Annotated in this window: 439 protein-coding genes, 6 tRNA genes, 2 other RNA genes, 3 pseudogenes and 2 riboswitches (2 of these 452 running past the window's edge); of the genes and pseudogenes, 271 read left to right on the top strand and 179 right to left on the bottom strand. The window is 66.3% G+C overall.

The window, feature by feature from the left end:
* Positions 1-148: the end of a circularly permuted type 2 ATP-grasp protein gene (locus tag Ga0080574_RS16770; RefSeq protein WP_083716876.1), read on the top strand. Its footprint begins 2,258 nt before the window's first position; 148 of the gene's 2,406 nt are visible here — the last part of the coding sequence; the start codon falls outside the window, past its left edge; its stop codon occupies positions 146-148.
* Positions 149-153: 5 nt separating this feature from the next.
* Positions 154-1,032 (top strand): transglutaminase family protein, encoded by an 879-nt coding sequence (locus Ga0080574_RS16775; RefSeq protein ID WP_076702362.1) that lies wholly within the window; start codon positions 154-156, stop codon positions 1,030-1,032.
* A 19-nt stretch (positions 1,033-1,051) separates the two neighbouring features.
* On the opposite strand, the gene Ga0080574_RS16780 is transcribed toward Ga0080574_RS16775, so the two are convergent.
* Entirely contained in the window at positions 1,052-1,924 is an 873-nt protein-coding gene (locus Ga0080574_RS16780) for a LysR family transcriptional regulator (protein WP_076702365.1), read from the bottom strand.
* A gap of 125 nt (positions 1,925-2,049) precedes the next feature.
* Here Ga0080574_RS16780 and Ga0080574_RS16785 point away from each other — a divergent pair, with 125 nt between their 5' ends.
* Both Ga0080574_RS16785 and Ga0080574_RS16790 read left to right on the top strand, forming a co-directional pair.
* Positions 2,050-2,268, top strand: coding sequence for a DUF1127 domain-containing protein (locus Ga0080574_RS16785; protein WP_076702368.1), 219 nt, complete (start codon positions 2,050-2,052; stop codon positions 2,266-2,268).
* A 131-nt stretch (positions 2,269-2,399) separates the two neighbouring features.
* Positions 2,400-3,137 carry a Bax inhibitor-1/YccA family protein gene (locus Ga0080574_RS16790; RefSeq protein ID WP_076702373.1) on the top strand — a complete coding sequence of 246 codons (738 nt, stop codon included), beginning with the start codon at positions 2,400-2,402 and terminating at the stop codon, positions 3,135-3,137.
* Between the two features lie 122 nt (positions 3,138-3,259).
* Here Ga0080574_RS16790 and Ga0080574_RS16795 read toward each other — a convergent pair whose 3' ends face one another.
* The 5 genes from Ga0080574_RS16795 to rnpB form a co-directional block, all read right to left on the bottom strand.
* Positions 3,260-3,850, bottom strand: coding sequence for an aminotransferase class IV (locus Ga0080574_RS16795; RefSeq protein ID WP_083716964.1), 591 nt, complete (start codon positions 3,848-3,850; stop codon positions 3,260-3,262).
* A gap of 8 nt (positions 3,851-3,858) precedes the next feature.
* Entirely contained in the window at positions 3,859-5,013 is a 1,155-nt protein-coding gene (locus Ga0080574_RS16800; RefSeq protein WP_156876387.1) for an aminodeoxychorismate synthase component I, read from the bottom strand.
* 63 nt (positions 5,014-5,076) lie between these two features.
* A complete protein-coding gene (locus Ga0080574_RS16805; protein WP_076702381.1) occupies positions 5,077-5,526 on the bottom strand; it encodes an HIT family protein in 450 nt (149 codons plus the stop codon).
* 109 nt (positions 5,527-5,635) lie between these two features.
* Positions 5,636-5,803, bottom strand: coding sequence for a 50S ribosomal protein L33 (gene rpmG, locus Ga0080574_RS16810; RefSeq protein ID WP_023852153.1), 168 nt, complete (start codon positions 5,801-5,803; stop codon positions 5,636-5,638).
* A 103-nt stretch (positions 5,804-5,906) separates the two neighbouring features.
* An RNA gene (rnpB, locus tag Ga0080574_RS16815) (RNase P RNA component class A) lies at positions 5,907-6,315 on the bottom strand.
* Positions 6,316-6,458: 143 nt separating this feature from the next.
* Between rnpB and Ga0080574_RS16820 the strand changes: the two genes are divergently transcribed.
* Positions 6,459-7,448 (top strand): hypothetical protein, encoded by a 990-nt coding sequence (locus Ga0080574_RS16820; RefSeq protein WP_076702385.1) that lies wholly within the window; start codon positions 6,459-6,461, stop codon positions 7,446-7,448.
* A 63-nt stretch (positions 7,449-7,511) separates the two neighbouring features.
* On the top strand, positions 7,512-8,276 hold the full coding sequence (locus tag Ga0080574_RS16825) for a sulfite exporter TauE/SafE family protein (protein ID WP_076702389.1): 765 nt from the start codon (positions 7,512-7,514) through the stop codon (positions 8,274-8,276).
* An 85-nt stretch (positions 8,277-8,361) separates the two neighbouring features.
* On the opposite strand, the gene Ga0080574_RS16830 is transcribed toward Ga0080574_RS16825, so the two are convergent.
* The 4 genes from Ga0080574_RS16830 to ugpB form a co-directional block, all read right to left on the bottom strand.
* On the bottom strand, positions 8,362-9,375 hold the full coding sequence (locus tag Ga0080574_RS16830) for an ABC transporter ATP-binding protein (protein ID WP_076702392.1): 1,014 nt from the start codon (positions 9,373-9,375) through the stop codon (positions 8,362-8,364).
* Between the two features lie 47 nt (positions 9,376-9,422).
* Positions 9,423-10,259 carry a sn-glycerol-3-phosphate ABC transporter permease UgpE gene (gene ugpE / locus Ga0080574_RS16835; protein WP_076706032.1) on the bottom strand — a complete coding sequence of 279 codons (837 nt, stop codon included), beginning with the start codon at positions 10,257-10,259 and terminating at the stop codon, positions 9,423-9,425.
* A gap of 20 nt (positions 10,260-10,279) precedes the next feature.
* Positions 10,280-11,161 carry a sn-glycerol-3-phosphate ABC transporter permease UgpA gene (ugpA, locus tag Ga0080574_RS16840; RefSeq protein ID WP_076702395.1) on the bottom strand — a complete coding sequence of 294 codons (882 nt, stop codon included), beginning with the start codon at positions 11,159-11,161 and terminating at the stop codon, positions 10,280-10,282.
* 117 nt (positions 11,162-11,278) lie between these two features.
* Positions 11,279-12,586 (bottom strand): sn-glycerol-3-phosphate ABC transporter substrate-binding protein UgpB, encoded by a 1,308-nt coding sequence (gene ugpB, locus Ga0080574_RS16845; RefSeq protein ID WP_076702399.1) that lies wholly within the window; start codon positions 12,584-12,586, stop codon positions 11,279-11,281.
* Between the two features lie 317 nt (positions 12,587-12,903).
* Here ugpB and Ga0080574_RS16850 point away from each other — a divergent pair, with 317 nt between their 5' ends.
* From Ga0080574_RS16850 to Ga0080574_RS16890, 9 genes are all read left to right on the top strand, one after another.
* Positions 12,904-13,728 (top strand): 2-dehydro-3-deoxygalactonokinase, encoded by an 825-nt coding sequence (locus Ga0080574_RS16850; RefSeq protein ID WP_076702403.1) that lies wholly within the window; start codon positions 12,904-12,906, stop codon positions 13,726-13,728.
* A gap of 74 nt (positions 13,729-13,802) precedes the next feature.
* Positions 13,803-14,285 (top strand): tRNA (N6-threonylcarbamoyladenosine(37)-N6)-methyltransferase TrmO, encoded by a 483-nt coding sequence (gene tsaA / locus Ga0080574_RS16855; protein WP_076702407.1) that lies wholly within the window; start codon positions 13,803-13,805, stop codon positions 14,283-14,285.
* Positions 14,286-14,462: 177 nt separating this feature from the next.
* Positions 14,463-15,278 carry an urease accessory protein UreD gene (locus tag Ga0080574_RS16860; RefSeq protein WP_076702410.1) on the top strand — a complete coding sequence of 272 codons (816 nt, stop codon included), beginning with the start codon at positions 14,463-14,465 and terminating at the stop codon, positions 15,276-15,278.
* Between the two features lie 3 nt (positions 15,279-15,281).
* Positions 15,282-15,584, top strand: coding sequence for an urease subunit gamma (locus Ga0080574_RS16865; protein ID WP_076702413.1), 303 nt, complete (start codon positions 15,282-15,284; stop codon positions 15,582-15,584).
* A 19-nt stretch (positions 15,585-15,603) separates the two neighbouring features.
* Positions 15,604-16,176 (top strand): HupE/UreJ family protein, encoded by a 573-nt coding sequence (locus Ga0080574_RS16870; protein WP_076702417.1) that lies wholly within the window; start codon positions 15,604-15,606, stop codon positions 16,174-16,176.
* 11 nt (positions 16,177-16,187) lie between these two features.
* The gene (locus Ga0080574_RS16875; protein WP_076702422.1) at positions 16,188-16,493 is read left to right on the top strand and encodes an urease subunit beta; all 306 of its coding nucleotides are present in this window, start codon (positions 16,188-16,190) and stop codon (positions 16,491-16,493) included.
* A 52-nt stretch (positions 16,494-16,545) separates the two neighbouring features.
* Positions 16,546-16,875 (top strand): antifreeze protein, encoded by a 330-nt coding sequence (locus tag Ga0080574_RS16880; protein ID WP_076702425.1) that lies wholly within the window; start codon positions 16,546-16,548, stop codon positions 16,873-16,875.
* A 19-nt stretch (positions 16,876-16,894) separates the two neighbouring features.
* Complete coding sequence (locus tag Ga0080574_RS16885; protein ID WP_076702429.1) at positions 16,895-17,230, top strand: hypothetical protein; 336 nt, start codon at positions 16,895-16,897, stop codon at positions 17,228-17,230.
* A 10-nt stretch (positions 17,231-17,240) separates the two neighbouring features.
* Positions 17,241-17,636, top strand: a complete 396-nt coding sequence (locus Ga0080574_RS16890) for a carboxymuconolactone decarboxylase family protein (RefSeq protein WP_076702433.1) — start codon at positions 17,241-17,243, stop codon at positions 17,634-17,636.
* A 72-nt stretch (positions 17,637-17,708) separates the two neighbouring features.
* Here the strand turns inward: Ga0080574_RS16890 and Ga0080574_RS16895 are convergent, their stop codons facing one another.
* Positions 17,709-18,554, bottom strand: a complete 846-nt coding sequence (locus tag Ga0080574_RS16895; RefSeq protein ID WP_076702437.1) for a c-type cytochrome — start codon at positions 18,552-18,554, stop codon at positions 17,709-17,711.
* Between the two features lie 150 nt (positions 18,555-18,704).
* On the opposite strand from Ga0080574_RS16895, the gene ureC reads away from it, so the two are divergent.
* From ureC to Ga0080574_RS25980, 10 genes are all read left to right on the top strand, one after another.
* The gene (ureC, locus tag Ga0080574_RS16900; RefSeq protein ID WP_076702441.1) at positions 18,705-20,453 is read left to right on the top strand and encodes an urease subunit alpha; all 1,749 of its coding nucleotides are present in this window, start codon (positions 18,705-18,707) and stop codon (positions 20,451-20,453) included.
* A gap of 22 nt (positions 20,454-20,475) precedes the next feature.
* Positions 20,476-21,063 (top strand): hypothetical protein, encoded by a 588-nt coding sequence (locus Ga0080574_RS16905; RefSeq protein ID WP_076702444.1) that lies wholly within the window; start codon positions 20,476-20,478, stop codon positions 21,061-21,063.
* A gap of 147 nt (positions 21,064-21,210) precedes the next feature.
* Complete coding sequence (locus Ga0080574_RS16910; RefSeq protein ID WP_076702447.1) at positions 21,211-21,426, top strand: DUF1127 domain-containing protein; 216 nt, start codon at positions 21,211-21,213, stop codon at positions 21,424-21,426.
* Positions 21,427-21,565: 139 nt separating this feature from the next.
* Entirely contained in the window at positions 21,566-22,120 is a 555-nt protein-coding gene (locus Ga0080574_RS16915) for an urease accessory protein UreE (protein WP_076702451.1), read from the top strand.
* On the top strand, positions 22,110-22,745 hold the full coding sequence (locus Ga0080574_RS16920) for an urease accessory protein UreF (protein WP_076702455.1): 636 nt from the start codon (positions 22,110-22,112) through the stop codon (positions 22,743-22,745). The genes Ga0080574_RS16915 and Ga0080574_RS16920 overlap by 11 nt, the downstream gene beginning before the upstream one ends.
* Before the next feature lie 11 nt (positions 22,746-22,756).
* Positions 22,757-23,389, top strand: coding sequence for an urease accessory protein UreG (gene ureG, locus Ga0080574_RS16925; RefSeq protein WP_076702459.1), 633 nt, complete (start codon positions 22,757-22,759; stop codon positions 23,387-23,389).
* A gap of 116 nt (positions 23,390-23,505) precedes the next feature.
* Positions 23,506-24,420 carry an FAD-dependent thymidylate synthase gene (gene thyX / locus Ga0080574_RS16930; protein ID WP_076702462.1) on the top strand — a complete coding sequence of 305 codons (915 nt, stop codon included), beginning with the start codon at positions 23,506-23,508 and terminating at the stop codon, positions 24,418-24,420.
* Positions 24,421-24,532: 112 nt separating this feature from the next.
* On the top strand, positions 24,533-24,967 hold the full coding sequence (locus tag Ga0080574_RS16935; protein WP_076702466.1) for a VOC family protein: 435 nt from the start codon (positions 24,533-24,535) through the stop codon (positions 24,965-24,967).
* Positions 24,961-25,662 (top strand): DUF1194 domain-containing protein, encoded by a 702-nt coding sequence (locus Ga0080574_RS16940; protein WP_076702470.1) that lies wholly within the window; start codon positions 24,961-24,963, stop codon positions 25,660-25,662. The genes Ga0080574_RS16935 and Ga0080574_RS16940 overlap by 7 nt, the downstream gene beginning before the upstream one ends.
* 118 nt (positions 25,663-25,780) lie before the next feature.
* Positions 25,781-25,939 (top strand): hypothetical protein, encoded by a 159-nt coding sequence (locus Ga0080574_RS25980; protein ID WP_156876388.1) that lies wholly within the window; start codon positions 25,781-25,783, stop codon positions 25,937-25,939.
* Positions 25,940-26,009: 70 nt separating this feature from the next.
* On the opposite strand, the gene Ga0080574_RS16945 is transcribed toward Ga0080574_RS25980, so the two are convergent.
* The 3 genes from Ga0080574_RS16945 to Ga0080574_RS16955 all read right to left on the bottom strand — a co-directional run bounded on the left by Ga0080574_RS16945 (position 26,010) and on the right by Ga0080574_RS16955 (position 27,262).
* Positions 26,010-26,507 carry a MarR family winged helix-turn-helix transcriptional regulator gene (locus tag Ga0080574_RS16945; protein ID WP_076702473.1) on the bottom strand — a complete coding sequence of 166 codons (498 nt, stop codon included), beginning with the start codon at positions 26,505-26,507 and terminating at the stop codon, positions 26,010-26,012.
* Between the two features lie 102 nt (positions 26,508-26,609).
* Entirely contained in the window at positions 26,610-26,870 is a 261-nt protein-coding gene (locus tag Ga0080574_RS16950; protein WP_076702476.1) for a succinate dehydrogenase assembly factor 2, read from the bottom strand.
* Entirely contained in the window at positions 26,867-27,262 is a 396-nt protein-coding gene (locus tag Ga0080574_RS16955; RefSeq protein WP_076702480.1) for a helix-turn-helix domain-containing protein, read from the bottom strand. Before Ga0080574_RS16955 ends, Ga0080574_RS16950 begins: the two co-directional genes overlap by 4 nt.
* 108 nt (positions 27,263-27,370) lie before the next feature.
* Here Ga0080574_RS16955 and Ga0080574_RS16960 point away from each other — a divergent pair, with 108 nt between their 5' ends.
* The 4 genes from Ga0080574_RS16960 (at position 27,371) to Ga0080574_RS16975 (ending at position 30,382) form a co-directional block, all read left to right on the top strand.
* Positions 27,371-28,573: a pyridoxal phosphate-dependent aminotransferase gene (locus Ga0080574_RS16960; RefSeq protein WP_076702484.1), complete on the top strand. Its 1,203-nt coding sequence runs from the start codon at positions 27,371-27,373 to the stop codon at positions 28,571-28,573.
* A gap of 42 nt (positions 28,574-28,615) precedes the next feature.
* A complete protein-coding gene (locus Ga0080574_RS16965; RefSeq protein ID WP_076702487.1) occupies positions 28,616-29,017 on the top strand; it encodes a hypothetical protein in 402 nt (133 codons plus the stop codon).
* Between the two features lie 164 nt (positions 29,018-29,181).
* A complete protein-coding gene (locus Ga0080574_RS16970; RefSeq protein ID WP_076702490.1) occupies positions 29,182-29,511 on the top strand; it encodes a hypothetical protein in 330 nt (109 codons plus the stop codon).
* Between the two features lie 79 nt (positions 29,512-29,590).
* On the top strand, positions 29,591-30,382 hold the full coding sequence (locus Ga0080574_RS16975) for an inositol monophosphatase family protein (protein ID WP_076702494.1): 792 nt from the start codon (positions 29,591-29,593) through the stop codon (positions 30,380-30,382).
* Positions 30,383-30,519: 137 nt separating this feature from the next.
* On the opposite strand, the gene Ga0080574_RS16980 is transcribed toward Ga0080574_RS16975, so the two are convergent.
* The 3 genes from Ga0080574_RS16980 to putA form a co-directional block, all read right to left on the bottom strand.
* The gene (locus Ga0080574_RS16980) at positions 30,520-30,888 is read right to left on the bottom strand and encodes a GFA family protein (protein WP_076702498.1); all 369 of its coding nucleotides are present in this window, start codon (positions 30,886-30,888) and stop codon (positions 30,520-30,522) included.
* Positions 30,885-31,628, bottom strand: coding sequence for a rhomboid family intramembrane serine protease (locus Ga0080574_RS16985; protein ID WP_076702501.1), 744 nt, complete (start codon positions 31,626-31,628; stop codon positions 30,885-30,887). The genes Ga0080574_RS16980 and Ga0080574_RS16985 overlap by 4 nt, the downstream gene beginning before the upstream one ends.
* A gap of 77 nt (positions 31,629-31,705) precedes the next feature.
* On the bottom strand, positions 31,706-35,140 hold the full coding sequence (gene putA, locus Ga0080574_RS16990; protein ID WP_076702505.1) for a bifunctional proline dehydrogenase/L-glutamate gamma-semialdehyde dehydrogenase PutA: 3,435 nt from the start codon (positions 35,138-35,140) through the stop codon (positions 31,706-31,708).
* Between the two features lie 105 nt (positions 35,141-35,245).
* Here putA and Ga0080574_RS16995 point away from each other — a divergent pair, with 105 nt between their 5' ends.
* The gene (locus Ga0080574_RS16995; RefSeq protein WP_076702508.1) at positions 35,246-35,734 is read left to right on the top strand and encodes an Lrp/AsnC family transcriptional regulator; all 489 of its coding nucleotides are present in this window, start codon (positions 35,246-35,248) and stop codon (positions 35,732-35,734) included.
* Positions 35,735-35,781: 47 nt separating this feature from the next.
* Positions 35,782-35,865, top strand: a tRNA-Leu gene (locus Ga0080574_RS17000).
* A 112-nt stretch (positions 35,866-35,977) separates the two neighbouring features.
* On the opposite strand, the gene Ga0080574_RS17005 is transcribed toward Ga0080574_RS17000, so the two are convergent.
* The 15 genes and pseudogenes from Ga0080574_RS17005 to Ga0080574_RS17070 form a co-directional block, all read right to left on the bottom strand.
* Positions 35,978-36,898 (bottom strand): tyrosine-type recombinase/integrase, encoded by a 921-nt coding sequence (locus Ga0080574_RS17005; RefSeq protein ID WP_156876389.1) that lies wholly within the window; start codon positions 36,896-36,898, stop codon positions 35,978-35,980.
* Between the two features lie 116 nt (positions 36,899-37,014).
* Positions 37,015-37,221, bottom strand: a complete 207-nt coding sequence (locus Ga0080574_RS17010) for a helix-turn-helix transcriptional regulator (protein ID WP_076702515.1) — start codon at positions 37,219-37,221, stop codon at positions 37,015-37,017.
* A gap of 14 nt (positions 37,222-37,235) precedes the next feature.
* A pseudogene (locus tag Ga0080574_RS26530) lies at positions 37,236-37,394 on the bottom strand (ClpX C4-type zinc finger protein); the annotation flags it as partial.
* A gap of 101 nt (positions 37,395-37,495) precedes the next feature.
* Positions 37,496-37,954 (bottom strand): hypothetical protein, encoded by a 459-nt coding sequence (locus Ga0080574_RS17020; RefSeq protein WP_076702518.1) that lies wholly within the window; start codon positions 37,952-37,954, stop codon positions 37,496-37,498.
* 18 nt (positions 37,955-37,972) lie between these two features.
* Positions 37,973-38,260, bottom strand: a complete 288-nt coding sequence (locus Ga0080574_RS17025) for a nucleoside triphosphate pyrophosphohydrolase family protein (RefSeq protein WP_076702523.1) — start codon at positions 38,258-38,260, stop codon at positions 37,973-37,975.
* Positions 38,261-38,325: 65 nt separating this feature from the next.
* Positions 38,326-39,339: a DUF2303 family protein gene (locus Ga0080574_RS17030; RefSeq protein WP_076702526.1), complete on the bottom strand. Its 1,014-nt coding sequence runs from the start codon at positions 39,337-39,339 to the stop codon at positions 38,326-38,328.
* Positions 39,340-39,352: 13 nt separating this feature from the next.
* The gene (locus Ga0080574_RS17035; RefSeq protein WP_076702529.1) at positions 39,353-39,610 is read right to left on the bottom strand and encodes an Acb2/Tad1 domain-containing protein; all 258 of its coding nucleotides are present in this window, start codon (positions 39,608-39,610) and stop codon (positions 39,353-39,355) included.
* Positions 39,611-39,615: 5 nt separating this feature from the next.
* A complete protein-coding gene (locus Ga0080574_RS17040) occupies positions 39,616-39,987 on the bottom strand; it encodes a YfdP family phage-associated protein (protein WP_076702533.1) in 372 nt (123 codons plus the stop codon).
* 12 nt (positions 39,988-39,999) lie between these two features.
* Positions 40,000-40,257, bottom strand: coding sequence for a hypothetical protein (locus Ga0080574_RS17045; protein ID WP_076702536.1), 258 nt, complete (start codon positions 40,255-40,257; stop codon positions 40,000-40,002).
* Positions 40,258-40,259: 2 nt separating this feature from the next.
* Positions 40,260-40,487, bottom strand: a complete 228-nt coding sequence (locus Ga0080574_RS17050) for a hypothetical protein (RefSeq protein WP_076702539.1) — start codon at positions 40,485-40,487, stop codon at positions 40,260-40,262.
* Positions 40,484-40,813 (bottom strand): hypothetical protein, encoded by a 330-nt coding sequence (locus Ga0080574_RS17055; RefSeq protein WP_076702542.1) that lies wholly within the window; start codon positions 40,811-40,813, stop codon positions 40,484-40,486. The genes Ga0080574_RS17050 and Ga0080574_RS17055 overlap by 4 nt, the downstream gene beginning before the upstream one ends.
* Before the next feature lie 59 nt (positions 40,814-40,872).
* Positions 40,873-41,031 carry a hypothetical protein gene (locus Ga0080574_RS25985; protein ID WP_156876390.1) on the bottom strand — a complete coding sequence of 53 codons (159 nt, stop codon included), beginning with the start codon at positions 41,029-41,031 and terminating at the stop codon, positions 40,873-40,875.
* A complete protein-coding gene (locus tag Ga0080574_RS17060; protein WP_076702546.1) occupies positions 41,031-41,459 on the bottom strand; it encodes a tellurite resistance TerB family protein in 429 nt (142 codons plus the stop codon). The genes Ga0080574_RS25985 and Ga0080574_RS17060 overlap by 1 nt, the downstream gene beginning before the upstream one ends.
* 382 nt (positions 41,460-41,841) lie before the next feature.
* Positions 41,842-42,309: a retropepsin-like aspartic protease gene (locus tag Ga0080574_RS25990; protein ID WP_076702549.1), complete on the bottom strand. Its 468-nt coding sequence runs from the start codon at positions 42,307-42,309 to the stop codon at positions 41,842-41,844.
* Positions 42,306-42,956 carry a S24 family peptidase gene (locus Ga0080574_RS17070; RefSeq protein ID WP_237219274.1) on the bottom strand — a complete coding sequence of 217 codons (651 nt, stop codon included), beginning with the start codon at positions 42,954-42,956 and terminating at the stop codon, positions 42,306-42,308. Before Ga0080574_RS17070 ends, Ga0080574_RS25990 begins: the two co-directional genes overlap by 4 nt.
* A gap of 71 nt (positions 42,957-43,027) precedes the next feature.
* Between Ga0080574_RS17070 and Ga0080574_RS17075 the strand changes: the two genes are divergently transcribed.
* The 32 genes from Ga0080574_RS17075 to Ga0080574_RS17220 all read left to right on the top strand — a co-directional run bounded on the left by Ga0080574_RS17075 (position 43,028) and on the right by Ga0080574_RS17220 (position 65,781).
* Positions 43,028-43,231, top strand: coding sequence for a hypothetical protein (locus tag Ga0080574_RS17075; RefSeq protein WP_076702553.1), 204 nt, complete (start codon positions 43,028-43,030; stop codon positions 43,229-43,231).
* Positions 43,231-43,701 carry a hypothetical protein gene (locus Ga0080574_RS26535; protein ID WP_237219275.1) on the top strand — a complete coding sequence of 157 codons (471 nt, stop codon included), beginning with the start codon at positions 43,231-43,233 and terminating at the stop codon, positions 43,699-43,701. Before Ga0080574_RS17075 ends, Ga0080574_RS26535 begins: the two co-directional genes overlap by 1 nt.
* 148 nt (positions 43,702-43,849) lie before the next feature.
* Entirely contained in the window at positions 43,850-44,056 is a 207-nt protein-coding gene (locus tag Ga0080574_RS17085; protein WP_076702556.1) for a hypothetical protein, read from the top strand.
* Positions 44,049-44,333 (top strand): hypothetical protein, encoded by a 285-nt coding sequence (locus Ga0080574_RS25995; RefSeq protein ID WP_156876393.1) that lies wholly within the window; start codon positions 44,049-44,051, stop codon positions 44,331-44,333. The genes Ga0080574_RS17085 and Ga0080574_RS25995 overlap by 8 nt, the downstream gene beginning before the upstream one ends.
* Positions 44,333-44,800: a DUF1937 family protein gene (locus tag Ga0080574_RS17090; protein WP_083716877.1), complete on the top strand. Its 468-nt coding sequence runs from the start codon at positions 44,333-44,335 to the stop codon at positions 44,798-44,800. The genes Ga0080574_RS25995 and Ga0080574_RS17090 overlap by 1 nt, the downstream gene beginning before the upstream one ends.
* A complete protein-coding gene (locus tag Ga0080574_RS26255) occupies positions 44,800-45,138 on the top strand; it encodes a hypothetical protein (RefSeq protein WP_076702560.1) in 339 nt (112 codons plus the stop codon). Before Ga0080574_RS17090 ends, Ga0080574_RS26255 begins: the two co-directional genes overlap by 1 nt.
* Positions 45,131-45,526, top strand: a complete 396-nt coding sequence (locus Ga0080574_RS17100; protein ID WP_076702563.1) for a helix-turn-helix domain-containing protein — start codon at positions 45,131-45,133, stop codon at positions 45,524-45,526. The genes Ga0080574_RS26255 and Ga0080574_RS17100 overlap by 8 nt, the downstream gene beginning before the upstream one ends.
* Entirely contained in the window at positions 45,523-45,795 is a 273-nt protein-coding gene (locus tag Ga0080574_RS17105) for a hypothetical protein (protein ID WP_156876394.1), read from the top strand. Before Ga0080574_RS17100 ends, Ga0080574_RS17105 begins: the two co-directional genes overlap by 4 nt.
* Positions 45,792-46,163 (top strand): hypothetical protein, encoded by a 372-nt coding sequence (locus Ga0080574_RS17110; protein WP_076702570.1) that lies wholly within the window; start codon positions 45,792-45,794, stop codon positions 46,161-46,163. Before Ga0080574_RS17105 ends, Ga0080574_RS17110 begins: the two co-directional genes overlap by 4 nt.
* Positions 46,160-46,774 carry a hypothetical protein gene (locus Ga0080574_RS17115; RefSeq protein WP_076702573.1) on the top strand — a complete coding sequence of 205 codons (615 nt, stop codon included), beginning with the start codon at positions 46,160-46,162 and terminating at the stop codon, positions 46,772-46,774. The genes Ga0080574_RS17110 and Ga0080574_RS17115 overlap by 4 nt, the downstream gene beginning before the upstream one ends.
* The gene (locus Ga0080574_RS17120) at positions 46,771-47,403 is read left to right on the top strand and encodes a hypothetical protein (protein ID WP_076702576.1); all 633 of its coding nucleotides are present in this window, start codon (positions 46,771-46,773) and stop codon (positions 47,401-47,403) included. Before Ga0080574_RS17115 ends, Ga0080574_RS17120 begins: the two co-directional genes overlap by 4 nt.
* A gap of 217 nt (positions 47,404-47,620) precedes the next feature.
* Complete coding sequence (locus Ga0080574_RS17125) at positions 47,621-48,211, top strand: hypothetical protein (RefSeq protein WP_076702579.1); 591 nt, start codon at positions 47,621-47,623, stop codon at positions 48,209-48,211.
* Positions 48,208-48,990, top strand: a complete 783-nt coding sequence (locus Ga0080574_RS17130) for a hypothetical protein (protein ID WP_076702583.1) — start codon at positions 48,208-48,210, stop codon at positions 48,988-48,990. Before Ga0080574_RS17125 ends, Ga0080574_RS17130 begins: the two co-directional genes overlap by 4 nt.
* Before the next feature lie 311 nt (positions 48,991-49,301).
* Positions 49,302-49,925 (top strand): hypothetical protein, encoded by a 624-nt coding sequence (locus Ga0080574_RS17135; protein WP_076702587.1) that lies wholly within the window; start codon positions 49,302-49,304, stop codon positions 49,923-49,925.
* 4 nt (positions 49,926-49,929) lie between these two features.
* Positions 49,930-51,948, top strand: coding sequence for a phage terminase large subunit family protein (locus Ga0080574_RS17140; protein WP_076702592.1), 2,019 nt, complete (start codon positions 49,930-49,932; stop codon positions 51,946-51,948).
* Complete coding sequence (gene gpW / locus Ga0080574_RS17145; protein WP_076702596.1) at positions 51,938-52,159, top strand: gpW family head-tail joining protein; 222 nt, start codon at positions 51,938-51,940, stop codon at positions 52,157-52,159. Before Ga0080574_RS17140 ends, gpW begins: the two co-directional genes overlap by 11 nt.
* A complete protein-coding gene (locus Ga0080574_RS17150) occupies positions 52,159-53,763 on the top strand; it encodes a phage portal protein (RefSeq protein ID WP_076702600.1) in 1,605 nt (534 codons plus the stop codon). The genes gpW and Ga0080574_RS17150 overlap by 1 nt, the downstream gene beginning before the upstream one ends.
* Positions 53,764-53,768: 5 nt before the next feature.
* Complete coding sequence (locus Ga0080574_RS17155) at positions 53,769-54,596, top strand: hypothetical protein (RefSeq protein ID WP_156876395.1); 828 nt, start codon at positions 53,769-53,771, stop codon at positions 54,594-54,596.
* Between the two features lie 11 nt (positions 54,597-54,607).
* Positions 54,608-55,750 carry a S49 family peptidase gene (locus tag Ga0080574_RS17160; RefSeq protein WP_076702604.1) on the top strand — a complete coding sequence of 381 codons (1,143 nt, stop codon included), beginning with the start codon at positions 54,608-54,610 and terminating at the stop codon, positions 55,748-55,750.
* A 59-nt stretch (positions 55,751-55,809) separates the two neighbouring features.
* The gene (locus tag Ga0080574_RS26540; RefSeq protein ID WP_237219276.1) at positions 55,810-55,980 is read left to right on the top strand and encodes a hypothetical protein; all 171 of its coding nucleotides are present in this window, start codon (positions 55,810-55,812) and stop codon (positions 55,978-55,980) included.
* Between the two features lie 55 nt (positions 55,981-56,035).
* Positions 56,036-56,404, top strand: coding sequence for a head decoration protein (locus Ga0080574_RS17165; protein WP_076702606.1), 369 nt, complete (start codon positions 56,036-56,038; stop codon positions 56,402-56,404).
* A gap of 81 nt (positions 56,405-56,485) precedes the next feature.
* Positions 56,486-57,523 (top strand): major capsid protein, encoded by a 1,038-nt coding sequence (locus tag Ga0080574_RS17170; RefSeq protein WP_076702609.1) that lies wholly within the window; start codon positions 56,486-56,488, stop codon positions 57,521-57,523.
* A 63-nt stretch (positions 57,524-57,586) separates the two neighbouring features.
* Positions 57,587-57,925 (top strand): hypothetical protein, encoded by a 339-nt coding sequence (locus tag Ga0080574_RS17175; protein WP_076702611.1) that lies wholly within the window; start codon positions 57,587-57,589, stop codon positions 57,923-57,925.
* A 5-nt stretch (positions 57,926-57,930) separates the two neighbouring features.
* Positions 57,931-58,233, top strand: coding sequence for a head-tail joining protein (locus tag Ga0080574_RS17180; protein ID WP_076702613.1), 303 nt, complete (start codon positions 57,931-57,933; stop codon positions 58,231-58,233).
* Complete coding sequence (locus Ga0080574_RS17185) at positions 58,230-58,895, top strand: DUF6441 family protein (protein WP_076702615.1); 666 nt, start codon at positions 58,230-58,232, stop codon at positions 58,893-58,895. The genes Ga0080574_RS17180 and Ga0080574_RS17185 overlap by 4 nt, the downstream gene beginning before the upstream one ends.
* Entirely contained in the window at positions 58,895-59,329 is a 435-nt protein-coding gene (locus Ga0080574_RS17190; RefSeq protein WP_076702617.1) for a hypothetical protein, read from the top strand. The genes Ga0080574_RS17185 and Ga0080574_RS17190 overlap by 1 nt, the downstream gene beginning before the upstream one ends.
* Before the next feature lie 7 nt (positions 59,330-59,336).
* Positions 59,337-60,308 (top strand): phage tail tube protein, encoded by a 972-nt coding sequence (locus tag Ga0080574_RS17195; protein WP_076702619.1) that lies wholly within the window; start codon positions 59,337-59,339, stop codon positions 60,306-60,308.
* Positions 60,308-60,769 (top strand): hypothetical protein, encoded by a 462-nt coding sequence (locus tag Ga0080574_RS17200; RefSeq protein WP_076702621.1) that lies wholly within the window; start codon positions 60,308-60,310, stop codon positions 60,767-60,769. Before Ga0080574_RS17195 ends, Ga0080574_RS17200 begins: the two co-directional genes overlap by 1 nt.
* A 23-nt stretch (positions 60,770-60,792) precedes the next feature.
* The gene (locus Ga0080574_RS17205; protein WP_076702623.1) at positions 60,793-61,077 is read left to right on the top strand and encodes a DUF7697 family protein; all 285 of its coding nucleotides are present in this window, start codon (positions 60,793-60,795) and stop codon (positions 61,075-61,077) included.
* Positions 61,074-64,949 carry a phage tail tape measure protein gene (locus Ga0080574_RS17210; RefSeq protein ID WP_076702625.1) on the top strand — a complete coding sequence of 1,292 codons (3,876 nt, stop codon included), beginning with the start codon at positions 61,074-61,076 and terminating at the stop codon, positions 64,947-64,949. The genes Ga0080574_RS17205 and Ga0080574_RS17210 overlap by 4 nt, the downstream gene beginning before the upstream one ends.
* A 2-nt stretch (positions 64,950-64,951) precedes the next feature.
* Entirely contained in the window at positions 64,952-65,311 is a 360-nt protein-coding gene (locus Ga0080574_RS17215; RefSeq protein WP_076702628.1) for a hypothetical protein, read from the top strand.
* Positions 65,308-65,781 (top strand): DUF1833 family protein, encoded by a 474-nt coding sequence (locus Ga0080574_RS17220; RefSeq protein ID WP_076702630.1) that lies wholly within the window; start codon positions 65,308-65,310, stop codon positions 65,779-65,781. Before Ga0080574_RS17215 ends, Ga0080574_RS17220 begins: the two co-directional genes overlap by 4 nt.
* 240 nt (positions 65,782-66,021) lie before the next feature.
* On the opposite strand, the gene Ga0080574_RS17225 is transcribed toward Ga0080574_RS17220, so the two are convergent.
* The 3 genes from Ga0080574_RS17225 to Ga0080574_RS17235 are packed head-to-tail and all read right to left on the bottom strand — an operon-like array spanning position 66,022 to position 66,892.
* Positions 66,022-66,264: a hypothetical protein gene (locus Ga0080574_RS17225; RefSeq protein WP_076702632.1), complete on the bottom strand. Its 243-nt coding sequence runs from the start codon at positions 66,262-66,264 to the stop codon at positions 66,022-66,024.
* A 35-nt stretch (positions 66,265-66,299) separates the two neighbouring features.
* The gene (locus tag Ga0080574_RS17230; protein ID WP_076702634.1) at positions 66,300-66,629 is read right to left on the bottom strand and encodes a helix-turn-helix transcriptional regulator; all 330 of its coding nucleotides are present in this window, start codon (positions 66,627-66,629) and stop codon (positions 66,300-66,302) included.
* Between the two features lie 11 nt (positions 66,630-66,640).
* A complete protein-coding gene (locus Ga0080574_RS17235; RefSeq protein WP_076702636.1) occupies positions 66,641-66,892 on the bottom strand; it encodes a type II toxin-antitoxin system RelE family toxin in 252 nt (83 codons plus the stop codon).
* A gap of 78 nt (positions 66,893-66,970) precedes the next feature.
* Here Ga0080574_RS17235 and Ga0080574_RS17240 point away from each other — a divergent pair, with 78 nt between their 5' ends.
* From Ga0080574_RS17240 to Ga0080574_RS26000, 16 genes are all read left to right on the top strand, one after another.
* Positions 66,971-67,345 (top strand): NlpC/P60 family protein, encoded by a 375-nt coding sequence (locus Ga0080574_RS17240; RefSeq protein ID WP_076702639.1) that lies wholly within the window; start codon positions 66,971-66,973, stop codon positions 67,343-67,345.
* Positions 67,338-74,495: a TipJ family phage tail tip protein gene (gene gpJ, locus Ga0080574_RS17245; protein ID WP_076702641.1), complete on the top strand. Its 7,158-nt coding sequence runs from the start codon at positions 67,338-67,340 to the stop codon at positions 74,493-74,495. Before Ga0080574_RS17240 ends, gpJ begins: the two co-directional genes overlap by 8 nt.
* Before the next feature lie 16 nt (positions 74,496-74,511).
* A complete protein-coding gene (locus tag Ga0080574_RS17250) occupies positions 74,512-75,702 on the top strand; it encodes a hypothetical protein (protein ID WP_076702644.1) in 1,191 nt (396 codons plus the stop codon).
* Between the two features lie 11 nt (positions 75,703-75,713).
* Entirely contained in the window at positions 75,714-76,037 is a 324-nt protein-coding gene (locus tag Ga0080574_RS17255) for a hypothetical protein (RefSeq protein WP_076702645.1), read from the top strand.
* On the top strand, positions 76,034-76,444 hold the full coding sequence (locus Ga0080574_RS17260; protein WP_083716879.1) for a DUF4376 domain-containing protein: 411 nt from the start codon (positions 76,034-76,036) through the stop codon (positions 76,442-76,444). Before Ga0080574_RS17255 ends, Ga0080574_RS17260 begins: the two co-directional genes overlap by 4 nt.
* A 61-nt stretch (positions 76,445-76,505) precedes the next feature.
* On the top strand, positions 76,506-76,793 hold the full coding sequence (locus Ga0080574_RS17265) for a hypothetical protein (protein ID WP_156876286.1): 288 nt from the start codon (positions 76,506-76,508) through the stop codon (positions 76,791-76,793).
* A 69-nt stretch (positions 76,794-76,862) separates the two neighbouring features.
* Complete coding sequence (locus Ga0080574_RS17270) at positions 76,863-77,630, top strand: peptidoglycan-binding protein (RefSeq protein WP_076702650.1); 768 nt, start codon at positions 76,863-76,865, stop codon at positions 77,628-77,630.
* 97 nt (positions 77,631-77,727) lie between these two features.
* A complete protein-coding gene (locus tag Ga0080574_RS17275) occupies positions 77,728-77,949 on the top strand; it encodes a hypothetical protein (RefSeq protein WP_076695548.1) in 222 nt (73 codons plus the stop codon).
* Between the two features lie 269 nt (positions 77,950-78,218).
* Complete coding sequence (locus Ga0080574_RS17280; protein ID WP_076702652.1) at positions 78,219-78,647, top strand: hypothetical protein; 429 nt, start codon at positions 78,219-78,221, stop codon at positions 78,645-78,647.
* Positions 78,648-79,031: 384 nt separating this feature from the next.
* Entirely contained in the window at positions 79,032-79,823 is a 792-nt protein-coding gene (locus tag Ga0080574_RS17285; RefSeq protein ID WP_083716880.1) for a helix-turn-helix domain-containing protein, read from the top strand.
* Positions 79,798-81,063, top strand: coding sequence for a GNAT family N-acetyltransferase (locus Ga0080574_RS17290; RefSeq protein WP_198039739.1), 1,266 nt, complete (start codon positions 79,798-79,800; stop codon positions 81,061-81,063). The genes Ga0080574_RS17285 and Ga0080574_RS17290 overlap by 26 nt, the downstream gene beginning before the upstream one ends.
* 32 nt (positions 81,064-81,095) lie before the next feature.
* Positions 81,096-81,335 carry a hypothetical protein gene (locus Ga0080574_RS26260; protein ID WP_198039740.1) on the top strand — a complete coding sequence of 80 codons (240 nt, stop codon included), beginning with the start codon at positions 81,096-81,098 and terminating at the stop codon, positions 81,333-81,335.
* Positions 81,332-81,871, top strand: coding sequence for an ATP-binding protein (locus Ga0080574_RS17295; RefSeq protein WP_076702655.1), 540 nt, complete (start codon positions 81,332-81,334; stop codon positions 81,869-81,871). Before Ga0080574_RS26260 ends, Ga0080574_RS17295 begins: the two co-directional genes overlap by 4 nt.
* Positions 81,872-82,076: 205 nt before the next feature.
* Positions 82,077-82,697, top strand: a complete 621-nt coding sequence (locus Ga0080574_RS17300; RefSeq protein WP_076702657.1) for an SOS response-associated peptidase — start codon at positions 82,077-82,079, stop codon at positions 82,695-82,697.
* 317 nt (positions 82,698-83,014) lie between these two features.
* Complete coding sequence (locus Ga0080574_RS17305) at positions 83,015-84,217, top strand: calcium-binding protein (RefSeq protein ID WP_076702659.1); 1,203 nt, start codon at positions 83,015-83,017, stop codon at positions 84,215-84,217.
* Positions 84,218-84,403: 186 nt separating this feature from the next.
* Positions 84,404-84,510: transfer RNA gene (locus tag Ga0080574_RS26000), tRNA-OTHER, on the top strand.
* 154 nt (positions 84,511-84,664) lie between these two features.
* On the opposite strand, the gene Ga0080574_RS26760 is transcribed toward Ga0080574_RS26000, so the two are convergent.
* Positions 84,665-86,731, bottom strand: coding sequence for a calcium-binding protein (locus tag Ga0080574_RS26760; protein ID WP_076702661.1), 2,067 nt, complete (start codon positions 86,729-86,731; stop codon positions 84,665-84,667).
* Positions 86,732-86,988: 257 nt separating this feature from the next.
* On the opposite strand from Ga0080574_RS26760, the gene Ga0080574_RS17315 reads away from it, so the two are divergent.
* Both Ga0080574_RS17315 and scpC read left to right on the top strand, forming a co-directional pair.
* Positions 86,989-87,585 carry a hypothetical protein gene (locus Ga0080574_RS17315; RefSeq protein WP_076702663.1) on the top strand — a complete coding sequence of 199 codons (597 nt, stop codon included), beginning with the start codon at positions 86,989-86,991 and terminating at the stop codon, positions 87,583-87,585.
* A 184-nt stretch (positions 87,586-87,769) separates the two neighbouring features.
* Entirely contained in the window at positions 87,770-89,284 is a 1,515-nt protein-coding gene (scpC, locus tag Ga0080574_RS17320; protein WP_198039741.1) for a succinyl-CoA:acetate CoA-transferase ScpC, read from the top strand.
* 76 nt (positions 89,285-89,360) lie between these two features.
* Here the strand turns inward: scpC and hisB are convergent, their stop codons facing one another.
* Positions 89,361-89,948, bottom strand: coding sequence for an imidazoleglycerol-phosphate dehydratase HisB (gene hisB, locus Ga0080574_RS17325; protein WP_076702664.1), 588 nt, complete (start codon positions 89,946-89,948; stop codon positions 89,361-89,363).
* Between the two features lie 123 nt (positions 89,949-90,071).
* Here hisB and Ga0080574_RS17330 point away from each other — a divergent pair, with 123 nt between their 5' ends.
* Positions 90,072-90,311: an Lrp/AsnC family transcriptional regulator gene (locus tag Ga0080574_RS17330; protein ID WP_076702665.1), complete on the top strand. Its 240-nt coding sequence runs from the start codon at positions 90,072-90,074 to the stop codon at positions 90,309-90,311.
* Between the two features lie 13 nt (positions 90,312-90,324).
* Here Ga0080574_RS17330 and Ga0080574_RS17335 read toward each other — a convergent pair whose 3' ends face one another.
* The gene (locus tag Ga0080574_RS17335; protein WP_076702666.1) at positions 90,325-91,575 is read right to left on the bottom strand and encodes a malonyl-CoA decarboxylase; all 1,251 of its coding nucleotides are present in this window, start codon (positions 91,573-91,575) and stop codon (positions 90,325-90,327) included.
* Between the two features lie 162 nt (positions 91,576-91,737).
* Positions 91,738-92,505, bottom strand: coding sequence for a uroporphyrinogen-III C-methyltransferase (gene cobA, locus Ga0080574_RS17340; protein ID WP_076702667.1), 768 nt, complete (start codon positions 92,503-92,505; stop codon positions 91,738-91,740).
* A 368-nt stretch (positions 92,506-92,873) separates the two neighbouring features.
* On the opposite strand from cobA, the gene Ga0080574_RS17345 reads away from it, so the two are divergent.
* Positions 92,874-93,560 carry a VIT1/CCC1 transporter family protein gene (locus Ga0080574_RS17345; RefSeq protein WP_076702669.1) on the top strand — a complete coding sequence of 229 codons (687 nt, stop codon included), beginning with the start codon at positions 92,874-92,876 and terminating at the stop codon, positions 93,558-93,560.
* Positions 93,561-93,617: 57 nt separating this feature from the next.
* Here the strand turns inward: Ga0080574_RS17345 and Ga0080574_RS17350 are convergent, their stop codons facing one another.
* Positions 93,618-93,815, bottom strand: coding sequence for a hypothetical protein (locus Ga0080574_RS17350; RefSeq protein ID WP_076702671.1), 198 nt, complete (start codon positions 93,813-93,815; stop codon positions 93,618-93,620).
* 287 nt (positions 93,816-94,102) lie between these two features.
* Entirely contained in the window at positions 94,103-94,393 is a 291-nt protein-coding gene (locus Ga0080574_RS17355) for a hypothetical protein (protein WP_076702673.1), read from the bottom strand.
* A gap of 450 nt (positions 94,394-94,843) precedes the next feature.
* On the opposite strand from Ga0080574_RS17355, the gene ileS reads away from it, so the two are divergent.
* Complete coding sequence (gene ileS / locus Ga0080574_RS17360; RefSeq protein WP_076702675.1) at positions 94,844-97,786, top strand: isoleucine--tRNA ligase; 2,943 nt, start codon at positions 94,844-94,846, stop codon at positions 97,784-97,786.
* A 137-nt stretch (positions 97,787-97,923) separates the two neighbouring features.
* Positions 97,924-98,409 carry a histidine phosphatase family protein gene (locus Ga0080574_RS17365; RefSeq protein ID WP_076706039.1) on the top strand — a complete coding sequence of 162 codons (486 nt, stop codon included), beginning with the start codon at positions 97,924-97,926 and terminating at the stop codon, positions 98,407-98,409.
* A 7-nt stretch (positions 98,410-98,416) separates the two neighbouring features.
* On the opposite strand, the gene Ga0080574_RS17370 is transcribed toward Ga0080574_RS17365, so the two are convergent.
* The 5 genes from Ga0080574_RS17370 to mnmC2 form a co-directional block, all read right to left on the bottom strand.
* The gene (locus Ga0080574_RS17370) at positions 98,417-99,442 is read right to left on the bottom strand and encodes a YcjF family protein (protein WP_076702676.1); all 1,026 of its coding nucleotides are present in this window, start codon (positions 99,440-99,442) and stop codon (positions 98,417-98,419) included.
* Entirely contained in the window at positions 99,439-99,909 is a 471-nt protein-coding gene (locus tag Ga0080574_RS17375; protein ID WP_076702677.1) for a GNAT family N-acetyltransferase, read from the bottom strand. Before Ga0080574_RS17375 ends, Ga0080574_RS17370 begins: the two co-directional genes overlap by 4 nt.
* A complete protein-coding gene (locus Ga0080574_RS17380) occupies positions 99,906-101,333 on the bottom strand; it encodes a YcjX family GTP-binding protein (protein WP_076702679.1) in 1,428 nt (475 codons plus the stop codon). The genes Ga0080574_RS17375 and Ga0080574_RS17380 overlap by 4 nt, the downstream gene beginning before the upstream one ends.
* 87 nt (positions 101,334-101,420) lie before the next feature.
* A complete protein-coding gene (locus Ga0080574_RS17385; protein WP_076702681.1) occupies positions 101,421-102,287 on the bottom strand; it encodes a DMT family transporter in 867 nt (288 codons plus the stop codon).
* Positions 102,287-102,958: a tRNA (5-methylaminomethyl-2-thiouridine)(34)-methyltransferase MnmC2 gene (gene mnmC2 / locus Ga0080574_RS17390; RefSeq protein ID WP_076702683.1), complete on the bottom strand. Its 672-nt coding sequence runs from the start codon at positions 102,956-102,958 to the stop codon at positions 102,287-102,289. The genes Ga0080574_RS17385 and mnmC2 overlap by 1 nt, the downstream gene beginning before the upstream one ends.
* Before the next feature lie 47 nt (positions 102,959-103,005).
* Between mnmC2 and Ga0080574_RS17395 the strand changes: the two genes are divergently transcribed.
* A complete protein-coding gene (locus tag Ga0080574_RS17395) occupies positions 103,006-104,046 on the top strand; it encodes an NAD(P)/FAD-dependent oxidoreductase (protein ID WP_076702685.1) in 1,041 nt (346 codons plus the stop codon).
* A 138-nt stretch (positions 104,047-104,184) separates the two neighbouring features.
* Here the strand turns inward: Ga0080574_RS17395 and Ga0080574_RS17400 are convergent, their stop codons facing one another.
* The 4 genes from Ga0080574_RS17400 to Ga0080574_RS17415 all read right to left on the bottom strand — a co-directional run bounded on the left by Ga0080574_RS17400 (position 104,185) and on the right by Ga0080574_RS17415 (position 107,231).
* Positions 104,185-104,628, bottom strand: coding sequence for a MaoC family dehydratase (locus Ga0080574_RS17400; protein ID WP_076706040.1), 444 nt, complete (start codon positions 104,626-104,628; stop codon positions 104,185-104,187).
* Between the two features lie 140 nt (positions 104,629-104,768).
* Positions 104,769-105,641: a TIGR01459 family HAD-type hydrolase gene (locus tag Ga0080574_RS17405; protein ID WP_076702687.1), complete on the bottom strand. Its 873-nt coding sequence runs from the start codon at positions 105,639-105,641 to the stop codon at positions 104,769-104,771.
* A gap of 69 nt (positions 105,642-105,710) precedes the next feature.
* Positions 105,711-106,583 (bottom strand): aldose 1-epimerase family protein, encoded by an 873-nt coding sequence (locus Ga0080574_RS17410; protein ID WP_076702690.1) that lies wholly within the window; start codon positions 106,581-106,583, stop codon positions 105,711-105,713.
* Positions 106,584-106,751: 168 nt separating this feature from the next.
* Positions 106,752-107,231, bottom strand: coding sequence for an Lrp/AsnC family transcriptional regulator (locus Ga0080574_RS17415; RefSeq protein WP_076702692.1), 480 nt, complete (start codon positions 107,229-107,231; stop codon positions 106,752-106,754).
* 114 nt (positions 107,232-107,345) lie between these two features.
* Between Ga0080574_RS17415 and eutB the strand changes: the two genes are divergently transcribed.
* The 3 genes from eutB to Ga0080574_RS17430 all read left to right on the top strand — a co-directional run bounded on the left by eutB (position 107,346) and on the right by Ga0080574_RS17430 (position 113,616).
* On the top strand, positions 107,346-108,314 hold the full coding sequence (gene eutB / locus Ga0080574_RS17420) for a hydroxyectoine utilization dehydratase EutB (RefSeq protein WP_076702694.1): 969 nt from the start codon (positions 107,346-107,348) through the stop codon (positions 108,312-108,314).
* On the top strand, positions 108,311-109,270 hold the full coding sequence (locus Ga0080574_RS17425) for a cyclodeaminase (protein ID WP_076702696.1): 960 nt from the start codon (positions 108,311-108,313) through the stop codon (positions 109,268-109,270). Before eutB ends, Ga0080574_RS17425 begins: the two co-directional genes overlap by 4 nt.
* Before the next feature lie 299 nt (positions 109,271-109,569).
* Complete coding sequence (locus tag Ga0080574_RS17430) at positions 109,570-113,616, top strand: ExeM/NucH family extracellular endonuclease (RefSeq protein WP_076702698.1); 4,047 nt, start codon at positions 109,570-109,572, stop codon at positions 113,614-113,616.
* A 77-nt stretch (positions 113,617-113,693) separates the two neighbouring features.
* On the opposite strand, the gene Ga0080574_RS17435 is transcribed toward Ga0080574_RS17430, so the two are convergent.
* Positions 113,694-117,458: a translocation/assembly module TamB domain-containing protein gene (locus Ga0080574_RS17435; protein WP_076702701.1), complete on the bottom strand. Its 3,765-nt coding sequence runs from the start codon at positions 117,456-117,458 to the stop codon at positions 113,694-113,696.
* Positions 117,455-119,260, bottom strand: coding sequence for an autotransporter assembly complex protein TamA (locus Ga0080574_RS17440; RefSeq protein WP_076702703.1), 1,806 nt, complete (start codon positions 119,258-119,260; stop codon positions 117,455-117,457). The genes Ga0080574_RS17435 and Ga0080574_RS17440 overlap by 4 nt, the downstream gene beginning before the upstream one ends.
* Positions 119,261-119,493: 233 nt before the next feature.
* Between Ga0080574_RS17440 and Ga0080574_RS17445 the strand changes: the two genes are divergently transcribed.
* The gene (locus Ga0080574_RS17445; protein WP_076702705.1) at positions 119,494-120,399 is read left to right on the top strand and encodes an NAD-dependent epimerase/dehydratase family protein; all 906 of its coding nucleotides are present in this window, start codon (positions 119,494-119,496) and stop codon (positions 120,397-120,399) included.
* 3 nt (positions 120,400-120,402) lie between these two features.
* On the opposite strand, the pseudogene Ga0080574_RS17450 reads toward Ga0080574_RS17445, so the two are convergent.
* Positions 120,403-122,169, bottom strand: a pseudogene (locus tag Ga0080574_RS17450) (DNA polymerase III subunit gamma/tau); the annotation flags it as partial.
* Between the two features lie 237 nt (positions 122,170-122,406).
* Here Ga0080574_RS17450 and Ga0080574_RS17455 point away from each other — a divergent pair.
* The 3 genes from Ga0080574_RS17455 to Ga0080574_RS17465 all read left to right on the top strand — a co-directional run bounded on the left by Ga0080574_RS17455 (position 122,407) and on the right by Ga0080574_RS17465 (position 125,371).
* Positions 122,407-123,936, top strand: coding sequence for an ankyrin repeat domain-containing protein (locus tag Ga0080574_RS17455; RefSeq protein WP_076702710.1), 1,530 nt, complete (start codon positions 122,407-122,409; stop codon positions 123,934-123,936).
* Between the two features lie 90 nt (positions 123,937-124,026).
* Positions 124,027-124,860 (top strand): KPN_02809 family neutral zinc metallopeptidase, encoded by an 834-nt coding sequence (gene ypfJ / locus Ga0080574_RS17460; RefSeq protein WP_076702712.1) that lies wholly within the window; start codon positions 124,027-124,029, stop codon positions 124,858-124,860.
* Position 124,861: 1 nt separating this feature from the next.
* Positions 124,862-125,371, top strand: a complete 510-nt coding sequence (locus Ga0080574_RS17465; RefSeq protein WP_076702714.1) for a dual specificity protein phosphatase family protein — start codon at positions 124,862-124,864, stop codon at positions 125,369-125,371.
* A gap of 104 nt (positions 125,372-125,475) precedes the next feature.
* On the opposite strand, the gene ffs is transcribed toward Ga0080574_RS17465, so the two are convergent.
* Positions 125,476-125,574: signal recognition particle sRNA small type (ffs, locus tag Ga0080574_RS17470), an RNA gene on the bottom strand.
* A 56-nt stretch (positions 125,575-125,630) separates the two neighbouring features.
* Positions 125,631-127,607, bottom strand: a complete 1,977-nt coding sequence (locus Ga0080574_RS17475) for a bifunctional 2',3'-cyclic-nucleotide 2'-phosphodiesterase/3'-nucleotidase (RefSeq protein ID WP_076702716.1) — start codon at positions 127,605-127,607, stop codon at positions 125,631-125,633.
* 196 nt (positions 127,608-127,803) lie between these two features.
* Between Ga0080574_RS17475 and nudC the strand changes: the two genes are divergently transcribed.
* Entirely contained in the window at positions 127,804-128,766 is a 963-nt protein-coding gene (nudC, locus tag Ga0080574_RS17480; RefSeq protein ID WP_076702718.1) for an NAD(+) diphosphatase, read from the top strand.
* A 51-nt stretch (positions 128,767-128,817) separates the two neighbouring features.
* Positions 128,818-129,288: an SRPBCC family protein gene (locus Ga0080574_RS17485; RefSeq protein ID WP_076702720.1), complete on the top strand. Its 471-nt coding sequence runs from the start codon at positions 128,818-128,820 to the stop codon at positions 129,286-129,288.
* A gap of 56 nt (positions 129,289-129,344) precedes the next feature.
* Here the strand turns inward: Ga0080574_RS17485 and Ga0080574_RS17490 are convergent, their stop codons facing one another.
* Genes Ga0080574_RS17490 through Ga0080574_RS17500 form a run of 3 tightly spaced genes read right to left on the bottom strand, consistent with a single transcriptional unit; the run spans position 129,345 to position 132,862 of the window.
* On the bottom strand, positions 129,345-129,989 hold the full coding sequence (locus Ga0080574_RS17490; protein WP_076702722.1) for an ATP-binding cassette domain-containing protein: 645 nt from the start codon (positions 129,987-129,989) through the stop codon (positions 129,345-129,347).
* Positions 129,982-131,622: an ABC transporter permease gene (locus Ga0080574_RS17495; RefSeq protein WP_076706041.1), complete on the bottom strand. Its 1,641-nt coding sequence runs from the start codon at positions 131,620-131,622 to the stop codon at positions 129,982-129,984. The genes Ga0080574_RS17490 and Ga0080574_RS17495 overlap by 8 nt, the downstream gene beginning before the upstream one ends.
* A gap of 37 nt (positions 131,623-131,659) precedes the next feature.
* Entirely contained in the window at positions 131,660-132,862 is a 1,203-nt protein-coding gene (locus Ga0080574_RS17500; protein ID WP_076702725.1) for an ABC transporter substrate-binding protein, read from the bottom strand.
* A 163-nt stretch (positions 132,863-133,025) separates the two neighbouring features.
* Here Ga0080574_RS17500 and Ga0080574_RS17505 point away from each other — a divergent pair, with 163 nt between their 5' ends.
* Entirely contained in the window at positions 133,026-133,625 is a 600-nt protein-coding gene (locus Ga0080574_RS17505; protein WP_076706042.1) for a class I SAM-dependent methyltransferase, read from the top strand.
* A gap of 58 nt (positions 133,626-133,683) precedes the next feature.
* Here the strand turns inward: Ga0080574_RS17505 and Ga0080574_RS17510 are convergent, their stop codons facing one another.
* The 13 genes from Ga0080574_RS17510 to Ga0080574_RS17570 form a co-directional block, all read right to left on the bottom strand.
* The gene (locus Ga0080574_RS17510) at positions 133,684-134,373 is read right to left on the bottom strand and encodes an HAD family hydrolase (protein ID WP_076702726.1); all 690 of its coding nucleotides are present in this window, start codon (positions 134,371-134,373) and stop codon (positions 133,684-133,686) included.
* Complete coding sequence (gene gph, locus Ga0080574_RS17515; RefSeq protein WP_076702727.1) at positions 134,370-135,035, bottom strand: phosphoglycolate phosphatase; 666 nt, start codon at positions 135,033-135,035, stop codon at positions 134,370-134,372. Before gph ends, Ga0080574_RS17510 begins: the two co-directional genes overlap by 4 nt.
* 118 nt (positions 135,036-135,153) lie before the next feature.
* Positions 135,154-135,708 (bottom strand): thioredoxin family protein, encoded by a 555-nt coding sequence (locus tag Ga0080574_RS17520; RefSeq protein ID WP_076702728.1) that lies wholly within the window; start codon positions 135,706-135,708, stop codon positions 135,154-135,156.
* Between the two features lie 3 nt (positions 135,709-135,711).
* The gene (gene rpe / locus Ga0080574_RS17525; protein WP_076702729.1) at positions 135,712-136,413 is read right to left on the bottom strand and encodes a ribulose-phosphate 3-epimerase; all 702 of its coding nucleotides are present in this window, start codon (positions 136,411-136,413) and stop codon (positions 135,712-135,714) included.
* Entirely contained in the window at positions 136,410-137,342 is a 933-nt protein-coding gene (gene cbbX, locus Ga0080574_RS17530; RefSeq protein WP_076702730.1) for a CbbX protein, read from the bottom strand. The genes rpe and cbbX overlap by 4 nt, the downstream gene beginning before the upstream one ends.
* Before the next feature lie 103 nt (positions 137,343-137,445).
* Positions 137,446-137,865 (bottom strand): ribulose bisphosphate carboxylase small subunit, encoded by a 420-nt coding sequence (locus Ga0080574_RS17535; protein WP_076702731.1) that lies wholly within the window; start codon positions 137,863-137,865, stop codon positions 137,446-137,448.
* Positions 137,866-137,945: 80 nt separating this feature from the next.
* Positions 137,946-139,409, bottom strand: a complete 1,464-nt coding sequence (locus Ga0080574_RS17540) for a form I ribulose bisphosphate carboxylase large subunit (protein ID WP_076702733.1) — start codon at positions 139,407-139,409, stop codon at positions 137,946-137,948.
* Positions 139,410-139,434: 25 nt separating this feature from the next.
* Positions 139,435-140,514 (bottom strand): class II fructose-bisphosphate aldolase, encoded by a 1,080-nt coding sequence (gene fba / locus Ga0080574_RS17545; protein ID WP_076702735.1) that lies wholly within the window; start codon positions 140,512-140,514, stop codon positions 139,435-139,437.
* 13 nt (positions 140,515-140,527) lie between these two features.
* A complete protein-coding gene (locus tag Ga0080574_RS17550) occupies positions 140,528-141,736 on the bottom strand; it encodes a phosphoglycerate kinase (protein WP_076702737.1) in 1,209 nt (402 codons plus the stop codon).
* The gene (gene gap, locus Ga0080574_RS17555) at positions 141,736-142,737 is read right to left on the bottom strand and encodes a type I glyceraldehyde-3-phosphate dehydrogenase (protein WP_076702739.1); all 1,002 of its coding nucleotides are present in this window, start codon (positions 142,735-142,737) and stop codon (positions 141,736-141,738) included. The genes Ga0080574_RS17550 and gap overlap by 1 nt, the downstream gene beginning before the upstream one ends.
* Before the next feature lie 18 nt (positions 142,738-142,755).
* A complete protein-coding gene (gene tkt / locus Ga0080574_RS17560; protein WP_076702741.1) occupies positions 142,756-144,741 on the bottom strand; it encodes a transketolase in 1,986 nt (661 codons plus the stop codon).
* An 11-nt stretch (positions 144,742-144,752) separates the two neighbouring features.
* A complete protein-coding gene (locus tag Ga0080574_RS17565; protein WP_076702743.1) occupies positions 144,753-145,625 on the bottom strand; it encodes a phosphoribulokinase in 873 nt (290 codons plus the stop codon).
* Positions 145,626-145,656: 31 nt separating this feature from the next.
* Entirely contained in the window at positions 145,657-146,664 is a 1,008-nt protein-coding gene (locus tag Ga0080574_RS17570) for a class 1 fructose-bisphosphatase (protein WP_076706043.1), read from the bottom strand.
* 100 nt (positions 146,665-146,764) lie between these two features.
* Between Ga0080574_RS17570 and cbbR the strand changes: the two genes are divergently transcribed.
* Positions 146,765-147,697, top strand: coding sequence for a LysR family regulator CbbR (gene cbbR / locus Ga0080574_RS17575; RefSeq protein WP_076702745.1), 933 nt, complete (start codon positions 146,765-146,767; stop codon positions 147,695-147,697).
* 42 nt (positions 147,698-147,739) lie between these two features.
* Here cbbR and Ga0080574_RS17580 read toward each other — a convergent pair whose 3' ends face one another.
* Positions 147,740-148,981 carry an NAD(P)/FAD-dependent oxidoreductase gene (locus Ga0080574_RS17580; protein WP_076702747.1) on the bottom strand — a complete coding sequence of 414 codons (1,242 nt, stop codon included), beginning with the start codon at positions 148,979-148,981 and terminating at the stop codon, positions 147,740-147,742.
* Between the two features lie 239 nt (positions 148,982-149,220).
* Here Ga0080574_RS17580 and Ga0080574_RS17585 point away from each other — a divergent pair, with 239 nt between their 5' ends.
* The 4 genes from Ga0080574_RS17585 (at position 149,221) to Ga0080574_RS17600 (ending at position 152,952) form a co-directional block, all read left to right on the top strand.
* On the top strand, positions 149,221-150,474 hold the full coding sequence (locus tag Ga0080574_RS17585; RefSeq protein ID WP_076702749.1) for an efflux RND transporter periplasmic adaptor subunit: 1,254 nt from the start codon (positions 149,221-149,223) through the stop codon (positions 150,472-150,474).
* A gap of 1 nt (position 150,475) precedes the next feature.
* The gene (locus Ga0080574_RS17590) at positions 150,476-151,195 is read left to right on the top strand and encodes an ABC transporter ATP-binding protein (RefSeq protein WP_076702751.1); all 720 of its coding nucleotides are present in this window, start codon (positions 150,476-150,478) and stop codon (positions 151,193-151,195) included.
* A 3-nt stretch (positions 151,196-151,198) separates the two neighbouring features.
* Entirely contained in the window at positions 151,199-152,404 is a 1,206-nt protein-coding gene (locus Ga0080574_RS17595; protein WP_076702753.1) for an ABC transporter permease, read from the top strand.
* A gap of 128 nt (positions 152,405-152,532) precedes the next feature.
* On the top strand, positions 152,533-152,952 hold the full coding sequence (locus Ga0080574_RS17600) for a site-specific integrase (RefSeq protein WP_076702756.1): 420 nt from the start codon (positions 152,533-152,535) through the stop codon (positions 152,950-152,952).
* A gap of 609 nt (positions 152,953-153,561) precedes the next feature.
* Here Ga0080574_RS17600 and eruA read toward each other — a convergent pair.
* Positions 153,562-157,560, bottom strand: a complete 3,999-nt coding sequence (gene eruA, locus Ga0080574_RS17605) for an NACHT domain-containing antiphage protein EruA (protein ID WP_076702758.1) — start codon at positions 157,558-157,560, stop codon at positions 153,562-153,564.
* 490 nt (positions 157,561-158,050) lie between these two features.
* Here eruA and tnpA point away from each other — a divergent pair, with 490 nt between their 5' ends.
* From tnpA to tnpC, 3 genes are read left to right on the top strand one after another with little or no spacing between them, the layout of a single operon-like run.
* Complete coding sequence (gene tnpA / locus Ga0080574_RS26965; RefSeq protein WP_076695206.1) at positions 158,051-158,461, top strand: IS66-like element accessory protein TnpA; 411 nt, start codon at positions 158,051-158,053, stop codon at positions 158,459-158,461.
* Complete coding sequence (gene tnpB / locus Ga0080574_RS17615; protein ID WP_076695208.1) at positions 158,455-158,808, top strand: IS66 family insertion sequence element accessory protein TnpB; 354 nt, start codon at positions 158,455-158,457, stop codon at positions 158,806-158,808. The genes tnpA and tnpB overlap by 7 nt, the downstream gene beginning before the upstream one ends.
* A gap of 54 nt (positions 158,809-158,862) precedes the next feature.
* Positions 158,863-160,413: an IS66 family transposase gene (tnpC, locus tag Ga0080574_RS17620; RefSeq protein WP_076695246.1), complete on the top strand. Its 1,551-nt coding sequence runs from the start codon at positions 158,863-158,865 to the stop codon at positions 160,411-160,413.
* Between the two features lie 196 nt (positions 160,414-160,609).
* Here the strand turns inward: tnpC and Ga0080574_RS17625 are convergent.
* The 5 genes from Ga0080574_RS17625 to Ga0080574_RS17650 form a co-directional block, all read right to left on the bottom strand.
* Positions 160,610-161,718 (bottom strand): IS3 family transposase gene (locus Ga0080574_RS17625; RefSeq protein ID WP_156876303.1). Its coding sequence is split into 2 segments (ribosomal slippage): positions 160,610-161,469 and positions 161,469-161,718, totalling 1,110 coding nucleotides; the frame shifts between segments, so codons are not numbered across the junction.
* Between the two features lie 62 nt (positions 161,719-161,780).
* Positions 161,781-162,302, bottom strand: coding sequence for a hypothetical protein (locus tag Ga0080574_RS17635; RefSeq protein WP_076702759.1), 522 nt, complete (start codon positions 162,300-162,302; stop codon positions 161,781-161,783).
* Complete coding sequence (locus tag Ga0080574_RS26370) at positions 162,299-164,824, bottom strand: N-6 DNA methylase (protein ID WP_076702762.1); 2,526 nt, start codon at positions 164,822-164,824, stop codon at positions 162,299-162,301. The genes Ga0080574_RS17635 and Ga0080574_RS26370 overlap by 4 nt, the downstream gene beginning before the upstream one ends.
* 10 nt (positions 164,825-164,834) lie before the next feature.
* Complete coding sequence (locus Ga0080574_RS17645; protein WP_076702764.1) at positions 164,835-167,384, bottom strand: DEAD/DEAH box helicase family protein; 2,550 nt, start codon at positions 167,382-167,384, stop codon at positions 164,835-164,837.
* Positions 167,385-167,914: 530 nt separating this feature from the next.
* Positions 167,915-168,511, bottom strand: a complete 597-nt coding sequence (locus tag Ga0080574_RS17650) for a helix-turn-helix domain-containing protein (RefSeq protein ID WP_076702765.1) — start codon at positions 168,509-168,511, stop codon at positions 167,915-167,917.
* Between the two features lie 166 nt (positions 168,512-168,677).
* On the opposite strand from Ga0080574_RS17650, the gene Ga0080574_RS17655 reads away from it, so the two are divergent.
* Together Ga0080574_RS17655 and Ga0080574_RS17660 are read left to right on the top strand one after the other, a co-directional pair.
* Positions 168,678-168,887 (top strand): hypothetical protein, encoded by a 210-nt coding sequence (locus Ga0080574_RS17655; protein ID WP_076702767.1) that lies wholly within the window; start codon positions 168,678-168,680, stop codon positions 168,885-168,887.
* Positions 168,884-169,879 (top strand): tyrosine-type recombinase/integrase, encoded by a 996-nt coding sequence (locus Ga0080574_RS17660; RefSeq protein WP_237219393.1) that lies wholly within the window; start codon positions 168,884-168,886, stop codon positions 169,877-169,879. The genes Ga0080574_RS17655 and Ga0080574_RS17660 overlap by 4 nt, the downstream gene beginning before the upstream one ends.
* Positions 169,880-169,959: 80 nt before the next feature.
* On the opposite strand, the gene Ga0080574_RS17665 is transcribed toward Ga0080574_RS17660, so the two are convergent.
* Positions 169,960-170,033 (bottom strand) — tRNA-Cys (locus Ga0080574_RS17665).
* A 123-nt stretch (positions 170,034-170,156) separates the two neighbouring features.
* Between Ga0080574_RS17665 and Ga0080574_RS17670 the strand changes: the two genes are divergently transcribed.
* The 5 genes from Ga0080574_RS17670 (at position 170,157) to Ga0080574_RS17690 (ending at position 174,134) form a co-directional block, all read left to right on the top strand.
* A complete protein-coding gene (locus Ga0080574_RS17670) occupies positions 170,157-170,495 on the top strand; it encodes an ElaB/YgaM/YqjD family protein (protein ID WP_076702771.1) in 339 nt (112 codons plus the stop codon).
* A gap of 8 nt (positions 170,496-170,503) precedes the next feature.
* A complete protein-coding gene (locus Ga0080574_RS17675; protein WP_076702773.1) occupies positions 170,504-170,830 on the top strand; it encodes a phage holin family protein in 327 nt (108 codons plus the stop codon).
* A 139-nt stretch (positions 170,831-170,969) separates the two neighbouring features.
* A complete protein-coding gene (locus tag Ga0080574_RS17680; RefSeq protein ID WP_076702775.1) occupies positions 170,970-171,620 on the top strand; it encodes a protein-L-isoaspartate O-methyltransferase family protein in 651 nt (216 codons plus the stop codon).
* A gap of 44 nt (positions 171,621-171,664) precedes the next feature.
* Entirely contained in the window at positions 171,665-173,110 is a 1,446-nt protein-coding gene (locus tag Ga0080574_RS17685) for a TolC family outer membrane protein (RefSeq protein WP_076702777.1), read from the top strand.
* A 70-nt stretch (positions 173,111-173,180) separates the two neighbouring features.
* Positions 173,181-174,134 (top strand): hypothetical protein, encoded by a 954-nt coding sequence (locus tag Ga0080574_RS17690; RefSeq protein WP_076702779.1) that lies wholly within the window; start codon positions 173,181-173,183, stop codon positions 174,132-174,134.
* 117 nt (positions 174,135-174,251) lie between these two features.
* On the opposite strand, the gene Ga0080574_RS17695 is transcribed toward Ga0080574_RS17690, so the two are convergent.
* Positions 174,252-174,578: a DUF6280 family protein gene (locus Ga0080574_RS17695; protein WP_076702781.1), complete on the bottom strand. Its 327-nt coding sequence runs from the start codon at positions 174,576-174,578 to the stop codon at positions 174,252-174,254.
* 216 nt (positions 174,579-174,794) lie between these two features.
* Here Ga0080574_RS17695 and efp point away from each other — a divergent pair, with 216 nt between their 5' ends.
* Positions 174,795-175,358 (top strand): elongation factor P, encoded by a 564-nt coding sequence (gene efp, locus Ga0080574_RS17700; RefSeq protein ID WP_076702783.1) that lies wholly within the window; start codon positions 174,795-174,797, stop codon positions 175,356-175,358.
* Positions 175,359-175,454: 96 nt separating this feature from the next.
* Positions 175,455-175,922: a GNAT family N-acetyltransferase gene (locus Ga0080574_RS17705; protein ID WP_076702785.1), complete on the top strand. Its 468-nt coding sequence runs from the start codon at positions 175,455-175,457 to the stop codon at positions 175,920-175,922.
* Positions 175,923-175,974: 52 nt separating this feature from the next.
* On the opposite strand, the gene Ga0080574_RS17710 is transcribed toward Ga0080574_RS17705, so the two are convergent.
* The 5 genes from Ga0080574_RS17710 to Ga0080574_RS17730 form a co-directional block, all read right to left on the bottom strand.
* A complete protein-coding gene (locus Ga0080574_RS17710; protein WP_076702787.1) occupies positions 175,975-176,772 on the bottom strand; it encodes a fructosamine kinase family protein in 798 nt (265 codons plus the stop codon).
* Positions 176,769-177,503 carry a CAF17-like 4Fe-4S cluster assembly/insertion protein YgfZ gene (gene ygfZ / locus Ga0080574_RS17715; protein WP_076702789.1) on the bottom strand — a complete coding sequence of 245 codons (735 nt, stop codon included), beginning with the start codon at positions 177,501-177,503 and terminating at the stop codon, positions 176,769-176,771. Before ygfZ ends, Ga0080574_RS17710 begins: the two co-directional genes overlap by 4 nt.
* Before the next feature lie 63 nt (positions 177,504-177,566).
* A complete protein-coding gene (locus tag Ga0080574_RS17720; RefSeq protein WP_076702791.1) occupies positions 177,567-179,315 on the bottom strand; it encodes an ABC transporter ATP-binding protein in 1,749 nt (582 codons plus the stop codon).
* Positions 179,312-180,007: a fused DSP-PTPase phosphatase/NAD kinase-like protein gene (locus tag Ga0080574_RS17725; RefSeq protein ID WP_076702793.1), complete on the bottom strand. Its 696-nt coding sequence runs from the start codon at positions 180,005-180,007 to the stop codon at positions 179,312-179,314. Before Ga0080574_RS17725 ends, Ga0080574_RS17720 begins: the two co-directional genes overlap by 4 nt.
* Positions 180,008-180,205: 198 nt before the next feature.
* Positions 180,206-181,402, bottom strand: a complete 1,197-nt coding sequence (locus Ga0080574_RS17730; protein WP_076695235.1) for an IS256 family transposase — start codon at positions 181,400-181,402, stop codon at positions 180,206-180,208.
* A gap of 154 nt (positions 181,403-181,556) precedes the next feature.
* Here Ga0080574_RS17730 and Ga0080574_RS17735 point away from each other — a divergent pair, with 154 nt between their 5' ends.
* On the top strand, positions 181,557-182,753 hold the full coding sequence (locus Ga0080574_RS17735; protein WP_076702795.1) for a pyridoxal-phosphate-dependent aminotransferase family protein: 1,197 nt from the start codon (positions 181,557-181,559) through the stop codon (positions 182,751-182,753).
* 318 nt (positions 182,754-183,071) lie between these two features.
* Here the strand turns inward: Ga0080574_RS17735 and Ga0080574_RS17740 are convergent, their stop codons facing one another.
* The 3 genes from Ga0080574_RS17740 to Ga0080574_RS17750 all read right to left on the bottom strand — a co-directional run bounded on the left by Ga0080574_RS17740 (position 183,072) and on the right by Ga0080574_RS17750 (position 184,865).
* Positions 183,072-183,260: a histidinol phosphate aminotransferase gene (locus Ga0080574_RS17740; protein WP_076702797.1), complete on the bottom strand. Its 189-nt coding sequence runs from the start codon at positions 183,258-183,260 to the stop codon at positions 183,072-183,074.
* A 96-nt stretch (positions 183,261-183,356) separates the two neighbouring features.
* Entirely contained in the window at positions 183,357-184,472 is a 1,116-nt protein-coding gene (locus tag Ga0080574_RS17745) for a pyridoxal phosphate-dependent aminotransferase (RefSeq protein WP_076702799.1), read from the bottom strand.
* 63 nt (positions 184,473-184,535) lie between these two features.
* Positions 184,536-184,865, bottom strand: a complete 330-nt coding sequence (locus Ga0080574_RS17750; protein ID WP_076702801.1) for a DnaJ family domain-containing protein — start codon at positions 184,863-184,865, stop codon at positions 184,536-184,538.
* 445 nt (positions 184,866-185,310) lie between these two features.
* Here Ga0080574_RS17750 and Ga0080574_RS17755 point away from each other — a divergent pair, with 445 nt between their 5' ends.
* Both Ga0080574_RS17755 and Ga0080574_RS17760 read left to right on the top strand, forming a co-directional pair.
* On the top strand, positions 185,311-186,597 hold the full coding sequence (locus tag Ga0080574_RS17755) for a lipoprotein-releasing ABC transporter permease subunit (protein ID WP_076702803.1): 1,287 nt from the start codon (positions 185,311-185,313) through the stop codon (positions 186,595-186,597).
* Positions 186,590-187,273: an ABC transporter ATP-binding protein gene (locus tag Ga0080574_RS17760; protein ID WP_076702806.1), complete on the top strand. Its 684-nt coding sequence runs from the start codon at positions 186,590-186,592 to the stop codon at positions 187,271-187,273. Before Ga0080574_RS17755 ends, Ga0080574_RS17760 begins: the two co-directional genes overlap by 8 nt.
* 14 nt (positions 187,274-187,287) lie before the next feature.
* Here the strand turns inward: Ga0080574_RS17760 and Ga0080574_RS17765 are convergent, their stop codons facing one another.
* A complete protein-coding gene (locus Ga0080574_RS17765; RefSeq protein WP_076702808.1) occupies positions 187,288-187,722 on the bottom strand; it encodes a DMT family transporter in 435 nt (144 codons plus the stop codon).
* A 135-nt stretch (positions 187,723-187,857) separates the two neighbouring features.
* On the opposite strand from Ga0080574_RS17765, the gene Ga0080574_RS17770 reads away from it, so the two are divergent.
* Positions 187,858-188,274 carry a c-type cytochrome gene (locus tag Ga0080574_RS17770; RefSeq protein WP_076702810.1) on the top strand — a complete coding sequence of 139 codons (417 nt, stop codon included), beginning with the start codon at positions 187,858-187,860 and terminating at the stop codon, positions 188,272-188,274.
* A gap of 47 nt (positions 188,275-188,321) precedes the next feature.
* Here Ga0080574_RS17770 and Ga0080574_RS17775 read toward each other — a convergent pair whose 3' ends face one another.
* Genes Ga0080574_RS17775 through Ga0080574_RS17785 form a run of 3 tightly spaced genes read right to left on the bottom strand, consistent with a single transcriptional unit; the run spans position 188,322 to position 190,540 of the window.
* Entirely contained in the window at positions 188,322-189,113 is a 792-nt protein-coding gene (locus tag Ga0080574_RS17775) for an SDR family NAD(P)-dependent oxidoreductase (protein ID WP_076702812.1), read from the bottom strand.
* Between the two features lie 50 nt (positions 189,114-189,163).
* On the bottom strand, positions 189,164-189,640 hold the full coding sequence (locus Ga0080574_RS17780) for a DoxX family protein (RefSeq protein ID WP_076702815.1): 477 nt from the start codon (positions 189,638-189,640) through the stop codon (positions 189,164-189,166).
* Between the two features lie 54 nt (positions 189,641-189,694).
* Complete coding sequence (locus tag Ga0080574_RS17785) at positions 189,695-190,540, bottom strand: polysaccharide deacetylase family protein (protein WP_076702817.1); 846 nt, start codon at positions 190,538-190,540, stop codon at positions 189,695-189,697.
* A 204-nt stretch (positions 190,541-190,744) separates the two neighbouring features.
* On the opposite strand from Ga0080574_RS17785, the gene Ga0080574_RS17790 reads away from it, so the two are divergent.
* From Ga0080574_RS17790 to Ga0080574_RS17825, 8 genes are all read left to right on the top strand, one after another.
* Positions 190,745-191,623, top strand: coding sequence for a sugar phosphate isomerase/epimerase family protein (locus Ga0080574_RS17790; protein WP_076702819.1), 879 nt, complete (start codon positions 190,745-190,747; stop codon positions 191,621-191,623).
* 26 nt (positions 191,624-191,649) lie between these two features.
* Positions 191,650-192,447 carry an SDR family NAD(P)-dependent oxidoreductase gene (locus Ga0080574_RS17795; RefSeq protein WP_076702821.1) on the top strand — a complete coding sequence of 266 codons (798 nt, stop codon included), beginning with the start codon at positions 191,650-191,652 and terminating at the stop codon, positions 192,445-192,447.
* Between the two features lie 28 nt (positions 192,448-192,475).
* Positions 192,476-193,480 carry an ABC transporter permease gene (locus Ga0080574_RS17800; RefSeq protein ID WP_076702823.1) on the top strand — a complete coding sequence of 335 codons (1,005 nt, stop codon included), beginning with the start codon at positions 192,476-192,478 and terminating at the stop codon, positions 193,478-193,480.
* Positions 193,481-193,524: 44 nt separating this feature from the next.
* Entirely contained in the window at positions 193,525-194,628 is a 1,104-nt protein-coding gene (locus tag Ga0080574_RS17805) for a sugar ABC transporter substrate-binding protein (protein ID WP_083716884.1), read from the top strand.
* 55 nt (positions 194,629-194,683) lie between these two features.
* The gene (locus Ga0080574_RS17810; RefSeq protein WP_076702827.1) at positions 194,684-196,258 is read left to right on the top strand and encodes a sugar ABC transporter ATP-binding protein; all 1,575 of its coding nucleotides are present in this window, start codon (positions 194,684-194,686) and stop codon (positions 196,256-196,258) included.
* Positions 196,255-196,563 (top strand): antibiotic biosynthesis monooxygenase family protein, encoded by a 309-nt coding sequence (locus tag Ga0080574_RS26270; RefSeq protein WP_076702829.1) that lies wholly within the window; start codon positions 196,255-196,257, stop codon positions 196,561-196,563. The genes Ga0080574_RS17810 and Ga0080574_RS26270 overlap by 4 nt, the downstream gene beginning before the upstream one ends.
* A 66-nt stretch (positions 196,564-196,629) precedes the next feature.
* Positions 196,630-197,094 (top strand): MarR family winged helix-turn-helix transcriptional regulator, encoded by a 465-nt coding sequence (locus tag Ga0080574_RS17820; protein WP_076702831.1) that lies wholly within the window; start codon positions 196,630-196,632, stop codon positions 197,092-197,094.
* A gap of 399 nt (positions 197,095-197,493) precedes the next feature.
* Positions 197,494-197,988, top strand: coding sequence for a MarR family winged helix-turn-helix transcriptional regulator (locus Ga0080574_RS17825; protein ID WP_076702833.1), 495 nt, complete (start codon positions 197,494-197,496; stop codon positions 197,986-197,988).
* 270 nt (positions 197,989-198,258) lie between these two features.
* Here Ga0080574_RS17825 and Ga0080574_RS17830 read toward each other — a convergent pair whose 3' ends face one another.
* Positions 198,259-198,657: an excinuclease ABC subunit B gene (locus Ga0080574_RS17830; RefSeq protein WP_076702835.1), complete on the bottom strand. Its 399-nt coding sequence runs from the start codon at positions 198,655-198,657 to the stop codon at positions 198,259-198,261.
* A gap of 38 nt (positions 198,658-198,695) precedes the next feature.
* The gene (locus Ga0080574_RS17835) at positions 198,696-198,938 is read right to left on the bottom strand and encodes a hypothetical protein (protein WP_076702837.1); all 243 of its coding nucleotides are present in this window, start codon (positions 198,936-198,938) and stop codon (positions 198,696-198,698) included.
* 66 nt (positions 198,939-199,004) lie between these two features.
* Between Ga0080574_RS17835 and Ga0080574_RS17840 the strand changes: the two genes are divergently transcribed.
* Together Ga0080574_RS17840 and Ga0080574_RS17850 are read left to right on the top strand one after the other, a co-directional pair.
* Positions 199,005-199,808 carry an I78 family peptidase inhibitor gene (locus tag Ga0080574_RS17840; protein ID WP_198039743.1) on the top strand — a complete coding sequence of 268 codons (804 nt, stop codon included), beginning with the start codon at positions 199,005-199,007 and terminating at the stop codon, positions 199,806-199,808.
* 74 nt (positions 199,809-199,882) lie between these two features.
* The gene (locus Ga0080574_RS17850) at positions 199,883-200,446 is read left to right on the top strand and encodes an REP-associated tyrosine transposase (protein WP_076702839.1); all 564 of its coding nucleotides are present in this window, start codon (positions 199,883-199,885) and stop codon (positions 200,444-200,446) included.
* Positions 200,447-200,512: 66 nt separating this feature from the next.
* On the opposite strand, the gene uvrB is transcribed toward Ga0080574_RS17850, so the two are convergent.
* Positions 200,513-202,711, bottom strand: a complete 2,199-nt coding sequence (uvrB, locus tag Ga0080574_RS17855; RefSeq protein ID WP_076702841.1) for an excinuclease ABC subunit UvrB — start codon at positions 202,709-202,711, stop codon at positions 200,513-200,515.
* 435 nt (positions 202,712-203,146) lie between these two features.
* On the opposite strand from uvrB, the gene Ga0080574_RS17860 reads away from it, so the two are divergent.
* The 4 genes from Ga0080574_RS17860 to msrB all read left to right on the top strand — a co-directional run bounded on the left by Ga0080574_RS17860 (position 203,147) and on the right by msrB (position 205,992).
* Positions 203,147-203,458 (top strand): ETC complex I subunit, encoded by a 312-nt coding sequence (locus Ga0080574_RS17860; RefSeq protein ID WP_076702845.1) that lies wholly within the window; start codon positions 203,147-203,149, stop codon positions 203,456-203,458.
* A gap of 52 nt (positions 203,459-203,510) precedes the next feature.
* On the top strand, positions 203,511-204,650 hold the full coding sequence (nagA, locus tag Ga0080574_RS17865; RefSeq protein ID WP_076702847.1) for an N-acetylglucosamine-6-phosphate deacetylase: 1,140 nt from the start codon (positions 203,511-203,513) through the stop codon (positions 204,648-204,650).
* A 115-nt stretch (positions 204,651-204,765) separates the two neighbouring features.
* Positions 204,766-205,320 carry a fasciclin domain-containing protein gene (locus tag Ga0080574_RS17870; protein ID WP_076702849.1) on the top strand — a complete coding sequence of 185 codons (555 nt, stop codon included), beginning with the start codon at positions 204,766-204,768 and terminating at the stop codon, positions 205,318-205,320.
* A 207-nt stretch (positions 205,321-205,527) separates the two neighbouring features.
* Entirely contained in the window at positions 205,528-205,992 is a 465-nt protein-coding gene (gene msrB / locus Ga0080574_RS17875) for a peptide-methionine (R)-S-oxide reductase MsrB (RefSeq protein ID WP_076702851.1), read from the top strand.
* A gap of 391 nt (positions 205,993-206,383) precedes the next feature.
* Here msrB and Ga0080574_RS17880 read toward each other — a convergent pair whose 3' ends face one another.
* Complete coding sequence (locus Ga0080574_RS17880; RefSeq protein ID WP_076702853.1) at positions 206,384-207,010, bottom strand: DnaJ domain-containing protein; 627 nt, start codon at positions 207,008-207,010, stop codon at positions 206,384-206,386.
* Between the two features lie 75 nt (positions 207,011-207,085).
* On the opposite strand from Ga0080574_RS17880, the gene Ga0080574_RS17885 reads away from it, so the two are divergent.
* Complete coding sequence (locus Ga0080574_RS17885) at positions 207,086-207,343, top strand: BolA family protein (RefSeq protein ID WP_076702856.1); 258 nt, start codon at positions 207,086-207,088, stop codon at positions 207,341-207,343.
* A gap of 18 nt (positions 207,344-207,361) precedes the next feature.
* Here the strand turns inward: Ga0080574_RS17885 and Ga0080574_RS17890 are convergent, their stop codons facing one another.
* The 4 genes from Ga0080574_RS17890 to Ga0080574_RS17905 form a co-directional block, all read right to left on the bottom strand.
* On the bottom strand, positions 207,362-207,889 hold the full coding sequence (locus Ga0080574_RS17890; protein WP_076702858.1) for a DUF4177 domain-containing protein: 528 nt from the start codon (positions 207,887-207,889) through the stop codon (positions 207,362-207,364).
* A gap of 290 nt (positions 207,890-208,179) precedes the next feature.
* Entirely contained in the window at positions 208,180-209,370 is a 1,191-nt protein-coding gene (locus Ga0080574_RS17895) for an acetate/propionate family kinase (protein ID WP_076702860.1), read from the bottom strand.
* A gap of 119 nt (positions 209,371-209,489) precedes the next feature.
* On the bottom strand, positions 209,490-210,254 hold the full coding sequence (gene fabI / locus Ga0080574_RS17900) for an enoyl-ACP reductase FabI (RefSeq protein ID WP_076702862.1): 765 nt from the start codon (positions 210,252-210,254) through the stop codon (positions 209,490-209,492).
* A 240-nt stretch (positions 210,255-210,494) separates the two neighbouring features.
* On the bottom strand, positions 210,495-211,205 hold the full coding sequence (locus Ga0080574_RS17905; protein WP_237219277.1) for a transglycosylase SLT domain-containing protein: 711 nt from the start codon (positions 211,203-211,205) through the stop codon (positions 210,495-210,497).
* 431 nt (positions 211,206-211,636) lie between these two features.
* Between Ga0080574_RS17905 and Ga0080574_RS17910 the strand changes: the two genes are divergently transcribed.
* Positions 211,637-212,875 (top strand): hypothetical protein, encoded by a 1,239-nt coding sequence (locus Ga0080574_RS17910; protein WP_237219278.1) that lies wholly within the window; start codon positions 211,637-211,639, stop codon positions 212,873-212,875.
* Positions 212,863-214,377 (top strand): Asp-tRNA(Asn)/Glu-tRNA(Gln) amidotransferase subunit GatB, encoded by a 1,515-nt coding sequence (gatB, locus tag Ga0080574_RS17915; RefSeq protein WP_076702867.1) that lies wholly within the window; start codon positions 212,863-212,865, stop codon positions 214,375-214,377. The genes Ga0080574_RS17910 and gatB overlap by 13 nt, the downstream gene beginning before the upstream one ends.
* Positions 214,378-214,479: 102 nt before the next feature.
* Here the strand turns inward: gatB and pepN are convergent, their stop codons facing one another.
* Positions 214,480-217,029: an aminopeptidase N gene (pepN, locus tag Ga0080574_RS17920; protein WP_076702869.1), complete on the bottom strand. Its 2,550-nt coding sequence runs from the start codon at positions 217,027-217,029 to the stop codon at positions 214,480-214,482.
* 114 nt (positions 217,030-217,143) lie between these two features.
* Here pepN and Ga0080574_RS17925 point away from each other — a divergent pair, with 114 nt between their 5' ends.
* Positions 217,144-217,401 (top strand): hypothetical protein, encoded by a 258-nt coding sequence (locus Ga0080574_RS17925; protein WP_076702871.1) that lies wholly within the window; start codon positions 217,144-217,146, stop codon positions 217,399-217,401.
* Positions 217,402-217,493: 92 nt separating this feature from the next.
* The gene (locus tag Ga0080574_RS17930; RefSeq protein ID WP_076702873.1) at positions 217,494-218,162 is read left to right on the top strand and encodes a DNA-3-methyladenine glycosylase I; all 669 of its coding nucleotides are present in this window, start codon (positions 217,494-217,496) and stop codon (positions 218,160-218,162) included.
* A gap of 24 nt (positions 218,163-218,186) precedes the next feature.
* Here Ga0080574_RS17930 and Ga0080574_RS17935 read toward each other — a convergent pair whose 3' ends face one another.
* Together Ga0080574_RS17935 and phnF (Ga0080574_RS17940) are read right to left on the bottom strand one after the other, a co-directional pair.
* The gene (locus Ga0080574_RS17935; protein WP_076702875.1) at positions 218,187-219,368 is read right to left on the bottom strand and encodes an alpha-D-ribose 1-methylphosphonate 5-triphosphate diphosphatase; all 1,182 of its coding nucleotides are present in this window, start codon (positions 219,366-219,368) and stop codon (positions 218,187-218,189) included.
* 68 nt (positions 219,369-219,436) lie between these two features.
* Positions 219,437-220,156, bottom strand: coding sequence for a phosphonate metabolism transcriptional regulator PhnF (gene phnF / locus Ga0080574_RS17940; RefSeq protein ID WP_076702877.1), 720 nt, complete (start codon positions 220,154-220,156; stop codon positions 219,437-219,439).
* A gap of 153 nt (positions 220,157-220,309) precedes the next feature.
* Here phnF (Ga0080574_RS17940) and phnG (Ga0080574_RS17945) point away from each other — a divergent pair, with 153 nt between their 5' ends.
* The 8 genes from phnG (Ga0080574_RS17945) to phnN all read left to right on the top strand — a co-directional run bounded on the left by phnG (Ga0080574_RS17945) (position 220,310) and on the right by phnN (position 225,848).
* On the top strand, positions 220,310-220,765 hold the full coding sequence (gene phnG, locus Ga0080574_RS17945) for a phosphonate C-P lyase system protein PhnG (RefSeq protein WP_076702879.1): 456 nt from the start codon (positions 220,310-220,312) through the stop codon (positions 220,763-220,765).
* Positions 220,765-221,334: a phosphonate C-P lyase system protein PhnH gene (gene phnH / locus Ga0080574_RS17950; protein ID WP_076702881.1), complete on the top strand. Its 570-nt coding sequence runs from the start codon at positions 220,765-220,767 to the stop codon at positions 221,332-221,334. The genes phnG (Ga0080574_RS17945) and phnH (Ga0080574_RS17950) overlap by 1 nt, the downstream gene beginning before the upstream one ends.
* Positions 221,334-222,419 carry a carbon-phosphorus lyase complex subunit gene (locus tag Ga0080574_RS17955; RefSeq protein ID WP_076702883.1) on the top strand — a complete coding sequence of 362 codons (1,086 nt, stop codon included), beginning with the start codon at positions 221,334-221,336 and terminating at the stop codon, positions 222,417-222,419. Before phnH (Ga0080574_RS17950) ends, Ga0080574_RS17955 begins: the two co-directional genes overlap by 1 nt.
* A 161-nt stretch (positions 222,420-222,580) precedes the next feature.
* Positions 222,581-222,922, top strand: a complete 342-nt coding sequence (locus Ga0080574_RS17960; RefSeq protein WP_076702886.1) for an endonuclease domain-containing protein — start codon at positions 222,581-222,583, stop codon at positions 222,920-222,922.
* Positions 222,915-223,793, top strand: a complete 879-nt coding sequence (locus tag Ga0080574_RS17965) for an alpha-D-ribose 1-methylphosphonate 5-phosphate C-P-lyase PhnJ (protein ID WP_076702888.1) — start codon at positions 222,915-222,917, stop codon at positions 223,791-223,793. Before Ga0080574_RS17960 ends, Ga0080574_RS17965 begins: the two co-directional genes overlap by 8 nt.
* A complete protein-coding gene (gene phnK, locus Ga0080574_RS17970; RefSeq protein WP_076702890.1) occupies positions 223,790-224,560 on the top strand; it encodes a phosphonate C-P lyase system protein PhnK in 771 nt (256 codons plus the stop codon). The genes Ga0080574_RS17965 and phnK overlap by 4 nt, the downstream gene beginning before the upstream one ends.
* A 65-nt stretch (positions 224,561-224,625) precedes the next feature.
* Positions 224,626-225,309 carry a phosphonate C-P lyase system protein PhnL gene (gene phnL, locus Ga0080574_RS17975; protein WP_076702892.1) on the top strand — a complete coding sequence of 228 codons (684 nt, stop codon included), beginning with the start codon at positions 224,626-224,628 and terminating at the stop codon, positions 225,307-225,309.
* Positions 225,306-225,848, top strand: a complete 543-nt coding sequence (gene phnN / locus Ga0080574_RS17980) for a phosphonate metabolism protein/1,5-bisphosphokinase (PRPP-forming) PhnN (RefSeq protein WP_076702894.1) — start codon at positions 225,306-225,308, stop codon at positions 225,846-225,848. The genes phnL and phnN overlap by 4 nt, the downstream gene beginning before the upstream one ends.
* Here phnN and Ga0080574_RS17985 read toward each other — a convergent pair.
* Positions 225,830-226,525, bottom strand: coding sequence for a DUF1045 domain-containing protein (locus Ga0080574_RS17985; RefSeq protein WP_076702896.1), 696 nt, complete (start codon positions 226,523-226,525; stop codon positions 225,830-225,832). The two genes, phnN and Ga0080574_RS17985, sit on opposite strands and share 19 nt — an antisense overlap.
* 44 nt (positions 226,526-226,569) lie before the next feature.
* On the opposite strand from Ga0080574_RS17985, the gene Ga0080574_RS17990 reads away from it, so the two are divergent.
* On the top strand, positions 226,570-227,742 hold the full coding sequence (locus Ga0080574_RS17990; RefSeq protein ID WP_076702898.1) for an alpha-D-ribose 1-methylphosphonate 5-triphosphate diphosphatase: 1,173 nt from the start codon (positions 226,570-226,572) through the stop codon (positions 227,740-227,742).
* Positions 227,743-227,750: 8 nt separating this feature from the next.
* On the opposite strand, the gene Ga0080574_RS17995 is transcribed toward Ga0080574_RS17990, so the two are convergent.
* A complete protein-coding gene (locus Ga0080574_RS17995; protein WP_076702900.1) occupies positions 227,751-228,629 on the bottom strand; it encodes a LysR family transcriptional regulator ArgP in 879 nt (292 codons plus the stop codon).
* A gap of 102 nt (positions 228,630-228,731) precedes the next feature.
* Here Ga0080574_RS17995 and Ga0080574_RS18000 point away from each other — a divergent pair, with 102 nt between their 5' ends.
* The 7 genes from Ga0080574_RS18000 (at position 228,732) to Ga0080574_RS18030 (ending at position 234,031) form a co-directional block, all read left to right on the top strand.
* Positions 228,732-229,325 (top strand): LysE/ArgO family amino acid transporter, encoded by a 594-nt coding sequence (locus Ga0080574_RS18000; protein WP_076702903.1) that lies wholly within the window; start codon positions 228,732-228,734, stop codon positions 229,323-229,325.
* A 62-nt stretch (positions 229,326-229,387) separates the two neighbouring features.
* Positions 229,388-230,287, top strand: a complete 900-nt coding sequence (locus Ga0080574_RS18005; protein WP_076702905.1) for a DMT family transporter — start codon at positions 229,388-229,390, stop codon at positions 230,285-230,287.
* A 122-nt stretch (positions 230,288-230,409) separates the two neighbouring features.
* Positions 230,410-230,607 (top strand): hypothetical protein, encoded by a 198-nt coding sequence (locus Ga0080574_RS18010; RefSeq protein WP_076706045.1) that lies wholly within the window; start codon positions 230,410-230,412, stop codon positions 230,605-230,607.
* 98 nt (positions 230,608-230,705) lie between these two features.
* On the top strand, positions 230,706-231,272 hold the full coding sequence (gene betI / locus Ga0080574_RS18015) for a transcriptional regulator BetI (RefSeq protein ID WP_076702907.1): 567 nt from the start codon (positions 230,706-230,708) through the stop codon (positions 231,270-231,272).
* The gene (gene betA, locus Ga0080574_RS18020; RefSeq protein WP_076702911.1) at positions 231,269-232,927 is read left to right on the top strand and encodes a choline dehydrogenase; all 1,659 of its coding nucleotides are present in this window, start codon (positions 231,269-231,271) and stop codon (positions 232,925-232,927) included. The genes betI and betA overlap by 4 nt, the downstream gene beginning before the upstream one ends.
* A gap of 84 nt (positions 232,928-233,011) precedes the next feature.
* Positions 233,012-233,683 (top strand): thermonuclease family protein, encoded by a 672-nt coding sequence (locus Ga0080574_RS18025; RefSeq protein ID WP_076702913.1) that lies wholly within the window; start codon positions 233,012-233,014, stop codon positions 233,681-233,683.
* Between the two features lie 99 nt (positions 233,684-233,782).
* The gene (locus Ga0080574_RS18030) at positions 233,783-234,031 is read left to right on the top strand and encodes an HP1242/YdcH family protein (RefSeq protein WP_076702916.1); all 249 of its coding nucleotides are present in this window, start codon (positions 233,783-233,785) and stop codon (positions 234,029-234,031) included.
* Positions 234,032-234,071: 40 nt separating this feature from the next.
* Here the strand turns inward: Ga0080574_RS18030 and Ga0080574_RS18035 are convergent, their stop codons facing one another.
* A complete protein-coding gene (locus Ga0080574_RS18035; RefSeq protein WP_076702918.1) occupies positions 234,072-234,587 on the bottom strand; it encodes a glutathione peroxidase in 516 nt (171 codons plus the stop codon).
* Between the two features lie 102 nt (positions 234,588-234,689).
* Between Ga0080574_RS18035 and Ga0080574_RS18040 the strand changes: the two genes are divergently transcribed.
* Positions 234,690-234,959 carry a DksA/TraR family C4-type zinc finger protein gene (locus Ga0080574_RS18040; protein WP_076702920.1) on the top strand — a complete coding sequence of 90 codons (270 nt, stop codon included), beginning with the start codon at positions 234,690-234,692 and terminating at the stop codon, positions 234,957-234,959.
* Between the two features lie 284 nt (positions 234,960-235,243).
* On the opposite strand, the gene Ga0080574_RS18045 is transcribed toward Ga0080574_RS18040, so the two are convergent.
* Together Ga0080574_RS18045 and Ga0080574_RS18050 are read right to left on the bottom strand one after the other, a co-directional pair.
* A complete protein-coding gene (locus tag Ga0080574_RS18045; RefSeq protein WP_156876397.1) occupies positions 235,244-235,642 on the bottom strand; it encodes a hypothetical protein in 399 nt (132 codons plus the stop codon).
* Complete coding sequence (locus Ga0080574_RS18050; RefSeq protein ID WP_076702926.1) at positions 235,639-237,468, bottom strand: M3 family oligoendopeptidase; 1,830 nt, start codon at positions 237,466-237,468, stop codon at positions 235,639-235,641. The genes Ga0080574_RS18045 and Ga0080574_RS18050 overlap by 4 nt, the downstream gene beginning before the upstream one ends.
* A 231-nt stretch (positions 237,469-237,699) precedes the next feature.
* Here Ga0080574_RS18050 and Ga0080574_RS18055 point away from each other — a divergent pair, with 231 nt between their 5' ends.
* Complete coding sequence (locus tag Ga0080574_RS18055; protein WP_076702928.1) at positions 237,700-238,662, top strand: hypothetical protein; 963 nt, start codon at positions 237,700-237,702, stop codon at positions 238,660-238,662.
* A 36-nt stretch (positions 238,663-238,698) separates the two neighbouring features.
* On the opposite strand, the gene Ga0080574_RS18060 is transcribed toward Ga0080574_RS18055, so the two are convergent.
* Genes Ga0080574_RS18060 through Ga0080574_RS18075 form a run of 4 tightly spaced genes read right to left on the bottom strand, consistent with a single transcriptional unit; the run spans position 238,699 to position 242,617 of the window.
* Positions 238,699-240,291, bottom strand: a complete 1,593-nt coding sequence (locus Ga0080574_RS18060; RefSeq protein WP_076702930.1) for an ATP-dependent DNA ligase — start codon at positions 240,289-240,291, stop codon at positions 238,699-238,701.
* Positions 240,288-241,310 carry a ligase-associated DNA damage response exonuclease gene (locus tag Ga0080574_RS18065; protein ID WP_076702932.1) on the bottom strand — a complete coding sequence of 341 codons (1,023 nt, stop codon included), beginning with the start codon at positions 241,308-241,310 and terminating at the stop codon, positions 240,288-240,290. Before Ga0080574_RS18065 ends, Ga0080574_RS18060 begins: the two co-directional genes overlap by 4 nt.
* Positions 241,311-241,347: 37 nt before the next feature.
* The gene (locus Ga0080574_RS18070; protein WP_076702934.1) at positions 241,348-242,325 is read right to left on the bottom strand and encodes an alpha/beta fold hydrolase; all 978 of its coding nucleotides are present in this window, start codon (positions 242,323-242,325) and stop codon (positions 241,348-241,350) included.
* A 1-nt stretch (position 242,326) separates the two neighbouring features.
* Entirely contained in the window at positions 242,327-242,617 is a 291-nt protein-coding gene (locus Ga0080574_RS18075; protein ID WP_076702936.1) for an SCP2 sterol-binding domain-containing protein, read from the bottom strand.
* Between the two features lie 123 nt (positions 242,618-242,740).
* Here Ga0080574_RS18075 and Ga0080574_RS18080 point away from each other — a divergent pair, with 123 nt between their 5' ends.
* The 5 genes from Ga0080574_RS18080 (at position 242,741) to Ga0080574_RS18100 (ending at position 247,825) form a co-directional block, all read left to right on the top strand.
* The gene (locus Ga0080574_RS18080) at positions 242,741-243,250 is read left to right on the top strand and encodes a tetratricopeptide repeat protein (protein ID WP_083716886.1); all 510 of its coding nucleotides are present in this window, start codon (positions 242,741-242,743) and stop codon (positions 243,248-243,250) included.
* A 28-nt stretch (positions 243,251-243,278) separates the two neighbouring features.
* Positions 243,279-246,233, top strand: coding sequence for a helicase-related protein (locus Ga0080574_RS18085; RefSeq protein WP_076702940.1), 2,955 nt, complete (start codon positions 243,279-243,281; stop codon positions 246,231-246,233).
* Positions 246,234-246,626 carry an RNA-binding S4 domain-containing protein gene (locus Ga0080574_RS18090; protein ID WP_076702942.1) on the top strand — a complete coding sequence of 131 codons (393 nt, stop codon included), beginning with the start codon at positions 246,234-246,236 and terminating at the stop codon, positions 246,624-246,626.
* Between the two features lie 60 nt (positions 246,627-246,686).
* Entirely contained in the window at positions 246,687-247,025 is a 339-nt protein-coding gene (gene fdxA, locus Ga0080574_RS18095) for a ferredoxin FdxA (RefSeq protein WP_076702944.1), read from the top strand.
* A gap of 290 nt (positions 247,026-247,315) precedes the next feature.
* Entirely contained in the window at positions 247,316-247,825 is a 510-nt protein-coding gene (locus Ga0080574_RS18100) for a CarD family transcriptional regulator (protein ID WP_076702946.1), read from the top strand.
* Between the two features lie 419 nt (positions 247,826-248,244).
* On the opposite strand, the gene Ga0080574_RS18105 is transcribed toward Ga0080574_RS18100, so the two are convergent.
* Positions 248,245-250,119: a monovalent cation:proton antiporter-2 (CPA2) family protein gene (locus Ga0080574_RS18105; RefSeq protein ID WP_076702949.1), complete on the bottom strand. Its 1,875-nt coding sequence runs from the start codon at positions 250,117-250,119 to the stop codon at positions 248,245-248,247.
* 179 nt (positions 250,120-250,298) lie between these two features.
* A riboswitch (SAM riboswitch) is annotated at positions 250,299-250,376 on the top strand.
* Between the two features lie 64 nt (positions 250,377-250,440).
* On the opposite strand from Ga0080574_RS18105, the gene metZ reads away from it, so the two are divergent.
* The 3 genes from metZ to Ga0080574_RS18120 all read left to right on the top strand — a co-directional run bounded on the left by metZ (position 250,441) and on the right by Ga0080574_RS18120 (position 253,216).
* On the top strand, positions 250,441-251,622 hold the full coding sequence (gene metZ, locus Ga0080574_RS18110) for an O-succinylhomoserine sulfhydrylase (protein ID WP_076702951.1): 1,182 nt from the start codon (positions 250,441-250,443) through the stop codon (positions 251,620-251,622).
* A gap of 109 nt (positions 251,623-251,731) precedes the next feature.
* Positions 251,732-252,823 carry a GTP cyclohydrolase FolE2 gene (gene folE2 / locus Ga0080574_RS18115; RefSeq protein WP_076702953.1) on the top strand — a complete coding sequence of 364 codons (1,092 nt, stop codon included), beginning with the start codon at positions 251,732-251,734 and terminating at the stop codon, positions 252,821-252,823.
* A gap of 165 nt (positions 252,824-252,988) precedes the next feature.
* The gene (locus tag Ga0080574_RS18120; RefSeq protein WP_076702955.1) at positions 252,989-253,216 is read left to right on the top strand and encodes a hypothetical protein; all 228 of its coding nucleotides are present in this window, start codon (positions 252,989-252,991) and stop codon (positions 253,214-253,216) included.
* A 249-nt stretch (positions 253,217-253,465) separates the two neighbouring features.
* Here Ga0080574_RS18120 and Ga0080574_RS18125 read toward each other — a convergent pair whose 3' ends face one another.
* Positions 253,466-254,017 (bottom strand): hypothetical protein, encoded by a 552-nt coding sequence (locus Ga0080574_RS18125; RefSeq protein WP_156876398.1) that lies wholly within the window; start codon positions 254,015-254,017, stop codon positions 253,466-253,468.
* A 395-nt stretch (positions 254,018-254,412) separates the two neighbouring features.
* On the opposite strand from Ga0080574_RS18125, the gene Ga0080574_RS18130 reads away from it, so the two are divergent.
* Together Ga0080574_RS18130 and Ga0080574_RS18135 are read left to right on the top strand one after the other, a co-directional pair.
* Complete coding sequence (locus Ga0080574_RS18130; protein ID WP_076702960.1) at positions 254,413-254,829, top strand: hypothetical protein; 417 nt, start codon at positions 254,413-254,415, stop codon at positions 254,827-254,829.
* A 405-nt stretch (positions 254,830-255,234) separates the two neighbouring features.
* Positions 255,235-256,683: a TrkH family potassium uptake protein gene (locus Ga0080574_RS18135; protein WP_076702962.1), complete on the top strand. Its 1,449-nt coding sequence runs from the start codon at positions 255,235-255,237 to the stop codon at positions 256,681-256,683.
* A 47-nt stretch (positions 256,684-256,730) separates the two neighbouring features.
* Here the strand turns inward: Ga0080574_RS18135 and dapA are convergent, their stop codons facing one another.
* Positions 256,731-257,606, bottom strand: coding sequence for a 4-hydroxy-tetrahydrodipicolinate synthase (dapA, locus tag Ga0080574_RS18140; RefSeq protein ID WP_076702964.1), 876 nt, complete (start codon positions 257,604-257,606; stop codon positions 256,731-256,733).
* 135 nt (positions 257,607-257,741) lie between these two features.
* On the opposite strand from dapA, the gene Ga0080574_RS18145 reads away from it, so the two are divergent.
* Positions 257,742-259,691, top strand: a complete 1,950-nt coding sequence (locus Ga0080574_RS18145) for a lytic transglycosylase domain-containing protein (RefSeq protein ID WP_076702966.1) — start codon at positions 257,742-257,744, stop codon at positions 259,689-259,691.
* A gap of 15 nt (positions 259,692-259,706) precedes the next feature.
* Here Ga0080574_RS18145 and Ga0080574_RS18150 read toward each other — a convergent pair whose 3' ends face one another.
* Positions 259,707-260,258 (bottom strand): LOG family protein, encoded by a 552-nt coding sequence (locus Ga0080574_RS18150; RefSeq protein WP_076702968.1) that lies wholly within the window; start codon positions 260,256-260,258, stop codon positions 259,707-259,709.
* A gap of 102 nt (positions 260,259-260,360) precedes the next feature.
* Between Ga0080574_RS18150 and Ga0080574_RS18155 the strand changes: the two genes are divergently transcribed.
* The 7 genes from Ga0080574_RS18155 to Ga0080574_RS18185 all read left to right on the top strand — a co-directional run bounded on the left by Ga0080574_RS18155 (position 260,361) and on the right by Ga0080574_RS18185 (position 268,785).
* On the top strand, positions 260,361-261,515 hold the full coding sequence (locus Ga0080574_RS18155; protein ID WP_076702970.1) for a LysM peptidoglycan-binding domain-containing protein: 1,155 nt from the start codon (positions 260,361-260,363) through the stop codon (positions 261,513-261,515).
* Positions 261,516-261,670: 155 nt separating this feature from the next.
* Entirely contained in the window at positions 261,671-263,479 is a 1,809-nt protein-coding gene (locus tag Ga0080574_RS18160) for an ABCB family ABC transporter ATP-binding protein/permease (protein ID WP_076702972.1), read from the top strand.
* Positions 263,480-263,610: 131 nt separating this feature from the next.
* Positions 263,611-265,755 carry a malate synthase G gene (locus Ga0080574_RS18165; protein WP_076702974.1) on the top strand — a complete coding sequence of 715 codons (2,145 nt, stop codon included), beginning with the start codon at positions 263,611-263,613 and terminating at the stop codon, positions 265,753-265,755.
* A gap of 167 nt (positions 265,756-265,922) precedes the next feature.
* The gene (locus Ga0080574_RS18170) at positions 265,923-266,351 is read left to right on the top strand and encodes a GlcG/HbpS family heme-binding protein (RefSeq protein WP_076702976.1); all 429 of its coding nucleotides are present in this window, start codon (positions 265,923-265,925) and stop codon (positions 266,349-266,351) included.
* Positions 266,352-266,416: 65 nt separating this feature from the next.
* On the top strand, positions 266,417-267,193 hold the full coding sequence (locus Ga0080574_RS18175; RefSeq protein WP_076702978.1) for a gamma-glutamyl-gamma-aminobutyrate hydrolase family protein: 777 nt from the start codon (positions 266,417-266,419) through the stop codon (positions 267,191-267,193).
* Positions 267,194-267,277: 84 nt separating this feature from the next.
* On the top strand, positions 267,278-267,820 hold the full coding sequence (locus Ga0080574_RS18180) for a flavodoxin domain-containing protein (RefSeq protein ID WP_076702980.1): 543 nt from the start codon (positions 267,278-267,280) through the stop codon (positions 267,818-267,820).
* A 422-nt stretch (positions 267,821-268,242) separates the two neighbouring features.
* Positions 268,243-268,785 (top strand): peroxiredoxin, encoded by a 543-nt coding sequence (locus Ga0080574_RS18185; RefSeq protein ID WP_076702982.1) that lies wholly within the window; start codon positions 268,243-268,245, stop codon positions 268,783-268,785.
* A gap of 67 nt (positions 268,786-268,852) precedes the next feature.
* Here the strand turns inward: Ga0080574_RS18185 and Ga0080574_RS18190 are convergent, their stop codons facing one another.
* Together Ga0080574_RS18190 and Ga0080574_RS26990 are read right to left on the bottom strand one after the other, a co-directional pair.
* A complete protein-coding gene (locus Ga0080574_RS18190; RefSeq protein ID WP_156876399.1) occupies positions 268,853-269,989 on the bottom strand; it encodes an FUSC family protein in 1,137 nt (378 codons plus the stop codon).
* Positions 269,986-270,612, bottom strand: a complete 627-nt coding sequence (locus tag Ga0080574_RS26990) for a MarR family winged helix-turn-helix transcriptional regulator (RefSeq protein ID WP_442975560.1) — start codon at positions 270,610-270,612, stop codon at positions 269,986-269,988. The genes Ga0080574_RS18190 and Ga0080574_RS26990 overlap by 4 nt, the downstream gene beginning before the upstream one ends.
* Positions 270,613-270,738: 126 nt before the next feature.
* On the opposite strand from Ga0080574_RS26990, the gene ggt reads away from it, so the two are divergent.
* Positions 270,739-272,403 (top strand): gamma-glutamyltransferase, encoded by a 1,665-nt coding sequence (gene ggt / locus Ga0080574_RS18200; RefSeq protein ID WP_076702987.1) that lies wholly within the window; start codon positions 270,739-270,741, stop codon positions 272,401-272,403.
* A gap of 33 nt (positions 272,404-272,436) precedes the next feature.
* Positions 272,437-273,168: an SDR family NAD(P)-dependent oxidoreductase gene (locus tag Ga0080574_RS18205; protein WP_076702989.1), complete on the top strand. Its 732-nt coding sequence runs from the start codon at positions 272,437-272,439 to the stop codon at positions 273,166-273,168.
* Positions 273,169-273,453: 285 nt separating this feature from the next.
* On the opposite strand, the gene Ga0080574_RS18210 is transcribed toward Ga0080574_RS18205, so the two are convergent.
* A complete protein-coding gene (locus tag Ga0080574_RS18210) occupies positions 273,454-274,386 on the bottom strand; it encodes a 2-hydroxyacid dehydrogenase (RefSeq protein WP_076702991.1) in 933 nt (310 codons plus the stop codon).
* 38 nt (positions 274,387-274,424) lie between these two features.
* Here Ga0080574_RS18210 and Ga0080574_RS18215 point away from each other — a divergent pair, with 38 nt between their 5' ends.
* Complete coding sequence (locus Ga0080574_RS18215) at positions 274,425-275,336, top strand: LysR family transcriptional regulator (RefSeq protein ID WP_076702994.1); 912 nt, start codon at positions 274,425-274,427, stop codon at positions 275,334-275,336.
* Here the strand turns inward: Ga0080574_RS18215 and Ga0080574_RS18220 are convergent, their stop codons facing one another.
* The 13 genes from Ga0080574_RS18220 to Ga0080574_RS18280 all read right to left on the bottom strand — a co-directional run bounded on the left by Ga0080574_RS18220 (position 275,337) and on the right by Ga0080574_RS18280 (position 291,016).
* Positions 275,337-276,014: an RraA family protein gene (locus Ga0080574_RS18220; protein WP_076702997.1), complete on the bottom strand. Its 678-nt coding sequence runs from the start codon at positions 276,012-276,014 to the stop codon at positions 275,337-275,339. It abuts the gene before it with no gap.
* Between the two features lie 9 nt (positions 276,015-276,023).
* Entirely contained in the window at positions 276,024-277,310 is a 1,287-nt protein-coding gene (locus tag Ga0080574_RS18225) for a TRAP transporter large permease (RefSeq protein WP_076702999.1), read from the bottom strand.
* A gap of 3 nt (positions 277,311-277,313) precedes the next feature.
* Complete coding sequence (locus Ga0080574_RS18230) at positions 277,314-277,859, bottom strand: TRAP transporter small permease (protein WP_076703002.1); 546 nt, start codon at positions 277,857-277,859, stop codon at positions 277,314-277,316.
* 14 nt (positions 277,860-277,873) lie between these two features.
* Positions 277,874-278,875, bottom strand: coding sequence for a TRAP transporter substrate-binding protein (locus Ga0080574_RS18235; protein WP_076703004.1), 1,002 nt, complete (start codon positions 278,873-278,875; stop codon positions 277,874-277,876).
* 57 nt (positions 278,876-278,932) lie between these two features.
* On the bottom strand, positions 278,933-279,742 hold the full coding sequence (locus tag Ga0080574_RS18240; protein ID WP_076703006.1) for a creatininase family protein: 810 nt from the start codon (positions 279,740-279,742) through the stop codon (positions 278,933-278,935).
* 114 nt (positions 279,743-279,856) lie between these two features.
* Entirely contained in the window at positions 279,857-281,170 is a 1,314-nt protein-coding gene (locus tag Ga0080574_RS18245) for an NAD(P)/FAD-dependent oxidoreductase (protein WP_076703008.1), read from the bottom strand.
* A gap of 1 nt (position 281,171) precedes the next feature.
* Complete coding sequence (locus Ga0080574_RS18250; RefSeq protein ID WP_076703010.1) at positions 281,172-281,891, bottom strand: SDR family NAD(P)-dependent oxidoreductase; 720 nt, start codon at positions 281,889-281,891, stop codon at positions 281,172-281,174.
* On the bottom strand, positions 281,888-282,895 hold the full coding sequence (locus Ga0080574_RS18255) for an ABC transporter ATP-binding protein (RefSeq protein WP_076703012.1): 1,008 nt from the start codon (positions 282,893-282,895) through the stop codon (positions 281,888-281,890). Before Ga0080574_RS18255 ends, Ga0080574_RS18250 begins: the two co-directional genes overlap by 4 nt.
* The gene (locus Ga0080574_RS18260) at positions 282,892-284,736 is read right to left on the bottom strand and encodes a dipeptide/oligopeptide/nickel ABC transporter permease/ATP-binding protein (RefSeq protein ID WP_237219280.1); all 1,845 of its coding nucleotides are present in this window, start codon (positions 284,734-284,736) and stop codon (positions 282,892-282,894) included. The genes Ga0080574_RS18255 and Ga0080574_RS18260 overlap by 4 nt, the downstream gene beginning before the upstream one ends.
* A gap of 8 nt (positions 284,737-284,744) precedes the next feature.
* Positions 284,745-285,704, bottom strand: a complete 960-nt coding sequence (locus tag Ga0080574_RS18265) for an ABC transporter permease (protein ID WP_076703016.1) — start codon at positions 285,702-285,704, stop codon at positions 284,745-284,747.
* A 10-nt stretch (positions 285,705-285,714) separates the two neighbouring features.
* Positions 285,715-287,244: an ABC transporter substrate-binding protein gene (locus Ga0080574_RS18270; RefSeq protein ID WP_076703018.1), complete on the bottom strand. Its 1,530-nt coding sequence runs from the start codon at positions 287,242-287,244 to the stop codon at positions 285,715-285,717.
* A 65-nt stretch (positions 287,245-287,309) separates the two neighbouring features.
* Entirely contained in the window at positions 287,310-288,920 is a 1,611-nt protein-coding gene (locus Ga0080574_RS18275) for a hydantoinase B/oxoprolinase family protein (protein WP_076703020.1), read from the bottom strand.
* The gene (locus tag Ga0080574_RS18280) at positions 288,917-291,016 is read right to left on the bottom strand and encodes a hydantoinase/oxoprolinase family protein (RefSeq protein WP_076703022.1); all 2,100 of its coding nucleotides are present in this window, start codon (positions 291,014-291,016) and stop codon (positions 288,917-288,919) included. The genes Ga0080574_RS18275 and Ga0080574_RS18280 overlap by 4 nt, the downstream gene beginning before the upstream one ends.
* A 116-nt stretch (positions 291,017-291,132) precedes the next feature.
* On the opposite strand from Ga0080574_RS18280, the gene Ga0080574_RS18285 reads away from it, so the two are divergent.
* Entirely contained in the window at positions 291,133-291,819 is a 687-nt protein-coding gene (locus Ga0080574_RS18285) for a GntR family transcriptional regulator (RefSeq protein WP_076703024.1), read from the top strand.
* Between the two features lie 248 nt (positions 291,820-292,067).
* On the opposite strand, the gene Ga0080574_RS26695 is transcribed toward Ga0080574_RS18285, so the two are convergent.
* Positions 292,068-292,559 carry a permease gene (locus Ga0080574_RS26695; RefSeq protein ID WP_076703026.1) on the bottom strand — a complete coding sequence of 164 codons (492 nt, stop codon included), beginning with the start codon at positions 292,557-292,559 and terminating at the stop codon, positions 292,068-292,070.
* A complete protein-coding gene (locus Ga0080574_RS26700; RefSeq protein WP_076703028.1) occupies positions 292,556-293,104 on the bottom strand; it encodes a permease in 549 nt (182 codons plus the stop codon). The genes Ga0080574_RS26695 and Ga0080574_RS26700 overlap by 4 nt, the downstream gene beginning before the upstream one ends.
* 275 nt (positions 293,105-293,379) lie before the next feature.
* Between Ga0080574_RS26700 and Ga0080574_RS18300 the strand changes: the two genes are divergently transcribed.
* From Ga0080574_RS18300 to Ga0080574_RS18370, 15 genes are all read left to right on the top strand, one after another.
* Positions 293,380-294,960: an ABC transporter substrate-binding protein gene (locus Ga0080574_RS18300; RefSeq protein WP_076703030.1), complete on the top strand. Its 1,581-nt coding sequence runs from the start codon at positions 293,380-293,382 to the stop codon at positions 294,958-294,960.
* A gap of 62 nt (positions 294,961-295,022) precedes the next feature.
* Positions 295,023-296,012 (top strand): ABC transporter ATP-binding protein, encoded by a 990-nt coding sequence (locus Ga0080574_RS18305; protein WP_076703032.1) that lies wholly within the window; start codon positions 295,023-295,025, stop codon positions 296,010-296,012.
* The gene (locus Ga0080574_RS18310; protein ID WP_076703034.1) at positions 296,009-296,968 is read left to right on the top strand and encodes an ABC transporter ATP-binding protein; all 960 of its coding nucleotides are present in this window, start codon (positions 296,009-296,011) and stop codon (positions 296,966-296,968) included. Before Ga0080574_RS18305 ends, Ga0080574_RS18310 begins: the two co-directional genes overlap by 4 nt.
* A complete protein-coding gene (locus Ga0080574_RS18315; RefSeq protein WP_076703036.1) occupies positions 296,965-297,894 on the top strand; it encodes an ABC transporter permease in 930 nt (309 codons plus the stop codon). The genes Ga0080574_RS18310 and Ga0080574_RS18315 overlap by 4 nt, the downstream gene beginning before the upstream one ends.
* On the top strand, positions 297,891-298,775 hold the full coding sequence (locus Ga0080574_RS18320) for an ABC transporter permease (RefSeq protein ID WP_083716887.1): 885 nt from the start codon (positions 297,891-297,893) through the stop codon (positions 298,773-298,775). The genes Ga0080574_RS18315 and Ga0080574_RS18320 overlap by 4 nt, the downstream gene beginning before the upstream one ends.
* A 3-nt stretch (positions 298,776-298,778) precedes the next feature.
* Entirely contained in the window at positions 298,779-299,741 is a 963-nt protein-coding gene (locus Ga0080574_RS18325) for a sugar phosphate isomerase/epimerase family protein (protein WP_076703038.1), read from the top strand.
* Complete coding sequence (locus Ga0080574_RS18330; protein ID WP_076703040.1) at positions 299,738-301,186, top strand: alkaline phosphatase family protein; 1,449 nt, start codon at positions 299,738-299,740, stop codon at positions 301,184-301,186. Before Ga0080574_RS18325 ends, Ga0080574_RS18330 begins: the two co-directional genes overlap by 4 nt.
* 75 nt (positions 301,187-301,261) lie before the next feature.
* Complete coding sequence (gene phnF, locus Ga0080574_RS18335) at positions 301,262-302,002, top strand: phosphonate metabolism transcriptional regulator PhnF (RefSeq protein WP_237219281.1); 741 nt, start codon at positions 301,262-301,264, stop codon at positions 302,000-302,002.
* Positions 301,995-302,429 carry a phosphonate C-P lyase system protein PhnG gene (gene phnG, locus Ga0080574_RS18340; protein WP_076703042.1) on the top strand — a complete coding sequence of 145 codons (435 nt, stop codon included), beginning with the start codon at positions 301,995-301,997 and terminating at the stop codon, positions 302,427-302,429. The genes phnF (Ga0080574_RS18335) and phnG (Ga0080574_RS18340) overlap by 8 nt, the downstream gene beginning before the upstream one ends.
* Positions 302,429-302,971: a phosphonate C-P lyase system protein PhnH gene (phnH, locus tag Ga0080574_RS18345; protein ID WP_076703044.1), complete on the top strand. Its 543-nt coding sequence runs from the start codon at positions 302,429-302,431 to the stop codon at positions 302,969-302,971. Before phnG (Ga0080574_RS18340) ends, phnH (Ga0080574_RS18345) begins: the two co-directional genes overlap by 1 nt.
* 3 nt (positions 302,972-302,974) lie before the next feature.
* Entirely contained in the window at positions 302,975-304,030 is a 1,056-nt protein-coding gene (locus Ga0080574_RS18350) for a carbon-phosphorus lyase complex subunit PhnI (protein WP_076703046.1), read from the top strand.
* Positions 304,027-304,926 carry an alpha-D-ribose 1-methylphosphonate 5-phosphate C-P-lyase PhnJ gene (locus Ga0080574_RS18355; RefSeq protein WP_076703048.1) on the top strand — a complete coding sequence of 300 codons (900 nt, stop codon included), beginning with the start codon at positions 304,027-304,029 and terminating at the stop codon, positions 304,924-304,926. The genes Ga0080574_RS18350 and Ga0080574_RS18355 overlap by 4 nt, the downstream gene beginning before the upstream one ends.
* Positions 304,923-305,726, top strand: coding sequence for an ATP-binding cassette domain-containing protein (locus Ga0080574_RS18360; protein WP_076703050.1), 804 nt, complete (start codon positions 304,923-304,925; stop codon positions 305,724-305,726). The genes Ga0080574_RS18355 and Ga0080574_RS18360 overlap by 4 nt, the downstream gene beginning before the upstream one ends.
* A 126-nt stretch (positions 305,727-305,852) precedes the next feature.
* Complete coding sequence (locus tag Ga0080574_RS18365; RefSeq protein WP_076703053.1) at positions 305,853-306,560, top strand: ATP-binding cassette domain-containing protein; 708 nt, start codon at positions 305,853-305,855, stop codon at positions 306,558-306,560.
* Positions 306,547-307,716 (top strand): alpha-D-ribose 1-methylphosphonate 5-triphosphate diphosphatase, encoded by a 1,170-nt coding sequence (locus Ga0080574_RS18370; RefSeq protein WP_076703055.1) that lies wholly within the window; start codon positions 306,547-306,549, stop codon positions 307,714-307,716. Before Ga0080574_RS18365 ends, Ga0080574_RS18370 begins: the two co-directional genes overlap by 14 nt.
* 21 nt (positions 307,717-307,737) lie before the next feature.
* Here the strand turns inward: Ga0080574_RS18370 and Ga0080574_RS18375 are convergent, their stop codons facing one another.
* Genes Ga0080574_RS18375 through Ga0080574_RS18390 form a run of 4 tightly spaced genes read right to left on the bottom strand, consistent with a single transcriptional unit; the run spans position 307,738 to position 311,612 of the window.
* Positions 307,738-308,856: a DNA polymerase III subunit delta' gene (locus tag Ga0080574_RS18375; RefSeq protein WP_076703057.1), complete on the bottom strand. Its 1,119-nt coding sequence runs from the start codon at positions 308,854-308,856 to the stop codon at positions 307,738-307,740.
* The gene (tmk, locus tag Ga0080574_RS18380; RefSeq protein ID WP_076703059.1) at positions 308,853-309,479 is read right to left on the bottom strand and encodes a dTMP kinase; all 627 of its coding nucleotides are present in this window, start codon (positions 309,477-309,479) and stop codon (positions 308,853-308,855) included. The genes Ga0080574_RS18375 and tmk overlap by 4 nt, the downstream gene beginning before the upstream one ends.
* Entirely contained in the window at positions 309,476-310,651 is a 1,176-nt protein-coding gene (locus Ga0080574_RS18385; protein WP_076703063.1) for a D-alanyl-D-alanine carboxypeptidase family protein, read from the bottom strand. The genes tmk and Ga0080574_RS18385 overlap by 4 nt, the downstream gene beginning before the upstream one ends.
* Positions 310,652-310,703: 52 nt before the next feature.
* Positions 310,704-311,612 (bottom strand): SPOR domain-containing protein, encoded by a 909-nt coding sequence (locus tag Ga0080574_RS18390; RefSeq protein WP_076703065.1) that lies wholly within the window; start codon positions 311,610-311,612, stop codon positions 310,704-310,706.
* A 222-nt stretch (positions 311,613-311,834) separates the two neighbouring features.
* Here Ga0080574_RS18390 and Ga0080574_RS18395 point away from each other — a divergent pair.
* A tRNA-Ser gene (locus tag Ga0080574_RS18395) sits at positions 311,835-311,924 on the top strand.
* Positions 311,925-312,314: 390 nt separating this feature from the next.
* Here Ga0080574_RS18395 and Ga0080574_RS18400 read toward each other — a convergent pair.
* Together Ga0080574_RS18400 and Ga0080574_RS18405 are read right to left on the bottom strand one after the other, a co-directional pair.
* The gene (locus Ga0080574_RS18400) at positions 312,315-312,752 is read right to left on the bottom strand and encodes a DMT family transporter (RefSeq protein WP_076703067.1); all 438 of its coding nucleotides are present in this window, start codon (positions 312,750-312,752) and stop codon (positions 312,315-312,317) included.
* The gene (locus tag Ga0080574_RS18405; RefSeq protein ID WP_076703069.1) at positions 312,749-313,267 is read right to left on the bottom strand and encodes a GNAT family N-acetyltransferase; all 519 of its coding nucleotides are present in this window, start codon (positions 313,265-313,267) and stop codon (positions 312,749-312,751) included. Before Ga0080574_RS18405 ends, Ga0080574_RS18400 begins: the two co-directional genes overlap by 4 nt.
* A gap of 57 nt (positions 313,268-313,324) precedes the next feature.
* On the opposite strand from Ga0080574_RS18405, the gene Ga0080574_RS18410 reads away from it, so the two are divergent.
* Entirely contained in the window at positions 313,325-313,879 is a 555-nt protein-coding gene (locus Ga0080574_RS18410) for a helix-turn-helix domain-containing protein (RefSeq protein WP_076703071.1), read from the top strand.
* A 190-nt stretch (positions 313,880-314,069) separates the two neighbouring features.
* Here Ga0080574_RS18410 and Ga0080574_RS18415 read toward each other — a convergent pair whose 3' ends face one another.
* From Ga0080574_RS18415 to Ga0080574_RS18425, 3 genes are all read right to left on the bottom strand, one after another.
* On the bottom strand, positions 314,070-314,495 hold the full coding sequence (locus tag Ga0080574_RS18415) for a universal stress protein (RefSeq protein WP_076703073.1): 426 nt from the start codon (positions 314,493-314,495) through the stop codon (positions 314,070-314,072).
* A 12-nt stretch (positions 314,496-314,507) separates the two neighbouring features.
* The gene (locus Ga0080574_RS18420; protein ID WP_076703076.1) at positions 314,508-317,135 is read right to left on the bottom strand and encodes a TRAP transporter permease; all 2,628 of its coding nucleotides are present in this window, start codon (positions 317,133-317,135) and stop codon (positions 314,508-314,510) included.
* 127 nt (positions 317,136-317,262) lie between these two features.
* On the bottom strand, positions 317,263-318,228 hold the full coding sequence (locus Ga0080574_RS18425) for a TAXI family TRAP transporter solute-binding subunit (protein WP_076703078.1): 966 nt from the start codon (positions 318,226-318,228) through the stop codon (positions 317,263-317,265).
* A 124-nt stretch (positions 318,229-318,352) separates the two neighbouring features.
* Here Ga0080574_RS18425 and Ga0080574_RS18430 point away from each other — a divergent pair, with 124 nt between their 5' ends.
* A complete protein-coding gene (locus Ga0080574_RS18430) occupies positions 318,353-319,675 on the top strand; it encodes an aspartate aminotransferase family protein (protein ID WP_076703080.1) in 1,323 nt (440 codons plus the stop codon).
* A gap of 104 nt (positions 319,676-319,779) precedes the next feature.
* A complete protein-coding gene (locus Ga0080574_RS18435; RefSeq protein ID WP_076703082.1) occupies positions 319,780-320,640 on the top strand; it encodes an arsenate reductase/protein-tyrosine-phosphatase family protein in 861 nt (286 codons plus the stop codon).
* Here the strand turns inward: Ga0080574_RS18435 and Ga0080574_RS18440 are convergent.
* The 7 genes from Ga0080574_RS18440 to acs form a co-directional block, all read right to left on the bottom strand.
* Positions 320,540-321,946 (bottom strand): 3'-5' exonuclease, encoded by a 1,407-nt coding sequence (locus tag Ga0080574_RS18440; protein ID WP_076703084.1) that lies wholly within the window; start codon positions 321,944-321,946, stop codon positions 320,540-320,542. The genes Ga0080574_RS18435 and Ga0080574_RS18440 overlap by 101 nt on opposite strands.
* On the bottom strand, positions 321,943-322,449 hold the full coding sequence (locus Ga0080574_RS18445) for a hypothetical protein (protein WP_076703086.1): 507 nt from the start codon (positions 322,447-322,449) through the stop codon (positions 321,943-321,945). Before Ga0080574_RS18445 ends, Ga0080574_RS18440 begins: the two co-directional genes overlap by 4 nt.
* Positions 322,450-322,473: 24 nt before the next feature.
* Positions 322,474-324,297, bottom strand: a complete 1,824-nt coding sequence (locus Ga0080574_RS18450) for a putative nucleotidyltransferase substrate binding domain-containing protein (RefSeq protein ID WP_076703088.1) — start codon at positions 324,295-324,297, stop codon at positions 322,474-322,476.
* Positions 324,298-324,407: 110 nt separating this feature from the next.
* Positions 324,408-326,189, bottom strand: coding sequence for a sodium:solute symporter family protein (locus Ga0080574_RS18455; RefSeq protein ID WP_076703090.1), 1,782 nt, complete (start codon positions 326,187-326,189; stop codon positions 324,408-324,410).
* Positions 326,190-326,195: 6 nt separating this feature from the next.
* Positions 326,196-326,459 (bottom strand): DUF4212 domain-containing protein, encoded by a 264-nt coding sequence (locus tag Ga0080574_RS18460; protein WP_076703092.1) that lies wholly within the window; start codon positions 326,457-326,459, stop codon positions 326,196-326,198.
* A 67-nt stretch (positions 326,460-326,526) separates the two neighbouring features.
* On the bottom strand, positions 326,527-327,213 hold the full coding sequence (locus tag Ga0080574_RS18465; protein WP_076703095.1) for an adenylate kinase: 687 nt from the start codon (positions 327,211-327,213) through the stop codon (positions 326,527-326,529).
* Positions 327,214-327,218: 5 nt separating this feature from the next.
* The gene (gene acs, locus Ga0080574_RS18470) at positions 327,219-329,189 is read right to left on the bottom strand and encodes an acetate--CoA ligase (protein WP_076703097.1); all 1,971 of its coding nucleotides are present in this window, start codon (positions 329,187-329,189) and stop codon (positions 327,219-327,221) included.
* A gap of 433 nt (positions 329,190-329,622) precedes the next feature.
* Here acs and dctP point away from each other — a divergent pair, with 433 nt between their 5' ends.
* The 3 genes from dctP to Ga0080574_RS18485 all read left to right on the top strand — a co-directional run bounded on the left by dctP (position 329,623) and on the right by Ga0080574_RS18485 (position 332,772).
* Positions 329,623-330,639, top strand: a complete 1,017-nt coding sequence (gene dctP / locus Ga0080574_RS18475; RefSeq protein WP_076703099.1) for a TRAP transporter substrate-binding protein DctP — start codon at positions 329,623-329,625, stop codon at positions 330,637-330,639.
* Positions 330,640-330,745: 106 nt separating this feature from the next.
* Positions 330,746-331,378 carry a TRAP transporter small permease subunit gene (locus Ga0080574_RS18480; protein WP_076703102.1) on the top strand — a complete coding sequence of 211 codons (633 nt, stop codon included), beginning with the start codon at positions 330,746-330,748 and terminating at the stop codon, positions 331,376-331,378.
* Positions 331,375-332,772 (top strand): TRAP transporter large permease, encoded by a 1,398-nt coding sequence (locus Ga0080574_RS18485; RefSeq protein ID WP_076703104.1) that lies wholly within the window; start codon positions 331,375-331,377, stop codon positions 332,770-332,772. Before Ga0080574_RS18480 ends, Ga0080574_RS18485 begins: the two co-directional genes overlap by 4 nt.
* An 86-nt stretch (positions 332,773-332,858) precedes the next feature.
* Here Ga0080574_RS18485 and Ga0080574_RS18490 read toward each other — a convergent pair whose 3' ends face one another.
* Positions 332,859-333,110: a hypothetical protein gene (locus Ga0080574_RS18490; protein WP_076703106.1), complete on the bottom strand. Its 252-nt coding sequence runs from the start codon at positions 333,108-333,110 to the stop codon at positions 332,859-332,861.
* A gap of 268 nt (positions 333,111-333,378) precedes the next feature.
* Here Ga0080574_RS18490 and Ga0080574_RS18495 point away from each other — a divergent pair, with 268 nt between their 5' ends.
* Entirely contained in the window at positions 333,379-333,567 is a 189-nt protein-coding gene (locus tag Ga0080574_RS18495) for a PLD nuclease N-terminal domain-containing protein (RefSeq protein WP_076703108.1), read from the top strand.
* 61 nt (positions 333,568-333,628) lie between these two features.
* On the top strand, positions 333,629-333,793 hold the full coding sequence (locus Ga0080574_RS18500; RefSeq protein WP_076703111.1) for a DUF1328 domain-containing protein: 165 nt from the start codon (positions 333,629-333,631) through the stop codon (positions 333,791-333,793).
* Between the two features lie 154 nt (positions 333,794-333,947).
* Here the strand turns inward: Ga0080574_RS18500 and Ga0080574_RS18505 are convergent, their stop codons facing one another.
* Positions 333,948-334,748, bottom strand: coding sequence for a response regulator (locus Ga0080574_RS18505; protein ID WP_076706049.1), 801 nt, complete (start codon positions 334,746-334,748; stop codon positions 333,948-333,950).
* 148 nt (positions 334,749-334,896) lie between these two features.
* On the opposite strand from Ga0080574_RS18505, the gene Ga0080574_RS26275 reads away from it, so the two are divergent.
* The 5 genes from Ga0080574_RS26275 to Ga0080574_RS18525 are packed head-to-tail and all read left to right on the top strand — an operon-like array spanning position 334,897 to position 339,109.
* Positions 334,897-335,031: a NepR family anti-sigma factor gene (locus Ga0080574_RS26275; RefSeq protein ID WP_380658434.1), complete on the top strand. Its 135-nt coding sequence runs from the start codon at positions 334,897-334,899 to the stop codon at positions 335,029-335,031.
* Positions 335,028-335,588, top strand: coding sequence for an RNA polymerase sigma factor (locus Ga0080574_RS18510; protein WP_076703113.1), 561 nt, complete (start codon positions 335,028-335,030; stop codon positions 335,586-335,588). The genes Ga0080574_RS26275 and Ga0080574_RS18510 overlap by 4 nt, the downstream gene beginning before the upstream one ends.
* A 47-nt stretch (positions 335,589-335,635) precedes the next feature.
* Complete coding sequence (locus Ga0080574_RS18515; RefSeq protein ID WP_076703115.1) at positions 335,636-337,426, top strand: sensor histidine kinase; 1,791 nt, start codon at positions 335,636-335,638, stop codon at positions 337,424-337,426.
* The gene (locus tag Ga0080574_RS18520) at positions 337,410-338,378 is read left to right on the top strand and encodes an amidoligase family protein (RefSeq protein ID WP_076703117.1); all 969 of its coding nucleotides are present in this window, start codon (positions 337,410-337,412) and stop codon (positions 338,376-338,378) included. Before Ga0080574_RS18515 ends, Ga0080574_RS18520 begins: the two co-directional genes overlap by 17 nt.
* Complete coding sequence (locus tag Ga0080574_RS18525) at positions 338,375-339,109, top strand: gamma-glutamyl-gamma-aminobutyrate hydrolase family protein (protein WP_076703120.1); 735 nt, start codon at positions 338,375-338,377, stop codon at positions 339,107-339,109. The genes Ga0080574_RS18520 and Ga0080574_RS18525 overlap by 4 nt, the downstream gene beginning before the upstream one ends.
* 7 nt (positions 339,110-339,116) lie before the next feature.
* On the opposite strand, the gene Ga0080574_RS18530 is transcribed toward Ga0080574_RS18525, so the two are convergent.
* Positions 339,117-339,800 (bottom strand): PRC-barrel domain-containing protein, encoded by a 684-nt coding sequence (locus Ga0080574_RS18530; protein WP_076703122.1) that lies wholly within the window; start codon positions 339,798-339,800, stop codon positions 339,117-339,119.
* A 634-nt stretch (positions 339,801-340,434) separates the two neighbouring features.
* Between Ga0080574_RS18530 and hemP the strand changes: the two genes are divergently transcribed.
* The 12 genes from hemP (at position 340,435) to Ga0080574_RS18590 (ending at position 350,314) form a co-directional block, all read left to right on the top strand.
* On the top strand, positions 340,435-340,596 hold the full coding sequence (hemP, locus tag Ga0080574_RS18535) for a hemin uptake protein HemP (RefSeq protein ID WP_076703124.1): 162 nt from the start codon (positions 340,435-340,437) through the stop codon (positions 340,594-340,596).
* Positions 340,597-340,646: 50 nt separating this feature from the next.
* On the top strand, positions 340,647-341,906 hold the full coding sequence (locus Ga0080574_RS18540; RefSeq protein ID WP_076703128.1) for an imelysin family protein: 1,260 nt from the start codon (positions 340,647-340,649) through the stop codon (positions 341,904-341,906).
* Between the two features lie 13 nt (positions 341,907-341,919).
* On the top strand, positions 341,920-342,189 hold the full coding sequence (locus Ga0080574_RS18545; RefSeq protein WP_076703130.1) for a (2Fe-2S)-binding protein: 270 nt from the start codon (positions 341,920-341,922) through the stop codon (positions 342,187-342,189).
* Positions 342,164-342,649: a bacterioferritin gene (gene bfr, locus Ga0080574_RS18550; protein WP_076703132.1), complete on the top strand. Its 486-nt coding sequence runs from the start codon at positions 342,164-342,166 to the stop codon at positions 342,647-342,649. Before Ga0080574_RS18545 ends, bfr begins: the two co-directional genes overlap by 26 nt.
* The gene (locus tag Ga0080574_RS18555) at positions 342,621-344,165 is read left to right on the top strand and encodes a di-heme oxidoreductase family protein (RefSeq protein WP_076703134.1); all 1,545 of its coding nucleotides are present in this window, start codon (positions 342,621-342,623) and stop codon (positions 344,163-344,165) included. Before bfr ends, Ga0080574_RS18555 begins: the two co-directional genes overlap by 29 nt.
* The gene (locus Ga0080574_RS18560; protein ID WP_076703136.1) at positions 344,166-345,149 is read left to right on the top strand and encodes an imelysin family protein; all 984 of its coding nucleotides are present in this window, start codon (positions 344,166-344,168) and stop codon (positions 345,147-345,149) included.
* Between the two features lie 4 nt (positions 345,150-345,153).
* Entirely contained in the window at positions 345,154-346,227 is a 1,074-nt protein-coding gene (locus tag Ga0080574_RS18565; protein WP_076703138.1) for a DUF1513 domain-containing protein, read from the top strand.
* A gap of 95 nt (positions 346,228-346,322) precedes the next feature.
* Positions 346,323-346,397: transfer RNA gene (locus Ga0080574_RS18570), tRNA-Val, on the top strand.
* Between the two features lie 194 nt (positions 346,398-346,591).
* Positions 346,592-346,667, top strand: a tRNA-Val gene (locus tag Ga0080574_RS18575).
* Positions 346,668-346,885: 218 nt separating this feature from the next.
* A complete protein-coding gene (locus tag Ga0080574_RS18580) occupies positions 346,886-348,586 on the top strand; it encodes a thiamine pyrophosphate-requiring protein (RefSeq protein WP_076703140.1) in 1,701 nt (566 codons plus the stop codon).
* An 11-nt stretch (positions 348,587-348,597) separates the two neighbouring features.
* Positions 348,598-349,809, top strand: a complete 1,212-nt coding sequence (locus tag Ga0080574_RS18585) for an alpha-hydroxy acid oxidase (protein WP_076703142.1) — start codon at positions 348,598-348,600, stop codon at positions 349,807-349,809.
* The gene (locus Ga0080574_RS18590; RefSeq protein ID WP_076703144.1) at positions 349,793-350,314 is read left to right on the top strand and encodes a TIGR02444 family protein; all 522 of its coding nucleotides are present in this window, start codon (positions 349,793-349,795) and stop codon (positions 350,312-350,314) included. Before Ga0080574_RS18585 ends, Ga0080574_RS18590 begins: the two co-directional genes overlap by 17 nt.
* A 6-nt stretch (positions 350,315-350,320) precedes the next feature.
* On the opposite strand, the gene Ga0080574_RS18595 is transcribed toward Ga0080574_RS18590, so the two are convergent.
* Both Ga0080574_RS18595 and Ga0080574_RS18600 read right to left on the bottom strand, forming a co-directional pair.
* The gene (locus Ga0080574_RS18595) at positions 350,321-350,893 is read right to left on the bottom strand and encodes a UbiX family flavin prenyltransferase (RefSeq protein ID WP_076703146.1); all 573 of its coding nucleotides are present in this window, start codon (positions 350,891-350,893) and stop codon (positions 350,321-350,323) included.
* Positions 350,894-350,977: 84 nt separating this feature from the next.
* Positions 350,978-351,910: a LysR family transcriptional regulator gene (locus Ga0080574_RS18600; RefSeq protein WP_076703148.1), complete on the bottom strand. Its 933-nt coding sequence runs from the start codon at positions 351,908-351,910 to the stop codon at positions 350,978-350,980.
* A gap of 126 nt (positions 351,911-352,036) precedes the next feature.
* Between Ga0080574_RS18600 and Ga0080574_RS18605 the strand changes: the two genes are divergently transcribed.
* The 15 genes from Ga0080574_RS18605 (at position 352,037) to Ga0080574_RS18675 (ending at position 371,014) form a co-directional block, all read left to right on the top strand.
* Entirely contained in the window at positions 352,037-353,473 is a 1,437-nt protein-coding gene (locus tag Ga0080574_RS18605) for a UbiD family decarboxylase (RefSeq protein WP_083716888.1), read from the top strand.
* On the top strand, positions 353,466-354,671 hold the full coding sequence (locus Ga0080574_RS18610; RefSeq protein WP_083716889.1) for a mandelate racemase/muconate lactonizing enzyme family protein: 1,206 nt from the start codon (positions 353,466-353,468) through the stop codon (positions 354,669-354,671). The genes Ga0080574_RS18605 and Ga0080574_RS18610 overlap by 8 nt, the downstream gene beginning before the upstream one ends.
* Positions 354,672-354,728: 57 nt before the next feature.
* Positions 354,729-355,733 carry a TAXI family TRAP transporter solute-binding subunit gene (locus tag Ga0080574_RS18615; RefSeq protein WP_076703150.1) on the top strand — a complete coding sequence of 335 codons (1,005 nt, stop codon included), beginning with the start codon at positions 354,729-354,731 and terminating at the stop codon, positions 355,731-355,733.
* A 79-nt stretch (positions 355,734-355,812) separates the two neighbouring features.
* Positions 355,813-356,049, top strand: a complete 237-nt coding sequence (locus tag Ga0080574_RS18620) for a hypothetical protein (RefSeq protein WP_076703153.1) — start codon at positions 355,813-355,815, stop codon at positions 356,047-356,049.
* Between the two features lie 60 nt (positions 356,050-356,109).
* Positions 356,110-358,014: a TRAP transporter permease gene (locus Ga0080574_RS18625; protein WP_076703155.1), complete on the top strand. Its 1,905-nt coding sequence runs from the start codon at positions 356,110-356,112 to the stop codon at positions 358,012-358,014.
* Positions 358,004-359,476, top strand: a complete 1,473-nt coding sequence (locus Ga0080574_RS18630) for an aldehyde dehydrogenase family protein (RefSeq protein ID WP_237219282.1) — start codon at positions 358,004-358,006, stop codon at positions 359,474-359,476. The genes Ga0080574_RS18625 and Ga0080574_RS18630 overlap by 11 nt, the downstream gene beginning before the upstream one ends.
* Before the next feature lie 2 nt (positions 359,477-359,478).
* The gene (locus tag Ga0080574_RS18635) at positions 359,479-362,406 is read left to right on the top strand and encodes a xanthine dehydrogenase family protein molybdopterin-binding subunit (protein ID WP_076703157.1); all 2,928 of its coding nucleotides are present in this window, start codon (positions 359,479-359,481) and stop codon (positions 362,404-362,406) included.
* Complete coding sequence (locus tag Ga0080574_RS18640) at positions 362,403-363,233, top strand: FAD binding domain-containing protein (protein ID WP_076703159.1); 831 nt, start codon at positions 362,403-362,405, stop codon at positions 363,231-363,233. The genes Ga0080574_RS18635 and Ga0080574_RS18640 overlap by 4 nt, the downstream gene beginning before the upstream one ends.
* Complete coding sequence (locus Ga0080574_RS18645) at positions 363,230-363,736, top strand: (2Fe-2S)-binding protein (protein WP_076703161.1); 507 nt, start codon at positions 363,230-363,232, stop codon at positions 363,734-363,736. Before Ga0080574_RS18640 ends, Ga0080574_RS18645 begins: the two co-directional genes overlap by 4 nt.
* On the top strand, positions 363,729-365,252 hold the full coding sequence (locus Ga0080574_RS18650) for an AMP-binding protein (RefSeq protein ID WP_076703163.1): 1,524 nt from the start codon (positions 363,729-363,731) through the stop codon (positions 365,250-365,252). Before Ga0080574_RS18645 ends, Ga0080574_RS18650 begins: the two co-directional genes overlap by 8 nt.
* A gap of 25 nt (positions 365,253-365,277) precedes the next feature.
* Positions 365,278-366,078 carry an enoyl-CoA hydratase/isomerase family protein gene (locus Ga0080574_RS18655; RefSeq protein WP_076703165.1) on the top strand — a complete coding sequence of 267 codons (801 nt, stop codon included), beginning with the start codon at positions 365,278-365,280 and terminating at the stop codon, positions 366,076-366,078.
* Positions 366,079-366,351: 273 nt separating this feature from the next.
* Entirely contained in the window at positions 366,352-367,614 is a 1,263-nt protein-coding gene (locus Ga0080574_RS26005) for a secretin N-terminal domain-containing protein (protein WP_076703167.1), read from the top strand.
* 14 nt (positions 367,615-367,628) lie between these two features.
* On the top strand, positions 367,629-368,312 hold the full coding sequence (locus tag Ga0080574_RS26010) for a type II secretion system protein GspD (protein WP_237219283.1): 684 nt from the start codon (positions 367,629-367,631) through the stop codon (positions 368,310-368,312).
* A 24-nt stretch (positions 368,313-368,336) separates the two neighbouring features.
* The gene (locus Ga0080574_RS18670; RefSeq protein WP_076703171.1) at positions 368,337-369,803 is read left to right on the top strand and encodes a GspE/PulE family protein; all 1,467 of its coding nucleotides are present in this window, start codon (positions 368,337-368,339) and stop codon (positions 369,801-369,803) included.
* Entirely contained in the window at positions 369,800-371,014 is a 1,215-nt protein-coding gene (locus Ga0080574_RS18675) for a type II secretion system F family protein (RefSeq protein WP_076703173.1), read from the top strand. The genes Ga0080574_RS18670 and Ga0080574_RS18675 overlap by 4 nt, the downstream gene beginning before the upstream one ends.
* A gap of 30 nt (positions 371,015-371,044) precedes the next feature.
* Here Ga0080574_RS18675 and Ga0080574_RS18680 read toward each other — a convergent pair whose 3' ends face one another.
* Positions 371,045-371,503, bottom strand: a complete 459-nt coding sequence (locus tag Ga0080574_RS18680; RefSeq protein ID WP_076703175.1) for a type II secretion system protein N — start codon at positions 371,501-371,503, stop codon at positions 371,045-371,047.
* Between the two features lie 173 nt (positions 371,504-371,676).
* Here Ga0080574_RS18680 and Ga0080574_RS18685 point away from each other — a divergent pair, with 173 nt between their 5' ends.
* Positions 371,677-372,114, top strand: coding sequence for a hypothetical protein (locus tag Ga0080574_RS18685; RefSeq protein ID WP_076703177.1), 438 nt, complete (start codon positions 371,677-371,679; stop codon positions 372,112-372,114).
* A 9-nt stretch (positions 372,115-372,123) separates the two neighbouring features.
* Here the strand turns inward: Ga0080574_RS18685 and gspM are convergent, their stop codons facing one another.
* The 7 genes from gspM to gspG all read right to left on the bottom strand — a co-directional run bounded on the left by gspM (position 372,124) and on the right by gspG (position 376,755).
* Positions 372,124-372,609 (bottom strand): type II secretion system protein GspM, encoded by a 486-nt coding sequence (gene gspM / locus Ga0080574_RS18690; RefSeq protein ID WP_076703179.1) that lies wholly within the window; start codon positions 372,607-372,609, stop codon positions 372,124-372,126.
* A complete protein-coding gene (gene gspL / locus Ga0080574_RS18695; protein ID WP_076703181.1) occupies positions 372,606-373,778 on the bottom strand; it encodes a type II secretion system protein GspL in 1,173 nt (390 codons plus the stop codon). Before gspL ends, gspM begins: the two co-directional genes overlap by 4 nt.
* 74 nt (positions 373,779-373,852) lie before the next feature.
* Positions 373,853-374,791, bottom strand: a complete 939-nt coding sequence (gene gspK / locus Ga0080574_RS18700; RefSeq protein WP_076703183.1) for a type II secretion system minor pseudopilin GspK — start codon at positions 374,789-374,791, stop codon at positions 373,853-373,855.
* Positions 374,791-375,474, bottom strand: coding sequence for a type II secretion system protein GspJ (locus Ga0080574_RS18705; RefSeq protein WP_076703186.1), 684 nt, complete (start codon positions 375,472-375,474; stop codon positions 374,791-374,793). The genes gspK and Ga0080574_RS18705 overlap by 1 nt, the downstream gene beginning before the upstream one ends.
* Positions 375,471-375,842: a type IV pilus modification PilV family protein gene (locus tag Ga0080574_RS18710; RefSeq protein WP_076703188.1), complete on the bottom strand. Its 372-nt coding sequence runs from the start codon at positions 375,840-375,842 to the stop codon at positions 375,471-375,473. The genes Ga0080574_RS18705 and Ga0080574_RS18710 overlap by 4 nt, the downstream gene beginning before the upstream one ends.
* A complete protein-coding gene (locus Ga0080574_RS18715) occupies positions 375,827-376,297 on the bottom strand; it encodes a type II secretion system protein (RefSeq protein WP_076703190.1) in 471 nt (156 codons plus the stop codon). Before Ga0080574_RS18715 ends, Ga0080574_RS18710 begins: the two co-directional genes overlap by 16 nt.
* The gene (gspG, locus tag Ga0080574_RS18720; RefSeq protein ID WP_076703192.1) at positions 376,294-376,755 is read right to left on the bottom strand and encodes a type II secretion system major pseudopilin GspG; all 462 of its coding nucleotides are present in this window, start codon (positions 376,753-376,755) and stop codon (positions 376,294-376,296) included. Before gspG ends, Ga0080574_RS18715 begins: the two co-directional genes overlap by 4 nt.
* Positions 376,756-376,836: 81 nt before the next feature.
* Here gspG and Ga0080574_RS18725 point away from each other — a divergent pair, with 81 nt between their 5' ends.
* The 8 genes from Ga0080574_RS18725 (at position 376,837) to Ga0080574_RS18760 (ending at position 386,856) form a co-directional block, all read left to right on the top strand.
* Positions 376,837-377,598: a prepilin peptidase gene (locus Ga0080574_RS18725; RefSeq protein WP_198039745.1), complete on the top strand. Its 762-nt coding sequence runs from the start codon at positions 376,837-376,839 to the stop codon at positions 377,596-377,598.
* 254 nt (positions 377,599-377,852) lie between these two features.
* On the top strand, positions 377,853-379,304 hold the full coding sequence (locus Ga0080574_RS18730) for a tetratricopeptide repeat protein (RefSeq protein ID WP_198039746.1): 1,452 nt from the start codon (positions 377,853-377,855) through the stop codon (positions 379,302-379,304).
* Positions 379,301-380,500: a tetratricopeptide repeat protein gene (locus tag Ga0080574_RS18735; protein ID WP_076703197.1), complete on the top strand. Its 1,200-nt coding sequence runs from the start codon at positions 379,301-379,303 to the stop codon at positions 380,498-380,500. Before Ga0080574_RS18730 ends, Ga0080574_RS18735 begins: the two co-directional genes overlap by 4 nt.
* Before the next feature lie 149 nt (positions 380,501-380,649).
* Positions 380,650-381,075: a hypothetical protein gene (locus tag Ga0080574_RS18740; protein WP_076703199.1), complete on the top strand. Its 426-nt coding sequence runs from the start codon at positions 380,650-380,652 to the stop codon at positions 381,073-381,075.
* Positions 381,076-381,127: 52 nt separating this feature from the next.
* Positions 381,128-382,249 carry a hypothetical protein gene (locus Ga0080574_RS18745; protein WP_076703201.1) on the top strand — a complete coding sequence of 374 codons (1,122 nt, stop codon included), beginning with the start codon at positions 381,128-381,130 and terminating at the stop codon, positions 382,247-382,249.
* Positions 382,250-382,319: 70 nt separating this feature from the next.
* The gene (locus tag Ga0080574_RS18750; RefSeq protein ID WP_076703203.1) at positions 382,320-382,976 is read left to right on the top strand and encodes a sulfotransferase family 2 domain-containing protein; all 657 of its coding nucleotides are present in this window, start codon (positions 382,320-382,322) and stop codon (positions 382,974-382,976) included.
* Positions 382,977-382,988: 12 nt separating this feature from the next.
* Complete coding sequence (locus tag Ga0080574_RS18755; RefSeq protein WP_076703206.1) at positions 382,989-383,657, top strand: hypothetical protein; 669 nt, start codon at positions 382,989-382,991, stop codon at positions 383,655-383,657.
* A gap of 115 nt (positions 383,658-383,772) precedes the next feature.
* Positions 383,773-386,856, top strand: a complete 3,084-nt coding sequence (locus tag Ga0080574_RS18760; protein ID WP_076703208.1) for an FG-GAP-like repeat-containing protein — start codon at positions 383,773-383,775, stop codon at positions 386,854-386,856.
* Between the two features lie 75 nt (positions 386,857-386,931).
* On the opposite strand, the gene metH is transcribed toward Ga0080574_RS18760, so the two are convergent.
* Positions 386,932-390,702, bottom strand: a complete 3,771-nt coding sequence (metH, locus tag Ga0080574_RS18765) for a methionine synthase (protein ID WP_076703212.1) — start codon at positions 390,700-390,702, stop codon at positions 386,932-386,934.
* 225 nt (positions 390,703-390,927) lie between these two features.
* Positions 390,928-391,118, top strand: a riboswitch (cobalamin riboswitch).
* 105 nt (positions 391,119-391,223) lie between these two features.
* On the opposite strand from metH, the gene nrdH reads away from it, so the two are divergent.
* The 4 genes from nrdH to nrdF all read left to right on the top strand — a co-directional run bounded on the left by nrdH (position 391,224) and on the right by nrdF (position 395,183).
* Positions 391,224-391,445, top strand: a complete 222-nt coding sequence (gene nrdH, locus Ga0080574_RS18770) for a glutaredoxin-like protein NrdH (protein WP_076703214.1) — start codon at positions 391,224-391,226, stop codon at positions 391,443-391,445.
* 21 nt (positions 391,446-391,466) lie between these two features.
* Entirely contained in the window at positions 391,467-391,883 is a 417-nt protein-coding gene (gene nrdI / locus Ga0080574_RS18775; RefSeq protein WP_076703216.1) for a class Ib ribonucleoside-diphosphate reductase assembly flavoprotein NrdI, read from the top strand.
* 68 nt (positions 391,884-391,951) lie between these two features.
* On the top strand, positions 391,952-394,033 hold the full coding sequence (nrdE, locus tag Ga0080574_RS18780) for a class 1b ribonucleoside-diphosphate reductase subunit alpha (RefSeq protein ID WP_237219395.1): 2,082 nt from the start codon (positions 391,952-391,954) through the stop codon (positions 394,031-394,033).
* Between the two features lie 172 nt (positions 394,034-394,205).
* Entirely contained in the window at positions 394,206-395,183 is a 978-nt protein-coding gene (gene nrdF / locus Ga0080574_RS18785; protein WP_076703218.1) for a class 1b ribonucleoside-diphosphate reductase subunit beta, read from the top strand.
* 25 nt (positions 395,184-395,208) lie between these two features.
* Here the strand turns inward: nrdF and Ga0080574_RS18790 are convergent, their stop codons facing one another.
* Positions 395,209-396,189 carry a LysR family transcriptional regulator gene (locus tag Ga0080574_RS18790; protein WP_076703220.1) on the bottom strand — a complete coding sequence of 327 codons (981 nt, stop codon included), beginning with the start codon at positions 396,187-396,189 and terminating at the stop codon, positions 395,209-395,211.
* Positions 396,190-396,283: 94 nt separating this feature from the next.
* On the opposite strand from Ga0080574_RS18790, the gene Ga0080574_RS18795 reads away from it, so the two are divergent.
* The 8 genes from Ga0080574_RS18795 to Ga0080574_RS18830 all read left to right on the top strand — a co-directional run bounded on the left by Ga0080574_RS18795 (position 396,284) and on the right by Ga0080574_RS18830 (position 404,087).
* Positions 396,284-397,150: an ABC transporter permease gene (locus Ga0080574_RS18795; RefSeq protein ID WP_076703222.1), complete on the top strand. Its 867-nt coding sequence runs from the start codon at positions 396,284-396,286 to the stop codon at positions 397,148-397,150.
* The gene (locus Ga0080574_RS18800; RefSeq protein ID WP_076703225.1) at positions 397,150-397,932 is read left to right on the top strand and encodes an ABC transporter permease; all 783 of its coding nucleotides are present in this window, start codon (positions 397,150-397,152) and stop codon (positions 397,930-397,932) included. The genes Ga0080574_RS18795 and Ga0080574_RS18800 overlap by 1 nt, the downstream gene beginning before the upstream one ends.
* A 42-nt stretch (positions 397,933-397,974) precedes the next feature.
* Positions 397,975-399,117: an extracellular solute-binding protein gene (locus Ga0080574_RS18805; protein WP_076706055.1), complete on the top strand. Its 1,143-nt coding sequence runs from the start codon at positions 397,975-397,977 to the stop codon at positions 399,115-399,117.
* Between the two features lie 127 nt (positions 399,118-399,244).
* Positions 399,245-400,330, top strand: a complete 1,086-nt coding sequence (locus Ga0080574_RS18810; protein ID WP_076703227.1) for an ABC transporter ATP-binding protein — start codon at positions 399,245-399,247, stop codon at positions 400,328-400,330.
* Complete coding sequence (locus Ga0080574_RS18815) at positions 400,327-401,664, top strand: aminotransferase family protein (RefSeq protein WP_076703229.1); 1,338 nt, start codon at positions 400,327-400,329, stop codon at positions 401,662-401,664. The genes Ga0080574_RS18810 and Ga0080574_RS18815 overlap by 4 nt, the downstream gene beginning before the upstream one ends.
* Position 401,665: 1 nt before the next feature.
* Positions 401,666-402,592 (top strand): 3,5-dioxohexanoate:acetyl-CoA acetone transferase, encoded by a 927-nt coding sequence (kce, locus tag Ga0080574_RS18820; protein WP_076703231.1) that lies wholly within the window; start codon positions 401,666-401,668, stop codon positions 402,590-402,592.
* Positions 402,589-403,068 (top strand): GNAT family N-acetyltransferase, encoded by a 480-nt coding sequence (locus Ga0080574_RS18825; RefSeq protein WP_076703233.1) that lies wholly within the window; start codon positions 402,589-402,591, stop codon positions 403,066-403,068. The genes kce and Ga0080574_RS18825 overlap by 4 nt, the downstream gene beginning before the upstream one ends.
* The gene (locus tag Ga0080574_RS18830; protein ID WP_076703235.1) at positions 403,065-404,087 is read left to right on the top strand and encodes a histone deacetylase family protein; all 1,023 of its coding nucleotides are present in this window, start codon (positions 403,065-403,067) and stop codon (positions 404,085-404,087) included. The genes Ga0080574_RS18825 and Ga0080574_RS18830 overlap by 4 nt, the downstream gene beginning before the upstream one ends.
* A gap of 7 nt (positions 404,088-404,094) precedes the next feature.
* Here the strand turns inward: Ga0080574_RS18830 and Ga0080574_RS18835 are convergent, their stop codons facing one another.
* From Ga0080574_RS18835 to Ga0080574_RS18865, 7 genes are all read right to left on the bottom strand, one after another.
* Positions 404,095-406,287 (bottom strand): 3-hydroxyacyl-CoA dehydrogenase NAD-binding domain-containing protein, encoded by a 2,193-nt coding sequence (locus Ga0080574_RS18835; RefSeq protein ID WP_076703238.1) that lies wholly within the window; start codon positions 406,285-406,287, stop codon positions 404,095-404,097.
* Positions 406,288-406,378: 91 nt separating this feature from the next.
* Positions 406,379-407,590, bottom strand: a complete 1,212-nt coding sequence (locus Ga0080574_RS18840; RefSeq protein WP_076703240.1) for an acetyl-CoA C-acetyltransferase — start codon at positions 407,588-407,590, stop codon at positions 406,379-406,381.
* Between the two features lie 3 nt (positions 407,591-407,593).
* Positions 407,594-408,223, bottom strand: a complete 630-nt coding sequence (locus Ga0080574_RS18845) for a glutathione S-transferase family protein (protein ID WP_076703242.1) — start codon at positions 408,221-408,223, stop codon at positions 407,594-407,596.
* Positions 408,224-408,568: 345 nt separating this feature from the next.
* Entirely contained in the window at positions 408,569-408,781 is a 213-nt protein-coding gene (locus Ga0080574_RS18850) for a hypothetical protein (RefSeq protein WP_076703244.1), read from the bottom strand.
* 49 nt (positions 408,782-408,830) lie between these two features.
* Positions 408,831-410,600 (bottom strand): acyl-CoA dehydrogenase C-terminal domain-containing protein, encoded by a 1,770-nt coding sequence (locus Ga0080574_RS18855; RefSeq protein WP_076703246.1) that lies wholly within the window; start codon positions 410,598-410,600, stop codon positions 408,831-408,833.
* A gap of 32 nt (positions 410,601-410,632) precedes the next feature.
* Positions 410,633-411,031: a MerR family transcriptional regulator gene (locus Ga0080574_RS18860; protein ID WP_076703248.1), complete on the bottom strand. Its 399-nt coding sequence runs from the start codon at positions 411,029-411,031 to the stop codon at positions 410,633-410,635.
* Positions 411,032-411,283: 252 nt separating this feature from the next.
* The gene (locus Ga0080574_RS18865; protein ID WP_076703250.1) at positions 411,284-411,655 is read right to left on the bottom strand and encodes a MerR family transcriptional regulator; all 372 of its coding nucleotides are present in this window, start codon (positions 411,653-411,655) and stop codon (positions 411,284-411,286) included.
* Between the two features lie 139 nt (positions 411,656-411,794).
* On the opposite strand from Ga0080574_RS18865, the gene Ga0080574_RS18870 reads away from it, so the two are divergent.
* The 3 genes and pseudogenes from Ga0080574_RS18870 to Ga0080574_RS18880 all read left to right on the top strand — a co-directional run bounded on the left by Ga0080574_RS18870 (position 411,795) and on the right by Ga0080574_RS18880 (position 414,145).
* Entirely contained in the window at positions 411,795-412,220 is a 426-nt protein-coding gene (locus Ga0080574_RS18870; protein WP_076703252.1) for a PaaI family thioesterase, read from the top strand.
* Entirely contained in the window at positions 412,217-412,726 is a 510-nt protein-coding gene (locus tag Ga0080574_RS18875; RefSeq protein ID WP_076703254.1) for a PaaI family thioesterase, read from the top strand. Before Ga0080574_RS18870 ends, Ga0080574_RS18875 begins: the two co-directional genes overlap by 4 nt.
* A gap of 85 nt (positions 412,727-412,811) precedes the next feature.
* Positions 412,812-414,145, top strand: a pseudogene (locus tag Ga0080574_RS18880) (MATE family efflux transporter).
* A gap of 24 nt (positions 414,146-414,169) precedes the next feature.
* Here Ga0080574_RS18880 and pth read toward each other — a convergent pair.
* Both pth and Ga0080574_RS18890 read right to left on the bottom strand, forming a co-directional pair.
* Positions 414,170-414,862, bottom strand: a complete 693-nt coding sequence (gene pth / locus Ga0080574_RS18885) for an aminoacyl-tRNA hydrolase (RefSeq protein ID WP_076703256.1) — start codon at positions 414,860-414,862, stop codon at positions 414,170-414,172.
* A 154-nt stretch (positions 414,863-415,016) separates the two neighbouring features.
* Positions 415,017-415,637: a 50S ribosomal protein L25/general stress protein Ctc gene (locus Ga0080574_RS18890; protein ID WP_076703258.1), complete on the bottom strand. Its 621-nt coding sequence runs from the start codon at positions 415,635-415,637 to the stop codon at positions 415,017-415,019.
* Positions 415,638-415,797: 160 nt separating this feature from the next.
* Here Ga0080574_RS18890 and Ga0080574_RS18895 point away from each other — a divergent pair, with 160 nt between their 5' ends.
* Positions 415,798-416,946 carry an MFS transporter gene (locus Ga0080574_RS18895; RefSeq protein ID WP_076703260.1) on the top strand — a complete coding sequence of 383 codons (1,149 nt, stop codon included), beginning with the start codon at positions 415,798-415,800 and terminating at the stop codon, positions 416,944-416,946.
* A gap of 93 nt (positions 416,947-417,039) precedes the next feature.
* On the opposite strand, the gene Ga0080574_RS18900 is transcribed toward Ga0080574_RS18895, so the two are convergent.
* Entirely contained in the window at positions 417,040-418,206 is a 1,167-nt protein-coding gene (locus tag Ga0080574_RS18900) for an alpha-hydroxy acid oxidase (RefSeq protein WP_076703262.1), read from the bottom strand.
* Positions 418,207-418,349: 143 nt separating this feature from the next.
* Between Ga0080574_RS18900 and Ga0080574_RS18905 the strand changes: the two genes are divergently transcribed.
* Together Ga0080574_RS18905 and argC are read left to right on the top strand one after the other, a co-directional pair.
* On the top strand, positions 418,350-419,117 hold the full coding sequence (locus tag Ga0080574_RS18905; RefSeq protein WP_076703264.1) for a ZIP family metal transporter: 768 nt from the start codon (positions 418,350-418,352) through the stop codon (positions 419,115-419,117).
* Between the two features lie 123 nt (positions 419,118-419,240).
* On the top strand, positions 419,241-420,185 hold the full coding sequence (gene argC, locus Ga0080574_RS18910; RefSeq protein ID WP_076703266.1) for an N-acetyl-gamma-glutamyl-phosphate reductase: 945 nt from the start codon (positions 419,241-419,243) through the stop codon (positions 420,183-420,185).
* A 108-nt stretch (positions 420,186-420,293) separates the two neighbouring features.
* Here the strand turns inward: argC and trpA are convergent, their stop codons facing one another.
* Positions 420,294-421,085, bottom strand: a complete 792-nt coding sequence (gene trpA, locus Ga0080574_RS18915; RefSeq protein ID WP_076703269.1) for a tryptophan synthase subunit alpha — start codon at positions 421,083-421,085, stop codon at positions 420,294-420,296.
* Between the two features lie 215 nt (positions 421,086-421,300).
* Here trpA and ppk2 point away from each other — a divergent pair, with 215 nt between their 5' ends.
* Positions 421,301-422,260, top strand: coding sequence for a polyphosphate kinase 2 (gene ppk2, locus Ga0080574_RS18920; RefSeq protein WP_156876402.1), 960 nt, complete (start codon positions 421,301-421,303; stop codon positions 422,258-422,260).
* A 21-nt stretch (positions 422,261-422,281) separates the two neighbouring features.
* On the opposite strand, the gene Ga0080574_RS18925 is transcribed toward ppk2, so the two are convergent.
* Positions 422,282-422,923, bottom strand: coding sequence for a TIGR02453 family protein (locus Ga0080574_RS18925; protein ID WP_076703271.1), 642 nt, complete (start codon positions 422,921-422,923; stop codon positions 422,282-422,284).
* Between the two features lie 111 nt (positions 422,924-423,034).
* Between Ga0080574_RS18925 and Ga0080574_RS18930 the strand changes: the two genes are divergently transcribed.
* From Ga0080574_RS18930 to ychF, 4 genes are all read left to right on the top strand, one after another.
* On the top strand, positions 423,035-423,670 hold the full coding sequence (locus Ga0080574_RS18930; RefSeq protein WP_076703273.1) for a DUF1007 family protein: 636 nt from the start codon (positions 423,035-423,037) through the stop codon (positions 423,668-423,670).
* Positions 423,652-424,554, top strand: a complete 903-nt coding sequence (locus Ga0080574_RS18935; protein ID WP_076703276.1) for a nickel/cobalt transporter — start codon at positions 423,652-423,654, stop codon at positions 424,552-424,554. The genes Ga0080574_RS18930 and Ga0080574_RS18935 overlap by 19 nt, the downstream gene beginning before the upstream one ends.
* Positions 424,555-424,886: 332 nt before the next feature.
* The gene (locus tag Ga0080574_RS18940; protein ID WP_076703278.1) at positions 424,887-426,263 is read left to right on the top strand and encodes an MATE family efflux transporter; all 1,377 of its coding nucleotides are present in this window, start codon (positions 424,887-424,889) and stop codon (positions 426,261-426,263) included.
* A gap of 39 nt (positions 426,264-426,302) precedes the next feature.
* Positions 426,303-427,400 (top strand): redox-regulated ATPase YchF, encoded by a 1,098-nt coding sequence (gene ychF, locus Ga0080574_RS18945; RefSeq protein ID WP_076703280.1) that lies wholly within the window; start codon positions 426,303-426,305, stop codon positions 427,398-427,400.
* A gap of 31 nt (positions 427,401-427,431) precedes the next feature.
* Here ychF and Ga0080574_RS18950 read toward each other — a convergent pair whose 3' ends face one another.
* Positions 427,432-428,805: an FAD-binding oxidoreductase gene (locus tag Ga0080574_RS18950; protein ID WP_076703282.1), complete on the bottom strand. Its 1,374-nt coding sequence runs from the start codon at positions 428,803-428,805 to the stop codon at positions 427,432-427,434.
* Between the two features lie 109 nt (positions 428,806-428,914).
* Here Ga0080574_RS18950 and Ga0080574_RS18955 point away from each other — a divergent pair, with 109 nt between their 5' ends.
* From Ga0080574_RS18955 to Ga0080574_RS18970, 4 genes are all read left to right on the top strand, one after another.
* The gene (locus Ga0080574_RS18955; protein ID WP_076703286.1) at positions 428,915-429,760 is read left to right on the top strand and encodes a fumarylacetoacetate hydrolase family protein; all 846 of its coding nucleotides are present in this window, start codon (positions 428,915-428,917) and stop codon (positions 429,758-429,760) included.
* Positions 429,761-430,172: 412 nt separating this feature from the next.
* A complete protein-coding gene (locus Ga0080574_RS18960; protein WP_083716894.1) occupies positions 430,173-432,380 on the top strand; it encodes a VapE domain-containing protein in 2,208 nt (735 codons plus the stop codon).
* Positions 432,381-432,830: 450 nt separating this feature from the next.
* Positions 432,831-433,346 carry a DUF1441 family protein gene (locus Ga0080574_RS18965; protein WP_083716895.1) on the top strand — a complete coding sequence of 172 codons (516 nt, stop codon included), beginning with the start codon at positions 432,831-432,833 and terminating at the stop codon, positions 433,344-433,346.
* Positions 433,339-435,108 carry a phage terminase large subunit family protein gene (locus Ga0080574_RS18970; protein WP_076703291.1) on the top strand — a complete coding sequence of 590 codons (1,770 nt, stop codon included), beginning with the start codon at positions 433,339-433,341 and terminating at the stop codon, positions 435,106-435,108. The genes Ga0080574_RS18965 and Ga0080574_RS18970 overlap by 8 nt, the downstream gene beginning before the upstream one ends.
* A gap of 105 nt (positions 435,109-435,213) precedes the next feature.
* Here the strand turns inward: Ga0080574_RS18970 and Ga0080574_RS18975 are convergent, their stop codons facing one another.
* The gene (locus tag Ga0080574_RS18975) at positions 435,214-435,483 is read right to left on the bottom strand and encodes a hypothetical protein (RefSeq protein ID WP_076703293.1); all 270 of its coding nucleotides are present in this window, start codon (positions 435,481-435,483) and stop codon (positions 435,214-435,216) included.
* Positions 435,484-435,738: 255 nt separating this feature from the next.
* Here Ga0080574_RS18975 and Ga0080574_RS18980 point away from each other — a divergent pair, with 255 nt between their 5' ends.
* The 3 genes in view from Ga0080574_RS18980 to Ga0080574_RS18990 are tightly spaced (each overlapping or abutting the next) and all read left to right on the top strand, a layout consistent with a single transcriptional unit that may run on beyond the window.
* Positions 435,739-436,371, top strand: a complete 633-nt coding sequence (locus tag Ga0080574_RS18980; protein WP_076703295.1) for a hypothetical protein — start codon at positions 435,739-435,741, stop codon at positions 436,369-436,371.
* On the top strand, positions 436,371-437,738 hold the full coding sequence (locus tag Ga0080574_RS18985; protein ID WP_076703297.1) for a phage portal protein: 1,368 nt from the start codon (positions 436,371-436,373) through the stop codon (positions 437,736-437,738). Before Ga0080574_RS18980 ends, Ga0080574_RS18985 begins: the two co-directional genes overlap by 1 nt.
* A protein-coding gene (locus Ga0080574_RS18990; protein ID WP_076703299.1) for a prohead protease/major capsid protein fusion protein crosses the window boundary here: on the top strand, positions 437,728-438,085 show its start. Its footprint extends 1,415 nt past the window's final position; only the first 358 of its 1,773 coding nucleotides appear in the window; it begins with the start codon at positions 437,728-437,730; its stop codon lies off the right edge, out of view. The genes Ga0080574_RS18985 and Ga0080574_RS18990 overlap by 11 nt, the downstream gene beginning before the upstream one ends.

A 438,085-nucleotide genomic window follows, 5' to 3' on the forward strand; every position in this document is an offset into this window, starting at 1 on the left:
GATGGGCGAGGCCTCGCGCCGGATCCTGATGCTGCAAACCGCGCTGGCGGTGTCGGGGCCGGAGGCGATCAGCACAAGGCGCCTGCGCCGCATCCGGCGCGAACTGGCAGCGATTTCCGAGGCGCTCACCGCGCAATATCTGAGCTGAGGCCCATGAGTCAGAGCTACGACATCACGCTGAAGATCGCCTATCTCTACGAGAGCCCCGCCGCCGCGAGCCGGACCTTGCTGCGCATGCTGCCGCGCAACCTGCCCGAGCAGCAGCTGCTTTACGGCGTGGTGACGACCAACCCGGCGCCGGATTACCGGCTCGACGATATCGACTTCTTCGGCAACCCGACCACCGAGGTCAGCCACGAGCGGCGGCTGTCGGAGATCGAGTTCCTGTTCCGGGGCAGGGTGCTGCGCCACGGCGATGCGGGGGGGCTCGATCTCTCCTGCGCGCTGGACAGCCTGCCGCGGGAACTGGCGCAGATCCACAGCATCGGGCCGGCGAGCCCGCATCACTTCCTCGGAGCCTCGCCGCGCCTGCCCGCCGAGCCCGAGATCGCGGCCTTTGCCCGCGACTGCGCCCGCCCGGGCATGTCGGCGCTGGCGGCGGCGGATGCGCTGAGCCTGGCGCTGCACGACGCCTTCGATTTCGATCCGGAGGCCACCGAGGTCACCACCACGCCCATCGAGGCGTTCCGCGCCCGGCGCGGCGTCTGCCAGGATATCAGCCATGTGATGATCACCGGGCTGCGCGCGCTGGGGATCCCGGCGGGCTATGTCTCGGGCTTCCTGCGCACCATCCCGCCCAAGGGGCAGGAGCGGCTGGCGGGGGCGGATGCCATGCATGCCTGGGTGCGCGCCTGGTGCGGTGGCGAGACCGGCTGGGTGGAGTTCGATCCCACCAATGCAATCCGCGCCGGCACCGATCATGTCACCGTGGCGATCGGGCGCGATTACTCCGACGTGGCGCCGGCCAAGGGCTCGCTGCGCTCCGAGGGCTCGCATGACACGACCCATCAGGTGGATGTTGTGCCTGTCTGATAGGCTATGGCCGGGCGGGCTATTCCGCCGCGATCTCCTCGCGCCTGCCGAGGCAGCAGAATTCCGAGCGCAGCATCTCCAGCAACGGCTGCACGATCTGCGGTCGGGCACTGGAGGCATAGAGGCAGATTTTCTGCAAGCCCAGATCCGGCAGCGCGCCGATCGGGATCATCTCGAAATGCGAAGGCGCATGGCCTTCGAGCACCGGGGTGATCGCCAGATCGGCGGAGACCGTGACCTCGATGGTGCGGTCGCTTTCGGAATCCACCGCCAGCTCCCATTCGGTGTCGGCGCGCTCCATCCGCGCGATGGTGACCGGGCGGAAGCCGCAGTGGCGTGAGAAGGCGACGCGCAGCGGGCGGGATTTCCACGCGGTGCCGCCGGGCGCCCCGTACCAGCGCAGCGGTACGTCGAGCAGCGACTCGCCGCCATCGCCCGGCTCGACCTCGGTGGTGAGGATGACGTCGACGGCGCCGCGTGCGAACTGCTCCTTCAGCTCTGCGGTGTAGGAGCTGATGAGCTGGAGCTTCACCCTAGGGAAATCGCGCTGCATGCGCTTCATCACGCGCGGGATCACCGGGTAGACCACGTCATGCGGCACCCCCAGCACGATCTCGCCCTCCCAGTCCTGAAGCGTGAGCCGGGCATAGATCTCGTCATTCAGCTCGACCATGCGGCGGGCGTATTTCAGCAGCTGCTCGCCGGCGGGGGTCAGGCTCACCCCGCGTCCGGAGCGGTCGAGCAGGGCGATGCCCAGCATCTCCTCCAGCCGTTTGAGCTGCATCGACACCGCCGATTGCGTGAGGTTGAGAAAGCCCGCGGCGCGGGTGACGCCGCCGGAATCCGCGACGGCCATGAAAGAGCGGAGCGTGGTGATGTCGAGATTGCGCATGAATCGGATTTCGTGATGGGGGGCGTCAGGAATAGTCGTTTTACAGATGGGTCGCCGAAGAGCATACCGATCACATGAAGACATGGAAATGAAAATTCGCATCACATAATGTGAAGGAGGTCATCATGACCCGTGACATCGCCCTGACCGGCTGCCCCGCAAAGTCTCGGCGCCGCATCCCGCTGCTGACCCGTCTGTTGGATCTCGATGCGCTGTGGCGCCAGCGCCGGCAGCTCGCCAGGCTCGACGAGGCGGCGCTGCGCGACATGGGGCTGACCCGCGCCGAGGCGCTGCACGAGGCGCGCCGGTCGCTCTGGGATGCGCCGGCACATTGGCGCCAGTAACGGCGGCGCGCGCGGCGGTCGCGGAAACAGGCCGTTTCGCGCGTCCAAAGCCTTGAAATAGCGCCGGGCTCTGCCAATATCCAAAAGGATTTCCGTTCCGCCCCAGATCGGGGCACAGCTTGGAGGATTAGATGGCAGACTACAGAACAATCCGGACCGCCACCGGAACCAGCGCGGCCCAGATTGACGAAGGGCTCCGCAGCCACATGAACAAGGTCTACGGGACCATGTCCATCGGGATGCTGCTGACCTTCGCAGTGGCCTGGGCCATCGGCACCAGCCCGGAGCTTCTCGGGATTTTCCGTGACCCGGCCACCTTGCAGCCCAATATCCTGGGCTGGATCGTGATGTTCGCGCCGCTGATCATGGTGTTCGCCTTCGGCGCGGCGATCAACAAACTCTCCGCCGCCGGCGCGCAGCTGTTCTTCTTCGCCTTCGCGGCGGTGATGGGCCTGTCGCTGAGCTGGATCTTCGTGGCCTTCACCGGCTTTTCGATCGCGCAGGTCTTCCTGGTGACCTCTATCGCCTTCGCGGGCCTGTCGCTCTGGGGCTACACCACGAAAAAGGACATCTCCGGCTGGGGATCGTTCCTGATCATGGGCGTGATTGGCCTGGTGGTCGCCTCGATCATCAATATCTTCCTGGGCTCGCCGGCGATCATGTTCGCGATCTCGATCCTGGGTGTGCTGATCTTCGCGGGCCTGACTGCCTATGACACTCAGAACATCAAGAACACCTATCTCCAGCACGCGGCGCATGGCGACAGCGAGTGGCTGGGCAAGGCCGCCATCATGGGCGCGCTGAGCCTCTATCTCGACTTCATCAACATGTTCATGTTCCTGCTGCAACTGCTCGGCAACCGCGAGTAAGCGCGCCTGCAACCGCCGCAGATACGGATCAAGGCCCCGCCCGGCGCGGGGCCTTTTTTGTTGGGGGTTGGGGCGGGCGGTGGGCAATCTGCCCACCGCCCGCCCCAACCCCGCGACTTTGCTCAGACCAATGTCGCCGGGATCAGCCCGCGCAGCGAATTGCCGATCCAGAGCCGCTCCGCCCGCTCCAGATCGGCCCGGGTCAGCACCGCTTCGTCGGCCTCGCCGGTCAGCAGCAGGCTCTCGCGCAGCACGCCGGGTAGCAGGCCGCAGGGCACGGCAGGGGTCAGCATGCGCCCGCCGATGCGTAGAAACACATTGGTAAACGCGCCCTCGCAAAGCTCGCCCCGGCTGTTGAAAAACAACACCTCGTAAACGCCCTCGGGCTTGTCACGCAGGGCACTGTCATAGCGCGCACGGCGCGTGGTCTTGAGGCGCAGGAACGGGTCGTCCGGATCGAGCGCGTCGGGCGCCAGCCTCACATGCGCCAGCTCCGGCGCCGAGCCCAGATCGAAGGGCTGATGCGTCAGCTCCACATCGCCGTTGCGCCCGATGGTCATGCGCAGCCGCAGCGGTGCGTCGGACTGCACCGCCCAGAGCCGCAGGCTCACCGCGCTTGCATCCCAGGCAAATCCCAGCGCCGCGCAGCTCCGCTCGGCGCGCGCCAGATGCAGCTCTTCGCGTACGATGCCGGAGCCCGGAAGCCACAGCATCGTTTCGATCACGCGGAGCGCGGGATCAGTCCGGTCACGAAGCGGGATTTCCACAGCGCCTCCTCATATTCTGCCGCGCACTGGCTGTCATGCACGATGCCGCCGCCGACCCCCATCACCGCGCGCCCCGGCGCGGTCTCGGTCAGGGTGCGGATCGCCACGTTGAACGCCGCCCGCCCGTCCGGCGCCGCCCAGCCGATGGCGCCGCAATAGGCGCCGCGCCGCCAGCGCTCCAGCCGGTGGATCGCCTGCATGGCGGCGATCTTCGGCGCCCCGGTGATCGAGCCGCAGGGAAACAGCGCCCGCATCAGCGCGGGCAGGGACGGGGTCTCCTGCAACTGCGCCTCGACGCGCGACACCATCTGATGCACGGTCTCATAGGTCTCGACGCAAAGCAACTCGGGCACCCGCACCGAGCCGACCCTCGAGATCCGCGACAGGTCGTTGCGCATCAGATCCACGATCATGATGTTCTCGGCGCGGTTCTTCTCGTCCCGCGCCAGCGCCTCGCGCAGCGCGCGGTCGGCGGCCTCGGTCTCGCCGCGCGGGGCGGTGCCCTTCATCGGTGCGACCGTGACCTCGCCGTCGACGCCGAGCCGGAAGAACAGCTCCGGCGAGCGCGACAGCACGCGCAGCCCGCCCAGCTCCAGAAACGCGCCATGGCCGACCGGCTGAAAGCGCCGCATCGCGCCCCAGAGCGCCAGCGGCGCGCCCTCATAGCGCAGCTCCACCGGCATGGTGAGATTGACCTGATAGAGATCGCCCCGCGCGATCATCGCCTTGATCTCGTGAAAGCGCGCCGCATAGTCCGCCGCATCCCAGAGCGGCGTGGCGGAGATGACGCGCGCCTCATCCGCCGTCTCGGCGGCGCGGCGCAGCATCGGCGCGGCATCCTCGGGCGCGCGGAAAATGCCGAAGCAGAGCAGCGGCCCGTCCCCGGCGCCCGCCAGCCCGGCCAGCGCCGGTTCCAGCGCATGGCCCAGCTCATAGGTGGCGAGCCCCGCGATCCAGAAGCCCTCGCGCCGCGCCGCTTCGAGCCGCTCCAGCGCCGCCAGCGCCTCTGCGGCGTCATGGGCGGCGATCACCTCTTCGGGCCGCGTGAACAGGGCAGGGCGCCCGTCCGGGCCCGCCTCCACCAGCAGGGTTTGCGTATCGGTCGTCACTCTGTCCCGCCCCGTTGATTGCGCGGCCTCTCCTAGCAGCCGTGAAGGCTGTTGACGAGACGGTTACGCCGCTGTTTCACACGCGGCCAGGCGCGCGCGCAGCCGCTCTGCGGTTTCGGCCAGCGCTTCGCGTGGCACGGGCTCGGGCGGATGAAACGGCACTTCGTCGAGCGGAATGTAGCGCCGCGAGGTGATGTCGGTCGACTCGTGCATCGGGATCAGATGCGCATGCACATGCGGCACGTCGTTGCCGGTCAGCACAAAGCCCACCCGGTCGACGCGGTATTCCGCCTTGAGCACCTTCGCCAGCCGCTGCCCGAGCCGGATCAGCCCGCCGGCCAGCGGTGGCGCCAGCTCGTCGAAACAGGCGACATGGGTGCGCGGCACGATCTGAAGGTGACCGGGCCGGATCGGCGCGCGGTCGGCAAAGGCGATGAAGCGGCGATCCTGGAACACCACATCCGCAAGGCTGCGCCCGCGGGAGATATCGCAAAAGAGGCAGTCGGGCTGCATGTCCCCGAGGCTCCTGTTCTGATGCCGCGCGCCACCCCCGGAGCCTGAAAAGAAAAAGGCCGCGAGGGGTGTCCCACGCGGCCTGTCACTGTCCCTGACGAGGTAAGGCTTATTTGATTTTGCCTTCCTTGTATTCGACGTGCTTCCGCGCAACCGGGTCGAATTTGCGAATGCTCATCTTCTCGGTCATGGTACGGGCGTTCTTTTTGGTCACGTAGAAATGGCCCGTGCCCGCGGTCGAGTTCAGGCGGATCTTGATGGTGGTCGGCTTCGCCATTCTTCTTCTCCTGCAACGGGGCCGCTCTCGCGTCCCGTGAAATCCTTGAAGCCCGCCTTTTACCCATGCGCGCGCCCGAGTCAACCGGGCATCGCGGAAATATATGCGTGGAGGGCCTGTAAGCCGGATTCTGTTCCGGACGGGTTGCCCCGTCCATCGGCGACCATTCCTCTAGGCCCCCGGTCGCCCGGGGGCTCGTGCTGCCAACCCGGACCTCTCGGGCCGAAGCCGCCCTGCGGCGATATCCCCGAAAGGATCATGCCCGCGCGAGGTCCCTATTTGGCATTGCTCCCGGTGGGGCTTGCCATGCGGGCGCTGTTGCCAGCCCCCCGGTGGGCTCTTACTCCACCGTTTCACCCTGACCCCGGACCAGGTCCGGGGCGGTCTGTTTTCTGTGGCGCTCTCCGTCAGGTTGCCCTGCCCGGGCGTTACCCGGCACCGGCGCTTCGGCGAGTCCGGACTTTCCTCCCCCGGCGGATCGCTCCGCCGGCAGCGGCCGCCCGGCCCTCCACGCGCGCCCGACATAGGGGCGGGGCGGGGGGCCGTCAATGGCGATGCGGCGCGGCCCCGTACCGCCCGGGGCGGCGTTTACCGAAGCTCAATCTCTTGACGCCAGACTGGCGCGGCGTGCGGGGCGCCGTTCAGGGCAGGGTGCATGAGACGGATCGACGAAAAACTGGCCAAGATCAGCTCGGGCAATTACGGCCCGCGCGATTTCATCATCACCTTTGCCAAGGATGCCGACCTCTTGCGCGGCTGCTCGGCCACCGGGCGCGACACGCAGGGCCGGCCACGCCCGCTCGCCGCCTACCGCGCAGATGTGAAGCGGGTGATCGAAAGCGATCTCGCCGATATCGTGCTGACCTCGCTCTCCACCGCCGAGATGCTGGCAGAGGACGGGGTCTATGGCCGCTCCAACGCCACCCCGGCGGTGCGGCTGAACGATCCCACCAATATGTGGCGCGTGCGCGGCGGCGCCTATCCGGCGCATCCGGCGCTGCCCTTCCGCTCGGCGCGGCTCGATGCGGTGAAGCCGGTGGCCAATCTCGGGCTCTACAGCGTCACCTTCTACAACGATCCGGTGCAGGATCACGCCACGCTCTGCGCCTATTCCGATTTCCGCGACCTCGCCACCGCCATAGGCATAAGGCATTTCCTCCAGGTCACCGATCCGCCGTTCGCCATCGACACCGGAGGGGCGGAGTATGGCGCCTATCGCAACGATATCCTGATCCGCAGTCTCGCCGGCGTGGCGCGGCGCGAGCGCCCGGTCTTTATCGAGACCGAATATCACGGCCCCGCCGCGATGGAGGAGCTGGCGGGCTGGCACCCCTCGCGGCTGGTGGTCGGGCTCACCGGCTGCCCGAACGGCACCACGCGCGACTGCCTCGAACGGCTCGCGCAGGCGGAAAAATACGGCGCGCGGCTCTCCGGCTTCAGCCGCGAAAGCTTCGCCTGCGAGGATCCGGTGCTGATGCTCACCGCCATGCGCCGGGTGATCCGCGAGGGGCTCGGCTCCTTCGAGGCGGTCAAGGCCTATCACGCCGATCTGCGCCAGGCCGGGCTCAGCCCCAACCGCGCATTGCAGGACGATGTCGAGCTCACCAGCCCGCTGCTGCGCGCCCATGCTGTCGAGGCCGCCTGAGGGTTTGGCCTTTTCGCTCCGCCGCTTGCGTGCCAGAAGGTGCCGCAACCCCGGGGGAGCGGCATGGAGCAGACGGCAGCATTCTGGATCGCGGCAGGCATGGCCACGTTTTTCGTGGGCATGTCGAAGGGCGGGCTGCCGATGGTGGCGATGCTGGGCGTGCCGATCCTGTCGGTCTTCATCCCGCCCGCCGCCGCCGCGGGGCTGCTGTTGCCGATGTATATCCTCGCCGACATCTACGCGGTCTGGCTGTTTCGCGGCCAGTATTCCGCGCGCAACCTGAAGATCCTGATCCCGGCCTCCGCCATCGGCATCCTCGCCGCCTTCCTGCTGGTCTCGCGCGTGCCGGTGGAGGCGAGCAAGCTGGTGGTGGCGCTGATCGGGCTCGGCTATCTGCTCGACGCGCTGCGCAAGCGCCTCTCGGGCGATTTCCGCTCGCGCCCGGCGGATGTGCCGCGCGGCCTGTTCTGGGGCGCGCTGGCCGGCTTCACCAGCTATATCAGCCATGCGGGCGGGCCGCCGTTCCAGGCCTATACCCTGCCGCAGAAACTGCCGAAGATGACCTTTGCCGGCACCGCCACGATCACCTTCGCCTGCATCAACTGGATGAAGCTGCCGCCCTATGTGCTCGCGGGACAGGTCACCTGGGAGAGCCTGAAGCAGATCTCGGTGCTGGCGCCGGTGGCGCTGATCGGCGCCTGGTCCGGCTACCGGGTCACCAAATGGCTGCCCGAACGGATCTTCTTCACCCTCGTCAATATCGCGCTCGGCCTGCTCTGCCTCAAGCTGCTGAGCGAGGTCGCCCAGGCCTGGTGGCCGGGCGCATAACCGGCCGCCAAAGCGCTCCGGAAAGCCCTTTCATCTTTCTGAAAATACTCCAGAAAAACCTCTCCGCAGGCGCCGCGTCCGACGCTTACGCGCCACGCATCCGCCGGCCCTCCGCATCGAACCGCATCTCGGCCGCGCTCTCCCACCTCAGCCCGGCCTCCATGCCTTCGCCCGGCGCCTCGGCGCCGCCCTCCTGCCGGACGGTCACGTCCGTGCCGTCCTCAAGCCGCAGATGCACCAGCGTCTCCGCCCCCAGCGGTTCCACCGAGATCACCCGCCCGGCGATCCGCCCCTCACCGGGCGCGACCAGCGACAGGTGTTCGGGCCGGATGCCGAGCTGTTCGCCCTCGGTCCCGCCGAACCGCGAAGCGGGCAGGAAATTCGTCGGCGGCGAGCCGATGAAGCCCGCGACAAAGGCGGTCTCGGGGTCGGCATAGACATCGAGCGGCGCGCCGATCTGGTCGGCCACGCCCGCGTTCATCACGATCATCCGGTCGGCCAGCGTCATCGCCTCGACCTGATCGTGGGTCACATAAAGCGCCGTCACCCCCAGCTTGCGCTGAAGCTGCTTGATCTCCAGCCGCATCTGCACCCGCAGCTTGGCGTCGAGGTTCGACAGCGGCTCGTCGAAGAGAAACACCGCCGGACGCCGCACGATGGCGCGTCCCATCGCCACGCGCTGGCGCTGCCCGCCCGAGAGCTCGCGCGGCCGGCGTTTCAGATAGGGCTCCAGTTGCAGCAGCTTTGCCGCTTCCTGAACGCGCGTGGCGATCTCGGGCTTCGGCGTCTTGGCGATCTTCAGCCCGTAGCCCATGTTCTCCGCCACCGACATATGAGGGTAGAGCGCGTAATTCTGGAACACCATGGCGATGTCGCGCGCCATCGGTTCCTTTTCGTTCACCCTGTCGCCGCCGATGCAGATCTCGCCCTCCGAGACGCCTTCGAGCCCGGCCACCATGCGCAGCAGGGTGGATTTGCCGCAGCCCGAGGGGCCGACGATCACGATGAACTCGCCATCGGCCACGTCGATATCGACCCCGTGGATGACCTTGGTCTCGCCAAAGGATTTCTTCACATGCTCAAGCGTCAGGGTGGCCATTTACTGCGTGTCCCGTTGGATCGGATTGGAGGGCGTGCCGGTCATGCTCATTTCTCGCTGTCGACAAGCCCGCGGATGAACAGTTTCTGCATCGAGATCACGACGATGACCGGCGGGATCATGGCGAGGATCGAGGTCGCCATGATCACCGGCCAGTCGGCGATATCGTCGCCCGAGGGGAACATCTGCTTGATGCCCATCACGATGGTGTTCATCTCCGGGTCGGTGGTGATGAGGAGCGGCCAGAGATACTGGTTCCAGCCGTAGATGAAGAGGATGACGAAGAGCGCCGCCATATTGGTGCGGCTCATCGGCAGCAGGATATCGACAAAGAACCGCATCGGCCCGGCGCCGTCGACCCGCGCCGCCTCGGCCAGCTCGTCGGGCACGGTCATGAAGAACTGCCGGAAGAGGAAGGTGGCGGTGGCCGAGGCGATGAGCGGCAGGATCAGCCCCTGATAGGAGTTCAGCATGTCGAACCGCGCGGCGACCTCGTAGGTCGGCACGATGCGCACCTCGACGGGCAGCATCAGGGTGACGAAGATCAGCCAGAAGAACAGCTTGCGGCCCGGAAAGCGGAAATAGACGATGGCAAAGGCCGAGAGGATCGAGATGACGATCTTGCCGAGCGCGATGCCGATCGCCATCACCGCCGAGTTCGCCAGCATCCGCGCCACCGGCGCGTTGATGCCCGAGACCAGAGCCTTGGCGTAGTTCTCCAGGAACTGGTCGCCGGGCAGCAGCGGCATCGGCGGGTGTACGATTTCGGGCTGGCTCACGGTCGAGGCGACAAAGGCCAGCCAGATCGGGAAGAAGATGAAGAGCACGCCGAGGATCAGCCCGGCATGGGTCAGCCAGTGCCCCGCGCCGCGTTTTTCCACCATGCCCGTGTGCCGGTCGGCCATCAGTAATGCACCTTCCGTTCGACATATTTGAATTGCAGCACCGTGAGCGCGCCGACCACCAGCAGCAGGATCACCGATTGCGCCGCCGAGGAGCCCAGATCCTGCCCGACGAAGCCGTCGGCATAGACCTTGTAGACCAGGATGGTGGTCGATTGCTGCGGCCCGCCGGCGGTGATGGTGTGGATCACCCCGAAGGTCTCGAAGAAGGCGTAGACGATATTGACCACCAGCAGAAAGAAGGTGGTGGGCGAGAGCAGCGGAAAGACGATGGTGCGAAAGCGCGTCCAGAAGCCGGCGCCGTCGATGGCGGCGGCTTCGATCACTGAGCGCGGGATGGATTGCAGGCCGGCGAGGAAGAACAGGAAGTTGTAGCTGATCCGCCCCCAGGCGGAGGCGATGACGACGAGGCCCATGGCCTCGGTGCCGTTCAGCACATGGTTCCAGTCATAGCCGAGCTGGCCGAGATACCAGGTGATGACGCCGACGCGGGTGTTGAACATGAACATCCACAGCACGCCGGCGACGGCGGGGGCGACCGCATAGGGCCAGATGAGCAGCGTGCGGTAGGTGCCCGAGCCCTTGATCAGCCGGTCGGCCAGCACGGCGAGATAGAGTGCCAGGCCCATGGAGACCAGCGTGACCAGCGTCGAGAAGATCGCGGTGGTGAGGAAGGAGGCGCGGTAATAGGGATCGCTCAGCAGATATTCGAAATTCCCCAGCCCGACATATTGCATCGACAGCCCGAACGGGTCGGGGATGAAGAGCGACTGCCACACCGCCTGACCGGCGGGGTAGAAGAAGAACACCGCCGTGATCAGCATCTGCGGCGCGATGAGCAGCAGCGGCAGCCAGACGCCCTTGAAGATCACGCGCTTTTCCATGTCGTTCGTCTCGGGATTGGGGGGGATTGACCGCGCCCCGGACCAGGTCCGGGGCCTCATGCCGCCATTGCAGCGTGGAGGCCCCGGCGCGGAGGCCGGGGCGCGATGCGAGGGGGCTTAGCGGTTGGCCTGCTCGAAGCGGCGCAGCAGCTGGTCGCCGCGGGTCTTGGCGCTGTCGAGCGCCTCCTGGGCGGATTTGTCGCCCGACCAGACGGCCTCGAGCTCTTCGTCGATGATGCCGCGGATCTGGTCGAACGATCCCAGACGCAGACCCTTCGAGTTCGCCGTCGGCGCCTTGGAGGTCATCTGGATCACCGCGATATCGGTGCCGGGGTTCTCGTCATAGAACCCCTGCTCGCGGGTCAGTTCTGCGGCGGCTTCGGTGATCGGCAGATAGCCGGTGTCCTGATGCCACTTGGCCTGGATCTCGGGCGAGGAGAGGAAGTTCAGGAACGCCGCGACGCCCTCATATTCCGCGTCCGACTGGCCCTCCATGACCCAGAGCGAGGCGCCGCCGATGATGGTGTTCTGCGGCGCGCCTTCGGCATCCGACCAGTAGGGCAGCGGACGCACGGCGAAATCGAACTCCGCCTCGGAGGAGATGCCGGCATAGCCCGCCGAGCTCTCGGTGAAGAGCGCGCATTCGCCGGCGCGGAAATTCGCCCCGCCCTCGTTGCGGCGCCCGGCATAGATGAATTTGCCGTCCTGCGCCCACTGGCCCATGGTCTCGATATGCTTGACCTGCACCGGCCCGTTCAGCGCCAGCTCGGTGTCGAGCCCGGCAAAGCCGTTCTCCTGCGTGGCGAAGGGCACGTCATGATAGGCGGAGAGGTTTTCCAGATGGATCCAGCTCTGCCAGGCGGTGGTCAGCGGGCAGTCGTGGCCGGACTCCTTGAGCGCGGTCAGGACGTCGCCGACCTGCTCCCAGGTCGAGAGATCGACATCGCGGTCGATGCCGGCGGCTTCGAGCGCGTCCTCGTTGACCCAGAGCACCGGGGTGGAGGAGTTGAAGGGCAGCGACAGCATCTTGCCCTCGGTGTCGGTGTAATAGCCTTTGACCGCACCGATATAGGCGTCGGGGTCGAACTCGGCGCCGGCATCGGCCATGACCTCATAGACCGGCTTCACAGCGCCTTCGGCGGCCATCATCGTGGCGGTGCCGACCTCGAAGACCATGAGGATGTCGGGCTGCTCGCCGGCGCGGAAGGCGGCGATGCCGGCATTCAGCGTCTCGGAATAGTTGCCCTTGTGGCTGGCGGTCACGGTGTACTCGTCCTGCGAGGCGTTGAAGGTCTCGACCTGTTCGGCGACCAGCTCGCCCAGGCGGCCGGTGAAGGCGTGCCAGAACTCGATCTCGGTCTGGGCGGCGGCGGACTGGCCGGCAAGCGCGGCGGTCAGGGCCAGGGCGGAAATGCGCAATTTCATGTGTCTCTCCTTGTCGTCCGGGGCCGGGCCCTCTTGGCCGGACCCCCTGTTATCGAAACGGAAATCCCGCCAACGGGTGGCGGGGATGGCCCCGACATGCCCGATCAGCGCGACAGTTTCGTGACAGCGCTTGGCCGCCGGTTGGCTCCGGCGGTCCTGTGGCTGACAGTGACGTCAGGGAATGCGGCCAGCGGATCTGCGGCCGCGCTCCTCCTCCGGCGGATAATAGAACATGCGTGGGGCTGTTCGCCAAGAGGTTGCGGGGTTGCAGGGCGGATGACGCGCCGTTACCTCTCGCGCGGAACAGGAGGTCAGGCATGACGCAACCGGACTGGATCGCCGCCGAATGGGGCGCCGCGCATCTGCGGATCTGGCAGATCGGCGCGGAGGGCAGGGTGCTGTCCACCGCAGAGAGTGGCGAGGGCTATGAGCAGACCGACGCGCCGGGCCCGGCGCTGCGGCGCCTGCTGCCGGATCTCGATGCCTCGGTGCCGGTGCTGATGAGCGGCGCGGGCCTGCTGCCGAGCCCCGCCGTGCCCTGCACCCCGCCGGTGGCGGCGCAGGCGCGCGAGGAAGACGGGCTGCGTCTGCTGCCCGGTGTGGCGCAGGAGACCCCCGCCGATCTGCTGCGCGGCGAAGAGGTGCGGGTGGCGGGGTTTCTCGCGATGAACCCGCGCTTCGACGGGGTGGTCTGCCTGCCGGGGGCGCAGAGCCGCTGGGTGCATGTGAGCGCCGGAGAGATCGTCAGTTTCCGCAGCTTTCTGACCGGCACGCTCTTTGCCGGCCTGCCGCGGCTTGCGGCGCCGGAGGCGGGCTGGGACGAGGCGGCGCTGGTCGAGGCGGCGGACCGGGCCATGGGCCGCCCCGCCGGGATCGCTGGCGATCTGGCGGCGGTGCTGGCCGAGATGCGGCTCAAGGGGCTGCCGGCGGGGGCCGCCTCTTCGCAGGCCCTGGGCCTGCTCATCGGCCTGGAGCTGGCGGCGGCGAAACCCTATTGGCTGGGGCAGAACGTCGCGCTGGTGGGCGAGGGCGCGCTGGTGGCGCCCTATCGCGCGGCGCTGGCCGCGCAGCATGTGCCGGTGGTGCAAGCCGATGGCGCGCGCATGGCGCTGGAGGGGCTCAAGGTGGCCTGGCGCGGCTGAGCCTTGCGCGAGGTCATGGCACCCGCCCGCGCGCTGCGCTAGCCTTTGCCCAAACACCGCAAAGGAGATCCGCCATGCCCGACAGCGCCACCCTGCGCCCCGGCGAAACCACCGTCGAGCTGCCGCCCGCCGCCGACGCGCAGCTGCGCTTCATCGGCCGTATCCGCACGCCCTTCAAGACCCGCGCCGACTGCCCCCGGCAGGGCAGTGCAGACGGCCCCGAATGTCGCGTTGAGATCGACCCGATCCTGGAGCCGGCGCTCGACGGGATCGAACGCACCGATCGGATCGAACTGCTATACTGGCTCGACCGCTCGCGCCGTGACCTGCTCACCCAGAGCCCGCGCGGCAGCGGCGAGCTGCGCGGCACGTTCAGCCTGCGCTCGCCGCAGCGGCCCAATCCGATCGGCACCTCGGTGGTGACGCTGCTCCGCCGCGAGGGGCCGGTGCTGGTGGTGCGCGGGCTTGATTGTCTCGACGGCACGCCGCTCATCGACCTCAAGCCGGCGCGCTGCGATCAGGCGGAGCGGCGGCGGGAGGCGGCGCATCAGGGGTGATTTTAAGATGCCCGAATTTTTGGCGAATGTCGAAATTTCGCCAATCAATCGGGCGGTCGCCGTCCCGGCGCGGTGCTGCCGGGGCGGGGTGACGGGCGTCGCGCTTGCCGTTCTGCCGGGGCCGGGAAAGGCTGCCGCGCTCAGGAGACACGCGCCATTCCCTACGATCACACAGCGATGACGACCCGGACGGCCCCCGCCGCGCAGCGCGCCCGCGGGTGCGCCCGCCTCGGCGCCAGGCTGCGCGGCGCGCGCAGCGCGATCTCCGATCTGCACATGTCGGGCAGTTCCAAGCTGCTGTTTCCGCGCGCGCAGGGCGCCTTGCAGGCGGTCTATCTCAACAGCTCCGGCGGCATCACCGGCGGCGATGCCTTCGAAGTCGCGGCCCGGGCCGAGGCCGGCGCGCATCTGGCGATGACTACCCAGGCCGCCGAGCGTGTCTATCGTGCGCTGCCGCAGGAGACCGGGCGGGTGGAGACCCGGCTGGAACTGGACGAAGGCGCGCGGCTCGACTGGCTGCCGCAGGAGACGATCCTCTTCGAAGGCGGCGCGCTCGACCGCAGTCTGTCTGTCGAGATGGCGCCGGATGCGCGGCTGCTGGCCTGCGAGGCCCTGATCTTTGGCCGCCACGCCATGGGCGAGGTGCTGCACGACCTGCGCCTGCGCGACCGCATCGACCTGCGCATCGGCGGCAGGCTGGCCTTTGCCGACCGGCTGCATCTGAGCGGCGATGCTGCCGCGACGCTTGCCCATCCCGCCATTGCCGGCGGCGCGGGGGCGATGGCAACGGTGATCCACGCGGCGCCGGGTGCCGCCAACGCCCGCGACACGCTGCGCGAGATGCTGCCCGAAACCGCAGGGGTCTCGGCGATCTCCGAGGATCTGCTGCTGATCCGTCTGGTTTCCGTTGACGGCTTTGCGCTGCGCGGTCACCTTGCTCCTGTCCTGCGCCGCCTCAGCGGTAGCGAACTGCCACGACCCTGGATGATCTGACCCATGCAACTGACCCCCCGCGAAAAGGACAAGCTTCTTGTCGCCATGGCCGCCGAAGTGGCCCGTAAACGCCTGAGCCGCGGCGTGAAGCTGAATTACCCCGAGGCGGTGGCGCTGATCACCGACGCGGTGGTCGAGGGCGCCCGCGACGGCCGCTCTGTGGCCGAGATGATGGAGGCGGGTGCCAAGGTCATCAGCGTGGAGCAATGCATGGAGGGCGTGCCCGAGATGATCCACGAGGTTCAGGTCGAGGCGACCTTTCCCGACGGCACCAAGCTTGTCACCGTGCATAACCCGATCCGCTGATCCCGCAGAAAGGCCCAAGATGAAACGACTTTCCCTGATCCTCGCCCCCGCCCTCCTGACCGCGAGCCCGGCGCTGGCGCATCTCAACCCGGGCGAGCACGGCTCGTTTGCGGCGGGCTTCACCCATCCGGTCTTTGGCGCCGACCACGTTCTGGCGATGGTCAGCGTCGGGCTCTGGGCGGCGCTGCTCGGGGGGCGGGCGATCTGGATGCTGCCGGTGTCCTTCGTGGCGGCGATGTGCGCGGGCTTCGTGATGGCGCTGGCCGGGCTGGCGCTGCCCTTTGTCGAGCCCGCGATCCTCGCCTCGGTCATGGTGCTGGGCGTCGCCGTGGCGCTGGCGGCGCGGGTGCCCGCCGGGCTGGGCGCGGCGGTGGTCGCGGTCTTTGCGCTGTTTCACGGCTTTGCCCATGGCACCGAGATCGGCGGCGCCACGGCGCTGAGCTATCTCGGCGGGTTCACCATTGCCACGGCGCTGCTGCATGCGGCGGGGCTGGCTCTGGGCCTTGCGCTGACCCGCTGGCTGAGCCCGGCGCTGACCCGCGCGCTCGGCGCGGCGGTGGCGGCGCTCGGCGTGACGCTGGCGATGGGCTGAGGAGGCTTGCGATGATCCCCGGAGAACTCTTTCCCGCCGAGGGCGAGCTGGTGCTGAACGAGGGCCGCGAGGCGATCACCCTGATGGTCGCCAATACCGGCGACCGCCCCGTCCAGGTCGGCTCGCATTACCATTTCGCCGAGACCAACCCGGCGCTCGATTTCGACCGCGAGGCGGCGATGGGCCTGCGGCTCGACATCGCGGCGGGCACTGCCGTGCGCTTTGAGCCGGGCCAGCGCCGTGAGGTCAACCTGATCCCGCTTTCGGGCGCGCGCCGCATTTACGGCTTCAACAAGAAGGTCATGGGCGCGCTCTGAGCGGGCCCGGGCTGAAATCATAAACGCAATAATAATAACGGAGTACGGTGCGATGTTCGGGCAGTTCAATGCGTGGCACGAGAGTGCGGTGAAACTCGGCCTGCTGGCCACGGAGGCGCAGAGTGTTGTGGCCTACCGGATGCTGGGATTCAGCGGGCTCTGGTCGGTGCCGCCGTCCGAGTCGATCCGCATGGTGGCGGAAAAGACGCCGGCCTTCCTGACCGGCTGGTGGGATGCCTCGCAGGCCTGGGGCAATGGTGCCTCGCCCGAGGCAGTGCTCGTGGCCTGGGCCGAGCCGCTGGAGGAGGCGGCACGGGAGAACCGCCAGAGGCTGGCGCGGCGCGGGCCGAAAGTGACCCTCGGCCTGGAGACCGAGGACTGACGAGGAGGAGGACGACGACATGATGCCGATGACTCCGATGGATTGGAGCCTGGCGATGATGCGGGCCGGTTCGCAGGTGATGGGGGCGCAGATCCGTCTGGCCCAGGTCATGTGCGAGGCGGGCATGGAGCAGCAACAGCGGCTTTGGGGGCTGCGGGCGCCGGACCTTCCGGTCAAGGAGCGTGTGACCAGTGCGCCCGGGGCCTGCGTGTCGCTCCCTCCGCGCGCTGTGACCCGGCTCCGTGCTGTGCCCGCCGCGCCGGGGGCGCAGACGCGCCGCCGCGCCGCCTCCAAGGCGCCGATCCCGGTGCTGGTGGCGCGCTCGGGCGACGCCGACCTCTCGGCAGACATATAGGGGCAACGCCATGGCCAGCCGTCCGCTTCTGACCGACGATAAGCTCTCGCCGCTTGCGCGCGAAGTCTTCGACGATATCCGCGCCACGCGCGGCACCGATTACATCAACAATTTCTGGCGCGCGCTGGCGCATGATCCCGAGACGCTCAAGGCGACCTGGGAACGGCTCAAGGGGCTGATGGGGGCGGGCGCGCTGGACCCGCTGGTCAAGGAGATGGTCTATATCGCCGTCTCTGCCGCCAATGCCTGCGAATATTGCTGCCACTCGCACACGGCGGCGGCGAAGGCCAAGGGCATGACCGACGAGATGCATAACGAGCTGCTGGCGGTGATCGGCATGGCCAGCCAGACCAACGCCATGGCCACCGCGCTTCAGGTGCCGGTGGACGAGATCTTCGAGGTCTGATCCGAGATGCGCCTTTGCCCTGCCACGCCGCCGAGTTCCCGCCGCGCCCCGAAGGGCGCGACGGGGCACATGTCAGGCGTCGGGCAGCGGCGGCAGGCTGCGCAGGTAGAGGATGACCGCGTCGAGATCCTCGGGCGTCATCCCGGCGAGATAGCCATAGGGCATGGGTGGCAGCATCTCGCTGCCGTCGGTCCGCTTGCCCTCCGCGATCATCGCTTTCAGCTCGGCGTCGCTGTAGCCCGCCAGACCGTCCTCGTGGCTGGTGAGGTTGGCGGCGATGGAGGTGCCCCAGGGGCCGTGGAATTCGAACCCGCCCTGTCCGAGATGCGCCGGGTCGGTCATCGGGCCTTGCGGGCCCATCGGCGAGTGACACTCCATGCAATGCGCGACCGGGCCGGCGAGATAGGCGCCGTATGCCACCGTGACGCCCTGCGGCGGCGCGGTCACGGTCTCGACCGGCGGGCCGTAAGCCGGGGGCAGGGGGATGTTGTATTCGGAAGGCGGCACCTCGTTCTCCACCGGCGCCAGCGTGCGCAGGAAGGCGACGATCGAGGCAAGATCGTCGTCGCCCAGCCCACGATACATGGCAAAGGGCATCGGCGGCCCGATCAGCGAGCCGTCGGGCCGCAGCCCCTCGCGGATCGCGCGCGCCAGCTCTGCATCGCTCCAGTCCGCGATGCGGCTCGCGGGGGTGATATTGGGCGCATAGGCCGTGAAGACCGGGTTCTTGTCGACCAGCCGTCCGGCCAGCTCCATGCCCGGCACCGGCCCGTCCGGGCCCAGCGGCGTGTGGCAATTGCCGCAGCCCGCCGGCCCCCGAACGAGATATTCGCCGCGCGCCAGATCCGGCTCTGCGGTGGCTGCCACGGCAAGGCTGCCGAGGCTGGCGACCGACGTCGCGAACGCCTTCAACTTCATGATGTGTCTCCCCTGAGAGATGCAATTAAAAGTGTAAAACAAAACAGATACGCGAAACTCATCTTATCAGCTCCGTCCCGCCTGGCGACAAAAATTGACGCAGGGTCAAGCGGCGGGCGCCGGAGCTGACAGCCGAGGAAAGACGACGATATGCCAGCCACGATCTCACGCGCCGATTATGCCGCCATGTTCGGTCCCACCACCGGGGACAGGCTGCGGCTCGCTGATACCGATCTGATCATCGAGGTCGAACGCGACCTGACCGCCGAGCTGGTGGGCGCCGCCGGTGGCGGTAACGGGCCGGTCTATGGCGAGGAGGTGAAGTTCGGCGGCGGCAAGGTGATCCGCGACGGCATGGGCCAGTCGCAGACCACCCGCGCAGACGGCGCCGTCGATACGGTGATCACCAATGCGCTGATCGTCGACCATAGCGGCATCTACAAGGCCGATGTCGGCCTGCGCGACGGGCGCATCCACAAGATCGGCAAGGCCGGCAACCCCGACACCCAGCCCGGCGTGAACATCGTCGTCGGTCCGGGCACCGAGGTCATCGCGGGCGAGGGGCGCATCCTCACCGCCGGCGGCATGGACAGCCATATCCACTTCATCTGCCCGCAGCAGATCGAGGACGCGCTGCATTCCGGCCTCACCACCATGCTGGGCGGCGGCACCGGCCCCGCGCATGGCACGCTGGCCACCACCTGCACGCCGGGCGCCTGGCATATCGGGCGGATGATGCAGGCCGCCGATGCCTTCCCGATGAACCTCGCCTTTGCCGGCAAGGGCAACGCCTCGCTGCCGCTGGCACTGGCCGAGCAGATCAAGGCCGGCGCCTGCTGTCTCAAGCTGCACGAGGACTGGGGCACCACCCCCGGCGCCATCGACACCTGCCTGAGCGTCGCCGACGACATGGACGTGCAGGTGATGATCCACACCGACACGCTCAACGAGAGCGGATTTGTCGAGAACACCGTCGCCGCCATGAAGGGCCGTACCATTCACGCCTTCCACACCGAAGGCGCCGGCGGCGGCCATGCGCCCGACATCATCAAGATCTGCGGTGAGGAGTTCGTCCTGCCCAGCTCCACCAACCCGACGCGGCCCTATACCGGCAACACGCTGGAAGAGCATCTCGACATGCTCATGGTCTGCCACCATCTCGACAAGTCGATCCCCGAGGATGTGGCCTTTGCCGAAAGCCGCATCCGGCGCGAGACCATCGCCGCCGAGGACATCCTGCACGACATGGGCGCGTTTTCGATCATCGCGTCGGACAGCCAGGCCATGGGCCGGGTGGGCGAGGTGATCATCCGCACCTGGCAGACCGCTGACAAGATGAAGAAGCAGCGCGGCAAGCTCGCCGAGGAGACCGGCGACAACGACAATTTCCGTGTCCGCCGCTATGTGGCGAAATACACCATCAACCCGGCCATCGCCCATGGCATCAGCCAGCACATCGGCTCTGTCGAAGAGGGCAAGCGCGCCGATCTGGTGCTGTGGAACCCGGCGTTTTTCGGAGTGAAGCCGGAAATGGTGCTGATGGGCGGCACCATCGTCTGTGCGCAGATGGGCGACCCCAACGCCTCGATCCCGACGCCGCAGCCGGTCTATTCGCGCCCCATGTTCGGCGCCTATGGCCGTTCGGTCGAAAACTCGGCGGTGATCTTCGTCTCCGAGGCGGCGCAGGCCGAGGGTATCGGCGAGACGCTGGGCATCGCCAAGCAGACGCTTGCGGTGCGCAATACCCGCGGCATCGGCAAGAAGGATCTGGTCCTGAACGACGCCACGCCGGAGATCGAGGTGCATCCCGAGACCTACGAGGTGCGCGCCGATGGCGAGCTGCTGACCTGCGAGCCGGCGACTGAGCTGCCGATGGCGCAGCGCTATTTCCTGTTCTGATCCGACAACAGGCGCGCTTCGCATGACACGGCTGTTCCTCTGCCTGCTGGCGCTGCCCTCGGTGGCATCGGCCGACTGTCCGACGGCGGCGGATCTCGACACCGGGATCCTGTTTCACCTGGCGGGCGGCGATACCGAGCTGTTCCGGCGCGAGGACGCGCAGACGGTGCGCTCGGTCTATCACTACGCGGAGGAGAACGCCGAGAGCCATGTGCTGCTGGGGCGCGGCATGTATGTGCTGGCCTATGGCGAGACGCAGGACGGCGAGCCGGTGCCGGACGGGCTGATGCGCTACGATTTCGGGCGCGCACCGGAAGAGATGCCGCTGCCCGAGCCCGAGGGCGGCTGGACGGCGGATGTCGAGGTGACCGCCGCCTGGGGCAGCGAGCACGAGGTGCAGATCTACAGTTTCGGGCCGCTCAGCCGGGTCAGCTTCGGCGATTGCAGCTATGATATGATCCCGGTCATCCAGTCCTACCGGCCCGATCCGCTGGACACGGTGGAATTCGTCAACTGGCTGCCGGAGCTCGGCCTCTCCTACCTGTCGCGCATTGCCGACCGGGAGGGCGAGGACCGCTACGACTACACCGGCATCGAGGCGGTGCACTGATGGCGGTCAAAGGTAGTTCAAAGTTAAACCATCTACCTATGCGCTCAGCGAAACGCGACTTTGCAGTTGCAGCATTTGTGGAGTCGGGCAGGATCGCTTACCTATTGGCCGTGGGAGGGGACCTAAACATCGGAAGGAAGGTTTCCCATGGCATTTCAAAGCGCCGTACATCATCACGAAGCACCGTTTTTCTCGCGCGTTCTGCACGCGATCGGTCACATGTTCGTCGCCATCGGCGAGTCGAACCCGCGCCTGAAACGCGTCGAAGCGCTTCAGCGTCTGTCCGACGCCGAGCTGGCCGAAAAGGGCCTGCGCCGCGAAGACATCGTGCGCCACGTTTTCCAGGATCTGTTCTACGTCTGATCCTGCGTCCGAGTTTCCGGATCGCCGCGCGCGCTGACGCGGGCGCCGTTCCAACCTGCCAAGGCCACGCACCCGGTGAGATCCGGGGCGTGGCCTTCTCTGTTTTGCGGCCCCCGCGCCGCGCGAAAGGAGCCGAGACATGACCACGCTGCCCACCAGCCACGAAATCCTCCGCAAGGGCCTCTGGGACGATGCCGCCGACACCGTCCGGCTGAGCTATGAGGACCGGTTCCTGCGCCGCAAGGTGCTGAAGGCGGCGTCGGGGCAGGGGTTTCTGGTCGATCTCGCCCATACCGAAAGCCTCGATCATGGCGATGCGTTCCGGCTCACCGACGGGCGCGCCGTGGCGGTGGAGGCGGCGGAGGAGCCGCTGCTGGCGGTGACCGGCGCCGATCTGCCGCGCATCGCCTGGCATATCGGCAACCGCCACACCCCCTGCCAGATCGAACAGGGCCGGCTGCTGATCCAGCGCGACCATGTGATCCGCGACATGCTGGAAAAGATCGGCGCCACGGTGGCGGAGGTCGACGAGCCCTTTACCCCCGAGGGCGGCGCCTATGGCCATGGCCGCACCCACGGGCACGACCATTCGCACAGCCACGGGCCCGAGGCGCATAGCCACGACGACGGCCACGGGCACAGCCACAGCCATGCCCATAGCCACGGATCGCACCCGCATACGCATGAGCACTGACGCGGCGCTGACCCTGCACCAGCTCTTCTCTCCGGCCTTCCCGGTCGGGGCCTTCGCCTATTCCCACGGGCTCGAAACCGTGGTGCAGGCGGGGCAGGTGGGCGATGCCGACAGCCTGCTGGCCTGGCTGGAGGCGGTGCTGCGCCACGGTGCCGGCTGGTCGGACGCGGTGCTGATGGCTCAGGCGGCACGGGGCGCGGATCCGGAAACGCTCTCCGAGCTGGGCCGCGCGCTCTCGCCCTCCGCCGAGCGGCGGCTGGAGACTGAGCAGCAGGGAAATGCCTTTGCCGCGACGGTTTCGGAGGTCTGGGGGCTGGAGATCCCGCCATCCCCCTATCCCGTGGCGGTCGGGCGCGCGGTGCGGGCGCTGGAACTGCCGCTGGCGGAGGCGCTGCGGCTCTACCTTCTGGCCTTTGCCTCCAACCTCGCGAGCGCCGGCGTGCGTCTGGTGCCGCTCGGCCAGACCGAGGGCCAGCGCGTGGTGGCGGCGCTGGCGCCGCTCTGCGCGGCGCTGGCAAAACAGGCGGAAGCGGCGGATCTCGACGAGGTCGGTGGCTTCGCACCGCTGATCGACATTGCCAGCCAGCGCCACGACATGCTCTATTCGCGGCTCTTCAGATCGTAACGGAGGTAAAGATGGCATCCCCGAACGGACCTTTGCGCGTGGGCCTCGGCGGCCCGGTGGGCGCCGGCAAGACCACGCTGACCGCGGCGCTCGCCCGGGCGCTGCGCGACCGGCTGTCCATGGCGGTGGTCACCAACGACATCTACACCCGCGAGGATGCCGAGGAACTGATGCGCCAGCAGGTGCTGCCGCTCGACCGCATCAAGGGGGTGGAGACCGGCGGCTGCCCGCATACCGCGATCCGCGAGGATGCCTCGATCAACCTTGCCGCCATTGCCGAGCTGAACGCGGCTTTCCCCGATCTCGACCTGATCCTGATCGAATCCGGGGGCGACAACCTCTCGGCGACCTTCTCGCCGGAACTGGCCGACGTGACGATCTATGTGATCGACACCGCCGCCGGCGAGGAGATCCCGCGCAAGGGCGGGCCGGCGATCACCAAATCCGACATCCTGGTGATCAACAAGACCGATCTCGCGCCTTATGTGGGCGCCTCGCTCGACGTGATGGAGCGCGACGCGACAAAGATGCGCGCCGGGCGGCCCTTTGTCTTTGCCTCGCTGCGCCAGGGGCAGGGGGTGGACGAGGTCGTCACGCTGCTGGCGCAGATCGGCGGGCTGCCCCTGGTCGAAGCCGCCGAGTAGCGCGACAGGCCATCGGTGAGGGTGATGCCATATGGCGCCACCTCATCTTGGCGTTCCTGCCGGTGGCGCGACAAGATATAGTCGCGCCGACTCAGTTACCGGAAAGGGATTCGTTCATGCCGCTCAGCCCCGAACAGCAGGCCGAAATCGACGCGCAGCGCGCCGCTCCGCAGCCGACCCTGCGCGCCGTGTCCGAGGGCATGGAGGCGCATCTCTATACCGCTCAGCCGGTGCTCGACCACGGCTTTGTGCGGGTGGTCGATTACATGGGCGACGACGCGGCGATCTGTCAGGCGGCGCGGGTTTCCTATGGCAAGGGCACCAAATCGGTCAGCAATGACGAGGGGCTGATCCGCTACCTGATGCGGCACTGGCACTCGACCCCGTTCGAGATGTGCGAGGTCAAGCTGCATGTGAAGCTGCCGATCTTTGTGGCGCGGCAGTGGATCCGTCACCGCACCGCCAATGTGAACGAATATTCCGCCCGCTATTCGATCCTCGATCGGGAATTCTATGTCCCCGCGCCCGAGCATCTGGCGGCGCAGTCCGAGGTCAACAACCAGGGCCGGGGCGCCGCGCTTTCGGGCGAAGAGGCCGAGCGCGTGCTGCGCTACCTGCGCGACGACGCGATGCGCAGCTACGACCATTACGAAGAGATGATCTCGACCGAGGGCCAGCAGGGGCTCGCGCGCGAGCTGGCGCGGATGAACCTGCCGGCGAATATCTACACCCAGTGGTACTGGAAGGTGGATCTGCACAACCTGCTGCATTTCCTGCGCCTGCGCGCCGATGCCCATGCGCAATACGAGATCCGCGTCTATGCGGATGCGATCTGCGAGATGGTCAAGGACTGGGTGCCCTTTGCCTATCGCGCCTTCGAGGATTACCGCATGGGCGGCGCGCAGCTCTCGCGCAGCGCGCTCGACTGTGTGCGCCGGATGCTCAAGGGCGAAGAGGTCACGCAGGAAAGCTCCGGCATGTCCAAGGGCGAGTGGCGCGAGTTCAAGGCGGTGCTCGACGGCGAGGCCTGAAGAGGCGCCGCATCCCTCCTTCCGCGGTCCCGGGACGATCTGACGGCGCGGCGCTCTCGACATCTGCGCCGGGCTGTCTAGGTTTCTAGGAAAGACCGTAAGGAGGTGTCACATGGGCATCCGGTATCTGCACACCATGGTCCGCGTGAAGGACCTGGAAAAATCTCTCGCATTCTACAAGCTTCTCGGGCTGAAGGAGCGCCGCCGCAGCGAAAGCGAAAAGGGCCGCTTCACCCTGGTTTTCCTCTGCCCGCCGGAACAGGATGACGGCACCGCGGATGTGGAGCTGACCTATAACTGGGACGGCGACGAGGGGCTGCCCTCGGATTCGCGGCATTTCGGCCATCTCGCCTATACCGTGCCGGATATCTACGAGATGTGTCAGACGCTCATGGACAATGGCGTGACCATCAACCGGCCGCCGCGCGACGGGCATATGGCCTTTGTGCGCTCGCCCGACAATGTGTCGATCGAGCTCTTGCAGCAGGGCGATGCGCTGCCGCCGCAGGAGCCCTGGGCGAGCATGGAAAATACAGGCCATTGGTAAGGGCCGCCGCCCTCCGGCTCGCGGCGCTGGCCGTTGTGGCGCTGACGCTTCTTCCGGGCGCGGCGCGGGCCGAGGGCTGCCGGCTGGCGCTGCTGCTGGCGCTCGATGTGTCGTCCTCGGTGGATGACAGCGAATACCGGCTGCAAAAACAGGGGCTGGCGGCGGCGCTGTCGGACCCGGACGTCAAGCGCTCGATCCTCGAAGGCGAGGGGCATGTCGCGCTGTCGGTCTATGAATGGAGCGGTCGGCGGCAGTCGACGCTGCTGCTCGACTGGATCCTGCTCTCCGATGAGGATGCGCTGAACCAGGCGGTGGGCACGATCCTTGCCGCGCCACGCAGCTACAACCGGTTTCCCACCGCGATGGGCTATGCGCTGGGCTACGGGGCCGGGTTGCTGGAGCAGGCGCCGCCCTGCGGGCGCAAGGTGATCGACGTCTCCGGCGACGGCATCACCAATGACGGGTTCCGCCCGCAGCAGGCTTATGCACATTTCCCCTTTCAGGGCGTGGTGGTGAACGGGCTGGCGGTGCTGGGGTCCGATCCGCGCGTGGTGGACTATTTTCGCGGAGAGGTGGCGCATGGCCCGGGCGCCTTTGTCGAGGTGGCCGAGGGCTATGAGGATTTTCGCCGCGCGATGACTCTGAAATTGTTCCGCGAACTCAATGACATGATCGTGGGTGTGCTACGGCCTTGACCCGTTGCCGCAGTGCCTTGTGAGGTGCGCTGCACCGATCGGGTTGTCGCGGGAGGTCTGATGCGGCATTGTGTCGCTGCGAATCCGTGCTAGGCTCCTCCTTCAGGGAGGACACCACATGCTGAATTTCTCGATCGGCCTGTTTCTGGGTTTGCTGATCATGGCGCCAGCCGTGAGCATTGTTCTATGCGCCGCGTCGCTGACGCGCCGGGCGGAAGGGCGTGAGACACGTCCGATCCGCCGGCGGCTTCTGATCGCGGGCGCCCCGGGGCGCTGAGCCGTTCAAGGACGGATCGCGCAACCGGCCTGCCGCCTTGGAGGAGGGGGCGGCGGGCCGGTCTGCGGGGTCAGTAGATATATCTGATCTGATCGGTCCAGAACCGTTCGAGCCGGCGCAGCGAGGTGTTGATGACATCGAGCCCGTCGAGATCGATCATGTTGCGCCCTTCCAGGCCCTCGGAGTGGCGTTCGAACAGCGATTGCACCATGTCGCGCACCTCGCGCCCCTGAGCGGTCAGCCGCACCCGTACCGAGCGTCGGTCAATCTCGCAGCGCTGGTGGTGCATATAGCCCATCTCGACCAGCTTCTTGAGATTGTAGCTGACATTGCTGCCCTGATAGTAGCCGCGCGATTTCAACTCGCCCGCCGTCACCTCGTTATCGCCGATATTGTAGAGGAGCAGCGCCTGCACCGCGTTGATCTCGATAACCCCGGTGCGCTCGAACTCGTCCTTGATCACGTCGAGCAGCAGCCGGTGCAGCCGCTCGACCAGGGACAGCGTTTCAAGGTACCCGGCCATGTAGCCGCTGAGCGGCCTGTTTCCCATGGAGGCATGAATGCTCATAACCGTCTCCGCCTGTATTCGTTGACAGGCAGGTTTGCGGCAAAAAGACGAACAATCGGTTAAATCGCCTAAGATACTTGGAAAACCGCAGATTTCCGCGCGTCAGCGGTTGCAGGCGGTCGTGGCGATATCGTCAATCAGCCCGCGCAGGGCATCGGGCGCCGGGCGCTGGCCCGAAACCCACTGATAGAGATCCTGGTCGTTCTCCTCCAGCAGCGCCTCGTAAGCGTCGAGCTGCGCCGCATCCATCTGCGCCAGCTTCGCCTCGGAATAGCGCATGAGGATGATGTCCATCTCCTTGATGCCGCGCCGCATGGAACGCATCGACAGCCGTTTCAGGCGGTGTTCCGGAGTTTCGCTCATGCCTCTTCCTTCAGCAGCTGGCGCAGGGTCTTTTCCAGCCGTCCCAGCCGGTCGCCGGCGGTCTGGATCTGGGTCTTGAGCGCGCGGATCTCCAGCAGCGCCTCGTTGATATCCGCGGGCAGGGTGCCGCCATCGCCCTCGGGCGCCGCGAGCCCCTCGCCCTCGCCGGTGAGCAGCCAGCCCATCGACACGTTGAGCAGCCCGGCCAGCATCTGCAACTTGTTGGCGCGGGGCTCCGAGAGATCGTTTTCCCAGCCCTGAAGCGTCTTGAGCTTGATGCCCATGCGCCGCGCCAGTTTCTCCTGGCCCATGCCCGCGGCCTCGCGCGAGGCCGCAATGCGGTCGCCGAAGGTGGCGGCGTCGGGGCCGTACCAGTCTGTTGTGTCGTTCATCTCGCTCTCCTCCGGCCTCCCGGGCCGTTTCCCTCGCGGTGGAAGCCGCTTGAACGGGTGCTGGGCGCACCCTATGACAGTCGGGACCCCAATTCAAACGGTGCCCCCATGGCTTTTCTCTCCGATACCCTCGCCCGTGTGAAACCCTCGCCCACGGTGGCCGTCACCCAGCTCGCCAACGAGCTGAAGGCGCAGGGCAAGGATGTCATTGGACTCGGTGCCGGCGAGCCCGATTTTGACACGCCCGACAATATCAAGGAGGCGGCGATTGCGGCCATCCATGCGGGAAAAACGAAATACACCGCGCCGGACGGGATCATCGAGCTGAAACAGGCGATCTGCGCCAAGTTCAAGCGCGAGAACGGGCTCGATTACGAGCCCGCGCAGATCAGCGTCTCCACCGGCGGCAAGCAGGTTCTCTACAATGCCTTCATGGCAACGCTGAACCCCGGCGACGAGGTGATCATCCCGGCGCCCTACTGGGTGAGCTATCCCGACATGGTGCTGCTCGGGCAGGGTACGCCGGTGATCGTCGAGGGCAAGCCCGAGCTCGGTTACAAGATCACGCCCGAGATGCTGGAAGCGGCGATCACGCCGAAAACCAAGTGGTTCCTGTTCAACTCGCCGTCGAACCCCACCGGCGCCGGCTATTCCCGCGCCGAGCTGAAAGCGCTGACCGATGTGCTGATGCGGCACCCGCATGTCTGGGTGATGACCGACGACATGTACGAGCATCTGGCCTATGACGGGTTCGAATTCTGCACCCCCGCGCAGGTGGAGCCGGCGCTCTACGACCGCACGCTGACCTGCAACGGCGTCTCCAAGGCCTATGCCATGACCGGCTGGCGCATCGGCTATGCCGGCGGGCCGAAGGAGCTTATCGCGGCGATGCGCAAGATCCAGTCGCAATCGACCACCAACCCCTGCTCGATCAGCCAGTGGGCGGCGGTCGAGGCGCTGACCCGGCCGCAGGACTTCCTCGTTGAATGGGTCGAGGTCTTCAAACGCCGCCGCAATCTGGTGGTTTCGGCGCTGAACGCCATCGAGGGGATCGAGTGCCCGACCCCGGAGGGCGCGTTCTACGTCTACCCGTCGATCGCCGGGCTGCTGGGCAAGACTTCGGCCGGCGGCACGCTCATCGAGAATGACGAGACCTTCGCCAGGGCGCTGCTCGAAGAGGCGGGTGTCGCGGTGGTGTTCGGCGCGGCCTTTGGCCTCTCGCCCAATTTCCGCATCTCCTACGCGACCTCCGACGCGGCGCTGGAAGAGGCCTGCAACCGCATCGCGGCCTTCTGCGAGGGGCTGGTATAAGCCGGCCTCCGGGCCGGTTTCCGTAACCGAATGGAGCGAGGTATGGCGGGTGAATTGCCGGAATATTACTTTCGGGTGCGCGACAATGGCGCGCTGGTGTTCCGTGTCGATCTGGAGAATCGTCAGCGACGGATCGAGATGGATCAGATCGCCGTGGTCAATCTCAACCGCGACGAGATCAAGCCGCATGGTGACCGGGCGCTGAGCGAGGCCGATCTCGCGGCGATCCGGTCCTGGATGAGCGAGCGCAAAGCGCTGCTCGCCCTGCGCGATATCGACGATATCCACCGCGCCATCGACCATCTCAACATGACCGCGCAATGGGCGCAGTCGCGCGCCAGCGACGACCAGCTCGACGCGGTGACCGACGATCTCTTGCTGGCGATGCATGATCTGCGCTCTGTGCTCGTGCGCAAAAAGGCCGAGCGTCTGACGAAAGACTGAGCTTAGGTGCCGGATTTCGCATGCCAATCGAGGCATTTTCGGGGCGCTGTGCGCAAAACGGAAACGATACGCGGGAATCCGGACAATTCATTGACTTAAAAGGCGGGACTGCTACGCTGCGGCGAAGAATAATTTCCGATCACTTCGGTTTCTCGGGGGACACCATGCGCGCATCCGTTTTTCTCGCCGCCGCCGCGGCTCTGTCGATTTCCGCCTCGCAGGCCATGGCCTGGGGCGACATGTATATGGGCGATGCCACCGCCGATCCCAGCCGCCAGCCGCTGGTGCAGGCCTATCCGTCGGCCAATTACTGCCCCGCCGGCAAACAGCCGGTGATCATCGGCGGCGTGATCTGCTGCGGCGTGCCGACGGCGGGCACCTACTACAATCCGGCCTCCTATGCCCGCAAGACGATCAAGAAGAGCGCGCCGGCCAAATCCTACATGCCCCGCGCCTATGCGCCCGAGGGCGAAAAGGGCGTCGTCTACAAGTAATTCCGGCGCCTTCGGGCCCTTGGCAAAACCGGAGAGGCCGCGTATACGCGCGGCCTGAACCATTTCCGGGGATCCGACCATGCAGGGCAGTGCCAATCTCAACATCATGATCAAGGCGGCGCGCAAGGCGGGCCGCTCGCTGGTGAAGGATTTCCGCGAGGTCGAGAACCTTCAGGTCTCGATGAAGGGCGCGGGCGATTTCGTCAGCAAGGCCGATATCGCCGCCGAGGCGATCCTCAAGGAAGAGCTGCTGGGCGCGCGGCCGACCTATGGCTGGCTCGGCGAGGAGGGCGGCGGCCAGGACGGCGCCGATCCGACGCGCCGCTGGATCGTCGATCCGCTCGACGGCACCACCAACTTTCTGCACGGGCTGCCGCACTGGGCGATCTCCATCGCGCTGGAGCACAAGGGCCAGATCGTCGCCGGCGTGGTCTTCGACCCGGCCAAGGACGAGATGTTCTATGCCGAGAAGGGCAATGGCGCCTGGCTCAACGATTCCCGCCGGCTGCGGGTCTCGGGGCGGTCGCGGATGATCGAGGCGATCTTTGCCACCGGCGTGCCCTTTGCCGCGAAAAAGACCCTGCCGGCGACGCTGAAGGATCTCGCCCGGCTGATGCCGGAATGCGCCGGTGTGCGGCGCTGGGGGGCGGCGGCGCTGGATCTCGCCTACGTGGCGGCGGGCCGCTACGATGGCTACTGGGAGCGCGAGCTGAACCTCTGGGACATCGCCGCGGGCTATCTCATCGCGCAGGAGGCCGGCGCGCTGGTCGACGCGGTCCGCGAGGGGCAGGCGCCGCTTGAGGCGGGCACGATCCTCTGCGCCAACAATGCGATCTTCGACAGCTTCGCCAAGGTGATCCGCGAGAGCTGACCGGCGCGGCCCCCGGCGGCGCGGTCGGGAGGTTTTGCGTATTTCAAAAGAGAAGACGCCAGGGGCAGTGCGCAGCTCTTGGCGTCTTTTCTTTGACGAACACGCCCGCCGGAGGGCGTCCGTCGCGTGCCGCGGGCTCAGCGGTCGGAGGGGTGGTTGACGCCGTCTTCCCAGCGGATCGGCTCGTACTCCGCCGGGTTCACGCCTTCGATGGCGCCCATATTGACCCCGTATTCGTTCGGGTTCGAGCGGCGCTGGTGATACATGTAATTGCCGCAGACCGAGCAGAAATAGTGCTTCGCGGTCATCGTGCCGAACTGGTAGAGCGTCAGCGTTTCGGCGCCCTTCACCACCTCCAGCCCGTCCAGCGGGGCAGAGACCACGGCAGCGCCGCGGCGGCGGCAATAGGAGCAGTCGCAGCGCCGGGCGGTGTTGAGCCCGTCCGAGAGCGTCACGCGCAGCTCGACGGCACCGCAATGGCAGGTGGCTTTCAGGGGCTCGGTCATCGTCTGCGTCCGATCTTGGGAATGGTTGTGGTGTCGGTATAGCGCGCCGCCGGGTGGGGCGGGTGGCCTTGCGTGCGGTTCCAGTAGCGCGGCCCGCCGCGCCGCAGCCAGACCGGCACGGTCAGCAGCAGCCCCGCGACAAAGCCGCCCAGATGCGCCCAATAGGCGACGCCGCTGCCGTCGGCCGCGCTGCCGACCCCGCCGAAGACCTGAAGCGCGAACCACACCGCCAGCACGATCCAGGCGGGGATGGGCAGGATCTTGAAGAAGACGATCAGGATCACCAGGATATCGACCCGGGCACGCGGGAAGAGCAGCAGATAGCCGCCCATCACGCCGGCGATGGCGCCGGAGGCCCCGACCGTCGGCACCGGTGAGAAGGGCGCGGCGAGGTAATGGGTGAGCGCCGCCAAAAGGCCGCAGGCGAGGTAGAAGCCGAGGAAGCGCAGATGCCCCATCTCGTCCTCGATATTGTCGCCGAAGATGAACAGGAACAGCATATTGCCCGCCAGATGCGCCACGCCGCCATGCAGGAACATCGAGGTGAGCATGCCGGTCAGCCCGCCGCCCTCGCTCACCAGCGCCGGGATCAGCGCCCAGTCGTAGAAGAAGGCATTGAGCGCGCGCGGTTGCTGGAACAGCGACCAGTAGCTGAGGAATATGAGAATATTCGCCACGATCAGCCCGTAGGTGACATAGGGCGTGCGGCCCGAGGGGTTGTGATCGCGGATCGGAAACATCGCCTGTAGCTTGGCGCGGTTTCGTCCGGCGTCAAGGGCCGCCGATGCGGGCGCGGCGCGGGGCCGCGCCCGGGCGCTTACATATTGCCGCCGAGCAGCGCCGCGTTGCCGCCCGAGGCGGTGGTGTCGATGCAGACATGGCGCTCGGCGCGGGCATGGCCGCGGTCGGGGGTGCCGGTGATCAGCGTCAGGATCGGACCCTTGCGCTCGGCGAGCGCGCGGCGATAGGCGCGGGCGCTGTCGGCGTCGCCCCACCAGATCGCCGCCGAGATATCGGTGAGGGTCGCCAGCGCTTCGGGCGCCACCTTGCCGTGCGAGACCACGGCGACGCCGCCGAGCTTGCGGATCGCCTCCGCCTGGGCGGCGGCGCAGTCCGAGCCGGGGCCGAGGCAGAGCACCGGCGGGCGGGCCAGCGTGGTGTACTGGTTGGCCTCGCCGGTGGGGCCGGGCAGCTCGGTCGTCACCGGGCCGGGCGCGTGGCCCGCCGCCGCAAGGGCCGCGCTCAGCCGGTCGGGCAGGTCGTGGGTCGACCAGGAGCCCACCGGCCCGGCATGGGCATGGCTGCGGAAGCGGTCGCAATAGAGCGGCCCGCCGGCCTTTGGCCCGGTGCCCGAGAGCCCTTCGCCGCCGAAGGGCTGGCTGCCGACGATCGCGCCGATCTGGTTGCGGTTGACGTAGAGATTGCCGGCCTCGACGCGCTCGGTCACATGCTGCACCCGGTCGTCGATGCGGGTTTGCAGCCCGAAGGTGAGCCCGTAACCGGTGGCGTTGATGGCGTCGATCACCGCGTCGAGCTCTTCGGATTTGAAGGTGGCGATATGCAGCACCGGGCCGAAGATCTCGCGCTCCAGATCGGCGATGCCGTTCACCTTGATGAGGGCAGGGGCGATGAAATGGCCCTCTGACGGCACCTCGGTCTGTTTCAGCAGGCGTCCGTCGGCGCGGGCGGCCTCTACATAGGCGGCGATGCCCGCATGCGCCTCGGCGTCGATCACCGGGCCGAGATCGGTGGAGAGATCCCAGGGCTGGCCGGGGCGCAACGCCTCCATGGCGCCGGTCAGCATCTCCATGAAAGGCGGCGCGATATCCTCCTGCACATAGAGGCAGCGCAGCGCCGAGCAGCGCTGGCCCGCCGACTGGAAGGCGGATTCGACGATGGCACGCACCGCCTGTTCGGGAAGCGCGGTGCTGTCGACGATCATCGCGTTGAGCCCGCCGGTCTCGGCGATGAACGGCGTGCCGGGGGCGAGATGGGTGGCGATGGAGCGATGGATGATCTGCGCGGTCTCGGTGGAGCCGGTGAAGGCGACGCCGGTGACATGTGGCTCGGAGGTCAGGGCCGCGCCCACCTCGCCGGCGCCGGGCAGCAGTTGCAGCGCGGAGGCGGGCACGCCGGCCTGATGCAGGAGCTGCACTGCGCGCCAGGCGATGAGCGGCGTCTGCTCGGCGGGTTTCGCCAGCACCGCGTTGCCGGTGGCGAGCGCTGCGGCGATCTGGCCGGTGAAGATCGCCAGCGGGAAGTTCCACGGCGAGATGCAGGCAAAGACGCCCTGAGGCGGTGCGTCATTGTCGAGCGCGCGGGCGGCGTAGTAGCGCAGGAAATCCACCGCCTCGCGCAGCTCGGCCACCGCGTCGAGCTGGGTCTTGCCGGCCTCGCGGTGCAGCATGGCGAAGATCTCGCCGAAATGCGCCTCGTAGAGATCGGCGGCGGCGTTGAGGGCGGCTGCGCGCGCGGCGGCAGGCGCCTCCCAGGGGCGGGCGGCGGCGGCGGCGATGGCGACGGTTGCGGGTGTGGCCCAGGTGACCCTGCCCGGGCTGTCGGCGGGATCGGCGGGGTTCTCCAGCGCCTCCTCGGCCCCGTGCGGCGCCTCCTCGGCGGTGATCGGCGCCACCGTCCAGACATGATCGCGGAACGGCGCGCGCGCCGCGTCGATGGCCCCCAGGGTCGGGCGGTGCGTCAGATCGAACCCCTTGGAATTCACCCGCTCGGGCGCAAACAGTTCTGGACCACGGGCGAGGGGGCGGGTGTCGGTCGTCTCGAACGGATCGGCGGCGACCACCTCCGGCGGCACCTCCTCGTCGACGATCTGGTTGACGAAGGAGGAGTTGGCGCCGTTCTCCAGCAGCCGCCGCACCAGATAGGCCAGCAGATCGCGATGCGCCCCCACCGGCGCGTAGATCCGGCAGCGGGTGCCCTCGGCCTTGTGCACCAGCTCGTGCAGCACCTCGCCCATGCCGTGCAGGCGCTGGAATTCGAACGCGCTCTTGTCACCGGCCATATGCAGCACCGCCGCCACCGTATGCGCGTTATGGGTGGCGAATTGCGGATAGATCCGGTCGGTCATGCCCAGCAGCTTGCGGGCATTGGCGATATAGGAGATGTCGCTATGCGCCTTGGAGGTGAAGACCGGGAAGCCTTCGAGCCCCATCACCTGCGCGCGCTTGATCTCGGTGTCCCAATAGGCGCCCTTGACCAGCCGGACCATGATGCGACGGTCATGCGCCTCGGCCAGCGCATGGAGCCAGTCGAGCGTCTCGGCGGCGCGCAGGCCGAAAGCCTGTACCACCACGCCGAACCCGTCCCAGCCCGCCAGCGAGGGGGCGGCGAAGGCGGCGCCGATCACATCCAGCGAGAGCGACAGGCGGTCGGCCTCCTCGGCGTCGATATTGAGCCCGATATTGGCGGCCTTTGCCTGCTCGCAAAGCTGCCTGAGACGCGGCACCAACACCGCCATGACCTCGTCGCGCTGGCCTTCCTCGTAGCGGGCGAAAAGCGCCGAGAGCTTGACCGAGATGCCGGGATTGTCGCGGATGTCGGAGGCCCTGGCGGCGCCCGCGATGGCGTCGATGGCCCTGGAATAGGCGTCGAGATAGCGCAGCGCATCGGCCTCGGTGCGCGCGGCCTCGCCCAGCATGTCGTAGCTGTAGGTATAGCCCTTCTCCTCCATCGCGCTGCCGCGCTTCATCGCCTTCTGGATCGTCTCGCCCAGCACGAACTGCGCGCCCATCTCCTTCATCGCGCGGCCCACTGCGGTGCGGATCACCGGCTCGCCCAGCCGCTTCATGGCGTTGCGCAGATGACCGGCGGGGCCGGGGCGCTGCGCCGGGTCCAGCACCTTGCCGGTGAGCATCAGCGCCCAGGTCGAGGCGTTGACCAGCGGCGAGGTCGAGCGGCCCATGTGACGGCCCCAATCCGAAGGCGCGATCTTGTCCTCGATCAGCGCGTCGATGGTCTCGGCATCGGGCACGCGCAGCAGCGCCTCGGCCAGACACATGAGCGCGATGCCCTCGTCGGTCGAGAGCCCGTATTCGGCAAGGAAGACCTCCATCAGCCCGGGCCGGGAGCTGCCGCGGATATCGCGCACGAGCCCGGCCGCGCGGTTGCCGATGGCGGCGCGGTCTTGGGGCGACAAGGCCGCCTGCTCGCGCAGCCGCGCAACGGTGGCAGCCTCGTCGGCATAGGTGTTGAGGTCGATCTGCTCGCGCAGGGCGGGGGCGATATCCTTGGGCATGATGATCTCCGGTGATTTTCCCCAATGTACAGTGGTGTCCGAAGTCGATTTGCCTTATTGCTGGCAAAGCGCTATCCGAACCGACCGAAAAACACGGGAAACCCCATGCAAGACGACTTCGAGGAATTCGACCGGTTCGACCGCGCGATTCTGACCACGCTCGCCGGTGACGGCCGCATCTCCATTACTGAACTAGCCCGGCGCATCGGCCTGTCCAAAAGCCCCACACAGGCGCGGCTGCGGCGGCTGGAGGAGCTGGGGGTGATCCGCGGTTATCGCGCCATTCTCGACCCGATCCGTCTGGGGCTCGATCATGTGGCCTTTGTCGAGGTGCGGATGCTGGATACGCGCGAGACCTCGCTGGGAGAGTTCAACGCGGCGGTGGCGGCGATCCCCGAGATCGAGCAGGTGCATCTGATCGCGGGCAATTTCGATTACCTGCTCAAGGTCCGCACCGCCGACATGCGCAGCTACCGCCGGGTTCTGGCGGAAAAGATCTCGACCCTGCCGCATGTCTCGACCACCTCGACCTATGTGGCGATGCAGGCGGTCAAGGAGGACGGGCTGGCCCAGCCGCCGGGCGGCGAGGGGTGAGCTGCGCTCTGGTCAAGCCTGTGAAATTCCGGCAAGAGAGAGCCCGGGCCCGCGTGGTGGAATGGTAGACACAGGGGACTTAAAATCCCCAGCCTTCGGGCGTGCCGGTTCGAGTCCGGCCGCGGGTACCAAATTGATTTTAAACATGCTTTTCTAAGGCTTCGCCGAAGCGTGGCATTTTGCCTGAAAGGCGTTCACACATCCGATTCACACGTTGTTGTTTCGTTTCCGTTCTGTTCTGGATCATTTCCGGCGCTCCTGAGCGATCTTGGATAGGGCGCGTTTGTTTGCCCTCTTGCGGTAATAAGCCACCATCTCGGCGCTCTGACCTGTCACAGACTGGATTTCCGCGTCCGAGGATCCGGCTTCGGCCAGTTCGACAATCGCAAGCTTTCGCAGGCCATGCATCGTGTACGGTGCCGCATTCTCGCCAAGACCCTTGCGCCAGGCCCGAAAAGCACGCTCGACGCCTTGATATCCGAGTGGCTCGCGCAGGTTCCGCGCGAGAAAATGATCGCCACGGATTGGCAAAGACGCGGTGAAGTCGCGCAGGCTCTTGGGGCAAAATACCTCAAGCCACTTGTCGCCCTTTTCATCCCTGACGCGCATCCACTCGCCGTTGATTTGATCCCGGCGCATGGTGATCGCTGCATTCGGGCGCTGGCCGGTGCCCAAAATCAACCGCGCCGCGATCCGAACATTCTCCGGAGCGCTGTCCAGTTTCTCAACCATCCATGCCGGCCAAGGCTCAATTTCACGGGCGGGCTTGTATCTGGCCAGACGACGCGCCGGATTCTCTCCCAGAGGCCAGTCCAGCTCTGTGGCAGCGTAGTTCCAGAGCAGCGAAATTGTTTGAGCGTGCCGGCTCGCCTTTCGTGGCGTTTCGGCCAGATTCTCCAGTGCGGCGCGCACGGCTTGGCGGGTGGTCTTACGCATATCCTTGGCGCCGTTCTTGGCCATGATTGCGTCCATCGTCCGGCGATAGCTGGCCTTGGTGCTGGGTTTCAGCTTGCCCTGACCGGCGATAGGATCGCGACGCCATGTCTCGATGCATTCCCGCCAAGTGTAGTTGGACGGCTTCACCTGCGCCTTGTGCTTCCCTCCCTGCGCCAGCCAATAAAGCCGGTCCAGTTCGCGTGCATCGCCCTGCCAGTCGAGTTTCACCTCGCGGGCTCGACGCACGCCGTTCTCAGTCCAGGTGACGCGATGATACGGATGCCATGCGCCGCGCGCCCACCGCCACTGCAGGTGCGGCTTTGCAATGCGTGGCTTTGGAGGTCTCAAAGCTCGAAATCCTCATCTGGAACAGCGGCGCCGCCCTGCAATATCGCTTCTATGTCATCGGTGCGCCATCGTTTTAGTCCACCGATATCACAAGGACTCGGCAGGGCACCCACAGAAACAAGCCGCCGGAACTCGTCGGCGGACATATCCAGCATCTTGGCGGCGCTGGTGTCTTTGACGGCAAGAGGGCGTGCGGCGGGCATCAGTCGCTGCCTTCCGCGGCTAGCGAGCCTTCGTTGCAGATGTCGGCGCAAAGCGATACGCACTCGTTGCAGATGAAGACAGATGGCCCGGCTATGAGCTTCTGTACCTCATTCTGAGGCTTGCCGCAGAATGAGCAGCGCAGGGGCCTGAGTTCTTCGAGCCTCTGTTTCAGATCGTCGCGGTCTTTTTCGGCTCTCGAGAGCTTGAGTTGCAGCTCTTCGAGAGTTTTGCGGCTCACGCGTTCGTCGTCCACTGATCTGGGCCTTCCAAACATCACCCTTCCCACCCCATCGCCTTGATGAGCGCCGGAAACCAGTCGTTCACCGCGAACCACATCACTGCTGCGCCGCAGAGAGCCAGCACGGCGATCACGGCGAACGCCCACCGCGAATGATCGTGACGGTCGTGGTAGTCGTTCCAGGTGCGCGTGTCGGTGGATTGCGTTTCGTCCGTCGGTGCGATGCGTGGTAGGGCAGATGCGCCTTCGCTAGCCGTCTTGGGTTGAAACGTTTCCGCGCCATCTGCCCCGTAGATCGTCGCGAGTTCGGCCAGCGGTTTGCCCACATCTTCGGTGAGGATTTCGCGCGGGGTTTCGCGGATGCGTGCGCCGAGTCCTTCGGAGCGGCGCAGATATATCTTGCCGTTCTTGGCAACCGTCGCCGGGGCGTTGCCGCTGATGACAGCGGGCGACCACGAGTCGAGTCGGCGCTGTTCGATGAAATAGCCGGTCATGATGACGCTGCGCCTTTCCTATTTGCAGTTTTCTGCATTGGGTTCCGCGCCGATGGTCGGGTCTCCTTCCACAGCGCAGCGCGCGGCCATCGCGGCGAGCTGCACGCATTCGGAATAGACCTGCCACCAATCGTTGTGCTTGCCTTCACGCATGTGGAGCATGGATTTCGCGACTTCTCCGATCTCTTCTGTCATCGCCGCGATAGTGGGGTTCGGAGCCGGGAAAAGCCGAGCTGCGCGAAAGACTTCCGCTCTGACGTCATCGAGAAAGGGGTCGATGGTGTTATCGGTGATCTGGTTGCTCATGGCGTTGTCCTCTCTTGCCGTCCATCGCAACGCCCCGTCACCGGGGCGCTGACAAAGGCGGCAAGTTATCCGGCAGCCTCGGCGGTGCCGTAGAAGACGGGCAGGGCAGTGTCGTTCTCCGCTTTGGCCACCGCTTCTTCGATGGCCTCGCGCTTGGCTTCGTCGGGGTTGTAGAGTGTCACGAAGAATTTCACGGTCGAGCCGCTCTTGCGATAGAAAAACCGGACGGTCATGCGGTAGAGATCGCCGCCGTCGAAAACCGGGATCGCGATCAGGAACAGGTTGGGGATCTGGAGCGGGCGCCCTTCCTCATCGTTATGCTCGTTGACGAAATGGATCATCGACGCGCCGTTGTCGCGGTTCTTCGTAACCTTGAGGTTCGAGGTCTCATGCACCGTGAATTCCCGGCTCATGTTCATCAGCTCGTGCGGCTGGCCGAAGCGCCCGCCGATCTTTTCGGCGAGATCGCGGCTGCGCTCTTCCCATGGGGCCGGATTGCCATCGGATTTCGCGTGGATCAGGTAGGGCGTCGGTTCGAGGAAATGCAGGATGTTGGATTCGATGAATTCGCCAAGCTCCTCCTTGTCCATGCCTTTGCCCGATACGGCTTCCCAGATCTGCCATTCCTCGGAGAGCGGGAAATCGTAGCGCCCGCGATGATCGCAGAAGGCCGCGCCTTTCTCGCCGCTGGTGTCATCCCATGCCACCGCGCCGGCACCGTGATAGTTCGCGATGCAGGTCAGGCTGGGCGTGTTCGGATCTGCGAATAGCGCCGAGCTGTCGCCTTTGAAGCGATTGGTCCAGCCGATCAGGCTGTCGAGCGTCGAGAGATAGGCTGTGCCCTTGCGGCGCTCGGGCTTGTCGCGCAGCAGCGCCGCGCGCAGCTTGTCGGAGTGGTCCTCGGTTTTGCGACCAGCGGGAACGCTGACCAGGAAGGGGGTGCGCAGGGAGAATTTCTGCTCTTTCTTGGGATCGTCCCAGTCCACCGGGGCGATGAGCGGCGTCGGTTGCCCGATCTCCTCCATCGTCTCGCGCATGGTGGCCGCGACGTTGGCGGCGTGGGTGTCGATATCGGTCATGGTGGTGGTCCTTTCAGGCGGTGAGGTGGCGGACGGCGCGCATCACGGCGTCTTCCATGTGGGTGTTTGCGAGCGACAGATTGCGAGATGCGAAGCGCTCGCAATCGGGATCGGTGCCGCCGAGGGCATGCGGCTCGGAGATGAACGCCGCGCCCATGTCTTTGATCCGTTCCATCGCTGCTTTCTCCTCATCGGAGAGGACGCGGTACTGGTGCCGGACGGCGTTGTTGGCGGTACGGTCATCACCGCTGCTGCTGACGTGTTCGGTCATCGCCCTCACTCCCCGGCGCTGCGCATCTTGCGGTCGGGCGAGGTCACGTCGCGGAGTCCACTCTGCATCTGCTTCATCATCGGCGAGTAGAGCGACAGCCGGCCCTGATCGTCGGCATAGGCGACGCCGGACGCGGCGGGGGCTTTCGGCGCTTTCGTGTCGAACGTGCCGGTCAGCTCCACGTCACCGGATTTCTGGAGCTGGTATTGCAGGGTGAGTGTCAGCGTGCCCTTGGGCTTGCCGCCATAGGCTTGCTGATACTCGCGCAGGGTGACCTGCAATTCGCGCAGCTTGTCCTGCATCTCGGTCAGGAATGCGCCCTGATCCAGCAGCGCAAGCTGCTGCTCGAAGGTGCGCAGTTCGAAGTCGTCGGCCATCTGTGAGGTCTCCTATCTCGGGGTGGCGATGCGTCCGGCCCATGCATCGAATTCGGTGCGCAGGCGCTGAAATCTGGTCGTTGCGACCTCGTCGCTGGCCAGTGCCCGGCGGCTTTCGACCCGGCAGCACTGGCGCAGGTATTCGGCGGCGGCGCTGGCGGTGAACTGACCGCCCGGATAGCCGCTGCGGGTGGCCGCGAAGCGCTGGAATGCCGGATCATTGCAAAGGATGCCGGCCTGTTGCGGTGCGGGAAGATCCGCGAAAGGCATGTTCATGCTCCTGAACAGGTGCCGGGGCGGCGAGAGGGGGAGGAACCGCCCCGGCGGCGCAGGGCGCGGCGGCGCAGGGCGCGGAGGCGGGTTTCGGTGTCGCTGGCAATGGCGTGAAACACCAGCGCCGCCGGGCCGGTCGCGCTGGCGGCGCGCGCCCGGGCGCGGTCGCGCAGATCGGTGATCCTGTCGATTTCGGCCAGCAGGCTCTGGATCGTCACGGCGCTCATGCGGCGCCTCCATCGCCGCGCCCCATCATGCGGGCGATCATGCCGCGGCGGTTCTTGTGCGCGTCGACAGCGGCGCGGATGGAGGGCAGGGCGGCGACGCGCGCCGCGTCCACCTCGTTCGGGCGCTGCGGCGCCGGATAGTGGCTCGGACAGGCTTCGAGCCGGGCGGCGTGTCGCCCCTCGATGCGCGCCGAGCTGCCGTCTTCGCGGCGCTGCTCTTCCTTGAGCTGCAACCAGGCGTCCTGCACGGCGCCGGGGCTGTGAAAGACCAGATCCGGCGTGGTCACCATGCGGGACAGGCCGGCGAAACGTGTGGGGTGAAGCATCGGGATCTCCTGTAACGCGAGGCCATGCAGCCGCCCGCGAAGAGCGGCTGCATGACGGCTCAGGCTTTCGCGGCGAGCCTGGCGGCGACAAAGACCAGCGCCACGACCAGACCGTCGAGGATCCAGTCCATGAAGCGCGGCGCCACGATCTGCGCCGCCGTGAGGGTGAGGGCGGTGCTGGTCGCCCAGGCCAGAACGTGCCGGCGCAGCCAGGCCATCAGGCGTAGCTCTCAGCCTTGAGGCCGAGGCGCTTGGCGATCTTGTCGATCATGGCGCGTTCGGTCTCGTCGACGGTGCCGTCGGCATCGGCGATGTCCATCGCGGTGAGCAGCACCATTTCGGCATCGTCGGTATTGCTGGCGATGTCGTCGAGCTCTTTCATGAGGGTCATCTGCCCGACGCGCCCGCCGCCGGCGCGGTCGAGCATGCGCTGCATGCAGCCCTCGATCTGGCGCGCGTCAAAGGCGGTGTTGAGGGCTTCGTTGGCGGTCACGGCCTTTACCGCGCCCTCGATCTCGGAATCGTCAATCGAGCCGTCCGCTGCGGCGACCAGGGCGGCGGAGGCGCAGACGGCCTCCAGAAGATCGGTACGGCCCTGAAGACGGTTGGCGCCCCCGCTGAGGCGTTCCTTGAGTTTTGCGAGCAATGTGTCTCTCCCGTGTGAGGTTCTCCCCACGATCAACCGCGTTGTGCGATGTCTTCGGAGGGGAACTGGGAGCGACATTGGGGGTATTGATACCCCAAGTCAACAAGAAATGGGTATAAATACCCCACAATTGCCGATCGCGATCTCGCGCCGTCAAGCTCACCATGCTACGGTACCGGTGTTGGCGTGGTGCTGGCGACATGAAAAAAGCCCGGCGCGAAGCTCGGCAGAAAGGACTAGCTTGGACAAAGAGGATGCCATTGATTGTCGCGCCGGGGCAGTAGCCCCTGCGGTGACAACGTTACAGACGCAGCGGAATGGCCCGTCGACTGATTGCTGGTCAAGTCTTGCCGATGCCTATCGCAGCATCCAAGAGCTCGAACTAGAGCTTGCGGAACTCAAAGCGGCTCTTCTCGAAATCAAGAAGTAGGCGGCCCTGCTTCAGAAAGCGAATTCCCAGAATGACTGAGTATTTTCGCCCGTTTTGCGATAGTGGAGCAGTGGTGAGATTTGTGTAAAAAGTGTGCTTCGAACCGATGAGTATGATTGGTGCGGTGTGGATTTTGCCTGGGTGGGTTGCAGTCGCGCCTCTGACAATGGCGCTGGTGCCAGCAACTTCTGGGATATCTAGGCGCGCTGCCGCTGCGTCATCAATGAAGTTCTCATCTGCGCCTGTATCGATTAGTGCCCAGTCGAAGCGGTCTGAAAAATTGTGTTTCGGTGTTGGTTGTATACTCAGAGCATTTGTATGAGCTAGTGCGATCGGGACGACCGGCTTGAAGCATCCTTCGGATGGTCGCTCGTTTACTTTTCCAGAGTCGTCCATGAAGAAGATACGTTCGGTTATCATAAAGTTTTTCTCGCTAGTTCGGCGGGCCAGTGCAGGCGCACGGGGGAGGCCCATTTTAGCCGGACGCCGTACTTGGTCGGGCTGGTGTCGTTGAAGCTGTGCAGGTCGAAGGTGCCTTCCTCACGGCCTTCGCGCAGCACCTTTACCCAGCCCATGCCGGTTTCGTCTTCGCAGACGCACCGCTTGCCAAGCACCTCAGACGGCACGCCTTCGTGGCTGTCGCGAGTGTAAAACAGCAGATCGCCCGCGCTATACACGGGCTCCATGCTGTCGCCCTCTACCTCAACCGCGACCACGCCATGCGGTGACAGGCCGGGCGGGCATTCAACCTGGGGGCCGGCGCCCTTGGCGTAAGCATCGAAGACCGGCACCTGAGCGCCGGCTCCGACCTTCCCGGCAATGGCGATTGTTCTTGGGCCGTTAAGATGGCCCTCCATGAATTCCTCATATGTTCCGCCAAAAGCCAACGCGATAAGGTATGCGTCATCTGCATTCGTGGTTTGGCTGCGGCCTCGGGCAACTTGCTTGAGTCTTTCGTACGGTATCCCGGTCTCCGTGGATACGCTGCGGACTGATCGTCCGGTCGCCGCTAGGGCTTTTTGAAACGCTTCAATGAACGTGCGTGGCATAACCATTTCTTCGGTCATGTCGCTCGCTTGGGGTAGGGGGGGGAAATACCCCTTGCTTTATGGGGTATTGATACCCCATAACTGAACGTATGGAGCAGTTGATCGCAGATGTAGAGGCCTACGCGGCCTCCGTTGAACGCAAGCCGCAGGCGGTGCTGCGCGACGCCATCGGCGCAGGCTGGAAGGAATGGGAATCGTGGAAGGCTGGAGCCTCCAGTCCGACGATGGCGCGCGTGGACCGGCTCCGCGCCTTCATTTCGAACAATCCCCCTGCAAACAAGGACGCCGCCTGATGGCGGCGCAAGCTCATATCCATCTGGGGCAGGTGGTCCCGCGCAAGGCTGGCGAAGATCGGCCTGCGCGGGCGTCGCTTGGCGCATCGGATCATCCCGAAAAAAGCGGGCGGGGGAATATTCCCGCCGCCCTCAGTGGTTTCGAAAACACCGCGCTCACACGCGGCCTCAAGACACAAGATGAGGCAAGGCGTGTGAAAAATCCTGCACAAAATTCTAATGACGTTTCAGCATCTTATGTGACGAGCCCGCATCGCGCGGCGGCACGGCGCTGGTTTTCGAGGCTGCTTTGGCGGGCCTTTCCCGCCGAGTCGGAGCGCGATCTGGCGCGCCACGCGGCCCCGGTGCTGGGCGTGTCGGAGCGTCAGGTCATCAACTGGCTGCGCCAAGAGCATGACGCGGGTGTCAGCTATGTCACGGCAGTGATGATCCTCGCGGGGCTCGATGTCCTGTTCGAGAGGGGCGCGTGATGTGGCGGCGGGTGATGTTCTGGGCCTGCAAGCGGTTTTGCGACCGGCGCAGCGAGCGGCACGCCGCCCGTTCGCGCCGGTCGCTGGAGCGCGCCCTCATCTGGAGGACGCGGGCGGAAGAATTTTTCCGGAAAGCAAGAGGTGAGAGATGAGCGCTTTGGTCGATCTGCTCGGGCGTCGGCCCGTGATGCGTCCCATTGTCGGGCGTCGGACGGGCGAGCGCCCGGCTTTCGGCAGGGAGGTGCGTGAAGGGGTGGCCATTGCGCATGTGCCCTACGCAACGACCACCAGCAGCGCGGCTCTCACCATGCCAGTGTCGCTGCCCGCGATGCCCTGGGAGGTGAGCGATGCGTGAGGAATGGGGGCCGTGGGTCGAGCATGACGGGGGCGGGTGTCCTGTGCGTATAGGGATGGTGATCTGTGTGGTTCACCGCGACGGAAAAGAGCAATCCGGTCGGGTGACAATGGACATAATGCTTTCCCCGAACTGGTTTTTTGCAGCGCCCGAGCTGATGGGTGAAACAGATGTCATCCGCTACCGCATCCGAAATCCGAAAGGTCTCCAGGAGCTACAAGACCTGATTGCCGATCTGCCGGTCCCCACGCCGCAGCGCCAGCCGGAGCTGGTGTGATGGGGCGCCATTCCTTCCTCTGGTCGCAGATCAAGGCTCTGCCCGGCGTGCATGTGGACGCGCCGCGCCGGGTGGTGGTGCAGGCCTGCCGGGGCCGGCTGGTCTATCTCGCCTCGCCCTATTCGAAGCGCGCGGCGCATGCCGATGGCTGCTATTGCCCCACCGAAGCGACGCGGGCGGCTTTTGACGCGGCGAAATGGGCGGCGGCGCTGGCGCGCGAGGGGATCACCGCGATCTCTCCGATAGCGCAGGCGCAGGCAATGGCCGATGCCGACATGGGGGCGGGGCTCGATCCGCTCGATGATCGTTTCTGGACAGACTGGTGCGCGCCGCTGCTGGGTGCCTGTGAGGCGTTGATCCTGCCGCCGATACACGGCTGGCAGGAATCGCGTGGCTGCCGTCTGGAAATCACCGTGGCGCAAAACTGCGGCAAGCCGGTGTTCCTGATGACCGGGGAGGGCGCGTGATGGATGCGCATTCCGGCCTGGCGCAGCGCTATCAGGCGCAGATGGGTATCGCCGCACAGCCGGGCTGTGCGCTTGAGGCGCATCCCGAAAGCGCGCTCACCGCCGCCGCATGCCGCAGTCTCTGGGCCTCGGTGCTTTTGACCGCGTGGCGAGACAGCTTCGGAGAGGGTCGAGAGCGGCACGGTGAATTTACGTCAACGCGCTTGCGCCGGAATGCCTGCGACTGGTTCGGATCGCGCGATTTCGCCGAGGTCTGTTTCCTCGCCGGGCTCGACGCGCGGGCGGTGCTGGATCGCTGGCGGCGATTGCAGGCGGAGAGAGGTGAGCGGCATGTCTGAGACCTGGGATGAGATGGAGGCGCGCCACGCGCAGGAGCGGCGCGAGATGATCGCGCGGATCGCCGGCGATATTGTCGCGGAAAAGGTCGCGGCGCTGGAAGGCGTGCCGCTGGGCGAGATGGATCTGATCACCGCACAGGTGGCGGGCCGGGCCGGGCTGTCGATCAAGGCGCTGCGCTCGCCCAGCCGGACGCGCGAAATCGCCCATGCGCGGCAACGGGCCTATCTGATCCTGCACGATGCCGGGTACTCGTTTCCGCAAATCGGGCGGTATTTCAATCGCGACCACACCACGGTGATGTTCGGCGTGAAGCGGGAGCGGGAGCGCCGCCGCGCCGATGAGGCGGCGCGCGTGGAGGGGATGGCAGACGGGGTGGCGGCGGAATGAGCGTGACGAAAGCCCCTGTAGTGTTGTCGGTCTGCGCGCCATTCGGGCCGTTCCTGATGCGATTTGCGCAGTTCGATTGCGGAACCCGTTTCTGGTCGCTGCGCGTCGAGGGTGCGGGGCCGGACGCGCCGCCTGTCGTCAACGGGCCGCTGGATGGCGCGCATCTCGACGCGATGATCGCCGATTTCGAGACGGCTTTATGCAATCTGCGGCAATTCCGGGATGTGGTCACAGGGGCGCAGGACGGTGCCGGAGAGGGGGAGGCATGACGCAATGCGACCTCGCGAATGCACCGGCGGTGCATCTCGATATCGAGCCCTTCGCCGTGGCCTGCGCGCCGCAGCTCGACCGTTCGCCGCTGGCGGTGCCCGGGATCTGTTTCAACTCGGCCTGCGCGCGGGCGTTCTCGCCAGCTCGGGCGTGGCAGGTCTACTGCTGCGAGAGCTGCCGCCGGTTTGGTGAGCGGGAAATGCGCAAGGTCGGCCATATGGCAGCCCCGGCGCTGCTGGCCTGGCGTCTGGGTAAATACGAAACGCAAGACGCCGCGCGGCGCGACCTGAGCCGCGCGGCGCGGCGCTGGGTCGGTCATCTGCAAAGCGCCTGGCTGCGGGATCGGCAGAGGAGGGCGGCGGGATGAGCATTCGCGCGATCTCCGGAAAAGGCGTCAACCGCGCCGAATGCGTATGCGACGACTGCGGTAAGTCGGAATCCGTGACCTGCGATTACGAACGCGGCGCGGGCAACAAATGGGCGCCCAACGAGGGGCAGGTCAAGAAGAAGATCACCGCGCAGGGGTGGTTCGAGGTCAAGGGCAAGCTGCGCTGCCCGGCCTGTGAGAAGAAGCGTAAGGTGATACCGATGCAGACCAAACAGGATGCGGCGAAAGACGCCGGCGATCTGAGGCAGCCGACGCGCGAGCAAAAGCGCGAAATCATGCTGCTCCTGGGCGACGTCTATGATTGCGATGGCGGCTGCTATCGCGGTGACGAAACCGACCAGACCGTGGCCGATACGTTGTCGGTCATGCCGGGATGGGTCGCGGAGTTGCGTGAGGAGTTCTTTGGCCCCGAAGGGTCGAATGCCGATATGGCGGCGCTGCATGCGGATCTCTGCGCCTTTCTGGACAGGTCGGAAAAGCAGGTCGCGGATCTGACCGGCGTGGTGGCCGAGGCGCGGGCGCTGCAACAGCGTCTGGAGAAGATCACGAAAGCGGTCGGACCCCGCGTGATGGCACGGGTGGGCAAATGAGCGCGCGCCCGGCCTTCACCCTGACAGAGGCCTCCGATCTGCCGGAATATCCGATCTCGTCGGCGGAGCGGGTGGACAGCCACTATTTCCTGCAATGGAACCTGAAACGCTGGCGCGGGTCGAGCTTTCGCAAGCTGGTCGACGCGGATGTCGGCTGGTACGGCTTCAACCTGTTCTGTGTCGCCCAGGACAGCACGCCACTCGGCACGTTGTCCTGCGACGACCGCGAGCTGGCGGCGGATCTGAACATTCCGCTGGAGCGCTGGCAGAGCCTCATGAAGCGCGAGATCACGCCGCTGCACGGCTGGCGGCGCTATCTCTGCGACAACGGGCAAATCCGGTATGGCCACGTCGTGGTGATCGAGGTCGCACAGGAAGCGCTGGATTCTCGCCGCAGGAACGCCGCCAAGAATGCCGAGGACAGGATGCGCAAGCGCCTGCGGACCATCGCGGGCCATTTGCGCACGATCACCGGTTCCGCGACCTATGCGCAGGACGACGCCCGGCAGAACGCGGTAAGCGACTGGATCGAAGCGGTCTATCCCGGCGGCAGCGCGACCGAACGGCGCGTGCGCGAGGCGGTCGATGATCTCTCTGCACGGGAGGCCGTCCGCGATGTGCGCCGGTGATCCTCCAAAATCTCCGCAAAACCTCCGATGGAAGATTTCGGAACTTCCGGCGGAAGTTTTCAGGAAGATTCCGTCCTTTTTTCGCGAATTAAAAACCGCGCGGCTGAAAGGAAAAGAGAAAGAAAAGACAAGAAATGAAATCCCCTTGCGCGCCGGAAACCGGCGGCGTGCCTGTGGATAAGACCCGAGGGAAGAGGTGCAGAGAAAGGGCAAGGCAATGAGCGATGAGCAGGCCGGCAAGCCGGAGACCAAGCGCGACCGGGTGAGGCGACTCCTGATCCGTCCCCTGACGGATTGGGGGTTTCGCAAACCGGGCAACATGCGGCAGGAGCGCTTCGACAAGTTTCTGACGGATCTCGCCGACGATCTGTCCTACATGCGCGACGACAAGCTGGAAGAGCTGCGCGCGGCGCTGAAGTTTCGCGGCGAGGGCAAGGACCGGCGCGGCTGGCCAGCCATGGCGACGATTGCGCCGCTTGCAGAGGCGGCTCAGAGGCGCCCGCTCGAAGAGCTTCCAGAACTCGTGCGCTGGTTCCGCAGTGCCGCCGGCGCGGAAGCGCTGGCCGAAAACCGTCTGGTTGCGGAGTTTCGCTTTTGGGAATGGTACAAGCGCCCACCTCTGACGGAAGCAGATCGGCGCGCGGTGCGCGACAAGGCGCGCTCGATTGACAGCGACTACCGGTCGAAAGCGGATCGGGAACGGCGCGGCGTCGCAAGCGAAGATGACCGGCAGTGGCTTGCCTGGCACCGGCGCACTGAGGTGCGGGTCATGGCGCTGGTATCTCAGGAACAGGAGGTTGCGCCATGAGCGTATTCTACGTCACGGCATTTGGCACGGTTCACACGGCGCTCACCGCAGATATGCGCTTTGCGGCAGAGGCTGCGCGCATCGCAGATGTGAAGGCACGCGGTGCGGTTCCGCAGGCCTGCGGGCCGGCTATTCCGGAAGCCCCGGCGCGCGGCTGCTTTCGCGTGGTCGAGACCTTTGGGCTCTATCCCAAGGGCGCGGACGACTGGGAGCGCAAGCCCGCCGGCCATGACGGGCGCAAGACGATGGAGCTGCAAGACAATTTCGGCGAGATGCTGGCCCATGCCGCGCGGCGCAGGGCGCCCGCGCCGCTGTCATCCGGGCAGATCGCCATGGGCCGTTTCTATCGCGACCTGCACGAGCGCCACCGCTCGGCGGGCCTGCGCTGTTCGTCGGTCGAAACCATGTCGGGCGGCAGCAGCGGCACGGCGGCGAGCTTTATGGACGCGGTGCTTGCGGATCGCGAGCGTCTCGATGTGCTGCGGCGCCGGATCGGCGACGGGGCCTCGCGACACCTGCGCGTCATCCGCCCGTCGAAGCGCGGCAGCCGGACGACGATCAGCGACCGCGCGCTGGTGGATATGGTCTGTCTCGACGGGCTGCATCTGGACGCGGTGCTGAGACGGCACGGCTGGTCGGTCAAGGGTGAGACGCGGAAGGCGGCGCGCATGGCGTTGGCAGAGGCGCTGGATCGGATGATGGGGCCGATGCGGCGGCGTTCGGTGACGGCGGCGAGCTTCGGAGAGGGGCCGGCATCGATCTGGGATCAGGTCGCGTGAAAAATTCTTCTTGACCTAAAGTCCGTCTGCGCGCATCAAATGTGCATCATCTATAAAAGCGCCCGCCGAACTGGTTGGGCGCTTTTTCGTTGGGATACCCCGAGCGCGCCCGTCGACAGGCGCGAGCATGACAGGCCACCTGCAGCGACGGGGCGGCTGGCCGTTCTCCAGAAAACCAGCGGGTCCTTCCCGGGGCCTGAACGTATACGGGGCGGCTTAGCGCATAGGTTTTGCGACGCTAAACCAAACACAAAGCCTAAACGTCTGGCGGCTAAACGACAGGAGGGCCTGTAAACATCGGGCACGCGGCCATGAACACCACGCAGATCGCAGAGCATCTCAGCCTTTCCAAAGGGCGGATAAGCCAGCTTGTCCGGGATGGGCGGCTGGACGGGTGCTATACCGGCGAGGGGCGGGCGCGACGGTTCGATGTGGCGAAGGTCAAGGCGGCGCTCAACGGAACGCTGGACCCGGGACAATTGCTCGGGAACGGTGCCAAGACGCGTGAGCGTCTGCGTGAACCGGCTGATGATCCTGGCGCCGGGAGCATGGTCGCGCCTGAGCCGTCCAGGAGCGACAGCGCGTTGCCGCCGCGCGATCCGGATCGCTATGAACTGGCGCGGACACAGAAGGCGGAAGAGGAAGCCAAACGCCTGCGCCGCATCAACGCCGAGGCCGAGGGCACGCTGGTCCTGGCGAGCGTGGTGGCGAGCGAGACAGCCCGGCAGATGGCGCAGGAAGTCGCCCAGATTGAAAGCTCGGTGATCCGCACCGGCGCGCGGCGTATTGCCGACGAGCTCGACGTCGACTTCCGTGAGGCGCGGGTGATCCTGACCGAGGTCTGGCGCGCTTATCGTGCCGGGCGGTCTGCGGCGAAAACCGAGGAAGCCGACGCGGCGCAGCTCACCGCAGACGAGCAGGCCGAGGATTTCTGAGCCAGTGGGCTTCCTGATCTCGGCAAGGGAGGTGATCGCCCGGGCGATTGCCCAGGTCATCGATCCACCGCCGCCGCCCGATATCACGCGCTGGTGCGAGCAGAACATCGTCTTCGATGCGCGGTCGCCGATGCCGGGGCCCTTCGACATCGCCCGGTTCGCGTTCCTGCGCGAGATCCACGAGGTGCTGTCGCCGGAACACGCGGCGCGAGAGGTGACGATCCGCGGCTCTGCGCAATGGGGCAAGACGGTATCGATCATTCAGCCGACCCTTGGGGAATGGCATGAATACACGCCGCTCGACTCGCTGATCGTGCATCCGACCGGCAGTGCCGCGAGCGAGTGGGTCAACAACAAGTGGATGCCGATGCGCCGGCAGGCGCCGGGGCTGATCCGGGTGTTCGGCGCGGGGAAGGGCGAAAACCGCGACAACACGTTCAACCAGGAAACGCTCGATCGAAACGGCTCGCTGAAGGTCGCCTCGGCGGGCTCGCCTGCGGACCTGACGGGCACCAGCCGGCGGCTGGTCATCATGGATGACCTGTCGAAATTCGAGCCGTCGGAAAAGGGCGATCCGGAAAAGCTGGCGGAGAGCCGGGCGTCCGGGTTCGAGGATGCAAAGATCGTGCGGGTCAGCACGTCGATGATCAAGGGCACCTGCCGGATCACCGCGTCTTACGAGCGCAGCGACCGGCGGCTCTATCATGTCCCGTGCCCGAGCTGCGGGTTTGAGCAGCCGCTGACCTGGGAGAATTTCCGGGCGAATATCGACCCGGAGAACCTGGCTGCGGCGCATTTCCGTTGCGAGAGCTGCGGCAAGCCGATCCGCCACGGCGACAAGGAAAAGATCGTCCGGCTTGGCCGCTGGGTGAAGCATAATCCCGGCGGCAGCCATCCGGGGTTTCATCTCTGGCGCGCCTACGCACCGCAGCGGGACTGGGCCTCGATCGCGGTCGAATATGCGCAGGTCATGGGCTGGACCCGGCTCGAGGCGAGCGGCGGCGACAAGAAACCGGCAGCGCCGACGGCGGTCAACGCCGCGGTCGAACAGGTGTTCTGGAACGACGTTCTCGGGCTGCCTTACGAGCAGGCCACCGATGCGCCGGACTGGGAGGCGCTGCGCGACCGGACGGAGAACGCCGAACCGGGCGAGGTGCTGGAGCGCGGCGTGCTCCCGGCGACCGGGTTCATCTTTGCCGCCGGCGTCGATTGCCAGGATGACCGCCTTGAGGTGCAGCTTGTCGCCTTCGGCAGGAACCGGCGCCGCTGGGTCATCGACTATCGGGTGATCCCGCATCACATCGGTGACGATGAGGGCCGCGCGGCGCTCAATGCGCTGCTGAAACAGAGCTGGAAAACCGAGCTGGGGCTGCCGGTCTCGATCGACATGCTGGCCATCGACGGCGGCGCTTATACCGATGACGTCTGGAGCTGGGCGAAATCGCACCCGTGGTCACGGGTGATCATCGTGAAGGGCGCCTCGACGCAAAACGGGCCCTTGATGGCGGCGCAACGGTTCGAGCGCCGCAAGGACGGCAAGGCCAAGCGGGCGCAGAAACGCGCGTTCAACCTGAATGTGTCGTCGCTCAAGGCGGGGCTCTATGCGCATCTCGGTAAAGAGGATCCGAGCGAGCGCGGACATACCCGCTTCGCCCGGGCGCTGGGGGATGAGTATTACCGCATGCTCGCGGCGGAGACCCGTGTGGTGAGCCGCAACGCGCAGGGCGTGATGACGTCGAAATGGGTGCTGGTGGAGCCGACCCGGCGCAACGAGGCGCTGGACACGATGAACTATGCCGAGGGTGCCGCGATGCGGCGCGGCTGGCATTCGATGACCGATGACCAATGGGACGCGCTGGCGGCGGAGCGGTCGGCGATTCCGCCGGATCGTCAGGGCGACCTGTTCGACGCCGAGCTGCCGATCGCTGCCGCTGCACAAAGAGAACCGCGCCAGTCGGCGCAGAAACCGGAAACCGACGCCGCCAGGCGTCTCCTGAATGTGTTGAGGCCAGATGCCGATTGATACCGCCACGCTGGAAACCCGCCTCGCCGAAGCGGAGACGGCATTGCATGCGCTGCTGATGGGGGAGAGCGTGACCGTTACCGCCTATGACGGGCACCGTACGGAATATGCGCCGGCGGACGAAACGAGGCTGCGCCGCTACATTCAGAGCCTCCGGCGCCAGCTCGGCAGGCGGCCCGCCGGTGCAATGTCGCGCCCGGTGATCTTCTGATGACGCGATCCCTGACCCGCGTTCCGCTTGTCCCGCGCAAATCCGGGGCGGCGGCGCGCGATGCCGGGTTTGCCGGCACGACGCCCTATGTCGCGGCGGATACCGGGATCGACACGATGTCGGGCTTCCTGCCGTCGAACCGGGCGGTCGATGCCGAGATCCTGCCGAACAGGAACCGTGCCACCGCGCGCGCCCGGGATCTGGTGCGCAACAATGGCTGGGCGGCGGGTGCGGTGTCGAAGGAAGTCGACAGCGTCATTGGCGCGAACTTCCGCCCGCTGCTGAAACCGGACTGGCGGGCGCTCGGGTTGAGCGCGGACTGGGCGCGTGAGTTCAAGGAGGCGGTCGAGGGGCGCTGGCGGAGCTATGCGCAGGATCCCCGGTTCCTGGCGGACACCACGCGGGCGCAGACGGTGCCGCAGATGTTCGGCACCGCGTACCGCACATATCTCATCGAGGGCGAGGCGCTTGCCCTGGTGAACTGGCGTCGCCGGCGCCCGACCAGGACCACGCTGCGGCTGGTCGATCCGGATCTGCTCTGCAATCCGATGACCCAGCCCGATCAGGCGCGCCTGCGCGGGGGGATCGAAATCAGCCGCGACGGCATCGCGAAGGCCTATCATTTCCGGCAGGGGCATCCGGAAACGCTCTGGGCCGATGCGGCGGATCAATGGCGGTGGAAGCGCATCGCCCGCGAGACGCCACACGGGCGCCCGCAGGTACTGCATTTCTTCGACAAGACCCGGGACGGGCAGACACGCGGGATTTCGCGGCTCTCGCCGATTGTCGAGCGGCTGCGCATGGAGGACCACTACAGCCGCGTGGAGCTGCAAGCTGCGGTGATCAACGCGGTGCTGGCCGCGTTCATCAAATCGCCGATGGGGCCGGAGGTGATCGACGAGCTGTTCTCGGACAACGGCGGCGAGGGGTTTATCGCCTACCAGACCGCCCGGCAGCAGTTCTATGGCCAGTCGGGCGGCGTCAAAGTTGGCGGTGCCCGCGTCCAGGCGCTCTATCCGAACGACGAGATCGGCATGGTGCAGACCGCCCGGCCGGCGGCGCAATATGCGGATTTCGAAAGCGCGGTGCTGCGCAACATCGCCTCGGGGCTGGGCATCAGCTACGAGCAGCTCGCCTCGGACTGGTCCAAGACCAACTATTCGAGCGCGCGCGCCGCGATGATCGAGATCTGGCGGGGCTGGAGCGCCCGGCGCACCGCCTTTGCCCAGGGCTTTTGCCAGCCGTTTTTCATGGCCTGGCTGGAGGAGCAGGTGCTGGACGGTCACATTGCGCTGCCCGCGGGCGCGCCGGAATTCCACGCGTTCTGGCCGGCCTATGCGCGGGCAAAATGGATCGGGCCGGGCAAGGGCTTTGTCGATCCGGTCAAGGAAGCTCAGGCGGCAGCGATGCGCGTGGCGCTCGGTCTTTCGACGCTTGAGGAGGAGGCGGCGGAGCTGACCGGCACCGACTACGCCGACAACATGGAACAGATCAAAGGCGAGATCGCGGCCATGCCCGATGGCACGCTGCACCCGATGCAGGAGAGCTTCGCCAAGCTGCTCGGCCCTGCGGTGGGCGGCCGGTCCCAGGTATCAGAGGACTGACGAAAGTGTTTTCGAGAACTTTAGAGTTTTGGGCCGGGGCTTCGCCCCGCCATAGAGCGTTTCTCGCGGATGCGATGCATGTTGGCGTCGCTCCGGAGCTTCACGCGGATCTACGGGAAATATCGCAAAGCCTGCCGGACGAAGTTGTCTTTCAGTTTTCGATGCCTTCCTCGCGCGTTGTGGTCGAATTCAGCGATGTCGCGGTGTTAGTCGAGGACCAAGGTAAATGTGCGTTGATAAGGCTGGCCGTAGATGGCGGCGAGCTTTGCGTAAAGGTTTTCAAGGGATCTGAGAGCGTCCAGATGAGCACTCAGGTCGAGAGGAAATACGGCCGATTGAGCCGTTTTTCGAGGGCGTTGCTCGCCCGTGTTCTTATCATCGACCTACTGTTCTCTGTGATGGCAGAACCCCGCTTGGTGAAGGCGGAAGCCACGCCTCGCCAGCAGCGGAGATCAGCGGAGCGTATGCTCGGCGCCACAATGACCGGTGCTTGGCATAAGGTCTCGTGGACGGTCGGGGAGAATATTGCGCCGAAAGTTGCGACGTCAGATGACTTTCACCGGATGCCGCTGCACTTCTGTCGCGCCCACTGGTTGTTTGTGGGGCGCGCGACAGAAAATAGCGTACTGCGCCACGGTGCACGCGGTCACGACTACTATTCTTGGCGCTCGCATTCTTGGAAAGGACATCCCGACTTCGGGATCCGGCTGAGTCATTACGAGCCAAAGCTCAGCGCGGGTGATGTTTCAGAGGCCATGATCGATGCGGCAAGGCGGAACGCGACTGTCGCTGCATCAGCCGCAGCGGTCGCCGCTTGGCAGCACCAACCCTGAGGACTGACAATATGGACTATCCGCAGATTGCGCAGCGTGTGTTTCACACGCCGCTTCTTGCTGCGCCGGCGAAAGCCGCCGCCTTCGTTGCCGGCTTTGGCCCCCGCCTCCTGGGCGGGCCTGTCACGATCGAGGGCGCCGAGGCCACGAAGGAGGCGCGCTCGCGCCCGGTCGCCTCAGTGCTCGACGAGCGTCTTGAGGACGAGATCCGCGCCGGCCGGCGGTCGCCCTTTCGCAGCATCGACGGCGTTGCGGTGATCCCGGTCACCGGTTCGCTGATCCATCGCGGGAGCTATATCGGCGAGTCCTTCTCCGGGCACCAGACCTATGAGGGGATCTCGGCGCAGCTCACCGCGGCGGCTGAGAGCCCGATGGTGCGCGGGGTCGCGCTCGAGCTCGACAGCTTCGGCGGCGAGGTCGCGGGCTGTTTCGAACTGGCCGACGAGATCCGCGCGCTGAGCGCGCAAAAGCCGGTCTGGGCCTTCATCTCGGCGCATGCCTTCTCGGGCGCCTACGCGATCGCGTCGCAGGCCGATCGCATCATCATCCCGCGCTCGGGAGGCGCCGGCTCGATCGGCGTCATCTGCATGCATGCCGACCAAAGCGAGCGGCTCGAGGCGAGCGGGGTGCGCGTCACCGTGATCTCGGCCGGCGCGCACAAGGGCGACGGCAACCCCTACGAGCCGCTGCCCGAGGCGGTGCGCGAGGATCTGCAGCGCGAATGCGAGGATCTCCGCCAGCTATTCGCCGAGACCGTCGCCGAGGGGCGCGGCGCTCGCCTGACCGTCGAGGCGGCGCTCGCCACCGAGGCCCGCACCTTCATCGGGGGCCAGGCGGTCGAAGCCGGCCTCGCCGATGAGGTCGACAACCCGCGCGCCGCTTTCGAGCGCTTTGTCGCGCAGATCAACGGGCGACCGGCACCGGCGCCCAGAACCGCCAGCAAACAAGGAGCTGAAACGATGAGCGAACCGACCAGCACTTCCACGCCCCCGGCGTCCCCGACCGCAAGCGCACCCGCGCAGCCGGCCCCCTCCGCCACCGCGCCGGAGCAATCGGCGCCGACACCGGCACCGGACGCGCCCCAGGCACCGGCCCCGCCGCGCCCGCCGGCCCCAGCGCCGCCGACGAGCGCGCCCGGATCTCGGCGATCCTGAATCATCCCGAGGCGAAGGGCCGCGAGGATCTCGCCAAGAGCTTTGCCTTTGACAGCGACATGAGCGCCGAGGCCGCGGGCAAACACCTCGCCGCCGCCCCGAAACAGGGCGCCGGGCAGACCCTCAGCTCGGTGATGGAGAGCGAAACGACCGATCTCGACGCGCCGCCCTCGGCCAGCGGCGAGACGCTGCGCATGGCGGATGTCGCGAAGTCCCGCACCGCGAAATGAGCGCCGGCCCGCGGGCCGGCATCCCTGACAGACCACGATCCAAGGAGAGACGAACATGGCAATCCTGAGCGAGGGCGCGACGCCCGGCGACTTCCTCCTGTTCGAGGAGCAGGACGCATACAGCCGCGAGGAGGTGATCATCGCCGCCGGCGCGGATCTCATTCCCGGCGCGGTGCTGGGCATGATCACGGCCTCGAAGAAATACGTCGCCAGCGACGAGGCCGCAGCCGATGGCTCGGAAGACGTCGCGGCGGTGCTGCTGACCCCGGCGCTTGCCGCCGAGGCGGATGTGCCCGCGATCGTGCTGAAACGGCACGCCCGGGTGCGGCGCGGCGGCCTGATCTTCGATGCGTCCTACGACACCGAGACCAAGCGCGACGCCGCCTGCGCCGAGCTGAAAGCGCTCGGCATTCTGGTGACCTGACCCGGCGCGCCGGGCCAGCCCGGCGGCCACTCAATCCGCGCCTGTTCCGGCGCATCCCAACATGAAAAAGGAGCCTTGTTCATGGCCCATATGAACATTTTCCAGAATGACGCCTTCCGGGCCATGGAGCTCGGCGAGTCGATCCGCATCATCCCGAACCAGTGGGGCATGATCGGCGAGATGGGGATCTTCACCCCGAAACCGATCCGCGGCACGAAGTTCGATATCGAGAAGAAGAACGGCGTTCTCCAGCTCGTCCAGTCCTCGACGCGCGGCACGCCGCTGCCCAGCCAGGGGCGGAGCAAACGGGATCTGATCGACTTCCGCACCTCGCGTTTTGGCCTGAAATCCCGCATCACCGCCGACGATATCGACGGCATCCGCGCCTTCGGCAGCGAGAGCGAGCTGAAACAGGTCATGGGGGAGGTGTTCGACCGGCAGGAGGAGTTGCGCGGTTCGATCGACATCACCCGCGAATATCTGCGCGCCGGGGCGTTGCAGGGGCAGGTGCTCGATGCGGACGGCTCGATGATCGCCGATCTGCACGATGCTTTCGGGATCACCAGGAAGTCGGTCGATTTCGTGCTGGGGACCGCGACCACCGATCTCAGCGCTAAGTCGCGTCAGGTCACCCGTCACATTCGCACCAATCTGCTCGGTGACGTGATGACCGGGGTCATGGGGCTGATGCATCCGGACTTCACCGACAAGCTGATGGCGCATGACGATTTCAAGGAGCGCTACAAGCATTATCAGAACCAGAACGGCGGCGACCCGCTGCGTGACGACACCTCGCAGGGCTTCGATTTCCAGGGGATCCGCTGGAAGGAATACCAGGGCGAGGGGCCGGTGCCGCAGGAAGACGGCACCACTGTCACCCGCAGCTTCGTGCCGGCAGGCGAGGTGATGTTCTTCCCGCTCGGCACCCGCCAGACGTTCCGGCAATTCAACGGTTCCGCCGACTATCTCGGCATGACGAACCTGCCCGGCGCGGAATTCTATTCGACGCTCTTCCCGGATCGTCAGGAAGACCGTTTCGCCGATGTCGAGGCGATGATGCAGACGCTGCCCATGTGCATGCGTCCCGGCGTTCTGGTGCGCGGCCACACCTCCAACTGAGCCCTATGACTTGACCGGCCCGGCGCGCGATGCGCCGGGCCTCTGACCGAAAGGATCACTCCGATGGCGAAACGCAAGACCAGCGAAGAGCAAGCCGCAGACGAGGATGTGCGCGTGATCATGACCGCCGCGCATACCTATCAGACCGGCCCTTCGACCCGTCGTACCCTGCCGGCAGGCTGGAAGGGGAACGTGCCCGCATCCCTCGCGGCGGAGATCGAAAAGGCCGGCGCAGGCGCCAAGGCCAAACCCGCGCAGGACGCTGCAACCGGTGCCGGGGCCAAAGCCGGGGCGAATTCGGATGCCGGGAAAACGCCCGTCGCCGGCGGGGAGGGCAAGCCGCAGGACGGGCAAGCCGGCTCCGCCCCCGCCGCCAAGGGTGACGGCAAGGCGGTAGGCTGACCGTTATGAACCCGTTCCTCAAATCCGTCGAGGTGACATTCCTGCGCCACGGGATCGCGGCGATCCTCGATCCCGACGGTGCCGCGGTGCCGGTGCGGCTGTTGCCCATGCAGGCCGACGAAATCGCCGATTTCGGGACGATGCGGATCCAGGATGCCGGCGGCATGTTCGAGATCCTCGACAGCGCTTTTGCCGGTCACGGCAAGGGCGCCGTGCTGGACATCGCGGGTGAGCGGCGCAAGGTGCAGCACAGCCGCGTGCGCGATCCGCGCCGCTTCAAGGTCCAGCTCAACACGGTGCCGGTATGAAAGCCCGTCTGGACGCGGCTCTTGAGGGCAATCTCGAGGCCTTCATGGCCGAAGAGCTGGACATTGCCGAGCGTGCGGTGACAAGCGCCGTGCATGGCCGGGCAACCAGGCTCAAGAGCGCTCTGCGCGCCGATGTGATTTCTGGCGGTCTCGGTCGCCGTCTGGCGCGCAGCTGGCAACAGAAGAACTACCCGAGGCACGGCACGTCGCTGGGCGCGGCGGCCTATGTCTACACCAAGGCGGAGACGCTGATCGAGGCGTTCGATGCGGGCGCCACGATCAAATCGTCCGAGGGCTTCTTTCTCGCGATCCCGACGCCATCGGCACCCAAGCGCGGCATGGGACGCAAGCGGATCACGCCGTCGAATTTTCCGGAGCATCGGTTCGGGCCGCTGCGCTTCGTCTATCGGCCGCAGGGGGCATCGCTTCTTGTGGTCGACAACCAGCGCCAGACCAAAGCGGGAAACTACACGCGTTCGCGGAGCAAGAAAGCTCTGCGCACAGGCGAGGGGCTTCACACCGTGCCCATGTTCTGGCTGATCCCGCAGGCCCGTTTGCGCCGGCGTCTCAATGTCGACGCGGTGACCCGCTCGGTCTCGTCTGGCCTGGCTGGCGATATAGACGCGGCCTCTCAGGCGACACGGCGGAGGAGGCTCCGCTGATGCCGAGCAAGCATGAGGCGGCGATCCTTGCGCTGCAATCCGCGCTTTCCGGGCATGCGTCCGATATCCTGCGCGAGCAGGATCTGCCGGTCGAATGCCCTGAGAACGGGGTGATCAATATCGTGCCGGGCGATCCCGAGGATGTCGGCGCGCATCTCGGAACCGGGCGGATCGAATGGCAGCGCCCGGTTGAACTCGAAGCGGTCGTGCAGGGCACGGAGGCCGCAGCGCGAAATGCCGAAATGGATGCGGCTCTGGGCGATGTCGCGGCGCGTCTCGTCGCCGACCGGACGCTGGCCGGTGCTGTCGATTATCTGCTGCTGAGCGCGCCCGAGGAAAGCGACACCGTGCCCATGCAGGGGGCGGAAAGCCTCAAGGGCGCGGTGCTGACCGTGACCCTTTTCTACGAAACCACCGAAAACCCGATGGAGTGACTGACCCATGCCCAATGCACGCGGAGATCAGGCGAAGCTGTTGTCTCGCCGGCAATCGGCCTTTGGCGCGGCGGAGAGTGCCGCCGACGGCGCCTATTATGCGCTGCCCTTCTACGACTACAACGTGACGCCGTCCGGCGAGCTCGCCAATGACGAGGCGATCTATGGTGACGCCTTCCCGGGCGATGTGGTGCAGGGCCTGCGCAACCTGGCTGGCACGATGGAGGTGCCGATGGGGATGGACAGCATCGGCTGGCATCTTGCGCAGCTGCTGGGCCTGCCCAGCACGTCCGGAACCGGCCCCTATGTCCACAGCTTCACCGCGGCGGCGCAGCCCGCGATCCTGCTCGCGACGCATGGCATCACGCATAACGGCGTCGCGCAGCATTTCACCCAGGACAGCCTCGCGACCACCGGCATGGAGATCCAGGCGCAGAAGAACGGCACGCGGCAGCGCGTGAGCTTCAACCTGACCGGGCGCGAAGAGGTCAGGGCGGGCGCGACGCTCGACAGCACGCCGGTCGAGTATGCGGTCGATCCGGTTCCGGTCGGCTTTCAGGCGGCGCTGAGCCTCGACGGCAGCGAGGTTGGCGGCGTCACACAGGTCGGGCTTACGCTCAACAGCGGGCGCGAGGCCGATCAGGAGGCGATGAATAGCGCGGCCACTGCGGCCGAGATCTCGCCCGGGGTCTGGGATCTCAACGGCACGCTCAACGCGCGGTTCCGCGATGCGCAGTTCTACGACCTCGCGTCGAACGGCACCGCCTTCGCGCTGAGTCTGAGGTGGCAGCTCAGCGCCAACTACAGCCTCGCGATTTCGGTGCCGTCGCTCATGCTCGAGCGCAACGGCGTGCCGGTTTCGGGGCGTGGTATCATCTCGCAGAGCTTCAACTGGCGGGTCAATCGCCCGGCGCCGGGCGCTGAGCTGATGGAAATCACGCTCACCAATGCCACCGCGACCTATGCGAACGCCAGCTGATGGTTCTGCGTCTCAAGCGGCGCCTGACCGATGACCGCACCGTCGAGGTCGGCTATGGCGTCACCGTTTCGCATAGGGCGTTTTCCTATGCGGAGTTTCGCGAGGTCGAGGCGACCGCCATGCGTATCGCGCGGGAAACTCTGCCCGCGGCGCGCGCCTTCGAGGCCGCGACGTTCGATGACGAAGATCTGCCGCCGGAGCATGAGGAGGCGCTGCGCGGCCAGTCCGCGCGGCACGCCGTGAAACTTCTGCTCCTGCGCTTCGGCACCGGCTGGGACGGGATCGAGACGGAAGACGGCGCGCCTGCGCCGCTGACGGCGGAAAGCCTCGATCTTTTCCTCGACCTGTTTCCGGGGGTTGCCGCGACGCTGCACGCTATGCTGCTGTCCCCCTGGGCGGAGCTGGAACAGGAGGGAAACGGCTCCGCGCCCTCGCCGCATACCGCTACAGCGGTGGCCTGACCCATTGCAGGGATTGCCGGGAGATGCCCGGCTATGCCTGCGCGCGGTTCGGGGGTGAGGGCGCGTGCCCGGAAGATCTCCATATGCCGAAATCGGTCGAGGGCCGCGCTGTCGCGGCGCTTGGCAGCCAGATCCTGCACCAGCGCCGTATCGGCGCGCGGGGCTATGTCGGGCTGGATTTCGCCGCCTGTCTTGCGCTGCTCGAGGCGCAGGGTGTCCCGCAAAACATCGCAGCTCTTTTATTGCCCCACTGGGAGGCCGGTCTGATCGAGGCCGCCGCCCGTGGGCGTGAGGACAAGGACGAATGAGCCGAACGGAACGCCAGTACACGATCCGCCTTTCCGCCGCCGGACAGCGGCAGCTCGAGGCGGATCTGAAATCCCTCGGCGCGTCGGGGCAGCGCAGTCTGCGGCTTATCCAGAACGCCGCCAGACCGGCGTCAGCCGGCATGCGTGAAACCGATGTGGCGGCGCGGCAGCTCAAGGGATCGCTTGCGTCGGTCTCAGCCGAGCTTCCGGCGCTCTCCCGGCTGGCGCGCTTCATGGGCACCACGGCAATCGCCGGCGGGCTTGTCGCATTCGGCAAGAGCTCGCTGGATGTGGGGCGGCAGTTCCAGGCGATGATGCAGCGAGTGCAGGCCGCGACGCGGGCAGGGGAAGACGATCTGTCCCGGCTGGAGACGGCGGCGAAGCGGCTCGGCGCGACCACCGCATTCACGGCGATGGAGGCCGCCGGCGGCATCGAGGTGCTGGCCAAGAACGGCGTCGCAATCCCGGAGATCCTCGGCGGCGCGCTCGATTCATCGCTTGCTCTGGCCAGCGCGCTCGGCGCTGAGCTTGCGCCATCCGCCGACCTCATCACAGATCTGATGCAGCAGTTCGGCTTGCAGGCAGGGCAATTGCCCGAGATCGTGGACCGGCTGACCGGCGCGGCCCTGACCTCGAAGTTTGGCTTCGACGATCTGCGCATGGCCATCGGCCAGGCCGGCGGCGTGGCCGGCACCTCGGGTGTCGAAATCGAGGATTTCCTTGCCGCGCTCTCTGCGACTGCGGCGAGTTTCGCCTCGGGTTCCGACGCCGGGACGTCCTTCAAGACCTTCCTGCAACGGCTGACGCCGGACAGTAAGAAAGCCGCCGCGGTCATGCAGGATCTCGGGCTCGAGTTCTTCGACACCGCCGGCAACATGAAGACCATGGAGCAGATCGCCGGCGAGCTGCAAAAGGGGCTGGCCGGGCTTTCGGAAGAGGCGCGCAACGAGGCGCTGAAGACCGTCTTTGGAACGGATGCCATCCGCACGGCGGCAGCGCTGGCGAACACCGGGGCCGAAGGGTTCCGGGACCTGTCTGCTGCCATCGCCGAGGTTTCCGCCCAGGAACAGGCAGAGGTCCGGCTGCGCGGTCTCGATGGGGCGCTCAAGGAAGTTGCTGCCGCCTGGGAGGCGTTGCAGCTCGAGTCGGCGCAGAATGGCGGTCTCGATGTGGCGGAGACCGCCGTGCGGCGTCTTACCGATGCGCTGCGCTTCCTGACGGAGAACTTCGCCGAGGTGGAAGAGACAGCCGAGCGTGTCGCGCAGGCGCTGGTGGTTTACCTGGTCGGGCGTGGCATGACGCTTGTCGTCGCAAAGGCGGTCGCGATGCGTGCGGCACTGATCGAGATTGCGGGCGCGGCGAGCGGCGTGGGCACGGCGGCGAGCCGCGCGGTCGGCCCGCTCGGGCGTCTTGGTGTCGCCTGGCGTGCATTGACCGGTGTTCTTGGTGGGCCGCTGTCTCTGGCGATCACGGTGGCTTCGATCGCGGCGCTTGGCGTGGATACAGACGTTGCGGCGGATGCCATCGAGCGGGCGGAGGCTGCGGCAGAAAGAGCGACCGAGGCGCTGGACGCCTATCAGGAGGCCAGCAAGCGGGCGGCGGAGGAACAGAAGACGCTCGGCGGTGAGGTGTCCGCCGCGACACAGGCGATGCTGAACCAGTCTCGGGCGGCTCTGGAGCAGGCGAAGGCGGACGTTGAACGCACCTATGCCGAGGCGCGCGACGCGATGAGCGGCAGCATGTTCGACGGCGATGGGATCGATGATTTCGTCCATTCGCTTTCCCGGTATCGGCCAAATGCGGATGTATCAAAGCACTTGCGGCGTATCCGGGAGGAGCTGCGCAACGATCTTCTGGCCGGTTTGGCCGAATCCGGAGAGGCCTTCGAGGCCGGCGAGATTTCGGCGCGCGAGTTTGTGGCCGAGATGGATATGCTCCGCGCGGTTGGTGAAAATCTCGAGCCGGTGCGTGGTCGTCTGGTCAAGATTCTCGAAAGCGGCGATGCTCTGGTCGGGAACGGGATGGTCGAAGAGCTGGCAGCCGCCGCGCGCCAGGCCGGGCTTTTTTCCGATGAGATCGCAGCGCTTGAAGAGGCCTCCGGGGAGGTCGAGATGGCGGCTGCGATTGACGATCTGGTGAAAGCGCTGACCGAGGCGCTTGAAGCGGGCAGGGTGCTGCGCGCCGAAGAATTCGCCGGCTTCCGGAAGAACATCGAAGCGCTGGCCGACCTGGAGAAGCAGCGCGAGCGGCACCAAAAGCGGCTGGAAGAGCTGCATGCGTTTTCGGAAGAGATGAAGACCGACCGCCCATTCGATGAGGCTGCGGATAGCGCGAAATCCGCAGCCGACGAGGTGGATCGGCTCAATCGGGTTTACGGCGCGTATCAGAGCAGCCGTGCCCATAGCAATCGCGTGACCTTCGCGCGGGGCGCGGCTGATGCCGCCAAGAAGGGCCTGCGCGATCTGATCGGGTATGCGGAGGGCACCGACAAGGGGCGCGGCTACAACGAGACGCTGGGCTACGGCAAATTTACGGGCGGCGACGTCAATCCGGTTTCGATGACGCTCGACGAGGTTCTCGCGCTGCAAAAGCGCATGCTGGCGCATCCCGACAATGACTACAATTCCTCGGCGGTCGGGCGCTATCAGATCGTGTCCAAGACCCTGCGCAGCCTGATGGAGGAAATGGGCCTTTCCGGGAACGAAAGGTTCTCGGAAAACCTTCAGGACCAGATGGCCGATATCCTGATCGAGCGCAGGGGGCGCTCGCCCTCGGCGCTGCGCAATGAGTGGGAAGGGCTCCGCCGTGTGTCGGATGAGAAGATCCTCACGGCTTACGATGCGGGGGCCGGGAAACGTGCAGAGGATCTGACCGAAGCGGCGCGAGAGCGTGCTGACGCGCTGGAGAAGGTCTTTGCGGTCGGGCGCGATCAGATAGAGCAGCTTCAGCTCGAGGCCGATCTTGCCGGGCGCACGGTGGAAGAGCAGGCGCGGCTGACCTTCCAGTACGAAGCGCTGAAGCGTGCGCGCGAGGCGGGGATCGATCCGCAGAAGGCGCTTGCCGAAGATGGCCGGGTGCTGATCGACGTGATCAATGAGCAGGCTGTTGCCTATGGCCGGCTCGTGGCCGCGCGCGAGGAGGAACAGAGGACAGCCGAGGAGCAAAAGGCGGATATCGACGGTTACGCCAGTCAGATCTCGGGCGTTTTCGACAACCTCAAGCCGGGCGGTGCCGGTGTCGAGGCGTTCTGGAACGATCTGACGCAGATGATCCTCGACAAGCTTTGGTCGCTCGCGCTCGATCCGGTCTGGGAACAGCTCGCGGTCCTGATGGATCAGGCCTTTTCCGGGATCGGTGGAAGTGTGGCGAATGTCGGCTATTCGGCCTCTGCCGGAACTATGGCCTCCGCCGGGCTGTACCAGGATGGCGGCGGTTTGCCGAAGCGCGCCGGGGGCGGCGGGTTCCGCGATGTGCCGCGCGCGGTGGGAAAGCTGCAAGGGCTGGGCGGAAAGCGTCAGGACAATCTGCTGTTCTGGGGCTCGCGAGGCGAGTTCATGCAGCCGGCGGCGGCGGTCGATCACTATGGCATCGAGTTCATGGAGGCGATCCGGACCATGCGCCTGCCGAAATTCGCTGATGGCGGGTCGCTGGCCGGTGTCGCCTCCGGCAGTACCTCTCCGGCCACGCCAGCCGTGAACATGCCGATCACGAACGAGGATCATGTGGGCGTGCGCATCGAGCGGCAGAAGAAAGCCGACGGGTCTATGCGCCTGGCCATCCGCGATGCGCTACGCGATGAAATCCGGGGCGGGGGCGTCGATAGCGCGATGCGCGATCGCTACGGCACCCGGCCCAAACCGAGGGGGCAGTGACAATGCCGGAATGGCCAGCGGATATCCCGTTTTTCACAAGCAAGTCGGGCTACCGGCATAGCGGACCTGACGGGCATATCCTCCGCTCTGACATGGATGTCGGACCCGCCAAGCGCCGGCGGCGCACCAGCGCCGCGCCAGAGCCGTTCGCGGGCAAGATAGACCGGCTGTCGCAGGCTCAACTGGCGGCGTTCAAGGCGTTCTATCGTGTCGCGCTGGCCGATGGGGTGCTTTCGTTCGACGCGACAGACCCGTTGACAGGCGAGACACGACGCTACGCCTTCGACGGCCCGTATCAGGTTGGCGCGCATAGCAACAAGGTTGACGCCACCTTGTCGGCAAATCTGGAGATCCTGCCATGAGCCGGGAGATCAGCGACCGGCTTCTCGCCGCGACCTACGGGCAGGAAAGCGCGGAGATCCTGGTGCCGATTGTGCGCTTGACACACGGCGCCTGGGAGCAGCCCGTTCGCCTGGTGCGCGACACCAGGGCGCTGACACATGCGGGCGAGATCTACGAGCCGTTCCCGTTCGATATCTCGCTGCCGGACGATGAGGACGAAGGGTTTCCGGTGCTGCGCTGGAGCGCGCAGAACGTCACGCGGGAGCTGATCGGGCAGTTCCGGGCGATCACCGGCGAGATCCTCGGCACGGTGGCCTGGGTGCTGGTGGCGACGCCGGATATTGTCGAGGCCGGGCCCTTCGAGGTGCAGATCACCGGCATCGAATACGACGCGCAGCGCATCAGCGGCGTGATGACGATAGAGCCGATCCTGGACGAACAGTTCGGCTATCTGGAAATGACGCCGGGCAACGCGCCGGCGCTGTTCTGAGGGAAGGTCCACATGCTTGAGATCATGCAGTTTTACGTCTCGGGGTTCTGGGTTTGGCTCGGGCTTACTGCGGGGCTCGGCTTGATGGTGCAGGGACTCGTTGCCGCCGCTCTCCTGGGTGGGAGAAATCAACGGCTGGGGCGTCGTTATCCCAGGCCTGATCCGTCTACTTCCGGTCTGGCGTGCCGGGTCCGGGATACTGAAAAGGGGGTTTGCGCGAGCACGGAAGCAGTCGCGCGACTACGGACCTTCGATGATCATTGAGGCAACTTCATCCAATTCCTTGCCTGTTTCGCCACCATGCTTGTCCGCGAACTCCCCGAGTGTCCGAGCGACCCTGCTTCTGGCTCCTTTGCTGACCACCTCGAGTTCGGAAGCCAGTGCGGCTACCGCGATGAGCAGCGCAGTGTTGGTCTTGCGCAGCTCCATCGTCGTCTTGTGAAGCTGGATCAGATGCTCTTCCGTCGACTTATTTTTGCTCACGCTTAATTTCCATCTTTGGTTGCGGTGTTCTGAGGTCAGATCAAATCGTCAATCGCGACCCCGAGCGCCTCGGCGATGCGCTTGAGGGTGTCGACCGATCCCTGTTTCCGGCCGGTTTCGAGCTCGGCGACGGTCACGCGGTTGACGCCGGCGTGCTCGGCGAGGGCGCCTTGTGTCAGGCCGCGCAGGTCGCGGAACACCCGCACCGGGCTTTCGCCGTCGAGAATGCGCTCGACATAGGCGGCGGGGATGCTTTCGCCGCCTTCCGCCCTGGCGCGGTCATAGGCTTCGATGTCTTCGAGATCCTCGCGCGCGGCAAGCAGCGCCTCGTATTCCGCGCGGGGGATGGTGATCATGTCGTTCATGATGGCCTCCGTCAGTCGTAAACGCCGCCACGCGGCCCGATTTTGAGAACGTCCAGAACCTCGCCCTGGTCGTCTATGATCACGCGCCAGTCGCCGACGCGCAGCCGGATGCCGTCCCGGCCTTTCAGCGCCTTGACGTTGTTCGCCAGCGCCGCCGGGTCATCCGCGTATTGCGCCACCTTGGCCATGATCCGCTTCGAGTCCGGGCGCGGCATCTTGCGCAGAGCCTTCAGGGCGGCGGGCTTGTAGGTGATCGTCTTCATGTCTGTAGCTATAAGCTACAGTGGGGCAGCAAGCAAGAGGAAAGTAGCGTTAAGCTACAAATCTTGGAGGAACGTCAGATGTGGTCCGATGACTGGATCGGCCTGCCATACGCGGAGCGTGGGCGGGGGCCGGATGCCTATGATTGCCTGGGGCTTTTCCTCACGCTGCACCGCGCCCGGTTCGGAAGGGATCTGCCCGATCCGGGCTGCACCATTCGCGAGGCCGTCCGCGAGGACGCCGTTCAAATCTACCTGCCGCGATATGAGCGGGTGAGCGTCGCACAGGAGGGTGACGCTCTCCTGTTCCGCATGGCCGAGCGCCCGCTGCATCTCGGCTTCGCGCTCGACAGCGACGACATGCTGCACATCGACGCCATCGCCGAGAGCCGCGTGGAGCGCTGGAGCCGTGCCTCCTGGCTCAGCAAACTCGAAGGGATCTACCGCATTGTTTGACGACACTTTCCTGCTCGATGTGGTCGGCCAGCGCCATCCGCTGGTATCGGATATCGTGCGCCCGCCGATGCCCGCAGGCTCGACAGTGGCGGAGATCGTGCGGGCGATGGATCTCGATACGGCGCGCTATGGCCTACCGGTCGTGCTGCTGATCCGTGGCGCCGAGATGAGCGTCGTGCCTGTCGATATGTGGCGCAAGACGCGCGTCAAGGCGGGCACGCGGGTGGAGGTGGCATTCGCGATCCATGATCCCGGCTCGCTTGCTTTGATCGCCTCGGCGGCACTGCCGCAGGCGGCGACATGGCTCGCGGGATCTGTGCTCGGTATGACCGGGCTTGCCTACAGCCTCACCGTTGCGGCGATCACCATTGTCGGGTCGCTGGCGATCAACGCGCTGATCCCGCCGGCGCAGCAAAGCGGCGGCGGCGGGCCGCAGAACTATGCGATCACCGGCGTGGCGAATGCCGAGAACCGCTATGGCGTCTATCCGACGGTGATCGGGCGGCACCGGATGTATCCGCCGAAGACCGCCACGGGCTATTCCGAGACCATCGGCAAGGACATCTACTATCGCGGTCGGATGACCTTCGGTCACGGCCCGGTGGCGCTGGAGGATCTGCGCATCGGCACCACGCCGATCTGGGAATTCGATGGCATCGAGCTTGAGTTCCTCAACGTTGACGAGGCTCTGACGCTGGCGGCGATGCCGGAGCTTGCGGCGCTGGTCAAATCACGCATGGAGGAGACGCAGAGGCCGAAGGCGCGGCTGCGTGAGCTGGGCGACGCCTATACCTTCACGCCAGCGGCGGCAGCGCGCACGGCCTCGCTCGAGATCTCGGTGATGGCACAGCGCGACATTGCCAGCCTCGATCTGGTGCTGGAGGTGTCCGAGATCGGCAGTGACACCTGGTCTGAGGTGCAGAGCTGGGCCGCAGTGAGCAGCGATGTCAGCTGGACCTCGGAGGATTTCGGAACCGACGGCATTCGCCGGCGCTGGCGCCTGCGGGTGACCGGTGTGACCTTGCAGGCCGAGGCCGGCACCAGCCAGTTCGCGCTGCTCACCGGCCGCGCCGATGCCGCCACTGTGACGAGCGCCAAAGCGACCTATCAGGCCGAGGCGGCGGGCTGGCGCCATGGGGCGGAGACCATGCGTCTTTACCCGAACGATGTGGCCGAAGAGCCCGACAACGCGCTGCCCGACCAAGACGATCCGGTCGTGCGCTACACGCGGGACCAGAGCATTTCGGCCAGTGTCGATATCAGCTTCACCTCGGGGCTCTATGACAGCAACGACGGCGACACCCACAAGCACGAGGCGCGGTTCCGCTTTTCCTGGCAGCCCGTCGCCGGCGGCATCAATGAGGCGGATTGGGTCGATGCCGGCAGCGAGACCTACCGCGCCAAAAGCACGACGCTGATCCGCTTCACCAGGGAGATTTCGTTCCCCGAGCCCGGCGCCTACGCGATCCGCATCGAGCGGCTCAACCAGATCGACAATGACACCGGCGACCAGAACGCGGGATACGTGACTGCGATCCGCTCGGTGCGCGACGGCGCGTTGCCGAGCCATGACGGCATTGCCGAGGTCGCCTTCCGGATCAAGGCGACCGATCAGCTCAACGGGCAGGTCGATAGTCTGAATGCCATCGTGCAGCAGCTCGCGCCGGAGCTCGACGGCGATCTGCAATGGACCGAGCCGCGCCCGGTGCGCCATCCGGCCTGGGGCTTTCTGCAGGCGATCCGGGGCCGGCATCTGCGCCGCCCGGTGCGCGACGAGCGGATCGACCTCGCCGCCTTCTATGCCTGGGCGGCAGAGGAGCCACACTGGACCTGCGATTACGTCGTCGACAGCGCAACGCAAGTGGGCGAGGTGCTGGACATCATCGCCGCCGCCGGGCGTGCCAAGCGCACGCTGACGGATTTCAGATGGTCGGTCATCCGCGACGGCGCCGCCGGGCCGGTGCGGCAGGTCTTCACGCCGCGCAACAGCTGGGGCTATTCCGCCAAGCTGACCTTCCCGCGCGAGATCCACGGCTTTCGCGTCCAGGCGCGCTCCGAGCGGCTGGAGTGGCAGGAAGACGAGATCCTTGTCCTGATGGACGGCTTCACCCGGGACACCGCGAGTGAGCTGGAAACGCTGCCGCTGCCCGGGGTGGTGGTGACCGCCGATGACGAGGACGAGGGCAATGTCTATCGCCTCGGGCGCTATCACCTCGCGGTCGCGCTCAACCGGCCCGAGCGGCACAGCTTCCATGCGGATTTCGAGCACATCCGGGTGACGCGCGGCGACAAGATCCGGCTGGTGCATGACGTGCCGCTGATCGGCGTGGGCGCCGCGCGCATCAAGGCGATCACCGATGACGGGGCCGGCAATGTCGCGGCCATCCTGCTCGACGATCTCTTCGATTTCGACCAGGACACGTTCCGGTTTTCGGTGCGCAATGTGGCCGGAGAGCGGATCTTTGGCGCGATCTCGCCCGCCGATCCGGAGACGCGGAGCTGGCAGCCGAACGCGCCGGTTGCGGTGGGCGATATTGCCGTGGGCGATCTGGTCGCCATCGAAGAGGTGACGCAGGCGAGCGCGGAAATGCTCATCGTCGGCATCTATCCCGATAGCGACGAGAGCGCGCGGATCGAGGTCGTGGACGCGGTGCCGGCAATCCTCGACGCCGATACCGGCACGATCCCCGCCTATTCGCCGGTGGTGACACAGCCGCGTGACCCGGCCTCTGACCTGCCGCCGGCCCCGGCGGTGATCTCGGCCTATTCCAACAGCCTGACGCAGCTTGTCCTGCCCGATCTCTCGGTGCGCCCGCGCATTGCCGTGCAGCTCGCGCCGTTCGCCTCGACCGCGACCACCGAAGGCATGACGCTGCAACTGCGCTGGCGCGAGGATGAGGAGGGCGCTGCCTGGGCCTATGGCGAGCGGGTGGACGCGGGCGAGTACAGCCTGCTCACGGGCGCACTGGAGGAGGGTTTGCCCTATCTCGGGCAAGTGCGGTCGGTCGGCCCGGATGGCAAGACGCGCGGCTGGGTGGACTGGCCGGCAGCGGTCACCGCCACCACCGCGCCGCCGGCACCGCCATTGATCTCCGCCACCGTGAGCGCCGCAAGCGTGCCGGATGCTTCGGGTGCGGGGCGTCGCCCCGCGATCTCCCTGAGCTGGACGCCGCCGGCGAACAAGGCGCTGCGGGTGACCTGGCAGCTGCGCGTCTCTGCGACGGGGGAGTTGGTCCAGAGGGGCCTGTTCGCTGAGGCCTCGGAGGGCTCCGCACGTATCGCGGACGGTATCCTGCCAGCGACCGCCTACCAGATCCGGGCGAGCCTCGTGACCGGTGCAGCCGATCAGCGGAGGTGGAGCGCCTGGTTTGACGTGACCACGCCCGATCTGCGCATCTCTGCGGCGGATCTCGGTGACGATCTGGCCGGGCAGATTGCCACCGCGTTCGACCGGCATGACGAGGCGCTGGGGGATGCCACGGGCACGGTTGGCGCGTTGCGCGACTCGATCCTGGCGAGCTTTGCGGGTGTTCCGAGCTTCGAGGCGCTGGACGTCTATCTGCAACAGACGCCGCTGATCACCGCGATTGAAACCGCTCTCGGCCCGCTCTCGGCGCCGGTCTCGCTCTCGGTGCAGATTGATACGGAACGCGACCGCCTCGATCTTGCGCTCCCCCGCATCTACGACATGGAGGACAGCGCAGATGACATCTGGCAGCGCCTCATTGATCTCAGAGAGGGGCTGTTTGCGACGGAGACCATGATCCGGGACGCCGGCATCTATGTCGATCCAGAGAGCGGCACGGTCAGGATCGTTGCGGTCGAGCATCTGGAAGGCCGCTACAGCGACGTGCAGATCAATCTCGACGCCGTGGAAGCCGAGCTGTCGGCCCGCGCAACCGTCGCCTATGTCAATCAGACCGTGGCAAACGCGGTGCTCGACCCGACGCAGATCCCGCTCATCGACGATCTCTCGGCCCGGATCTCCACCGCCGAGATCACCCTCGATGCGGTCGAGGGAACGATCACGACGCTCGCCGATACGCTCACGGTCGAGGGCGGGCTGGTCACCATGACGACGGTCACGCAGACGCTGGACAGCCTGCAAGGGCAGATCTCCGACCGGGTGACCTATACCGAGTTCAATACGACAGAGGCCCGGCTGACCGCCGCCGAACAGACGATCTCCTCGTTTTCCGACGAGGCGGCGATCACCAGCGCGGTCGAGGCTTCCCGTGTGCTGTCGGATGATCTCGACGATGCCCTGCAACGCTCGATCATCGAGACCTGGGAGCGTTTCTCGGGAGACGACGCGATCCGCGTGGCCGACGCGCAAGGCAGGGCGGATCTGCGGGCCTATATCAACGAGCGGGACGAAGCCATTGTCGAGGATGTGACGCAGCTGCGCAGCGCGGTAGGGACCAGCGTCGCGCAGATCGAGCAGACGCTTGAAACGCGCGCATCGGACGCCGAAGCCGCGGCGGAGGCGATCACGCAATTGCAGGTCGATCTGACCGCCACCGGCGGCACGGTTGCGGCGCAGGCGGATGCTCTGGACGATCTGAGCACCCGTGTGAGCGAGACCGAGGGCGGGCTGGAGGCGGAGGCCGAACGTCAGACCGTCCTGACCGCCTCGGTGCGGGACATCGGCGACGACCAGGAAGATCTCGCCGAGCTGGGCATTGTCGAGCTGTGGGAGCGTCACCGGGGGCAGGAGGATCTGCGCGCGGGGATCGCCGTTGCGGGCGAGCAGATGCGCAGCTGGGTGGAGGAGGGCCTGGAGGCGGAGGCGTCGCAACGTCTGGTGCTGGGCGCGGCGCTGGCCGATGCCGAGGCCTCTATCGTCGAGGAGCGCACCGCCCGCGCGACGCATGACGAGGCGCTTGCGCAGGACATCGCGCAGCTCACCGCCGATCTGTCCGATGCCGAGGCAGGGGTTGCCGGCAATGCCGCTGCGATCACCGAGGTTTCTACGCGTGTCACGAACGCCGAGGGCACGATCACCGCGCAGGCCTCGGAGATCAACAATCTGGAGGCGACGCTTTCGGTTGCTTCCGGGGCCATCTCGGCGAATGGCGCCGCGATCTCCGGCATCGACACGCGCGTGACGTCAGCAGAAGGCACAATTACCTCTCATGGTCAGGCGATCACGTCTCTGGGGGCCGGCCTGAGTTTGGCGGAAGGGAGCATTGCGGTAAACGGCTCGGCAATCAGCGCGCTCGATACCCGTGTCACGAGCGCCGAGGGCACGATCACCTCTCAGTCGAACGAAATCACGCAGCTCCAGAGCGGGCTTGCGGCTGCGGAGGGCAATATCGTCGCCAACGGAGATGCGCTTTCCGGGCTGACCACGCGCGTCACGAGCGCCGAAGGGACCATCACTTCGCAGGGGCAGGCGATCACGGCGCTGGAGACTGATCTGACCTCCGCAGAGGGGACTATCAGCTCCACTGCATCGGCCATCTCGACCCTCGACAGCCGCGTCACCAATGTCGAAGGCACGATCACCTCGCAGGCCAGCGATATCGTGACCCTGCAATCGGGCCTCTCTGCGGCGGAAGAGGATATCGCGGGGAACGGCGCCGCAATCGCCGGGGTCGATACGCGGGTCACATCTGCGGAGGGCGCAATCACCTCGCAAGGCCAGGCGATCACCTCGCTGGAAAACGACCTGACCACGGCAGAGGGGAACATCGCCGCGACGGCCACCGGTCTGTCGAACCTGTCCACGCGGGTGACTGACGCAGAGGGGGAAATCTCCTCGATCTCGCAGAGCTTGATCACCCTGCAAGCCGATGTTTCGGATGTGGCCAATGGTGTCGATGCCAATGGGTTCGCACTTGCCTCGCTCGATACCCGCGTCACAAGCGCCGAAGGGACCATCACTTCGCAGGCGAGCGAGATCACACAATTGCAGAGCGGGCTGACCGCCGCCCAAGGCGATCTCACGGGACAGGCGTCGGCGATCTCCAATCTCGACAGCCGTGTCACCAGCGCCGAGGGCACGATCACCTCGCAGGCCTCGGAGATCACGCAGTTGCAGTCTGGCCTGTCGAGCGCCGAGACGGGCGTTGCCGGGAATGCCTCGGCCATCGCGGGCATAGACACGCGCGTGAAGGACACCGAGACCGGGCTCACCGCGCAGGCCTCGAGCCTTTCCGGGCTCGAAGCCTCTGTCGGGTCCGTCGAGGCGCGGGTGACGACCATCGAGGGCGCTTATGTGACCTCTACCGAGGCTGTGGCCGCGGTCAACCAGCAGATCTCGGCGACCTATGGCGATCTGGAAGCCATGGCCGAGGCCACGGCATTCGCCGAAGCCACGGCGGACGGCCTCTCGGCGGGCTTTGCGTGGCGGCTGAACGGTGAGAACATCGCCGAGGCATTCAGCGTCTCCGACGGGGTGGGCGGGCCAGTCCGCACTTTCCGGCTCTCGCCCGACTACGTGCAGATCACCGGCATCGCGCAGATCGACACGGCGGTGCTCGGATATATCGCGGCTGATGAAGCGTTTATTGGAAGCCTTACCGTCGGCACTGCCAACATCGAGAGTGGCGCAGTAATCGCTGATCACCTCGACGCTGAGAGCTTTTCGACATCCGGTCTCGCTATTTTTGGCGGTGGGCTTGAAAGCGACGATTTCGTTTCGGGAGTAAGCGGTTGGCGTATCACCACGGCTGGCGACGCCGAGTTTAACAGCCTGATCACCCGGGACTCGATTGTCGACGGCGCGGTTTCCAATGGCGCCCGGGCGCGTCTCTACGCGGATGGCGCTCAGGTTTCGGATGAAACGATCATCTGGGAGGAATTGGGCATCGGAGAGTATGCGCCTGAGATCCTCTACACGCTGATGCTTCGGGCAGATCTCAGATACGCCACCGCCTCCGGCGAAGTTGGCGGGGAAAAGAACACCTACCTGAAAACTCAGGTCAGAACCGATGGCGTGACCTGGCACACGCTGTTGAACTGGGACGCCGAGTCGAGCTGGCAGCGCCGATCTCTGTTCGACCCCATTCAGCTGCTGGACGAAACCGACATTCTGCAGGCTGGCACGCTGGATATGCGGCTGCTGTTGCAGACCGAAGACAACGCCGAGCCGGTCCAGAACAATATCCGAAATCTGCTGATCGACGTGCGGGCCATCGTGCGCTGAAGCGAAAGGAGCAATCATGGCAAATTGGTACAGAACCGGCACTGTGTCGGTCTCAACTGGCAGCAACACGGTGACCGGAAGCGGCACCGCATGGGTCGCGAACGCCAAAGTCGGGGAGGAGTTCAGGCTCCTGAATGGCGACGGCTACGAGATCGAAGCCATCGTGAGCGACACGGAGCTGACGCTGGCGCGGAACTTCACGGGATCGACGCAGAGCGGGCAGAGCTATGAGATCGTGCCGATCAAGGGGTTCCTGAAAGCGGCCTATGACGCGCTGCAATCCGGCATCTCCACGATCAACGGGCATATCGACGGCGCGCTGTCCGGCCGTTTCGGCGATGGCTCGGCCGGGGCGCCGGCGATCAGCTTTCTCAGCAACACATCGACCGGCCTTTATCGCGCCGCTGCAAATCAGATGGGCCTTGCCACCAACGGCATTCGCCGCGTGCTGCTGACCACCTCGGAGATGCAGGTGGACGTTCCGATCACCGGCAGCGCCGTGCAGAGCGATGACGTCGACCATGACCTCACAAAGCTGATGAAGGTCGGCGCATTCGGCCTGGGCGACACAGCGGCAGCCCTTTCCGGCGGCGACAACCTCAGTGACCGTGACATGCAAAGCGGGTTCTACTCTTTCGGCGGGACCACGCAGCCCGGCGGTCCGGAAAGCCTGCCCTACGCCTACTCGATGCTGGCCCATAAGAACTTCACGGGTCGGCGCCGGTTTCTTGTCTATCGGGATGGGTCGACCCAGGCCGAGTGCTTCGCGTGGATCGGCGAGCAGCAGGGCGACAACAGCATTCTCTGGCATCGCATCGTCACGCAGGAGACGGGGGTGGTGGGCGCGGTCGCTCAGACTGCCGGCACGCCCACCGGCAAGATCATCGAGCGCGGCAGCAACGCCAGCGGCGAGTATGTCAAATTCGCCGACGGCACCATGCAGTGCTGGCGCATCGTCAATCACGATCTCGACGATGGCCAGGGGCAGGATTGGTCGTTCCCCGTGACCTTCGTGGGCACGGTCGCCGGCGGTGACATCGGCGTCAACGGCGGCACGGGCGCCATCGCGCAACAATGGAGTGATCGCGGCGGCGTCGCCTTTGCCAACGGCACCACGAAATGGGTGACCCGCGCGTCGATTGGCGCATCGGCGGGCAACGGCGACACGATCCCGATCCACCTCTTCGCAACCGGACGCTGGTTCTAAGGAGCAACCTCATGAAAATCATCCTGCACCCGCAACGTCGCAATGAGCCGCTCACGCTTACCAAAGCGGGCGACGTGCTGACCTTCAACGGGGAGGCGTTCGACTTTTCGGCTCTCCCCGCCGGAGCCACGCTGCCGTCCGATGCGATCTCTTCGGACTGGATCACCGGCAAGGTGGAGCGCGACGAGGCCGGCGTGCTGATCGTGCCGGTAGCCCTGCCGCACGGCCCGACCGCGCCCGAGGCCACCCGCTTCCCCGCGCCGCTGGAGAATGTGCCCGACGGCACGGTGGCGCTACCGATCTACGACAACCCCGCAGAGGAGCCCCAGGCATGAGCAATATCGACCTCACCAGGATCATCACCGCCGAGGACAAGACGGCGGCGGAGCAGGCGCGGCGCAAGTCGGCGCTGCATGCGGAACGCCGCCGCCGCGTCGAGGCCGGCACTGTGCTTGCCCTGTCATTCGGCTCCATCCCCGTCCAGGGGCGCGCATTCGATCAAAGCGTGATCCTGGGCCTGTCCCAGCGCGCCGCGGCACTCCAATCCGCAGGGGACACGACCACGACGCTGACCTACCGGGATGCCGACAACGCCATGCACGAGCTCACGGCGGCGCAGTTCCTTGAGCTTGCCGCAGCCGCGACCGCGTGGATCGAGGCGGTGATGCAGGCGAGCTGGACCATGATCGACAGTGGCCAGATCCCGGCAGACTTCGCCGACGATGCGCACTGGCCGACCTGACCACGCTCAAAACCTGACAACGACAGACCCCGCCGCCGGCGGGCTTTTTTACGGGGACACAATGACTTCTCCAAGATTCGAAAACCGCTGGAACTGGTCAACGATTGCCGCCCTCGTGGCGGTGGTCACATCGCTTGGGGGTTTTTTTGTCACCTACGGCCAGATGCAGACGCGGCTCGATTACATCGAGGAGCGGCGTGAGGCATCCGCGAGTTTGATGCTTGGCCTTGAGGGTCGCATTCGGGCGCTGGAAGCGTCCGGGGCGCGGCAGGACGAACGGCTTGCAGGGATCTACAATCTGCTGAACCGGATCGACACGCGCTTGGAGCGCATCGAGCGCGCAGACTGACGGCCATTCACACACCACCAAACCACCACCGCCCGGCCTCGCGCCGGGCTTTTTCATGGGAGATCTCCGATGATCAATATCGACCAGCTGGCGGCCATTGCGGGCCGGCCGGCCAATGACAATATGCGCTCCATTCTTCTGGGGCTTGAGGCCTACGGTAAGGCGGCGGGGCTCGATCTGCCGCATCGCCTGGCGCAGTATCTCGGCCAGCTCGCCCATGAGATGGGCGGCTTTCTCTGGGATGAGGAGATCTGGGGCCCGACCGCGGCGCAGCGCCGCTACGACACCCGCACCGATCTCGGCAACACCGCTGCGACCGATGGCGACGGGTACAAGTATCGCGGTCGCACCGGTATGCACATCACCGGCAAGGCGAACACCCGGGCCTTTCGCGATTGGTGCCGGGCCGAGATCGACCCCGCCGCGCCGGATTTTGTCGCCGACCCCGACCTGATGAACACCGATCCCTGGGAAGGGCTCGGGCCGGTCTGGTACTGGCAGAGCCGCGATCTCAACCGCTACGCCGATCAGGGCGATATCGAGATGGTCACCCGGCGGATCAATGGCGGGCTCAACGGCTACAGCGACCGGCTCGCGCGCTACACCCGCGCGGGGCTGGTGCTGCTCGGGTACGGTCCCGAGGCGGTACGGCTGTTCCAGGACGATGCCGGGCTGGCGGTCGACGGCATCGCCGGCCCGAAGACCCGCGCCGCGCTGCATGCGGCGCTGGTGGCCGCCGGGGCAGGGGCGCCGCCTGCGCCGTCGCGCTCTGACACCCTGGCCGATGCCCTCGCGCAGATCCGCGACACGGCAAGCCGCGCCCTGGCCGGCGCGTGACCCTCATCAATTACTGGCCGGCGCCTGGCGCCGGTCTTCCCTGCCGCCGCGCGCGGCATCTCCACGCGCCTATGGCGCTGACCGAAAGGACATCCTCATGACTGGCAAAATCGCGCTCTTCCTTCGCGTCTTCATCCTGCTCCCCGCCGCCGGGCTTCTGGCGGCGCTGCCGTTCATCGACCTCGACAGGGCCGCTGGGGTGCTGGCGATTGACATTAACGCCGCCTCGATGGCGCTGGCAGCGCTGATCTATGGCGCCGGCGCGGGCGGCACCTTCGCGTGGTCCCGCTGGGCAAAGGCGCTTGGTGGCGAGACGTGAGGGGGGCGGACGCCCTGTGATGTGATTGATAAGCGAAGGGCTGGTGCGTCTGTAGCCGGCCCTGAGCCGTCGTCCAGTGATGTACTCGATTTCTGCAGCCGCGACCCGCTTTGCCGCCATTCGCCGCAAGCGTGAAACTCGGCGGCTGCTGTGGGTCGGTAGCGCGGACAAACCTTCCGCTCGAATTAATCGAAGCATTGACTGCTTAAAGCACACACCGACCGATGCTATATTTCGGCTAAAACGTGTGTTGGCTTGAGGGAACGGATTTGAATGAAAACGCTAGATGGGCATTCATCACCGCGCTTGACGACGAACTGTTGAAGGGCGGCGCAACTATGTCGGAATGGTGCGCCTTCATCGTTCGCGATTGCGATTATGCCTTCGTCGGTGGCGCGAACCTAGCAACCGTAATATCCGCTACCGCTGCAATCGAAACGTATCTTCGCGCCGAGTATGCAGGCGGGAAGCGTATTCGCCTTGCTGATTTGATTGATAGCTCGCCTATCCAACAGGGACTTCGAGACGACATTCATAAGCTGCGAAAGTACCGCAACACATGGGTTCATGTGGCAACGCCGGAAGACAATGAAGAAATTCTACAGAACCCAAAGGCATATGAAGAGCAACTAGAAGAATGGGCCAAGCTGGCGCAACGTACACTGCGTCGGACAATCTATGAAAATCAGTGGGTATAAAAGGGTCTGCCCGCGCGAGCGTCCGCTACCTACGCATAGCTTGTCATTGGGGCGAAACGCAGCATCTGAGCTCCTAGTGGACATGCGGCGACGCAGCGGGTCGGGTGCCTCGTAGGCAGCGGCGATCTCGGCCCCGAGCTCCCACTAGTGAGGCCGACAGCTTGCTGCGCTGAAGCCCGTCGAACCGGACATGCTCCGCAGACACAAAACTGCCAGCCGTTTCACTCTCACTGTCGACTCGATGCGGCCCCGGGCGGCTGCCAACTCAGGTGACGACCTCGTTTTAAGGCAGCACCTTTGCCGCCAGAAAGGTACGAGTTGGCTCAGCATTCCTTGCATGGAATACTGCTTTGCCGTAAGAACGGGCAAAAAAGAGAGGTCAAGATGGGCAAGCTCACAGGAACAATCGTAGAAGCACAAGCCGTTTCAGTGGCTGACGGCACAGCCATGGTCGGACCAGAACTGCGCAGGCTGCGACTTCTGGCTGATCTGACCCAGAAGCAGATCGCGGCGCGCATGGATGTGCAACAGGCCGCCATCTCGAAAATCGAAAAGGGCGGCGAGATATACCTCAGCACGGTGCAGCGCTATGTCGAAGCGCTTGGAGCATCACTGCGTCTTAACGCGCATTTTCCGACTGACGCACCGCTGTCTCTCCGGCTTTGCGAGGCCTTCGATGTTGAGCGGGGGCACGATGACCAGTTGGTTCTGCCGTTGTTGGGAGATGAGCCGTTCAAGCCGCAGCGGGACGTCGTCTTGTCGATCAAGCCCGTCTACTCCGAAAAGATTCTCGCAGGTCACAAGACGGTTGAACTGCGGCGCAGGTTTCCGGTCTCCGCACCAAGCGGCGCCCTAGCCTATATCTATTCAACCTCTCCGGTCAAAGCGATGGTCGGCACAGCATCGATCCGCGAAGTCCTCAAGCTCCCCGTGGAGCAGATTTGGGCCGAATTTGAGAGCACTGCATTTATCGAACGGCCACACTTTGACAGGTATTTTGACGGCTTGGACCACGGTTTCGCATTGGTTTTTGACGATGTGAAAGCTTTCTCGCGTCCCCTGCCTTTAAGCGAACTACGGGAAAAGTTTGGATTTGAGCCCCCCCAATCCTTCCTCTATGCAAAACGTGACCTGAGAAAGGCCCTTAAAGATGAGCCAGCAATCGTATCTCATTGATACGAACATCCTGATTGGGCTCGAAGATTACCACACAGTTGAAGCAGCCTACGCCAGGTTCCACGCTCTCGCCTCGGCCCACAAGGTCGACATCTATGTGCATGAAGCCGCGAAGGATGACATCGCGCGCGACAAGGATGTCGAGCGGCGGAAAATCTCGCTCAGTAAGATTGCGAAATACCGCGCGCTCAAGAAGCAGCGCGGTCTAACCGACTCCGATCTTGATACAGCCTACGGTCCGTTCAAAAAGCCCAATGATGTTGTAGATGCGACGCTTCTCCACGCCCTCGAGAACGGCGCTTCGGATTTTCTTGTCACGCAGGACAAGGGGCTTCACGAGCGTGCACAGAAACGTTCGCCCGATCTCGCACGACGTGTCCTGTTTATAGGTGACGCGACCGAACTACTGATCCAGACCTATGAGCCCAAGGAGGTTCCGATCCGTCACGTGGCGGAGGTTGAGGCCCATGAAATCAATCATCAAGATCGGTTTTTCGACAGCCTGCGTGACGGATACCCCGAATTTAACGGCTGGTGGCGCGAGAAATGTGTCAAACAACATCGCTCATGCTGGGTGGTTTATGATGACGGCCATCTTGCGGGTCTGATCGTCCGTAAGAACGAGACGGCGGGCGACACCGACGCGATCACTCCAGCCGAGAAGGTCCTGAAAATCTGTACCTTCAAGGTCGCTCCCGAAAGCCGCGGTGTGAAGCTCGGCGAGTTGCTGTTGAAGCAGGTCCTCTGGTATGCGCAGACCAACGGGTATGACCTGACTTATCTGACCACGTACGAGGATCAGGTCTCGCTAATGGACCTTTTAGAATACTACGGTTTCCGGAAGGCTGGCACGAATGCCAATGGCGAATACATCTACGAACGTGGGTTTTCCTCTGCAGCGCTGGTCCCCGCTGAAGGGAGTTCTCCCTTCGATCTCGCGCGCGAAAACTATCCGCGATTTCTCGTCGACGAAAAAACGCGCGGGTTCGGCATTCCGATCAAAGAAGGCTATCACGACACCCTTTTCCCGGATCTCTGGCAACCGCGCCAGCCCGATCTCTTTTCCGGCGCGTCCCCTGCGGAGACAATCACCCGTCCGGGCAATACGATCCGAAAGGTCTATCTGTGCCAGGCGCAATCGAATCTCGGCCCCCAGGGTCGATCCTATTTTTCTACAAGGGGGTCTCTAAAGACCCGCCCTCCCAAGCGATCACCGCGCTTGGCATTTTGGAAAGCATGACGTTGGCGCGATCGACAAAAGAATTGATGCAAATGACCGGCGGCCGCTCTGTCTACAGTGAAGCGCAGTTGGATGCCTGGAAGGCGACACCCGAACGACCAGTCAAGGTGATCAACTACCTACTGATCGCTTACATCGACCCACCCGTGTCGAAGGATGAGTTGGAAAACATGGGCGTCATAAACGGGCACCCGCAACAGTCCATCTATAAGCTGCGCCATGATCTGATGACGAGGCTCGTCGAACGTTCGAACCTAGAGTTTGCCGTATGAGCCAGCAGATAGTTGCATTTACAGGACTGTCCGGCGTTGGAAAAACGACCTTTCTCCGGCATTTGGCCGAACACATCCCATTCCAGCATCTCACCGGTGGCAGCCTTATTGCCGCGGCACGCGATGCGCGCCCGGACGAGAGAGACGCGATGCGCCATGCGGATCTCGACGAAAATCAACGGCTCTTGATCGATGGCTTTGCGCTGGCACGCGATACCGCTGCGCGGCTTGTCATCATGGACGGTCACGTTGTCATCGACAGCAGCGCAGGCTTACAGGAACTGCCAGCCGACGTTTTTCGTGCGCTTGGCATCGCAAAAATGGTACATCTTGAAGACGAGCCCGCACGCATCAGCACCAACCGTTCAAACGACGCCTCACGACGTCGGCCGACTCATGATCTCGAAACACTGTCTCAGCATCAGCTTGCTTCCCGCGCACATGCCAAGTCTATTGCGGCCGCACTGAACGTCGAATTTCACATCGTCACGCATAATGATATTGCGCACTTGGCCTTTGCTCTTCTGAAAGCCTGACCACTGCTGCACGGTTGCGGCAGAGATGATCCGTGTTCGCATTTGAATGGCGGCTTTCGCGATATCCCATTGCGAGTACGCGCCTGCAGCGAAAGTCGGTGACCTGCCCATCGCTTTCAGCCGACGTCCTGAGCACGTCTCGTCGGTTCGTCTTTGTGGCCAAGAAATCGTTGTGTCGGGGTGGTCGCTCGGTTCTCATAATTGAATGTGTGGCCGATTCGTAGATCCAAACCTGCGAGGAACCGATCTCGAGCATTCCGAGATCAAGATTGACCCGATCCCGCGACGCTTCAACGTGAAGCCGACGCAGGAGGTTCTGCTGCTCGCCAAGCCGCAGCTCGAGCCGCATTACGCGCGCTGGTGGTTTGTGCCGTCCTGGCACAAGGGAGAACTGAGGGACTGGAAAGCCACGACGTTTAACGCCCGCATCGAAGACGCGGCGAGCAAGCCGACTTTTCGGGCGGTCTGGCGCCATGGCCGCTGTCTGATCCCGGCGGCGGGCTATTACGAGTGGACGGGAGAGAAGGGCGCCAAGCAGCCGCATTTCATCCGTTCGGCCGGCAATGAAGAGACCCTGTGGTTTGCGGGGCTTGCGTCTCGCTGGGGCGAGCTGCTTACCTGCACGATCATGACGAGAGCGGCGAATGCGGAGGTCTCCGATGTCCATCACCGGATGCCGGTGATCCTCAATTCCGACGAGCAGGACGCGTGGTTGGGCGGCAGCGACTGTACCAATCTCGGGGCAGGGGCCATGCTTAGGCATCACCCCGTCGCGCGGTTCGGGATCAAGGAGGATAGCCCGGAGCTCATCGAGCCGTTCGAATAATTGGTGCTTCGTGTTGGCTGGGGCGTTCTGCATGGGCCCCCCGTGTCCCGCCGCTCGCTTCCTTAAAGAAAGACCGATGATCGCGCCTTTCCGGTCGGTCGCGAGACTGGCGCCGGCATCGGCCTGATCTCATCACAGTAGTTTGCCCTGAAACGGGCAATTGTCGTGTCTACTGCTCGTTGAATGGGAGGTTCCCTCTCTCTGTCATCAAACTGTCCGATCCTCGCTTTACCGACGTTGCTATGTGCTGCTGACTCGATTTGTTGCCTTCAATGCGGCCCGACGGCCCGCCGTTATCGGTTCCGGAGGAGTAGAAGATGACCGTTTACACGCTTTGGGGATATCGGATTCTCGAATCCGAAGACGACACGCCGATCGCGCTGCGCCCGGCATCGCTGGCCTTCGTGACAACCGGTGAGCGGTATTTCACCTATGCGCGGTCGGTGGACGGAGACGGCAATGCGACCTTTCGCATTTCCCCGTACAATCTAAGCGCCTATCTCGACGGCGACGCCGTTACGTCACCCGTTTTCGATTATCCAACCAATGAGGAAATCGTCCGTGTGCTCTGGAACGGCGGCGCTAGCGAAGCATTTCTCTACATCGAAGCGGCAGAGCAGGACGACGACAACCCTTTGTTGGACGAGAGCTTTACCTACATCTTTTCCTTTGGACCTTCGCCGCTTCCGGACTTCGCATCGGTCGGCGCGTTTAATGCCTTTCTCGATGCGGCGGAGGCCTATCCGGTGAACGCCGGTTCCGGTTTCGCGCCGGGTGAACAGATTCGGTTCGACGTCCTGCCCGCGATTGTCACGCCCGGCAACACGATCTACGGCAGCGATGCGGCCGACAGCCTCATGGGCGACGCGAATGCCGTGACCTTTTCGGGCCTGGCGGGCGCCGATACTCTGGATGGTGGCGATGGCACGGATACGCTGATCGGCGGGGAGGGCGACGATGTGCTGATCGGCGGCACATCCGAGGCGGATCTGCGCGACGTGGTCTATGGTGGCGCCGACGACGATTCCATCGACGGCGGCTACGGCAATGACGAGCTGCGCGGCGATTCCGGAAATGACACGATCATCGGCGGCTACGGCGCCGACACCATCATCGGCGGTGCGGGCGACGACGTGCTGACAGGCCAGGCCTGGTCGGACGCGATCTTCGGCGGCGACGGCATGGATTTCATCAATGGCGGCTTCGGCCACGACCGGGTGAATGGCGGCGCGGGCGCGGACCGGTTCTATCATCTCGGCGTGGAGGGGCACGGGTCCGACTGGATTCAGGATTTCTCCGATGCCGAGGGCGACGCGCTGGTCTATGGCGGCAGCGCTGGGATCGGGGATTTCCTGGTCAATTTCACCGAAACCGCCAACGCCGGCGCGGCGGGGGTCGAGGAGGCCTTCGTGATCTACCGGCCCACCGGGCAGATCCTCTGGGCGCTGGTGGACGGCGCCGCGCAGGATCACATCAACCTTCTCATTGGTGGCGTGAGCTACGACCTGCTGGCGCTCTGAGCGTAACGCTAGCACGAGGAAGCAGTGAGGTTCTGGTGGGTAGGCCAGCGCCGTGATCTGGATGCGGATCACGGTTTCATCGCCATCTGCGTTTGCTACTGCCATATCGGCCGCCGGGTTTGACTGTGCTGTCGCGTTTTTCGTGATCGCTTCCACCGTTCACATATCTCGATTCGTTCCCGATATGTCCGTGTGATCCGATTTGGTCTACCTTTTTGATGTCGCAGCAAAACGAGACAACTTAAAATCCCCAGCCTTCGGGCGTGCCGGTTCGAGTCCGGCCGCGGGTACCAGATTGGCTTTTCCGGATGCCGCGCGCTCCCGCCCGCGGCGGAAACGCGCCTCATATCGCTTACAAGCGTTTTGCGCCGCCAATCCCATGGCGGCGATCCGTTCCGTCCGGTGAAGAGAGCCGGGCGAAGACCGCCCGGCATGAGCTGCAAAACGTTATGCGAGCAGGTCGTAAGACATGCCGTCGAGTTGCAGCATGATCTCGTCCTGCGCGCCGCCGTCCACCAGCGCCCAGAGGATCTGCCCGGTGGGTCGGTAGATCACGAAGGTTTCTTCGACCCCCGCCGCGCCGGCGTTGGCGGTTTCGGTGAAATTGACTTGGAAATCTTCGACGGCGGCGCCGGTGCCGCCGAAGACGAGCAAATCGCCCTCCTCATCGGAGAAGTCCTGGATCCAGTCCGACCCGTGGCCCTCCACGCCGAGATGATAGAACCGGTCGGCGCCGGTGCCGCCGTTCACCCGGTCATGACCAAAGCCGCCATTGATGAAATCCATGCCGTCGCCGCCGAAGATTGCGTCCGACCAAGTTTGGCCGGTCAGGGCGTCGTTGCCGGTGCCGCCGATGACCGTGTCGGCGCCGTAGCCGCCTACGATCGTGTCGTTGCCCGCATCGCCGCGCAGCTCGTCATTGCCGTAGCCGCCGTCGATGTCGTCGTCGCCCGCGCCGCCATAGATGACATCGCGCAGATCCGCGGCGCTGTTGCCGCCCCGGAGCGTGTCGTTTCCGCCGTCGCCGGCCATCGTGTCGCTGCCGTCACCGCCCAGCACGAGGTCATTGTCGTCGCCGCCGAAAAGCTGGTCGTCGCCGTCGCGGCCTTCCAGCGTATCGTTGCCGTCGAGGCCGCGCAGCGTATCGTTGTTGGCCGTGCCCACAAGCCGGTCGTCGCCGGCCGTGCCGATGCGGACCACCGGTGTGTTGGCGCCCGGATCCTCTGGCATGCCCAGGAACAGCCCGTGCATATAGTCGGCCACCCCGCCCACCTGCACGCCCGAGGTGTCGGCCAGCGACATGAAGACATCGCCGTCGGGCAGGGCCGTCAGATCGCCGAGCAGCTGGTAGTTCGCGGTGTTGGGATTGATCACTGCCGGCGCGCTGTCCAGGCTGCCATCGGCATTGATCACCACGGCCATGATGTCGGTATCGCCATAGGCCACGACATGAGACCAGGCAACCAGCAGGCGATTGCCCGACAGTTCGAGGATCTCATAAGGGATCGCACCGGGCTGCTGGACGGTATCGTCCGGAACCGGAATGCTGACGGTGGATTGATACCCGCCTTGCGCATCGAAGCGGTCGATCCGCAGAGATTCGTCGTCATCCGCGCCGAGTTGTACGTTGTAGCCATACAGGACGGCAAACCCACCATCGCTCAGCGCCGCGATGCGGGGGGCCGAGCCGTAGCCGCCCGCATTCTGATCCGGCTGCGGATCGTGGTCGATGACGACCGGGCCGGACGCGCCAGCGATCGTTGCCGGGGCCGAGGTCAGGTCGGCGGCCGACAGCCGCACGCGGTAGCCGCTAAGATCGCCGGCGAATTCAACGAAGGCCAGATCGCCGTTGCTCAGTTGCACCGCGTCGAGATTGAAGAGCCCGCCCTCCCAGACGCGCACCGGCTCGCCCAGGCTCTGCCCGTCATTGCCGACGATCCGGGCGTGGGTGCCGCCATAGCTGTAACCGCTTCCGCCGCCACGATATTCATAGATCACCACCGCGCCGCCAGCGGCGAGGCTGACGATGTTCACGTTTTCGATGTTGCTGGCGAGGATCGAGTTGTAATCCGCCGGATCGTAGGTTTCGAGATCCGGAGAGACGAGCACCGCGGGCCCTTCGGGCGCGCCCGCCGCGGTGAAGCTGCGCACATGGGCATCGTAAGTGTAGACGGTCTGCGTGCCGCCCTCGACCGTGGCCCGGTTCATTGTGATCCAGCCGATGACATAGCCGCCATCCGACAGCGCCGTGATCTCGGCGGACGCATGGGAGCCGACGCGCGTGTCGTTGACCAGCATGGCCTCCGTTGCCGGGGTGCCATCGGCGTTCAGGATGCGTGTCCAGGTGTCGAAGTCTATGCCCGGAATACTGCCATCGCCGGGGTATTGGTATTCGTTCCAGGCCACGGCGATGCGCCCGTCGCTGAGGACCGTGCTGACCGGGTTGGTGCCGGAGCGTCCGAAATAGCCTTCGCCGCTGCCAAAGATGACATCGTTGTCGTTGGTGATTGTCATGAAAGGGTCGTCCTGATCGTCAAAAAAGAGATTGGTAGGATGTGTTAGAAAGAACCGATGTTGCCGGGTTTTCCGGAACGTTCGCAGAATGCTGTGAATTTCAGCACCTGTCCAGTCTGTAGAGCAGCGTGCATTGCTACGGTTTCGGGCTGCCGAGCCAGCGCATTTTGCGTGCGGGCAGGCCGGCAGCCGACCGGATTGAGCGTAGGCGCAGAGAGCGCTAGCATCACCGCGGGTCAGGACAGGAGATCCGCGCCATGACATCCCGCATCGACCAGATTCTCGAGCGTATCGACGCGCTGCACGCGGAGCTCGACGAAGAGATCGCAAAGCGGCGCGAGGCGTTCCGCTACCGGCTGGAGCACAACCGCGTGCGCTTCGAGATCGAGGCGCTGCGCCGGCAGCGTGCCATGCGCGTCCGGCTGAGGACTTTTCTGGCGCGCGCCAATCCCTGGCACATCCTGACCGCGCCGGTGATCTATTCGCTGATCATTCCTTTCGCGCTGCTCGACCTCTTTGTCACGGTCTATCAGGCGATCTGCTTTCGCGCCTATGGCATCCCCCGTGTCCGGCGCGGCGATCACATCCGCATCGACCGCCACCATCTCGCCTATCTCAACGCGCTGCAAAAGCTGAATTGCGTCTATTGCGGCTACTGCAACGGGCTTTTGTCCTATGTGACCGAGATCGCCTCGCGGACCGAGGCGTTCTGGTGCCCGATCAAACATGCCGCCCGCGTTTCCCAGCCACATCGCCGCTATGCCCAGTTCATGGATTATGGTGATGCCGAGCGGTTCCAGGAAGGTCTGGCGGACTCGCGCCGCGATGTGATGCGGCGCAACTCGCCGGACTAAGCTATGCGTCCAGCGTAAAGTTAAATGATATTGCTATGCATTTTGGGAATGCCCGTCTTGCGGAGGCTTTCTCCCTCTGGCACGCGCCGGGGTGGATTGCATAAATGCTGCGCAAGTTTCGAACAGATGACCCGGCCTCGCGCGACATATTCCTGATCGCCGGGGTGGGCAAAGGAGGACCTTCGTGACCCTGCATTCCCGCATTGCCCGCCCCGACCTGAAATCCCGCGTGATGAGCGCCGAGGACGCCGCCGCGCTGATTTCCGACGGCATGACCATCGGCATGAGCGGCTTTACCGGCTCGGGCTATCCCAAATCGGTGCCGATGGCGCTGGCCGCCCGGATCGAAGCCGAGCACGCCGCCGGCAACCCGTTCCGGGTCAAGGTCTGGACCGGCGCCTCCACCGGGCCCGAGCTCGACGGCGCCCTGGCCAAGGCCGACGGCATCGAATTCCGGCTGCCCTACAACTCAGACCCCATCGCGCGCGAAAAGATCAACGCGGGCGAGATGAACTATTTCGACATGCATCTGAGCCAGGTGGCGCCGATGGCCTGGGAGGGCTTTCTGGGCAAGCTCGATGTGGCGGTGGTCGAGATCTCGGGCATCACCGAGGACGGCGCGCTGATCCCGTCCTCCTCCATCGGCAACAACAAGACCTGGCTCGACGTGGCCGACAAGGTGATCCTCGAGCTGAACCGCTGGCAGAGCGACGCGCTGAACGGCATGCATGATATCTACTATGGCACCGCGCTGCCGCCGAACCGGGTGCCGATCCCGCTGGTGAAGCCCGACGACCGCATCGGCCAGCCGCATTTCCGCGTCGATCCGGAAAAGATCGTCGCCATCGTCGAAACGGACGCGCCCGACCGCAACCTGCCGTTTGCCAAGCCCGACGCGGTGGCCGAGGCCATCGCCGGCCACCTGCTCGATTTCTTCGCCCATGAGGTCAAGCGCGGGCGGCTGCCGGCCAATCTGCTGCCGCTGCAATCGGGCGTGGGCAATGTCACCAACGCGGTGCTCTCGGGGCTGATGGAGGCACCCTATGAGGGCATGACCGCCTATACCGAGGTGATCCAGGACGGCATGCTCGACCTGCTGGATGCGGGCAAGCTGCGCATGGCCTCGGCCACGGCGTTTTCGCTGAGCCCGGAGGCGGCGGAGCGCTTCAACCGCGACGCTATGCAGTTCCGCGACAAGCTGATCCTGCGTCCGCAGGAGATCTCCAACCACCCGGAACTGGTGCGTCGTCTTGGCTGTATCGCGATGAACGGGCTGATCGAGGCGGATATCTACGGCAATGTGAACTCCACCCATGTGATGGGCTCGCGCATCCAGAACGGCATTGGCGGCTCGGGGGATTTCGCCCGCAACGCCTATGTGTCGATCTTCATGACGCCCTCCACCGCCAAGGGCGGCAAGATCTCGGCCATTGTGCCGATGGCCAGCCATGTCGATCACATCGCGCAGGACGTGCATGTGATCGTGACGGAGCAGGGGCTGGCGGATCTGCGCGGGCTGGCGCCCAAGCAGCGCGCCGAGCTGATCATCGAGAACTGCGCCCATCCCGATTACCGCCCGGCGCTGCGCGACTACTACGCGCGGGCGCTGGCGGGCTCTTACGGCAAGCACGCGCCGAACCTGCTGGGCGAGGCGCTGTCCTGGCACCAGCGGTTCGTCGAGAGCGGCTCCATGGGCTGAGCCGCCTTGGCGTGCAACGACGGGTGGGCAGATTGCCCACCCTGCGGGGCCTGCCGGATGACGGGGCGTCTGGTGTTCAGAGCGCGCCCTTGGTGGAGGGGATGGCATCGCCCTTGCGCGGATCGGGCTCGACCGCCTCGCGCAGCGCGCGGGCGACGGATTTGAACGCGGCCTCGGCGATGTGGTGCGAATTCACCCCGTGCAGCGCGTCCACATGCAGGGTGATGCCGCCATGGGTGGCCAGCGCCTGAAAGAACTCGCGCACCAGCTCGCAATCGAAACTGCCGATCTTCTGCGTCGGCAGATCGACATTCCAGATCAGGAAGGGCCGCGCCGAGAGATCCAGCGCGCAGCGCACAAGCGCGTCATCCATCGGCAGCAGGCACGCCCCGTAGCGCCGGATGCCGCGCTTGTCGCCAAGCGCCTTGACCAGCGCCTGACCCAGCGCGATGCCGGTATCCTCGACCGTGTGGTGATCGTCGATGTGATAGTCGCCCTTGGCGCGGATCGTCATGTCGATCAGCGAATGCCGCGAGAGCTGGTCCAGCATGTGATCGAAGAACCCCACGCCGGTCTGATTGTCATAGGCGCCGCTGCCGTCGAGGTCGATCTCGACCTCGATCGCGGTTTCGGCGGTCTTGCGGGCGATGCTGGCCTTGCGCATGGGGGCACTCCTCGTGTCTCGCGCCGCTTATAGGCGGGCAGGGGGGCGGCGCCAAGCCGGGCAGATGCGTCTCTTGTGCGGGCGTGGCGTCTGTGCCAGCTTCGCGGCACCAAGGAGACCGCCATGACCACCTGCGTATTCGTCCAGATCCGCTGCACCCCGGGCACCACCTACAGGGTGGCCGAGGATATCGCGCTTCGCGAGATCCATTCCGAACTCTATTCGACCTCGGGCGAGTGGGACCTGCTGGTCAAGCTCTACATCCCCGACGGCGCCGATGTCGGCCATTACATCAACGAGAAGCTCGCCGACGTGCAGGGCATCGAGCGCACGCTGACGACGCTGACCTTCAAGGCATTCTGAGCGCCGGGCGGCCTCAGCCAGCGGCGGCCTTTTCACGGGCGTTGGCGAGCGAGCGCACGGGCTGCGCGGCGGTGAATTCGCGGCTTTCGGCGTAGCGGTCGAGATATTTCTCCACCTTGCCGAGATCGTAGAGGTAATTCACCATCACGCCGCCGGATTGCCGCATGCCGTTTTCCGAGATGTCGGCGCCCGCATGCACCGCCTGGATCATCGCGCCATTGCCGAGATGGAAGCGCGCCACCGGGTCGACCGGCTGGCCGTCGGGGCGCTTGGCATGCAGCAGATAATGCGCTGCGAGCGACGCCATGCCCTTGGCGTCCTTCGGGTCGTAGGGCACCTTCTGCGTCTCCAGCCAGCGCACCAGCCCGGGGACCGGCGACAGCGTGACAAAGGTCTTGAGCCCCGGCAGCTCGGTCGCGAGATCGGAGACCACCTGCTTGATCAGCGAATTGCCGAAGGAGATCCCGGCGAGCCCCGGCTGGCAGTTGGAGATCGAATAGAACACCGCCGTGTCGGCCTCCTCCGCGCTCAGAGGCGCGCGGTCCTCGGCCAGCAGCGCCTGGATCGAGCCGGGAATGCCGCGCGTCAGGGCGACCTCGACAAAGATCAGCGGCTCGTCGGGCATCGCCGGGTGAAAGAAGGCAAAGCAGCGCCGGTCCTCGGGCACGAGGCGGCGGCGCAGATCCTGCCAGCTTCCGATGGCGTGCACCGCCTCATAGGCGATGATCTTTTCCAGGATATGCGCCGGGCTTTCCCAGCTGATCGGGCGCAGCACCAGAAAGCCGCGATTGAACCACGAGCGGAAGAGCTGCCTGAAATCCAGATCCAGCGCGTCGAGCGCCGGCTCGCCGCTGCCCAGCCGGCGCAGGTCGGCGCGCATCTCGACCAGCCGCTCGGTGGCGCCGGGCACCTGGTTGAGCCGCCGGATCAGCTCCTGCCGGGGCGGCTCGCAGGCGGCGGTGAAGGCGCGGTAGCTGCTGCCCGAGGGCTCGGCCTCATAGGCGTCGAGCGCCGCGCGCAGGGCGGCGGCGTCGAGATCGTGGCCCTGCGCGATATGGCGAAAGAGCGCCAGCCGCGCCGCCTCGTCCATCTCGGCATAGCGCTGGAGGATGCGCCGGGCGAGCGCCAGCGCCGCGGTCTCCGATTCGGCCTTCATCAGATCGGCGATCAGCGCCTCGGTGCTGCGCGGATCGCGGCGCAGGATCGGCCCGATCCGGGCGCGGCGTTCAAAGACGGTGCTGAGCAGATCCGCGAGCAGGGTCATGGGGCGGGCCTCCTGTAAGCGGCCCGGTCGTCGGCGAAATGCGCCGGTCCGGGGCAGGGTGGGGCGGTCGGGCGGACGAGCCGCGACCGCGTCGCCCGCAAGGGTCTGCTTCCCGGCGGCGGAGGTCAAGCGGCGCGTGGCCCTGCGCCGGCGCCCTGCCGCTCAGGCGGCGATCTCCGCGCCGTCTGCCGCCATTTGCCGCGCCAGCGATTTCGGATAGCGAATGAACAGGATCGCCGGGTTGCAGATCTCTTCCCGGGCGATTGTATCGGCCAGCGCGCCCAGCGTCGTGCTCACATGGCGCTCGCGCGGGGTGCTGACGGCGGCGACGATCTCCACCGGGCAGGCCCCCGGCGCGCCGGCACCGAGCAGATCCGCCTGCACCTGCGCCGCGCGCTCCACCGCCATGTAGAACGCCATCGAGGTGCCGGGATGCGCCAGCCGCGCGCGGTCGGGCCGCGCGTCGCCCGGTTTGCAGGTGCCGGTGGTCAGCGCGAAAGTGTCGGTCTCGCCGCGCTCGGTCAGCGGCACGCCGATGGCGGCGGCGGCGGCAGAGGCGGCGGTGATGCCGGGCACGATCTCGACGGCGATGCCAGCGGCCTTGGCGGCTGCGATCTCTTCGCAGGCGCGCCCGAAGATCGACGGATCGCCGGATTTCAGCCGCACCACGCGCAGCCCCAGCTTCGCCTTGGCCACGATCAGCCGGTCGATGCGCCCCTGCGGCCATTTGCAGCGGCCCACCTCCTTGCCGACATAGATGCGCTCGGCGCGGGGATTGGCGAGCTCCATGATCTCCGGGTCGACCAGCCGGTCATAGAGCAGCACATCGGCGTTCTGGAGCCGGTTGAGCGCGCGCAGGGTGAGCAGATCGCGGGCACCGGGGCCGGCGCCGACAAGGGCGACATGGCCGGTTTTTTGCGGATGGGTCATTATGCCTGTCTCCTGGCAAACGCAGTCTGAAAAACAAAAAAAGCCGCCGATACGCCGCAACGAAGGATGCGACGGACCGAGCAGCTTTGCTCATGGATCCCGGACTTTCGGGAGACACATGCGGCGCCGTTGCCGCATGACGCCTTTCAGAAACGGGCTTTTGGGGCCTGAGGCAAGTCTTTTCAGGGCGGGGCGGCGGGTTTTGTCGCGGTTCCTGCGTATGGGCCGGGGAAATGCGCGTTTTTTGCACGCCGGGATGCGCGGCAGGGCGGGCCATCCTGCGCGCGGAACGCCGCGTGAGGCTTGATTCCGGCCCCGCCGCAGGGCACAGCCAGAGCGACCCCGAACGTTCCGATGCAAGGCGAGCCATGTCCGACGCCAGCCCAGCCCCGAAACAGAATGGCCACGGTCATCTGCGCGACATCGTCTATGGCGCGATCGACGGCTCGGTCACCACCTTTGCCATCGTCGCGGGGGTGGCGGGGGCGGGGCTGTCGCCCTTCATCATCCTCGCGCTGGGCTTTGCCAATGTGCTGGCCGACGGGTTTTCCATGGCGGCGGGGAACTACTCCGGCACCAAGGCCGAGCTCGACGATCTCAACCGGCTGCGCCGCGTCGAGGCCGGGCGCATCGCCCGTGAGCCGGAACGCGCCCGCGCCGAACTGCGCCAGATCCTCGCGGGCAAGGGGCTCTGCGAAGAGACGCTCGACCATGCGGTCGAGGAGATCGCGCGCGATCCCGAGCATATGCTGGCGATGATCCTGGAGGGCAGCTACGGCCTGTCGTCCGTGGACCCGCATCCGATGCGCGCGGCGCTGGCGACCTTCGGGGCGTTTCTGGTGGCGGGCATGGTGCCGTTGCTGCCTTTCCTGCTGTCGCTGCCGCAGGCCTTTACGGTGGCCACGCTGCTGACGCTGGCCACCTTCTTTGCCATCGGTGCCTATAAGAGCCGCTGGTCGCTGTCGCCCTGGTGGCGTTCGGGGCTGGAGACACTGCTGATCGGCGGGGTCGCCGCCGGCATCGCCTATGTGGTGGGGAGCCTGTTCGCGATCTGAGGCGGGGTGGCTGGCGGTCTGGAAACCACCCACACGATAGATGCTGACGATCCGGCGTCAGTCGGTGAGGGGCAGGGCGACCTGCTCGGTCTCGACGAGCCGCGCCTGCGTCGCCTGCCACGCATCAAGCGCCACCAGCGCGGCGAGGGCAAGAAGCACCACAAAGACCGCCGCCGCGGCACGGTCGATCACCCGCAGGAGCGGATCGGCGGGAGCGGCAGACTGGAGGGGCAGGTCGTCTTGGGAACGGAACATGGAACGACTCGGGACGGGAGAAGGGCAGCTGGCGCTGATTTGAGCCTTTTCGCGGCGTCTGTCGCGCCCATTTATCGCGGACCACGACCATGCGCGCCGCGCCGCCCAGGGTCTGCGCGTGCTGCGCCACTTCCTGCCGATTCTGCCGATCTGGAGCCGCCGCATGCTGTTTATCCGTCGTTGTGGCAAAGGGGCCACTCCCGCCCGGGCGATCCGTGAGTGATGGCCGGGCACGCCGCGAAGTGCGTGGTCCGGGGCTCCGGGCGGGAGTGGCGAGGGCCGGCGGCTTATTCCGCCGGCGCGCTGGGCGTGGCGGGTGCCGTCTCGTCGCCGAGCACCGGGGCACCGGCCTCGGGCGTGCTCTGTTCGATGGCCGCGGGCGCTGCCGGGCCGTCGGTGGGCGCGCCGCCGCCCAGGACTCCCACGCCGACGATCAGCGCGACGATCACCGCGACCGCGACCACGAGGCCGACCACCGTGCCGCCGGAGCGGCCCGAGGGCATGCGGGTCTGAGGATCGGCGCGCAGATGCGCGGCATAGGGGTTGGAGGCGTGGGTCTGGTCGTTCTGATAGGCCATGACGGAACTCCTTGTCCGGATTGCGTCGGTTTCAGTTCACTTGCCAGGCGCGGGGCATGTGCTGCGCCATCGGTGATCATGAAACCATTTCCGCACGTCAGAGTTGCCGCCTAACGCGGGAACTCCCGGTTTCCGGCAGGAGCCCGCCTTAAATGCCGGGGCGATGCGCCGAACCCCGCCGCGCCGCGATGCGGCGTGGCGCGAAGCTGCCGGTTTGCGGTGCCGGGATGAGGGGATTTCCGCCCGTTCCGCGCCTGGCGCGCCCTGTCCGCAAGCTCTGGACCATCGCGAGTCGCTTGCCTATAACGCCCGGCATGATGGGCCGTCTCGCGATCATCATTCGAATTACATGCCCGGCGCTCTAAACCGCAGAGCCGCCGGGACAAGGCGTATGGACTTTCGCGCCGACCAGAGTTTCCCCCAATTTCTCAAGAACCGGGACCGCAGATCATGTGCGCCGAAACGCCTGACTACAAGGACACGCTGAACCTTCCGAAGACCGATTTTCCGATGCGCGCGGGGCTGCCCAAGCGCGAGCCGGAATGGCTGGAGCGCTGGGCAAGGATCGGCATCTACGACCGCCTGCGCGAAACTGCCGCCGGGCGCACGCCCTTTACCCTGCATGACGGCCCGCCCTATGCGAACGGCCACCTGCATATCGGTCACGCGCTGAACAAGACGATCAAGGACATGATCGTGCGCTCGCATCAGATGATGGGGCATGAGGCGCGCTACGTGCCCGGCTGGGACTGCCACGGCCTGCCCATCGAGTGGAAGATCGAGGAACAGTACCGCGCCAAGGGCAAGAACAAGGACGAGGTGCCGGTCGTCGATTTCCGTCAGGAATGCCGGAAGTTCGCCGAGGGCTGGGTGGATATCCAGCGCGAGGAGTTCAAGCGGCTGGGCATCACCGGCAACTGGGCCGATCCCTATCTGACGATGAACTACCACGCCGAGCGTGTGATCGCCGAGGAATTCATGAAGTTCCTGATGACCGGCACGCTCTATCAGGGCTCCAAGCCCGTGATGTGGTCGCCGGTGGAAAAGACCGCGCTGGCCGAGGCCGAGGTCGAGTATCACGACAAGGAAAGCTTCACCATCTGGGTGAAGTTCAAGGCCGTCGCGTCGGATGCTGCCGGTGAGGCCCCGGATCAGGTTCGGGGCGGGGATCTCGCCGGGGCCTATGTGGTGATCTGGACCACCACCCCCTGGACCATGCCGTCGAACAAGGCCGTGGTCTATGGCGAGGACTTCCAGTACGGGCTTTACGAGGTCACCGACACCCCGGAGGAATGCTGGGCGAGCAAGGGCGAGCGCTATATCCTCGCCGACAAGCTGGCTGGGCAGACCTTTGCGCGGGCGCGGCTTGAGGAAGGCCAGTGGACCCGGGTGCGCGACGTCCCGACCGACGAGCTGGCCGGCCTGTCCCTCATGCACCCGCTTGCCGGTGCCGACGGTGCCAATGGCGAATGGGACGATCCGCGCGATTTCCGCGCCGCGCCCTTCGTCACCGACGAAGAGGGCACCGGCTTTGTGCATTGCGCGCCCTCTCACGGGATGGAGGAATTCGAGCTTTACCGCGATCTGGGCATGCTCGATCAGGTCATCACCTATAACGTCATGGAAGACGGCTCCTTCCGCGAGGGGCTGCCCTTCTTCGGCGGCAGGATGATCCTCAAGCCCAACGGCAAGGAGGGCGATGCCAACAAGGCGGTCATCGACAAGCTGGCCGAAGTCGGCGGGCTCTTGGCACGCGGCAAGATCAAGCACAGCTATCCGCATAGCTGGCGCTCCAAGGCGCCGGTGATCTACCGCAACACGCCGCAATGGTTCGCCGCCATCGACCGCGCCGTCGGCGACGGGCAGGACAGCTACGGCACCACGATCCGCGAGCGCTCGCTGCGCTCCATCGACGAGCTGGTGAAATTCACCCCGCAATCGGGCCGCAACCGGCTCTATTCGATGATCGAGGCGCGCCCGGACTGGGTGCTGTCGCGTCAGCGCGCCTGGGGCGTGCCGCTGACCTGTTTCGTGAAGAAGGGCGCGCTGCCCACCGATCCCGATTTCCTGCTGCGCGATCCGGCGGTGAATGCCCGCATCTGCGAGGCCTTCGAGACCGAGGGCGCCGATTGCTGGTATGTCGACGGCGCCAAGGAGCGGTTCCTCGGCAACGAGTATAACGCCGAGGAGTGGGAACAGGTCTTCGACGTGCTCGACGTGTGGTTCGACAGCGGCTCGACCCATGCCTTTGTGCTGCGCGACCGCCCGGACGGCACCGAGGACGGCATCGCCGATGTCTATATGGAAGGCACCGACCAACATCGCGGCTGGTTCCATTCCTCCATGCTTCAGGCCTGCGGCACCATCGGCCGCGCGCCCTATCGCAACGTGGTGACGCATGGCTTCACGCTGGACGAGAAGGGCAACAAGATGTCCAAATCGCTCGGCAACACCATCGTGCCCGAGGAGGTGGTGAAGCAATACGGCGCCGATATCCTGCGGCTCTGGGTGGCGCAGACCGATTACACCGCCGACCAGCGCATCGGGCCGGAGATCCTCAAGGGTGTGGCCGACAGCTATCGCCGGCTGCGCAACACCATGCGCTTCATGCTGGGCGCTCTGGGGCATTTCTCCGAGGCGGATCGTGTGGAGGCCGCCGACATGCCCGAGCTGGAACGCTGGGTGCTGCACCGCCTCGCCGAGCTCGACGCCAAGGTGCAGGAGGGCTATCGCGCCTATGATTTCCAGTCGGTGTTCCAGGCGGTCTTTACCTTCTGCACCGTGGATCTCTCGGCCTTCTATTTCGACATCCGCAAGGATGCGCTTTACTGCGACGGCGACACCGCGCGCCGCAAGGCCGCGCGCACGGTGATGGATCTGCTGTTCCACCGCCTCACCACCTGGCTGGCGCCGATCCTTGTCTTCACCATGGAAGATGTCTGGCTCGACCGCTTCCCGGGCGAGGAGAGCTCGGTGCACCTTCAGGATTTCCCCGAAACGCCGGCAAGCTGGCGCGACGAGGCGCTGGCGGCGAAATGGGCGCAGGTCCGGGCGGCACGCCGCGCGGTGACCGCCGCGCTGGAGATCCAGCGGACCGACAAGGTGATCGGCGCCTCGCTGGAGGCGGCGCCCATCGTGCATGTGGAGGATGCCGAGATGCTGGAGGCGCTGAAGACCGTCGCCTTCGACGATATCTGCATCACCTCGGGCATCATGCTCACCGCCGATCCGGCGCCGCAGGAAGCCTTCCGCATGGCGGAGGTGCCGGGCGTCGGCGTGGTCTTTGAAAAGGCCGATGGCGGCAAATGCCAGCGCTGCTGGAAGATCCTGCCGGATGTGGGCAGCCACAGCCACGCCGCCACCTGCGCGCGCTGCGACGCCGCGCTGGGCTGAGGCGAACGGCACAATTTGCGATCAGACGGGGCGCTTCACGGCGCCCCGTTTTGTGTCAGCTGCCCTGCCTGCCCCCGGAGTCGTGCGATTTTATGGTATGAGGATACCATAACAACAGCGAATCCGGGGGAATGGAGATGAAGAGACGCGCAATGCTCGGGCTTGTTTCGGCGGCCCTTTTGGTCGGCTGTGCCACGGGTGGGCCGGTGCGGCTGGCGGCGGATACGACGCTTTATATTACGCGGCACGGCGACCGCAGCGGCGCTGATGAGTTGCTTAACGACAGGGGCCAGGCCCGGGCCCTTGCGCTGGTTGCGGCGCTGGAGGGCGAGCCGCTGGACGCGATTTACAGCCCCGGCATTCAGCGCAATCTCGACACCGCCGCGCCGCTGTCGCAGGCGCGCGGGCTCACAATCGAGCGCCGTCCGCAGGAGGCACCCACGGCGCGGCTGGCGAGCGAGGCGGCGGGGCGCGCGGCGATCTGGGTCGGCAACAAGGGCAATATCGCCGAGATCTGGGAAGTGCTGGGGCTGCCGGAACCGGCACCGCTGGAATATGGCGACCTTGCAGTGGTCCGCACCGATGCGCAGGGCCGTGTGAGCGTGGCGCGCCGCCGCTACTGAGCGGCGCTCAGCCCTTTTCGGCGCCCTTGACCAGCCCGGTCAGTGCGGTGCGGATGATCGCCCGCACCGAGGGGCGGCTCTTGCCACGGAAGGGCAGCGGGCGGCAGACTTCCATCGCGGCGACGCCGACGCGGGCGGTCAGCGCGCCGTTTACCAGCCCCTCGCCGAAGCGGCGCGAGAGCTTGGCGAGGATGCCGCCGCCGAGGATCGGTTCCAGCATGTCGTCGCCCACCGCGACGGCGCCGGTGGCGACCAGATGCGACATCACCGCCCGGGTCAGCCGCCAACTGCCCAGCGTGCCGGAGCGGCCGCCATAGATCTCGGCGATGCGGCGGATCATCCGCAGATTGGCGGTCAGCGCGGCGGCCACATCCGCCAGCGCCAGCGGCACCAGGGCTGTGACCGTGGCGACCTGCCGCGCCGCCGCCTCGACCTCGCGCCGCGCGGCGGCGTCGAGCGGGGCCAGCAGCTCGGTCTCGGCGAGGCCCAAGAGGCCCGAGGCGTCGAAGATCTCGTCCTGTCGCTCGCGCAGCCGCTCGCGGCCCCAGCGCGTGTCGTCGCGCCCGGCGTAAAGCGCGGTAAGCTTGGCCGTCACGTTGCGTGCGCCGCTCAGATCCTCGTCGGCCAGTGCGGTGTCGGCGGCGCGGTGCAGCGCATCGACGCGGGAGAGGCGCGAGAGCGCCGCCAGCTCCTTGATCACGATCAGCACGATCACCAGCAGGAAGAGCGCGATCAGCGCGGTCACCGCATAGCCCAGCAGCGGCACCGAGGCGATGAGATCCGTCGCAAAGCGCCAGACGGCGATGGAGACCAGCGTCGAGACCAGCGCCCCCAGCAGCGCCCAGAACCAGCGCGCCAGCCGCGACGGGCGCCGCGCCGCCAGCGCCGCCGCCGTGGCCATGGCACGGCCTTCGGGCTGGGTGGGGGCGATATCGGGCTCGGGCACCGGCGGCGCCTCGGAGGGGGAGGCGGGCCTTGCATTGCCGCCGAGCTCGATCAGCACCGGGCCGGATCTGTCTTTCGGGTCGCTCATCGGGCGCTCTCCTGCGGGGCGGTGGCATTTGCCTGCCAGCGATAACGGATGTCGGGCAGGCCCTCGTCGTTCCGCGAGCCATCGCCGCGTTCGATCACGGCAAAGCCCGCACGTTCGTAAAACCGCTGCGCGCCCTCGTTGGCGGCAAAGGTCCAGAGGTCGAGCCGCGGGCTCTGCGCCTTGGCATGCTCGATCAGCGCCCGCCCGATGCCCGCGCCCTGCGCCTCGGGCGCGACGAAAAGCGCATGCACATAGGCGCCGTCGCGCGCGAGAAAGCCCAGCGGCGCGCTGCCCGGCGCCTCGGCCACGGTGACCCAGCCGCGTTCGATCATCTGGCCGGCATGGGCGATGTCCTCGGCGCCGCTGTGCAGGCGCGGCTTCCACGGGCGGCTGGCCACCGCCGCGCCGATCATCGCGCCGAGCCGGCCCGCATCGGTGGGCGTGGCAGGGCGGAGGCGCGGGCTCACAGCCGGTCTCCGATCAGGAACTGCGCGGCGCGGTCGAGGCGGATATGCGGCGGGCCTTCGCCGGGTTTCAGGCTGAGCGCTGCGGGGGCGAAGCGCATGATGGCATAGTCATTGTCGAGCCAGCTTTCGGCGCCCTCGCGCGCGGGACCGAGCAGCCTTGCGGGATCCTGCGGCAGCTCGCCGGGGTAGAAAGCCGCCTCGCGCCCGCGCGTGCCGTCGTCTGTCAGCAGCGTGCCGCGCACGCAGTCGAGGCGGCGCCCGTCATGCGGCAGCGTCTCTTCCACGGTGGCGCGCAGGGCGGCGATGGACATGGCGCCGGTCTCGGCCCCGGCAAAGCGCGCGCGGTCGCGGGCCTCGCGGGTCAGCGCCTCCATGATGGCGGTCAGGCGGGCGTGCTGGGAATGGTGCAGATGGTCGGCCTTGGTGGCGGCGAAGAGGATCTTTTCCACCCGTTTGCCGAGCAGCAGGCTGCTCAGGAAGGCGTTGCCGCCGGGGCGGAAGGCGGTGAGGATATCGGCCATGGTGCGGCGCAGATCCTCCATCGCGGCGGGGCCGGCATGGATCGCGCCGAGCGCATCGACCAGCACCACCTGCCGGTCGATGCGGGAGAAATGATCGCGGAAGAAGGGTTTGACGATCTGCGACTTATACGCCTCGAAACGCCGCTCCATCTCGCGCCAGAGCGACTTGCGCGGCGGATCGGAGGGTTTCGGCAGCGGCGCGAAGGTGAGGACCGGGCTGCCCTCCTTTTCGCCGGGCAGCAGGAAACGGCCCGGGGTGCAATCGGAGAAGCCGGCGGCGCGGGCGGTTTGCAGGGCTTTGGTGAAGGCGCTCGCCAGCGCCTTGGCGCGGACCTCGTCCAGCCCTTGCGTGCTGTCCTCGGCCCTGGCCATCTCCAGGTACTGGGTGCCGCCGGGGCGGTGCTGCATGCGGGTCAGGGTATCCTCGGCCCACTCCGCATAGCTCTTGTCCATCAGTCCAAGATCGAGCAGCCATTCGCCGGGATAATCGACGATGTCGAGATGCAGCTTGCGCGCGCCGGAGATCCCGGCGAGCAGCCCGGTGGGGCGGATCTTGAGCGACAGCCGGAGCTGCGAGACCGCGCGGGTGCTGTCGGGCCAGTGCGGGGCGCTGGCGGTGAGCGCGGCGAGATGGGTCTCGTAATCGAAGCGCGGCATGGTGTCGTCGGGCTGCGGCTGGAGATAGGCGGCGAGGATACGCCCCTCGGCCTCGGCCACGAGCTGCGGCATCCGCCCCCGGTCCATCAGATTGGCCACAAGCGAGGTGATGAACACCGTCTTGCCGGCGCGCGACAGCCCGGTGACGCCGAGCCGGATCACCGGCTCGGTGAAGGGGGAGGTCAGCGTGTCGGCCACGTTCTCCACCCCGCGGGTGAGCGTATCGGCGATGTTTCCGATGACCAATGCCTGCCCCTCTTGCCTGCTCTGTCCCCTAGATAAAGGCCCCGTGTCGCGGATGCCAGAGGGCGGCGCGCTTTCGACGGGGCGGGCTCAGCCCTTCTGCCGCGCCCGCCACAGCGTAAAGAGCCCCGCCGCCACGACGATGGCCGCGCCGAGCGCCACATTGGGGCGCAGCGTCTCGCCGAAAACCAGCATGCCCAGCGTCGCGGCGAAGACCAGTTGCAGATAGGCGAAGGGCTGCACCGCCGAGGCCTCGGCCACCTCGTAGCATTTGATCAGGGTGAAATGCCCCAGCGCACCGGTGAAGCACAGGAGCACCATCCAGCCCCAGTCGGGCGCGCTCATCGGCTCCCATACCCACATGCCCGCCAGCGTGGCGGTGATCGCGCCGGAAACGCCGGTCCAGAAGAACGAGGTCGCGGCGCTGTCCTTGCGCGCCACGTAGCGGGTCAGCAGCCCGTAGAGCGCGAACATCAGCGCCGCCAGCAGCGGCACCGCGGCATAGGGCGAGAACACACCGCCCGAGGGTTGCAGGATGATCACCACCCCGACAAAGCCCACGCCGATCGCGGCCCATCGCCGCCAGCCGACCTTTTCCCCCAGAACCGGCCCGGACAGCGCCGCGATCAGCAGCGGATAGGCGGCAAAGACCGCGTGGCTCTCGGTCAGCCCGAGCAGTACGAAGGCGGTCACCATGACCCAGATCTCGGCCACCAGCAGCACGCCGCGAAAGCTTTGCAGGATCGGCTGGGTCGTGGCCGCCGCGGCGCGCAGCCCGCCGGCCTGGCGTGCCGCCACGGTCATCACGAATGCGGCGAAGAACCAGTAGCGGATCATCACCACCATATAGACATTGTAGGTCGCCGACAGATGCCGCGAGATACCGTCCTGCAAGGCGAAGACGAGGGTCGTGGCGACCATCAGCCAGATGCCGAGCCTTGTATTCTGTTCCGCCATCAGCCGCGCCTCGCCACGCTCATGTGTCGTTTGCGCCCGTAGCCCGGTTCGCGGCTGACCTCGAACCCCGCTGCCGCCAGCGCGCGACGGACATGGCCCGCCGCCGTATAGGTCGCCGCCGTGCCACCAGGCACCGTATGGCACGCCACCTCTTCCATCAGCTCCGGCCCCCAGAGCTCGGGGTTCTTCGCGGGCGAGAACCCGTCGAGAAACCAGGCATCGGCAACGCCTTCCCAGCGCGGCAGGGTCTCGCGCGCGTCGCCGGCGATCATCCGGAAAGTGAGATCCGGCAGCGTGATCTCGCGCACGCCGGCGCGCCAGTGCGGCGCCAGCTCGGCGGCGATCCCGGCCAGCTCGGGAAAGGCGGCCTGGGCGCGGATCATGTCGTCGGCGGCCATGGGGAAGGCCTCGAAACTGGTGACCCGCAGCGTGCCGGGCGTGGCCGCCTCGCGCCAGAGATGCAGCGCTGCCAGCAGGTTGAGCCCGGTGCCGAACCCCAGCTCGGCGATATGGAACCCGTCGCGGAACCGCTCCGGCAGGCCGTTGCCCGCAAGAAATGTGTGGCGGGTCTCCGCGAGCCCGTTTTCCAGCGAATAATAGGGATCGTCGAAGCGGGGCGACACCGGCACCCCGCCATCGCGCCAGAGCGGCGCATCAGGCTGGTAGGTCATGATCGTCTGTCCTAGAACTGGCGCGAGATTGGACGGGAGGCGCAGGAATGGCAAGTCGGGACGTGACGGTGCGCGGTGCGGGGATTTTCGGCCTTTCCATCGCCTGGACCTGCGCGCGGGCGGGCGCGTCCGTGCGGGTGGTGGATCCGGCAGGGCCGGGAGCGGGATCGAGCGGCGGGCTGGTCGGTGCGCTGGCGCCGCATGTGCCGGAGAACTGGAATCCGAAGAAGGCGTTCCAGCTCGACAGCCTGCTCATGGCCGAACGTTTCTGGGCCGAGGTGGAAGAGGTCGGCGGGGTCTCGCCCGACTATGCCCGCAGCGGGAGGCTGCAACCGGTGGCCGACGACCGGGCGCTGGAGCTGGCCCGCGCGCGCGAAGGCACGGCGCGGGAGCTCTGGGGCGCGGCGGCGGTCTGGGAGGTGATCGCGGCGGAGGCGGCGGGCGCCTGGGCGCCGCTGACGCCCACCGGCTGGCTGATCCGCGACACGCTGAGCGCACGCATGTCGCCGCGCCGGGCGGGGGCGGCGCTGGTGGCGGCGCTCACGGCGATGGGCGTGGAGATCGTCACCGAGGCGCCGGACGAGGGCGCGGTGATCTGGGCGACCGGCTGGCGCGGGCTGCTGGATCTGTCCGAGGAGCTGGGCAAGCCGGTCGGCAACGGGGTGAAGGGGCAGTCGCTGCTGCTGCGTCACCATGCGGGCGATGTGCCGCAGGTCTTTGCCGGCGGGCTGCATATCGTGCCGCATCACGATGGCACGGTGGCGCTGGGCTCGACCTCGGAGCGGGAGTTCGACGCCCCGGATACGACCGACGCGCAATGCGACGGGCTGATCGAGCGCGCGGTGGCGGCGATGCCGGTGCTGCATGGCGCCGAGGTGGTGGAGCGCTGGGCCGGGGTGCGCCCGCGCGCCAGGAGCCGGGCGCCGATGCTGGGGCGCTGGCCGGGGCGCGACGGGCATTACATCGCCAATGGCGGTTTCAAGATCGGCTTCGGCGTGGCGCCCAAGGTGGCGCAGGTCATGACCGCGCTGGTGCTGGAGGGGCGTGACGAGATCCCGGCGGGATTCCGCGTGGAGGATTCGCTCTAGATCGTCTCGTTTTCCGCGCGTGCGCGAGACGGATCGGTGGGCAGATTGCCCACCCTACGGTTACGCGCTGCTATTGGAGTCGTTCCGGAAGAGCACCTGCCCCTCCGCATAGGGTGGGTGTTCAACCCACCGTCCGCGTCAATCGAACTTGCGCGACGGCGCCAGCACCTTGGCCTCGCCCACCAGCACCTTCTTGCCGTCCACCGTGCAGAGGCAATCCAGCGTCACATGGCGCTTGGCGTGGTCGATACCGGTGACCTTCACCTCGGCATAGACGGTATCGCCCGGGCGCACCGGGCCGAGGAATTTCAGCGTCTGGCCCATATAGATCGTGCCGTGCCCGGGCAACTGCTCGCCGATCACCGCCGAGATCAGCCCGGCGGTCAGCATGCCATGCGCGATGCGGCCCTCGAAGATCGTGTCATGGGCGTAATCGTCGTCCAGATGTACCGGGTTCCGGTCGGTCGAGACCTCGGCGAACAGCTCGATATCGCGATCCGTAACATGTTTGCGCAGATGGCGGGTCATCCCCATCTCGATATCCTCGATGCAGATCGTCCCGCGCGGGAAATTATCGAACATCTCAGCCTCCATGATTCTCGGCCCGGTAATAAATAATCGGCATGACGCCAGTTTCGGGTAACTTTATTACTTCGCGGTCGCAGAAAATCAAGAGAATTCGCCCGCCATGGCACGAAAGTCCTGTGGCGGGCGGGGTCGGATCAGCGCAGGAAGCCGATGGAATAGGTCGGCGTGATGCCCTCGCGGCCGAGGAAGGCCAGCAGCGCCTCCTCATGCGGGTGCTCGTCGGTGAGGGTCTCCTCCGCCGCGAGTCCGCCGGTGATGAAGAGCGAATCGATATCCTCGCCCTGGGCGCCGAGAATGTCGGTCTTGACCCCGTCGCCGATGGCCAGGATCGACGGATCGGTCAGATCCGGCGCCACCTCGAAGAGCCGGCGGCGGGCGAGGTCGTAGATCGGCGGGTGCGGCTTGCCGAAATAGAGGCTCTCGCCGCCCATCTCGGTATAGAGCGCCGCCACCGCACCCGCGCACCATTCACGCCGCTCGCCCCGGTCCACCACGATATCGGGATTGGCGCAGAGCAGCTTCAGCCCCATCTGCTTGGCATAAAGAAGTTGCGGGCGCAGCGTGGCCGGATCGGCGGCGGCGTCGAAGGGGCCGGTGCAGACGATGCCCTCGGCGTCTTCCAGCGCCACCCGCTCGATCGCCACCGGGTCGGTGATCAGCTTCATCGGCTCGAAGAACGGCGCCTCGGCCGGGACGCCGACGAACCAGACCTTGTTGCCCACCGCGCCGGTGAACATCGCGGCGCGGGCGGAATCGCCGGAACTGGCGATATTGTCCCAGCAATCCTCGGGCACGTTGAAGCCCTCGAGCTGTTTATAGACCTCGGCGCGCGCGCGGGGCGAGTTGGTGACCAGCACCACCACGCCGCCATCGGCGCGATAGGCGCGCAGCGCCTCGACCGCTTCGGGATAGGCGGTGACGCCGTTATGCACACAGCCCCAGAGGTCGACGAACATCGCCTCGTAATTGCCGGAAATCTCGGAAAGCGCGCGGATGATCTGGGTCATGGGGGCCTCTGGCTGACATCTGGCCCCTTGATAGGCGTCGCCCCCCTGCTTGGCCAGTCCCTGCGGCGCTCAGAGATGCGCGGTGACGTGCCAGGCAAAGCGCGCGGTATCGCCGGGCGCGAGCGAGAGGCTGAAGGGCCGCTTGGCGATCTGCGGCGAGGCGCCGGTTGCGGCGGCCATGCCGTGCCAGGGCTCGACGCAGAGATAGGGCGCGCCGGGGATCGTCCAGAGCGCCAGGTTGGGCAGGTTCTCGAAGCTGAAAGCCAGTTCCGGCCCGCCGGGCACACCGTAGCGCAGCCCGTCGCCGGCGCCCTCGGGAAAGATCATCGCATCGGCGTCGAACTGCTCGGGCGCCAGCACCAGCCGGCCAGCCGCAAACGGCGAGGGTTCGCGGTCGGGCGGCAGCAGCCCGTCTTGCAGCCGCGCCATCGGCGGTTCCGCGCCATTGTCGAGCCGGATCTCGTGCGGCGCGCCCCCGGCGCCGGGCAGCGGCCAGGCAAAGGCCGGGTGAAAGCCGAAGCCGAAGGGCATGGGCTTCGGGTCGCGGTTGGCGATCTCGACGCTGACGCTGAGCCTGTCGCCGGCGAGCGCATGGCTGACCGCCAGCTCGAAGGCGAAGGGGTAGAGCGCGCGGGTCTCGGCGCTGTCACGCAGCACATGGCGGCAACTGTCTGCGCCCTGTGCATCGAGCTCAAAGCGCGACCGGCGGGCAAAGCCGTGCTGGCGCATATCGGCCTCGTGATCGCCCACGGCGATGCGGTCACCGGGAGCCTTGCCGACGATGGGGAAAAGGATCGGCGCGCGCCCGCTCCACCAGGCCGGATCGCCGTGCCAGAGCAGATCGGCGCCCCCGGCGGTGCGCAGGCTCTGCATCTCGGCGCCGAGCGGCGAGACGGTGGCGGTGAGGCGATCGCTTGCGATGCGGATGAGATCGGGGTCCATGGGGGCTCCTGCGCGTGTCCGATAGGCGCACAGTGCCGCAGAGTGCGCTCGGAGGCCAGCCACCTCCGGGGTCTGTTTTCCAAAGGGCCCCGGTACCGTCCCCGTGTGGCGCCGTAGCGGCAGGCAATCTGCCAACCGCAGCCCCGTCAGAGGCGGACACGCGACCGGCTAGCCGCGCAACAGGCCCATCGCCGGCGGCTCGTCCTTCACCGGCTTTGTCACGATATAGCTGTAATAGCGCCGCACCCCGGCGCGGCTTTCCAGGAGCCCGTCCATCAGAGTCTGGAACGCCGCCACGTCCGGCGCGACCACCTGCATGAGATAATCGTAGCCGCCGCCGATGGCCCAGCAGCCGGTCACCGCGTCGAGCCGCGCCACCGTGCGCTCGAAGATCTGAAAGCTTTCCGCCCGGTGGCTCTCCAGCTCGACGGTCACGAAGACCTGCACATGCGGGCCGATGCCGGCGAGGTCGATCTCGGCGCGGTAGCCGCGGATCAGCCCGACCTGCTCCAGCCGCTTCATGCGCTCCCAGCAGGGGGTGGGCGACAGGTTCACCCGCGCCGCCAGCTCGGTCTTGGCGATGCGGCCCTCGCGGCAAAGGGTTGCTAGGATGGCGATGTCTCTGGCGTCGAGGCGGGTGGCATTCATAGTCTGCTTGTTCCGGTCGGCGGCGGGTTTGTCAATCTGGACAACCCTCGCAAGCCTCCGGGAGGCGGCACTGGACATTGCGACGGGCCCGGCCAATGCTGCGGCAAAGGGGCAATGGCAGGGCTTATGGTCACTCTCGACGACGTCACAGCGGCGCGGTCGCGGATCCGGGACAGGGTGCGCCTGACCCCGGTCAAACAGTCACCCGCGCTGTCGGAGCTTGCGGGCGGGCCTGTCTGGCTGAAATGCGAGCATCACCAGGAGACCGGCGCCTTCAAGCTGCGCGGCGCCGCCAATGCGGTGGCGCGGCTGGGAGATGTGGCCGGCGTCACCACCGCCTCCACCGGCAATCACGGCAGGGCGCTCGCCTATGCGGCGCGGCAGGTGGGGCTGCCGGCGGTGATCTGCGTTTCGCGTCTGGTGCCCGAGAACAAACGCGCCGCGATCACCGCGCTCGGCGCCGAGGCGCGGGTGACCGGGGCGAGCCAGGACGAGGCGTTCGAGGAGGCGCGGCGGCTGGAGCGCGAGGAGGGCTTTGCGCTCATCCCGCCCTTCGATCACCCCGATATCGTCGCCGGGCAGGGCACGCTGGGGCTGGAGATTCTCGACCAGCTGCCCGATGCCGCCACCCTCGCCATCCCGCTCTCCGGCGGCGGGCTGCTGGCCGGTGTCGCGCTGGCGGCCAAGGCGCGGCGACCGGAGATCCGCATCATCGGCATCAGCATGGAACGCGGCGCGGCCATGGCGGCAAGCCTCAGCGCCGGGCATCCGGTCGAGGTCGAGGAGGTGGAAACCCTTGCCGACAGCCTCGGCGGCGGCATCGGGCGCGACAACCGGCTGACCTTTGCGCTCTGCCGTGACCTTATGGACGGGATGATCCTGCTCTCGGAGGCCGAGATCGCCGCCGGCATCCGCCATCTCGCGCGCGAAGACGGTGAGACGGTCGAGGGCGCCGCCGCCGTCGGTGCCGGGGCGGTGCTGGCGGGCAAGCTGCGTGCCAGAGGTGGCCCGCTGGTCCTGCTGCTCTCGGGCGGCAATATCGACCCGGCGCTGCACCGGGAGATCGTCGGGGAGACATCATGAGCGACATCCGCATTCTGCACGAAACCGACCTGCGGGCGCGCATCGCGCTGGATCTCGCCGCCATCGATGTGGTCGAGCGCGCCTTTGCGACCCTCGCCGGCGGCGGGGTCGAGATGCCGCCGATCCTGTCGATGCATATGCCGGATCTCAATGGCGAGGTCGATGTGAAGACCGCCTATGTGCCGGGGTTGCCGGGTTTTGCGGTGAAGATCTCGCCGGGGTTTTTCGACAACCCGGCCAAGGGGCTTCCCTCGACCTCGGGGCTGATGGTGGTTCTGTCGACCGAGACGGGCCGGGTAAGGGCGGTATTGCTCGACAACGGCTATCTTACCGATGTGCGCACGGCCGCCGCCGGCGGCGTGGCAGCGCGGCATCTGGCCCCCGAGGGCGCGCGGCGGGCGACGATCTTCGGGGCCGGGCTTCAGGCGCGGATGCAGTTGCAGGCGCTGCGGCTGGTCCGCCCGATCGAGGATGTGGCGATCTGGGCGCGCGATCCCGAAAAGGCGCGCGCACTGGCGGCAGAGCTGAGCGAGGAGGGGCTGCGCGTGCGGGCCTGTGCCGATCCCGCCGAGGCCGCCGCCTTTGGCGAGGTGATCGTGACCACGACCCCCGCGACCGAGCCGATCCTGCGCGCCGAATGGCTGCGCCCGGGCCAGCATGTCACCGCGATGGGCAGCGACCAGCCCGGCAAGGGCGAGCTCGATCCGGAATGCCTCGCCCGCGCGGACCTCTATGTCGCCGACCGGGTCAGCCAGACCCGCACGCAGGGCGAGCTGCGCGCCGCGCTGGCGGCTGGCACGGTGCAGAACGCCGATGGCATTCCCGAACTGGGCGATGTCATCACCGGCCGCCACCCGGGGCGCACCGCACCCGATCAGATCACCATTGCCGATCTGACCGGCACCGGGGTGCAGGACACCGCGATTGCCACCCACGCGCTGTCCGCCTTCGACTGAGCGGTTGGCCGGGCCCGGGAGGCCTGAGGCAGCACACGTTTAGAGCGATAGCATATTTTTTCGGCAGACCCGGCCCGCCGCTGCGGCCTGCGTCTGGTGTCAGCCCAGGAGGGACGCGACGTCACCTTTGTCGCGATGGGCGAAACCCTGCCCATCCATGCTTCAGGGGGTGAGGAGGCGGCGGAAAATCCTGATTTCATATGGATTTGCTGCCTGGGCTGACGCAATCTTCCTGAACAACGAAAAACTGTAACAAAGCCCTGCCATCACCCGGGCAGCGAGTACATCAGGGAATCACCATGGGTCATTTTCATAGAGGCGCCCCGCGCGCCGGGTTCTGGAATACAACTATCACGGGCACGGAGCGGAGAGACATTTTGCTCGGGTCCATGCGTGACGACACGATCTCGGGGCTGGGCGGCAACGATCTGCTTCTCGGGCGTCACGGGGATGATCTGATGGAAGGCGGTGCCGGGAACGACCTGATCGTCGGCGGACGCGGATCGGACACGGCGGTCTATGCCGGTTCGGTCCTGGAGTACCGGATCGGGTCGCCCTGGCAGCACAACCATGGCCATGGCCACGGTTTCGGGCATGGTTTCGGACATCGCCCGGGGCATGTTACCGGACCGGTCATCGTGACCTCTGTCTCGCCGGGTGTCGCCGATGCCGGGCGCGATATGCTGACCGGTATCGAGGCGCTGTATTTCCGCGCGGACGACTACACGCTCTATCTCGACGGCACCAACAACGCCGTTCTCGCCGCCGACGATGCGGTCTCCACGTCGGAGAACGGTGCGCTGGTCATCGACACCGCGCAGCTGCTCGCCAATGACCGCGAGTTCGATGGCGATACCATGGCGGTGTCTGCCGTCGACGGTCTCAGCGCGTCGGGTGCCACGGTGTCGCTGGACGGCACGCAGGTCAGCTACGATCCGGGCACGCTGTTCGACCATCTGGGCGCCGGCGAAACCGCGACCGATACTTTCACCTACACCGTCGATGACGGAAAAGGCGGCACCGATACCGCAACCGTCACGGTCACCATCGCGGGCGAGAACGACGCGCCGTCGCTGCTGACAGTCGACAGCATCTGCCTGATCGAGGGCAATGCCGAGGCGCCCACCGTGCTGGCCGCCTCCGATGCCGAGGGCGACACGCTGAGCTACGCGATCACCGGCGGGGCCGATGCCGCGCTGTTCGGGATCGACGCGGCCACCGGCACGCTGGCTTTCCTCTCCGCGCCCGAGGCCGGCGCACCGCTCGATCACGGTGCCGACAATCGCTATGATGTGGAGATCACCGTCAGCGACGGCAACGGCGGCAGCGTCAGCCGCGCCGTTCAGGTGGCGGTTCAGGCCGCGCCGCTCGCGGGCCGCCAGACCGTCGCTTATGACATGGTGGGCAGCGCCAGCCAGAACCTTGTCGGCTACAGCAACACCGCGCCGGTCTTTGGCAGCGCGGGGGACGGGTTCGGCCTGTTCTCGGTCGCGACCGGCGGCTCGATCCCCTTCGCCGTGCTCGACGACAGCGCCGGGGTGTACGCGCCGGATTCGCTGGGCATCATCGACTCGGCCTCCAACACCGACACGTTCTTCGGCGTCACCGACACCCAGAACGGCGACAATAACGGCCCGGTCTCGGCGAGCTGGAGCTTCGATATCGGCGGCTATAGCGACCTGTCGCTCGCGGTCGATGTCGGCGCCATGGGGGATTTCGAAAGCTCCGACAGCTTCACGATCACGTACAATATCGATGGCGGGTCCGAGACCATCCTGTTCGACTTCGTCGCCGACGAGGCCGCCTCGCTCGACTACACTCTGGCCGGGGGCAACACCTTCTCGCTGAACGATCCGCTGACCGTGGCGGGGACGGCTGAGGTGCTGTCCAACGTGCTGCAAACGCTGAGCGCGGATATCGCCGGTACCGGGTCTGTGCTGAACGTCACGCTGACCGCCGAGGCCGATGGCGGGTCCGAGGCGTTTGCCATGCAGAACCTGGTGATCGAGGCGGCGGGCGGCGGCAGCGCCCCCGTGGAGCCCACCGAATACGCCATTGCGGCGCTCGGCGAGGATGCGTTCGAGGGCGACAGCGGTACCGCCGGTTACACGTTCCAGATCACCCGCAGCGGCGATGTGAGTGCGGCGGGCAGCGTCGATTTCACCGTCGGCGGCGAGGTCGATGCGGCGGATTTCGGCGGCACGCTGCCATCGGGCACCGTCAGCTTTGCCGCCGGCCAGACCTGCGCGACCTTCACGCTTGAGGTGACCGGCGATCTCACCGTCGAGGATGACGAGCTTTTCGATGTGATCCTGTCGAATCCCTCCGATGGCAGCCTGACCGATGCCAGCGCCTCGGTCACCGTGCTGGACGATGACGACCTGACGCTGATTTCCACCATCCAGGGCAGCGGTGCCGCCAGCGACTATGTCAATCAGGTGGTCACCGTATCGGCCATTGTCACGCAGGTCACCGGCAGCGGCTATTACCTTCAGGAAGAGGATGCCGATAGCGACGGCGACGCCGGCACTTCCGAAGGCGTCTTCGTCTTCACCGGGGGCGACAACCCGGCGGTGGGCGATCATGTGATCCTGCGCGGCGCGGTCGAGGAATATTTCGGCGAAACCCAGATCGATCAGGAAACGGTGCGTGTGGTGTCCTCGGGCAATGCGCTGCCCACAGCGGCGGCGGTGCTGCTCAGCCCGGATGTGGCGCAGGATTTCGAGGCCATCGAGGGCATGCGCGTGACACTCGACAGCGGTGTCGCGGACGAACGTCTGACGGTGATCGAGAATTTCAATCTCGACCGCTACGGCGAAATCGTGCTCTCGGCCGGCACCCAGATGCAGCCTACGCAGCTCTACGACGCCCAGACCGAGGCCGAAGAGATCCAGGCGCTGATGGAGGCCAACACCAACAACCGCCTGCTGATCGACGATGGCGTGTCGTCTCAGAACCCCGATGCCTTTACCTTCATCCCCAACGCCACGGCGGGCGACAATGGCAATGGCTATCTCGACGCGGGGGATACCTTTACCGCCGACGGGCCGACGCTGCGACTGGGGGCCGAGCTCAACGCGCCGGTCACCGGGGCGATGGGCTATGCCTATGGCGAGTATCGTCTGGTGATCGATGGCCAGCTCGATATCGACGAGAGCACCAATAGTGGCGCGCGTCAGGCGGTGCCCGATCCGGTGGGGGGCGATCTCCAGATCGCCTCGGTCAACGTGCTGAACTATTTCACCACGCTGAGCGGCGGGGTCGGGCCGAACAGCCTGGATCCGCGCGGCGCCAGAACCGCGGCGGATCTCGATCGCCAGACCGCGTCGCTGGTCGATGCCATTCTGGGCACCGGAGCCGAGGCGCTTGCCTTGCAGGAGCTGGAGAATGGCGGCTTTGCCGACGGTTCGGCCATCGACACGCTGGTCGATGCGCTGAACGCCGAGGCGGCGCTGCGCGGGCTCTCCGCCAGCTATGCCTTTGTCGATCCCACCGGCGGCGATCCCGACGGCTATATCGGCACCGATGCAATCACCACCGGCATCATCTACGATACGACCAGCCTGACGCTGGTTGCCTCCGACCACATCGTCTTCGACGAGCCTTCGGCAGCCACCACCTATGCGCTGGCCGAGGTGCTGAACGCGGTGGTGCCGGCGGGCGACCGGCTGGGCGATTTCCAGCGCAACCGCCCCTCCGTCGCCGCCACCTTCGAGGATCCCGAGACGGGCGAGCGCTTCACCATCGTCTCGAACCATTTCAAGTCGAAGGGCGATAGCGGGCTGGTCGATCTGGTCGCCGCCGCGCAGGACTATCTCGACAATGGCGGCATGGGGATCACCCAGGCCGATATCGACGCGCTGACCAGCGATCCGAACTACGATCAGGGCGATGGCCAGGGGTTCTGGAACGCGGTGCGCGCCGATGCGGCGGGCGAAGTGCAGGACTGGGTCGAAACCGCCTATAATGGCGGAGGCGTCACCGACTATCTGCTGATGGGCGATTTCAACGCCTATGCTCAGGAAGACCCGGTCCAGACCCTGACCGACGATCCGGATATGGTGGACCTCATCGACGCCTTCATCGGTACCGAGAACGCCTATAGCTATGTGTTCGACGGCCAGCAGGGCGCGCTCGATCAGGCGGTGGCCTCCGCCGGGCTTGCGGGCGATGTCACCGGTCTGACCGAGTGGCATATCAATGCCGACGAGCCGGATCTGCTCAGCTACAACAGCGCGTTCAACGATCCGGGCTTTTATGAGGACAGCCTGTTTGCGTCCTCCGATCACGACCCGCTGATCCTCGGGCTGGATCTGACGCCGGACAGCTTCGATCTGCTCACCTGAGCCGAGGCCCTGAACCCGAAACCAAAGACGCCGCGCTGTCACAGCGCGGCGTTTTCATGTCTGGCGGAGGGGGGCGCTCAGTAATCCTTTTCGAAGAACACCCCGAAGCCGGTATTGCCGCTGGTCGAGACCTGACCGCGCGCCTTGATGTTGCGGTTGATCTGGATGTTCAGGTTCACATCTGTGTTGCCGTCCGAGCCGATCTCCACATCGGTATAGACATTATCGCTGATATATTTGCCCAGCCGCAGCCCGGCATTGCCCTGATCGTCGGTGGTCACGTCGAAATCGTCGAGCCCGAAGCCCTGGCGCAGATTGCCGACGATGCCCTCGCCGCCTTTGCCGGCCAGCGTGTTCACCGCCGCCGCGATGCGCAGCGCCTGAAGTGCCGAAAGCTCCGACACGTCGCGGCCAAAGAGCAGGAGGGCCAGCACCTCTTCCTCGGGGCGCGAGGGGTTCGAGCGAAAGCTCACCTCGGGCGAGGTCGCCTGACCCTCCAGCGCCACGGTGATCACCGTGCCGTCGCGTTCGGTGGTGGCCTCGACCTCGAGCGTCGGGTCGAAATTGCCGGTGAGCCGCAGGATCGCGGTCTCCAGCGTCAGGCGCTGGCCGAGAATGTCGAGCCGCCCCCGGATCAGCTCGAAGCGGCCCACGGGCACAATATCCTGCGAGGTGCCGGTCAGGCGCAGCGTGCCGCCGAGTTCCGCGTCGAGCCCGCGGCCACGGACAAAGATCCGCGACGGCGCGCGGATTTCCAGATCCAGCGGCAGGACATAGGGCGCGCCGCCGCCGTTCTCGCTTGCCTCCAGCAGCCCGGCGCGGGCGCGGGTCTGCCGCACGGCGCCGGGCTCGGCGATATGGGTCAGGGTAAAGCTGCGGCTGCCGGGCCCGAGCCCGGTTTCGGGGATGCGCAGCTCGGCCTGGAGAATGTCGATCGCGCCGGCGATACGCGGGCCAGTTGCCAGCGGACCCTGCACGGTGATGTCGCCCTCGGCATTGGCCTGAAATAGGCGCCGGTCCTGCAACACCAGATCGCGCAGCCGCATGCTCAGATCGGCGTTGAAGGGCGCGGCGAGGCTCACGGTGCCCACGGTGCGCAGCGTGCCGCCCGAGGAGAGCTGACCCTCGACCGTCAGTTGCGACTGTCCGCCGCCAAGCGTGCTGGAGATATCCACATTGGTCAGCGTCAGGGCAGGGCCCGGCAGCACCACCTCGGCGCCGTTCACCTGGATGCTGCCCGAGAGCGAGCTGGGCGCCAGAGGACCGTTCAGTCGCAGGTCGAGCCGGGCCAGCCCCGACAGCAGGTTCGGCGCCGCGATACGGTTGGCCAGCGCCAGCGGCGCGGTTCCGTCGATGGCTAGGTTGGCGCTGTCGAAGGCGCGGGCGAGGCTGCCGGAGATCCGCGCCTCGGTGCCGCCGGGTGCGGTGACGCTGGTGTCGACCTGCCACGGCCCGGCGCCGCTGGCGCTCAGCGTGCCGGTGGCTGTGGCGCGGCCGGGGAGCTGCTCGACGAGGAGCCCCAGATCGCGCAGTGCCACGTCATAGGTCAGTGCGCTGTCGCCCTGCTGCGCCATGCTGCCGCTCGCGGTGGCGGTCAGTTCGGGGGTACTGAGATCGAGCCGTTCGACGGTGATCAGCCCGTTGCCGTCGCGCTTGACCGAGACCGTTGCCTGACCGTCGCCCGCAAGCAGCGCGTCGGCCTGGGCGATCCCCAGCCCGACATCGTTTGTGTTGAGCGTGCCGTCTGCACTCAGCGACCCGTCGGCGAGGCTGTAGGAGGCGGTGCCGTCGAAGCTGGCGCTGCCGCGCAGTGGGCGTCCGGCCAGCGGCGCATAGGCCGAGAGCGCGTCGGCGGCGGCCGTGCCGGCAAAGCGCAGGAGGCCGATGCCGCCATCGGCGGCTTTCGTGGCGGTCAGATCCCCATTGGCGCGCGTGTTTCCAGGGCCGGTGGCGTTGAAGGTCAGCGCGTAATCACCGGGGCTTTCCTGCAAACCGCCGCTCAGCGAGGCGCTCCCGCTCATGCCGGGCTGCACCCGCGACAGCTCGGGCAGGCTGAGCTCGAAACGGCCAGAGCTGGCATCGGTGCGGTATTCGCCCTGCGCGGTAAGCCCGATGCCGGGGCCGTCGATCTCCAGCCGGCGCAGGAAGGTGCCGGCCTCGCTGCGCTCCATATTGGTGACGAGCGCCACGCGCCCGGCGAGCAGCCCGTCGAGCTGCGCGATATCGGCGGAGAGATCGGTGGCGCTGCCGTCGAGCGCCAGATCGAAGCGGCCCGAAAGCGGCTCCAAATGGCCGCTGAGCGCGAGATCCGCCGCGCCGCCAAGATCGCGCCCGGCAAGGCCGGAAAAGCGATCCAGACCGCTGGTGCGCAGGGTGATATCCGGTTCGATGGCGGGGTCGTCGCCCTGCGACAGGCCGGAGAAGGTGATATCGCCGGCGATATCCAGCCCGGCGCCGCTGAGGTCGATATCGGTGAGACGCAGCGGCGCCCCTTCCTGCCAGTCGAATTGCAGCGTGCCGCGCAGTGCCTCGCCGGCGGCACGGGCCAGCGCCGCGTCGGCAAGCGTGAGCCCGCTTGCGTCCATCGCCAGCCGGCCCTGTACCTGGCCGGGCAGGGGGCTGCCGGCGTTGCGGTCGATGCTGCCCTCGCCGGTGATCCGCGCCTCGCGCAGCGCCATCTCGGGCCGGTCGAGCCCGCGCGCCAGCATCTCCAGCGTGAAGCCGTCGCCCTCTGCGGCGTCATAGTCCAGCGTCAGCGTCGCCTCGTCGAGCCGGGTCACCTGCTCTGCGAAGGCCAGCCGCACCGGGCTGCCATCCTGCGAGGCGATGCGCCCGTCGAGCGCCAGCCGCTCGGGCCAGCCATCGGCGCCGATCCGCGCCGCGCCGGTCAGTGCAAGGCTGGCGGTTCGCAGGTCCAGCTCGTCGAGCGCGAGGGCGCCGCCGGATTCGAGCATGCCATTGGTGCGCAGCGACTGGCGCGCGCCGAGAAAGGCGCGCTGGTCCTCGGGCAGCAGCGGGCGCAGGTCGCCGGCCAGATCGGCGGCAAAGCGATAGCCCTCTTCGGCGGCACCCTGAAGCGTGATCTCCCCGGCGAAACGGTCCTGCCCGTCGGTGGCGAGCGCCAGGTCGGCGGTGAAATCGTCGAGCGGATCATCGCCCTGCAGGGTCAGCCGCAGCGCCGGGGCGCCGGGCAGCCCGGCCCTGGTGGTCAGCAGGCCGCCCGCCGCCTCCTCCAGCGCCAGATCGACACTCAGCCGGCGCGTCTCGTTGGCGTAACTGCCGGTAAAGGTCAGCGCGTCGCGCGGCCCGTCGATCCGCTGCACCGAGAGCTCGGCATTGCCCTCGCCGCCGGCGAGCTGCGCCGATCCGGCGATGCCGAGCGCGATCTCCTCGCCGATCACCGGCGCGCCGAGCTCGACGCGCTCGATGGCAAATTCGCCGATATTCACCGAGACCGGCAGCTCGGGCAGCGAAAAACTCCTGCCGCTGGCTTCCGGCGTGGGCGCGTCGCTGCCCGAGGCGGGCAGCCGGGCGATCTCCAGCCGCGCCGCGGTGAGGGCATTGACCTCGACCCGGCCGGTCAGCAGCGCGGCGCGGCTCCAGTCGAGCTCCGCATCCTCCAGCGTCAGCCAGACGCCGTCCTCGTCGGCGATGGTCATGCGGTCCATGGTCGCCTGTGCGCTCAGCGCGCCGCGAAAGCCGCGCACCTGCACATTCATCCCCTCGGAGGAGAGCGCGTCCTCGATCAGCCGTTCGAGCCGTGTGCCCTCGTCCTCGTCCTGCGCGTGGGCCGGCAGGGCAAGACCGAAGAGCAGCGAGAGCAGAAGTAGAAAGCGTTTCAAAATGCCTGACCTATGCCGAGATAAAGCTGCACGCCGCCGGTGTCGTTGCTGCCGCCGGTGGGGGCGGCGACGTCGAGCCTGAGCGGACCGATGCCGGTCTGATAGCGCAGACCGAGCCCGGCGCCGGAATGCCAGTCGCCATCGCTGCCGGGCGTGCTGCCTTCGCCGATGAACCCGGCATCGGCAAAGGCCACGAGGCCCCAGGTTTCGCCGATATCCTGCCGGATCTCGGCGGAGAGCCCGAGGAAACTGCGCCCGCCGCTTTCGTCGCCGCCGCCGAGATCGACATTGAGCGACTGATAGGGCTGGCCCCGCACCGTGCCGGCGCCGCCGGAGTAGAACAGGAATTCCGGCTGCGTCTCGGTCAGCTCCGATCCCATGACCGAACCGGCTTGCACCCGCCCGGCCAGCACCGTGCCCTTGTTTTCGCCCAGCCCGTAATAGCCGCGCAGATCGGCGTAGAAGCGCGCGCCGTCGCCGGGCCCGTCGATATCGAGGAACGGCGTCAGCTCGGTGCCGACATACCAGCCCGAGCGCGGATCGAGATCGTTGTCGCGCTTGTCCCAGGTGAGCGACAGCGGCATGGTGAAGAGCAGGAACTCGCGATGCCCGAGATCGTCGTCGGTTTCGGAATAGATTAGGCCGAGGCCGATCTCGGCGCTCAGATCCTCGTTGAAGCGGCGGGTGAGGCCGGCGGTCAGTTCGAGACTGTCGGCGGAATAGGTCGGCTCGTTCTCGGTCGACAGAGCGGCCTGAAAGAAGGCGTCGGTATCGGGGCCGAGCCGGGCGATGGCGGCGGGCACTTCGAGCCGCGCCGAGAGGCCGGCGTCGATCTCGCCGGTATTGTTCGAGATATCGGAGATGTCGCCTTCGATGCGCAGGCGCTCGGCGCCGCCCATGAAGTTGCGATGCATCCAGAAGCTGCTGAGCGCCAGCCCTTCGAGCGAGGAGATCTCGGCACCGAAGCCGAAGCGGCGCGGCTTGGCATCGGCAACGCGCAGCTCGATATCCAGCGTGCCGTCGGGGTTGGCGGTCTCGGCCTCGGTCACGGTGACGCTGGAAAAGGCGCCGGTGGCGGTCAGGCGGCGGGTGACTTCGGTCAGCTCGTCGGGGTCGAAGCGTTCGCCATTGGGCAGGCCGGCGATGCGGCGCTGCGCGGCGGTGCGCACGGCGCTGTCATTGACGGTGACGAGGCGACCAAAACGCAGCTCGGGGCCGGGGGCGACGATCATGTCGACGTCGATCCGGCTATTGGTGTGGTTGGCGGTGATCTGCTGGCGCGAAAGCTCGGCCTTGGCATGACCGAGCTGGCGCCAGCCGTCGATGGCGGCGTTGGCGGCATCGCCGATCAGCCCGGAGCGCGCGGTGGAGGTGGGCGCAAAGCCCTCGGGCAGCTCGGTGCCCGGCGCCAGCGGTTGCAGCCGCGTGTTGCCGAACTTGAACTTGGGACCGGTGGTGACCGTGACCACGACGGTATTCACCATGTCCGGTGTCGAGAGCAGCGGAATGTCGGAGGCCTCGCGCCCGTCGAGCAGGATGCTCACCGTGCCGCCGTAGTAGCCGTTGGCATAGAGCGTTTCGACCAGGATGCCGTAATCGGAAAGCGCCGCTGCCAGCGCATCCTGCCCGGTGACCCGGCCTTCGTCCTGCGCGGCGGCGAGGGCGGAGTTGCTCTTGATCTGCGCGCGCAGATCCTCGTCCATGGCGGGGGTGGAGAAATTCAGGCTGTCAAATGCGGCGGCCGGGCCGCTGGCGAGGCACAGGGCAAGGCCAAGGGCCATCGGAATGCGCCGTAGGGTCACTGGAAGTCCTCTCCTCTGGCCAAACGAGCGAATGCGCGCAAATCGGCGCTCCGCCACTCTATGGCAGAGCTAGCGCAGACGCTAGTGTGCGCAAGCATATCTTGTGGGCTGTGCGAGGATGCGCAGGGTGCATAGGCTGGTCGGCTGTCTGTTCGAAACCGCAGTGCTTGCCTGTGCCCGCGCCAGCTTCTATCCCGGTCGGAACCGGATCCGCAGGCATGAGGGGGCAGCGCATGGCGCGTATCTATATCACCGGAACCTCCGGCGTGCTGGGCTATGAGCTTCTGGCGCATCTGGGCACGCAGGCGGCGCCCGTCACCGGGGTTGCGCGGCGCGATCTGCCGGTCACGGAGACCGGGCTCGCGCAGATCGTCACGCCCGACGTGCTGGCGCCGGACTGGCTGCCCGACGACGACCGCGACAGCACCATCGTGCATTGCGCCGGGCTCGCCAGCCCGCGCGTGGCCTTTGCCGATTTCGCCGATCTCAGCCGCCGCGAGATCGAGCCGCAGATCGGCTTTGCCGAGGCGCTGGTGGCGCGCGGCTGGGCCGGGCATCTGGTCTATGTCTCCTCGGCCGGGGTCTATGGCGATACCGACGAGCTGCCGATTGCCGAGACCGCGCCGTTGCAGCCGAAATCCCATTACGCGCTGCAAAAGATGGCGGTGGAGCAGGGGCTGACGCTGCTCGCCAACCGCCACGGCTTTCGCCTGACGATCCTGCGGCTGGCCAATGCCTATGGCTCGCCGCTGGCCGGGCCGCGCTATGGCGTTGTGAACATCCTGCTCGACGCGCTGGAGACCGGCGCGCCCTTCAAGCTTTTTGGCACCGGCGAGAGCCTGCGCGATTATATCCATGTCTCGGATTTCTGCCGTTCGGTGGCGCGGGTCTGCGCGCTGGCCTTCCCCGAGCGGATCGTGACGCTCAATATCGGCACGGGGCAGGGCACCTCGCTGGCAAGGCTGGTGGCGCTGGTGCAGGAGGTGACGGGGCGCGAGCTGGTGCTGCAACGCGAACCGCTCGACAGCGAGATCAAATCCAACGTGCTGAAGATCGACCGCGCCCGCGCGCTGCTCGACTGGGCGCCGCAGGTCGATATCGAAGAGGGGCTGCGCCGCACCGTCGCGGCGATGGGCTGAGGCTCAGTCCTCCTCGAACGGGTCCCACTCGTCCTCGACCTCGGGCAGCGCCTCGGCGACGGCCTCCTGCGCGGCCTCTTCGGCAGTGTGCACCTTGAGGATTTCCGCCTCGGGGAAGACCGCGAGCGCGGCCTGCACCAGCGGGTGCTCGCGCGCCTCGGCCTTCAGCGCCAGCTCGGCGGCGTGTTCCTTTTCATAGACGGTGGGCGCCTCGCAGCCATTGACCAGGATCACCGCCCAGCGGTTGCCGGTCCAGCGTTGCAGCGCTGAGCCCAGCTTCTGTGCCAGATCCGCCGGCGCGCCATCATCGGGAGTGAACTCGATCCGCCCGGGCTGATAGGCGGCGAGGCGGACATGGCGTTCCACCTGCGCCAGCAAAAGCCCGTCGCGATTGGCGCGGATCAGCTCGATCACATGCTCGAAGCTCGGGTAGTGCGCCAGCGCCGCCTCGGGCGCGACCGCGCGCACAGCATTGCCCTGATGCGCCACCGGGCCGGAGGGCGCCGCATGGGTCGGCGCCGGGCCGCCCATCGCATTGGCGCCGCCCGAGGGGCCGTGCGCGTAACCGCCGCCTCCGCCGGGGCCCGGGTTGGGCGGCGGCGGGGTGTCCTGCAACTTGCGCAGCAGCTCTTCGGGCGAGGGCAGCTCGGCCACATGGGTGAGCCGGATCACCGCCATCTCGGCGGCCATCATGGCGTTGGGCGCCTGCGCCACCTCGTCCAGCGCCTTGAGCAGCATCTGCCACATGCGGGTCAGTGCCCGCATGCCGAGATTGGCCGCCAGCGCCTGGCCGCGCGCGCGCTCGTCGGGAGAAATCGTCGGATCTTCAGCGGCTTCCGGCGTGATCTTGACCACCGAGGTCCAGTGCGTCAGCTCCGCCAGATCGCGCAGCACCGCCAGCGGGTCGGCACCGTCGGCATATTGCTCGCTGAGTTCGGTCAGCGCGCCGGGCGCATCGCCATGCATGATCTTCTCGAAAAGATCCATCACCCGGCCCCGGTCCGCGAGCCCCAGCATGGCGCGGACCTGATCGGCGGTGGTCTCACCGGCACCATGCGAGATTGCCTGATCGAGCAGCGAGGTCGCGTCGCGGGCCGACCCCTCGGCGGCGCGGGTGATGAGTGCCAGCGCGTCGTCGGTGATCTCGGCCTCCTCGGAGGTGGCGATCTTGCGCAAGAGCGCGATCATCACCTCGGGCTCGATCCGCCGCAGGTCGAAGCGCTGGCAGCGGCTCAGCACGGTCACCGGCACCTTGCGGATCTCGGTGGTGGCGAAGATGAATTTCACATGCGCCGGCGGCTCTTCCAGCGTCTTGAGCAGCGCGTTGAACGCGCTGGTCGAGAGCATGTGCACCTCGTCGATGATGTAGATTTTGTAGCGCGCAGAAGCCGCCCGGTAATGCACCGAGTCGATGATCTCGCGGATGTCGTTGACGCCGGTATTCGAGGCCGCGTCCATCTCCATCACGTCGACATGGCGGCCCTCCATGATGGCGGTGCAATGCTCGCACTGGCCACATGGCTCGGTGGTGGGGCCGCCATTGCCGTCGGGACCGATGCAGTTCATGCCCTTGGCGATGATCCGCGCGGTGGTGGTCTTCCCGGTGCCGCGAATGCCCGTCATGATAAAGGCCTGCGCGATGCGCCCGGCCTTGAAGGCGTTTTTCAGCGTGCGCACCATGGCGTCCTGACCGACGAGATCGGCAAAGGTCTCGGGGCGGTATTTGCGGGCGAGGACCTGATATTTCGGGCTCTGGTCGGACATGGTGGCCTTTTGCGCTGCGGGGTTGCGGCCAAGGTATGCGCGGCGCGGGCCAAGGTAAACCGGCTGTCGCGCAAAAGCCGATTGCGCCGGTCGCGCTTTTGCCTATCCTGCGCGCAGGCCCGCCGGCAGGGGGCCGCCCGGTCCGCGGAAAGCGCCCGCACCTGCCTTTCGGATTTTCGATGAAAATTCGGTTTCCTTCGCCCGGCTTAGCGGACCATCGGGCGGTCACGGAGGTAACCGACCATGTCCGAGATCTCTCTCGATTCGCTGCGTTTCGACGCCAAACGCCTGCAACGCGGGTTCGAATCCGGCGCGCCCTGGGCGCTGGAGCGGCTGCGCGTGTATCCGCCGCGCGCCACGCTGTCTGGCATGAAGCGCGCCGATTTCCTGCACGTGGTGGCGCGCGAGAACGGATTCGAAAGCTGGCCACGGCTGAAGCTCGCCGCCGAGACCCAGGGGCTCGACCGCGCCGCAAGCGTGCAGCGGCTGAAAGTGGCGCTGTTTCAGGGGCAGACCCGGGTGGCGGCGCAGTTGCTGGAAGACACTCCCGATCTTGCCGACGGGCTCTTTGGCCTGCAATGCGCGCTTTACCTTCGCGAGGCGGTGGCGGCAGCGCTGGCGGAAAATCCCGCGCTGGCGGTCGCCCGGCACGGCCCGCGCAGCCCGATCCTGCATCTGGCCTTCTCGCGCTGGATCCACGAGCGCCCCGGGCTGGAGGCGGATATGCTGGCGGTGGCCGAGCTGCTGCTGGCCCATGGCGCCGATGTGAATGACGGCTATCCGCATCGCGAGGGTGAGGCGCATCTGCTCTCGGCGCTCTACGGCGCCATCGCGGCGGACAATATGCCCATGGTGCGCTGGCTGCTGGAGCATGGCGCCGATCCCGATGACGGCGAGTCGCTCTATCACGCCACCGAGCTCGGCCATCACGAAGGGCTGCGCATGCTGCTGGCGCATGGCGCGGATCCGGCGGGCACCAATGCGCTGTTGCGGGCGCTGGATTTCAACGATCATGCAGCGGTCGAGATGCTCATTGCCCACGGCGCGCGGGTCGATGAGTTCAACGCCGAGGAGGTGGGCGGCGAGGCGCCCTGGGTGATCCCGGCGCTGTTCCAGGCGGCCCGGCGTGGCTGCGACCGGCGCATGGTCGAGCTGCTGCTGGAGGCCGGGGCCGATCCGCGCGGGCAGTGGCAGTGGATGACACCCTATGCCTATGCCCGGGTCTATGGCAGCCGGGCGGTGGCGGACGCTATGGAGGCGCGCGGCTTCGCGACGCCGCTGTCGCGCGAGGAGGCGCTGCTGGCGCGCGCGGCGGAGGGGCTGGAAAGCCCCGGCGAGTATCTCGACCCCGCGGCGATCCCGCCCGCCTGCCGCGATATCCTGCGCGAGATCGCCGACAGCGCAGCGCATCTGCCGCAAATCCGCGCGCTGGTGGCGCTGGGCGTGCCCTATGACGCGCCGGGGCCCCAGGACGGGGTGACACCGGTGCAGTCCGCCGGCTGGGCCGGCAGCCCGGAGGTGATGGGCTATTTCCTGAGCCTGCGTCCGGATCTGTCGCATATCAACGGCCATGGCGGCACGCTGCTCTCGACCATCCTGCACGGCTCGGAAAACGCGCCTCGGCGCGACGGATGCGATCATATCGCCTGTCTCGAACTGGCGCTGCGGGCCGGGGTGGCGCTGCCGCGCGCGGTGCTGCGCGGGGCAGGGCGTGCGGATGTGGCGGCGTTCCTGCGGGACTGGGCCGAGGCGCATCCGGGGCAGGTGGTCTGACCTCGGACGCCGCGCCGGTCATTTTCCTTTCTGCCGCCGCCGGTTCTGCGTATCATCCCTGCGAAAGTCATTGGTTGTGAGGGATTGGGTATGCGTCTCAGGGGCGTCCGGCGGAGCCGCAATGTCGAGGACCGGCGCGGTGCCGGGGGAGGCGGGAAAGCCTCCTTCGGCGGTGTCGCGCTGCTGCTTGTGCTGGCCATCGGCTATTTCGCGGGGGTCGATGTCACGCCGCTGCTCGACGGTGCGACGCAGCAGTCGGACGCCGGGCGCGAACCCACCGCCGAGGAGGAGCGCGCGGCGGAGTTTTCGGCGCAGGTTCTGGCCACGACCGAAGACGTTTGGGGGCGGATCTTCGAGGAACAGCTGGGCCGCAGCTATACGCCGCCGGTGCTGGTGCTGTTTCTGGGCCAGACCGCATCGCCCTGCGGCGGTGCCAGCGGCGCGACCGGGCCGTTCTACTGCCCCGTCGACCGCAAGGCCTATCTCGATACCGAGTTCTTTGCCACGCTGTCGCAGCAGCTCGGCGCGCGCGGCGATTTTGCGGCGGCCTATGTGATCGCGCATGAGGTGGCGCATCACGTCCAGAACGAGCTGGGTATTCTGGCGCAGGTCAACGAGGCGCGGCAGGCGGTGGGCGAGGTGCAGGCCAATGCGCTGACGGTGCGGCTGGAATTGCAGGCCGATTGCTTCGCCGGGGTCTGGGCCACCCATGTGGACGGCTTGCTGGAGCCCGGCGATATCGAGGAGGCGCTGAACGCGGCGCGGATGATCGGCGACGATCATTTGCAGCGCCGCGCCGGCCGGGTGCCGCAGCCGCACAGCTTCACCCACGGCACTTCGGAGCAGCGCGAGCGCTGGTTCGCGCGCGGCTACGAAGCCGGCGATCCCGGTGCCTGCGACAGTTTCGCGGCGGACCGGCTTTGAGATGATCGTGCATGCGCTTCCTGTTGCCGGCGGCATCCTCGCCATCGCACCGCTGCCGGGGCGCGATGGCGATTACGCGGGCGACATGGCGCATCTCGACGAATGGCGCCCGGCCATGGTCATCTCGCTGGTGACGATGGCCGAACTGAACGCTGCCGGTGCGCAGGAGATCGGCCAGCATGTGCAGGAGCACGGCGCGCGCTGGGCGCATCTGCCGATTGCCGATTTCGGAACGCCCGACGAGCCGCTTCTGGAGCATTGGCCGGAACTCAGTCGATTTGCGCGCCGCGCGCTCTCGGGCGGCGGGCGCGTCCTGGTGCATTGCCGGGGCGGGTGCGGACGCTCGGGCATGGTTGCGCTGCGGCTGATGATCGAGGCAGGGGAGGCGGGTGACGAGGCGCTGGCGCGGTTGCGCGCGGTGCGGCCCTGTGCGGTGGAGACGAGCGCCCAGATGCGCTGGGCGATGGCGGCCCGGCGCGAGGCGGCGCAGTTTCTGCGGCACGAGGACTGAAAAAATTCGTACGAATTTTTTCGTTCAAAGATTTTTCGTACGAAAAATCTCTGTTCCCCCGCCCTCGATTAACCGGGAAGGCCGTCACGAAATTGCGGGGAAAGAGGTGAGAGGCTGGACAACGACCCAAGCGGGGCTCGTTACGGCTGCTTCCTTCCGGACCTGACCGGGTTGGCGAGGCGCCTGCCCGCGCCAACCTCTCAAGAGCGCAGATAATGCGGCGGCGACGGATTCGCAACCCCGCCGTCTTTGCCGGATGTCAGAGCGCGATGCGGAACCGCGCAAAGCCCTCCGGCGTGTCGCCCGCATCCTCGAGATCCAGCGCCTGCATGTCCTCGACATAACCGCGCGCCGCCGGGCCGGTCTCGAACAGCACGGTGGTGCCTGGCATCGGGGCAAAGCGCCAGTTGTCGTCGGCGCTCGGGTTGATGGTGCCCTGTTCGACGATATAGCGCACGATCACGTCGCGGTTGGTGTCCGGCCCCTCGAAGATCACCGTATCGCCGGTGCCCGGGAAGCTGCCGCCGCCGGAAGCGCGATAATTGTTGGTGGCGATGATGAATTCCATCTCGTCGGTCACCGGCGCACCGTCATGGCGCAGATCGACGATCCGCTGTGCCTCCGGTGCCGCCAGTTCGCCGCTGGAGGTGAAACGCGACGGTTGCGACAGGTCGATCCGGTAACTGACGCCGTCGATCACGTCGAAATTGTAGCTCGGGAAATCCGGGTTCAGCAGCACCGCGTCCTGCGATCCGGGCGCGATCCGGTTGAACATGCCCGCCGAGCGCTCAAGCCAGCCGCGCAGCTGCGCGCCGGTCACCTTCACCGCGCGCACGGTGTTGGGGTAGAGGTAGAGATCGGCCACGTTCTTGATCGCCACATCGCCGGCGGGCACATCGGTGTAGTACTCCGGCCCGCCGCGTCCGCCAGCCTTGAAGGGCGCCGCCGCCGAGAGGATGGGCAGCCCCTCGTATTCCGTGCCCTTCATCATCTGCGCGATATACCATTGCTGCGCGTTCGAGACGATCTGAACCGAAGGATCGTCGGCCACCAGCGCGAAATAGGAATAGAGCGGCGCCGAGGTCTTGCCCACGGCGCGGCGCACATAGGCCAGCGTCTCTTCATGCGCCTGCGCGGCGGAGGCCAGAACCGCCGGGTCGTCCTCGACCAGCGCGGTGACCGAGCGGTCTTCGTTGCGCTGCGCGATGGGCCGCGCCTCGGAACTGGTCGAGACCACGCGCCAGCCCGCGCCGTCGCGTTCCAGCAGCAGGTCGATCAGCCCCATATGCGAACCCCAGAAGCCGCCCATCACCGCCGGTTTGCCGTGGATCGTGCCGGCGCCGGTATCGACGCCCGCGTAATCCGCATAGGTCGGCGAGGGGAAGACCAGATGGCTGTGGCCGGTCATCACCGCGTCGATCCCGTCGATCCCGGCCAGCGGCACCGAGGCGTTCTCCATCCCGTCTGCATGATCCGCCGCGCCGATGCCGGAATGGCTGAGCGCGATGACCAGATCCGCGCCCTCCTCGACGATCTGGGGTACCCAGGCGCGGGCTGTCTCGACGATGTCGCGGGCTTGGACATTGCCTTCGAGATGCTTGCGGTCCCAGTTCATCACCTGCGGCGGTGTGAAGCCGATCACGCCGACGCGGATCGGATGGCTGTTGCCGGCGCCGTCGGTCAGCACGCGGTCGAGAATGACATAAGGCTTGAAGAGCGTCTTGTCGGCGCGCGGATCGGCGCCGGCCTCGGTCGCGACATTGGCCAGAACGATGGGGAATTCGGCACCGGCGGTGGATTTCATCAGGAAATCCAGCCCGTAGTTGAATTCGTGATTGCCGATCGTGCCGGCGTCAAACCCGACCGTGTTCATCGCGGTGATGACCGGATGGGCGTCGCCCTCCTTCATGCCGCGCTCATAGGCGATGTAGTCGCCCATCGGATTGCCCTGAAGGAAATCGCCATTGTCGAGCAGCATCGCATTGGTCGCCTCGGCGCGGATGCCCCTGATGATCGACGCGGTGCGCGACAGCCCGACCGTATCGACCGGTTTGTCGGCGTAATAATCGTATGGATAGACATGCACATGCAGGTCCGTGGTTTCCATGATCCGGAGATGGGCCTGGTTCGGCGCGGCATTCGCCGAATAGGGATGAAGTGCGATCAATGCGGAGCCTGCGGCTGTTCCGGCCAGAAAGGACCGGCGGGTGAGTTGGGACGTTCGGGGCCGGGTCATGGAAGCATTCCTTCGCTGAGATCTGATTCGTGCGTAAACCAGTTTCCCAACAGCCCGGCGACATGAGGAAAGAAAAATCGGCGTCGTTCAACCTCTGGGAGATCGTTCCGTCGCGGCAGCGCGCACTCCGAATCCGATTTGCCAGGCGGCGGCTGCCATGGCATGGCAAGACGGACGGTGCGAGGGAGCGGTGACGATGCGACATGCGGAAGAGGTGACCTTTGGCGGTTCGGGGCTCGACCGTGCCGCCGAGCTGCGGGGCGATATCCCGGCCATGGCCGCGCTGATGCAGGCCGAGAGCAGCCGCACCCTGGCGCTCTGGCGAGGCAAGCTGCTGGTGGCGGGAGAGGCGGCAGAGCCCTGCCGCCTGCCGCTCGATCATCCGGTGCTGCGCGAGGCGCGTGCCGCGCCGCTGTTTCTGGGCCGAGAGGGCAAGGCCGCGATCTTTGCGCATGATCTTTCGGCCTGGGAGCCGGAGGCGGCAGGCGATGCTGAGGGCGGCTTTCTCGACCAGAGCGAACAGTATCACCCGGCCTGCGCTCCGGACGAGCGCTTTGTCGAGCTGCGCACGCTGCTCACCCGGCTGACGCCGCGCGACGCCGAGCTCGGAGCGACGGCCCGGGCGCTATTCGGCTGGCATGCGAGCCACGGCTTCTGTGCCCGCTGCGGCACCGCCAGCGATGTGTTCATGGCGGGCTGGCAGCGGATCTGCCCCTCCTGCGGCGCGCAGCATTTCCCGCGCACCGATCCGGTGGTGATCATGCTTGTCACTCGTGGCAATGCCTGCCTGCTGGGGCGTTCGCATGGCTGGCCCGAGGGGATGTATTCCTGCCTCGCGGGCTTTGTCGAACCGGGCGAGACGCTGGAGGCGGCGGTGCGCCGCGAGGTCTTTGAGGAGAGCGGCGTGCGCGTCGGTGCGGTGCGCTATCTCGCCAGCCAGCCCTGGCCGTTTCCCGCCTCGCTGATGATCGGCTGCCATGGCGAGGCCGAGAGCGAGCGTATCGAGATCGACCCGGGCGAGATCGAAGAGGCGCGCTGGGTCAGCCGCGAGGAACTGGCGGAGTCCTTCGGCGGTGCCGTGCCGGAGATCAAGCCGGCGCGAAAGGGCTCGATCGCGCATTTTCTGCTGCGCAACTGGCTTGCGGACCGGCTGGCTTGACGCGACACTGCGGGCAACAACAACATCTTCGGTGATGGGGCAGAGGGCAGTATGGAGTTTTCGACCAAGGAAGATATCGAGGCGCCGCTTGACCGGGTATTCTCGCAGGCGAGCGATTTCGACCATATCGAGCGCCAGGTGATGCGCCGGGGCGTCGATGTGCGGCGGGTCTCGGGCGATCCGGCGCAGCCGGCGGCGGGAATGGGCTGGCTGGCCGGGTTCCGCTTTCGCGGCAAGCCGCGCGAGGCGGAGATCACCCTGACCGAATACGATGTGCCCAACCGGCTGTGCTACCGCACGGTTTCGGGCGGGATCGAGGCGGTCACGCAGATCGACTTCGTGGCGCTGTCGCGCTCGCGCACCCGGGTCGGCATGGAGATCGCGCTGGTTCCCAAAACGCTCTCGGCGCGGGTGCTGCTGCATTCGATGAAGCTTGCCAAGGGCAATCTGGAAAAGCGCTTTCGGGTGAAGATGGCGGATTTTGCCAAGGAGCTGGAGGACCGGCTGAAGCGCGAGGGTTGAGGCGGTTCGGGTGCGGTGGGCATTCTGCCCACCGCACACCCGTCCACATCGACCTCCTAACCCTCCTCCCCAAGCCGGACCACCTCGCCACCCGCCGCATCGGCATCCGCCTGATCGTGGGTCACCAGCAGCACCGGCAGCCCCTGTGCCTTTGCACGGCCGAAGACCAGCGCCCGGATCTGCCCGCGCAGCGCCGTGTCGAGGCGCGAGAACGGCTCGTCGAGCAGCAGCGCGCGCGGCTCCGCCAGAAGCATGCGCATCAGCGCCACCCGTGCCTTCTGCCCGCCCGACAATGTCGCCGGGTCGCGCGCCGCAAACCCCGCGAGGCCGATCTCTTCCAGCGCCGCGTCGATCCGCGCCCGCCGGGCGGCGCGGCCCCGGATCTGCGGGGAGAGGCCAAAGGCCAGATTGCCGCCCACCGAGAGATGCGGAAACAGCAGTTCGTCCTGGAACAGGATGCCGGTGCGCCGCGCCTCCGGGGGCAGGGCGGTGATGTCGCGCCCGTCGAGCAGGATGCGGCCCTCCAGCGTGAAGCCCGGCGCCAGCGTGCCGGTGATCGCCGCCAGCAGCGTCGATTTGCCCGATCCCGACGGCCCCATCACCGTCAGCACCTCGCCCGGCGCCACGGCGGCGTCGAGCGCCAGCAGCAGGCGCGGCCCGAGCGAGATCCGCACATCCTCCAGCCGCAGCCCCTCAGCCATGGCGCAGCCCCCGCCGGTTGCGCCAGATGAGCGCCGGCAGCAGCAGCGCCAGTGCGAAGGGCAGGAAGGCCGCCGCGGTCTGGGCAAGGGCTGTAACCCCGATCACCCGCCGCGCGCCGCCCGAGGCGAGCGCCACCGCCTCGGTGGTCAGCGTCGGCACCCGGCCGCCGCCCAGCAGCAGCGTCGGCAGGAACTGCCCGACCGAGACCGCGCAGCCGACCGCCACCGCCGTCAGCACCGGGCGCAGCAGCATCGGCAGCCGCACCCGCCAGAAAACGCCCGAGGGCGAGGCGCCGAGGGCGCGGGCCACGGCGGCGTGGCGCGTATCCCAGGCGCGGTAGGGATCCGAGAGCGACAGGAAGAGATAGGGCAGCACAAAGATCACATGCGCGGCGATCACCGCCGCCCGGGTGCCGTCGATCCCGCCGACCAGCGCGAGGATCTGGAGCCCCGGCAGAAAGGCGATCTGCGGCACGATCAGTGGCAGGTAAAGCAGCCAGAGCGCACGCTGCGTCGGGCGCAGCCCGTGGCGCTGCTCGGCCTCCAGACAGGCGAGTACCAGTAGCAGCGCGATGGCCACCGCCGGCAGCGCGATGCGCAGGGTCTCGGTCGCCGGCGCGATCAGCATGCCGCCCTGCCGCATCCAGCTTTTCAGGGTGAGCGCGTCGGGCAGCAGCGCCGGAAAGCCCCAGAACCCCGCCAGCGACCACACGGCGAGCGCCGCGAGCCCGAGAACCACCGCCGCCGCCGAGAGCGCGCCGAGCAGCAGCGACACGCCCCGCAGCGCGCCGTCGCGCGCGCCGCGCCGGCCCGTCGCGATCCGGCTCCGGCCCAGCCCTGCAACCACCGCCTCGCCCAGCCGCCAGAGCCCCAGCGCCGCGACGGTCAGCGCCAGTTGCAGCAGCGCCCCGGCGGCGGCGCGCAGGCGCAGCGCCAGATCCGGATCGTTCATCCAGCGCAGCACCTGCACCGAGAGCGTCGGCGGCGTGCTCGGCCCGAGGATCAGCGCCACGTCGACCACGCTCATGGAAAAGGCCAGCACCGCATAGACCGGCAGGCGGATCTGCGGATAGAGCCTCGGGAACACCGTCAGCAGCCAGCCGGTGCTGCGCCCGTAGCCGAGGCTGCGCGCGGTGGCGAGGCTCTGGCCCGGGCGCAGCGCCGGCAGCGCGGCCAGCGTCATCAGCAGCAGGAAGGGCACTTCCTTGACCACCAGCCCGGCGATCAGCGACAGACCCAGCGGGTCTTGCAGGATTAGCAGATCGGGCGGGCGTTCCCAGCCGGCGAGCGGGGCGATTGCGCGGGCGATCCAGCCCGACGGCGCGATCAGGAAGGCCAGCCCGAAGGCGGCGGCGGCATGTGGCACCGAGAGCAGCGGCGACAGCGCCCGCTCCAGCCAGCGAAAGGCGCGTGTGCCCTGCCAGCCGGCGCAGATCAGCACGGTGAGCCCGAGCGCCAGCGCCGTGGCGGCGAGCCCGGTGCCGGCGCTCAGCGCCATGGCGCGCGGCAGGCCGGGCCAGGCCATGAGATCGCGGAAGGGCATCAGCCCGGGCTCGATCCGCCCCAGCGCCGGCATCACCCCGAAGGCGGGCAGCAGCGTGCCCGCCAAGCCCGCCGCCACCGGGCCGAGCATCACCAGCAGCGTCAGGGCCGGGGCGAGCCGTAACACCTTACTCGGCGATCCCGTAGCGTGCCGCCCAGTCTTCCTCCAGCCGCTCCATCCAGGACGGGTGCGGCTCGGGCAGGGGGGCGCCGAGCTCGGCGGCGCTCAGCGTGGCGGGGCCGGCGGCGATGGCCTCGAAGCGGGCGCGGTCGGCATCGTCGAGCCGCGTCATGTCGAGCACGGTGCCCAGCCCCCAGATCTCCGGATCGGCCATGCGCGCCTGCGCCTCGGGCGAGAGCAGGATATTGGCCACCACCATCGCGCCTTCCCTGGCATTGGCGTTGTAGGGGATGGCGACAAAGCTGGCATTGCCCAGCGTGCCGCCCTCATGCACATGGCTGCGCACGCTGTCCGGAAGCTGGCCGTTGGCGATGGCATTGGCGGCGGCGTTGGGGTTGAACTCGAAGCCGATGTCGATCTCGTTATCGGCCATGAGCTGAATGAGCCGCGCGCTGTTCTGCGGATAGGCCCGGCCCTGACGCCAGAGCAGCGGGGTAAGGGCGTCCATGAACTCCCAGAGCGGCGCGGTGACGGCGGCGTAATCGGCCTGCGTCACCGGCAGCGACAGCGCGTCGCGATCCGGCGTCAGCTCGATCAGCGCCTGTTTCAGGAAGGTCGAGCCGAGGAAATCCGGCGGCTGCGGAAAGGCGAAGCGGCCCGGGTTGTCCTCTGCCCAGTCGAGCAGCGCCGACATCGAGCGCGGCGGCTCGGGCAGGCGGGCGCTGTCGTGGTAGAAGACGAGCTGTGCTGTGCCCCAGGGGCTTTCCAGCCCGTCGGTGGGTACGGTGAAATCCGCCGAAAGTGCCGCGTTCTCGGGATCGGTCAGCGCGCGGTTGGGCAGCGCCTCGGCCCAGGGGCCGAAGAGCAGGCCCTCTTCCTTCATCGCGGCGAAATTCTCGCCATTGATCCAGATGAGGTCGATGCCGCCACCCGTATCCCTGCCGGCGGTCTTTTCCGCCAGCACGCGGCTCACCGCCTCGGCGGTGTCGCTGAGCTTGACATGTTCCAGCGTCACGCCCCGATCCGCCGCCTGCGCGCCGATCCAGGCGATGAAGGCGTTGACCGAGTCCGAGCCGCCCCAGGCGTTCCAGTAGACGGTCTGGCCCTGCGCCGCCTCGCGCACCGCCTGCCAGTCGGCGGGGTCGGGGTCTGCCCAGGCGGGCAGGGCGAGCGTGGCGGCCAGTGTTGCGGCGGCGATGACGGATTTCATTGGCGGGCCTCCCTGAGCCGGCTTTTGTCGGCATTTCCGATGCTTATGGCAAGCGCCGCCGGCGCCGGTCAAATGACATTCCGGTGGGGAAGGTTACAGACCCCGGCTTGTTTCGTCAGGCGCGCGCGCCTAGGTCTCTGAGGCAACAGATATGGAGATCCGCATGTGGGAAGAGCGCTACAATACCGAGGATTACGTGTTCGGGCGCGAGCCGGCGGCCTTCCTACGCCGGCACGAAAGCTGGCTGAAGCGGGGGGAGTTTGCGCTCTCGGTGGCCGATGGCGAGGGGCGCAACTCGGTGTTCCTGGCGGAAAAGGGCCTGAAGGTGATCGCCTGGGACGGGGCGCCCACGGCGGTGGAGAAAGCGCGGGCGCTCGCGCATGAGCGCGGGGTCGCGGTGGCCTATGAGGTGGCCGATATCGAGCACTGGGCCTGGCCCGAGGCACGGTTCGATCTGGTGCTGGGCGTGTTCATCCAGTTCGTCGGCCCTGAGGCGCGGGCGCGGCTTTTCGAGCGGATGAAACGCGCGGTGAAACCCGGTGGCGTGCTGATGCTGCACGGCTACACGCCGAAACAGCTTGATTATGGCACAGGCGGGCCGAAGGCGGTGGAGAACCTCTATACGCCCGAGCTGCTGCGCGAAGCCTTTGGCGATCTGGAGATCCGCGAGCTCGAAGCCTATGAGGCGGAGCTCGACGAGGGCGGCGGCCATGTCGGGCGCTCGGCGCTGATCGACCTCGTGGCGGTGAAGCCTTTGTCGTGACGGTGGGGGCGGCCAAGACCCTTCGAAGGGTCTTGCAAATTCCTTCGAAGGAATTTGCTCAGGCGCGGGCGGAAAACAGCCCGCGCAACCCCTCCGGCAGCGCATCGTGGCGCAGCGAGCCCAGCACCAGCGCGCCGTCGAACGCCTCGCCTTCTGTGTAGACCGAGGGTGTCACCAGCACCTCCAGCCCCGCGCCGCGCGCCGATAGCACCCCGTTGCGGCTGTCCTCCAGCGCCAGCGCGTTGCTTGCGGGCAGGCCCAGCCGGTGGAGCGCCAGCAGGTAGACATCCGGCGCCGGTTTCTTCGCCGCCACCTCGTCGCCCGCCGCGATCACGTCGAAGACGGCATCGCCCGGGCTGCCCCAGCAGCATTGACAGAGCGCCTCGACATTCGGCCGGCTGGTGGTGGTGGCCACCGCGACACGCAACCCGCTTGCCCGGGCTGCGTCGATCAGTTCGGCCACACCCTCGCGCAGGCGCAGCCCGCCGGTTTGCAGGATCTGCACATAGCGCCTTGTCTTGGCCGCGTGCAGGGCCGCGACATCCGGCACGGTCTCCCCGGTCTCAGCCAGCCAGGCGCGGATGCGCTCCTTGCCGCCGGTGGTGCGCAGCAGGCGCCGGTATGCCTCCCGCGTCCAGTGCCAGCCCAGCCCCTCCGCGGCGAAGGTTTCGTTAAAGGCCTGCCGGTGCGTCTCCTCGGTCTCGGCCAGCGTGCCGTCGACATCGAAGATGAGCGCCGCGGGCGTCATGCCTTCACGTCGGCGAAGTGTTGGGCAACCAGATCCGGCAGCTGGTCGAAATGATCGAAAACATAGCTGTGGTAGAGTTCCGCCACCGGCGTCTTGCGATAGCCTTCGGTATAGAGTGCGAAGGGCAGGCCGGCGCGCTCCGCCGTCTCCGCGTCGACCTCGCTGTCGCCCACATAGAGCGCCGTCTCGGCGCCAAGGTCGCGCATCACATGCAAAAGCGGCGCCGGATCGGGCTTGCGCTGGGGCAAGGTGTCGGCGCTGGCGACCTTGCCGAGGAAGCGGTCGAAGCCGAAATGCCGCAGCGCGATCGCCGTCGGTTCGCCCGGCTTGTTGGTGCAGAGCCCCATGGCGCAGCCCATCGCTTCGAGCCGCCCCAGCGCGTCCATCACGCCGGGATAGACGAGCGTATGCGCGGGCTCGCCCTCGTAGTGGCTCATGAACTTCGCCAGCAGGCGGGCGTGTTCCGCCGGATCGTCGCCCAGGCCCACCGCCTGCATGACCCGGCTGATCAGCACCCCCGCGCCCTTGCCGATGAAACTGCGCGCCTGTGCAAAGCTGATCTCGGGCAGGCCCTCGTCGCGCAGCACCAGATTGGCGGCGAGATGCAGGTCGGGGGCGCTGTCGATCAGCGTGCCGTCGAGGTCGAAGACGATGGTTTTCATGGGGGTATTCACGGAGAAGATCCTTCGTGGCGGAGGTCGCGCCCCTGACCGGAAGGTCGCGGCGATGGCGCTGGAGCATGCGTATTTGGAAAGAGAAGACGCGCAGGGCGCGCGCCTCTCAGGCGGATTTCCACTTGATCGAGCAGCCCATGGAGGGGATCTGCTCTCTCGGGCCATGGCCGGTCTCGGCCACCTGTTTCATCGCCTCGTAGAGATCGCGGCGCAGATCCGCCGGGCCGGCCTCGCGGCGCGAGGCGTCGAGCCGGCCGCGATATTGCAGCCCGCCGCCCGCGTCGAAGCCGAAGAAATCCGGCGTGCAGGCGGCATCGTAGGCGCGTGCGACGCCCTGCGCCGCGTCATAAAGATAGGGGAAGGGAAAGCCGCGCTCCTCCGCCATGCGTTTCATGTTCTCGAAACTGTCCTGCGGATAGGCCTCGGCATCGTTGGCCGAGATCGCCACGACACCGATGCCGAGCGCCTGCAGGTCGCGCGCGTCGCGGATGATCCGGTCGAGCACCGCCAGCACATAGGGGCAGTGATTGCAGATGAACATCACCAGCGTGCCCCTGGGGCCGGCGATATCCGCATAGCCGTAGCGGCGGCCATCGGTGCCGGGCAGGGAAAAGCCCGGCGCCTTCCAGCCGAAATGACAGACGGGCGGGATCGCGGCCATGGCTCAGGCCGCCTTTGCCCGCGCGCCCTCCGCCGCCTCGCGGATGGCGCGGATGTTCTGGCCGTAGACCTCGGGCGCATCGACCGAGCCGCCCTTGAACACCGCCGAACCCGCCACCAGCACATCGGCGCCGGCCTCGACCACCAGCGGCGCGGTCTCGGGGGTGATGCCGCCGTCGATCTGGATATGGATCTCGCGGTCACCGATCATCTGGCGGATCTTGCGCGTCTTCTCGATGCCGGAATGGATGAATTTCTGCCCGCCGAAACCGGGATTCACCGTCATGATCAGCACCATGTCGCAGAGATCGAGCACATCGGCCACCGCCTCCGCCGGCGTGCCCGGGTTCAGCACCACGCCCGATTTCACCCCCTGCGCGCGGATCGCCTGAAGCGTGCGATGGATATGCGGGCCGGCCTCCACATGGGCGGTGATCATGTCGGCGCCGGCCTCGGCATAGGCCTCGATATAGGGATCGACCGGCGCGATCATCAGATGCACGTCCATGAAGGTTTTCACATGCGGGCGGAACGCCTTCACCGCCGGCGGGCCGAAGGTGAGGTTCGGGACGAAATGCCCGTCCATCACATCCACATGCACCCAGTCGGCGCCCTGCGCCTCGATGGCCCGGATCTCGGCGCCGAAATTGGCGAAATCGGCCGAGAGGATCGACGGGGCGATCTTGATGGAACGGTCAAAGCTCATGCGCGTGTCTCCTCATGCGCGCGGTCCACGTCCAGCCCGCCCTGAAAGACCCGGCTGGGGCGGATATCCGCCTCTGTAATCGTGCTCAGCGCCTTTGCGTCGAGCGGGCCGGTCGAGGTCTCGAACAGCCGGTTGGCCTGCCGCAGCCGCGCCCGGTCGAGCGCATTGCGGATGGAGCGCGCATTGGCGAAATGCGGCTGCGCGCGCCGCTTGCCGATATACTCCTCCATCGCATGCTTGCCACCCGCGTCAAAGACGTAATTCTGTTCGGCGAGCATGGTCTCGGAGATCCGCGCCAGCTCGTCGTCGCTGTAATCGGGAAATTCGATATGATGCGCGATGCGCGAGCGGAAACCGGGGTTGGAGTCGAAGAACCGGTCCATCCGGTCGGCATAGCCCGCCAGCACCACCACCAGATCGTCGCGGTTGTTCTCCATGACCTGGAGCAGGATCTCGATGGCCTCCTGGCCGTAGTCGCGTTCGTTCTCCGGGCGGTAGAGGTAATAGGCCTCGTCGATGAAGAGCACCCCGCCCATGGCCTTCTTCAGCACCTCCTTGGTCTTGGGGGCGGTGTGGCCGATATACTGGCCGACCAGATCGTCGCGGGTAACGGTGACCAGATGGCCCTTGCGCACATAGCCCAGCCGATGCAGCAGATCGGCGATCTTCAGCGCCACCGTGGTCTTGCCGGTGCCGGGATTGCCGGTGAAGCTCATGTGCAGCGTGGGGGTCTCGGTGGCGAGCCCCATCTCGCGCCGGGCGCGGTCGACCAGCAGCAGCGCCGCCGTCTCCTTGATGCGCTTCTTGACCGGCGCCAGGCCGATCAGCGTCTCGTCGAGCTCGCGCAGCACCTCTTTCACGCCGGAGTCCTCGTAGGCGGCGGCAAGATCCACGGTCTGCGGCGTCATCTCCTTGGGCTCGGCAGTCATGAGGGCGACCTTCCTGTCTTCCATTGGCTGAAAATATCCATACGGGGCGCTGCCCGTCCCGCGACCGGTCGGGCGGGGGCGCGAGGCCCCCGGCACCGACGTCTCAGGCGTAGCGCGCCCCCTCGGGTTCGCGCACCGCGTAGCTTTCCACCGTGTAGCGGATGCTGCGGCCCTCGCCTTCCTGCCGCACCACGCGGAAGCCGGGCTCCTCGGCGGGACGGTTCACGATGAAGCTCATGCGGATCGATTCCCAGCCCGCGGTCGCGTCGAAGGCCAGCACGCGGATATATTTCCCGCCATGCTCCTTGCGGCATTCGTTGACCTCATAGACCACCGCCGCCGCGTCCGGATTGTCGAACATCGGGTGGCCCCACATCTCCCAGTAGGAATTCCGCGGGTGCGGATCGTCGGTATATTCCACCGAGACCGCCCAGCCGTTGTCGATGGCGTATTGCGCCTGCGTGCGGATGTCGTCGTCGGTGAGATCGGGCAGGAAGCTGAATTGACCTTGTTTCAGTCGCATTATGTGTCCTTTCGCTGTCGGGATGCGCCACGGGCGCAGAGAGGGGGCGGGGGAGAGAGGCCTCTCTCCCCCGATATCGGTCAGGCGGAAACCTCGGGGGTCGGCGCGAAATCGGGCGCGTCGGTCGAGGCGTAATCGAAGGTGACGTCCTTCCAGGTGTCGAGCGCCTGTTTCAGTGGCGTGCAGGTGCGGGCCGCGTCGCGCAGGATGTCCTCGCCCTCGTTCCAGATGTCGCGCCCGGCATTGCGGGCAAAGACCATCGCCTCCAGCGCCACGCGGTTCGCCGTGGCGCCCGCCTGGATGCCATGCGGGTGGCCGATCGTGCCGCCGCCGAATTGCAGCACCACATCCTCGCCCAGATAGGTCAGCAGCTGGTGCATCTGGCCGGCGTGGATGCCGCCCGAGGCGACCGGCATCATCTTGTTGAGCGAGGCCCAGTCCTGATCGAAGAAGATGCCGTTCTCCAGCGCCATCGGATTATATTCCTCGCGGAAGATATCGTAGTAGCCCTTGGTGGTGGCCGGATCACCCTCGAGCTTGCCCACCACGGTGCCCGCATGCAGGTGATCGACCCCGGCAAGCCGCATCCATTTGGCGATGACGCGGAACGACACCCCGTGCGAGCGCTGGCGGGTATAGGTCGAATGGCCCGCGCGGTGCAGGTGCAGGATCATGTCATTGTCCCGCGCCCATTTCGCCATGGACTGGATCGCGGTGTAGCCGATCACCAGGTCGATCATGATGACGACCGAGCCCAGCGACTTGGCGAATTCCGCCCGCTCGTACATCTCTTCCATCGTCGCGGCGGTGACGTTGAGATAGGTGCCCTTCACCTCGCCGGTGGCGGCGGAGGCGCGGTTGACTGCCTCCATGCAATAGAGAAACCGGTCGCGCCAGTGCATGAAGGGCTGGCTGTTGATGTTCTCGTCATCCTTGGTGAAATCGAGCCCGCCCTTCAGCGCCTCATAGACCACCCGGCCATAATTGCGCCCCGAAAGCCCGAGCTTGGGCTTCACCGTGGCACCCAGCAGCGGGCGGCCATAGGCGTTGAGCCGTTCGCGCTCCACCACGATGCCGGTGGCGGGCCCCTGAAAGGTCTTCACATAGGCCACGGGCAGGCGCATGTCCTCGAGCCGCAGAGCCTTCAGCGGCTTGAAGCCAAAGACATTGCCGATGATCGAGGCGGTCAGGTTGGCGATGGAGCCGCCTTCGAAGAGATCGAGATCATAGGCGATATAGGCAAAGAACTCGCCCTCGCTGTTGGGCACCGGGTCCACCCTGTAGGCCTTGGCGCGGTACTTGTCGCAGGCGGTGAGCCGGTCGGTCCAGACCACGGTCCAGGTGGCGGTGGAGCTTTCGCCCGCCACGGCGGCGGCGGCCTCGACCGCGTCCACACCGTCCTGCGGGGTGATGCGGAACAGCGCGATGATGTCGGTTTCCTTGGGCGTGTAATCCGGCTCCCAATAGCCCATCTGGGCATATTTCATCACGCCCGCGCTATAGCGCTTCTTGGCGTCGGTGACGGTCTTGGCGTTGTCCAGCATGGTGGTTTCCTCCTCTGGGGTCTGGTCAGGCCGCGTGGGCGGCGGCGATCCGGGGGGCGAGCGCGCCGCTGGCATAGCGGTGCGCCATTTCATCGAGCGAGATCGGCCTGATCTTGGCGGCCTGACCGGCGGTGCCGAAGCGCTCGAACCGGTCGATGCAGAGCTTGGTCAGCTCCTCCATCGCGGGGATGTTGAATTTGCGCGGGTCGAATTCCTCGGGCTTTTCCTGCGCGATCCGGCGGTACTGCCCGGTCATCGCCATGCGGCAATCGGTGTCGATATTCACCTTGCGCACGCCCATGCGGATGCCGTGCTCGATCTCCTCGACCGGCACGCCATAGGTCTGCGGCATGTGCCCGCCATGGGCGTTGATGAGATCCTGAAGATACTGCGGCACCGAAGAGGAGCCGTGCATCACCAGATGCGTGTTCGGCAGCTTCTCGTGGATGCCCTGGATGGTCTTCATCGACAGGATGTCGCCATCGGGCTTGCGGGTGAACTTGTAGGCGCCGTGCGAGGTGCCGCAGGCAATGGCCAGCGCATCGCATTTGGTGGCCAGCACGAACTCCACCGCCTGATCGGGATCGGTCAGAAGCTGGTCGTGCGACAGCTTGCCCTCGGCGCCCGAGCCGTCCTCCGCCGCCGCCTCGCCGGTCTCCAGCGAGCCCAGAACCCCCAGCTCGCCCTCGACCGAGGCGCCGACCGCATGGGCGGCTTCGGTCACCCGGCGGGTGATCTCGACGTTATACTCGTAGCTGGCGGGGGTCTTCATGTCCTCCTCCAGCGAGCCGTCCATCATCACGCTGGTGAAGCCGTGGCGGATCGCCGAGAGGCAGGTGGCGTCGTTGTTGCCATGGTCCTGATGCATCACGACGTGGTTGTCGGGATACATCTCGCACAGCGCCTCGACCATGTGGCGCAGCATCACGTCGCCGGCGTATTTCCGCGCCCCGCGCGAGGCTTGCAGGATCACCGGCGCGCCGGTGGTCTTCGCGGCCTCCATGATCGCGAGGCCCTGTTCCATGTTGTTGATGTTGAAGGCCGGCACGCCGTAGCTGTTCTCGGCGGCGTGATCCAGCAATTGTCTGAGCGTTATCAGTGCCATTCTCGGTCCTCCCTCAGGCCGCTTGCTTGGGCGCGCAAAGCGCCGCGATGCCGGGCAGCGTCTTGCCTTCCAGCCATTCCAGGAATGCCCCACCGGCGGTGGAGACATAGGTGAAGTCCTGCGTGACCCCTGCCGCGTTCAGCGCCGCCACGGTGTCGCCGCCGCCCGCGACGGTGACCGCGCGGCCCTCGTGGGACAGCGCCGCAGCCTTGCGCGCCACGGCCACCGTTGCCGCGTCGAAGGGCGGGATCTCGAAGGCGCCGAGCGGGCCGTTCCACAGGATCGTGTGGGCGTGGTTGAGCCGCGCCATGAAGGCCTCGGCGGATTGCGGGCCGGCATCGAGGATCATCGCATCAGAGGGGCAGCGGTCGGCGGGCAGGATCTCGTTCGCCGCGCCGGCCCTGAATTCGCGGGCCACCACCACATCCTCGGGCAGCAGGATCTCGCAGCCCGACGCTTCGGCCAGCGTCTCGATCTCGCGCACGGTGGCGATCTGGTCGGCCTCGTGCAGCGAGCGGCCCATCGGGCAGCCGCGCGCATAGAGAAAGGTGTTGGCCATGCCGCCGCCGATGATCACCGCGTCGAGCTTGCCCACGAGGTTCTTCAGCACCGCGATCTTCGACGACACCTTGGCCCCGCCCACCAGCGCCACCGAGGGGCGTTCGGGCGTCTCCAGCGCCGTTGTCAGCGCGTTGATTTCCTCCAGCAGCAGCGGGCCGGCATAGGCGGGCAGGCGCCCGGCAATGGCGGCGGTGGAGGCATGCGCCCGGTGTGCACAGGAAAACGCGTCGTTGACGTAGAGATCACCCAGCCGGGCGAGCTCCGCCGCGAAGCCCGCGTCATTCGTCGTCTCGCCGGGGTTATAGCGCAGGTTCTCGCAAAGCAGCACCTCGCCGTCGCGCAGGCTTTCGGAGAGGATCACCGCGCTTTCGGTGGCACAGTTGTCGGAAAACCGCACCGGCACGCCCAGCGCGTCCGACAGGGCAGGGCGCAGCTTGTCCACCGAAAAGGCAGGGTCCAGTTCGCCCGGTTTCGGGCGCCCGAAATGGGTCAGGATCACCAGCCGCGCGCCCTTTTCCAGCAGCGGCCTCATGCCCGCGGCAAAGCGCGCGATGCGGGTGGCATCGGTGACGCGGCTCTTTTCGACGGGCACGTTCAGATCGGCGCGCACCAGCAGGCGCTTGCCCGCCACATTCGCCTCGGTGATCGGGGTGATGCGCATCAGATGGGCCCTCCCATCGCCACGGCCGTATCGGCCATGCGGTTGGAGAAGCCCCATTCGTTGTCATACCACGACAGGATGCGGACCATGCGCCCATCCATCACCTTGGTCTGGTCCATGTGAAAGACCGAGCTGTGCGGGTTGTGGTTGAAGTCGATGGAGACGTTGGGTTCGTCGGTGTAGCCGAGGATGCCCTTCAGCGGTCCGTCGGCAGCGGCGCGGATCGCGGCGTTCACCTCCTCGACGGACGTGTCTTTCGCCGCCTCGAACACCAGATCCACCACCGAGACATTCGGCGTCGGCACCCGGATCGCCACGCCATCGAGCTTGCCATTGAGCTCCGGAAGCACGAGGCCCACGGCCTTGGCCGCACCCGTGCTGGTGGGGATCATCGACAGGGCGGCGGCGCGGGCGCGGTAGAGATCCTTGTGCATCGTGTCCAGCGTTGGCTGGTCGCCGGTGTAGGAGTGGATCGTGGTCATGAAGCCCTTTTCGATGCCGATGGCGTCGTTCAGCGCCTTGGCCACGGGCGACAGGCAATTGGTGGTGCAGGAGGCGTTTGAGACGACCTTGTCCGCCGCCGTCAGCGTGCCGTGGTTGACGCCGAACACGATGGTCTTGTCGGCGCCCGAGGCGGGGGCGGAGACCAGAACGCGTTTCGATCCGTTCTCCAGATGCAGCGCCGCCTTGTCGCGGTCGGTGAAGATGCCGGTGCATTCCAGCGCGATATCCACGTCGCCCCAGGGCAGTTCGCGCGGGTCGCGCAGCGCGGTCACCTTGATCGGACCGCGGCCCAGGTCGATGCTGTCGCCCGACACCGTGACCTCGCCGGGAAAGCGCCCGTGGACGGAGTCGTAGCGCAGCAAATGGGCGTTGGTCTCGACCGGGCCGAGGTCGTTGATGGCGATGACCTCGATATCGCTGCGGCCCGATTCCGCGATGGCGCGGAGCACATTTCGCCCGATACGGCCAAAGCCGTTTATCGCAACCGTGACAGTCATGGATGTCCCTTTGTTCTTTTATTTCATATCTTTGGCGAGGCCGGCCACGGCCTCTGCGGTGATGCCGAAATGGCGGTAGAGATCGGGCGCGGGGGCCGAGGCGCCAAAGCCCGTCATGCCGACAAAGTCGTCCTCGGGGCGCAGGAAAAGATCCCAGCCCTGTCGGATCGCGGCCTCGATGCCGATGCGCGGGGCGGTGCCCAGAACCTCGGCGCGATACTCCGGGCCCTGCTGCGCGAAAAGCTCGAAACAGGGGGCGGAGACCACGGCGGCCTTGATCCCGTCGGCCTCCAGCAGATCGGCTGCGGCCATTGCGATTTCCACCTCCGAGCCGGTGGCGATCAGCGTCACGTCGCGGGCACCGGGATCGCGCAGGAGATAGGCGCCGCGCGCGGTCAGGTTGGCCTCTGTGTGGCGCGTGCGCAGCGTGGGCAGCCCCTGCCGCGACAGTGCCAGCGTCGAGGGGGTGGCCTCCTGCGTCATGGCGATCTGCCAGGCCTCGGCGGTCTCCACCGCGTCGGCGGGGCGGAAGACCAGATGGTTGGGCATGGCGCGCAAGGACGCGATGGTCTCGACCGGCTGGTGGGTCGGGCCGTCCTCGCCGAGCCCAATGCTGTCATGGGTCATGACATAGACCACCGGCACGCCCATCAGAGAGCTGAGGCGCATCGCGGGCCGGCAGTAATCGGCAAAGGCCAGGAAGGTGCCGCCATAGGGCTTCATGCCCCCGTGCAGCGCGATGCCGTTCATCGCCGCCGCCATGCCATGCTCGCGGATGCCGTAATGGATGTAGCTGCCGGTGTAATCTCCGGGCTTCACAGGGGTTTGCCCCTTGGTCTTCGTGTTGTTCGAGCCGGTCAGATCCGCTGAGCCGCCGACCGTGTTGGGCAGGGTGCCGTTGACGATCTCCAACGCCATTTCGCTGGCCTTGCGGGTGGCGACCTTGGGCCGGTCCTCGGATAGCCGGTGCTTATAGGCGCAGATCGCGGCATCGAGCGCCTTCGCATCGACGGCGCCATGCGCGGCGCGGAACGCCTCCGCCTTCGGGCTCGTCGCCAGCCGTTTGGCCCAGTCGGCGCGGGCCTCGACGCCGCGCGCCGCCACCGCGCGCCACCCGTCCCGGACCTGATCCGGGATCTCGAAGGGCGGCCATCCCCAGCCAAGCGCCTCGCGGGCCGCGGCAATCTCTTCCTCGCCCAGCGGTGCGCCATGTACATCGTGGCTGCCCTGCTTGTTGGGCGCGCCGAAACCGATCACCGTCTTGCAGGCGATCATCGACGGGCGGTCGTTCACCCGCGCGGTCTCGATGGCGGCGGCGACCGCCTCCTTGTCATGCCCGTCGACCGCCTGCACATGCCAGCCGGCGGCGGCAAAACGCGCCCGCTGGTCGGTGGAGGTGGAAAGCTCGGTGCCGCCGTCGATGGTGATGCCGTTGTCGTCCCAAAGCACGATCAGGCGCGACAGTTTCAGATGGCCGGCAAGGTCGATGGCCTCGTGGCTGATGCCTTCCATCAGGCAGCCGTCGCCGGCGATCACATAGGTGAAGTGATCGACGAGATCCTCGCCGAACCGCGCATTCATCATGCGCTCGGCCAGCGCCATGCCCACGGCGGTCGAGATGCCCTGACCGAGCGGCCCGGTGGTGGTCTCGATCCCCTTGGCATGGCCGTATTCCGGGTGCCCGGCGGTGCGGCTCCCGAGCTCGCGGAAGCGCTTGAGCTGCTCCATCGGCATGTCGTCATAGCCCAGCAGGTGGTTGATCGCGTAGACCAGCATCGAGCCATGGCCCGCGCTCATGACAAAGCGGTCGCGGTCGGGCCATGTGTCGTGTTTCGGATCGAGCGTCATGAAGCGGTTGAAGAGCACGGTCGCCACATCCGCCATGCCCATGGGCGCGCCGGGATGGCCGGAATTCGCCGCCTGCACCGCGTCCATGGCAAGCGCGCGGATGGCGTTGGCCATGAGGTCTTCGGTGGTCGAGGCGATGGGTTGCTGAATGGTCATGATGCTCTCCTTCACGCGCGCTTGGAGTCGTTGACGAGCCGCTGCACCATCGGGGTGAATATCAGCTGCATGGCGAGGTCCATCTTGCCGCCGGGGATCACGATGGAATTGGCCCGGCTCATCCAGGAGTTCTGGATCATCGAGGTGAGATAGGGGAAATCGATGCCGCGCGGGTTCTTGAAGCGGATCACCACGAGGCTCTCGTCGGCTGTGGGGATCCAGCGGGCGATGAACGGGTCGGAGGTATCGACCACCGGCACGCGCTGGAAATTCACATCCGTTTCAATGAATTGCGGGCAGATGCAATGCACATAGGCATGCATCCGGCGCAGGATCGTGTCGGTGACCGCCTCGGTGGTATAGCCGCGAGAGGCCTTGTCGCGGTGGATCTTCTGGATCCATTCGAGATTGATCACCGGCACCACGCCGATCTTGAGATCGGCCAGTGCCGAGAGGTTCACCTCGTCATTTTTCACCGCGCCGTGCAGCCCCTCGTAGAACAGCAGGTCGCTATCGTCGGCAAAGGGCTTCCAGTCGGTGAAATGGCCGGGCGGGGTGCCGTGGCGCTCGGCCTCGGCATCGTCATGGATATAGTGGCGGGTGCGCCCGGTGCCGGTCTCGCCATAGATGCGAAAGATCTCTTCCAGCTCGTCCAGCTCGTTGGCGTCATAGGAGAAATGCGAAAAGGTCTCGTCGCCGGCCGCCTTGCGGCTGTCAAGCTCGGCCTTCATGTCGGCGCGGTTGTAGCGGTGAAAGGCGTCGCCCTCGATGCTAACCGCCGAAATGCCCTCGCGGCGAAAGATCTGGTCGAAGGTCGCCTTGACCGTGGTCGTGCCCGCGCCGGAGGAACCGGTGACAGAGATGATCGGGTGTTTCTTGCTCATGGAAGGTATGGTCTTTCTGTCCGGGGGCGGGTCAGACGCGGAACAGGCCGCGATTGCCGAAGAGGGCGGAGACTTCCTGTTCGGGAAGGTCGAAATAGGCGCCGACGCGGTCGACCTTGGTGGCCGAGCCGAAGACGAAGGGCGTGCGCGCGTGCAGGCTGTCGGGGATCTTGTCGAGAATGCGCGTGGTGCCGTCGGTGGCATGGCCCTGTGCCTGCTCCACCAGCATGGCGATGGGGGCGCATTCATAGACCATGCGCAGCCGGCCCATGGCATAGCCGGGGCGGGCGTCGCCGGGATAGAGAAAGAGCCCGCCGCGCGCCAGGATGCGGTGGGTTTCGGCCACCAGCGAGGCGATCCAGCGCATGTTGAAATTCCGGGCGCGGGGGCCTTCGGCGCCAGCGAGGCAATCGTCGATATAGGCGCGCACCGGCTGCGGCCAATGGCGGTAGTTCGAGGCGTTGATGGCGAATTCCGTGCTTTCCTGCGAAATCGTCAGCGCGCTGTTCACCAGGGTGAAGAGGCCGGTCTCGGGGTCGAGGATGTAATCCTGCACACCGTCGCCGAAGGTGACGAGCATCATGCATTGCGGCCCGTAGATGATGTAGCCGGCGGCGATCTGTTCGTGACCGGGGCGCAGGAAACTGGCGGCGCCGTCCTCGTCCGCCTCGCGGATGGAAAAGATCGTGCCGATGGAGACATTGGTCTCGATGTTGGACGAGCCGTCCAGCGGGTCGATGGCCAGCGCCAGCGGGCCGGCCGGGTCGATCTCGGCCACGGTCTCCTGCTCTTCGGACGCGTACCAGCGCACGCCGCTGCCTTTCAGCTCGGTCGCGAAGGCCTCGTCGGCCATCACGTCGAGCGCCTTTTGCCGGTCGCCATCGGCATTGTCGCCGACGGTCGCGGCAAGCTGGCCTCCGAGCGGGCCGCGGGCAATGCGGCGGGACAGGTCGCGGCCGACCCGGCCGAGCGCCTCCATGGCGGGGCGCAGACGGGCCGGGATCGGCGCATCCGGGGAATAGGGGTTGCGGTCGGTCATCAAGGCCTCCTCCTCCTCGACGGGTGACTTCGGCTTGATCATGAAGATCGCGGCTTGTAAGAAAATTTAAAAATTCTGACCTTGGCTTTGGGAAAATTGAATGCGTCGACTGGCCTCGCTGACCTTCAAACAGCTTCGCGCGCTGGAAGCCGTTGAAAGAACGGGCTCAATTTCCCGCGCGGCGGAAGAGCTCGGGCTCACGGCGCCGGCGGTGCACAGCCAGCTCAAGGCGCTGGATGCGACTTTCGGATGCGCCATGCTGTCGCGGGAGGGGGCGGGGCCGTTTGTTGCGACGCCGGAGGGCAGGGTGCTTTTGCAGGCCCATGAAAGGGCCGATGCCGGGTTTCGCCTGGCGCTGCGCCGAATCGATGCGCTCCAGACCGGGCTGGCGGGCACGGTGGTGCTGGGGGTGGTCTCGACGGGGAAATATTTCGCGCCCGGCATCGTGGCGCGGCTGCGCAAGAGCTGCCCCGAGATCGAGGTGCTGTTGCAGGTCGGCAATCGCGACACGATCATCTCGGCGCTTCAGGACGGGGCGCTGGATCTGGCGATCATGGGGCGGCCGCCGCGCGATCCGCCGCTCCAGGCGATTTCGCTGGGCGATCACCCGCATGTGCTGATCGCGCCGCCGGATCATCCGCTGGCCCACGCGCCGCGCATCACCCCCGAGGATGTGCTGAAGGAAACCATCCTGATGCGAGAGCCGGGATCGGGCACACGCATCCTGGCGACCCGGTTTCTCGACCGGATCGGCGAGGGCAAGACCTATGAGCGCTCCGAGATGGGCACCAATGAGACCATCAAGCAGGCGGTGATCGCCGGGCTGGGGCTGGCGCTGATCTCTTATCACACGGTGGTGGAGGAGCTGCGCAGCGGGCGACTGGTGACGCTGGATCTGCCGGGGCTGCCGATCGTGCGGCACTGGTTCCTGCTGCATCCGGAGGACGCGCCGCTCAGCGGGGCGGCCCGCACCGTGTGGGAGTTCATCGCCGCCGAGAAGGACAGTTTCTTGCCGCGCTGGCCCCCGGCCTGAGGCCCAAGATTTTTCGTACGAAAAATCTCTGGCGCGCGGGGGTCAGCGGAAGCGGTCGGGGGCGTAGGGCGCGAGGTCGATATTGGGCGTGTGGCCAGAGATGAGCTGGGCCAGCAGCCGCCCGGTCTTCGGCCCGCCGGTCAGCCCGACATGATCGTGGCCGAACCCCATATAGGCGCCTTTCAGCGCCGGCGCCGCGCCGATCACCGGCAGCGAATCCGCCATGGACGGCCTGTGCCCCATCCAGCGCACGGTCTTTTTCCAGCTCAGCCCCGGCATCGCCGCCCGGATCTGGCGTTCGAGCAGCGCGAAGGGCGCGTCCGAGGCCGGCAGATCCAGCCCTCCAAGCTCGACGATGCCGGCGAGCCGCAGCCGGCCCTCCATCGGTGTTGCGACGAATTTCCCGGTGGTGACCATCGCCGGCGCCCGCGGCATGACCGAGGGCTCGTAGAGCTCGATATGATAGCCGCGCTCGGATTCGAGCTGTGGCCTGACGCCAAGCTTTGCCGCCAGCGGGCCGGACCAGGCGCCGGCGGTCAGCACGGCGGCATCGCAGGCAATGGTCTCGCCGCCGATCCGCACGCCGCTGACCGCACCGCCCACCTGCACGATATCGCTGACGGCGCCGGTCACCAGTCGCGCGCCCTGCGCCTCCGCATGTGCGGCCAGCGCCTTCACATAGCGGCCCGGGTCGGAGATCCGCCCGTGGCCCGCAAAGCGCACCGCGCAGCTCAGGGCCGGGCTGAAGGCCGGGTCGTAGTCGCGCAGGGCCGGCCCCTCCAGCAGCTCCCAGCCGAACCCGTTTTCCCGCTTCACCGAAAACCCGAACGCATCGGCATCGAAGGCGGCGCGGTCGGCATAGAGATGGAGGTAATCCGCCGCATGCAGCCAGCGCTCGGCGCCGGTGCCGGTGGCGAGCGCCAGATGATCGTTATAGCTGTCGCCGATGATCGGGCGGATCGCTGCGGCGCGCCGGCGCACGGCGCCGGCAGTGGCCTGCGACAGGAAGCGCATGAGCCAGGGCGCCATTTTCGGCAGGTAGGACCACTTCACGAAAAGCGGCTGGTTCGGATCGAGCAGCATCCTCGGCGCGCTGCGCCACAGGCCGGGGCCGGGCACCGGCACCACCGAGGAGGCGGCCAGCACGCCGGCATTGCCGTGGCTGGTGCCCTCGCCGGGGCCGGTCCTGTCGATCAGTACCACGCGATGCCCCTCGCGCTGCAACCAGATCGCAGTCGAAACCCCGACGATCCCCGCGCCGATCACTGCCACCGTCTTTGTCATCCTGTCCCCTCGGTGTCGCGCAAACGCGCCTCCCGCCGCGGATCAAGCGCGTATTTCGTCGGCCTGTCAACGCGGTGGCAACCGCTGCCGCACCTTCGGTCCGGGGCAGGCGGCGCGTGCAGGGGTGCGGCATTCTGACCTGTCTGCGGCGGGTTTCCTCTCGCGCTGCGTAAGAGAGAATGCAGGGCCGGCGCCTCCGGAGGGCCGCCTGTGCCAAGGTAAGAGTAGGGAACGGGACGATGGGACGCAGCAGCGCCGAGATTTCGCAAACGCTTCAGAAGGCAAAACAGCGGCGCAACCCGCTCTGGATCGGGCTTGTCGTGGTGCTTCTGGCGGCGGCGGGGGCGTGGATCTGGCTCGGCAGCGCGTCTTCGCAGGACGGGGTGCGCTATGTGACCGAACCGGTGCGCCGGGGCAGCTTTCAGGTCGATGTGACCGCCACCGGCACCGTGCAGCCCACCACCGAGGTCACCGTTTCCTCGGAGCTGTCGGGCACGCTGGCCAGCGTCGAGGTCGATTACAACGACCGGGTGAGCGTGGGGCAGGTGCTGGCGCGGCTCGACGACACCAAGCTGCGCGCGCAGCTGACCAATGCCGAGGCCTCGCTGGCCTCTGCCACGGCTAAGCTCGTGCAGGCGGAGGCAAGCGCCCGCGAGGCGCAGTCGAATTACGACACGCAGAAACGGCTGGACGAGCGCGGGGTGACCACCCACACCGATCTCATCGCCTTCGAGGCGGCGCATGACCGCGCACAGGCTGCCGTCGAGATGGCGGCGGCGGATCTCAAGCTCGCCGAGGCCAATCTGGTGCTGGCGCAGGCGGATCTGGAGGACGCGGCCATTGTCTCGCCCATCGACGGCATCGTGCTCGACCGGCTGGCGGAGACCGGCCAGACCGTCGCCGCCAGCCTCTCGGCGCCCGAGCTCTTTACCCTGGCCGAGGATCTGCGGCGGATGGAGGTGCAGGTGGATATCGACGAGGCCGATATCGGTCGCGTCTCCGAGGGCAACCCCGCCACCTTCACAGTCGATGCCTATTCCGGCCGCCGTTTCGAGGCGCAGCTTGCGCAGCTGCGCTATGCGCCGGAAGAGACCGACGGCGTGGTGACCTACAAGGGTGTGCTGACCGTCGACAATGACGAGCTGCTGCTGCGCCCGGGGATGACGGCCACCGCCACCATCGCCGTGGCGCAGGTCGAGGACGCGCTCCTCGTGTCGAACTCGGCGCTGCGCTACGTGCCGCCGCAGACCGCCAGCGACACGGGCGGCGGCGGTGGCGGCAGCGGGCTCGTGGGGCTCGTGATGCCGTCCCGTGGGAGCCTGGGTGGCGTGAGCGGCCGTGCCGATGCCTCCACCGTCTGGGTGCTGCGCGACGGCGCGGCCGCCGAGATTGCGGTCGAGACCGGGCAGAGCGACGGTCGCAGCACCGAGATCCGTTCCGGCGATCTGGCCGAGGGCGACCTCGTGATCATCGACCAGACCGAGGCGCAATGACATGGGCGAGGAGACAACCGGCCCGCTGATCGTCCTGCGCGATGTCAGCCGCGTCTATGGCGAGGGCGAGGCCGAGGTGCGGGCGCTCGACGGGGTCGATCTGACCATAGACCAGGGCGAGTTCATCGCCATCATGGGGCCTTCGGGCTCGGGCAAATCCACCGCGATGAACATCGTCGGCTGCCTCGACCGGCCGACCGGCGGCAGCTACCTGTTCCACGATGTGGAGGTGGGCGGGCTCGACCGCGACCAGCGCGCGATCCTGCGGCGCGAATATCTCGGCTTCGTCTTTCAGGGCTTCAACCTGCTGCCGCGCTCGACGGCGCTGGAGAATGTCGAGCTGCCGCTGATCTACAAGGGCGTGCCGCCCGCCGAGCGCGCCGCGCGGGCGCGGTCTGCACTGGAGAAGGTCGGGCTTGCGGGCCGCGAGCATCACCAGCCCTCACAGCTATCGGGCGGCCAGCAGCAGCGCGTCGCCATTGCGCGGGCCATTGTCGACAACCCGATGGTGCTGCTCGCTGACGAGCCGACGGGCAATCTCGACACCCACCGCTCGCGCGAGATCATGGAGCTGCTCGTGGCGCTCAACCGCGATGACGGTATCACCATCATCATGGTCACCCACGAGGAAGACATGGCGGAATATGCCCACCGCATCGTGCTGTTTGTCGACGGGCGGGTGCAGAGCGAAGATTACCGGCCGGCGGAACGGGAGGGTTAGATCATGCTTTGGGAAACCGTGCGCCTGGCGCTTCTGGCGATCACGCGCAATGCGCTGCGCTCCTTCCTGACGGTGCTGGGGGTGGTGATCGGCGTTGCCGCCGTCATCGCCATGGTGACCATCGGGCAGGGCTCTTCGGAACAGGTGACCGCGGATGTGGAGAGCCTCGGCAGCGACGTGCTGATGCTGCGCCCCGGCAGCAGCTTCGGCGGCCCGGGCGTGTCTGACACCGTCGCCGAGTTCACCCTGCGCGATGCCGATGCGCTGGGCGAGCTCAGCGTGCTTTCGGCGGTGGCCCCGGTGGTCAACAGCCCCGCCACCGCCGTCTATGGCAACGCCAACAGCAGCACCACGGTGACCGGCAGCAGCAACGATTATCTCGACGTGGCGAACTGGACGATCCTGCGCGGGCGCAGCTTCAGCCCCGCCGAGGAAAGCTCGGGCGCGGCGGTCTGCATCCTCGGCGAAAGCGTCCGCCAGGAGCTTTTCGGCAATGCCGATCCCACCGGCGAGACGATCCGGATCAAGACCGTGTCCTGCGATGTGATCGGCTATCTCGAAGCCAAGGGCGCGGGCATGATGGGGCAGGATCAGGACGACCTGATCCTGATGCCGATCCGCGCCGTGCAGCGGCGGCTGGTGGGATCCACCGATGTGTCGAGCTTCCAGCTGGCGCTGGCGCCCGGGGTCTCGGCGGATCGTGGCACCCGCGAGATCGAGGCGCTGATGCGCGAGCGCCGGCGGATCCAGATCGACGAGGCCGACGATTTCCGCGTCATGGACATGGCGCAGATCGCCTCCATGCTGACCTCGGTGAACTCCGTGCTGACCGGACTTTTGTCGGCGGTGGCGGCGGTGAGCCTGCTGGTGGGCGGCATCGGCATCATGAACATCATGCTGGTCTCGGTCACCGAGCGCACGCGCGAGATCGGCATCCGGCTCGCCATCGGCGCCACCGCCCGGCAGGTGCTGACACAGTTTCTGGTCGAGGCGATCGTGCTGTCGGTGCTGGGCGGGGTGATCGGTATCCTGCTGGGCTTTGCCATCGCCTTCGCGGCCGCGCAGCTCATGGCGATTCCGTTTACGCCGAGCATCGAGATCGTCGGCCTCGCCTTTGTGTTTTCGGGGCTGGTTGGCGTGGTCTTCGGCTATTTCCCCGCCCGCCGCGCCGCCCGGCTCGACCCGATTGAGGCGCTGCGCCACCAGTGATCGCCGTTCCCTGTCGCCGGTTATGCCGGGGAAGGCGATTTTCGGTCTATTGGAAAATGCAGATGGGGTCTTTCAAGGTGAGTAAGCTGTCCGAACATCATTGCCACAAGCTGCACCAGCTCTAAGAGGTGGACGGCTCGGAAATCGTCTGGACGCCCACCGACCGGGAGGCTTTCAATGCGGGTGCGCCGGAATGGGTGCGCCGCATTCTCTGCGAAGCCTGCGAAACCAGGTTGCGCCCGGCTGACCTGATCAAGCTGACCCCGGCCCACGTCGAACAGACCCCGCGCGGTTGTCGCCTGCGTGTCAGGACGAACAAGCGCAAACGGCTGGCACATATCCCGATCACGCCGGCGCTGGCCGAGGGGATCGACACCACCCCACCGGGCCGATTGCTGATCCTGAAGAACGCCAGCGGCAACGCGCTGACCCCGCACCGCGCGTCGGAGGGGGGCCGCCAGTGGCGCGACAAGGCAAAGCTGTCCGATGAACTGCGCCTGTACGATGCGCGCGACGCGGCTGCTGAACGCGGGACTGTCCCTCGCTGAGATCGCCAATCACATGGGGTGGCCCGTTCGCTATGCGGCGAATTTGACCGAGCGCTACGCCCGCGTCTCGCCCGACGAAACCGATGCTGCTCTGGTCAAACCGGCCCAAGCGAAAGGGGCGTAGCAGGAACAAAACTGTAAACGCTCATGTAAACAGTGAAGCCCGCGCAAGCACCGGTGACACGCAAGTGCTTGAAAGTAAATGGAGGCGAGTACCGGACCCGCTACCGTTTTTCTAAACCACTGGAAGGCATGAACAATCGAGTGCGAGGTTGAGTTGTGTGTCGCACTTCGTGTCACACTTATGCTGTCTGGGTTGTGTTTTTGTCAACCGGCGCGTTTCGGCTGCGGTGGCCTTCTATCCTCCTATGGATAACCAGACTGAGGCCTTTGCTTGAAGGGAGGACGGGTTACGTCTTGCCATTTCTTTCCCTGCTATAGGTGGCCCGGATGCTGATCCTCCCGGTCCTTCCTGTGTCCTTTGGTGCGGGCGAAGCGCGAGGCGGGGCGTATCCTTGCCCGCGCAGGTAGGGTGCGGGGGGGAAGTTCGTACTTGCAATGTATGGATAGCGCCACGAAAAAATGTTTCGGAAAATCTCGGCGTGCTCACTATTTCTTCGAAATGTCCAGAACGAAAACATCAAGTAGGCCTCTAAGTTCTAAAGGGATTTCGGCTTCTAGTTGACGCTTTAACTCCATCGGTTCTTTGATTCCGTGTCTCTTCCTCCCTGCCACCTTTTCATTCTCTCCGAACCAAAGGACAAGATATATACCTTGTTTTTCTGCGTCCGGATGGATTGCATACAAGTTATTCAGTTGTTCCGAGGCAGCCTCGTAAAGCTTTGGGTGCCATTGCCCCTTGACCTCGGTTACCAGCAGACGCCTTGCGCTGCCTAATAGTTTTCCAGCCGTAAAGTCGCAGCGCTTATCATGCTTTAGATGGTGTTCTGGCGTGATTGTAATGCTTTGAGGTCGCAGTATCAGGTCTAGCCGTTCAGCAATGATCTTGGTGCACGGTTCTTCGTCTAGCCTATCTTCTCCAGCGTAGAAAAGCTTTGCCGTATCGAACTCTCCACCGTCTATTGCTGCTTGTAGTTGCGATAATTCGTGCAGCACGAGTTTTCTCAGTCCATCGACCGTAACCACCGCGCCGTGGTCTAGCATTTCCACAATTTGCTGTGGTGTCGGTGGGGTGAAATCTGCAAGAGCTTTCTTTCTGGTCTGAGCAGAGCGTATGCTTTTGAGGTCTTTGACGATATCAGCGTAACGGCTATCAGCGATCAGACGTCTCAAAACGGGTATTGCTGCGTCAGGATGATCGCTGGAAATTGTCCACACCAGCTCAGTGAGGCAGCGATACGCAACTTCTCCTTTTGGACTGTCCGATACATAGCTGTTTGGCAAAGGAACCTTTGGCCAAACGCCTATGAACGCATCAAGGATGGCCTCGACCTTACAAGAGGTCAGGCTTGGCCATGCTTCATAGTCGATGCGATTACCTCGTCCGCTCCGCTCATAGATTGCGAGAACCGTATCCTTGTCTGCTGCAAGCCAATCAAAGTAGACGTCTGGTAACGCAGGAATGAAATACAGCGCGCGCAAGAACCAAAACTTTCGCCTTTGCTCCAGCTCTTCGTCTTCAGTCTGATTTGGCCAGAAAAACATAAACTCGGCACAGCGTTCGAGAACAAGTTCTTTAAGTCGCTCACGATCCGCAAATCCTGCGGCGATGTTGAATAGTGTATCTAGAGTGTGGAAGGGCAGTGCTCGATAGCGAGCCAGCCAGTCAATAGACAGTTTTGCGCGGAGCGGGTGGAACTCCTCTTTGTATCCAAGCCAGCTTGAATTGGTATGACCTTTGGTGCCCTGAGCCAACTGAGGCTCTACATATCTACGCAAGAAGCTTTCCACATCAGCCATACTCGGGAAAATTTTTGCGTCGATTGCGGTTTCAAAAGCCTTCGCTTCGTCCTCGGAGACGCCCTGATAGTTACCAAGGTCGGTTTTCACAATCTCTAGGGTTTCTTTCGAAATGTGGGATATTTCCCCTGTTGCTCGAAATTCAGCAATGCAGGCAGCGTGCAATACGCGAGCCACATTGTGCCAGTTGCCAAGCGCGACATCTTTCAGCGACGGAACGTACTCAGCGAGAAAGTCAAAGCAGTTCCTCAACGCTTTCTCGTGGTCGACACGCCCGCCAAGCTCTTCCTCTAAATCATGCGGCTGGATCAGGTAGAGGCATGCAATTCGATAAAGCCATGGCCAGTGCCTGCCGTTCTCGATCAGCTGTCTATCTCTAAGCAGCGACGCTTGGTTCGCATCTGCAACGGCCTTATCGCGCCTCTTCCATCTCCTTTCGGACCAGTATCTCCTTTCACGACGCTCACGCATCATTTGTTGATAGTTTCGATTCCTTTTCGACCACTCCTCCAGAAAAATCCTTTTCTCTTTGGCTTGCATTCGCATTTTTTTGCGGAGTTTATCGGGGCCACGTTGCTCAGGTTCACGATGGTAATTGTGGGCGGCAAGAAACTCACTCCACAGTGCAACATTATCGCGGTCGAATGCTAGGTCGGCCATGAACTCCCAGTCATTGGGTTGGAAATGCAAACCAGAGTGGGATTGCCATTCAAACTGCTCAAACCGTATTTCCCGAATACGTTCCGCATCCGTCTCATGACCCAATGCGATTTGCATGATACCTTGCCGAAGATCGTCGTTATCCCTCAGCAATCGGACAGATGCTGAGCGATCTGGCGACATAGAGCTATGGAAATTTAGCTTCTTTACCCAACCCCAGAAACGCTTTGGGTCGTGTGGTTTGTCGCTGACCTCGCAATAATGATCCAACAATAGCCCGATGATCTTGCTGATCCCATTTCGACAGTGGCAGTCATGGGCTTTCTGACCACATTTACACGTCAAATCCACCGATAGAGAGTCAAGCAAGTCTGTGGTCTGCTTGCAGTCCAGTGTTTCGATAAGGTTACGTAAAAAGTACCTAGCGCCAATAAAACGTTCGCTAGACCGTCTCGCTCTTGGGTATAGGTTTGCAAAGACACGTAGATAGCCCGTTAGGTAGCTGTTCGAGAATTGAGAAACCCCCAACTGTTGGATTATCTTTGCAGCTACCTTCATAGACACCGGATCGGCTTGGAAGATCAACTGAGCCAAGTTGGCATTATGGATAAAGCCCGGTGTTGCTAGTAGCAGCGTAGCCGCCATGACACGTGTATGTTCATTTGCTTCGGTCGAAAGACAAAGTGCACTCAACTCAACAGACAATTGCGCCGTCGCTGGCGAGCCTTCCAGCAGTTCAAGAATTAGGTCGCGAAACTGCCCGTCTGATTGTGGGGAAAGGTGAGGTCTAACCTCATCAACAACTTCTGCACTGAACAAGCCAGCTACACTAAAACGCCTCCAAAAGTCACCTCTACGAAAATACGGGTCTTGGTCCTCGACGTCCTTCAAACGCCGAACAAGGCGGCGCTTTGATGTCGAGGCCAGTTGAGATGGATCGCCGTTCGCAAGAACAGCGTAGGCGTCGAGGTCAATCGCGGCTTCTTGTATGGGCTTGTTTCCAAGCGAAGCCATCCAGCCGACAAGCCCTCGTAGTTCATCACGTACAGTTGAGTTTGGGGCGATGATCGGCAAGCTTCGCCCAAGTGTAAGTGCGTCACTTGGATCGGCTATTCGTTTTGTAAGGTAGTCGGCTGCAGCGAATTCCGCTATGATCTTGTGAACTGGTCGATGGGTGTCTACTATTTCGCCCGGCTTGAACATTCGGGTTGCTAGGATTGTTTGCTTGCTGCCCGCGTCCGCAACCAGAGTATCCATGAGTGGATATAGAGCGTCTTCGTTTGCCTCACTGGTTGTCACGCCTTCTGCGCCTGACATCAGCAATTTTGCGAAGACCTCCGATGCTTCTTGCACCTTCTGGCCGGCAGGCAAAGAACCGGCAGTTCTTCTCACACTAGCATTGGCTTCTTTGGCCAATCTTTCCAGCGCTTGTTGAAAGATTGATCGTTTGTCGGAAAATTTGCGACCACTCTCAATGTATGCGTCTGCAAACAGCTTTAGAAATTGAGGATTGGGGAGGATTGCCTCTAGGTCAAACCTCGCAACTTCGGATTGGAAAGCTTCAAAATCTTCGCTTGGGATATAGTTTTCAAAGATCCTCTTTTGTTCATCTACCGTGAACTCGGACAATCTCACAACAAGTGGCGTTTCGCCAAAAAAGTCCTGAAAGGCTCTATTTGCTGAGTTGCCCCATTCGCTTGATCTACTCGAAATTAATAGCTTTGACGGGTCTGCGGAAAGCGCGGATGCGAGCAACTTATCAATGCCGCTGGCGTCAACCTTTGCCAATTCATCGTAAGCATCGATGACAAGTGGTGCGCCCTTTCCGACTACACCAGTATGGATAAAACGGTTCGCTGTTAGGACAGGCGTTTTCAGTTGCCTTCCCAAGCTTTCCATCAAGCTGGTTTTGCCTCCGCCCGGTTCCGCCAAAACGACGATGAAGCGCGGTCCTACAAGAAGCTGGGCTTCACTGTACGTTTCGCTTACCTCTAGGAGTGTGCGCGGCAAATAAAAATCTTTACTCATGCTTGCAACATATGGTGCTGGGTTGCATCCTTCCAGCTAAATTTGGTGACGACGTTGCGCTTGTCGCCATTCTCTAAGTACTCGTTGGACTGGACGTATCCTGAACTCAAGCAGATGAAGAAAACAGATAGATACGCACACGAAAACGCTCGCCCGTTTGACCCTCAGTGGACTGCCGGAACAGCGAGGCTGATCGAGTTTCTGGGTGGCTTGTGCGCGGACCTGACCGCCGCGAGAGAGAAGCCACACAAGGCCGATGCACGGCCGCGTTTTGAAGCAGCCATCAAGGCCCTTGTGCTGGACCTGTTCCGGGCACATGAGAGCGACCCCACACTTGAGGTTGGTGTGGCGACCGGCAGGACCTCTGTACAGGAGGTTTGCAAATCTCGCTACGGGGCTTCCTTCGTAAACGGTGTCGCCACCCCACATTGCCGACGGGATCAGCCATTGCGAGTTGATACGCATCCAAAGAAAAGGAGTGCGTTTCGCAATGTTCGCAAAGAGTTCGTTCCTCACGGCGCTTGGTGTTGAAGTCTTCGCCTCGGGGCAGAGGCGCTGGCCGGATCATGTGAAGGCGCAGGCGGTGGCCGAGACCCTGGAGCCTGGGGCGACGGTGTCAGGTGTCGCCGCGCGCTACGAGATCATGCCGAGCCAGCTGACGGCGTGGCGGCGGCTGGCCAAGGATGGCAAGCTCGTGCTGCCTGCGGTCGAGATCGATGAGCCGGTTTTCGCACCTCTGGTCGTCCGGGATGAGACCACGACGGCCCCCGAGCCCGAGCGGCACCGCGCCGAGGCGCCAGTTAGGGTTGTCCGGGGTTCGGTCATCATCGAGCTCGCACAGGATGCGCCCGCGGCCCGGATTGCCGAGATAGTCCACGCGCTGGAGGCGCATCCATGTTGATGCCCTCGCAGGGCGTGCGGATCCTGGTGGCGACACAGCCGGTGGACTTCCGGAAAGGCCATGACGGTCTCGCAGCGCTGGTCCAGTCGACGCTGGCCGAGGACCCATTTACCGGCACCGTCTTCGTCTTCCGCTCGAAGCGGGCCGACCGGTTGAAGATCCTGTTCTGGGACGGCAGTGGGCTCGTGATGGCCTACAAGCGGCTGGAAGAAAGCACCTTCACCTGGCCGGCGATCCGCGACGGGGCCATGACCCTGAACCGCGCGCAATTCGAGGCCCTGTTTGCCGGCCTGGACTGGCGCCGGGTGCGGTCACTGGAGGTGCGTCGGCCGGCTGTGGCAGAGTGACTCGCCCCGACGAATGACGGGGCATCGGCGCATTTGGCGCGGTATGATCTGCGCATGTCCAGCGCCCCACCCATCGATCTGTCCGCGATCCCCGAAAGCCAGCGCGCCGCCGTGCTGGCGGTGCTGCAGGAGCGTGACGCGCTGAAGGACGCGAACCGGCGGCTCGAGCATCTCGTGGCCGAGCTGAACCATGTCGTGCATGGCAAGCGGTCCGAGAAGCTGAGCGATGATGACCGACAGCTGGCCTTCGAGGACCTGGAAACCGCCGTCGCCGAGGTCGAGACCCGCAAGGAGCAGGTTGCGCCGTCGACGGCCACGCCGCGCCCGGCACGGCGTCGCAACCTGGGCCATCTGCCTGCCGAGTTGCCGCGCATCGAGCGTGTCCTGGAACCCGCAAGCCTCGATTGTCCATGTGGCTGCGGCCGGATGCACCGGATCGGCGAGGACCGCACCGAGCGCCTCGACATCATCCCGGCGCAACTCCGGGTCCTGGTCGACACCCGGCCGAAGTATGCCTGCCTTGTCTGTTCGGACGGGGTCACCCAGGCGCCAGCAGCACCTTGGCTGATCGAAGGTGGGCTACCGACCGAGGGCGCCATCGCGCATGTCCTGATGTCCAAGTTCGCGGACCACCTGCCGTTCTACCGCCAAAGCCAGATCCTGGCGCGCTCCGGCATCCAGATCGACCGCAGCACCCTGGCGGACTGGGCCGGCACAGCAGCCTTCCATCTCGGCCCCGTGGTCGACAGGCTGACCGAGCATCTCAAGTCGTCCGGCAAGCTGTTCATGGACGAGACCACCGCCCCGGTCCTCGACCCAGGCCGTGGCCGAACCAAGACCGGCTACCTCTGGGCGCTTGCCCGGGATGACCGCGGATGGGGCGGAGAGGACCCGCCCGGCGTGGTCTTCACCTACCATCCCAGCCGCGCAGGGGCGCATGCAGAGCAGATCCTGCAGGGCTTCGACGGAATCCTGCAGCTTGATGGCTATACCGGTTACGATCGGTTGACGCGCCCCTCCCGCAAGGGCGGCGCGCCGATCACGGTTGCCCACTGCTGGGCACACGCTCGCCGCAAGCTGAAGGAAGTCTTCGACCGCGACGGCTCCGAGATTGCGGCCGAGGGACTGCGCCGGATTGCCGAGTTCTATCGCATCGAAGCCGAGATCCGCGGTATGGGCCCCGGCCAGCGTCTGTCTGCCCGACAGGCCCGCAGCGCGCCCCTCGTGGCCGCGTTCGGCGATTGGCTGCAGGCGCAACGTCTTCGCGTCTCCGCAAAATCCCGGCTCGGCGAGAAGCTGACCTACATCCATCGCCACTGGCCCGGCCTGCAGACCTTCCTCCACGATGGCCGCGTCGAGATCGACTCCAACGCCGTCGAGAACCTGATCCGACCGATCGCGTTGACGAGAAAGAATGCCCTCTTCGCCGGCCACGATGAGGGCGGCCGCACATGGGCTCGCGCCGCCTCCCTGATCGCCACCGCAAAGATCAACGGCGTCGAGCCTTTCGCCTACCTGAAGGCGACCCTCGAGGCCATCGCCGCCGGTCACCCGGCCAGCAGGATCGACGAGCTCCTGCCCTGGAACTTCAACCCGGCAAGCTGATCCCGCGTGGGGCGCAGACAGCGCTTACCTTCCTTCCTGTCAGCCCGTACCTTTGTGGATGCGGTGAAGGCGCTTGAAAGCGCCGATTTGATCACTGTCAGCACGTCGCATTGGGACGATCCCGCGAAGAAGAACAGCCGTGTGGCCCGATACATGGCGACCCCTTCTGACCTGCTCCCCATAGAGTCCGCGTTTTTTAGTTCGCTCTGTTCAGGGTTTGGTCCTCTACTGACCGTTGGTGATACTCCCACGGTGTGAGCCCGTCGAGGCTCGTGTGGGGGCGATGGTGGTTGTAGTCTTCGCGCCAGGCCGAGATAAGCTCCCGGGCGTGGCGCAGGTTGGCGAACAGGTGCTCGTTCAGGCACTCGTCGCGCAGGCGGCCATTAAAGCTCTCGACGAAGCCGTTCTGCATGGGCTTTCCTGGCGCGATGTAATGCCACTCGACCTTGCGGTCCTCCTGCCATTTCAGGATGGCATTCGATGTCAGCTCCGTTCCGTTGTCACTGACCACCATACATGGATAGCCGCGCACCCGGGCGATGCTGTCGAGCTCACGGCCGACACGTTGCCCCGACAGCGAAGTGTCCACGACCGTCGCCAGGCATTCCCGGCTGAAGTCGTCGATGACGCACAGCACCCGGAACCGGCGCCCGTCTGAGAGGCTGTCCGAGACGAAGTCCAGGGACCATCGCTGGTTCGGCCCTTGTGGGATCGCCATCGGGGCCCTCGTTCCGATCGCGCGCTTGCGACCGCCGCGCTTGCGCACTGTCAGGCCCTCTTCCCGGTAGATCCGGTAAAGCTTCTTCCAGTTCACCTTCCAGCCTTCGCGACCAAGAAGCAGGTGCAGCCTTCGATAGCCGAAGCGACGCCGTTCGCTGGAAATCGCCTTCAGCCTCTCCCGCAGCTCGGCGTCTACAGGTCTAATTGATCCACGTCGATACACACGCGGGTCGATCCCGGCCAGGGCACAGGCCCGCCGCTGGTTGTAGTTCTTCTCTGTCATGGCCCAGTCCACGGCTCGTCGCCTTGCACCGGGCTTCAGAAGTTTTTTCCCAGCATCTCCTTGAGCGTGGCCACATCCAGCATCTGCTCCGCGAGCATCTTCTTGAGCTTCGCATTCTCAGCCTCCAGCGCCTTCAGCCGTTTGGCCTCCGACACCTCCATGCCGCCATACTTCGAGCGCCACTTGTAGAACGTGCCGTCACTGATGCCATGCTTCCGGCACAGCTCCTTGGCACCTATCCCGGCCTGGTGCTCCTTTAAAATGCCAATGATCTGCTCTTCGCTGAAACGGCTTTTCCGCATTGTCTGTCTCCTCGTTTGGAGAACAGGCTAACTTCAAAACGCGGACTTTTCAGGGGAGCAGGTCAGTCGCGGTAGCCTTCTTTGATGATCCCTTCACTGTGGCTCTGGATTTCGGCGACAGTTCGCAGGACATCTCGCACCTTCTGTTCAAACTCGCTTTCGGAGTTGAAGAAAATGTTGCCGTTGGCATGCGCCGTGTTGTTCCGCTCGCCCACTAGCTTGGCGTAGGTCCCGATCTTGCTGTTGTCGCATTGGATCAGCTTGAGGAAACGCAGCACCGTGCTTTCATTCACCACACTGAACACGAACGGCGATGTCGCCGCCATCAGGTCCTTTTCCATGTTCTTGTTGAACCCGACCATCGCGGTTTCAAACTGCACCGGACGGATCAACTTGATCTGCCAGATGTTGAAATAGACAAAGCTCATCACGAGCATGTGGTAGGCAAGGAAGGCGAATTGGTATTTGTCGTGCTCGACATTGGTTTCGAACGCCTCCCAAAGAAAGCGGACATAGTCGCGTTCCTTGGCGGTGTTATAGGAAACTGGGAGGTAGTCGTGGATCTTTTCCGCCCCTTCGATCATGCCGCCGCCTCTTCGTCTACCTTCGCCTCGCCCCAGACACGATTAATGGCGGCGTCGATCTTTTTCTCGAAGCGAGCGATCAGGTCGCGGTTGCCATCGACAATGACCTGCTCAGCATCTAGCTCTTTGACGATTTCATCTTGCTCGTCTGACGAGGGCAGTCGGATGTCCCATTCCTTAAGCTTTGAAAAGTGACGGCGGTAGCCATCTTGTGGCAACGGATATGCCCGAAGGAAATAGGCAAGGTAGCGCGGCAATACGCCGTCCTTTGCCTTCAAAATCTTGATGCCGTCAGCGCCCTGAACAAATGGCTGATCTACAAACTTGACGACGCACGTATGATCCCCAAAAATTACCAGCCCTTTGCCGGGTTGGATTGCGCCCTGCACCTCGTTTGTCCAAGCAGCGATAAGCTCCTTTGACTGGTCAATGATCGGGATTTCACCTTCTGCCTTGTAGGCTTCTGTTTGGAGTTTGAGCGGGGGTGTCACCGTGTCGATCAGGTTCTTGAGCTTGTCACTCCCCCACTCAGGGTCAATGGGGATGTGGGGGCGGTAGTTTTCGATGACGGCGCGAGCACCATCAATGACGCGCTGATAGCCGTCGATCTCGGCCACAATCTCCCGCTGCACCTCAATCGGCGGTAGTGGGATTTTGAAGCGCTCAACGAAAGTTCTCGGCACGCGCTGCAAACCGCCAGTGCCCGTCATCTGCGGTATAGCCTGAGCACGAAACGCTTCATGCGTCACACAGCGATAGACCCATTCCGGCAATACCTCTTCCCCCGTCCGCAAAACGTAGAACTCGCTCGACCCAAAGCCGATGCCACTTTCAAGGTCCTTGGCGATCCCGGCTTTACCGTTTTCGAAACAGGGGGTGACCTTCGCGAGCAAGACGTCGTTGTCAGCGAAGTAGGTGTAGCTGTTCCCGACTTCCCCGAGCGCCTTGGTCTCTGACGGGCGGAAAGAGATATCCCACTCGCGCAGATCGGCCATCGGAACAAACGAAACCACAGTGTCGCTGGGGAGATCGCGAACCTCGCGCTTTGGCGGGTTCAGGGTGCAAATCTCTCCTATAGGCACACGTGGGATTTCGAATTGATCGTCATTCTCCGGTCTGTATCTTTCGCCGCTTAGGTTGAACTCGCCGTCCTCCCCGATCACCTTACGTTCGACAGAGTAACCGAATACGCTCTCCAACTCTTCCCCAGCACCGCCCCGCGCGGCTTGCATCCATGCGGTCAGCTCCGCCTTTACCTTGGGCAGCTGCGAACCCTTTTGCGCCTTGCGCTGCGCGCCGAGCTGGAAGCCATCGTTCTCGACCTTGAAGAAAGCAACGTGTTTGCTGGCCTTGGCCACCGCGCGGTCGAGTATCAGGATTGAGGTCTTTACGCCCGAATAGGGGTTGAACACCCCCGCAGGCAGCGAGATCACGGCGGCAAGGTGGTTTTCGACCAGCATTTTGCGCAGGGCCACATAGGCGCTCTGGCTTTGGAAGATGATCCCCTCGGGCACGACGATGGCAGCGCGGCCATTCGGCGTCAGGTGCTCGGCGATATAATCGACGAACAGCACTTCGCTGCGCTTCGATTGCACCTGAAACTTCGTGTGCGGTTTGATCCCGCCTTTTGGCGACATGAAGGGCGGGTTAGCAAGGATGACGTCCGCCGTCTCGGTCCATTTGTCCTCGGACGTGAGCGTATCGTATTCCTCGACCTTCGGATCAGCAAAGCCGTGCAGGTAGAGGTTCACCAAAGACAGGCGAACCATGTCAGGAGAGATGTCATAGCCCTTGATGTTGCGCGAAAGGCGGGCCCGGTCCTCAGGCTGTAGCATGTCACCCGGATAGCGCATCGGACTTTCCAGCGCCTGTTCGGCAGCATCGCCCTCGGTACTTGAGCCGTTGCCGTTCACCACCCCGGTCGAGTTCTGTTTCAGAATGTGCTTGAAGGCCGAGATCAGGAAGCCCGCCGTGCCGCAGGCTGGGTCAAGGATGACCTCAGTCTTCTTCGGGTCGATGATCTCGACCATGAAGTCGATGATGTGGCGGGGCGTGCGGAACTGACCCGCGTCGCCTTGGCTACCCAAGACGGACAGCAGGTATTCGAAGGCATCGCCCAGCTTTTCGCTGTGGTCGTATGTGAAGCTGTTGATCTCGCGTAGGAAGGCGCGAAGCGTTTCAGGGTCGCGGTAGGGTAGGTATGCGTTGCGGAAGATGTCACGGAACAGCTTGGGCAGGCCTTCGTTCTCGACCATCTTAGTAAGCGCTTCTGAGTATGTGTTGAGCATCTCTTGCCCCGACACACCGGGTGCAACCAGCTTGGCCCACCGATACCGCTCAAACTCCTTGGTGAAAAAGGTCGGGGTGCCACCCAAGTCGATGGTCTCCGCGTCCATGTCGTCCATGAACTTGTAGATCAGCGCGATGGTGATCTGCTCAACCTGACTCTTGGGATCAGGTACTTTGCCCACGAGGATGTCGCGGCAAGTGTCGATGCGGCGCTTGGTGTCAGAATCGAGCATATTCGGTCTTTCAGAGGAACGGGTTCAGGGACACGTAGTCCTTGATATATTCGGGGATACGCTTGCGCCACGGCGCTGGAACTTCCCTCAGGTCGCGCGTGGTGAAGGTGGGGTTTACGTTCAGATCGGCAAAGTGGCCAGCGTCGATCTTGGCGCGGACATTGGCATCACGGATGTAAGCCTCGAAGAAGTAGCGCATTTCGCGAATGCGGTCGGCTTCTGCGGGCTGCTGATCGGCTAGGAATTTCTGGAACTCGTCTTCGATCAACTCTGCCTTTGTCTTGAAGCCAGGGATGAAGCCGAACGCCTTTTCTACCAGTTCACGCACCGAAATGCGACGATCCACCCCTGCCGCCCGACGCAGCTTTTCTAGGGTGTAGAACTCGCTAGGCTTGTCGAAGATTTCTTCGATAACATGGCGAGTGGCAGCCTCCCAATTTTGGGCAGCAACGAGATCGGCGAGCGCTGTGTCTGATCGTGCGGTGTCTTCGAACTTGCGGAATAGTTCGCGGTCGATCCGCATCCCGTCCTTGCCGATCTGTGTCTCGACCTGGCTTACGACATCGTCGGGGTCGAAATGCTCGTAGATGCCGATGCTGCTAGTGACGGTGGTCTGCCCATCCCCGCCTTCGCCACCCATGGACAAAGCCATAGCGGGTGACGCTGGAAGGCTGATTTCCTCGTCGTAGTCGAAGGTCTCTTCGAAATATTCGCAGTTGGCAAAGAAGTCGAAGAGGCGGAAGGTTGTCTTCTCGACCTCACCCAAAATGGCCTTCTTAGCCGGGTCGAACATCTCTTCCGCAAAGTTGTGTTTGCGCGTTCCCCGTCCCTTGATCTGTACGAAGTCAGACGGCGAGAATATCGGCCGCATCAGGGCGAGGTTGAGAATGTCTGGGGCATCATAGCCGGTGGTCATCATGCCTACGGTGACGCAGACACGCGCCTTGCTGGTCCGGTAGTTGTTGACGAACCCGCTGTGACCGCCGAGGTTGTTGTTGGCGAAGTTGACGGTCATCTTCTGTGCGTCGGTGACATGGCTTGTCACCTGCATGGCAAAATCAGACGTGTAACGACCCGGCCAAAGCTGATCGGCCATTTCATTCAGGATTTGTACTATTTTTGCCGCGTGTTTTTGGCTGACGGCGAAGGCGATAGTTTTGCCGAACTCGCCTGAGATCGGATCACGCAACCCATGCTGCAAGAGCGTCTTGCAAAAGGCCTGGTTTGTTGGTTCAGCAAAGAACTTCTTCTCAAAGTCACGCCCAGCGAAGGCCTCTTCAAGCTCGTTTCCATCAGCATCTGCCGTCGTGATGACAAATCCTTGATCTGAGAGAAGCTGCGTCGTTACGGTTGTGCGCGCGTCCACCACATATGGGTTAATCAAGAACCCATCCCTCACGCCGTCAATCAGCGAGTAGCGATAGGTCGGCTCACCAGAGGTACAGCCGAATGTCTTGTAGGTGTCCAGCATCATCCGTCGCTCTGTTTCGCGCGGATCGCGGTCCGAAGTTCTGTTGCTCGACTGCTTAAGATAGTCCTTGGGGGTAGCCGTCAGGCCTAGCTTGTAACCGATGAAGTTTTCAAACACCGCTCTTGCATTGCCGCCAATCGAACGGTGAGCTTCATCTGAAATGACCAAATCGAAATCGGTCGGAGCGAACAGGCGGCGATACTTGTCATTGAAAAGAAGAGACTGGACTGTGGTGACAACGATGTCGGCCTTTCGCCAATCGTCCTTCTGTTCCTTGTAAACGACAGAAGTAAAGTCGTTCTTGAGATACGCCTTAAATGCTTTGTCAGCTTGAACCTCTAACTCCAGGCGATCTACGAGGAACAGTACGCGTTTCGCATTCCCAGTCTTGAGGAAAAGCTTGATGAGCGCAGCCGACGTCAATGTCTTTCCGGTTCCTGTCGCCATTTCGAAAAGGAAGCGGGTCGAGCCCTTCAGGGCGTCCTCCTGTACCCGCTCAATTGCTCGCTGCTGATAACGCCGAAGAAACCGAAGCTTGCTTTTCTCAATGAAGGAAGTACGCTCAGCCTCGACCTTCCATCCTGCTTCCTGCTTGAAAGATGGCATCTGGGTTAGCGCGATGTAGTCGAGCCCTACCTGTTCCCCTGCGAGTCTCTCTGCATTCGGCGTAAAAGCGTAATGGTTCCCGATTTCCTTGGGGCTTGGGAATTTTGAAATGACTGCAGGGCTACCCTGCTCCAAATCCCAAAGATAATGAATGTTACCGTTGCTCAGAATTATGAAGCGGGCGTTCTGTGAACGGGCGTATTTTCGGGCCTGTTCCTTTGCTGATAGAGGTTCTTTATCCTCCGACTTCGCCTCCAGAACAATAAGCGGCTTACCTTGCTCATCGAGAAGAAGGAAATCCACAAATCCGTTTGATGTTCTTTCCAGGTCTGCACCAAGATCATCAATATCGTTCTGTGAAATTTTGATGTTCGGTTCTAGGACGATATTGGCAGGGCCAGCTGCATCGTCAAAGAAACGCCATCCAGCCTCGTCGAGTAGCCGGTTTATCTTGATCCTGGCTGTTGCCTCTTTGCTCGCCAAAACTGCCCTCGCGTTCGAAATTCTGCAACTCTCCTAGTCTATATGCGAGCTCAGCGCATGTGCCAGACCAATCGCGGCACACAATCCGATTTTCTTCTGGAAAACCTACGGTTGGCCATCGAAGCAAGGCTCCCACCGAGTTGCTTTGGCAATCGTCGGGGGTCCAGGTGGTGGTGGGCGTCCTAAGAAGGCCAATTTAACGCCAAGTGTTGCAGCTCGGTACCTCTGGCTGATCGCCTTGGCATAGAGACTTGCCCGGAGGCTTGGGCTGATCGGCCTTCGAGGATGGGGGTTGTGTCGGTCACACAACGGTCACGCAAGTTGGTTTCAACGCTATCGGCACTGAATTGCTCAGCCCGGATGAGGGCGTTTTGACCCCTTGGTGGTATATCCGCCAATAGAACGCGCGATCGAATAAGGCATAAGCCTCCGGCTGCAGGCCATAGGGACTTCACCTTTTTGTACGGTTCACTGTGGCGTCGTCCAGCGCGACCTGCGAACGCTTGCCAGCCGAAGGAGCGCCTCGTGGTTCAGGATGTGGAAGGGAAATCATCTTCTGTCGCTTCTGGGGCGAAGAGTTTGCTATGGAGCATGAGAATATCTCCACCATCAATTTCTTCGTTTATCTCTGCGCGTCGCATATATGCAGTGACCAAATTACGCCGCTCTTCGGCAGACAAGTTTGGGAATGTCTTTTGGATTTCTTCTGCGACCCGCAAAACCAATTCCGAGAACGCCTCTTTCCACTCAGGACTAGGCGCATGAGGGTGGGCCGTAAAAAGCTGGTGAATATCTATGCCGAACTGTGCAAAAATCTCCGAAATGAGATCTGCAGGCAGAGCGCGCGCCCCTTTCTCGTAAAGCTGCATACTTCGAAGCGAAATGCCAAGGCGTTCGGCCATGTCTGACTGCTTGATGTTGAGCCGTAGGCGCAGCGCTTTCAGGTTTTCTGGGAGATTCACAAGCTGCCGTCGCAACTCCACTTCCCTCTGAAGCGCAGGTTCCCAGAAGTCGCGCTCTCCCTGCGCTTCAAATTCAGCCCACTGCTCGCGGCTCAGGGTTGCTTGCCCTGGCAAAGCGCGATGCTTTGAGTTGGGCCGATCTTGCGTGCTCATCGCTTCGTCCATAGGTACCCACCTCCTTAATGTGCACATTTGTGCTTATAAGACTTGACGTACGAAGTGCCTGGAGTCAAGCTTAGTGCGAACATTCGTACGCATTAGATGAGGCTCAGAAGGTTGTGAACCTCATTGGTAGCACATCTTGAGGTCCAGAAGGCGAAAGAGCGGAGACATGCCTAAAATTGTGCCGATTTTCGCTACGGAGAGCACTGCTGCGAAGCTTTTGGATTTGAGCATCAAGGCGTTCCGTGCACTCGTGGCCGATGGTTACCTGCCCGCAGGGCAGCAGATAGCGCCTGGAATTTTCCGGTGGCGAGTCGACGAACTGAAGCGCATCGCTAGCGGCGAATCTGTCGAAGGGCTGGGAGACGTCGATTGGTGAGGAAGAAGTACATTTTTCGTTCGGATGGAAGTCGTCACTACGTCAGGATCAAAGGGCGCTATTTCCGCATTCACGCAGCCGAGGGCACCGCTGCCTATGATCACGAGTACTGGGAAATTGTGACAGGAAAACGGATGTCCTTGAAGACATCTTGGCGAGCCTTGATGGCGGACTACCGATCATCTGATCGATGGACCTCCCTAAAGCCTCGCACCCGCCGAGACTACGAGAAGGTCATAGAGTATTTGCTCGAAAAAATTGGCGATCGTAATGTTAGGGACCTCAGGCGGTCAGACGTCATCAGGGCGCAGAAAGCAAACGCGCATCGGACACGCTTTGCCAACTACATCCCACAGATGATGGTTATCTTATGTGAGCATGCCATCGATATTGGTTGGCTTGAAAGCAACCCGGCGAAAGGTGTGCGACAGCTAAAGACGCCGGAGAACAAACGGCAGCAACACATTCCGTGGCCAAATGAAGCTGTCGAGAAATTCCGCCAAGAGGCAGGGAAAGTTGAGCGTCTGATTTTCGAGATCGGGGTTGGCACCGTCCAGCGCCCCGGGGATTGGGTCGATTTCACCTGGGGCGACTATAACGGTGAAGAGTTGGTTCTGCAGCAGAACAAGACCGGTGTAGCACTCAGGCTACCCTGTACCCCGGAATTGAAGGCGGCTTTGGATGACGCAAAGGGATTGCTGAACGCTGTCCCCATTGCGGCTCGGCCCATCCTCTCAAAGCAGTCAGGTGGAGCCATGTCTTACAGGTACATGGCCCAGATCATGCGTAAAGAGCGCGTCAGGCTTGGGCTGGAGACGTACGATCTTCACGCGCTTCGATACCGGGGGATACAGGAGTTGGCGTGGTTGGGGTGCTCTGATGACGAGATAGCCAGCTACAGTGGTCACAAGTCCAAGAGCATGATCGTCAAGTACGCGGGCGAAGCTAGACAGGTCATGCGAGCCCGTCAAGCGGCTGCTCGCCGCACCTGAACAGAACAAGTACAGAACGAGAAACTGATACGGAGGGTGATACGTCATGAGATTTCAAGCTGCTAAGTGCTTGAAAATAATGGAGGCGAGTACCGGAATCGAACCGGTGTACACGGATTTGCAATCCGCTGCGTCACCACTCCGCCAACTCGCCAGAGCTGCGCCTGATTAGGGCGTGTCGCGGCGCGCGTCAAGCAGGAACCTCGCTCGATATGGAACCTTGTGCGCCGGGCCGGCGTTTGTCCGGGAACAACGTCACAGCGATGGAGATGGACCAATGGCACAGACCGCCGCGAGCAATGGGAAAAGCGCCACGACCGAGCGCGATATCGACGCGCTGAGCGAGCAGATCGCCACGCTGAGGGGCGATATCTCGAGCTTGGCCGAGCTGGTCGGCGAGATCGGAACGCGCCGCGGCAAGGCTGCCAAGTCGCGGGTCGAAGCTCAGGCAGAAGAGCTGCGCGGCAAGGGCGAGGATGCCCTGCGCGATGCCGGGCGCCGTGCCGCCGAGTTCGAGCATGACGCCGCCGACCGGATTCGTACCACGCCGTTTCAGGCGGTCGGGCTCGCCGCCGCAGCCGGCTTCCTGCTCGGATATCTGGGCGCGCGGCGATAGGATCCGGCATGCTGTTCGGACTTGAAGCAAGAGTGCGTGCGGGCCTCTCGCGGCTCGCGCGTTCTTTGGCGGGAATGTTGTGCCTGCTCGTCGCGGCGGTGTTTTTGACCCTTGCGGCGTGGATGGCGCTTTCGGCCGCGCACGGGGCGCAGATTGCGGCCCTTGTTATCGGCGGCGTCTACCTGCTGTTGGGCGCCATTCTGATCGCCTCCACCGGGCGCCGGCGCCCGGTCGCGCCACCGCCGCCCCCCGCGTCGGTTGGATCGCTGGCAGAGGCATTCCTGGCCGGGCGCGCCGCTGGACAGGCGATGGGGCAGGGCCGCGAGCGCGGATAGCCCGCCTTTTAAGAGATTACCCCGGCACAAGTGTGACTCTCTTGTGCCGGTCAAGATTTGTCTGATCTAGGGTCATTGCGGCATTCCGAAGAGTGTGGCACAACCGTTCGTGTCGATACTGAACGGAAGAGTTTAGCTCATGACCGACTTCGCCACGCGCCGCCGTATGATGGTGGATACGCAGGTCCGGCCCTCGGATGTCACCAAATTTCCGATCATCGAGGCCATGCTCAAGATCCCGCGCGAGGCTTTCGTGCCGGATGGCCGGCAGGAGGCCGCCTATGCCGGGCGCAATGTCCGCCTGGCCGATGACCGCGTGGTTCTGGAGCCGCGTACCCTGGCAAAAATGCTGGATTTTCTCAATATCGATACCGACGATCTGGTGCTCGATATCGGCACGGGCATGGGCTATTCCTCGGCTGTCATCGCACGGATCGCCGAGGCGGTCGTCGCGGTCGAAGAAGACGAGGCGATGGCCGAAGAGGCGCAGGCGCTGCTGAGCGAACATGCGGACAACGTGATTCTTCACACCGGCCCTCTGGCCGAGGGTGCCGCCGGGCACGGTCCCTATGACGCGATTGTGATCGAGGGCGGCGTCGAGGAGTTGCCCGCCGGTCTGAGCGAGCAGCTCAAGGATGGTGGGCGGATCGCCTGCCTGTTCATGGAAGGTGCGCTCGGCACGGTCCGCATCGGCTGGAAGGTCGATGGGGCGATTACCTGGCGTTTTGCATTCAACGCGGCGGCGCCGGTGCTGCCGGGATTCAAAAAAGAGGTGGCCTTCGCGCTGTAGACCGCAGACCGCGAAAAGGCGATAATCGAGCAGAGGAGCCAGTCATGGCGCGCAGAACAGTGTTCGGAATGGTGGCGGGGCTATGCTTTGCCGCAGCAAACACGGTGCCGGCCGCGGCAGAGACGCTCGCAAGCGCTCTCTCCAGCGCCTATGTCACCAGCGGTCTTCTCGACCAGAATCGCGCCGTGCTGCGCGCCGCTGACGAGGATGTCGCGCAGGCGGTTGCTTCGCTGCGCCCGGTGCTCAGCTGGTCCGGTACCGTTGCGCGGAGCTATGGGTCGTCACGGAGCTACGTCTCGTCGCCTGGGCAGCCGCTGCTCGGCGTGCCCCCGAGCGGCGATTGGCAATGGCAGGCCTCGACCACCACGACCGCGAGCATTGATCTCATCGCCTCGATGACCGTCTATGCGGGCGGCTCGCGGGTCATGGGGTTCAACGCCGCGCGTGAAGCGGTCCTGGCAACCCGCGCGGCGCTCGTCGCGGTCGAGCAGGACGTGCTCTACGATGCCGTCTCGGCCTTCATGGACGTGCGTCGGGCCACCGAGACCGTGATGCTGCGTCGCAACAACGTTCGCGTGATCGGTGAGGAACTGCGGGCCGCGCGCGACCGGTTCGAGGTGGGCGAGGTGACCCGCACCGACGTGGCCGCCGCCGAGGCGCGCCTGGCAGAGGCGCGCAGCGCGCTGGCCGGTGCCGAAGGCGATCTCGCGATCAGCCGCGAAACCTATAAATCCGTCATCGGCCATTATCCCAACGGGCTCGTGCCGCCGAGCGGGCTGCCGCGCCTGCCGGCAACGGTCGAAGGCGCAAAGGCGCAGGCGCTGCGCAACCACCCCAACCTGACGCAGCTGCGCCACTCGGTGGCGGCGAATGACATCTCCGTCAAGATCGCCGAAGCGCAGATGGAGCCCACGGTGACCGTGCGCGGCACCTGGGGTGTCGACGAGACCTTCGACTCGCGTTCCGCGTCCCGCGGGGGCACCGTGTCGATCGGTGTCGACGGTCCGATTTATCAGGGCGGGGCGCTTTCGTCCGCCGTGCGTCAGGCCATGGCCAACCGCGACGCCTCGCGCGCGCAGCTCTACACCGCCGGCAAGAATGTCGAGCGCACCGTGGGCAGCGCCTATGCCTCGCTGCGCATCGCGCAGGCCTCGCTGACATCGACCGGCGAACAGGTGCGCGCCGCGCAGGTTGCGTTCAACGGGATCCGCGAAGAGGCGACGCTTGGCGCGCGCACCACGCTCGACGTGCTCGATGCCGAGCAGGAGCTGCTCGATGCCCGCGCCGCACGGATCTCGGCCCAGGTCGATCAGACGGTTGCCGCCTATGCCGTGCTGGCTTCGGTGGGGCAGCTCACGGCCGAGGCGCTTGCGCTCGACGTGCCGCGCTATGATCCGTCGGAGTATTACAACCTGGTCAAGACCGCGCCGGTGCGCTCGCAGCAGGGCGAGGATCTCAACCGTGTCCTGCGTGCCCTCGGGAAAAACTAGGGGTTTCCACATCTGTTGTCTGGAATCGCGCCGCGCGCTACAGTTTGCGCGAGGCAAGAGTGGAAAATAAATGTCAGATCCCGTGACGAATGTGGAAATCGAGGATGTTCTGTCCTCCATCCGGCGGCTGGTATCCGAGGATACGCGCCCCAAGGCGCCGCCGCAGCCGCCCGAAAAGCCGGAGCGGCTTGTCCTGACGCCGTCGCAGCGGGTGCCGGAGGCGGAAGCGCCGGCCCCCGAAACATCCGAGAAAACCGCAGCCCTTCTGACCGAGCCGACGCTGGTGCCGGATGCCGAGGATGCCGATTGCGCGGAGAGTCCGGCCGAGGACCGTGTGTCTTCCGAAGCGCAGGCCGCGCCCGACGCGGCTGAGCCCGACACCGGAGTGTTGCCGCTCGGCCGTCTGGTCGAGCAGGAGGTGGCGTGCGTGCTCGATGAGGACGAGGCAGAGCTCGCCGAGCCCTCGGCCACTGTCACCCCGGAAACCGGCGATGTGACGGCGCCTACCCTCGCCGAGGATGCGGATGACGCCGCGAGCGACGAGGGCGAAACGGACGACCCCAAGGCGTTGGCTGACAGCGACGATCCGGAGAGCGGGCTGGCCCGCAAGATCGCCGAGCTCGAAGAGATGATTTCGCGCAGCCCCGGGGTTTTCGAGGCGGACGCGCCGGAAGAGGGCGGGAACGCCGCCTTCGTGCATCACCCGCGTGAGCCGCTTGCCTGGGAAGATCATTTTGCCGATGCGTTCGATCCGGCCGAGCCGGAGGTGCCAGAGGCGACCATTCTGCGCGGTCCCGCCTGGAAGGGTGAGCCGGAGCGTGAGCGGCCGGAGCTTGCCGCTGTGCCGGAAGCCGGGGCCCAGGATGTGCCGGCAACGATCGATGAGGACACGCTTCGCGAGATGGTTGCGGCAATCGTTCGACAGGAATTGCAGGGGGCTCTGGGCGAGCGCATCACCCGCAATGTGCGCAAGCTCGTGCGCCGGGAGATCCACCGCATGCTGGCGAGCCAGGATTTCAACTGACGCGTTGCCTGTCGGGGAGGCCCTGGCGCTTCGGCACCGTCTGAAACGACCGAAAACGAAAGGCGCGCTCGTTGCGGAGCGCGCCTTTCGTACATTCGGGCAGATGTATTTGTCAGATCAGGCTGCTTCGCGCTCGGCTGCGGCCGCGGCATTGCGGCGCTCGCTTTCCTCACGCGACAGCGCGACGGAGGTGCGCACACCCTTGCCAACGAATTCCATCAGGCCGGCGACAACCCGCTCGTTGGGGTCGATGCCGGCACAGCTGAGAACCTCGCGCCCATCGCGCGAGCGGGCCCAGCGGGCAATCTGTTCGGGACCATTGCCATACTTCTTGTCATCGGCGATGGCGTCGTCGAGCGCAGCCAGAACCACAGCGGCAAAAAGCTTGCGCGCGCGGTTGCCTTGTTCGGCATTAAAGGCTGTGCTGTCCACGAAATCCTTCATAGTTCGACCTTTGATTATTGCTCTTGTCTTTTCCGGCGTGAGTGGCGTTATGAACCATTCCGTTCGATTCGGATACACCACAAACGCATGACACCTATGCGTATGTTGCATGGGTTTGTTCGAGCGCACACGAGATATCGTTGTCTTGCACGGGCACGACTGGCCAGATATAGGAGCGGCCAGACAATCATCAACCTTTTGCCAAAGATTAGTCCCATGCCCAAGATCAACGGTAACGAGATCCGCCCCGGCAACGTGCTGGAACACAATGACGGCCTCTGGGCCGCCGTGAAGGTGGACCATGTGAAGCCCGGCAAGGGCGGGGCGTTCGCGCAGGTCGAGCTGCGCAACCTGCGCAACGGCTCCAAGCTGAACGAGCGCTTCCGCTCCGCTGACAAGGTCGAGCGCGTGCGGCTCGAGCAGAAGGACATGCAGTTCCTCTTCGAGAGCGACGGCATGCTGACCTTCATGGATACCGAAACCTACGACCAGGTCGAGCTGCCGGCGGAGATTCTCGGCGAGCGCCGTCCCTTCCTTCAGGACGGCATGACCATCGTGGTGGAGTTCTACGACGCCGAGGCGCTGAACGCGACGCTGCCGCAGAAGGTGACCTGTAAGGTCGTGGAGACCGAGCCGGTGGTCAAAGGTCAGACGGCGGCCAACAGCTTCAAGCCCGCGACGCTGGACAATGGCGTCAAGGTCATGGTGCCGCCCTTTGTCGGGCAGGACGAGGATATCGTCGTGAACACCGAAACCATGGAATATTCGGAACGCGCATAACCCGCGCGCCGATGTTCTTCCGTCCCCGTGCGATCCGGGGGCGCATATCGAGACAATGACCAGGGCCTCCGGCGCAAAGCCAAGGAGGCCCTTTTCATGATCGACCATTTCACCGAGACCGACCTGTCGGATGTGGCGGTGCTGCTGCGCGGGCTGAACGCGCTGCACGCGGCACGTCTGCCGCAGCGGTTCCACGAGGCCGCCGACGCGGCGGCGCTCGGCAGTTTTCTGCAGGAGCGCATGGGGCAGGGGGCGCGGGCGCTGGTCTACCGCGCCGGGGGCGTGGCGCGCGGCTACCTGCTCTGGCATCCGCGCGATGTGCCGGCGAGCGCGGTGGACCATGCGCGGCGCGTGGCGGTGCTGGAGCATATCGCGGTGGCGCCCTCCTGGCGGCGGCGTGGCATCGCGCGGCGACTGGTGGCGCGGTTCGAGGCGGAGGCGGCGGGCGCGGGCTGTGAGGCCTGGCTGACGGCGGTGCACGATTTCAACGCCGCCTCCGCCGCGCTGATGCGGCAGGCGGGAGCGGCGCGGGCCATCGACATTCTGGAAAAGCCGCTGGCATAGGCGCAAGATCCTTCGAAGGATCTTGCAAATCTCTTCGAAGAGATTTGGGCGCTCAGACCCCGGTGGCGCTCAGCAGCCGCGCCACCATGCCCTGATAGCTCGCCCCGAAGAGCCGGAAATGCACCAGCGCCGGAAACAGCTGATAGATCGGCCGCCGCTCGGCCCGGCCCGGCTCCTGCGGCCCGTAGCCTTGCCAGAACGCGTCCGTTGGGTTGCCGAAAAGCTCCAGCATGGCCAGATCCACCTCCGCATGGCCGTGATAGCAGGCCGGGTCGATCATCCAGGCGTTGCCGTCGCCGAAGAGCGCGTTGCCGGTCCAGAGATCGCCATGCAGCAGCGCCGGTGTCGGTCTTGCGGGCAGACGTTCGGGCAGTGCCCGGGCCAGCGCCTCGAGCCGCCGCGCCTGCGCCATGGGCAGCACCGGCAGGAAGGGCAGCAGCCGCCGCCGCGCCCAGAAATCCGGCCAGTCCCCGGCATGGCCGTTGGGGATCGGCTGCGGCCCGAAGGCGTAGTCCTCCGGCCAGCCATATTGCGCGCCCCGGCAATTGTGCAGCCGCCGCAGCCCTTGCCCCAGCGCCTGCCAGCCGACGGCGGAGGCCGGCGCCTCGTCCAGCCATTGCAGGCAGAGCAGCGATCCGGCCTGATGCAGCACCTCGGGCACCGGTGCCTCTGCGGTGGCCATGGCGGCGAGCATGCGCGCCTCGCTGTCGACCCGCTCGCCGCGCTTCACCGCCATCACCCGGCCGTCTTCGAGCGTGACCTTCAGCACCTCGGAGAGATCGCCGCCATGCAATGGGCGCGCCGAGGCGATCCCGGCGCCGAAAACCTGTGCGAGCCCGTCCAGGCTCATGGCGCGTAGCGCACCACGGCGCCATCCGCCCGCATCTCGTCGCTGGCCCGGTCAAAACGCAGATGCGCAATGCCCTTGCCGCCGGCCTGGGTGTAGAGCGTGCCCGCGAGTTTCTCGCCCGCCATGATCTGGGTGCCCGGCGCGGCGCTGCCCTCGACCCCGACCGTGACCAGACCCTTGCGCAGGGAGGTCTTGTGCTTCATCCGCGCGGTCACTTCCTGCCCGACGAAACAGCCCTTGTGGAAATCCACCCCGTGCAGCCGTTCGAACCCGGCCTCCAGAATGAAGGTGTCGGGGGTCAGCTCGATGCCGCTTTCGGGCACGCAGGCGGCGACGCGCAGCGCCTCCCAGTCGGCGGCATTGCCGGGCTGGCCGTCATAGCCGCGCCAGCCGAGCGACGGGTCGCGCGGATCGGCAAAGGCGCCCTCGGGCGGGGTGCCGGTGCCCCGGGTGACCTCGATATCGGTTTCGGCAATCTCGACCTTGCTGCGCAGCTTGTAGAGCGTCAACGCGCGCATCAGGTCATCGGCCTGATCCGCCGCCACGTCGATCAGGATATCCCCGCCCGCCGGCACCAGCAGGAAATCCGAGCGGTACTTGCCCTGCGGCGTCAGCAGCGCCGTATAGACCAGCCCGTCCTTCAGCAGCGTGACGTCATTGGTCACCAGCCCTTGCAGGAAATGTTCGGAGTCCGGGCCGCTCAGCCGCAGCACCTTGCGTTCGCCATTCATCGCGTTCTCCCGTCTGTCTCCCGCTATGTAACGGTATGGGCGCGGGGTTGCGAGGGGCCGGGATCAGCTTTCGGTGAACTGCATGGCATGAAGCCGCGCATAGGCGCCGTTGCGGGCAAGCAGGTCGTCATGCGTGCCCTCTTCGACGACGCGGCCCTGATCCATCACCACGATCTTGTCTGCATGGCGCACGGTCGAGAGCCGGTGCGCGATGACCAGCGTGGTGCGGCCCTCGGCGAGGCGCTCCAGCGCCTGCTGCACCACCGCCTCGGATTGCGCGTCGAGCGCCGAGGTCGCCTCGTCGAGCAGCAGAATCGGGGTGTCGCGCAGCAGCGCGCGGGCGATGGCGACGCGCTGGCGCTGCCCGCCCGAAAGCGCCGAGCCGCGCGGCCCCACCGGCGCGTCGAGCCCGCCTTCGAGCCGGGGCAGGAAATCCGCCACATGCGCGGCTTTCAGCACCTTGTCCAACTGCTCTTCCGAGACATCTTTCCGCCCCAGCAGGATGTTCTCGCGCAGCGATTCGTCGAAAAGCAGCGCCTCCTGACTGACCACCGAGAACAGCCCGCGCAGATCGCCGAGTCGCATCATCGCCACCGGCACGCCGCCGATCTCGACGCGGCCGCTTTCGGGCTCGGCGAGCCGGGTCAGCACGTTGAAGACGGTGGATTTGCCCGCACCCGAAGCGCCCACCAGCGCAGTGGTCTTGCCGGGCTCGGCGACCAGGCTGGCGCCGCGCAGCACCGGCGCCTCGCCATAGGCCAGATGCACGTCGTCCAGCAGCACGCCGGGCACGCCCTGCGGCGCCGGCTGCGGCGTCTCGGGGTCGCGCAGCGCCGGCACCATGTCGAGCAGCTCCTTCAACCGCTCGATGGAGGCGGCGGCGATCTGCCAGTTGCCGCTCACGGCGCCCAGCCGGCGCAGCGGTTCGAAAGCCAGCGCGATGGCGGTGAAGAAGGCCATGAAATCGCCGACGGTCTTGGATCCGGCGAGGATCTCGCCGCCGCCATAGAAGAGCACCCCCATGAAGCCGATGCCCGACATGATGTCGATCAGCCCGGGAATCGAGCTTTGCCCCAGCGCGGCGCGGGTCTCGGCATTGATGCGCTTGTCGGTGAGCTTGCGATAGCGCGCCGCCTGATACTCCTCCAGCCGGTTGAGCTTGACCGGCACGATGCCGTGAAACACCTCGTTGAGCCGGGTGGAGAGCCTGGCGGCGATATCGCGGGCGTGGCGGGCATTGCCGCGCACATAGCGCTGCACCAGGATCGACGGCAGCACCATCAGCGGCGCGCCGACCAGCGCCACCAGCGTCCAGCGCCAGTCGATCCCCAGCGCCACGCCGAAAAGCGAGATGAGCGCAATCACGTCGCGCCCGGCGCCGGTGATGATGATGCGCCAGACCTTGCTGATCTGGCCGACATCGCCCTCGACCCGCTGCATCAGGTAGCCCGGCCCGTAGGCCTGGTGGAAACTGCCGTCGAGCGTCATCAGATGCCTGAGCAGGTCGTTGCGGATATCGCCCACGGTGCGCTCGGAGACCTGCGTCATCAGCACCTTCTGCGCGATGCTTGCCAGCGCCCGGATCATGAAGCTGGCAAAGATCACCAGCCCGACCCACCACAGCGCATCCGCGTTGCCGCCGACAAAGACATTGTCGAACATCGGCTTCATCATGTAGCTGAGCAGCCCGAACATGGCGCCCTCGACGCTCATGAAGACCAGCGCCACCACCAGCAGCAGCCGGTAGGGCCAGAGATAGGTCCACCAGAGCCAGAGAAACAGCCCGCGGGGTTTCTTGGGCGTGTCGGTCACGCCAGTTCCTCCGGCGGGCGGCGGGCGTCGAAACCGGCCTGAACCGGTTTGCTGTTATATTCGGTGGCGATCCACTGCTCGAATGGGATCGGATCGCGGCGGTTGCGCGCCGCGTAGACGTCGAGAATATAGCCCTGAATGCCGGTGCGGGTGAATTCCAGATGGATGTATTTCAGCCCGAGCTGCTTGCGTGCCTCTTCCACCGGCACGCCCTCGAACACCATCAGATAGACGGCGGAGGCGAACCCGGCGCGGTCGGCGCCGGACTTGCAGTGGAACATCATCGGACGCTCCGCCGTGCGCATGGTCTCGATCAGGGTGAGGATGCGCTCGCGCTTGGGCGCCATGCGCGCCCAGAGCTTGGCATGCAGCAGTGTCAGCCCGAGTTTCTCGCAGCTCTCCTTTTCAAAGAGGTAATGCGAGTATTTCTCTTCGCCGCGCAGGGTGATCACCGTCTTGATGCCCATGCGGGCGTATTTCTTGAACCGGCGATGCGTGGGCTGGTTGGAGCGCCAGACCCCCGGCGCGATCTGCCAGAAATTCGTCCAGACGCTGCGCAGCCAGGCGTGATCGAAGAGATTGTAATGCAGGGTCGACAGCGCCCGGGCCCCGGGCGACGAGATATCCTTGCCGAAAGACCGGCGAAACCGCCGTTCGGCCGTTTCGATCTTTTCCCAGAGCTGCGCGAGCATTGTGCCGTCCCGTTGATCTGGCGGGGGGTTTAGTGGGCCTGTTCCGTCAAGGCAAGCATAGCGCCGCATTGACGCCACCGCATCGCTGGTTAGGTTGGCCGCCGTGCCGCCATTTCAAGGGGCGCATTCACGGAGAAAATCGGTAGTGCCCCGAGAGATGGTGTAAGAGCGCCGACCTTCGGAGAGGTTCAAGGCTGATCAGGTCGCCACGGCGGACAGCCTGACGGTTGTAGTGTCGGTGACACGCGCCAGGCTTTCAAGCGACATGTATCTCCGCGCAACCGTCCATTCGTCATTGGTCTCGAGCATCAGCGCGCCGACGAGACGGACGATGGCCTCGTCGTTCGGGAAGATGCCGATGACGTCAGACCTGCGCTTGATCTCCCGGTTCACCCGCTCCAGTGGGTTCGTCGACGCGATCTGGGCCCAATGCTCACGTGGAAAATCCATGTAGGCGAGGACGTCGTCGCGCGAGGCGTCCATGAGGGCGCCGAGCCGCGCCTGCTTCTCGCGCAGCGCGTCAGCCACGACCTCCCACTGGGCTTCGGCATCCGCCTTGTTTTCCTGGGCGAAGATCGTCTTCAGCATTGCCGCCACGGCCGTGCGCTGCTTGGTCGGAGCATGGGCAAGCGCGTTTCTCATCCAGTGAACGCGACAGCGCTGGTGCGTCGCGTCGAACACCCGCCGCGCGGCAGCCCGCAGCCCCTTGTGGTCATCGGAGACCACCAGCTTCACGCCGCGCAGGCCACGGTCGGCGAGAGAGCGCAGGAAGTCGGTCCAGAACGTTTCTGCTTCGGATGGACCGGTGGCGACGCCGAGAACTTCGCGCTTGCCGTCCTCGTTCACAGCTACCGCTATTATCACGGCGCGGCTGATGATCCGCCCGCTCTCGCGCACTTTCACGTAGGTCGCGTCGAGCCAGAGATAGGGCCAGGCGCCTTCGAGCGGCCGGGAGAGGAATGCATTCACCCGCTCGTCGATTTCGACACAAAGGCGACTGACTTGGCTCTTCGACATGCCGCCAGCGCCCATCGCCTTCACCAGATCGTCTACGGAGCGCGTCGAGACCCCGTGGACGTAAGCCTCCTGGATCACCGCCACCAGCGCCTTCTCAGCAGTCCGTCGCGGCTCCAGGAAGCTGGGCAGGTAGCTCCCCTTTCTCAGCCGCGGGATTTCCAGCGCGATCCGACCGGCACGAGTGTCCCAGTCGCGGTCCCGGTAACCGTTTCGCTGAACCTCCCGCAGGGGAGAGCGAGCGCCCTTCGCGGCACCGGTTCGCGCCTCGACCTCCACTTCCATGATCCGCTCGGCCGCGAAGGCCAGCATCTCGCGCACGAGATCGCCATCGGCCTGCTTCGCAACCAGCTCAATCAGCGTCATTCTGTCATCGGTCATCGTCATCTCCGTTCTTGGTTCAAGGTCTCGCAACCCGAACCTTCTCGAAGATCGGCGGTGGCCGCCAGCGTCACACCCGGCCGCGCGCTGCGCTACGCTGGGGGCTCCGCGCGCGGCCTCCTACACCAAGCGTTGGGACACTACCAGAAAATCGATGTCGCTTGCCCATGGTCGCCCGTATCTGGCCATTCCCGGCCCCTCTGTCATGCCCGACGCGGTGCTGCGCGCCATGCACCGGGCCTCGCCCAATATCTACGAGGGCGAGCTGGTCGAGATGGTGCGCGGGCTGGTGCCGGATCTGAAATACGTGGCGCAGACCGAGGGTCATGCGACGATCTATACCACAAACGGCCACGGCGCCTGGGAGGCGTCGCTGTCGAACGTGGCGAGCGAGGGCGACACCGTGCTGGTGGCGGCCACTGGGCGCTTTGGCCATGGCTGGGCGGATGTCGCCACGGGGCTGGGTCTCGAGGTGCAGCTTATTGATTTCGGGCGGAAATCGCCGCTCGATCCGGCGCGCGTCGAAGAGGCGCTCACTGCCGACAAGGCGCACCGGATCAAGGCGGTGCTGATGAGCCATGTGGACACCGCGACCTCGGTGCGCAACGACGTGGCGGCGGTGCGCGCGGCGATCGACGCGGCGGGTCACCCGGCGCTGCTGATGGCCGATTGCATCGCCTCCATGGGCTGTGACCGGTTCCTGATGGACGAGTGGGGGGCCGATGTGGCGGTGACCGGCTCGCAGAAGGGGCTGATGGTGCCGCCGGGGATGAGTTTCGTGTTCTTCAACGACCGCGCGGCGGCGCGGCGGGCCGAGATGAAGCGGGTCAGCCGCTACTGGGACTGGGTGCCGCGCGCCGAGCCGGAATTCTTCTACCAGTATTTCGGCGGGACGGCGCCGACGCATCACCTTTACGGGCTGCGCGCCTCGCTCGACATGATCCGCGCCGAGGGGATGGAGGCGATCTGGTCGCGCCACGCGACGCTGGCCCGGGCGATCTGGGCGGCTGCGGATGTCTGGGGCGCGGAGGGCCCGCTGGAGATGAACATCGCCGATCCGGCGCAGCGCTCGCACGCGGTCACTGCGCTGCGGCTGGGCGCGCCCTATGGCGCGCAGCTGCGGGAATGGACGGACAAGCGGGCGGGGGTGACGCTGGGCATCGGGCTCGGCATGTCGGAGCCCGAGGATCCGATGGGCACCGGCTTTTTCCGCATCGGCCATATGGGCCATGTGAACGCGCATATGGTGCTGGGGTTGCTGGGCGTTGTGGAGGCGGGTTTGAAGTCGCTGGGCATCCCGCACGGGCGCGGCGGTGTCGCAGCGGCGGCGGAGGTGATCGGCGCGGCCTGAGCTTTGCGCGGGGCGGTGGGCAGATTGCCCACCCTACGGTTGAACGTTACCTAGGCGCGGGACAAGGCCGAAGGCCGCCTCTCACACATCGCAAAGCGATGTGTTGCCGGCAGGCGTTTGCAAGCAAACGCCGAGAGGCGCGCCATCGCCGGCCCGTCCCCCGGGCTGGCGATTTGTTGACATCGGCGCAAAGTGTCGAGGTCTTTCGGACTTGGCCGGGATAAATCGAGAGGCTCGGAGCTTGGCTCGCCACCCCACGGGCCGGCGATGGCGCGGCTCCTCACCCAAGGTTGAGTGGGCAATCTGCCCACCGCGCACCTATCCCCGCCGCGTCAGACGCCGCTCCAGCCGGGTGATCAGGTGATTCACCACCAGCCCCGCCAGCAGCACGGCGTCCAGCCCCCACTGCACCCAGAGCACACCGAAAATCCACAGCATGTTGATGAACAGAAACACCAGCGCGGGGGTGGTGAAATCCGGCGCGGGCTGGCGGGTGCGGTCGTCCATTGCGGGGCATCCTCTCGGCAGCGGCTCTTGGCGCAGGTTAGCACAGCCTGCGCCCGGCTCACCCGTCCGAAGCTCACCTTTGCGTGCGCCGCGCGCTCAGGTGGCGGGTTCGGAGGCCTCTGCCAGCGCCTTGGGCAGTTCTTCGGCGAGGATGTCGAGCTCTGCCCCGGTGCCCGCGCTGATCCGCAGGCAGCGGTCCTGCGGCGCGACGAAGGGCATGCGCACAAAGACCCCGCGCGCCACCAGCGCCTTCAGTACCGCTCGGGCGAAATCGCCGTCGTGGCCGCAATCCACCGCGACGAAATTCGTCGCGCTCGGCAGGCAGCTCAGACCGTTCTCCGCCGCGATCTCCACGATCCGCGAGCGTGCCGCGCCGACCCTGTCGCGGATCTCTGCCAGCCAGGCATCGTCGCGCAGCGCCGCCAATACGCCGGCCTGGGCCGCGCGGTTCATGGCGAAATGGTTGCGCACCTTGTCGAAGGCGCCGATCAGCGGCTGGGCGCCCACCGCATACCCCACCCGCGCGCCCGCCATGCCATAGGCCTTGGAGAAGGTGCGGAAGCGGATCACCCGGGGATCCTCGGGGTCGATATTGGGCGCGGTGCCCTCGGGGGCGAACTCGATATAGGCCTCGTCCAGCGCCAGAACCGTGCCGTCGGGCAGCGTGTCGAGCGCCGCCTCGATATCGGCGCTAGCGTACCAGCTGCCCATCGGGTTGTCGGGATTGGCGAGATAGACGATCTTGGCATCGACCTCGGCGGCTTTGGCGAAAAGCGCCGCGATATCCTCGGCATCGTCGCGATAGGGCACCTTGTGCAGCGCACCGCCATAGGCGTTCACATGGTAGCTGAAGGTCGGGTAGGCGCCGTCGGAGGTCACCACCGCGTCGCCCGGTTCCACCAGCAGCCGCACCAGATAGCCGAGACAGCCGTCGATGCCCTCGCCGAAAACGATATTGCCGGGCGTGCAGCCGAGCCGGGCCGAGAGCTCGGCCTTCAGATCGAAATGGCTGGGATCGGCATATTTCCAGATCTCCGCATCGGCGCTGTGCAGCGCCTCCAGCGCGCGGGGCGAGGGGCCGAAGACATTCTCGTTGGCGCCGAGCCGGGCGCGGAACCGGATGCCGGCGGCGCGCTCATGCTCTTCCGGGCCGACAAAGGGCACGGTGGCGGGCAGGCGGGAGATGAGGTCAGGAAAGCGCGGTCCGATCATGGACGGGGCCTTTACGCCTCGCCGGCCAGCCCGGTCAAGAAAAATGCAGCGTCAATTCGACGCTTAGCGCAGGAATTTGCGGCGCGCGTCGCGGGCGATCTCGTGGCGCATCTGAAGATCCGCGAGCTGCGCCATCAGGCGCTTTTTCTTCGCCGGTTCCTCTGTCGCCTGCCAGGCCGCGCGCACGGCGTCGAGCTGGGCCTTCAACCGGAGCTCTTCCGGGAGCGCCCCGGCCTCAGCCATCATGCGGAACCCCACCGCTTCGCCCGCGTCGAGCATGGCATCGCCCGGCCGGTCGGGCAGCGGTTTGCCTTCGCCGGCGAGGCCCGTGAGCTTGCCCTCGGCTTCGGCCTTGCGGATCTGCTGTTCGGTGAGTCGGGCCCAGCGTGACATGGGGAGAGGTTAGGGCGGTCGAATTGAGGCATCAATGGTTTGGAGCGCTCATCTTGTTTGTGACGAGGAGCGCGCTCTTGCAGCGCCCAAACAGTGCGCCCGGGCGCGGAACAAGCCCGAAGGGCGCCGCGCCATCGCCGGCCCGTTCGGGCGGGCTGGCGATATGGTGACGACAGCGCTGCGTGTCGAGGTCATTCGGATTTGGCCGGGATAAATCGAGAGGTTCGTAAGTCGGATCGCCAACCCACGGGCCGGCGATGGCGCGGCTCGCGACGGTGCGGCGCTTTGGCGGCAGTTGCGGCCGCCACGAAGCCCATGACCTTCAGATCGCCACCCCATGCCCCGGCAGCAAGCTGCCGGCAATCACGGCTTCCTGCCTTGACCGCACCGGGCGGAACGGTCAGGTTCTCGCGCGAGCAGCGGCAATCACAAAGGCGCCCGTCGAATGGCCAGCACACCGCCCCCCTTCGCCCGTTTCGAATGGATGATCGCCTGGCGCTATCTGCGCGCCCGGCGCGCCGAGGGCGGCGTCAGCGTGATGACCTGGATCAGCCTCATCGGCATCACCCTCGCGGTCTTCGCGCTCATCGCCACGCTGGCGGTGCGCTCGGGCTTCCGGGCGGAGTTCGTCGACACGATCCTCGGCGCCAATGCCCATGTCACCGTCTATGCCGGCCAGCGCGAGGACGAGTTCGGCCGCACCGTGCGCACCTTCCCGGATTTCCGCGAGCGCGCCGAGCGGGTGGCCGAGGTGCCGGGGGTGAGCCGCGTGGCGCCGCTGGTCAAGGGGCAGGTCATGGCCAATGCCAACGGGCGCAATGCCGGGGTCGAGGTGTTCGGCATCGACGGCGCCGATCTCGCCGCGATCCCGCGCGTTGCCGATCCCGAGACCGGGCGCGGCTCGCTCGACCGCTTCGACGAGGGGCTTGCCATCGGCTCGGGCGTGGCGCGCGAGCTGGGGCTGGGCGTCGGCGACCAGATCAAGCTGATCTCGCCCGACGGGGTGAAGACAGCCTTTGGCGTCTCGCCGCGCGTCAAGGTCTATGAGGTGGTCTATGTCTTCACCGCCGGGCGCTACGATATCGACCGCACCCGGGTCTATATGCCGTTCTCCGAGGCGCAGCTCTATTTCAACCGCGAGGGCGTCGCCGACGAGCTGGAGGTGATGACCGCCGATCCCGAGAATGTCGAGCAGGTCGCCGTGCCGGTGCAGATCGCGGCGGGCGAGGGCGCGCTGATCTGGACCTGGCAGGATGCCAGCGGCGCCTTCCTGCGGGCGCTGGAGGTGGAGGACAACGTGATGTTCGTCATCCTCTCGGTGCTGGTGCTGATCGCCACGATGAACATCGTCTCGGGGCTGATCATGCTGGTGAAGAACAAGGGTGGCGATATCGGCATCCTGCGCACCATGGGGCTGACCGAGGGCTCTGTGCTGCGGGTGTTCTTCATCTGCGGCGCCTTCACCGGGGTGATCGGCACGTTGCTGGGCGTGGTGCTGGGCTGTCTCTTCGCGATCTATATCGACCCGATCTTTTCCTTCGTGAACTATCTCGCGGGGGGCGGGGTCTGGGATCCGGCGGTGCGCGGCATCTATTCGCTGCCCGCCAAGCTGCAACTGGACGACGTGCTGAGCGCGATGGCGCTGTCGCTGGGGCTGAGCTTTGTCGTCACGATCTTTCCCGCCCGTCGCGCGGCGCGGATGAACCCGGTGGAGGCGCTGCGCTATGAGTGATACGGTCCTGCGCCTCACGGGCATCGAAAAGCGCTACAACGCCGGCAAACCCAACGAGGTCACGGTGCTGCGCGGCGCCGATCTGGAGGTCGGGCGCGGTGAGGTGGTGGCGCTGGTGGCGCCCTCCGGGGCGGGCAAGTCGACGCTGCTGCATATCGCCGGACTGCTGGATACCGCCGATGCGGGCGAGGTCGCCATCGCCGGCGAGGTGCTGGGCGGCCGCTCGGACCGGCGCCGCACCGTCGTGCGCCGGCAGGAGGTGGGCTTCGTCTATCAGTTCCACCACCTGCTGCCGGAATTCACCGCGCTCGAGAACGTGGCGCTGCCGCAGCTTGCCAATGGCGTCGCGCGAAAATCCGCCGAGGAGCGCGGGCTGGCGCTTCTGCGCAGCGTCGGCGTGGACGGTCGCGCGGCACACCGCCCGGCGGCGCTTTCGGGCGGCGAGCAGCAGCGTGTGGCTTTCTGCCGCGCTATGGCGAACGCGCCAAAGCTGCTTCTGGCCGACGAGCCCACGGGCAATCTCGACCCGGCGACCTCGGATACGGTGTTCGGTGCGCTCATGAGCCTGGTGCGCGACACCGGGCTGTCTGCGGTGATCGCGACGCACAACCTGGAGTTGGCGGGCCGGATGGACCGGCGCGTAAGGCTCGATGAGGGACGGCTGGTCCCCGCCTGAACGCAGATCTGAGCTCAGCCGCGCTGCGCCAGCCAGACCCCGAGCGCCATCAGCCCGATTCCGCCCGCGCGATTGAGCGTGAAGGGGACGACGCGGGCGCCGAACAAGCCGAAATGGTCGATCACCCCGGCGCTGATAAGCTGGCCGATCAGCACGAAGAAGATCGCCCGCCCGACACCGAAATGCGGCGCGACGAAGGTGATGCTCAATACGTAGAAGGCGATCAGGATGCCGGCCAGGAAGAGGTGCCTCGGCGCGTCCACGGCCCGGGCGATGGGGCGCGGATCGAGCGTGACCAGTGTCACCGTAGCGGCCACCAGCGCAATGCAGAACAGGATCACCGCGGCGGCGGCGGGCGAGCCGATATAGGTTCCGAGCCGGGCATTCAGCGCGGCCAGGATGGGCACCGCAATGCCGGCGGCAAGCATGGTCAGCGCGTGAATGGGCATGGGCTCTCCTCTCCGGTTCGCGGGCACAATGGCAAGCTGGGGAAACGGTGTCATCCCCAGAACGTCACGGGGGCTTGATCTGTGGCGCGGGCCGGGCGAGACAGGGGGCCGAAGGCAAAGCAGGGAGAGACTGGCATGACACGGCTGCTGATCGGAGCATGGCTTGGCGCGGCGCTGGGCATCGCGGCCTGCGTGCCCAATGAAATGCCGCAGGCGAGCGACGGGCGGGGCCTCTACATGGAGTATTGTGCTGTCTGCCATGGCGCGGACGGCAAGGGGGATGGCGAGATGGCGCGCGCCACGACCACGCCCCCCAAGAACCTCACGCTGATTTCGCTGCGCCACGGCGACCGTTTCCCGCGCGCCAAGGTGCTGTCGACGATCGACGGCTATGCGCGCTCGGATCTCGACGGGCCGGGCATGCCGGAATTCGGCGAACTGCTCGAGGGCGATCTGGTGCCGCTCGATACCGGCGACGGCACCATGACGCCGACGCCGCGCAAGCTGGTGGCGCTGCTCGAATATCTCGAATCGATCCAGCAGACCCGCTGAGCGGGGCTGGACGCGGCGGCCTCCGGATGGTGGCCGCCGCAACCCTGTCAGTAGACCGGCATCGAGCCGCCATTGACCCAGTAATCCGAGCCGGTGACAAAGCTGGCGCGGTCGGAGGTCAGGAACAGCACCACCTCGGCCACTTCTTCGGGCTCGCCGATGCGCTGGAGCGCGAATTTCTTGTGCTCCTTTGCGAAATGGTCGATGACCTTGTCGCGTTCCATGCCGCCATACATCTCGGCAAGCAGGTCGATGAAGCCGCCGGGCTTCTCCCAGATCGGCGTGCGTGTCGCGCCGGGCGAGACGCAGTTGGCGCGCACGCCCTGCGGGCCGAACTCGATCGACAGCGATTTCATGAAGCTCAGGACCGCCGCCTTGGACATGCAGTAGTCGTAGAACAGCGGCTCGGGCATGCGGCCGAAATCCGATGCGATGGCCACGACCGAGCCCTTGCCCGCCTTGGCCATATGCGGCACCGCCGCCCGCGCGCAGCGCAGCACGCCCAGCACGTTGACGTCGAAGGTGTTCATCACGTCCTTGTCGCCGGTATCGCTCAGCCCCGTGCGGGTGGGCGCCACGCCGGCGCAGCAGACAAGCACGTCGATCTTGCCATAAGCGTCGAGCGCCGCCTGCGCCAGCCGCTCTCCGCCATCGCCGCGCAGGTCGACCTCGACGCCGGTGACGCTGCCGGGGCCGGACAGGCCAGACACGGCCGAGACATCGAGATCCCCGGCAATCACCTGCGCGCCCTCCTCGACAAAGCGTGTGGCGGTGGCGAGCCCGATGCCGGATCCGGCACCTGTGACGATCACGGTCTTCCCCTGAAATTCCTGTGACATTTCATTCTCCTCCCAATGCAGCGAATGTGTGGTGATGGCGACCGGGCGGGCTAGAACAGCGGCCAGATCAGCCGGTCGAGTGAGACGGGGCCGCCGCCGTAGAAGACGAAGAACAGCGCGCAGAAGCCCCAGAGCGCGTAGTGCTCGAACCCGTTCTGGTTCGAAAAGAACCCGTCCTTGATGTGGTGGATTGCGGACAGGAACAGCAGCGCCGCGCAGGTTAGCGCGACGGGCCGGGTGAACAGGCCGAGCGCCAGCAGGGCGCCGCCCACCAGATTGTTCACCGTCGAGAGCCAGGCCCAGAACATCCCCGGCTTCCAGCCGAATTTCTCCATATAGGCCGCCGTTCCCGCGACGGTCTGGACCGGCATGCCGGTATTGGGGAAAAACTGGAAGCTGGCCCGGAGTGCGTAAAGCACCAGGACCACGCCGACCCAGACCCGCAACACCAGCGCCCAGATCGCAAAAATCGCGGGGAAGGATGTTTCGGCAAATTGAAAAAGCGACGGTGAGGCTGTGATGTCCATGACGGTTCCGGCTGTTATTGAGACGCCTGTCGGCCCTGTTTCGCGGGGGCCGGCTCAGGCCGTTTCATGCGGTGTGTCGGCCTGTTCGAGCGCCCAGCAGGCGATCTCGTCCTTGCGCATGAAGACGACGCCGGGATGCCCCTGCGCATAATCGACAAAATCGCTGACGACCTTGGCGATGCCGGGCTGGCCGCCGATGCGGTCATGCACGCTGACCGACATCAGCCTGCGGCGGGTTTCGGCCTCGGCATAGAGCATGTCGAACTCGTCGCGCAGATCCGACCCGAACGCTGCGCCCGAGAGCGAGAGCATATGGAACCGGTCGATATCGTTGTTGCGGCGGGTGTAGGGGACGACGCCGAAGCGCCCGCCATCGACCTCGACGGTAAAGGGCTCGTCGCGGCTGGTGTCGTCGATATAGTAGAGAAAGCCCAGCGATTTCAGAATGCTCAGCGTGTTGAGGCTGTTGCGCAGCGCAAAGGCGTTGAAGCCCACGGGCCGCGTGCCGGTGGCGGATTCGATTGCCGCGATGTTGCGGCTGTAGGAGGCGCGCTCCTCGTCGGGGCTCATCCGCCAGTGAGGCTCCCAGGTGTGCCCGTGCGCCGCCGCCTCGTGGCCGCGTTCGACGATCTCGCGGGCGATCTCGGGATGACGCTCCACCGCCTGGCCAACCATGTGCGATGTCACCTTGATCCCCTTGCGGTCCCAAAGGTCCAGAAGCCGGGGCAGCCCCTCTTTCACACCGTAATCGAACCATTTGCCGGTCGCGATGTTGACGGTCTCCCGGTCCATCTCGGCAAAGGGGCTGTAGGGCGCCTTGTCGGGCTGCGCGCCGGCCTCGAACTGCATCGAAACCGAAATGACCAGGCGGGCGCCGTCGGGCCAGTATCCTGCTGACATCGGTCTTCCTCCCATTTTATTCGTTTAGCAACTAACGATAAGGTGGAACTATTATGGAGCACGGATCTATCTGTCAATCCACTGATAAATGAACAGAATAGGAAAAATTTGATATCTACACTATTGACTCATCTATGGTCCCGCATCTAGCGTCTATCTAGTTCATTACTATCCTAATGATAAATGCTCTGGGAGGAGAACAGGATGGCCAGAACCGGAGAGGTCCGGCGCCGGGCAGGTTATGACCTGACCCTGTGGCCGGCCTGCGTGCGGGGATATCCGCTGCGCGAGCAGATCGCAGCGGCATCGGCGGCCGGGTATTCCTGTATCGCGGTCAACTCGGCAACCTATGTCGCGGCGCTGTCGGAGGGTCTCTCGGGCGCAGAGGTCGCCGAAATCGTCAAAGACCACGGCCTGCGGGTTTCTTGGGTGGATGCGGTCACCGGCTGGCTGCCCGTCCGCTATCCGCCGCGCGCGCCGGAGCTGAGGGATTTCCTCGACCACGACCTCGATATCGCCTTCGAGATGGCAGAGACGCTCGGCGCGACCTCGCTTCTGGCGGTCGGCAGTTTCGATCACGCGACCATTCCGATGCAGGAGCTCGTGGACCGCTTCGGCAGCCTTTGCGACCGCGCCGCCCGGCGCGGCCTGCGCGTGGGGCTGGAGTTTATTCCGTTCTGGGGGATTCCGACCCTGCGCACGGCGCTGGATATCGTCGCGGCGGCGGGGGCATCGAATGGCGGTTTCGTGCTCGACAGCTGGCACTTCTATCGCGGCGACCCCGACCTTGCGCTGATGGGCGAGATCCCGGCGGGCAAGCTCTATGCGGTGCAGCTCGCCGATGCCGCGCTGCGGATCCGGGGCGTCAACCTGCTCGACGATTGTCTGCAATATCGCTGCGCACCAGGGCAGGGGGCGCTGCCGCTCGACGATTTCATGGCGTCGGTAACACGGCTTGGCGCGAGTGATTTCGGCCCGGAGATCTTTTCGTCGGCGCTCGACACCCTGCCGGCGCAGCAGGCGGCGGAGCTCTGCGCCGATGCGACCCGCGTGCTGCTGAAAAAACATCACATCGCCGCCTGACGGCGGCATTCAAGTGGAGGAGAAACATGGATCTTGGTCTTGAGGGAAAGGTCGCCGTTCTCAGCGGCGGCGGGCGCAAGGGCGGCATCGGCTGGGCGACCATCAAGGAGCTGACCCAGGCCGGCGCCAAGGTGCTGATGGGCGATATCCAGATCGACAGCGCTTATGAAGAGCTGATGGCCGACGGGTCGGTGCAGGTTCTGGAGCTGGACCTGTCGCAGCCGGGCAACCCCGAACGTCTGGTCGAGACCGCCGTGGAGCGCTTCGGCAAGCTCGACATCCTGATCAACAACCTGGGCGTCACGATCTTTCGCGGCGGGTTTCTCGATGTCAGTGATGAGGATTGGGATTTCACCTTCCGCACCAACTTTCTGTCGAATGTGCGCGCCTCGCGGGCGGCCATGCCGCATCTGATCGAGTCGAAGGGGGTCATCGTCAACCTGGCCTCGACCCTCGGCACCACGCCGGTGCCGAGCCTTGTCGATTACAGCGCCTTCAAGGCGGCGACGCTGAATTTCACCAAGGGGCTGTCGGAGGAATTCAATCCGCAGGGCGTGCGGGTCGTCGCGGTCTCGCCGGGCGCGGTTCTGACGCCGCACTGGACCCGCAAGGGCGGCGCGTTCGAGATGATGGCGGCGGAACAGGGCGTCGATGTCGACACCCTGCGCGACGAGATCATTCCGCAGATGTTCGGCATGACGACCGGTCGCATGGTGCTGCCCGAGGAGATTGCCGCGACCATCTGCTTTGCCGCCTCCAAACAGGGCGGATCGCTCTCGGGGCTGGCGCTGACCGTCGATGCCGGCTCGGTGAAAACAATCTGAAATCCGGCGTCTGGGAGGAGCCAAAACAATGTCACAAGAAGCCGTATCCAAGCTTACCCCGGATGCGAAGACAGGCGGCCCGTCGCTTTTCGCGCGGCTGACACGGTTCGACGAGGCCGGTCTGCTTTTGGGCTTTGTCTTTCTGGTGCTGCTCATCGGCATCCCGCATCCGGAATTCTTCAACCCCGGCTCGATCGAGGCCACGTTGCGCCAGACCGCCTTTGTCGCGATCATTGCCTTCGGCATGGTGTTTCTGGTCGCCATGGTCGAGATCGACCTGTCGATCAGCGGGATCTATGCGGTGGCGGGCATGTCGATGGCGCTGCTGATCAAGGCCGGCGTCGACCCCTGGGCGGCGGTCTGCGTCGCGCTCTTGGCCGGCACGCTGCTGGGGCTGGTCAACGGGCTGCTGTCGGTGCTGCTCGGCGTGCCGCTGATCATCGTTTCGCTGGGCACGCTGTCGGTGTTCTTCGGGCTCAACCTGATCATCTCGGGCGGGCTCGCGGTGTTCGGCATGCCGCGCGATCACTCGTTCTTCCAGATCATCGGGGGCAATCATTTCGGCCTGCCGATGACGGTCTGGATCACCATCGCCACCGGCATCGTGCTGCATTTCGTACTCTGGCGGACGCGCTACGGCGCGCAGGTCCGGGCCATCGGCTCGAATACGGCGGCGGCGAAGTTCCTGGGCATCAAGGTGGCGCGGACACGGGTGCTGACCACCGCCTTCGTTGGCTTCCTCGCGGCGCTTTCGGGGGTGCTTACACTCGCCTTCTTCAAGGCCTCGGAGCCCACCATCGGTGCCGGGATCGAGCTGCGCGTGATTGCGGCGGTGGTGATCGGCGGCACGTCTCTGGCGGGGGGTTCGGGCACGATCCTGGGGGCCGCGCTCGGCGCGCTCATCATCACGCTGATCGACAGCGGCATCGTCTTTTACGGCATCGACCCGGATTATTCGCAATTCGTGACCGGTGTCGTGATCGTCGTGGCCATCGGTCTCGACCGGCTGGCCAAGCGGCGCAAGACATCCTGATCGCGGACAAATTTCGCAAACGACTGAATGAGAGGGAGGAGCTCATGTCTATTCGAACTGCAAAGACGACCCTGAGGAAGGGCACCATCGCGGCGCTGGCGGCATTGTCGGCAACCGCCGGGGCGGCCCAGGCGCAGGACAAGGTGACGATTTCACTGATCCAGATCCTGACGGTTCAGGAATGGGCCTCGGAGGTGGAGGCCGGCGCGCGCGCCGCAGTGGCCGATATCGGAGAGGACAAGATCACCCTGCGCGTGCAGGGGCCGGCTGGGTTCGAGCTGGCGAAACAGGCGCAGGTGACGCTGAGCGAGGTCGAGCGCGGCACCGATGCCATCATCCTGTCCAATGTCGCACCGGGCGCGATGATCGAGCCTGCCGCCATTCTGGCCGAGCGCGGCGTGCCGATCACCTGGATCGTCTCGGCGCCGCCGAATGAGGTGGAGAACGCGTTCTTCGTGGGCAGCGACCCCTACGCGGTGGGCGAGGCCGGGGCCAACCTGATCGTTGACGCGCTGGAAGAGAAACACGGCAAACCGGCCTCGGAGCTGTCGGGCGAGATTGTGCAGGGGCTCTGCGTCCCGGGGCTGCCGGTTTTGACCCGGCGCATGCATGCGGTCGAGGCGGCGGTGTCGGAAAAGATCCCGAACGCGACCTTCCTGCCGCCCTTCGACTCCAAGCTGGATTTGACGCAGAGCTATGCGTCGTGGAACCAGGCGATCCAGAAATACCCCGACGCGCTGTTCTATACCGACCCTTGCGAGGACGCGAACAAGAACATCCAGAAGATCCGGGTGGATGACGGCATTGACGTGCCGCAGGTCTATTACGACAACCCCGAGATCGCGCGGCAGGCGGTGCTGGATGGAGAGGTTACGGGCCTTGTCTCGTCGAACCGGTTCACCGAGGGCTATGTCGCGGTCTGGGCGACGGCCAAGGCGCTGATGGACGAGGAACAGCCCTTCCCGACGGGCTGGCTGCATGTGCCCTATAAGGTGGTCGATCAGGAGAATATCGGCGCATACATCGCTGCCTGGGACGACAACGGCGCCGGGCTGCGCGAATTCTACGATCCCGAGATCACCACCACCCGCGCGTTGCCGCTGACCGGCCTGCCGCCGACCAGCGACTATAACGGCGGCGCGCAGTGACATTCCGGCGGCGCCGCTTCGGTGGCGCCGCCTTCCCCTATCTGTCGGAGGCATCATGACCCGTGAGATCTTTAGCGCGCGCGGCATCGGCAAGACCTATGGCGCGACCGTGGCGCTCGACAATGTCGGTTTCGAGCTGCGACCGGGTGAAATCATCGGCCTGGCCGGGATGAACGGGGCGGGCAAATCGACGCTCCTTCAGATCATCGCTGGCGCCATCCGGCCCTCCGCCGGCGAGCTGACCATCGACGGCCACCCCGTCCAGTTCGGCTCCACCGCCGATGCGCTGCGCGAGGGCATCGCCATCGTCTCGCAGGAGCTGAGCCTGTTCTCCTCGCTCTCGGTCGAGGAAAACCTGCGCATGCTCAAGGGGCAACGCTCCTGGCCGTCGCGGTCCGCCTTCCGCAAGGAGGCCCGCAAAATCCTGAGCGAACTCGGTTTCGACTACGATCTGGGCCGCCGTCTGGAAGGGCTCAGCCTCGGCGAGCGGCAACTGGTCGAGATCGCCCGCGCGCTGCTGCAAAGCCCGCGCGTGCTGATCCTCGACGAGCCCACCTCGTCGCTGCATACCAGCGAGGTCAAGCGCCTGCACGACCAGCTGCGGCGGCTGCGCGATCTGGGCGTGGGTATCGTCTATGTCACGCATTTTCTGGAAGACCTTATCGACGTCTGCGACGAGGCGGTGGTGCTGCGCAACGGGCAGCGCGTGGCCTCGCCGGACCTGAAGGATCCCGACAGCCTGCCCGCCCTGGTGGCGGCGATGCTGGGCGACGACCCGCTGGCCGATCCCGAGACCGAGGACGAGTCAGACCACGCGCTGGAGGGCTACAGCTTTCCCGAGGGCGGGCCGCTGGTGATCTCGGATCTGCGCGGCACGTCGGGCTTTGCTGTCGAGGCGCTCGAGGTAAAGGCGGGCGAGGTCTATGGGGTCTCAGGGCTCGTTGGGTCCGGCGTGTCGGATCTCTTCGAGATCCTGTTCGGCGTGCAGAAACCGGCTGCGGGCCGGGTCCGTCTGCCCTCGGGCGCCTCGATGCAGCCCGACCCGGCGGCAGCGGTGAAGGCGGGCGTTGCCTATCTGCCCGCCGACCGCAAGGCGCTGAGCCTGATGCAGCGCCAGTCCATCGCGGAAAACGTCGTCAGCGTGCGGTCCCTCGCCCAGGGCCGCGACGGCATCGTGCTCGACCGGGCGCAGACCGTGGCGCTGGCGCAGAAGCGCTGTGCCCAGCTCGGGGTGAAGCTCGCCACGGTGGAGCAGACGGTCTCCGAACTGTCCGGCGGCAATCAGCAGAAGGTGGTGTTTGCCAAATGGCTGGAGGCGCAGCCGACGCTGTTGCTGCTCGACGATCCGACCCGGGGCATCGACATCCATGCGCGGCTCGAGATTCACCGCATCGTCCGGCATCTGGCGCAGGCGGGGCTTGTCGTGCTCGTCTATTCCAGCGACCCGGGCGAGATCATCGACCTGGCCGACCGCATCGGCGTGTTTGTCGATGGCAGGCTCGCCGGAGAGCTGAGCGGTGCCGAGATGACCGAGCACAACCTGCTCGTGATGATGAACTCCACCAAAGACGCCGGAGCCGTATCGGGCCCGGGTCTCCCCCGGAAACTGGAAGCAGAGGGACTGTCATGATTTTGGAACTGGTCGAGATCCGGACGAAACCGGGGTCAGAGAGCGTGTTTGCGGACGGGATGACGGCGGCATTGCCGCTGTTTCAGGCCGCGCCGGGCTGCCACGGGATCGAGGTCGTGCGCTCCAAGGAGAACCCGCAGACCTTCTTCTGCCTGGTGAAATGGGACAGCGTCGAGGACCACACCGAGAAGTTCCAGAAATCGCCGGCCTATGAGACGCTATTCGGGCTCATCGGAGAGGCAATCGACGGCGGTGTCGCCGCGTCGCATTGCGATTACGTAGTCTCTGAGGCAGGTATGCCCTAAAGTTTCTGCGTTTGCAGGGCCGGCTTCGTTCCGGCCCTGCGGTTATTGCGACTGGACCTGCGCCCGATGAACAGCCTGCCCCCCGACCGGAGCTTCGGTCACCTGATCCGCGATGTGAACCGCTATTTCCAGCGCGAGCTCGGCCGGCGGATCGCGCCTCTCGGGGTCTCTCTGGGGCAGTGGTACGCGCTGCGGGTGCTGTGGATTCAGGACGGCATCTCGCAGGCCGAGATCTCGCAGCGCGCGGGGGTGGCCGCGCCCAGCATCGTGGCGGCGCTGCGCAGCCTGGCAGAGCACGGCTATGTGGTGCGAGACCGGCATCCCACGGATCAGCGCAAGAACATCATCTTTCTGACCAAGGCGGGGCGGCAGCTCGAATCCATCTGTCTGGCACAGGCCATCGAGGTAAACGCCTTTTCGCTCGCGGGGTTGCCCGAGGAGGATGTGGAAACCTGCATGCGCGTCTTGCGTGCCGCCTGCGGGCGCTTTGTCGAGCAGGCCGAGGACGCCGGCGCCGCACCCGAGATCTGAAGGCTTTCCCGACCGGTTCGGCTTGGGGTCACCGAAACCGATCCGGCGAAGGTGGCGGATGGGCCTTCTGCGACTCTGAATGAATTTATTTGCCTAACGAACCTATCGCCCGCGGCCTGCTCGGTCAGCCGTCGGAATGTGCGCGACGGGTGGAATGGCCGCGTCGTTCCATGTCGGGCCGCCACGATGCAAGACGTCCTGAGCACAGCGGTGCGAGGGCAGGGGGCATGTGCCCGACCGATGCTTGACACGGGTTCTCTCTGCGAACATCTTCGTTAGGCTACGAAGCTTGCAGGATCTTCTGTCAATTGTGCCTCCGCCGAACCGGTGGCGCTTTGCGGGCGTCTCGGCGGATCCGCCGCCTGTCCTCTTCCCAACAACGGAGCTGCCGCCGCGACGATGCAAACGCTTCACCCCGATGAAAGTTTTGGTCATATCGTTCGCAACCTGAACAGGCTGCTGCAACGCGAGCTGGCGCTTCGGCTGGCGCGGCACGGTGTCAGCATCGGACAATGGTACGTGCTGCGGGTGCTCTGGCTTCAGGACGGGCTGGCACAGGCGGAGATCGCGCAGCGTGCGGGGATCGCCGCGCCGAGCGTCGCGGTCACCCTGCGCAGCCTTGCCGCCGAGCGGATGATTGTCCGCGAGGGCCATCCGACCGACCAGCGCAAGAACGTTGTCTATCTCACCAAAAAGGCCAGGCAGCTGGAGGCCCCCTGCCTCGCGGCGGCGGCCGAGGTGAACGCGGCGGCCTTGTCCGGAGTGGCCGGGCCGGAGATCGAACAATTGCTTGTCACACTCGGCGTCGCGCAGCGCAACCTGACGGGTGGCGACCGGGCGGATGCGGCAGAAGGTCCGCAGGAGCTGCGCCCGCCGCTGACGGGGCGGCCCTGACAGGCCCGTCATGGTCTCTGCGTGGTCCGGCCCCCTGCCCGGGGAGGTCGCGCGGTTGCCGGTGACGGAGGGGCGTGACGATCCGGGGGCAGTCGAGGAGGCGCTGACCGTCGAACCCAACAGAGTCCGCCATCGTCTCGCGCCATGCGCGGCAATTTCGACGAGACCGTCGTTACAACGGCATGAAGAGACGGCCACGCAAATCGGAGCTGTCACTCCAGTTGCTCGGATGACTTTCCGCCCGAAGAGGTCGATCAGCGCGCTGTGGCGTCAGGAGGGCGGCGTTTCCGCTTCGGGGAAGGCCACGCGGCACCGCTCCATATCCGCTTCGGCGGCTCGGCGCAGCTCGGGCAGGGCGCGCGCCAGTTCGGCGTCGCGGGCGCGCAGCGCCTCTGCGTCAACGGGGATCCGCCGTGTCACCGGCTGCGCGTCGCTCTCCCAGCAGGGGTAGAGCTGGCCGGTGCCGCCGGCGCACCAGCGAAAGCGGGTTCGTTCCTCGAATTTGGTCTCATAGGTGAAGCCCCGCGCCAGATCCTCGGCGATGCGCTCCCGCTCCTTCAGTGCCGCGCGCCAGGGGCCGGCGGCATCGCGCAGGCAGCGCTCTTGCGGTGTGGCGCAGGCGGCCAGCAGGAGAAGTGCCGTGAGAGGGATCGCGAGAATCGGGCGCATGCCTGTAATTTAGGCCGTAATGGCGCGCTGTCGATCCCTCAGCGCAGCCGTGCGGCGATGCGCATGGTCTGCGTGTCGATCTGCCACAGCCGTGCCGGGATCGCTGTGCCGGCGCGGGTTTCATAGGGCATGAGCTGCAACTGGCTGCCGGCGAGCCTGCCGCCGGTGCGGCTGCCATCGGCGAAGAGCATCACCACCGGCCCGTCGGCGAGCGCTCCCTCCTCGACGCGGCACAGGGCGCCGGGGTAGAGATGGGAGGAGGGGGCGGAGAGTTCCAGCATGGGCGCAGTCTGCTGTATTCCGCGCGGTGGCGAAAGACGGCGCTTTGGACGGATCGGGAGGACGACATGACGAAGTTCCACATGGCTGCGCTTGGCGCGGCGCTGATTTTGGGGTGTAGCAGCGCGGGGGCCGAAACGCCCGTGAACATCGCCCGCGACCTGCCCTCGGTCACGGTCGAGACGGAGCACGGCCCGGCGGAGATCTCGCGCATCCAGGATCCGGAGCACCGGCTGACCGGCGATTGGGCGCGCACCTCGCGCCCCTGTCCGGATTTCTGCATCCAGCCGATGCAGCCCGCTCCCGGCGTGACGACGATCGGCGAGCTGGAGCTGCTCGAGATGTTGCAGGATCCCGAGGCGCTGGTGATCGACAGCCGGACGTCCGACTGGTTCCGGCAGGGCACGATCCCCGGCGCGGTGAGCATCCCTTATACCTATATCATCGACGAGCTGGGCCGGCTCGGCTGCGAGGTGGATTTCGACGGCTGGGATTGTGCCGAGGCGAAGCCTGTTGCGCTCTTCTGCAACGGGCTCTGGTGCGGCCAGTCGCCGACCGCGATCCGCAACATGCTGGAGGCGGGCTATCCGGCGGAGCGGATTTACTACTATCGCGGCGGCATGCAGAGCTGGCGCCTGCTCGGGCTGACGGTGAGCGGTGGCGAGGATATGGCGGAGGAAGCGGAGGGGCTGTGCAACCCGTCCGACTACGCGGCGCTGGTCGGCCAGAACATCGCCGCGGTGACGCTGCCCGCTGGCGAGGAGATCCGCGTGCTGCGCGAAGGCCAGCCTGCGACGACGGATTTCAACCCCGCAAGGCTGAACATCGAGACGGATGAGGCGGGTATGGTGCTGCGGGTTTTCTGCGGCTGAGTAGGGTGGGCAATCTGCCCACCGCCGCCTCGTACTTAACCCGTCCTTTACCGCTTTCGCGTCATATCGGACGGATGCCGAATTACCGTCGATTGCAGATACCCGGGGCGTCGTATTTCTTCACCGTCGCGCTGGCGCGGCGGCCTTCGGCGTTATTGCTGGAATATGTCGACGATCTGCGCGGCGCCTATCTCGACACCATACGCGAGGCGCCGGTGTTCTGCGACGCGATGGTGATCCTGCCCGATCATCTGCACGCAGTCTGGACGCTGCCGCCTGGCGACAATGCCTTTCCCGAGCGCTGGCGCAAGATCAAGGCGCGGTTTTCGAGGCGGGTGGGTGCGGGGTGTGCCGGAACAGGGGCGGTGGGCAGAATTGCCCACCCTACGCGGGTCTCGTCCAGCAAGCGGGCCAAGCGCGAACGCGGAATCTGGCAGCGGCGCTATTGGGAGCACATGATCCGCGACGAGGCAGATTACCAAGCGCATGTGGCCTATTGCTGGGGCAATCCGGTGCGGCACGGGCTGGCGGCACGGCCCTCGGATTGGCCCTGGTCGTCGATCCATCGCGACATTCGCTTGGGGCGCGTCGATGCGGATTGGTCGGGTGGCTTGGGCGAAGGGATGTTCGGCGAGTAGGGTGGGCAATCTGCCCACCATTCGCTCTTCCGGCCCGGCGCAATGACGGTGGGCAGATTGCCCACCCTACCGCTTCCGCCGCTTCACATTCCCGCCGCGCTGGCCCGGGCGGCCCGCCGTGGAGCGGCCGGATGACTTGACCGCCGCGTCCGACGCCGCCTCGACCGCCGATTGGCGCGCCAGCGGGTCGTCGTGAACGGCAAGATCCACCGCCTCCAGCCGCTTGATCTCGTCGCGCAGCCGGGCGGCCTCCTCGAATTCCAGATTCTCGGCGGCCTTGCGCATATCCGTGCGCAGCCCCTCCAGAACCGTTTCCAGATTGGCGCCGGCGCGCTCCTTGTCGACCACCGCCGTCACCCGGTTCATGTCCACATCGCCCTGATAGAGCCCGGCGAGAATGTCCTCGACATTCTTCTTCACCGTCGCCGGTGTGATGCCGTGCTCCTCGTTATAGGCGATCTGCTTCACCCGACGCCGCTCGGTCTCGGCCAGGGCGCGCTCCATCGAGCCGGTGATGCGGTCGGCATACATGATGACGCGGCCCTCGGCATTCCGTGCCGCGCGCCCGATGGTCTGGATCAGCGAGGTCTCGGAGCGCAGGAAGCCCTCCTTGTCCGCGTCCAGAATGGCCACCAGCCCGCATTCGGGAATATCCAGCCCTTCGCGCAGCAGGTTGATGCCGATCAGCACGTCGAAGGCGCCGAGCCGCAGATCGCGCAGGATCTCGATCCGCTCGATCGTGTCGATATCGGAATGCATGTAGCGCACCTTGATGCCCTGTTCGTGCATATATTCCGTCAGATCCTCGGCCATGCGCTTGGTGAGCGTGGTGCAGAGCGTGCGGAAGCCGTCCGCCGTGACCTTGCGGACCTCGTCGAGCAGATCGTCCACCTGCATCTCGACGGGGCGGATCTCGACCTGCGGATCCAGCAGCCCGGTGGGACGGATCACCTGTTCGGTGAAGACGCCGCCGGCCTGCTCCAGCTCCCACGCCGCCGGGGTGGCCGAGACAAACACCGATTGCGGGCGCATCGCGTCCCATTCCTCGAATTTGAGCGGGCGGTTGTCCATGCAGGAGGGCAGCCGGAACCCGTGCTCGGCGAGCGTGAACTTGCGCCGGTAGTCGCCCCGGTACATGCCACCGATCTGCGGCACGGTGACGTGGCTTTCATCGGCAAAGACAATCGCATTGTCGGGGATGAATTCGAACAGCGTGGGCGGCGGCTCGCCCGGCGCACGGCCGGTGAGATAGCGCGAATAGTTCTCGATGCCGTTGCAGACGCCGGTGGCCTCCAGCATCTCGATATCGAAATTGGTGCGCTGCTCCAGCCGCTGCGCCTCCAGCAGCTTGCCCTCGCTCACAAGCTGGTCGAGCCGCTGGCGCAGCTCTTTCTTGATCTGCACCACCGCCTGATTCATCGTCGGTTTCGGCGTCACATAGTGCGAGTTGGCATAGACCCGGATGCGCTCGAAGCTGCCGGTTTTCTGGCCGGTGAGCGGGTCGAATTCCGTAATGGCCTCAAGCTCTTCCCCGAAAAAGCTCAGCTTCCACGCCCGGTCTTCGAGGTGGGCGGGCCAGATCTCCAGCGAATCCCCGCGCACCCGGAACGAGCCGCGCTGAAACGCCTGGTCGTTGCGCCGGTATTGCTGGGTCACCAGATCGGCCATCACCTTGCGCTGATCGTATTCGTTGCCGGCAATCAGATCCTGGGTCATCGCGCCGTAGGTCTCGACCGAGCCGATGCCGTAGATGCAGGAGACCGAGGCCACGATGATCACATCGTCGCGTTCGAGCAGCGCACGGGTGGCCGAGTGGCGCATCCGGTCGATCTGCTCGTTGATCTGGCTTTCCTTTTCTATGTAGGTGTCCGAGCGCGCCACATAGGCCTCGGGCTGGTAATAGTCGTAGTAGCTGACGAAATACTCCACCGCGTTGTCCGGGAAGAAGCCCTTGAACTCGCCGTATAGCTGCGCCGCCAGCGTCTTGTTGGGGGCGAGGATGATCGCCGGGCGCTGGGTTTCCTCGATCACCTTGGCCATGGTGAAGGTCTTGCCGGTGCCGGTGGCGCCCAGCAGCACCTGATTGCGCTCGCCGTCGCTCACGCCTGTCGACAGCTCGGCGATGGCGGTGGGCTGATCGCCCGCCGCCTGGAACTCTGTCTGCATGACAAAGCGCTTGCCACCTTCGAGCTTTTCGCGCTCGCGCACATCGGGAGCGGGGGCGTGCATCTCGGGGGCGGACTTGTCGGAATGGGCATAGGGCATGGGAGAGGTTCCTGGACCGGGCGCCTGACAGAATTGTTGCCATGGCGCCGAGATTCAAGGGGCCGTGACGCCGCGGCGATCTGCATGAAAAACGGGCAGACGTCCACCTGTCTCAGGAACCGCTCGTAACGCGTTAGGAATGTGCGACAATCGGCTTACCTTAGGTCATTTGTCGCTCATTCGGCCACGGAAGGAACGTGTTTTTCGATTGATTAAAGGCGCAGGCGATATTTACCTTTTGAGAGCAAGCAGTGGCACAGGCCCCGTTCGGAGCGCACAACCCACCCCTCGCTCCCCCGTGTCTCTTCGATGGAGCGTGCCCTGTTTGCGCCTGCCGGCGTCCAGGCCTCGCGAAATGCCGTCAAAATCGCGCAGATCCCTTGCCCTGATGGGCCAAATCCCCGATACCGTTCCATAATGTTCAGGAGGGATTCCATGCGCGCACGGATTTACCAGCCAGCCAGGACGGCAATGTCCTCGGGCCAGGGCAAGACGAAACACTGGATTCTCGACTTTGCGCCGAGCGAACCGCGCGAAGTGGATCCGCTGATGGGCTGGACCTCCTCCTCCGATACCCAGTCGCAGGTGCGCCTGAAATTCGACAGCAAGGAGCAGGCGCTCGACTATGCCAAGGAACATGGCATCGAGGCGATCGTGACCGAGCCGCACAAGCGCAGCCCGAACATCCGGCCGCGCGGCTATGCCGAGAATTTTGCGGTCGACCGCAAGGGCGCCTGGACCCACTGAGCGCGGTTACAAAGGCCGGCCCGGCGCCCGTTGGCGCGGGCAGGCGGATGACATGAGCGATATCACCTTTCGCGGCGGGCCGATCTTTGACGGTTCGCAACTGTTGACCGGCCATGCCCTGAGCATGGCCGGTGGCAAAGTCGTTGCGCTGGCGCCCGAGCGCGATATGGCGCCTTCGGGTCGCGTTTTGGAGCTCGACGGCGATCTGCTGGCCCCTGGCTATGTCGATCTTCAGGTGAATGGCGGCGGCGGGGTCATGGTGAATGATGGGCCCACGATTGCCGATCTCGCGCGCATCGCCGAGGCGCACCGCCGTCTCGGTAGCACGAGCATTCTGCCGACTCTGATCACCGACACATTCGAGCGCACGCGGGCGGCGGTCAAGGTGACGGTACAGGCCATTGCCGAGGGCATGCCGGGCATCGGCGGGCTGCATCTGGAAGGGCCGCATCTGGCGTTGTCGCGAAAGGGGGCGCATGACCCTGCGCTCATCCGGCCCATGCAGACGCCTGATCTGGAACTGCTCTGCGAGGCAGCAGCGCGGCTGCCGGTGCTGATGGTGACCGTCGCGCCGGAAAGCGTCAGCCGCGAGCAGGTGGCGAGACTGGCGCGTGCCGGTGCTGTCGTGTCGCTTGGCCATTCCGATACGGATTTCGAGACGGCGCTGGATTATGCGGCAGCGGGCGCGCGCTGCGTGACGCATCTCTTCAACGCCATGAGCCCGCTCGACAAGCGCGCGCCCGGGCTGGTCGGCGCGGCGCTGCACAGCGACACGCTCGCCGCCGGGCTGATCGCCGACGGCATCCATGTGCACCCGGCCGCAATGCGCATCGCGCTCGCCGCCAAGGCAGGAGAGAGCGGCGTCTTTCTGGTGACCGACGCCATGGCACCGGCGGGCACCGATGCGACAGGGTTCGAGCTCAATGGTCGCCGCATCACCCGCGAGCAGGGCAAGCTTGTGCTGAGTGACGGCACGCTGGCGGGTGCGGATCTCGATCTCACGCGCGCGATCAACCTGCTGGTCTCCGAGGTCGGGATCGGGCTGGAGCGGGCGCTTGCCATGGCCACGTCCGTGCCGGCGGGGGTGGCAGGGCTGCCGCAGGGTGCCGGGCGGCTGGTGGCGGGCGGGCGCGCGGCGGCGATCCGGCTGGCGCAGACGCCGGATGGGCTGGTGTTGCGCGGTACGGTGTGACGCGCCTCACGCTTCCGTGATACAAACATCTGAAACTTCCGATCAGAGCGCTGCGTGACTTCGGGCAGGACCGGCCAGAGCGGACCGGTCGATTGTCAATTCGGAGGACCCACAGATGACCACGTTCAAGACCACCATTATTGCCACCGCCCTGACCGCGCTTGCCGCTCCGGCCTTTGCCGCAGAGAATCCCATGGTCGGCGGCGCGCCGATGTATGCGGACAAGACCATTGTCGAGAACGCGGTGAACTCCGCCGATCACGAGACGCTGGTTGCCGCTGTGAAACAGGCCGGCCTGGTCGATACGCTGAACTCCGAAGGCCCCTTTACCGTCTTCGCCCCGACCGACGCCGCCTTCGACCGGATTTCGGACGAGAGCCTGAGCCAGCTGATGATGGACGAACACAAGGCGCAGCTCGCGGAAATCCTGACCTGCCATGTGGTTGCGACCAGTGCCATGTCCGATGCCATCGCCGGCATGATCGCCGATGACGGCGGCATGCACCCGGTGCCGACCGTGGGCGGCTGCACGCTTCAGGCGAAGCTGGAGAGCGGCACGATCACCCTCACCGATGAGCAGGGGCGGTCGGCCAATGTCACCATCGCGGACGTGCAGCAGTCGAACGGCGTGATTCATGTCATCGACCGCGTGCTGCTTCCCGCGATGTAATGCACAGACCGGGCCGCGCCGCGACGCGCGCGGCCCAAGGGATCCGTCCGGCCCACCCGGAACTGTCGGGCGGTATGACGCGCAGGAGGAGCGGCGAGCCTTAGCGATCCCCAAGATGACAGGGCTCTCGCGCAATCGTGCGCAGCCCCCGGCTGGACGTATTCCCGCCGGGGGCGCATCGTTTCAAGGGGAAATAGGAGGAGAGCCATGACCCGCCGAGGATTTCTCGCCACCACTGTCGCTGCCCTGGGGCTTGGCGTCACGCGCGGCACCGCCGCTGAGCGCTTCGAGATCACCCGGAGCGAGGCCGAATGGCGCGCCATGCTGAGCGATCTGGAATACCGCGTGATGCGCGAGGAGGGCACCGAGCGCGCCTTTACCTCACCGCTGAACGACGAAAAGCGCGCCGGGACGTTCCTGTGCAAGGGCTGCGATCTGCCGCTCTATGCGTCCGAGACGAAATTCGACAGCGGCACCGGCTGGCCGTCCTTTTATCAGGCGCTGCCGAATGCCGTCGAGACAAAGCCCGACCGCAAGCTGTTTATCACCCGGACCGAATGCCATTGCCGGCGCTGCGGCTCGCATCTCGGCCATATCTTTGACGATGGTCCGCCGCCTACCGGAAAGCGTCACTGTATCAACGGGGTATCGCTGACTTTCCGGCCGGCCTGAGATCGGAGACAGGGCGTGTTACGCAGGCCAGGACACGGTGAGGCCTGTGCGCCCAGGGGATTGGCGCACAGGCCCCGTTCGGTCCGTGAGTGCCCGGAGCAGGGAGCCCGGATACGTTCTGGCGTAAGAATACCGCCATACCTGCAAGTTAGCACAACCTTTGCGGGTGTGTCTATTATTGGAAACGCGTATAACGAAAAAATACAGTTCTTATTGTAAACAATAAGGCCGAATTGTCATCAATTAGAAAATGATTTCGCGAAATAGGCTGGTGAATTGCCATTGATTTGGGCGCGCCCCATTGAAGAGGCGCGCCCTGTGTCGAATCAAAAAGCTTTGGCGGAGACAGAGGCCGTGATGCGCCCCAAGGTGAGGCGCCTGCGCGGCAGTGCTATTTGAAGTTGCGGCTGTCCTTGATCTGATCCCAGGCCCAGACCACTTCCTGAAGCTGTTCTTCCTGGCTGCGATCGCCGCCGTTCATGTCCGGGTGAAGCACCTTGATGAGCTTTTTGTAGGCCTTGCGGACCTCGGCCTTGGTCTCGGCGCGCTCGACCTCGAGGATTTCCAGCGCGCGCTTTTCGGTGGGCGGCAGGCGCCGTCCGCTGTTCTGCGCGCCGCGCCCGGGGTTGCGGGTGGCGTTGTCGCCCAGCACCTGATGCGGATCCTCGATGCCCAGCCGCGCCCAGGCGCGGGCCTCGGGGTCGCGATAATCCTTGGTCTTGCGCTCCCACACCTTGTCGGCGCTGTTCTGCGCGTTCATCTCGGCTTCGGTCTTGCCGTCGAAGAAACTCCATTGCGCGTTGTACTCGCGCACGTGGTCCTTGCAGAACCAGTAATATTCATCCAGCACGTCCGGCGCCTTGGGCGCGCGGAACTTGCCCGGCTCTTCGCAACCTTCGTGATCGCAGATACGGGTGGAAGTCTCCTGTTCGCCGGACATGCCACGTCGTCCGCGCGGGTTCTTCTTCTTCGAAGACTTCACCGACATATCGAAACCGAAGGGGTCACTTCTGCTCATGGTCTCACCTTTTCGACTCGGACGAGGGAGTTTAGACAATCCTCAGTCAGTTTGAAGAGGGCAGGAGGCGGAAATTTGTCACGCTCGGCGGAAATCGAAACACGGCTGCGCGAGGCGTTCGCGCCGGCAGAGCTGGATGTGCGAAACGACAGCGGCCGGCATGCGGGCCATGCGGGGGACGATGGCAGTGGCGAGAGCCATTTCCACGTGCGCATGCGGGCGCCGGCACTGGCGGGCATGAGCCGCGTGGCGCGGCACCGGGCGGTACATGCGGCGCTTGGGGCGGAGCTGACGACCGCGATTCATGCGCTGTCGCTCGATCTCGACGGCTGAACGCCGCCGGTCGGGGCGCTACTCGGCGGCGGAGCCTTGCCGCAGCCGGGCGGCGCGGTCGGTCAGCACGCTGCTGGGTCCGTCCAGCGGGGCAGTGCCTTCGACGCCGTTATCGCTGTCGTAGCGCAGGCTGTCGCGCTTTGGCCTGTCCTCTTCCTCGGGCAGCTCGACGTCCGAGGGCGGCGTTTCGTTGACGGGCACGGGGTCTTCGATGGCGGGTGCAGTCGCGTCTTCCGGCTCGACCAGTTCGGGCGCCGCGGCGATGCGCCGGTCCGCAAGCTCCGGCGCCTCCTCGCTCCCGTTGGCACCCGCTGCTCGAGCGCGGCGGAACACCAGCAGATTGCGCCAGACCGTCTGGCTCGATGTGAGGCCGCTGCGCTCTTCGCTGGGCAGGGTTTCGGCGCGCTGATATTCCCAGCCTTCTGCGGCCATTTCGTTCATCAATCGCTCGATGGCAAAGGCAAAGCGCCCCTCGGCCCCCTTCACTCCCCGGGTCTTCTCGCCCCTGGCGGGAGCCGGGACGACCTTGTATTCGTAAATCGCCATAAGACAGCACTTTCGCGTTTCGTTTCCGAAGTCTAGCAGCGTGGTGCGGTGCCGTCACCCCAAAGGAATAACCGGGGAGCGGCTCACGGTTCCGCCCCCCGGCAACGGGTGAAAAAGTGGTTGTCCAGCTACGCGGTTCTATCGGTTTTGACCCGCCTCCGATCTATCCTGAAAGCGGTTCCGAGCGTCTCACGGACCCGGTGGCAAGGGGGTAGCATGGCGGTGGTCATTTCGCCGAGTCATGCATTCCTTACGTCAGGAAAAACGAATGTTAGCGCGGGTCTCTGCTCTCATCCTCTGGTGTCGAGGAAATCCTTGGCGGCGCGGGCGATGACCAGCTCTTCGTTGGTGGGCACGACCATGACCCGCGCGCGGCTCATATCGGTGGAAATCACCGTGTCATTGCGCCCGTTGCGCTCGCGGTCGAGCTCCAGCCCGATCCAGCCCATGCCTTCGCAGACCCGCTCGCGGATCAGGCGCGAATTTTCGCCGATGCCGCCGCAGAAAACCAGCGCGTCGAGCCCGCCGAGCGCGGCGGCCAGCCCGCCCAGCTCGCGGCGGATACGGAAGACGAAATAGTCGATGGCCTCATTCGCCTCGACCGTGCCGGCGGCTTCCAGCGCGCGCATGTCGTTGCTGAGCCCCGAAAGGCCCAGCAGGCCGGATTTCGAATAGAAGAGCTGGCGCACCTCGTCGATGCTCATGCCCTCCTGCTGTACCATGTAAAAGATCACGCCCGGGTCGATCTGCCCGGTGCGTGTGCCCATGGGCAGCCCGTCGAGCGCGGTGAACCCCATGGTCGAGGCAACCGAGCGCCCGCCGATCATGCCGCACATGGACGCACCATTGCCCAGATGCGCGACGATCACCCGGCCCTCGTGGATCAGTGGCGCGATGCGTTTCAGCTCGCCCGAGATGTAATCGTAGCTCAGCCCGTGAAAACCGTAGCGCCGCACGCCCTTGTCGTAATATTCGCGGGGCAGGGCGAAGACGTCGTTCACCTTTGGATGGGTGCGGTGAAAAGCGGTGTCGAAACAGGCGACCTGAAGCGCTTCGGGAAAGGCCTCCACCGCCGCGTCGATGCCGGCGAGATTGTGCGGCTGGTGGATCGGCGCAAAGGGCGAAAGCCGGCGCAGCTCTTCCATGACTTCCGGGGTGAGCACCATGGGCCGGTCGTAGCTCGGCCCGCCATGCACCACGCGGTGACCGACGGCGCTGGCCTTTGCCCTCGGGAACGCCTCGCGCAGCACAGCAAGCGCGGTGGCCAGCGCCGATTTGTGATCGGCGGCTTCGGCGGGCGTCAGGTCGCGGCTGACGGGCGAGCGGCCGGGGCCGAAGCTGGCCTTGAGACGCGGTGCCTTGCCGATGGAGTCAATCTGGCCCACCGCCATCACGGCGGGGGCGCCGGAGATATCGAACAGGCCGAATTTCAGCGAGGAACTGCCGGCATTGAGGGTGAGGGCGACGGGGGTGGTGGTCATGATCTGGCTCTGTTCGTTCCGGAAGGCAGGGGCGCAGGGCGCCGCCCGTGACGACTATTTCCCCGCGGCGGCGCGGGCACAACCGGCGTTCCGCCGCAGGGCATATCAGGGCAGGCGGCTCAGGCGGTGATCGAATAGCCGCCGTCGATCTCGTGCACGCCGCCGGTCAGGTGGCTGGCCTCGCGCGAGGCGAGAAAGGCGGCCATGGCGCCGACGTCCTCGATATCGGCCAGAAGGTGCATCGGCGCGCGCTCGGCGGCGCTCATCAGCAGCTCGTCGAAATGGCCGATGCCCGACGCGGCGCGGGTCTTGAGCGGCCCGGGCGAGAGCGCATGCACCGAGATGCCCTGTTCCCCCAGCTCGGCGGCGGCATAGCGCACGGCGCTTTCCAGCGCCGCCTTGACCGGCCCCATGATGTTGTAATTCTTCACCACACGGGTGGAGCCCGAGAACGACACCGTCAGGCAGGTGCCGCCATCGGGCATCAGCGGCTCGGCCAGCCGGATCATCCGCAAAAAGGAATGAACCGAGACATCCATCGCCAGCTTGAACCCCTCGGCAGAGCTGTCGACGACGCGCCCGTGCAGATCGTCCATCGGGGCGAAGGCGATGGAGTGCAGCAGCGTGTCGAGCGTGCCCCAGCGCGCGCCGATCTCGTCGAACACCGCTTCGAGCTGGCCGGGCTCGCTCACGTTGAGCGGCAGCACGATCTCGGCCTCCAGCTCTTCGGCGAGCGGGCGCACGAAGCGCTCGGCCTTGTCGTTGAGATAGGTGACCGCGATCTCGGCGCCCTGTGCACGCATCGCGCGGGCGCAGCCCCAGGCGATGGAATGCTCATTGGCGATGCCGACAACGAGCGCTTTCTGGCCCTTGAGTGAAAACATGGCGCGTCTCCTGCTGATTCGAGGGTCTGGTCGTCTCCTCCAGCTTCGCAACTAGGCCATGAAGATGAAATTTCTGCGTTGCGGCAAATCAAGGAGTGCCGCGAAAAGGCGGGAAACAGGCCGCGACGCCGCGCCAAAGGTCAGAGGGCAAGCAGCTTTTGACCCAAGGATCAGAAAAAGAGGAGAAAACAGGGGATGGCAGAACACCCCCAAGGTGCTCGCCGGCACGCGGCGTTGCGCTTACGGTGCCCGCCGCCTCTCCTGCATCTCGGTCATGCCGGAGGTGGCGATGACCGGATCGGAGGATTTGCGCACGATCGTGCCGTTGATGCTGAGCGCCACGACCCCGTCCATCTCTGGCAGCTGCGGACGCGTTTCGCCGAGGCCGGCCATGATCGCGGGTTCTCCCCAGCGCGCGGGCCGGGCGACCGGCTTCAGCGAGCGCGGCAGGCCGGCGCAATAGGGCTGCGCACGGGTCCAGGCGATCATGTCCTCGCGCTTGGACCGCGAATGGAACGGCCCCCAGTCGGCGGCCACGCCGCGCATGTTGCGGCTGACCACGCCGTCGCGGGCCACGGTCTTGGCCATGATGCGCAAGCCGCAGCTCAGGTTCAGATTCGGATCCTTGAGCGCCGCGCCGCTGCGCGCCTGACAACCATAAAGCCGCGCCGTCGAGGGCAGGATCTGCAACAGCCCGTACCAGAGGCCGCCGCCGCCCACGGCGGTGGGGCGGTAGGTGCTTTCATGTTTGGCGAGCGCCGAGACCAGCCCGAGCCAGAACGCCTCGCGATCCTCGCGTGTCGCGCTGGGATAGGCCGGGCACCAGGTGGTAATGTCGGCGGGCACGGTCTCGGGCAGGCGCTTGGCGGGCCCGCGCAGTGAGGACAGCACCGTCAGCGACCAGCGGTCGCGGCTGCCGGAGCTGCCCCAGCGGGCTTCGGGGATCGTCATGCGCCGCGCCTGTGGGCGCAGGGAGCTATAGATGGCGTGCACCGAGGGCGTCGGGGGGAGGGGGACCGGATCGGCCGATGCGGCGCCAGCGGATATAAGCAGGGCCAGGATGCTAAGAAATCGCTTAAACATGGGGCAGACGGATGCCACATCCGGCATTGCCGGTAAAGCGCGGCCCCCGATGGTGCAGGGCCGGCTGATCCTGCCGACTGAGGCGGCACCGTTAAACCTTTTTAAATCAATAGGGCAGGGATGAGAATGCAATGCGCGGAATGCCGCCGCTTCTTCGTCGTCGTGCCGCCCTGATCGCGCCCGAATCCCCGGCCAGTCTCGCAGCCATGATGGTTCCGAGTAAGATTCCCGATCTTCGTCCCGCGGTTCGTGCCTTGCGCGCCCGGCTGGGTGTGCAGCGTCGTGCTGACGGTGTGTCAATGAAGACGCGCGTGCGCCCCGAGGACTGCCCGGGCAGCCCGCCGCCACGGGTCGAGATCCCGGTTCGCGACACCCCGCCCGAGGCGGTGCAGTGCGGACGGCTGCGCGCGCAGGGGCGTCACCTCGCAAGGCAGGAGGCCTGGGAGGTGCTGGCGCGCGGCTTGCGCGAGGCGGATGCCGCCCGCGACGCCACCTCTGGCGGCACGTCCGTGGCGCGGCTTCTGGCCGAGGGCGCCTGTTCGGACGCGATGGAGAGCGCGCTGGCCGCTGTCGGACGCGACGATCCCACCGCCGCCCGCGCCAGCCTCTTCGCCCTGCGCGACGCCATCGACGGCGCCGAGCATGAGCCGTGGCTCGCCGCGATGCTGGCGCAGGCGCATCTCGCCGTGGCCAAAGCCTGGGCCGCCCGCGCCGGCGGCCTCCTGCATCGCGATGCCCGGGCACAGCATCTGGAGGCGGCGCAACGGCTCATCGCGCCTTTCGATCCGCTGGAACACGACTCGCCCCTGCTTGCGGCCCTGCGCTGCGGGCTGCTCGATCTCGACCCATATCCGCAGCAGCGGGTGGTCGACGATTACGAGGATCTGATCGACCTCAACCCCGCCTGTCCCGACCACCTGCGCGCGCTCGGGCGTGACCTGACCCCGCAGCGCTTCGGCGACTGGGAGCGGCTCGACCGCGAGGCGCGGCGCACCGCCGGGCACACGGCGGATATCTGGGGGCTGGGCGGCTATGCTTGGGTCTGGTTCGACGCGCTGGCGAACGATGCGCCGGGCGGGTTCGCGCAGGTGGATGCCGAGCTCTTCGCCGAGGGGCTGCACGATATCCTGCATCGCCGCCCCGACCAGCATATGGCCAACCTGCTGGCCGCCTATTGCGGGCTGACGCTCTCGGGCGCCGCCGTGCCGGGCTCGGCCCGGGCCCGCATCGCCGGCTGTTTCGGCTGGATCGCGCAGGACCATCTGCGCGAGGTGCATCCCGAGCTCTGGGCCGGTGCCCGCCCCGTCCGGGGCACCACCGATGGCGGCGAGCGGCTGCGGCTGGGCCAGGCCCGCGCGCTCTCGGCGCTGGCAGAGCATTTCGCCCATCAGCTGGCACGCGGCCGGCAGGTGCGCTTTGCCGAGACCGGCATCATGCTGAGCCCCTCGCCCTGTGCTGCCTGCACCCTTGCTCCCTGTTCCGCTCTGGCGTATCCCCGTCGCGATCAGCGAGACGAGGATGCGCCATGCTTGACCTGAGCTTCGAGACCCCCAAACCCAAGGTCATCGCCGGGGCCAAATACGATTGGGAACTGGTGATCGGCATGGAGGTGCATGCCCAGGTCGCCTCCGAGGCCAAGCTGTTCTCGGGGGCCTCGACCAAATTCGGCGCCGAGCCGAACAGCAATGTCAGCTTCGTGGACGCGGCCATGCCCGGCATGCTGCCGGTCATCAACGAATTCTGCGTCGAGCAGGCGGTGCGCACCGGGCTGGGGCTGAAGGCAGAGATCAACCTGAAATCCGCCTTCGACCGCAAGAACTATTTCTACCCCGATCTGCCGCAGGGCTATCAGATCTCGCAGCTTTATCACCCGATTGTCGGCGAGGGCGAGGTGATCGTGGATATGGAGCCGGGCATCGCCCGCCTCGTGCGCATCGAGCGGATCCATATCGAGCAGGATGCCGGCAAGTCGATCCACGACATGGATCCGAACATGTCCTTCGTCGATCTCAACCGCACCGGCGTGGCGCTGATGGAGATCGTCTCGCGCCCCGACATTCGCGGGCCCGAAGAGGCCGCCGCCTATGTGTCGAAGCTGCGCCAGATCCTGCGTTATCTCGGCACCTGCGACGGCAATATGCAGAACGGCAACCTGCGGGCCGACGTGAACGTTTCGGTCTGCCGCCCCGGCCAGTACGAGAAATATCAGGAAACGCAGGATTTCAGCCATCTCGGCACGCGCTGCGAGATCAAGAACATGAACTCCATGCGCTTTATCCAGGCCGCCATCGATTACGAGGCGCGCCGCCAGATCGCCATTCTGGAGGCCGGCGGCTCGGTCGATCAGGAAACCCGGCTCTACGATCCGGACAAGGGCGAGACGCGGTCGATGCGCTCCAAGGAAGAGGCGCATGATTACCGCTACTTCCCCGATCCCGACCTGCTGCCGCTGGAGATCGAACAGGCCTGGGTGGACGATATCGCCGCCAACCTGCCCGAGCTGCCGGATGCCAAGAAGGCGCGGTTCGTGGGCGATTTCGGCCTGTCGGAATACGATGCCGGCGTGCTGACCGCCGAGGTGGCGAATGCCGCCTATTTCGAAGAGGTCGCGGGCGAGGCGGGCGACGGCAAGCTTGCCGCCAACTGGGTGATCAACGAGCTCTTCGGTCGCCTCAAGAAGGAGGACCATGCCATCGAGGACAGCCCGGTCTCGCCGGCGCAGCTTGCGGGCATAATCCGGTTGATCAAGTCGGACGCGATTTCCGGCAAGATCGCCAAGGATCTGTTCGAGATCGTCTATACCGAGGGCGGCGACCCGGAAAAGATCGTCGAAGAGCGCGGCATGAAGCAGGTGACCGATACCGGTGCCATCGAAACCGCCGTCGACGAGATCATCGCCGCCAACCCGGCGCAGGTGGAAAAGGCCAAGCAGAACCCCAAGCTCGCGGGCTGGTTCGTCGGTCAGGTGATGAAGGCCACCGGCGGCAAGGCCAACCCGAAGGCGGTGAACGAGATCGTCTCGAAAAAGCTCGCGCAGTAACGATCCTGCCGGGCTGGGCCGGCGCCGCGTGACGGCGCTGGCGGACCCATTTACTCAGGCCGAATAAAGGAGCCGCGCCCGGACCGGGCGCGGCTCTTGGCTTTACGAGAGCAGCCGCGTCACCATCTCGGTCACGTCGCGCGACAGGCCCGGCTTGGCCGCGATACGCTCCAGTTCGGCCTGCATCAGCGCCTGACGTTGCGTGTCGTAGCGTTTCCAGGTCTGGAAGACCGAGCACATGCGCGCCGTGGTCTGCGGGTTCTTTTCGTCCAGCCTGATCAGCCAATCCGCCAGCAGCTTGTAGCCGCTGCCATCCTTGGCGTGAAAGCCCGCGTGGTTCATCGCCAGCGAGCCCATCACCGCGCGGAAACGGTTGGGGTTCTTCCAGTCGAAATCCGCCCGCTCGGTCAGTGCGCCGGCGCGGGTCGCGGCATTTTCCGGCGCCGTGGCGGCGACCTGAAGCGCGAACCATTTGTCCATCACCAGCCGGTCATCTTTCCACTGCGCCTCGAACGCGGCCAGCGCGGTCTCTTCGGCGCCGGCCGAGATCAGGCAGCTCAGCGCGCTGAGCTGCATCGTCATATTGTCGGCGGCATCGTATTGCGCCTGTGCTGCCTTGCCGCCGTCGAGCCGGGTTTGCAGTGCCAGCACCGCGTTGCCCAGAGCGCGCTTGCCGGATTGCTCGGCATCGGGGCTGTAGGCGGCGGTGACCGCGCTTTCCTCGCGCAGCGCCGGCAGCAGGGCGGACCAGCGCTCTGCCATGGCGTTTTTCAGCGCCTCGGTGGCGGCATAGATCGCGTCCGGATCGGGCGTCACGCCCCTGGCGTGCAGCATCTGCACCAGCTCGGATTGCGTCGGCAGCGACAGCATCAGCGCGCGGAAGGCCGGATCGAGATCGGCGTCGCGCACCACCTGTTCCAGCGCGTCGATCCAGGCGGTGTCCGGCCCGGCGCCCTCGGTGATCATCGCGTAGAGGCAGGCGCGGGCGAGATCGCGGCTCGCCTCCCAGCGGTTGAATGCGTCGGTGTCATGGGCCAGCAGAAAGCGCTTTTCCTCCGGCGCGGTCTCGCGCTCCAGCACCACCGGTGCGGAAAAGCCGCGCAGGATCGAGGGCACCGGCTTGCTGCTCAGCCCGTCGAAGCTGAAGCTCTGCTCGGCCTCTGTCATCTCCAGCACCGTGGTCGGCACCACCTCGTCGCCATTGGGGTTCAGCAGCCCCACCGCGATGGGCAGCACCTGCGGCGCCTTCTCGGACTGGCCGGGGGTGGGCGGCGTGTGCTGCTTGAAGGTCAGCGTATAGACCCCGTCGGCATGATCTTCCGTCACGCTCAGATGCGGGGTGCCGGATTGCGAGTACCAGCGCTTGAATTGCGCCAGATCGCGGCCTGTAGCGTCCTCGAACACCTTCAGCCAGTCCTCGATCGTCGCCGCGTCGCCATCGTGGCGCTCGAAATAGAGATCCAGCGCCTTGGCGTAATCCTCGTCTCCCACCAGCCGCTTGAGCATGCCGATCACCTCGGCGCCTTTCTCATAGACCGTGGCGGTGTAGAAATTGTTGATCTCCTGAAAGCTCTCGGGCCGTACAGGGTGCGAGAGCGGCCCCTGATCCTCGGGGAACTGGCGCGCGCGCAGGTCGATCACGTCGGAGATCCGCTTCACCTCGGCCGAGCGCATGTCGGAGGTGAACTGGCTGTCGCGGAACACCGTCAGCCCTTCTTTCAGACAAAGCTGGAACCAGTCGCGGCAGGTGATGCGGTTGCCGGTCCAGTTGTGGAAATACTCATGCGCGATAATCGCCTCGATGCGCTCGAAATTCGCATCGGTCGAGGTCTCGGGAGAGGCGAGAACGCAGGAAGAGTTGAAAATGTTCAACCCCTTGTTCTCCATCGCGCCCATATTGAAGTCGTCGACCGCAACGATGTTGAAAATGTCCAGGTCGTATTCGCGCCCATAGACCTCTTCATCCCATTTCATCGAGGCTTTCAGTGCCTCCATGCCAAAGGCGCATTTGTCCTCGTCGCCGGGGCGGACCCAGATGTTCAGCTCCACCGTCTTGCCGGATCTGGTGGTGAATTCTCCGGGATGGTTCACCAGATCGCCGGCCACCAGCGCAAAGAGATAGGCCGGTTTCGGCCAGGGATCGTGCCATTCCGCCCAGCCTTCGCCGCTGTCGGTGGGGTTGCCGTTCGACAGCTTGACCTTTTCATCGCCCTCGATGCGCACGGTGAAGGTGGCCATCACATCGGGCCGGTCGGGGTAATAGGTAATCTTGCGAAAGCCTTCCGCCTCGCATTGCGTGCAATACATGCCGTTCGACATGTAAAGCCCTTCAAGCGCGAAGTTTTCCGCCGGCGCGATCTCGACTTCCGACTCCCAGAGGAACGGGCCGGAGGGCACCTTGCAGCGCAGACCCTGCGGCGTGATCTCGGGTGCGACCTCTTCGCCGTCGATGGCGGCGCGGATCAGGTTCAGCTCCTCGCCATGCAGAAAGAATTCCTGTTCCGGCGCGTTCGGGTTCGGCACGAAATGGATGCGCGATTTGACCCTTGTGGCATTGGGCGCCAGCGCCACGGTGAGATGCACATCCGCCACCTGCCAGCCGAAGGGGGTGTAATCCTTGAGATAGATGGTCTGGGGGCTCGCGTCTTTCATGTCTCTCATCCTCGGGGCTGGGGCGGCGCCGGAACCGGGCCGGCTGCCAAAGTGTTAGGCTTATGAGAGACGGGCGGCAACCGCGCGCCCGGGAAAAATCGAAAGGAGGGGACCATGTCGGCACCCGACACCAATCTCAAGAAACAGGAACGTCAACATCGCGCGCCGCTCTGGGGCATCTGGGCCGGGCTCGGCCTTGTCGCGCTGCTCTTTCTCGGCTGGCTCGGCTGGGTCATGGCCAATGGCGACGCACCCGAAGCGCAGGGCACGGTGACGGACGATTTCACCGGCCAGTCGGAGCAGGTGAATGAGGATGCGGCGGTCGAGCGCGACGCCCAAGAGCTGAACACGGCGCCCGCTGGCGCGGATTGACGGCACGGCCCGATAGGGACCGTTCTTAATTTGTTCTTTACCTTTTGCGGCCCGTCCGGCAGGTTTCCCCTGTGGTGACGCTGGAGGGGCCGATGCGCCGTTTCGAAGAGATTGTTGATATCGCCGCCGAGCGCAAAGGCGGGCGGGACGCCGTGCTTGCGGGCATTCCCAAGCCGAAATCGCCCGACGAGATCGCCGCCGTCCCCGATGACCGCTGGCTTGCGGGCATGGCGCGGGGGATCTTTCAGGCCGGGATAAGCTGGACCGTGGTCGAGAACAAATGGCCGGAGATCGAAGAGGCGTTTCGCGGCTTCGATGTGGGCGCGCTGTCGATGATGTCGGAAGACTGGTTCGACGCGCTCGTCGCCGACAGGCGGGTGATCCGCTCGGCGCCCAAGATCGCCGCCATTCGCGACAACGCGGCGTTCCTGCGTCGCCTCGCCGAGGACGGCACGCCCTTCGGGCGCCGCGTGGCGGACTGGCCCGAGGCGGACTTCGCCGGGCTGCTCGACTGGCTCAAGCGCGACGGGTCGCGTCTTGGCGGCGGGACGGCGGCCTATCTCCTGCGCAGCATGGGCAAGGACAGCTTCATTCTCAGTCAGGACGTGGTGGCGCGGCTGGTGGCAGAGGGGGTGATCGACAAGGCACCGACATCGCGCAGGGCGATGCAGGCGGTGCAGCAGGCCTTCAACACCTGGCGCGAGGAAAGCGGCGCGACGCTCACCACGATCAGCCGCGTGCTGGCGCAGAGCATCGGATAGAGGGCGGGGCGGTTACGCCCGCGTCTACTCCGCCGCCAGCCGGGTGCCCTGCATCGCGCCCACCAGCCGTGCACCGGCCTCGCCCGAGAGATAGGCCAGCCGCCCGCCGCTCACCGTGGCCTCGATCTCGCGCGTGGCCTCGTTGACCACCACGAAATCCGCCCGCTTGCCCCAGTCCAGCGTACCCCGGTCGGCGAGCCCCATGATCTCTGCCGGCACGCGGGAGATCATGTCCCAGGCCTGCGGCAGCGTGCGCAGCCCGCGCTCCACCAGCTCCCAGGCCGCCTGCGCCAGACAGGGGTAGTGGTAGTCGGAAACCAGCGCGTCGCAGAGCCCGCGCGCCACCAGATGCGTCGCCGAGACATTTCCCGATTGTGAGCCGCCACGCACCACGTTGGGCGCGCCCATCAGCACCGGATCGTTGCAGGCGCGCGCCAGTTTCGCCGCCGCTGCCGTGGTCGGGAACTCGGCGATGCGGGCGCCGATGATGCGGTAATATTCCCGCGTCTCGCCATCGGGATCGTCATGGCTGCCATAGCGGACACCCATCGCGTCAAAGGCCTCGGCCAGCGCGCAGAGATGGCGCGGCACGTCGCGCCGCTGCTCCTGCGCCGCGCGCAGCACGGCGACGAACTCGTCGACGCTGCGCCCGCCGCGCTCGGCCCAGCCGGCGACCTTCAGCGGCGCGCTCTCCACCGCCGCCAGCGTCTCGGGCAGGTGGTTGTTGAAGATCACATAGCCGATGCCGTGCCGCCGGATCGCCGCCAGAAGACGCGCGCGGGTCTCGGGCATATGGGTCTCGCAGCGGATCTGGAGACGCAGATCGGTGAGCGCGCGGGGCCGGTAGGCATCGAGCGCCGCCATCACGGCCTCGGCGAAATCCGGGCCGCGCATGCCGCCTTCCCAGCTCCAGCATTGCGCCAGCCAGGCGGTGGTCACCCCGTGTGCCGCCGCCTCGCGGTCGGTCGAGCGCAGCCCGGCCTCGATGGGAAAGGGCGCGGAGGGGCGCGGCGCGATATGGCGCTCGAAGGCGTCGCCATGCAGGTCGATGATGCCGGGCAGGATCAGATAGCCCGACATGTCCACCTCGGGCAGGGGGCCTTTGGTGATCACGCCATCCGCAACCACCAGCGAGCGCTTTTGCAGCGCGCCGCCGCGCAGGATGGTGGCGCCGGTCAGGCGCAGGGGAGGAAGCAAGACCGTCATGCCCGTGTACCGCTCATTACTTTTCCACAGGATGTACCGGGGCTAGATGTCACCCGCATGACGATTGTTTACGAGGCGTCCTCCGGCGCGACGGTCAGTGCCACCCGGTCGCCGGCGAACCAGGTCAGCCCGTATTCCACCGGTTGTCCCTCCGGGTCGATATTGACGCTCTCGCTGCGTAGGAGCGGCGCGCCTTCGCGGGTGGCCAGATGCAGCGCCTGGGTGGGGCTCGCGGCTTCGGCGGTGAGCCGGGTGCGGGCGCGGGTGTAATCGGTCACGCCGTTGCGGCGCAGCGCCTCGGTCACCGAGGAGGTCTCGCGCAGCGTGTCGGCGAGGCCGGGCAGGCGCTCGGCGGGAAAGCAGCTGAAGAAATGCGCGATGGGGGCGCCTTCGGCGAGCGACAGCCCCTCGTAGACGATGACCGGCGCGCCCGGGGGCAGGGCGAGCGCCTCGGCCTCGGCTGTGTCGGCGGGCCGGGTCTCGACCCGCAGCACGCGCTTTTCCGGCAGCCGGCCGGTGGCGCGGATGTTGCGGTGAAAGCGCACGCGCGCGCCGATGGCGTAATCGAGCGGCGTTGCCGTCACGAACACGCCGGCGCCGCGACGGCTGTGCACCAGCCCGCGTTCGGCGAGATCCGCCAGCGCCCGGCGGGCGGTGTGGCGGTTGACGCCGAAGCGCGCGGAAAGCTCCGCCTCGGTCGGCAGCTTGTCGCCGGCGCGGTAGAGGTGGCGGGCGATCTCGCCCTCCAGCTCGGCGGCGATGGATTTCCAGATCGGGGTGCGGGGCATCTTTGCTCTGTCTGTGTTGCTCTGTCTCTGCGGGGCGCCTCTGTCGGCGCTGTCATCGAAATTTCATGCGCGCCCGCTTGCGCTTTGATGCGAGTCGGGCCTATGATTTGTCTAGTTGTATATAACCTTAGACAAATCGGCAAGGTTGTCCAGATGAGCATGACGGATGTCGGAAACGAAGCCCGCAGGGGCTGGATGGGGCTGCTGGCCCGGGTGCCGGCGCCACGGCTTGCGGCGCAGCTTGAGGGACTTGGCGAGCTGCCGGGCTTTGACTGGCTGCGCGTGCCGGAAGTGGGCGGTGTGATGGTGCGGGGCCGCATGGGCGGCACCGGCGCGCCGTTCAATCTCGGCGAGATGACGGTGACGCGCTGTGCGCTGCGGCTGGAGAGCGGCGAGGTTGGGCACGCCTATGTGCAGGGCCGCGACAAGGCCCATGCGGAGCGCGCCGCGCTGGTCGATGCGCTGATGCAGGGCGACCGGGCTGAAGAGCTGCGCGCGGCGGTGCTGGCGCCGCTGGAGGCGGCGGAGGCCGAGACGCGCCGGGCCCGGGCGGCCCGGGCGGCGGCGACGAAGGTGGATTTCTTCACCATGGTGCGGGGGGAGGCGTGATGCGGGACGATGTGCTTTCCGGCGGGTTCGCCGAGGCGCCGGTCGAGGCGGCGCGCGCCTTTCGCGCGGCACTGGAGGCCATGGCACGGCCGGGAACCATTCATACGGTGAGCGGCGCGGCGGCGCCCGCACCGGTCTCGGTGGCGGCCTCGGTGCTGCTGCTGACGCTCTGCGACCGCGAGACGCCGCTTTATCTGGCGCCGGGGCACGATGGCGATGCGGTGCGCGACTGGGTCGCCTTCCACATCGGCGCGCCGCTGGTGGGGCCGGGCGAGGCGATGTTCGCCCTGGGGGGCTGGGAGGCGCTGAAGCCGCTCGACGCCTACCGGATCGGCACGCCGGACTATCCCGACCGCTCGGTGACGCTGATCGCCGAGCTGCCCGGGCTGGCGGCAGAGGGGGCGCGGCTGACCGGGCCGGGGATCCGCGAGGCGGCGTTTCTGTCGCTGCCGGAGACCCGTGCCTTCCGTGCCAACCGGGCGCTCTTCCCGCTGGGCTGGGACTGTTTCCTTTCGGCGGGCGACCGGATCGCGGCGCTGCCGCGCACAACCATTGTGGAGGCGCTCTAATGTATGTGGCGGTAAAGGGCGGCGAGCAGGCCATCGACGCGGCGCATGACTGGCTGGCCGAGGAGCGGCGCGGCGACCTGGCGGTGGCGGAGCTGACGCTGGCGCAGATCCGAGAGCAGATGAGCCTCGCGGTGAACCGGGTGATGGCCGAGGGCTCGCTTTACGATCCGGATCTCGCGGCGCTGGCGATCAAGCAGGCGCGGGGCGATCTGATCGAGGCGATCTTTCTGATCCGCGCCTATCGCACGACGCTGCCACGTATCGGGCATTCGCGTGCCGTCGACACCGGCGCCATGCGTTGCGACCGCCGCATCAGCGCGACCTTCAAGGACGCGCCGGGCGGGCAGGTGCTGGGGCCGACCTTCGATTACACCCACCGGTTGCTGGATTTCAAACTTGCGGCGGATGGAGAGTTGCCGGAGGCGACAGAGAGCGCGCCGTCGGAGGCGCCGATGCCGCGGATCACCGAATTTCTGAACAAGGACGGGCTGATCCAGGACGAGGCGGCGAGCGACGAGCTGCCGCCCGATATGACGCGGCAGCCGATGGACTACCCGGCCAACCGGGCGCTGCGCTTGCAGGCGTTGACGCGGGGCGACGAGGGGTTCGTACTGGGCATGGCCTATTCCACCCAGCGCGGCTACGGGCGCAACCACCCGTTTGTGGGCGAGCTGCGCATCGGCGCGGTGGAGGTGGAGATGGAGGTGCCCGAGCTGGGCTTCGAGATCTGCATCGGCGAGGTGGTGCTGACCGAATGCGAGACGGTGAACCAGTTCGCCGGTTCCAAGACCGAGCCGCCGCAATTCACCCGTGGCTACGGGCTGGTCTTTGGTCAGACCGAGCGCAAGGCGATCTCCATGGCGCTGGTCGACCGGGCGCTGCGCTGGCAGGAGCTGGGCGAGGACAATCTCGGCGCGCCGGCGCAGGACGAGGAATTCGTGCTGGCGCATGCGGACAACATCCAGGCGAGCGGCTTTCTCGAACATATCAAGCTGCCGCATTACGTGGATTTCCAATCCGAGCTGGAGCTGGTGCGCCGGATGCGGGCCGGCGCGACAGGCGCGATGCGGGAGGCGGCGGAATGACGTGCATGTCGCTGTCCCCCTCCCCAGCCCTCCCCCTTGCCGGTGGAGGGAGCTTTGGCAACCCGGCGTTAACCATGGTGCCGTCAGCCTGCTGTCGGGCCCTCCCCCGGATCGGGGGAGGGTTTGGGAGGGGGATGGAGAGCGGCAGCGGAGGCCGGGCCATGCGGCAGAGCTTTTTCCAGACCTATGACGCGCGGATCCTGCGGCAGGTGCCGACGCCGGCGGAGGCACAGCTTTGGCAGGCGCTGCGCCGGCGGCAACTGGGCGGTGCGAAGTTTCGCCGTCAGGCACCGGTGGGGCCGTGGCTGCTGCCGTTTGTCTGCGCCAGGGCACGGCTGGCGGTGGTGCTTTACGACGACGCGACTGTGCGTGCCGAGGCGCAGGAGATGCATTCCGGGCTGCGGGCGCGCGGCTGGCGTGTGCTGTGGCTGGCCGAAGACGCGGTCTGCGCCGATCCCGCGGGCGCGCTGACAACCATCGAAGAGGCGCTGAACAATGACTGAGCAAGCTTACAACTTCGCCTATCTCGACGAGCAGACCAAGCGGATGATCCGCCGCGCGATCCTCAAGGGCGTCGCGATCCCCGGCTATCAGGTGCCCTTTGCCAGCCGCGAGATGCCCATGCCCTATGGCTGGGGCACCGGCGGCGTGCAGGTCACCGCCGCCTGCCTGACCCCTTCGGACACGCTCAAGGTCATCGACCAGGGCGCCGACGACACCACAAATGCCGTCTCGATCCGCAAGTTCTTTCAGCGCACCGCGCAGGTGGCGGTGACCGAACATACTGAGGAGGCGAGCCTCATCCAGACCCGCCACCGCATCCCCGAGACACCGCTCACCGAAGGGCAGATCCTCGTCTATCAGGTGCCGATCCCGGAGCCGCTGCGCTTTCTGGAACCACGCGAGACCGAGACCCGCAAGATGCACGCGCTCGAGGAATACGGGCTCATGCATGTAAAGCTCTACGAGGACATCGCCCATAACGGCGAGATCTCCACCGCCTATGCCTATCCGGTGAAGGTCGAGGGCCGCTATGTGATGGACCCGTCGCCGATCCCGAAATTCGACAACCCGCGACTGGAAAGCGCCGCGATCCAGCTCTTCGGCGCCGGGCGCGAACAGCGGATCTATGCGATCCCGCCCTATACGCAGGTGGTGAGCCTCGATTTCGAGGATTATCCGTTCGAGGCCAGCAAGGCCGATCACCCCTGCGATCTTTGCGGCTGCGGGACGAGCTATCTCGACGAGGTGATCGTCGACGATGCGGGCGGGCGGATGTTCGTCTGCTCGGATACGGATTTCTGTGCCACGCGGCGCGCTGACGGGCATCGCGGGCGGCTTTCGGGCGAGGATTTGGCGGAGGAGCTGGCATGACACCGCTGTTGCAGGTGAAGGGCGTTACCAAACGCTATGGCGCGCGGCTGGGCTGCGGCGATGTGAGTTTCGATCTCTGGCCCGGCGAGGTGATGGGGATCGTGGGCGAGAGCGGCTCGGGCAAATCGACCCTGCTGAGCTGCCTTGCCGGACATCTGAGCCCCGATGCGGGCGAGGTGATCTTCGACACCCGCGCTGAGGGGCCGCGCGATGTGCTGGGCATGTCGGAACCGGCGCGGCGCATGCTCGGGCGCACCGACTGGGCCTTCGTGCATCAGAACCCGCGCGACGGGCTGCGCATGGGGGTGAGCGCCGGGGCCAATGTGGGCGAGCGGCTGATGGCGGTGGGCGCCCGGCATTACGGGCAGATCCGCGAGCAGGCGGTCGACTGGCTGGGCCGGGTGGAGATCGCCGCCGACCGGGTGGACGACCGCCCACGAGCCTTTTCCGGTGGCATGCAACAGCGCTTGCAGATCGCGCGCAATCTGGTGACCGGCCCGAGGCTTGTCTTCATGGACGAGCCCACCGGCGGGCTCGATGTCTCGGTGCAGGCGCGGCTGCTGGATCTGTTGCGCGGGCTGGTGCGCGAGATGGGGTTGAGCGCCATCATCGTGACTCATGATCTGGCGGTGGTGCGGCTGCTTGCCGACCGGCTGATGGTGATGAAAGGCGGCCATGTGGTCGAGACCGGGCTCACCGATCAGGTGCTGGACGATCCGCAGCACGGCTATACCCAGCTTCTGGTGTCGAGCGTGTTGCAGGTCTGAATGGGGCGTTGCCCCTCGCGCGCCGGGGCGCGCTCCCCCGCGTATTTTGCAAAGAGAAGAAGATCATGATCGAGCTGAGCGATGTGTCGAAGAGCTTTGTCCTGCACAATCAGGGCGATGCGGTGATCCCGGTGATGGCGGGGGCGGCGCTTTCGGTGGCGCCGGGGGAATGCGTGGCGCTGGTGGGCAATTCCGGCGCGGGCAAATCCACGCTGATGCGGATGATCTATGGCAATTACCTGGCCGGCGGCGGGGCGATCCGGGTGGGCGATGTGGACGTCGCCCGGGCCGAGCCACGCGAGATCCTGAGGATGCGGCGCGAGGTGCTGGGCTATGTCAGCCAGTTCCTGCGCGTGGTGCCACGGGTGCCGGCGCTCGATGTGGTGGCCGAGCCGGTGCTGGCGGCGGGCGGCTCACATGCCGAGGCAGAGGCGCGGGCCCGGGATCTGCTGGCGCGGCTCAATGTGCCGGAGCGGCTCTGGACGCTGTCGCCAACGACCTTCTCAGGCGGCGAGCAGCAGCGGGTGAACATCGCGCGCGGCTTTGCGCATCTGTTTCCGGCGATGCTGCTCGACGAGCCCACGGCCAGCCTCGACGCCACCAACCGTGCGGTGGTGCTGGCGCTGATCGCAGAAGCCAAGGCGCGCGGTGCCGCCATCGTGGGGATCTTTCACGATGCCGAGGCGCGGGCGCAGGTCTGCGACCGCGAGGTGGATGTGAGCGGCTTTGCACCGGAGCGTGCGGCATGACCGGACGGTTTTACGCGGTGGTCGGGCCTTCGGGCGCCGGCAAGGACACGCTGATGGAGGCGGCGGCAGAACGGTTGCCCGGGCTGCATCTGGCGCGGCGCGTGATCACGCGCCCGGCCAGCGCCGGCGGTGAGGATTTCGAGGGCGTCAGCGAGGCGGAATTCGACGCGCGGTTGGCGGCGGGGGATTTCGCGCTGCACTGGGCCGCGCATGGGCTGCGCTACGGGGTGCCGGCCACGGTCAACACGGTGCTGGGGCAGGGGCGCCCGGTGCTTTGCAACCTGTCGCGCGCGGTCCTTCCGCAGGCGGCGGCGCGGTTTCCCGGCATGGCGGTGCTGCATGTCACCGCGCGACCGGAGGTTCTGGCGGAGCGGCTTGCCGGCCGGGGGCGCGAGACGGTCGAGGAGATCGCCCGCAGGCTTGCGCGTCAGGGCGCGGCGCTGCCCGAGGGGCTGCCGGCATATGAGATCGACAATTCCGGCGCGCTGGAGGCGGCGGTGACGCGGCTCCTCGCGCTGCTTCAGCCGGCGAGGGCGTAGCGGTGCAGAATATGGAACCGGCCGTCCGGTGCCTCGCCAAAGAGCACCAGCGCGCCGACCCGGAAGGGGCGCGGCAGCAGCGGCGTCAGCACCGGCTCCAGGGCCTCGGCGGTTTGCGCTGCATCCTCGGCGGAGAGCCGGCCCGACAGGGTGAGGTGGAAGCGGAATTCCTCCATCACGTAAGGGTAGCCCCAACGCGCGAGGTTCTCTTCCTGCGCAGGCGAGAGCCGCGCCTTGCGGCGGCGCTCCAGCTCGGCCTCGGTGGGCGGGGCGCGGTGCGTGTCGAGTGCGCGCACCGTCTCGGCGGCGAGCGCGGCGAGGGCCGTGGTGTCGCCTTCGGGCGTGAGCGCGAGGAACGAGCCGAGCCGCGACAGGGTCAGCCCCGGCATCTCGACGGGGGCAAGCCGGGCGGCGAGCGCGGCCAGATCGGCCTCCAGCGCGGCGCGGCTGCCGGTGAGGCGGAAGGGCGGCTTCAACGTGCCATGAAAGCCGTATTTGCGCGGCGTGGCGGTGATCTCGGCCACCGGGCGCGGCAGGCCGGGCAGCTCGGGGTGGGCGCAGGGTGTGCCGGTCGCGGCATCCCAGCCAAGCCAGCTTGCGCAGAACTCGGCAAAGGGCCCGGGCTCGGGCGCGTAGTAGATCGCGAAACGGGAATAATCGGTCATGGGCGCGGACATAAGCGTCTCATGTCACGGAATGATGACGGAGCAAAGGGCAGGACATGGGCGAGATGAGTATGGGCCACATCCAGGCAACGGGCGAGCTGGTGCTGGCAAATGCGCGGATCGTGCTGGAGCGCGAGGTGATCCGGGGCAGTGTGCTGATCCGCGACGGGCGGATCGCGGCGGTGGATACGGGCGCGGCGCCGGCTGGGGCGGTGGATTGCGAGGGCGATCTGATCATTCCCGGACTGATCGAGCTGCACACCGACAATCTCGAACGCCATATCCAGCCGCGCCCCAAGGTCGACTGGCCGCATGCGGCGGCGATCCTGGCGCATGACGGCGAGCTGGCCTCTGTGGGCATCACCACGGTGTTCGACGCGATGCGTGTGGGCTCGGTGATTTCGGGCGGGCGGACGGATTACCGCAAATATGCGCGTCCGCTGGCCAGCGAGCTGATGCAGGCACGCGCCAAGGGCATGCTGCGGATCAGCCATTTTCTGCATCTGCGCGCCGAGGTCTGTTCGGAGACGCTGCTCGACGAGCTGGCGGAGTTCGGCGAGGCCGACCGGGTGGGAATCCTGTCGATCATGGATCACACGCCGGGGCAGCGGCAGTTTCGCGACCTTTCGAAGCTCAAGGAATATGTCTGCGGCAAGCACGGGCTGTCGGAAGACGAATTCGCCGATCACATTGCCAATCTGCGCGCGATTCACGCGCGGCTGGGTGCGGCGCATGAGGCCGGCGCGGTTGCTGCGGCGCAAAAGCTGGGGGCGGTGCTGGCCAGCCACGACGACACGGTTGCTGACCATGTGCAGGTGAGCGCAGGCCATGGCGTGCGGCTGGCGGAGTTCCCGACCACGGTGGAGGCGGCGCAGGCCTGTCACGATCACGGCATCGCGGTGATGATGGGCGCGCCGAACCTGATCCGGGGCGGCTCGCATTCCGGCAATGTGGCTGCGGCGGAGCTGGCCGAGAAGGGGCTGCTCGACATTCTGTCTTCGGACTATGTGCCTTCGGCGCTGATGACAGCGGCGTTCCAGCTTGCCGATCTCTGGGACGACCTGCCGCGCGCGATTGCCACGGTCACGGCCACGCCGGCGCGGGCCACCGGGCTCGTCGATCGCGGGGTGATCGCCGAGGGGCTGTTTGCCGATCTGGTGCGCGTCGCGCATCTCGACGGCGTGCCGGTCATTCGCGGTGTCTGGAGCCACGGGCGTCAGGTGGGCTGAGCCGGTTTTTATCCCGGCGGGACCAGCGCCTTCGCCGCCGCCGCCCGCACCGCGCGGGTGAGTGGCGTCAGCGCGCCGGCCACCAGCCGGTTGACCTGCCAGTAAAGCGCAACCTCGCGCGGATGGCCCGGCAACAGCGCCACCAGTTCGCCACGGGCAAGGGGTTCGGAGACCAGGGCCTCCGGGTTCAGCCCCCAGCCAAGCCCGAGCCGCGCCGCCTCGACAAAGCCCTGTGAGGAGGGCAGGCGGTGCACGGGCGGAGACAGCGCCTGTCCGGTCACCTCGCGCAGCCAGTCGTGCTGGAGCGCATCCTTGGCGTTGAATTGCAGCATCGGCGCGTGGGCCAAGGCTTCCGCATCGGCGCCGCCGGGGAAATGCCGCGCCATGTACTCCGGCGAACAGGTGGCGACGTAGCGCAGGCTGCCGAGCGCAAGGCTGTCGCAGCCCTGCACCGGGCGCGCATGGGCGGTGATCGCTGCCGAGACCTCGCCCCGGCGCAGCCAGTCGGCGGAATGCGACTCGTCGTCGAGCGCGATATCGAAGAGCATCTCCTGCCCGGCGAGCGCCGGCAGGAACCAGACCGAGAGGCTGTCGGCATTGACCGCGAGCCGCAGCCGGGCGGGGGTGCCGGGCAGCGCCAGATCGCGCGCCAGCGCCGCGTCGAGCAGCGCGATATCCGAGGCGTGCCGTGCCAGCCGCGCCCCGGCCGGCGTTGCCGTGCAGGGGCTGCCGCGCTGGATCAGCGCGGTGCCGATCCGGTCCTCCAGCGCCTTGATCCGCTGCGACACCGCCGAGGGCGTCACATGCAGTGCCCGTGCCGCCGCCTCGAAGGCGCCGAGACGCAGGACCGCGTCGAGCGCGGCGAGCTGTGCGGGATCGAATGACATTAGAAATTCTTAACAGAATAAAAATTCTTTAACTAGGGTGTTCCGACTGCCGCGTGCTAGGCCATCCCTCGCAAGAGCAAAGACAAAAGGCGGGGCAAGGACATGCAGGCGGCGATATCGGGTTTTGCGCTGGGGCTTTCACTGATCCTGGCCATCGGCGCGCAGAATGCCTTTGTGCTGCGGCAGGGACTCTCCGGTGCGCATGTCTTTGCGGTCTGCCTGCTCTGCGCGCTCTCGGATGCGGTGCTGATCGCCGCCGGGGTCGCGGGGTTCGGATCGCTCACCGCCGCGCTGCCGGGGCTGGAGGCGGCGATGCGCTGGCTCGGCGCGGGCTTTCTGCTCTGCTACGGCGCGCGCACGCTCTATTCTGCCTGGCGCGGCGGCGAGAGCCTGCGCGCCGGCGTCGCCGCCGGCAGCCTGCGCGCGGCGCTGCTGACCTGCCTGGCGCTGACCTGGCTCAACCCGCATGTCTATCTCGACACGGTGGTGCTTTTGGGGGCTGTCTCGGCGCAATACGACAACCGCCTGGGCTTTGCGCTGGGCGCCATGAGCGCCTCGGTCGTGTTCTTCTTTACCCTCGGCTACGGTGCCCGGGCGCTGGCGCCGGTCTTTGCCAGACCCGCCGCCTGGCGGGCCCTCGATCTGGGGATCGGGCTGACCATGTGGGCCATCGCGGCGAAGTTGATCACGGGCTAAGACGTGGCGTCGGCGGCGCTTTCGCCTTGCGCTGCGCCGGAGGTACGCTAACAGTCATCTACATGACCACCGCCGTATCGACCCCCGTCCGGGGGATTTTCTGGATGATCGTGACGGGGCTTTGCTTCGTCACCGTGACGGCCCTCGTGAAGACGCTGGGCGGGCGCGTGCCCGCCGCCGAGTCGGCTTTCCTGCGCTATCTTCTGGGGCTGGTGTTTCTGCTGCCGGCCTGGCGCAGCCTGCGCGATCTGCGGCTGACACGCCGGCAGATGGGGCTGACGGCGCTGCGCGGAGCGGTGCATACGCTGGGGGTGATCTGCTGGTTCTTTGCGATGAGCCGCATTCCCATCGCCGAGGTCACGGCGATGAACTATCTCACGCCGGTCTATGTCACGATCCTCGCGGTGTTTTTCCTCGGCGAGCGGCTGGCGGTGCGCCGGATCATGGCCATCGTCGCGGCTTTGGGCGGCGCGCTGCTGATCCTGCGCCCGGGCTTCCGCGAGCTCGATCCCGGGCATTTCGCGATGCTGACCACGGCTTTCATGTTCTCGATCTCCTACCTGATCGCCAAGATCGTCTCGGGCGAGATGAGCGCGACCATCGTCGTCGCGCTGCTGTCTGTGGCTGTGACCATCGGGCTCTTGCCCTTTGCGCTGGCGGTCTGGGTCACCCCCTCGCTGACCGATCTGGCGATCCTCTTCGGCGTCGCCTGTTTCGCCACCGGCGGGCACTATTCCATGACGCTTGCCTTCGCCGCGGCGCCGGTGACGGTGACCCAGCCGGTCACCTTCCTGCAACTGGTCTGGTCGGTCCTGCTGGGCGCGATGTTCTTTGCCGAGCCCGTCGATATCTGGGTGGTCGCCGGCGGGTCGGTGATCATGGGGGCGGTGCTCTTCATCACCTGGCGCGAGGCGGTGCTTAAGCGGCGCATCTCGCCCGCGGGCCCTGAAACCCAGGCCTGAAAGGCATCGGAAACGATCCGTTTCCAATTCCAGAAAAATCCACATCCGTTGCCAAGTTTCGCCTTATTTCACCGCGAAAGTCGAAGCCGACGTAAGGTCAATTCTGGTCAATGGAGAGTATGATGTTTGCCGATAACAAACTGACCGAAGATATGAACGAAGTCCGCGATTTCCTTCTGAACGAGCGCGCCAAGGTGCTGTCGGATACCGAATGGCGGTTCCGGATGCGCGGCTACGGCTACAACCTGCGCCGCACCGATGGCGGCATGGAAGTGGCGCGTCTGCCGCAGAACCGGGTGCTCGGCACGCTGGAGCTGTAAGCGCCCGAATGCGCCGAACAGGTACCACGGTTTTTATTGATTGATGAGTCAATCAACGTGATTTAGCCTTTCCGCGATGTGTTTTCGCGGAGGGGCCTATGCCCAGAATGGGACAGGAGCCGAAACGCCGCGCGGCGCTTCTGGCAGCGACGGTGGAAGAGGTGGGCCGCGCGGGCTCGCTCGACGTGACCGTCGGGCAGATCGCGCGCCGCGCCGGGATGTCGCCGGCGCTGGCGCATCACTATTTCGGCGGCAAGGCGGATATCTTTCTCGCCGCCATGCGCCAGATCCTCAGCGATTACGGCGCCGAGGTGCGTGCCGCGCTGAAGGCCGCCCCCGAGGGGCAGCGGCTCGACGCGCTGATCGCGGCCAATTTCTCTGAAAGCTGTTTTGCCCCGGCCACCGTCTCGGCGTGGCTGAACTTCTACGTGCTGGCCCGCCGCGATGCGCAGGCCGCACGGCTGCTGCGCGTCTATCAGGCGCGGCTGCATTCCAACCTCGTGCATGCGCTGCGGCCCGGCGCTGCCGACGCCCAGCTTGCCGCGCGCCGGATCGCGGCGCTGATCGACGGGGTCTATCTGCGCGCCGCGCTCTCGGGCGACGGCGTGGCGGGCGCTGCGGCGGAGGTGATCGCCGCCGCCCATGCGCTGGCGGATGCGGGGTGAGCGGGCAGGCCGAATATGTCATTGTCGGCGCCGGCTCGGCGGGCTGCGCGCTGGCCTACCGGCTGGCCGAGGCCGGGCGGTCGGTCATCGTCGTGGAGTTCGGCGGCAGCGATGCGGGGCCGTTCATCCAGATGCCGGGCGCGCTCTCCTATCCGATGAACATGCCGCGCTATGACTGGGGGTTCGTGTCAGAGCCCGAGCCGCATCTGGGCGGGCGGGTGCTGGCGGTGCCGCGCGGCAAGGTGCTGGGCGGGTCGTCCTCGATCAACGGCATGGTCTATGTGCGCGGCCATGCCTGCGATTACGATCACTGGCGCGAGGCCGGCGCCAGCGGCTGGGGCTATGCGGATGTGCTGCCCTATTTCAAGCGGATGGAGCATTGGCACGATGGCGGTCATGGCGGCGATCCGGGCTGGCGCGGCCGCTCCGGCCCGCTGCATGTGACACGCGGCGGCCGGCGCAACCCGCTGGTGCGCGCCTTTGTCGAGGCCGGACGGCAGGCGGGTTATCCGGTGACCGGCGATTACAACGGCGCGCAGCAGGAGGGCTTTGGCGCCTTCGACATGACGGTCTGGCGCGGGCGGCGCTGGTCGGCGGCGAACGCCTATCTGCGCCCGGCGCAGCGGCTGGGCGCGCGGGTGCTGCGCGGTCTGGCGACGCGGGTGGTGATCGAGCAAGGCCGCGCCACCGGGGTGGAAATCGCCACGCCGCGCGGCGCGCAGCTGATCCGGGCGACGCGCGAGGTGATCCTCGCGGCCTCGTCGATCAACACGCCGAAGCTGCTGATGCTTTCGGGGGTGGGGCCGGGCGCGCAGCTTGCCGGGCACGGCCTGCCGGTGCTGGCCGACCGTGCCGGGGTGGGGCAGAACCTTCAGGATCACATGGAGATCTATCTCCAGATGGCGGCGCGGCTGCCGGTGAGCCTCTACCGCCACTGGAACCCGCTGGGCAAGGCGCTGGTCGGCGCGCAATGGCTGCTGACGCGGCGTGGCCCGGGCGCCTCGAACCAGTTCGAGAGCGCGGGCTTCATCCGCTCGCGCGCCGGGGTGGCCTATCCCGATATCCAGTTCCATTTCCTGCCGCTGGCGGTGCGCTACGACGGCAGGGCCGCCGCCGAGGGGCACGGGTTTCAGGCCCATGTCGGGCCGATGCGTTCGCCCTCGCGCGGGTCGGTCACCCTGCGCTCCGCCGATCCCGCCACCCCGCCGCGCATCCGCTTCAACTACATGAGCCACGCGCAGGATTGGGAGGATTTCCGCGCCTGCATCCGGCTCACCCGCGAGATCTTTGCGCAGGAGGCCTTTGCGCCCTTTGCCGGGCACGAGATCCAGCCCGGGGCCGGCGTGCAGAGCGAGGACGAGATGAACGCGTTCCTGCGCGCCCATGTGGAAAGCGCCTATCACCCCTGCGGCACCTGCCGGATGGGGCGGGCGGACGATCCCGGCGCGGTGGTCGATCCGGAGGCGCGGGTGATCGGGGTGGAGCGGCTGCGCGTCGCCGACAGCTCGGTCTTTCCGCGCATTCCCAACGGCAATCTCAACGCGCCCTCGATCATGGTGGGCGAGAAGGTCGCCGATCACCTGCTCGGGCGCCGTTTGCCGCCGGAGAACGCCGTGCCCTGGATGCATCCCGACTGGCAGAGCGCGCAGCGCTGAGGGCGCCGGCTGCGGCGATATGGCGTTAAGCTCTTTCGACAAATCGTCTTGAAAACCGCGCCCGGGGCGCAGAGATCATGGGCTATGTTAAGACTTTGTTCAGCCCTTGTTCTGCTGCTCGGCCTCGCGGTCGCGGCAGAGGCCGGCCCCTCGGGGCGGCTGCATGTGATCGACGGCGACACGCTCGATGTGGGCGGCACGCGGGTGCGTCTGCACGGGATCGACGCGCCGGAGGCCGAACAGATGTGCGGCGGCGACGGTGTGTCGATGTGGGGCTGCGGCGCCTGGGTGAGCGGCGAAGTCCGCGCGCGCTATGACGGGCGCCGGGCGCGCTGCGAGACGTTGGACACCGACCGCTACGGTCGCGCGGTGGCTCGCTGCACGGTCGGCGGCAGGGATATGGGGCGCAGTCTTGTGCAGGCGGGGCTGGCCTTTGCCTACCGGCGATATTCCATGGACTACGATCTTGATGAAAAGCGCGCGGCGGTGCAGGGGCGCGGCCTGCATGGCGCGGGCGTGCAGTCTCCGGCGGCGTTCCGCGCGGCGGCGCGCAAGGGGGCGGCGGCGGTCAATGCCGCCAAGGCGCCGCAGGGCTGTGTGATCAAGGGCAATATCTCGCGCGACGGCAAGCGCATCTACCATATGCCCGGGCAGACATACTACGAGGCGACGCGTATCAATCCTGCGCGGGGCGAACGCTGGTTCTGCTCCGAGGCAGAGGCGCGGGCGGCGGGCTGGCGCAGGGCGAAACGCTGAGCGGAAAGTCGCGGCGGTTTGATCCCGGTCAAGGTGGTGCCTCGGCGCCCGTGCAAGCCTGTGATCCGGCGTAACGGACCACACAGGAGGAGACGCAATATGTCCCATGTCCCGCATGAGCTTGCCGACGAATTTCCGGACCATGCCGCACGCATCTCGGCGCTGAAACAGAGCGACAAGCGCTTTGCGCATCTCATGGAGAAATATCACGAAATCAATCGCGAGGTGCATCGGGCAGAGACCAATCTGGTGCCGATGGACGCGCTTGCGGAAAACGATCTGCGCAAGCGTCGCGCGGCGCTGAAGGACGAGCTCTACGCGATCCTGAGTGCCGAGCCCGCCGCCTGAGCCGGGCATGCGTCCGGCGCCTTTCCCGGGCGCCGGAGGTTTACTCCAGCAGCGCCTCGATCCGGGTGACGATGGGCTCTGAGAGCGGACGCGTGGTGGCGCCCCAGCCCTCGACGAAACCGCCATCCGGCCCGATCAGCGCCTTGTTGAAATTCCACCCCGGCTCGAACCCCTGCGCCGCGAGCCAGCGATAGAGCGGATGCGCGTCCTCGCCGGTGACGCGGGTGATCGTGGTCATCGGCAGATCGAGGGCGAAATTCAGCTCGCAGAACGCCTTGACCTCTTCCTCGCTGCCGAGCTCCTGGCGGAAATCGTCCGACGGCACCGCCAGCACCACCAGCCCGCGGTCGCGATAGCGGTCGTAGAGCGCCTGCAACCCGTCATATTGCGGGGTGAAGCCGCAGCGCGAGGCGGTGTTGACCACCAGCACCGGCTGCCCGGTCCAGCGGTCGAGCGAGAGCGTGCCGCCGTCGATGCTGTCGAAGGCGAAGCTTTGCGCCGCAAGTGCGGGCAGGGCGAGGGTGAGGGCGGCGAGCGTGGCGAGGATGCGGATCATGGGCGAGCTCCTTTTGTCGGGAAATAGGGCGCGGTGGGCGAAATCAATGGCACTGGTCAGCGCGTCGCGGCGGGCGTATCCTGAGGGTTCAGGAGGTGTGCCATGGCCGGAGGCTGGAGCCGCGACGGAGCGGTAAGCGAACAGATCGAAGCGTCGATTTCCGACGAGCTGGAGCGCATGCGCGGGCGCCGCGCGCCGGTGGGCGAGAGCCTGACCGAATGCGCCGAATGCGGTGAGGAGATCCCCGAGAAGCGCCGCATCGCGATCCCGGGGGTGAAGCTCTGCATCGACTGCCAGCAGGAGCGCGACGGGGCGTACCGCGCACGCGGCGGGGTCAACCGGCGCGGCTCGAAGGATTCGCAGCTGAAGTGATCCGGCGGTGCGGGCGCGCGGCGCCCGCGCATGTCGTCTCACCCCCGGCCTGTGGCCGGGGGCTCGGGTGGGCGCTTTTGATTGGTATTGCGCCCTGGATGGCGGCGGTCCGGCATGTTGCGGGGAACGGGGAATTCTGCTGAGAGGCGTCTGAGGGGCTGGTCTGCCCTCAGAGCGCCGGTTCCAGTGTCGGGGCGAGTCTGCGAAGCCTCAAGGACAGGCCGCGCGAGGCGCGCGGTCGGCTGCGCCGATCCTTGACCCTTCGCAGACTCACCCGGTTGGGGTCAGATCCCCTGAGGCACCATGAAGACCCGGCCGATGCGCGGATCGCTGGGATGGTGAAAGCAGCCGGGCGTGCCTTTGGGATCGAGCCGCGTGCACTCTGTGGCAAAGGCCGCATAGAGCACCTCGAAGGCCGGGTCCGTGTCTGTGATCCGCTGCCAGCCCTGCGCTTCCATGTCTTTGGCTAGGCTTTCGAAGCTCTTTCCGAAATTGTCCCTGGGCGGGTAGGGCGCGCCGAGGCCCAGCTCATAGACCAGACGCACGGGTGCGAAGCGCGCCCCGTCGAGCGTCATCTGATAGGACGCCTGGCGATGGCGCCTTGCGTAATCCTCGGGATGCAGCCGGCGCGCGGCCTCGACCGCGCACCAGCCTTTCAGCAATGCCCAGGAGGGGGCGTTCACCCCTCCATCGCCTCCAGCTCGTCGATGAAGCCCTCGATCATGCCGAGGCCCTTGTCCCAGAATTTCGGATCGCTCGCGTCGAGGCCGAAGGGGGCCAGCAATGCGCTGTGATGTTTCGAGCCGCCCGCCTTGAGCATGTCGAAATACTTGTCCTGGAAGCCCTCGGGATTTTCCTCGTAGACCGCGTAGAGCGCGTTCACCAGCCCGTCGCCGAAGGCATAGGCGTAGACATAGAAGGGCGAATGCACGAAATGCGGGATATAGGCCCAGAAGGTCTCGTAGCCCGGCATGAACTCGAAAACCGGGCCGAGGCTTTCCGCCTGCACCGACATCCACAGCGCGTTGATGTCGTCGGGGGTGAGCTCGCCGCCGCGCCGGGCCTCGTGCAGCTTGCATTCGAAATCGTAAAAGGCGATCTGCCGGACCACGGTGTTGATCATATCCTCGACCTTGCCGGCGAGCATGACCTTGCGCTCCTTGGGATCGGTCGCCTTGTCGAGCATGGCGCGGAAGGTCAGCATCTCGCCGAACACGCTTGCCGTCTCGGCCAGGGTCAGCGGGGTGGAGGCCAACATCTCGCCCTGACCGGCGGCCAGCACCTGATGCACGCCGTGGCCCAGCTCATGCGCCAGCGTCATCACGTCGCGCGGTTTGCCGAGATAGTTCAGCATCACGTAAGGATGCACCTCGGTCACCGTGGGGTGGGCAAAGGCGCCCGGGGCCTTGCCCGGCTTCACCGCGGCGTCGATCCAGCCCTTGGTGAAGAAGGGCTGCGCGATCTCGGCCATGCGCGGATCGAACCCGGCATAGGCCTCCATCACCGTCTTTTGCGCCTCGTCCCAGCCGACGATGCGGTCGCTCTCCATCGGCAGCGGCGCGTTGCGGTCCCAGACCTGCATCGTGTCGAGCCCCAGCCATTTCGCCTTGAGCGCGTAATAGCGATGCGACAGGCGCGGATAGGCGGCGACCACCGCGTCGCGCAGCGCTTCGACGACCTCGGGCTCCACATCGTTCGAAAGGTGCCGGCCCATCTGCGCCGAGGGCATGCCGCGCCAGCGGTCCATGATCTCCTTTTCCTTGGCCTGGGTGTTGTGGACCCGGGCGAAGGTGCGCAGGTTCTGCCCGAAGACCCGCGCCAGCTCGTGCGCGGCGGCCTCGCGCTTGGAGCGGTCCTGCTCGGTCAGCAGGGTGAGGGTGGATTCGATCGACAGGGTCTCGCCATCGACGGTGAATTCCAGCCCCGCGATGGTCTCGTCGAAGAGCTTCATCCAGGCGTCGCCCACCACGCCCATATCGTGCAGGAAGCGCTCCAGCTCGTCGGAGAGCTGATAGGGTTTCATCGCGCGGATGCGGTCGAAGGCGGGCTTGTAGCGCGCCAGATCGTCATCGGCGGCGAAGAGCGCGTCATAGGTCGCGTCCTCGATGGCGTTCAGCTCGAGCGTGAAGAAGACCAGCGGCGTGGTGTAGATCGTCACCTTTTCCTGAAGGTCGGAGAGGAACTTGGTGCGTTCGGCATCGGTGGATTGCTGATAATAGCGCAGCCCGGCATAGGACATCAGCCGCCCTCCGATGGTCTCGATCTTTTCGTGACGCTGCACCATTTCGAGAAAGCCCGTCGCGTCGAGCCCGGCCATCTTGCCCTCGTAATCGGCGGCAAAGCGCGCGCAGGCATCTTCCAGCCAGTCGAGATCGCGCTTCAGCTCGGGCGCGTCGGGGGCGGCGTAGAGGTCGGTCAGGTCCCATTCCGGCAGATCGCCCAGGTCGCGGCCTCCGGCAGAGGCGTTGGCGTCGAAAAGCGGGCGGGAGGCGGGAAAGGCGGTCTGCATGGGATCCTCACATCTGTTTCCCCAAGACATAGGGGCGTGCCCGCCCGGATGGCAATGGCGCCGCGCGGATTTTGCGCCGGGCGCCGGGGCGGCGACCCGAGACTTTCGGCGCTGTTCACGCGGATTCGGGCAAAAATCTTTCGACGGCGGGGTGTGAGCGGTTAGAGTTTTTTCAGTGCCCCGTGAGGAGAGGGGCGTTTGGTGAATGTGCGATTTCGGGAGGAGACGATCATGACACAGAAACCCATTCTCTACGGTGCCGTCGGCATTCTGGTGGGCTTTGTCGGCGGCATCGCGATCGGCAGCGCCACCAGTCAGAGCCGGGTCGGCGAGGCGGTGAGCCAGGCGCTGGCGCCCGCGCAAGAGGCGAGCGAGAGCGCCGCGGCATCGCAGCAGGAGGCGCTGACCGGGCTGGGTGAGCGCATCGCGGCGCTGGAAGCGGCGATCTCCGAGGAGGAGGACGGCAGCGACCTGACGGCGCGGCTCGACGCGCTGGAAACCGGCATGCAAGAGCGGCTCGATGCCCTGTCGGAGCAGGCCGAGGCGCAGTCGCAGGCGGTGCGGGGCGCGCTGGCGGATCTCTCCGGCGGCATGGAGGAGGCGGCGCAGATCGCCGCCGCCGCCGTGGCGACACGCAGCGGGGGTGTCGGCAATGACGGCGGCGGCCCGGCAGCGGAGGGGATGATGGTCACCGACCCGCTGGGCGTCGGCGAGACGGCGCTTTTCGACGAGGGCCGGGTGCGGGCCTTTGTCTCGCGGCTCGATCCGCAGGGCGGCTCGGTGAGGCTGGCGGTCAATGGCGCGCTGGTGGCGCTCGGCGCCGGCGGGTCGGCGCCGGTGGCGGGCGGCGATTGCTCGGTCGCGGTGATGGCGCTGCGGGACGGGCGTGTCACGCTCGGGTCGGATTGCGGCACCGGCGAGAGCGTAGAAGCGGCGCCCGCCGAGGCGGGCAAGGTGCCGGAGGAGGGCTATCGCCCGGGCCATATGGTGCGGCTCGCCGACGGGGCGCTGCGCGTCTATGTCTCGGGGCTGGCGGCGGACGGCTCGGCGGCGCGGCTGGCGGTGAACGGGATCGAGACGGAGATGGTCGCGACCGGATCGGCGCTGGAGGTCGAGGTCGACGGCAAGGCCTGCTCGGTCACGGTAACCGGTGTCGGCGGCGGGCTCGTCGGGCTGGAGGGCGCGTGCGGCTGAGCCCGGGCCGGTGGTTCTGAACCGCGCCCTGCGGCGTCAGCCATAGGCGGCGAGCATGTCGCGCAGATCGGCCAGCGTATTGGCCTCCTGTGCCGGCTTGTCGCGGCGCCAGCGCGCCATGCGGGGAAAGCGCAGCGCGAGGCCGGATTTGTGGCGCGGGCTGGGCTGAATGCCCTCGAAGGCGATCTCGAAGACCAGCTCGGGCCGCACCTGCCGCACCGGGCCGAAGCGTTGCAGCGTGTTGCGCCGCACCCATGTGGTGATCTCGTTGAACTCGGCATCGGTGAGGCCGGAATAGGCTTTGGTGAAAGGCACCAGATCGTTGCCGTCCCAGGCGGCAAAGGTGAAATCGGTGAAGAGGTTGGCGCGGCGCCCGTGGCCCTGCTGGGCATAGATCATCACCGCGTCGACGCTGAGCGGATCGAGCTTCCATTTCCACCAGTCGCCCTTTTTGCGCCCGGCGAGATAGGGGGCGTCCAGCCGCTTCAGCATGAGCCCCTCGGCGCGCTGCTCGCGGGCGGTGGCGCGGGTGGCGGCCAGCGCCTCCCAGCTGTCGAACGTGATGCGCGGCGAGGCGCGCAGCGGCGCGTCCGGCGGCAGATCGGCGAGCAGCGTATCGAGCATGGCGCGGCGTTCGGCAAAGGGGCGGTCGCGGATGTCCTGACCCGCCGCCTCCAGCAGATCATAGGCCAGAAGGATCACGGGGGCGTCCTTCAGCAGCTTTTTCGGCACGGTCTTGCGCCCGATGCGCTTTTGCAGCGCGTTGAACGGCAGGGGCTGGGTGCCGTCCCAGGCGACGAGCTCGCCGTCGAACACATGGCCGGGCGGCAGGAAATCCGGGACGCGGGCGAATTCCGGAAAGCGGTCGGTCATCAGCTCTTCGCCGCGCGACCAGACGTGATGGGCGCCGCCGCGCAGGATGAGCTGGCCACGGATGCCGTCCCATTTCCATTCCGCCAGCCAGTCCTCGGGCGCGCCGAGCGCCTCGGGCGCGCTGTCGAGCTGATAGGCGAGGTAGAAGGGATAGGGCCGGCTGTCATCGGCCTGCGGGTCGGGCGCCTCGATCAGCGCCTGCCAGGTGGTGGTTTGCGGTGTCCAGTCGCCCATCAGCCGCAGCGCCAGCGCCGCCTCGTCCTGCCCGGTGGCCTGCGCCAGCGCGCGGGTCATGAGCTTGCGGCTGACGCCGATGCGGAAGCCGCCGGTGATCAGCTTGTTGAAGAGAAAGCGCCCGGTCTCGTCGAGCCCGTCCCAGGCGGCGAGGATCTGTGCCTTGCGGATGTCCTGATCGACTTGAGAAAGATCGACCAGAATATTGATCCAATGGGATAATGTCTGCTCCGAGGGGGATGAGGGCGGCGGCAGGACCAGGGCGATGGTCTCGGCCAGATCGCCGACCACCGGATAGCTTTCCTCGACCAGCCAGAGCGGCAGCCCGGCGCGTTCGGCGGCCCATTCGCGTAGCTGCGTGGTGGTGACCGCGCGTTTCGGGCGCCGCCCGGAGAAGAGCGCGATGGTCCAGAGCCGGTCCTCCTCTGGCGCGTTTCTGAAGTATTCCGCCAAAGCCGCTGTTTTTACAGAGGTTTTCGTGCTCTGGTCGATGGCTTTAAAGAGCCGGGAGAAGGCTTTCACGCGGCATCCTCCCCGGATGTGGCGGAGTCGTCTTCCTCGCCGCCGAACTCGGTCGGCACGACCTGTGCGTCATAGCCCTGCGTCGCCAGCCAGCGGCTGAAAATTTCGGTGTAACCATGCGTGACAAATATCTTTTCCGCGCCGGTCTCGCGAATGGCGGTATGCAGCTCGCCCCAATCCGCATGGTCGGAGAGCACAAAGCCCCGGTCGGCGCCGCGCCGCCGGCGCACCCCGCGCAGCCGCATCCAGCCCGAGGCCATACCGGTGGCCGCTCGCCCGAAACGCCGCGCCCAGGTCGATCCCAGCGCCGAGGGCGGCGCGATCACCATGGCGCCGGGATGGGCTTTGACATCGAGATCTGGCGTTGCGTGCGTCGTTTCGGGCAGCGCATAGCCCTGCGACCGCAGCACCGCATTGGTGTTCTCCACCGCACCATGGGTGAGGATCGGGCCGATCTCCGGATCGAGCAGCGCCAGCAGTCGCTGCGCCTTGCCGAGCGAATAGGCCCCGAGGATCGAGGCGCGGCCCGCGTCGGCATTGACCGCCCACCAGCCGTTGATCTCGGCGGCGATCTCCTGCTGCGGGCGCCAGGTGAAGACCGGCAGGCCAAAGGTGCATTCGGTGATGAAGGCGTGACAGCGCACCGGCTCGAATGCCTCGCAGAGCCCGTCCGGCGCCAGCTTGTAATCGCCCGAGACCACCCAGATCTCGCCACCCACCTCCACCCGGATCTGCGCCGAGCCGGGGATGTGGCCGGCGGGGTGAAAGCTCACCGTGGCGCCGCCGATGCGGCGGCGCTCGCCAAAGCGGATGGTGTCGAGCGCGACCTCGCCCAGCCGGTGGCGGATCACCGGGGCGGCGGGTTCGGTGGCGAGATAGGCGTCATGGCCGGGGCGGGCGTGATCCGCGTGGCCATGGGTGATCAACGCCCGGTCGACCGGGCGCCACGGGTCGATGTGGAAATCCCCCGCCGGGCAATAGATGCCCCTGTCGGTAAAGGTCAGAACCGCTGCGCTCATGCGCCGCAACCTAGCACGGCGCGTCGCGCGGGCCAGATCAGGCGCTCAGCGCTTCCTGGCCGTCGCAGGGGCGGCCTTCGAAGACCTCCACCATCTGCCGCGTGATGTGGCGGCGGGTCGCGGCGTCCTCCATCAGCACCTCGTGCCGTCCGTTCGGCACCGTCTCCAGATGCCCGCCGGGCCAGGCCGCCATGCGGGCGATGATCCGGGGCACATCTACGATACGCTCATTGGCGCCGACAAAGGCGATACAGGGCATCGCGGGCGAGGGCATTCGCGCCAGCGCCAGGCATTCCGCCAGCGCCTGATGCAGCCAGCGCAGCGAGGGGCCGCCGAGCTGGAGGTCGGTGATCGCGTTCACCTGCCGCTGCATATAGTCCCAGCCCTCGCGGTCGCCGGTGAGCTGGTTGGTCTCGAAGGTCTCGGTCGCGACATAGCTCGCCGGGCCGGTGGAGGGGGTGTAGACATGGCTCAGCCCGACCCGCGCGCTGCCCCATCCCAGTGCCCAGGCGGCGGAGCGCAGCGGCCCCGGCAGGCGAATCCCCCACATCGGGCCGGTGAAGGCGCAGGCGGCCACCGGCAGCCCCTCATGCAGGGCGCGCAGCCCGATGCAGCCGCCCATGGAATGCGCGGCGAGGTAGAAGGGGCGCGGCAGCGCCAGCGCGGCGGCGGCGTCGAGCACCGCGGCCACATCGGTCTGGTAGTCGTGGAACATGTCCACATGGCCGACGCGCCCGTCGGGCAGCATGCGGTCGGCGAGCCCCTGGCCGCGCCAGTCCACCGTCAGCGTATGATAGCCCATCTCGGCGAAATCGCCGGCGACACGGCCGTATTTCTCGACATATTCCGTGCGCCCGGGGAACATCAGCACTGTCCCCTTGGCCTCCGGCGCCTCCTGCGGCCCGGGATAATGGGCCACGCGGATGCGCAGCCCGTCCTCGGTCTGCATCCAGTAGGCGCGGGCACCGACCGGGCCATCGGCCAGCTCGGCATGGAAGGGCGCGTCTTTCATCATGTCAGGAAAAAACTCCACCGAGGCGCATCGCGGCGCCCATATCACCATCAATCGAAAGCCGGCCCGACATGAAGGCGCTCGTCGGATTCAGAGAGCCCTCGATGATCTGCCGGAATGTGCCGCTATCGGCGGTCAGCGTGACATCGGCGGCCTCGTCGCCCGCGCGGGCGCCATTGGCATCCACAAGGATGCTGCCTTCGCCCTCGATCACGAATTTGGCCACGCCGTCAAAACCCCGCCCATCCAGCTTTGCGTTCAGCGCCTCGACCGCCGCGGTCACGATGTCGCTCATTCCTTGGTCCTTCCTTCACGAAATCCTGTGCTGGCATTCCAGCATGTTCAGGGTACACTCGGAAGCATGAGCATGGGTCGAAGCAAGATCAAATCTACCGTAGCGGCGTTTTCCGCCCTAGTCATGTTTTCCATACCCGTCTCTGTCGCCGCGCAGGACCGGGCGGGAGAGCTGCTGGAAGAGCTCGGCGCCGCCGAGTCGGAGGCGCAGGCGCAGCGGTTGGAAAAGGCGCTTTATCTGGAGTGGTCGAAATCCGGATCTGCGGCGATGGACCTGCTGCTCAAGCGCGGGCAGGATGCGCTGGAGGTGACCGATACCGCCTCGGCGCTGGATCATCTGACCGCGCTCACCGACCACGCGCCGGAGTTTGCCGAGGGCTGGCACGCGCTGGCGCTGGCCTATTATCAGGCCGAGATGTTCGGCCCGGCGATGGATGCGCTGGAGCATGTGCTGGCGCTGAATCCCCAGCATTTCGGGGCGTTGCGCGGGGTGGCGGCGGTGCATGAGCAGCTTGGCAACGATACGCTTGCCTATGACGCCTATACGCAGGTACTGGAGCTGCGACCGTTTGACGAAGAGGTGACCGAGGCACTGGAGCGGCTCGCGGGCCGGGTGCAGGGCATCGAAATCTGAACCTCTGACAAAAGAACAGGGCGGTACCATGCCCCAGCGCGCACGGGTTGCGGCCGTTCTCGGCCCGACCAATACAGGCAAGACCCATTACGCCATCGAGAGGATGCTGGCGCATCGCACAGGCATGATCGGCCTGCCGCTGCGCCTGCTTGCCCGCGAGGTCTATGACAAGGTGGTCGCGGCGCGCGGCCCCTCGGTGGTGGCGCTGGTCACCGGCGAGGAGCGCATCGTGCCGCCGCGCGCCGCCTATTGGGTCTGCACCGTCGAGGCGATGCCCGAGGGGCTGGGCTGCGATTTCGTCGCCATCGACGAGATCCAGCTTTGCGCCGATCCAGAGCGCGGCCATGTCTTCACCGACCGGCTGCTGCGCATGCGCGGGCAGCACGAGACGCTGTTTCTGGGCTCCGACACGATGCGCGGCCCGATTGCGGCGCTGGTGAAGGGCTGCGAATTCATGCGTCGCGAGCGGATGAGCCAATTGAGCTATATTGGTTCGAAAAAGATAAGCCGCATGCCTGCACGCTCGGCCATCGTCGGGTTTTCGGTCGATAATGTCTATGCCATCGCCGAGCTGATCCGGCGCACCAAAGGCGGTGCCGCGGTGGTGATGGGGGCGCTCAGCCCGCGCACGCGCAATGCGCAGGTGGATCTCTACCAGAATGGCGAGGTCGATTATCTCGTGGCCACCGATGCCATCGGTATGGGGCTCAATCTCGATATCGACCATGTGGCGTTCTCCTCGCTCAACAAGTTCGACGGGCGGCGGATGCGCGAGTTGCAGCCCAACGAGCTGGCGCAGATCGCCGGGCGCGCGGGCCGGGGGATGAAGCCCGGCACCTTCGGCACCACCGGCGATGCCGGCCAGATCCCCGAGGACTGGGTGGAGGCGATCTGCAATCACAACTTCACGCCGCTGCGCAAGCTCAACTGGCGCAACCCGAATCTGCGCTTCGGCTCGATCCCGGCGCTGATCGACTCACTGGAGCAGGCGCCGCAGGACGAATGGCTCGTCAAGGCGCGCGAGGCCGACGACCTGCAAGTGCTGAAGTCGCTGGGGCAGGAGGCCGAGGTGCTGGCGCGGGCCGGCAATCCGGCCTCGGTGCAGCTCTTGTGGGATGTCTGCCGGATTCCGGATTTCCGGGGAATCAGCCACGCGGAACACTCTGGCCTGTTGCAGGTTATCTTTCAGCACCTGCACGAACGCGGTACGATACCGCATGATTTCATGGCGCGGCAGGTCAAGCGGATCGACCGCACCGATGGCGATATCGACGCGCTGTCGAAGCGGTTGGCATATATCCGCACATGGACCTATGTGGCGCAGCGGCGCGGCTGGGTCGATGACGAAAGCCATTGGCGCGAGGCAACCCGCGCGGTAGAAGACGCTCTATCCGATGCGCTTCATGCGCGTCTGACGCAAAGATTTGTAGATCGGCGGACATCCGTATTGCTCCGCCGGTTGAAGCAGAAGGAGGCCCTCTTGGCCGAGGTGAACGACAAGGGTGAAGTGACCGTCGAAGGCGAATTCGTCGGTCGGCTGGAAGGGTTCCGGTTCCGGCAGGATCAGGGCGCGACAGGGCAGGAGGCGAAGACGCTGAAGCAGGCGTCTCTCCAGGCGCTGGCACCGCATTTCCATCTGCGGGCGGACCGGTTCTACAACGCGCCGGATACCGAGATCGATTTCACCGAGCAGGGTGGTCTGATGTGGGGCGAGCAGGCGGTGGGCCGGCTTGCCAAGGGGGACGACGCGCTGAAACCGCGCGTGGTGGCCTTTGTCGACGAGATCGCCGGGCCGGATGTGATCCAGAAGGTGGAACGCCGCCTTCAGCATTTCATCGACCGCAAGATTGCCGCGCAGTTCGAGCCGCTGCTGAATCTCCAGCGCGACGAGACGCTGACCGGTTTGGCGCGGGGCTTTGCCTTCCGCATGGTCGAGGCGATGGGCATCATCCCGCGCGGTCAGGTGGCCGACGAGGTCAAGCAGCTCGACCAGGACGCGCGCGGCGCGCTGCGCAAGCACGGCATGCGCTTCGGCCAGTACACGATCTTCATGCCGCTGCTGCTGAAGCCGGCGCCGACCCGGCTGCGGCTGGTGCTCTGGTCGCTCTTCACCGATCTCGACACCTTCCCCGAGGCGCCGCCGCCGGGGCTGGTGACGGTGCCGAATATCCGCGACGTGCCGATGCAGCATTACACGCTGGCGGGCTACCGCCCGGCGGGCGAGCGCGCGATCCGCATCGACATGCTGGAGCGTCTGGCAGATCTCTTGCGCGCGCAGGACAGCCGCGGCGGGTTCGAGGCCAATCCCGATATGCTCTCGATCACCGGCATGACGCTGGACCAGTTCGCCGACCTCATGCAGGGGCTGGGTTACAAGGCCGAGAAGGGCGAGCGCGAGAAGGTGCGCAGCGCCGATCAGGTCGTGACCGAGGAGTCTCAACCCTCTGGCGAACCGGCTGAAAATGAGCCCGTCATGGATGCGGCGCAGGAGGAGGAGAACACCCCCGCCGCCGCGCCCGATGCCGCCGACACACCGCCTGCCGCCGATGCGGTGCCGGGCGCCGAGGGGTATGACGACGAGGGCGTCGCGCCGGTCGCCGAAGACCCGGAGGCCGTCGAGGTCGACGATCACATCCCCGAGGCCGACGATACCGATCTGCTGCCGGGCAGCGCGCCCGACGAAGCGCTGGCCGGCCCCGAGATCGAGGCGTTCTATACCTTCACCTGGGGCGGCAACCGCAATCGCGGCCCGCGCCGCGAAGGCGGGCGTGACGGTGGCCGTGGCGAGCGCCAGCATGCCAAGGGCGGCGGTCCGCGCGGCAAGGGCGGCGCGCCCAAGGGCAAGGGTGGTAAGCCTGGCAAGGGTAAGCCGCAGGGCCAGAAGGGCGCCAAGACCTACGAATCGCGTCCCCGCAAGGAGGACAAGATCGACCCGGACAACCCCTTTGCCGCCGCGCTCATGGGGTTCAAGGGCAAGTCGTAAGTGGCTGACGCTCCCGCCGTTCCCGCCAAGCTGCGCATCGACAAATGGCTCTGGCAGGCCCGCTTCTTCAAGACGCGGAGCCTTGCCGCCAAGGCCGTGTCGGGCGGGTTGCGGGTCAACGGGCTCGGCGTGTCGAAACCGGCCTTTGCCGTGGGGCCGGGCGATGTGTTGACCTTTGCACAGGGGCGCGTTGTGCGGGTGATCCGCGTGGTGGCGCTCGGCACGCGACGCGGGCCGGCACCGGAGGCGCAGGCGCTGTACGATGACCTCGACCCGCCGGCCGCGCGCCCGCCGCAACCGGTCGAGCCGCCGGCGCCGCGCTATGAGGGCGGGGGCCGCCCGACCAAGCGCGACAGACGTGCGCTCGATGCGCGCCGGGATATGCTTGAATGATCCGGCGGGCTGGATTAGCTAGACGCCCTAGACGCTAAAGCCTCATATGGACGGATCGCCATGACTTATGTGGTCACTGAGAACTGCATCGCCTGCAAATACACCGACTGCGTCGAAGTCTGCCCCGTGGATTGCTTCTACGAGGGTGAGAACACGCTGGTGATCCATCCCGACGAATGCATCGACTGCGGCGTCTGCGAGCCGGAATGCCCGGCGGATGCGATTCGGCCCGATACCGAGCCGGACATGGAGAAATGGGTCGAGTTCAATCGCAAGTATTCCGAGATGTGGCCGGTGATCATCTCGAAGAAAGACCCGATGCCCGACGCCGACGAGCGCGACGGCGAAGAGGGCAAGATGGAGAAATACTTCTCCGAGGCGCCGGGCGAGGGCGGCTGAGCCGCGATTCGGCGCTTGCCTGCAAAAGCGGTTGCTTTCGGGGCAGGAACAATCTGCAATAAGTTGAATCCATGGGGATTCTCTGCTTCCGCCATTGTTCTGGGAAACGCCTTTCATTTGTGCTATAATGTTTGGCACACATGACGGATCCATGCACACACGACCGGGGCGCTCGGCGCACGGGGGAATAGCGAAGACGCGCAAGTTTTCAGGCGAACGGGATGCAACGCATATCCGTCCGTCTTTTCTGTCGCTGTGTGGTATGGTTTGGCTGCTGAGGACGCTGTTGAATGACCAAAACCAAGAAAAACGAATTCCGCCCGAATGATTACGTGGTCTACCCTGCGCATGGCGTGGGTCAGATCATGTCGATCGAGGAGCAGGAAGTCGCCGGCATGAAGCTGGAACTGTTTGTGATCTCCTTCGAGAAGGACAAGATGACCCTGCGGGTGCCCACCCACAAGGCGACCGAAATCGGCATGCGCTCGCTCTCCACGCCCGACGTTGTCAGCCAGGCGATGAAGACGCTGAAGGGCAAGGCTAAGGTCAAGCGGGCCATGTGGTCGCGCCGCGCGCAGGAATACGAACAAAAGATCAATTCCGGCGATCTGATCGCCATCGCCGAAGTGGTGCGCGACCTGCACCGCGCCGACGATCAGCGCGAGCAGAGCTATTCCGAACGTCAGCTTTACGAAGCGGCGCTGGAGCGGCTGACCCGTGAGGTTGCCGCCGTCTCCGGTGGCGACGAGGTCGCTGCCGCGCGCCAGGTCGACGAGGTTCTGGGGCTGCGCGCCGCCTGAACTTCTGTCAGAGAGACAATGGAAAAGCGGGCTTCTGGCCCGCTTTTTTTGTTTTGGTGCCGCGGTGGGCAGATCGCCTACCCTACGGCTGAGTGTTGCCCGGCGCGGAACAAGGCCGCAGGCCGCCTCTCACACACCGCTAAGCGATGTGTTGCCGGCAGGCGTTTGCAAGCAAACGCCGAGAGCCGCGCCATCGCCGGCCCGTTCCGTCGCACCAAAGGTGCGCCGTTAATAATCGGCACGCCTCGGGCGTGACGGTCTGGCGATCTGTTGACGTCAATGCAAAGTGTCGAGGTCATTCGGATTTGGCCGGGATAAATCGAGAGGCTCAAAGCTAAGGTCGCCACCCCACGGGCCGGCGATGGCGCGGCTCACCCGAGCGTGAAGCCGTAGGGTGGGCAATCTGCCCACCGCCCCCCTTATGCCGCGTCGTTCTTCTGTTCCGCCAGCGCCGTGTAAAGCGCCGTTTCCAGCTCTTTCTCCAGCTCCTGCGCGCGTTTGATATAGGCTTCGTTCTTCGCCGACGGGATGTTCGGATCCCAGAGCTGCGCCAGCTCGCGCACCGTCTCGCGGTCGTGGTGATAGAAGGTCTCCTGCGCGATGGCGGCCTCGTATTCCGTCATCCCCACCTCTTCGAGCACATAGCGCCCGGCGCGCAGCGAGCTGTCGAACATCTCGCGCACGATCTTGTCGGCGCCGGCCTGGTAGAGCTCATAGACATGGGTGCGGTCATGGGCGCGGGCGACGATGAACACGTCTTCGCGCATCCGGCGGGCAAAGCGCACCAGCTTGGTGGTGGATTTCGGATCGTCGAGCCCGGCCACCAGCACCTTGGCATCCTTGATTCCCGCCGCATGCAGCAGCTCGGGACGGGTCGGGTCGCCGAAGAAGCCGCGATAGCCGAAGCGGCGCATGAGCTCGATGGTCTGCATGTCGTGGTCGATCACCACGGTCTTGTAGCCCGAGCTTTGCACCAGCCGGTTCACGATCTGCCCGAAGCGCCCGATGCCGGCGATGATGATCGGCCCGTCCGCCTCGACCTTGTCGGCGGGCTGGGCATCGCGCGCCTCGTCGATCTGGCGCGAGGCGCGATCGTAGAGGATGAAGAGCAGCGGCGTGATCAGCATCGACAGCGCCACCACCAGCAGCAGCCGCTGGCCGAGCGCCTCGGTGAAGATATTGAGTTGCAGCGCGAAGGAGATCAGCACGAAGCCGAACTCACCCGCCTGCGCCAGCGACAGGGTGAAGAGCAGCCGCCCGCGTCGGCGCAGCCGGAACGCCAGCGCCAGCCCGTGCAGGATCGCGCCCTTCACCACGATCAGCCCCAGCGCCAGCCCGAGGATGGTCATCGGCTCGCGCATGAAGGCGCCGATGTCGATGCCGGCGCCGACGGTGATGAAGAACAGCCCCAGCAGCAGCCCCTTGAACGGTTCGATATCCGACTCGAGCTGATGGCGGAATTCCGAGTTGGCCAGCACCACGCCGGCCAGAAAGGTGCCGAGCGCCGGCGACAGGCCCACCAGCTCCATCAGAAAGGCGATGCCCACCACGATCAGCAGCGCCACGGCGGTGAACATCTCGGGCAGGCGGGCGGAGTTGATATGCCGGAAGAGTGGCCGGGCGCCGTAGATCCCAGCCAAAATGATCAGTGCCACGGCGGCCAGTGTCACCAGCGCCACGCCCCAGCCCGGCAGCCCCTCGACCAGCGACAGGCCGTGATGAACGTCGGCGGCCTCGGCCACCGGGCGCTGGATCGAGCCGTCGGGCCCGAGGCTGGCCGTGGTCTCGACCGCCAGCAGCGGCAGCACCACCAGCATCGGGATCACCGCGATATCCTGCGTCAGCAGCACCGAAAAGGCCGAGCGCCCGCCCGAGGATTGCATCAGCCCCTTTTCGCTGAGCGTTTGCAGCACGATGGCGGTGGACGACAGGGCAAAGACCATGCCGCAGGCCAGCGCCGTGGGCCAGCTCAGCCCCATCGCCATCGCCGCGGCCATGACCGCGAACATGGTCAGCAGGATCTGCGAGCCGCCGAGCCCCACCAGCCTGTGCCGCATGTCCCAGAGCGCGCGCGGCTCCAGCTCCAGCCCGATGATGAAGAGCATCATCACCACGCCGAACTCGGCGAAATGGCGCAGATCCTCGGTCGCGGCGACGAGGTGCAGAACGGGGCCGATGATGATGCCGGCAAGCAGATAGCCCAGGACGGAGCCGAGCCCGAGCCGAGCCGCGATCGGCACGGCGATCACCGCGGCGGCAAGATAAACCGAGGCCTGAAAAAGAAATCCGTCCATAGCTGTCCCGTTTCACTCCATCCGCAACATGATGTGCCAGCCGACCGGCCAATGACAACAGCTGTCGCGCGCGTCCTGTGCGCATCTATGCCCAATACGATAACAAACGCTTGAAAGTGCAGCGGCCTCCCTGCGCCGATACAAGGGGGCAGCTTGACGCAGGCGCCGGGCAGGCGTAAGGCGCTGCGCGTGGCGCTTTGTTACCGGATTGCGGGCCACGTTAAACAAGCCGCTAAAGAGGTCGGACGAAAGCCCCTTTCGCTTGACCGCGGGTGGGGCTTTTTTCAATTGCGGCGTTGGGGCGCCGCGGAGGGACGATACATGACGACCAAGGGACGACGCACCCAGGCGGTGCACGGGGGCACGCAGCGCAGCCAGTGGGGCGAGATGAGCGAGGCGATTTTCCTCACTCAGGGTTTTGCCTATGACAGCGCCGAGCAGGCGGAGGCGCGCTTTATCCAGGCGGGGCCGGACGAATACATCTATGCCCGCTACGGCAATCCGACTGTGGCGATGTTCGAAAAGCGCATCGCGCTGCTCGAAGGCGCCGAGGATGCCTTTGCCACCGCTTCCGGCATGGCGGCGGTGAACGGGGCGCTGGTGTCGATGCTGCGCGCCGGCGATCGGGTGGTCGCGGCACGGGCGCTGTTCGGCTCCTGCCTCTACATTCTCGAAGAGATCCTGCCGCGCTTCGGCGTCGAGGTGGTCTTTGTCGATGGCGCCGATCTGGCGCAGTGGGAGGCGGCGCTGGCGCCCGGCGCCAAGGCGGTGTTCTTCGAGAGCATGGCCAACCCGACGCTGGAGCTGGTCGATATCGAGGGCGTGGCCAAGCTCGCCCATGCCGCCGGTGCGCTGGTGGTGGTCGACAACGTGTTCTCCACCCCGGTCTATTCGAAGGCCATCGCGCAGGGCGCCGATGCGGTGGTCTATTCCGCCACCAAACATATCGACGGGCAGGGACGGGCGCTCGGCGGGGTGATTCTCGGCACGCGGGAGTTCATCCGCAAGACCGTCGAGCCCTATATGAAGCACACCGGTGGCTCGATGAGCCCGTTCACCGCCTGGATCATGCTCAAGGGGCTCGAAACGCTCGAGCTGCGGGTGCGGGCGCAGACGGCCTCTGCCGGGGCCATCGCCGAGGCGGTCTCGGGTCATGGCAAGGTGACGCTGGTCAGCTATCCCGGGCTCGACAGCCATCCGCAGCGCGCGCTGGCGCAGCGCCAGCTCGGCGGGGCGGGGGGCACGGTGGTGTCCTTCGAGATCGACGGTGGCAAGGAGGCGGCGTTCCGCTTCTGCAACGCGCTGGAGATCGTGCTGATCTCGAACAATCTCGGCGACGCCAAGACCATCGCGACCCATCCGGCGACGACCACGCATCAGCGCCTGACGCCGGAGCAGCGCGCCGGGCTGGGCATCTCTGACGGATTGATCCGCCTTTCGGTCGGAATCGAGGCGACGGAGGATCTCGTTGCCGATATTCTCCAGGCACTCGACGCCGTCTGAGGGCGCTCGGAAAAATCGGCGTTCACCGCCTCGGAGGGAAATAAAAGTTGGACCTGCGGCGCATTATTCCTATCTCTGCCTTGGGGAAAGGGTCTGAGAGGAACCTGTGATGAACGTCTTTACGCCGGAAATCGACCGCAAGCCCAGCCAGGAAGAGGCCGCGGCAGCGCTCGCGCTGCTGCGCCGCTATACGGACAAGGCGCAGGATGCCGAGATCGCGGCGCTCGATCCGGCGCTGGCGGTGCTGCGTGACGGTGTCGCCTATCCGGATCTGTCGCGCGACTATCCGGAGGGCTTCACGGTTGATGCGGCGTATCGCGCCACGCTGCCCGACCTTCAGAACGGCCCCGCCTCGCTGATCCGGGGCGAGAACCGGGCGATCCAGCATGTGGGGATCTCGAATTTCCGCCTGCCGATCCGCTACCGCACCCGCGACAATGGCGAGCTGATGCTGGAGACCTCGGTCACCGGCACCGTGAGCCTTGATGCGGACAAGAAGGGCATCAACATGTCGCGCATCATGCGCAGCTTTTATGCCCATGCGGAAAAGACCTTTTCCTTCGAGGTGATCGAGGCGGCGCTGGACGATTACAAGACCGATCTGGAAAGCTTCGACGCACGGATCGAGATGCGGTTTTCCTTCCCGGTGAAGGTCGAGAGCCTGCGCTCGGGGCTTCAGGGCTATCAATATTACGATATCGCGCTGGAGCTGGTGGAAACCGCCGGCGTGCGCCGCAAGATCCTGCATCTGGATTATGTCTACAGCTCGACCTGCCCCTGTTCGCTGGAGCTCTCCGAACATGCGCGCCGCGCGCGCGGGCAACTGGCGACGCCGCATTCGCAGCGCTCGGTGGCGCGGATCTCGGTCGAGATGAAGGAGGGCGGCTGTCTGTGGTTCGAGGATCTCATCGGGCTCTGCCGCAAGGCGGTGCCGACCGAGACCCAGGTGATGGTGAAACGCGAGGACGAACAGGCCTTTGCCGAGCTCAACGCCGCCAATCCGATCTTTGTCGAAGACGCCGCGCGGCTTTTCGCCGAGCAGCTCCAGGCGGATCCGCGCATCGGCGATTTCCGCGTGCTGGCGAGCCATCAGGAGAGCCTGCATTCCCACGATGCGGTATCGGTTCTGACCGAAGGCACCACATTTGCCAATGACAGCCTCGATCCGCGTCTGTTCTCGACGCTGATTCACGCCGGCTGATACCGCGAACGCCGCTGGAATTCCGTGCGCCGCCCGTCTGGGCGGCGCATTTCTTGTGCAGGTTGCTGCGTTGCAGCAAAACGTGATCGGCCCGTTCAGGAAAGCTTCAGGATTTGCCGTAAGTTTGGGGGCGGGAGGAAACCGAAACGAGCGGAGGTTTCCGGAATGAGCGCACAGAACGTCCAGATCGCCATGGGGCGCACGCCCCTGAGACAGAAGATCGACATGTATTTCACCAATCTCGGGCTGGGGCTGAACCCGTATGCCCTGCGTCGCGCCCGCATGCGCGAGATCATCTCTCTGGAGATGAAGAGCGACGCCCAGCTCGCCCGCATGGGTCTCAGCCGCGACGAGATCCTGCCGCATGTGTTCCGGGATCTGCTGTCGGTGTGACCGGCTTGGTCGTCCGTTTGGCGTTTCATGGGGCTGCCGACCCTTTGGCGCTCTTGTCATGAAGGTCCGTTTAGAGGCCTTGGTCCCCTTGCTGGGCCGCGTCTACGCTACGACTGGATTCGTCCGGTCCCAGTCCTAAGCGGTCGGCAGTGCCGGACGTTGGAAACTCTTGGTGATCGTCGAATAGGAAAGGTAGGCGCTCGAAATCTCAGAAGCATTAAATAGAGCCAATAGCCCAAGGATATAGCTTCACTTTAAGGTTAGACGATCTATTGTGATATGCTCTGGCTCGTGATCCGCATCCCATTCGGCGCGAATAATGTCCACGTTTTCGAGATCGTCGCACACACGTCGGATCACACTCTCTATTTTTGGCTCTATGTCCGCTTCGGAGGATAATTTATGGACCTTATAAGGCTCCGGAATCTTCAAAAACGGTATCGGCTTCCAGCGATGCACACTCTTACGGGTAAAGGAGAATGGAGCTATATGAAGCGCCGTACTTCCCAAGCCCTCCGATGCTTCGAATATATCAATCTCTTGGTCGATGATCACGCTGTTGAAGTAAATCTTCACTTGTAGCTCTTTGGCTAAAAGATGACACTCAATCATGTCAAGCTGTCTCGTGTCACGCATGGAGTAAAAGAAGTACATATAGTCCCTTCCTTCCCTCCCGAAATGATCATTCGGAAAGGGTGTCTTCCTGAACTCCGCATGCTCCAAAGTATCTATGACACACTCCTCAAAGAGTGCGACCAAACGTTCGAAGGCTTTTTTCTCTAAGCTAACATTTTTCGGCATCAGTGATCGTTTTCTTCATAATCGCTCTCATCGGGCACGCTGGCGTCGGAGCCACCTGCTGTTCCAGCGCCGCAAGGACAGCATCGTCGCACGGGTCACAATAGTTGACAACAAGGCCACCTGCCACATTGGCTTTGGCAAGTTGCTTCCAGATCGTCAATCTGACGTCAACAGACATACACAACGCTATTGGAAACGCGATGCCAGGCGCGAGAGTGTGGTCAGAGGGGACAGCTTGCACCAGGATGGGAGCAGCGAGCCCAGGTTAGCCCTTCGCCCCGAGAAGCGGACCTTAGTCTAGCCAACGTGGAACGATCGGTGTTTGGACGAAGCGCTTAAAGTGATAGAGGGCACCGCAGGTAGAGCACTCCAACGCCGCCTCATTAGGACTATGAATGAATCAAACTGTCGATATTAAGGTACAGGCCGATTTGTGCCTTAAGTCACTTGAAGCAATACTGCCATTCGCTGATTCTGCCGGCATCGCGACCCACTACGAAGACGCCTACGATGAGTGGGAAGAAATCGTCCAAACGCTATACGCTTCTTTTGTTTTAAGGCCTTTGTGCGATAGCGGAATTATATGGGACGTTAAACAGTTCCGCCGCCTCGGCTTCGAGACTGACAGTGGAGCAAGAGGTGAAATCCTCGTCGACCTCGCCTCTCAGACGTACTTTATCTTTGATATTGCTAAATTCGGGGGCAACCAGATGCGATTGGTTCTCCGCCCGAGAGATCACATAGCTCAAGATACTCTAGCCAGGATCGAAGACTGTGAAAGTTTTCGAGTGGAATTCCTGCCCCCTCCTTAGGCTTCGTTTAATTCCCCAACCGCGCACGGCAATACCAGCCAAAACAATTTTGGAGCCAAACCACCGATCTCTGAGTTCTGTCTGCATCGCGCTTTGGGGAGTGGCCCGAGCAACGCAAGGTTCGCTTCCTCCGATTGGCCGCCGAACAATGAGACAAATACGCCATGTATCGCGAACGTCAGGAAGGTCCGCATAGCGGGCGTAGCCTCCGAACGGAGCGAATGGCTGCTCACTCCGTTATTCCGCGCCCTTCATCGGCCATGGCCGCTTTCGGTTCGCAAGTGACGCCATGGCACACAAGACGCAATGTGAACCGCGTCTTCCGCGCACGGGCCGAGGCCGTCTCCACGGCAATCCGCCCTCCGCCGCTTGACAGCCGCGAAGGGGCAGGCCAACGCTGCGCGCATGTTCGACATACGCCCCGTCGCCTATGTGATCGGCCTGCTGGTCGCCACGCTCGGCGCCACCATGTTTCTGCCGATGCTCGTGGATATCGCCGAAGGGCGGGGCGAGTGGCATGTGTTCCTCGAAACCGGCCTGGTGACCATGCTCACCGGAGGGCTCATCTCGCTGGCCTGCGCCAATGCGGTGAAACAGGGGCTGACGCTGCAACAGACCTTTCTGTTGACCGTGGGCGTCTGGGCGGCGCTGCCGCTCTTCGGCGGGCTTCCCTTCATCTTCGGCGCCACCGAGGCGAGCTTTACCGACGCCTATTTCGAGGCCATGTCGGGGCTCACCACCACCGGCTCCACGGTGTTCTCGGGGCTCGATACGCTGCCCAAGGGGCTGCTTCTGTGGCGCGGCATCCTGCAATGGCTGGGCGGCATCGGCATCATCGTCGTCGCCATGGTGTTCCTGCCCGAGCTGCGGGTGGGCGGCATGCAGGTCTTCCGCTCCGAGGCCTTTGAGACTATGGGCAAGATCCTGCCCCGCGCGACCCAAATCGCCTCGTCGATCTCGACCATCTATGTGGCGCTGACGCTGGCCTGTGCGGTGGCCTACCTATTGTGTGGGATGAACCCGTTCGACGCCACGGTGCATGCGCTCACCACGCTCTCGACCGGCGGTTTCGCCAATTACGACGCCAGTTTCGGCGCGTTTTCAGGGCCGGCGGAATATGTTGCCTCGGTCTTTATGATCCTCGCGGCGTTGCCCTTCGTGCGCTATGTGCAGATGCTCAACGGCAATCGCATCGCGATCTGGCGCGACAGCCAGGTGCGGGTATTTCTCTACACCATCGGAGCGCTGGTCGCGGTGATGGTGGTGACGCTGCTGTCGATCTTTCCGCACCACCCGGAACAGGCGGTGCGCGAGGCGCTGTTCAATATCACCTCGATCATCTCGGGCACCGGCTATGCCTCGGTGGACTACATGGGCTGGGGCCCGTTCCTGATCACGCTGTTCTTCTTCATCGGGCTGATCGGCGGCTGCGCCGGCTCGACCGCCTGTTCGGTCAAGATTTTCCGCTATCAGATCCTCTTCGCGTCGATCGCGGTTCAGCTGAAGCGGATCCGCGCGCCGCATGGGGTCTTTGCGCCGCGCTTTCAGGGGCGCACGGTCGATGACGAGACGCTCTATTCGGTGCTCGCCTTCTTTGGCTTCTTCGTGGTGTCGCTGGGGGTGCTGGCGGTGGGGCTGGGGATGACCGGGCTCGATTTCATCACCTCGCTCTCGGGCGCGGCGACGGCGCTGGCCAATGTCGGGCCGGGGCTCGGCGACATGATCGGGCCGGCGGGCAATTTCGCCGAGATCAACGATACCGCGAAATGGATGCTGGCCTTTGCCATGCTGACCGGACGGCTCGAGGTCATGGCGGTCTTCACGCTCTTCACGCTGCGCTTCTGGCGCGCCTGAGAGGGGGCGGGCAGGGGAGGCCGCCCCGCGAACGGGGCGGCGCTGCCTCAGTTCAGCAGGCCGGCATGGCGCAGCGCATCGTCGAGCCGCGCGCGGGTCGGTTTGGTGACCGGCAGCAGCGGCAGGCGCATCTCTTCGCTGCACAGCCCAAGCCGCGCCATGGCGTATTTCGCACCGCAGAGCCCCGGCTCGGCAAAGATCGCCTGATGCAGCGGCATCAGCCGGTCCTGAAGGGTCAGCGCCTTGCCGTAATCTCCGGCCAGCGTCGCCTCCTGAAGCTCCGAGCAGAGCTTCGGCGCGACATTAGCGGTGACCGAGATGCAGCCGGTGCCGCCCTGGGCGTTGAACCCGTGCGCGGTCGCGTCCTCGCCCGAGAGCTGGATGAACTCCGGTCCGCAGGTGATGCGCTGCGCACAGACCCGCGCCAGATCGCCGGTGGCGTCCTTGACGCCGATGATGCGCGGCAGCTTCGCCAGCTCGCCCATGGTGGCGGGGGTCATGTCCACCGCCGAGCGACCGGGAATGTTGTAGATCACGATCGGGATCTCGGCGCAGTCGTGCAGCGCGGTGAAATGCGCGATCATGCCGGCCTGGGTCGGCTTGTTGTAATAGGGCGTCACCACCAGCGCCACATCGGCGCCGACCTTCTCGGCGAACTGCACAAAGCGGATCGCCTCGTCGGTATTGTTCGACCCGGCGCCCGCGATCACCGGCACGCGGCCGCCGGCGGCGGCGACCACGCAGGCGATCACCGCCTCGTGCTCGGTATGGGTGAGGGTGGGGCTTTCGCCCGTGGTGCCCACCGGCACCAGCCCGTGGCTGCCCTGTTCCACATGCCAGTCGACCAGACGTTTGAGCGTGTCGAAATCCACTGCGCCGTCCTTGAACGGCGTGACCAGGGCAGGCATTGACCCTTTCAACATGACACGCTCCTTTGCTTCTGTTTCTATCTCAGGCGGAACACCGCAACCTGCCGGGAATGTGAATTGGACGCGTTCCGGCGGCACGGTATCCTCTGGCACGCGTCTATTCCTTTTCAGATCGGAAATTGCAAGCTCATGTCGCGCCTCTGCGCCCTTCTCCTCCTGATCGTCACGACCTTACCGGCCAGCGCCCAGCAGGACAGGCCGCTGGCACAGGCCATGCATGCCATGCGCGGCGGCAACTGGGCCGCCGCCCTGATCGATTCGCGCGGCGACGGTCAGGCGGCGCTCGACGTGATCCTGTGGCATTACCTGCGGTCGAGCCGGGGCGACCCCGGCCAGATCATGGATTTCATCGCCCGCAATCCCGACTGGCCGGGCATGCCCTATCTGCGCGAAAAGAGCGAGATTGCGATCTCGGAATCCGGCGACGCCGGCATCGTGCGCGCGTTTTTCCAAGGCTACCGTCCGCAGACCGGCGCCGGGGCGCTGGCACTGGCGCGCGCCTATCGGGCCGAGGGCGAGACCGGCGCCGCCGAAGCCGAGGTGGTGATGGCCTGGCGCACCCTGCCGCTGTCGTCCGAGGAGCGTCAGAGCTTTCTGTCTCAATGGGGCACGCTGCTAGAGCCGCATCACGAGGCGCGGCTCGACATGGCGCTGTGGAAGGGTTGGGAATCCAACGCCCGCGCCATGATCCCGCTGGTGAGCGAGGGCTGGCAGACGCTGGCGGAGGCGCGAATCGCGCTCCGGGACATGGAGGCCGGGGTCGATGCCCGCATCGAGGCGGTGCCCGATGCGCTCAAGGATCATCCCGGGCTCGCCTATGAGCGCTTTCTCTGGCGGGTGCGCAAGGGCCGCGACGCGGATGCGGTCGCGCTGCTGCTGGCGCATTCGCAGAGCGCCGAGACCTTGGGCGAGCCCTGGGCCTGGGCCGGGCGTCGCGACGATCTCGCTCATGCGCTGATGCTGGAGGGAAACTATCGCGAGGCCTATCGCGTCGCCTCCAGCCACCATCTCAGCGAGGGCGCAAATTTTGCCGCGCTGGAATGGCTCTCGGGCTATCTGGCGCTGCGCTTCCTCGACGATCCGCAAACCGCGCTGGCGCATTTCCGCGGCCATGGCGAAGAGGTCGACACGCCGATCTCGCTGGGCCGTGCCGGCTACTGGACGGGCCGGGCGCTGGAGGCGATGGGCGACAGCGAGGGCGCGATGACCGCCTACAAGCAGGGCGCGCGCTGGCAGACCTCCTTCTACGGGCTGCTGGCCGCCGAAAAGGCCGGTCTGCCCGCCGATCCCGGCCTCTCGGGCACCGAGGAGTTTCCCGACTGGCGCGAGGCGCCCTTTACCCAGTCGAGCGTCTACAAGGCGGCGATCCTGCTGCTGGCCTCGGGCGAGCTGAGCCTCGGAGAGCGCTTCCTGACGCATCTGGCGGAGGGGCTCGACCGCCAGCAGATCGGCCAGATGGGGGACATGCTCGCCGAGATGGGTCGTCCGCATGTGCAGGTGATGCTGGGCAAGCGCGCCGCGCGCTACGGCATCGAGCTGCCGAAACCCTATTACGCGCTGCACCCCGATATCTTGAAAACCGAGTTTCCGGTGCCGAAAGAGATGGTGCTGGCCATCGCGCGGCGCGAATCCGAGTTCGATCCGACTGTCGTCTCCGGCGCCGGCGCGCGCGGGCTTATGCAGCTCATGCCGGGCACCGCCAAGGAGGTCTCGGGCTGGCTCAATATCGCCTATTCCCACGACGGGCTGACCGAAGATCCCGCCTATAACGCGCGGCTGGGCTCGGCCTATCTCGCGAGCCTCGCGCGGCGCTTCGACGGCAATGCGGTGATGATGGCGGCGGGCTACAATGCCGGGCCGTCGCGTCCGATCCGCTGGATGGAGCAGTTCGGCGACCCGCGAAAGGGCGAGATCGACGTGGTGGACTGGATCGAGATGATCCCCTTCAACGAGACCCGCAACTACGTGATGCGCGTCACCGAGAGCCTGCCGGTCTATCGCGCCCGGCTGGGCCGCGACCCGCTGCCGGTGCCGTTCAGCCAGGAACTGACGGGCAATACGCTGCTGGCGACGGACTGAGCGCCGCGCCCGGGCTCAGCCGAGGGCCCGGCGCAGGATCTCCATCACGCCTTCGGCGGTCTCGGCGCTCTGCACGAAATCGAGCAGCGAGGCATCGGCAAAGCCCTCATCGGCGATATGGTGCAGCAGCGCCTTGAGCGGGCCCCAGAAGCCTTCGGAATCGAGCAGCACGATGGGCTTGTCATGCAGGCCGAGCTGGCGCCAGGTCAGCACTTCGAAGAACTCGTCGAGGCTGCCGGCACCGCCGGGCATCACCACGATGGCATCGGCATTCATCACCATGACCTTCTTGCGCTCATGCATGGTCTCGGTGACGACAAAGCGGGTGAGATCGGTCTTGCCGACCTCGCGTTGCAGCAGGTGCGTGGGGATCACGCCGAAGGTCTCGCCGCCGCCCGCCTGCGCCGCCCGCGCGACGATGCCCATCAGGCCGACATCGCCGGCGCCATAGACCAGCCGCCAGTTTTCAGCGGCAAGCGCGTGCCCCAGCGATTCGGCGGCGCCTGCATAGGCGGCAGAGCGGCCCGGACGGGAGCCGCAATAGACACAGACGGATTTGGGGGTCATGGCGCGGGAGATTCCAATTTGCCGTTTTGACCGGTGATAGCGGGATTGCTATAGGTTCTCAACCGCGCTGCATTGCGGCGCGCCGGGGACATAAGGGACGAGATGGACACAAAGCTTCTGGGCTGGGGAATTCTGGGCGCCGTGGCGCTGACCGCCGCGCTCTATCTCGGCGGGGTGATCGGCCCGGCGACGGTCCCCGTCGCGCCGCCCGAGCCCGCGCCGGAAACGGCGGAGAGCGCTCCCACCCCCGCCGCGCCCGAGGCCGATCCGTCTCCCGCGGCACCGGCGGAAACCGCCGCCGTCGAAACCGTGGCGCAGCCCGGCACCGATGCGCCCGCACCGCAGCTCGCCCCCGTACCGCCGCGCTTCGATCTGGTGCGCGCCGATCCCGGCGGCCAGACGCTGATCGCCGGCAGCGCCGCGCCCGGCGCCGAGGTCACCGTGGTGCTGGACGGCGCGGCGCAGCCCTCGGCGCCTGCCGATGCCAGCGGGCGTTTCGCGCAGTTCCTCGATCTGCCGTCCTCGCCCGAGCCGCGCGTGCTGCGTCTCAGGATGGTCTGGCAGGGGCAGGAGATCGAATCCGAAGGGGAGGTGATCCTGGCGCCGCCCGCGCCGCCGCCCGCCGCCGGCGCGTCGGATGTCGTCGCCGATGCTCCGCCACCGATGGAGACCGCGCCCGATGCGGAGGCACCCGAGACCGATGCCGCCGCGGAGACCGGCACCGCCGCCGTGCTGCTCTCCAGCGCCGAAGGGGTGGAGGTGCTGCAACCCTCCGCGCCCACCGCGCCGGGCGAGGTGGCGATCGACGCCATCACCTATGACAATGCCGGCGGGGTGACGCTGTCGGGCCGGGGCAGCGCCGAGTCCGAGCTGCGCATCTATCTCGACAACCGCTCCGTCGCCACCGCGCGGGTGCCCGAGAGCGGTCGCTGGCGCGCCGCGCTGCCACAGGTCGAGAGCGGCACCTATACGCTGCGGGTCGACCAGATCGACGCCGCGGGCGAGGTCAGCGCCCGCGCCGAAAGCCCCTTCCTGCGCGAGGATCCCGAACGGCTCGCCGCCGCCAGCGACGCCGCCGATCCCGGTGCCGCGCCGCTGCGGGCGGTGACCGTGCAGCCCGGCCACACGCTCTGGGCACTGGCCCGCGACCGCTATGGCGAGGGCATGGCCTATGTGAAGCTCTTCGAGGCCAATCGCGACCAGATCCGCGATCCCGACCTGATCTATCCCGGGCAGGTCTTCGACATGCCGGACTGACCCCGGGCTTTCATCTTTCCGGCAAATACTCCCTCGCTCCCGCCGTTCCGGGTGCGCCTTCGGGGCAGCCGTGCCCCGGACGGGACCCGGCCATGCTCTGGCACCTGCCGCCCGACAGGGGTATGGGACAGCCGAGCCCAGCCACGAGGATCGCCATGCCCACCGACAGCACAGCCGAGATCGCCCGCGAGGAACGCCGCTCGGGCTGGCGCACAATCCGCCGGGTCGGTCCCTATCTCTGGCCCGAGGGCCAGACCTGGGTGAAGCGCCGGGTGGTGATCGCGCTGGGCTTCCTGCTGCTTGCCAAGCTGATCGCCGTGGGCACGCCGATCCTCTACAAGCGCGCCGTCGACAGCCTCTCGGGCGACGTGCCCGACCTGATGCTCGGCGCGGTGGGGCTGACGGTGGCCTACGGGCTGGCGCGGCTGATGAATGTCGGCTTTCAGCAACTGCGCGATGCGGTCTTTGCCCGGGTCGGGCAGCGCGCGCTGCGGCGGCTGGCGCTCGAGACCTTCACTCACATCCACCGGTTGAGCCTGCGCTACCACATCACCCGCAAGACCGGCGGGCTGTCGCGTATCATCGAGCGCGGGGTGAAGGGGGTGGAGTTCCTGCTGCGCTTCCTGCTCTTCAGCGTCGGCCCGCTGATCATCGAGCTTTTGCTGGTGGCGGGGGTGCTCTTCGTGCTCTTCGACGTCTGGTATCTGGCGGTGGTGGCGGTGACCATCGCGCTCTATGTCTGGTTCACCTTCAAGGTCACCGAATGGCGCGTGCGCCTGCGCCGCACGATGAACGAGCAGGACACCGACGCCAACCAGAAGGCGATCGACAGCCTGCTGAATTTCGAGACGGTGAAATATTTCGGCGCCGAGACCCGCGAGGCGGCGCGCTACGATGCCGCCATGCGCGGCTACGAAGCGGCGGCGGTCAAGACCAGCACCTCGCTCGCCATGCTGAATTTCGGCCAGTCCCTGCTGATCACCTCGGGGCTGGTGATCGTCATGGTGATGGCGGCGCTGGGGGTGCAGGCGGGCGACCTGACCGTGGGCGATTTCGTCATGGTCAACGCCTATATGATCCAGATCACCATGCCGCTGAACTTCCTCGGCACGGTCTATCGCGAGATCCGCCAGAGCCTCGTGGATATGGGCCAGATGTTCGAGCTGCTCGACCAGAAGCAGGACGTCACCGACACGCCCGGCGCACAGCCCATCCAGGTGACCGGCGGGGTTGTGGAATTCGACCATGTGGCCTTTGGCTACGATGAGGAGCGGCCGATCCTCAAGGGCGTGTCGCTGCGCGTCGGCGCCGGGCATAACGTAGCGCTGGTCGGGCCGTCGGGCTCGGGGAAATCCACCATCGGGCGGCTGCTCTTCCGTTTCTACGACGTGCAGGGCGGCGCGATCCGCATCGACGGGCAGGATCTGCGCGAGGTCACGCAGCAAAGCCTGCATGCCGCCATCGGCGTGGTGCCGCAGGACACGGTGCTCTTCAACGACACGATCCGCTACAATATCGCCTATGGCCGCGACGGCGCGTCGGAGGCCGAGATCGTCGCGGCGGCACAGGCGGCGCAGATCCACGCCTTCATCGAAAGCCTGCCCGAGGGTTACGACACCCAGGTGGGCGAGCGCGGTCTGAAACTGTCGGGCGGCGAGAAGCAGCGGGTGGGCATCGCCCGCACCCTGCTCAAGAACCCGCCGATCCTGCTGCTCGACGAGGCGACCTCGGCGCTCGACACCGAGACGGAGGCGGAGATCCAGACCGCGCTGAAACGCGCCGGCGAAGGCCGTACGGTGATCACCATCGCGCACAGGCTCTCGACCATCGCCGATGCCGACCGCATCGTGGTGCTGGAAAAGGGCGAGGTGGTCGAGCAGGGCACGCATGAGGCGCTTCTGGCGCGCGGCGGGCGCTATGCGCAGCTCTGGGCGCGTCAGCAGGCGGAACGCGACGCGGCCTGAGCCGGGGGCAAATTTTTTGCCAAAAAATTTGGGCGCGAGCGGGGAATTGGTCAAGTAATATGACCGGGCTTGTTTCCGATAGGAAACTTACGTAGGTGAAAGGGATACCCGAATCCGCCTGGAGGCTTGCCATGACCGACCGCATCACCCGCAACGGTTTGCAGATCGACCCTGTTCTGTTCGAATTCCTCGAAGAGAAAGCGCTGACCGGCAGCGGTGTGGAACCGGCGCTGTTCTGGGAAAAGCTGTCGGAGCTGGCGCATGGCTTCGGCCCGCGCAATGCCGCGCTGCTGCAAAAGCGCGAGGAGATTCAGGAAAAGATCGACGCCTGGCATCTGGCGCATAAGGGCCAGCCGCATGACGCCGCCGCCTACCGTGCCTTTCTCGAAGAGATCGGCTATATCGTCCCCGAAGGCCCGGATTTCCAGATCGAGACCGCCAATACCGATCCCGAATTCGCCTCGGTGCCCGGGCCGCAGCTGGTGGTGCCGATCACCAATGCCCGCTATGCGCTGAACGCCGCCAATGCCCGCTGGGGCTCGCTTTACGACGCCTATTACGGCACCGATGCCATGGGCTCGCTGCCCTCGGGCGGCGGTTTCGACATGGATCGCGCGGCGCAGGTGGTGGCCACCGCCAAGGCGTTTCTCGACGAGACTTTCCCGGTCGCGGGCGGCAGCCATGCCGGCGCGGACGGCTATTCGGTGGTCGGCGGCACGCTGCGGGTCTCCGGCAAGCCGCTGGAGAGCCCGGCGCAATTCGCGGGCTATCGCGGGTCTGCCGAGGCGCCCGAGGCGGTGCTGCTGCGCAATAACGGCCTGCATGTGGAGCTGGTGATCGACCGGGATCATTTCATCGGCAAGACCGATCCGGCGGGGCTGGCGGATGTGCTGATGGAGGCGGCGGTCTCGGCGATCATGGATTGCGAGGATTCGGTCGCCTGCGTCGATGGCGAGGACAAGGCGCTTGCCTATGGCAACTGGCTGGGGCTGATGGCGGGCGATCTCGCCGATACGTTCGAGAAGGGCGGCAAACCGGTCACCCGCACCCTGCATGCCGACCGGAGCTATACCGCGCCCGACGGCTCGGAGCTGGTGCTGAAGGGCCGTGCGCTGATGCTGGTGCGCAATGTCGGCCACCTGATGACCAACCCGGCAATCCTGCTGGAAGACGGCTCGGAGATCTATGAAGGTCTCATGGACGCGATGGTCACCACGCTCATTGCCAAGCGCGATGTCGACAAGACCGGGGGCCCGCGCAACTCCACCAAGGGCTCGGTCTATGTGGTCAAGCCCAAGATGCACGGGCCGGAAGAGGTGGCGTTTGCCGACGAGATCTTTTCCTTTGTCGAGGACGCGCTTGGCTTGCCGCAATACACCGTCAAGCTCGGCATCATGGACGAGGAGCGCCGCACCTCGGTGAACCTCAAGGAATGCATCCGCGCGGCGAAGCATCGGGTGGCCTTCATCAACACCGGCTTCCTCGACCGCACCGGCGACGAGATGCATACCTCGATGGAAGCCGGGCCGATGATCCGCAAGGGCGATATGAAGGGCACCGCCTGGATCGCCTCCTACGAGGACCGCAATGTCGATATCGGTCTGGCCTGCGGGCTGCGCGGCAAGGCTCAGATCGGCAAGGGCATGTGGGCGATGCCGGATCTGATGGCCGATATGCTGAAAGCCAAGATCGGTCACCCGCAATCGGGCGCCAACTGCGCCTGGGTGCCGTCGCCCACCGCCGCCACGCTGCACGCGCTGCATTACCATGCGGTGGATGTGCTGGCGCGTCAGGCCGAGATCGCCGCCGGCGGGCCGCGCGGCACGCTGGAGGATCTGCTGACCTTCCCGGTGGCCACGGGCGCCAACTGGTCCGACGACGAGATCCGCGAGGAGATCGAGAACAACGCGCAGGGCATCCTGGGCTATGTGGTGCGCTGGGTCGATCAGGGCGTCGGCTGCTCCAAGGTGCCGGATATCCACGATGTCGGGCTGATGGAGGACCGCGCGACCTGCCGGATCTCGTCGCAGCATCTGGCGAACTGGCTGCATCACGGCGTGGTTTCCGAGGGCGAGGTCATGGCGGCGATGAAGAAGATGGCCGCCGTGGTGGACCGGCAGAACGCGGGCGATGCCGCCTATATGCCGATGGCACCGGGCTTTGACGGGGTGGCCTTCAAGGCGGCCTGCGACCTGGTCTTCGAGGGCCGGGTGCAGCCCTCGGGCTATACCGAGCCGGTGCTGCACAGGCGCCGGCTGGAGCTGAAGGCCGGTTGAGGATTTGCGCCGCGGCTTTGCCGCGTCACTCCGCAGGAGTGCTTGAGGGTCACCCCGGAGGGGTGCTCTAGGAATGGCGCCGCGGCAAAGCCGCGTCGCCGGGGGCGCGGGCCTGCGGCCCGCGCGAAATGCGTATTTGCAAAGAGAAGACGCGAAGGGAGATTGAGATGGCCGGGATTTCGCTGAGCCGGGCGCGGGTGATGATCCGCAAGACGCTGGAACGAGGCAAGGAGCTGGGGCTCAACCCGCTCTCGGTGGTGGTGCTGGATGCGGGCGGCAATATCATCGCCTTCGAACGGCAGGACGGCGCCAGCCCGGGCCGGTTCCAGATCGCCCATGGCAAGGCCTATGGGGCCGTGATGCTGGGCATGCCGGGCAGCGCACAGATGGCGCGCGCTGAAGCACAGGCCTATTTCATCGCCGCCGCCAACGGCGCCTTTGGCGGGCAGCTGATTCCCGTGCCGGGCGGCGTTTTGGTCAAGGATTCCAAGGGCCGCGTTCTCGGCGCGCTCGGCGTGACCGGCGACAGCTCCGACAATGACGCGGCTGCCGCGAAAGCAGGCGTCGAGGCCGCGGGGCTGGTCGCAGAGGTCTGAGCGGTCTTTCAGCGGGGCGGGCGATGCACTATGTTTCAGTGCAGTAGCAGAGAAATGAGGTTTCCATGGCCCGCCCGGTCGTCGGTATCATCGGCAATCACCATCTGATCAACGACAGTTACCCGGCGCATGCGGGCGGCGAGATGAACACCGAAGCCGTGGCCTGCGTCTCGGACTGTCTGCCGCTGCTGATTGCCGCCGATCCGCGTTTTGTCAGCGTCGAGGAGTTGATGGAGGTCTGCGACGGCTTCCTGCTCACCGGCGGGCGGCCGAATGTGCACCCGGAGGAATATGGCGAGGAGGCGACCGAGGCACATGGCGCTTTCGACCGGGCCCGCGACGCCATCGTGCTGCCGCTGGTGCGCGCCTGCGTCGAGCGCGGGCAGCCTTTCCTCGGCATCTGCCGGGGCTTTCAGGAGGTCAACGTCGCCATGGGCGGCACGCTTTACCCCGAGATCCGCGATCTGCCGGGCCGCATGAATCACCGCATGCCGCCCGACGGCACCATCGAGGAGAAATTCGCCTTGCGCCACAAGGTGACGCTGAGCGAGGGCGGGGTGTTTCACAAGCTTTTCGGCGCGCCGGAGGTGATGACCAACACGCTGCACGGGCAGGGGATCAAGCGCCCCGGTGCCCGGATCGAGATCGAGGGCTTTGCCCCCGACGGCACGCCGGAGGCGCTTGTGGTCAAGGGCGCGCCGGGCTTCACGCTATCGGTGCAGTGGCATCCGGAATGGGACGCGGCCAACGACCCGGTCTCGCGCCCGCTCTTCGAGGCGTTTGGCGAGGCGGTGCGCGCCTGGGCCGCGAGCAAGCGCACGCCGCAGCGGATTTCCGCCTGATCCTTTGCCGCACCTTGCTCTGACGCAAGGCGTCTTCCGCATATCCGCGCTACCCTGACTGCGTTTTTGCAGAGGGAGGCAACGATGCGCGTACTCGTTCTTTATGCCACCACCGAAGGGCAGACCCGCAAGATCTGCCGTTTCGCCGCCGATCGTCTGGTGTCGGAGGGCCATAGCGTCGAACTGCTCAATGCGGAAGATGCCGAGGGGCTTGATGCCGGGCGCTTCGATGCCGCGCTGCTGGCGGGCTCGGTGCATATCGGAAAGATCCAGCCGGCGCTGATTGCTGCCGCGAGGGAGCACGCGGGGGCGCTGGCCAAGATGCCGACGCTCTATCTGCAAGTCTCGCTCGCCGCCGCCGGCAAGGATCCGGGCGAGCTGGAGGAGCTGCGCGAAATCGCCCGGGAGGCGGCGGAGGGCTTTGGTTGGGAGCCGTCGCGGACCGAGCAGGTGGCCGGGGCGTTCCGCTTTTCCGAATATGATTTCTTCAAGAGCTGGGCGATGCGCTGGATCGCGTCGCAGCATCGTCAGGAGGTCGATCCCGGACGCGACAGGGACTATACCGACTGGACGGCGCTCGGAGAGATCCTCGACGACTGGGCCGCGAGCGCCGCCGAGCGGCGCTGAACCGTCCCTTGTTCGGTCAGTGTGTCGGGGAGGTCGCCCCGACCGCACGAAACCGCGATTCGCCGACGCTGAAAGCGCCGGTCACGGGCCTGCGCGGCGGCTGTCCGGCGTCCGATTGCCTGCCGGGCCGGGAGAAAAGGCAAACTCTTGCCGGGCAGGGCGTTTCGGCCCCTTCTGCGCCTGATCCGGCGGTCCCGGCGGCCTGGCTGAAACCGCCGCTGCCGCGGGTTTCAGCGGTCTCAATCAGCGAAAGATTTTCCGGTTGTGAAAGATGGGCGTTCGACTCGACATTTCCCGCCGGACGTTCGAAAAGCGCAGCACGTTCGGGCGAAGCGGCGGCTTCGTCCCGCGTATGTGTCGGGAGGAGGGTCCGGCGCGAAGCCGGGCAAAAAGGACTGTGTTTTCAAAAGGAGCCAGAACTCATGAAGACGAATGTAAAGCTGCCCGACGTCACTTTCCGCACCCGCGTGCGCGACGAAAGCGTGGGCGGCCCGAACCCGTTCCGCTGGCAGGACATGACCACGGCGGATTACTTTTCCGGCAAGCGCGTGATTCTGTTCTCGCTGCCCGGTGCCTTCACCCCGACTTGCTCGACCTACCAGCTTCCGGGCTTCGAGAACAATTTCGAGGAGTTCAAGGCGCAGGGCATCGACGAGATCTACTGTCTCTCGGTCAATGACAGCTTTGTCATGAACCAGTGGGCCAAGGCGCAGGGCATCGAGAACGTCAAGGTGATCCCCGACGGTTCGGGCGAGTTCACCCGCAAGATGGGCATGCTCGTGAACAAGGACAATCTCGGCTTTGGCGTGCGCTCCTGGCGCTATGCGGCCATCGTCAACAACGGTGTGGTCGAAGCCTGGTTCGAAGAGCCCGGCCTGATGGACAACTGCCCGGACGACCCCTATGGCGAGTCGAGCCCGGAAACCCTGCTGGCCTATCTCAAGCAGGCGGTTGCGGCGGAATAAGCCTTTCGCAACAGACGATTAAGAGCCCCGTCGTGCCCGGCACGGCGGGGCTTTTCCTTGCGCGGGCTCAGCGTGCCGCCCGCTCGGCGTGCTGCGCCGCAAGGTGGTGACGATCGTCGAGCGAAGAGAGCAGCACCGCGATCGCGATGCCCACGCTGGCGCCCAGCAGCGTGTCGAGCACCCGCTCCGGCGCCATGGCGGCGCCCGATGCCTGCGGCGCGGCAAGCTGGGTCATCAGCAGCGCCATCGGGGTCACAAAGATCTGCCCCAGCGCGTAATTGCTGCCGATTACCAGCTCGGTGACGAATTGCAGCACGAACAGCACGGCGATGACCGTCCAGGCCGAGGGGTCCTGGATCAGGATGACCCAGGCGAGGGTCGCGCCCAGCATCGTGCCGGCCAGCCGTTGCAGCGCCCGGTGCAAGTTGATGTGCAGATGCGGCCCCTGCATCACCGCAAGCGCGCCCATGGCGGCCCAGACCGGGTGATCCGCGCCGGCGAGATGGCTGACAAAAAGCGCAATGGCGGCGCCGACCACGATCCGCGCGGCGGCCAGCAGCCGGTGGTTCAGCGGGCGCGCGGGCTCGGCGGGAAAGCGGCGCTCGGGGCCGGGGCGGTGGCGAAACCCTTCGGTGATCAGGCAGATGAGCCAGGCGAGCAGCGCGACGGCGGCGGTGGCGGCGCCGCGCTCCAGCACATCGGCAAAGCTGCCGGGATGGCTCAGCGCCGCGCCGGCGGCAAAGACGAAGATCAGCGATCCCGGCGGGCCGAACCGGCCGGTGACGGTGACGAAGAACAGCACGCCGCAGGCCAGCGCCAGCAGCAGCAGCTCGGCGGTGGCGGGCAGGCCGAGCCAGGCAAGAGTGGACATCGCGAGTACCGCCAGCGTCTGGCAGAGCGCGCTGAGCAGGACGATGCGGCTGCGGCCCCGGCGCGTCTCGAACCGTCCGAAAAGCGCTGCGAGCGCGCCGAGCGCGGCAAAGCCGATCAGATGCGCCCAGGGTGACAGCAGCACCAGCGGCAGTGCGATGGCCACGGTCAGCCCGGCCTGAAGACCCACCAGCATCGAGTTGCGCAGCGACGGCTGGCGCGCCAGCGTGGCACTGTCTTCAAGGTGCCAGCGTTGCAGCAGGTGGCGGGCGGAATCGATCCGCCGCGGCGCTGTCATGCCGGAGGAGAGGGGCGGTTGAGGGGCGGCGCTCATGCGGGGTTTTCCTGTAGCTCGGTCAGGCGCCTGTCGATGGCTTCGAAATGGCCCAGCATACGGTCGATCTCGGCATCGCTCAGATCGGCCATGATCCGCGCCTCGACGCTGGCCAGCTCCCTGCGGATCTCCGCCACCCGGCGCTTGCCCCGGGCGGTGAGATGGATCAGCCGGGCGCGGCTGTCGTTTTCGTCGGTGCGCCGCTCGACCAGACCCTGACGCGAGAGGATGTCGATCACCCGCACGAGGCTCGACCCGTCGACGCCGACCAGCGCGGCAAGGGCCTTTTGCGTGATGCCGCCGCCGGTCTCTTCGAGATGGATCAGCGGCACCCAGGTGGCATCGGTGAGACCGGCTCTGGCCAGATGTGTATCGAGCGCGCGGCGCCAGCGCCGGGCGAGCAGGGAGAAGCGGATTCCAAAACGGAATCGGGGGGAGGAGGAGGGCGTGACCATGACGCGGATATAGCGGATTAAATTTGATTTGCAATTCAAACTTATTTGACGCGCCGAGGCCTGCCGTCCCCGGCGGAGGGCGCGGGGCGGGACCGCTGTGCCGGGCCCTGCGCGGAGCGGAAAATCTGTCGCGTTGCCCGTATATTGGCCGTTTGGTCTCTGCCGCATGGAAGACCGCGGGACGGAGCTTCGGGCGGGCCAGATTCCGCGTGACCTGGGGCCGGCGGCCACCTAGTTTGGACGCAATCATAAACGGTGCCGGAGGCGCCGAACCGACCCGACAGGAAAACCACCATGACCACCGACCAGCCGCTGCCTTTCACCTGCCGCAAATCGCCCGCGCGGGGGGCGCGGGGGGTTGTGGTGACCAACCACCCGCTGGGCTCCGCCGCGGGCCACGAGATGATGGCCATGGGCGGCAATGCGGTGGATGCGGCGGTGGCGGCGCTGCTGACGCTGACCGTGGTCGAGCCGATGATGGTCGGCATCGCCGGCGGCGGCGTCTCGCATCTGCGCCTGCCGGATGGGGGGCATACGGTCTATGACTGCCTGTCGCAGGCCGCCGAAAGCGCGGTGCCCGACATGTTCACGCCGGTCTCGGACCGGCTGCCCGATTACATGGAGACCGCCGGGCGCAAGAACCTCGTCGGGCCTGCGGCTGTGGCGGTGCCGGGCAATCTGCGCGGCTGGTGCGCGATGCATGCAGACCATGGTGCGCTGCCCTTCGCCGATGTCATCGCGCCCGCGATCCGCCACGCGGCGGGCGGTTTCCGCGTGACGCAATACCTGTCGTCGAATATCGACCGCCATGCGGAGGATCTGGCGAAAGATCCCGAGATTGCGCGGCATTTCCTGCCCGATGGCACCCCCGCCAAACCCGGCCACCGGCTGGTGCAGGGCGATTATGCCGAGAGCCTGAAACTCATCGCGCGCGAGGGGGCGGAGGCGCTGCATGGCGGCGCGCTGGGGCAGGCGCTGGTCGACCGGCTGGCGGTGGAGGGCGCCGAGCCGGGGCTGGTCACCATGCGCGATCTGGAACGCTACGAGGCGCGCGAGCGCGACGCGATCTTCGGCAGCTATCGCGGTTTCGACATCGCCGGCCCGCCGCCGCCGGCCTCGTCGGGCGTGCATGTGGCGCAGATGCTGAACATGCTCGAAGCCTACGACATGGCGGCCATGGGGTTTGACAATCCGGACCGCCTGCACCTGCTGGCCGAGGTGATCCGCATCGGCTTCGAGGACCGCCGTGCCGCTTCGGGCGATCCGGATTTCGTCGATATCCCGGTCGAAAAGCTGATCTCCAAGGACTACGCCGAGGCCAGCCTTGCCCGCATCCGCCCGGCCGGGGGCATCAGCGCGGTGCCACCCGGATATGAGAGCCGGAACACCACCCATATCACCGTGGCCGATGGCGACGGCATGATCGTCTCGGCCACCCATACGATCAACGGACTCTTCGGCGCGCGCTTCATGGTGCCGGGCACGGGGATGATCCCCAACAACTACATGTATAATTTCGACCCGCATCCGGGAAAGGCGCTGTCGATCCAGCCGGGCAAGCGGGTGCCGACCTCGATGGCGCCGATGATCGTGCTGAAGGACGGCGCACCGCGTTTTGCGTTGGGGCTGCCGGGGGCGGTGCGGATCTTCCCCAGCGCCATGCAGTCCATCGTCAACATGATCGATTTCGGCATGACCCCGCAGCAGGCGGTCGAGGCGCCGCGCCTCTGGACCGAGGGTGCGCATGTGGAGCTGGAACCGGACTATGCGCATCACAAGGCGGCGCTGGAGGCGATTGGGCACGAGGTGAAGCTGGTGCCGCATATCGGCGGCGGCATGAACGCGATTGCCTTCGGGGCCGATGGCGAGATGACGGGGGCGGCCTGCTGGCGCGCCGACGGCACGGTCTCGGCTTTGGGCGGCGGGCTTGCCGACGAGGGTGTGGCGTTCCACATCTGATCGCAACGGGATCGCGGAAACGGAGAGGCATCCATGAGGCAGAAGACATTGCTGCTGACGGGGGCGAGCCGGGGCATCGGCCATGCCACCGTCAAGGTCTTTCAGGCCGCCGGCTGGCGGGTGCTGACCGTGTCGCGCACCGCTTTCGATGCGCGCTGCCCCTGGCATGCGGGGCGCACCGATCACTTTCAGGGCGATCTCTCGGACCCGGCGAGCCGCGCCGATCTGGTGGCGCAGGTGCGCGAGAGCCTCGGGCAGAGCGGGCTGCATGCCATCGTCAACAATGCCGGGGTCTCGCCCAAGGGTGCGGATGGCGAACGGCTGGGGGTGGCCGAGAGCTCGGATGCCGTCTGGCAGCATGTGCTGGCGGTGAACCTGATGGGGCCGGCGGCGCTGATGCGCGACCTGCTGCCCGAGCTCGAACGCGGGCAGGGGGCGGTGGTCAATGTGGGCTCGATTGTCGGCTCGCGGGTGCACCCGTTCGCGGGCGCGGCCTATGCCTGTTCCAAGGCGGCGCTGGCGGCACTGACCCGCGAGGCGGCTGGCGAGCTGGGGCCGCGCGGGGTGCGGGTGAACATGGTGACGCCGGGGGAGATCGAGACCGAGATCCTGTCGCCGGGCACCGAGGATATGACCCGGATCATCCCGCTGCGGCGGCTGGGCCAGCCCGACGAGGTGGCGCGGGTGGTGCTGTTCCTCTGCTCGGACGAGGCGTCTTATGTGAACGGCGCTTCCATCGACGTGAATGGCGGGCAGCATGTGTGAGGGTGGGGGCGGGACGCGTCTCCTCCCCTTGAGCGTATAATGGCAGAGACGGACCTTTCCGCTTGCGGAGGAACGCAAACGGTAGCTGCGTCATCGCCGGCCCGCGGGATGGCGAACGACATGGGGAGCCTCTCGATTTATCCCGGCCAAATCCGAAAGACCTCGACACTTTGCGCTGATGTCACCACATCGCCAGCCCGGTGGGGCAGGCCGGCGATGGCGCGGCGGCTTCGCCTTGATTCCGCGCCGGGGCAACGCTCGGATGTCACGTCGGGGAGGGGGGCCTCAATACCCCCGCGCGGCATCCGCCAGATCGCCGCAGGTGCCGGTCTCCTCGAAGGCCTTGAGGTTCGCCGCGATCAGCCGTCCGCCGGTGCCCGCGTCGATCTGCGAGGCCACATGCGGGGTCACGGTGATCGACGGATGGCTCCAGAACGGATTGTCGGCGGGCAGCGGTTCCTGATGGAACACATCCAGCGTCGCCTGCTTGATCTGCCCGCTCTCCAGCGCCGCCAGCAGATCCGCATCCACCAGATGCGGGCCGCGCGCGCAGTTGATCACGCAGGCGCCCGGCGCCAGCTTGGCAAAAAGATCCGCGTTCAGGATGCCGCGCGTCTGATCGGTGAGCGGCAGCAGGTTCACCAGGATCTCGCAGCCGTCGAGAAACGCGTCCATCTCGCCCGTGCCGGTGAAACAGCTCACACCGTCGAGATCCTTGGCCGATTTCGACCAGCCGCGGGTGTCGAAGCCCAGCCCGGCCAGCGTCTGCGCCGCCGCGGCGCCGAGATTGCCGAGCCCCATCACGCCCACCACACGGTTCGGCGCCACCGGCACCACGATGGCGTGCCAGTCGCTCTCTGCCTGCGCCTGCAACTGGCGCGGCATGTCGCGGTGATGGCGCAGCACATGCAGCGCCACGTATTCGCGCATCCGTTGCGTCAGATCCTTGCCCACGGTGCGGATGATCGGCACGCCCTCGGGCAGCTCGGCATCGGCGAGCACATGGTCGATGCCCGCGCCGATGGAAACGATGGCCTTGAGGTTGGGGAACCCCGCCAGATCGCCGGTGCGCGGGCGCCAGACCACGCCATAGGTGACCGCCCCGGGGTCGATCTCGTCATGCATCGAGACCACGTCCCAGCCGGGCAGCAGCCCTTGCAGCATCTCCACCCACCACTGGGTCTTTTCGGCGAGGGGAAGGTAGACGGCGACGGTCATGTTGGCTCCTTGGGATCGTGTGTCATTGAGGGGATAGGATGAATTTCAAGCAACTCGAAGCGTTTTACTGGCTGAGCCAGTTCGGCAATTACCGGCAGACGGCGGAATATCTGGGCCTCACCCAGCCCGCCGTCTCGGCGCGTATCCAGTCGCTGGAGAAGGATCTCGGCAAGACCCTGATCGACCGCGAGGCACAGGCCTTTGCGCTCACCGATCAGGGGCTGGAGGTGGCGGAATTCGCGGTGCAGTTCCTGAACCTGCGCGAGGCGATGATGGGCCGCTTGCAGGACAAGCGCAAACGCCGGCTGACCGTGGGGCTCGCCGGCATGGCGGCGCTGACCTGGGGGCCGCTTCTGCGCGACGCGGTGGCGGCGGCGGATCCTGATCTGCTGCTCGACATCTATTCCGGATCGGATCTGCAACTGCGCCGCTTTGTCGAGGCGGGCACGCTGGACGCGGCCTTTACCGCCAGCGGCGACCGCGCGCCCGGCGCGGATTTCTCGGTGCGCTACGAGGTCGGCTGGGTGGCGCGGCCGGATGTGATCGACGGCCAGAGCCTGCCGATGAGCGCCGACGATCTGCGCGCGCTGCCGCTGGTGCTCTATCCAAAGACTTCGCCGCTGTTCAATCCGGTGGCGGAATATGTCGCCGACATGCGCGACCGTCCGGCGCCGCGCCATTACGGCAATGCGCTCGCGACGATCTGCGAGCTGGTACGGCTGGGCTATGGCGCCTCGGCGCTGGCGCTGACCGCGCTGGAACCCGACATCGCGGCGGGCGATGTGGTCGAGATCGCGACCACCGAGCCGCTGCCGCCGCTCAATGTGGCCTGCACCCATGTCAACCGCGCCCGGCGCAAGCAGGTGGGCGCGGTGCTGGATCTGGCGCGCGAGGCGGCGCAGAGCTGGTGCGCGGAACATGGGCGCTACGCCTCCTTTCACGAGCTGTGATCAGCTTTCGGTCTTGGCCTCAACCATCTTGGTCGCGCCGGACATCGCGCCCAGATGGGTGCCGCCGGTGATCTTGGCCTCGTTGACCAGACCGCGCTCGGTCTTCAGCTCGCCCTCGGCCAGCACGGCGTCGAGATCCTCGGGCGCGATGAAGAGCACGCCGCTTTCATCCGCCAGCACCGCATAGCCCGGCAGCACCGCCGCGCCGCCAATGCTCACCGGCACGTTGAAGCCGCCGCCGGTGTTGTAGAGCCGGGTGGTGACGGGCGAGGGGCCGCGCGACCACATGGCGAAATCCTGTTCCTTGATCTCGGCGGTATCGGTATGCGGGCCGTCGACGCAGCCGCCCTCCAGCCCGATCATCGCGGCCATGCGGGTGACGCCGCCGCCCCAGCAGGCGTATTTCGTATCCCCCAGCCGGTCGACGGCGAGGAAATAGCCCGGCCCGCACTGGCTCAGGCAATGGTGCAGCAGGGTGGAATCGAGCCCCGGAATGGCCAGCGTCGCCACCGTGGCGGCCACCACCTTGCCCGGCAGCACCGGCTGGATGGCAGGGGCGGCAAAGCCGTAATGGTAGAAATGGCCGATCGTCGCGGTTTCGAGCTTGGCCAGACGGTCGAGCTTGTCCTGCGGGATCGGCGCGGGCATCGGGTTCAGCTTGTAGACAAGATTGGACATGGGTCTCTCTTAGTTTTGAGGTCCGAGGATGAGATCGGGGAGGAAGGTGACGGTCTGCGGCACATAGGTCAGCAGGATCAGCACCGCGAAGAGCGGCAGCAGCATCGGCAGCACCGCCATGGTGACCTTTTCAAAGCGCACGCGGCCGACCTCGGCCACGATGTAAAGGCCGATCCCCATGGGGGGCGTCGCGATGCCGATCAGCAGGCCAAGCTGCATGATGATGCCGAAATGCACCCGGTCGATGCCATAGGCGTCGATGAGCGGCAGCAGCGTCGGCACCAGGATCAGCTTGGCCGGCACGCCCTCGACCACGCAGCCGACGAGGACGATGAAGATCAACAGCAGCGCGAGGAAGACGTTTTCGCTTTCGGTGAGCGCAAAGGTCCAGTCGGCCAGTTTCTGTGGCGTCTGGTCGATGGCCAGCAGCCAGCCCATGGCGATGGAAAAGGCGATGATGATCATGATCACGGCGGTCATCATGGCGGTGTCGCTGAGCGCGCTGAAGAAGCTGCGGAAGGTCAGCTCGCGATACCAGATGCCGATGGCGATGCAGTAGAGGCAGGCCAGCACGCCCGCCTCGGTCGCGGTGACGAAACCGAACATGATGGAGCCGAGGATGATCGCCGGGGCGATCAGTGCCAGGAACCCGTGTTTCGCGGTGCCCGCCACCTCGCGCGCGGTGGCGCGGGGCTGTGTGGGGAACTCTTGAAACTGCGCGCGGATGCGCACGTAGAGCATCAGCGCCAGCCCCACGAGGATGCCGGGCACGAGGCCGGCAAGGAACATCCGTTCGATGCTCTGCTGGGCGAGGAAGGCATAGAGCACCAGCCCGATGGAGGGCGGGATCAGCGGCCCGATGACAGACGACGCCACGGTGATCGCGGCGGCGAAGTCGGGCTTGTAGCCGCGCTCGCGCATGGCCTTGATCTCGATGGCGCCGAGGCCGGCGCAATCCGCCACGGCGGCGCCGGAGATGCCGGCAAAGATCATCGAGGACAGGATGTTCACCTGCGCCAGCCCGGCTTTAAGGTGACCCACCAGCGCATTGGCAAAGGCAAAGATGCGCTCGGTCACGCCGGTGGCGTTCATCAGATTGCCCGCCATGATGAAGAAGGGCACGGCGGTGAGCGAGGCCTTGTTCACCCCCTCCAGCATCTGCTGCGGGATGATCTGTAGCGCGGTGGAGAAATCCGAGGTCAGGAAGGTCAGCACCGTCGCGGTGCCGATGGCGATGGAGATGGGCACGCGCAGCAGGATCAGCGCGATGAAGGTGCCGAAAAGAATCCACGCCATGGGTTACAGCTCCGGGTGGTGGGCGGTGACGTTCTCGGGCATTCCCGCGGCCAGCTTCGCGAGGTCGAGAAGGGCCGTCAGCGCCACGAGCAGGGTCGAGATGAAGAGCGGCAGAGAGAGCGCCAGCCGCGGCAGCTCGAACCCGCTGGGCAGGGTGGCGCCGTCATATATGCCCGTTGATGTCGCGATCACTTTCGGCACCTGCATCAGCAGCACCCCGGTGACGACCAGGGTCGCGGCATCCGAGACGATGCGGGTCACCAGCATGCCCGCCGGGCCGAGCCGCTCGGCCACGAAATCGACGCGCACATCCTTGAGCCGGGCATAGAGCGCGAAAAAGCCGAAGAAGCTGAGCCAGATGAAGAACACCATGGTCCAGGGCCACATCCAGTAGGGGGCCAGGCTCATCGGGCGCAGAATGATCGTCGCGGTGGTCAGGGCCAGCATCGCCAGCAGGCAGATGTTGGAGATCCACAGAAAGGCCCCGCCCAGTGTCCAGTTCAACCGGTCGATGCGGTTGAGGGCCCGCTGAAGCGGACCCTCTGGCATATATTCCTCTGGTGTCACTGCGAAACGGCCCGCGTCTCGTCGATGGTCTCCAGCAGCCCGTCGGGCAGTTCGCCGGCGGCGGCGCGCTCGTCGTAATAGGCCCGCATCGTCTCGACCAGCGGCGCGGTGTCGATAACGGTATAGGTGGCGCCGTCGGCCTCCATCCGCGCGATGCTTTCGTCTGCGACCGAGAACATCAGATCCTGCGACATCTCGCCGGCCTCGTCATAGGCCTTGAGCAGCCCGGCGCGGGTGTCCTCGTCGAGCGCGGTCAGCGCGTCGTCATTGACCATGAAGCCGATGGCCTGCCAGTACTCGTCCATCCGCGTGATATAGGGGGCGACCTCGTTGAAGCGCATGGATTCGACCAGCGCGATGGGCGAGTTCACCGCCTGCACAATGCCCTTGGAGATCGACTGGTGAACCTCGGTCCAGGGCAGGGTGATCACGTCGGCGCCGATGGCATCCCAGGTTTCGATGGCACTTTTGCTTTCATGCATCCGCAGCTTGAGGCCGTTATAGCCGTCGGCGGTTTCGATCGGCACATTCGACACGGTCACCCGGAACGGGCCGCGCAGAACGCGGGTCGGGTCGCCCAGCGGGCGCACGCCCGACTGCTCGGCGGCATTGTCGAACCAGCCTTTCACAAGGTCCGAGTTCATGAAGCGAACCCAGTGATCGTAATCGTCGAAGGCAAAGGCCGGGGTCGTCCAGTCGAGCGCCGGCTCCCATTTCTTCATGTAGCTGTAACCCTCGGCGTAGATCTGGATGATGTTCGCCTGAAGCTGCTCAAGAACGGCGTTCTCCTTGCCGAGCTGCTCGTTGGGATAGACGGTGATCTTGAGCTCGCCGCCGGTGTATTCCTCGGTCAGCTCGGCGAATTTCTCGAAGATCTGGCCTTCGGGGCTGTCCACCGGCATCTTGGTGGCCATTTTCCAGGTGGTTTCGGCCTGAGCCGCCTGGCCCAGGATGAGCGCGAGGCCGGTGGCGAGGCCGAGCAGGGTTTTCGTCTTCATGATGTGTCTCCTCTGTTGGGGGGAATGGCCGGTTTTCCGGCTCTGGTTTTGTGGATGTCAGTCGTGCAGGCCCTTGGCGACGTGATCGCGCACGAGGCCCGCGCCGATGGCGGCGAGGCGTTTCACCAGCACGTCGCCGGTTTCCGCCGAGCACAGGGTCGGGTCGCAGCCATAGGCGCCGGTCTCGGTCGCCTCCAGCGCCTCGATCGGCGCCTGGATCTTGGCGCCGTCATAGACGACGGAGGAAAACCCGCCGATCTTCATGCCCTTGATCTCGCTGCCGGTGGGCGCGGGCTTGACCAGATCGGTGCGGATCAGGTCGGGATAGAAATGCAGCCCCACCGAGGTCAGCGGGTCGCCGCCATGGCCCGAGCTCGCCTTGGCCTTCTCGGCACCAATGAGGCCCGGCAGCTCGCCATATGCCACCTGCCAGAGATACATGGACGGCACGAAGAGCCCGGCCTTCTGGCGCCAGCGCAGCGCCACCTCGGTGATCGCGGGGACGTTGCCGCCATGGCCGTTGACGATCATCAGCTTGCGGATGCCGTGGCGGTTCAGGCAGCCGAACATGTCGTCGAGAATGCCGCAGAGCGTGGCGTGGCTGATCGAGATGCCGCCATGGCTCGATTCGAAATAATCCTTGCCGCCAAAGGGGATGACGGGCGCAACGAAGGTAGCAACGCCGTCCGCGCGGGCGGCTTTGGCGATCTCCATCGCCATCAGGTCGGCGGCCATGTAATCGCCCATCGGCGCGTGGATGCCCTGATCTTCCAGCGACCCCATGGGCAGCAGCACCACCGCCTCCGAGGTGAGTTCCTGCCGCGCCTCTTCCGAGGTCAGTTCCGCGATCCGGATCTTGTCGATCATGGGCTCAGTTCCTTGTCTGTTATGGCTCGGGTTCGCCTCAGTGAAGCGGCCCGCGCCGGGGGCGTCCAATTCAATCGGTTTGCGGGGCGATAGAGGAAATTTGCCCCGCCTGTGTCATGCCGCCGCCCGCGCTGTGCTGAAGCGGTCCATGCGGAACGGCGCAGGGTCGACCAGCGGTGTCGCGCCGGTGGCAAGCTCCGCCGCGAGCTGGCCCGCCGCCGGGCCGAGGCCGAAGCCGTGGCCGGAAAACCCGGTGGCAAGCACCAGCCCGGGGAGCTGGTCTGCGGGGCCGATCACCGGCACCGCGTCGGGGGTCACGTCGATGATGCCGCCCCATTTTTGTGCAATCTCAGCGTCTCTGAAGACCGGAAAGGTCCGGGTCACCGCGCGCATCGCCTCGGCCAGCAGCCGCTCCTGCGGTTCGGGGTCGAGCACCCGGCAGCGTTCGAAGGGGGTGATCGCGTCATCGGCCCAGCGGCGCGGCGTCACCAGCCCGTCCCAGAGGCCCTGATCGAGGGTCAGCGCGAGCTCGCCGCGATGCTCGCGCAGGCCTTTGGCAAAGCGCGGCAGCAGGCGGAAACTGTCGGGCGTGATCTGCACCTTGGCGCGGCCCCGGCGTGAGATCGTGTAGCCGCCGTCGAGCCGGGGCCTGATGCCGAATTCGCCATTGCCGAGCGCATGCACCGGCCCGCCCGCCAGCGGCTTGGTGCGCAGAACCGAGCCGCGCACCCGCAGTTGCGGCAGATCCACCCCGAGATTGCCGAGAAACAGCCGCGACCAGGCGCCGCCGGCAAGCACCACCGCCTTGCAGCCGATGCGCCCGCGCTCGGTGATGACGCCCGAGACCGCGCCCGCCGCCGTCTCGATCCCGCGCACGGCGCAGTGGGTGAGGATCGCGGCGCCCTTGGCTCGCGCGCCTTTGGCGAGCGCGGGGGCGGCAAGCGCGGGCTCGGCCCGGCCATCGTCTTCGGTCAGCAGCCCGGCGCGCGCGGGCAGCGACGCGCCGGGAAAGCGCTCGGCCAGATCGGCGGGGCTGAGCCGTCTGGCGCCGATGCCGAACCGGTCGGCATCGCGCGAGACGCTCTCGATCCAGGTCATCTCGGCATCGGTATGGGCGGTGTAGACGATGCCGGTGCGCCGGAACCCGGTGTCATGGCCCAGCCGCTGCGCCAGCGTGTCCCAGATCCGCAGGCTTTCGATCCCCAGCGGGTATTCCGCCACGTCGCGCCCCATGCGCCGGACCCAGCCCCAGTTGCGGCTCGACTGTTCTCCGCCGATCCGGCCCTTTTCGATGAGCGCCACGCGGTGGCCCTGTTCGGCGGCCCAGAAGGCGGCAGCGGTGCCGATTATGCCGCCGCCGATCACGACCAGATCGACCGCGCGGGGGAGGGTCTCATCGCCTTCGACGGTCTCGACAAAGGGGCGCATGCTACATCCCCGGCTCATAGCGCCAGTTGACCAGCAGTTCCGAAACGCTGGCCGAATTGGGCAGGGTGACGACATCGGCGACCAGCCGGGCGAGGTCTTCGGGCTGGGTGATCTCGTGGCGCGGCAGGTGGTCGTGGCGCAGGGTCATGTCGGTGGCGACAAAGCTCGGGCAGACGGCGCAGGCGCGCAGGCCCTGATCCCAGCCGGCGCGTCGGGCGGCATGCGAGAGCGCCACGGCGGCGTGTTTGCTCATCTGATAGCCCGCGTTCAGCCCCAGCACACGCTTGCCCGAGAGCGAGGCGAGCACGATCACCCGCCCCGCGCCCGAGCGGCAAAGCGCCGGCAGCGCCGCGCGGGTCAGCCGGAAGGGCGCCTTGACGTTGACCGAGAGCAGCGCGTCGAGCATCTCTTCCATCTCATCGTCGGGCTGCGGCGGGTCGGGCATCAGCTCCAGCGGGCCGGAGATGCCGGCGCTGTTCACCAGCGCGTCGATGCGACCGAAATGCGTCTCCGTCGCCTCGGTGAAGCGTTTCGCATCGGCGGGTTCCGTTGCATCGTAGCGCACCACAAGCGGGTCATGCGGCGCCAGCGTCTCGGTCAGCGTCGCCGGGTCGCGCAGACCCAGCGCCAGCCGGTAGCCGCGCGCCGCAAGCGCCTCGGCAATCGCGGCGCCGATGCCGCGGCTGGCGCCGGTGATCATGGCGACGGGGGCGCCGGTCATGCCGCATCCTCCGCATTGACCGGCCCCGCCTTGATACAGGCGGCGCGCCAGCCGGTGCCGACCGGATCGAGCGCCGGCACTGCGGCGGCGCAGGCCTCTTCGGCGAGCGGGCAGCGGGTACGGAACGCACAGCCCGAGGGCGGGCTGGCGGGGCTCGGCAACTCGCCCTTCAGGATCCGCCCGGTATCGTCGCTGGGCTTCGGATGCAGCGAGGGCGTCGCCGCCAGCAGCGCGCGAGTATAGGGATGCGCGGGGCTGCCAAAGACCTGCTCGGCGGGGCCTTCCTCGACGATGCGGCCAAGATACATGACGGCGATGCGAGTGCAGAGATGGCGCACCACATGCAGGTCGTGGCTGATGAACAGCATCGCCAGATCGAGATCGCGGCGCAGATCCATCAGCAGGTTCACCACCTGCGCCTGGATCGACACGTCGAGCGCCGAGACCGGCTCGTCCGCCACGATGAAATCGGGCCGGGTCGAGAGCGCCCGCGCCACCGCGATGCGCTGGCGCTGGCCGCCGGAGAACTCATGCGGGCGGCGCTGCGCGGCGGAAGCGGGCAGGCCCACCTGTTCCAGCAGCCGCGCGACCTCTGCCCTGACCTCCGAGGCCGGCACGATCTTGTGGGTTTTCAGCCCGTCGGCGATCTGCGTGCCGATGGAACGGCGCGGGTCGAGCGAGCCGAAGGGATCCTGAAACACCATCTGCATCCGGCGCGAGAGCTGCCGCCGCTCGGCGCCGCCGAGCGTGCTCAGGTCGCGCCCGTCGAAGCTGACGCTGCCGGTGCTGGGCGTCTCCAGCCCCAGCATCATCCGGCCCAGCGTGGACTTGCCGCAGCCCGACTCGCCGACGATGCCGACGGTCTCGCCTCTGGCAATGCTCAGGCTGACGTCGCGCACCGCCCAGACATCGTGCTTCTGGCCCAGCAGGCCCTGGCGGGTGGGGTAGTTGCGGCCCAGCCGGTCGGCGATGACCAGCGGGGCAGTGGGGGTGTCGTGGATCATGTGACCTCCTCCCAGCGGAAGCAGCGGGTCAGGCGGGTGTCGCTCGGGTGGCTGCGCCGGGGCGCGCGCTGGGTGCAGAGCTGCGTGGCGTGATCGCAGCGCGGGGCAAAGCGGCAGCCGCTTGGCATCTTGTGCGGCGAGGGCACGGCGCCCGGTATCGCCACCAGCCGCTCGGCGCCGCCCTCGGGCACCGAGGCGATGAGCGCGGCGGTATAGGGGTGGCGGGGCCGGGCAAAGACCTCGGCGACCGGGCCTTCCTCGACCACCTCGCCGGCATACATCACCGTCACCCGGTCGGCGATCTCGGCCACCACGGCGAGGTCGTGGGTGACAAAGATCATCCCCATGCCCGGCGTGTCGCGCTTGAGCTGCGCGAAGAGCTGGAGGATCTGCGCCTGAATGGTCGGGTCGAGCGCGGTGGTCGGCTCGTCGGCGATGAGCAGGCGCGGGTTGTTGGCAATGGCCACCGCGATCATCGCGCGCTGGCGCTGCCCGCCGGACAGCTCGTGCGGATAGGCGCGGGCGCGGCGCTCGGGGTCGGGGATGCCGACATGGCGCAAGAGCTCGACCACCCGGGCCTGCATCGCGGCGCTGTCGAGCGCATGATGCACGCGGATCGCCTCGGCCACCTGATCGCCGATGCGCAGCACCGGGTTGAGGGCGGCGGCGGCATCCTGAAAGACCATGGAGATCTCGGTGCCGCGCAGGGCGCGGAACGCCTCTTCGTCGAGCTGGGCGAGGTCGATGGGCGCGCCCTCGCGCGGGGTGTAAAGCGCGGTGCCGCCGGTGACGCGCAGCGTGTCGGGCAGCAGCCCGGTCAGCGCCAGCCCGGTCAGCGTCTTGCCCGAGCCGCTCTCGCCGACCAGCGCCATGGTCTCGCCCGGGCGCACGCTCAGCGTCACGCGGCGCACCAGCTCCAGATCGTTGACGGCGATGGAGAGGCCTTCGATCTCCAGCAGCGGGGCATCGTCGCTGGCGGCGGGGCGCGTGGCGGGTTTCGATGCGCTGCGGGCGCGGGGGCGCAGCCAGAGCGCGCCGCCGGCGGTGACGCTGCGCGGGTCGAGCGCCGATTGCAGCCGGTCGCAGAGCAGGTTGAAGGTCAGGATCGTGCCCGCCAGCGCCAGCGACGGCCAGACCAGCAGCAGGGGCGCCACCTCCATCGCGCCGCGCGCGGCGCGGATCATCAGCCCCCAGGAGGGCGTGGGCGGCACCACGCCGAGCCCGAGAAACGACAGCCCGCTCTCGATCACCATGGCCGAGGCGACGACCAGCGAGGCCTGCACCAGCAGCGGCGGCAGCACATTGGGCAGGATGGTGCGGATCAGGATCACCAGCGGATGCGTGCCCATGGCGCGCTGCGCGGTGACGAAATCGAGGCCCCGCACCTGTTGCGTCGCGGCATAGACCACGCGGGCATAGTTGGGCGTGTAGAGGATGGTGAGTGCCAGGATCAGCGGCCAGGTGCCGGCGCCGAGGATGGTGACGACCAGCAGCGCCAGCAGCAGCGGCGGCAGGCAAAGGATGATCTCGGCGGCGCGCACGGTCAGCAGCTCGACCACGCCGCGGAAATAGCCGCCGAGCAGCCCCAGCGTCGTGCCGATCACGGCGGCGGCCAGCGCCGAGCCGAAGGCGATGAACAGCGAGGCGCGCCCGCCCCAGATCAGCCGCGCCAGCACGTCGCGGCCGAACTCGTCCTGCCCCAGCCAGTGCGCGGCGGAGGGGCCGGCAAAGCGGTGCGGGATGTCCATGCCGCGCACGTCGTCGAGCGGCAGCACCGGGGCGAGCAGCACCAGCGCCACGATCACCGTGGCGATGGCGCCGGGCAGGATCAGCCTGCGCATGGCCCGGCTCATGACGTCACCAGCGAGATGCGCGGGTCGAGCAGGGCGTTCACCACATCGACCACGAGGTTGAGAAAGACGAAGAGCACCGAGATCGTCATGACGATGCCGACCACCTCGGGATAATCGCGGGCATCGACGGCGGAGACGAGATAGCCCGAGAGGCCGGGCCAGTTGAACACGAATTCCACCAGCACCGTGCCGCCGATCAGCGTGCCCATTTCCAGCCCCAGCACGGTCAGCACCGGGATGAGCGCGTTGCGCACCACATGGCGGCGCAGGATCGGGCCGCGCGACAGGCCCTTGGCGCGGGCGGTTCGGACGTAATCGCGTTGCAGCACCTCCAGCACCGAGGCGCGGCTCATGCGGATGATCACCGCCAGCAGCGCCAGCGCCACGGTGCCGGCGGGCAGCAGCAGCAGCTTCAGATGCTCCAGCGGATCATCGGAAAAGTCGACAAAGCCGCCGGCGGGCAGCCATTTCAGTTGCTGCGCGAATATCAGGATCACCACCGAGCCGACAACGAAGACCGGGGTGGAGAGCGCGGCGGAGGCGAAGAAGGAGATCGCCGCATCCGCCTTGCCATCGGCGCGCACCGCCGCATAGCTGCCCAGCGGCACACCGATGCCGGTGGCGATGAGCGCGGCGGCGAGGATCACCTCCAGCGTGCGCGGCAGGCGCTGCGCAATCTGCCCGCTCACCGACGCGCCGTCGCGGAACGACGCGCCGAGATCGCCGGAGAGCACTCCGGCCATGTGGCTGAGATATTGCTGCCAGAGCGGCTCGTTCAGCCCCATCTTTTCGCGCAGGGCCGCCACCGCCGCCGGGTCGGCGGCAATGTTTCCCGTACTCAGCAGCAGCTCGGCCGGATCGCCCGGGATGAGATGCAGCAGCAGGAACACGACGGTGACGACGACCCAGACGAGGAACAGGGCCACCAGACTTCTCAGGGCAATATATCTCAGCATGGGTCTTCGATCAGCCGAGCATCGCGTCTTCCAGCGTGATGCCGGAATGGAAGGTCAGCTGTCCGGGGAGGTTGGCAAAACCCTCGACATTCGCGGCCATCCCGTAGCCCTGTTCGCGCCAGCAAAGGCCCATGATCGGCGCGGTTTCGATGGCGACCTTTTCGAGCTCCTTGTAGACCGCCTTGCGCTCCTCGGTGTCGAAGATTGTCCGGCCCTTGGCGAAAAGCTCCGAGATCTCGGGCGTTTCCAGACCGTAGCTGCGCGAATAGGCGCTTGCCAGCGAGCCGTCGATCACCGTGGCAAGACCGTCGGGATCGTTGTTGGCCGCGGCGGTGCCCATGACCGCGAGGTCGTAGGTGCCTTCGTTGCCCTTCTTCACCCGGGTCGACCATTCCGGCAGGTCCAGCGTCACGTTGATGCCGATCATCGACAGATAGGCCTGGCAGACCTCGGCGGTGGACTGGTGCATGCCATATTGCGCGGTCGACAGCATGGTACAGTCGAACCCGTCCGCATAGCCCGCCTCGGCCAGCAGGGCCTTGGCCTTTTCGGGATCGTAGTTCCACTCGTTGGCGAACTCGGGGTTGAAGAAGGCCGAGGCATCGGGAATCGGCAGATGCTCGAGCGGCGCGCCGCGCTCGTAGAACGCCGCCGCGGCGATGTCCTCGCGCTTGATGGCATGGCCGACGGCGCGGCGTACCAGCGGGTTGTCGAAGGGCGGCTTGCTGGCGTTGAAGGTCAGGTACATGAAAGGCCCGAAGGTGGTGTCGAGCTTCAGCGCCGGGTTGTCGCCGACCTGCGCCATGGCCTGCCACGGAACGTATTCCACAACGTCGACATCGCCCGCTTCGAGCGCCGCGATCCGCAGGTTCTCGTCGGCATAGACGATGGCCTCGATGCGCTCGACCTTGGGCAGACCCTCTTTGTAGTAGTCCGGATTGGCGGACACGGTGATCGAGACGCCGCGGTCGATGGACTCGACCTTGAACGGGCCCGCGCCCATCAGATCGTCGCGCGCGGAGCCCTTCTTGAGGATCGGCATGTTGTAGTTGGCGAACCATTCCGGCAGCACGGCCTGCGGCTCCGAGGTCATGAGAACCACGGTCTTGTCGTCCGGCGTCTCGACCGAGGTGATGGTGGCGAGCTGGTTCTGGAGATAGGCGGCGGAATCGGGCTTTTGCACTTCGGTGATGGTCCAGGCCACGTCCTCGGCGGTCACCGGGCTGCCGTCATGCCATTTCGCGTCGCGCAGGTTGAAGGTCCAGACGCCATCGTCGTCGACATCCCAGGACTCCGCCAGCTCGCCGCGTAGCGCGCCTTCCGCGTCGTAGCTGAGCAGGCCGCGGTGGCACATCACCTTGACGGTGCCGGCGGCGGTGCCGTTCGAGGCCCAGGCATCGAAGCTGGGCGGATAGGTCGAGAGTCCAAAGCGGAGCGTGCCGTCCTCCTGCGCGCGCAGGACCTTGGGGCCGAGGAAGCTCAGGGCGCCGGCGGCGCCGGTGGTGGCCAGAAAGCCGCGTCTGTTCAGTCGCGTGGTCATTGTCTTGTCTCCTTGTCGGTTGTGGCGGGCTCTTGTCGGCCCTTTTATGGGGTTGTTATGGTTTGTTATTCTGCTGCGATAGGCTGTTCGCCGGGATGCGTGGCGCGCTCTTCGGCGGGGCCGTAGCCGCCGCCGCCGGGGGTGACGACCTCCAGCCATTCGCCGGCGCGCAGCGTGCCGTAGCCGTTCTTGAAGGGGGCGCAGTCGGGGCTGGTGGCATAGCTGCCGGCGCCGCCGGGGCCGCCGCCCAGCAGCCCCCAGGAGCGCGACATGTTGCGCGACACGTCCACATGCACCATGCAATCCTCGGTGGCGCGGTAGACCCGCCGCAGCCCCATGCCGCCGCGCTGCCGGCCGCTGCCGCCCGAGCCGTCCACCAGCTCATAGCGTTCGAGGATCAGGGGATATTCTCCCTCCAGCGCTTCCACCGGCAGGTTCGAGGTGTTGGTGGCGTGCACATGGATGCCGTCGAGCCCGTCCGCGTTGGGCCGGGCGCCGCCACCGCCGCCGATGGTTTCGAGATAGACCCAGTAGCTGCCCGCATCCGGCCCGCTCTGCCGGGTGCCCGAGAACACCGCCACCGAACAGGCGGAGTTGGTGCAGGCCGAGACGCGCCCGGGCACCGCCTGTGCCAGCGCGCCGAGGATCAGATCGGCGACGCGCTGGCAGGTCTGAACCCGGCCATTGACTGCCGCCGGGTGCTTGCAGTTCACGATCGAGCCCTCGGGCGCGCGCACGGTGATCGGGCGGGCGAGCCCGGCATTGGGCAGCACCGTCGGGTCGATCACCGATTTCACGATGTAATAGACCGTCGCCAGCAGCGCCGTGCGGGTCATGTTGATCGGCGCGCGGATCTGCTCGGGCGCCTCGAAATCGAGCGCCAGTTCCTCGCCCGCCACGGTCACGGTCACCGCGAAGGGGATGGGCGTGTCGAAATCGAGATTGTCGAACACATCCTCAAAGCGCCAGCTGCCATCGGGCAGGGCGGCAATGCCCGCCCGCATCTTGCGCTCGGCGTAATCCAGCAGCGCCTCACCCGAGGCCAGCACGGTCTCGGCGCCGTGGCGCGCGCACAGCTCCTGAAAGCGCTGCACGCCGACGCGGTTCGCCGCCATCTGCGCGCGCAGGTCCGACAGCCGCTCGCGCGGCACCTGGCAGTTGAGCAGGATCAGCTCCTGCACGTCCTTTTGCAGCGCGCCCGCGCGGTAAAGCCGGATCGGCGGAATCCGCAGCCCTTCCTGATAGATATGCGCATGCGCCCGGTCGACGAAATCGGAATGGTGGGCGAGGTTCACCGTCCAGGCGACGAGCGCGCCGTCGACAAAGATCGGCTCTGCCAGCACGATATCGGGCAGGTGGGTGCCGCCGCCGCGATAGGCGTCATTTCCGACGAACACGTCGCCGGGGCGAAGGTCGGCCTCGTCGTGATCCCTCAGCAGCATCGGAATGAAGTCGAGGAAACTGCCCAGGTGGATCGGAATATGTTCCGCCTGACACAGCGTGCGCCCCTGCCGGTCGAAGAGCGCCGTCGAACAGTCGCGCCGCTCCTTGATATTGGTGGAATAGGAGGCACGGACGAGGGCCTCGCCGGTCTCCTCCACGATGGAGGAAAGCGCGGCGCCGATGACCTCGACCGTGATCGGGTCGAGCGCGTGAGTGGTGGCTTGAGCGGTCATCGGGGAAGCTCCAGAATGAGGTTGTCGATGGTGTCCACGCTGGCGCTCACCCCGGGCGGGATCAGCGTCGTGGTGTCCATCTGCTCGACAATGGCGGGGCCGGCAAAGCGCATGCCCGGGGCGAGCCGGTCGCGGGCATAAAGCGTCGTCTCGGTGAAACTGCCGGTTTCGGGATACCAGACCTCGCGGCTGCCGATGATCGCACCGGAAGCGTCCGTATTGCCGGGCGCGCGCTCGGGCAGTTCGGCCTTTTGCACCAGCCCCATGGCCTCGGCGCGGAAGGTGACGCAGAGGATGCGCTCTTCGGGCACGTCGAAGCCGTACATGCGCTTATGCGCCTCGGCGAAGCCCTCCTTCAGGGCCGCCAGCGTCGCTTCGGTCACCGGGCCGTCGGGCAGGGGAATGGAGAGTTCGTAATTCTGCCCGTCATAGCGCATGTCGATGCGGCGGGTGATCCGGCGCTTGTCGGTCGGGATCGCCTCGGTCTCGAACCAGCCGGCGGCCTCGGCCTCGACCCGCGCCATGGTGTCGGCGATCACGTCGAGATTGCCCGCCTCCAGCGAGGTCAGCCTTGTGGCGGAGAAATCGGCGCGCAGATCGGTGAGCAGCAGCCCCATGGCGCAGAGGATGCCGGGGTTGCGCGGCACGATCACGGTGGACATGCCCAGCTCCTGCGCCAGCCGCACGGCGTGCAAGGGGCCCGCGCCGCCAAAGGCCATCAGCGCGTAATTGCGCGGGTCGTGGCCGCGCTGGACCGAGATCACCCGGATCGCCTTGGCCATGTTCGCGGTCACCACCGAGATGATGCCCTGCGCCACGTCCATACTCTGCATGCCCAGGGTTTTCGCCATCTTCTCAATGGCCTCCACGGCGAGGTTGCGGTGAACCTTCATCCGCCCGTCGAGGATCTCCACCGGGTTCAGCACCTGAAGCACGATATTGGCATCGGTCACCGTGGGTTCGCTCGCACCGCGCCCGTAGCAGACCGGGCCGGGATCGGCGCCGGCGCTTTCCGGCCCGACCTTGAGCAGCCCGCCGCTGTCGATGGAGGCGATGGAGCCGCCGCCGGCGCCCACGGTGTGGATGTCGAGCATCGGCGCCTTGATCGGATAGCCATGCACGGTGCTTTCATTGGTCTGCGTGGTCTCGCCCCCCGCCATCAGCGCCACGTCGGACGAGGTGCCGCCCATGTCGAAGGTGATGATGTCGTCAAAGCCCGCCCGCGCGCCGATGGCCTGCGCCGCCACCACGCCGGTGGAGGGGCCGGAGAGCACCGCGCGCACCGGCGTCTCGGCGGCCACCTCAAAGCGCACGACGCCGCCGTTCGACTGCGTCAGATGCGGCGCGACGGGCAGGCCCAGCTCTTCCAGCCGGGGCGTCAGTCGCGAGATGTAGCGGTGCATGATCGGCCCGAGATAGGCGTTGACCGTGGCGGTCGAAAGCCGTTCGAACTCGCGGAATTCCGGCGCGATCTCGTGGCTGGCACAGAGGAAGGCGCCGGGCATTTCCTCGGCCACGATGCGTCTGGCGGCCTGCTCATGCGCGGGGTTCACAAAGGCATAAAGAAAGCAGATCGCCACCGCCTCGACCCCCGCCGCCTTCATCGCGCGGGCGGCCTCGCGCACTGCCTCCTCGTCGAGCGGGACCGAGACCTCGCCGGTGCGCAGCATCCGCTCGGGCAGCTCGAAGCGCAGGGCGCGGGGCACCAGCGTGCGCGGTTTTTCGGCAAAGAGATCATAGAGATCGGGGCGTTTCTGCCGGCCGATCTCCAGCAGGTCGCGAAAGCCGCCGGTGGTCAGCAGGCCGACCTTTGCGCCGCGATGGGTGATAAGCGCATTGGTCGCCACCGTGGTGCCATGGCCGAGATAGGCGATGGCCGCCGCCGGGTCGTCCCCGCCGCCGGCGCGCTCGCGCATGCCTTCCTCGACCCCCTGGGCGATGCCGCGCGACGGGTCGTCGGGGGTGGAGGACACCTTCCACACCGCGATCTCGCCGCTGGCCTCGTTGAACATGCAGACATCGGTGAAGGTGCCGCCCGAATCCACCCCGACGCGCCAGGTGCCGTTCGGCCCGAAACCCTGCGATCCATCCATCATCGGTGCTGTGTCCTTTTAACGTCTACTTCGTGTATACAATAAAGAAGGGGTGATTCTGTCGAGTCCGAGATGACCGGAAAGGTGATCTGTTGCGGCAAAAGGTATTGAGGCGGTGAATGAATAATCTTTCCGGTGCGCATTCCATTCCGGCTGGTGCTGCGGCGGCGGAGAAGCCGCCCTCGGCACGCGAGCGGGCCTATCAGGGCATCCGCGCGCATATCCTCACCGGCGCCTTTCCACCCGGCAGTTTCATCGAGGAGGCGGCGGCCTGCGAGGTCACCGGCGTGTCGCGCTCGCCAGTGCGCGAGGCGCTGAACCGGCTGGCCGCCGAAGGCTATCTGGAGCTGCACCCGCGCCGCGGCGCCATGGTCCGCCCGCTTTCCGCCGCCGAACTGCGCGATCTGCACGAGGTGCGGGTGATGGTGGAAACCCATGCGGTGCGCCGCATCTGCCGCGACCGCCGCCCGCTGCCCGACGCGCTGACCGAGCTGTGCGAACTGCACGAGGCGACCTCGGCGGCGGATCTGCTGGCCTGCGCCGAGATCAACCGGCTGTTCCATCAGACGCTGGTCGCGGCAGCGGGCAACACCGTGCTGGTGCAGGTCTTTGACGGGTTGCAGGCGCCGCTCTTGCGGGTGGCCATGCTGTCGCTGCAACAGGGCGTCGGCAAGACCGAGATCATCGAGGCGGAGCATCGCGAGATGATCGACGCGCTCGCCGCCCATGACGAGGCGCGGGCGATGGATGTGGTGCTGCGTCACCTGAACCTCATGCCGCGCCTCACGGCGGCGCTGCCCGGCTGAGGGGCGTGGCGAGAGCGGGGATGTGGCGGCAAAACGCATGGTGCGGATACGGGCTCCGGTGGCTCAGCGGCGGCGATGAGGCCACCCTGTCCGCGAAGTGAGGCAAGTTCGGCGCTCTGCGTCCAATTCAAAAGATTTTTGGCGCGTGAGAAATTTCTTATCTGCCCTGTCTCACGGGAGTGTTGCGGCGACGGTGCCGGCTGTGCGTTGCGCGGAGTGCCCGGAGATCGGGCACGGCGCGCGCCGGATCACTGCGCAAGGCTGGCGATGAGCCCCAGCAGGATCGGCGCGGGCAGCGAGATCATCACCCGCAGCAGGGTGAAGCGGCGGCCCATCAGCGGCACCTCGTAGCTGAGCGTCCGCACCATGGAGACCAGCGACCACGAGGTGACATAGGCCACCAGCGCCCCCGCGCCGGCACCGGCCTTGAGCGCCGAGGCGCCGATGGCGAAGGCCACAAACGGCCCGCCCGGTGTCAGCACACCGAAACCGGTGGCGAGCAGGATGCCCGACACCCCCGATTGCGCGCTGAGCCAGCGCTGCACGAAAGCTTCCGGCAGGAGCGCCGCAAGAAACCCCGCGCCGATCAGTCCCACCGCCAGGCGCGGCAGCATGAAGAGAAAGGTCTCGCCGGCGCGGCGGTAAAGCTCCGGACGCGCCTCGGGCGCGGTACGGTGCAGGTGGCGGACGGCCCAGAACGCCGCGCCCCAGATCAGGATCGTGCCGATCAGGATATTCATGACGCGCGCCGCCTTGCCCGGTGCCGCACCGCCGCACGCAGCGCCAGCCCCAGCACGATGGGCACCGGCAGGCTCAGGAGCACCCGCAGCAGCACCAGATCGGCGGGCAGGAAGGTCAGCTCCCAGACGATGGTTCGGTTGAGCCCCAGCAGGATCCAGCCGGTCACCATCGCCACGCCCGCCGCCAGATCGGCGCCCGCCGTCATCAGCCCGGCGGTCAGCGGAAAGGTCACTGCCGGCCCGCCCGGGATCACCGCGCCGGCGGTGGCGGCGATGGCGAGCCCGCGCACGCCGCTTTCCGGGCCCACATGGTGCAGCACCTTGTCCTTGGGCAACACCAACGCCAGTGCCGTGGCCAGTAGCACGCCCGCCGCGATCTTGGGCATCAGCAGCGCCGCGAGCCCCAGATCCGAGAGCAGGATCTCGCGGAACGCCTCCCATCCCTGGGTGACCAGCACGCCGGCCCCGCTGGCCAGTGCGATGGCCAGAATGAAGAAAAAGCCGCTGTCAAAGAGGCGGCGCCGGGGGCGGGGATCGTCTGTCATGAAGCCGGAAAGACTGTGAAAGATGCGCGCAGACTATCGCCGGCGCGGCAGCGGGCGCCAGAGCGGACTGCTCCGGATCTCTGTGGAAAAAACATACGGATGAATTTGCCCACCGGTTAAGCGATTGAATTCTCAGGTAGTGGCTTCCCGGGCGTCATCAAGACGAAACAATCGGGACGCAAAGAATTCGCCAAACTGAAATCGCGCGGAGTCATTCGGACGACAGGGAGGGGCGCAAGGGGCGATGCCAGCCCCGATCCAACCGGAGATTCCCGATGTTGAAACGCCTCAAGACACTCCTGGCGGCGACCGCGCTGTCGCTGACGGCGGCTTTGCCCGCCGCGGCGCAGGACGACCGTCCCGATCTCACCGTCGCGGTGAACAACCTGCCGGGCAGCCTCGAAAGCATCGAAGAGATGGGCAACGTCGCCGTGCGCATCTCCTATTCGATGTTCGACAGCCTGATCCGCCGCGATTTCCTCGCCGACGGTTCGGGCACCGCCTCGAAACTCGTGCCGGGCCTCGCCGAAAGCTGGGAGCGCATCGACGACCGCACGCTGGAGCTGAAGCTGCGCGAGGGCGTGACCTTCCATGACGGCTCAGAGCTCACCTCGGACGATGTGGTGTTCTCGTTCAATGCCGGGCGCGGCCATGGCTACGACCCGCTGATCGGCGCCGCCAAGCGCTTTATGCTCACCGTCAGCCATATCGAGCCGGTGGACAAATACACCGTGCGCGTCGTCTCGAAAGAGCCCGATGTGCTGCTGGAGCAGCGCCTCGCGGGCTATGCCTTCTGGGTGGTCGAGAACAAGAGCTACATGACCATGGGCAAGGACGCCTTTGCCCGCAATCCCGTCGGCACCGGCCCATACAAGATGGAGGAATGGGTCGATGGCGAATATATCCGCCTCGTCTCGCATGACGATTATTTCGGCGGCAAGCCCACCGCGAAATCGGTGACCTTCGTGCAGGTGCCGGAAGTCTCGGCGCGCATCGCGGGGCTCGTCTCGGGCGAATACGACATCGCCGTGAACATCCCGCCGGACCAGATCCCGGTGATCGAGGGCTATGACGACCTCAAGGTCGAACAGATCGTGCTCGACAACACCCATATGCTGGTCTTCTTCAATGACGGTCCGACCGCGCATAAGGAAGTGCGTCAGGCGCTGAGCCTCGCCATCGACCGCGACCTGCTGCGCGAGGCGCTCTGGGGCGGCAAGAACTACACCCCGAACGGCCACCAGCTGCCCTCTTACGTGATGTATATCGAGGACTACCCGGCCTTCGACTACAACCCCGAGAAGGCGCGCCAGATCCTTGCCGAGTGCGATTGCTACAATGGCGAGGAAATCATCTACAAGCTGCCGCTGAACTATTACCTGCTGTCGCTGGAAGCGGCGCAGGCGATGCAACAGATGTGGCGCGAGGTCGGGCTGAACGTGACGCTTCAGCCGGTCGAGAACTGGTCGCAGGTCAACGATCCCGACCAGACCGTGAATATCCGCCCCTGGTCCAACACCCACCGTCTTCCCGACCCGACCGGCTCTTTCGTGCCGCAATGGGGCAAGGAAAGCTGGGTGCAGAAGAACAAGGAAGACGCAAGCCGCAGCTGGCAGGCGCCCGCCGCGTTCAACGCGCTTCAGGACACCATCACCACCTCGACCGACTGGGACGAGCGCAAGGCGGCCTATCGCGAAGCGCTGGATATCTGGACCGACGAGGCGCCGGGCACGATGCTCTACAACCCGCTGGAAACCTATGCGCTGCGCAAGGACATCGGATGGAAGCCCTACGGCCTCTATTACATGGACCTGCGCCCCTACAATCTGACTATTGGCGACGCTCCCAACAACTGAGCCTTGCCCCTCCCGGCGCGCCTTTGCGCGCCGGGGTTTTCGCTATTTCCCGAAAGTCCGAAATGCTGTTTTCCGCCGAAAACCTCTCGGTCGAGATCGACCGTCCCCGCCGCGATCCCGTGCGCCCGGTGCGTGGGGTGAGCTTTTCCCTCGATGCCGGCATGACGCTGGCGCTGGTGGGAGAATCCGGCTGCGGCAAGTCGATGACCTGCCTTGCCATCGCGGGGCTTCTGCCCAAGCGCGGCCGGATCTCCGGCGGGGCGCTGAAGCTCGACGGGCAGGATCTTTGCGCGCTGCCCGAGAAAGAGGCGCAGGCGCTGCGCCGCCGCCAGTTGTCGAGCGTCTTCCAGGATGCCACCGGCGGGCTCAACCCGGTGCGCAGCATCGGCTGGCAGGTGGCCGAGGCCGTGCGTCTGCGCAAGGGCGCAACGCGGAAGGAGGCCGAGGCCGAGGCGGTGCGCCTGCTGGGCCGCGTGGGTCTGCCGGACCCGGAGCGCCGGGCGCGCGAATTTCCGCATCAGTTTTCCGGCGGCATGAACCAGCGCGCCATGATCGCGCTCGCCATCGCCGGCAACCCGCGGCTGCTGATCGCCGACGAGGCGACCACGGCGCTGGACGTGACGCTTCAGGCGCAGATCCTCGATCTGATCGCCGATCTGCGCACCAGCCTCGGCATGGGGGTGATTTTTGTCACCCACGATCTGGGGCTTGTGGCGCAGACCGCTGACCGTGTGGCGGTGATGTATGCGGGCCGCATCGCCGAACGCGCCGATGTGGCCGATCTCTTTGCCACGCCGCGCCACCCCTACGCCCACGGGCTGCTGTCCTCGCTGCCCGAGCGGCAGGCGCAGGGCGGGCGGCTCGCAACCATCCCCGGCACCGTGCCGCCCATCGATGCGCTGCCCGGCGGCTGCGCCTTTGCGCCGCGCTGCCCGCGCGCCAGCGACCGTTGCAGACAGGACCTGCCCGAGCTGGCGCTCGGCGCCGCCTGCCATCATCCGCTGCCGCCCGAGCGCGCCGTGGCGACGATCCGTGAAAGAGAATTCTCATGACGGCCCTTCTGCGCGCAGAGGATCTGCGCAAATCCTATCAGGTGGGGCGGGGCGGTCTCTTTCGCCGCGCCCGCCGTTTCAACGCTGTCGACGGAGTGTCGCTGACGCTGAACAAGGGCGAGACGCTGGGGGTCGTCGGCGAGTCGGGCTGCGGCAAGTCGACCCTGTCGCGGCTGGTGCTGGGGCTCAGCCCGCATGACAGCGGCGAGGTCACCTTCGACGGCGCGCCGCTGCCCCGGGAGGGCAGCGACGACTGGCGCCATCTGCGCCGCCGCATGCAGCTCGTTTATCAGGATGCCGCCGGCGCGCTCGATCCGCGCCAGAGCATCGGCACCCAGATCGCCGAGCCGCTGAAGATCCACAACCTGCCCCCCGAGCGTGCCGAACAGGCGCTGGCCGATGTCGGCCTGCCACCGGCCATGGCGGCGCGCCATCCGCATGAGCTGTCGGGCGGCCAGCTTCAGCGCGTGGTGATCGCGCGCGCGCTGACGCTGGAGCCGGAGCTCATGGTGATGGACGAGCCGGTCTCGGCGCTCGACGTGTCGATCCAGGCGCAGATCGTCAACCTGATCCGGGATCTCCAGCAGGCGCGCGGCATGGCCTATCTCTTTGTCAGCCATGACCTCTCTGTCGTCCACCACATCGCCGACCGGGTGGCGGTGATGTATCTCGGTCAGGTGGTCGAGGAGGCGCCGAAAGCGGCGTTCTATGCCCGCGCGCTGCATCCCTATTCGAAGGCGCTGCTTGCCGCCGTACCGGTGCCCGATCCCGCCACGCGGGGCCGCGCCGCGCCGCGCATCGGCGATCCGCCCAACCCCGCCGCCCCGCCGCCCGGCTGCCGCTTTCACCCGCGCTGCCCGCACGCCACCGAGCGCTGCCGGATCGAGGCGCCGGAGCTGCGCGATTTCGGTCCCCGCCGCGCCGCCTGCCACCGCATCGAGGAGCTGAGCCAATGACCTGGATCCTGCTGAAACTCCTGCGCGCGCTCATCACGATGTTGCTGGTGCTGACCTTCGTCTTCTTCGTGCTGCGCCTCTCGGGCGACCCGACGACGGTGCTGCTGCCCGACGATGTGGATCAGGCGACGCGCGATTTCTACCGCGCCAAATGGGGGCTCGATGCGCCGCTCTGGGAGCAGTATACCAGCTATCTGCAAGCGCTGCTGCACGGCGATTTCGGCATCTCCTTCCGCAACAATATCGACGCCTTTCAGGTGGTCTGGGACCGGGTGCCCAAGACCGCGCTGCTGGGCGCCACCGCCATCGCCATCGCGCTGCTGATCGGCATGCCGCTGGGGGTGCTGGCCGCCGTCTACCGCGAAAGCTGGTTCGACCGGGGGGTGATGAGCGTCGCCGTCTTCGGCTTTTCCATGCCGAATTTCTTTCTCGGCATCCTGCTCATCCTGGTGTTTTCGCTGAAGCTCCGGGTGCTGCCCTCGTCGGGATCGGGAAGCTGGGCGCATCTCATCATGCCCGCCGCGACGCTGGGCACCGGCTTTGCCGCGCAGATCGCCCGTTACACACGCTCTTCGATGATCGAGGTGCTGTCGAAACCCTATATGCGCACCGCGCGCTCCAAGGGCGCGGGGCTGGCGCGGCGGGTGAGCCTGCACGCGCTGCCCAATGCCTCGGTGCCGGTGGTGACGATCCTCGGTATCAAGGTGGGCGAGATGCTGGGCTGGGCGGTGGTGACCGAGACGGTCTTTGCCTGGCCGGGCATCGGGCGGCTGCTGACCAGCGCCGTGGCCTCGCGCGATCTGGCCGTGGTGCAATGCATCATGATCCTGCTCGCCTTCACCATGGTGGCGGCGAATATGGTGGTGGATCTGGTCTATGGCTGGCTCGACCCAAGGGTCCGCGTCGGCGCGAGGGCACAGGCATGAGCGCGCTCGACCGCCCCGCGCTGCCCGCCCGCCGCTGGCCTCTGCCTGCCTTCGCCACGCTGCCCGTCGCGGTGTGGATCGCCCTCGGGATCATGGCGCTCATGCTGTTCGTCACCGTGTTTGCGCAGGTGATCCAGCCCTATGCCTTCGATCATGTGGACCTGATGAACCGCATGACCCCGCCGGTGCCGCTGAGCGGCGCCACATGGGCGCATCCGATGGGCACCGACACGCTGGGCCGCGATCTCTTTTCGCGGCTGCTGGTGGCGGCGCAGACCTCCATGCTGCTGTCGCTCCTCGGCACCTGCCTCGGCGCGGTGATGGGGATTTCGCTGGGCTTCCTCGCCGCCCACAAGGGCGGGCTCTGGGACGAGGTCATCATGGCGCTGGTGGATTTTCAGGCCGCCATGCCCTGGTTCATCATCGCGCTCGCCATCCTCGCCTTCATGGGCAATTCCATGGTGGTTTTCATCGCCATCATGGGGCTTTACGGCTGGGAGAGCTATGCCCGCATCACCCGTGGTCTCGTGCTGAGCGCCCGCGAGCAGGGCTATGCGCTCGCCGTGCGCGGGCTCGGCGCAAAGCCGCGCCGGGTCTATCTGCACCACATCCTGCCCAATATCGCCGGGCCGCTGATCGTGCAGCTCACGATCAACTTTCCCAGCACCATCCTCTTCGAGACCTCGCTGAGCTTTCTCGGCCTCGGCATCCGCCCGCCGATGACCTCGCTCGGCCAGATGCTGGGGGAGGGGCGCGACTACCTGATCAACGCATGGTGGCTCGCGGTCATCCCCGGGATGGTGATCTTTCTCACAACGCTCAGCATGTCCGTCCTCGGCGACTGGCTGCGCGTGAAACTCGACCCCTCGCTGGAGACCTGACCCATGACCCAACCCGACACCCTTGTCCGCGAGGACGTCGCCGCGACCGGCAACATCGTCGCCACCGGCTTCAACACCGGTGCCGAGAGCGACCTGAGCAAGCTCGACGCGCGGCTGGCGCATATGGCCGAGATCGGCTGCACCGGCGCCGAGATCACCGCCACCGGGCTCGACGCGGTGGTGTCCTGCCGGCTGCTGCCCGAGCGGGTGGCGCAGATCCGCGAGATCATGGCGCGCTATCCGCTGAGCTATTCCATGCACGCGCCCATCGCCATCAATCTGATGGACGAGGCGCATGGCGATCTGATGCAGAAGGCCGCAACGGTCTCCATGGAGCTGGCCGCCGAGATCGGCGCCGGCGCCGTGGTGATCCATCCCGGCCGTTGCCATCCCGATGACTGGGCCGCGCGCCCGGCCGATCTGCTGGCCTATGAGCTCGACCGCCTCCGCCCGGTCGCCGACCGTGCGGCGGAGCTTGGGGTGGCCATCGCCTATGAGAACATCTCGCCCAACCGCCGGGTGATCGCGGGGGAGGAGACTTCCTATTCGCTCGATCCGCGCCAGCTCGCCGATCAGTTGGCGGCGCTCGATCATGATGCGGTCTTTGCCTGTCTCGACATCAGCCACGCCCAGCAGGGCGCGGTGCTCTGGGGGTTCGACATGATCGCGGCCTGCGACGCGCTGGCGCCGTGGATCGGCCATATCCATTATTCCGACAGCACCGGTCTGCCGGCCACCTTCCCATGGACGCATGAGGGCGAGCGGCATTTCTTTGGCGTGGGCGACATGCACGCGCCCAAGGGCATGGGCTCGGTGGATTTCGAGGCGCTGGCCGACCGGCTCACCGTGCGCCCCGGCACGCGCATCGTCATCGAGATCAAGCGCACCTTCCACAATCACGCAGAGCTGGCGACGCTGAAGGCGGCGCAGGACTTTGCCGCCCGCGTGAACGGAGCAACGGCATGAGCGTGATCGACAAGGCGGTTGTCGTCGTCTTCGACGGGCTGCGCCCCGATCTCATCGACGAGGCCATGCCCAACCTGCGCGCCTTTGCCGGCGAGAGCCTGCGCTTTTCCCGCGCGCGCTCGGTCTTTCCCTCGCTCACCCGGGTCTGCACCACCAGCCTCGCCACCGGCAGTTGGCCGGAGCGGCATGGCATCGTCGGCAATGCCTTTCACATGCCGCAGGTGGTGCAGGGGCGGCCGCTCGACACCTCGGATTTCGCCCATCTGGCGCGCATGCGCGAGGTTCTGGGCGAGATCGTCACGGCGGACAGTCTCGGCCAGGCGCTGGCGCGCGCGGGCAAGCGCATGGCCACGGTGCATGCGGGTTCGCCCGGCTCGGCCTTTCTGGTGAACCACGATGTGGCGCGCAACGGGCACTGGACGTTTTCCGTGCACGGGCGCGACAAGACGCAGACCCCCGAGGCGGTGGACCGCGCCATGGTGACCTGCGGCCCGCTGCCGGGGATGGAGATCCCCAAGCTGGATGCGGTGGGGTATGCGGGCCGGGTGCTGCGCGAGCTGGCCATCGCGCAGGACCGCGCCGATGTCGCCTGGCTCTGGCTGCCCGAGCCCGACACCTCCTTTCACTATCGTGAGATCGGATCCGAGGCGAGCCGCGAGGCCCGCCGCGCCGCCGATGCCGTCTTTGGCGAGATCGTCGACCAGATCCGCAGCGGCCCGGAGGCGGAGCGCACCGCCATCGTGGCGCTCTCCGATCACGGGCAGATCTCGACCGTGGAGGAGATCGACCTCGCGGGGGATCTCGCTGCCGCCGGGCTGCGGGCCAGTTCCCGCCCCGAGGACGATACGCATTTCGCCATGACCGACGGCGCGGCGGGCGAGCTGCGCGCGCTGGGCACCGATCCGGGGCTCATGCGGGCGGCTGTTTCGTTTCTTCGGGAACACCCGAAGGTGGGCGCGGTCTTTGCCCGCGATGCGCTTTGCGACGATCTGCCGGGCACGCTGCCGCAATCGCTGCTGCGCCACGGCCATGCCCGTCAGCCGGATCTGTTCTACGTCATGCGCGCGGATGAAGAGCCCGATGCCTACGGTCTCCCGGGCCGGCGCGCCTATACCGGCGGTGTGCCGCTGGGCGGCGGTATGCATGGCGGGCTCAACCGGCACGAGATGGCCACCACGATGATCTGGCAGGTGCCGGGCGGGCGCACGGGCGTCGAGGATGCCCCCGCCGCGCTGGTCGATGTGGCACCGACGCTGGCGGCTCTGATGGGGCTCACGCTTTCCGCCGATGGCCGCGCGCTGCCGCTGATGGCGCCCGAGGCCGAGGCGGCGCGGCTGCTGGAAACCCGGGGGCAGGGCGGCGATGGCGGCTTTACCCTGCGGCGGCTGGCGCAGGGCGACCGGATCTATCTCGACGCGCTGCTGCGCGACGGCGATCCCGCCTGAGCGCGGAATTCTCGCAACTTTCATGGCGCCGTCATGCCCCTGTCATTCGGCGGCGCCACTCGTGGAAACATCCGAATGAATTTTGTGGAACGGGCGATGGCGAAATCGGGAAACTGGGAACGGGCGCGCGAGTGGATCACCCGCAGCATCGAGAGCCAGGCGCTTGCCGAGGGCGACCGGCTGCCGACCGAGGGTGATATCCAGCGTCTCGCGGGCGTCGGGCGGCATTCGGTGCGCCGCGCCGTCGCCACGCTTGCCGCCGAGGGCGTGCTGAGCGTGGAGCAGGGGCGCGGCACCTTCGTGCGGGCCAAGCCGCCGATCCTCTATCGCATCGGTGCCCGCACGCGCTATCGCGAAAACCTCATTGCCCAGGGCATTGTGCCCTCCGGTGATCCCATCGCCGCCGAGATCGTGCCGGCGCCGCATGAGGTCGCCCGCGCGCTGGCGCTGGAGCCTGGCGCGCGCGTACATCGCGTGCTGCGCCGGGGCCGGGCCGACGGGCGCCCGATCAGCCTGTCGCGCGCCTATCACGATGCTTCCCGCTTTCCCGATCTCGGCGCGCGCCGGCAGGCGGGCGTTTCGGTGACCGAGATCTACCGCGATCACGGCATCGGCGAATATCACCGGCTGGAGACCTCGCTCTACGCCCGCCTGCCCGAAGGATGGGAGGCGCGCGAGCTGGAGCAATCCGCCGATCAGCCGGTGATCGTGATGTGCAAGACCGATGTCGACGACGCGCGCCACCCCATCGGCTTTTCCGAGGCGATCTGGTCCGCCGGGCGGGTGCGCTTTTCACTGGAGACGGAGCATGACTGAGACCGCTGTTACAGAGGCCTCCGAGCGGCTGAGCGTGCTGGCGCGCATGGCCCCCGAGCGTATTTCGGAAGAAGCCGAAATACTGTTGCCGGCGCTGGGAGATATCGAGGTGCTCCAGAGCCGCAGCGGTCTGGTGATGCTGCCGATGCGCGACACGGTGACGGGCACCGATTTCCATCTGGGCGAGGTGCTGGTGAGCGAGGCGCATATCCGGCTGCCCGGCGGCACCGAGGGTTATGGCATGGTCACTGGCCACGATCTGGAACGCGCCATGGCGATGGCGGTGATCGACGGCGCGCTGGCGGCGGGGGTCGACGTGGAGCGCCTGATCCGCGTCATCGCCGAGGAGGCCGCCCGTCAGGCGGAGGATGACCGCGACACCCTTCGCGCCATCGAGGCCACCCGCGTCGATATGGAGACCTTCTGATGCAGACCGCCCCGCACCCCGACGCGCGCGAGCGGCGCGACAATGCCAGTTTCCACGCGCTGATGATGGCGCTGTCACGCCCCGGCACCGTGCAGGAGCTGCCCGAACCGGGCGCCGGACCCATCGCCGCCGCGCTGCTCGACCGCGAATGTCGCGTCTATGCTGACGACGCGGCGCTGAGCGGGCACCTGCGCCAGACCGGCGCGGCGCTCGTTCCCTTGGCCGAGGCCGACCACCTGTTTGTGTCGCTGGACAGCGCCGCTGGGGTGACCGCACTCGGGGCGGCGCAGGTCGGCTCCTTCCTCTATCCCGACGGCGGCGCCACAGTGATCGCCCCGGCGCGGATCGGCGAAGGGGCGCATCTGACCCTGACCGGACCGGGCATAGACGGCAGCGTGAGCTTGCAGCTCGGCGGGCTCGACCCCTCGCTATGGGAGGCGCGGCGCAGGCTCTGCCGTTATCCCGAGGGGATCGACCTGTTTTTCATCGACGGCGCCCGGGTGATCGGCCTGCCGCGCTCGACCGCCGTGCAGGAGGGCTGAGCCATGGCCTATGTGGCAACCAGAGGGGGCGAGCGCGCCATCGAACAGGCGGAACGGCTCTACCGTGCGCAGATGGGGGAAATCACGCCGGCGCGCGTTGCCGAGATCGAGCGCGCCCTGCCCAGCCTCATCGACCGGGTGATGGGCGAGGCCTCGCTCTACGCCCCCGACCTTGCGGCGCTCGCGCTGGCGCAATCGGGCGGCGATCTTTACGAGGCGCTGCTGCTGCTGCGGGCCTGGCGCAGTACCCAGCCGCGCTTGCAGATCGCGGCGCCGGTGACGCAGGGCCGGATGCTGACGCACCGCCGTATCTCGGCAGCCTTCAAGGACATCCCCGGCGGGCAGATCCTCGGACCGACGCTGGACTACAGCCATCGGCTTCTGGCGACCGAGGTGGTGCAGGGGAAGAGCTTCACGCCTGTGCCGGTGGAGAAGGCGGCAAGGCCCGCGCCGGCCTGCCATCCCTCGCTGGCGGAATGGCAAAAGGCGCAGGGGCTGGTCGAGGCGCCGACGCTGGCGCCGGTCGACCGCGACGCCATTCCCGACCTGACGAAAGAGCCGCTGCTCTTCCCGGCCAAACGTGCCCATACGCTGCAAAGTCTGGCGCGGGCCGATACCGGCGGCGTTCTTGCGCTCGGCTATTCGGCGATGCGCGGCTATGGCAACGCGCATCCGACGGTGAACGAGCTGCGGCTCAGCGAGGCCGAGGTGATCGTGCGCCATCCCAATGGCACCGAGTTCAGCGCCGGGCGGGTCAAGACCAGCCAGGCCGAGGTGGTGACCACCAGGGGGCAGGGCAAGCTGCGGCTGGGGTTCTGCGCGACGCTCGGCTGGAACGAGGTCAAGACCATCGCGGGCGCCACGCTCGACCTGAACGCGGCCGGAGCGCCCAAGGGCTCGCCGGTGAACGAAGAGTTTTTCCTCTACCATACCGAGCCGGTCGAAAGCTCGGGCTTCTGCATCCACTTCAAGCTGCCGCATTACGTGACCTTCCAGTCTTCGCTGGATGCGCTTCGCGACGCGAAGGCACAGCGCAACAAGACGGAGGAACCGGCATGAGTCTCGACACGCTCACACGGCCCTGGAAGGCGTTTTCCTACGGATTTCTGGACGCTTCGGCAAAACGCGAAATGCGCCGCAAGATCCTCAAGGCCATCGCGGTGCCGGGTTGTCAGATGCCTTATGCCAGTCGCGAAGTGCCGATCGCGCGCGGCTGGGGCACTGGCGGCTTGCAGGCGACGCTGACGCTGGTCAATCCGGGCTCGGTCGTCAAGGTGATCGACCAGGGCGCAGACGACAGCGTCAACGCCGCCTCCATCCGGCGCTTCATCGCGCGGGTTTCTGGCGCGGCCACGACGCTCGACACGGTGCAGGCGACGATCATCCAATCGCGCCACCGGGTGCCCGAGGAAAAGCTGCGCGCCGATCAGGTGCTGGTCTTGCAGGTGCCCAACCCCGAGCCGCTGCGCCCGGTGGAACCGAACATGTCCGTTGCGCGCCAGATGCATGCGGATGCGGATTACGGGCGCATGTGGTTGCAGCTCTACGAGCAGATCGTGCGCGTGGGCCGGGTGATGCAGGGGGCGTCCTATCCCTCGCTGGTCAATGGGCGTCATGTGATGACGCCCTCGCCGATCCCGCGCTGGGATGTGCCCAAGCTGAACATGGCGAAGCATCTGACGATCCTCTCGGCGGGGCGGGAAAAGCGGCTCTTCGCGGTGCCGCCCTTCACCCGGGTCGAACCGCTGGTCTTCGACGACGTGCCCTATCGGGTCGAGGATCACGCCGGGCTGACCTGTCGTCGCTCCGGTGCCCGGGGAGTGTTTATGAACGAAATTCCGCAGGAGGACGGCACGTCTCAGCACGAGGTGTCTGACAGCCAATTGGGCGTGAAGCTGCTGAACGGCGAGGAGCCGGGCGAGATGTGGTATCGCGATGGGGTGTTCCGGCCATGAGCGAGGTGATGGAGCGCGCGGCGCCGCGTTTGGTGCGGGCACAGCCGCTGCTGCGCATGGCGGATGTGTCGAAACGCTATGGCGATGTGGCGGCGCTGGAGCATGTCTCGGCCGAGGTCTATCCGGGCGAGGTGCTGGGCATCGTCGGCGAGAGCGGTTCGGGCAAGTCGACCCTGCTGCGGATGATGAATCTCGAGGAGCTGCCGGACGAGGGGCGCTATGCGCTGGATCTGCCGGGGGTGCCGGAGGATCTCTTTGCCATGGACGGCTATGCGCGGCGGATGCTGCGGGCGCGTCATATCGGCATCGTCTATCAGAACCCGCATCTCGGGCTGCTGATGAAGAACTCGTCGTCGGGCAATGTCGCCGAGCGGCTGCTGGTGGCCGGCGAGCGGCGGTTTTCGGTGCTTCGGGAAAAGGCGAAACAGTCGCTCGACGCGTCGGAATTCCCGCTGGAGCGCATGGATGCGCCTCCCATCGAGCTGTCGGGCGGCATGCAGCAACGGGTGCAGCTTGCCAAAGCCATCGCGTTGGAACCGGCGGTTCTGCTGCTCGACGAGCCGACCACGGGGCTGGATGTGAGCGTGCAGGCGCTGGTGCTGGACACGCTGAAGCGGCTGCAACGGGAGCGGCGGATCACCATGGTGATCGTCAGCCACGATCTGGGCGTGATCCGCACCATGGCGGACCGGGTGATGGTGATGCGCCGGGGGCGGGTGGTCGAGGCCGGGCTAGTCGATCAGGTCTTTCAGGACCCGCAGGCGGCTTATACCCAGGCGCTGGTCCATGCCAAGCTTTGAGGGGATGGGGATGATCGGGACGGGCACCGCAGCGCGGGCAAATTCCTTCGAAGGAATTTGCAAGAGTTTTCGAAAACTCTTGCGGCGCCCGGTCGGACGGACAGGCGAAAACAGTGAGGGCCGGGCATGACACAGCCGATCCTGCGGGTGGAAAACCTCGCCAAGAGCTTTCGCATGCATCATCTGGACCGCAGTCTGCATGCCTTCGAGGGGCTGAGCTTCAGCCTTGCCCCTGGCGAGTTCGTGCTGCTCTCCGGCCCCAACGGCGTTGGCAAATCCACCCTGCTGCGCACGCTCTATCGCTCTTACCTGCCGGTCGCGGGGCGTATCCTCTACGATGCGCCCGAGGGTGAGATCGACCTCGCGCGCGCGGCGGATGTGGACATTGCCCTGCTGCGCGCCCGCGAGATCGGTTTCGTGACCCAGTTCCTCACCGCACGGCCCCGGGTCGCCGCCGAGGATCTGGTGGCCGAACCGCTGCGCCGCGCCGGGCAGGATGCCGACAGCGCGCTTGTCGAGGCGCGGCGCTGGCTGGCGGAGTTCGGCGTCAAGCCGGAGCTCTGGCGCGCCTATCCCACCACCTTCTCCGGTGGCGAGCAGCAGAAGGTGAACCTCGCCCGCGCGCTGATCCTGCCGCAGCGCCTGCTGCTGCTGGACGAGCCCACCGCCTCGCTCGACGCCGCTGCGCGGGCGGCGCTGGTGCGGCGGCTGGAAGCTCTGAAACAACAGGGCGTGGCGATGATCGGGGTGTTTCACCATCCCGGCGATGTCGCCGCGCTGATCGACCGGGATATCCGGCTTGACCCAAAGGAGATGGCCCATGTGGCTGAGTGACTTCCGCATCGTCCTGCCCGACCGGGTGATCCCCAACGGCGCGCTCTGCATCGAAGACGGGGTTATTTCGGAGATTTCCGAAATGCCCGTCGCGGGCGCCGCGCTGGAGGGGCAGGGGCTGTTGCTGATGCCGGGCTTTGTCGACATGCATGGCGACATGATCGAGCGCGAGGTCGAGCCGCGCCCGAATGTGAAGATGCCGATGGAGCTGGGGCTGCGCGATCTCGACCGCAAGCTCAAGGTTTCCGGCGTGACGACCGGTTACGCGGCGGTCAGCTTCAATCCGAAATCCACCTATGGCCATCTGCGCAGCTACGACCATTCGCAGGCGATGCTGCGCGCGCTCAAGGGCATGCGCGGGGCGCTGAAGGTGGATCACAAGGTGCATGCGCGGTTCGAGGTCACCTTTCCCGGCGCGCTGGAGGTGGTCGAGGAGCTGATCTCCGAGGGCACGGTCGATCTGGTCTCGCTCACCGATCACACGCCGGGGCAGGGGCAGTATCGCGATCTGGAACGGCTGAAGGCGCGCACCGCCGCCGAGCGCGGACTTTCCGACGAGGAGGCGGCGCAGGCGGTGCAGGCGCGCATCGACGAGCGCCGGCAGGCGACCGGCGATCTGGCCGCCACGCTGGAGGCGATCTCTGGCACCTGCCGCCGCCATGGCATCGCTCTGGCCAGCCATGACGATGACACCGCCGAAAAGGTCGCGCTGATGGTTTCGCTCGGCGCCGCGATCAGCGAGTTTCCGGTGACCGAGGAGGCGGCACGCGCGGCCCGCGCGGCCGGGCTGATGACCGCGATGGGCGCGCCCAACGCGCTGCGGGGCGAGAGCTATTCCGGCAATCTCTCGGCGCGCGCGGCGCATAAGGCGGGGCTGCTCGATATTCTGGCCGCCGATTACCACCCCTCGGCGATCCTGCCGGCGGTGCTGGTGCTGGCGGCGCAGGATCCCGACGGGCTGGCCGGCGCCACCCGGCTCGCCTCCGCCAACCCGGCGCGGGCGCTGGGGCTGGGCGACCGGGGCGAGATCGCGCCCGGCAAGCGTGCCGATCTGGTGATCGCCGACGATCAGGGGGTGGGCCATGTGCGCATGACGTTCAGCGCCGGGCGCAAAGTGTTCTCGGACGGATCGCTGCGGATTGTGGCGGAGGGATGAAACCCACCCGGCAGGTGCGCCCTAGCTGACCTTGTGCAGTTGCAGGATCAGATCGAGCACCAGCGCCGCGGGATCGACATTGACCGCGCGGGCGTGGCGGGCGCGGTCGCCGGCCTGCTGCGCGACCTGCGCCCAGGCGCGGCCCCTGGCGGCGTCGGGAGAGAGCCGCGCGAGCATCGCCGCCTCGCCGGGCGCGGCCTCGGGCATTGGCGGCTGGCCGGTCACGCCGGCGCGGGCCAGCCGCCCCAGCGCGATATCCATCAGCGTCAGCGTCAGATCGAGCCGCGGCTCATTGGCCTTGCCGGCGGTGCTTTCGCCGAGAGCGATGGCGCGCGGGCGGTCGAGCCGGGGCAGGGTGTCGAGCAGCGCCACCAGATCGGCATAGAGCCGCAGCCCGTCATGGTTGAGCAGCCGCATCGCCGCGCCGACCGAGCCCGCCGAGAGCGCCGCCAGCGCCTGCGCGTCCTGCGGGCCGACCTGCGCGCCGGCCTGATCCAGCGCGGATTTCATGTCCTCGGGCGAGAGCGGCGCCAGCCGCAGCTCGCGGCAGCGCGAGCGGATCGTCGGCAGCAGCCGCGAGGGCTGATGCGCGACCATCAGCAGCGTGGTGCGTGCCGGCGGTTCCTCGAGCAGCTTCAGGATCGCGTTGGCGGCGCTGACGTTCAGCTCGTCCATGCAATCGACGATCACCACCCGGCGCCCGCCCTCGGCGGAGGACAGGGTGAAGAAGCCCTTGAGCTTGCGCACCTCGTCGACGGTGAGCTGGGTCTTGAGCCGCTTCGCCTTGTCGTCCCAGGCGCGGCGCAGCAGGAAAAGCCCGGGTTCGGAGAGCGCGGCCATGCGCCGGGCGACCGGATGGTCGGGGGCGATATCCAGGCTTTCGGGCGGTGGCGGCGCGCCGAAAAGCCCGTCGCCGGTATCCTCGGGCGTGGCCAGCAGGAACCGCGCGATGCGCCAGGCCAGCGTCGCCTTGCCGAGCCCCTTCGGCCCGGTTAGCAGCCAGCCGTGATGCAGCCGGCCATAATTATAGGCATCGAGGAAATCCCGCTCGGCCCGGGTCTGCCCGAAAAGCTGCTCGGTCTCGCGCGGATGCGGCGCGCCCTCGACGCGGTCGGGCTGGGGAATCTCGCTGTCGCTCATGCCCGCGCTTTTAGCGCGGCAAGCACATCCTCCGCCACCGCTTCCGGTGCGCGGTTGCCGTCGATCACCGCAAAGCGCGTGGCGAATTCCTCTGCCAGCGCCAGAAAGCCGGCGCGCATCTTTTCCTGAAGCCCGATTCCGAAATCCTCGAAACGCTCCTCGGCGGTGGCCCGCGCCTTGGCGCGCGACAGGGCCGCCGCCGGGTCCATGTCGATGAGGATGGTCAGATCCGGCTCCACCCCGATCATCAGATCGTGCAGCGTGTCGACCGCGCGGCGCAGGTCGCCACGCGACAGGCCCTGATACATGCGGGTGGAATCGGCAAAGCGGTCGCAGATCACCGTGGCGCCGCAGGCGAGGGCGGGCTGGATCGTGCGCTCCAGATGATCGCGGCGGGCGGCGGTGAAGAGCAGCAGCTCGGTCTCCGCCGACCAGCGCTCGGGATCGCCCTGAAGCACCAGCGCGCGGATCTCCTCGGCACCCGGAGAGCCGCCGGGCTCGCGGGTCAGCACCACCTCGCGCCCGTCTGCGCGGAGCGCCTCGGCCAGGAGCCGCGCCTGGGTGGATTTCCCCGACCCGTCGATCCCCTCGAAGCTGACGAACAGCCCCTTTCCTGCGCTCACATTGCCTCTCCGGCAGGCTCGTTGAGGCGGCTCAGCAGCTCCTGGCTGACCACCATCATGCGCTTGGCAAAGCCGCCGCCGGCCACCGCATGGGCGGCAAAGAGCGGCACCCGATGCTCGGGCAGGCCTTCGGGGCGGATGATCAGCTCGGCCAGTTTCTGGCCCTCGGCAATCGGCGCCTTGAGCGGGCCGGTATAGACCACCTCGGCATCGAGCCGCGTGCCCGGCGTCACCGGCACCAGCAGCGTCACGTCCTCGCGCGAGACGAGGCCAACGCTGTCCTCGGCGCCCATCCAGACCTCGGCGCTGGCGATCTCGGTCTCCTTGGTGACCAGCTTGCGCTCGGCAAACTGGCGGAAGGCCCAGTTGACGATGGCTTCGCTCTCTTCGGCACGGGCGCGCTCGCTTTCGAGCCCGGTCATGGCAAAGACCACGCGCCGCTCGCCCTGCTTGGCCGAGCCCACAAGGCCATAGCCGGCCTCGGAAGTATGGCCGGTCTTCAGCCCGTCGGCGCCGATATCGAGCCGCAGCAGCGGGTTACGGTTGTTGACGTTCTGCGGCGCGCGGCCGTCGAACTCAAAGCGGCGCTCGGCGAAGATCGGATAGAAATCCGGGAAATCGTCGATGATATGCGTGGCCAGAAGCGTCAGGTCGCGCATCGACATGTGATGCCCCGGCGCCGGCCAGCCGCTGGCATTGGCAAAGGTCGAGTTGGTCATGCCGAGCTGCTGGGCGCGGCGGGTCATCAGCTCGGCAAAGCCGGCTTCGGTGCCGTCGGGCGACAGCGCCTCGGCGATCACCGCGCAGGCATCGTTGCCCGACAGCACGATGATGCCGCGCAACAGGTCTTCGACCCGCACCCGGTCGGTGGTGTCGAGGAACATGGTCGAGCCGCCATAGGACATGGCATGCGACGAGACCGGCAGCCGCTCGTCGAGCCCGAGGCGCCCGTCGCGGATCGCCTCGAAGGCCATGTAGAGCGTCATCAGCTTAGACATCGACGCCGGCGGCAGGGCCTCGTCGGCATTCTTGGCCATCAGCACCGTGCCGGTTGTGTAATCGAGCACAAAGGCCGCGCGGGCGCGGGTGTCGAAGGCGCTGGCCTGGCTGGCCAGCAGCGCCAAGGCAGAGGCGGCGGCCAGCAGGCGGCGCAGGGAACGGGAAAGGATCATCGCGGCGGCTCCTCGTCCTTGTCCGCCCGGCGCCCGGGCGGGTCGGCGGCGGTCAGTTGGTGACGGCATAGGCGTCGGTAAAGCCTGCCGCCTTGATTTTCTTCAGCAGCGCCGCGCGTTCCGAGGCGTTCTGCGCCGGTCCGACGATGACGCGCCAGAAGGTTTTCCCGGAACTCGACTGTTTGAGAACCGTCGGCACCATACCGTCCTGCCGCATCGACGTCGCCGTGTTGTTGGCGTTCTGCTCGATGCTGAAGATGCCGATCTGGAGGAACGGCTTGTCGAGCGAGGAGGCGGGCTTGGCCGGCGGTGTCGGCGCGGTCTGCGGCGGGGTGGCCGGGGCGGTCTCCTGCGGCGGGGTTTCGGGCGCGGCGTCGATCGCGGCGGCGGCAGCGCCGGCGACCGGATCGAGCGTGCCTTCGGTCACGTCGGGGGCCTCGGGCATGGCGCCGGTATCGGGTTGCGCGGCAGCGGGCACCGGATCGGGATCGGCGGGCACCTCTTCGCGGCGCAGGGCGATCACGTCGAGATTGGTGGGCGCGCCGGCCAGCATGCCAAGCGCGGCGGCGGCGTCGGAGGAAACCTGAAGCCGCGGCCCCGGGTTCTCGCGCTCGCGGCGGAACAGCGCGCCGATGACGAATTGGCCGTTCTGCTGGTTGCGGATGATGGCGCGCTCGGGCTCCTTGACATCGGGGTGGGCGACCCAGACGCCGCCCAGCGAGGGGCGCCCGTCCCAGAGACCGGCTTCGGTGGCGTGGAAGATCTCGGGCGCCTCGATGTCGCGCTCGACGGTGCGCCCGGCGCGGCTGACCGTCTGGCCCTCTGCCGTTGCGCCCTTGTCCTTGGGTTGCAGGAAGGCGGGCATCTGGCTCTCGTCGCAGCCGCTCAGCACCGCGGCGCCGGCCAGCAGCAATACCGCCATGCGCGCCGTGCCGCGCCGCTTTGCAAACTCATCACCCATGTCGTGCCCCTTGCCTGTTCACCGGGGCGTCCGGCCCCTGCATCTGCTCTGTCCCCGGTCTTGATCGTCGGGGTTGTCGCGCGCCGGGTCTGCCGGCCCGGCCTTTGCCGCGAAGAGTAGCGTTTCGCCGGTATCAAGAAAAGCCCGCATTGCCGTCATCGGCGTTTTTCCGGCGCCTGGCCGCTTTCAGAATCGCGTGAGCGGAGCTAGAGCAGGCGAACCGGAGGTTTGGCAGAGTGGTCGAATGCGGCGGTCTTGAAAACCGTTGGGCGTGAGAGCGTCCCGTGGGTTCGAATCCCACAGCCTCCGCCAATCCCTGATTTCCTCCGTAACGTCCTGACGCGCGGAGTTGATCTCTCGCCGTCGGTGGGTTTTGCATACGCCCCGGCGGGTCGCCTCGTGACAGACGGCATGATGCGAGGTTGTGACAGGACTGCGGAAAGAGAGGCGGCAGCCTCAGCCCCCCTGCCCAACGCGCGACAATCGACTGCTCGTCGGGCGCATGGATCGTTCGGAACGGCATCTGCGACGCAAGGACCTTGGAGAGCTCAGGCATGTCCATTGTGGTCTTCGCCGTTGCGGCGCCGAGTTCGCCCACGACAGCACCGTGTTGATGGATCGCTTTGTCAGAGGCGATGCTTGAGGAGCAGCGTGTTGGTGTGATCCGACCGGTCACGGCACAATCGCGTTGGCGGACCGCGCTCAGCTCTTCGTGCCGAAGATCAGAACGATCCCGCCGATCAGGAGCACCAGCCCGACGATCTGTGCTGTGCCAAGCTGCACGCCGCGCCAGAGATCGTAACCGAGCCCGGCCAGAACCTGCGCCGAGACCAGTGCCGAGATCGTCAGCGTGGCGCCCAGCCGGGCATAGCCCGTCAGGCTCGCGAAGACGAAGAATGTGCCCAGCAGCCCGGGCAGCAGCAGCAGCCAAAGCCGCCCCTGGGCCAGCCGTGCAAAAGCTGCCGGCCCGTCGGTGCCGAGCGCGGTGGCGGTCAGCACCACCAGCCCCACCGCCGAGTTCAGCCAGAGCGCCACCCAGACCGATCCGGAGACCGCGCGCGCCTCCAGCATCAGCGCGTTTTGTAGCACCAGCGCGCTGCCGGCGGCGGCGAGCAGCAGCAGGGTCGCGAGCGGGCTCATGGCCGCGCTTCCGGTGTCGGGCGCGCATCCAGCAGGCGCTGCATGAAGGTCAGGTCGAGCCAGCGGCCGAATTTCGCGCCGACCTCTCGCATCTCGCCGGTGATCTCGAAACCATGCGCCTGATGCAGCCGGATCGAGGCCTTGTTGCCGCTTTCTATCCCGGCCACCATCACATGTTTGCCGATCCCGCTGGCGCGGGCGATCAGTTCGGGCAGCAGCCGCGTGGCGATGCCGCGCCCGCGCGCTTCGGCGCGCACATAGATCGAATGCTCCACCGTGTGGCGGTAGCCCTCCCAGTCGCGCCAGTCGCCGAAGCTCGCATAGGCCAGCACTTGCGCCCCGTCGCAGGCCACCAGAACCGGATAGCCCTGCGCCGTCCGGGCCTGCCACCAGGCGCGACGGTTCTCCAGATCGACCGGCGTCTCGTTCCAGATCGCGGCGGTGTTGCGCACCGCGTCGTTATAGATCTCCAGAATGCCGGGCAGGTCGGCCCCGGTCGCGTCGCGTATCTGCATGCGTGTCACCCTCCGAACGGGCTTGGCGGTGGCGTTTGTCTAATATATGAGACGATCATGACGGAAGGTCTAGGGCAAAAGATCCGCGCGGAGCGGGACAGGCGCGGCTGGTCGCTGACCGATCTCGCGGAGCGTTCGGCGGTGTCGCGCGCCATGATCAACCGCATCGAGCGCGGCGAGAGCAGCCCCACCGCCACGGTGTTGGGGCGGCTGTCGGGGGCGTTCGGGCTCACCATGTCGGAGCTGCTGGCGGCACCGGCGCAGGCGGCGACGCGGCTGTCGCGGGCGGGCGATCCGGCGCGGCTCTGGCAGGATCCGGAAACCGGCTATCTGCGCGAACGCATCGCCGCGCCGGCGGGCGAGGGGCGGGGACTCGACATCGTCCGCGTGACCCTGCCGCCCGGCGCGCGGGTGGATTTCCCGCCCGAGGCCTACAGCTTTCTGATGCAGTCGGTCTGGGTGCTCTCGGGGCGGTTGCTGTTCGAAGAGGGGGAGACGCGCTGGCAGCTCGGCCCCGACGACTGCCTGACGCTGGGCGCGCCGCAGCGCTGCGCCTTTGTCAATCCGGGGCAGGAGGCCTGTGTCTACGCGGTGGTGATTGCGCGGGTCTGAGGAAGGGGGGCGAGCCGGCCTCTATGGCGCGCCTCACGCGCCACCGCTTTGTGCCGGCGTGTTGCGGGGGATCCGAGACAACCCGCCCCGGACCTGATCCGGGGCCTCACCGGCTGCTCCGGCTGTGGTTTCTGTCTTTGTCCATCCCGGCGCCTGTGGCGCTTTTGGTCACGCGTCACGGACCTCGCCCTCAGCGGATCACCAGCACCGATTGCGGCGCGTGGCGCACCACGCGGGCGGCGTTGGGGCCGACGAGGTAATCCTTCAACGCCGGGCGGTTGGCGCCGACGACGATGGCATCGGCACCGACTTTCTGCGCCATCTTGATGATCTCGTGATAGATCGTGCCCTGCATCACATGCAGCTCGCCCAGCACCTCCGCCGGGATCGCCTCCGCCGCCCAGGCGGTGAGCTTTTCAGCCGCTTCGGCCTTGATCACATTGGCCTGGTCCGGTCCCAGATAGGAGCCCACCATGGCCATCCCCGAGCCGGGGATGACATTGATCACATGCAGCGTTGCGCCCTCGCATTGCGCCATGCGCACCGCCGCCTCGGCCACATGGCCCGATTCCGGCAGGTCGTTCATATCGACTGCCAAAAGGATCGTCTTGAACATCGCCTTTCCTCCTCAGAAGGCCGGTTGTTTCGCGCGCGGGCGCTGGATCATCACGACCCCCGCCAACAGCAGCAGCGCCGGGATGAAGAACCACTCCTTGGCGAAGCGCTCGCTTTCGACCTGCACCGCCGAGATCACCACCGGGCTGTCGCCGTAATAGTCGTACTCGGTGCCGAGCTGGTCGAAGAGCGGTGTGCCGGGGAAGGGTTCTTCCAGCAGCAGCCGGCCGTCCTCTTCCAGCACAGTCAGCCCCTGTGCCGACAGCGCCGCATCGGCATCGCCGGCCACGGCAGGGATCACCACCGTGGTGGGCCGCACCTTGCCGGTGTCGAAATCGGGCCCCTCGATCATCAGCCGCAGATCGACCCCGTCGGGCTCCTCGGCCATCAGCTCAAGCGCCGTGTTGCCGGAGGCGGTGACATAGGGATCCTCCACCATGTCGAGGAAGAAGCCCGGGCGGAACAGCATGAAGGCGATGAAGAGCAGCACGACGCTTTCCCAGAGCTTCGACTTGGCGATGAAGTAGCCTTGCGTCGCGGCGGCGAAGAGCAGCATCGCAAGCAGGGCCACGAAGAAGATGAACACCGCGTGAAAGAAATCCACGTCGATCAGCAGCAGGTCTGTGTTGAAGATGAACAGGAACGGCAAAAGCGCCGTGCGGATGTCGTAGCCGAAGCCCTGAAGGCCGGTCTTGATCGGATCCCCGCGCGAGATCGCCGCCGCCGCGTAGGCGGCAAGCCCCACCGGGGGCGTGTCGTCGGCGAGGATGCCGAAATAGAAGACGAACATATGCACGGCGATCAGCGGCACCACGAGGCCCACCTGCGCACCGACGCTGATAATCACCGGCGCCATGAGGCTGGAGACGACGATATAGTTTGCCGTGGTGGGCAGCCCCATGCCGAGGATCAGCGACAGCACCGCAACCAGCAGCAGCAGCACCATGAGGTTGCCGCCCGAGATCACCTCGATCACCTGGCCGATGACCTGATGTGCGCCGGTGAGGCTGATGGTGCCGACGATGACGCCGGCGGCGCCGGTGGCGACGCCGATACCGATCATATTGCGCGCCCCGAGGATGAGCCCCTGCACGAAATCGCCCCAGCCCGCGCGCGCCTCGGCGCCCACGTCATGGCGGCGGAACATCGCCTTGAGCGGGCGATGGGTGAGGGCGATGAAGATCATGAAGATCGTCGCCCAGAACGCCGAGAGCGCCGGCGACAGCCGGTCGAGCGTATCGGTCCGCACCATCAGGTTCCAGACCAGAATAAAGATCGGAATCGCAAAGTAGAGCCCGCCGATCAGCGTCGGCGTCAGGCGCGGCGCGGTAGGGGGCGCATTGGGATCGGTGTCTTCCTTGATCTCGGGAAAGCCCGCCGAGATCTTCAGCAGCACCAGGTAGAGCACGCCCACCAGCGCCACGGCGACATAGATCGAGCCGCCCATGATCGGGTCGAGCAGCGCGCGCAGCCCGATCATCAGGAAGGTCAGGATGCCGAGCGCGATGAAGCCCGACAGGAACAGGATCAGGATCATCAGCACGCCGATGCGGCGGCCGGGCTTCTCCAGCCCCTTGAGCCCCATCTTCAGGCTTTCCAGATGCACGATGTAGAGCAGAGCGATGTAGGAGATCACCGCCGGCAGGAAAGCGTGTTTGACCACGTCGATATAGGGAATGTTGACATATTCCACCATCAGGAAGGCCGCGGCCCCCATCACCGGCGGGGTGAGCTGGCCGTTGGTCGAGCTTGCGACCTCGACGGCGCCGGCCTTTTCCGCCGGAAAGCCGATGCGCTTCATCAGCGGAATGGTGAAGGTGCCGGTGGTCACGGTGTTGGCGATGGAGGAGCCGGAGATCATCCCGGTCATCATCGAGCTCAGCACCGAGGCCTTGGCCGGCCCGCCGCGCAGCGCGCCCAGAAGCGCGATGGCGACCTGAATGAACCAGTTGCCGCCGCCGGCGCGGTCGAGCAGGGCGCCGAACAGCACGAAGAGGAAGATCATCGAGGTCGAGACACCGAGCGCCACGCCGAACACGCCTTCGGTCTGCATCCAGTAATGGCCCAAGGCCTTCGACAGCGAGGCGCCGCCGTAATTGGTGATATTGCGTGCCCATTCGGAATAGCCTCCGAAGAAGGCAAAGGCGATGAAGGCGCAGCCGATGATCACCAGCGGCAGGCCGAGCGAGCGATAGACGGCAATCATCAGACAGATCATGCCGATGGCCGACATGGTGATGTCGGTGGTGCTCCAGAGGCCGGGGCGGCTGGCGATATCGAAGCGGAAGACCACGAGGTAGAGACAGGCCGAAACGCCGAGGATCAACAGCGCCCAGTCATAGGCGGGGATGCGGTCGCGCGCGGCGGTCTTGGTCAGCGGAAACGCCATGGTCGCGAGCGCCAGCGCGAATGCGAGATGCACGAAGCGCGCCTGCGCGACGATATTGGCAAAGATGCTCATCCCCGTCGCCTGGGCGATCATCCCGGGGATGCGCGAAGCGATGTAGAGCTGAAACAGCGACCAGACGATACAGGTGCCGAGGATAAGCGTGCCCTGCCAGTTCGTCGGGTTGCGCGCGCCGGTATCGGCCTCGGCCACCATATCGTCGGCAGTACGTTCCGTTGACGGCTGATCCACCATCGCCAAGTCCCCTCTGTTTTTTGGAAATATTTTATTTATTTATGGCGGGTTGCGCGGAAATCTTCGCGCAACCCGAGATGGTGTTCGGGCGCCGCGTGCGGCGCCCGGAAGGCGGGAGATCCCGCGCTTATTCGATCAGGCCCAGCTCTTTATAGGCCTTGTCGGCGCCCGGATGCAGCGGCGCGGAGAGGCCGTCCTTGACCATTTCCGCCGGGTCGAGATTGGCGAAGGCCGGGTGCAGCTGGCGGAAATCGTCGATGTTCTCCATCACCGCCTTGGCGACCACATAGACCACCTCTTCGGGCACCTCGGAGGAGGTCACAAAGGTCGCGCCCACACCAAAGGTTGTGGTGTCCTCGTCATTGCCCGCATACATGCCGCCGGGGATGGTAGCGACACGGTAATAGGGGTTGTCGGCGACCAGCGTGTCGATCGGCTCGCCCACCACATCGATGAGTTGTACGTCACAGGTGGTGGTGGCCTCCTGAATGGCGGCGGCGGGGTGACCGACGGTGTAGATCATCGCGTCGATATTGCCGTCGCAGAGCTGCTGCGCCATCTCGGCGCCCTTGTACTCGGTTGCCAGCGCCAGATCGTCCATGCCGATGCCGAAGGCGTCCATCACCACTTCCATCGTGGCGCGCTGGCCGGAGCCCGGGTTGCCCACGTTCACGCGCTTGCCGGCGATGTCCTCGAATTTCTCGACGCCGGAATCGGCGCGGGCGAGCAGGGTGAAGGGCTCGGGATGCACCGAGAACACCGCGCGCAGCTCGGGGAAGGGATTGTCGGAGAATTGCGAGGTGCCGTTATAGGCGTGGTACTGCCAGTCGGACTGGGCGACGCCGAATTCCAGCTCGCCGGCCTTGATGGTGTTGATGTTGTAGACCGAGCCGCCGGTCGATTCCACGGCGCAGCGGATGCCGTGTTCCTTGCGGCTCTTGTTCACCAGACGGCAGATCGCGCCGCCGGTCGGGTAGTAGACGCCGGTCACGCCGCCGGTGCCGATGGAGATGAACTGTTGCTCCTGAGCGGTGGCCGCGCCGGTCGTCACGAGCGCGCCGGACAGGATGGCGCCGAAGATGGATTTTTTCATCAGATCTTGCTCCCTGTGATCTTGATTGCATTTATAGTGATAATAGTGCCCAGAAGAGCGCAGGGAAGCAAATCGGGCAAGCCCGGCGCGAATTGACCGAACGTCAGCCCGGATGAGGAGCGCAATGTCGCATATTTTTCCGCGTCACACCAAAGCCTTGCCGCCGGTCGTGGCGCGTGCGGACGGGGCCTATCTCTACGACACCGACGGAAAGGCCTATCTCGACGGTTCCGGCGGCGCGGCGGTCTCCTGTCTGGGGCATGGCGATTCCAAGGTGATCGGCGCAATGAAGGCGCAGCTCGATCAGGTGGCCTTTGCCCATACCGGCTTTTTCACCTCCGAGCCCGCCGAGCGGCTGGCCGACCGGCTGGTCTCGCTCGCGCCCGAGGGGCTCGACCGGGTCTATGTGGTGGCCGGCGGGTCCGAGGCGATGGAATCGGCGCTGAAACTGGCGCGGCAGTATTATCTGGAGAAGGGCGAGCCGCAGCGGGTCAACATCATCGCGCGGCGTCAGAGCTATCACGGCAATACGCTGGGGGCGCTGGCCACGGGCGGCAATATCTGGCGCCGCGAGCCTTTTGCGCCGCTGCTGATCGACGTGCACCACGTCGCACCCTGCTATGCCTATCGCGGCATGGCGCCGGGCGAGACCGAGGAGCAATACGGCAAACGGCTGGCGGCGGAGATCGAGGCGGAAGTGCAGGCGCTCGGCCCCGAGACGGTCATGGCCTTTGTCGCAGAGCCGGTGGTCGGCGCCACGGCGGGGGCGGTGCCGGCGGTGCCGGGCTATTTCAAACGGATCCGCGAGATCTGCGACCGCTACGGCATCCTGTTGATTCTCGACGAAGTGATGTGCGGCATGGGCCGCACCGGCACGCTCTTTGCCTGCGAGCAGGACGGGGTGGCGCCGGATATCTGTGCCGTGGCCAAGGGGCTGGGGGCGGGCTATGCGCCCATCGGGGCGATGCTGTGCTCGGCGGAGATCTATGCGGCCATCGAAACCGGGTCGGGGTTCTTCCAGCACGGTCACACCTATCTCGGCCATCCGACCTCCTGCGCCGGTGCCTGCGCGGTGCTTGAGCGGCTGGTGGACGATCAGGTGCTGGGCCGGGTGGCGCCGATGGGCGCGCTGCTGCGCGGCGCGCTGGAGGAGCGGTTCGGCCAGCGGCCCTATCTGGGCGATATCCGCGGGCGCGGGCTGTTCCTCGGGCTGGAGCTGGTGGCGCATCGCGAGAGCAAGGCGCCCTTTGATCCGGGCCAGGGCGTGGCGGGAAAGCTCAAGAAAGCGGCCTTTGCCGAGGGGCTGATCTGCTATCCGATGAGCGGCACCATCGACGGGCAGAGAGGCGATCATGTGCTGCTGGCGCCGCCCTTCATCCTGACCGAGGATCAGGTGGGCGAACTCGTAGACAAGCTCGACCGCGCGCTCACGGCCGTGCTGGGCTGAGCCAAGCGTTTTCGAAAACGCTTGCAACTCTTTTCGAAAAGAGTTGCTGCGGCGCGGGCGGATATTAACCGCGTCTTCAGGGGCGTGGCGCTAAGCCTGCCGCCATGGATGCGGGCTTTCTCACCATGCTGTCTCTGCTCGGCGCGCCATTGCGGGCGCGGCTCTTTGCGCTGCTGGTGGCGCGGCTGCCGCATGCGATGGGCGCGGGAGAGATCGCCCGCGCGCTGTCCGTCCCGCCCTCGACCCTCTCGGCGCATCTCGCGGCGCTGAGCGATGCGGGGCTGCTGGAACGGTCGCGCGATGGCCCCTCGCGATTCTACCGCGCGGCGCCGGAGCGGCTGGGCGAGGCGCTGGGCTGGGCGGCGGAGGATCTCTGCCTCGGGCGGGCCGGGCGCGGGGCGCGCCGCCTGCCGCCCGTGCCGCGCCTGCTGTTTCTCTGCGAGGACAATGCCGCGCTGTCGCTGATGGCGGAGGCGCTGGCGCGCCGCCGGCTGGCGGGGCGGGTCCAGGCGGCCTCGGCGGGGCTGACGCCCGCGCCCTCGGCCGATCCGCTGACGCTGGCGCTGCTGGCGCAGCGCCGTCACGATCTTGCGGCGCTCTATCCGAAACCGCCCGGGGCGGCTGCGCCGCCCGATCTCGTGATCGCGCTGGGGCCGCGCGCCGCCGATTCGCTGCCGCTGGCGGGCCTGTCGGCGCTGTGCGCCTATTGGCCGCTGACCCCGCCGCCCGCGAAAGGCCCGCTCATCCCCCGCGCCATCGCGCTGCACGCCGCCTACCGGGCGCTGAACAGCCGGATCACCGCGCTGCGCCGGCTGCCGCCGGGCGGGCTGCCGCGTGCCGCCGCGCAGGCGGCGCTCGACGATCTCAGTTCAGGTCTTCCAGCAGCCGGCCATGTTTGCGCGTCTCGTCCAGCACCGCGCCGAAACGGGTCATCCCGCGCGCCTCCAGCATCGGCAGCATCCTGACCAGCACCTGCGCCGTGGCATGGGCATCCCCCAGCGCGGTGTGGCGCAGCGCCGCCGGGATCTCGACGCCCAGCCGCTCGCAAAGCGCATCCAGCGTGTGGGTCTGGCTGGCGCCGAACAGCACCGCCGAGAGCAGCACCGTATCGAGGATCGGATGGTCCCAGACCACGCCCATGCGGTCGCGGTGGCGGCGCAGGAAGGCCATGTCGAAGGGCGCGTTATGCGCCACGATGACCGAGCCCTTGGCAAAGCGGTGAAAGCGCCGCCCGGCCTCGGCGATATCGGGCTTGCCGCGCACCATGGCGTCGGTCACCTTGTGCACCCGGGTCGAGCTGGGCGGGATCGGAACCCCCGGATCGACCAGCTGGTCGATCACCTCGCCGGGCACGATGCGCCCGTTCAGCACCCGCACCGCGCCGATCTGCACCACCTCGTCCTTGTGCGGCAAGAGCCCCGTGGTCTCGGTATCGAACACCGTGTAGCTCAGCGCCGAGAGCGGCGTGTCCTCGATGCTGGCGGGGGCATCATGGTTCAGCAGGTCGAAATCATAGACCAGCGGGCGCTCGGCCTCTGGCGGCATGTGCGTCTCGGCACCCTCGATCACCATCATGTAGCCGCCGCCCTCCATCGGCTTCAGCCGCGCGTCATAGCTCTGCGCGCCGTCCACCCCCTCGGCGGTAAAGCGCACCTCGCGCCCGGTCTTGTGCATCCGGGTCACCGCGGCCTCCAGCCCCGATGCCTCGAAATAATCCGACAGCGGCGCGTTCAGGCGTGGCACATGCAGCTGTGCCAGCACCTCCGCCGCCTGACCGTCATAGAGCACGATCTGCCCGCGCGGGCTCACCAGGATCATCGCCACCGGGATCTCGGTCAGCAGCGCGGTGAGCCGGGCCTTTTCGATGCTCAGCCGCTCGGTCTCCAACGCCACCCGCTGCGCGCTGTCGAGCGTACCCTCGGTCAGCCGCTCGGAGACCGCGCGGGCGGCATGGGCGAGATCGCCGAGATAGCGCGCCGCATGGGTGTCGACCTCGCGCGATACCCCGGCGTGGGCGCGCATGCGCATCTCGGCGGCGAGCTTCTCGATGGGCTTGGCGACATTCTCGTCGAAGAGCAGCCAGACCCCGACGCTGAGCGCCAGCAGCGCCAGCACCGCGACGATGGCGGCAAAGACAAAGCCGTCGGCGACGGAGGTTTCCGCCACGCGCGCATGCCCGGCCCAGAGCGCCAGCAGCACCGCCGCGCTGCCGCCGAGCGCGAGCAGCCCGAAGAACAGGAAGATCCGCAGCCGCAGGCCGAGCTTGCTCATGCGCCGCCCTCCGCGCAGACCGCCGCGACAATCGGGTCGTCGCTGCCCGCCTCGCGCCAGACCGGCGCGCCGCCATCGCCGCCGGCGGGATCGGCGCGGCGGTGGTTGACGCAATCCACCATCATCTCGACCGCCTGCACCGGCTGCCAGCGGGCGAAGAAATAGAGATCGGCAAGATAGAGCCCCTCGGTCTCGCGGTTGGCGACGCGGGTGCCGCGATCGACGGCGATGAAGCGGTCGACCATCGGCACGACATAGGTCCAGGGCCGGTAGAGCGCGCGCGATTCATGCACCGTGGCGACCTCGACCCCCTCGGGCAGCGCGCTGGCGGTGCGACCGTACCAGCCGTATTCGCTGGCGATCGCGGCGGCGATCATCGCGGTGCCGGCGCCCACCGGCATCAGCCAGCGGGGCAGGCGCCCGCCCATCAGCTTGTTGAGCAGCATCACCGCGCCGGCGCCGGCGAACCCCGCGACGAAAACGGCGATCAGTTCCAGAAACATGGTTTCTCCTCCCCTTGGTCCGGCTCAGCCCAGCATGCCGCGCCCATGCCCCAGCGCCGATTGCAGCGATTTTATCACCACGAAGGCATCGCGCAGATGACTTCGCTCAAAATCCGACAGGTCGGCGGGGGCGAGATAATTGTCGGGCGCCGCGCCGCGTTTCACCTGCGCCGCCTGATGTTCCAGCCGCGTTTCGGCGATGAGATCGTAGGCATCGAGCAGATCCTGCCCGCCCGAGCCCGAGAGCTTGCCCGCCGCCACCGCCGCCTCCAGCCGGGCGCGGGTATTGACCTCGGTAAGCTCGCCCTGAAGCGCATAGACCCGCGCCATGTCGACCACCGGCACCACGCCATTGTGCTTGAGATCCAGCGTGTTCTTGTGCTCGCCCGAGCGGATCGTGGCAAAGCCGCGCAAGAGGCCCAGCGGCGGCGTGTGTTTCAGCGAGTTGGCGATCATGTGCGAGACGAAGATCGAGTTCTTCGCGGCCTTCGCCAGCGTCTCTTCCTGGAGATCCTCGAAGAGCGATTTGCTGCCGCCGATGGGGCGCAGGTCGAACATGACCGAGGCCAGCATCTGCGCCATCGGATCGGGCTTGGCGATCCATTTGGCGAAATAGCCGCGCCAGGTGCCGACGCGCTGACACCATTGCGGATTGGTCGCCATCATATCGCCGGGACAATAGTAATATCCCGTCTTATCAAGGCCATCCGAGACGAATTTCGCCATTTCCCGAAAGTACGAAAGATCGTCCTCGGTGGCGCTGTCGTCGAGAAACAGGCAATTGTCCTGATCCGAGACGCCGGTTTGTTCCTGCCGCCCCTGCGATCCGCAGGCGAGCCAGAGATAGGGCACCGGCGCCGCGCCCAGCCTGTCCTCGGCCAGCGCCAGCAGGCGCCGCGTGACGGTGTCGGCAATGTCGGTGATGAGCCGCGTCACCACCTCGTGGCGGTTGCCGCTGGCCACGAGCTGCGCCAGGAGCTGCGGGATGCGGGCGGTGACCTCGGCCATCTGTTCGGCGCTGTCCGCGCGGGCGATCTCGGCCACTAGCTCGGCGGAGCTGACCGCCTGAAACCGCGTCAGATCGGTCTGGGTGACGATGCCCACCAGCCGGCCGCCCTCGGTCACCGGCACATGGCCGATATGGCGCTCCATCATCATGTGCAGCACGTCCGAGCCGATGGCCGAAGGGGGCAGGGTGAGCGGCTCGGCGGTCATCACCTGCGCCACCGGCGTGTCGAAAGACAGCCCGCCGCCCACCACCTTGCCCGAGACATCGCGGATGGTGAGGATGCCCTTCAGCGCGGGCCCGTCGGTGATGCAGACCGAGGAGACGCGGCGCTCGGCCATCAGCTTTGCAGCCTCCTGCACGCTGGTCTCGGGCGGCAGGGTGAGCGGCTTTGCCGCCATCAGCGTCTCGACCCGGGAATGGGCGAGGTCGGTCTTGCGCGGCTTGGCGGCGCGCGAGCGGTCGAAGAAGCGCTGCGCGGCGGGGTGCTCCTGCACCAGCGCGTTGAAGGCATAGACCGGCAGCATCAGCAGCAGCGTTTCCTCGACCGTGCGGGCCGAGGTGGCGGCGATGCCGTCGCGGGTCAGGCCGCGCTCGCCAAAGGAATTTCGCGGGCCGAGCAGGGAGACGACGACATCGTTCTCGTCGCGGATCTCGACCTGTCCGGAATGAATGAGATAGAGTCCGTCGAGCGGCTGGCCCACGGCATAGATCGGTTCGCCCGCCGGCAGGCGGCGCTGCACGAATTGCGGCAGCATCCCCTCCAGCGCGTCGCTGTCCAGCGTGTCATATGGATGGACGGCGCTCAGGAAACGGTGGAGCTCTTCGGGTGCGATGGGCATCGGTCGGCCTCCGGAAGGGCGCGGGCGGCGGGGAAAGAAAACCCCGCCCCGGCTTGGCGCGGGACGGGGGAAGGGTAGGGGAAAGGCCGCAGGACGGCCAGACCCTTGGCTTAGTGGTCCTGGGCGGCGCCGGCGCCGCGCGGCACGCGCACGCTTTCCACCAGCTCGGAGATCTCCTGCGGGATCGGCTTTGTCGCCTTGGAGACGATGAAGGCCACCGCGAAGTTGATCACCGCGCCCACCGCGCCGAACGAGGTCGACTTGATGGTGCCGAGCAGCGGTTCGGCATCGGTGAAGGAGTTGGTGCCCGGGATGAAGAACCAGCCCTTGTGCAGGAAGATATAGATCAGGGTCACGATCAGACCGGCGAGCATGCCCGCCACGGCGCCCTTGTTGTTCACCTTGGTAAAGATGCCCATCATGAGAACCGGGAAGATCGACGAGGCCGCGAGGCCGAAGGCCAGTGCCACGGTCTGTGCCGCAAAGCCCGGCGGGTTCAGACCCAGCCATGTGGCGACGACGATGGCCACGGCCATGGCGACCCGGGCAGACATGAGCTCGCCCTTTTCGCTGATGCCCGGGTTGAGCTGGCCCTTGATCAGGTCGTGCGAGACCGCCGAGGAGATCGCCAGCAGCAGACCGGCGGCGGTGGAGAGCGCGGCGGCGAGGCCACCGGCGGCCACCAGACCGATCACCCAGCTGGGCAGGTTGGCGATTTCGGGGTTGGCCAGAACCAGGATGTCGCGGTTGAAGTTGGTCAGCTCGTTCTCCGAACCCCAGCCGGCTTCTTCCATCGCGGCGACGGTTTCGGCGTCGGCATCGTTGAAATAGGCGATGCGACCGTCGCCGTTCGCGTCGTTCCAGCCCAGCAGGCCGGTCTGCTCCCAGGTTTTCATCCAGTTATAGGTGGGATCGCTCTCGATGGTCTCGACCGCGACCGGCTCGCCCGAGGCGCCTTCCGGCCAGAACTGCTGGGTGATGTTCAGGCGCGCCATGGCGCCCACCGCCGGGGCGGTCAGGTAGAGCAGCGCGATGAAGACCAGCGCCCAGCCGGCGGACCAGCGTGCATCGGCCACCTTGGGCACGGTGAAGAACCGCATGATGACGTGCGGCAGGCCGGCGGTGCCGATCATCAGCGACAGGGTGAAGAGCACCATGTTGAACGTGTCGCCGTTATGCGCGGTGTATTCCCTGAAGCCGAGATCGGTGACGATCTGGTCGAGGGTCTGGAGCAGCGGCGTACCGCTTTCGGTCGAGCCGAAGAGACCCAGCGCCGGGATCGGGTTGCCGGTCAGTTGCAGCGAGATGAAGATCGCCGGGATCGTATAGGCGAGGATCAGCACGCAATATTGCGCCACCTGGGTGTAGGTCACGCCCTTCATGCCGCCGAACACCGCATAGGCAAAGACGATCACCGCACCGATCAGCAGGCCGGTGGTGCTGTCCACTTCGAGGAAGCGGCCAAAGGCCACGCCCACGCCGGTCATCTGGCCGATCACATAGGTGGTCGAGGCGATGATCAGGCAGAGCACCGCGACCATGCGCGCGGTCGGGCTGTAGAACCGGTCGCCGATGAATTCCGACACGGTGAACTTGCCGAACTTGCGCAGGTAGGGCGCCAGAAGCAGCGCCAGCAGCACGTAGCCGCCGGTCCAGCCCATGAGATAGGTGGAGTTGTCATAGCCGACAAATGCGATGAGGCCGGCCATCGAGATGAAGGAGGCGGCCGACATCCAGTCGGCGGCGGTCGCCATGCCGTTGGTGACCGGGTGCACGCCGCGGCCGGCGGCGTAGAATTCCGATGTGGAGCCCGCGCGGGCCCAGATCGCGATGCCGATGTAGAGCGCAAAGGACGCGCCCACGAACAGCAGGTTGATGGTAAACTGATCCATGACGCGTTACTCCTCGTCCACGCCGAATTCTTTATCGAGCTTGTTCATCCGGAAGGCGTAGAAAAAGATCAGCACCAGGAAGACCAGGATGCTGCCCTGCTGCGCGAACCAGAAGCCCAGATCGGTGCCGCCGACCATGATGCCCGAGAGCATCGGGCGCAGCAGGATGCCGAAGCCGAACGAGCAGATGGCCCAGATGATGAGGCTTACGATGATGATGCGCAGGTTGGCCTTCCAATAGGCCTCGCCGCTCGATGTTTGATCCGCCATGCGCGGGTCCCTCCTCTCCTTGATACATAACCCGCCCCCCTTGCCGGAGGCGGCGCTGCGGCGGCCCTCAGCGGGCCGTCGCGTCCTCCACGATCGTGCCGAGATCGGCGGCGATCTTGTCGATGGCGCCCATCGCGTCGATGCGCGACAGGGCCCGTTTCTCCTCGTAATAGCCGATGAGCGGCGCGGTCTGGGCGTGATAGGCCTCCAGACGGCTGGCCACGGTCTCGGCCTTGTCGTCGGCGCGGCGCTTCATTTCGGTGCCGCCGCATTTGTCGCAGACGCCCTCTTTGGCGGGCCGCTTGAAGCTGTCGTGATAGCCCTCGCCGCAGGCGGCGCAGGTGTAGCGGCCCGAGATCCGCTCGACCATCGCGGCATCGTCCACCTCAAGGCTGATGGCGGCGTTGATCTGCTGATCGGTCTCGGCCAGCAGCGCATCGAGCGCCTGCGCCTGCACGGTGGTGCGCGGGAAGCCGTCGAGGATCACGCCGCGGGCGCAATCTGGCTCGGCGAGCCGGTCGCGCAGGATGGCGATGACGATCTCGTCGCTCACCAGCCCGCCGGCCTCCATCACCGCCTTGGCCTGTTTGCCGGCCTCGGTGCCTTGTGCGACGGCGGCGCGCAGCAGGTCGCCGGTGGAGAGCTGCACGAGGCCGAACGTGTCCTCGAGCATGCGCGCCTGCGTGCCTTTCCCGGCCCCCGGAGGGCCGAGAAGGATGAGCACGGGGGCGGCGGTTACGGTCTGTCCGTCCATCTCCGTTACCCCTTGTTCGCGCGGTTTTCGATGAGGTCGTCGACGACGGAGGGATCGGCGAGTGTTGAGGTATCGCCGAGGGCGCCGAAGTCGTTTTCGGCGATCTTGCGCAGGATGCGGCGCATGATCTTGCCGGAGCGGGTCTTCGGCAGGCCCGGCGCCCACTGGATCAGATCCGGCGAGGCGATGGGGCCGATCTCGGTGCGCACCCAGGTGCGCAGCTCCTTCTTGAGATCGTCGGACGGCTCCACCTCGTTCATCAGCGTGATGTAGCAGTAGATGCCCTGGCCCTTGACCGGGTGCGGGTAGCCCACCACCGCGGCCTCGGCCACCTTGGCATGCGCCACCAGCGCCGATTCGACCTCTGCCGTGCCCATGCGGTGGCCCGAGACGTTGATCACGTCATCGACCCGCCCGGTGATCCAGTAATCGCCATCCGCATCCACCCGGCAGCCGTCACCGGAGAAGTAATAGCCCTTGTATTGCTGGAAATAGGTCTGCTCGAAGCGCTCGTGATCGCCCCAGACCGTGCGCATCTGCCCCGGCCAGCTGTCGGCAATCGCCAGCACGCCCTCGGTCGGGCGGTCCTCGATGATCTCGCCGCTTGTCGGCTCCAGCACCACGGGTTTGACCCCGAAGAACGGCTTCATCGCCGCGCCTGGCTTGGTCGCATGCGCGCCCGGCAGCGGCGTCATCAGATGGCCGCCGGTCTCTGTCTGCCACCAGGTGTCGACGATCGGGCAGCGGCCCTGACCCACCTTGTCGTTATACCAGTTCCACGCCTCCGGATTGATCGGTTCGCCCACGGTGCCCAGCACCTTGAGCGAGGATAGATCGCAACCGGTTACGAAATCGTCACCCTGGCCCATCAGCGCGCGAATGGCCGTCGGCGCGGTGTAGAACTGATTTACCTTGTGTTTTTCACAAACCTGCCAGAACCGGCTGGCATCGGGCCAGGTCGGCACGCCCTCGAACATCAGCGTCGTGGCGCCATTGGCCAAGGGCCCGTAAACAATATAGGAATGCCCGGTCACCCAGCCCACATCGGCGGTGCACCAATAGACGTCGCCCTCGTGGTAATCGAAGCTGATCTCCATCGTCATGGCGGCGTAAACCAAATATCCACCACTTGAGTGCACAACCCCCTTGGGCTTGCCGGTCGAGCCCGAGGTGTAAAGGATAAACAGCGGGTCTTCGGCGTTCATCGGCCGCGGCGGGCAGTCGGGGGCGGCGTGCTCCATGAGGTAGTTGAGGTCGACATCGCGGCCCTGGATCCAGGAGGTCTGGTCGCCGGTATGCTTGACGACGAGGCAGCGCACCTTGTCGGAGCAGTGCAGGAGGGCTGCGTCGGTGTTCGACTTGAGCGCGGTCTTGCGGCCGCCGCGCGGGGCGGTGTCGGCGGTGATGACGATCTTGGCGCCGCAATCGTTGATGCGGTTGGCCAGCGCGTCGGGCGAGAAGCCGGCGAAGACGATGGAATGGATGGCGCCGATGCGCGCGCAGGCCAGCATGGCATAGGCGGCCTCGGGGATCATCGGCAGGTAGATGACGACGCGGTCGCCGCGCATGACGCCCTGGGAGAGCAGGACGTTGGCCATGCGGTTCACCTTGTCGTAGAGCTCGGCATAGGTGATGTGCTGCGCGGGGTCTTCGGGGTTGTCGGGCTCGAAGATGATGGCGGTCTGGTTGGCGCGGGTCTTGAGGTGCCGGTCGATGCAGTTATAGGCGACGTTGAGCACGCCGTCCTCGTACCATTTGATATCGACCTTGCCGAACTCGAAGCAGGTGTTCTTGATCTTGGTCGGGCGCGCCATCCAGTCGAGCCGCTGCGCCTGATCGGCCCAGAACCCGTCCGGATCGCTCAGTGACCGCGCATACATCTCGTCATAACGCGCAGCGTCAACATGCGCCCCGGAAACAAAATCGGAAGACGGCGGGTAGGTGTCGGCGGCGGTGGTTTGAGCGTCATCCTTCATAGGAGATCCTCCCTATCTGAAAAGTCTCGAACGCCGCGATGCGGCATTTCCCATCCCTTGCCTGATCATACCGCCGTTCGAAAAGAATGAAATAAGTAACGGTAATATAAGTCTTTATTTGTAAATCATTTTCGTTAGCGTGCGTATGTTAGTAAAGTTTTTACCATCTGCGCCGGAAATTCCCATGGATTCAATGGGCTCCGCACCACATAGTGTAAACAATCATAGGGCGAGTTCCGGCAGCTTGACGGTTTGGTGGATCTCACGGGGGTGTGACAAATTGTTACGGAATGCCATTGTATACCTTGCGGTCGCCCAACGCCGCCGCAGGGCGACGTAACGGCGACTCGGGATCGGGGTTGCGTCGTTTGGCCGATGCTCTAACGTTCGCTGCCAAGGCGGTGGCAACCGCCGCGATTTGGGAGGAGAACCAATGAAACGACTGACGAGCACTGTATGCGTCTCGGCGCTGACCGTCGCCTTCGCCACCGAAGCCATGGCGACCGAATGGAACGTCTCGCTCTGGGGCAAGCGCCGCGCCTTTACCGAACATGTGCACAAGCTCGCCGAGCTGGTCGAGGAAAAGACCGATGGCGAGTTTACCATGAACATCTCTTATGGCGGCCTGTCGAAGAACACCGAGAATCTCGACGGCATCTCGATCTTCGCCTTCGAGATGGCGCAGTTCTGCGCCGGCTATCACCCGGACAAGAACCGCGCGATCACCGTGCTCGAACTGCCGTTCCTGGGCGTCAATACGCTCGAGGAGGAGCTGGCGGTATCGCAGGCGGTCTATGCGCATCCGGCAGTGGCCAATGAGATGGCGCAGTGGAGCGCGCAGCTGCTGATGCCTACACCGATGCCGCAATACAATCTCGTCGGCACCGGCGAGCCGCGCGACGAGCTGGCGGAATTCGACGGCATGCGGGTGCGCGCCACCGGCGGCATCGGCCGCGCCTTCGAGGCGGTGGGCGCCGTGCCCACCTCGATGACGGCCTCCGAGGTCTATCAGGCGATGGAGGCCGGCGTGATCGACACCGCTTCCTTTGCACAGCACGCGCATCTCTCCTTCGGCACGATCAACGAGGCCGACTGGTGGACCGCCAACCTCAACCCCGGCACCGTGAACTGCCCGGTGGTGGTGAACATGGATGCCTATGATGCGCTGTCGGATGCCGAGCGCGAGGCGCTCGACAGTTCGATCCCCGCGGCGCTGGACCATTACCTGGCCAATTACGGCGAGCTGCTGGCGCGCTGGGACAGCGTGCTGGAAGAGAAAGACGTCGAGAAGGTGATGATCTCGGAGGAGGAGCTGGACAAGTTCCGCGAGATCGCCGGCACGCCGACGCATGAGGCCTGGATCGAAGAGCTGAGCGCGCAGGGGCTTCCGGCGCAGGAGCTTTACGATCTGGTGATGACGACGCTGGAAGAGACCCGCGCGTCGAACTGACCCTGGCCAGGAGGGGCCGGGGCGGGGGACTGCCAGCCGCATCTCCGTGCCCCGGCCGTGAGCCGGGGCCTCTGCGTCCCCGGCGACCGCAAGGAAGGATCTCGCCATGGCCGGACATTCCGCCGTACTGACCGACGGATCGACGCTCAGCCGGCTCGACCGGGCGCTGGAGCGTCTCGAGCGGGTCGCCGCCTTTGTCTCGGGGCTGGGCGCCTTCGGGCTGATGTGCCTGGCGGTGATCTCGGTCGGCGGGCGCGAGCTCTTCAACGAGCCTTTGCGCGGCTATGTCGACTGGATCGAGATGGCGATGCCGCTGATCGCGATCTTCGGCATTTCTTATGTGCAGCGCAATGGCGGGCATATCCGCATGGATATCGTGGTGGGCAAGCTGAAGGGGCGGGCGCTCTGGCTGGCCGAGCTGTTCACCACCTTCGGGATCTTCGTGCTGATGGCGGCGCTGGTCTGGGGCAGCTGGGCGCATTTCGACCGCAGCTTCGATTTCGCGGCACCGATGTGGTCGCGCGATTCCACCATCGACCTCGGCCTGCCGCTCTGGCCGGCCAAGCTGATCGTGCCGGTGGCCTTCTTCATCATGTGCCTGCGGCTGGTGCTCCAGCTCTGGGGCTATGGCCGCGCGCTGGTGTTGGGGCTCGAGACGCCGGTGGCGGTGCCGCTGGTGCAGAGCGTGGCCGAGCAGGCGGCGGCAGAGGCGGAGCACATTCAGGGGCATGATGCATGACATCCATTGAAATCGGCCTCTGGGTCACGGGCGGGCTCTTTGTCATGGTGGTGCTGGGCATGCGCGTGGCCTTTGCCGCCGGGCTCGCGGGGCTGCTCGGGCTGGTCTGGATCTTCTGGGAAAAGCGCAGCTACGATCCCGAAATGCTGGGCTGGGCGATCTCTGTCGCGGTCAAGACCGCCGGTCAGGTGCCGCATGGCAAGGTGGCAAGCCAGGCGCTGAGCCTCATCCCCACCTTCATCCTGATCGGCTATCTGGCCTATTATGCCGGGCTCACCAAGGCGCTGTTCGAGGCGGCCAAGCGCTGGCTGGCCTGGGTGCCGGGGGGGCTCGCGGTTTCGACCGTCTTTGCCACGGCAGGCTTTGCGGCGGTGTCGGGCGCCTCGGTCGCGACCTCGGCGGTGTTCGCCCGCATCGCCATCCCCGAGATGCTCAAGATCGGTTACGACAAACGCTTTGCCGCCGGCGTCGTGGCGGCGGGCGGCACGCTCGCGTCGCTCATTCCGCCCTCGGCGATTCTGGTGATCTACGCGATCATCGTCGAGCAGGATGTGGGCAAGCTGCTGCTGGCGGGGTTCATCCCGGGCGCATTCTCGGCGGTGGTTTACGGCACGCTGATCGTCGTGCTGGCGCTGACCATCAAGGGGTTCGGCCCGCCGGTCAGGGGCTTCACCTGGGGGCAGCGCTTTGCGTCGCTGCCGGCGGCGCTGCCGATCGTGGCGGTGGTCGTGATCATCATCTTCTTTGTCTACAACCCGTTCGGCGATGCCTGGGGCACGCCGACCGAGGGCGGTGCGGTGGGCGCCTTCATCATCTTCGTCATGGCGCTGCTGCACGGCATGCGCGGGGCGGAGTTCAAGGACGCGCTGATCGAGACCGCCAAGCTCTCGATCATGATCTTCACCATCATCTGGGGCGTGTTGATCTATGTGCGCTTTCTGGGCTTCGCCGATCTGCCCTCGGCCTTTGCCGACTGGATCGCGTCGCTGCATTACCCGCCCATGGTGATCCTGATTTGCATCCTGCTGGCCTATGCGGTGCTGGGCATGTTCATGGACGCGATCGGCATGCTGCTGCTGACCCTGCCGGTGGTCTATCCTGCGGTGATGGCGCTCAATGGCGGCGAGGACGTGCTGGCTGCCGACAGCACCTTTGGCATGAGCGGAGAGATGTGCGCGGTCTGGTTCGGCATCCTGGTGGTCAAGATGGCCGAGTTCTGCCTCATTACCCCGCCCATCGGGCTCAACTGTTTCGTCGTCGCGGGCGTGCGCCCGGATCTGTCGGTGCAGGACGTGTTCCGCGGCGTGACGCCTTTCTTCATCGCCGATGCGGTGACCATCGGCCTGCTGGTGGCGTTCCCCGCCATCGTGCTCTGGCTGCCCTCGCTGGCCTGAGGCAGCCGGACATAAAAAACGGCGCCGCCCGGGAGAGGTGGGCGGCGCCGGTCTGTCGGCCGGGAGAGTGAGGCGGCCGGGTCTGGTTATTCCTTGCGCTTGTTGGTGACATTGAGATCGGCGTCGAGGTCGATATCGTACTGACCGTCGGCGCAATAGACGTCATCCAGCTCGTAGCCGCCGTCTTCCATCTCGATATCGTCGGGGTCCATCTCGCATTGCATCTCTGCGAGCATCGCCAGGATCTGCTCGGTTTGTGCCGCGCTCGGGGTGTCGGCGGCGGCGGGCAGGGCCGTCAGGGTGGCGGCGGTGATGGCGATACAGGCGCTGCGGAACATCGGGGTCTCCTCCTAAGTCATGAGATCAGCCTCGGGCAAAGCCGCCGCGAAGGGAATTCTTAATTTCTAAGACGCGCGCGGGCTGGATGACGGCGCGGGAACCTTTTCGTGAGACGCGGCGTTTCTAACGCAGACCCCCGGCATGGGGCCGGGGACAAGGAAATCATGGAAGTCCGAAGACCTTCGGGGCGGCTGCCCCGGCGGAGGCCGTGCGCCACCGTTCAAAGGGCGTGTGTCTTCCGCAACCGACTGTAAAGGAGGCTTCGCCATGGAATTTGCCGGTATTGGGGGCTTTATCGTCCTCGTTCTCGACATCTGGGCCATCGTCTCGATCCTGAGTTCGCGCGCCAGCACCGGTGCCAAGGTGCTCTGGACGCTTCTGGTGATCGTGCTGCCGCTTCTGGGCTTCATCATCTGGCTGATCGCCGGGCCGCGCAGCGCCCGCGCCTCTGTCTGAGGCAGCTCACTCTCTCGCTCTCTCTCTTAACCAAAACAGCAGTCAACTGGAGGAATTCGCTATGCTGTACTGGGCTCTTCTCTTCTTCGTCGTCGCCATCGTGGCCGGTGTGTTCGGCTTTGGCGGCATCGCATCCGCCTCGGCGGGCATCGCACAGGTGCTGTTCTTCATCTTCCTGGTGCTTTTCGTGGTGACCCTGGTCATGCGGCTCGTCCGCAAGGCCTGAACGATCATAGCTGCACAGACAGCCGCCGCGCTTGCTAGAGCGCGGCGGTTTTTCTTTGCGGGAAGGAGGCGCCCGCTTCGGGAGCAGGCGATTGCCCGACGCAAAAAAGGGCGCCCGAAACGGGCACCCTTTGAAACCTTCGAGGCGAAAGCGTTCAGGCTTTCAGCGTCTCGGTCGAGGAGAAGAACATCGCCTGGCTCACCGCCGAGCGCACCTGATCCTCGGAATAGGGTTTGGAGATCAGGAAGGCCGGTTCCGGCCGTTCGCCGGTCAGCAGCCGCTCGGGGAAGGCGGTGATGAAGATCACCGGGCGCTCGCCCAGCTCTCCGAGAATGTCGTTCACCGCGTCGATGCCCGAGGAATTGTCGGCAAGCTGGATATCGGCCAGCACCAGATCCGGTGCCTCTTTCCCGGCGAGCTTCACCGCCGCGTCGCGGGTGCGGGCCACGCCCGTCACCCGGTGGCCGAGATCGGCGACGATGCTTTCGAGATCCATGGCGATGATCGCCTCGTCCTCGATGATCAGCACCCGGCCCGAGACCGCATCCGCCATCTCGTGGCGGGCCATGCGCACCAGCTCATCGGCCTCTTCGGTGGAGATCTGCATGACCTCGCCCACCTGGCTGAGGCTGAATTCCTCGATCGTGTGCAGCAGCAGCGCTTCGCGGCTGTTGGTGGTCAGCTTGGACAGTCGGTCCTGCGCCTTGGCGATCGCGCCGCTGTCTTCGCTCGCGACCGGCGCGCCGGTTGTCGCCCAGATGCCGTGGAAGACCCGGAACAGGCCGACCTTGGGCGTGCTGGCCTCGGCGGCGGCGCTGCGGTCGGCGAGAATGGCCTCGAGCGTCGCGGCGGCATAGTTGTCGCCGGTGCTCTGGCTGCCGGTCAGCGCGCGCGCATAGCGGCGCAGATAGGGCAGCGCGGCCCCGATGCCCTGACTAAGGTCACCCTTTGTCATCATGAACTTCCCTTTTTGCGTTTTTTCGGGAACCAAACGTATCGTATCTGCATTGGTTCCCGCAGAGTGGAAAAAAAGTGCGCGGGCACCGCAGAAAGCAGTAAGGACAATTATGGGTCAGACGCGGAGAAAAGACAAAGACACCGAGGTGATCGACGAGAACCTGCGGCGGGTCTATCAGGACATGCTGGACGAAGCCGTTCCCGACCGGTTTCTCGACCTGATCGCTCAGTTGCGCGCGCAGGACGAGGGCAGCGACCCGACAGAGGGGGATCCCAAATGAGTGCCGACCCTCGCGACGAGATTGTCGGTCATATCCCGGCGCTGCGCGCCTTCGCGCTGTCGTTGACCCGCAACGGTGCGGTTGCCGACGACATGGTGCAGGACACTCTGGTAAAGGCCTGGACCAAGATCGGCACCTTCGAGGCCGGCACCAATATGCGGGCTTGGCTCTTTACCATTCTGCGCAACACCTATTATTCGAACCGGCGCAAGGCCGGGCGCGAGGTGTCTGATGCCGAGGGGATCTTTACCGAAAGCCTGTCGGAAAAGCCCGCCCATGACGGGCGCCTGCAAATGGCCGATTTCCGCCGTGCCTTCGTGCAGCTCTCCGACGAACAACGCGAGGCGCTGATCCTTGTCGGCGCGCAGGGCTTTTCCTATGAAGATGCGGCAGAGACCTGCGGCGTTGCCGTCGGCACGATCAAGAGCCGAGTCAACCGCGCCCGTGCGCGGCTGGCCGAACTGCTCAAGCTCGACGATGAGGACGAGCTTGAGATGACCGACCAGGCGACCATGGCCGTTGTGGCCGCGGGGCGCGCGGGCGGTGTGCTGGGCTGAGCCGCGCTGCTGCGGTCGGGACGTCTGAGGGAAACGAACGGAACGCCATGACTCTTGCGGACAGCCCGCGCCTGCGCCCCATGGGGCTTGCGGCGCGCATGATCCTCTTTCTGACCCTGGCGCTGGTGCCGATCGGCGTCGTGGCGTATTTCCAGACCGCCAAGCTCCAGCAGGAGACGCGCCTGCGCTCGCAGCTCTCGCTGGTGGCGCTGACCGAGGCCGCTGCGGTGGGCGAGCGTGAAACCGTGCTGCGTGCCCAGGGCGTCGCGCAGGCGCTGGGGGCGACGCTCGGGCAGGAACTGCGCGAGCTCGACGATCTCGAGGAGTGCTCGGCGCAGCTCTCCGCCTATCTGACCGCATCGCCGGGCTATTCCTTTGCCGCGCTGATGACGGATGACGGCCGGATTCCCTGCTCCTCGGCAGGGGCGGGGCTCGACAGCCGCAACTCACCGCGGCTTCAGACGCTGATCGAGACGCCTGGCGCCACCGCCTGGCTCAACCGCTCGGCGCCGATCAGCGCGCGCGAGGTCATCGTCGTTGCCGAGCCGTTCTTCCACGACGGCTCGCTTGCCGGCCATGTGCTGCTCTCGGTGCCCTCCGCGCTGCTGCCGAGCCGGCAGGGCGACGACGTGCCGGCGGATTTCGAGGATCTCGTGACGATCAACGAACATGGCGAGATCCTCTCCTCACGCGAGGGGATCGACAATGTCGCCGGGCTTCTGCCCGCCGATCTCGATCTCGCCAGCCTGGTGGGCGCGCGGGCGCAGAGCTTTGCCGCGCGCAGCGCCGACGGCACGACGCGCGTCTATGCCGCTGCTCCGCTGGTGCCCGGAATGGTGCATGCGCTGGGGATCTGGAGCCGCGACAATGCCGAGGCGCAGGCGATCACCGTCAGCGGCATCGCCAAGGCTCTGCCGCTCTTGATGTGGGCGGCCTCGGTGATCGTGGCGTTTCTGGCGGTCAACCGGCTGGTGATCCGCCACGTCAAACGCCTGTCGCGGCGCATGCGCACCTTTGCCCGCACCCGCCGCATCGCCGATCTGCGGGTGCGCGGCGAAATGCCCTCGGAGCTGGCAGAGATGGAGGACGATTTCCTCGACATGGCCGAGGGGATCCTGCGCGATGAGGCGCAGCAGGAAAACGCCCTGCGCGAAAAGACCATCCTGCTCAAGGAGGTGCACCACCGGGTCAAGAACAACCTCCAGCTCATTTCCTCGATCATGAACATGCAGATCCGCCAGGCGCGGGCGTCCGAGACGCGCATGGTGCTGCACCGCTTGCAGGACCGCATCCGCAGCCTCGCCACGATCCACCGCAACCTCTACCAGACCGACGATCTCGGCCATGTGGATGCCGGGCGGCTGCTCGGCGATCTGGTGCAGCAGATGGCGCAGATGACCGAAATCAGCGGCCGTCCGGTGAAGGTCGAGACCGTGCTCGATCCGATCGAGGCGGTGCCCGATCAGGCGGTGCCGGTGTCGCTGCTCACCGCCGAAGCGCTGACCAACGCGATGAAATACGCAGCCCCGCCCGAGGGCGAGCGCCAGGCGCGGGTTTCGGTGCGTTTCGTGCGGGACGACAACGGCGGCGCGGTGCTTGAGATCACCAACACCGCCGCGCTGGAAGGGCCGGCGCAATCCGAGGAGGAGGCCGAGATGGATATCGAGCCCGCCGGGCTTGGCTCGCGGCTGATCCAGGCCTTTGCCATGCAGCTCGGCGGCACGCTGGAGCAGGGGCTTGAGGGCGGGATTTACCGGGTCCGGGTGGACTTTGCGCTGAAGGATTTCGAACCGGACGAAACCGTGCCGACCGGGGTGCCCAATGTCCGCGATTTCTGATCCGCCGCCGGTCCTGCCTCTGCCGCGCCCGCACACGGCTGACGGGCGCGCGCGGCATGTCGGCGTCGAGATCGAGCTGTCCGGGCTCACCGAGGCGCGGGTGGCGGCGCTGCTGAGCCGGAGCCTGGGCGGTGAGGCGCGCGAGCAGGTGCCGGGCCAATGGCAGGTGACCGACAGCCGCCTCGGCGATTTCGAGATCTATCTCGACAGCCGGCCGCTGCTGAAGCTGGAATACGAGGGGCTGGGCCGGCAGCTGCGCGATCTGGCGCGCAATGTGGTGCCGGTGGAGATCGTCTCCAAACCGCTGGAAATCGCGCAGATCGCCGAGCTCGACATTGCGCTCGACCGGCTGGCCGAGGCGGGCGCGACGGGCACCTCCGGCGGGGTGCTGCTCGGTTTCGGCGTGCATTTCAATCCCGAGGCGGTGTCGCTGGATTTCGACGATATCGCGCCGGTGCTGACCGCCTATGCGCTGGTCGAGGACCACCTGCGCCGCATCGCCGGGATCGACATGTCGCGCCGGCTGCTGCCCTGGGTCGATCCCTATCCGCGTGCGCTGATCGACCGGCTGGCGGCGCCGGGGGCGCCGACCACCATGGCGAAGCTGATCGACACCTATCTGGAGCATGCGCCCTCGCGCAATCACGGGCTCGACATGCTCTGTCTGTTTGCGCAGATCGACCGCACGCGGGTGGCGCGGGTGATGGATATGGAGCAGATCTCGGCCCGGCCCACCTATCACTGGCGGCTGCCCGACTGCCGCATCGACGAGCCGAACTGGTCGCTGGCCAGGGAGTGGAACCGCTGGGTGCTGGTCGAGCGGGTGGCGGGGAACACAACCTTGCTGGAGCGCCTCAAATCCGCCTGGCGTGAGCACCGCGCCTCGCTGACCACGATCCGTCCGGACTGGGCCTGGAAGGTGCAGGAACTGCTGCTGGAGGCGGGGCTGTGAGGCCGGTGATCGGGGTCACGGTGTCGCGCCGCTCGGGCTGGCGTGTGTTTCCGCTGATGGCGCTGGCGATCCGGCTTGCGGGCGGGCGGGCGCTGCGCTGGCAGACGGGCTATCGCAAGGTCGATCTCGACGCGGTCGACGGGGTGGTGATCGGCGGCGGCGACGATATCGCGCCGACGCTTTACGGCGGCGAGCTGCGCGTCGGTGTGCGGCTCGACCCGGCGCGCGACAAGCTGGAGCAGGAGGTGCTGCGCGGCGCTTTCGAGCGGCAACTGCCAATCCTGGGGATCTGCCGGGGCTCGCAGATGCTCAATATCGTGCTGGGCGGCACGCTGCACCAGGATGCCTATCAGGTCTACGATTCGCGCAATATCCGCACCATCCTGCCGCGCAAAAAAGTCTCGATCGGCAGCGGCACGCTGCTGGCGCATTCGGCGCGGGCGGAATGTCTTTATGTCAATGCGCTGCACAGCCAGGCGGTGGATCGGCTGGGCGACGGCTTGCAGGTCGCCGCGCGCGACGAGGGCGGCATGGTGCAGGCCATCGAACGCATGAGCGACCCGTTCGCGCTGGGGGTGCAGTGGCACCCGGAACATCTGATCTATCGCCGCGCGCATCGCCGGCTGTTCCGCTCGCTGGTGGCGGCGGCGCGGGCCGGGCACGAGAATGCCGCACAGCTTCCCGCCGCCGAGGCAGAGGCGGAGGAGGCCGGCGCCGCACTCTGGAACTAGGGGCCGGTCAGGCGTCGGATATGACCGTCTGCGCCTCCGGCGCGGCCTCGACCTCGGCTTGGGAGAGATCCAGAACCAGATGCCCGCCCTTGGCTCCCGGCGCCCGGTGCGCCAATGCGGTGAAGGGCAGGGCGCGCTGCTGGTGGCCGAAGAATTTCCCATTGTCGACAATGAGATAATTGATCCGGTTCGCCTCGAAGTCGAACAGCAGATCGGACAGGCTGCCGACCTCGCCATCGCGGGCGAAGACCGGGCCGCCGAGCCAGCGGGTCAGCCGCTCGTAGCGGTCGAGCGCTTCCGTGGCGCGGGGGTCGTCGTCCTGCGGCTCGGCCTGCCCGGCGGCATAGCTCGCCATGGCGAGCGGCGCATGGGTGGCGCCGAACGGCCCCACTACAAGCGGCGGCATCGCGAGCATGAGCGCGTCGAGCTGCGCGGTATCGCCACCATCCCAATGCGGGGCGCGGGCCAGCTCTTCTTCGCTGATCTCCAGCGGCAGCGCGCGTGCCTCCATGTCGGGCGGTCCCATCCGCGACGCCGCCGCGAGCGCCTGCCCGCCGGGCGGGCCGTCCACCGCGAGCGACAGGTAGGTCAGATGACGGCTCCGCAGGTCGAACAGCATGTCTGTGACCATCGCCTCTTTTCCGCCCGTGCGCGCGCGCCAGCTCAGCATCTCGGCAAGACTGTAGAGCATCGGCTCCCTCCCCTTTGGATCAATTTGCAGAAAAAACCCGCGATTCCCTGAAAAAGTTCCGGAACTCGTGCAGGGGGCGACCGGTTGTGAAGATGAACGTAGCTAGGAGTCAACCATGCCCACCGATATCTTTATCGCCGGGCTGGGCGCTCTCTCGGTTATCGCTGTGGTGATATTCGCCATGACCAGCGCCAAGGACAGCGACGACGATCCTTGGCAAGACGGATAACCTGTCCGTGTCCAGCAAGGCATAAGAGGCGGCCTCCCAAGGCCGCCTCTTCCTTGTCAGGGGGCCGATACCGCTGCGCCGCGTTTCCCCGCATATCGTCTGGCCTGCCCGGTTTCCGCAGGGCTTTTTCTGCTGTCTAAAAAGATGACTTAATTTGTCAGGTTGACTTTCCCGATTCTTTTGCTCAGTTTTGGTCCTGTCCAGCCACCCTGCGAAATCGACGGGGCAGCCCGATATGAACCGATCATGGAGGCTGATGATGAGCGAGAATAGGAACCGCGCCCCGGCCAGTGGCCCGTGCCGTAACAGCGATGACCTTCTTCACCTGGTATTTGGTGGCTTTTGGCCGGCCGAGGCCGGGCTCGAGGCACTGCTCGACCGGATCGAAGGGCAGGGGGCAGTGCGATGATGGAAAGCAGAGTGAATGCCGACACCGCAACGCCGGCGCTGCCGCGCCACACCGCGCGCGACCTGACGGCAGGCGGCAATATCGCCGAGATCGAGCTGGACGGGCAGGTCTATACCCTCCGGATCACCAAGGCGGGAAAACTGATCCTGACCAAGTGACGCCATCGTCAGCCAACCCAACGACCAAGACACGCCAACGAGGACACTGTATGAAACTCGCCACTTCCACCGCACTCGCGCTGCTTCTGGCAACGCCGGCCCTGGCGGCCACCGACAAGGCCGCGGTGCTCGACACCTATGCCGATATCGCCGAGGCCGGCTATGAGGACAGCCTGACCACCGCCAAGGCGTTGCAGGAGGCCGTCGCCGCACTGATCGCCGACCCCTCCGAAGAGACGCTCGCCGCCGCCCGCGAGGCCTGGCTGGTCTCGCGCAACCCCTATCAGCAGACCGAGGCCTACCGTTTCGGCAACGCGATCGTGGACGACTGGGAGGGCAAGGTGAATGCCTGGCCGCTCGACGAGGGGCTGATCGACTATGTCGATGCCTCCTATGGCGGTCCGACCGACGAGAACGAATATGCCGCGCTGAACGTCATCGCCAACCCGCAGGTGACGCTGGCCGGCAATGAGGTGGATGCCTCCGAGATCACGCCCGAGCTGATCGCCGATACGCTGAACGAGGCCGACGGGATCGAGACCAATGTGGCGCGCGGCTATCACGCCATCGAATTCCTGCTCTGGGGGCAGGATCTGAACGGCACCGGCCCCGGCGCGGGCGAGCGCCCCTATACCGATTACGTCACCGGCGACGACTGCACCGGCGGCAATTGCGACCGCCGTGCGGATTACCTGCAAGCGGCCACCGACCTGCTGGTCTCGGATCTCGAAGAGATGGTCGCCGCATGGGGCGAGGGTGGCGAGGCCCGCGAGGCCGTGATGGAAGACGAGAATGCCGGCATCACCGCGATGCTGACCGGCATGGGCTCGCTCTCCTATGGCGAGCAGGCCGGCGAGCGGATGCGTCTGGGCCTGATGCTCAACGATCCCGAGGAAGAGCATGACTGCTTCTCCGACAACACCCACAACTCGCACTATTACGACGGCAAGGGCATCCAGAACGTCTATCTGGGCAGCTACACCCGCATCGACGGCAGCACCGTCGAGGGCCCGTCGCTGAGCGCGCTTGTGGCCGAGACCGATGCCGATCTCGATGCCGAGATGAAGGCCAAGCTCGACACCACGATGGAAAAGCTGGGTGACATCAAGGAGGCCGCCGAGGGCGGGTTCTCCTATGACCAGATGCTCGCCGCCGGTGACGAGAAGGGCGAGGCGCTGGTGATGGGCGGTGTCGACGCGCTGATCGACCAGACGCGCACCATCGAGCGCATCGTCTCGACGCTCGATATCAGCGACATCGACTTCGAAGGCTCCGACAGCCTCGATAACCCGAACGCCGTTTTCCAGTAAGCGGAGAAACGTGATGATCGTCTGTAGTTGCCAGGGCATCAGCGACCGCGACATTCATGCCGCCATCGACTGGATGCGCGCCTCGGACGCGCGGGCGATCATCACCCCCGGCAAGATTTATCATGCCCTCGGAAAAGCGGCCGATTGCGGAGGCTGTATGCCGCTTTTCTTGCAAACCATGCGCTCAAACGACAATCTGGAAGTCCCCATGGAACTCCGTGGCCTCAAACGGCGCGGAAAAACACAGGAAAACCGATATGAAGGGCGACGAAAAGGTCATTGAATACCTCAACAAGGCGCTGCGGTCCGAGCTGACAGCCGTCAGCCAGTACTGGCTGCATTACCGCCTGCAAGAGGATTGGGGCCTGGGCCACATGGCCAAGAAAAGCCGCGAGGAAAGCATCGAGGAGATGCACCACGCGGACAAGCTGATCCAGCGGATCATCTTCCTCGGCGGGCACCCGAACCTGCAAAAGCTCGACCCGCTGCGCATCGGCCAGACGCCGAAGGAGACGCTGGAGGCCGATCTCGCCGCCGAGAACGAGGCGCGCGCGCTTTACAAGGAAGCCCGCGAGCATTGCGAAAAGGTCGGCGATTACGTGAGCAAGAACCTGTTCGAAGAGCTGATGACGGACGAGGAGGGCCATATCGACTTCCTCGAAACCCAGCTTGAGCTCTACGGCAAGATTGGAGAGGAACGCTATGCGCTTCTCAATGCCTCGCCGATGGACGAGGCCGAGTGAGCTTGCTCTCTGCGCCGCGCTGCTGACAAGCGGCGCGGTGGCGGTCGCCGAGGCCGTGCTGCCCGATCCGGGCGATCCGCATCTCACCATCATTCCCCGCACCACGGAAGAGCGTGCCCGCATTGCTGCGGTCACGGCGCCCGCGCGTGATTTCTCCGCCGCCGAGCGCTTCGAGGCGCGTCCCGGCGGCGCCGCCACCGTGCCGGGCCGGCGCGCTGCGCAGGCCTTTGCGCAGCCCTCGGCCAATATGCCCGAGGCGCGGCGGATGGATTTCGCCCTCGGCGACGCGCTGTTCCAGAAGCTCTGGGCCTCCTCGCCCTCTTCGACCCTGGCCTCCGACGGGCTGGGGCCGCTCTATAACGCGCGCAGCTGCCAAGCCTGCCATATCCGCGACGGGCGCGGCCACCCGCCCGAAGGGCCGGGGGACGACGCGGTGTCGATGTTCCTGCGGGTCTCGGTGCCCGCCGATCCGCAGGCCGAGATGCCCGCCATCGCCGGCTGGATCGCCACCGCGCCGGACCCGGTCTATGGCGGCCAGTTGCAGGAGTTCGGCACGGTCGGGCATCGCGGAGAATACCGGCTTGAGGTCCGCTATGAAGAGATCGCGGTGCCGCTCTCGGGCGGCGAGACCGCGCATCTGCGCAAACCCACCTATCGCGCCGCCGATCTCGCCTATGGCCCGCTCGCCGAGGATGCGATGCTGAGCCCGCGCGTGGCGCCGCCGATGATCGGGCTGGGACTTCTGGAAGCGATCCCGGCAGCCGACATCCTGGCGCTGGCCGATCCCGAGGATGCCGATGGCGACGGCATTTCGGGGCGCGCGTCGCTGGTCTGGTCGCGCGAACATGATCGCGCGGTGCTGGGCCGCTTCGGCTGGAAGGCGGGCGAGCCGACGATCCGCGAGCAATCGGCGGCGGCGTTTTCCGGCGATATCGGCATCGCCACGCCGCTGGTGCCGACGCTCTGGGGGGATTGCAGCGTCGCGCAGAGCGCCTGCCGCGAGGCGCCCCATGGCGGCAATGCGCAGGGGCTGGAGATCTCTGCCGAGGCCTTCGACGTGCTCAGCTATTACACCGCCAATCTCGCGGTGCCCGCCCGCCGCGACCCCGGCGATGCGGAGGTTTTGCGCGGCAAGCAGGTGTTTTACGACACCGGCTGCACCGCCTGCCACACCCCGAAATTCGTCACCGCCCGGCTGGAGGATCAGCCCGAGCAGAGCTTTCAGCTCATCTGGCCCTATTCCGATCTGCTGCTGCACGACATGGGCGAGGGGCTTGCCGATCACCGCCCCGAGGGGCGTGCCACCGGGACGGAATGGCGCACCGCGCCGCTCTGGGGCATCGGCTTGACCGGGGCGGTATCGGGGCATACCACATTCCTGCATGACGGCCGTGCGCGGTCGCTGCTCGAAGCCGTTCTCTGGCATGGCGGAGAGGCGCAGCCCCATCGCGACGCGGTGGTCTCCATGGCGCCCGCGGACCGTGCCGCGCTGATCCGATATCTGGAAAGTCTCTGAATGCGATACGCTCTTATGCTCTGCGCCAGCCTCGCCGCCACGCCCGCCGTGGCCGGGGTCGAAGAGGCGCTTACCGATCACATCCTGCCCGGCTATGCGGGCTTTACCGAAGAGGCGCAGGCGTTGGCCGATGCCGCGCAGCAGGACTGCACCGCGCCCGCGCTGCGCGATCCCTGGAACGCGGCTTTCGACGCCTGGACCGAGATCGGCGACGTGCGCATGGGCCCCTCGGAAACCGGTGCGCTCTCGGTGGCCTTCTGGCCCGATACGCGGGGCTTTACCCCCAAGACGCTGGCGCGGATGATCTCCGGCGAGGAAGAGGCCGGGCGCGATCCGCAGGCCTTTGCCGAGGTCTCGATCGCCGCGCGCGGGCTCTTCGCGCTGGAGCGTATGCTCTATGACGAGGATCTCTCGGGCTACGAGGCCGGCAGCTACGCCTGCACGCTGGTGCAGACCATCACCGCCGATCTCGCCGCCCAGGCCGGGGCGTTGGAGAGCGGCTGGCGTGAGGGCTTTGCCGATGTGCTGCGGAGCGCCGGGGAGGAGGGCAACACCACCTATCTCTCCGAAGACGAGGCGCTGCGGGCGCTTTACACCCAGATCCTCTCCAGCCTCGAATTCACCGCCGACACGCGGCTGGGCCGCCCGCTCGGCACGTTCGAGCGCCCGCGCCCGGCGCGAGCCGAGGCCTGGCGCTCGGGCCGCAGCCTGCGCAACGTGGTGATGGATGCCGCCGCCGCCGCCGCGCTCGCCCATGCGCTCGCCGACTGGGAACTGCCCGAGACCGAGGCCGCCATGGCGCGGCTGCGCGAGGTGGCGGACCGCGTCACCGACCCGGCCTTTCAGGATATCGACGACCCGTCGGCGCGGCTGCGCGTCGAGATCGTGCAGCAGCATATCCGCGCGCTGGCCGATGCCATCGAGCTCGAGATCGGCCTGCCGCTGGGGCTGACCCCGGGCTTCAACTCGCAGGACGGAGACTGACACCATGACCACCCGCCGCAGCTTTCTCGCAAGCCTGCTCGCCGCCGGCGCCAGCCCCGCCGTGGGCTGGGCGGCGGTGGGCGATCCGGCCTATCTCGCCGCCGCGAAACAGCCCGATGGCAGCTATATGCTCGCCGGGCTGCGCGAGGACGGCTCCGAGGCGTTCCGGGTGCCGCTGCCGGCGCGTGGCCATGCGGCTTCGGCCCATCCGCATCGCGCCGAGGCCGTGGGCTTTGCCCGCCGTCCGGGCACCTATGCGCTGGTGGTCGATTGCCGCGACGGCGCCGTGCTGCATCAGCTCAGCGCGCCCGAAGACCGGCAGTTCAACGGCCACGGGGTCTATTCGCCCGACGGCACGCGGCTCTACACCTCCGAGCAGCGGGTCGAGGACAGCGCGGGCTTTGTGGGGATCTGGGATGTGCAGGCCAATTACAGCCGCATCGGCGAGTTCGAGACCCATGGCGTCGGGCCGCACGATCTGCGGGTGATGCCCGATGGCGAAACGCTGGTCATCGCCAATGGCGGCATCCAGACCGACCGCTGGGACCGCACCAAGCTCAATCTCGACACCATGCGTCCGAGCCTCGTCTACACCGCCTTCGACGGCACGGTGCTGGAACGTTGCGAGCTTGAAGAACTTTCGCAGAACTCGATTCGCCACCTGGCGCTGCGCCCGGACGGTCTGGTGGGCTTTGCCATGCAATGGCAGGGCGAGCCGGGCATGGCGCCGCCGCTGCTGGGGCTGCACCGGCGGGGCAGCGATCCGGTGCTGTGCGAGGCGCCGCTGGGCGACGAGCTGGCGATGGACGGCTATGCCGGCAGCGTGGCGTTTTCCGGTGACGGCTCCGAGATCGCCATCACCTCGCCGCGCGGCGGGCGAATGCACCGGTTTTCCTCCCAGGGCGCCTTTCTCGGCGTCGTCTCGCGCGCCGATATCTGCGGTCTGGCGCGCCACGCAAAGGGCTATATCGCCAGCGACGGCTTGGGCGGTGTGATGCTGGTGGGGCAGGGCGGCACGACGCCGCTGCGCCGGGCAGAGGCCGCCTGGGACAACCATCTGATCCCGATCCGCGCCTGAGACGGCGCCTGACGCGATGCGGGCGAAAAACCGCGAAAAAGGGTGCGATTGGCCTCTTGCACCTCTCGCGCGGTTCTTTTATTAGACCCGCTACCGGGTGATTAGCTCAGTGGTAGAGCGCTTCGTTCACATCGAAGATGTCAGGAGTTCAAATCTCTTATCACCCACCATTCTTCCCGAAAGGGCGCGTTCGCCGGTGAGGCTGGAGCGCGCCCTTTCTGCTTTTCCGCCCCTCCACACGCTGTCGCCGGGGCTGTGCCAATGCTCGGCGCCGGGCGGCAATGTGAAAGCCGGAATTTTCGGAAAGAGGGAACGCTGATGCGTCTTGAAACAGGCCGCGCGCTTGGCTAAACCCTCGCAGGTCGGGTGATTAGCTCAGTTGGTAGAGCGCTTCGTTTACACCGAAGATGTCGGGAGTTCGAGTCTCTCATCACCCACCATTCCACCGCGTCCCGACCGATCCCCGCCCCAGCGCGTGAATGCGCCCGGCGCGGCTGTGGCCATTGCCGGTGGCTGGCTGCGCCGCTGACCTTGGGTATTACGCCTGCGCTATGAGGGTGTCGGGTCTGCTATCGCAATTCGCTATGGGCTGCTGAAGCAATTCCTATTTGAACCGCAGGCGCCGGAGGCCGACACTCTGCGCCAAGGAGGATTATCCATGAATCAACATCTGACGGATGCGGTGCAGACTGCGGCGCCTTCGGCTGCCGATACGCTGCTCACACAGCTTCAGACCGCCGGGATCGACTTTCTCTTCGCCAATGGCGGCACCGATTTTCCTCCCATCGTGGAAGCCTATTGCAAGGCCGAGGTCGACGGGCGGGCGCTGCCGAAGCCGGTGGTCGTGCCGCATGAGAACACCGCCGTGGCCATGGCGCATGGGGTCTATCTCGCCACCGGGCGGATGCAGGCGGTCATGGTGCATGTGAACGTGGGCACCGCCAACACCATCAACGCGGTGCTGGATGCGAGCCGCGAACAGGTGCCGATGCTGCTGATGGCGGGGCGCTCGCCGTTCTCCGAAAAGGGCCATCACGGCACCCGCACCCGCTATATCCACTGGGCGCAGGAGATGTTCGACCAGGCCGGCATGCTGCGCGAAGCGGTGAAGTGGGATTATGAGCTGCACCTGGCCGATCAGGTGCGCGACGTGGTGAACCGTGCGCTGGAGATCGCCGAATCCACCCCCAAGGGGCCGGTCTACCTGACCCTGCCGCGCGATGTGATCGCCGCCGAGGATGCGCGCAGCGAGGAGCGGATCCCGCCGCGCCCGCCGGTCGCCGCCCCCGTGGTGCCGCGCCCGCAGCTCGAAGAGATCGCGCAAGGGCTGCGCGAGGCGGAAAACCCGCTGATCGTCACCGCCAATGCCGGGCGCGATGCGGCGGCCTTCCACGCGCTCTCCGAGTTCGCCGAGCGCTATGCCGTGCCGGTGACCAGCTATCACCAGCGCTTTGTTTCGATCTCCACCGAACACCCGTTCGAGGCCGGTCACGATCCGATGCCCTGGGTGCGCGAGGCGGATTTCATCCTGGTGCTGGATTGCGATGTGCCCTGGGTGCCGCAGCTTGCCGAGCCGCGCGCCGACGCGAAGATCGTGCATGTGGGCGAAGACCCGGTCTTTGCCCGCTACCCGATGCGCAGCTTCCGCTCCGACATGTCGCTCGCCGGGCGCCCGGCGGATGTGCTGGAGGGGCTGCTCGACATCCTCGGGCCATCGCTGCCCAAGGGCGAGGCGCGCCGCGAGGCGCTGACGGCCAGGATCGCAGCAGACCGCGCTGCCACCCGTGCCAAGGGCGAGCCGAAAGAGGCGCTGACGCCGGAATATATCAGTCGGGTGATCGGCGAGATCGCTTCGCCGGAAGCCGCCATCGTCAATGAATACCCGCTCAGGGTCGAGCATTGCCAGCGCACCGAGCCGGGCAGCTATTTCGGCCTGTCGCCTGCGGGCGGCCTTGGCTGGGGCCTCGGTGCCGCGCTGGGGATCAAGCTGGCACAGCCCGGGCGGGACGTGATCTGCACCATGGGCGACGGCGCCTATATCTTCACCAATCCCACCGCCAGCCACTGGGTGGCGCAGGCGCAGGGGCTGCCGGTGCTGACGGTGATCTTCAACAACGCGCTGCACGGTGCGGTGCGCAACTCGACGCTGGCGATGTACCCCGAGGGGCATTCCTCGCGCGGGGGGGGGCGGATGCTGGCGGATCTCAGCCCGGCACCGGCCTTTGAGAGCCTTGCCGGCGCCGAGGGGCTGGGCCTGCGGGTCGAGAGCGTGGCCGAGCTGCGCCCGGCGCTGGAAGAGGCGCTTGCCGCGACGCGGGCCGGGCGTCAGGCGCTGGTCAACGTCATCTGCGACTACTGACGGGGGCGAGCATGGCCAAATCCGCCTGGGGCCCCGGGTCGCGCAGCGGGCGCGCGGCGCAGATGACCTATGCCGCGCCCACCTATGAATTCCTCGAGGACCGCGCCCGCCGGCGCGTTCCCAAATTCGCCTTTGATTTCGTGCAGGGTGGCACCGGCGCCGATTGGGGTGTCGAGGTCAACCGCCGCGCGCTCGACGCCATCGAGATCGTTCCGCGCTATGGCGATCTGCGCAAGGCCGATCCCGCCGCCACGCTGTTCGGGCGCAACTACAGCGCGCCCATCGGCATCGCGCCCACGGGTATGGATGCGCTGATCTGGCCCGGCGCCACCCTGTCGCTGGCGCGCGCCGCGAAGGACGGGGACATTCCCTACATCACCGGCACGCTGGCCAATTCCACCATGGAAGAGGTGGCCTCGGTCGCCGGCGGCAACACCTGGTTGCAGCTCTACGGCTTCCCGCGCGACGACCACAAGGTGACCTTCGACATGATCGCCCGCGCCAAGGCGGCGGGGGTGACGGCGATTGTCGCCACGCTCGACGCACCGGTGCGCGCCAAGCGTCCGCGCGATCTCAACAACCGGCTGGTGGTGCCGTTCCGGCCCACCCCGCGCACCGTCTGGGAGGTGGCCACAGCCCCCGCCTGGAGCATGGCACTGCTGCGTCACGGGGCGCCGAAATTCGCCAATATCGACCGCTATGTCGAGGGCAAGCCGACGCTCGACCGGGTGGCGGGCTTTGTGCAGAAGGAGCTGGTGGGCAGCTTCTCCTGGGAAGAGATCGCCCGCATGCGCCGGGTCTGGGACGGGGCGCTGATCGTCAAGGGCGTGCTGCATCCCGACGATGCGGTCTCGGCGGTCGAGGCCGGGGTCGACGGCATTCTGGTCTCGAACCATGGCGGGCGCCAGTCCGACGCGGCGCCGAGCCCGGCCGACGTACTGCCGATCATCCGCGACAAGGTGGATGGCAAGGCCACGCTGCTCTTCGACAGCGGCGTGCGTTCGGGGCTCGACGTGGCGCGGGCGCTGGCGCTGGGGGCGGAGGCTGCGTTTTGCGGTCGCGCCTTCCTCTATGCGCTGGCGGCGCTGGGGGATGATGGCGGCAGCCATTTCGCCGGCTTGATCCGCGAGGAATTCGCCGTCACCATGGCGCAGTCGGGGGCGTGGAGCGTCTCGGACCTGCCCAATGTGACGATCCGGCACCGCGATGCCTATTCAGCCTGACCCCGACGCGCATCCGTTCTGGCGCTTTTCCCTCGACCGCTACGGGCGGTCGGGCGTGCCGCCGGTCTGTCTGGAAATCCAGGACGAGACCGGCTCGGATGTGAACCTGCTGCTCTTCGGGCTCTGGCTGGGCTCCGAGGGCTGGTGCATCACCGGGGCAGGGGCCGCGCGCTGCGCCGAGGCGGTCGCCGCCTGGCATGCGGAGATCGTGCGCCCGCTGCGCGCGGTGCGGCGGCGGCTCAAGGGCTGGCAGGTCTGCCCCGATGCGCCGCGCGAAACCCTGCGCGCCGGTATCCAGAAATGGGAGATCGAGGCCGAACGGCTGGAGCAGGACATGCTCTTTGCGCTCTACGAGGGGCTGCTGGTGGCCGAGCCTGCGCTGGTCGAGGCGGACCCCGACCGGGCCGCCGCGATGGCGGGAAATCTCGACAGCTTCGCGGCCCTGGCGCCCAAGGGCAAAGGCGCGGCGGAGCCGCGCGACAAACTGGTGGCGCTCTGCCTGTGAAACCGCTCAGGCGTCGTCTTTCCAGCGTTTGACGGTGCCGGTCTCGATATCGAACATGTCCATCACCCGGCCCAGCGTGTGGCCGATCATGTCGTCCAGCGTCTCGGGCTTGGCGTAGAAGGCGGGCACCGGCGGTGCGATGATGGCGCCGATCTCGGCCAGGGTGGTGAGCGTGCGCAGATGGCCCAGATGCAGCGGCGTCTCGCGCAGCATCAGCACCAGACGGCGGCGCTCCTTCAGCACCACATCGGCGGCGCGGGTGAGCAGGGTCGAGGTCACACCATTGGCAATCTCGGAGGCGGAGCGCACCGAGCAAGGCGCCACCACCATGCCCAGCGTGTGAAACGAGCCGCTGGAGATCGAGGCGCCGATATCCTCCTGCTTGTACCAGCGGTCGGCCAGCGCGCGGATATCGGCGATCTTCCAGTCGGTTTCGTGCGCGACGGTAATCTCGGCGGACCGCGACATGACGAGATGGCTCTCGATGGGCAGATCGCGCAGCATCTGCAACAGCCGGATACCGTAAATGACGCCGGAAGCGCCGGAAATGCCGACGATCAGCCGGTTGTTTCGTGCCATGAAATGGTCCTCCCGGGCCGCAGAGTGCCAAGCGGCGAGGGGAGGAAACAAGATCTTTGATGCAATGGGGGGTATCGCGAACCGCTATGCCGGGCCGTCTCTGTCCTCAAGGGAAACAGATACGTCATAGGAAAAGTCGATCATCCGTTCGCGCAGCTCATCGATCAGCAGGGTCGCGGCGCGCGACAGCGGACGGTCGGCGGCGGTAATGCAGACCAGCCGCCGGGGGATGGCGGGGGTGATCCGGTAGGCCTTGAGCTGGCCGGAGCGCAGCGCGCGGCTGACCGCGAGCGGCGGCAGGATCGTGAAGAAATCGGAATGCGAGATGAAATCCTCGATCGGCTTCAGGTCGTCGAACTCCATGCGCGGCGCCAGCGCGATGCCGGCGGTCGAGGCGGCGCGGTCCATGATGGCGCGCAGCCCGTGGCGCACCGAGGGGATGACCAGTTTCAACTCGTTGATGCGGGCGAAATCGACGGGCTCGGGCAGCGGCTGCGCGGTATCGGCGGCACCGATCAGCACGAGATCCTCGCAGATGATATCGGTCATCTGCGGCGTGCGCGCCTGCGGCGGCACGTTGATGATGATCAGGTCGAGCTGCCCGGCGCGCAGCATCTCGTTCAGCTCATCGGTATAGCCGCCGGTGGCGCGCACATGCACGTCGGGGTATTTCCGGTGAAAGCCCAGCAGCGTGTCGACCAGCGCGTTATTGGCCACCGAGGTGACGACGCCGAGCGTCACCGTGCCGCGCACCTGGCCGTCATCCTCTTCGAGCTTCTGACAGGCCGAGCGCAGATCCCGCAGGATGCCGCTGAAGAGCTGATAGGCCTCCGTCCCCTGTTCGGTGGGCACCATCCCCTTGGGGGTGCGGGTAAAGAGCTGCCGGCCCAGCTCTTCCTCGAGCTTGGAGATCTGCTGGCTCAGCGCGGGCTGCACCACGTTGAGCCGCTGCGACGCGCGGGTGACCGAGCCCTCCTCGAAGACCACGGTGAAATATTGCAGCTGCCTGAGTTCCATCGGTCTTTCCCTCTCTGGTGCGGATGCGGTGATGCCCCATAGCAACCCGCTATACCTTCGATCATTCGATATTAATAGAAAGTATTGCTGTGCCTCCTTAGCGTCTGGCGCAACGGGAGGATCAGCATGAACGCTTTCAAAGAAACGCACAGCGTCGATGCCGCTGCGGCACCCCAGACGCGCCGGGACATGGATCTGCGGGACTGGCTGATTCATCTGCACGCGAGCGACCGTCTGGCCACCGCAAAGCCCGGCATGCCGCTGCGATTCGGCGTGGCGGGGCTGGCCAACCGGCTCGACGGTCGCAAGGCGCTGGTGGCGCCGGCGCCCGAGGGCAACGAGTCCGGCACGGTGATTTCCGGCCTGCTGTCGCGCCGCGAATGGATGGCCGAGGCGCTCGGTATCGCGCCCGACGCGCTGCTGAGCGAGTTCCAGAAGGCCGCGTCGCACCCGCTGCCCAGCCACGAGGTGACCAGGGCCCGCTGCCAGGACAAGGTCTATGAGGGCGATGAGGTCGACCTGACCCGCCTGCTGCCGATCCCCACCCATAACGAACATGACAGCGGCGCCTACATCACCGCCGGGCTGATGATCTGCAAGGATCCCGCGACGGGCATCCAGAACGTCTCCATCCACCGGCTCCAGGTCTCCGGCCCGCGCGAGCTGGGGGCGCTGCTGCTGCCGCGCCACACGCTGAACTATTTCAGCACCGCCGAGGCGGCGGGCAAGGATCTCGAGGTTGCCGTGGTGATCGGCGCCTCGCCGGCCTGCCTGCTGGCCTCGCAGGCCATCGTGCCCATCGACGTGGACGAGCTGGAGATCGCCGGCGCGCTCGGCGGGGCGCCGCTCGACGTGGTGCGCTGTGTCGGCAAGGATATCTTTGTGCCGGCGCAGTCGGAGATCGTCATCGAGGGCCGGCTGCTTGCCAATACCATGCGCCCCGAAGGCCCGTTCGGCGAGTTCCCGCAATATTACGGCCCGCGCGCCGACCGCCATGTGATCGAGATCGACGCGGTGACCACCCGCAAGCAGCCGCTTTTCCACACCATCGTGGGCGGCGGGCTGGAGCATCTGATCCTTGGCGGCATCCCGCGTGAGGCGACGATCCTCAACACCATGCAGGCGATGTTCCCGAGCGTGAAGAACGTGCATCTCGCCCCCGGCGGCACCTGCCGGTATCACCTCTATGTGCAGATGGCGCCGCGTCAGCCGGGCGAGGCCAAGAACGTGATCATGGCCGCCTTTGCCGCGCATTACGACATCAAGCATGTGGTCGTGGTGAACGAGGATGTCGATATCTTCGATGCCGAGATGGTCGAGTGGGCCGTCGCCACGCGCTTCCAGGCCGACCGCGATATGGTCGTGCTCGGCGGCACCCAGGGCTCCAAGCTCGACCCCTCCACCGACGAGGGTTATGGCGCCAAGATGGGGATGGACGCCACCGTGCCGCTCGACGCGCCGGAATTCCGCTTCAAGCGAATCAGCGTGCCGGGCGAGGCGGATATCGACCTCGACGCGGTGCTCGACGACAGCCGCCCCGACTGGGATGTCTGCGATGACTGAGCTCCTCTCAGCGGAGCATAAGGAGCGCCTGCACGAGGCGCCGCGCGGCGCGCTGCGGATCGCCGATGTGACCGCCTATGCGGTCTCGGTGCCGCTGCCCGAGCACGCGCAGGTGCGCCTCGGCGTCGGGCGCACGGTCAAGCGCGATGCGGTGGTGGTGCGGGTGCGCAGCACCGAGGGGCTGACCGGCTGGGGCGAGGCGCATCACGGCCGCGCCCCCACCGCCATTGCCGCCATGGTCAACGACAGTCTCGCCGAAGGGCTTGTCGGGCAGGACGGCAGCGATGTGGTCGCGCTCAACCGCCATATGGCGCGGGCGCTGCAACTGACGCAGGGCAGCTCCGGCGCCGCGGCGCTGGCGATCTCGGGCATCGACATGGCGCTCTGGGATCTGCGCGCGCGGGCCGTGGGCTGGCCGCTCTGCCGGCTGCTCGGCGGCGCGCCGAAGCCGGTGCCCGCCTATGCCGGCGGCGTCGCGCTCGGCTGGGATGCGCCCGAGGCGCTGGCAGACGAGGCGCGCGGGCTGGTGGCACAGGGCTTCCGCGCCGTGAAGCAGCGCATCGGCGACAGCGTCGAGCGCGATGTCGCGCGGCTCAGCGCTCTGCGCACGGCTCTGGGGCCGGATGTGGCGATCCTCAGCGACGCCAACTCGCTCTATAGCCCGCGCGACGCGCTGCGGATGATGCCGCATCTGTCGGAGCTCGATATCCGCTGGCTGGAAGAGCCCTTCATGCCGCAGGAGCAGCGCCGCTACGCCGATGCCGCCGTCTATGCGACGGTGCCGCTCGCGGCGGGAGAGAACCTCTTTACCCGCCAGGACTTTGCTCAGCTCATCGCGGCGGGCGCCGTGACCGAGATCCAGCCGGATCTGTCCAAGGCCGGCGGCATCACCGAGGGGCTGCGCATCGCCGGCATGGCGCTGGCCAATGGGCTCGACATTCACCCGCACGCCTCGATGACCGCGCTCAACGCCGCCGCCACGCTGCATTTTCTCAGCGCCATCGAGGGTGGCGGCTGGCTCGAGGCCGATGTCTCAGTTTACAACCCCCTGCGCGACGATCTCGTGCGCGGGGCCCCGCAGATCGGATCGGACGGCTGTGTCCGTGCCGCCGAAACCCCCGGGTTGGGAGTCGAGGTTAACCAAGACTTCCTAAGGGAGCATCCACCGATCCCCGGTTCCGCGTATCGCAGGGACTGAGGGCACCACGCCGATACCGGACCGGCTCTTCGTTCGGAACATCAGGGAGGAAACCAGATGAAACTCAATCGCAGATCGCTCATCGCCGGTGGCGCAGCTGTCGTTGCAGGCAGCCTTGCCGGGGTGCCGCTGCGCGCGCAATCGCCCGTGAGCCTGAAAATGGCCTCGTTCAACGTGGGCGGCAGCTGGTATATCTACGCAACCGCCATCGCCGAGCTGGCGCAGGAAAACCTGCCCGAAGGCTCGCGCGTCGAGGTGCTGCCCTATCAGGGCGGTGTCGGCAACCCGATCCTCGTCAACCGCGGCGAGGCCGATATGGGCCTCAGCTTCTCGGCGTTGTCGAACTGGGCCTATAACGGCAAGGTCGTGTTCAACGAGAAGGCCGAGAACATCCGCTCGCTCTTCGGCGGTCTGAACCGTCCGCACCGTCTGGGCATCGTCGTGCGCAAGGATGCCGGCATCGAGACCCTGGCCGATCTCGGCGAGAAGGGCGGGCGCCTGGTGACGGTGCAGCGCGGCGGCGCCGGCGAGGCGCTGGCGCGGATGGCGCTGGAAACCTACGGGCTCGACTATGAGGCCGTTCAGAAGGCCGGCGGCCGCGTGTCCAACGTGGACCTGCCGGTGGCCGTGCAGCAGATGCGCGACGGTCAGGCCGACGTGTTCATCCACAATATCGGCTACAAGCAGCCCGACGTGATGGAGCTGGCGCTCGGCGGCAAGGTGAAGTTCATCGCGCTCGGCGACGAGCAGATGCAGGCGCTGGCCGACCAGTATGGTCTCCAGCCGGGTCTGGCGGTCGAAGCCGGCGAATTCGAAGGCGTGACCGAGGACGTGCCCTCGGTGGGCTACCCGACCGGCGTCATCGCCAATGCCAACATGTCGGATGACGTGGCCTATGCCATCGTCAAGGGCGTCTGCGAGAACCCTGACCGCATCCGCGAGGCGCATGCGTCGCTCGCGGCCTTCGATCCGGCCAAGGCGGGCGAGGCGCTGCGCAACGGCAATGTGCCGCTGCACCCGGGCGCCAAGCGCTATTTCGACGAGGCAGGCACCGGTAACTGATCCGGTAAGCAAGAGCCAGGCGGCGCCGCGGACACGCGGCGCCGCCACCGGCAGGGAACGGCACGAGGGGGAGGACAACATGAGACGTCAGGTTCGGCATGTCGCGCAGGCGGTCTGTCCGGTGAAGACCCTGACCTCCCTTGTGGTCCTCCCGAGGCGCGCGGGCGCGGGGCAGGGCGCCCCGCTGCCGCGCGGGATGCATGGGCGCATCGGCGCCCGCGTCCGGACCGACGATTTCCGCCCCAGGATCCCGGTGCGCGCCATGCCGCCGCAAAGCGGATCCGCAGGCGAGGACCGCGAGGCCCCCGGTCTCTGACCGCAGGCCGCGCATATTTTGCGACAGGGTGGCCGCCCCGATGCGGCCGGAGGAAACGCGATGGACAAGGCACTCAACACGGCAACGCGCGCGATCGCCCTGGCGATCACCGGGCTGCAACTCTACAGCGTGGTGTTGCAGCCGCTGCCGCTGCACATGCATTACATCCTGATACTCGGGGCGATCTGCCTGCTGGTCTTCGGGCGCAGCCTGGAGGCGCGCAGCCCCGCGCGGCTGGCGATGGATCTGGCCTGGGTCGCGGTGACGCTGGCCTGGCTGATCTACCTCACTGCCAATCACGAGCGCTATCTGATGCGCATCGCCTTTGTCGACCGCCCGACGCAATGGGATGTGGTCGCCGGCATGGCGCTGCTCGCCACGCTGCTCGAGGCGACGCGGCGGGTGGCCGGGATGGGGCTCTTTGTCATCGCGGGGATCTTTGTGGCCTACGGGTTCTTCGGCCATCTGCTGCCGGTCTCCATCGGCCATTCCGGCATGGACATGTCGCGCTTTGTCGATGTGGAGGTGCTCTCCAATAACGGCATCTTCGGCATCCCGATGGGCGCCGTGGTCTCTTATATCTTCTACTTCATCCTCTTCGCGACCTTCCTGGAGCTTTCCGGGGGCGGGCAGCTCTTCATCGACCTGGCCTTTGCCCTGACCGGGCGCACCCGGGGCGGCCCCGCGAAAAGCGCGGTCATCGCCTCGGGCCTGATGGGCTCGATCAACGGCTCGGCGGTGGCCAACGTGGTCGGCACCGGCACTTTCACCATCCCGCTGATGCGCCGCTTCGGCTACAAGCCGCATTTCTCTGCCGCGGTCGAGGCCGCGTCCTCCACCGGCGGGCAGCTTATGCCGCCGATCATGGGCGCCGCCGCCTTCGTCATGGTCGAGCTGACCGGGCTCGACTATGTGACGATCCTTGCCGGCGCGGCCATTCCGGCGCTGCTCTACTATCTCTCGATCCTCTTCGCCGTCGATCTGACCGCCAAGAAGGACGGGCTGCGCGGCATCCCCAAGGCCGAGCTGCCGGATATCAGGAAGGGCATCTTCAAGCGCCTGCACCTGCTCGCGCCGCTGGTGGTGCTGGTGGGGATGATGGTCAACGGCTCCTCGCTGATGATGTCGGCCATCTATGCCTTTGTCACCGCCATCGCCGCGAGCCTGATCACCAAGGAAACCCGCATCGGGCCGCGCTCGATGCTGAAGGGGCTGGAGCAGTCGGCCTATGCGATCATCGTCGTGGCCATTCCCTGCGCCACCGCCGGTCTGATCATCGGCATCATCGTGCAGACCGGCATCGGGCTGAAATTCACCGGCTTCGTGCTGTCGCTGGCCGAGGGCTCCATGCTGCTGTCGCTGCTGGCGGTGATGGTCGCCTGTATCATCCTCGGCATGGGGATGCCCACGGTCTCGGCCTATATCATGGTGGCGATCCTGATGGCGCCGGCGCTGTCGCAGCTCGGCATCTACGTGCTCTCGATCCACCTCTTCATCCTGTATTTCGCGCTGCTCAGTTTCGTCACGCCACCTGTGGCGCTGGCCTCCTACGCGGCGGCGGCTTTGGCCAAGACCGACAGTACCAAGACCGGCCTGACCGCGTTCAAGCTCACGCTGCCCGGCTTCATCGTGCCCTTCGCCTTTGTCTACAACCCGGCGCTGGTGATGAATGGCGCGTGGTACGAGATCATGCTGGTCACCGCCACGTCGATGCTGGGCGTCTATGCGCTGGCGGGCTCTGTGGTGGGCATGCATCTGCGCCGCAGCCGGGGGATCGAGCGTCTCGCCGCCTTTGCCTCTGCGGTGATGCTGATCGTGCCGGATCTCACCACGGATATCGTCGGCCTCGCGGTCTTTGCCGGGCTCCTGGTGCTGCAATCGCGCCGCCCGGAGGATGCCGCCGAACCCCGTGCCAAGTCCGAAGACACCCCTCGTTCGAAGGAAGGATTTCAAGTTGCCGAATGATCTGAGCAATCCCCGCTACGCCGCCACCCATTCCATCGCCGGCCAGCCCTGCGATGCCGGGGACGAGGCGCTCTCGGTCAATCCCGCCACCGGCGAGATCGTCGGGCGCTTCCCGGCGGGCGGCCGGGCCGAGGCCGAGGCGGCGATTGCCGCCGCGCGCGGCGCCTTCGACACGACGCTCTGGGCGCAGTCGCCGCGCCAGCGCCAGATGGTGCTGCTGCGTTGGGCCGATGCCATGGAGCGCGACACCGAAGCCCTGGCCGAGCTGCTGACCCGCACCAATGGCAAGCCGCTGGCGCAGGCCCGTGGCGAGATCGGCGGCGCGGTCTCCGAGATCCGCTATTACGCCGGCCTCACCCGTCACAATCCCGGCCACGCGCTGGAAGTGGCACCGGGCGAGATCTCGGTCATGCTGCGCGAACCGGCGGGGGTGGCCTCGCTGATCATCCCGTGGAACGCGCCCGCCGTGCTGCTGATCCGTTCGCTGGCGCCGGCGCTGGCGGTGGGCTGCACCACGATCACCAAGCCCGCGCCGCAGACCGCGCTTTTCACCGCGCGCTGCATGGCGCCGCTGATCGCCGATCCGGATGTGCCGGCAGGTGTCGTCAGCCTGCTCTTCGAGACCGGCCACGAGATCGCCGAGCTGATGACCACCCACGAGGATGTGGATGTGGTGAGCTTCACCGGCTCCAACCTCGTGGGCCAGCGCATCATGTCCGCCGCCGCGCCGACGATGAAAAAGCTCTCGCTGGAGCTCGGTGGCAAATCCTGCTGCCTGGTGATGGAAGACGCCGATGTCGCCGCCATCGCGCCGAAACTGGCGGGCGCCGCGCTGATCATCTCGGGCCAGCAATGCACCGCCGCGCGCCGCGTGCTGGTGCATGAAAGCCGCTTCGACGAGATGAAGGCCGCGCTGTCTGCCGCGCTGGCCTCTGCGAAAATCGGCAACGGTCTGGAGGCGGGCGTCACCATGGGCCCGCTGATCGACGCCGGTTCGCGCGACAAGGTCTGGACCGAGATCGAGGCCACGTTCGATGCCGCCGACGAGGTGGTGCTGCGCGGCGCGGTGGGCGAGGGGCCGGAAGGCAGCGCCTTCATGTCGCCCTCGCTGGTCGCTCACAGCGACGACAATGCCGGGTTCGTCCAGGAGGAAATCTTTGGCCCGCTGCTGGTGATGGAGCCCTTCGGCTCCGAGGCCGAGGCGGTCGCCAAGGCCAATAACACGGTCTACGGGCTCTCGGCCTCGGTCTGGACCCGGCAGAGCGACACCGCCTGGCGGCTGGCGCGCGCGCTGCGCAACGGCACGGTCTGGATCAACGATCACAACAAGCTCTTTGCCGAGGCCGAGACCGGCGGCTACCGCCGCTCGGGGCTGGGGCGGCTGCACGGCTATGACGCGCTGCTCGATTTCTGCGAACTCAAGCATGTCTATCAGGACGTGGGCGTGATCGGGGCGGCCTGAGCATGACGGTACGGCCAGATACTTTCCGCTCGCCCGAGCGCGTCGAGGACGCGGCGCTTTTGACCGGGCGCGCGCAGTTCGTCGACGATCTGCCGGAGCCGGGCAATTGCCTGCATCTGGCGATCCTGCGCGCGGGCGAGGCGCATGCGAAGATCACGCTCGACATCGCGGCGGCGCAGGCGCTGCCCGGTGTCGTGGCGGTGCTGACCGGCGCGGATGTGGCGGCGCTGACCAAGCCCTTGATGGTCGGCGTGCGCCTGCCCATGGAGTGCTGGCCCATCGCGCAGGACCGGGTGCGCTATGTCGGCGAACCGGTGGCGCTTGTGGTGGCGCGCACGCGCTACATCGCCGAGGACGCGCTGGCGCTGATCGACGTGGTCTATGAAAAGCTGCCTGCCGTGGTCGCGCCCCGCGACGCGCTGGCGGGTGAGACGGTGCTGCACGAGAGCGTCGGCAGCAATCTGGTCTCGGACCGCAGCTATCGCTACGGCGATCCCGAGGCGGCCTTTGAAGAGGCCGCGCACCGGGTCGAGATTTCCGTCGCCTATCCGCGCAACGCCGTGACGCCCATCGAATGCTATGGGCTCATCGCCGCTTACGATCCGTTCGAAGAGGCCTATGACGTCACCGCGAATTTCCAGGGGCCGTTCTCGATCCACTCGGTGATCTCGCGCGCGCTCAAGGTGCCGGGCAACCGGCTGCGGCTGCGCACGCCGCCGTCTTCGGGCGGCAGCTATGGCGTGAAGCAGGGGATCTTTCCCTATATCGTGCTGGCCTCGGTCGCCGCCCGTGTCGCCGGCGCGCCGGTGAAATGGGTCGAGGACCGGCTGGAACATCTCACCGCCTCCGTTTCGGCGACCAACCGCGAAACGACGCTGGCGGCGGCTGTGGACGCGGAGGGCCGGGTGACCGCGCTCGACTGGGATCAGCTCGAAGACGTGGGCGCCTATATCCGCGCGCCGGAACCGGCGACGCTTTACCGGATGCACGGCAATATGTGCGGCGCCTATGACATCCAGAACCTGAGCATCCGCAACCGCGTGGTGGTGACCAACAAGACTCCCACCGGGCTGGTGCGCGGGTTCGGCGGGCCGCAGGTTTATTTCGCGCTGGAACGGCTGATGCGCAAGATCGCCGAGACGCTGGGTCTGGACCCGCTCGATGTGATCGAGCGCAACCTGATCCCTGCGGAGGCCTTTCCCTATCGCACCGCCTCGGGCGCGCTCTATGACAGCGGCGATTATCAGAAAGCGCTGGAGATCGGGCGCACCGACGCGCGGCTCGCCGAGCTGCTGGAACGGCGCGACGCGGCGCGGGCCGAGGGGCGGCTTTACGGCGTGGGCTATGCGGTGGCGGTGGAGCCGTCTGTGTCGAACATGGGCTATGTCTCCACCGTTCTGACCAAGGAGGAACGCGCGAAATCCGGGCCGAAGAACGGCGCGCAGGCCACGGCGACCGTGGCGCTCGATCCGCTGGGCTCGGTCAGCGTGCATGTCGCCTCGGCGCCGCAGGGGCAGGGGCACCGCACGGTGCTGGCCGGTGTCGTGGGCGAGGTGCTGGGCCTGCCGGCGGAGGCGGTGCAGGTGCGCACCGATCTCGACACCGGCAAGGACGCCTGGTCCATCGCCTCGGGCAATTACTCCTCGCGTTTCGCCGCCGCCGTGGCGGGCACTGGCAAGCTGGCAGCGACGCGCATGCGCGACCGGCTCGCCGCCATCGCTGCGCCGATGCTGGGCGTAACCCCGGAAGAGGTGCAGTTCGAGGGCGGCATGGTGACGGCGGAGGGCGCCAAGCCCATCCCCTTTGCCCGCCTCGCGGCCACCAGCCACTGGGCGCCGGGCACCGTGCCCGAGGGCGCCGAACAGGCGCTGCGCGAAACCGTCTACTGGACGCCGCCGCAACTGGAGGCACCGGACGAGGCCGACCGGGTGAACAGCTCGCTTTGTCATGGCTTCATCTTCGATTTCTGCGGGGTCGAGATCGACAAGCTCACCGGCGCGCTGCGCATCGACCGCTATGTGACGGTGCATGATTGCGGGCGCATCCTGCATCAGGGCATGGTCGACGGGCAGATCCGGGGCGGCTATGCCAATGCCATCGGCGCGGCGCTTTACGAGGAATACGCCTATGACGCGGGCGGCGCCTTTCTGACCGGCACTTTCGCCGATTACCTCGTGCCCACCGCGACCGAGGTGCCGGCGCCCGAGATCCACCATCTGGAAACCCCGTCGCCCTTCACGCCCCTGGGGGCCAAGGGCGTGGGCGAGGGCAATTGCATGTCCACGCCGGCGTGCCTGGCCAATGCCGCCTCTGACGCCTTGGGGGCGGAAATTCTCACCCTGCCGATGACGCCCGCCCGGCTGCGCGCGCATTTCGCCGAAGAGGAACCGGCGGCGCCCGAAGGCGTGAAACCCGCCGCAGCCCCCGGCGGGCGGGGCCTCACCGGCAGTGGCGAGGTCGAGATCTCCGCACCGCGTCAGACCGTGTGGGACACGCTGCTCGATCCCGAGACGCTGGAGCGCATCGTGCCCGGCTGTCACGGCGTCAAGAAGGTCACCGACACGCATTTCCGCGCCGATGTCACGCTGGGCGTCGGCCCGGTCAAAGGCCGCTACACCGTCGATGTGAAGCTCACCGATCTGGTCGAGCCGGAAAGCGCCACGCTCTCGGGCGGTGCGCGCGGCGCGCTTGGCTCGGGCGAAGGCGCGGGCCGGGTGGTGCTGGAAGAGACGCCCGAGGGCGGCACGCGGATGCGCTACGATTACGAGGCGCAGGTGGGCGGCAAGGTCGCCGCTGTCGGCGGACGGATGCTGGATGGTGCCGCCAAGGTGGTGATCGGCCAGTTCTTCCGCGCGCTCGCGGCGCAGACCGGTGGCGGCACGGCGAAATCCGGTCTGCTCGACCGGCTCATGTTCTGGAGGCGCTCATGAAACCGGCTCCTTTCGATTACATCCGCGCCGAGACCCGCGAAGAGGCGCTTGCGGCGCTCTCTGAGCATGGCGAGGCGGCGCGCATTCTGGCGGGCGGGCAATCGCTGCTGCCGATGCTCAACATGCGGCTCGCGACGCCCTCGGTGATCGTCGACACCTACCGGCTGAGCCGCGCGGCACAGATCCGCGAGGCGGGCGATGCCGTCGAGATCGAGGCGGGCGTGACGCAGGCGCGGCTGCTGGGCTGGGACGGTCTGGCCGGTGCGCTGCCGCTCTTTGCCAAAGCGCTGCCCTGGGTCGGGCACGCGCAGACCCGCGCGCGCGGCACGGTCTGCGGCTCGGTCGCCCATGCCGATCCCTCCGCCGAGATCCCGCTTTGCGTCGCGGTGCTGGGGGGCGAGGTCGTGCTGTCGAACCGGCGCAAGTCGCGCCGTGTGAAAAGCGCGGAGTTCCATATCGGCATGATGATGACCGACCGGCGCGACGACGAGATGCTGACCGCGCTGCGCCTGCCGCGTGCCAAACCGGGCGAGGGTTATGGCTTTGCCGAGTACGGGCGGCGCCATGGCGATTTCGCCGTGGTGGCCTGCGCGGCGAAGGTCACCGCCGACAGCATCACCTTCGGTGTTGGCGGCGTGGGCGACACGCCCGTGGTCGCGCGTTGGGACGCGCTCGACGGCAGCGCGCTCGACGATGCGCTCAACGCCTGTGCCTGGGGGCTCGGCGCCCGCGACGACGTGCACGCCGATGCGCGCATGCGCCGCGATCTGGTGCGCGGGCTGGGACGCCGGGCCATCGAGGCGGCACGCAGGGAGATCACGGCATGACAACTTTGAGCAAGGACGACACCACGCTCATCCGCCTCACGCTGAACGGGCGCGAGGTCGAGGGCCGGGCCAGCCCGCGCCTGCTGCTGAGCGATTTCCTGCGTCACGAGCTGGGCGCCACCGGCACCCATGTGGGCTGCGAACACGGTGTCTGCGGCGCATGCACCTTGCGGGTGGACGGCGTCATGGCGCGCTCCTGCCTGATGCTGGCGATGCAGGCCGAGGGGGCGCAGGTCGACACGGTCGAGGGGCTCGCCCCGCAGCCCGACCGGCTCTCGGTGCTTCAGGCCGCGTTCCGCCGTCACCACGCGCTGCAATGCGGCTTCTGCACCGCCGGGATCCTGATGTCGCTCGACACGCTGCTGCGCGACGAGCCGGACGCGGACCGCACCCGTATCGAAGAGGTCGTGGGCGGGCATCTCTGCCGCTGCACCGGCTACGCCCCGATCATTGATGCCGCGCTCGACGCCGCGGCGGAACTCAGAGGAGGAGACCATGTTTGATCTCGCAACCAGCTTTCTTGCCAGCGTCGAGCGCGACCCCGCCCGCATCGCCATTGTCGATGGCGGCACGCGGCTGAGCTATGCCGATTGGGCGGGGCGCATCGGCGCGCTGACCGCCTGGCTGGCAGAGCAGGGCGTCGGCAAGGGCGACCATGTGGTGACTGCGCTGCAAAATTCCTGGGAGGCGGCGACGCTGCATTGGGCCTGCCAGTTCGCCGGCGCCATCGTGACGCCCATCAACTGGCGCGCCACCGCCGAAGAGCTGGGCTATGTGCTGGGCGACAGCGCGGCCAAGTTGCTGCTTTGCGAGCCGGTCTCGTCGGAGGTATCGCAGGAGGCGGCCAGCGCGGCGGGCATCGCCTGCTTCGATATCGAGGCGCTGGGGATCGCCGATCTGCCGACGGTCGCGCTGCCGAAACCGGTGATCGGGCCGGAAGACTATTCGCTGATGCTCTACACCTCGGGCACCACCGGCAAGCCCAAGGGCGTGCCGCGCCGGCACCGGGCCGAGCGCGCGGCAGCGGTGGCGCATGTGGCGCAGAACACCTATCGCCAGGGCGAGGTGACGCTGGGCGTGATGCCGCTCTATCACACGATGGGCGTGCGCTCGCTGCTTGCCATGAGCCTCATCGGCGGCACCTTCATCTGCCTGCGCCGCTTTGACGTGGCCGAGGCGCTGCGGCTGATCGCGGCGGAAAAGGTGAGCTGCCTCTACCTCGTGCCGACGCTCTATCACGCCATGCTCGACGCGCCCGAGCTGGCGCAGACCGATATTTCCTCGGTGCGGCTGTTGGGTTTCGCCGGCGCTTCCATGTCGGACGGGCTGCTGAAGCGGTTGCAGGAGACCTTCCAGCCGGATCTTTTTGTCAACCATTACGGTTCGTCCGAGGTCTATACCTTCACCATCCACCAGAACGCGCCGTCCAAGCCCGGCTCGGCGGGGCGCGCGGCGCTCAACCAACGCATCCGCATCGTCGATCCGGCGGCCAAGGATCCCGAGGCACTCTGCCCGCAGGGCGAGGAGGGCGAGATCATCGCGGATCTGGCTGGAGACGAGGCCTTTGAAGGCTACTGGAAACGCCCCGATGGCGACGCGAAATCGCTGCATGGCGGCTGGTATTTCACCGGCGACATGGGCCGGTTCGACGAAGACGGCGATCTCTTCGTGACCGGGCGTACCGACGACATGATCATCACCGGCGGCGAAAACGTCTCTCCGGTCGAGGTCGAGAGCTATATCTCGCTGCTCGACGGCATCGGCGATGTCGCCGTGGTCGGCCTGCCGGACGAACGCTGGGGCCAGGTCGTGGCGCTCTTCGTGGTGCCGACGCCCGGCATCACCGCCGAAAAGATCAAGGCCTATTGCCATGCCGGGCTGCCGGCGCATAAGCGCCCGCGCCGCATCACCTTTGTGACGGAATTGCCGAAATCGCCCGTCGGCAAGCTGCTGCGCCGTCTGCTGATCGCGGGCGAGTACACCGAAACCACGCCGGACGCCGAAACCCAGGCGGTCTGACCACATACACCAAGGAGCGACCACAATGACCAAGCATTTCACCGATCTTTCCGGCCAGAGTTTCGACGGCTTCACCGTCGAGGTGGACGAGGCGCGCCAGCGTGGCGACATCATCCTCGATCGCGGCGATTACAACACGATCTCGATGGGCCAGCGCGACGAGCTGCGCGCCGCTTTCGAGGCGCTCGACGCCGATCCGCGCGTCCGCGTCATCGTGCTGCGCGCCATCGGCGAGCATTTCTCCTCGGGCGGCTATATCCGCGGCTTCCTCGAAGCCAGCCCCGAGCATGTCTCGAAACTGGCCGACAATATCGCAGCCCCCGCGCGTTGCGAAAAGCCGGTGATCGTGGCCAACCGCGGCTACACGTTCGGCGTCGGTTTCGAGATCTCGCTGGCCTGCGATTTCCGCCTTGTGACGCCGACCACCCGCTACGCGCTGCCCGAGCAGAAGCTGGGCCAGATCCCTGGCTCCGGCGGTTCGGCGCGTCTGCAAAAGATCGTCGGCATCACCCGGACCAAGGATATCGTGATGCGCTCGCGCCGGATTTCCGGCCAGCAGGCCTATGACTGGGGCATCGCCACCGAGATCCACGAGGACGACCAGCTCGAAGCGGCCACCGACAAGCTTGCCGAAGAGCTGCTGGCCTTCTCGCCGATGGCGCAGCGTACCGCCAAGAAGATGCTGAACCAGGCCGAGGAATGCCACCTTCAGACCGCCATCGAGGTCGAGGGCTACAACTACTCGCGCCTGCGCCAGTCCGACGATTTCCGCGAGGGTGTGCTGGCCTTCCACGAAAAGCGCGCGCCGAAATTCCAGGGCAGCTGAGCGCTCGCAACCGTGCAAAAGGGACCGGGGGCGCTTTGGCGTCCCCGGTCCGTGTTCGAGAGGGGCCGTCCGACCCGTCCGGCCACTTTGGCGGCAGCATCGTGCGCCGCGCGCGGCCGGAAATCTCGGATGCGGCGTTGGCGATGTGTCGATATCGGGTAACGCCTCTGCCGGTCATCATAATAAATCGCTGCCAAACCGGGCGTTCTCGGCTATTGTAGGTCAAAAGTGACAAGGCGGGTAATGACCCGCCGAAGAGACGGGCGGGCAGCCATGGTGAGACTTTCTGGTATCCGGCGCGGTGCGGCGTCGCTCCTGCTGGGAGCGCGCATCGCGATTGTTGCGCTGGCGGGGGCCACCGCGTTGCCGGCGGCGGCGCAGGTGACGCTGGATCTGCGGGATGCCGATCTGCGCAGCTTTGTGGAAATCGTGTCGGAAGCCACCGGGCGGCGGTTCCTGATCGACCCGGCCGTGCGTGGCACGGTCACGGTCCTGGCGCCGGGCGAGATGACCCCCGCCGAGCTCTACGAGGTGTTTCTGGCAGTGCTCGAGCTCAATCGTCTGACGCTGATAGAGGGCGAGGGGGCAGACCGGATCGTCGCCATGAACAACGCGCGCGAGCTGGCTTCGGGGCCTGCGGCGCGGGGCGGGGCCGGTGCCTACGAGACTCGGGTTATCGAGGTCCGGCATGTGCCGCTTCAGGATATCGTCGAGGTCGTGCGCCCGCTGCTTGCCGCCGAGGCGGTGCTGACGCCGCTGCCGGGCTCGCGGCTGCTGATCCTGTCGGATCGCGGCCAGAACTTCCGGCGCATCGAGGCGCTGATAGAGCGCCTGGACCAGCCGCGCGAAGCGCCGATCCAGATGATCCGGCTGCGCAACGCCAATGCCTCCGAAGTCGCGCAGGTGATCGAGTCGATGGAGATCCTGCCCGAGGGCGCGGCGCTCTCGGTCGACCGCAGGTCCAACGCGCTGGTGGTGTCCGGTCCCGATGCGGTCTACGAACGGGTACGCCTGCTGGCGGCGCGGCTCGACACCCAGCAGAACAATGTCGTCAGCCGTGCGGTGCCGCTCAACTATGCCGATGCGGCGGCGCTGGCCGATGTCGTCCTGCGCGCCATCGACAACGGTGGCGAGAGCGCCCAGGCCCCGGTGCGGATCGTGCCCGAACCACAGACCAACACGCTGCTCATATCGGCGCCGCAGGAGCGCATCGCCGATATCGTGGCGATGATCGGTTATCTCGACAAGCGGCCCCGGCAGGTTCTGGTCGAGGCGGTGATTTTCGAGATGTCCGTCGCGGCCTATTCGGATCTGTCGATGCAATGGGCCGCGATCCTCGACAACGCGGTGGTGGGCGGGGCGCAGTTCTCGCTCGGCGACCGCCCCAGCCTGACCAGCCTGGTGTCCTCGGTGCTCGATGGCGAGACCGCCGATCCGGGATCGGGGGCTTTGTCGCGGGCATGCCCGACAATACCGAGCGTGGTGTCGCGGGCTTTTTGTCGGCCATTGCCACACAGCGCTCGACGCGTCTGCTGAGCACGCCCTCGATCATGACCCTGAACAATCAGGAGGCGGAGATCGTCGTGGCGCAGAACGTGCCCTTCGTGACCGGTGCCTATTCCACCGTCGGAGAAAGCGCCGTCGAGAACCCGTTCCAGACCGTCGAACGTCAGGATGTCGGGCTGACGCTCACGGTCACGCCGCAGATCAATGCCGACCGCACGGTCAAGATGACCATCGAACAGGAGGTTTCGAACCTGACGGAGTCGGAATCCGCCGCCGGCAGCGAAATCACCGCCAAGCGCGCGCTCAGCACCACGGTTCTGGTGCGCGACGGCAATGTGATTCTGCTGGGCGGTCTGCTCGAAAACGGCTCCGGCACGCAGGCGCAGAAGGTGCCCGGCCTGGCGGAGCTGCCGGTGGTCGGCGGGCTGTTCCGGGGGCGCAACGCCAATCGCGACCAGCGCGTGCTGCTGGTCCTGCTGCGGCCGCAGGTGGTCAATTCCGAGGAAGAGGGCAAACGCCTGTCGCGGGCGATCGCGCGCAAGTCGCGCGAGGCCAGCCTGGCGATCCAGCCGATGGATGACGGGCGCTATCCCGCGGTGCCGCCCGCCGGTCTGCCGTTCGACGGGGCCGATCTCAATCAGCCTTTCGATGCCGGATTCGTCGACGATGTCGCGCAGCGTCGGAATTATCCGCCGCTGCCGAGCCGCCTGCGCTTTGACGGCCAGTAACGCGCCCGGGCAGGAGACAGGCTGATGGCAGACGGTCCGCGGCTTCCCTTCGCCTTTGCCCGCGATCAGCAGGTTCTGCTGGAGGGCAGCCGCATGATCATCGGTCCGGCGGCCAGCGTGCTCGGCCTGCGCGAGGCGCAGCGGCGGCTCGGGGCGGAACGCCCGCCAGAGCTGCTGCGTCTGGATCAGGCCGGGTTCGAGGCGGCGCTTGCCCGGGTTTACGACTCCCGCGACGAGGAACTGACGGCGGGGGCGGCGGGCGAACTGCTGTTCGATCTGGAGGAGAGCGGCGCCGGCGCGCGCCAGCGCGATCTGCTCGACGATCCGGGCGATGCGCCGGTCATCCAGCTGGTGAACCGGCTTCTGCGCCGCGCGGTTCTGAGCGGGGCGTCCGATCTGCATGTAGAGCCGCATGAGGGCGGGCTGCGCGTGCGCATGCGCATCGACGGGTTTCTCCAGGAGGTGATGAACCGCGCCGACGTTCCGGTGCGGCGCATCGTGTCGCGGCTCAAGGTGATGGCCGGGCTCGACATTGCCGAGACGCGGCTGCCGCAGGATGGCCGTATCGCGCTGTCGCTGGGCGGTCGGATGATCGACACCCGGGTCTCGTCGCTGCCGGGCCATTACGGCGAGCGCATCGTGCTGCGGATCCTCGACCGCTCCGCCGGGCTGATGCCGCTGGCGGATCTGGGCTTCAGCACGGCCCAACAGACGCTGCTCGAACGGCTCTCGGCGCTGCCGAACGGGATCATTCTCGCCACCGGACCGACCGGGGCGGGCAAGACCACGACGCTGTATTCTCTGCTGCAACTGGCAGAGCGCAACGAGCGCAACATCGTCACTGTCGAGGACCCGATCGAATACGATCTGCCCGGCATCAGCCAGAGCCAGATCAATGCCGAGATCGGCATGACCTTTGCGGTCGGGCTGCGCGCCACGCTGCGGCAGGATCCCGATGTGATCCTGGTGGGCGAGATCCGCGACCCCGAGACCGCAAGTGTCGCGGCGCAGGCGGCGCTGACCGGGCATCTGGTGTTTTCGTCGCTGCACGCCAACAGCGCCATCGGCGCGGTGGTGCGGCTGCGCGACCTGGGCATCGACAATTTCCTGATCGCGGCAACGCTGCGGGGCATGATCGCGCAGCGGCTGCTGCGCAAGCTCTGCCCCGACTGCCGCCGCCCGCAGCCGGTGAGCGCCGAGCAGGCGGCGCTGTTCCAGAGGCACGATCTGCCGCCGCCCGACACGCTCTACGCGCCCGGCGGCTGCGAAAGCTGCGGCGGCAGCGGCCATGCCGGGCGGCTGGGGATCTTCGAGATGGTGGAGGTCGGCGAGCGGCTGCGGGCCGCCGTCGATGGCGGCGCCACCGAGACCGAACTGACGCAGATGGCGCTGGGCGCGGGGGAAACCCTGATCGGGCAGGGGCTGGCCGCCGCCGCCGCCGGACGCACCAGCCTCACCGAGACGCTGCGGGTCGTCGGGGACGTGGCGTGAGGGCGTATCGGTATGTCGCCTATACCAAGCGCGGCCAGCGCCGCAGCGGCACCGTCGTGGCCGAGACCGAGGCGGATGCGGCGGCGCAGCTCTCGCGGCAGGAGCTTTTCGCCTCCGAGATCGTCCCGGCCCGTGAAGAGGGCGACGGGCGCTGGCGCCGGAGCGGCTGGCGCAACCGTCTGAGCGCCGATCTACAGGCGGTGTTCACCCGGCAGATGGCGGTGATGCTGACTGCGGATCTGCCGGTCGAGACGGCGCTCGAAGCGGTCGGTCGCGGCGGGCATCCGGCGCTCGATGCGGTCGCGGCACGCAGCCGCGCGGCGCTGCTCGACGGCGACAGTTTGACCGAGGCGCTCGAACGTGCCGGCGCCGGCTTTCCTCCTTACTACTTCGCGGCGCTGAGGGCGGGCGAGGCGGCGGGCGAGCTGGCGGCGGTGTTCTCCGAGCTGGCCGACCATCTCGACCGGGCGGGAACCGACCGGGCGCAGATCGCCACGGCGCTGATCTACCCGGCCTTCGTCGCCGCCGTCTCGGTGCTCGTCTGCGCCATTCTCATGGTCAGCGTCGCGCCCGAGATCGTGTCGATCTTCGAGATCTCCGACCGTCCGCTGCCGGTGCTGACGCAATACGTGCTGGCAGTGTCGGACTGGTGCCAGGCCCACCTGCCGCTGCTGGGCGGGAGCCTTGCCGCGCTCATTGTGCTGCTGGTCCTGTCCTCGCGTATCGGCTGGCTGCGCGACCGGCGCGACCGTCTGGTTCTGCGGCTGCCGCTTGCGGGCCGGCTCAAGCGCCTGTCGGCCTCGGTGCAGTACATGCGCACGCTGGCGCTCGTGCTGGGAAGCCGGCATGCGGTGCTGAGCGCGGTCGACAGCGCGGTCGAGGTGCTGACCGTTGCCGATTTCCGCGACGAAGGCCACGCGGTATCGCGCGCGGTGCGGCAGGGCGAGGCGCTGTCCATGGCGCTCGAACAGCTCTCCTTCCTGCCGCCGGTGGCGCGGCAGCTGATCCTCGCGGGGGAAACCTCGGTGCGGCTGGCGCGGATGACCGAGCGCGCGGCGACGCTTGTCGAACACCGGCTGTCGACCGAGCGAAAGCGCATCGCGACGCTGCTGGAGCCGCTGCTGATGATGCTGGTTGGCGTGCTGGTGCTGGTGATCGTGCTGGCGGTGCTGCTGCCGATCTTCGACCTTCAGGCGGTGGTGGCCGGCTGAGCGCGCGGGCCGCCGTGCGGAGCGCCGGGTCTATTCCGGGAACGCCAGCAGCTCAGGTGTGTCGCCGTCGCGCGAAATCCACATGCCTTCCGTGTCGATGCGGTCGATCAGGATGCCTTCGCCGAGCCGGTCGCCGCCACGCACGAGTTGTTCGCCCGCCGGGTGTGAAACAATGGCCCAGACCTTGTTGCCGCTGCGCACGACCCCGTTCAGGCGATAGCCGAGGCTCTCCAGCGGCGGCTTTGCCGCGGCGGGTGGCGTCGGCTCGGCGGGGGCGGGTGGCGCGGGCGGCTGCGGCTCGCCAAAGAGCGCGGGCCAGCGGCGGGGCGGGGCGGGCGGCGCCGTGGCAGCGGCTTCGGTCAGAATGACGCCGGCCGGAACAGGCTGGGCCGCGGCTGTGCGCGTGTCCAGCTCCTGCCAGAGCACGACGCCCGACCACCCGGCGGCGGCCAGGGCGGCCAGGGTGCAAAGCGTGGCCAAAATGCGCATGACGGGCCTTTCCGTTCCGGGCTTCGGAGCGCGAAGATAGACGGAATCCCATGCGAATGCTAACCTGCCGTTCAATGATAATGAAAATCGGGCAGGTTATGCAGAGAGCAGCGTATCGGAGCGCGGTCCTACTGGCTGCGGCAGCGGTCGTCCTGGGCAGTTGCGATGTCCAGATGGGCGGAAAGCAGGGCTTCCGCGCACAGTATTTCACGGCGCGCAACGCGCTTGAAGCCGGAAATTACGATGTCGCGCGGCGCAGCTATTCCCGGCTGATCGCCGATGCCGGGCCTCTGGCCGAGCGTCTGGAGCTGGAATATGCCCATAGCGAGCTGCGCGCCGGCAATTTCCCCGAGGCGGCGCGCATCGCTGCCAGCCTTGCGGCACGCCAGAGCGGTGCCGCCCGGGGCGCGGCGCTGGCGGTGCAGGGCACGGCTCAGCACGAGCTGGGGCTGGCGCAGCTTGCCGAGGGCAAGACCGAGGCGGGCAAAGCCTCGCTGGTGGCGGCGCAGGCGGCGCTGGGTACGGTGATCGAGGGACATCCCGAGCTCGATCCGCTGGGCTCGATGGCGGGGCGTCACGCCAGCATCGCCGCGCGGCTGGCCCGGCTCTAGCGTCAGCGCTCAGGGCACCAGCGTCAGCCAGGCGGCGACGTCGCCGGGCTGGTCCGAGGCCTCGACGCGGAAGCTCTCGATATCGTACCCCCAGCGCGGATGCACCGCCGAGAGCCAGTTGGCCAGGCGCACGAACCCCACCGTCTCGAAATGCAGCTCGACGCGCCCGTCGGCGCGCGCGCCCAGATCGCTGACTGCATCGCGCAGCCCGCCCTGGATCAGGCGCTGCTCTATGCCGCTGGAGCCGATGGGCGCGCGTGCGGTGATCTCCGGCGCGGCGAGCAGCGGCGCCTGTTCCGCGGCACGAGCCCGCACCCAGGCGTCCACGGCCAGCGCCTCGGCTTCGGCCTGTTCCGCGGCCCGCCGAGCCTCGGCCAGTGGCAGTACGACCGCAAAGGCGATGGCAAGCGGGGCCGCCAGAAGGACGGCAATCGCCAGTGCCAGCCGCTCGCGCGGGGTGAGGCCCAGCAGGATGTCGAGCAGCCGGTTGCTCATGGCCGTGCCCCCGCATCGCCGATTTGAAACGTGCTGCGGACCCCGGCCGCGTTCTCCCGCGCCCGCGATTCCGCGACCGTGGCGGCGATGCCGGCCTCGTCCAGCAGCGTCGCGATGCGTTCCGCCGCGGCGAAATCGGGGAGGCGCAGCACAAGCGTCAGGCCCCCGGCGCGGGTATAGGAAATCTCTTCCGGCTGTGCCTCTGACCGGGCGATGACCTCGGCGACCCGCCCGGCGAGGGCAATCGGGTCGTCGCCGGTCTCGTCGCCCGTTGCGGCGCTGCGGCGTTCGGCCAGGGCGCGGCTGACCTGCACGCGGATATCGAGGATCGGGCCGGTGGGCACGAAATGCTCGCGCACGAGATCTCGGGTGGCGGTCGCAACGGCCTCGCGCCGTGTGTCGAGCCGGTCGATCGCGATGAGCTGCGCCGCGCTCCAGAGCAGCACCGTCAGCCCCGCCAGCAGCAGCGGCCAGCGCCAGGGCAGCACCTGCCGCGCGAGCCGCGCGCGTGCCGCCAGCGGATCGTTCCGCAGATCGCAGAGCAGTTCGCCATGCGCCAGCGTCTGCGGCTCGGGCAGGCCGAGCGCGGCAATCTCTTCGCCGCTCTGGGTGACCGGTATCGCCGTATCGCGGAGCCAGGCATCGAGCGCCTCGCTGGGGGCGCCGAGGCGAAGAATACCGGCGGGCGGCGGGGTTTCGGCCAGCGCGCGCTCCAGCAGCGCCAGCGTTACCGCCGGTGCGGCGCTGAACCCGTCGCCGGGGCCGAGCCGGACCTGCACGCTCGCGGTCTCCGGATCATGGGCGACGGTCCAGACATCCTCGGCGGTGGGCAGCGCCAGGTAATCCGGCAGGACGGCCCGCCCAGCGAGGCCGCGCCACGCGTCGAGACGCTCTCGTGCCATGAGGAAAACACCGGTCCAGCGGTCCGCCTCGCCCGGGCGGGCGAAGGGGCGCATCGCGGTGTCCTCCTCGCTCAGCCCCATCCGGTCGGCGAGCTGGCGCCGCGCAACCTGTTCGCGGGCCTGGCCGCGCAGCCGGCCGGGCAGATCGAGGGACAGCAGCGCGACCTCGATGCCCGGCACCAGTGTGACCTGATCGGCGCTGGCCTGGCCTTGCCCCGCGCGCACGAACCCCGCGCCTGCGTCTGCCGTCTGGATGGGTTCGCGCACCGTGTCCCCGCTGCCTGTCTTGCCGTTGTGGCACAGGATGCCCAAGCTTGCGCCGGGCCGCAATGGGCGGCTGCTCAGGGCCATGTCGTGATGCGCCAGGCGATGACCGGCAGCTCTGCCGCCCCGCGCCGTTCGAGCAGGGCGGTGCGGCTGGCCGATTGTGTGCCGAGCGTCGCGGTGCTTTCGATCCCGAAATAGCGCGAGGCGACGGTGATCGCGTCCTCGATCAGACTGTCCTCTGCTCCGGCGGGGGCGGGGGTGCCTTCGGGCCGGGCATCGGCAGGGGTGCGCCCGGCAGCGCTCAGGAACGCATCCGTCGAGCGGAAGGGCTCGGTCTCGCGGCGCGACAAAACCGCCCCGAGCGCGGTTCGGGAGAGATCCGGAAGGAACGCGGCCAGCACTTCGGGCGGAGCCGTGTTCACATTCAACCGACTGCCGGCAGGCAGCACCGCAATATAGGGGCGCAGCCGCGCAAACGCGGCCTCGGGGAAGCCCGGTAAGTCCCGGAGCTGCGAGAGCATCATCACGGCACCGCCCAGCGGAACCTCCTGCGGGTCGCGGAGGAGATAGGGCGCCCGATCCTCGGGGCCGCCGGGCTGCAAGACCGCCCGCAGCGCCTCGCCGACGGAGGCGGTGACGCCGAGCCTGTCCAGAAGCCGGTCAAAGGCGGCCTGCGCGAGTGCATTGTCGGGATTTGCCAGCCAGTTCAGGTTGAAGCGCCCCTGAAGATCCGACAGCCGCCCGGCCACCTGGCCGCGTGCGAGCGGGACGTTATATTCGGTTTCGGCCCAGGCCTCGCCGAAGTGATCGACGAGCGGAGCGTCGCGCGCGATAACCTGCTGCGCCAGGGCTTCGAACGCGTCGAGATCGAGCTCGATCTGCTCGGCATCGAGGCCGGTTTGCAGACGTGCGCGCGCGCCTTCCGCGCGGGCGAGCAGGAACACCGCCATCGCCGAAAGCGCGGCGACGATCAGCAGGGCGTTGACCAGAACGAAGCCGCGTTCCCCGCGCATCACAGATGCTCCAGCAGGGTGATATCGCCGATCCCGTCGATCGCCAGCGTAAGCTCCACCGCGAGCGGCAGCGTGCCCGAATAGAACTCGAGCGACGCCATGCCGCCATCGCGGTCGGCTGGGGCCCGGCGCTGAGGGGGAAGGCTGCCGGCGGGGGGCACGGTGCCGTCGATCCAGCCGATCTGGGGCCAGTAGCTGCGAATGCGCAGGCGCTGCACGCCGCCGATCACCGCCGTTTCCGGGCTGCGCTGGGAGGCGCTCTCGGGAAGCAGGCTGTTCCAGCTGGCGCGGTAGAGCGTGCTCTGCACGCGGTCCAGCCGCCATTCGACGCGCTGCGGAACAGTGCGTTGTGTCAGCCGCCGGGTTTGCAGGTCCCGGGCGAGATAGGGCTGTCCGCCGGTGCTCAGCGCCAGACGCAGATCGTCCGACTGGAGCGCGGCGCGGGGCTGGCCACCGCCGGGCGGATAGAACAGCCGGGGCAGGGCGGCGGAGAGATCCGCGCGCAGCAGCCCGCTGGCCATGGCCAGCTCGGCACTGCTCCGGGAGCGCGCGTCGAGCCCGTCGCGCAACCGCATCATGCCGGTGAGACTCTGGAGGCCCATGACGGCGACGAGGGCAAAAAGCGCCATGGCAATGACCAGCTCGATCAGTGTCAGGCCGCGTGTCCGCCGCGCGCGTGTCATGGCCTGCGTCCGGGCGCGAGATAGACGGTCAGCTGCGCACCTTCGCCGCTTTGCGCGCGGGCGGTCACCGTCGCGCGCACCAGCCCGCTCTGGGTGGTCTCGGTCCGGGTGTCGAGGGCCACGTTCCGGCCGCCGAGGGTGACGCGGTCGGGCAGCGCGCCGCCCTGCGGGCCGTAGAGCCGGAGCTCTTCGGCGCGGTTGCGGGCGGCGATCCGGGCGAGCAGGCGCGGTGTCTCGCCGCCGATGGCCACGCGGGACTGGTCGGTGGCGCGCAGCGCTGCGATGCTGCCGATCGCCAGCACAAGGATGGCGATGGCCAGTTCGAGCAGCGTCAGGCCGCGCGCGCCGGATGTCAGTCGGTCTCGCATGCAAGCTCCGTCCAGCCGTCCGTGGTGCAGCGGGTGCGGGGACCGGTGCCGGAAAAGACGATCTCGTAGGCCGAGCCGGTGCCGGTCGCCAGAAAGACGATCTGCGGGGGCTCCGTTTCTGCCGGCCCCCCCGAGAGGGCTGTTGCCGCCAGCCGGACCTCGCCGCGCCAAGCCTGTGCTGTGCCGGTCTTTTCCCAGCCGTCCGCTCGCCGGCGCCCGGCGGTCAGCCCGCTTGTATCGACCCAGAGCCCCTGCGATTGCCGGCTGGTGATCGCCAGCGACCGGGCGCGCTCGGCCATGGTCTGAAACCGCGAGAGATCGCTCGGCGCGCCGGTGCCCGTCCGTGTGACGCCGAGACCGACCCCGATAGCAAGAACCGACAGGATCGCCACCACGACCAGCAGCTCGATCAGGGTAAAGCCGCGCGCGTCGTGCCGCGGGAGCGTGTCGGTCACTGGATGTTCCATGATCCCAGATCGGCGTCGGTGCCGCTGCCGCCGGCCGCGCCGTCGGCGCCATAGGAGAATACATCGAACTCCCCATGCACGCCGGGTGCGAGATACTGGTAGGGCTGGCCCCAGGGATCGACGGGCATGCGGTCCATATAGCCGTTTTCCGCCCAGTTGGTCGGCTGCGGGTCGGTCGTGGGGCGGCTGACCAGTGCCGAGAGCCCCTGTTCGGTGGTCGGATAGCGGAAATTGTCGAGCCGGTAGAGATTCACCGCGCTGACGATGGAAGAGATATCGGCGCGCGCACGGGCCACCCGGGCCTGATCGGGCCGGTCGATCACACGCGGCACGATCACCACCGCCAGCAGCGACAGGATCACGACGACGACCATGAGTTCGAGAAGCGAAAAGCCGGCGTCGCGCGGGGGCGCCTCCGGACTGGGGGCGGCAATGGGAGTGGTCATGGAAAACTGGTCCTTCTGCTTGCCGCCATGATAGGGAGAGGGCCAGATGCTTGTCCATCGCTAGCATGCGCGAGACCGCCCTTGACCGACCTGACCCTTGCCGGCGCAATGCCGGTTCTGCTGGGCCCCTTCATCGGGTCGTTTCTCGGGGTGTTGGCAGAGCGTCTGCCGCGCGGCGAAGATGTCGTGCGCCGGCCCTCCGCCTGTCGTTGCTGCGGGGCGCGACTCGGGCCTGCCGACCTCGTGCCGATTCTGTCTTTCGCACTGCGGCGCGGACGCTGCCGCCATTGCGCGGCGCCGATTCCGCCGTGGCTGCTCTATACCGAGATCCTGGCGACCGGGGCCGCCTGCTTGGCCGTCCTCGCGGGAGGTACGCCCGCCGGGATCTGGTACGCGGCGCTGTTTCTGTGGCTGCTGATCGTGCTGGGCATGTGCGATCTGATGTTCTTCCGGCTGCCCGACATTCTTACCGGCGCGCTTCTGGTGCTTACGCTTGTCGGTGCCGCGATCTGGGAGCCGGGCGGTCTCGGCCCGGCGCTGATTGCGGCGGCGGCGGGAGCGGGCAGCTTTCTGGCGCTGCGCATCGGCTACCGGCTGTTGCGGCGGCGCGAGGGGCTTGGGCTTGGCGATGTGAAACTGATGGCCGGGCTGGGCGCCTTTGCGGGCCTGCGGGATCTGCCGCTGCTGGTGCTGCTGGCTGCTCTGGCGGCGCTCGGCGCGGCGCTGGCGGGGCGTCTGGGCCGCGGGCGGCTGCCGCGCGGCGATCTCGCGCTGCCTTTCGGCGCGTCGCTCTGCGCGGCGGCGGCGGGCCTGTGGCTGCTGCGCGCGGCGGATGCGATCTGAGCGCTGCCCTGTCGCCGCGATTGAAATCCGGCTGGGTTGCCAATAGTCTGCGCGACACGTTTCCGGCGCGCTGACGCGCCCTCAATCGCCTTTAGGTCCTTGCCGATATGTCCCTTTCCCTGCCTCGTCTGTTTCCGCTTCTGCTTTTTGTCATGGCCTCGCCGGGCCTGAGCCAGCAGGCCGGGGACGCCCCCACCGATTCAGCGGCTCCCGTGCCGGAGGTTCAGGCCGAAGGAGAGGCGGAGGCGCCCGACATGGCTGAGATTGAAGAGGCTTGGCGGCGTGGCGATTATGTCTTTGTCCGCAGGGGCCTGAAACGCCTCGCGGAAGAGGCCGGTACCGGGCAGGCGCAGTATCGCTATGGCCGGGTGCTGGTCGAGGGGCGCGGCGGGCCGCGTGACATTCACGGGGCGGTCGACTGGCTGACAAAGGCGTCTGAGCAGAACGTGGTCGAGGCCGCGACCCTGCTCGCGCGGATCTATCTGAGCGGACCCCCAGATGGTCCGGAGCGCGATCCGGTGCAGGCGGCGCGGCTGCTGTCGCGCTCTGCTGCCCGGGGGGATGCCGAGGCGCAGTACTATCTCGGACTTCTCTATCGGGCGGGGACCGGCGTCGATCAGGATCCCGCGTCCTCCTACAACTGGTTTCTGGCAGCCGCCGAGAACGGCCATGTCGCGGCGCAATACGAGCTGAGCCGCGCGCTGTCGCGGGGCGAGGGCACGGCGCTCGACACCGACGAGGCGCTGCGCTGGTTGCGCCGGGCTGCCGAGGGCGGGCATGTGCAGGCGCAGTATTTTCTGGCGCTGGCCCTCGATTCCGGCCGTGGCGCGCCGCAGGACCGCGACGCCGCGCTGGATTGGGTCCGCCGCGCGGCGGAAGCCGGATTCCTGCCGGCGCAGCGGGTGCTGGGCGAGAAATATCTGGTCGGCGACGGTGTCGAGCCGCAGCCGGCGGAAACCCTGCGCTGGCTCGAAACGGCGGCGGATACCGGCGACAGCCGGTCGCAATATCTGCTTGCCCGCGCCTATCTGGGCGAAGGCGGCGTGCCACCGAACGGGGGCGAAGCGCTTCAGCTGCTGAAAGCGGCGTCGGATGCCGGATACGGCCCGGCGACCACGCGGCTGGCACAGCTTCAGGAAACCGGGGAGGCGGGGCTGGCGCCGGATCTCGAGGGGGCGGTGGCGCTCTATCGCAAGGCCGAGGCACAGGGCGACGCAGCGGCGGCGGTCCGGCTGGGCGTGCTGGCGGGCGAGGGCAGTCTCGACGGTCTCGCGGCCCCGCATGCGGCCGTGCCCTGGGCGATCGCCGCGGCGGAGCAGGGCGACGCGGGGGCGCTCGACTGGGTGCGCGGGCAGGCCGAGGAAGGGCTGCGCCCGGCACGCACCGCGTATGGCATCTGGCTGCTCGCGCACGAGGGCGATCCCGAGGAGGCCGCCGGCCTGCTGCTGAAGGCTGCCGAAGCCGGTGACGTCAGGGCGCAGTTCCGCTACGGCGAGCTTCTGTCCACCGGAACGGGCGTCGCGCAGGATTATGCAGCGGCGCATATGTGGATGAACATTGCCGCCGCGTCCGGTTCTTCGCAGGCGGCGCAGCGGCGCGATGTGCTTTCCGATCTGATGACGCCCGAACAGGTGGCCGACGCGCAGCGCGCGGCACGGGTCCATTTCGACCGGATGGCCGCCGAGCCGCCGGTGACCTCGCAATGACAGCGCGCCTCTCCGGCGCCCGCGGGCTCGTCGCCGCGCTGTCGCTGCTCTGCGGTGCGGCGGCCTGGGCCGAAACCGGGTTTGAGACGCGCGATATCGACACGGTGCGCCGCGCCGCCGAGCAGGGGGTGGCCGCCGCCGAGAGCGAGCTCGGCCTGCGCTATCAGAACGGCGACGGCGTGTTGCAGAACTTTCTTCTGGCGGCGGACTGGTACGCCCGCGCCGCGCAGCAAGGCGATGCCGATGCGCAGAACCGGCTGGGCAAGTTCTATTTCGAAGGGTTGGGCGTGGAGCGCGATCATACGGTCGCGCTGCGCTGGCTTGAGGCCGCCGCAGAGGGCGGCGATCCCCGGTATCTCTATGATCTCGCGCGTGCGCTCGAAAACGGCGAGATGCCCGATCTGGCGCGTGCGGCCGAGATTTACGGGCGCGCCGCAGAGCTTGGCGATGCCGATGCGGCGGTGAGTCTCGGTGCGCTCTATCAGGAGGGCCGGGGCGTCGAGAAGGATCTGGCACGGGCCCGGGAGCTCTATGAAGGGCCGGCGGCGGCGGGCCATGCCCGGGCCCAGAACAACCTCGGGCTGCTCTATGCCCGTGGCGACGGGGTGGAGCAGGATTATGAACGTGCCGCCGACCTGTTTGAGGCGGCGGCAGAGCGCGGTCTCTCGCAGGCCAAGGCGAATCTCGGAGTGATGTATGAAAATGCGCTCGGGGTTCCTCTCGACGAAGAGCTTGCCGCAAGCCTCTATCGCGAAGGCGGCCGTGGCGTCGAGGAGGGGCAGCAGCAGGGGCCGGTCTACGATGCGCGGCTGACAGCTCCCGATACTTCGGCGGAAGGCCTTCGGCGTTTGCGGCAGGGGGTTGCCTCGGGAGACCCGGTCGCCGAGTTCCAGTTCGCCTGGATCTGGCTGAGCGCTGAATCTCCCACGGCGGAGGAGCTTTCGCAGGCGGTCGCGGCGCTGAAGCGCGCCGCGTCGAAGGGGCTGGCGCCGGCGATGGCCAATCTCGGTATCCTCTATTTTCAGGGGCGCGGTGTCCCGGAAGATTACGCGCTGGGGCATATGTGGCTTGCGCTCGCGGGAACCTCCGGAATGGCCGCGGCCAACGATATAAATGCGCGCCTTTCGGCGAAGATGCCGGCCAGCCAGATCAACGAAGCGCAGGAGATGGCGCTTGAGCGCAGCGCTCGGCGATAGCGCCGGACATCGGAAGAGCGTGACGATTCGGCGATGCATCGCGATAGTAGAATTTGTTCGCGGGCGCTCGCGCAATCGTGTATCGTGACGTCACGACAGCCGGCGTTTCGCGCCGGCGCCTGGGTGCGGTTGACTTAGGGGAGGGTTCGATGGTCCGAAAGTCATCTTTGCGTATTGGTCTGAGCCTCATTTGCGGGGTCTGTGCGACGGTTGTCCTTGCGGCTGAGCCCGAGCCCGTAGAACAGCACAATTCCAACGCGCTGTGGTTCGAGAACTGGACCGGTCTCAGCAATGCGAAGCTAACAATCTCCGCGCCTGACGGCGAGATCATCGCGATTGAGGCCGATGGCGGCACGCCGGTCTACCGGCTCAGCGGCGAGGTGTCGGATGGCGTCTATCGTTACGAGCTTTCCGCCGCGACGGATGAACAGGTCAAAATTGTCAATCCGATCAACAACGGTCGTGGTGCGGATCAGCGCGATACGGTGGCCAAGCCGTTTTACATGGAAGGGTCCTTCACCGTGGCGCGCGGCGTAATCATTACTCCGGAACTCGTTCTGGAAGACGAAGGCTGACGGTGCGGTTCCGGTCGGCAAGGGTATTTCGAAAGGCAAAAGAACAATGAAAATGACTGATTACATGACCAGCTTTGCATTCGCCGGATCGGTGAGTGTGCTCTCGCTGATGGCTGTTCCCGCTGTGGCCGACATCATCCATGCGGACGATGTGATCGCGCAGTTCAGCCTCTGCGTCGGCAACGACTGCGTGAACGGGGAAAACTTCGGTTCCGACACGATTCGTCTGAAGGAAAACAATCTGCGCATCCATTTCGACGACACGTCGAGCTCGGGCAGTTTCCCGAATGTCGACTGGCGCATTACGGCCAACGACCAGGCGAATGGCGGCGACAATTACTTTTCGGTCTCCGATGCGACCAACAACCGGACGATCTTCAAGCTGGAGAGCAACGCCCCCTCCAACAGCCTTTACGTTTCCAGCGAAGGTCGTGTCGCAACCGGCACCTCGTCGCCGGTTCTGGATTTCCACGCGGTCAACGGCAATACGCCGGGTCTGCGTCTGGAACAGGATGGCTCCTCGGGCTTTGCAAGCCGGATCTGGGATATCGCCGCGAACGAGACCAACTTCTTTGTTCGTGACGTCAACGACGGCAGCAACCTGCCGTTCCGTATCCGCGCCGGCGCGGGCAACAACGCGATGTACATCGGCGACGACGGCAGCGTCGGCATAGGTACGCAGAGCCCGGACGAAAAGCTGCATGTCGAAAGCGGCAATATCTTTGCCAGGAATTCGGACAAGGTGAATATCACCCTCGACAACACATCCGACACTTCGCCCGACTTCCGCATTCAGCTGAAGGATAGCGTCCGCTTTTCCTATGTCGGAAGCGGGGCCATCGAGATGGAGCTTGATACAAGCGGCAACCTGAAACTGGCGGGCGGTCTCGTCACCACCGGCGGCGGTGGGGCCTGTACCGATGCCGACCCCTGTGACGCGGTGTTCGACCCGGCCGTCTATGAGGTGCCGTCGATCGAGTCGCATGCTCAGGCAATGTGGGAAGGCGGCTATCTGCCGGCGGTCGGGCCGACGCGGCGCGACGAGCCGATCAATATGACGGTCAAGATGCTGCGGATGCTGAACGAGCTCGAGCATGCCCATATCTATATCGAGCAGCTGCATCACCGTGTGGCGAGCCTCGAGAGCCGCGTCGATGGCGTGGTGAAGCAGTAAGCGCAAATGAGACGCCGCATCGCCTTTTCGGAAAGGGCGGTGCGGCGCGACAAAGGTCTGTCGTGCAGCTATGATATCGTCTCGATATTCCTTTGTTTTTCTCCACGTTCCGAAGACGGGCGGAAATTCCGTTCAGCACGCGTTGTTGCCGCATAGCGATGACCGGCAGACCACGAAAGCGGGCCAGGACGGGCGCGACCGCTTTGGCGTATCGGGACCGGTGACACCGTTCAAGCATGCGCGGCTGAGCGACTACGAAGCCCGTTTGCCCGGTGTCTCCCGCACCCACACGATCATGATCTCGGTTCGACACCCGTTCGACCGGGCGCTGTCGTATTTTTTCTCACCGCACCGCTGGATGAAAGAGGATCGCGACGGCGAGCTGCGGCATACGCAGCCCATATGGAACGAGGCTGATTTCTTCCAGATGCTCGACGATCGCGCGGTATTGCCAATGGCGGATTTTCTGCGCCTCGGCGACCGGCTGGTCGAGGCCGATATCCTGCTGCGTTTCGAAACGCTGGAGCAGGATTTCAGGCGCGCGGTGAAACGTCTGGGGCTTCCTGCCGAAGCCGCCCGGGCGCTGCCGCATGTCAATCGGTCCGTCGATGCGACCGGAATACGCTCTGCCGTGCGCAACGATCCGGGGCTACGCGACGCGGTCGAGCGGCGGTTCCGCGACGATATGGAACTTTTCCACTATCTTGATGTCAACTCATGCAACTGACTTACCTCTGAAATGGCCATAATCTCCTTCAAGCATAACTTCGTATTCGTGAAGACCCGCAAGACGGCGGGCACCAGCATAGAGGTCGACCTCAGTCAGCGCGTGGAGGAGGAGGCGATCGTTACGCCGATCCTGCCCGAGGTGGCCGGACATCGCGCCAGGAATTATCAGGATCCGGAGGCAGAGCAGGGGTTCAGGAACCACATGCCGGCCTCCGAGATCCGCAGCAGGATCGGTGCCGAGCGGTTCGACGGGATGTTTTGCTTTTGCGTCGAGCGCGAGCCGATCGAGAAATGCATCAGTCATTTCCATATGTTGCGAAACTCGCCGCTGCATAATCAGGACGGCAACTATCGCAAGAGCTGGGAGGAATACCTCGCCACCGGCAGCTTTCCCAACGATGTCTCCAGGCTCTCCGAGGAGCGTGACGGAAAACGGGTGCTGATCGTCGACCGGGTGTTGCGCTATGATCGGCTCCATGTGGAGCTTCCGGAGCTGATGGCCGAGCTCGGTGTGCCGGATTTCCAGTTAAAGGCGCGGGCGAAATCCGAATATTCGCAAAACCGGCTTCTGTCGCGTGAGGATGTCACGCCCGAGCAGCGTGCGCTGATATACGAGGTGTTTCGCCCGACGCTCGAGTTGACGGGGATTGACTGGGATCGTGTCCCGGAACGGACTTAGGGGAGCGGCGGCAGAGACCGACGGTCGCCGGGATCACATAAGCCGCCCGGTCCTGTGTTCGGGAAGGCCGCTCGGCCGGGGAGTGCCACATTGGTGGTGTATCAGAGGATTTGTCATGAATAATTTCATTCACCGCCCATACGAAAAGCGCTTTCTGCTTGCGATGCTGATCGTCGCGGTTCTCGCCTACCTGTTCTGGACGGGCTCGCGCTACCCGGCGCTGAACGAAAAGGCGGTTATGTCCGGGGCAATCCAGCTCGAGGACGTGCTAAGCTTTGAAGCGAAGTTCCCGATCACCGACGACATGACGCTGCTGGAGCGGATCTTCTGGTCGACGCTGAACTGGATCAACACAAACAAGAAGGGCATGACCTTCGGCGTGCTGTTCGCCGCAGCCTTCCTGACGGCCGGGTCCTATCTCAAGCGCAAGAGCTTTCGCGGCAGCTATTCCAACTCGCTGCTGGGCATGGCCATCGGTACGCCGCTCGGCGTCTGCGTCAATTGCGCGGCGCCGATCGCCCGGGGGATGTATACCAGCGGCCTGCGGGCGGAAACCACGCTCAGCGCGATGATCGCCTCGCCGACGCTGAACATCGTGGTGCTGACCATGCTGTTCAGCCTGATGCCCGTCTACATGGCCTTTACCAAGATCGCCTTCAGCCTGCTGATCATCCTGCTTGCGGTGCCGGTCATCTGCCGTTTTCTGCCGCGCACCGAGATCGCGCCGGAAGAGCAGGTCGCCATGCCCTGGAGCCTGAAGGAGCGCGCACCCGACGCGCCCGAGACCGAAAGCCTGTTCGCCGCGGTACTCGGGGTGATCGTCGCCTATTTCCGCAACCTCTGGTACATCTTCAAGATGACCGTGCCCCTGATGCTGCTGGCGGGGTTCCTCGGCACGGTCGTGGCGATCTTCCTGCCGGGAGACGCGCTCATGGCGCTCAGCTTTTCGGCCGCCGTGCTGGTGCTGGTCGTGCTGGCAGGGGTGTTCCTGCCGGTGCCCATCGGCTTTGACGTGGTCATGGCCGGGGTGCTGCTGACCGCCGGGCTCGACCAGGGCTATGTCATGGCGCTGCTGTTCACGCTGGGCAGTTTCTCGGTCTACTCCTATTTCATCGTGGTGCAGTCGCTCGGGCAGCGCGCCGGGCTGCTGCTGGCGGGGACGGTCGCGCTGTGCGGCTTTGTCGCCGGCTGGGGCGCGCAGGCCTATCACGAGTGGCGCACCGACCGGGCGCTGGAAATCCTGCTGCAAAGCGAAAACCGCCACCTGCCGGAACCGGCGCCCTGGGGGGCCGCAGAGGCCGCGGGGGCCGATCCCTGGACCGTGTCGAGCGCGGATGCCGACAGGATCGCAGTGACAGCCACGCCCTTCGCCGAAGCGTCTCCCGCTGCGGAGACCGGTTTCACCCGGGTCGAGGCATGGCAGAACGGCATCGACAAACCGCTGGAATTCTCCTTTCGCGACATGTGGCCCCCCTTCTGGGAGGGCAGGAGCGTCGCCAGCGGCGATATCGACCGCGACGGCGATCTGGATCTGGTGATCGCCTCGACCGAGGCCGGGCTTTACGTCTACGAGAACGACGGCAGCGGGCAGTTCACCCCGGTCGCGCTCGATCTCGGTCCGCTCGCAGAGGTGCCGGTCTTCAACGCGGCGCTTGCGGATGTCGACAATGACGGTTGGCCGGATCTCTTCGTCGCCACCTATGGCGAGGGCAATTATCTCTGGCGCAACAATGGCGGCGGTTTCGGGCCGGCGCCGGCGCACCGTGTGCCCAACCGCGAGGCGGCGATGCTGAGCATGGCGCTCAGCTTTTCCGATGCCGACCGCGACGGCGATCTCGACGTGGCGCTGGGGAACTGGGCGGCGGGCTGGTATCGCAGGGTGCCCGGAGAGGAATCGCGCAACCGCATCATCTGGAACGATGCCGGGGCCTTCAGCGGCGAGCATTTCACCGACTTGCCGGGCATTCCCGGGGAAACTCTCTCGATCCTGTTTTCCGATCTCAACGACGACGGCGCGCCGGATCTGATCGTCGGGAACGATTTCGAGGTGCCCGACTACGTCTATTACGGCGACGGGCAGGGCGGCCTGCGGATGATCACCCAGAGCGAGGGGCTGATCCCGCACACGACGACCACCACCATGGCGGTGAAAACCGGCGATCTGACGCCCGACGACCGCCCCGAGATCTATCTGGCGCAGATCTCGGGGCGGTCGTCGGGCGTGTCGAAAAAGCTGAAGATGCAGCCGCTCGAACGCTATTGCGACGGCATCCAGCGCGAGGCGGACCGCGCGGTCTGCCAGAAGAACATGGCGATCAAGCGCTGGTACCGGTCAGGCAACAGTTTCGATCCTTCTTATGCCGGAAAATGTCAGGCGATGACCGGGCGGTATCAGGCGGAATGCAAGGCGATGCTGGTCAAGGATCTCGCGATCCAGCGCAACGATCCCTCCGTTTGCGGTCTGATCCCGGCAGGCCAGACCATCCCGCGCCAGTTCTGCGACACCCATTTCCTGCCGACGCGCACGCCGACCGCCGAAGAGGCGGACGCCGCGCATCAGCAGATCCTGCGCTCGAATGTGCTGCTGCACTGGACCGGAAGCGCCTATGAGGACACCGCCGGGCCGCAGGGGCTCGAGATCGGCGGCTGGAGCTGGGACACCAAGCTTGCGGATTTCGACAATGACGGCGATCTCGACATGTATGTGGTCAACGGCACCTGGGTGCCGAACGAGGTGTCTCCCTCGAACCTGTTCTTCGAGAATGACGGCAGCGGCGTCTTTAGCGAGGCATCGGCCGCCTTCGGTCTCGAGGACTATCTGATGACGGCCTCCGCGACGCAGTTCGACATGGACAATGACGGCGATCTCGACGTGCTGACCCATCCGGTCAACGGGCCGTTGGCGCTGTTCCGGAACAATACGCAGGGCATGGCCATCGTCTTCACGCTTGAGGATCACGCCGGCAATTACGACGGGATCGGCGCCAAGATCACCATCGAAGACGCGCAGGGCCGGGTTCAGACGCGCGAGCTGCAACTGGGCGGCGGGTTCATGTCCTTTGATGCGCCGGAGGCGCATTTCGGACTGGGCGAAGCGCGCAACGTGGTGCGGGCGACGGTGCGCTGGGTCGATGGCAGCGAAACCGTGATCGACGGCCCTTTGCAGGCCGGGCACCGGTACAGGATCACCCGCGGCTGAGCGGCGCTCTGCCGCCAAACAGACAGTCTGAAAACGAATACTGCGGCGGGGATGTCCCCGCCGCATTCGTTTGTCTCACTCCGCCGCGACCTTCGAGGCGCCGGGAATGTAGTTGAGGATCGGGCCCAGCCAGCGCTCGACCTCTGCCACATCCATGCCCTTGCGCTCGGCGTAATCGACCACCTGGTCGCGCTCGACCTTGGCGACGCCGAAATAATAGCTGTCGGGATGGCCGATATAGAGCCCCGAGACCGAAGAGCCGGGCCACATGGCATAGCTCTCGGTCAGCGAAACGCCGGTCGCCTCGGTGGCGTCGAGCAGCTCGAACAGCGTGGTCTTTTCGGTGTGGTCGGGCTGCGCCGGATAGCCCGGGGCAGGGCGGATGCCGGCGTATTTCTCGGCGATGAGCTCGGCATTGCTGGCGCTTTCCTCCGGCGCATAGCCCCAGAGCTCCTTGCGCACCTTCTGGTGCATGCGCTCGGCAAAGGCCTCGGCAAAGCGGTCGGCCAGCGCCTTGACCATGATCGACGAGTAATCGTCGTTCTTCTCTTCGAAGGCCTCGGCGATGGCGATCTCCTCGACCCCGGCCGTCACCACGAAACCGCCGACATAATCGGGCGTGCCCTTGGGGGCGACGAAATCCGACAGCGCCACGTTGGGCCGGTCGCCGCGCTTGGCGGTCTGCTGGCGCAGGGTGTAGAAGGTGGCCAGTTCCTCGTCCCGGTCCTCGCCTTTGAAGAGGCGGATATCGTCGCCCACCGCGTTGGCCGGCCAGAACCCCACCACGGCGCGCGGGTGGAACCATTTCTCGTCGATGATCCGCTTCAGCATCGCCTGCGCATCGGCAAAGAGCGCGCGCGCGGCTTCACCCTGTTTCTCGTCGTCGAGGATCTTGGGATAGACGCCCTTCATTTCCCAGGTCTGGAAGAACGGCGTCCAGTCGATATATTCGGCCAGCTCCGCCAGATCCCAGCCATCGAAGCTGCGGGTGCCGAGGAAGCTCGGGGCAGGGGCGTGGTTGCCGAAATCGAGCTTCAGCGCATTGGCGCGGGCATCCTCCAGCGGCAGGCGCTTTTTCGCAAGCTCGGCGCGGGCGTGTTTCTCGGCCACATCGGCATATTCGCCCTGGATATTGGCCACATAGTCGGGCTTTTGCGCCGGCGACAGCAGCGAGGAGACCACGCCCACCGCGCGGGAGGCGTCGGTCACATAGACCGCCTGGCCCTTGCCGTAGCGCGGGTGGATCTTCACCGCCGTATGCACCCGCGAGGTGGTGGCGCCGCCGATCAGCAGCGGGATGTCGAAGCCCTCGCGCTCCATCTCGGAGGCGACATGCACCATCTCGTCGAGCGAGGGGGTGATGAGGCCGGAAAGGCCGATCACGTCGACGCCTTCCTCCTTGGCGGTGGCGAGGATCTTTTCGGCGGGCACCATGACGCCGAGGTCGATGATCTCGTAATTGTTGCAGGCCAGCACGACGCCGACGATGTTCTTGCCGATGTCATGCACATCGCCCTTCACCGTCGCCATCAGCACCTTGCCGGCGGAGTTGCGCCCGTCGGCCCCGCTGAGCCGCTTTTCCTCTTCCATATAGGGCAGAAGCACCGCCACGGCCTGTTTCATCACGCGGGCGGATTTCACCACCTGCGGCAGGAACATCTTGCCCGCGCCAAAGAGATCGCCCACCACGTTCATCCCCGCCATCAGCGGGCCTTCGATCACATGCAGCGGGCGCTCGGCGGCCTGGCGCGCCTCTTCGGTATCGGCGTCGATGAATTCGGTGATGCCGTTGACCAGCGCGTGTTCCAGCCGTTTCTCGACCGGCAGCTCGCGCCACGACATGTCCTTTTCGCGGGTCTTGCCGCCGCCCTTGCCGCGGTATTTCTCGGCGATCTCCAGCAGGTTCTCGGTGGCGGAGCCGCCATTCGCGGGTTTGCGGTTCAGCACCACATCCTCGCAGGCCTCGCGCAGCTCTGCGTCGATCTGGTCGTAGACCGCAAGCTGGCCGGCGTTGACGATGCCCATATCCATGCCGGCCTGAATGCCGTGATAGAGGAACACCGCGTGCATCGCCTCGCGCACAGGCTCGTTGCCCCGGAAGGAGAACGACAGGTTCGAGATGCCGCCCGAGATGTGCACATGCGGGCAGTCGGTGGTGATGCGGCGGGTGGCCTCGATGAAATCGACGCCGTAATTGTCATGCTCCTCGATACCGGTGGCCACGGCAAAGACGTTGGGATCGAAGACGATGTCCTCGGGCGGGAACCCCACCTCTTCGGTCAGCAGCTTGTAGGCGCGGGTGCAGATCTCGACCTTGCGGTCCTCGGTATCGGCCTGACCTGTCTCGTCAAAGGCCATGACCACCACGGCGGCACCGTAATGGCGGCAGAGCCGGGCCTGCGCGAGGAAATTCTCCTCGCCTTCCTTCATCGAGATCGAGTTGACGATGCATTTGCCCTGGGCGCATTTCAGCCCGGCCTCGATCACCTCCCATTTCGAGCTGTCGATCATGATCGGCACGCGGGCGATATCGGGCTCGGCGGCGATGAGGTTCAGAAACTCGATCATCGCCTGTTTGGAGTCGATGAGCCCCTCGTCCATGTTGATGTCGATGACCTGCGCGCCGTTCTCGACCTGATCGCGGGCCACGTCGAGCGCTGCGGCGTAATCGCCATTGGTGATCAGTTTCTTGAACCGTGCCGAGCCGGTGACGTTGGTGCGCTCGCCCACGTTCACGAAGGGGATGTCCTCGGTCAGCGTAAAGGGCTCCAGCCCGGAAAGCCGCATCAGCGGCGGCTGTTCGGGGATCTCGCGCGGGGGGTAGCCCTCGACGGCCTTGGCGATGGCTCGGATATGGTCATAGGTCGAGCCACAGCAGCCGCCGACGATGTTCAACAGTCCCTCGCGGGCAAAGCCCTCGATCTGCTCGGCCATCTGCTCGGGCGATTCGTCGTATTCGCCCATCTCGTTGGGCAGGCCGGCATTGGGATAGGCGCAGGTCATCGTGTCGGCGACGCCGGCGATCTCGGCCAGGTGCGGGCGCATCGCGGTGGCACCGAGCGCGCAGTTGAGCCCGATGGTGAACGGGTTGGCGTGGCGCACCGAATGCCAGAAGGCGGTGGGCGTCTGGCCCGAGAGCATGCGCCCGGAAAGGTCGGTGATCGTGCCCGAGATCATCACCGGCAGCCGCTCGCCGCGCTCGGCAAAGACCTCCTCACAGGCAAAGATCGCGGCCTTGGCGTTCAGCGTGTCGAAGATCGTCTCGATCAGCAGGATATCGGCGCCGCCGTCGATCAGCGCGCGCGCCTGCTGGCCATAGGCCTCGCGGAGCTGGTCGAATGTCACCGCGCGGAAGCCCGGGTTGTTCACGTCCGGCGAGATCGAGGCGGTGCGGTTGGTCGGCCCGAGCGCGCCGGCGACAAAGCGCGGGCGGCCATCCTCGGCCTCGGCCCGGTCCATCGCACGGCGGGCGATCTGTGCGCCCTGAAAGTTCAGGTCGTAGATCGCGTCCTCCATGCCGTAATCGGCCTGGGCGATGGTGGTGGAGGAAAAGGTGTTGGTCTCGGTGATATCCGCGCCGGCCATGGCGTATTGATAGTGAATCTCTTCGATGGCCTCGGGCTTGGTCAGGTTCAGGATGTCGTTGTTGCCCTGCTGCGGCTTGTCGGTGTCATGCGGCAGGTGGCAGGAACAGGCGCCGCCGCCGCAGCCCTGGAAATCGCCCTCGGACAGGCCGAGTTTCTGGATCTGCGTGCCCATGGCGCCGTCGAGGATGAGAATGCGGTCGCGGGCGGCATCGTAGAGACGGTCAAAGACGGGCGCGCGCTGCGGCTCGGGACGGGACATGCGGATGACTTCCTTTTGGTCCTTAAAGGCCCTCCGCTTACCGGCATTCCCCCCTCAAAGCCATTTCATAATTATCATTGTTATCATGAAAAACTTTCAAGCCGCGCTTCGCCCGCCTGTTTGGGGCTGAAAATGCAGGCACAGAAGGCGCGATCGGGCCTTGCCGGACGTGGCGGCATGACGTGAGATGGGCCGCTATATATTGACGGCGCCACATCCCTGTGATCAATATCCTGTAGTCTTGGTGCCCGCGTTTCGGTGCGGGTGAAAAGGGAAGTCCGGTGAAACACCGACGCTGCCCCCGCAACTGTAAGCGGTAAGTCAAAGCCCATCCCCACTGGCGTTTCGGCGTTGGGAAGGCGGGCCGAGGCGCTTGAGCCGTGAGCCAGGAGACCTGCCAGGACGACGACACGACACTGGGCGGTGGGTCCGGGAGCAGTGATTGGCGCGGGTTTCCGCGCCTGTCCGCGTCTCCCTTGCCGGCGCCCGCCAACAGGCAGACGACAGACAAGGGACACCCGATGAGCATCACCGTTTACTCCAAACCCGCCTGCGTGCAATGCACCGCCACCACCCGTGCGCTGGCCGCCAAGGGCATCGCCTTCGACCTGATCGACCTCACCGAAGATGCCGATGCGATGGCGCGGGTGACCGAGCTCGGCTATCGTCAGGCGCCGGTGGTGATGGCGGGTGACGATCACTGGGCCGGCTTCCGCCCCGACAAGATCAGCGCGCTGAGCTGAGCGCGACTCGGAGAGCACAGCATGGGCGGGCTGGTCTATTTCTCCTCGCGCTCGGGCAACACGCAGCGCTTCGTCTCCCGGCTCGGGCTGACGGCGCAGCGTATCCCCGTATCCTCCGAGGACGACATGCCCGCCCCGCGCGCGCCCTTTGTCCTGGTGACGCCCAGCTATGCCGATGGGCGGGGCCGGGGGGCGGTTCATAAACAGGTGATCCGGTTCCTCAACGATCCGGACACGAGGCAGCATCTCCGCGGCGTGATCGCCGGCGGCAACCGCAATTTCGGGGCGTTGTTCGCCCTGGCGGGCGATGTGGTGGCGCAGAAATGCGGCGTCCCCGTTCTCTACCGGTTCGAGCTGGCCGGCACAGAGACCGACATCGCCCGTGTCAGAGAAGGACTGGACAGGTTTTGGAAGACGCACTTCTCGACCGCGATCTGAACGACGCAGCCCCCGCCAAGGCGGTGCCGGCGGAATGGCAGGGTCTGGATTACCACGCGCTGAACGCGATGCTGAACCTCTATGACGACGAGGGGAAGATCCGCTTCGACGCCGACCGCATGGCCGCGCGGCAGTATTTCCTCCAGCATGTGAACCAGAACACGGTGTTCTTTCACTCGCTTGAGGAAAAGCTGCGCTATCTGGTCGATGAGGGCTACTACGAGGCCCATGTGCTGGGCCAGTATGACGACGCCTTCCTGGCAAAGATCTGGGATGCGGCCTACAAGATCAAGTTCCGCTTTCCGACCTTCCTCGGCGCGTTCAAATATTACACCAGCTACACGCTGAAGACCCGCGACGGGAAACGCTATCTGGAGCGGTTCGAGGACCGGGTGGTGATGGTCGCCCTGACGCTGGCACGCGGCGACGAGGCGCTGTCGATGCAGCTCATGCGCGAGATGCTGGGCGGCCGGTTCCAGCCCGCGACGCCCACGTTCCTCAATGCCGGCAAGGCGCAGCGCGGCGAGCTGATCTCGTGTTTCCTGCTGCGGCTCGAAGACAATATGGAAAGCATCGGGCGCGGCATCAACTCTGCGCTGCAACTGTCGAAGCGCGGCGGCGGCGTGGCGCTGATGCTGACCAATATCCGCGAGCACGGCGCGGCGATCAAAGGCATCGAGAACCAGTCCTCGGGCGTCATCCCGGTGATGAAGCTGCTTGAGGATTCCTTCAGCTACGCCAACCAGCTCGGCGCGCGGCAGGGCGCGGGGGCGGTCTATCTCAATGCCCACCACCCGGACATTCTGCGGTTCCTCGACACCAAGCGCGAGAATGCCGACGAAAAGATCCGTATCAAGACGCTGAGCCTCGGCGTGGTGATCCCCGACATCACCTTCGAGCTGGCGAAGAAGAACGACGACATGTACCTGTTCTCGCCGCATGACGTGGAGCGCGTCTATGGCAAGGCGTTCTCGGAGATCTCGGTCAGCGAGAAATATCACGAGATGGTGGATAACCCCAAGATCCGCAAGAAAAAGATCAACGCGCGGGCGTTCTTCCAGACCATCGCCGAGATCCAGTTCGAGAGCGGCTATCCCTATATCATGTTCGAGGACACGGTGAACCGCGAGAACCCGGTGGCCGGGCGCATCTCCATGTCGAACCTCTGCTCCGAGATCCTTCAGGTCAACGAGGCGTCGGAATTCAACGACGATCTCGGCTACAAGCATCTGGGCACGGATATCTCCTGCAATCTCGGCTCGCTCAATATCGCCAAGGCGATGGATGGCGGCGATCTCGGCGCCACGGTCGGCACCGCGGTGCGGGCGCTGAACGCGGTTTCCGAGATGTCGTCGATCGACTCAGTGCCCTCGGTGCGGCGCGGCAATGACGAGAGCCATGCCATCGGGCTCGGCCAGATGAACCTGCACGGCTTCCTTGCGCGCGAGCGGATCCATTACGGCTCGCCCGAGGGGATCGACTTTACCAATATCTATTTCGCCACCGTGCTCTATCACTGCCTGCGCGCGTCGAATGCGCTGGCCAGGGAGCGGGGCCGCAGCTTTGCCGGGTTCGAGGCGTCGAAATATGCCGACGGCTCGTTCTTCGACAAATATGTCGAGCGCAACTGGCTGCCGGAGACCGACACGGTGCGGGCGCTCTTCGAACGCTTCGGCGTTGAGGTGCCGGGCCGCGAAGACTGGGCCGCGCTGCGCGATGCGGTGATCGAGGGCGGGCTTTACAACCGCAACCTTCAGGCGGTGCCGCCCACCGGCTCGATCAGCTATATCAACAACGCCACCTCGTCGATCCACCCGATCACCGCCAAGATCGAGATCCGCAAGGAAGGCAAGATCGGCCGCGTCTATTACCCGGCGGCCTTCATGAGCAATGACAATCTCGAATACTACAAGGATGCCTACGAGATCGGCGCCGAGGCGATTATCGACACCTATGCGGCGGCGACCCAGCATGTCGATCAGGGCCTGTCGCTGACGCTGTTCTTCAAGGACACGGCGACCACGCGCGATATCAACCGGGCGCAGATCTATGCCTGGAAGAAGGGGATCAAGACGATCTACTACATCCGCCTGCGCCAGATGGCGCTGGAAGGCACCGAAGTGCAGGGCTGCGTGTCCTGCTCGCTCTGAACGCGCCGCCGTTCCGTTGCCGCCGGGGCCGATCCGGCGGCGCGGGGCGGAGGGGGTGTTTTGGAGTATTTTGAGAAAGATGAAGACGCAGGGCGCCGCGCCGCCCGTAGGGTGGGCAATCTGCCCACCACTCGCCGCAGATATTTCGCCCCGTAGCCCGAAGGGTCACACCATGAAAGACATTGCCCAAACCCGCCCGGTGCCGCGCGCCATCAACTGGAACCGCCTTCAGGACGACAAGGATCTGGAGATCTGGAACCGTCTGACGGTGAATTTCTGGCTGCCGGAAAAGGTGCCGCTGTCGAACGACATCCAGAGCTGGTCGCAGCTCACCGAGGAAGAGCAGCGGCTCACGATCCGGGTCTTCACCGGGCTGACGCTGCTCGACACGATCCAGAACACGGTGGGCGCGCCGGCGCTGATGGAGGATGCGGTCACCCCGCATGAGGAGGCGGTGCTGACCAATATCGCCTTCATGGAGGCGGTGCATGCGCGCAGCTATTCCTCGATCTTCTCGACCCTGTGCTCGACGGCGGAGGTCGACGAGGCGTTCCGCTGGTCGGAGGAGAACGCGCAGCTCCAGCAGAAATCGCGGCTGATCCTCGACGAATACGACGCCACCGCGAATCCGTTGCGCAAGAAGGTGGCGAGCGTGTTTCTGGAGTCGTTCCTGTTCTACTCGGGCTTCTACCTGCCGATGCACTGGTCGAGCCGGGCGCGGCTGACCAACACCGCCGACCTGATCCGGCTGATCATCCGCGACGAGGCGGTGCATGGCTATTACATCGGCTACAAGTTCCAGCGCGGGCTGGAGCGGCTTTCCGAGGCGGAGCGCAAGGAGATCAAGGATTTTGCCTTCGGGCTGATCTTCGATCTTTACGATATCGAGACGCGCTATACCGAAACGCTCTACGATCCGCTGGGGCTGACCGAGGATGTGAAGGCCTTCCTGCATTACAACGCGAACAAGGCGCTGCAAAACCTTGGTTTTGAAAGTCTTTTCCCGGATGAGCTCTGCAAGGTGAACCCGGCGATCATGGCGGCGCTGTCGCCCAATGCCGACGAGAACCACGACTTCTTCTCGGGCTCCGGTTCCTCCTATGTGATCGGCAAGGCGGTCGCGACCGAGGATGAAGACTGGGATTTCTGAGCGGTACGGCGGCGGCTGAGCTGTCTCAGCCGCTGCGCAGCGACGGCAGATAGGTGCGCTCCTCTATCGGGGCGGCCTCGATGGCGTCGCGGATCATCTCCAGCAGGATGGTCTCGGCGCGGTTCATCACCGCCTGCGGGTTCCAGACCAGATGCACATCGATGGCCGGCAGCCCGTCATAGGGCGGCGTCTGCCAGAGCAGCCCGTCCTGCACGTCGCGCCGCGCCACATGCATCGGCAGCGGCCCGACCCCCAGCCCGGCGATGATCATCCGGCGCACCTCTTCGAGATTGCTGGAGGTGCCGGTGATGCGCATGCCCAGCCGCGACTGCGCCCGCATCAGCGCCACCGGTTTCAGCACATCCTCCAGCCGGTCGGTGTCGAAACTGACCGAGGGCAGCCCGTCGAGATCGTCCGGTGTCAGCCCCTCGCGCCCGAAAAGCGGGTGATAGGGGCCGCAGAACAGCCCGAAGAATTCCCGGTAGAGCCGGCGGTATTCCAGCCGCGAATTGCGCGCCCTGACGAGGCAGACCGCGAAGGAGGCGCGCTTGGCCGAGACCTCGGCCAGCGCCTGGGCGCTGGAATGCACGTCGATCGACAGGCTGGCGCCGGGGTTCTGCGCGTGGAACGCCGCCAGCACCTGATCAAAAAACGGGCAGACCACATGGCTGGCCATGGCGAGTTTGACATGGCCGCGCACCTCGTCGGTCATTTCGCGCAGCAGTGTCGAGAGCCGCAGGATGGAGCCGTTGATCTCCACCGCCTCGCGATAGAGCAGCCGCCCGGCATCGGTCAGATCGTAGCGCCCGGGCTGCCGGTTGATGAGCTGCCGGCCGACGCGATCCTCCAGTCTTTTCAAGGCGGAAGAGACCGAGGGCTGCTTCAGCCGCAGCCGCGCCGCGCCCTCGGTGATGGAGCGCGATTCCGCCAGCACGACGAAGGTGCGCAACAGGTTCCAGTCGAGCTCGCGGGCGATGCGTTCCGGGTCATAGGGATCGGGAGGCATAGACCCTCTCAATAATGAAAATTCCGATTATCTATTTGATCAATGTGACGCGCTTCCGAAGCATCGGCAACAGGAAAGCCATGAGGAATCGCAGATGTCGGTCGAAGCCCGCGAGGCGCGCCAGCCCTGGATACTGCTCTCGCCCGCGCTGACGGCGGTGGCGCTGTTGTTGCTGGTGCCGCTCTGTTTCATCGTGGTCTACAGCTTCTGGCTGCGCACCGCGACCGGCGCGGACCAGCCGGGCTTTTACCTCGACAACTGGGCCGAGGCGCTGACCGACCCGTTCTATCGCGACATCCTGCTCAACACGCTGAAGATCGCCGCGATCACCACGCTGGTCTGCGCGGTGATGGGCTATCCTTCGGCCTATTTCATCGCCCGGTCGCGCGGCAACAAGGCGATCCTGCTGCTGCTGCTCATGCTGCCCTTCTGGATCAGCTACATCATCCGCACGATGAGCTGGATCAATATCCTCGGCGTCTCCGGTGCGCTGAACAGCTTTCTGCTCTGGACAGGGATCGTGGGAGAGCCGATCCAGATGCTCTATAACGAGGCGACGGTGATCCTCGGGCTGGTGCATTTCCTGCTGCCCTTCATGATCCTCAATATCTTTGTGAGCCTCGACGGCATCGACGTGACGCTGGAGGACGCGGCCAACTCGCTGGGCGCGACGCGCTGGGAGGCGTTTCTGCAAGTGACCCTGCCGCTGTCGCTGCCGGGGCTGGCCGCCGGCGGGCTGCTCTGCTTCGTGCTGGGGGCGGGGACTTATATCACGCCGCTGGTGCTGGGCGGGCCGACCGATGCGATGTTCGCCAATCTCGTCTTCGAGGCGATCATCACCCAGCTCAACTGGCCGCTGGGCTCGGCGCTGTCGCTGATGCTGCTGGTGGTGCTGGGCATCCTCGTGGCGATCTACAACCGCTATCTCGGCATGGCGCAGCTGATGAAGGGGCTGGGCTGATGGGCTGGTTTGTCATCCGCGGATACGCGATCCTCGTCTATCTCTTCATGTTCCTGCCGGTCGCGGTGGTGGTGCTGCTGAGCTTCAACGCCTCGCAGTTCGGCAGCTTCCCGATGACCGGCTTTTCCTTCCGCTGGTTCGTGGAGCTGGCGCAGAACGAAGCGATCCTGCGCGCCTTCCGCACGTCCATCGTGCTGGGGCTGCTGACGGCGCTGATCTCGACCACGCTTGGCGTGCTGGCGAGCCTCGCGCTGGTGCGCTACCGGGTGCCGGGGGCGAATGTGGTCTCGACGCTGCTGATCGCGCCGATCCTCGTGCCCGAGGTGGTGCTCGCCGTGGCGCTGCTGCTTTTTCTCAACGTGCTGGGCGTGAACAAGAGCTTTGCGCTGCTGCTCTTCGGCCATGTCATCTTTACGCTGCCCTTCGTGATCCTCGTGGTGCAGGCGCGGCTGGTGTCGATCCGGCGCGATGTGGAGGAGGCGGCGATGAGCCTCGGCGCGAGCCCGATGCAGACCTTCTTCCAGATCACCCTGCCGCTAATGCTGCCGGCGGTGCTGGCGGGCGGGCTCTTTGCCTTCACCATCAGTTTCGACGACATCACCGGCACGCTGTTCTGGAAACCCGGCGGGGTCGAGACCGTGCCAACCCAGATCTTTGCCATGCTGCGCAATTCCATCAGCCCCGAGATCAACGCGCTGGGCACGGTGATGATCGTCATGACCGTGGGCCTGCCGCTGCTCGGGGCGGCCATCGCAAGACAACTATCCAAGAAGAGCGGCTGACACCGCTCCGCCTGATCCGACAAGGAGTGAATCGTGAAAAAAATCGACAATACAACTCGTTATGAGCGACTGCGTGAGCGTTACATGAACGGCGATCTGGACCGCCGCAGCTTTCTCGGCCTGATCGGCGCGGCGGGTCTGGCCTATGGCGTGCAGACGCCCTTTGCCCGCTACGCCAATGCCCAGACGGTCGGCCAGGTGCGCTTTGACGGCTGGGGCGGCGTGGTCTCCGAGGCGTTCCGCGAATACGCCTTCGACCCCTATACCGCCGATACCGGCATCGAGGTGGTCGACGGCACCTTTGGCGGCGGCGACGAATATCTCTCCCGCGTCAAGGCCAGCCAGCCGGGCGAATACAATATCGCCCACCTGTCCGGGGTCTTCGACTATGCGCGCTATCACAATCTCGGCCTCAGCTCCGAGCTGAACGAAGCCAATATCCCCAATCTCGAATTCGTCATCCCCAAGCTGGTGGAGGTGTTCCGCAAGGTCTCGGGCGGGGCGCTGTCCTGCGTGCCCTATGATTACGGCACCACGGGGCTGGCCTATAATCGCAAATACATCTCCGACGAGGAGATGCAGCAGAAAGGCGCCAAGATCCTCATCGACGAGGCCTACAAGGGCAAGATCGCCGGCTGGAGCGACTGGCGCACCCGCATCTGGTTCGCCTCGCTGCAGACCGGGCAGGATCCGAACGGCGCCACCGATATGGAGGCCGTCTGGGACGCGATCCGCGCCCATCGCGATCTGTCGCTGAAATACTGGACCTCGGGCGCCGAGCTGATGTCGCTGCTGGCCGAGGAAGAGATCTATGTGACCGAAGGCTGGTCGGGCCGGATCTACGCGCTTCAGGAGCAGGGCCACGACATTGGCTATTACGATCCGCCCAACGGCTATGGATGGCAGGAATGCCTCTTCGTGCTCAAGGGCTCGCCGATGGAGGCCTGCGAGGAGCTGCTGAACTTCATGCTGGCGCCGGAAACCTCCATCGCCGTGGCCGAGGGGCAGAACTACCCGCCGGCGCTCGATCCGAACAAGGTGGATCTGGGGTCCAAGATCCCGACGCTGCCGGCCTTCGATCCCAAGGGCACGCTGGAGGGGCTGACCTTTGCCGATCCGGAGTACTGGAACGGCAATGAGGCGGACTGGTCCAAGACCTTCGGTCGCGTGCAAAAGGGCTACTGACCCCAGACCGAGACATCCGCCCCGGGCTCGCCCCGGGGCCTCCCCCTCTAGGCCAGAGGCCCCGGGTCAAGCCCGGGGCGGGTGATGCCTCCGACTTCCCCTTCCGATCCCACCGACAGGACCGCCCATGAGCTCCGTCACTCTCCGCAACGTCGTGAAGCGCTTTCACAAGTTCACCGCGGTGCACAAGACCAACCTCGAGATCCCCGACGGCGCCTTCGTCACGCTGCTCGGCCCCTCGGGCTGCGGCAAGACCACCAATCTGCGCATGATCGCGGGGCTCCTCGATCCGACCGAGGGCGAGATCCTGATCGGCGGCAAGCGCGTGAACGATGTGCCGATCCACAAGCGCAATCTGGGCATCGTGTTCCAGAACTACGCGCTGTTTCCGCACAAGACCGTGGCCGAGAACGTCGCCTTCGGGCTGAAATACCGCGACGTGCCAAAATCCGAGATCGCCGGGCGGGTGCAGAAGGCGCTCGATCTGGTGCAGCTGCCGCATGTGGGCGAGCGCTATCCAAAGGCGCTCTCGGGCGGCCAGCAGCAGCGCATCGCGCTGGCCCGCGCCATCGTCATCGAGCCGGACGTGCTGCTGCTCGACGAGCCGCTCTCGGCGCTCGACGCCAATCTGCGCGAGGATATGCGGGTGGAGCTGAAGCGCATTCAGGACCAGATCGGCGTCACCACCGTCTTTGTCACCCACGACCAGTCCGAGGCGCTGGCCATGTCCGACAGCATCGTGGTGATGAGCGCCGGCCGGGTCGAGCAGATGGGCGCGCCGGAGGAGGTCTATAACAACCCCGCCAGCGAATTCGTGGCGAATTTCCTCGGCGCTTCCAACATGTTGCCCGCCGCCTGCACCGCGACCGACGCTGAGGGCGCCACGCTCGACGTTGCGCCCTTTGGCAGTGTGGCGGTGCCGGCGGAAAAGGCGCAGCGGCTCTCCGGGCCGGGCCCCGCGCAGTTGGTGCTGCGCGCCGAAAAGCTCGCGGTGCTGCCCGAGGCCGAGGCACCGCCCGGCCTGCTCACCGCGCCCGCGCGGGTCGAGACCGTGGATTACCAGGGCCAGACCGTGCGCTATTTCCTGCGGCTCGGCGACCGCCAGCTTCAGGCCATCAACATGATCGACGAACGACCTTTCGAACAGGGCGCCCCGGTGCGGATCGGCTTCCGCCCGAAAGACGCCTCGGCCCTTCCGGCGGAGACCAAATGAGCCACCTTTTCTACCAGGGCCACGGGCGCAAACCCGTGCTCGACCAGGCCCGCGGCGTCTATATGTGGGACACCGACGGCAAGCGCTATCTCGACGGCTCTTCCGGCGCCATGGTCTGCAATATCGGCCATTCCAACGCCAATGTGCTCGCCGCCATGCGCGAGCAGATGGAGTGCGCGACCTTCGGCTACCGGCTGCATTTCGAGACCGAGGCGAGCGAGCGCCTCGCCGCCAAGACCGTGGAAAAGATGCCGCCGGGGCTGAACAAGGTGTTCTTTGTCTCCGGCGGGTCGGAGGCCATCGAAAGCGCGATGAAGCTTGCGCGGCAATATGCCGTTTCCACCGGGCGCGGCAGCCGCTGGAAGGTGATCTCGCGCAGCCCGTCCTATCACGGCTGCACGCTGGGGGCGCTGGCGGTGACCGGCTATCGCTCGCTGACCGCGCCCTTTGCGCCGATGATGCGCGAGATGCCCAAGGTGCCGGCGCCGCGCGCCTATCTCGACGGGCGCGATCCGGAGGATCCGGCGACCGGGCGTCACTATGCCGATATGCTCGAAGATCTGATCCTGATGGAGGGCGAGGACAGCGTGCTCGCCTTCCTGCTGGAACCGGTGGGCGGCGCCTCCACCGGCGCGCTGGTGCCGCCGGCGGGCTATATGGAGCGCATCCGCGAGATCTGCGACCGCCATGGCGTGCTGCTGATCATGGATGAGGTGATGACCGGGGCGGGGCGCACGGGCGCCTTTCTCGGTTGCGAGCACTGGAACATACGGCCCGATATCGTGGTGCTGTCGAAGGGCTTTGCCGCCGGCTACGCGCCGCTGGGCGGCATCGTGGCGCCGGACTGGATGGTCGCCCCGGTGCTCGATCAGGGCGGGTTCGCCCATGGCTTCACCTATGCCGGCAACCCGCTGGCCTGCGCCGCCGGTGCCGCCGTTCTCGACGAGATCGACGCGCAGGGGCTGGTGGAGAACGCCGCGCTCATGGGCGCGCGGCTCAAGGCGCGGCTGCACGCGCTGGCGCAGAAACACGAGATCATCGGCGATGTGCGCGGCAAGGGGCTGCTGCTGGCCTTCGAGTTCATGGCCGATCCGGTGACGAAGAGGCCGCTGCCGAAGGAGCTGCGCGCCTTCGACCGTTTCGTGCAGATCGCCTATGACAACGGACTCATCGTCTATTCCCGCCGCACCCGCGACGGGGTCGAGGGCGATCACATCCTCGTCTGCCCGCCGCTTATCGTGGGCGATACCCATCTCGACGAGATCGTCGAGGGGCTCGACCTGTCGCTGAGCCAGTTCCGCGCCGAGCTGCCGGCGCTCGACCGGGTGAGCTGACATGTCGAAGATCGTGATCACCTGCGCGCTGACCGGCTCGATACACACGCCCTCCATGTCGCCCTATCTGCCGGTGAGCGCCGACGAGATGGTCGCGCAAGGGGTCGCTGCGGCGGAGGCGGGGGCGGCGATCCTGCACCTGCACGCGCGCGACCCCGAGACCGGGCGCCCCTCGGCCAGCCCGGCGCATTACGCCGCCTTCCTGCCGCAGCTCAAACAGGCCACCGGCGCGGTGCTGAACCTCACCACCGGCGGCAGCGCCACCATGACGCTCGACGAGCGTCTGGCCGCGCCGATGGAAATGGCGCCCGAGATGTGTTCGCTCAACATGGGCAGCATGAATTTCGCGCTCTACCCGATGGCCGAGCGGATCTCGGAGTGGAAACACGACTGGGAGCAGCCGTTTCTGGAGGGCTCGGACGACCTCATCTTCAAGAACACCCCGCGCGACATCGCCCATGTGCTGACCGAGCTGGGCGCGAAACGCGGCGCGCGGTTCGAGTTCGAATGCTACGATGTCGGCCATCTCTACATGCTGCGGCATTTCGTGGATCGCGGCATGGTGCAGGGGCCGCTGTTCCTGCAATTCGTCTTCGGGGTGCTGGGCGGGATCGGCGCCGATCCGGAAAATCTCAGCCATATGAAGCGGATCGCCGACAAACTTTTCCCGGAAGGCTATGTGTTTTCCGTACTCGCGGCGGGGCGTCACCAGATGCCGCTGGCGGCGATGGCGGCGGCGATGGGCGGGCATGTGCGCGTCGGGCTCGAAGACAGCCTCATGCTGTCGCGGGGTCGGCTGGCGCGCTCCAACGCCGAGCAGGTGGAAAAGATCCGCCGCATCGTCGAGGAGCTGGGCCGCGAGCCCGCCAGCCCCGACGAGGCGCGCGCGCTGCTGGGGCTCAAGGGCGCGGACCGGACGGCGATATGACGATCACGTTCCGACTGGCGGAGGAGGCCGACATGCCGCGTCTCAACGCCGCGCTGGCGGCGCTGTCCGAGACGCTGGGTGATACCCACCGGTCGAGCGAGGACGACCTGCGCCGCGCGGGCTTTGGCCGACACCCGGTGTTCCGGGCGATGCTGGCGGAGGCGGCGGGAGAGCTTGTCGGGCTGGCGCTCTATTCGCCGAGCCTCTCGACCTCGAAAGGGCTTGTGGTGAGCTATGTGTCCGATCTCTGGGTGTCGCCCGAGCGGCGCGGCCAGCGGCTGGGGCCGCGTCTGCTGGCTGCGGTGGCGCGCGACGCGGCGGCGGTCTGGGGCGCCGGGGCGCTGAAGCTCAACGTCTATCACGACAACCCGGCGGCGCGGCGGTTCTACGACCGGCTCGGATTTGTCCCCGCCGAGCACCATACCGAGATGTTTCTGGACGAGGCCGGCATCGCGGCCCTTGGAGCGAGAGAATGAAAGCGTTTTTCGACGACCGGCAATGGCGCCACGCGCCGCGTCACTTCATGGCCAATGGCGCGCTGCTGCCCAACCCCGAAGAGCCGCGCCGCATCGAGATCCTGACCGGGGGCGCGCTTGCGGCGGGTTGCAGCTTTGCCGCGCCGGGGGATGCGGGGCTCGGCCCCATCGCGGCGCTGCACACCGCCGAATACATCAGCTTCCTGCGCAATATCTACACCCGCTGGCGGCGCATCGAGGGCGCGGGCGAGGAGGTGATCCCCAATATCCACCCCGCCAGCCGCAGCGACGGCTACCCGAAATCCGCCGTGGGGCAGGCGGGCTGGCATCAGGCCGACACGGCCTGCCCGATTGCCGAACATACCTGGGAGGCGGCCTACTGGTCGGCGCAGACCGCCATTGCCGGGGCCGATTATCTGCTTGAAGGCGGCACTATGGCATATGCACTTTCCCGACCTCCGGGGCATCATGCCTTTGCGGATCTGGCGGGTGGGTTCTGCTTTTTCAACAATTCCGCCATCGCGGCGGAACGGCTGCGCGCCGCCGGTCTGCGCCCGGCCATCGTCGATGTGGACGTGCATCACGGCAATGGCACGCAGGGCATTTTCTATGGGTGCAGCGACGTGCTGACCGTTTCCATCCATGCCGATCCGGCGCGGTTCTACCCGTTCTTCTGGGGGCATGCGCAGGAACGCGGCGAGGGGCAGGGGCTGGGCTACAATCTCAACCTGCCGCTGCCGCGCGGCACCGGGGATGCCGATTATCTCGCGACGCTGGCCACCGCGCTGGAGCGCTGCGACAGTTTCGGTGCCGATGTCATCGTCGTGGCGCTGGGGCTCGACGCCTCGGTGGACGATCCGTTCCAGGGGCTCGCCGTCACGCAGGAGGGTTTTGCCCGCATCGGCGCGGCCTTTGCCGCCACCGGGCGCAAGATCCTCTTTGTGCAGGAGGGCGGCTATGTCAGCGATACGCTGGGCGCCAACCTCACCCGCGTGCTGAGCGGCGCGCAGGGCGGCTAGCGGGGCCTCAGGCGGCGCTCTGCGCGGTGCCGAACCGACCGTAGAAGCTCTCGCCCCGCGCCGCCATCTCGCACAGCAGCGCCGGACAGGCAAAGCGCGTGCCATGCATGTCGCTGAGCGCAGCGCAGCGTTCGGCGGCATAGGGCGTGCCCAGCATGTCGAGCCAGCTGAACGGCCCGCCCGACCAGGGCGCAAAGCCCCAGCCGAGAATGGCGCCCACATCGCCCTCGCGTATATCCTCCAGCACACCTGCCTCCAGCGCCCGCACCGCCTCCAGCGCCTGGATGAAGAGCAGCCGGTGCTGCACGTCGATGAGCTCCGGCTGCCCGGCCTCCGGCGGGTATTGTGCCGTCAGCCCCTCCCAGAGCCCCGCGCGCTTGCCCTTTTCGTCATAGGCATAGAACCCGGCGCCCGCCTTGCGGCCCAGCCGGCCTGCGTCGGCCATCTCGAAGAGCACCGCGTCGACCGCGCCGTCGGGATAGGCCTCGCCCATCGCCGCGCGGGTGGCGCGGGCGATCTTCACCCCCAGCTCGATCGAGGTCTCGTCGACCAGTTGCAGCGGCCCCAACGGCATGCCCACCAGCTTGGCGGCATTCTCGACCAGCGCGGGGGCGACGCCTTCGCCGACCATGCGGATGCCCTCGTTGATATAGGGGATGATGCAGCGGTTGGCGTAGAAGAACCGCGCGTCGTTGACCACGATGGGCGTCTTGCGGATCTGGCGCACGAAATCCAGCGCCTTGGCCACGGCGCGCGGCCCGGTCTCGCGGCCCTTGATGATCTCGACCAGCGCCATTTTCTCGACCGGCGAAAAGAAATGGATGCCGATATAGTCCTGCGGCCGGTCGAAGGCACGGGCGAGATCCGAGACGGGCAGGGTGGAGGTGTTGGTGGCAAAGACCGCCTCCTGCGCGATCCGCGCCCCGGCCTCGCGGGTGGCCGTGGCCTTGATCTCGGGGTCTTCGAACACCGCCTCGATCACCAGATCGCAGCCCTGAAGCTCGGCGTAATCGCCGCTGGCGGTGATGCGGCCCAGCAGCGCGGCCTTGTCCTCCGCCGTCGCCTTGCCGCGTGCGATGCCCTTGTCCATGTAGCTGGCGCTGTAGCTCTTGCCTTTCTCGGCGGCCTCGGGGCTGCGGTCGAGCAGAACCACCTCGATACCCGCCTGTGCCGCGACCAGCGCGATGCCCGCGCCCATCATGCCGGCGCCGAGAATGCCCAGCTTTTGCACCGCGCTGTCCGGCGCGTCGGGCCGGTTGGCGCCTTTCTCCAGCGCCTGCTTGCTCTGGAATAGCGTGCGGATCATCGTGCCGGAAGACGGGTTGAGCATGACGCTGGTGAACCAGCGCGCCTCGATCTTCAGCGCCGTGTCGAAGGGCACCAGCGCGCCCTCGTAAACCGCCGAGAGCAATGCTTTTGCCGCCGGGTAGACGCCCTTTGTCTTGCCAATCACCATGGCATTGGCGCCGAGGAAGGTCATGAAGCCCTGCGCACTGTAGGGTGCGCCGCCCGGCAGTTTGTAGCCCCTGCGGTCCCAGGGTTTGACCAGATCGGCCTCGCTCGCCTCCAGCACCCAGGCGCGGGCGGCGGCGAGCGGGTCGGCGCAGACCTCGTCCACCAGCCCCGCCGCCTTGGCCTGTTTCGGTGCGCAGAGCTTGCCTTCGAGCAGGTAGGGCGCCGCGCCCATGGCGCCCAGCTTGCGGATCAGCCGGGTGGTGCCGCCGGCGCCGGGAAAGATGCCGACCTTGATCTCGGGCAGGCCGATCTTGGCCCTGGCATCGTCGGAGACAAAGATCCGGTGACAGGCCAGCGGCAGCTCCAGCCCGATCCCCAGCGCGGTGCCGGGCAGGGCGGCGGCGATGGGCTTGCCGCCCTTGCCCTGCGCATCCATGCCGGCGCGCTCGATCTTGCGCAGCAATGTGTGGATGCGCATGACGCCATCGAAAAGCCCCTGCGCCGGGTCGTCGCCGGCGCTGCGCATCTCGGCCAGCACGTTGAGATCCATGCCCCCGGCAAAGCTGCCCGGCTTGCCGCTGGTGATCACGATGCCCCGGATATCCGCGTCCTCCAGCGCCGTGTCGATCAGCGCCCCAAGATCAAGAAGACCTTGCAGGCTCATGACATTCATGGATTTTCCCGGGCTGTCCCAGGAGATCACCGCGACGCCGTCCGCGCCGGTTTGCAGGGTGAAATCGCTCATGTCTCTCTCCTCCCGATGTCACGGTCGTCGCGGTGGCGACAGGCCCGCAGGGCGCGCTCCTCGGCCCGGGGGTGCGGCGGCAGTTTCGGCATCACACCCTCTCGATGATCGTGGCCACGCCCATGCCCGAGGCGACGCAGAGCGTGGCGAGCCCGGTGGACTTGCCGCTGCGCTCCAGCTCGTCGAGCAGCGTGCCGAGCAGGATCGCGCCGGTGGCGCCCAGCGGGTGGCCCATGGCGATCGCGCCGCCATTGACGTTGACGCGGCTTTCCTCGACGCCAAAGGCCTGCATGAAGCGCAGCACCACCGCCGAGAATGCCTCGTTCACCTCGAAAAGGTCGATATCGCCGATCTCCATGCCGCTCTCGCGCAGGATCCGCTCGGTCACCGGCACCGGGCCGGTGAGCATGATCGTGGGGTCGGTGCCGATCCGGGCGCTGGCGCGGATGCGGGCGCGCGGGGTCAGGCCGTGCGCCTCGCCAAAGGTCTTGTCGCCGATCAGCAGCGCCGCCGCGCCATCGACAATGCCCGAGCTGTTGCCGGCATGGTGGATATGTGCGATCCGCTCCAGATGCGGGTATTTCATCAGCGCCACCTGATCGAAACCGGGCATCCCCTCGCCCATCTCGCGAAAGGCGGGGGTGAGCGCGCCGAGGCTCTGCATGTCGGTCTCGGGGCGCATATGCTCGTCGCGGTCGAGAATGGTCAGCCCGTTTATATCCGTCACCGGGATCACCGAGCGGGCGAAACGGCCCTCCTCCCAGGCGCGGGCGGCGCGGCGCTGGCTTTCCACCGCCAGCGCATCGGCGTCGTCGCGGGTGATGCCGTATTCGGTGGCGATGATGTCGGCGGCGATGCCCTGCGGCACGAAATAGCTCTGCATGGCGAGGCTCGGATCGACGGCGATGGCGGCGCCGTCGCTGCCCATGGCGACACGGCCCATCATCTCGACCCCGCCGGCAATATAGCCATGCCCGGCGCCGCCGCGGATCTGGCTGGCGGCAAGGTTCACCGCCTCCAGCCCCGAGGCGCAGAAACGGTTGATGCTGAGCCCGGGAATGCGCTCGTCGAGCTCCGAGGCCAGCACGGCGGAGCGCGCCAGACAGCCGCCCTGTTCGCCGACCTGCGTGGCGTTGCCCCAGATCACGTCCTCGACCGCATGGCCGTCGAGCCCGTTGCGCGCGGCGATGGCGTTGAGGGTCAGCGCCGAGAGCCGCAGCGCGGTCACCTCGTGCAGCGCGCCGTCCTTGCGGCCCCGGCCACGCGGGGTGCGGAGCGCGTCGTAGATATAGACATCGCTCATCGCTCAGCTCCGGGCGCGCGGCATCAGGTCATAGGGGTGTTTCCAGCCGGGCAGCGCCTGGATATGGCCCAGCCAGCGGTCGATCTCGGGCCAGTCCTCGCGGGCAAAGCCAAAGGGTTCGGGATAGAAGAGATAGCCGCAGCAGCAGAAATCCGCGTTGGTCGGGCCGTCGCCCACGATCCAGTCGCGCCCTTCCAGATGCGCGTTCAGCACCTCGTAGGCGGCTTTCAGGCGACCCTGCGAGAAGGCGATGATCTCGGCGGAGCGTTTTTCCTCGGGCAGAAAGTTCATCAGAAAGCGCGTCATGCCGGCCTGGCTCGAAAGCTTGTGATTGTCCCAGAACATCCAGCGCATGACCTCGCGCGCCTCCTCTGGCGTGGCGCCGTCGAAAAGGCCGGTCTTTTCGCTGATATACATCTGGATCACCCCGGACTGGGTGAGTTTCACCTCGCCATCCACCAGCACCGGGGCCTCGCCCATCTCGTTGATCTGGCCGCGGTAATCCGGGCTGCGGGTCTCGCCGTTGAAGAAATCCACCTTCACCGGCTGCCAGTCGAGCCCGGAAAGCTCCAGCGGCAGCGCGGCCTTGTAGGCATTGCCGGATTCTCCGAAGCAGTAGAGCTTGATCGTCATGTGTTAATCTCCCGGCGTTGCGTGGGTGGCACCGGAGCGGTGCGTATTTTGAAAGAGAAGAAGCGCAGGGCGCGGCGTCGATGGTAACGTTGCGTTAATCCTCATCTGCTTGCATGGGAGCGCGGTACAGGCTGGCGAGCCGATGACCGCAAGAGGAGACGCGCCGCCGCCCCGCCTGCGGTCCGCCTGGCGGTCGGGCCGGGGGGCGGCGTGACATCGGGAAGAGCCGGCCGATTGCCGCCCGCGCTGCCGTTCAGGGCTCGATACGCGGCCAGCTCTTCTTCTCTTTGCAAATACGCCCATTGCGGCCTCTCCTCCCGTGCGGCGGCTGTGGTCTGCACGCGCTCAGCGCTTGCGCGCCTCCAGCTCGGCATTGAACAGCCGCAGCCGGTGCGAGAGCAGCTCGCTGTCGGTGACGCTGTCGAAATGCTCGAAAAGAAAGGACAGCGCCTCGCCCTCGTCGAGCCCGGCCTCGGCGGAGAATTTTTTCAGCCCGCGATAGCCGTCCTCGGTCATCGCGACGGGAAAGCGGCGGGTCAGGCGGAAGCGTTTCGGCATGTTTTACGTGTCTCCTCCGTAGGGTGGGCAATTCTGTCCACCGTCCGCCTCAGAACGCCTCTTCGTCAAGCGCCATAACCGGCGCGGCGCCGGTTTCGATCCGCGCCAGATGCAGCCGGGTCGCGGGCAGCAGGCGGGCCATGTAGAAGCGGCCCGTCGCGATCTTGGCGGCGCAAAAGGCCGCATCCTCCGCGCTGACGGCGGCGGCCCGCGCCATGCGCGCCCACATCAGCCCGAGGCAGACATGGCCGAAAAGATGCAGCAGATCGCCGGCGCCGGAAAGCGCATCCAGCGGCGCGGTGCTGCCGGCCGTCTGCATATAGCGCAGCGCGGCGCCGAGATCCTCCAACGCCGCCGCCAGCGGGGTCAGGAAACCGGCGTCGAAATCGCTGTCCTGGCCCTGGTGCTCTGCGATGAAACCCGTCACCAGTGCGAGGAAGGCCATCACCGCCTTTCCGCCATCGGCGCCCAGCTTGCGGCCCACCAGATCCAGCGCCTGGATGCCGTTGGTGCCCTCGTAGATCATGGTGATGCGCGCGTCGCGCACGATCTGCTCGAGCCCGGTATCGCGCACATAGCCGGCGCCGCCCGGCACCTGCTGCGCCAGCACCGTGGTCTCGACCCCCTTGTCGGTGAGAAACGCCTTGATCACCGGGGTGAGCAGCGAGATCAGCGCCTCGGCCTCGCGATCCTCCGCCCGGCGCGCGCGGTCGATCAGCGCGGCGCCCCAGAAGACCAGCGCGCGCCCGCCCTCGACCATCGCCTTCTGCTCCATCAGCATCCGCCGCACATCCGCATGCACGAGGATCGGATCGGCGGGGCCCTCGGGGTTGCGGGCGCCGGTCAGTGCGCGGCCCTGAAGCCGGTCGCGGGCGAACTCCCGCGCCATCTGATAGGCCCGCGCGCCCTGGGCATACCCCTGAAGCCCGACCGAGAGCCGCGCCTCGTTCATCATGGTGAACATGGCGCGCAGCCCTGCATGCGGTGCGCCCAGCATCTCGCCCACCGCGCCGTCATACTGCATGACGCAGGTGGCGTTGCCGTGGATGCCCATCTTCTGCTCCAGCCCGGCGCAGCTCACCGTATTGCGCGCGCCCGGCTCGCCGTCGGGGCCGGGGAGGTATTTCGGCACGACGAAGAGCGAGATCCCCCGGACCCCCTCGGGCGCGTCGGGAAGCCGGGCGAGGACCAGATGCACGATATTCTCGGTCAGATCGTGCTCGCCGGCCGAGATCCAGATCTTCTGTCCGGTGATCCGGTAGCTGCCGTCCGGCTGCGGCTCCGCCCGGGTGCGGATCAGCCCCAGATCGGTGCCGCATTGCGGCTCGGTCAGGTTCATGGTGCCGGACCAGCGACCGGCGACCATCTTCGGCAGGTAGAGCGCCTTCTGCGCGGCGCTGCCATGGGCGTGGATGGCGTTATAGGCGCCATGGGTCAGCCCCTGATACATGTAAAAGGCCATATTGGCCGCCGAGAAGATCTCGCTCGCGGCCGTCGAGATCAGATGCGGCAGCCCCTGTCCGCCATAGGCGGGATCGCAGTCGAGCGCCGTCCAGCCGCCATCGCGCAGCGCGTCGAAGGCGGCCGGGAAGCCCTCGGGCGTGCGCACGGTGGCGTTCTCGAAGCGGCATCCCTGTGCGTCGCCCGTGCGGTTCAGCGGGGCAAGAACGGTTTCGGCCAGCTTTGCGGCTTCGGTCAGGATCGCGGCGGTGGTGTCGCGGTCCAGCTCTTCGTTTCCGGGGATCCCGTGCCGGTCGGCGCCAAGAACGTCGTGCAAGACGAACATCATGTCCCTGACGGGGGCGGTGTAGCTCGGCATGGGGCTCCTTCCTCGGTCCCGGCCGGCTGCGCTCAGCCGGCCTTTCTGTGTTGCAGCTGCTGAAGCATCTTTTCGCCCCAGACCATCTGCTCCTGCAACTCCGCGATGGCGGCGTTGAGATCGTCGCGCTGACGGATCATATCGGCCAGGCGCTGCTGTGCCACCTCATAGGTGCGCGCGATCTGCGTCTGCTGCTGGTCGCCCATGTCGTAGAGGTCGAGCAGCTGGCGGATCTCTTCGAGGCTGAAACCGAAGCGCTTGCCGCGCAGGATCAGCTTGAGGCGGGCGCGGTCGCGTCGGGTAAAGAGGCGTTTCTGGCCTTCGCGGATCGGGAACAGCAGCTCTTTCTGCTCGTAGAAGCGCAGGGTCCGAGGGGTCACCTCGAACTGGTCGCACATTTCCCGGATCGTCATTTTCTGGTCTTCGCTCATCGGTGGTTCAGCCCTCACGTTGCGTTAAGATGGAGGGTGAGGTGCGCTTTCCGAAGGGCTCTGACAATGGGAAATGTCATTTACCCGAGGTGGACGCTACGTCACCTTTGAATTGACGTAACTTCCTTTCACGTCACGTCGAGGGAAAAGATATATTCTTTCTTGCGGATGTGAGTTTGCGCAATGCTGAGCGGGCCGATTTCGACGATTTAGCCAAAGCGCTTCGGATTGTGGGGAGGAAGGCGAATCAAATCAGTTTCCGAGCGCCTTTGCGGTTTCGTCCCGAAGCGCTTTGAGTTCGCTTATCGCCTCGTCGAGCTGGCTGCGCTGCTCGGCCAGCTCGGTGAGCTGGCGGTCGGCGATCTCAACCCAGGCGCGCATCTGTGCTTCGGTGCCGTCCTGGTCGCGGATCTCCAGCCACTGACGGATATCTTCGAGTTGCAGGCCGAATTTCCGGCCGCGCAGGATGAGCGTCATGCGGGCCACTTCGCGCGGCCCGTAATAGCGCGCGCGGCCTTCGCGTGCCGGAGAGAGCAGCTCGATATACTCGTAATAGCGCAGGGTGCGCGGGGTGACGCCGAATTTCTCGCACATCGCCTTGAAGTTGAGGCGGGTCTCGCTCATGCGTTCCTCTCCTTGCTGTCGGGCGGAAGGTAGAGCGGCGCGCGGGGCGGAGCAATACACGCCACTGCAAGGGCGGTCCTGCTCTTGCAGTGAGGCGTGTGGCCACGCATAAAGGCGCGGTCACGCAGGGAGACGCGCAATGAGCGCCGACAAGACCGGCATCGCCCGGGAGTTCATGGACAGTATACCGCAGGCGCGGGCGCTGCGGCTGGAATTGCTCGAGGTGACCGACGGGGCGGCGGTCCTCCGCTTGCCATACGATCCCGAGATCGTCGGCGACCCGGAGACCGGGGTGATCCATGGCGGCGCGGTGTCGACGCTGATGGACAGCTGCTGCGGCACCGCTGTGATCGCGCATCCGGGCAACCCGGGCGCCACCGCGACGATCAGCCTGCGTATCGATTACCTGCGCGCGGCAGCGCCGGGGCAGGCAGTCACCGCGCGGGCCGAGTGCTTCCATGTGACGCGCTCGGTGGCTTTCGTGCGCGCCACCGCCCATGACGACGAAACCGGCTGCCCGGTGGCAATGGCCACCGGCACCTTCACGGTGGAGGCCAGGCAATGAGCCGCGCGCGTCCCGAACCGATGCAGGTGGTCAAGCAGCGCCGCGACGCGGCGCTGCTCGCGCTGGCCGGCCGGGTGCCCTATATCCGGTTCCTCAATATCAGCTTCGACCGGCGCGGCGACGAGCTCACCGGCGTGCTGAATTTCGACGAAAAACTGATCGGCAACCCGCATCTGCCGGCGCTGCATGGCGGCGTGACGGCGGCGTTTCTCGAGGTGACCTCGATCATCACGCTGAGCTGGTCGGTGCTGTGGGAAGATGTCGAGACCGGCGCGCTGACGCTCGATGCGCTGGAGGCGGGCAAGCTGCCGCGCATGCCCAAGACCATCGACTTCACTGTGGATTACCTGCGCTCGGGCCTGCCGCGCGACGCCTATGCGCGCGCCCATGTGACCCGTTCGGGCCGGCGCTACGCCAGCGTGCGCGCCGAGACCTGGCAGGACAATCACGCCCGTCCCATCGCCCAGGCGCATGCGCATTTCATGATGCCGCGCAGCGAGGTCTGAGCGGCGCCAGCCCCTTCATCTTTCGACAAATACTCCCCGGCCGGAGGCCGGATCCCGCCGGTTCAGAAACAAAGCGCTCTCCGCCATGTCCCAGACCGCATCGCAGATTTCGCATGGCCGCGTGCTGAAGATCGCGCTGCCGATCCTGCTCTCCAATGTCACCATCCCGATCCTCGGCGCGGTGGATACCGGCGTCGTGGGCCAGATCCCGCAGCCCGAGCCCATCGCCGCCGTGGGGATCGGGGCCATCGTGCTGACGGCGATCTACTGGGTCTTCGGCTTCCTGCGCATGGGCACCGTCGGGCTTGCCGCGCAGGCCGCCGGGATGGGCGATCGTGCCGAGGTCTCGGCGCTGCTCACCCGGGCGTTGGCCATCGGGCTGGCAGGCGGTCTGGCGCTCATCGCGCTGCAATGGGCGATCTTCGCGGTGGCCTTCGCGGTCTCGCCGGCCTCCGCCGAGGTCGAGGCGCTGGCACGCGGCTATATGCGGATCCGCATCTGGTCGGCGCCGGCGGCCATCGCGATCTATGGCGTCACCGGCTGGCTCATCGCGCAGGAGCGCACCCGCGGGGTCTTTGTGCTCCAGCTCTGGATGAACGCGATCAACGTGGCGCTCGATCTGCTTTTCGTGCTGGGGCTCGGCTGGGCGTCGAGGGCGTGGCGCTGGCCACCTTCCTCGCCGAGTGGTCGGGGTTCGCCATGGGGCTCTGGCTCTGCCGCGCGGCGCTGCGCGATCCGGCGGCGCGCGCCTGGGCGCGGGTCTTCGACCGGGCGCGGCTGCGGCGCATGGCGGTGGTCAATGGCGATATCCTGATCCGCTCGCTGCTGCTCGAGTCGATCTTCGTCTCCTTCATGCTGATCGGCGGTCGCTTTGGCGATGTGACGCTGGCGGCCAATCAGGTGCTGTTCCAGTTCCTGATGATCACCGGCTACGCGCTGGACGGCTTCGCCTTTGCCGCCGAGGCGCTGGTGGGGCGGGCCTTTGGCGCCGGCCAGCTGGCGGAGCTGCGGCGCGGCGCGCTGCTCACCAGCCTCTGGGCGGGGCTGGTGGCGGCGGTGATGGCGCTGGCCTTTTGGCTGGGCGGGCCCGCAATCGTCGATCTCATGGCGACCGATGAGGGCGTGCGGGCCGAGGCGCGGGTCTATCTGCCATGGATGGTGCTGACGCCGCTCACTCAGCTGGCGCTGGTGATGTTCGACGGCATCTTCATCGGTGCCACCCGCTCGCGCGACATGCGCAATATGATGATCCTGGCGGCGGCATTCTATTACGCGGTGCTGGCGCTGCTGATCGGTCCGCTGGGCAATCACGGGCTGTGGCTGGCAATGCAGGTATCGTTTCTGGCGCGCGGCCTTACCCTGGCGCTGCGCTACCCGGCGCTGGAGCGCGCGATCGGCACCGGCATGCCGAGCGCCTGACGCCTGCCGGCGCTCTGCTGCCGTTCAGCGGAACCTGTCGGCGAGCTTTTGCAGGGCCGAGCGCGTATCGGGCTCGGGCTCCGGTGCCGGCGCGTCAGCCGGGGCAGGGCGCGCGGATTTCTCCGGCGTCGCGGATGTCGACGAGCGCGCCGGCGCCACGCGCCGCGCCACTGCGTTCTGAAAGCCGTTCTGATCGCCGCCCGCCAGCGCCGGGGCGCCGTCCGAGAGCCCGCGCAGCAGATCGTCGAGCCACTCCGCATCCGCCTTGGCGAAATCGTGCAGCACATAGGGCGCCACCAGATCCTTGCGCCCGGGATGCCCGATGCCCAGCCGCACCCGCCGATAGGCCTCGCCGATATGCTGGTGGATCGAGCGCAGCCCGTTATGGCCCGCGTGCCCGCCGCCCAGCTTCACCCGGCATTTGCCCGGCGCCAGATCCAGCTCGTCATGGAACACGGTCACATCGCCCGGCTCCAGCTTGAAAAAGCGCATCGCCTCGCCCACTGCCTGGCCGGAGAGATTCATGAAGGTGCCGGGCTTCAGCAGCAGCACCTTGTCGGAGCCCAGCCGCCCCTCGCTCACCTCGCCCTGAAAGCGCGCGCGCCAGGGGCCGAAACCGTGATCTTCCGCGATCCGGTCCACGGCCATGAAACCGATATTGTGGCGGTTGCCGGCATATTTGCCGCCGGGATTGCCCAGGCCCACGAAAATCTGCACCGCGTTTCTCCGAGTTGCGCCGTCCTGTGCCCTAGATAGGGCGGGGAGGCGCGGTTTCACAACCCGTCCCGCGCCGCCTGCCGTCCTGCAAATGCAAAACGGCCCCGCCAGAGCTGGCAGGGCCGTCCGTCTTTCGGTGAACAGGTGCGGAGGATTATTCCTCGGCGGCCTCTTCTTCATCCTCTTCGGCGTCGCCGGCGCGCAGGCCGCGCGGGGCCGAGATATTGGCGATGACGAAATCGCGGTCGATGGTCGGCTTGGCGCCTTTCGGCAGTTCCACATCCGAGATGTGGATCACGTCGCCGATATCCTTGCCCGCAAGATCCACGGTGATGTGGTCGGGGATGTCGCCGGCCAGCACGTTCAGCTCGACTTCCTGACGCACGATGGTCAGCACGCCGCCCTTCTTGATGCCGGGCGCGGTGTCCGCGTTGAGGAAATCGACGTGGATGAAGAGGTTGATCCGGCTGGTGCGACGCAGGCGCATCAGGTCGAAATGCGTCGGCAGGTCCTTGACCACGTCGCGCTGCACGTCACGGCAGATCACCCGCACGTCCTCGTGGCCATCGACCTTGAGGTTGAAGAGCGTCGACTTGAAGCGGCCTGCCTTCAGGCGCTTGAGCAGCTCGTTGAACGGAACCTGGATCGGCAGGGGCTCACCCTCGCCGCCAAAAACGATCCCCGGAACCATGCCGTCGCGGCGGGCCTGACGAGCGGCGCCCTTGCCTGTCCCCGTCCGTTCCAGGGCTACGAGATCAGGAATCTCACCAGCCATCTTGATATCTCCATAAATAAGGGCAGGGTGCCTCCAAGGCTGTCACCCCGCGTAAGAGCCGCTCCGATAGACCGGATCGCGCAAAGTCTCAACCTTTTTTTGCCACCCGGCCGGATCAATCGCTCTGGACCCTCCCGCGCGGGCATGGCACCCGGGCGGCATGGGTTTGAAACGCGATCTCCTGGCCAGCCGCGCGCCGGCGGCGGCCTTTGCGGCGATGGGGCTGTACTGGGGCGGTTTCGCCGCGCTGGTGCCGGATCTGAAGCCGCAGGCGCGGATGTCGGACGAGGCGTTCGGTCTCGCCATGCTGATCGCGGCGGTCGGCGCGGTGATGGCGATGTGGCTGGCGCCGCTGGCCGAGCGCCGGCTGGGCCGGCGCGCGCTGCCGGTGCTGATGCTGCTGATGATCGCGACCTTCCTGCTGCCGGGGGTCTCCTACGACTGGCTGGGCTTCACCGTCGCCATGACGCTTGCGGCAGGGGCGGTGGGCGTGCTCGATGTGGTGATGAACGCGCAGGTCTCGGCCATCGAGCAGAGCCACGGGCGCTCGCTGATGAATCTCAATCACGGGATTTATTCGCTGGTCTATGCGGCCTCGGCGGTGGGCACCGGTCTGGCGCGCGAGGCCGGTGCTGGCCCGCTCACGGTCTTCTCCTGCCTTGCGGCGATTGCCCTGGGGCTGACGGTCGTCTCCTTCCGCGCGCCGCTGCTGACGCCGGGCGACAGCCCCGATGCGGGTGGCCGCGCGCCACGCTGGGCGCTGATCCTGCCGGGCGGTGTCGTGATCCTCATCGGCTTTCTCGCCGAGCAGGCGACGGAGGGCTGGTCGGCGCTGTATCTGGAGCGCAATCTCGGCGCGGGCGCTGCCGCCGGCTCCATCGGCCCGGCGCTGCTGGGGCTGACCATGGGGGCGGGGCGGCTCTTTGCGCAATCGCTGGCGCAGCGCTTTTCCGAACCCTCGGTGATCCGCGCCGGTGCCGCCATTGCCGCGCTCGGCGCCGCCCTTGCCGCCTTCGCACCGGCGCTCTGGCTGGCCTATGCGGGCTTTGCCATCCTGGGGCTCGGCGGTTCGGTGATCGTGCCCATGGCCTTCGCCTTCGTCGGTGCGCGCGTCGCCGCCGACCGGCGCGCCCAGGCGATCTCGCGGCTCTCGGTGATCGGCTATGCCGGCTTCTTCCTCGGCCCGCCGATGATGGGCGGGCTGTCCGGGCAGTTCGGCCTGAACGCCGCCTTCGCCGCGGTGGCGCTGATCCTCGCGCTGATCCCGCTGGCGCTGGTGCCGCTCATGCGCCGCACCCTGAGGCCCTGACCCGGCCTGCGTGTTTCCATTGGCCTGAAATATCCCGGGGGAGGCGCCGCGCAGGCGGCGGCGGGGCAGCGCCCCCGTGCCCCTCTGGCGATATCACTCTTCCCATTCGCCGGAGAATCCTTTCGGAATCATGAGGATGTCGCGATCGACCCCGGTGATATCCGTGCGCCCGCAAAGCGCCATGGAGGTGTCGAGCTCCTTGTGGATCACCCGCAGCGCCTCCGAGACGCCGGCCTCGCCCATGGCGCCCAGCCCGTAGATATAGGCGCGCCCGGCCCAGCAGCCCTTGGCGCCCATCGCCACCGCCTTGAGCACGTCCTGCCCGGAGCGGATGCCGCTGTCGAGATGCACCTCGATCCTGTCGCCCACCGCGTCGAGGATCGGCGCCAGCGCCCGGATCGAGCTCAGCGCCCCGTCGAGCTGCCGCCCGCCATGGTTGCTGACCACGATGGCATCCGCACCCACGTTGCAGGCCTCCAGCGCGTCGCGCGGGTCCATGATGCCCTTGATGATCAGCGGGCCGTCCCACATCTTGCGGAACTGCCGGATCCGGTCCCAGTCGAGCGCCTGATCGAAGCTCTCGGCGGTCCAAGTGGTCAGGCTGGAGGCATCGGTCACGCCCTTTGCGTGACCCACGATATTGCCGAAGAAACGCCGCTTGGTTTGCAGCATCTCCAGCCCCCAGGGGATCTTGGTCATCATGTTTGCCACGGATTTCGGCGTCAGCTTGGGCGGCGCCGAGAGCCCGTTCCTGATGTCCTTGTGGCGCTGGCCGAGGAGCTGAAGATCCACCGTGATCACCGCCGCCGAGCATTTGGCATCCTTCGCGCGGTCGAAGAGCCGCTGCATGTAATCGTCGTCCTTGAGCGTATAGACCTGCATCCAGAACGGCTTGCTGGTGTGCTCCGCCACGTCCTCGATGGAACAGATCGACATGGTGGAGAGGCAGAAGGGCACGCCGAATTTTTCCGCCGCGCGGGCGGCGAGGATTTCGCCATCGGCATGCTGCATGCCGGTGAGCCCCACCGGCGCCAGCGCCAGCGGCATCGCCGCGTCCTGGCCGATCATCTGGGTTTTCGTACTGCGCTCGGTCATGTCGATGGCGACGCGCTGGCGCAGATAGATCTCGTCGAAATCCGAGACGTTCTCGCGGAAGGTCTGCTCGCTCCAGCTTCCGGATTCGCAATAATCGTAGAACATCTTCGGCACGCGCCGCCGGTAGAGGCGTTTGAGATCCTCGATTTCCGTGATCACGGGCATGGCGCGGTCCTTTTCTGGATGAGCGGTCAGGTTTTGTTACCAATTGCGACGATCTCGCGCAATCGCCGTGGCTGGACATTCCCGGCCTTGCGGGCGCAACTGGCGCGGCGACACGGATTTTCAAAGCGGTTCGGAGGCAAGCGATGATCCTGATGGGGTTTCTGGCCAGTCTCGGTGCGGGGCTGATGACGGCGGTGGGCGCGCTGGCGGTGCTGTTCGGACGCGAGATCTCGCGGCGCACCAATGACATGATGCTGGGGTTTGCGGCGGGGGTGATGATCTCGGCCTCGTTCTTCTCGCTGATCCTGCCGGGGATCGAGCGCGGCGAGGTCTATTACGGCTCGACCCTGGCGGCGGCGCTGGCGGCGGGGTTGGGCATCGCGCTCGGGGCGCTGGTGGTGTCGCAGATCAACCGGTGGGTGCCGCATGAGCATTTTGTGACCGGCCCCGAGGGCGCCGATCCGGGCGCGCTGTCGAAGCTCTGGCTGTTCATCCTGGCGATTACCATCCACAATTTTCCCGAAGGCATGGCCGTGGGAATCGGCTTTGGTGGCGGCGATGTCACCAACGGCATGTCGCTGGCGACGGGGATTGGCTTGCAGAACGCGCCGGAGGGGCTGGCAGTGGCGGTGGCGCTGCGCGGGCAGGGCTACGGGCGGATTCGCAGCGTCTGGATCGCCACGCTGACCGGGCTCGTGGAGCCTGTGGGCGGGCTCATCGGCGTCGCGGGTGTGACCGTCTCGGTCTATGTGCTGCCGGTGGGGCTGAGCTTTGCCGCGGGCGCGATGCTCTATATCATCAGCCACGAGATCATTCCCGAAACGCATCGCTACGGTCACCAGAACCGCGCCACCACCGGGCTGATTGCCGGGCTCATCCTGATGATGCTGCTCGACGTGACGCTGGGCTGAGGCGAGGAGAGGCCGCAAGGGCTCGACGAGCTGCGGCGCTCCTCCGCCCTTGCGGGCGTCCTCGCCGTTTCCTTTGCGGCGGCGCTCTGTTATATGCCCGACCCGTAACAAAGGAGTCGGGCCATGGCCTATAAGGTGTTCATCGACGGCGAAGCCGGAACCACGGGATTGCAGATCCGCGAGCGTCTCGACGCGCGCGCGGATATCGCGCTGGTAAAGGTCGCCCCGGAACGCCGAAAGGATCCGGGTGCGCGCTCCGAGGCGCTGGCCGAGGCCGATGTCGCCATTCTCTGCCTGCCCGACGACGCGGCGCGCGAGACGGTGGCGCTGGCCGAGCCGCATGGCACGCGGATCATCGATGCCTCCACCGCCCATCGCGTGGCCGAGGGCTGGGTTTTCGGCTTTGCCGAGATGGCCAAGGGTCAGCGCGAGGCGATTGCGTCGGCGCGGCATGTCTCGAACCCCGGCTGCTGGTCGACCTGCGCCATCGCGCTGATCCGGCCGCTGGTCGAGGCGGGGCTGATCGCCCCCGGCGCGGCGCCGGCGATTTCCGGCGTCTCGGGCTATACCGGCGGCGGCAAGTCGATGATCGCCGAGTTCGAGAGCGGCGAGATGCAGGGCGGCTTTCTCTACGGCGTGAGCCAGGCGCATAAGCACCTGCCCGAGATCGCCAAACACGGGCTGCTGGACGCGGCGCCGGTCTTTGTGCCGTCGGTCGGGGATTACGCCCAGGGCATGGCGGTGGCGGTGCAGTTGCCGGGGCTGGGCGCCGAGGGCTTTACGGCGGCGGAGGCGGCGCTGCGCGCGGCTTATGCCGGCGAGCGCTTCGTCTCGGTGGTGGACCCGTCGGTGCACGAGCCGCGGGTGATGCCGCAGCGGCTCAACGGCACCAACCGGCTGGAGCTGTCGGTTCATGGCAATGCGCAGACCGGCGCGGTGGTGCTGGTGGCGGTGCTCGACAATCTCGGCAAGGGCGCCTCGGGCGCGGCGGTGCAAAACCTCAATATCATGCTGGGCGTCGATGAGGGCGCCGGGCTCGAGGGCGGTGCCGCGGCGGCGGCCGAATAGGCACGCAGACGTCGCGAGACAAACAAACGGCGCGCCCGGTCGGACCGGCGCGCCGTTTTGCGTATTTGCAAAGAGAAGAAGACAGGGGCGCGGCGCCCCTGCCGGATGTCAGGCGCGATGGGCGCCGTCGGCCAGGGATTTCACGAAGGCCAGCACCTCGGAGGCGGGTTTGCCCTCGGCCTGCGCCGCGACGATGGCCGAGCCCACGACGCAGCCATCGGCGACGCTTGCGATGCTCTCGGCGCTTTCCGGCGTGCGGATGCCGAAGCCCACAATCACCGGCAGATCGGTCTTCTCCTTGATCCGCGCGACCTCGGGGCCGACATCGGCGGCCTCGGCGGCGGCGGCGCCGGTGATGCCGGTGATCGAGACGTAATAGACGAAGCCGGAGGTGTTTTGCAGCACCTTGGGCAGGCGCTTGTCGTCGGTGGTGGGGGTGGCGAGGCGGATGAAATTCATCCCCGCCGCCTGCGCCGGGATGCAGAGCTCGTCATCCTCCTCGGGCGGCAGGTCGACCACGATCAGCCCGTCGATGCCGGCGGCTTTCGCATCGGCGAGGAAGGTCTCGACGCCGCGATTGTAGATCGGGTTGTAATAGCCCATCAGCACGATCGGCGTCGTGTCATCACCCTCGCGGAAGGCGCGCACCATCTCCAGCGTGCGGTCCAGCGTCTGGCCCGCCTCGAGCGCGCGCTGCCCGGCGAGCTGGATCGTCGGGCCGTCGGCCATCGGATCGGTGAAGGGCTGGCCGAGCTCGATCACATCGACCCCGGCGGCGGGCAGACCTTTGACCAGCTCCAGCGAGTTGTCGTAGTCGGGATCGCCCGCCATGACATAGGCGACAAAGGCCTTCTTCCCTTCGGCTTTCAGCGTGGCGAATTTGGCGTCGATGCGAGTCATCTCTGTCCTTCCCTGACAATCGCAGCCGGTCTGCCGGAACGGAGGGGGAAAATCAATGCTTCGCGCGCGTCGCGCGGCCCGGAGCGCGCAGGCGGTGGCGCGGAAGCGGTCACCGGGCCGCAACGCGGCGGCGCTGAGGCGCGATTTCTTGACACCCGTCAAGGCGCTGCGGTCTGCTCTTTGATAGGCTGGTTCAGGATCAGCCAGGAAAGGACGTGCATGACCGAAACGCCGACGCCCCCCGCAGAGACCGAGACCGCCGCCAACGTTTCCACGCCCAACGGGCCGCCGGCGCGCCGCGCGCGCGCCGGCATGCGCCGACGCCCGACGAGATCCGCCGCGCCTTCGAGACCGGGGAGTACCCCTACGACACCAAGCTGTCGCGCCGCAGCTACGAGCGGCAGAAGGCGCAGCTTCAGGCGGAGCTGCTGAAGGCGCAGCTCTGGATTCAGGAGACCGGGCAGAAATTCGTGCTGCTCTTCGAGGGGCGCGACGCCGCCGGCAAGGGCGGCACCATCAAGCGTTTTACCGAGCATCTCAACCCGCGCCATGCCCGCGTGGTGGCCCTGAACAAGCCCAGCGACGTGGAAAAGGGGCAGTGGTATTTCCAGCGCTATATCGAGCATCTGCCGACGGCGGGGGAGATCGTGCTCTATGACCGGTCGTGGTACAATCGCGCCGGGGTCGAGCGGGTCATGGGGTTTTGCGAGCCCAACGATTACCTGGAATTCATGCGCCAGACGCCCGATCTCGAACGGATGTTCGTGCGCTCGGGGGTTCGGCTCTACAAATACTGGTTCTCGGTTACCCAGGACGAGCAGAAGCGCCGCTTCAAGAGTCGCGAGACCGATCCGCTGAAACAGTGGAAGCTGTCGCCCATCGACAAGGCCAGCCTTGACCGCTGGGACGATTACACCGAGGCCAAGGAGGCGATGTTCTTTTATACCGACACCGCCGATGCGCCCTGGGTGGTGGTGAAATCCAACGACAAGAAGCGCGCGCGGCTCGATTGCATGCGGCATTTCCTGTCGACGCTGGACTACCCCGGCAAGGACCGCAAGATCGCCACGCCGCCCGATCCGCTGATCGTCGGCGGGGCCGGCCATGTGATCCACCGCTCCGACCATATCCTCGGCACCGCGCTGCATCCGAGCGCGCGGCACGTCTCGGGCTGATCGCGCGGCCCGGCGGGCGGCTCAGAGATGCTCGCTCAGCCAGTCCTGGAGCGGTGCAAGCCGCCCGAAGGCGTCAACAAGCCCGGTGGCGGGATCCGGGGCCAGCGTGTCGAAGAGATCGTCGAGCCAGATCACGCAGCCCGTCCGGCGCAGCAACGCGGCTTGCGGGTGATCCTCCGGGAAGGGAGGCGGCACCTGCTCGCGCTCCGGCGGGTCGAGCCGCCCGTCGATGCGCTCCAGACGCGCGGCGAGCTCGGCGCCGGCGGGGCCGGTCACGGCGGCGCGCCAGCGCGCGGTCTGTTCGGCATCAAAGCCCATTATCCCGGCGCCGGCAGTGGCGTAGTCCGGCGACAGGCCGAAATACCAGCCGCGCCCGTCCGGCGCCGACCAGGCGGCGTGAAGATGGGGATGAAACGGCGTCTTGTCCTCGGAGAAGCGGACGTCGCGGTGTGGCCGGAACAGTTTGCTGCGCACCGGCATGCCGGCGGTCTGCTCCAGGGCGGGGGTGACGGCGTTCAGCAGGCGTTCCGCCGGGCGCCTCACCTCTGCATCGTAGCGTGCCTTTTGGGTGCGGAACCAGCCACGGTCATTGTTTTGCGCCAGATCGTGCAGGAAATCCCGGGCACGGTGCGCGAAATCGCTCAGGTCACTCCGCGCGCTCATCGCACCTCTCCACTACGACTCGTATAAACACCCGATGACGGTAGCACGATCCCGCCAAGCTTGTCCGGGCGCATTCTTGTAAAGCGCTGCGCGGGCGGCTAGGTCCGTCCTATGATCCGCTGGCTTGCCTGCTTTCTTATCCTCTTGCCCGCCGCGCAAGCGCAGGCGCATCCGCATGTTTTTGTCGATACCGCCCTGCGGGTCGAGATCGACGAGGCGGGCCGGGCGACGGGGATCGAGGTGAGCTGGTCCTATGACGATTTCTTCACGCTGCTGATCTTCGAGGATATGGGGCTCGACCCCGATGGCGACGCGGAGCTGACCGAGGCGGAGCTGGCGGCGCTTCAGGGCTTCGATCTGGACAATTGGCCCGAGGATTTCGAAGGCGATCTCTATGTCTATGCGGGCGAGGAAAAGCTGGCGCTGGGCACGCCGGAGCCGCGCGGCGTGCGGGTCGAGAACGGGCGGATCGTCTCGGCGCATTACCGCCCGCTGCCCGAGCCGCCCGCCGCCGACGGGCTGCGGATCCTGCAATACGATCCCACTTACTACGTGGCCTATGAGGTGACGCGCGGCGTGGAGCTGCCCGCGCCCTGCCGGGCCGAGGTGACAAAGCCCGATCTCGATGCCGCCGCCGAGGCGATGAAACAGGAGCTTGCGACAGTGCCCGAGGATGCGTTCGAGGTGATGGAGGTGGGCGATCTCTATGCCGACCGGGTGACGATCTCATGCGATCCCTCCTCCTGATCGCGGCGGCGGTGGTCGTCGCGCTGGCGGTCTGGCTCTGGGGCTTCGGCGGGGCCGGCTGGCTCGCGCGGGTCGCGGCGGAGGGCCAGCGCGAGGCGCAGGTCGCCATGGCGGGCGGGCTGAGGGCGCTGCGCGCCGGCGAGGGCGGGGCGCTCTGGGGGCTGCTGGGCCTCTGCTTTGCCTACGGGTTCTTTCACGCGGCGGGGCCGGGACATGGCAAGCTGCTGATCGGCGGCTATGGCGTCGGGCGCCGCGTGCCGCTCCTGCGCCTCTCGGCACTGGCGCTGGTGTCGAGCCTGGCGCAGGCCGCGGCGGCGGTGGCGCTGGTCTATGCCGGGGTCTGGGCGCTGGGCTGGGGCCGCGCGCAGATGACCGATGCCGCCGAGGACTGGTTCGCGCCGGCGAGCTATGCGGCCATCGGGCTCATTGGTCTGTGGCTGCTGCTGCGCGGGCTGCGGCGGCTCTGGGCCGGCGCGGGGCAGGCTCACCATGAGCATACTCACGCGCATGGCGAGGTCTGCGCGAGCTGCGGCCATGCGCATGGGCCGAGTCTGGAGCAGGCGGAACAGGTGCACTCGCTGCGCGATGCGCTGCTGCTGATCGGGGCGATTGCCATCCGGCCCTGCACCGGCGCGCTGTTCCTGCTGATCCTGACCTGGCGCATGGGGATCGACTATGCGGGCATTCTGGGTGCCTTTGCCATGGGGCTGGGGACGGCCTCGGTCACCGTGGCGGTGGCGCTGGCCTCGGTCACCCTGCGCGAAGGCGCGCTGTCGCGGCTTGCGGCGGGGGCCGGTGCGCCGCGCGTGATGGGGGGGATCGAGGCGCTGGCCGGCGCGGTGATCGCGGTTCTGGCGATGCAGTTCGTGTTGCGGGCGATCTGAAAGACCTGCGTTTTTCCGCGCGTTTAAGTGTCCGCGCCTTTCACACACTGCAAAACGATGTGTTGCCGGCACGCCTTTGGCGTGACGGGCTGCCGCTTTGGTGACGCAGGCGCAGAGCTGCGAAGCCCTTCGGATTTGGCAGCGACAAAAGAAGGGAGCCAGAGGGGGCGATGGCAGCCCACGGGCCGCCGCCGGGTCCGGCTTGCGTCGCGCTGGAGACAAAGTCCGCTCTCGGCAGGACACCGCCGCCCAAAGCCCACATTCAGGGACGCAACGGCACCCTGCGCGCCCGCCCCTTGCCGCAGCCTGTTGCGATCTCTAAAGCCGCTAACATGACCCGTCAGCAACCTTATACCGCCCATGCCAGGGCCATTCTGCTGCTCGGCCTGCCGCTGATCGGCGGGCAGATCGCGCAGATGCTCATCAGCCTCACCGATACGGTGATGATGGGCTGGTACGGTGTGCCCGAACTGGCGGCGCTGACGCTGGCCAACACGCTCTTCATGACGCTGTTTCTGGTGGGCTCCTGCTTTGCCTGGGCGGTGATGCCCATGGTCGCCTCCTTCGCCGCCTCCGGCGACGAGCGCCAGATCCGCCGCGTCACCCGCATGGGGCTGTGGCTGTCGCTGGCGGTCTTCGCGATCTGCCTGCCGGCGCTGTGGTTCTCGGCGCCGCTGCTACGGATGCTGGGGCAGGAGGCGCAGGTTGCGCAGGACGCGCAGGGCTATCTGCGCATCGCCGGCTGGGGGCTGGCCTTCGCGCTCGGCGTCATGGTGCTCAAGAGCTATCTCGCCGCGCTCGAACATACCCGCGTGGTGTTCTGGATCACCGTCATCGCGGCGGTGGCCAATGCCATCGCCAATTACGCGCTGATCTTCGGCAACTGGGGCGCGCCCGAGCTGGGGATTCGCGGCGGTGCCATCGCCTCGCTGGTCTCGCACGGTATCTCTCTGGTGGGGGTGGTGATCTATGCGCGGGTGAAGCTGCCGCAATACCCGCTCTGGCAGCGCTTCTGGCGCTCCGATACCGAGATGCTGCGTGAGGTTTTCGCGCTCGGCTGGCCCATCGGGCTCACGACGCTGGCCGAGGTCGGGCTGTTTGCCGCCTCGGCGCTGCTGATCGGGCTGCTCGGCACCGCGCCGCTGGCGGCGCATGGCATCGCGCTGCAAATCTCGGCGATCACTTTCATGGTGCATCTCGGCCTCGCCAATGTCGCCACCGTGCGCGCCGGGCAGGCGCGCGGACGCGGCGACAGCGCCTTTCTGGAGCGCGATGCCCATACGGTCTTTGCGCTCTCGGTGGTGGCGGTGGTGGTGACTGTGGTGGTCTTTCTGACATTGCCCGAGCTGCTGGTCGGCGTCTTCCTCTCGCCCAGCGATCCCGACCGCGACACCATCCTCGCCATCGGCGTGGCGCTCTTGATGGTGGCGGCGCTGTTCCAGCTTGTGGATGCGTTGCAGGTGGTGACGCTGGGCCTGCTGCGCGGGTTGCAGGACACCCGCGTGCCCATGGTCTTTGCCGGCTTTGCCTATTGGGGGCTCGGCCTGCCCGCCGCCTGGGGGCTGGGCATCGTGGCCGGGCTCGGCGCGGTCGGCGTGTGGTTCGGGCTGGTCACCGGGCTCGGTGCTGCCGCCGTGCTGCTGCTCTATCGGTTCTGGGGCCGCGCGGTGCCCGCGCTTAGGCTTGCACGCGGCGCGGCGCGCGACTAGACACGCCGCGTCCGTCCGCCGCTTACAGGGAGCATTAGCATGGGATTTCGCATGGGGATCGTGGGTCTGCCCAACGTGGGCAAGTCGACCCTGTTCAACGCGCTGACCAAGACCGCCGCGGCGCAGGCGGCGAACTTCCCGTTCTGCACCATCGAGCCCAATGTGGGCGAGGTGGCGGTGCCCGACGCGCGGCTCGACAAGCTGGCCGAGATCGCCAAGTCGCAGAGCATCATCCCCACGCGCATGACCTTTGTGGATATCGCGGGTCTGGTGAAGGGCGCCTCCAAGGGCGAGGGGCTCGGCAACCAGTTCCTCGCGAATATCCGCGAGACCGACGCCATCGCCCATGTGCTGCGCTGTTTCCAGGACGATGACGTCACCCATGTGGACGGTCGCGTCGATCCGGTGAGCGATGCCGAGACCATCGAGACCGAACTGATCATCGCCGATATGGAATCGCTGGAAAAGCGGCTCCAGAACATCACCCGCAAGGTGCGCGGCGGCGACAAGGAGGCGGTCCAGCAGGAACGGCTGATGAAAGCCGCGCTGGCGATGCTGGAAGAGGGCAAGCCGGCGCGTCTGGTCGAGGTTGATGCCGAGGACATGAAGCAGTGGAAGATGCTGCAACTGCTGAGCTCCAAGCCGGTGCTCTATGTCTGCAATGTCGACGAGGACGAGGCCGCCACCGGCAATGCGCTTTCCGCCAAGGTGGCCGAGATGGCCGCCGCGCAGGGCAATGCGCATGTGGTGATCTCCGCCAAGATCGAGGAGGAAATCAGCCAGCTCGACGCCGAGGAGGCCGAGATGTTCCTCTCCGAGCTGGGGCTGGAAGAGGCCGGGCTCGACCGGCTGATCCGCGCCGGCTACGAGCTGCTGCACCTTGAGACCTATTTCACCGTCGGCCCCAAGGAGGCGCGCGCCTGGACGATCCGCACCGGCACCCAGGCGCCGCAGGCGGCGGGTGTGATCCATGGCGATTTCGAAAAGGGCTTCATCCGCGCCGAGACCATCGCATTCGACGATTTCGTCGCCTGGGGCGGCGAGCAGGGCGCCAAGGAAGCCGGCAAGATGCGCGCCGAGGGCAAGACCTACACGGTCAAGGACGGCGACGTCCTGCATTTCCTCTTCAACACCTGAGCCCGCGACGGGGCGAGGATCAGGCCGCCCGCTAGGGTGCGGGCGGCAGCATTTTCCCCGGGTTCAGAATGCCTTGCGGATCGAAGCTCATCTTGATCCGCCGCATCCAGTCGAGCGCCGGGCCATGCTCGGCCTGCATGTATTTCTGCTTGCCCAGCCCGATGCCGTGCTCGCCGGTCACCGTGCCGCCCAGCCGCAACGCCGCCTCGGCCAGCGCGCCGGAAAACGCCAGAACCTGCGCCACCTGATCGGCATCCTTCGGATCGAAACGCAGCCCGCAATGGAAATTGCCGTCACCCACATGGCCGACGATGGTGCAGATCAGCCCGCGCGTGCTGGCCTCCTGCCGGGCCAGCGCCACCGCCTCGGCCAGCCGCGAGATCGGCACGCAGACATCGGTGGAATAGGTGCGCTTGCCGGCGCCGGGATCGAGCGCGCCGATGGCCGGCAGCGCGCCGTGGCGCAGCGCCCAGAGCGCGCTGCGCGCCTCGGTGGTGGCCGCCTCCTGCCAGCCGCCGGCGCCCGCGTCGTCCGCCAGCTCGCGAAACCCCGCCACCTGCTCGGCCAGCGCCGCCGGTCCGCCGTGGAATTCCAGGAACAGATGCGGGCGCTCGGGCAGGCCGGTGCCCGCATGCAGGTTGAAGCCGCGCACCATCATCTCGTCCACCAGCTCGATCCGCGCCATCGGAATGCCGCTCTGGATCGTCGCGATGACGCAATCCACCGCCGCCGCGACCGTGTCGAAATGACAGGTCGCCGCCGCCACCGCCTCGGGCTGGCCATGCAGCTTCAGCGTCAGCTCGGTGATCAGCCCCAGCGTGCCCTCGGAGCCCACCAGAAGATGCGTGAGGTCATAACCGGCAGAGGATTTTCGCGCCGCGCTGCCGGTGCGGATGATGCTGCCATTGGCCATGACCGCCTCCAGCGCAAGCACGTTCTCGCGCATGGTGCCGTAGCGCACGGCGGTGGTGCCGCTGGCCCGCGTCGCCGCCATGCCGCCGAGGCTGGCATCGGCGCCGGGATCGACCGGAAAGAACAGCCCCGTGGCCCGCAGCGCGTCATTGAGCTCTTTGCGCGTCACGCCGGGCTGCACGGTGACGTTCATGTCCTCGGGGTGGATCGCCAGAATCCGGTTCATCCGCGAGAAATCGAGGCTGACCCCGCCCGTTACCGCCAGATGCTGCCCCTCCAGTGACGTGCCGGTGCCGAACGCGGTCACCGGAATGCCACCCGCCGCACAGGCGCGCAGGATCTGCGCCACCTCCTCGGCGGTTTCGGGATAGGCCACCGCATCTGGCAGCGCCTCGTCGTAATGCGCTTCGTTTCCGGCATGTTGCCGGCGCGCGGCGAGGCCGGTGGCAAAGCGTGCGCCGAGCAGGTGGTCGAGGGTGTCAAAGGCGGTCATGGGATCTCCGGGGCGCCGGGAAGGCGCTTGCAATCGGTATATCAGCCGGGGAAGGTGAGGCAAATCTCGGCCCGGGCGCCGCGCGTGGAACCGCAGAAGGAGACGACAGATGAAACTGCTACGAGTGGGCGCGCGCGGCGCGGAAGTGCCGGCGCTGCTGGATGCGGAGGGCCAGATCCGCGATCTCTCCGGCAAGGTGGCGGATTTCGCCGGGCAGGGCGTGTCGCTGGAGGCGCTGGCGGAGATCCGGGCGCTCGACACCTCGGCGCTGCCGGTGATCGCGCCGGACACGCGGATCGGCGCCTGCCTCGCCTCGGTGCCGAATTTCCACTGCATCGGATTGAACTATGCCGCCCATGCCGCCGAGACCGGGGCCAAACGGCCGAAGGAGCCGATCCTCTTCTCCAAGGCCAGCTCGGCTTTGTCCGGGCCGAACGACCGGGTCGTGCTCCCCGTGGGGTCGGAGAAATCCGACTGGGAGGTGGAGCTGGGCGTGGTGATCGGCCGCCGCTGCGATCGGGTCTCCGAGGCGGAGGCGCTGGCCCATGTGGCGGGCTATTGCACCGTCAACGACCTCTCCGAACGCGCCTGGCAGATGGAGCATGGCGGCCAGTGGATCAAGGGCAAGTCGGCGCCGGGCTTTGGCCCCTGCGGCCCCTGGCTGGTGACCGCCGACGAGGTGCCCGACCCGCAGGCGCTGGCCCTGTCGCTGGATCTGAACGGTACGCGGGTGCAGGAGAGCGACACTTCCGACATGATCTTTGGCGTGGCGGAGATCATTTCCTACATGAGCCGCTTCATGACGCTGCTGCCCGGCGATCTCATCGCCACCGGCACGCCCTCGGGCGTTGGGCTGGGGATGAAACCGCCGCGTTTCCTGCGCCCGGGCGACACTCTGGCGCTGCGCGTCGAGGGGCTGGGCGAGCAGCGCCAGGAGATCGTCGCTGCCGAGTGAGCGAGCCGGCCCGATCTTGCCGTCGTGCAGAGTGTCTTCGCGACGGCGGTTTTGGGGGGCTGTACGCAGAGGCGTTCCACGCCGGTTGCGGCGCAGGACTGTGGATATCGTGCTGATAACGATGAGGGGGTGATGGCGGAGACGAAGTCCGTTTCTGCATTTTCCGCACCGAAGAAGATGAAATAAAAACAGAGACTTACCATCTTGCGTTGTCAGAAATGTGGACAACGATGTGGACAAGAACATCTGCGAACGCTTCGGCGACTCAAACACACCTGCCACAAATGAGAAAGCCCCCCACCGCGACCGACGGCAGGGGGCTTGAACAGGATTCCCAAGCAGCGGGAACGAACCTTGCTCAACCTCAAGGCTCACCACAACATGAACAAACCTCAACACAAAGGCCGATCACATGAGTCACAGTAATAATGATGCAGCGGAAATGCAAGCCAATCTGGACGTGGCGCTGGCGTGGGCGGAGGTCGGGATTCCGATCTTCCCGGCGCGGGCCGAAAGCAAGCGCCCCCACGTCACCGGCTGGCAGGATAAGGCCACGACCGACCCGGCTCAGCTCCGCCGCTGGTGGCGCAAGTGGCCCGACGCCATGCCCGCTATCCCTACCGGCAGCCGCTCTGGCATTGCGGTGCTCGACCTCGACCGCAAGAACGGGAAGGACGGCTTCGAGACGCTGCGCGAGCTGGGGCACGACCCGGACGTGCTGAGCCCGCATGTCATCTCCACGCCTTCTGGCGGAGGGCACATTTACTTCCGACATGTGGACGGGCTGCGCAACTCCACAGATGAGATCGGGCCGGGCGTTGACGTGCGGGCCTATGGCGGGCTTGTCATTGCCCCCGGCGCAATCAACGGCAAGGGCAGCTATGGGCGGCTCAGCGGCCCGCTGAAGCGCATTGTGGCCGATCTGCCGGAATGGCCCGCCGTTCTTCAGTCGCCCGCTCGCAAGCCGCGCCAGAGCTCAGGCGATGTGACTGGGCTATCATTTGAAGATTTCCGGGACGCGCTCATGACCGTGCCCAACGACGACACCAACCCGGATGCTGCGGGCCGGGACTGGTGGGTCAAAATGCTGGCCGGGGTTCACCATGAGACAGACGGTTCAGAGGAAGGCTTAGAGCTGGCGCAGGAATGGTCCGCTCAGCACGACTCCTATGATCCCGACCAAACCGAAGCCGTCTGGCAATCCTTCCTCCGCAACGACGGGGCGACTGGTGCCACGGTTCTTTGGGAAGCGCGGAAGCGCGGCTGGGGCTTCAACCCCGCTGACCTGCTAACCGACGAAGACGTTGAGGTGGCTCGCGAGCGTGGCGCGGTGCTGGACCTGCTACCCGACGATGACACGCCGCCGCCCGAAGGGACGCTGGAATACGTTGAATGGATGATGGAGCAGCCTGACGACGCGCCGACCCCCGCGAAGAAAGACTGGGGCACTCCGATCATGCGGGGCAATAATCCCGTCATTAACCTCCACAACACCACGCTCTATCTGGGCCGGAACCTCGACTCCGTGCTTCCCGGGCTGGCCCACAACAGGATGACGGGCCGGGATGAATGGCGCGACGGGCCACTGACTGACGCCGCCGTATCCCTCGCCCGGATCGCCCTAGAGCGGCTGGGTCTGCAAACTGTGGGCAAGGACTTAGTGGCCGACGCGGCTCAAACCGTGGCCCGGAAGCTGGCCTATCACCCGATCCGGGACCAGCTGAGGGCGCTCCGCTGGGACGGAAAGCCCCGGCTGGACTCGTGGCTGGTGCGCCATGCCGGGGCAGAGAATACCCCCTACACCCGTGCCGTGGGGCGCAAGTTCCTAATCGCAATGGTGGCGCGGGTGATGGAGCCCGGATGCAAGCACGATCACACGCTTGTCCTGTCCGGGGAGCAAGGCCAGAACAAGAGCACGGCTTGCCGCGTCCTCGCAGGGGCGGAGTATTTCAGCGACACGCTGCCCAGCATCACGGGGGACAGGACCGACGCAATCCGGCACCTTCAAGGGAAATGGCTGGTCGAATTTGCCGAGCTGGCACCGTCCCGGAAGAGCGAAACGGAAGACCTCAAAGCCTTTCTCTCTGGGGCCGTCGACCGGGTGCGGCTGCCCTATGCCCGCTATGACGAAGCCTTCCATCGCCAGTGCGTTTTCGTGGGCACGACGAATGAGGAACAGTTCCTCCGAGACGCGACGGGCGGGCGGCGCTTCTGGCCCGTGAGAGTGTGCAAAGTCATCGACATTGAGGCGCTGACCGCTGAGCGTGACCAGCTCTTTGCCGAAGCCTTTGCCGCATACAGCGACGATGAACCGTGGTGGCTGGACCGGGACTTTGAGGCTGAACACGCAAAGCCGGTGCAGGAAGCTGCACGAGAGTCCGATAGCTGGGCCGAAGACGTGGCCGCGTGGCTGGACCTCCCTCAGTATGATCAGGACGAAGAGGGCACCGTCAGGACGGAAGTCACCATCTCCGAGGTGCTGAGTGGGCCGCTTGAACTCACCAGCGCACAGCAACACCAAGGGCACCAAAAACGGGCCGCTGCGATCATGCGCGATCTGGGGTGGGTGAAGCGGAAGACCCGGAGCAAGAACGTCTGGTGCAGGGGGGATTTTCAGTGACCTCAGCCGTGGACCGTGTGGACCGTGCTGTGGACCGTAGGGTCCACATGCAAGCCGCTGTTTCCCAAGGGGGAATCCGTTGTGTGGACCGTGTGGACCGTATCAGAGCAACAAAAGTCTCAGAGCGGCATAGCCCCCTTGGGCAGCGGCGGCAGAGGGCTCTAGGGGGTTACAATGGCGTTTTACGGTCCACACGGTCCACAGAAGGGGCGTTTTGTAGCGTTTACATGGGCTTATGCGTGGACCGTGCTCACGTCGATACGGTCCACACTCCCCTTGGGCGGACGCTGGGGGACAGAGCCCCTGTGTGGGGAAGCTCAAGGTACTCCGCGAAGGGGTGGGGTGCGGGTTACGCAGAGCCCCGAGCTTTTCCCCCGTGGAGAAAATTTGGAATCGAGAAAACCGCTGTGGGGGAAATCCCCCCTGTGGGGAACACTGAGGAACTGAGAGATGAAATTTACCCCTGAGATGGTGGACGCGATGCTTCTGGGGAAAGAGCCCCCTGTGGAGGAAGCCCCCGTGGGGGAGGCTGCCGTGAGCGCCGCTGAGCTGGGGGAGTGGCTGGGCATCACCGCGAACCGCGCTCACGCTCTGGGGCGCGATGGCGTTCTCCCCCGCACCGGGGAAAAGCTCTTCCCCCTCCGGGCCAGCGTCCGGGCCTACAGCGATCATTGCCGGTCACTGGCAAAGGGCAAACAGGTGGACGCCGACCTAGCCGCCGAAAAGCTACGCCTCGCCCGTGCCACCGCCGAGAAGGTGGAAACCGCCAACGCCAAGCTCCGGGGCGAACTGATCCCCGCCGCCGAGGTGGAACGGGAATGGGCAACCGTTCTCAGGGGCGTCCGGGCTGCCATGCTGGCGGTGCCGTCCCGGGTGGCGCAAACCGCCGGGCATCTGACCCCGCACGACATCAACGCCATTGACCGGGAAGTCCGGGACGCACTGGAAGAGGCCGCCCATGACTGACGCGCTCACCATCACCCGCCGCAACGCGCTCCGGGCTCTGACCCCGCCGCCGCGCCTGTCCCTGTCCGAGTGGATCGAAACCCACATGCGGCTGCCCGAGGGCGTTTCCGCTCTTCCGGGCCGCGTGTCGCTCTGGCCCTACCAGCGTGAGATAGCCGACGCCATTTCCGACCCGACCCTTGAGCGGGTCACGGTCGTCAAATCGGTCAGGGTTGGCATGACCACGCTGCTGACCGGGGCGCTGGCGTCCTATGTGGCCAACGAACCGGCCCCGATAATGGTGTTGTTGCCGACCGAGGCCGATTGCCGGGACTACACCGTCTCGGACCTTGAGCCGATCTTTGAGGCGACCCCGGCGCTGCGCGGGCTCATCTCTGCCGAGGCTGACGACACGGGTCGCTCTACGCTGCTGAGCCGACGCTTTCCGGGCGGCTCGCTCAAGATCATCGCGGCGAAGAGCCCCCGCAACCTCCGCCGCCACAACGTCCGCGTCCTGCTCATAGACGAAGCCGACGCGATGGAGGCGGGCGTGGAGGGCAGCCCGATCACACTGGCGGAACGGCGCACCCTGAGCTTTGCGAACCGCAAAATCATTCTGGGCAGCACCCCTACCCTTGAGGCCACGTCCAACGTGCTCCGGGCCTACGCCCGCTCCGATCAGCGGGTCTATGAGGTGCCATGTCCCGAGTGCGGGCATTTCCACGAAATCCAGTGGTCGGATATTGTCTGGCCCGAGGGTGAGCCGCAGAAGGCCGCCTACGTCTGCCCTGAGTGCGGTTGCGTAGTGGAAGAGAGGCACAAGGCGGCGATGGTGCAGAATGGCCGCTGGCGGGCCACACAGGCGCATGTAGAGGGCCACGCGGGCTTCCGGCTCAATGCTCTTGTCTCGACGCTGGCGAACGCCTCATGGGGCAAGCTGGCGGCGGAGTTCGTGGAAGCCAAGAAGCAGCCCGACACGCTTCAGGTCTTCGTCAACACCATCCTTGCCCAAGGCTGGCGCGAGGCCGCCGAGGAAATCGACGAAGCGGCGCTGGCTGCCCGGGCGGAGCCGTTCGGGCTGCCGGATGCGATCCCGGCGGACGTGCTTTTCGTGACCGCTGGCGTCGACGTGCAGCGCGACCGGCTAGAAGTCGTCTTTCTGGGCTGGGGCCGGGACGACATTTTCGTGCTGAGCCAATTCGTGATCTGGGGCAATCCGATGGCGGACGACGTGTGGGCAGAGCTGGACGACGCGCTGAAGACCATCTGGAAGCATCCCAAGGGAGGCATCCTCCACGTGGACGCGGCGGCGGTCGACGCGGGCGACGGCGAGACGATGGACCGGGTGATTAACTTCTGTCGTCCGCGCTCTTCCCGCCGGGTTTACGCGATCAAGGGGGCCGCCGGGAACCGCCCCGTGATCCGGGCGAGCGACACACGGGGCAGCCGCCTTTTCATTGTGGGCGTGGAATCGGTCAAGGGGCAGCTCACCAGCCGCCTGAGCAGGGGCAAGACCGTTCGGTTCTCAGATAGCCTTGAGGGGCGCTTTTACGAAGAGCTGGCCTCCGAACGGCTGGTAATGCGCTATGTGAAGGGGGCACCCGTGCGGCAATGGGAACGGATACCGGGGCGGCGGGCGGAATCGCTGGATTGCGTGGTTTATGCGATGGCCGTTCGGTCGCTGGTCAACGCCAAGGTGGAGCGCCGCGAAGAGGAAGTGGAGGCGAAGACCCTTCCCAAAGCGGCCCCCTCTGTGGTCAAGTCATCTTGGCTGGACAGATAGGTGGGCATAGAAAAGGACTGGTGTGTCCGACTTCGCAGCGCCCCAGAAGAGACAGAAAAGGCGGACCAATAGGCCCGCCGTTTTTCATTTCCCTTTGGCTTCTAGTTAAATCAGTTCAAAGATATTTTCCGTCGTCACGACGCGTCTCAGCACAAGATCATGGGGCTTTTCCCAGTCTCTCACATTACGGTCGCTGAGCCTCCCTTCGCTGGCGAACGCCAGAACATCGTCAGGCACGGGCAGGCCATTTTCCTCCAGCATCATTTCCGTGACCTTTCGCGAATGCCGCAGCGGGCGTTCAGCCTCCACGCCAAGGTAGAAAATCATACGTGCGGTTTGCTTTGCGGCTTCAATCTTGGCGCTCTGATCCAGCATAGGGTTTCCGATCTGCTTGGGGCGGGGGGTGGGGTGGGGCCGCCTGCAACGACATCCAAACAACAGGCGACCCCGGGGATTGTTCATCAATGGCTGTTGAGTGAACGAATCCTTTATACCCGGTAGGAGATATCGGATGCAAGTAATTGTTATCGTATAGTTTTGGTTGACCATCAACTAATAGTTGATCATTTTCAAGGAACCCGGTTCCCGCTACCGTGTCTGCGAATCTACTCCTGACACGAGGAACCAACGATGACTGAAGAATATGGCGGCTTCCTCCACGTCCCCGAGGTGGACGCGGACGAAGCGAAGATCACGACGGACAAGGCCGCGCGTTCGCTGGCCGAAGCCGGTTTACCGGTGGACAAGGCGTCAGTTTATTTTCGCAACCTGACCCGCGCCGGGCTGGTTCACCCTTACAGCCGTCAGAAGACCGGCAAGAAGGCGTATTATTTCAAGCCCGACCAGATCGTGATTGCCGCCGTGCTCTGGCGCATGGCCGAGGCCGGTATTGCGGGTGAAGAGCTTCGGAAGGCTGCTTCGCAGGCAGCGTCCCGCGCAATGTCGACTTGGCGGGCCGAGGACCTTGGGATGACCCAAGAGGACATGCAGGCTGGCCGCTTCCCACTGGTGCCGTCCAGCCCGGCGCTGGCGGCTTTGGTGGCATACATCCAAGGGCGGCGCGGCTTCTCTTTCGAGCTGATGACGCAGCGCAACAGGAAAACCGGCGACCTTTGGCATTCCGCCCGCATCGGCAACGCCAACGGGGGCTTCACCAACTTTACTTTGCAAAAGCACGACGACTGGGAAAACCGTTCGGTGTTCGCGCTGGACCTCGACAACGTGCTGGCACACCTCACCCGCCCGCGTGAGGTGGCGAACTGATGGCGTTCCCCTTCCTGCCCAAGCTCTTCCGCCGCGCTGCGAAGCCCACCCATGTCCGCCGTTTCGACGGGGCAGCCGGGGGGCGGCGCGGCTGGGGCATGGGCACGATGGGGCGCATCAACCCGGAAGTCTCCGCCGCCGGGGCATCGCTGCGAAGCCGCGCCCGCTACCTTGCCGCGAACAACCCTTGGCTGGCGCAAGCCGTCGCCAACTGGGCTGGGGCTTTGGTCGGGCCGGGCATCGTGCCCACGGCGAAGCACCCCGATGCGGAGCTGTCCGCCTATTTCCAGAACTGGGCTGATGAAGCCGACGCTGATGGCCGAACCGACTTCTGGGGCCTGCAATCCGACATCGCCCGGGGGGTGGTCATCGACGGCGAAGCCTTCGTCCAGATCATCACCACGGAAGCCGGGCCGAAGCTCCGCTTGATACCGCCCGAGCTGGTGGACGAGTCCCTGACCCGTGAACTGGCGGACGGGGCTTGCATCGTGCAGGGGGTGGAGTTTGACGCGGACGGCAACCGGGTGGCCTATCACGTCCTGCCCAGTCGCCCGCATGACCAATTCGCCAACTATGCCCCGCCTGTCCGGGTCCCGGCGGATGACATTCTCCACATCATGAAGCCGCTTGCCGCCGGTCAGGTGCGCGGAGTCAGTTGGATCGCCCCCGTCATCCTGCCCGCCTCCGACTTTGACCAGCTCTGTGACGCGCTCTTGGTGGGCGTGAAGGTCGCGGCGATGCACTCCGCGTTCCTTGTGGACATGAACGGCACGGCGGGCGAGCCCTATGACGGCACAGAGTCGGGCGGCATCATGGAAACCGGCCTTGAGCCCGGCACCATGAAGCGACTGCCCACCGGCTATGACGTGAAGTTCAACACGCCCGGGCAGACGCAGGAGATTGGCGCGTTCCTCCGGCTCAACCTGCAACAGCTTGCCGCCGGTCTGGGCTTACCAGAGCACTTGGTTAGCGGAGACCTTACTGGCGCAAACTATTCCAGCCTGCGGGCCGGGCTTTTGCCGTTCCGGCAGCGGGTGGAGCAAGTCCAGTATGGCACCCTTGTTCCCCAGCTTCTCCGCCCGATCTGGCGGCGCGTTGTCACCTTCGGCGTCCTGTCTGGCGAGCTGGCAGCCCCCGACTTCGAGACGAACCCCCGGGCCTATCTGGCCTGCGAATGGCTGCCCCCGAAGCCCATGCAGGTGGACCCGCTCAAGGACGTGCAAGCGACCGTTGCGGAGCTGGAAGCCGGACTGACCAGCCGCCGCAAGGCCGTGGCCGAACGAGGTTGGTCAGTCAAAGACCTGGACTCGGAAATTGCCGCCGATCCGCACACCCCCAAGCGCAAGGAGTCCGACAATGCCGCTTGACCTCTTCACCCGCCGGGCGGCCTTCCGCCCGACGACGCTTGACCGCGACAACCGCACCGTCCGCGTGACCGTCTCGACCGGGGCCGCCGTCCAGCGACGGGGCTACATCGAACGGCTGACGCTGCCCGACCCGCAGAGCATCGTGGGGCTGCCCGTGCTCAACTCGCACCGGCAAGACGGGCTCGACAACCTACTGGGCCGCGTGGTGGCGGCTGGCGTGGATGACGCGGGCCTCTGGGCCGACGTGCAAATCTCGCAGCGGGCGGACTGGCTTCTGGAAGAGATCGAAGCCGGAATCGTGACCAGCGCCAGCATCGGCTACCGCCAAGGCAAGGCCACCCGCTCCA

The sequence above is a fragment of the Salipiger abyssi genome (assembly GCF_001975705.1).
GTDB lineage: Bacteria > Pseudomonadota > Alphaproteobacteria > Rhodobacterales > Rhodobacteraceae > Salipiger > Salipiger abyssi.

What these genes read in the sequence shown, in the direction of transcription:
- Ga0080574_RS16775 (WP_076702362.1), top strand. Translation starts at nt 154, where the DNA reads ATGAGTCAGAGCTACGACATCACGCTGAAGATCGCCTATCTCTACGAG.
- Ga0080574_RS16780 (WP_076702365.1), bottom strand. Translation starts at nt 1,924, where the DNA reads ATGCGCAATCTCGACATCACCACGCTCCGCTCTTTCATGGCCGTCGCG.
- Ga0080574_RS16785 (WP_076702368.1), top strand. Translation starts at nt 2,050, where the DNA reads ATGACCCGTGACATCGCCCTGACCGGCTGCCCCGCAAAGTCTCGGCGC.
- Ga0080574_RS16790 (WP_076702373.1), top strand. Translation starts at nt 2,400, where the DNA reads ATGGCAGACTACAGAACAATCCGGACCGCCACCGGAACCAGCGCGGCC.
- Ga0080574_RS16795 (WP_083716964.1), bottom strand. Translation starts at nt 3,850, where the DNA reads ATGCTGTGGCTTCCGGGCTCCGGCATCGTACGCGAAGAGCTGCATCTG.
- Ga0080574_RS16805 (WP_076702381.1), bottom strand. Translation starts at nt 5,526, where the DNA reads ATGCAGCCCGACTGCCTCTTTTGCGATATCTCCCGCGGGCGCAGCCTT.
- rpmG (WP_023852153.1), bottom strand. Translation starts at nt 5,803, where the DNA reads ATGGCGAAGCCGACCACCATCAAGATCCGCCTGAACTCGACCGCGGGC.
- Ga0080574_RS16820 (WP_076702385.1), top strand. Translation starts at nt 6,459, where the DNA reads ATGAGACGGATCGACGAAAAACTGGCCAAGATCAGCTCGGGCAATTAC.
- Ga0080574_RS16825 (WP_076702389.1), top strand. Translation starts at nt 7,512, where the DNA reads ATGGAGCAGACGGCAGCATTCTGGATCGCGGCAGGCATGGCCACGTTT.
- Ga0080574_RS16830 (WP_076702392.1), bottom strand. Translation starts at nt 9,375, where the DNA reads ATGGCCACCCTGACGCTTGAGCATGTGAAGAAATCCTTTGGCGAGACC.
- ugpE (WP_076706032.1), bottom strand. Translation starts at nt 10,259, where the DNA reads ATGGTGGAAAAACGCGGCGCGGGGCACTGGCTGACCCATGCCGGGCTG.
- ugpA (WP_076702395.1), bottom strand. Translation starts at nt 11,161, where the DNA reads ATGGAAAAGCGCGTGATCTTCAAGGGCGTCTGGCTGCCGCTGCTGCTC.
- ugpB (WP_076702399.1), bottom strand. Translation starts at nt 12,586, where the DNA reads ATGAAATTGCGCATTTCCGCCCTGGCCCTGACCGCCGCGCTTGCCGGC.
- Ga0080574_RS16850 (WP_076702403.1), top strand. Translation starts at nt 12,904, where the DNA reads ATGACGCAACCGGACTGGATCGCCGCCGAATGGGGCGCCGCGCATCTG.
- tsaA (WP_076702407.1), top strand. Translation starts at nt 13,803, where the DNA reads ATGCCCGACAGCGCCACCCTGCGCCCCGGCGAAACCACCGTCGAGCTG.
- Ga0080574_RS16860 (WP_076702410.1), top strand. Translation starts at nt 14,463, where the DNA reads ATGACGACCCGGACGGCCCCCGCCGCGCAGCGCGCCCGCGGGTGCGCC.
- Ga0080574_RS16865 (WP_076702413.1), top strand. Translation starts at nt 15,282, where the DNA reads ATGCAACTGACCCCCCGCGAAAAGGACAAGCTTCTTGTCGCCATGGCC.
- Ga0080574_RS16870 (WP_076702417.1), top strand. Translation starts at nt 15,604, where the DNA reads ATGAAACGACTTTCCCTGATCCTCGCCCCCGCCCTCCTGACCGCGAGC.
- Ga0080574_RS16875 (WP_076702422.1), top strand. Translation starts at nt 16,188, where the DNA reads ATGATCCCCGGAGAACTCTTTCCCGCCGAGGGCGAGCTGGTGCTGAAC.
- Ga0080574_RS16880 (WP_076702425.1), top strand. Translation starts at nt 16,546, where the DNA reads ATGTTCGGGCAGTTCAATGCGTGGCACGAGAGTGCGGTGAAACTCGGC.
- Ga0080574_RS16885 (WP_076702429.1), top strand. Translation starts at nt 16,895, where the DNA reads ATGATGCCGATGACTCCGATGGATTGGAGCCTGGCGATGATGCGGGCC.
- Ga0080574_RS16890 (WP_076702433.1), top strand. Translation starts at nt 17,241, where the DNA reads ATGGCCAGCCGTCCGCTTCTGACCGACGATAAGCTCTCGCCGCTTGCG.
- Ga0080574_RS16895 (WP_076702437.1), bottom strand. Translation starts at nt 18,554, where the DNA reads ATGAAGTTGAAGGCGTTCGCGACGTCGGTCGCCAGCCTCGGCAGCCTT.
- ureC (WP_076702441.1), top strand. Translation starts at nt 18,705, where the DNA reads ATGCCAGCCACGATCTCACGCGCCGATTATGCCGCCATGTTCGGTCCC.
- Ga0080574_RS16905 (WP_076702444.1), top strand. Translation starts at nt 20,476, where the DNA reads ATGACACGGCTGTTCCTCTGCCTGCTGGCGCTGCCCTCGGTGGCATCG.
- Ga0080574_RS16910 (WP_076702447.1), top strand. Translation starts at nt 21,211, where the DNA reads ATGGCATTTCAAAGCGCCGTACATCATCACGAAGCACCGTTTTTCTCG.
- Ga0080574_RS16915 (WP_076702451.1), top strand. Translation starts at nt 21,566, where the DNA reads ATGACCACGCTGCCCACCAGCCACGAAATCCTCCGCAAGGGCCTCTGG.
- Ga0080574_RS16920 (WP_076702455.1), top strand. Translation starts at nt 22,110, where the DNA reads ATGAGCACTGACGCGGCGCTGACCCTGCACCAGCTCTTCTCTCCGGCC.
- ureG (WP_076702459.1), top strand. Translation starts at nt 22,757, where the DNA reads ATGGCATCCCCGAACGGACCTTTGCGCGTGGGCCTCGGCGGCCCGGTG.
- thyX (WP_076702462.1), top strand. Translation starts at nt 23,506, where the DNA reads ATGCCGCTCAGCCCCGAACAGCAGGCCGAAATCGACGCGCAGCGCGCC.
- Ga0080574_RS16935 (WP_076702466.1), top strand. Translation starts at nt 24,533, where the DNA reads ATGGGCATCCGGTATCTGCACACCATGGTCCGCGTGAAGGACCTGGAA.
- Ga0080574_RS25980 (WP_156876388.1), top strand. Translation starts at nt 25,781, where the DNA reads ATGCTGAATTTCTCGATCGGCCTGTTTCTGGGTTTGCTGATCATGGCG.
- Ga0080574_RS16945 (WP_076702473.1), bottom strand. Translation starts at nt 26,507, where the DNA reads ATGAGCATTCATGCCTCCATGGGAAACAGGCCGCTCAGCGGCTACATG.
- Ga0080574_RS16950 (WP_076702476.1), bottom strand. Translation starts at nt 26,870, where the DNA reads ATGAGCGAAACTCCGGAACACCGCCTGAAACGGCTGTCGATGCGTTCC.
- Ga0080574_RS16955 (WP_076702480.1), bottom strand. Translation starts at nt 27,262, where the DNA reads ATGAACGACACAACAGACTGGTACGGCCCCGACGCCGCCACCTTCGGC.
- Ga0080574_RS16960 (WP_076702484.1), top strand. Translation starts at nt 27,371, where the DNA reads ATGGCTTTTCTCTCCGATACCCTCGCCCGTGTGAAACCCTCGCCCACG.
- Ga0080574_RS16965 (WP_076702487.1), top strand. Translation starts at nt 28,616, where the DNA reads ATGGCGGGTGAATTGCCGGAATATTACTTTCGGGTGCGCGACAATGGC.
- Ga0080574_RS16970 (WP_076702490.1), top strand. Translation starts at nt 29,182, where the DNA reads ATGCGCGCATCCGTTTTTCTCGCCGCCGCCGCGGCTCTGTCGATTTCC.
- Ga0080574_RS16975 (WP_076702494.1), top strand. Translation starts at nt 29,591, where the DNA reads ATGCAGGGCAGTGCCAATCTCAACATCATGATCAAGGCGGCGCGCAAG.
- Ga0080574_RS16980 (WP_076702498.1), bottom strand. Translation starts at nt 30,888, where the DNA reads ATGACCGAGCCCCTGAAAGCCACCTGCCATTGCGGTGCCGTCGAGCTG.
- Ga0080574_RS16985 (WP_076702501.1), bottom strand. Translation starts at nt 31,628, where the DNA reads ATGTTTCCGATCCGCGATCACAACCCCTCGGGCCGCACGCCCTATGTC.
- putA (WP_076702505.1), bottom strand. Translation starts at nt 35,140, where the DNA reads ATGCCCAAGGATATCGCCCCCGCCCTGCGCGAGCAGATCGACCTCAAC.
- Ga0080574_RS16995 (WP_076702508.1), top strand. Translation starts at nt 35,246, where the DNA reads ATGCAAGACGACTTCGAGGAATTCGACCGGTTCGACCGCGCGATTCTG.
- Ga0080574_RS17010 (WP_076702515.1), bottom strand. Translation starts at nt 37,221, where the DNA reads ATGCCCGCCGCACGCCCTCTTGCCGTCAAAGACACCAGCGCCGCCAAG.
- Ga0080574_RS17020 (WP_076702518.1), bottom strand. Translation starts at nt 37,954, where the DNA reads ATGACCGGCTATTTCATCGAACAGCGCCGACTCGACTCGTGGTCGCCC.
- Ga0080574_RS17025 (WP_076702523.1), bottom strand. Translation starts at nt 38,260, where the DNA reads ATGAGCAACCAGATCACCGATAACACCATCGACCCCTTTCTCGATGAC.
- Ga0080574_RS17030 (WP_076702526.1), bottom strand. Translation starts at nt 39,339, where the DNA reads ATGACCGATATCGACACCCACGCCGCCAACGTCGCGGCCACCATGCGC.
- Ga0080574_RS17035 (WP_076702529.1), bottom strand. Translation starts at nt 39,610, where the DNA reads ATGACCGAACACGTCAGCAGCAGCGGTGATGACCGTACCGCCAACAAC.
- Ga0080574_RS17040 (WP_076702533.1), bottom strand. Translation starts at nt 39,987, where the DNA reads ATGGCCGACGACTTCGAACTGCGCACCTTCGAGCAGCAGCTTGCGCTG.
- Ga0080574_RS17045 (WP_076702536.1), bottom strand. Translation starts at nt 40,257, where the DNA reads ATGCCTTTCGCGGATCTTCCCGCACCGCAACAGGCCGGCATCCTTTGC.
- Ga0080574_RS17050 (WP_076702539.1), bottom strand. Translation starts at nt 40,487, where the DNA reads ATGAGCGCCGTGACGATCCAGAGCCTGCTGGCCGAAATCGACAGGATC.
- Ga0080574_RS17055 (WP_076702542.1), bottom strand. Translation starts at nt 40,813, where the DNA reads ATGCTTCACCCCACACGTTTCGCCGGCCTGTCCCGCATGGTGACCACG.
- Ga0080574_RS25985 (WP_156876390.1), bottom strand. Translation starts at nt 41,031, where the DNA reads ATGGCCTGGCTGCGCCGGCACGTTCTGGCCTGGGCGACCAGCACCGCC.
- Ga0080574_RS25990 (WP_076702549.1), bottom strand. Translation starts at nt 42,309, where the DNA reads ATGATAACCGAACGTATCTTCTTCATGGACGACTCTGGAAAAGTAAAC.
- Ga0080574_RS17070 (WP_237219274.1), bottom strand. Translation starts at nt 42,956, where the DNA reads ATGACCGAAGAAATGGTTATGCCACGCACGTTCATTGAAGCGTTTCAA.
- Ga0080574_RS17075 (WP_076702553.1), top strand. Translation starts at nt 43,028, where the DNA reads ATGGAGCAGTTGATCGCAGATGTAGAGGCCTACGCGGCCTCCGTTGAA.
- Ga0080574_RS26535 (WP_237219275.1), top strand. Translation starts at nt 43,231, where the DNA reads ATGGCGGCGCAAGCTCATATCCATCTGGGGCAGGTGGTCCCGCGCAAG.
- Ga0080574_RS17085 (WP_076702556.1), top strand. Translation starts at nt 43,850, where the DNA reads ATGAGCGCTTTGGTCGATCTGCTCGGGCGTCGGCCCGTGATGCGTCCC.
- Ga0080574_RS25995 (WP_156876393.1), top strand. Translation starts at nt 44,049, where the DNA reads ATGCGTGAGGAATGGGGGCCGTGGGTCGAGCATGACGGGGGCGGGTGT.
- Ga0080574_RS17090 (WP_083716877.1), top strand. Translation starts at nt 44,333, where the DNA reads ATGGGGCGCCATTCCTTCCTCTGGTCGCAGATCAAGGCTCTGCCCGGC.
- Ga0080574_RS26255 (WP_076702560.1), top strand. Translation starts at nt 44,800, where the DNA reads ATGGATGCGCATTCCGGCCTGGCGCAGCGCTATCAGGCGCAGATGGGT.
- Ga0080574_RS17100 (WP_076702563.1), top strand. Translation starts at nt 45,131, where the DNA reads ATGTCTGAGACCTGGGATGAGATGGAGGCGCGCCACGCGCAGGAGCGG.
- Ga0080574_RS17105 (WP_156876394.1), top strand. Translation starts at nt 45,523, where the DNA reads ATGAGCGTGACGAAAGCCCCTGTAGTGTTGTCGGTCTGCGCGCCATTC.
- Ga0080574_RS17110 (WP_076702570.1), top strand. Translation starts at nt 45,792, where the DNA reads ATGACGCAATGCGACCTCGCGAATGCACCGGCGGTGCATCTCGATATC.
- Ga0080574_RS17115 (WP_076702573.1), top strand. Translation starts at nt 46,160, where the DNA reads ATGAGCATTCGCGCGATCTCCGGAAAAGGCGTCAACCGCGCCGAATGC.
- Ga0080574_RS17120 (WP_076702576.1), top strand. Translation starts at nt 46,771, where the DNA reads ATGAGCGCGCGCCCGGCCTTCACCCTGACAGAGGCCTCCGATCTGCCG.
- Ga0080574_RS17125 (WP_076702579.1), top strand. Translation starts at nt 47,621, where the DNA reads ATGAGCGATGAGCAGGCCGGCAAGCCGGAGACCAAGCGCGACCGGGTG.
- Ga0080574_RS17130 (WP_076702583.1), top strand. Translation starts at nt 48,208, where the DNA reads ATGAGCGTATTCTACGTCACGGCATTTGGCACGGTTCACACGGCGCTC.
- Ga0080574_RS17135 (WP_076702587.1), top strand. Translation starts at nt 49,302, where the DNA reads ATGAACACCACGCAGATCGCAGAGCATCTCAGCCTTTCCAAAGGGCGG.
- gpW (WP_076702596.1), top strand. Translation starts at nt 51,938, where the DNA reads ATGCCGATTGATACCGCCACGCTGGAAACCCGCCTCGCCGAAGCGGAG.
- Ga0080574_RS17150 (WP_076702600.1), top strand. Translation starts at nt 52,159, where the DNA reads ATGACGCGATCCCTGACCCGCGTTCCGCTTGTCCCGCGCAAATCCGGG.
- Ga0080574_RS17160 (WP_076702604.1), top strand. Translation starts at nt 54,608, where the DNA reads ATGGACTATCCGCAGATTGCGCAGCGTGTGTTTCACACGCCGCTTCTT.
- Ga0080574_RS26540 (WP_237219276.1), top strand. Translation starts at nt 55,810, where the DNA reads ATGAGCGCCGAGGCCGCGGGCAAACACCTCGCCGCCGCCCCGAAACAG.
- Ga0080574_RS17165 (WP_076702606.1), top strand. Translation starts at nt 56,036, where the DNA reads ATGGCAATCCTGAGCGAGGGCGCGACGCCCGGCGACTTCCTCCTGTTC.
- Ga0080574_RS17170 (WP_076702609.1), top strand. Translation starts at nt 56,486, where the DNA reads ATGGCCCATATGAACATTTTCCAGAATGACGCCTTCCGGGCCATGGAG.
- Ga0080574_RS17175 (WP_076702611.1), top strand. Translation starts at nt 57,587, where the DNA reads ATGGCGAAACGCAAGACCAGCGAAGAGCAAGCCGCAGACGAGGATGTG.
- Ga0080574_RS17180 (WP_076702613.1), top strand. Translation starts at nt 57,931, where the DNA reads ATGAACCCGTTCCTCAAATCCGTCGAGGTGACATTCCTGCGCCACGGG.
- Ga0080574_RS17185 (WP_076702615.1), top strand. Translation starts at nt 58,230, where the DNA reads ATGAAAGCCCGTCTGGACGCGGCTCTTGAGGGCAATCTCGAGGCCTTC.
- Ga0080574_RS17190 (WP_076702617.1), top strand. Translation starts at nt 58,895, where the DNA reads ATGCCGAGCAAGCATGAGGCGGCGATCCTTGCGCTGCAATCCGCGCTT.
- Ga0080574_RS17195 (WP_076702619.1), top strand. Translation starts at nt 59,337, where the DNA reads ATGCCCAATGCACGCGGAGATCAGGCGAAGCTGTTGTCTCGCCGGCAA.
- Ga0080574_RS17200 (WP_076702621.1), top strand. Translation starts at nt 60,308, where the DNA reads ATGGTTCTGCGTCTCAAGCGGCGCCTGACCGATGACCGCACCGTCGAG.
- Ga0080574_RS17205 (WP_076702623.1), top strand. Translation starts at nt 60,793, where the DNA reads ATGCCCGGCTATGCCTGCGCGCGGTTCGGGGGTGAGGGCGCGTGCCCG.
- Ga0080574_RS17210 (WP_076702625.1), top strand. Translation starts at nt 61,074, where the DNA reads ATGAGCCGAACGGAACGCCAGTACACGATCCGCCTTTCCGCCGCCGGA.
- Ga0080574_RS17215 (WP_076702628.1), top strand. Translation starts at nt 64,952, where the DNA reads ATGCCGGAATGGCCAGCGGATATCCCGTTTTTCACAAGCAAGTCGGGC.
- Ga0080574_RS17220 (WP_076702630.1), top strand. Translation starts at nt 65,308, where the DNA reads ATGAGCCGGGAGATCAGCGACCGGCTTCTCGCCGCGACCTACGGGCAG.
- Ga0080574_RS17230 (WP_076702634.1), bottom strand. Translation starts at nt 66,629, where the DNA reads ATGAACGACATGATCACCATCCCCCGCGCGGAATACGAGGCGCTGCTT.
- Ga0080574_RS17235 (WP_076702636.1), bottom strand. Translation starts at nt 66,892, where the DNA reads ATGAAGACGATCACCTACAAGCCCGCCGCCCTGAAGGCTCTGCGCAAG.
- Ga0080574_RS17240 (WP_076702639.1), top strand. Translation starts at nt 66,971, where the DNA reads ATGTGGTCCGATGACTGGATCGGCCTGCCATACGCGGAGCGTGGGCGG.
- Ga0080574_RS17250 (WP_076702644.1), top strand. Translation starts at nt 74,512, where the DNA reads ATGGCAAATTGGTACAGAACCGGCACTGTGTCGGTCTCAACTGGCAGC.
- Ga0080574_RS17255 (WP_076702645.1), top strand. Translation starts at nt 75,714, where the DNA reads ATGAAAATCATCCTGCACCCGCAACGTCGCAATGAGCCGCTCACGCTT.
- Ga0080574_RS17260 (WP_083716879.1), top strand. Translation starts at nt 76,034, where the DNA reads ATGAGCAATATCGACCTCACCAGGATCATCACCGCCGAGGACAAGACG.
- Ga0080574_RS17265 (WP_156876286.1), top strand. Translation starts at nt 76,506, where the DNA reads ATGACTTCTCCAAGATTCGAAAACCGCTGGAACTGGTCAACGATTGCC.
- Ga0080574_RS17270 (WP_076702650.1), top strand. Translation starts at nt 76,863, where the DNA reads ATGATCAATATCGACCAGCTGGCGGCCATTGCGGGCCGGCCGGCCAAT.
- Ga0080574_RS17275 (WP_076695548.1), top strand. Translation starts at nt 77,728, where the DNA reads ATGACTGGCAAAATCGCGCTCTTCCTTCGCGTCTTCATCCTGCTCCCC.
- Ga0080574_RS17285 (WP_083716880.1), top strand. Translation starts at nt 79,032, where the DNA reads ATGGGCAAGCTCACAGGAACAATCGTAGAAGCACAAGCCGTTTCAGTG.
- Ga0080574_RS17290 (WP_198039739.1), top strand. Translation starts at nt 79,798, where the DNA reads ATGAGCCAGCAATCGTATCTCATTGATACGAACATCCTGATTGGGCTC.
- Ga0080574_RS26260 (WP_198039740.1), top strand. Translation starts at nt 81,096, where the DNA reads ATGACCGGCGGCCGCTCTGTCTACAGTGAAGCGCAGTTGGATGCCTGG.
- Ga0080574_RS17295 (WP_076702655.1), top strand. Translation starts at nt 81,332, where the DNA reads ATGAGCCAGCAGATAGTTGCATTTACAGGACTGTCCGGCGTTGGAAAA.
- Ga0080574_RS17300 (WP_076702657.1), top strand. Translation starts at nt 82,077, where the DNA reads ATGTGTGGCCGATTCGTAGATCCAAACCTGCGAGGAACCGATCTCGAG.
- Ga0080574_RS17305 (WP_076702659.1), top strand. Translation starts at nt 83,015, where the DNA reads ATGACCGTTTACACGCTTTGGGGATATCGGATTCTCGAATCCGAAGAC.
- Ga0080574_RS26760 (WP_076702661.1), bottom strand. Translation starts at nt 86,731, where the DNA reads ATGACAATCACCAACGACAACGATGTCATCTTTGGCAGCGGCGAAGGC.
- Ga0080574_RS17315 (WP_076702663.1), top strand. Translation starts at nt 86,989, where the DNA reads ATGACATCCCGCATCGACCAGATTCTCGAGCGTATCGACGCGCTGCAC.
- hisB (WP_076702664.1), bottom strand. Translation starts at nt 89,948, where the DNA reads ATGCGCAAGGCCAGCATCGCCCGCAAGACCGCCGAAACCGCGATCGAG.
- Ga0080574_RS17330 (WP_076702665.1), top strand. Translation starts at nt 90,072, where the DNA reads ATGACCACCTGCGTATTCGTCCAGATCCGCTGCACCCCGGGCACCACC.
- Ga0080574_RS17335 (WP_076702666.1), bottom strand. Translation starts at nt 91,575, where the DNA reads ATGACCCTGCTCGCGGATCTGCTCAGCACCGTCTTTGAACGCCGCGCC.
- cobA (WP_076702667.1), bottom strand. Translation starts at nt 92,505, where the DNA reads ATGACCCATCCGCAAAAAACCGGCCATGTCGCCCTTGTCGGCGCCGGC.
- Ga0080574_RS17345 (WP_076702669.1), top strand. Translation starts at nt 92,874, where the DNA reads ATGTCCGACGCCAGCCCAGCCCCGAAACAGAATGGCCACGGTCATCTG.
- Ga0080574_RS17350 (WP_076702671.1), bottom strand. Translation starts at nt 93,815, where the DNA reads ATGTTCCGTTCCCAAGACGACCTGCCCCTCCAGTCTGCCGCTCCCGCC.
- Ga0080574_RS17355 (WP_076702673.1), bottom strand. Translation starts at nt 94,393, where the DNA reads ATGGCCTATCAGAACGACCAGACCCACGCCTCCAACCCCTATGCCGCG.
- ileS (WP_076702675.1), top strand. Translation starts at nt 94,844, where the DNA reads ATGTGCGCCGAAACGCCTGACTACAAGGACACGCTGAACCTTCCGAAG.
- Ga0080574_RS17365 (WP_076706039.1), top strand. Translation starts at nt 97,924, where the DNA reads ATGAAGAGACGCGCAATGCTCGGGCTTGTTTCGGCGGCCCTTTTGGTC.
- Ga0080574_RS17370 (WP_076702676.1), bottom strand. Translation starts at nt 99,442, where the DNA reads ATGAGCGACCCGAAAGACAGATCCGGCCCGGTGCTGATCGAGCTCGGC.
- Ga0080574_RS17385 (WP_076702681.1), bottom strand. Translation starts at nt 102,287, where the DNA reads ATGGCGGAACAGAATACAAGGCTCGGCATCTGGCTGATGGTCGCCACG.
- mnmC2 (WP_076702683.1), bottom strand. Translation starts at nt 102,958, where the DNA reads ATGACCTACCAGCCTGATGCGCCGCTCTGGCGCGATGGCGGGGTGCCG.
- Ga0080574_RS17395 (WP_076702685.1), top strand. Translation starts at nt 103,006, where the DNA reads ATGGCAAGTCGGGACGTGACGGTGCGCGGTGCGGGGATTTTCGGCCTT.
- Ga0080574_RS17400 (WP_076706040.1), bottom strand. Translation starts at nt 104,628, where the DNA reads ATGTTCGATAATTTCCCGCGCGGGACGATCTGCATCGAGGATATCGAG.
- Ga0080574_RS17405 (WP_076702687.1), bottom strand. Translation starts at nt 105,641, where the DNA reads ATGACCCAGATCATCCGCGCGCTTTCCGAGATTTCCGGCAATTACGAG.
- Ga0080574_RS17410 (WP_076702690.1), bottom strand. Translation starts at nt 106,583, where the DNA reads ATGGACCCCGATCTCATCCGCATCGCAAGCGATCGCCTCACCGCCACC.
- Ga0080574_RS17415 (WP_076702692.1), bottom strand. Translation starts at nt 107,231, where the DNA reads ATGAATGCCACCCGCCTCGACGCCAGAGACATCGCCATCCTAGCAACC.
- eutB (WP_076702694.1), top strand. Translation starts at nt 107,346, where the DNA reads ATGGCAGGGCTTATGGTCACTCTCGACGACGTCACAGCGGCGCGGTCG.
- Ga0080574_RS17425 (WP_076702696.1), top strand. Translation starts at nt 108,311, where the DNA reads ATGAGCGACATCCGCATTCTGCACGAAACCGACCTGCGGGCGCGCATC.
- Ga0080574_RS17430 (WP_076702698.1), top strand. Translation starts at nt 109,570, where the DNA reads ATGGGTCATTTTCATAGAGGCGCCCCGCGCGCCGGGTTCTGGAATACA.
- Ga0080574_RS17445 (WP_076702705.1), top strand. Translation starts at nt 119,494, where the DNA reads ATGGCGCGTATCTATATCACCGGAACCTCCGGCGTGCTGGGCTATGAG.
- Ga0080574_RS17455 (WP_076702710.1), top strand. Translation starts at nt 122,407, where the DNA reads ATGTCCGAGATCTCTCTCGATTCGCTGCGTTTCGACGCCAAACGCCTG.
- ypfJ (WP_076702712.1), top strand. Translation starts at nt 124,027, where the DNA reads ATGCGTCTCAGGGGCGTCCGGCGGAGCCGCAATGTCGAGGACCGGCGC.
- Ga0080574_RS17465 (WP_076702714.1), top strand. Translation starts at nt 124,862, where the DNA reads ATGATCGTGCATGCGCTTCCTGTTGCCGGCGGCATCCTCGCCATCGCA.
- Ga0080574_RS17475 (WP_076702716.1), bottom strand. Translation starts at nt 127,607, where the DNA reads ATGACCCGGCCCCGAACGTCCCAACTCACCCGCCGGTCCTTTCTGGCC.
- nudC (WP_076702718.1), top strand. Translation starts at nt 127,804, where the DNA reads ATGCGACATGCGGAAGAGGTGACCTTTGGCGGTTCGGGGCTCGACCGT.
- Ga0080574_RS17485 (WP_076702720.1), top strand. Translation starts at nt 128,818, where the DNA reads ATGGAGTTTTCGACCAAGGAAGATATCGAGGCGCCGCTTGACCGGGTA.
- Ga0080574_RS17490 (WP_076702722.1), bottom strand. Translation starts at nt 129,989, where the DNA reads ATGGCTGAGGGGCTGCGGCTGGAGGATGTGCGGATCTCGCTCGGGCCG.
- Ga0080574_RS17495 (WP_076706041.1), bottom strand. Translation starts at nt 131,622, where the DNA reads ATGCTCGGCCCGGTGGCGGCGGGCTTGGCGGGCACGCTGCTGCCCGCC.
- Ga0080574_RS17500 (WP_076702725.1), bottom strand. Translation starts at nt 132,862, where the DNA reads ATGAAATCCGTCATCGCCGCCGCAACACTGGCCGCCACGCTCGCCCTG.
- Ga0080574_RS17505 (WP_076706042.1), top strand. Translation starts at nt 133,026, where the DNA reads ATGTGGGAAGAGCGCTACAATACCGAGGATTACGTGTTCGGGCGCGAG.
- Ga0080574_RS17510 (WP_076702726.1), bottom strand. Translation starts at nt 134,373, where the DNA reads ATGACGCCCGCGGCGCTCATCTTCGATGTCGACGGCACGCTGGCCGAG.
- gph (WP_076702727.1), bottom strand. Translation starts at nt 135,035, where the DNA reads ATGAAAACCATCGTCTTCGACCTCGACGGCACGCTGATCGACAGCGCC.
- Ga0080574_RS17520 (WP_076702728.1), bottom strand. Translation starts at nt 135,708, where the DNA reads ATGGCCGCGATCCCGCCCGTCTGTCATTTCGGCTGGAAGGCGCCGGGC.
- rpe (WP_076702729.1), bottom strand. Translation starts at nt 136,413, where the DNA reads ATGAGCTTTGACCGTTCCATCAAGATCGCCCCGTCGATCCTCTCGGCC.
- cbbX (WP_076702730.1), bottom strand. Translation starts at nt 137,342, where the DNA reads ATGACTGCCGAGCCCAAGGAGATGACGCCGCAGACCGTGGATCTTGCC.
- Ga0080574_RS17535 (WP_076702731.1), bottom strand. Translation starts at nt 137,865, where the DNA reads ATGCGACTGAAACAAGGTCAATTCAGCTTCCTGCCCGATCTCACCGAC.
- Ga0080574_RS17540 (WP_076702733.1), bottom strand. Translation starts at nt 139,409, where the DNA reads ATGCTGGACAACGCCAAGACCGTCACCGACGCCAAGAAGCGCTATAGC.
- fba (WP_076702735.1), bottom strand. Translation starts at nt 140,514, where the DNA reads ATGGCACTGATAACGCTCAGACAATTGCTGGATCACGCCGCCGAGAAC.
- Ga0080574_RS17550 (WP_076702737.1), bottom strand. Translation starts at nt 141,736, where the DNA reads ATGCGCATCACCCCGATCACCGAGGCGAATGTGGCGGGCAAGCGCCTG.
- gap (WP_076702739.1), bottom strand. Translation starts at nt 142,737, where the DNA reads ATGACTGTCACGGTTGCGATAAACGGCTTTGGCCGTATCGGGCGAAAT.
- tkt (WP_076702741.1), bottom strand. Translation starts at nt 144,741, where the DNA reads ATGACCATTCAGCAACCCATCGCCTCGACCACCGAAGACCTCATGGCC.
- Ga0080574_RS17565 (WP_076702743.1), bottom strand. Translation starts at nt 145,625, where the DNA reads ATGAGCAAGAAACACCCGATCATCTCTGTCACCGGTTCCTCCGGCGCG.
- Ga0080574_RS17570 (WP_076706043.1), bottom strand. Translation starts at nt 146,664, where the DNA reads ATGACCGACCGCAACCCCTATTCCCCGGATGCGCCGATCCCGGCCCGT.
- cbbR (WP_076702745.1), top strand. Translation starts at nt 146,765, where the DNA reads ATGCGTCGACTGGCCTCGCTGACCTTCAAACAGCTTCGCGCGCTGGAA.
- Ga0080574_RS17580 (WP_076702747.1), bottom strand. Translation starts at nt 148,981, where the DNA reads ATGACAAAGACGGTGGCAGTGATCGGCGCGGGGATCGTCGGGGTTTCG.
- Ga0080574_RS17585 (WP_076702749.1), top strand. Translation starts at nt 149,221, where the DNA reads ATGGGACGCAGCAGCGCCGAGATTTCGCAAACGCTTCAGAAGGCAAAA.
- Ga0080574_RS17590 (WP_076702751.1), top strand. Translation starts at nt 150,476, where the DNA reads ATGGGCGAGGAGACAACCGGCCCGCTGATCGTCCTGCGCGATGTCAGC.
- Ga0080574_RS17595 (WP_076702753.1), top strand. Translation starts at nt 151,199, where the DNA reads ATGCTTTGGGAAACCGTGCGCCTGGCGCTTCTGGCGATCACGCGCAAT.
- eruA (WP_076702758.1), bottom strand. Translation starts at nt 157,560, where the DNA reads ATGAGTAAAGATTTTTATTTGCCGCGCACACTCCTAGAGGTAAGCGAA.
- tnpA (WP_076695206.1), top strand. Translation starts at nt 158,051, where the DNA reads ATGTTCGCAAAGAGTTCGTTCCTCACGGCGCTTGGTGTTGAAGTCTTC.
- tnpB (WP_076695208.1), top strand. Translation starts at nt 158,455, where the DNA reads ATGTTGATGCCCTCGCAGGGCGTGCGGATCCTGGTGGCGACACAGCCG.
- tnpC (WP_076695246.1), top strand. Translation starts at nt 158,863, where the DNA reads ATGTCCAGCGCCCCACCCATCGATCTGTCCGCGATCCCCGAAAGCCAG.
- Ga0080574_RS17635 (WP_076702759.1), bottom strand. Translation starts at nt 162,302, where the DNA reads ATGATCGAAGGGGCGGAAAAGATCCACGACTACCTCCCAGTTTCCTAT.
- Ga0080574_RS26370 (WP_076702762.1), bottom strand. Translation starts at nt 164,824, where the DNA reads ATGCTCGATTCTGACACCAAGCGCCGCATCGACACTTGCCGCGACATC.
- Ga0080574_RS17650 (WP_076702765.1), bottom strand. Translation starts at nt 168,511, where the DNA reads ATGGACGAAGCGATGAGCACGCAAGATCGGCCCAACTCAAAGCATCGC.
- Ga0080574_RS17655 (WP_076702767.1), top strand. Translation starts at nt 168,678, where the DNA reads ATGCCTAAAATTGTGCCGATTTTCGCTACGGAGAGCACTGCTGCGAAG.
- Ga0080574_RS17670 (WP_076702771.1), top strand. Translation starts at nt 170,157, where the DNA reads ATGGCACAGACCGCCGCGAGCAATGGGAAAAGCGCCACGACCGAGCGC.
- Ga0080574_RS17675 (WP_076702773.1), top strand. Translation starts at nt 170,504, where the DNA reads ATGCTGTTCGGACTTGAAGCAAGAGTGCGTGCGGGCCTCTCGCGGCTC.
- Ga0080574_RS17680 (WP_076702775.1), top strand. Translation starts at nt 170,970, where the DNA reads ATGACCGACTTCGCCACGCGCCGCCGTATGATGGTGGATACGCAGGTC.
- Ga0080574_RS17685 (WP_076702777.1), top strand. Translation starts at nt 171,665, where the DNA reads ATGGCGCGCAGAACAGTGTTCGGAATGGTGGCGGGGCTATGCTTTGCC.
- Ga0080574_RS17690 (WP_076702779.1), top strand. Translation starts at nt 173,181, where the DNA reads ATGTCAGATCCCGTGACGAATGTGGAAATCGAGGATGTTCTGTCCTCC.
- Ga0080574_RS17695 (WP_076702781.1), bottom strand. Translation starts at nt 174,578, where the DNA reads ATGAAGGATTTCGTGGACAGCACAGCCTTTAATGCCGAACAAGGCAAC.
- efp (WP_076702783.1), top strand. Translation starts at nt 174,795, where the DNA reads ATGCCCAAGATCAACGGTAACGAGATCCGCCCCGGCAACGTGCTGGAA.
- Ga0080574_RS17705 (WP_076702785.1), top strand. Translation starts at nt 175,455, where the DNA reads ATGATCGACCATTTCACCGAGACCGACCTGTCGGATGTGGCGGTGCTG.
- Ga0080574_RS17710 (WP_076702787.1), bottom strand. Translation starts at nt 176,772, where the DNA reads ATGAGCCTGGACGGGCTCGCACAGGTTTTCGGCGCCGGGATCGCCTCG.
- ygfZ (WP_076702789.1), bottom strand. Translation starts at nt 177,503, where the DNA reads ATGAATGGCGAACGCAAGGTGCTGCGGCTGAGCGGCCCGGACTCCGAA.
- Ga0080574_RS17725 (WP_076702793.1), bottom strand. Translation starts at nt 180,007, where the DNA reads ATGCTCGCGCAGCTCTGGGAAAAGATCGAAACGGCCGAACGGCGGTTT.
- Ga0080574_RS17730 (WP_076695235.1), bottom strand. Translation starts at nt 181,402, where the DNA reads ATGACCGATGACAGAATGACGCTGATTGAGCTGGTTGCGAAGCAGGCC.
- Ga0080574_RS17735 (WP_076702795.1), top strand. Translation starts at nt 181,557, where the DNA reads ATGTCGCTTGCCCATGGTCGCCCGTATCTGGCCATTCCCGGCCCCTCT.
- Ga0080574_RS17740 (WP_076702797.1), bottom strand. Translation starts at nt 183,260, where the DNA reads ATGGACGACCGCACCCGCCAGCCCGCGCCGGATTTCACCACCCCCGCG.
- Ga0080574_RS17745 (WP_076702799.1), bottom strand. Translation starts at nt 184,472, where the DNA reads ATGATCGGACCGCGCTTTCCTGACCTCATCTCCCGCCTGCCCGCCACC.
- Ga0080574_RS17750 (WP_076702801.1), bottom strand. Translation starts at nt 184,865, where the DNA reads ATGTCACGCTGGGCCCGACTCACCGAACAGCAGATCCGCAAGGCCGAA.
- Ga0080574_RS17755 (WP_076702803.1), top strand. Translation starts at nt 185,311, where the DNA reads ATGGCCAGCACACCGCCCCCCTTCGCCCGTTTCGAATGGATGATCGCC.
- Ga0080574_RS17760 (WP_076702806.1), top strand. Translation starts at nt 186,590, where the DNA reads ATGAGTGATACGGTCCTGCGCCTCACGGGCATCGAAAAGCGCTACAAC.
- Ga0080574_RS17765 (WP_076702808.1), bottom strand. Translation starts at nt 187,722, where the DNA reads ATGCCCATTCACGCGCTGACCATGCTTGCCGCCGGCATTGCGGTGCCC.
- Ga0080574_RS17770 (WP_076702810.1), top strand. Translation starts at nt 187,858, where the DNA reads ATGACACGGCTGCTGATCGGAGCATGGCTTGGCGCGGCGCTGGGCATC.
- Ga0080574_RS17775 (WP_076702812.1), bottom strand. Translation starts at nt 189,113, where the DNA reads ATGTCACAGGAATTTCAGGGGAAGACCGTGATCGTCACAGGTGCCGGA.
- Ga0080574_RS17780 (WP_076702815.1), bottom strand. Translation starts at nt 189,640, where the DNA reads ATGGACATCACAGCCTCACCGTCGCTTTTTCAATTTGCCGAAACATCC.
- Ga0080574_RS17785 (WP_076702817.1), bottom strand. Translation starts at nt 190,540, where the DNA reads ATGTCAGCAGGATACTGGCCCGACGGCGCCCGCCTGGTCATTTCGGTT.
- Ga0080574_RS17790 (WP_076702819.1), top strand. Translation starts at nt 190,745, where the DNA reads ATGGCCAGAACCGGAGAGGTCCGGCGCCGGGCAGGTTATGACCTGACC.
- Ga0080574_RS17795 (WP_076702821.1), top strand. Translation starts at nt 191,650, where the DNA reads ATGGATCTTGGTCTTGAGGGAAAGGTCGCCGTTCTCAGCGGCGGCGGG.
- Ga0080574_RS17800 (WP_076702823.1), top strand. Translation starts at nt 192,476, where the DNA reads ATGTCACAAGAAGCCGTATCCAAGCTTACCCCGGATGCGAAGACAGGC.
- Ga0080574_RS17805 (WP_083716884.1), top strand. Translation starts at nt 193,525, where the DNA reads ATGTCTATTCGAACTGCAAAGACGACCCTGAGGAAGGGCACCATCGCG.
- Ga0080574_RS17810 (WP_076702827.1), top strand. Translation starts at nt 194,684, where the DNA reads ATGACCCGTGAGATCTTTAGCGCGCGCGGCATCGGCAAGACCTATGGC.
- Ga0080574_RS26270 (WP_076702829.1), top strand. Translation starts at nt 196,255, where the DNA reads ATGATTTTGGAACTGGTCGAGATCCGGACGAAACCGGGGTCAGAGAGC.
- Ga0080574_RS17820 (WP_076702831.1), top strand. Translation starts at nt 196,630, where the DNA reads ATGAACAGCCTGCCCCCCGACCGGAGCTTCGGTCACCTGATCCGCGAT.
- Ga0080574_RS17825 (WP_076702833.1), top strand. Translation starts at nt 197,494, where the DNA reads ATGCAAACGCTTCACCCCGATGAAAGTTTTGGTCATATCGTTCGCAAC.
- Ga0080574_RS17830 (WP_076702835.1), bottom strand. Translation starts at nt 198,657, where the DNA reads ATGCGCCCGATTCTCGCGATCCCTCTCACGGCACTTCTCCTGCTGGCC.
- Ga0080574_RS17835 (WP_076702837.1), bottom strand. Translation starts at nt 198,938, where the DNA reads ATGCTGGAACTCTCCGCCCCCTCCTCCCATCTCTACCCCGGCGCCCTG.
- Ga0080574_RS17840 (WP_198039743.1), top strand. Translation starts at nt 199,005, where the DNA reads ATGACGAAGTTCCACATGGCTGCGCTTGGCGCGGCGCTGATTTTGGGG.
- Ga0080574_RS17850 (WP_076702839.1), top strand. Translation starts at nt 199,883, where the DNA reads ATGCCGAATTACCGTCGATTGCAGATACCCGGGGCGTCGTATTTCTTC.
- uvrB (WP_076702841.1), bottom strand. Translation starts at nt 202,711, where the DNA reads ATGCCCTATGCCCATTCCGACAAGTCCGCCCCCGAGATGCACGCCCCC.
- Ga0080574_RS17860 (WP_076702845.1), top strand. Translation starts at nt 203,147, where the DNA reads ATGCGCGCACGGATTTACCAGCCAGCCAGGACGGCAATGTCCTCGGGC.
- nagA (WP_076702847.1), top strand. Translation starts at nt 203,511, where the DNA reads ATGAGCGATATCACCTTTCGCGGCGGGCCGATCTTTGACGGTTCGCAA.
- Ga0080574_RS17870 (WP_076702849.1), top strand. Translation starts at nt 204,766, where the DNA reads ATGACCACGTTCAAGACCACCATTATTGCCACCGCCCTGACCGCGCTT.
- msrB (WP_076702851.1), top strand. Translation starts at nt 205,528, where the DNA reads ATGACCCGCCGAGGATTTCTCGCCACCACTGTCGCTGCCCTGGGGCTT.
- Ga0080574_RS17880 (WP_076702853.1), bottom strand. Translation starts at nt 207,010, where the DNA reads ATGAGCAGAAGTGACCCCTTCGGTTTCGATATGTCGGTGAAGTCTTCG.
- Ga0080574_RS17890 (WP_076702858.1), bottom strand. Translation starts at nt 207,889, where the DNA reads ATGGCGATTTACGAATACAAGGTCGTCCCGGCTCCCGCCAGGGGCGAG.
- Ga0080574_RS17895 (WP_076702860.1), bottom strand. Translation starts at nt 209,370, where the DNA reads ATGACCACCACCCCCGTCGCCCTCACCCTCAATGCCGGCAGTTCCTCG.
- fabI (WP_076702862.1), bottom strand. Translation starts at nt 210,254, where the DNA reads ATGTTTTCACTCAAGGGCCAGAAAGCGCTCGTTGTCGGCATCGCCAAT.
- Ga0080574_RS17905 (WP_237219277.1), bottom strand. Translation starts at nt 211,205, where the DNA reads ATGACGATCCCCGAAGCCCGCTGGGGCAGCTCCGGCAGCCGCGACCGC.
- Ga0080574_RS17910 (WP_237219278.1), top strand. Translation starts at nt 211,637, where the DNA reads ATGAAGACGCGCGTGCGCCCCGAGGACTGCCCGGGCAGCCCGCCGCCA.
- gatB (WP_076702867.1), top strand. Translation starts at nt 212,863, where the DNA reads ATGCTTGACCTGAGCTTCGAGACCCCCAAACCCAAGGTCATCGCCGGG.
- pepN (WP_076702869.1), bottom strand. Translation starts at nt 217,029, where the DNA reads ATGAAAGACGCGAGCCCCCAGACCATCTATCTCAAGGATTACACCCCC.
- Ga0080574_RS17925 (WP_076702871.1), top strand. Translation starts at nt 217,144, where the DNA reads ATGTCGGCACCCGACACCAATCTCAAGAAACAGGAACGTCAACATCGC.
- Ga0080574_RS17930 (WP_076702873.1), top strand. Translation starts at nt 217,494, where the DNA reads ATGCGCCGTTTCGAAGAGATTGTTGATATCGCCGCCGAGCGCAAAGGC.
- Ga0080574_RS17935 (WP_076702875.1), bottom strand. Translation starts at nt 219,368, where the DNA reads ATGACGGTCTTGCTTCCTCCCCTGCGCCTGACCGGCGCCACCATCCTG.
- phnF (WP_076702877.1), bottom strand. Translation starts at nt 220,156, where the DNA reads ATGCCCCGCACCCCGATCTGGAAATCCATCGCCGCCGAGCTGGAGGGC.
- phnG (WP_076702879.1), top strand. Translation starts at nt 220,310, where the DNA reads ATGAGCATGACGGATGTCGGAAACGAAGCCCGCAGGGGCTGGATGGGG.
- phnH (WP_076702881.1), top strand. Translation starts at nt 220,765, where the DNA reads ATGCGGGACGATGTGCTTTCCGGCGGGTTCGCCGAGGCGCCGGTCGAG.
- Ga0080574_RS17955 (WP_076702883.1), top strand. Translation starts at nt 221,334, where the DNA reads ATGTATGTGGCGGTAAAGGGCGGCGAGCAGGCCATCGACGCGGCGCAT.
- Ga0080574_RS17960 (WP_076702886.1), top strand. Translation starts at nt 222,581, where the DNA reads ATGCGGCAGAGCTTTTTCCAGACCTATGACGCGCGGATCCTGCGGCAG.
- Ga0080574_RS17965 (WP_076702888.1), top strand. Translation starts at nt 222,915, where the DNA reads ATGACTGAGCAAGCTTACAACTTCGCCTATCTCGACGAGCAGACCAAG.
- phnK (WP_076702890.1), top strand. Translation starts at nt 223,790, where the DNA reads ATGACACCGCTGTTGCAGGTGAAGGGCGTTACCAAACGCTATGGCGCG.
- phnL (WP_076702892.1), top strand. Translation starts at nt 224,626, where the DNA reads ATGATCGAGCTGAGCGATGTGTCGAAGAGCTTTGTCCTGCACAATCAG.
- phnN (WP_076702894.1), top strand. Translation starts at nt 225,306, where the DNA reads ATGACCGGACGGTTTTACGCGGTGGTCGGGCCTTCGGGCGCCGGCAAG.
- Ga0080574_RS17985 (WP_076702896.1), bottom strand. Translation starts at nt 226,525, where the DNA reads ATGTCCGCGCCCATGACCGATTATTCCCGTTTCGCGATCTACTACGCG.
- Ga0080574_RS17990 (WP_076702898.1), top strand. Translation starts at nt 226,570, where the DNA reads ATGGGCGAGATGAGTATGGGCCACATCCAGGCAACGGGCGAGCTGGTG.
- Ga0080574_RS17995 (WP_076702900.1), bottom strand. Translation starts at nt 228,629, where the DNA reads ATGTCATTCGATCCCGCACAGCTCGCCGCGCTCGACGCGGTCCTGCGT.
- Ga0080574_RS18000 (WP_076702903.1), top strand. Translation starts at nt 228,732, where the DNA reads ATGCAGGCGGCGATATCGGGTTTTGCGCTGGGGCTTTCACTGATCCTG.
- Ga0080574_RS18005 (WP_076702905.1), top strand. Translation starts at nt 229,388, where the DNA reads ATGACCACCGCCGTATCGACCCCCGTCCGGGGGATTTTCTGGATGATC.
- Ga0080574_RS18010 (WP_076706045.1), top strand. Translation starts at nt 230,410, where the DNA reads ATGTTTGCCGATAACAAACTGACCGAAGATATGAACGAAGTCCGCGAT.
- betI (WP_076702907.1), top strand. Translation starts at nt 230,706, where the DNA reads ATGCCCAGAATGGGACAGGAGCCGAAACGCCGCGCGGCGCTTCTGGCA.
- Ga0080574_RS18025 (WP_076702913.1), top strand. Translation starts at nt 233,012, where the DNA reads ATGTTAAGACTTTGTTCAGCCCTTGTTCTGCTGCTCGGCCTCGCGGTC.
- Ga0080574_RS18030 (WP_076702916.1), top strand. Translation starts at nt 233,783, where the DNA reads ATGTCCCATGTCCCGCATGAGCTTGCCGACGAATTTCCGGACCATGCC.
- Ga0080574_RS18035 (WP_076702918.1), bottom strand. Translation starts at nt 234,587, where the DNA reads ATGATCCGCATCCTCGCCACGCTCGCCGCCCTCACCCTCGCCCTGCCC.
- Ga0080574_RS18040 (WP_076702920.1), top strand. Translation starts at nt 234,690, where the DNA reads ATGGCCGGAGGCTGGAGCCGCGACGGAGCGGTAAGCGAACAGATCGAA.
- Ga0080574_RS18050 (WP_076702926.1), bottom strand. Translation starts at nt 237,468, where the DNA reads ATGCAGACCGCCTTTCCCGCCTCCCGCCCGCTTTTCGACGCCAACGCC.
- Ga0080574_RS18055 (WP_076702928.1), top strand. Translation starts at nt 237,700, where the DNA reads ATGACACAGAAACCCATTCTCTACGGTGCCGTCGGCATTCTGGTGGGC.
- Ga0080574_RS18065 (WP_076702932.1), bottom strand. Translation starts at nt 241,310, where the DNA reads ATGAGCGCAGCGGTTCTGACCTTTACCGACAGGGGCATCTATTGCCCG.
- Ga0080574_RS18070 (WP_076702934.1), bottom strand. Translation starts at nt 242,325, where the DNA reads ATGATGAAAGACGCGCCCTTCCATGCCGAGCTGGCCGATGGCCCGGTC.
- Ga0080574_RS18075 (WP_076702936.1), bottom strand. Translation starts at nt 242,617, where the DNA reads ATGAGCGACATCGTGACCGCGGCGGTCGAGGCGCTGAACGCAAAGCTG.
- Ga0080574_RS18080 (WP_083716886.1), top strand. Translation starts at nt 242,741, where the DNA reads ATGTTTTCCATACCCGTCTCTGTCGCCGCGCAGGACCGGGCGGGAGAG.
- Ga0080574_RS18085 (WP_076702940.1), top strand. Translation starts at nt 243,279, where the DNA reads ATGCCCCAGCGCGCACGGGTTGCGGCCGTTCTCGGCCCGACCAATACA.
- fdxA (WP_076702944.1), top strand. Translation starts at nt 246,687, where the DNA reads ATGACTTATGTGGTCACTGAGAACTGCATCGCCTGCAAATACACCGAC.
- Ga0080574_RS18100 (WP_076702946.1), top strand. Translation starts at nt 247,316, where the DNA reads ATGACCAAAACCAAGAAAAACGAATTCCGCCCGAATGATTACGTGGTC.
- Ga0080574_RS18105 (WP_076702949.1), bottom strand. Translation starts at nt 250,119, where the DNA reads ATGGACGGATTTCTTTTTCAGGCCTCGGTTTATCTTGCCGCCGCGGTG.
- metZ (WP_076702951.1), top strand. Translation starts at nt 250,441, where the DNA reads ATGACGACCAAGGGACGACGCACCCAGGCGGTGCACGGGGGCACGCAG.
- folE2 (WP_076702953.1), top strand. Translation starts at nt 251,732, where the DNA reads ATGAACGTCTTTACGCCGGAAATCGACCGCAAGCCCAGCCAGGAAGAG.
- Ga0080574_RS18120 (WP_076702955.1), top strand. Translation starts at nt 252,989, where the DNA reads ATGAGCGCACAGAACGTCCAGATCGCCATGGGGCGCACGCCCCTGAGA.
- Ga0080574_RS18125 (WP_156876398.1), bottom strand. Translation starts at nt 254,017, where the DNA reads ATGCCGAAAAATGTTAGCTTAGAGAAAAAAGCCTTCGAACGTTTGGTC.
- Ga0080574_RS18130 (WP_076702960.1), top strand. Translation starts at nt 254,413, where the DNA reads ATGAATCAAACTGTCGATATTAAGGTACAGGCCGATTTGTGCCTTAAG.
- Ga0080574_RS18135 (WP_076702962.1), top strand. Translation starts at nt 255,235, where the DNA reads ATGTTCGACATACGCCCCGTCGCCTATGTGATCGGCCTGCTGGTCGCC.
- dapA (WP_076702964.1), bottom strand. Translation starts at nt 257,606, where the DNA reads ATGTTGAAAGGGTCAATGCCTGCCCTGGTCACGCCGTTCAAGGACGGC.
- Ga0080574_RS18145 (WP_076702966.1), top strand. Translation starts at nt 257,742, where the DNA reads ATGTCGCGCCTCTGCGCCCTTCTCCTCCTGATCGTCACGACCTTACCG.
- Ga0080574_RS18150 (WP_076702968.1), bottom strand. Translation starts at nt 260,258, where the DNA reads ATGACCCCCAAATCCGTCTGTGTCTATTGCGGCTCCCGTCCGGGCCGC.
- Ga0080574_RS18155 (WP_076702970.1), top strand. Translation starts at nt 260,361, where the DNA reads ATGGACACAAAGCTTCTGGGCTGGGGAATTCTGGGCGCCGTGGCGCTG.
- Ga0080574_RS18160 (WP_076702972.1), top strand. Translation starts at nt 261,671, where the DNA reads ATGCCCACCGACAGCACAGCCGAGATCGCCCGCGAGGAACGCCGCTCG.
- Ga0080574_RS18165 (WP_076702974.1), top strand. Translation starts at nt 263,611, where the DNA reads ATGACCGACCGCATCACCCGCAACGGTTTGCAGATCGACCCTGTTCTG.
- Ga0080574_RS18170 (WP_076702976.1), top strand. Translation starts at nt 265,923, where the DNA reads ATGGCCGGGATTTCGCTGAGCCGGGCGCGGGTGATGATCCGCAAGACG.
- Ga0080574_RS18175 (WP_076702978.1), top strand. Translation starts at nt 266,417, where the DNA reads ATGGCCCGCCCGGTCGTCGGTATCATCGGCAATCACCATCTGATCAAC.
- Ga0080574_RS18180 (WP_076702980.1), top strand. Translation starts at nt 267,278, where the DNA reads ATGCGCGTACTCGTTCTTTATGCCACCACCGAAGGGCAGACCCGCAAG.
- Ga0080574_RS18185 (WP_076702982.1), top strand. Translation starts at nt 268,243, where the DNA reads ATGAAGACGAATGTAAAGCTGCCCGACGTCACTTTCCGCACCCGCGTG.
- Ga0080574_RS18190 (WP_156876399.1), bottom strand. Translation starts at nt 269,989, where the DNA reads ATGAGCGCCGCCCCTCAACCGCCCCTCTCCTCCGGCATGACAGCGCCG.
- Ga0080574_RS26990 (WP_442975560.1), bottom strand. Translation starts at nt 270,612, where the DNA reads ATGCGGCAGAGACCAAACGGCCAATATACGGGCAACGCGACAGATTTT.
- ggt (WP_076702987.1), top strand. Translation starts at nt 270,739, where the DNA reads ATGACCACCGACCAGCCGCTGCCTTTCACCTGCCGCAAATCGCCCGCG.
- Ga0080574_RS18205 (WP_076702989.1), top strand. Translation starts at nt 272,437, where the DNA reads ATGAGGCAGAAGACATTGCTGCTGACGGGGGCGAGCCGGGGCATCGGC.
- Ga0080574_RS18210 (WP_076702991.1), bottom strand. Translation starts at nt 274,386, where the DNA reads ATGACCGTCGCCGTCTACCTTCCCCTCGCCGAAAAGACCCAGTGGTGG.
- Ga0080574_RS18215 (WP_076702994.1), top strand. Translation starts at nt 274,425, where the DNA reads ATGAATTTCAAGCAACTCGAAGCGTTTTACTGGCTGAGCCAGTTCGGC.
- Ga0080574_RS18220 (WP_076702997.1), bottom strand. Translation starts at nt 276,014, where the DNA reads ATGTCCAATCTTGTCTACAAGCTGAACCCGATGCCCGCGCCGATCCCG.
- Ga0080574_RS18225 (WP_076702999.1), bottom strand. Translation starts at nt 277,310, where the DNA reads ATGGCGTGGATTCTTTTCGGCACCTTCATCGCGCTGATCCTGCTGCGC.
- Ga0080574_RS18230 (WP_076703002.1), bottom strand. Translation starts at nt 277,859, where the DNA reads ATGCCAGAGGGTCCGCTTCAGCGGGCCCTCAACCGCATCGACCGGTTG.
- Ga0080574_RS18235 (WP_076703004.1), bottom strand. Translation starts at nt 278,875, where the DNA reads ATGAAGACGAAAACCCTGCTCGGCCTCGCCACCGGCCTCGCGCTCATC.
- Ga0080574_RS18240 (WP_076703006.1), bottom strand. Translation starts at nt 279,742, where the DNA reads ATGATCGACAAGATCCGGATCGCGGAACTGACCTCGGAAGAGGCGCGG.
- Ga0080574_RS18245 (WP_076703008.1), bottom strand. Translation starts at nt 281,170, where the DNA reads ATGCGCCCCTTTGTCGAGACCGTCGAAGGCGATGAGACCCTCCCCCGC.
- Ga0080574_RS18250 (WP_076703010.1), bottom strand. Translation starts at nt 281,891, where the DNA reads ATGACCGGCGCCCCCGTCGCCATGATCACCGGCGCCAGCCGCGGCATC.
- Ga0080574_RS18255 (WP_076703012.1), bottom strand. Translation starts at nt 282,895, where the DNA reads ATGATCCACGACACCCCCACTGCCCCGCTGGTCATCGCCGACCGGCTG.
- Ga0080574_RS18260 (WP_237219280.1), bottom strand. Translation starts at nt 284,736, where the DNA reads ATGCGCAGGCTGATCCTGCCCGGCGCCATCGCCACGGTGATCGTGGCG.
- Ga0080574_RS18265 (WP_076703016.1), bottom strand. Translation starts at nt 285,704, where the DNA reads ATGCTGAGATATATTGCCCTGAGAAGTCTGGTGGCCCTGTTCCTCGTC.
- Ga0080574_RS18270 (WP_076703018.1), bottom strand. Translation starts at nt 287,244, where the DNA reads ATGACCACGCGACTGAACAGACGCGGCTTTCTGGCCACCACCGGCGCC.
- Ga0080574_RS18275 (WP_076703020.1), bottom strand. Translation starts at nt 288,920, where the DNA reads ATGACCGCTCAAGCCACCACTCACGCGCTCGACCCGATCACGGTCGAG.
- Ga0080574_RS18280 (WP_076703022.1), bottom strand. Translation starts at nt 291,016, where the DNA reads ATGATGGATGGATCGCAGGGTTTCGGGCCGAACGGCACCTGGCGCGTC.
- Ga0080574_RS18285 (WP_076703024.1), top strand. Translation starts at nt 291,133, where the DNA reads ATGAATAATCTTTCCGGTGCGCATTCCATTCCGGCTGGTGCTGCGGCG.
- Ga0080574_RS26695 (WP_076703026.1), bottom strand. Translation starts at nt 292,559, where the DNA reads ATGAATATCCTGATCGGCACGATCCTGATCTGGGGCGCGGCGTTCTGG.
- Ga0080574_RS26700 (WP_076703028.1), bottom strand. Translation starts at nt 293,104, where the DNA reads ATGACAGACGATCCCCGCCCCCGGCGCCGCCTCTTTGACAGCGGCTTT.
- Ga0080574_RS18300 (WP_076703030.1), top strand. Translation starts at nt 293,380, where the DNA reads ATGTTGAAACGCCTCAAGACACTCCTGGCGGCGACCGCGCTGTCGCTG.
- Ga0080574_RS18305 (WP_076703032.1), top strand. Translation starts at nt 295,023, where the DNA reads ATGCTGTTTTCCGCCGAAAACCTCTCGGTCGAGATCGACCGTCCCCGC.
- Ga0080574_RS18310 (WP_076703034.1), top strand. Translation starts at nt 296,009, where the DNA reads ATGACGGCCCTTCTGCGCGCAGAGGATCTGCGCAAATCCTATCAGGTG.
- Ga0080574_RS18315 (WP_076703036.1), top strand. Translation starts at nt 296,965, where the DNA reads ATGACCTGGATCCTGCTGAAACTCCTGCGCGCGCTCATCACGATGTTG.
- Ga0080574_RS18320 (WP_083716887.1), top strand. Translation starts at nt 297,891, where the DNA reads ATGAGCGCGCTCGACCGCCCCGCGCTGCCCGCCCGCCGCTGGCCTCTG.
- Ga0080574_RS18325 (WP_076703038.1), top strand. Translation starts at nt 298,779, where the DNA reads ATGACCCAACCCGACACCCTTGTCCGCGAGGACGTCGCCGCGACCGGC.
- Ga0080574_RS18330 (WP_076703040.1), top strand. Translation starts at nt 299,738, where the DNA reads ATGAGCGTGATCGACAAGGCGGTTGTCGTCGTCTTCGACGGGCTGCGC.
- phnF (WP_237219281.1), top strand. Translation starts at nt 301,262, where the DNA reads ATGAATTTTGTGGAACGGGCGATGGCGAAATCGGGAAACTGGGAACGG.
- phnG (WP_076703042.1), top strand. Translation starts at nt 301,995, where the DNA reads ATGACTGAGACCGCTGTTACAGAGGCCTCCGAGCGGCTGAGCGTGCTG.
- phnH (WP_076703044.1), top strand. Translation starts at nt 302,429, where the DNA reads ATGCAGACCGCCCCGCACCCCGACGCGCGCGAGCGGCGCGACAATGCC.
- Ga0080574_RS18350 (WP_076703046.1), top strand. Translation starts at nt 302,975, where the DNA reads ATGGCCTATGTGGCAACCAGAGGGGGCGAGCGCGCCATCGAACAGGCG.
- Ga0080574_RS18355 (WP_076703048.1), top strand. Translation starts at nt 304,027, where the DNA reads ATGAGTCTCGACACGCTCACACGGCCCTGGAAGGCGTTTTCCTACGGA.
- Ga0080574_RS18360 (WP_076703050.1), top strand. Translation starts at nt 304,923, where the DNA reads ATGAGCGAGGTGATGGAGCGCGCGGCGCCGCGTTTGGTGCGGGCACAG.
- Ga0080574_RS18365 (WP_076703053.1), top strand. Translation starts at nt 305,853, where the DNA reads ATGACACAGCCGATCCTGCGGGTGGAAAACCTCGCCAAGAGCTTTCGC.
- Ga0080574_RS18370 (WP_076703055.1), top strand. Translation starts at nt 306,547, where the DNA reads ATGTGGCTGAGTGACTTCCGCATCGTCCTGCCCGACCGGGTGATCCCC.
- Ga0080574_RS18375 (WP_076703057.1), bottom strand. Translation starts at nt 308,856, where the DNA reads ATGAGCGACAGCGAGATTCCCCAGCCCGACCGCGTCGAGGGCGCGCCG.
- Ga0080574_RS18385 (WP_076703063.1), bottom strand. Translation starts at nt 310,651, where the DNA reads ATGATCCTTTCCCGTTCCCTGCGCCGCCTGCTGGCCGCCGCCTCTGCC.
- Ga0080574_RS18390 (WP_076703065.1), bottom strand. Translation starts at nt 311,612, where the DNA reads ATGGGTGATGAGTTTGCAAAGCGGCGCGGCACGGCGCGCATGGCGGTA.
- Ga0080574_RS18400 (WP_076703067.1), bottom strand. Translation starts at nt 312,752, where the DNA reads ATGAGCCCGCTCGCGACCCTGCTGCTGCTCGCCGCCGCCGGCAGCGCG.
- Ga0080574_RS18405 (WP_076703069.1), bottom strand. Translation starts at nt 313,267, where the DNA reads ATGCAGATACGCGACGCGACCGGGGCCGACCTGCCCGGCATTCTGGAG.
- Ga0080574_RS18410 (WP_076703071.1), top strand. Translation starts at nt 313,325, where the DNA reads ATGACGGAAGGTCTAGGGCAAAAGATCCGCGCGGAGCGGGACAGGCGC.
- Ga0080574_RS18415 (WP_076703073.1), bottom strand. Translation starts at nt 314,495, where the DNA reads ATGTTCAAGACGATCCTTTTGGCAGTCGATATGAACGACCTGCCGGAA.
- Ga0080574_RS18420 (WP_076703076.1), bottom strand. Translation starts at nt 317,135, where the DNA reads ATGGTGGATCAGCCGTCAACGGAACGTACTGCCGACGATATGGTGGCC.
- Ga0080574_RS18425 (WP_076703078.1), bottom strand. Translation starts at nt 318,228, where the DNA reads ATGAAAAAATCCATCTTCGGCGCCATCCTGTCCGGCGCGCTCGTGACG.
- Ga0080574_RS18430 (WP_076703080.1), top strand. Translation starts at nt 318,353, where the DNA reads ATGTCGCATATTTTTCCGCGTCACACCAAAGCCTTGCCGCCGGTCGTG.
- Ga0080574_RS18435 (WP_076703082.1), top strand. Translation starts at nt 319,780, where the DNA reads ATGGATGCGGGCTTTCTCACCATGCTGTCTCTGCTCGGCGCGCCATTG.
- Ga0080574_RS18440 (WP_076703084.1), bottom strand. Translation starts at nt 321,946, where the DNA reads ATGAGCAAGCTCGGCCTGCGGCTGCGGATCTTCCTGTTCTTCGGGCTG.
- Ga0080574_RS18445 (WP_076703086.1), bottom strand. Translation starts at nt 322,449, where the DNA reads ATGTTTCTGGAACTGATCGCCGTTTTCGTCGCGGGGTTCGCCGGCGCC.
- Ga0080574_RS18450 (WP_076703088.1), bottom strand. Translation starts at nt 324,297, where the DNA reads ATGCCCATCGCACCCGAAGAGCTCCACCGTTTCCTGAGCGCCGTCCAT.
- Ga0080574_RS18455 (WP_076703090.1), bottom strand. Translation starts at nt 326,189, where the DNA reads ATGGATCAGTTTACCATCAACCTGCTGTTCGTGGGCGCGTCCTTTGCG.
- Ga0080574_RS18460 (WP_076703092.1), bottom strand. Translation starts at nt 326,459, where the DNA reads ATGGCGGATCAAACATCGAGCGGCGAGGCCTATTGGAAGGCCAACCTG.
- Ga0080574_RS18465 (WP_076703095.1), bottom strand. Translation starts at nt 327,213, where the DNA reads ATGGACGGACAGACCGTAACCGCCGCCCCCGTGCTCATCCTTCTCGGC.
- acs (WP_076703097.1), bottom strand. Translation starts at nt 329,189, where the DNA reads ATGAAGGATGACGCTCAAACCACCGCCGCCGACACCTACCCGCCGTCT.
- dctP (WP_076703099.1), top strand. Translation starts at nt 329,623, where the DNA reads ATGAAACGACTGACGAGCACTGTATGCGTCTCGGCGCTGACCGTCGCC.
- Ga0080574_RS18480 (WP_076703102.1), top strand. Translation starts at nt 330,746, where the DNA reads ATGGCCGGACATTCCGCCGTACTGACCGACGGATCGACGCTCAGCCGG.
- Ga0080574_RS18485 (WP_076703104.1), top strand. Translation starts at nt 331,375, where the DNA reads ATGACATCCATTGAAATCGGCCTCTGGGTCACGGGCGGGCTCTTTGTC.
- Ga0080574_RS18490 (WP_076703106.1), bottom strand. Translation starts at nt 333,110, where the DNA reads ATGTTCCGCAGCGCCTGTATCGCCATCACCGCCGCCACCCTGACGGCC.
- Ga0080574_RS18495 (WP_076703108.1), top strand. Translation starts at nt 333,379, where the DNA reads ATGGAATTTGCCGGTATTGGGGGCTTTATCGTCCTCGTTCTCGACATC.
- Ga0080574_RS18500 (WP_076703111.1), top strand. Translation starts at nt 333,629, where the DNA reads ATGCTGTACTGGGCTCTTCTCTTCTTCGTCGTCGCCATCGTGGCCGGT.
- Ga0080574_RS18505 (WP_076706049.1), bottom strand. Translation starts at nt 334,748, where the DNA reads ATGACAAAGGGTGACCTTAGTCAGGGCATCGGGGCCGCGCTGCCCTAT.
- Ga0080574_RS18510 (WP_076703113.1), top strand. Translation starts at nt 335,028, where the DNA reads ATGAGTGCCGACCCTCGCGACGAGATTGTCGGTCATATCCCGGCGCTG.
- Ga0080574_RS18515 (WP_076703115.1), top strand. Translation starts at nt 335,636, where the DNA reads ATGACTCTTGCGGACAGCCCGCGCCTGCGCCCCATGGGGCTTGCGGCG.
- Ga0080574_RS18520 (WP_076703117.1), top strand. Translation starts at nt 337,410, where the DNA reads ATGTCCGCGATTTCTGATCCGCCGCCGGTCCTGCCTCTGCCGCGCCCG.
- Ga0080574_RS18530 (WP_076703122.1), bottom strand. Translation starts at nt 339,800, where the DNA reads ATGCTCTACAGTCTTGCCGAGATGCTGAGCTGGCGCGCGCGCACGGGC.
- hemP (WP_076703124.1), top strand. Translation starts at nt 340,435, where the DNA reads ATGATGGAAAGCAGAGTGAATGCCGACACCGCAACGCCGGCGCTGCCG.
- Ga0080574_RS18540 (WP_076703128.1), top strand. Translation starts at nt 340,647, where the DNA reads ATGAAACTCGCCACTTCCACCGCACTCGCGCTGCTTCTGGCAACGCCG.
- Ga0080574_RS18545 (WP_076703130.1), top strand. Translation starts at nt 341,920, where the DNA reads ATGATCGTCTGTAGTTGCCAGGGCATCAGCGACCGCGACATTCATGCC.
- bfr (WP_076703132.1), top strand. Translation starts at nt 342,164, where the DNA reads ATGAAGGGCGACGAAAAGGTCATTGAATACCTCAACAAGGCGCTGCGG.
- Ga0080574_RS18555 (WP_076703134.1), top strand. Translation starts at nt 342,621, where the DNA reads ATGCCTCGCCGATGGACGAGGCCGAGTGAGCTTGCTCTCTGCGCCGCG.
- Ga0080574_RS18560 (WP_076703136.1), top strand. Translation starts at nt 344,166, where the DNA reads ATGCGATACGCTCTTATGCTCTGCGCCAGCCTCGCCGCCACGCCCGCC.
- Ga0080574_RS18565 (WP_076703138.1), top strand. Translation starts at nt 345,154, where the DNA reads ATGACCACCCGCCGCAGCTTTCTCGCAAGCCTGCTCGCCGCCGGCGCC.
- Ga0080574_RS18580 (WP_076703140.1), top strand. Translation starts at nt 346,886, where the DNA reads ATGAATCAACATCTGACGGATGCGGTGCAGACTGCGGCGCCTTCGGCT.
- Ga0080574_RS18585 (WP_076703142.1), top strand. Translation starts at nt 348,598, where the DNA reads ATGGCCAAATCCGCCTGGGGCCCCGGGTCGCGCAGCGGGCGCGCGGCG.
- Ga0080574_RS18590 (WP_076703144.1), top strand. Translation starts at nt 349,793, where the DNA reads ATGCCTATTCAGCCTGACCCCGACGCGCATCCGTTCTGGCGCTTTTCC.
- Ga0080574_RS18595 (WP_076703146.1), bottom strand. Translation starts at nt 350,893, where the DNA reads ATGGCACGAAACAACCGGCTGATCGTCGGCATTTCCGGCGCTTCCGGC.
- Ga0080574_RS18600 (WP_076703148.1), bottom strand. Translation starts at nt 351,910, where the DNA reads ATGGAACTCAGGCAGCTGCAATATTTCACCGTGGTCTTCGAGGAGGGC.
- Ga0080574_RS18605 (WP_083716888.1), top strand. Translation starts at nt 352,037, where the DNA reads ATGAACGCTTTCAAAGAAACGCACAGCGTCGATGCCGCTGCGGCACCC.
- Ga0080574_RS18610 (WP_083716889.1), top strand. Translation starts at nt 353,466, where the DNA reads ATGACTGAGCTCCTCTCAGCGGAGCATAAGGAGCGCCTGCACGAGGCG.
- Ga0080574_RS18615 (WP_076703150.1), top strand. Translation starts at nt 354,729, where the DNA reads ATGAAACTCAATCGCAGATCGCTCATCGCCGGTGGCGCAGCTGTCGTT.
- Ga0080574_RS18620 (WP_076703153.1), top strand. Translation starts at nt 355,813, where the DNA reads ATGAGACGTCAGGTTCGGCATGTCGCGCAGGCGGTCTGTCCGGTGAAG.
- Ga0080574_RS18625 (WP_076703155.1), top strand. Translation starts at nt 356,110, where the DNA reads ATGGACAAGGCACTCAACACGGCAACGCGCGCGATCGCCCTGGCGATC.
- Ga0080574_RS18635 (WP_076703157.1), top strand. Translation starts at nt 359,479, where the DNA reads ATGACGGTACGGCCAGATACTTTCCGCTCGCCCGAGCGCGTCGAGGAC.
- Ga0080574_RS18640 (WP_076703159.1), top strand. Translation starts at nt 362,403, where the DNA reads ATGAAACCGGCTCCTTTCGATTACATCCGCGCCGAGACCCGCGAAGAG.
- Ga0080574_RS18645 (WP_076703161.1), top strand. Translation starts at nt 363,230, where the DNA reads ATGACAACTTTGAGCAAGGACGACACCACGCTCATCCGCCTCACGCTG.
- Ga0080574_RS18650 (WP_076703163.1), top strand. Translation starts at nt 363,729, where the DNA reads ATGTTTGATCTCGCAACCAGCTTTCTTGCCAGCGTCGAGCGCGACCCC.
- Ga0080574_RS18655 (WP_076703165.1), top strand. Translation starts at nt 365,278, where the DNA reads ATGACCAAGCATTTCACCGATCTTTCCGGCCAGAGTTTCGACGGCTTC.
- Ga0080574_RS26005 (WP_076703167.1), top strand. Translation starts at nt 366,352, where the DNA reads ATGGTGAGACTTTCTGGTATCCGGCGCGGTGCGGCGTCGCTCCTGCTG.
- Ga0080574_RS26010 (WP_237219283.1), top strand. Translation starts at nt 367,629, where the DNA reads ATGACCCTGAACAATCAGGAGGCGGAGATCGTCGTGGCGCAGAACGTG.
- Ga0080574_RS18670 (WP_076703171.1), top strand. Translation starts at nt 368,337, where the DNA reads ATGGCAGACGGTCCGCGGCTTCCCTTCGCCTTTGCCCGCGATCAGCAG.
- Ga0080574_RS18680 (WP_076703175.1), bottom strand. Translation starts at nt 371,503, where the DNA reads ATGCGCATTTTGGCCACGCTTTGCACCCTGGCCGCCCTGGCCGCCGCC.
- Ga0080574_RS18685 (WP_076703177.1), top strand. Translation starts at nt 371,677, where the DNA reads ATGGGCGGAAAGCAGGGCTTCCGCGCACAGTATTTCACGGCGCGCAAC.
- gspM (WP_076703179.1), bottom strand. Translation starts at nt 372,609, where the DNA reads ATGAGCAACCGGCTGCTCGACATCCTGCTGGGCCTCACCCCGCGCGAG.
- gspK (WP_076703183.1), bottom strand. Translation starts at nt 374,791, where the DNA reads ATGCGCGGGGAACGCGGCTTCGTTCTGGTCAACGCCCTGCTGATCGTC.
- Ga0080574_RS18705 (WP_076703186.1), bottom strand. Translation starts at nt 375,474, where the DNA reads ATGACACGCGCGCGGCGGACACGCGGCCTGACACTGATCGAGCTGGTC.
- Ga0080574_RS18710 (WP_076703188.1), bottom strand. Translation starts at nt 375,842, where the DNA reads ATGCGAGACCGACTGACATCCGGCGCGCGCGGCCTGACGCTGCTCGAA.
- gspG (WP_076703192.1), bottom strand. Translation starts at nt 376,755, where the DNA reads ATGACCACTCCCATTGCCGCCCCCAGTCCGGAGGCGCCCCCGCGCGAC.
- Ga0080574_RS18730 (WP_198039746.1), top strand. Translation starts at nt 377,853, where the DNA reads ATGGCTGAGATTGAAGAGGCTTGGCGGCGTGGCGATTATGTCTTTGTC.
- Ga0080574_RS18735 (WP_076703197.1), top strand. Translation starts at nt 379,301, where the DNA reads ATGACAGCGCGCCTCTCCGGCGCCCGCGGGCTCGTCGCCGCGCTGTCG.
- Ga0080574_RS18740 (WP_076703199.1), top strand. Translation starts at nt 380,650, where the DNA reads ATGGTCCGAAAGTCATCTTTGCGTATTGGTCTGAGCCTCATTTGCGGG.
- Ga0080574_RS18745 (WP_076703201.1), top strand. Translation starts at nt 381,128, where the DNA reads ATGACTGATTACATGACCAGCTTTGCATTCGCCGGATCGGTGAGTGTG.
- Ga0080574_RS18750 (WP_076703203.1), top strand. Translation starts at nt 382,320, where the DNA reads ATGATATCGTCTCGATATTCCTTTGTTTTTCTCCACGTTCCGAAGACG.
- Ga0080574_RS18755 (WP_076703206.1), top strand. Translation starts at nt 382,989, where the DNA reads ATGGCCATAATCTCCTTCAAGCATAACTTCGTATTCGTGAAGACCCGC.
- Ga0080574_RS18760 (WP_076703208.1), top strand. Translation starts at nt 383,773, where the DNA reads ATGAATAATTTCATTCACCGCCCATACGAAAAGCGCTTTCTGCTTGCG.
- metH (WP_076703212.1), bottom strand. Translation starts at nt 390,702, where the DNA reads ATGTCCCGTCCCGAGCCGCAGCGCGCGCCCGTCTTTGACCGTCTCTAC.
- nrdH (WP_076703214.1), top strand. Translation starts at nt 391,224, where the DNA reads ATGAGCATCACCGTTTACTCCAAACCCGCCTGCGTGCAATGCACCGCC.
- nrdI (WP_076703216.1), top strand. Translation starts at nt 391,467, where the DNA reads ATGGGCGGGCTGGTCTATTTCTCCTCGCGCTCGGGCAACACGCAGCGC.
- nrdE (WP_237219395.1), top strand. Translation starts at nt 391,952, where the DNA reads ATGCTGAACCTCTATGACGACGAGGGGAAGATCCGCTTCGACGCCGAC.
- nrdF (WP_076703218.1), top strand. Translation starts at nt 394,206, where the DNA reads ATGAAAGACATTGCCCAAACCCGCCCGGTGCCGCGCGCCATCAACTGG.
- Ga0080574_RS18790 (WP_076703220.1), bottom strand. Translation starts at nt 396,189, where the DNA reads ATGCCTCCCGATCCCTATGACCCGGAACGCATCGCCCGCGAGCTCGAC.
- Ga0080574_RS18795 (WP_076703222.1), top strand. Translation starts at nt 396,284, where the DNA reads ATGTCGGTCGAAGCCCGCGAGGCGCGCCAGCCCTGGATACTGCTCTCG.
- Ga0080574_RS18800 (WP_076703225.1), top strand. Translation starts at nt 397,150, where the DNA reads ATGGGCTGGTTTGTCATCCGCGGATACGCGATCCTCGTCTATCTCTTC.
- Ga0080574_RS18810 (WP_076703227.1), top strand. Translation starts at nt 399,245, where the DNA reads ATGAGCTCCGTCACTCTCCGCAACGTCGTGAAGCGCTTTCACAAGTTC.
- Ga0080574_RS18815 (WP_076703229.1), top strand. Translation starts at nt 400,327, where the DNA reads ATGAGCCACCTTTTCTACCAGGGCCACGGGCGCAAACCCGTGCTCGAC.
- kce (WP_076703231.1), top strand. Translation starts at nt 401,666, where the DNA reads ATGTCGAAGATCGTGATCACCTGCGCGCTGACCGGCTCGATACACACG.
- Ga0080574_RS18825 (WP_076703233.1), top strand. Translation starts at nt 402,589, where the DNA reads ATGACGATCACGTTCCGACTGGCGGAGGAGGCCGACATGCCGCGTCTC.
- Ga0080574_RS18830 (WP_076703235.1), top strand. Translation starts at nt 403,065, where the DNA reads ATGAAAGCGTTTTTCGACGACCGGCAATGGCGCCACGCGCCGCGTCAC.
- Ga0080574_RS18835 (WP_076703238.1), bottom strand. Translation starts at nt 406,287, where the DNA reads ATGAGCGATTTCACCCTGCAAACCGGCGCGGACGGCGTCGCGGTGATC.
- Ga0080574_RS18840 (WP_076703240.1), bottom strand. Translation starts at nt 407,590, where the DNA reads ATGAGCGATGTCTATATCTACGACGCGCTCCGCACCCCGCGTGGCCGG.
- Ga0080574_RS18845 (WP_076703242.1), bottom strand. Translation starts at nt 408,223, where the DNA reads ATGACGATCAAGCTCTACTGCTTCGGAGAATCCGGCAATGCCTACAAG.
- Ga0080574_RS18850 (WP_076703244.1), bottom strand. Translation starts at nt 408,781, where the DNA reads ATGCCGAAACGCTTCCGCCTGACCCGCCGCTTTCCCGTCGCGATGACC.
- Ga0080574_RS18855 (WP_076703246.1), bottom strand. Translation starts at nt 410,600, where the DNA reads ATGCCGAGCTACACCGCCCCCGTCAGGGACATGATGTTCGTCTTGCAC.
- Ga0080574_RS18860 (WP_076703248.1), bottom strand. Translation starts at nt 411,031, where the DNA reads ATGAGCGAAGACCAGAAAATGACGATCCGGGAAATGTGCGACCAGTTC.
- Ga0080574_RS18865 (WP_076703250.1), bottom strand. Translation starts at nt 411,655, where the DNA reads ATGAGCGAGACCCGCCTCAACTTCAAGGCGATGTGCGAGAAATTCGGC.
- Ga0080574_RS18870 (WP_076703252.1), top strand. Translation starts at nt 411,795, where the DNA reads ATGAGCGCCGACAAGACCGGCATCGCCCGGGAGTTCATGGACAGTATA.
- Ga0080574_RS18875 (WP_076703254.1), top strand. Translation starts at nt 412,217, where the DNA reads ATGAGCCGCGCGCGTCCCGAACCGATGCAGGTGGTCAAGCAGCGCCGC.
- Ga0080574_RS18890 (WP_076703258.1), bottom strand. Translation starts at nt 415,637, where the DNA reads ATGGCTGGTGAGATTCCTGATCTCGTAGCCCTGGAACGGACGGGGACA.
- Ga0080574_RS18895 (WP_076703260.1), top strand. Translation starts at nt 415,798, where the DNA reads ATGGGTTTGAAACGCGATCTCCTGGCCAGCCGCGCGCCGGCGGCGGCC.
- Ga0080574_RS18900 (WP_076703262.1), bottom strand. Translation starts at nt 418,206, where the DNA reads ATGCCCGTGATCACGGAAATCGAGGATCTCAAACGCCTCTACCGGCGG.
- Ga0080574_RS18905 (WP_076703264.1), top strand. Translation starts at nt 418,350, where the DNA reads ATGATCCTGATGGGGTTTCTGGCCAGTCTCGGTGCGGGGCTGATGACG.
- argC (WP_076703266.1), top strand. Translation starts at nt 419,241, where the DNA reads ATGGCCTATAAGGTGTTCATCGACGGCGAAGCCGGAACCACGGGATTG.
- trpA (WP_076703269.1), bottom strand. Translation starts at nt 421,085, where the DNA reads ATGACTCGCATCGACGCCAAATTCGCCACGCTGAAAGCCGAAGGGAAG.
- Ga0080574_RS18925 (WP_076703271.1), bottom strand. Translation starts at nt 422,923, where the DNA reads ATGAGCGCGCGGAGTGACCTGAGCGATTTCGCGCACCGTGCCCGGGAT.
- Ga0080574_RS18930 (WP_076703273.1), top strand. Translation starts at nt 423,035, where the DNA reads ATGATCCGCTGGCTTGCCTGCTTTCTTATCCTCTTGCCCGCCGCGCAA.
- Ga0080574_RS18935 (WP_076703276.1), top strand. Translation starts at nt 423,652, where the DNA reads ATGCGATCCCTCCTCCTGATCGCGGCGGCGGTGGTCGTCGCGCTGGCG.
- Ga0080574_RS18940 (WP_076703278.1), top strand. Translation starts at nt 424,887, where the DNA reads ATGACCCGTCAGCAACCTTATACCGCCCATGCCAGGGCCATTCTGCTG.
- ychF (WP_076703280.1), top strand. Translation starts at nt 426,303, where the DNA reads ATGGGATTTCGCATGGGGATCGTGGGTCTGCCCAACGTGGGCAAGTCG.
- Ga0080574_RS18950 (WP_076703282.1), bottom strand. Translation starts at nt 428,805, where the DNA reads ATGACCGCCTTTGACACCCTCGACCACCTGCTCGGCGCACGCTTTGCC.
- Ga0080574_RS18955 (WP_076703286.1), top strand. Translation starts at nt 428,915, where the DNA reads ATGAAACTGCTACGAGTGGGCGCGCGCGGCGCGGAAGTGCCGGCGCTG.
- Ga0080574_RS18960 (WP_083716894.1), top strand. Translation starts at nt 430,173, where the DNA reads ATGAGTCACAGTAATAATGATGCAGCGGAAATGCAAGCCAATCTGGAC.
- Ga0080574_RS18965 (WP_083716895.1), top strand. Translation starts at nt 432,831, where the DNA reads ATGAAATTTACCCCTGAGATGGTGGACGCGATGCTTCTGGGGAAAGAG.
- Ga0080574_RS18970 (WP_076703291.1), top strand. Translation starts at nt 433,339, where the DNA reads ATGACTGACGCGCTCACCATCACCCGCCGCAACGCGCTCCGGGCTCTG.
- Ga0080574_RS18975 (WP_076703293.1), bottom strand. Translation starts at nt 435,483, where the DNA reads ATGCTGGATCAGAGCGCCAAGATTGAAGCCGCAAAGCAAACCGCACGT.
- Ga0080574_RS18980 (WP_076703295.1), top strand. Translation starts at nt 435,739, where the DNA reads ATGACTGAAGAATATGGCGGCTTCCTCCACGTCCCCGAGGTGGACGCG.
- Ga0080574_RS18985 (WP_076703297.1), top strand. Translation starts at nt 436,371, where the DNA reads ATGGCGTTCCCCTTCCTGCCCAAGCTCTTCCGCCGCGCTGCGAAGCCC.